General features: G+C 63.6%; 402 protein-coding genes, 44 pseudogenes and 1 riboswitch (2 of these 447 cut by a window edge). Of the genes and pseudogenes, 226 read left to right on the plus strand and 220 right to left on the minus strand.

Features of this window, described 5'->3' with window-relative positions; all coding sequences use genetic code 11:
* The 13 genes and pseudogenes from K307_RS06300 to K307_RS44260 all read right to left on the minus strand — a co-directional run.
* Window positions 1-69 (minus strand): annotated as a pseudogene (locus K307_RS06300) (transposase); its annotated part reaches 234 nt to the left of the window's first position; the annotation flags it as partial.
* A gap of 113 nt (window positions 70-182) precedes the next feature.
* Window positions 183-1,376, minus strand: coding sequence for an amino acid ABC transporter substrate-binding protein (locus tag K307_RS06305; protein ID WP_042877038.1), 1,194 nt, complete (start codon window positions 1,374-1,376; stop codon window positions 183-185).
* A gap of 129 nt (window positions 1,377-1,505) precedes the next feature.
* Complete coding sequence (locus K307_RS06310) at window positions 1,506-2,153, minus strand: hydrolase (protein WP_042877040.1); 648 nt, start codon at window positions 2,151-2,153, stop codon at window positions 1,506-1,508.
* Window positions 2,154-2,187: 34 nt separating this feature from the next.
* Window positions 2,188-2,559, minus strand: coding sequence for a nuclear transport factor 2 family protein (locus tag K307_RS06315; RefSeq protein ID WP_042877042.1), 372 nt, complete (start codon window positions 2,557-2,559; stop codon window positions 2,188-2,190).
* 165 nt (window positions 2,560-2,724) lie between these two features.
* Window positions 2,725-3,660: a helix-turn-helix domain-containing protein gene (locus tag K307_RS06320; RefSeq protein WP_230625542.1), complete on the minus strand. Its 936-nt coding sequence runs from the start codon at window positions 3,658-3,660 to the stop codon at window positions 2,725-2,727.
* 202 nt (window positions 3,661-3,862) lie between these two features.
* Window positions 3,863-4,909 (minus strand): 4-hydroxy-2-oxovalerate aldolase, encoded by a 1,047-nt coding sequence (gene dmpG, locus K307_RS06325; protein WP_042877046.1) that lies wholly within the window; start codon window positions 4,907-4,909, stop codon window positions 3,863-3,865.
* Window positions 4,910-4,926: 17 nt separating this feature from the next.
* A complete protein-coding gene (locus K307_RS06330) occupies window positions 4,927-5,877 on the minus strand; it encodes an acetaldehyde dehydrogenase (acetylating) (RefSeq protein WP_042877048.1) in 951 nt (316 codons plus the stop codon).
* A 111-nt stretch (window positions 5,878-5,988) separates the two neighbouring features.
* Window positions 5,989-6,771 (minus strand): fumarylacetoacetate hydrolase family protein, encoded by a 783-nt coding sequence (locus K307_RS06335; RefSeq protein WP_042877053.1) that lies wholly within the window; start codon window positions 6,769-6,771, stop codon window positions 5,989-5,991.
* A gap of 66 nt (window positions 6,772-6,837) precedes the next feature.
* On the minus strand, window positions 6,838-7,872 hold the full coding sequence (locus tag K307_RS06340) for an amidohydrolase family protein (protein ID WP_042877055.1): 1,035 nt from the start codon (window positions 7,870-7,872) through the stop codon (window positions 6,838-6,840).
* Window positions 7,869-8,222: a non-heme iron oxygenase ferredoxin subunit gene (locus K307_RS06345; protein ID WP_042877057.1), complete on the minus strand. Its 354-nt coding sequence runs from the start codon at window positions 8,220-8,222 to the stop codon at window positions 7,869-7,871. Before K307_RS06345 ends, K307_RS06340 begins: the two co-directional genes overlap by 4 nt.
* A gap of 12 nt (window positions 8,223-8,234) precedes the next feature.
* Window positions 8,235-9,482: an NAD(P)/FAD-dependent oxidoreductase gene (locus K307_RS06350; RefSeq protein WP_042877059.1), complete on the minus strand. Its 1,248-nt coding sequence runs from the start codon at window positions 9,480-9,482 to the stop codon at window positions 8,235-8,237.
* A 9-nt stretch (window positions 9,483-9,491) separates the two neighbouring features.
* Window positions 9,492-10,562, minus strand: a complete 1,071-nt coding sequence (locus K307_RS06355; RefSeq protein WP_042877061.1) for an extradiol ring-cleavage dioxygenase — start codon at window positions 10,560-10,562, stop codon at window positions 9,492-9,494.
* A 63-nt stretch (window positions 10,563-10,625) separates the two neighbouring features.
* Window positions 10,626-11,339 carry a MarR family winged helix-turn-helix transcriptional regulator gene (locus K307_RS44260; RefSeq protein WP_051974706.1) on the minus strand — a complete coding sequence of 238 codons (714 nt, stop codon included), beginning with the start codon at window positions 11,337-11,339 and terminating at the stop codon, window positions 10,626-10,628.
* A 148-nt stretch (window positions 11,340-11,487) separates the two neighbouring features.
* On the opposite strand from K307_RS44260, the gene K307_RS06365 reads away from it, so the two are divergent.
* The 7 genes from K307_RS06365 to K307_RS06395 all read left to right on the plus strand — a co-directional run bounded on the left by K307_RS06365 (window position 11,488) and on the right by K307_RS06395 (window position 18,049).
* Window positions 11,488-12,825 (plus strand): aromatic ring-hydroxylating oxygenase subunit alpha, encoded by a 1,338-nt coding sequence (locus K307_RS06365; protein WP_051974707.1) that lies wholly within the window; start codon window positions 11,488-11,490, stop codon window positions 12,823-12,825.
* The gene (locus K307_RS06370) at window positions 12,822-13,340 is read left to right on the plus strand and encodes an aromatic-ring-hydroxylating dioxygenase subunit beta (protein WP_051974708.1); all 519 of its coding nucleotides are present in this window, start codon (window positions 12,822-12,824) and stop codon (window positions 13,338-13,340) included. The genes K307_RS06365 and K307_RS06370 overlap by 4 nt, the downstream gene beginning before the upstream one ends.
* 59 nt (window positions 13,341-13,399) lie before the next feature.
* The gene (locus tag K307_RS06375; protein ID WP_042877063.1) at window positions 13,400-14,227 is read left to right on the plus strand and encodes an alpha/beta fold hydrolase; all 828 of its coding nucleotides are present in this window, start codon (window positions 13,400-13,402) and stop codon (window positions 14,225-14,227) included.
* A 28-nt stretch (window positions 14,228-14,255) separates the two neighbouring features.
* Window positions 14,256-15,236 (plus strand): PdxA family dehydrogenase, encoded by a 981-nt coding sequence (locus K307_RS06380; protein ID WP_042877065.1) that lies wholly within the window; start codon window positions 14,256-14,258, stop codon window positions 15,234-15,236.
* Between the two features lie 43 nt (window positions 15,237-15,279).
* Window positions 15,280-16,278, plus strand: coding sequence for a Bug family tripartite tricarboxylate transporter substrate binding protein (locus K307_RS06385; protein WP_042877067.1), 999 nt, complete (start codon window positions 15,280-15,282; stop codon window positions 16,276-16,278).
* 137 nt (window positions 16,279-16,415) lie between these two features.
* Window positions 16,416-16,862, plus strand: a complete 447-nt coding sequence (locus K307_RS45735) for a tripartite tricarboxylate transporter substrate-binding protein (protein ID WP_268989208.1) — start codon at window positions 16,416-16,418, stop codon at window positions 16,860-16,862.
* Between the two features lie 149 nt (window positions 16,863-17,011).
* Complete coding sequence (locus tag K307_RS06395) at window positions 17,012-18,049, plus strand: carbon-nitrogen hydrolase family protein (RefSeq protein ID WP_051974709.1); 1,038 nt, start codon at window positions 17,012-17,014, stop codon at window positions 18,047-18,049.
* A gap of 56 nt (window positions 18,050-18,105) precedes the next feature.
* Here the strand turns inward: K307_RS06395 and K307_RS06400 are convergent, their stop codons facing one another.
* Complete coding sequence (locus tag K307_RS06400) at window positions 18,106-19,059, minus strand: helix-turn-helix domain-containing protein (protein WP_042877070.1); 954 nt, start codon at window positions 19,057-19,059, stop codon at window positions 18,106-18,108.
* A 224-nt stretch (window positions 19,060-19,283) separates the two neighbouring features.
* Here K307_RS06400 and K307_RS44265 point away from each other — a divergent pair, with 224 nt between their 5' ends.
* Window positions 19,284-19,526 (plus strand): hypothetical protein, encoded by a 243-nt coding sequence (locus K307_RS44265; protein ID WP_051974710.1) that lies wholly within the window; start codon window positions 19,284-19,286, stop codon window positions 19,524-19,526.
* A 14-nt stretch (window positions 19,527-19,540) separates the two neighbouring features.
* Window positions 19,541-20,257 carry a transporter gene (locus tag K307_RS06405; RefSeq protein WP_230625545.1) on the plus strand — a complete coding sequence of 239 codons (717 nt, stop codon included), beginning with the start codon at window positions 19,541-19,543 and terminating at the stop codon, window positions 20,255-20,257.
* A gap of 583 nt (window positions 20,258-20,840) precedes the next feature.
* On the opposite strand, the gene K307_RS06410 is transcribed toward K307_RS06405, so the two are convergent.
* The 3 genes from K307_RS06410 to K307_RS06420 all read right to left on the minus strand — a co-directional run bounded on the left by K307_RS06410 (window position 20,841) and on the right by K307_RS06420 (window position 23,814).
* On the minus strand, window positions 20,841-21,482 hold the full coding sequence (locus K307_RS06410; RefSeq protein WP_051974712.1) for a DsbA family protein: 642 nt from the start codon (window positions 21,480-21,482) through the stop codon (window positions 20,841-20,843).
* Between the two features lie 219 nt (window positions 21,483-21,701).
* Complete coding sequence (locus K307_RS44270; protein ID WP_051974713.1) at window positions 21,702-22,475, minus strand: HD domain-containing protein; 774 nt, start codon at window positions 22,473-22,475, stop codon at window positions 21,702-21,704.
* 460 nt (window positions 22,476-22,935) lie between these two features.
* On the minus strand, window positions 22,936-23,814 hold the full coding sequence (locus K307_RS06420) for an MBL fold metallo-hydrolase (RefSeq protein WP_042877073.1): 879 nt from the start codon (window positions 23,812-23,814) through the stop codon (window positions 22,936-22,938).
* Window positions 23,815-23,927: 113 nt separating this feature from the next.
* Here K307_RS06420 and K307_RS06425 point away from each other — a divergent pair, with 113 nt between their 5' ends.
* A complete protein-coding gene (locus K307_RS06425; RefSeq protein WP_042877074.1) occupies window positions 23,928-24,848 on the plus strand; it encodes a LysR family transcriptional regulator in 921 nt (306 codons plus the stop codon).
* A gap of 755 nt (window positions 24,849-25,603) precedes the next feature.
* On the opposite strand, the gene K307_RS06430 is transcribed toward K307_RS06425, so the two are convergent.
* Both K307_RS06430 and K307_RS47610 read right to left on the minus strand, forming a co-directional pair.
* Window positions 25,604-26,380 carry an alpha/beta fold hydrolase gene (locus K307_RS06430; RefSeq protein WP_080744923.1) on the minus strand — a complete coding sequence of 259 codons (777 nt, stop codon included), beginning with the start codon at window positions 26,378-26,380 and terminating at the stop codon, window positions 25,604-25,606.
* 2 nt (window positions 26,381-26,382) lie between these two features.
* Window positions 26,383-26,637, minus strand: coding sequence for a hypothetical protein (locus K307_RS47610; RefSeq protein ID WP_155301096.1), 255 nt, complete (start codon window positions 26,635-26,637; stop codon window positions 26,383-26,385).
* A 587-nt stretch (window positions 26,638-27,224) separates the two neighbouring features.
* On the opposite strand from K307_RS47610, the gene K307_RS44275 reads away from it, so the two are divergent.
* Window positions 27,225-28,181, plus strand: coding sequence for a helix-turn-helix domain-containing protein (locus K307_RS44275; protein ID WP_051974714.1), 957 nt, complete (start codon window positions 27,225-27,227; stop codon window positions 28,179-28,181).
* Between the two features lie 207 nt (window positions 28,182-28,388).
* Here the strand turns inward: K307_RS44275 and K307_RS45740 are convergent, their stop codons facing one another.
* Window positions 28,389-29,357, minus strand: a complete 969-nt coding sequence (locus K307_RS45740; RefSeq protein ID WP_230625546.1) for a GlxA family transcriptional regulator — start codon at window positions 29,355-29,357, stop codon at window positions 28,389-28,391.
* Between the two features lie 177 nt (window positions 29,358-29,534).
* Between K307_RS45740 and K307_RS06440 the strand changes: the two genes are divergently transcribed.
* Window positions 29,535-30,176, plus strand: a complete 642-nt coding sequence (locus K307_RS06440) for an HD domain-containing protein (RefSeq protein WP_042877078.1) — start codon at window positions 29,535-29,537, stop codon at window positions 30,174-30,176.
* 240 nt (window positions 30,177-30,416) lie between these two features.
* On the opposite strand, the pseudogene K307_RS06445 reads toward K307_RS06440, so the two are convergent.
* Window positions 30,417-31,439, minus strand: a pseudogene (locus K307_RS06445) (IS630 family transposase).
* A gap of 95 nt (window positions 31,440-31,534) precedes the next feature.
* Here K307_RS06445 and K307_RS45745 point away from each other — a divergent pair.
* A pseudogene (locus K307_RS45745) lies at window positions 31,535-32,700 on the plus strand (IS3 family transposase).
* Window positions 32,701-32,810: 110 nt separating this feature from the next.
* Window positions 32,811-33,161 (plus strand): DUF6616 family protein, encoded by a 351-nt coding sequence (locus tag K307_RS06465; RefSeq protein ID WP_042877082.1) that lies wholly within the window; start codon window positions 32,811-32,813, stop codon window positions 33,159-33,161.
* A 6-nt stretch (window positions 33,162-33,167) separates the two neighbouring features.
* On the opposite strand, the gene K307_RS47615 is transcribed toward K307_RS06465, so the two are convergent.
* Window positions 33,168-33,353 (minus strand): hypothetical protein, encoded by a 186-nt coding sequence (locus K307_RS47615; protein ID WP_155301097.1) that lies wholly within the window; start codon window positions 33,351-33,353, stop codon window positions 33,168-33,170.
* A gap of 50 nt (window positions 33,354-33,403) precedes the next feature.
* Between K307_RS47615 and K307_RS06470 the strand changes: the two genes are divergently transcribed.
* Complete coding sequence (locus K307_RS06470; RefSeq protein ID WP_042877084.1) at window positions 33,404-34,027, plus strand: HD domain-containing protein; 624 nt, start codon at window positions 33,404-33,406, stop codon at window positions 34,025-34,027.
* Window positions 34,028-34,255: 228 nt separating this feature from the next.
* Here the strand turns inward: K307_RS06470 and K307_RS06475 are convergent, their stop codons facing one another.
* Entirely contained in the window at window positions 34,256-34,888 is a 633-nt protein-coding gene (locus K307_RS06475) for a TetR/AcrR family transcriptional regulator (RefSeq protein ID WP_042877087.1), read from the minus strand.
* 125 nt (window positions 34,889-35,013) lie between these two features.
* Between K307_RS06475 and K307_RS06480 the strand changes: the two genes are divergently transcribed.
* Complete coding sequence (locus K307_RS06480) at window positions 35,014-35,412, plus strand: nuclear transport factor 2 family protein (protein ID WP_042877090.1); 399 nt, start codon at window positions 35,014-35,016, stop codon at window positions 35,410-35,412.
* A gap of 823 nt (window positions 35,413-36,235) precedes the next feature.
* On the opposite strand, the gene K307_RS06485 is transcribed toward K307_RS06480, so the two are convergent.
* The 4 genes from K307_RS06485 to K307_RS06500 form a co-directional block, all read right to left on the minus strand.
* Window positions 36,236-37,879 carry an ISL3 family transposase gene (locus K307_RS06485; protein ID WP_080745112.1) on the minus strand — a complete coding sequence of 548 codons (1,644 nt, stop codon included), beginning with the start codon at window positions 37,877-37,879 and terminating at the stop codon, window positions 36,236-36,238.
* Window positions 37,880-38,372: 493 nt separating this feature from the next.
* On the minus strand, window positions 38,373-39,239 hold the full coding sequence (locus K307_RS06490) for an aldo/keto reductase (protein WP_042877095.1): 867 nt from the start codon (window positions 39,237-39,239) through the stop codon (window positions 38,373-38,375).
* Between the two features lie 82 nt (window positions 39,240-39,321).
* Entirely contained in the window at window positions 39,322-40,428 is a 1,107-nt protein-coding gene (locus tag K307_RS06495; RefSeq protein ID WP_042877097.1) for an alkene reductase, read from the minus strand.
* Between the two features lie 372 nt (window positions 40,429-40,800).
* The gene (locus K307_RS06500; protein ID WP_042877099.1) at window positions 40,801-42,021 is read right to left on the minus strand and encodes an MFS transporter; all 1,221 of its coding nucleotides are present in this window, start codon (window positions 42,019-42,021) and stop codon (window positions 40,801-40,803) included.
* A gap of 279 nt (window positions 42,022-42,300) precedes the next feature.
* Here K307_RS06500 and K307_RS06505 point away from each other — a divergent pair, with 279 nt between their 5' ends.
* Window positions 42,301-43,422, plus strand: coding sequence for a Gfo/Idh/MocA family protein (locus tag K307_RS06505; protein ID WP_042877100.1), 1,122 nt, complete (start codon window positions 42,301-42,303; stop codon window positions 43,420-43,422).
* Here the strand turns inward: K307_RS06505 and K307_RS45750 are convergent, their stop codons facing one another.
* The 18 genes from K307_RS45750 to K307_RS06585 form a co-directional block, all read right to left on the minus strand.
* Entirely contained in the window at window positions 43,423-44,385 is a 963-nt protein-coding gene (locus K307_RS45750; RefSeq protein ID WP_080744925.1) for a LysR family transcriptional regulator, read from the minus strand. It lies immediately after the preceding gene.
* Between the two features lie 1,620 nt (window positions 44,386-46,005).
* Window positions 46,006-46,254: a transposase gene (locus tag K307_RS47620; protein WP_051974715.1), complete on the minus strand. Its 249-nt coding sequence runs from the start codon at window positions 46,252-46,254 to the stop codon at window positions 46,006-46,008.
* Window positions 46,215-46,844, minus strand: coding sequence for a hypothetical protein (locus tag K307_RS48480; protein WP_196251527.1), 630 nt, complete (start codon window positions 46,842-46,844; stop codon window positions 46,215-46,217). Before K307_RS48480 ends, K307_RS47620 begins: the two co-directional genes overlap by 40 nt.
* A gap of 424 nt (window positions 46,845-47,268) precedes the next feature.
* Complete coding sequence (locus tag K307_RS49205) at window positions 47,269-47,616, minus strand: transposase family protein (RefSeq protein WP_230625550.1); 348 nt, start codon at window positions 47,614-47,616, stop codon at window positions 47,269-47,271.
* Window positions 47,617-47,797: 181 nt separating this feature from the next.
* Window positions 47,798-49,000 (minus strand): 3-oxoadipyl-CoA thiolase, encoded by a 1,203-nt coding sequence (pcaF, locus tag K307_RS06520; RefSeq protein ID WP_042877104.1) that lies wholly within the window; start codon window positions 48,998-49,000, stop codon window positions 47,798-47,800.
* 263 nt (window positions 49,001-49,263) lie between these two features.
* Window positions 49,264-50,733, minus strand: coding sequence for an amidohydrolase family protein (locus K307_RS06525; RefSeq protein WP_080744927.1), 1,470 nt, complete (start codon window positions 50,731-50,733; stop codon window positions 49,264-49,266).
* Between the two features lie 234 nt (window positions 50,734-50,967).
* Window positions 50,968-51,987 (minus strand): fumarylacetoacetate hydrolase family protein, encoded by a 1,020-nt coding sequence (locus K307_RS06530; RefSeq protein ID WP_080744928.1) that lies wholly within the window; start codon window positions 51,985-51,987, stop codon window positions 50,968-50,970.
* A gap of 221 nt (window positions 51,988-52,208) precedes the next feature.
* Window positions 52,209-52,580 carry a c-type cytochrome gene (locus K307_RS06535; protein WP_042877108.1) on the minus strand — a complete coding sequence of 124 codons (372 nt, stop codon included), beginning with the start codon at window positions 52,578-52,580 and terminating at the stop codon, window positions 52,209-52,211.
* Window positions 52,581-52,614: 34 nt separating this feature from the next.
* Complete coding sequence (locus K307_RS06540; protein ID WP_042877110.1) at window positions 52,615-54,375, minus strand: GMC family oxidoreductase; 1,761 nt, start codon at window positions 54,373-54,375, stop codon at window positions 52,615-52,617.
* Between the two features lie 114 nt (window positions 54,376-54,489).
* Complete coding sequence (locus K307_RS06545; protein WP_042877112.1) at window positions 54,490-55,227, minus strand: gluconate 2-dehydrogenase subunit 3 family protein; 738 nt, start codon at window positions 55,225-55,227, stop codon at window positions 54,490-54,492.
* A gap of 263 nt (window positions 55,228-55,490) precedes the next feature.
* Window positions 55,491-56,312, minus strand: coding sequence for a crotonase/enoyl-CoA hydratase family protein (locus tag K307_RS06550; RefSeq protein WP_042877113.1), 822 nt, complete (start codon window positions 56,310-56,312; stop codon window positions 55,491-55,493).
* Between the two features lie 13 nt (window positions 56,313-56,325).
* Complete coding sequence (locus tag K307_RS06555) at window positions 56,326-56,652, minus strand: hypothetical protein (RefSeq protein ID WP_042881516.1); 327 nt, start codon at window positions 56,650-56,652, stop codon at window positions 56,326-56,328.
* Between the two features lie 2 nt (window positions 56,653-56,654).
* Window positions 56,655-58,034, minus strand: a complete 1,380-nt coding sequence (locus tag K307_RS06560; RefSeq protein WP_042877115.1) for an acyclic terpene utilization AtuA family protein — start codon at window positions 58,032-58,034, stop codon at window positions 56,655-56,657.
* Between the two features lie 3 nt (window positions 58,035-58,037).
* Window positions 58,038-58,790 carry an enoyl-CoA hydratase/isomerase family protein gene (locus tag K307_RS06565; protein WP_042877117.1) on the minus strand — a complete coding sequence of 251 codons (753 nt, stop codon included), beginning with the start codon at window positions 58,788-58,790 and terminating at the stop codon, window positions 58,038-58,040.
* Between the two features lie 22 nt (window positions 58,791-58,812).
* Window positions 58,813-61,140 (minus strand): CaiB/BaiF CoA-transferase family protein, encoded by a 2,328-nt coding sequence (locus K307_RS06570; protein ID WP_080744929.1) that lies wholly within the window; start codon window positions 61,138-61,140, stop codon window positions 58,813-58,815.
* A gap of 580 nt (window positions 61,141-61,720) precedes the next feature.
* A complete protein-coding gene (locus tag K307_RS06575; protein WP_051974718.1) occupies window positions 61,721-62,479 on the minus strand; it encodes an IclR family transcriptional regulator in 759 nt (252 codons plus the stop codon).
* Window positions 62,480-62,661: 182 nt separating this feature from the next.
* Window positions 62,662-63,654, minus strand: a complete 993-nt coding sequence (locus tag K307_RS06580; RefSeq protein WP_042877119.1) for a Bug family tripartite tricarboxylate transporter substrate binding protein — start codon at window positions 63,652-63,654, stop codon at window positions 62,662-62,664.
* A 180-nt stretch (window positions 63,655-63,834) separates the two neighbouring features.
* Window positions 63,835-64,449, minus strand: coding sequence for a TetR/AcrR family transcriptional regulator (locus K307_RS06585; protein WP_230625552.1), 615 nt, complete (start codon window positions 64,447-64,449; stop codon window positions 63,835-63,837).
* 374 nt (window positions 64,450-64,823) lie between these two features.
* On the opposite strand from K307_RS06585, the gene K307_RS06590 reads away from it, so the two are divergent.
* From K307_RS06590 to K307_RS06620, 8 genes are all read left to right on the plus strand, one after another.
* A complete protein-coding gene (locus K307_RS06590; RefSeq protein WP_042877124.1) occupies window positions 64,824-65,615 on the plus strand; it encodes an enoyl-CoA hydratase/isomerase family protein in 792 nt (263 codons plus the stop codon).
* Window positions 65,616-65,699: 84 nt separating this feature from the next.
* The gene (locus tag K307_RS06595) at window positions 65,700-66,647 is read left to right on the plus strand and encodes a LysR family transcriptional regulator (protein WP_230625554.1); all 948 of its coding nucleotides are present in this window, start codon (window positions 65,700-65,702) and stop codon (window positions 66,645-66,647) included.
* Window positions 66,648-66,727: 80 nt separating this feature from the next.
* Window positions 66,728-68,089 (plus strand): acyclic terpene utilization AtuA family protein, encoded by a 1,362-nt coding sequence (locus K307_RS06600; protein ID WP_042877126.1) that lies wholly within the window; start codon window positions 66,728-66,730, stop codon window positions 68,087-68,089.
* Window positions 68,090-68,091: 2 nt separating this feature from the next.
* Window positions 68,092-68,406: a hypothetical protein gene (locus K307_RS06605; protein ID WP_042877128.1), complete on the plus strand. Its 315-nt coding sequence runs from the start codon at window positions 68,092-68,094 to the stop codon at window positions 68,404-68,406.
* Window positions 68,403-68,582 (plus strand): hypothetical protein, encoded by a 180-nt coding sequence (locus K307_RS47630; RefSeq protein WP_155301099.1) that lies wholly within the window; start codon window positions 68,403-68,405, stop codon window positions 68,580-68,582. Before K307_RS06605 ends, K307_RS47630 begins: the two co-directional genes overlap by 4 nt.
* Window positions 68,579-69,559 carry an NADPH:quinone oxidoreductase family protein gene (locus K307_RS06610; protein ID WP_042877131.1) on the plus strand — a complete coding sequence of 327 codons (981 nt, stop codon included), beginning with the start codon at window positions 68,579-68,581 and terminating at the stop codon, window positions 69,557-69,559. Before K307_RS47630 ends, K307_RS06610 begins: the two co-directional genes overlap by 4 nt.
* Before the next feature lie 235 nt (window positions 69,560-69,794).
* Window positions 69,795-71,057 carry a CaiB/BaiF CoA transferase family protein gene (locus K307_RS45765; RefSeq protein WP_080744930.1) on the plus strand — a complete coding sequence of 421 codons (1,263 nt, stop codon included), beginning with the start codon at window positions 69,795-69,797 and terminating at the stop codon, window positions 71,055-71,057.
* A 208-nt stretch (window positions 71,058-71,265) separates the two neighbouring features.
* Window positions 71,266-72,267 (plus strand): Bug family tripartite tricarboxylate transporter substrate binding protein, encoded by a 1,002-nt coding sequence (locus K307_RS06620; protein ID WP_051974719.1) that lies wholly within the window; start codon window positions 71,266-71,268, stop codon window positions 72,265-72,267.
* A gap of 64 nt (window positions 72,268-72,331) precedes the next feature.
* Here the strand turns inward: K307_RS06620 and K307_RS06625 are convergent.
* Window positions 72,332-72,994, minus strand: a pseudogene (locus tag K307_RS06625) (TolC family protein); the annotation flags it as partial.
* A 1,155-nt stretch (window positions 72,995-74,149) separates the two neighbouring features.
* Between K307_RS06625 and K307_RS06630 the strand changes: the two are divergent.
* The 3 genes from K307_RS06630 to K307_RS47635 all read left to right on the plus strand — a co-directional run bounded on the left by K307_RS06630 (window position 74,150) and on the right by K307_RS47635 (window position 78,077).
* The gene (locus K307_RS06630; protein ID WP_230625555.1) at window positions 74,150-74,980 is read left to right on the plus strand and encodes an MFS transporter; all 831 of its coding nucleotides are present in this window, start codon (window positions 74,150-74,152) and stop codon (window positions 74,978-74,980) included.
* Window positions 74,981-75,252: 272 nt separating this feature from the next.
* The gene (locus K307_RS06635) at window positions 75,253-77,826 is read left to right on the plus strand and encodes a PAS domain-containing sensor histidine kinase (RefSeq protein WP_196251528.1); all 2,574 of its coding nucleotides are present in this window, start codon (window positions 75,253-75,255) and stop codon (window positions 77,824-77,826) included.
* Window positions 77,827-77,855: 29 nt separating this feature from the next.
* The gene (locus K307_RS47635) at window positions 77,856-78,077 is read left to right on the plus strand and encodes a hypothetical protein (RefSeq protein ID WP_155301100.1); all 222 of its coding nucleotides are present in this window, start codon (window positions 77,856-77,858) and stop codon (window positions 78,075-78,077) included.
* Window positions 78,078-78,394: 317 nt separating this feature from the next.
* On the opposite strand, the gene K307_RS44800 is transcribed toward K307_RS47635, so the two are convergent.
* The 3 genes and pseudogenes from K307_RS44800 to K307_RS49215 form a co-directional block, all read right to left on the minus strand.
* Window positions 78,395-78,643 (minus strand): transposase, encoded by a 249-nt coding sequence (locus K307_RS44800; RefSeq protein WP_080744932.1) that lies wholly within the window; start codon window positions 78,641-78,643, stop codon window positions 78,395-78,397.
* Window positions 78,604-79,233, minus strand: a complete 630-nt coding sequence (locus K307_RS49210) for a hypothetical protein (RefSeq protein WP_230625958.1) — start codon at window positions 79,231-79,233, stop codon at window positions 78,604-78,606. Before K307_RS49210 ends, K307_RS44800 begins: the two co-directional genes overlap by 40 nt.
* Window positions 79,234-79,237: 4 nt before the next feature.
* Window positions 79,238-80,284: pseudogene (locus K307_RS49215) on the minus strand (ISL3 family transposase); the annotation flags it as partial.
* A 345-nt stretch (window positions 80,285-80,629) separates the two neighbouring features.
* On the opposite strand from K307_RS49215, the gene K307_RS06650 reads away from it, so the two are divergent.
* From K307_RS06650 to K307_RS06665, 4 genes are all read left to right on the plus strand, one after another.
* On the plus strand, window positions 80,630-82,774 hold the full coding sequence (locus K307_RS06650) for a hydantoinase/oxoprolinase family protein (RefSeq protein ID WP_042877139.1): 2,145 nt from the start codon (window positions 80,630-80,632) through the stop codon (window positions 82,772-82,774).
* 11 nt (window positions 82,775-82,785) lie between these two features.
* Window positions 82,786-85,110, plus strand: a complete 2,325-nt coding sequence (locus tag K307_RS06655) for a hydantoinase B/oxoprolinase family protein (protein ID WP_042877141.1) — start codon at window positions 82,786-82,788, stop codon at window positions 85,108-85,110.
* A gap of 23 nt (window positions 85,111-85,133) precedes the next feature.
* A complete protein-coding gene (locus K307_RS06660; protein ID WP_042877143.1) occupies window positions 85,134-85,643 on the plus strand; it encodes an acetone carboxylase subunit gamma in 510 nt (169 codons plus the stop codon).
* Window positions 85,644-85,711: 68 nt separating this feature from the next.
* Window positions 85,712-87,259 carry a class I adenylate-forming enzyme family protein gene (locus K307_RS06665; RefSeq protein ID WP_042877145.1) on the plus strand — a complete coding sequence of 516 codons (1,548 nt, stop codon included), beginning with the start codon at window positions 85,712-85,714 and terminating at the stop codon, window positions 87,257-87,259.
* Window positions 87,260-87,265: 6 nt separating this feature from the next.
* Here K307_RS06665 and K307_RS06670 read toward each other — a convergent pair whose 3' ends face one another.
* Window positions 87,266-87,880 carry an NAD(P)-dependent oxidoreductase gene (locus tag K307_RS06670; RefSeq protein ID WP_042877146.1) on the minus strand — a complete coding sequence of 205 codons (615 nt, stop codon included), beginning with the start codon at window positions 87,878-87,880 and terminating at the stop codon, window positions 87,266-87,268.
* A gap of 198 nt (window positions 87,881-88,078) precedes the next feature.
* Here K307_RS06670 and K307_RS06675 point away from each other — a divergent pair, with 198 nt between their 5' ends.
* Window positions 88,079-89,104 carry a Bug family tripartite tricarboxylate transporter substrate binding protein gene (locus tag K307_RS06675; protein ID WP_080744934.1) on the plus strand — a complete coding sequence of 342 codons (1,026 nt, stop codon included), beginning with the start codon at window positions 88,079-88,081 and terminating at the stop codon, window positions 89,102-89,104.
* 319 nt (window positions 89,105-89,423) lie between these two features.
* On the opposite strand, the gene K307_RS06680 is transcribed toward K307_RS06675, so the two are convergent.
* The 10 genes and pseudogenes from K307_RS06680 to K307_RS50965 form a co-directional block, all read right to left on the minus strand.
* Entirely contained in the window at window positions 89,424-91,043 is a 1,620-nt protein-coding gene (locus K307_RS06680) for an IS66 family transposase (RefSeq protein WP_042877148.1), read from the minus strand.
* Window positions 91,044-91,056: 13 nt separating this feature from the next.
* Entirely contained in the window at window positions 91,057-91,275 is a 219-nt protein-coding gene (locus K307_RS06685) for a hypothetical protein (protein WP_042876292.1), read from the minus strand.
* A gap of 343 nt (window positions 91,276-91,618) precedes the next feature.
* A pseudogene (locus K307_RS45785) lies at window positions 91,619-92,110 on the minus strand (IS6 family transposase).
* 73 nt (window positions 92,111-92,183) lie between these two features.
* Window positions 92,184-92,324, minus strand: a pseudogene (locus K307_RS49220) (patatin-like phospholipase family protein); the annotation flags it as partial.
* Window positions 92,325-92,354: 30 nt separating this feature from the next.
* Window positions 92,355-93,548, minus strand: a complete 1,194-nt coding sequence (locus tag K307_RS06695) for an adenylate/guanylate cyclase domain-containing protein (protein WP_051974723.1) — start codon at window positions 93,546-93,548, stop codon at window positions 92,355-92,357.
* Entirely contained in the window at window positions 93,545-95,359 is a 1,815-nt protein-coding gene (locus K307_RS06700) for a PAS domain-containing hybrid sensor histidine kinase/response regulator (RefSeq protein WP_080744935.1), read from the minus strand. Before K307_RS06700 ends, K307_RS06695 begins: the two co-directional genes overlap by 4 nt.
* Window positions 95,313-95,531: a hypothetical protein gene (locus tag K307_RS50960; protein WP_196251529.1), complete on the minus strand. Its 219-nt coding sequence runs from the start codon at window positions 95,529-95,531 to the stop codon at window positions 95,313-95,315. Before K307_RS50960 ends, K307_RS06700 begins: the two co-directional genes overlap by 47 nt.
* A gap of 85 nt (window positions 95,532-95,616) precedes the next feature.
* Window positions 95,617-95,796: pseudogene (locus K307_RS06705) on the minus strand (hypothetical protein); the annotation flags it as partial.
* 249 nt (window positions 95,797-96,045) lie between these two features.
* Window positions 96,046-96,195 carry a DUF1097 family protein gene (locus K307_RS45790; protein WP_329955914.1) on the minus strand — a complete coding sequence of 50 codons (150 nt, stop codon included), beginning with the start codon at window positions 96,193-96,195 and terminating at the stop codon, window positions 96,046-96,048.
* A gap of 95 nt (window positions 96,196-96,290) precedes the next feature.
* Entirely contained in the window at window positions 96,291-96,509 is a 219-nt protein-coding gene (locus tag K307_RS50965; protein WP_051974725.1) for a GTP-binding protein, read from the minus strand.
* A gap of 339 nt (window positions 96,510-96,848) precedes the next feature.
* On the opposite strand from K307_RS50965, the pseudogene K307_RS45800 reads away from it, so the two are divergent.
* A pseudogene (locus K307_RS45800) lies at window positions 96,849-97,141 on the plus strand (SH3-like domain-containing protein).
* 273 nt (window positions 97,142-97,414) lie between these two features.
* On the opposite strand, the gene K307_RS06720 reads toward K307_RS45800, so the two are convergent.
* Both K307_RS06720 and K307_RS06725 read right to left on the minus strand, forming a co-directional pair.
* A complete protein-coding gene (locus K307_RS06720) occupies window positions 97,415-98,395 on the minus strand; it encodes a Bug family tripartite tricarboxylate transporter substrate binding protein (protein WP_042877153.1) in 981 nt (326 codons plus the stop codon).
* A 62-nt stretch (window positions 98,396-98,457) separates the two neighbouring features.
* Window positions 98,458-99,582, minus strand: coding sequence for a mandelate racemase/muconate lactonizing enzyme family protein (locus tag K307_RS06725; RefSeq protein ID WP_042877155.1), 1,125 nt, complete (start codon window positions 99,580-99,582; stop codon window positions 98,458-98,460).
* Window positions 99,583-99,695: 113 nt separating this feature from the next.
* Here K307_RS06725 and K307_RS06730 point away from each other — a divergent pair, with 113 nt between their 5' ends.
* The 4 genes and pseudogenes from K307_RS06730 to ltaE all read left to right on the plus strand — a co-directional run bounded on the left by K307_RS06730 (window position 99,696) and on the right by ltaE (window position 102,925).
* Window positions 99,696-100,637: a LysR family transcriptional regulator gene (locus K307_RS06730; RefSeq protein ID WP_080744937.1), complete on the plus strand. Its 942-nt coding sequence runs from the start codon at window positions 99,696-99,698 to the stop codon at window positions 100,635-100,637.
* Window positions 100,638-101,003: 366 nt separating this feature from the next.
* Window positions 101,004-101,336 (plus strand): annotated as a pseudogene (locus K307_RS50970) (tripartite tricarboxylate transporter substrate-binding protein); the annotation flags it as partial.
* Window positions 101,337-101,364: 28 nt separating this feature from the next.
* A complete protein-coding gene (locus K307_RS49235) occupies window positions 101,365-101,592 on the plus strand; it encodes a hypothetical protein (protein WP_051974726.1) in 228 nt (75 codons plus the stop codon).
* Window positions 101,593-101,920: 328 nt separating this feature from the next.
* Entirely contained in the window at window positions 101,921-102,925 is a 1,005-nt protein-coding gene (ltaE, locus tag K307_RS06740) for a low-specificity L-threonine aldolase (RefSeq protein ID WP_042877157.1), read from the plus strand.
* A gap of 234 nt (window positions 102,926-103,159) precedes the next feature.
* Here ltaE and K307_RS06745 read toward each other — a convergent pair whose 3' ends face one another.
* The 17 genes and pseudogenes from K307_RS06745 to K307_RS06820 all read right to left on the minus strand — a co-directional run bounded on the left by K307_RS06745 (window position 103,160) and on the right by K307_RS06820 (window position 119,857).
* The gene (locus K307_RS06745) at window positions 103,160-103,993 is read right to left on the minus strand and encodes an SDR family NAD(P)-dependent oxidoreductase (protein ID WP_230625559.1); all 834 of its coding nucleotides are present in this window, start codon (window positions 103,991-103,993) and stop codon (window positions 103,160-103,162) included.
* 18 nt (window positions 103,994-104,011) lie between these two features.
* A complete protein-coding gene (locus tag K307_RS06750; RefSeq protein ID WP_042877161.1) occupies window positions 104,012-105,007 on the minus strand; it encodes an aldo/keto reductase in 996 nt (331 codons plus the stop codon).
* Between the two features lie 106 nt (window positions 105,008-105,113).
* Window positions 105,114-106,175, minus strand: a complete 1,062-nt coding sequence (locus K307_RS06755; protein WP_042877163.1) for a serine hydrolase domain-containing protein — start codon at window positions 106,173-106,175, stop codon at window positions 105,114-105,116.
* Window positions 106,176-106,535: 360 nt separating this feature from the next.
* Window positions 106,536-106,730, minus strand: a complete 195-nt coding sequence (locus K307_RS50975) for a hypothetical protein (RefSeq protein ID WP_042877165.1) — start codon at window positions 106,728-106,730, stop codon at window positions 106,536-106,538.
* Between the two features lie 209 nt (window positions 106,731-106,939).
* Complete coding sequence (locus K307_RS06765; RefSeq protein WP_042877167.1) at window positions 106,940-108,397, minus strand: N-acyl-D-amino-acid deacylase family protein; 1,458 nt, start codon at window positions 108,395-108,397, stop codon at window positions 106,940-106,942.
* Between the two features lie 37 nt (window positions 108,398-108,434).
* Window positions 108,435-109,604, minus strand: a complete 1,170-nt coding sequence (locus tag K307_RS06770) for a DSD1 family PLP-dependent enzyme (RefSeq protein ID WP_329955804.1) — start codon at window positions 109,602-109,604, stop codon at window positions 108,435-108,437.
* The gene (locus K307_RS06775; RefSeq protein WP_042877171.1) at window positions 109,562-110,527 is read right to left on the minus strand and encodes a Bug family tripartite tricarboxylate transporter substrate binding protein; all 966 of its coding nucleotides are present in this window, start codon (window positions 110,525-110,527) and stop codon (window positions 109,562-109,564) included. Before K307_RS06775 ends, K307_RS06770 begins: the two co-directional genes overlap by 43 nt.
* 334 nt (window positions 110,528-110,861) lie before the next feature.
* Complete coding sequence (locus tag K307_RS06780) at window positions 110,862-111,593, minus strand: ribonuclease activity regulator RraA (RefSeq protein WP_042877174.1); 732 nt, start codon at window positions 111,591-111,593, stop codon at window positions 110,862-110,864.
* A gap of 30 nt (window positions 111,594-111,623) precedes the next feature.
* Window positions 111,624-112,559 carry a dihydrodipicolinate synthase family protein gene (locus K307_RS06785; protein WP_042877176.1) on the minus strand — a complete coding sequence of 312 codons (936 nt, stop codon included), beginning with the start codon at window positions 112,557-112,559 and terminating at the stop codon, window positions 111,624-111,626.
* A gap of 79 nt (window positions 112,560-112,638) precedes the next feature.
* Entirely contained in the window at window positions 112,639-113,424 is a 786-nt protein-coding gene (locus tag K307_RS06790; protein WP_042877178.1) for an SDR family oxidoreductase, read from the minus strand.
* A gap of 160 nt (window positions 113,425-113,584) precedes the next feature.
* Entirely contained in the window at window positions 113,585-114,598 is a 1,014-nt protein-coding gene (locus K307_RS06795) for a Bug family tripartite tricarboxylate transporter substrate binding protein (RefSeq protein WP_042877180.1), read from the minus strand.
* A 560-nt stretch (window positions 114,599-115,158) separates the two neighbouring features.
* Window positions 115,159-115,551: a RidA family protein gene (locus K307_RS06800; RefSeq protein ID WP_080744939.1), complete on the minus strand. Its 393-nt coding sequence runs from the start codon at window positions 115,549-115,551 to the stop codon at window positions 115,159-115,161.
* Between the two features lie 39 nt (window positions 115,552-115,590).
* A pseudogene (locus K307_RS50980) lies at window positions 115,591-115,731 on the minus strand (ribonuclease activity regulator RraA); the annotation flags it as partial.
* Window positions 115,732-115,870: 139 nt separating this feature from the next.
* The gene (locus tag K307_RS06805) at window positions 115,871-116,992 is read right to left on the minus strand and encodes an alanine racemase (protein WP_230625561.1); all 1,122 of its coding nucleotides are present in this window, start codon (window positions 116,990-116,992) and stop codon (window positions 115,871-115,873) included.
* 35 nt (window positions 116,993-117,027) lie between these two features.
* Window positions 117,028-118,002, minus strand: coding sequence for a glutamate cyclase domain-containing protein (locus K307_RS06810; protein WP_051974727.1), 975 nt, complete (start codon window positions 118,000-118,002; stop codon window positions 117,028-117,030).
* A 379-nt stretch (window positions 118,003-118,381) separates the two neighbouring features.
* A pseudogene (locus tag K307_RS50985) lies at window positions 118,382-118,507 on the minus strand (transposase); the annotation flags it as partial.
* Between the two features lie 30 nt (window positions 118,508-118,537).
* Window positions 118,538-119,857 carry an MFS transporter gene (locus K307_RS06820; protein WP_051974728.1) on the minus strand — a complete coding sequence of 440 codons (1,320 nt, stop codon included), beginning with the start codon at window positions 119,855-119,857 and terminating at the stop codon, window positions 118,538-118,540.
* 611 nt (window positions 119,858-120,468) lie between these two features.
* On the opposite strand from K307_RS06820, the gene K307_RS06825 reads away from it, so the two are divergent.
* Window positions 120,469-121,380: a LysR family transcriptional regulator gene (locus K307_RS06825; RefSeq protein ID WP_042877185.1), complete on the plus strand. Its 912-nt coding sequence runs from the start codon at window positions 120,469-120,471 to the stop codon at window positions 121,378-121,380.
* A 339-nt stretch (window positions 121,381-121,719) separates the two neighbouring features.
* Here K307_RS06825 and K307_RS06830 read toward each other — a convergent pair.
* Window positions 121,720-122,417 (minus strand): annotated as a pseudogene (locus tag K307_RS06830) (IS110 family transposase); the annotation flags it as partial.
* Window positions 122,418-123,393: 976 nt separating this feature from the next.
* Here K307_RS06830 and K307_RS06835 point away from each other — a divergent pair.
* Complete coding sequence (locus K307_RS06835; RefSeq protein WP_042877186.1) at window positions 123,394-124,770, plus strand: M20/M25/M40 family metallo-hydrolase; 1,377 nt, start codon at window positions 123,394-123,396, stop codon at window positions 124,768-124,770.
* Between the two features lie 279 nt (window positions 124,771-125,049).
* Here the strand turns inward: K307_RS06835 and K307_RS49255 are convergent.
* The 3 genes and pseudogenes from K307_RS49255 to K307_RS06845 form a co-directional block, all read right to left on the minus strand.
* Window positions 125,050-125,861 (minus strand): annotated as a pseudogene (locus K307_RS49255) (ISKra4 family transposase); the annotation flags it as partial.
* A 467-nt stretch (window positions 125,862-126,328) separates the two neighbouring features.
* Window positions 126,329-127,303 carry a Bug family tripartite tricarboxylate transporter substrate binding protein gene (locus K307_RS06840; RefSeq protein ID WP_196251532.1) on the minus strand — a complete coding sequence of 325 codons (975 nt, stop codon included), beginning with the start codon at window positions 127,301-127,303 and terminating at the stop codon, window positions 126,329-126,331.
* Window positions 127,304-127,487: 184 nt separating this feature from the next.
* Entirely contained in the window at window positions 127,488-128,651 is a 1,164-nt protein-coding gene (locus K307_RS06845) for a mandelate racemase/muconate lactonizing enzyme family protein (RefSeq protein WP_042877189.1), read from the minus strand.
* A gap of 188 nt (window positions 128,652-128,839) precedes the next feature.
* Here K307_RS06845 and K307_RS06850 point away from each other — a divergent pair, with 188 nt between their 5' ends.
* Window positions 128,840-129,904, plus strand: a complete 1,065-nt coding sequence (locus K307_RS06850; RefSeq protein WP_042877190.1) for a LacI family DNA-binding transcriptional regulator — start codon at window positions 128,840-128,842, stop codon at window positions 129,902-129,904.
* Between the two features lie 139 nt (window positions 129,905-130,043).
* Here the strand turns inward: K307_RS06850 and K307_RS49260 are convergent, their stop codons facing one another.
* From K307_RS49260 to K307_RS45835, 3 genes and pseudogenes are all read right to left on the minus strand, one after another.
* Complete coding sequence (locus K307_RS49260; RefSeq protein WP_230625562.1) at window positions 130,044-130,499, minus strand: lipocalin family protein; 456 nt, start codon at window positions 130,497-130,499, stop codon at window positions 130,044-130,046.
* Between the two features lie 6 nt (window positions 130,500-130,505).
* Window positions 130,506-130,745 (minus strand): annotated as a pseudogene (locus K307_RS49265) (lipocalin-like domain-containing protein); the annotation flags it as partial.
* A 25-nt stretch (window positions 130,746-130,770) separates the two neighbouring features.
* Window positions 130,771-131,019, minus strand: a pseudogene (locus K307_RS45835) (transposase); the annotation flags it as partial.
* Between the two features lie 174 nt (window positions 131,020-131,193).
* Between K307_RS45835 and K307_RS06860 the strand changes: the two are divergent.
* On the plus strand, window positions 131,194-132,279 hold the full coding sequence (locus tag K307_RS06860; RefSeq protein ID WP_042877192.1) for an IS630 family transposase: 1,086 nt from the start codon (window positions 131,194-131,196) through the stop codon (window positions 132,277-132,279).
* Window positions 132,280-132,597: 318 nt separating this feature from the next.
* Here the strand turns inward: K307_RS06860 and K307_RS06865 are convergent, their stop codons facing one another.
* Window positions 132,598-136,023, minus strand: a complete 3,426-nt coding sequence (locus K307_RS06865) for an adenylate/guanylate cyclase domain-containing protein (RefSeq protein ID WP_042881536.1) — start codon at window positions 136,021-136,023, stop codon at window positions 132,598-132,600.
* A 419-nt stretch (window positions 136,024-136,442) separates the two neighbouring features.
* On the opposite strand from K307_RS06865, the gene K307_RS06870 reads away from it, so the two are divergent.
* The 4 genes from K307_RS06870 to K307_RS06885 all read left to right on the plus strand — a co-directional run bounded on the left by K307_RS06870 (window position 136,443) and on the right by K307_RS06885 (window position 140,463).
* Entirely contained in the window at window positions 136,443-136,880 is a 438-nt protein-coding gene (locus K307_RS06870; protein WP_042877194.1) for a hypothetical protein, read from the plus strand.
* A gap of 470 nt (window positions 136,881-137,350) precedes the next feature.
* A complete protein-coding gene (locus K307_RS06875; protein WP_230625566.1) occupies window positions 137,351-139,951 on the plus strand; it encodes an intermembrane phospholipid transport protein YdbH family protein in 2,601 nt (866 codons plus the stop codon).
* The gene (locus tag K307_RS06880) at window positions 139,948-140,130 is read left to right on the plus strand and encodes a YnbE family lipoprotein (RefSeq protein ID WP_042876724.1); all 183 of its coding nucleotides are present in this window, start codon (window positions 139,948-139,950) and stop codon (window positions 140,128-140,130) included. The genes K307_RS06875 and K307_RS06880 overlap by 4 nt, the downstream gene beginning before the upstream one ends.
* Before the next feature lie 9 nt (window positions 140,131-140,139).
* Window positions 140,140-140,463: a YdbL family protein gene (locus K307_RS06885; protein ID WP_042876726.1), complete on the plus strand. Its 324-nt coding sequence runs from the start codon at window positions 140,140-140,142 to the stop codon at window positions 140,461-140,463.
* 445 nt (window positions 140,464-140,908) lie between these two features.
* On the opposite strand, the gene K307_RS45840 is transcribed toward K307_RS06885, so the two are convergent.
* The 6 genes from K307_RS45840 to K307_RS06910 all read right to left on the minus strand — a co-directional run bounded on the left by K307_RS45840 (window position 140,909) and on the right by K307_RS06910 (window position 146,995).
* On the minus strand, window positions 140,909-141,415 hold the full coding sequence (locus K307_RS45840; protein WP_230625568.1) for a DUF2141 domain-containing protein: 507 nt from the start codon (window positions 141,413-141,415) through the stop codon (window positions 140,909-140,911).
* A 1,119-nt stretch (window positions 141,416-142,534) separates the two neighbouring features.
* Window positions 142,535-143,119 (minus strand): hypothetical protein, encoded by a 585-nt coding sequence (locus K307_RS06895; RefSeq protein ID WP_042877201.1) that lies wholly within the window; start codon window positions 143,117-143,119, stop codon window positions 142,535-142,537.
* 367 nt (window positions 143,120-143,486) lie between these two features.
* Window positions 143,487-144,782, minus strand: coding sequence for a cardiolipin synthase (gene cls, locus K307_RS06900; RefSeq protein WP_080745114.1), 1,296 nt, complete (start codon window positions 144,780-144,782; stop codon window positions 143,487-143,489).
* A 383-nt stretch (window positions 144,783-145,165) separates the two neighbouring features.
* On the minus strand, window positions 145,166-145,477 hold the full coding sequence (locus K307_RS06905) for a BON domain-containing protein (protein WP_042877202.1): 312 nt from the start codon (window positions 145,475-145,477) through the stop codon (window positions 145,166-145,168).
* A gap of 160 nt (window positions 145,478-145,637) precedes the next feature.
* Window positions 145,638-145,796, minus strand: a complete 159-nt coding sequence (locus tag K307_RS45845; protein WP_080744942.1) for a DUF3309 family protein — start codon at window positions 145,794-145,796, stop codon at window positions 145,638-145,640.
* A 17-nt stretch (window positions 145,797-145,813) separates the two neighbouring features.
* Window positions 145,814-146,995, minus strand: a complete 1,182-nt coding sequence (locus K307_RS06910) for a fatty acid desaturase (protein ID WP_042877203.1) — start codon at window positions 146,993-146,995, stop codon at window positions 145,814-145,816.
* A 499-nt stretch (window positions 146,996-147,494) separates the two neighbouring features.
* On the opposite strand from K307_RS06910, the gene K307_RS47645 reads away from it, so the two are divergent.
* On the plus strand, window positions 147,495-147,863 hold the full coding sequence (locus K307_RS47645) for a hypothetical protein (RefSeq protein ID WP_155301101.1): 369 nt from the start codon (window positions 147,495-147,497) through the stop codon (window positions 147,861-147,863).
* An 88-nt stretch (window positions 147,864-147,951) separates the two neighbouring features.
* Here K307_RS47645 and K307_RS06915 read toward each other — a convergent pair.
* Window positions 147,952-148,671, minus strand: a pseudogene (locus K307_RS06915) (Crp/Fnr family transcriptional regulator).
* Between the two features lie 232 nt (window positions 148,672-148,903).
* Between K307_RS06915 and K307_RS50990 the strand changes: the two are divergent.
* From K307_RS50990 to K307_RS06930, 6 genes and pseudogenes are all read left to right on the plus strand, one after another.
* A pseudogene (locus tag K307_RS50990) lies at window positions 148,904-149,088 on the plus strand (hypothetical protein); the annotation flags it as partial.
* A 261-nt stretch (window positions 149,089-149,349) separates the two neighbouring features.
* A complete protein-coding gene (locus K307_RS06920) occupies window positions 149,350-149,508 on the plus strand; it encodes a DUF3309 family protein (RefSeq protein ID WP_042881540.1) in 159 nt (52 codons plus the stop codon).
* A gap of 98 nt (window positions 149,509-149,606) precedes the next feature.
* Window positions 149,607-149,783, plus strand: a complete 177-nt coding sequence (locus tag K307_RS06925; protein ID WP_042877204.1) for a CsbD family protein — start codon at window positions 149,607-149,609, stop codon at window positions 149,781-149,783.
* A gap of 159 nt (window positions 149,784-149,942) precedes the next feature.
* Window positions 149,943-150,102 (plus strand): annotated as a pseudogene (locus tag K307_RS45850) (DUF3096 domain-containing protein).
* Between the two features lie 191 nt (window positions 150,103-150,293).
* On the plus strand, window positions 150,294-150,536 hold the full coding sequence (locus K307_RS47650; RefSeq protein WP_155301102.1) for a hypothetical protein: 243 nt from the start codon (window positions 150,294-150,296) through the stop codon (window positions 150,534-150,536).
* A 51-nt stretch (window positions 150,537-150,587) separates the two neighbouring features.
* Window positions 150,588-150,812: a hypothetical protein gene (locus tag K307_RS06930; RefSeq protein WP_042877205.1), complete on the plus strand. Its 225-nt coding sequence runs from the start codon at window positions 150,588-150,590 to the stop codon at window positions 150,810-150,812.
* Window positions 150,813-150,884: 72 nt separating this feature from the next.
* Here the strand turns inward: K307_RS06930 and K307_RS06935 are convergent.
* The 3 genes and pseudogenes from K307_RS06935 to K307_RS06945 form a co-directional block, all read right to left on the minus strand.
* Window positions 150,885-151,559: pseudogene (locus tag K307_RS06935) on the minus strand (DUF1345 domain-containing protein).
* A 649-nt stretch (window positions 151,560-152,208) separates the two neighbouring features.
* On the minus strand, window positions 152,209-152,502 hold the full coding sequence (locus tag K307_RS06940; RefSeq protein ID WP_042877207.1) for a chaperone modulator CbpM: 294 nt from the start codon (window positions 152,500-152,502) through the stop codon (window positions 152,209-152,211).
* A 3-nt stretch (window positions 152,503-152,505) separates the two neighbouring features.
* Window positions 152,506-153,459, minus strand: coding sequence for a DnaJ C-terminal domain-containing protein (locus tag K307_RS06945; protein ID WP_042877209.1), 954 nt, complete (start codon window positions 153,457-153,459; stop codon window positions 152,506-152,508).
* Window positions 153,460-153,619: 160 nt separating this feature from the next.
* Here K307_RS06945 and K307_RS06950 point away from each other — a divergent pair, with 160 nt between their 5' ends.
* The 3 genes from K307_RS06950 (at window position 153,620) to K307_RS06960 (ending at window position 154,834) form a co-directional block, all read left to right on the plus strand.
* The gene (locus K307_RS06950) at window positions 153,620-154,054 is read left to right on the plus strand and encodes an Hsp20/alpha crystallin family protein (protein WP_042877211.1); all 435 of its coding nucleotides are present in this window, start codon (window positions 153,620-153,622) and stop codon (window positions 154,052-154,054) included.
* Between the two features lie 17 nt (window positions 154,055-154,071).
* Window positions 154,072-154,452 carry an Hsp20/alpha crystallin family protein gene (locus K307_RS06955; protein WP_042881542.1) on the plus strand — a complete coding sequence of 127 codons (381 nt, stop codon included), beginning with the start codon at window positions 154,072-154,074 and terminating at the stop codon, window positions 154,450-154,452.
* A gap of 121 nt (window positions 154,453-154,573) precedes the next feature.
* The gene (locus K307_RS06960; protein WP_013958690.1) at window positions 154,574-154,834 is read left to right on the plus strand and encodes a hypothetical protein; all 261 of its coding nucleotides are present in this window, start codon (window positions 154,574-154,576) and stop codon (window positions 154,832-154,834) included.
* A 223-nt stretch (window positions 154,835-155,057) separates the two neighbouring features.
* Here the strand turns inward: K307_RS06960 and mgtA are convergent, their stop codons facing one another.
* Both mgtA and K307_RS50995 read right to left on the minus strand, forming a co-directional pair.
* A complete protein-coding gene (gene mgtA / locus K307_RS06965) occupies window positions 155,058-157,601 on the minus strand; it encodes a magnesium-translocating P-type ATPase (RefSeq protein WP_042877213.1) in 2,544 nt (847 codons plus the stop codon).
* Window positions 157,602-157,760: 159 nt separating this feature from the next.
* Window positions 157,761-157,956 (minus strand): annotated as a pseudogene (locus K307_RS50995) (IS5/IS1182 family transposase); the annotation flags it as partial.
* A gap of 692 nt (window positions 157,957-158,648) precedes the next feature.
* Here K307_RS50995 and panP point away from each other — a divergent pair.
* Complete coding sequence (panP, locus tag K307_RS06970) at window positions 158,649-160,307, plus strand: pyridoxal-dependent aspartate 1-decarboxylase PanP (RefSeq protein WP_230625570.1); 1,659 nt, start codon at window positions 158,649-158,651, stop codon at window positions 160,305-160,307.
* 494 nt (window positions 160,308-160,801) lie between these two features.
* On the opposite strand, the gene K307_RS06975 is transcribed toward panP, so the two are convergent.
* The 3 genes from K307_RS06975 to K307_RS06985 all read right to left on the minus strand — a co-directional run bounded on the left by K307_RS06975 (window position 160,802) and on the right by K307_RS06985 (window position 163,308).
* Entirely contained in the window at window positions 160,802-161,551 is a 750-nt protein-coding gene (locus K307_RS06975; protein WP_042877214.1) for a beta-ketoacyl-ACP reductase, read from the minus strand.
* 294 nt (window positions 161,552-161,845) lie between these two features.
* A complete protein-coding gene (locus K307_RS06980) occupies window positions 161,846-163,012 on the minus strand; it encodes an acyl-CoA dehydrogenase family protein (RefSeq protein WP_042877215.1) in 1,167 nt (388 codons plus the stop codon).
* A 56-nt stretch (window positions 163,013-163,068) separates the two neighbouring features.
* Window positions 163,069-163,308: a hypothetical protein gene (locus K307_RS06985; protein WP_042877216.1), complete on the minus strand. Its 240-nt coding sequence runs from the start codon at window positions 163,306-163,308 to the stop codon at window positions 163,069-163,071.
* 41 nt (window positions 163,309-163,349) lie between these two features.
* On the opposite strand from K307_RS06985, the gene K307_RS06990 reads away from it, so the two are divergent.
* The 8 genes from K307_RS06990 to K307_RS07025 all read left to right on the plus strand — a co-directional run bounded on the left by K307_RS06990 (window position 163,350) and on the right by K307_RS07025 (window position 172,935).
* Window positions 163,350-164,243, plus strand: coding sequence for a MaoC/PaaZ C-terminal domain-containing protein (locus tag K307_RS06990; protein WP_042877217.1), 894 nt, complete (start codon window positions 163,350-163,352; stop codon window positions 164,241-164,243).
* A 40-nt stretch (window positions 164,244-164,283) separates the two neighbouring features.
* The gene (locus K307_RS06995; RefSeq protein ID WP_042881549.1) at window positions 164,284-165,597 is read left to right on the plus strand and encodes an acetyl-CoA hydrolase/transferase family protein; all 1,314 of its coding nucleotides are present in this window, start codon (window positions 164,284-164,286) and stop codon (window positions 165,595-165,597) included.
* 49 nt (window positions 165,598-165,646) lie between these two features.
* Complete coding sequence (locus K307_RS07000; RefSeq protein ID WP_042877218.1) at window positions 165,647-166,855, plus strand: acetyl-CoA C-acetyltransferase; 1,209 nt, start codon at window positions 165,647-165,649, stop codon at window positions 166,853-166,855.
* A 182-nt stretch (window positions 166,856-167,037) separates the two neighbouring features.
* Window positions 167,038-168,024, plus strand: coding sequence for a Bug family tripartite tricarboxylate transporter substrate binding protein (locus K307_RS07005; protein ID WP_042877219.1), 987 nt, complete (start codon window positions 167,038-167,040; stop codon window positions 168,022-168,024).
* A gap of 43 nt (window positions 168,025-168,067) precedes the next feature.
* Window positions 168,068-169,225: an acyl-CoA dehydrogenase family protein gene (locus K307_RS07010; protein WP_042877221.1), complete on the plus strand. Its 1,158-nt coding sequence runs from the start codon at window positions 168,068-168,070 to the stop codon at window positions 169,223-169,225.
* Between the two features lie 74 nt (window positions 169,226-169,299).
* Window positions 169,300-170,598, plus strand: a complete 1,299-nt coding sequence (locus tag K307_RS07015) for a CaiB/BaiF CoA transferase family protein (protein WP_051974731.1) — start codon at window positions 169,300-169,302, stop codon at window positions 170,596-170,598.
* A gap of 29 nt (window positions 170,599-170,627) precedes the next feature.
* Window positions 170,628-171,260 carry a hypothetical protein gene (locus K307_RS07020; protein WP_051974732.1) on the plus strand — a complete coding sequence of 211 codons (633 nt, stop codon included), beginning with the start codon at window positions 170,628-170,630 and terminating at the stop codon, window positions 171,258-171,260.
* A 142-nt stretch (window positions 171,261-171,402) separates the two neighbouring features.
* Complete coding sequence (locus K307_RS07025; protein WP_042877223.1) at window positions 171,403-172,935, plus strand: class I adenylate-forming enzyme family protein; 1,533 nt, start codon at window positions 171,403-171,405, stop codon at window positions 172,933-172,935.
* 22 nt (window positions 172,936-172,957) lie between these two features.
* On the opposite strand, the pseudogene K307_RS47655 reads toward K307_RS07025, so the two are convergent.
* Window positions 172,958-173,217: pseudogene (locus tag K307_RS47655) on the minus strand (LysR substrate-binding domain-containing protein); the annotation flags it as partial.
* Window positions 173,218-173,989: 772 nt separating this feature from the next.
* Here K307_RS47655 and K307_RS07030 point away from each other — a divergent pair.
* The gene (locus K307_RS07030; RefSeq protein WP_042877225.1) at window positions 173,990-174,769 is read left to right on the plus strand and encodes an IclR family transcriptional regulator; all 780 of its coding nucleotides are present in this window, start codon (window positions 173,990-173,992) and stop codon (window positions 174,767-174,769) included.
* Between the two features lie 39 nt (window positions 174,770-174,808).
* Here the strand turns inward: K307_RS07030 and K307_RS07035 are convergent, their stop codons facing one another.
* The 7 genes and pseudogenes from K307_RS07035 to K307_RS07065 all read right to left on the minus strand — a co-directional run.
* Window positions 174,809-175,612, minus strand: coding sequence for an IclR family transcriptional regulator (locus K307_RS07035; RefSeq protein ID WP_051974733.1), 804 nt, complete (start codon window positions 175,610-175,612; stop codon window positions 174,809-174,811).
* A gap of 371 nt (window positions 175,613-175,983) precedes the next feature.
* Window positions 175,984-177,150, minus strand: a complete 1,167-nt coding sequence (locus K307_RS07040) for an acyl-CoA dehydrogenase family protein (RefSeq protein ID WP_042877229.1) — start codon at window positions 177,148-177,150, stop codon at window positions 175,984-175,986.
* Between the two features lie 24 nt (window positions 177,151-177,174).
* A complete protein-coding gene (locus K307_RS07045; protein WP_042877232.1) occupies window positions 177,175-177,636 on the minus strand; it encodes a MaoC family dehydratase in 462 nt (153 codons plus the stop codon).
* A gap of 26 nt (window positions 177,637-177,662) precedes the next feature.
* Entirely contained in the window at window positions 177,663-178,553 is an 891-nt protein-coding gene (locus K307_RS07050) for an HpcH/HpaI aldolase/citrate lyase family protein (protein ID WP_042877234.1), read from the minus strand.
* A gap of 167 nt (window positions 178,554-178,720) precedes the next feature.
* Complete coding sequence (locus K307_RS07055; protein WP_042877236.1) at window positions 178,721-179,191, minus strand: MaoC family dehydratase; 471 nt, start codon at window positions 179,189-179,191, stop codon at window positions 178,721-178,723.
* A gap of 161 nt (window positions 179,192-179,352) precedes the next feature.
* Window positions 179,353-180,288 carry a LysR family transcriptional regulator gene (locus K307_RS07060; protein ID WP_042877237.1) on the minus strand — a complete coding sequence of 312 codons (936 nt, stop codon included), beginning with the start codon at window positions 180,286-180,288 and terminating at the stop codon, window positions 179,353-179,355.
* 114 nt (window positions 180,289-180,402) lie between these two features.
* Window positions 180,403-181,038, minus strand: a pseudogene (locus K307_RS07065) (cation:proton antiporter); the annotation flags it as partial.
* A 137-nt stretch (window positions 181,039-181,175) separates the two neighbouring features.
* Between K307_RS07065 and K307_RS07070 the strand changes: the two are divergent.
* Together K307_RS07070 and K307_RS07075 are read left to right on the plus strand one after the other, a co-directional pair.
* The gene (locus K307_RS07070) at window positions 181,176-182,588 is read left to right on the plus strand and encodes an MmgE/PrpD family protein (protein ID WP_042877238.1); all 1,413 of its coding nucleotides are present in this window, start codon (window positions 181,176-181,178) and stop codon (window positions 182,586-182,588) included.
* A gap of 64 nt (window positions 182,589-182,652) precedes the next feature.
* Window positions 182,653-183,354, plus strand: coding sequence for a nitroreductase (locus K307_RS07075; protein ID WP_042877239.1), 702 nt, complete (start codon window positions 182,653-182,655; stop codon window positions 183,352-183,354).
* 81 nt (window positions 183,355-183,435) lie between these two features.
* On the opposite strand, the gene K307_RS07080 is transcribed toward K307_RS07075, so the two are convergent.
* Both K307_RS07080 and K307_RS07085 read right to left on the minus strand, forming a co-directional pair.
* The gene (locus K307_RS07080; RefSeq protein WP_042877240.1) at window positions 183,436-184,419 is read right to left on the minus strand and encodes a Bug family tripartite tricarboxylate transporter substrate binding protein; all 984 of its coding nucleotides are present in this window, start codon (window positions 184,417-184,419) and stop codon (window positions 183,436-183,438) included.
* Entirely contained in the window at window positions 184,416-185,573 is a 1,158-nt protein-coding gene (locus K307_RS07085; RefSeq protein ID WP_042877241.1) for a CaiB/BaiF CoA transferase family protein, read from the minus strand. The genes K307_RS07080 and K307_RS07085 overlap by 4 nt, the downstream gene beginning before the upstream one ends.
* Before the next feature lie 406 nt (window positions 185,574-185,979).
* On the opposite strand from K307_RS07085, the gene K307_RS07090 reads away from it, so the two are divergent.
* Together K307_RS07090 and K307_RS51000 are read left to right on the plus strand one after the other, a co-directional pair.
* Complete coding sequence (locus tag K307_RS07090; protein WP_329955808.1) at window positions 185,980-186,843, plus strand: tripartite tricarboxylate transporter substrate binding protein; 864 nt, start codon at window positions 185,980-185,982, stop codon at window positions 186,841-186,843.
* Between the two features lie 332 nt (window positions 186,844-187,175).
* A pseudogene (locus K307_RS51000) lies at window positions 187,176-187,945 on the plus strand (class I adenylate-forming enzyme family protein).
* Window positions 187,946-187,968: 23 nt separating this feature from the next.
* Here K307_RS51000 and K307_RS07100 read toward each other — a convergent pair.
* The gene (locus tag K307_RS07100; protein WP_042877244.1) at window positions 187,969-188,871 is read right to left on the minus strand and encodes a LysR substrate-binding domain-containing protein; all 903 of its coding nucleotides are present in this window, start codon (window positions 188,869-188,871) and stop codon (window positions 187,969-187,971) included.
* 215 nt (window positions 188,872-189,086) lie between these two features.
* On the opposite strand from K307_RS07100, the gene K307_RS07105 reads away from it, so the two are divergent.
* Window positions 189,087-189,734, plus strand: a complete 648-nt coding sequence (locus K307_RS07105; RefSeq protein WP_051974736.1) for a TetR/AcrR family transcriptional regulator — start codon at window positions 189,087-189,089, stop codon at window positions 189,732-189,734.
* Window positions 189,735-189,808: 74 nt separating this feature from the next.
* Here the strand turns inward: K307_RS07105 and K307_RS07110 are convergent, their stop codons facing one another.
* The 6 genes from K307_RS07110 to K307_RS07135 form a co-directional block, all read right to left on the minus strand.
* Window positions 189,809-190,774, minus strand: coding sequence for a tripartite tricarboxylate transporter substrate binding protein (locus K307_RS07110; protein ID WP_042877246.1), 966 nt, complete (start codon window positions 190,772-190,774; stop codon window positions 189,809-189,811).
* A 97-nt stretch (window positions 190,775-190,871) separates the two neighbouring features.
* Complete coding sequence (locus K307_RS07115; RefSeq protein WP_042877248.1) at window positions 190,872-192,116, minus strand: CaiB/BaiF CoA transferase family protein; 1,245 nt, start codon at window positions 192,114-192,116, stop codon at window positions 190,872-190,874.
* Window positions 192,117-192,345: 229 nt separating this feature from the next.
* Window positions 192,346-193,530 carry a CaiB/BaiF CoA transferase family protein gene (locus K307_RS07120; protein ID WP_042877250.1) on the minus strand — a complete coding sequence of 395 codons (1,185 nt, stop codon included), beginning with the start codon at window positions 193,528-193,530 and terminating at the stop codon, window positions 192,346-192,348.
* A gap of 171 nt (window positions 193,531-193,701) precedes the next feature.
* Window positions 193,702-194,298, minus strand: coding sequence for a hypothetical protein (locus K307_RS07125; RefSeq protein WP_042877252.1), 597 nt, complete (start codon window positions 194,296-194,298; stop codon window positions 193,702-193,704).
* Window positions 194,299-194,488: 190 nt separating this feature from the next.
* Window positions 194,489-195,319 (minus strand): enoyl-CoA hydratase/isomerase family protein, encoded by an 831-nt coding sequence (locus K307_RS07130; RefSeq protein ID WP_042877255.1) that lies wholly within the window; start codon window positions 195,317-195,319, stop codon window positions 194,489-194,491.
* 87 nt (window positions 195,320-195,406) lie between these two features.
* On the minus strand, window positions 195,407-197,347 hold the full coding sequence (locus tag K307_RS07135; protein WP_042877256.1) for an AMP-binding protein: 1,941 nt from the start codon (window positions 197,345-197,347) through the stop codon (window positions 195,407-195,409).
* Window positions 197,348-197,761: 414 nt separating this feature from the next.
* Here K307_RS07135 and K307_RS07140 point away from each other — a divergent pair, with 414 nt between their 5' ends.
* The 9 genes and pseudogenes from K307_RS07140 to K307_RS07180 form a co-directional block, all read left to right on the plus strand.
* Window positions 197,762-198,850, plus strand: a complete 1,089-nt coding sequence (locus K307_RS07140; RefSeq protein WP_042877258.1) for a porin — start codon at window positions 197,762-197,764, stop codon at window positions 198,848-198,850.
* Window positions 198,851-199,144: 294 nt separating this feature from the next.
* On the plus strand, window positions 199,145-200,116 hold the full coding sequence (locus tag K307_RS07145) for a tripartite tricarboxylate transporter substrate binding protein (protein ID WP_051974737.1): 972 nt from the start codon (window positions 199,145-199,147) through the stop codon (window positions 200,114-200,116).
* 1,127 nt (window positions 200,117-201,243) lie between these two features.
* Complete coding sequence (locus K307_RS07150) at window positions 201,244-201,678, plus strand: YybH family protein (RefSeq protein WP_051975028.1); 435 nt, start codon at window positions 201,244-201,246, stop codon at window positions 201,676-201,678.
* A gap of 27 nt (window positions 201,679-201,705) precedes the next feature.
* The gene (locus K307_RS07155) at window positions 201,706-202,368 is read left to right on the plus strand and encodes a DUF2889 domain-containing protein (protein WP_051974738.1); all 663 of its coding nucleotides are present in this window, start codon (window positions 201,706-201,708) and stop codon (window positions 202,366-202,368) included.
* Window positions 202,369-202,576: 208 nt separating this feature from the next.
* On the plus strand, window positions 202,577-203,833 hold the full coding sequence (locus K307_RS07160) for an MFS transporter (RefSeq protein WP_051974739.1): 1,257 nt from the start codon (window positions 202,577-202,579) through the stop codon (window positions 203,831-203,833).
* Between the two features lie 238 nt (window positions 203,834-204,071).
* Window positions 204,072-205,472: an MmgE/PrpD family protein gene (locus tag K307_RS07165; RefSeq protein ID WP_042877260.1), complete on the plus strand. Its 1,401-nt coding sequence runs from the start codon at window positions 204,072-204,074 to the stop codon at window positions 205,470-205,472.
* A 172-nt stretch (window positions 205,473-205,644) separates the two neighbouring features.
* Window positions 205,645-206,613: a Bug family tripartite tricarboxylate transporter substrate binding protein gene (locus K307_RS07170; RefSeq protein WP_042877262.1), complete on the plus strand. Its 969-nt coding sequence runs from the start codon at window positions 205,645-205,647 to the stop codon at window positions 206,611-206,613.
* Between the two features lie 7 nt (window positions 206,614-206,620).
* Entirely contained in the window at window positions 206,621-208,045 is a 1,425-nt protein-coding gene (locus K307_RS07175) for an MmgE/PrpD family protein (RefSeq protein ID WP_042877264.1), read from the plus strand.
* A gap of 225 nt (window positions 208,046-208,270) precedes the next feature.
* Window positions 208,271-208,669, plus strand: a pseudogene (locus K307_RS07180) (tyrosine-type recombinase/integrase); the annotation flags it as partial.
* 109 nt (window positions 208,670-208,778) lie between these two features.
* Here the strand turns inward: K307_RS07180 and K307_RS07185 are convergent.
* Window positions 208,779-209,179: pseudogene (locus tag K307_RS07185) on the minus strand (2-isopropylmalate synthase); the annotation flags it as partial.
* Between the two features lie 166 nt (window positions 209,180-209,345).
* On the opposite strand from K307_RS07185, the gene K307_RS07190 reads away from it, so the two are divergent.
* The gene (locus K307_RS07190; RefSeq protein WP_080744945.1) at window positions 209,346-209,660 is read left to right on the plus strand and encodes a DUF2889 domain-containing protein; all 315 of its coding nucleotides are present in this window, start codon (window positions 209,346-209,348) and stop codon (window positions 209,658-209,660) included.
* On the opposite strand, the gene K307_RS07195 is transcribed toward K307_RS07190, so the two are convergent.
* Complete coding sequence (locus K307_RS07195; RefSeq protein ID WP_042877272.1) at window positions 209,657-211,663, minus strand: esterase/lipase family protein; 2,007 nt, start codon at window positions 211,661-211,663, stop codon at window positions 209,657-209,659. The genes K307_RS07190 and K307_RS07195 overlap by 4 nt on opposite strands.
* Before the next feature lie 384 nt (window positions 211,664-212,047).
* Complete coding sequence (locus K307_RS07200; protein ID WP_042877274.1) at window positions 212,048-215,482, minus strand: adenylate/guanylate cyclase domain-containing protein; 3,435 nt, start codon at window positions 215,480-215,482, stop codon at window positions 212,048-212,050.
* 492 nt (window positions 215,483-215,974) lie between these two features.
* On the opposite strand from K307_RS07200, the gene K307_RS07205 reads away from it, so the two are divergent.
* The 4 genes and pseudogenes from K307_RS07205 to K307_RS45865 form a co-directional block, all read left to right on the plus strand.
* The gene (locus K307_RS07205) at window positions 215,975-218,260 is read left to right on the plus strand and encodes a DUF3141 domain-containing protein (RefSeq protein ID WP_042877276.1); all 2,286 of its coding nucleotides are present in this window, start codon (window positions 215,975-215,977) and stop codon (window positions 218,258-218,260) included.
* 78 nt (window positions 218,261-218,338) lie between these two features.
* On the plus strand, window positions 218,339-219,280 hold the full coding sequence (locus tag K307_RS07210) for a phosphate acetyltransferase (protein ID WP_042877278.1): 942 nt from the start codon (window positions 218,339-218,341) through the stop codon (window positions 219,278-219,280).
* Between the two features lie 11 nt (window positions 219,281-219,291).
* Window positions 219,292-220,470 carry an acetate/propionate family kinase gene (locus tag K307_RS07215; RefSeq protein WP_042877280.1) on the plus strand — a complete coding sequence of 393 codons (1,179 nt, stop codon included), beginning with the start codon at window positions 219,292-219,294 and terminating at the stop codon, window positions 220,468-220,470.
* 2 nt (window positions 220,471-220,472) lie between these two features.
* Window positions 220,473-220,697, plus strand: a pseudogene (locus K307_RS45865) (SDR family oxidoreductase); the annotation flags it as partial.
* 229 nt (window positions 220,698-220,926) lie between these two features.
* On the opposite strand, the pseudogene K307_RS45870 reads toward K307_RS45865, so the two are convergent.
* Together K307_RS45870 and K307_RS07225 are read right to left on the minus strand one after the other, a co-directional pair.
* Window positions 220,927-221,103: pseudogene (locus K307_RS45870) on the minus strand (paraquat-inducible membrane protein A); the annotation flags it as partial.
* Window positions 221,100-221,523: pseudogene (locus K307_RS07225) on the minus strand (paraquat-inducible protein A); the annotation flags it as partial. The pseudogenes K307_RS07225 and K307_RS45870, both read right to left, overlap by 4 nt.
* A gap of 304 nt (window positions 221,524-221,827) precedes the next feature.
* On the opposite strand from K307_RS07225, the gene K307_RS07230 reads away from it, so the two are divergent.
* On the plus strand, window positions 221,828-222,475 hold the full coding sequence (locus tag K307_RS07230) for a TetR/AcrR family transcriptional regulator (RefSeq protein ID WP_051974740.1): 648 nt from the start codon (window positions 221,828-221,830) through the stop codon (window positions 222,473-222,475).
* A gap of 133 nt (window positions 222,476-222,608) precedes the next feature.
* Here the strand turns inward: K307_RS07230 and K307_RS07235 are convergent, their stop codons facing one another.
* Entirely contained in the window at window positions 222,609-223,322 is a 714-nt protein-coding gene (locus K307_RS07235; RefSeq protein ID WP_042877284.1) for a TetR/AcrR family transcriptional regulator, read from the minus strand.
* Between the two features lie 482 nt (window positions 223,323-223,804).
* Here K307_RS07235 and K307_RS07240 point away from each other — a divergent pair, with 482 nt between their 5' ends.
* From K307_RS07240 to K307_RS07255, 4 genes are read left to right on the plus strand one after another with little or no spacing between them, the layout of a single operon-like run.
* Window positions 223,805-224,806 (plus strand): efflux RND transporter periplasmic adaptor subunit, encoded by a 1,002-nt coding sequence (locus K307_RS07240; RefSeq protein ID WP_051974741.1) that lies wholly within the window; start codon window positions 223,805-223,807, stop codon window positions 224,804-224,806.
* A complete protein-coding gene (locus K307_RS07245) occupies window positions 224,803-227,856 on the plus strand; it encodes an efflux RND transporter permease subunit (RefSeq protein WP_042877289.1) in 3,054 nt (1,017 codons plus the stop codon). Before K307_RS07240 ends, K307_RS07245 begins: the two co-directional genes overlap by 4 nt.
* 29 nt (window positions 227,857-227,885) lie before the next feature.
* Complete coding sequence (locus K307_RS07250; protein WP_230625575.1) at window positions 227,886-229,250, plus strand: TolC family outer membrane protein; 1,365 nt, start codon at window positions 227,886-227,888, stop codon at window positions 229,248-229,250.
* An 11-nt stretch (window positions 229,251-229,261) separates the two neighbouring features.
* Window positions 229,262-229,996 carry an MgtC/SapB family protein gene (locus K307_RS07255; RefSeq protein ID WP_042877293.1) on the plus strand — a complete coding sequence of 245 codons (735 nt, stop codon included), beginning with the start codon at window positions 229,262-229,264 and terminating at the stop codon, window positions 229,994-229,996.
* Between the two features lie 298 nt (window positions 229,997-230,294).
* Here K307_RS07255 and K307_RS07260 read toward each other — a convergent pair whose 3' ends face one another.
* From K307_RS07260 to K307_RS07270, 3 genes are read right to left on the minus strand one after another with little or no spacing between them, the layout of a single operon-like run.
* Complete coding sequence (locus K307_RS07260; RefSeq protein WP_080744946.1) at window positions 230,295-231,131, minus strand: molybdopterin-dependent oxidoreductase; 837 nt, start codon at window positions 231,129-231,131, stop codon at window positions 230,295-230,297.
* Window positions 231,128-231,775 (minus strand): cytochrome b/b6 domain-containing protein, encoded by a 648-nt coding sequence (locus K307_RS07265; RefSeq protein ID WP_042877295.1) that lies wholly within the window; start codon window positions 231,773-231,775, stop codon window positions 231,128-231,130. Before K307_RS07265 ends, K307_RS07260 begins: the two co-directional genes overlap by 4 nt.
* 12 nt (window positions 231,776-231,787) lie before the next feature.
* Window positions 231,788-232,450, minus strand: coding sequence for a hypothetical protein (locus tag K307_RS07270; RefSeq protein WP_042877297.1), 663 nt, complete (start codon window positions 232,448-232,450; stop codon window positions 231,788-231,790).
* Between the two features lie 167 nt (window positions 232,451-232,617).
* Here K307_RS07270 and K307_RS07275 point away from each other — a divergent pair, with 167 nt between their 5' ends.
* Both K307_RS07275 and K307_RS07280 read left to right on the plus strand, forming a co-directional pair.
* Entirely contained in the window at window positions 232,618-233,289 is a 672-nt protein-coding gene (locus K307_RS07275) for a heavy metal response regulator transcription factor (protein ID WP_042877299.1), read from the plus strand.
* Window positions 233,286-234,734 (plus strand): heavy metal sensor histidine kinase, encoded by a 1,449-nt coding sequence (locus K307_RS07280; protein WP_042877302.1) that lies wholly within the window; start codon window positions 233,286-233,288, stop codon window positions 234,732-234,734. The genes K307_RS07275 and K307_RS07280 overlap by 4 nt, the downstream gene beginning before the upstream one ends.
* Before the next feature lie 131 nt (window positions 234,735-234,865).
* Here K307_RS07280 and K307_RS07285 read toward each other — a convergent pair whose 3' ends face one another.
* The 6 genes from K307_RS07285 to K307_RS07310 form a co-directional block, all read right to left on the minus strand.
* Window positions 234,866-235,294: a hypothetical protein gene (locus K307_RS07285; protein WP_042877304.1), complete on the minus strand. Its 429-nt coding sequence runs from the start codon at window positions 235,292-235,294 to the stop codon at window positions 234,866-234,868.
* 397 nt (window positions 235,295-235,691) lie between these two features.
* The gene (locus tag K307_RS07290; RefSeq protein ID WP_042877306.1) at window positions 235,692-236,900 is read right to left on the minus strand and encodes an NAD(P)/FAD-dependent oxidoreductase; all 1,209 of its coding nucleotides are present in this window, start codon (window positions 236,898-236,900) and stop codon (window positions 235,692-235,694) included.
* 214 nt (window positions 236,901-237,114) lie between these two features.
* Window positions 237,115-237,519, minus strand: coding sequence for a cupin domain-containing protein (locus K307_RS07295; protein ID WP_042877308.1), 405 nt, complete (start codon window positions 237,517-237,519; stop codon window positions 237,115-237,117).
* Window positions 237,520-237,523: 4 nt separating this feature from the next.
* On the minus strand, window positions 237,524-238,003 hold the full coding sequence (locus K307_RS07300; protein WP_042877310.1) for a carboxymuconolactone decarboxylase family protein: 480 nt from the start codon (window positions 238,001-238,003) through the stop codon (window positions 237,524-237,526).
* A 186-nt stretch (window positions 238,004-238,189) separates the two neighbouring features.
* Window positions 238,190-238,942, minus strand: coding sequence for an SDR family oxidoreductase (locus tag K307_RS07305; RefSeq protein ID WP_042877312.1), 753 nt, complete (start codon window positions 238,940-238,942; stop codon window positions 238,190-238,192).
* Window positions 238,943-239,142: 200 nt separating this feature from the next.
* Window positions 239,143-240,114 (minus strand): GlxA family transcriptional regulator, encoded by a 972-nt coding sequence (locus tag K307_RS07310; RefSeq protein WP_230625577.1) that lies wholly within the window; start codon window positions 240,112-240,114, stop codon window positions 239,143-239,145.
* Between the two features lie 754 nt (window positions 240,115-240,868).
* Between K307_RS07310 and K307_RS07315 the strand changes: the two genes are divergently transcribed.
* Complete coding sequence (locus tag K307_RS07315) at window positions 240,869-241,891, plus strand: LysR family transcriptional regulator (protein WP_042877314.1); 1,023 nt, start codon at window positions 240,869-240,871, stop codon at window positions 241,889-241,891.
* A gap of 38 nt (window positions 241,892-241,929) precedes the next feature.
* Here the strand turns inward: K307_RS07315 and K307_RS07320 are convergent, their stop codons facing one another.
* The gene (locus tag K307_RS07320; protein WP_042881572.1) at window positions 241,930-242,430 is read right to left on the minus strand and encodes an Ohr family peroxiredoxin; all 501 of its coding nucleotides are present in this window, start codon (window positions 242,428-242,430) and stop codon (window positions 241,930-241,932) included.
* A gap of 675 nt (window positions 242,431-243,105) precedes the next feature.
* Between K307_RS07320 and K307_RS45875 the strand changes: the two genes are divergently transcribed.
* Complete coding sequence (locus K307_RS45875; protein WP_080744947.1) at window positions 243,106-243,657, plus strand: lecithin retinol acyltransferase family protein; 552 nt, start codon at window positions 243,106-243,108, stop codon at window positions 243,655-243,657.
* Window positions 243,658-243,727: 70 nt separating this feature from the next.
* Here the strand turns inward: K307_RS45875 and K307_RS07330 are convergent, their stop codons facing one another.
* From K307_RS07330 to K307_RS07340, 3 genes are all read right to left on the minus strand, one after another.
* Complete coding sequence (locus K307_RS07330; protein WP_042877318.1) at window positions 243,728-245,113, minus strand: amidase; 1,386 nt, start codon at window positions 245,111-245,113, stop codon at window positions 243,728-243,730.
* Window positions 245,113-246,231, minus strand: coding sequence for an iron-containing alcohol dehydrogenase (locus K307_RS07335; protein ID WP_042877321.1), 1,119 nt, complete (start codon window positions 246,229-246,231; stop codon window positions 245,113-245,115). Before K307_RS07335 ends, K307_RS07330 begins: the two co-directional genes overlap by 1 nt.
* 176 nt (window positions 246,232-246,407) lie before the next feature.
* Window positions 246,408-247,319, minus strand: a complete 912-nt coding sequence (locus tag K307_RS07340) for a LysR substrate-binding domain-containing protein (RefSeq protein ID WP_042881574.1) — start codon at window positions 247,317-247,319, stop codon at window positions 246,408-246,410.
* Between the two features lie 275 nt (window positions 247,320-247,594).
* Between K307_RS07340 and K307_RS07345 the strand changes: the two genes are divergently transcribed.
* From K307_RS07345 to wrbA, 3 genes are all read left to right on the plus strand, one after another.
* A complete protein-coding gene (locus K307_RS07345) occupies window positions 247,595-248,278 on the plus strand; it encodes a nitroreductase (protein WP_051975030.1) in 684 nt (227 codons plus the stop codon).
* 80 nt (window positions 248,279-248,358) lie between these two features.
* Window positions 248,359-249,309 carry a ring-cleaving dioxygenase gene (locus tag K307_RS07350; protein WP_042877325.1) on the plus strand — a complete coding sequence of 317 codons (951 nt, stop codon included), beginning with the start codon at window positions 248,359-248,361 and terminating at the stop codon, window positions 249,307-249,309.
* A gap of 36 nt (window positions 249,310-249,345) precedes the next feature.
* Window positions 249,346-249,972 (plus strand): NAD(P)H:quinone oxidoreductase, encoded by a 627-nt coding sequence (gene wrbA, locus K307_RS07355; RefSeq protein ID WP_042877327.1) that lies wholly within the window; start codon window positions 249,346-249,348, stop codon window positions 249,970-249,972.
* A gap of 75 nt (window positions 249,973-250,047) precedes the next feature.
* On the opposite strand, the gene K307_RS07360 is transcribed toward wrbA, so the two are convergent.
* The 3 genes from K307_RS07360 to K307_RS07370 form a co-directional block, all read right to left on the minus strand.
* Window positions 250,048-250,671 (minus strand): FMN-dependent NADH-azoreductase, encoded by a 624-nt coding sequence (locus K307_RS07360; protein ID WP_042877329.1) that lies wholly within the window; start codon window positions 250,669-250,671, stop codon window positions 250,048-250,050.
* Window positions 250,668-251,105 (minus strand): GNAT family N-acetyltransferase, encoded by a 438-nt coding sequence (locus K307_RS07365; RefSeq protein WP_042881576.1) that lies wholly within the window; start codon window positions 251,103-251,105, stop codon window positions 250,668-250,670. The genes K307_RS07360 and K307_RS07365 overlap by 4 nt, the downstream gene beginning before the upstream one ends.
* Window positions 251,106-251,320: 215 nt before the next feature.
* Window positions 251,321-252,220: a LysR family transcriptional regulator gene (locus K307_RS07370; protein WP_042877331.1), complete on the minus strand. Its 900-nt coding sequence runs from the start codon at window positions 252,218-252,220 to the stop codon at window positions 251,321-251,323.
* Between the two features lie 191 nt (window positions 252,221-252,411).
* On the opposite strand from K307_RS07370, the gene K307_RS07375 reads away from it, so the two are divergent.
* From K307_RS07375 to K307_RS07385, 3 genes are all read left to right on the plus strand, one after another.
* On the plus strand, window positions 252,412-253,158 hold the full coding sequence (locus K307_RS07375) for an SDR family NAD(P)-dependent oxidoreductase (RefSeq protein ID WP_042877333.1): 747 nt from the start codon (window positions 252,412-252,414) through the stop codon (window positions 253,156-253,158).
* Between the two features lie 128 nt (window positions 253,159-253,286).
* Complete coding sequence (locus K307_RS07380; RefSeq protein ID WP_042877335.1) at window positions 253,287-253,934, plus strand: glutathione S-transferase family protein; 648 nt, start codon at window positions 253,287-253,289, stop codon at window positions 253,932-253,934.
* A 314-nt stretch (window positions 253,935-254,248) separates the two neighbouring features.
* On the plus strand, window positions 254,249-254,644 hold the full coding sequence (locus tag K307_RS07385) for a hypothetical protein (protein WP_042877337.1): 396 nt from the start codon (window positions 254,249-254,251) through the stop codon (window positions 254,642-254,644).
* A 54-nt stretch (window positions 254,645-254,698) separates the two neighbouring features.
* On the opposite strand, the pseudogene K307_RS07390 reads toward K307_RS07385, so the two are convergent.
* Window positions 254,699-255,004, minus strand: a pseudogene (locus K307_RS07390) (4-hydroxy-2-oxovalerate aldolase); the annotation flags it as partial.
* Between the two features lies 1 nt (window position 255,005).
* On the opposite strand from K307_RS07390, the pseudogene K307_RS07395 reads away from it, so the two are divergent.
* Window positions 255,006-255,765 (plus strand): annotated as a pseudogene (locus K307_RS07395) (3-ketosteroid-9-alpha-hydroxylase); the annotation flags it as partial.
* A 53-nt stretch (window positions 255,766-255,818) separates the two neighbouring features.
* Window positions 255,819-257,062 (plus strand): annotated as a pseudogene (locus K307_RS07400) (FAD-dependent oxidoreductase).
* Window positions 257,063-257,135: 73 nt separating this feature from the next.
* Here K307_RS07400 and mdeB read toward each other — a convergent pair.
* On the minus strand, window positions 257,136-259,859 hold the full coding sequence (gene mdeB, locus K307_RS07405) for an alpha-ketoglutarate dehydrogenase (protein ID WP_042877338.1): 2,724 nt from the start codon (window positions 259,857-259,859) through the stop codon (window positions 257,136-257,138).
* A gap of 158 nt (window positions 259,860-260,017) precedes the next feature.
* Here mdeB and K307_RS07410 point away from each other — a divergent pair, with 158 nt between their 5' ends.
* The 11 genes and pseudogenes from K307_RS07410 (at window position 260,018) to K307_RS07460 (ending at window position 272,493) form a co-directional block, all read left to right on the plus strand.
* Window positions 260,018-260,542: an Lrp/AsnC family transcriptional regulator gene (locus tag K307_RS07410; protein WP_042877341.1), complete on the plus strand. Its 525-nt coding sequence runs from the start codon at window positions 260,018-260,020 to the stop codon at window positions 260,540-260,542.
* 268 nt (window positions 260,543-260,810) lie between these two features.
* The gene (locus K307_RS07415; protein ID WP_042877343.1) at window positions 260,811-262,475 is read left to right on the plus strand and encodes an MFS transporter; all 1,665 of its coding nucleotides are present in this window, start codon (window positions 260,811-260,813) and stop codon (window positions 262,473-262,475) included.
* Window positions 262,472-263,653: an HlyD family secretion protein gene (locus tag K307_RS07420; protein WP_042877346.1), complete on the plus strand. Its 1,182-nt coding sequence runs from the start codon at window positions 262,472-262,474 to the stop codon at window positions 263,651-263,653. The genes K307_RS07415 and K307_RS07420 overlap by 4 nt, the downstream gene beginning before the upstream one ends.
* Before the next feature lie 14 nt (window positions 263,654-263,667).
* On the plus strand, window positions 263,668-265,035 hold the full coding sequence (locus tag K307_RS07425) for an efflux transporter outer membrane subunit (protein WP_230625579.1): 1,368 nt from the start codon (window positions 263,668-263,670) through the stop codon (window positions 265,033-265,035).
* A 114-nt stretch (window positions 265,036-265,149) separates the two neighbouring features.
* A complete protein-coding gene (locus K307_RS07430) occupies window positions 265,150-265,605 on the plus strand; it encodes a MarR family winged helix-turn-helix transcriptional regulator (RefSeq protein ID WP_042877352.1) in 456 nt (151 codons plus the stop codon).
* A gap of 72 nt (window positions 265,606-265,677) precedes the next feature.
* Window positions 265,678-267,183, plus strand: a complete 1,506-nt coding sequence (locus K307_RS07435) for an efflux transporter outer membrane subunit (RefSeq protein WP_051974742.1) — start codon at window positions 265,678-265,680, stop codon at window positions 267,181-267,183.
* On the plus strand, window positions 267,180-268,358 hold the full coding sequence (locus tag K307_RS07440) for an efflux RND transporter periplasmic adaptor subunit (protein ID WP_042877355.1): 1,179 nt from the start codon (window positions 267,180-267,182) through the stop codon (window positions 268,356-268,358). Before K307_RS07435 ends, K307_RS07440 begins: the two co-directional genes overlap by 4 nt.
* A 27-nt stretch (window positions 268,359-268,385) precedes the next feature.
* Window positions 268,386-269,909 (plus strand): MFS transporter, encoded by a 1,524-nt coding sequence (locus tag K307_RS07445; protein ID WP_042877357.1) that lies wholly within the window; start codon window positions 268,386-268,388, stop codon window positions 269,907-269,909.
* Window positions 269,906-270,373: a MarR family winged helix-turn-helix transcriptional regulator gene (locus K307_RS44315; RefSeq protein WP_051974743.1), complete on the plus strand. Its 468-nt coding sequence runs from the start codon at window positions 269,906-269,908 to the stop codon at window positions 270,371-270,373. Before K307_RS07445 ends, K307_RS44315 begins: the two co-directional genes overlap by 4 nt.
* 117 nt (window positions 270,374-270,490) lie before the next feature.
* Window positions 270,491-271,953: pseudogene (locus K307_RS07455) on the plus strand (PLP-dependent aminotransferase family protein).
* Between the two features lie 116 nt (window positions 271,954-272,069).
* Window positions 272,070-272,493: pseudogene (locus K307_RS07460) on the plus strand (carboxymuconolactone decarboxylase family protein).
* 21 nt (window positions 272,494-272,514) lie between these two features.
* Here the strand turns inward: K307_RS07460 and K307_RS07465 are convergent.
* Window positions 272,515-273,438 carry a LysR family transcriptional regulator gene (locus tag K307_RS07465; protein ID WP_042877359.1) on the minus strand — a complete coding sequence of 308 codons (924 nt, stop codon included), beginning with the start codon at window positions 273,436-273,438 and terminating at the stop codon, window positions 272,515-272,517.
* 111 nt (window positions 273,439-273,549) lie between these two features.
* Between K307_RS07465 and K307_RS07470 the strand changes: the two genes are divergently transcribed.
* Entirely contained in the window at window positions 273,550-274,290 is a 741-nt protein-coding gene (locus K307_RS07470) for an SDR family oxidoreductase (protein WP_042877362.1), read from the plus strand.
* Window positions 274,291-274,313: 23 nt separating this feature from the next.
* Here the strand turns inward: K307_RS07470 and K307_RS07475 are convergent, their stop codons facing one another.
* Window positions 274,314-275,150 (minus strand): FAD synthetase family protein, encoded by an 837-nt coding sequence (locus K307_RS07475; RefSeq protein WP_051974744.1) that lies wholly within the window; start codon window positions 275,148-275,150, stop codon window positions 274,314-274,316.
* A 103-nt stretch (window positions 275,151-275,253) separates the two neighbouring features.
* Entirely contained in the window at window positions 275,254-276,210 is a 957-nt protein-coding gene (locus tag K307_RS07480; RefSeq protein WP_042877364.1) for a LysR family transcriptional regulator, read from the minus strand.
* A 138-nt stretch (window positions 276,211-276,348) separates the two neighbouring features.
* On the opposite strand from K307_RS07480, the gene K307_RS07485 reads away from it, so the two are divergent.
* The 4 genes from K307_RS07485 (at window position 276,349) to K307_RS07500 (ending at window position 280,100) form a co-directional block, all read left to right on the plus strand.
* Window positions 276,349-276,906, plus strand: coding sequence for a flavin reductase (locus K307_RS07485; RefSeq protein WP_051974745.1), 558 nt, complete (start codon window positions 276,349-276,351; stop codon window positions 276,904-276,906).
* A gap of 85 nt (window positions 276,907-276,991) precedes the next feature.
* A complete protein-coding gene (locus tag K307_RS07490; protein WP_042877366.1) occupies window positions 276,992-278,545 on the plus strand; it encodes a 4-hydroxyphenylacetate 3-hydroxylase family protein in 1,554 nt (517 codons plus the stop codon).
* 80 nt (window positions 278,546-278,625) lie between these two features.
* Window positions 278,626-279,216, plus strand: a complete 591-nt coding sequence (locus K307_RS07495; RefSeq protein ID WP_042877369.1) for a malonic semialdehyde reductase — start codon at window positions 278,626-278,628, stop codon at window positions 279,214-279,216.
* Between the two features lie 47 nt (window positions 279,217-279,263).
* The gene (locus K307_RS07500; protein WP_042877371.1) at window positions 279,264-280,100 is read left to right on the plus strand and encodes an intradiol ring-cleavage dioxygenase; all 837 of its coding nucleotides are present in this window, start codon (window positions 279,264-279,266) and stop codon (window positions 280,098-280,100) included.
* Between the two features lie 239 nt (window positions 280,101-280,339).
* Here K307_RS07500 and K307_RS07505 read toward each other — a convergent pair whose 3' ends face one another.
* Window positions 280,340-280,708 carry a tripartite tricarboxylate transporter substrate-binding protein gene (locus K307_RS07505; RefSeq protein WP_230625580.1) on the minus strand — a complete coding sequence of 123 codons (369 nt, stop codon included), beginning with the start codon at window positions 280,706-280,708 and terminating at the stop codon, window positions 280,340-280,342.
* Between the two features lie 255 nt (window positions 280,709-280,963).
* Between K307_RS07505 and K307_RS45880 the strand changes: the two genes are divergently transcribed.
* Complete coding sequence (locus K307_RS45880; protein WP_051974746.1) at window positions 280,964-281,155, plus strand: VOC family protein; 192 nt, start codon at window positions 280,964-280,966, stop codon at window positions 281,153-281,155.
* Window positions 281,156-281,192: 37 nt separating this feature from the next.
* Here K307_RS45880 and K307_RS07515 read toward each other — a convergent pair whose 3' ends face one another.
* The gene (locus K307_RS07515) at window positions 281,193-281,867 is read right to left on the minus strand and encodes a nuclear transport factor 2 family protein (RefSeq protein ID WP_329955814.1); all 675 of its coding nucleotides are present in this window, start codon (window positions 281,865-281,867) and stop codon (window positions 281,193-281,195) included.
* Between the two features lie 20 nt (window positions 281,868-281,887).
* Here K307_RS07515 and K307_RS07520 point away from each other — a divergent pair, with 20 nt between their 5' ends.
* Window positions 281,888-282,430, plus strand: coding sequence for a MarR family winged helix-turn-helix transcriptional regulator (locus K307_RS07520; RefSeq protein ID WP_042877374.1), 543 nt, complete (start codon window positions 281,888-281,890; stop codon window positions 282,428-282,430).
* A 10-nt stretch (window positions 282,431-282,440) separates the two neighbouring features.
* Here K307_RS07520 and K307_RS07525 read toward each other — a convergent pair whose 3' ends face one another.
* On the minus strand, window positions 282,441-283,664 hold the full coding sequence (locus K307_RS07525) for an IscS subfamily cysteine desulfurase (RefSeq protein WP_042877377.1): 1,224 nt from the start codon (window positions 283,662-283,664) through the stop codon (window positions 282,441-282,443).
* Between the two features lie 369 nt (window positions 283,665-284,033).
* On the opposite strand from K307_RS07525, the gene K307_RS07530 reads away from it, so the two are divergent.
* The 10 genes from K307_RS07530 to K307_RS07575 all read left to right on the plus strand — a co-directional run bounded on the left by K307_RS07530 (window position 284,034) and on the right by K307_RS07575 (window position 293,385).
* Window positions 284,034-284,567, plus strand: a complete 534-nt coding sequence (locus K307_RS07530; RefSeq protein ID WP_051974747.1) for a flavin reductase family protein — start codon at window positions 284,034-284,036, stop codon at window positions 284,565-284,567.
* Between the two features lie 37 nt (window positions 284,568-284,604).
* On the plus strand, window positions 284,605-286,089 hold the full coding sequence (locus K307_RS07535) for a 4-hydroxyphenylacetate 3-hydroxylase family protein (RefSeq protein ID WP_042877381.1): 1,485 nt from the start codon (window positions 284,605-284,607) through the stop codon (window positions 286,087-286,089).
* A gap of 44 nt (window positions 286,090-286,133) precedes the next feature.
* Window positions 286,134-286,514, plus strand: coding sequence for a cupin (locus tag K307_RS07540; protein WP_042877383.1), 381 nt, complete (start codon window positions 286,134-286,136; stop codon window positions 286,512-286,514).
* A 2-nt stretch (window positions 286,515-286,516) separates the two neighbouring features.
* Window positions 286,517-287,860 (plus strand): amidase, encoded by a 1,344-nt coding sequence (locus tag K307_RS07545; protein WP_042877386.1) that lies wholly within the window; start codon window positions 286,517-286,519, stop codon window positions 287,858-287,860.
* Between the two features lie 63 nt (window positions 287,861-287,923).
* Complete coding sequence (locus K307_RS07550) at window positions 287,924-289,150, plus strand: ABC transporter substrate-binding protein (RefSeq protein ID WP_042877388.1); 1,227 nt, start codon at window positions 287,924-287,926, stop codon at window positions 289,148-289,150.
* Between the two features lie 73 nt (window positions 289,151-289,223).
* Window positions 289,224-289,913 carry a DUF2848 domain-containing protein gene (locus K307_RS07555; protein ID WP_042877390.1) on the plus strand — a complete coding sequence of 230 codons (690 nt, stop codon included), beginning with the start codon at window positions 289,224-289,226 and terminating at the stop codon, window positions 289,911-289,913.
* 49 nt (window positions 289,914-289,962) lie between these two features.
* Window positions 289,963-290,739: an ABC transporter ATP-binding protein gene (locus K307_RS07560; protein WP_042877392.1), complete on the plus strand. Its 777-nt coding sequence runs from the start codon at window positions 289,963-289,965 to the stop codon at window positions 290,737-290,739.
* Window positions 290,740-290,749: 10 nt separating this feature from the next.
* Window positions 290,750-291,475, plus strand: coding sequence for an ABC transporter ATP-binding protein (locus K307_RS07565; protein ID WP_042877395.1), 726 nt, complete (start codon window positions 290,750-290,752; stop codon window positions 291,473-291,475).
* Window positions 291,476-291,484: 9 nt separating this feature from the next.
* Window positions 291,485-292,369 carry a branched-chain amino acid ABC transporter permease gene (locus tag K307_RS07570; RefSeq protein WP_042877398.1) on the plus strand — a complete coding sequence of 295 codons (885 nt, stop codon included), beginning with the start codon at window positions 291,485-291,487 and terminating at the stop codon, window positions 292,367-292,369.
* Window positions 292,370-292,398: 29 nt separating this feature from the next.
* On the plus strand, window positions 292,399-293,385 hold the full coding sequence (locus tag K307_RS07575) for a branched-chain amino acid ABC transporter permease (RefSeq protein ID WP_419187147.1): 987 nt from the start codon (window positions 292,399-292,401) through the stop codon (window positions 293,383-293,385).
* Between the two features lie 55 nt (window positions 293,386-293,440).
* Here the strand turns inward: K307_RS07575 and K307_RS07580 are convergent, their stop codons facing one another.
* Window positions 293,441-294,748 (minus strand): D-amino acid dehydrogenase, encoded by a 1,308-nt coding sequence (locus tag K307_RS07580; RefSeq protein WP_419187109.1) that lies wholly within the window; start codon window positions 294,746-294,748, stop codon window positions 293,441-293,443.
* Between the two features lie 132 nt (window positions 294,749-294,880).
* Window positions 294,881-294,983: riboswitch (glycine riboswitch) on the minus strand.
* Between the two features lie 267 nt (window positions 294,984-295,250).
* Here K307_RS07580 and K307_RS07585 point away from each other — a divergent pair.
* From K307_RS07585 to K307_RS07595, 3 genes are read left to right on the plus strand one after another with little or no spacing between them, the layout of a single operon-like run.
* On the plus strand, window positions 295,251-297,524 hold the full coding sequence (locus tag K307_RS07585; protein WP_042877404.1) for a TonB-dependent receptor: 2,274 nt from the start codon (window positions 295,251-295,253) through the stop codon (window positions 297,522-297,524).
* A 25-nt stretch (window positions 297,525-297,549) separates the two neighbouring features.
* Window positions 297,550-298,770, plus strand: coding sequence for a sialidase family protein (locus K307_RS07590; protein ID WP_042877406.1), 1,221 nt, complete (start codon window positions 297,550-297,552; stop codon window positions 298,768-298,770).
* Window positions 298,767-299,285, plus strand: coding sequence for a TlpA family protein disulfide reductase (locus tag K307_RS07595; protein ID WP_042877408.1), 519 nt, complete (start codon window positions 298,767-298,769; stop codon window positions 299,283-299,285). The genes K307_RS07590 and K307_RS07595 overlap by 4 nt, the downstream gene beginning before the upstream one ends.
* Before the next feature lie 58 nt (window positions 299,286-299,343).
* Here K307_RS07595 and K307_RS07600 read toward each other — a convergent pair whose 3' ends face one another.
* Complete coding sequence (locus K307_RS07600) at window positions 299,344-299,790, minus strand: DUF3597 domain-containing protein (RefSeq protein WP_042877410.1); 447 nt, start codon at window positions 299,788-299,790, stop codon at window positions 299,344-299,346.
* 147 nt (window positions 299,791-299,937) lie between these two features.
* Window positions 299,938-301,143 (minus strand): hypothetical protein, encoded by a 1,206-nt coding sequence (locus K307_RS44325; RefSeq protein WP_051974748.1) that lies wholly within the window; start codon window positions 301,141-301,143, stop codon window positions 299,938-299,940.
* Between the two features lie 404 nt (window positions 301,144-301,547).
* Here K307_RS44325 and K307_RS07610 point away from each other — a divergent pair, with 404 nt between their 5' ends.
* A complete protein-coding gene (locus K307_RS07610; RefSeq protein WP_051974749.1) occupies window positions 301,548-302,225 on the plus strand; it encodes a VIT1/CCC1 transporter family protein in 678 nt (225 codons plus the stop codon).
* 2 nt (window positions 302,226-302,227) lie between these two features.
* On the plus strand, window positions 302,228-302,875 hold the full coding sequence (locus K307_RS07615; protein WP_042877414.1) for a hypothetical protein: 648 nt from the start codon (window positions 302,228-302,230) through the stop codon (window positions 302,873-302,875).
* A 4-nt stretch (window positions 302,876-302,879) separates the two neighbouring features.
* On the opposite strand, the gene K307_RS07620 is transcribed toward K307_RS07615, so the two are convergent.
* From K307_RS07620 to K307_RS07630, 3 genes are read right to left on the minus strand one after another with little or no spacing between them, the layout of a single operon-like run.
* Window positions 302,880-304,274: a class II fumarate hydratase gene (locus tag K307_RS07620; protein WP_042877417.1), complete on the minus strand. Its 1,395-nt coding sequence runs from the start codon at window positions 304,272-304,274 to the stop codon at window positions 302,880-302,882.
* 5 nt (window positions 304,275-304,279) lie between these two features.
* Window positions 304,280-305,269 carry a tripartite tricarboxylate transporter substrate binding protein BugD gene (locus K307_RS07625; protein WP_042877420.1) on the minus strand — a complete coding sequence of 330 codons (990 nt, stop codon included), beginning with the start codon at window positions 305,267-305,269 and terminating at the stop codon, window positions 304,280-304,282.
* A gap of 55 nt (window positions 305,270-305,324) precedes the next feature.
* On the minus strand, window positions 305,325-306,713 hold the full coding sequence (locus K307_RS07630; RefSeq protein ID WP_042877422.1) for a class-II fumarase/aspartase family protein: 1,389 nt from the start codon (window positions 306,711-306,713) through the stop codon (window positions 305,325-305,327).
* 129 nt (window positions 306,714-306,842) lie between these two features.
* On the opposite strand from K307_RS07630, the gene K307_RS07635 reads away from it, so the two are divergent.
* On the plus strand, window positions 306,843-307,577 hold the full coding sequence (locus tag K307_RS07635) for a GntR family transcriptional regulator (protein ID WP_042881593.1): 735 nt from the start codon (window positions 306,843-306,845) through the stop codon (window positions 307,575-307,577).
* Between the two features lie 55 nt (window positions 307,578-307,632).
* Here the strand turns inward: K307_RS07635 and K307_RS45885 are convergent.
* Window positions 307,633-307,839: pseudogene (locus K307_RS45885) on the minus strand (Zn-dependent oxidoreductase); the annotation flags it as partial.
* Between K307_RS45885 and K307_RS45890 the strand changes: the two are divergent.
* A pseudogene (locus tag K307_RS45890) lies at window positions 307,839-308,899 on the plus strand (TRAP transporter large permease subunit); the annotation flags it as partial. The pseudogenes K307_RS45885 and K307_RS45890 overlap by 1 nt on opposite strands.
* A gap of 238 nt (window positions 308,900-309,137) precedes the next feature.
* Here K307_RS45890 and K307_RS07650 read toward each other — a convergent pair.
* On the minus strand, window positions 309,138-310,253 hold the full coding sequence (locus K307_RS07650; RefSeq protein WP_042877424.1) for a porin: 1,116 nt from the start codon (window positions 310,251-310,253) through the stop codon (window positions 309,138-309,140).
* Between the two features lie 495 nt (window positions 310,254-310,748).
* Between K307_RS07650 and K307_RS07655 the strand changes: the two genes are divergently transcribed.
* The 9 genes from K307_RS07655 to K307_RS07695 all read left to right on the plus strand — a co-directional run bounded on the left by K307_RS07655 (window position 310,749) and on the right by K307_RS07695 (window position 319,624).
* Window positions 310,749-311,780 (plus strand): ABC transporter substrate-binding protein, encoded by a 1,032-nt coding sequence (locus K307_RS07655; RefSeq protein WP_042877427.1) that lies wholly within the window; start codon window positions 310,749-310,751, stop codon window positions 311,778-311,780.
* A 2-nt stretch (window positions 311,781-311,782) separates the two neighbouring features.
* Window positions 311,783-312,577 (plus strand): ABC transporter ATP-binding protein, encoded by a 795-nt coding sequence (locus tag K307_RS07660; protein WP_042877429.1) that lies wholly within the window; start codon window positions 311,783-311,785, stop codon window positions 312,575-312,577.
* Complete coding sequence (locus K307_RS07665) at window positions 312,577-313,416, plus strand: ABC transporter permease (protein ID WP_042877431.1); 840 nt, start codon at window positions 312,577-312,579, stop codon at window positions 313,414-313,416. The genes K307_RS07660 and K307_RS07665 overlap by 1 nt, the downstream gene beginning before the upstream one ends.
* Window positions 313,417-313,450: 34 nt before the next feature.
* Complete coding sequence (locus tag K307_RS07670) at window positions 313,451-314,836, plus strand: FAD-dependent oxidoreductase (protein WP_042877433.1); 1,386 nt, start codon at window positions 313,451-313,453, stop codon at window positions 314,834-314,836.
* A 20-nt stretch (window positions 314,837-314,856) separates the two neighbouring features.
* A complete protein-coding gene (locus K307_RS07675; RefSeq protein ID WP_230625581.1) occupies window positions 314,857-316,023 on the plus strand; it encodes a CaiB/BaiF CoA transferase family protein in 1,167 nt (388 codons plus the stop codon).
* Complete coding sequence (locus K307_RS07680; RefSeq protein ID WP_042877435.1) at window positions 316,020-316,793, plus strand: enoyl-CoA hydratase-related protein; 774 nt, start codon at window positions 316,020-316,022, stop codon at window positions 316,791-316,793. The genes K307_RS07675 and K307_RS07680 overlap by 4 nt, the downstream gene beginning before the upstream one ends.
* A complete protein-coding gene (fdxA, locus tag K307_RS07685; protein WP_042877436.1) occupies window positions 316,793-317,149 on the plus strand; it encodes a ferredoxin in 357 nt (118 codons plus the stop codon). The genes K307_RS07680 and fdxA overlap by 1 nt, the downstream gene beginning before the upstream one ends.
* Window positions 317,150-317,165: 16 nt before the next feature.
* Window positions 317,166-318,080, plus strand: a complete 915-nt coding sequence (locus K307_RS07690; RefSeq protein WP_042877437.1) for a LysR family transcriptional regulator — start codon at window positions 317,166-317,168, stop codon at window positions 318,078-318,080.
* Window positions 318,081-318,193: 113 nt separating this feature from the next.
* Window positions 318,194-319,624, plus strand: coding sequence for an aldehyde dehydrogenase family protein (locus tag K307_RS07695; protein ID WP_042877438.1), 1,431 nt, complete (start codon window positions 318,194-318,196; stop codon window positions 319,622-319,624).
* A 280-nt stretch (window positions 319,625-319,904) separates the two neighbouring features.
* Here the strand turns inward: K307_RS07695 and K307_RS07700 are convergent, their stop codons facing one another.
* The 3 genes from K307_RS07700 to K307_RS07710 are packed head-to-tail and all read right to left on the minus strand — an operon-like array spanning window position 319,905 to window position 322,706.
* Complete coding sequence (locus K307_RS07700) at window positions 319,905-320,894, minus strand: Bug family tripartite tricarboxylate transporter substrate binding protein (protein ID WP_042877439.1); 990 nt, start codon at window positions 320,892-320,894, stop codon at window positions 319,905-319,907.
* 51 nt (window positions 320,895-320,945) lie between these two features.
* Window positions 320,946-321,929 carry a tripartite tricarboxylate transporter substrate binding protein gene (locus K307_RS07705; RefSeq protein WP_042877441.1) on the minus strand — a complete coding sequence of 328 codons (984 nt, stop codon included), beginning with the start codon at window positions 321,927-321,929 and terminating at the stop codon, window positions 320,946-320,948.
* Between the two features lie 27 nt (window positions 321,930-321,956).
* A complete protein-coding gene (locus K307_RS07710) occupies window positions 321,957-322,706 on the minus strand; it encodes a GntR family transcriptional regulator (RefSeq protein WP_042877443.1) in 750 nt (249 codons plus the stop codon).
* Between the two features lie 108 nt (window positions 322,707-322,814).
* Between K307_RS07710 and K307_RS07715 the strand changes: the two genes are divergently transcribed.
* The gene (locus K307_RS07715; protein ID WP_042877444.1) at window positions 322,815-323,669 is read left to right on the plus strand and encodes an amidohydrolase family protein; all 855 of its coding nucleotides are present in this window, start codon (window positions 322,815-322,817) and stop codon (window positions 323,667-323,669) included.
* A 133-nt stretch (window positions 323,670-323,802) separates the two neighbouring features.
* The gene (locus tag K307_RS07720; protein WP_042877445.1) at window positions 323,803-324,153 is read left to right on the plus strand and encodes a MoaF-related domain-containing protein; all 351 of its coding nucleotides are present in this window, start codon (window positions 323,803-323,805) and stop codon (window positions 324,151-324,153) included.
* An 83-nt stretch (window positions 324,154-324,236) separates the two neighbouring features.
* Here the strand turns inward: K307_RS07720 and K307_RS07725 are convergent, their stop codons facing one another.
* On the minus strand, window positions 324,237-325,259 hold the full coding sequence (locus tag K307_RS07725) for an aldo/keto reductase (RefSeq protein WP_042877446.1): 1,023 nt from the start codon (window positions 325,257-325,259) through the stop codon (window positions 324,237-324,239).
* A gap of 102 nt (window positions 325,260-325,361) precedes the next feature.
* Between K307_RS07725 and K307_RS07730 the strand changes: the two genes are divergently transcribed.
* The 11 genes from K307_RS07730 to mdcH all read left to right on the plus strand — a co-directional run bounded on the left by K307_RS07730 (window position 325,362) and on the right by mdcH (window position 337,475).
* A complete protein-coding gene (locus tag K307_RS07730; RefSeq protein ID WP_042877447.1) occupies window positions 325,362-326,306 on the plus strand; it encodes a LysR family transcriptional regulator in 945 nt (314 codons plus the stop codon).
* Between the two features lie 485 nt (window positions 326,307-326,791).
* Window positions 326,792-328,198, plus strand: coding sequence for an SLC13 family permease (locus tag K307_RS07735; protein ID WP_042877448.1), 1,407 nt, complete (start codon window positions 326,792-326,794; stop codon window positions 328,196-328,198).
* Window positions 328,199-328,231: 33 nt separating this feature from the next.
* The gene (gene acs, locus K307_RS07740) at window positions 328,232-330,214 is read left to right on the plus strand and encodes an acetate--CoA ligase (RefSeq protein ID WP_042877449.1); all 1,983 of its coding nucleotides are present in this window, start codon (window positions 328,232-328,234) and stop codon (window positions 330,212-330,214) included.
* 64 nt (window positions 330,215-330,278) lie between these two features.
* Window positions 330,279-331,196, plus strand: a complete 918-nt coding sequence (locus tag K307_RS07745) for a LysR substrate-binding domain-containing protein (protein WP_042877450.1) — start codon at window positions 330,279-330,281, stop codon at window positions 331,194-331,196.
* 135 nt (window positions 331,197-331,331) lie between these two features.
* Window positions 331,332-332,990 carry a malonate decarboxylase subunit alpha gene (mdcA, locus tag K307_RS07750; protein ID WP_042877451.1) on the plus strand — a complete coding sequence of 553 codons (1,659 nt, stop codon included), beginning with the start codon at window positions 331,332-331,334 and terminating at the stop codon, window positions 332,988-332,990.
* Complete coding sequence (locus tag K307_RS07755; protein ID WP_051974752.1) at window positions 332,990-333,919, plus strand: triphosphoribosyl-dephospho-CoA synthase; 930 nt, start codon at window positions 332,990-332,992, stop codon at window positions 333,917-333,919. Before mdcA ends, K307_RS07755 begins: the two co-directional genes overlap by 1 nt.
* Window positions 333,919-334,239, plus strand: coding sequence for a malonate decarboxylase subunit delta (locus tag K307_RS07760; RefSeq protein WP_042877452.1), 321 nt, complete (start codon window positions 333,919-333,921; stop codon window positions 334,237-334,239). Before K307_RS07755 ends, K307_RS07760 begins: the two co-directional genes overlap by 1 nt.
* On the plus strand, window positions 334,236-335,087 hold the full coding sequence (locus K307_RS07765; protein ID WP_042877453.1) for a biotin-independent malonate decarboxylase subunit beta: 852 nt from the start codon (window positions 334,236-334,238) through the stop codon (window positions 335,085-335,087). The genes K307_RS07760 and K307_RS07765 overlap by 4 nt, the downstream gene beginning before the upstream one ends.
* On the plus strand, window positions 335,084-335,920 hold the full coding sequence (mdcE, locus tag K307_RS07770; protein WP_051974753.1) for a biotin-independent malonate decarboxylase subunit gamma: 837 nt from the start codon (window positions 335,084-335,086) through the stop codon (window positions 335,918-335,920). The genes K307_RS07765 and mdcE overlap by 4 nt, the downstream gene beginning before the upstream one ends.
* Complete coding sequence (locus K307_RS07775; RefSeq protein ID WP_042877454.1) at window positions 335,908-336,555, plus strand: malonate decarboxylase holo-ACP synthase; 648 nt, start codon at window positions 335,908-335,910, stop codon at window positions 336,553-336,555. Before mdcE ends, K307_RS07775 begins: the two co-directional genes overlap by 13 nt.
* The gene (mdcH, locus tag K307_RS07780) at window positions 336,552-337,475 is read left to right on the plus strand and encodes a malonate decarboxylase subunit epsilon (RefSeq protein WP_042877455.1); all 924 of its coding nucleotides are present in this window, start codon (window positions 336,552-336,554) and stop codon (window positions 337,473-337,475) included. Before K307_RS07775 ends, mdcH begins: the two co-directional genes overlap by 4 nt.
* A gap of 18 nt (window positions 337,476-337,493) precedes the next feature.
* Here the strand turns inward: mdcH and K307_RS07785 are convergent, their stop codons facing one another.
* From K307_RS07785 to K307_RS07800, 4 genes are read right to left on the minus strand one after another with little or no spacing between them, the layout of a single operon-like run.
* The gene (locus K307_RS07785; RefSeq protein ID WP_042877456.1) at window positions 337,494-338,153 is read right to left on the minus strand and encodes a DUF2894 domain-containing protein; all 660 of its coding nucleotides are present in this window, start codon (window positions 338,151-338,153) and stop codon (window positions 337,494-337,496) included.
* The gene (locus tag K307_RS07790; protein ID WP_042877457.1) at window positions 338,146-338,793 is read right to left on the minus strand and encodes an OmpA family protein; all 648 of its coding nucleotides are present in this window, start codon (window positions 338,791-338,793) and stop codon (window positions 338,146-338,148) included. The genes K307_RS07785 and K307_RS07790 overlap by 8 nt, the downstream gene beginning before the upstream one ends.
* Complete coding sequence (locus K307_RS07795; RefSeq protein ID WP_042877458.1) at window positions 338,790-341,927, minus strand: DUF802 domain-containing protein; 3,138 nt, start codon at window positions 341,925-341,927, stop codon at window positions 338,790-338,792. The genes K307_RS07790 and K307_RS07795 overlap by 4 nt, the downstream gene beginning before the upstream one ends.
* Window positions 341,928-341,937: 10 nt before the next feature.
* Window positions 341,938-342,681 carry a DUF3348 domain-containing protein gene (locus K307_RS07800; RefSeq protein WP_042877459.1) on the minus strand — a complete coding sequence of 248 codons (744 nt, stop codon included), beginning with the start codon at window positions 342,679-342,681 and terminating at the stop codon, window positions 341,938-341,940.
* A 165-nt stretch (window positions 342,682-342,846) separates the two neighbouring features.
* Here K307_RS07800 and K307_RS07805 point away from each other — a divergent pair, with 165 nt between their 5' ends.
* From K307_RS07805 to K307_RS07820, 4 genes are all read left to right on the plus strand, one after another.
* On the plus strand, window positions 342,847-343,914 hold the full coding sequence (locus K307_RS07805; protein ID WP_155301104.1) for a type IV toxin-antitoxin system AbiEi family antitoxin: 1,068 nt from the start codon (window positions 342,847-342,849) through the stop codon (window positions 343,912-343,914).
* Window positions 343,895-344,746 (plus strand): nucleotidyl transferase AbiEii/AbiGii toxin family protein, encoded by an 852-nt coding sequence (locus K307_RS47660; RefSeq protein WP_155301105.1) that lies wholly within the window; start codon window positions 343,895-343,897, stop codon window positions 344,744-344,746. Before K307_RS07805 ends, K307_RS47660 begins: the two co-directional genes overlap by 20 nt.
* Before the next feature lie 323 nt (window positions 344,747-345,069).
* Entirely contained in the window at window positions 345,070-345,609 is a 540-nt protein-coding gene (locus K307_RS07815) for a hypothetical protein (RefSeq protein ID WP_230625583.1), read from the plus strand.
* Between the two features lie 123 nt (window positions 345,610-345,732).
* Window positions 345,733-350,814: an RHS repeat domain-containing protein gene (locus K307_RS07820; RefSeq protein ID WP_042877460.1), complete on the plus strand. Its 5,082-nt coding sequence runs from the start codon at window positions 345,733-345,735 to the stop codon at window positions 350,812-350,814.
* A 30-nt stretch (window positions 350,815-350,844) separates the two neighbouring features.
* On the opposite strand, the gene K307_RS07825 is transcribed toward K307_RS07820, so the two are convergent.
* From K307_RS07825 to K307_RS07835, 3 genes are all read right to left on the minus strand, one after another.
* Window positions 350,845-351,348 carry a GAF domain-containing protein gene (locus K307_RS07825; protein ID WP_042877461.1) on the minus strand — a complete coding sequence of 168 codons (504 nt, stop codon included), beginning with the start codon at window positions 351,346-351,348 and terminating at the stop codon, window positions 350,845-350,847.
* A 10-nt stretch (window positions 351,349-351,358) separates the two neighbouring features.
* On the minus strand, window positions 351,359-352,336 hold the full coding sequence (locus K307_RS07830; RefSeq protein ID WP_042877462.1) for a Bug family tripartite tricarboxylate transporter substrate binding protein: 978 nt from the start codon (window positions 352,334-352,336) through the stop codon (window positions 351,359-351,361).
* A gap of 74 nt (window positions 352,337-352,410) precedes the next feature.
* A complete protein-coding gene (locus K307_RS07835; protein WP_042877463.1) occupies window positions 352,411-354,240 on the minus strand; it encodes a gamma-glutamyltransferase family protein in 1,830 nt (609 codons plus the stop codon).
* 119 nt (window positions 354,241-354,359) lie between these two features.
* Between K307_RS07835 and K307_RS07840 the strand changes: the two genes are divergently transcribed.
* From K307_RS07840 to K307_RS07880, 9 genes are all read left to right on the plus strand, one after another.
* Entirely contained in the window at window positions 354,360-355,310 is a 951-nt protein-coding gene (locus K307_RS07840; protein ID WP_042877464.1) for a LysR family transcriptional regulator, read from the plus strand.
* A gap of 244 nt (window positions 355,311-355,554) precedes the next feature.
* A complete protein-coding gene (locus K307_RS07845; protein ID WP_042877465.1) occupies window positions 355,555-356,493 on the plus strand; it encodes a dioxygenase in 939 nt (312 codons plus the stop codon).
* Between the two features lie 43 nt (window positions 356,494-356,536).
* On the plus strand, window positions 356,537-357,286 hold the full coding sequence (locus K307_RS07850; RefSeq protein WP_042877466.1) for an SDR family NAD(P)-dependent oxidoreductase: 750 nt from the start codon (window positions 356,537-356,539) through the stop codon (window positions 357,284-357,286).
* Between the two features lie 36 nt (window positions 357,287-357,322).
* The gene (locus tag K307_RS07855) at window positions 357,323-358,207 is read left to right on the plus strand and encodes a 3-keto-5-aminohexanoate cleavage protein (RefSeq protein WP_042877467.1); all 885 of its coding nucleotides are present in this window, start codon (window positions 357,323-357,325) and stop codon (window positions 358,205-358,207) included.
* 38 nt (window positions 358,208-358,245) lie between these two features.
* A complete protein-coding gene (locus K307_RS07860; RefSeq protein ID WP_042877468.1) occupies window positions 358,246-359,223 on the plus strand; it encodes a quinone oxidoreductase family protein in 978 nt (325 codons plus the stop codon).
* Complete coding sequence (locus K307_RS07865) at window positions 359,220-359,561, plus strand: cupin domain-containing protein (protein ID WP_042877469.1); 342 nt, start codon at window positions 359,220-359,222, stop codon at window positions 359,559-359,561. The genes K307_RS07860 and K307_RS07865 overlap by 4 nt, the downstream gene beginning before the upstream one ends.
* A gap of 95 nt (window positions 359,562-359,656) precedes the next feature.
* Window positions 359,657-360,763: a porin gene (locus tag K307_RS07870; RefSeq protein ID WP_042877470.1), complete on the plus strand. Its 1,107-nt coding sequence runs from the start codon at window positions 359,657-359,659 to the stop codon at window positions 360,761-360,763.
* An 82-nt stretch (window positions 360,764-360,845) separates the two neighbouring features.
* Window positions 360,846-361,829, plus strand: a complete 984-nt coding sequence (locus tag K307_RS07875; RefSeq protein WP_042877471.1) for a tripartite tricarboxylate transporter substrate binding protein — start codon at window positions 360,846-360,848, stop codon at window positions 361,827-361,829.
* Window positions 361,830-361,930: 101 nt separating this feature from the next.
* Window positions 361,931-362,968: a LacI family DNA-binding transcriptional regulator gene (locus K307_RS07880; protein ID WP_230625585.1), complete on the plus strand. Its 1,038-nt coding sequence runs from the start codon at window positions 361,931-361,933 to the stop codon at window positions 362,966-362,968.
* Here K307_RS07880 and K307_RS07885 read toward each other — a convergent pair.
* The 4 genes from K307_RS07885 to K307_RS07900 form a co-directional block, all read right to left on the minus strand.
* The gene (locus tag K307_RS07885; RefSeq protein WP_042877473.1) at window positions 362,954-363,232 is read right to left on the minus strand and encodes a hypothetical protein; all 279 of its coding nucleotides are present in this window, start codon (window positions 363,230-363,232) and stop codon (window positions 362,954-362,956) included. The two genes, K307_RS07880 and K307_RS07885, sit on opposite strands and share 15 nt — an antisense overlap.
* Before the next feature lie 100 nt (window positions 363,233-363,332).
* The gene (locus tag K307_RS07890; protein WP_042877474.1) at window positions 363,333-363,794 is read right to left on the minus strand and encodes a MarR family winged helix-turn-helix transcriptional regulator; all 462 of its coding nucleotides are present in this window, start codon (window positions 363,792-363,794) and stop codon (window positions 363,333-363,335) included.
* 169 nt (window positions 363,795-363,963) lie between these two features.
* Window positions 363,964-364,218, minus strand: a complete 255-nt coding sequence (locus K307_RS07895; RefSeq protein ID WP_042877475.1) for a hypothetical protein — start codon at window positions 364,216-364,218, stop codon at window positions 363,964-363,966.
* Window positions 364,219-364,329: 111 nt separating this feature from the next.
* Window positions 364,330-364,764, minus strand: coding sequence for an Ohr family peroxiredoxin (locus tag K307_RS07900; RefSeq protein WP_042877476.1), 435 nt, complete (start codon window positions 364,762-364,764; stop codon window positions 364,330-364,332).
* A 263-nt stretch (window positions 364,765-365,027) separates the two neighbouring features.
* Between K307_RS07900 and K307_RS07905 the strand changes: the two genes are divergently transcribed.
* From K307_RS07905 to K307_RS51005, 6 genes and pseudogenes are all read left to right on the plus strand, one after another.
* Complete coding sequence (locus K307_RS07905) at window positions 365,028-365,909, plus strand: LysR substrate-binding domain-containing protein (RefSeq protein WP_042877477.1); 882 nt, start codon at window positions 365,028-365,030, stop codon at window positions 365,907-365,909.
* Window positions 365,910-366,088: 179 nt separating this feature from the next.
* On the plus strand, window positions 366,089-366,838 hold the full coding sequence (locus tag K307_RS07910; protein WP_042877478.1) for an SDR family NAD(P)-dependent oxidoreductase: 750 nt from the start codon (window positions 366,089-366,091) through the stop codon (window positions 366,836-366,838).
* An 84-nt stretch (window positions 366,839-366,922) separates the two neighbouring features.
* Window positions 366,923-368,251: an MFS transporter gene (locus K307_RS07915; protein WP_042877479.1), complete on the plus strand. Its 1,329-nt coding sequence runs from the start codon at window positions 366,923-366,925 to the stop codon at window positions 368,249-368,251.
* Between the two features lie 53 nt (window positions 368,252-368,304).
* Window positions 368,305-369,150 carry a transketolase gene (locus K307_RS07920; protein ID WP_042877480.1) on the plus strand — a complete coding sequence of 282 codons (846 nt, stop codon included), beginning with the start codon at window positions 368,305-368,307 and terminating at the stop codon, window positions 369,148-369,150.
* Window positions 369,147-370,151, plus strand: coding sequence for a transketolase family protein (locus K307_RS07925; protein WP_042877481.1), 1,005 nt, complete (start codon window positions 369,147-369,149; stop codon window positions 370,149-370,151). The genes K307_RS07920 and K307_RS07925 overlap by 4 nt, the downstream gene beginning before the upstream one ends.
* 63 nt (window positions 370,152-370,214) lie before the next feature.
* Window positions 370,215-370,382, plus strand: a pseudogene (locus K307_RS51005) (NAD(P)-dependent oxidoreductase); the annotation flags it as partial.
* A gap of 146 nt (window positions 370,383-370,528) precedes the next feature.
* On the opposite strand, the gene K307_RS07935 reads toward K307_RS51005, so the two are convergent.
* The 5 genes from K307_RS07935 to K307_RS07960 form a co-directional block, all read right to left on the minus strand.
* Window positions 370,529-371,098, minus strand: coding sequence for a hypothetical protein (locus K307_RS07935; RefSeq protein WP_042881611.1), 570 nt, complete (start codon window positions 371,096-371,098; stop codon window positions 370,529-370,531).
* Between the two features lie 185 nt (window positions 371,099-371,283).
* On the minus strand, window positions 371,284-371,469 hold the full coding sequence (locus K307_RS07940; RefSeq protein WP_042877483.1) for a hypothetical protein: 186 nt from the start codon (window positions 371,467-371,469) through the stop codon (window positions 371,284-371,286).
* 125 nt (window positions 371,470-371,594) lie between these two features.
* On the minus strand, window positions 371,595-372,023 hold the full coding sequence (locus K307_RS07945) for a GNAT family N-acetyltransferase (RefSeq protein WP_042877484.1): 429 nt from the start codon (window positions 372,021-372,023) through the stop codon (window positions 371,595-371,597).
* A gap of 242 nt (window positions 372,024-372,265) precedes the next feature.
* A complete protein-coding gene (locus K307_RS07950) occupies window positions 372,266-372,637 on the minus strand; it encodes a hypothetical protein (RefSeq protein ID WP_042881613.1) in 372 nt (123 codons plus the stop codon).
* A 331-nt stretch (window positions 372,638-372,968) separates the two neighbouring features.
* Window positions 372,969-373,286: a hypothetical protein gene (locus tag K307_RS07960; protein WP_042881615.1), complete on the minus strand. Its 318-nt coding sequence runs from the start codon at window positions 373,284-373,286 to the stop codon at window positions 372,969-372,971.
* 704 nt (window positions 373,287-373,990) lie between these two features.
* Between K307_RS07960 and K307_RS07965 the strand changes: the two genes are divergently transcribed.
* Complete coding sequence (locus tag K307_RS07965; RefSeq protein WP_051974756.1) at window positions 373,991-375,625, plus strand: hybrid sensor histidine kinase/response regulator; 1,635 nt, start codon at window positions 373,991-373,993, stop codon at window positions 375,623-375,625.
* A gap of 18 nt (window positions 375,626-375,643) precedes the next feature.
* On the opposite strand, the gene K307_RS07970 is transcribed toward K307_RS07965, so the two are convergent.
* Both K307_RS07970 and K307_RS07975 read right to left on the minus strand, forming a co-directional pair.
* Window positions 375,644-375,850 (minus strand): hypothetical protein, encoded by a 207-nt coding sequence (locus tag K307_RS07970; protein ID WP_051974757.1) that lies wholly within the window; start codon window positions 375,848-375,850, stop codon window positions 375,644-375,646.
* Between the two features lie 174 nt (window positions 375,851-376,024).
* The gene (locus K307_RS07975; RefSeq protein ID WP_042877487.1) at window positions 376,025-376,792 is read right to left on the minus strand and encodes a ParA family protein; all 768 of its coding nucleotides are present in this window, start codon (window positions 376,790-376,792) and stop codon (window positions 376,025-376,027) included.
* A 347-nt stretch (window positions 376,793-377,139) separates the two neighbouring features.
* On the opposite strand from K307_RS07975, the gene K307_RS07980 reads away from it, so the two are divergent.
* Window positions 377,140-377,445 (plus strand): DUF485 domain-containing protein, encoded by a 306-nt coding sequence (locus tag K307_RS07980; RefSeq protein WP_042877488.1) that lies wholly within the window; start codon window positions 377,140-377,142, stop codon window positions 377,443-377,445.
* Entirely contained in the window at window positions 377,442-379,103 is a 1,662-nt protein-coding gene (locus K307_RS07985; RefSeq protein ID WP_042877489.1) for a cation acetate symporter, read from the plus strand. The genes K307_RS07980 and K307_RS07985 overlap by 4 nt, the downstream gene beginning before the upstream one ends.
* Before the next feature lie 137 nt (window positions 379,104-379,240).
* Here K307_RS07985 and K307_RS07990 read toward each other — a convergent pair whose 3' ends face one another.
* The 3 genes from K307_RS07990 to K307_RS08000 form a co-directional block, all read right to left on the minus strand.
* Window positions 379,241-379,960: a hypothetical protein gene (locus K307_RS07990; RefSeq protein WP_042881617.1), complete on the minus strand. Its 720-nt coding sequence runs from the start codon at window positions 379,958-379,960 to the stop codon at window positions 379,241-379,243.
* Between the two features lie 92 nt (window positions 379,961-380,052).
* Window positions 380,053-380,511 carry a MaoC family dehydratase gene (locus K307_RS07995; protein WP_042877490.1) on the minus strand — a complete coding sequence of 153 codons (459 nt, stop codon included), beginning with the start codon at window positions 380,509-380,511 and terminating at the stop codon, window positions 380,053-380,055.
* Between the two features lie 82 nt (window positions 380,512-380,593).
* A complete protein-coding gene (locus K307_RS08000) occupies window positions 380,594-381,097 on the minus strand; it encodes a winged helix-turn-helix transcriptional regulator (RefSeq protein WP_042877491.1) in 504 nt (167 codons plus the stop codon).
* Window positions 381,098-381,605: 508 nt separating this feature from the next.
* Between K307_RS08000 and K307_RS08005 the strand changes: the two are divergent.
* From K307_RS08005 to K307_RS08040, 8 genes and pseudogenes are all read left to right on the plus strand, one after another.
* Window positions 381,606-381,791: pseudogene (locus K307_RS08005) on the plus strand (hydroxyquinol 1,2-dioxygenase); the annotation flags it as partial.
* A 92-nt stretch (window positions 381,792-381,883) separates the two neighbouring features.
* Window positions 381,884-382,159 carry a DUF2282 domain-containing protein gene (locus tag K307_RS08010; RefSeq protein ID WP_042877493.1) on the plus strand — a complete coding sequence of 92 codons (276 nt, stop codon included), beginning with the start codon at window positions 381,884-381,886 and terminating at the stop codon, window positions 382,157-382,159.
* On the plus strand, window positions 382,156-382,605 hold the full coding sequence (locus K307_RS08015) for a DoxX family protein (RefSeq protein ID WP_230625587.1): 450 nt from the start codon (window positions 382,156-382,158) through the stop codon (window positions 382,603-382,605). Before K307_RS08010 ends, K307_RS08015 begins: the two co-directional genes overlap by 4 nt.
* Before the next feature lie 65 nt (window positions 382,606-382,670).
* Window positions 382,671-383,432 (plus strand): alpha/beta fold hydrolase, encoded by a 762-nt coding sequence (locus tag K307_RS08020; RefSeq protein WP_042877494.1) that lies wholly within the window; start codon window positions 382,671-382,673, stop codon window positions 383,430-383,432.
* Between the two features lie 52 nt (window positions 383,433-383,484).
* On the plus strand, window positions 383,485-383,757 hold the full coding sequence (locus K307_RS08025; RefSeq protein WP_042877495.1) for a hypothetical protein: 273 nt from the start codon (window positions 383,485-383,487) through the stop codon (window positions 383,755-383,757).
* Window positions 383,758-383,832: 75 nt separating this feature from the next.
* Entirely contained in the window at window positions 383,833-384,660 is an 828-nt protein-coding gene (locus K307_RS08030; RefSeq protein WP_042877496.1) for a DUF692 domain-containing protein, read from the plus strand.
* Window positions 384,657-385,409 (plus strand): DNA-binding domain-containing protein, encoded by a 753-nt coding sequence (locus K307_RS08035; RefSeq protein ID WP_042877497.1) that lies wholly within the window; start codon window positions 384,657-384,659, stop codon window positions 385,407-385,409. The genes K307_RS08030 and K307_RS08035 overlap by 4 nt, the downstream gene beginning before the upstream one ends.
* Window positions 385,410-385,585: 176 nt before the next feature.
* Entirely contained in the window at window positions 385,586-386,491 is a 906-nt protein-coding gene (locus K307_RS08040) for an alpha/beta fold hydrolase (RefSeq protein ID WP_230625859.1), read from the plus strand.
* A gap of 202 nt (window positions 386,492-386,693) precedes the next feature.
* Here the strand turns inward: K307_RS08040 and K307_RS08045 are convergent, their stop codons facing one another.
* Window positions 386,694-386,960, minus strand: coding sequence for a DUF4148 domain-containing protein (locus K307_RS08045; RefSeq protein ID WP_042877499.1), 267 nt, complete (start codon window positions 386,958-386,960; stop codon window positions 386,694-386,696).
* A gap of 395 nt (window positions 386,961-387,355) precedes the next feature.
* Between K307_RS08045 and K307_RS08050 the strand changes: the two genes are divergently transcribed.
* Together K307_RS08050 and K307_RS08055 are read left to right on the plus strand one after the other, a co-directional pair.
* Window positions 387,356-388,432: a porin gene (locus K307_RS08050; RefSeq protein ID WP_042877500.1), complete on the plus strand. Its 1,077-nt coding sequence runs from the start codon at window positions 387,356-387,358 to the stop codon at window positions 388,430-388,432.
* A gap of 95 nt (window positions 388,433-388,527) precedes the next feature.
* Complete coding sequence (locus tag K307_RS08055; RefSeq protein ID WP_042881621.1) at window positions 388,528-389,115, plus strand: hypothetical protein; 588 nt, start codon at window positions 388,528-388,530, stop codon at window positions 389,113-389,115.
* Between the two features lie 95 nt (window positions 389,116-389,210).
* Here K307_RS08055 and K307_RS08060 read toward each other — a convergent pair whose 3' ends face one another.
* Window positions 389,211-390,098 carry a LysR substrate-binding domain-containing protein gene (locus tag K307_RS08060; RefSeq protein ID WP_042877501.1) on the minus strand — a complete coding sequence of 296 codons (888 nt, stop codon included), beginning with the start codon at window positions 390,096-390,098 and terminating at the stop codon, window positions 389,211-389,213.
* A gap of 144 nt (window positions 390,099-390,242) precedes the next feature.
* Between K307_RS08060 and K307_RS08065 the strand changes: the two genes are divergently transcribed.
* The gene (locus tag K307_RS08065) at window positions 390,243-390,641 is read left to right on the plus strand and encodes a RidA family protein (protein WP_042877502.1); all 399 of its coding nucleotides are present in this window, start codon (window positions 390,243-390,245) and stop codon (window positions 390,639-390,641) included.
* A 54-nt stretch (window positions 390,642-390,695) separates the two neighbouring features.
* Here the strand turns inward: K307_RS08065 and K307_RS08070 are convergent, their stop codons facing one another.
* Window positions 390,696-391,619, minus strand: a complete 924-nt coding sequence (locus K307_RS08070; RefSeq protein ID WP_042877503.1) for a LysR family transcriptional regulator — start codon at window positions 391,617-391,619, stop codon at window positions 390,696-390,698.
* Between the two features lie 124 nt (window positions 391,620-391,743).
* Here K307_RS08070 and K307_RS08075 point away from each other — a divergent pair, with 124 nt between their 5' ends.
* The 7 genes from K307_RS08075 to K307_RS08105 all read left to right on the plus strand — a co-directional run bounded on the left by K307_RS08075 (window position 391,744) and on the right by K307_RS08105 (window position 400,350).
* A complete protein-coding gene (locus K307_RS08075) occupies window positions 391,744-392,832 on the plus strand; it encodes a tartrate dehydrogenase (RefSeq protein ID WP_042877504.1) in 1,089 nt (362 codons plus the stop codon).
* 147 nt (window positions 392,833-392,979) lie between these two features.
* Entirely contained in the window at window positions 392,980-394,338 is a 1,359-nt protein-coding gene (locus K307_RS08080; RefSeq protein WP_042877505.1) for a dicarboxylate/amino acid:cation symporter, read from the plus strand.
* Window positions 394,339-394,389: 51 nt separating this feature from the next.
* Window positions 394,390-395,640: a glycerate kinase type-2 family protein gene (locus K307_RS08085; protein WP_042877506.1), complete on the plus strand. Its 1,251-nt coding sequence runs from the start codon at window positions 394,390-394,392 to the stop codon at window positions 395,638-395,640.
* On the plus strand, window positions 395,637-397,055 hold the full coding sequence (gene pyk / locus K307_RS08090; protein WP_042877507.1) for a pyruvate kinase: 1,419 nt from the start codon (window positions 395,637-395,639) through the stop codon (window positions 397,053-397,055). Before K307_RS08085 ends, pyk begins: the two co-directional genes overlap by 4 nt.
* A gap of 10 nt (window positions 397,056-397,065) precedes the next feature.
* Entirely contained in the window at window positions 397,066-398,361 is a 1,296-nt protein-coding gene (gene eno / locus K307_RS08095; protein ID WP_042877508.1) for a phosphopyruvate hydratase, read from the plus strand.
* Between the two features lie 48 nt (window positions 398,362-398,409).
* Complete coding sequence (locus tag K307_RS08100; RefSeq protein WP_042877509.1) at window positions 398,410-399,396, plus strand: Bug family tripartite tricarboxylate transporter substrate binding protein; 987 nt, start codon at window positions 398,410-398,412, stop codon at window positions 399,394-399,396.
* Between the two features lie 57 nt (window positions 399,397-399,453).
* Window positions 399,454-400,350: a GntR family transcriptional regulator gene (locus K307_RS08105; protein ID WP_042877510.1), complete on the plus strand. Its 897-nt coding sequence runs from the start codon at window positions 399,454-399,456 to the stop codon at window positions 400,348-400,350.
* Between the two features lie 36 nt (window positions 400,351-400,386).
* Here the strand turns inward: K307_RS08105 and dmpG (K307_RS08110) are convergent, their stop codons facing one another.
* From dmpG (K307_RS08110) to K307_RS08140, 7 genes are read right to left on the minus strand one after another with little or no spacing between them, the layout of a single operon-like run.
* On the minus strand, window positions 400,387-401,427 hold the full coding sequence (dmpG, locus tag K307_RS08110) for a 4-hydroxy-2-oxovalerate aldolase (RefSeq protein ID WP_042877511.1): 1,041 nt from the start codon (window positions 401,425-401,427) through the stop codon (window positions 400,387-400,389).
* A 14-nt stretch (window positions 401,428-401,441) separates the two neighbouring features.
* Window positions 401,442-402,392 carry an acetaldehyde dehydrogenase (acetylating) gene (locus K307_RS08115; protein ID WP_042877512.1) on the minus strand — a complete coding sequence of 317 codons (951 nt, stop codon included), beginning with the start codon at window positions 402,390-402,392 and terminating at the stop codon, window positions 401,442-401,444.
* Window positions 402,393-402,412: 20 nt separating this feature from the next.
* A complete protein-coding gene (locus tag K307_RS08120) occupies window positions 402,413-403,423 on the minus strand; it encodes a Bug family tripartite tricarboxylate transporter substrate binding protein (RefSeq protein WP_051974758.1) in 1,011 nt (336 codons plus the stop codon).
* A gap of 54 nt (window positions 403,424-403,477) precedes the next feature.
* A complete protein-coding gene (gene mhpD / locus K307_RS08125; protein ID WP_042877513.1) occupies window positions 403,478-404,269 on the minus strand; it encodes a 2-keto-4-pentenoate hydratase in 792 nt (263 codons plus the stop codon).
* Between the two features lie 37 nt (window positions 404,270-404,306).
* Window positions 404,307-405,248 (minus strand): 3-carboxyethylcatechol 2,3-dioxygenase, encoded by a 942-nt coding sequence (locus K307_RS08130; RefSeq protein WP_042877514.1) that lies wholly within the window; start codon window positions 405,246-405,248, stop codon window positions 404,307-404,309.
* 1 nt (window position 405,249) lies between these two features.
* Window positions 405,250-407,115, minus strand: coding sequence for a bifunctional 3-(3-hydroxy-phenyl)propionate/3-hydroxycinnamic acid hydroxylase (locus K307_RS08135; protein ID WP_051974759.1), 1,866 nt, complete (start codon window positions 407,113-407,115; stop codon window positions 405,250-405,252).
* Between the two features lie 53 nt (window positions 407,116-407,168).
* Complete coding sequence (locus K307_RS08140; RefSeq protein ID WP_080744952.1) at window positions 407,169-408,110, minus strand: alpha/beta fold hydrolase; 942 nt, start codon at window positions 408,108-408,110, stop codon at window positions 407,169-407,171.
* Between the two features lie 126 nt (window positions 408,111-408,236).
* Between K307_RS08140 and K307_RS08145 the strand changes: the two genes are divergently transcribed.
* Window positions 408,237-409,067, plus strand: coding sequence for a DNA-binding transcriptional regulator (locus tag K307_RS08145; protein ID WP_042877515.1), 831 nt, complete (start codon window positions 408,237-408,239; stop codon window positions 409,065-409,067).
* Window positions 409,068-409,069: 2 nt separating this feature from the next.
* Here K307_RS08145 and K307_RS08150 read toward each other — a convergent pair.
* A pseudogene (locus tag K307_RS08150) lies at window positions 409,070-409,480 on the minus strand (TetR/AcrR family transcriptional regulator); the annotation flags it as partial.
* A gap of 84 nt (window positions 409,481-409,564) precedes the next feature.
* On the opposite strand from K307_RS08150, the pseudogene K307_RS49300 reads away from it, so the two are divergent.
* The 3 genes and pseudogenes from K307_RS49300 to K307_RS50315 all read left to right on the plus strand — a co-directional run.
* Window positions 409,565-410,272 (plus strand): annotated as a pseudogene (locus tag K307_RS49300) (alpha/beta fold hydrolase); the annotation flags it as partial.
* Window positions 410,232-410,630, plus strand: coding sequence for a Bug family tripartite tricarboxylate transporter substrate binding protein (locus K307_RS50310; RefSeq protein ID WP_268989209.1), 399 nt, complete (start codon window positions 410,232-410,234; stop codon window positions 410,628-410,630). The pseudogene K307_RS49300 and the gene K307_RS50310, both read left to right, overlap by 41 nt.
* Window positions 410,555-410,977 carry a tripartite tricarboxylate transporter substrate-binding protein gene (locus K307_RS50315; protein WP_268989210.1) on the plus strand — a complete coding sequence of 141 codons (423 nt, stop codon included), beginning with the start codon at window positions 410,555-410,557 and terminating at the stop codon, window positions 410,975-410,977. The genes K307_RS50310 and K307_RS50315 overlap by 76 nt, the downstream gene beginning before the upstream one ends.
* 247 nt (window positions 410,978-411,224) lie before the next feature.
* Here the strand turns inward: K307_RS50315 and K307_RS08165 are convergent, their stop codons facing one another.
* From K307_RS08165 to K307_RS08175, 3 genes are all read right to left on the minus strand, one after another.
* Window positions 411,225-411,509, minus strand: coding sequence for a hypothetical protein (locus K307_RS08165; protein ID WP_042877516.1), 285 nt, complete (start codon window positions 411,507-411,509; stop codon window positions 411,225-411,227).
* A 159-nt stretch (window positions 411,510-411,668) separates the two neighbouring features.
* A complete protein-coding gene (locus tag K307_RS08170; RefSeq protein WP_042877517.1) occupies window positions 411,669-412,748 on the minus strand; it encodes a maleylacetate reductase in 1,080 nt (359 codons plus the stop codon).
* A 12-nt stretch (window positions 412,749-412,760) separates the two neighbouring features.
* Window positions 412,761-413,732, minus strand: a complete 972-nt coding sequence (locus K307_RS08175; RefSeq protein ID WP_042877518.1) for a tripartite tricarboxylate transporter substrate-binding protein — start codon at window positions 413,730-413,732, stop codon at window positions 412,761-412,763.
* Window positions 413,733-413,917: 185 nt separating this feature from the next.
* Between K307_RS08175 and K307_RS08180 the strand changes: the two genes are divergently transcribed.
* Window positions 413,918-414,856 carry a LysR family transcriptional regulator gene (locus K307_RS08180; RefSeq protein WP_042877519.1) on the plus strand — a complete coding sequence of 313 codons (939 nt, stop codon included), beginning with the start codon at window positions 413,918-413,920 and terminating at the stop codon, window positions 414,854-414,856.
* A gap of 53 nt (window positions 414,857-414,909) precedes the next feature.
* Here K307_RS08180 and aspA read toward each other — a convergent pair whose 3' ends face one another.
* From aspA to K307_RS08210, 6 genes are all read right to left on the minus strand, one after another.
* Window positions 414,910-416,352 (minus strand): aspartate ammonia-lyase, encoded by a 1,443-nt coding sequence (gene aspA / locus K307_RS08185; RefSeq protein WP_042877520.1) that lies wholly within the window; start codon window positions 416,350-416,352, stop codon window positions 414,910-414,912.
* Window positions 416,353-416,379: 27 nt separating this feature from the next.
* Window positions 416,380-417,432, minus strand: coding sequence for a dihydroorotase (pyrC, locus tag K307_RS08190; protein ID WP_042877521.1), 1,053 nt, complete (start codon window positions 417,430-417,432; stop codon window positions 416,380-416,382).
* 17 nt (window positions 417,433-417,449) lie between these two features.
* Entirely contained in the window at window positions 417,450-418,703 is a 1,254-nt protein-coding gene (locus K307_RS08195) for a hydantoinase/carbamoylase family amidase (RefSeq protein WP_042877522.1), read from the minus strand.
* A 33-nt stretch (window positions 418,704-418,736) separates the two neighbouring features.
* A complete protein-coding gene (locus K307_RS08200) occupies window positions 418,737-419,687 on the minus strand; it encodes a dihydroorotate dehydrogenase (protein ID WP_042877523.1) in 951 nt (316 codons plus the stop codon).
* Window positions 419,680-420,528: a dihydroorotate dehydrogenase electron transfer subunit gene (locus K307_RS08205; RefSeq protein ID WP_042877524.1), complete on the minus strand. Its 849-nt coding sequence runs from the start codon at window positions 420,526-420,528 to the stop codon at window positions 419,680-419,682. The genes K307_RS08200 and K307_RS08205 overlap by 8 nt, the downstream gene beginning before the upstream one ends.
* A 62-nt stretch (window positions 420,529-420,590) precedes the next feature.
* A complete protein-coding gene (locus K307_RS08210; protein WP_042877525.1) occupies window positions 420,591-421,838 on the minus strand; it encodes an MFS transporter in 1,248 nt (415 codons plus the stop codon).
* A 372-nt stretch (window positions 421,839-422,210) separates the two neighbouring features.
* On the opposite strand from K307_RS08210, the gene K307_RS08215 reads away from it, so the two are divergent.
* On the plus strand, window positions 422,211-423,068 hold the full coding sequence (locus tag K307_RS08215) for a helix-turn-helix domain-containing protein (RefSeq protein ID WP_230625589.1): 858 nt from the start codon (window positions 422,211-422,213) through the stop codon (window positions 423,066-423,068).
* Window positions 423,069-423,114: 46 nt separating this feature from the next.
* Window positions 423,115-423,441 carry a hypothetical protein gene (locus K307_RS08220; protein WP_042881631.1) on the plus strand — a complete coding sequence of 109 codons (327 nt, stop codon included), beginning with the start codon at window positions 423,115-423,117 and terminating at the stop codon, window positions 423,439-423,441.
* Between the two features lie 15 nt (window positions 423,442-423,456).
* Here the strand turns inward: K307_RS08220 and K307_RS08225 are convergent, their stop codons facing one another.
* The 3 genes from K307_RS08225 to K307_RS49310 all read right to left on the minus strand — a co-directional run bounded on the left by K307_RS08225 (window position 423,457) and on the right by K307_RS49310 (window position 426,061).
* Window positions 423,457-424,344, minus strand: coding sequence for an IclR family transcriptional regulator (locus tag K307_RS08225; RefSeq protein WP_329955820.1), 888 nt, complete (start codon window positions 424,342-424,344; stop codon window positions 423,457-423,459).
* A 159-nt stretch (window positions 424,345-424,503) separates the two neighbouring features.
* A complete protein-coding gene (locus tag K307_RS08230; protein ID WP_230625591.1) occupies window positions 424,504-425,526 on the minus strand; it encodes a class I adenylate-forming enzyme family protein in 1,023 nt (340 codons plus the stop codon).
* Window positions 425,527-425,623: 97 nt separating this feature from the next.
* Complete coding sequence (locus K307_RS49310; RefSeq protein ID WP_230625593.1) at window positions 425,624-426,061, minus strand: AMP-binding protein; 438 nt, start codon at window positions 426,059-426,061, stop codon at window positions 425,624-425,626.
* A 172-nt stretch (window positions 426,062-426,233) separates the two neighbouring features.
* Between K307_RS49310 and K307_RS08235 the strand changes: the two genes are divergently transcribed.
* Both K307_RS08235 and K307_RS08240 read left to right on the plus strand, forming a co-directional pair.
* Window positions 426,234-426,962 (plus strand): SDR family oxidoreductase, encoded by a 729-nt coding sequence (locus tag K307_RS08235; RefSeq protein WP_042877527.1) that lies wholly within the window; start codon window positions 426,234-426,236, stop codon window positions 426,960-426,962.
* Between the two features lie 102 nt (window positions 426,963-427,064).
* Window positions 427,065-428,049, plus strand: a pseudogene (locus K307_RS08240) (tripartite tricarboxylate transporter substrate binding protein).
* Window positions 428,050-428,206: 157 nt separating this feature from the next.
* Here the strand turns inward: K307_RS08240 and K307_RS08245 are convergent.
* Window positions 428,207-428,824, minus strand: a complete 618-nt coding sequence (locus K307_RS08245; protein WP_042877528.1) for a 2-hydroxychromene-2-carboxylate isomerase — start codon at window positions 428,822-428,824, stop codon at window positions 428,207-428,209.
* Window positions 428,825-429,236: 412 nt separating this feature from the next.
* Here K307_RS08245 and K307_RS08250 point away from each other — a divergent pair, with 412 nt between their 5' ends.
* The 5 genes from K307_RS08250 (at window position 429,237) to K307_RS08270 (ending at window position 433,754) form a co-directional block, all read left to right on the plus strand.
* Window positions 429,237-429,467, plus strand: coding sequence for a tautomerase family protein (locus K307_RS08250; protein ID WP_042877529.1), 231 nt, complete (start codon window positions 429,237-429,239; stop codon window positions 429,465-429,467).
* Window positions 429,468-429,486: 19 nt separating this feature from the next.
* Complete coding sequence (locus tag K307_RS08255) at window positions 429,487-429,678, plus strand: tautomerase family protein (RefSeq protein ID WP_042877530.1); 192 nt, start codon at window positions 429,487-429,489, stop codon at window positions 429,676-429,678.
* 71 nt (window positions 429,679-429,749) lie between these two features.
* Window positions 429,750-430,367, plus strand: coding sequence for an IS607 family transposase (locus K307_RS08260; protein ID WP_042877531.1), 618 nt, complete (start codon window positions 429,750-429,752; stop codon window positions 430,365-430,367).
* A complete protein-coding gene (locus K307_RS08265) occupies window positions 430,348-431,889 on the plus strand; it encodes an RNA-guided endonuclease InsQ/TnpB family protein (protein ID WP_051974763.1) in 1,542 nt (513 codons plus the stop codon). Before K307_RS08260 ends, K307_RS08265 begins: the two co-directional genes overlap by 20 nt.
* A gap of 338 nt (window positions 431,890-432,227) precedes the next feature.
* A complete protein-coding gene (locus K307_RS08270) occupies window positions 432,228-433,754 on the plus strand; it encodes a CYTH and CHAD domain-containing protein (protein WP_042877532.1) in 1,527 nt (508 codons plus the stop codon).
* 17 nt (window positions 433,755-433,771) lie between these two features.
* On the opposite strand, the gene K307_RS08275 is transcribed toward K307_RS08270, so the two are convergent.
* Window positions 433,772-435,157 (minus strand): DUF445 domain-containing protein, encoded by a 1,386-nt coding sequence (locus K307_RS08275; RefSeq protein WP_230625595.1) that lies wholly within the window; start codon window positions 435,155-435,157, stop codon window positions 433,772-433,774.
* Window positions 435,158-435,302: 145 nt separating this feature from the next.
* Window positions 435,303-435,614, minus strand: coding sequence for a hypothetical protein (locus K307_RS08280; RefSeq protein ID WP_042877533.1), 312 nt, complete (start codon window positions 435,612-435,614; stop codon window positions 435,303-435,305).
* Between the two features lie 194 nt (window positions 435,615-435,808).
* Between K307_RS08280 and ppk1 the strand changes: the two genes are divergently transcribed.
* Both ppk1 and pstS read left to right on the plus strand, forming a co-directional pair.
* Entirely contained in the window at window positions 435,809-437,884 is a 2,076-nt protein-coding gene (gene ppk1 / locus K307_RS08285; RefSeq protein WP_051975035.1) for a polyphosphate kinase 1, read from the plus strand.
* Window positions 437,885-438,132: 248 nt separating this feature from the next.
* Window positions 438,133-439,179, plus strand: a complete 1,047-nt coding sequence (gene pstS / locus K307_RS08290; RefSeq protein WP_051974764.1) for a phosphate ABC transporter substrate-binding protein PstS — start codon at window positions 438,133-438,135, stop codon at window positions 439,177-439,179.
* 10 nt (window positions 439,180-439,189) lie between these two features.
* Here pstS and K307_RS08295 read toward each other — a convergent pair whose 3' ends face one another.
* Both K307_RS08295 and K307_RS08300 read right to left on the minus strand, forming a co-directional pair.
* Window positions 439,190-439,525, minus strand: a complete 336-nt coding sequence (locus tag K307_RS08295) for a hypothetical protein (protein ID WP_042877534.1) — start codon at window positions 439,523-439,525, stop codon at window positions 439,190-439,192.
* 2 nt (window positions 439,526-439,527) lie between these two features.
* A pseudogene (locus K307_RS08300) lies at window positions 439,528-440,186 on the minus strand (LysR substrate-binding domain-containing protein); the annotation flags it as partial.
* Here K307_RS08300 and K307_RS08305 point away from each other — a divergent pair.
* Window positions 440,180-440,356, plus strand: a pseudogene (locus K307_RS08305) (mandelate racemase); the annotation flags it as partial. The pseudogenes K307_RS08300 and K307_RS08305 sit on opposite strands and share 7 nt — an antisense overlap.
* Before the next feature lie 37 nt (window positions 440,357-440,393).
* On the opposite strand, the gene K307_RS08310 reads toward K307_RS08305, so the two are convergent.
* From K307_RS08310 to K307_RS08320, 3 genes are all read right to left on the minus strand, one after another.
* Window positions 440,394-440,837, minus strand: coding sequence for a cupin domain-containing protein (locus K307_RS08310; RefSeq protein ID WP_042877536.1), 444 nt, complete (start codon window positions 440,835-440,837; stop codon window positions 440,394-440,396).
* A 224-nt stretch (window positions 440,838-441,061) separates the two neighbouring features.
* Window positions 441,062-441,619 carry a GNAT family N-acetyltransferase gene (locus K307_RS08315; protein WP_042877537.1) on the minus strand — a complete coding sequence of 186 codons (558 nt, stop codon included), beginning with the start codon at window positions 441,617-441,619 and terminating at the stop codon, window positions 441,062-441,064.
* A gap of 112 nt (window positions 441,620-441,731) precedes the next feature.
* The gene (locus K307_RS08320; protein WP_042881638.1) at window positions 441,732-442,646 is read right to left on the minus strand and encodes a LysR family transcriptional regulator; all 915 of its coding nucleotides are present in this window, start codon (window positions 442,644-442,646) and stop codon (window positions 441,732-441,734) included.
* Between the two features lie 104 nt (window positions 442,647-442,750).
* On the opposite strand from K307_RS08320, the gene K307_RS08325 reads away from it, so the two are divergent.
* Window positions 442,751-443,647 (plus strand): aldo/keto reductase family oxidoreductase, encoded by an 897-nt coding sequence (locus K307_RS08325; protein ID WP_042877538.1) that lies wholly within the window; start codon window positions 442,751-442,753, stop codon window positions 443,645-443,647.
* Here the strand turns inward: K307_RS08325 and K307_RS08330 are convergent.
* Window positions 443,640-444,548 (minus strand): LysR family transcriptional regulator, encoded by a 909-nt coding sequence (locus K307_RS08330; protein WP_042877539.1) that lies wholly within the window; start codon window positions 444,546-444,548, stop codon window positions 443,640-443,642. The two genes, K307_RS08325 and K307_RS08330, sit on opposite strands and share 8 nt — an antisense overlap.
* Before the next feature lie 126 nt (window positions 444,549-444,674).
* Between K307_RS08330 and K307_RS08335 the strand changes: the two genes are divergently transcribed.
* Genes K307_RS08335 through K307_RS08355 form a run of 5 tightly spaced genes read left to right on the plus strand, consistent with a single transcriptional unit; the run spans window position 444,675 to window position 450,804 of the window.
* A complete protein-coding gene (locus tag K307_RS08335; protein WP_042877540.1) occupies window positions 444,675-445,679 on the plus strand; it encodes a Bug family tripartite tricarboxylate transporter substrate binding protein in 1,005 nt (334 codons plus the stop codon).
* Complete coding sequence (locus K307_RS08340) at window positions 445,672-447,774, plus strand: acetate--CoA ligase family protein (RefSeq protein ID WP_230625597.1); 2,103 nt, start codon at window positions 445,672-445,674, stop codon at window positions 447,772-447,774. Before K307_RS08335 ends, K307_RS08340 begins: the two co-directional genes overlap by 8 nt.
* A gap of 36 nt (window positions 447,775-447,810) precedes the next feature.
* Entirely contained in the window at window positions 447,811-448,548 is a 738-nt protein-coding gene (locus tag K307_RS08345) for an enoyl-CoA hydratase/isomerase family protein (RefSeq protein WP_230625599.1), read from the plus strand.
* Window positions 448,545-449,960: an aldehyde dehydrogenase family protein gene (locus K307_RS08350; RefSeq protein WP_042877542.1), complete on the plus strand. Its 1,416-nt coding sequence runs from the start codon at window positions 448,545-448,547 to the stop codon at window positions 449,958-449,960. The genes K307_RS08345 and K307_RS08350 overlap by 4 nt, the downstream gene beginning before the upstream one ends.
* Window positions 449,961-449,985: 25 nt before the next feature.
* A complete protein-coding gene (locus K307_RS08355; protein ID WP_042877543.1) occupies window positions 449,986-450,804 on the plus strand; it encodes an enoyl-CoA hydratase in 819 nt (272 codons plus the stop codon).
* 200 nt (window positions 450,805-451,004) lie between these two features.
* On the opposite strand, the gene K307_RS08360 is transcribed toward K307_RS08355, so the two are convergent.
* Window positions 451,005-451,226 carry a DUF1484 family protein gene (locus K307_RS08360; RefSeq protein ID WP_042877544.1) on the minus strand — a complete coding sequence of 74 codons (222 nt, stop codon included), beginning with the start codon at window positions 451,224-451,226 and terminating at the stop codon, window positions 451,005-451,007.
* A 329-nt stretch (window positions 451,227-451,555) separates the two neighbouring features.
* The gene (locus K307_RS08365; RefSeq protein ID WP_042877545.1) at window positions 451,556-451,933 is read right to left on the minus strand and encodes an SgcJ/EcaC family oxidoreductase; all 378 of its coding nucleotides are present in this window, start codon (window positions 451,931-451,933) and stop codon (window positions 451,556-451,558) included.
* A 364-nt stretch (window positions 451,934-452,297) separates the two neighbouring features.
* Here K307_RS08365 and K307_RS08370 point away from each other — a divergent pair, with 364 nt between their 5' ends.
* Window positions 452,298-452,630, plus strand: coding sequence for a hypothetical protein (locus K307_RS08370; RefSeq protein ID WP_042877546.1), 333 nt, complete (start codon window positions 452,298-452,300; stop codon window positions 452,628-452,630).
* 96 nt (window positions 452,631-452,726) lie between these two features.
* Here K307_RS08370 and K307_RS08375 read toward each other — a convergent pair whose 3' ends face one another.
* A complete protein-coding gene (locus K307_RS08375; RefSeq protein WP_042877547.1) occupies window positions 452,727-453,197 on the minus strand; it encodes an NUDIX hydrolase in 471 nt (156 codons plus the stop codon).
* 109 nt (window positions 453,198-453,306) lie between these two features.
* A complete protein-coding gene (locus tag K307_RS08380; RefSeq protein ID WP_042876560.1) occupies window positions 453,307-454,341 on the minus strand; it encodes an IS630 family transposase in 1,035 nt (344 codons plus the stop codon).
* Window positions 454,342-454,706: 365 nt separating this feature from the next.
* Here K307_RS08380 and K307_RS08385 point away from each other — a divergent pair, with 365 nt between their 5' ends.
* Window positions 454,707-455,759 carry an alpha/beta fold hydrolase gene (locus K307_RS08385; RefSeq protein ID WP_042877548.1) on the plus strand — a complete coding sequence of 351 codons (1,053 nt, stop codon included), beginning with the start codon at window positions 454,707-454,709 and terminating at the stop codon, window positions 455,757-455,759.
* A 212-nt stretch (window positions 455,760-455,971) separates the two neighbouring features.
* A complete protein-coding gene (locus K307_RS08390) occupies window positions 455,972-456,469 on the plus strand; it encodes a VOC family protein (protein ID WP_042877549.1) in 498 nt (165 codons plus the stop codon).
* A 314-nt stretch (window positions 456,470-456,783) separates the two neighbouring features.
* On the opposite strand, the pseudogene K307_RS45910 reads toward K307_RS08390, so the two are convergent.
* Window positions 456,784-456,972: pseudogene (locus K307_RS45910) on the minus strand (2-hydroxyacid dehydrogenase); the annotation flags it as partial.
* Between the two features lie 8 nt (window positions 456,973-456,980).
* Window positions 456,981-457,331, minus strand: a complete 351-nt coding sequence (locus K307_RS08395) for a LysR substrate-binding domain-containing protein (protein WP_080744956.1) — start codon at window positions 457,329-457,331, stop codon at window positions 456,981-456,983.
* 743 nt (window positions 457,332-458,074) lie between these two features.
* On the opposite strand from K307_RS08395, the gene K307_RS08400 reads away from it, so the two are divergent.
* Window positions 458,075-459,386, plus strand: partial view of a trifunctional serine/threonine-protein kinase/ATP-binding protein/sensor histidine kinase gene (locus tag K307_RS08400; protein ID WP_230625601.1) — the start only. 4,226 nt of this gene lie beyond the right edge of the window; only the first 1,312 of its 5,538 coding nucleotides appear in the window; the start codon lies at window positions 458,075-458,077; its stop codon lies beyond the right edge, outside the window.

Here is a 459,386-nt window from a genome sequence, read left to right on the forward strand (position 1 = left end):
GTCCTTCACCCGTTGCACGGCCCCAGCCTTGAACTCCGCCGTGTACGCTTGCTTTGGAATCTTGAACATCTTCTCTTTCCTTCCTTTGGGTCGGCGAGTTTACACACGACCTACCGGAAGGCGAAATTTCGAGGGAACCTCACACCCCGACGCTCGTTGGCATACGCGAGGCTAAAATGTGTTTAACTATTGGGCCAGTCCACTGCATAAGGAAAACCAAGCCCCCCGGAAGTAAAGTCTGGCGGCGACACCACGATTTGCCTTGACCCATTCTGAAATTGGCCCACCTCGTGACCCGATATCCCCTGGAATTGGACCTGCAGGACCCGTGGCTCAGCCCATTCGCCGTTTACGCCAAACCTGATATCGCCCATGACGGTGTGAAAGGTCGTGCTTCGTGCGCACGCCGACAGGCTTGCGTCGTCAAAGCTACCAGTAGCTTCGATAGCCTGAGCAACCACCTGCATCTGGGCATAGGCAAGCGGCGCCATGTAATGTCCGAGGAGGTCAACATCGGCATCGCTGGCTCGTTGCTGGTAGGTATTCAACAGTTGCTGAACCCCGGGGAACATCATCTTGGACACTGGCGCCCAATATTCGTAGTTTATGAAGCCATTGAGCAGCGGGCCTAGCGTGGCTTTGACCTCGGTGTTCTGAGGACCGATCATGGCGCCGCCAACCATCTTCGGGCGGAATCGATGCGTGCTGATGGTTCGCACAAGACCGATCGAATCAGCGAGGTAAGAGCAAAGGAACAGCAGATCGCAACCGCTTTGGGCGACCGCGTCGATAACAGGCGCGAAATTCTCGGTCGTCAGCGGATAAGTCGCCTCGTGAACGATCTGGAAGCCGTACTTCTCGGCATTGGCCTTCGCGCCAAGAATGGGATTTCGCGAGAATTCGGCGTTCGCGGACACTAGTGCCACGGTTGCAGGCCGGGGCCGTTGCTTTGCGGCGAGAGCAAAGAATCCCTCGGTGAGCGCGGCATTCGGATCCGGTCCGGTTGGGATCATTGCGAAGTAGTTTGGGTAGGCGAGCGTGTTGTTGACGCCGAGACCCATTAGCCCGACGAAAAAACGCTGCCGCTCCATGATCAACGGCATCGCTGGTAACAGGCTATTGGTGCCGTAACCGCCGATAACGAAATCGACCTTATCCTCGTCCATCGGCCGTTCATAGATGCCTGGAACGAGTGAAGCGTCTGCCTGATCGTCGTAGCAGACTAATTCGACAGGACGGCCGAGCAGTCCACCCCGACGGTTGACGTCCTCCCGCCAGATGTCATGAGCGAGCCGAGCCGATCGGCTGCTGCCCGCAAGCGGACCGGTCAGCGACAGGCAGTAGCCGATACGGATCGTCCCTGGAACAGTGGACATGTCGCGCCTCTTGAAAGATAGTGGCCGCTTCGGCGTTACCGCCGAAGCGGCCTTGGGTTATGTGGCTTGCGGCGTGTGGCTGGCGGCAAGCTCTGGCAGCTTCACCTTGATGCGTTTGTCCGCTGCTGCTCAAACGCCCGTTCCAGTGCGTCCAGCGAGAAGCTGCAGTTCCCAGGCCAAGGCGACACCGCTGGCACCGCCATGTTCGAGCACGACGTCCGCGACGCCGGCCGCAGTCTCCTCGCGCGCCCAATCACGCTGCCATTCGCCCAGCACGGCAAGCCAGGTGATCGGCACCGCGCCGGCGGCGACCATGCGGCGCACGGCCATGTCGCGGGCTTCCGCCGTGACGCCACCGGAAGCGTCGGTGACGATGAAGACGTCATACCCCTCTGCGAGCGCCTGGAGCGCCGGCATGGCGAGGCAGATCTCGGTGTAGAGCGCAGCCAGCACAAGCTGCTTGCGCCCGCTCTTCCTCACGATGTCGACAACGTTCGGGTCCTCCCAGGTGTTGATGAACGTGCGGTCGATTGGCTTCTGGTCCGGAAAGACGTCCTGAAGGGCCTTGATCAGATAACCGCCGCGTTCCTCGAGCACCGTGGTCAGGATCGTCGGTACGTTGAAGACTTTCGCCGTCTTGGCGAGGCCGACGACGTTGTTAACGATCATCGACGGTTCGTGGCTGTGCAGGTTGGCGAACTGGTAGGGCTGATGGTCGATCAGCACCAGAATGCTGTCTTCCGGGCGAAGCAGGGCATCGAGGCCGGTCTTGGGCATGGAAAGTTCCTTTAGTGAAATAGCATCTCCGGCGCTAATGGGAGCCAGCGGGATCGAGAAAAACATAGAGGGAGCGGATGAGGCCGGCCTCAAAAAGGGCGACATCCGTGCCAGTAACGGCAACAGGGCCATTGGGCGGGCCGGAGCGCCATTGCAGGCGCCCGGCACCGTTGTGGCCGACAGCCGGACCCACCGCGCGGAAGACGAAGTCCGGTGGCAGGCTGGCGAGCAGCGCGGTCACGGCTTCGCAGATAGCGGAATGGCCTTTGGCAGCGGCATGCGGCTCATACAGGACGGCGTCCTCGGCATAGAGCGCGCGGATCGCTTCGATGCGCCGCCCGGCGTTGCGCTCACCGAACACCTGCGCGAGGTTCGCGTGCATCAAGCCGTCATAGTCGATCATCATTCACCTCCCGGATCAGAGTTCCGGGAGGTGAACGTCACCAAACGCTCAATGAGTCTCGCTCAGTCTCGCTCGCCTAGCCCGGTTGGGGGGATGATGTCATGTCGTTTTGAGGAAAACACTGTTCGATTCTGCGATTTCCAGTCCGAAACCGCTACGGAATCGTAGTCAGCTTTTCCGGTCGCGTCGCCATGCCGCCGGCGTCGCTCCGATGACTTTCCGGAACGTTCGCCCGAAATGCACGACATCTGCAAAACCGGTAGCCTCGGCCACCTGCTCGAGCGAGGCGGGGGTGTCGAGCAGCAGGGCCTGTGCGCGCCGGATGCGCGCGTCGAGCTGCCAACGATAGGGGGCCATCCCTGTCGAGGCCTTGAACGCTCGGCTGAAATGCGACGGCGACAGGCCTGAGAGCTCCGCCAGATGCGCGAGGTCGACGCGCTTAGGCAGGTGCGCATCCAGATACTCGACGACACGCCGAAGCTGCCAGGGAGCCAGGCCCTTGCCGTCCGCGCCGGCCTCCGGTGGATGGGCGAACAGCCGCGCCACGATCGCGGCGGTCAGCCCATCACCATAAAGCTGCGTCGACGGATCGGAGTCATCCACCGCGTTGGAAAGCAGCCTGACCAGGGTCCAGATACGATCGTCGGAAAAGCGCAGCCGCGGTGTGGCTATCGCATCGGCACTGAATCCGATGGCCAGCCGCTCGCCCAGCACCGCGAGATCGAAGGTCAGCGTGGCGTCCTTTACGAAGCGCGCGTCGGCACTGTAGCCCCATATCTCCATGCCCGCCGGTGCGAAGTGCATGTGTCTGGGCATATAGCCGATTGGGCAGGGCTGGTTCTCGCGCAGACGTGGCTCGCAGTGGCTTCCGACCTCTTCCAGCAGCACGCTGAGGCGGGTTTCTGTCTCGTAGCACAAATGATGAGCCACCCGGCCCGCGCAATGGAACTCGGTGATGTCCACGCTCACACCGCTCCATCCGCGTCGCGACACCGACAGGCTCTGCACGTTCTCGGGCAAGGGCATCAATCGGTCGATGCGGGTGGACAGAGGTGCTTTCTCCGGATGTTGAGGAGAGGTCACGTATTGCAGTTTGTAGCCCAATGAACAAAAAGATTAGACCAGGAGCCCCGCCGGATGCAACTCGAAAGCGCGCGTAACGTACCGCGATTCGAACGGTTGGCCTTCGTCGGTTCGCGGGGGCGGGATAACGAACCGTTATCCCGCCTTGCAGGAGAGCGTTCGACCGGACCGTCAAGTCGCCTCTACGCAGATCAACGCCTGGCACGAATGGCCTGGCGCGACCTCAGGCTACCGCCTTTTGTTCGGCAGTCTCCGCGCGGCGCGCGAGCAGGTCCAGCGCCACGTCGACGATCATGTCCTCCTGACCGCCGACCATGCGCCGCCGACCGAGTTCGACGAGGATGTCGACCGTGCCCAGCCCATAGCGCGCGGCCGCTGCCTCGGCATGGCGCAGGAAGCTGGAATAGACACCGGCGTAGCCTAGCGCCAACGTCTCGCGGTCGACGCGAACGGGCCGGTCCTGCAGCGGCCGCACCAGTTCATCGGCCGCATCCATCAGCTTGTACAGGTCGCAGCCATGCTGCCAGCCCATCCGGCTCGCAGCCGCGATAAAGACCTCCAGCGGCGCATTGCCGGCGCCAGCACCCATGCCGGCCAGGCTCGCATCAATGCGGTCGCAGCCCTCCTCTATCGCCACGATGGAGTTCGCCACGCCCAGGCTCAGGTTGTTGTGCGCGTGCATGCCGGTCAGCGTGGCGGGATCGAGCACGTCCTTGAAGGCACGGAAGCGGTCGCGCACGTCGTTCATGTTGAGCGCGCCGCCAGAATCGACCACGTAGACACACTGCGCGCCATAGCCCTCCATCAGCTTCGCTTGCTGTGCGAGCGCGGCCGGCGTGGTCATGTGGCTCATCATCAGGAAGCCCACGGTGTCCATGCCGAGTTCGCGCGCATAGGCGATGTGCTGGCGCGCGACATCGGCCTCGGTGCAATGCGTGGCGATCCGCACCACGCGCGCCCCGGCGTCGTAGGCGGCGCGCAGGTTGTGCACCGTGCCCACGCCGGGCAGCAGCAGCGTGGCCACCCGCGCGTGCGTGACCGTTTCGGCAACGGCCGCAATCCACTCTAGGTCGGTGTGCGCGCCGAAGCCGTAGTTGAAGCTCGATCCCGCCAGGCCATCGCCATGCGCGACTTCGATCGAATCCACTTTGGCCGCGTCGAGCGCGGCCGCAATGCGCCGCACGTCGGCCACGCTGTATTGATGCCGAATGGCGTGGCTGCCATCGCGCAGCGTCACGTCGGAGATATAGAGCGTCTTCTGTAGTTCCATGTCGGTCTCCCTGGCGCTCAGGCGGCCAGTCGGCTTTCAGCCAGGTGTTGGGCAAGGCGCTCGGCGCAGGCCATCGCGGCACTGGTCATGATGTCGAGATTGCCGGCATAGGCGGGCAGGTAGTGAGCGGCGCCCTCAACTTCGAGGAAGACAGAGGTCTTCAATCCGCTCATGCTTCCAAGTCCCGGCACGTTAAGTGGCGCAGCGGGATCAATGCGCTCGAACTGCACCCGCTGCTTGAGCCGGTAGCCCGGGACGTAGCCCTGCACGGCCCGCGTCATGATGCCGATGCTCGCTTCAATGGCGGCCTCATCGGCGCCCTGGGACAACACAAACACCGTATCGCGCATGATCAGCGGCGGTTCGGCCGGATTGAGCACGATGATCGCCTTGCCGCGCGCCGCCCCGCCGACCGAGCAGATCGCTTGGCTGGTGGTCTCGGTGAACTCGTCGATATTGGCCCGTGTGCCGGGCCCCGCGGATCTGCTGGCAATGGAAGCGACAATCTCGGCGTAGTGGACCTTCGCCACGCGCGACACGGCCGCCACGATGGGGATCGTCGCCTGCCCGCCGCAGGTCACCATATTGATGTTCGGCGCGTCGAGATGGTCTTCGAGATTGACGACAGGCACGCAGTACGGGCCGACCGCCGCGGGCGTGAGATCGATCATCCGGATGTCCGGACGGTGGCTACGCAGCAAGGCCTCGTTGGCCAGGTGCGCGGCGGCGCTGGTGGCATCGAACACCACGTCGATGTCGTGGAACTGTGCAAGGCGTGTCAGCCCTTGCGCGCCGTCCGCGCTGGTCGCGATGCCCAGCCCGCGTGCGCGCGCCAGTCCAGCGGATTGCGAATCGATACCGATCATCGCGGCCAGATCGATATTGCGGCCGTGACGCAGGATCTTGATCATCAGGTCCGTGCCGATATTGCCGGACCCGATGATCGCGGCCTTGAGCTTGTTGGTCATTGTCTTATGTCTCCTTGGTTTTTGCCTGCCGGCGTTACGCGAAGATTTCACGGCGAGGGCGCGATGGCATCGGCAGTCCTGCTGGTTTTCCGCCCTCTTCCGCCGCAGCGATCACTCGAACCGCACCGCGCACGACCCGATTCCGCCGATCGTCACGCGCAAGTAATCACCCGCCTCCACCGGCACCATCGCGGCCAGCGATCCCGACAGCACCACGTCCCCCGCGCGCAGCCCTTCGCCATAGCGGCCCAGCGTATTGGCCAGCCAGACGACAGCGTTCACCGGGGAGCCCAGCGCGGCGGCGCCGGCGCCCGTCAGCACGACTTCGCCGTTCTTCTCCAGCACCATGCCCGCGAGCGCGAGGTCAAGGCTGCGTGGGTCGACCAGCCTGTCGCCGAGCACGAACAGCGCCGACGAGGCGTTGTCGGCAACGGTGTCCTGCAACCGGATGTCCCAGTTCTCGATGCGTGAATCCACGATCTCGAAGCAGGCCATCACGCCTTCTGTCGCGCTCAGCACATCGGCCGCCGTGACGCCGGGCCCGCGCAGATCGCGGCGCATGACGAAGGCGATCTCGCCCTCCGCCTTCGGCGCGATGAGGCTTGCACGGCGAATCGATGCCCCGGATGGCAAGGCCATGTCTGAGAGCAGGACGCCGAAATCGGGCTCGCCGACCTTCAGCATCTGCTGCGCCGCCCGCGACGTCAGCCCGATCTTGCGGCCCACCACGCGCACGCCGTCCCGCAGCCGTCCCTCGATCAGGCCGCGCTGGATCGCGTAGGCGTCGTCGACGGTCATGTCTTCGTGCCGAGCTGTCAGCCGCCCGATCGGGCGCGCCGACTGCAGCGCCTGCTCAAGGGCCTGGACCGTGTGGTGTATGGCTTCACTTTGCATGTTTCTCCTCCTGTTCCCGGGTCTGTCGCGTGTATCGCGTATATCGTTTGCCTGGTGCCCCGAGCGCTATGCGGCTGCCTGCCCGTGCTCCCCGAGCCACCGCAGCGCATTGCCGCGCGCCAGCATCCGGCGCGTTTCGGCAGGAATCGCCAGGCCGTTCACACGTTCGCCGGGCACACGGTCCATGATCGCGAAGGGATAGTCCGTCCCGGCCATGACCTGCGTTTCGCCATAGCAATGCAGCAGGTTGGCGATCGCATGGCCGTCGTAGACGAGGTTATCGACGTAGAGCGCGCGCACCATCTCGCGCGGCGCCCGTGCCATCGCCTCGCGTATCGGCGGCATCGTGTCCCAGGCATGCTGCAGGCGCGGGAGCAGCGAAGGCAGCGAGCCGCCGCCGTGGCTGAAAGCGATGCGCAGGCGCGGATACCGCATGAGCGTCCCCGACGTCAGCAGCGATGCCGCGGCTAGGCCAACTTCGCCGGGAAACGCCAGTACCTGCTCCAGCAGGGGCGGGCCGACGAGGCGGTCCATGCCGCAGGGGCGCAGCGCGTGCACGAAGACGGCCGCGCCCAGTGTCTCGGCCGCCTCGAAGAACGGATCGAGCGTCGGATGGCCCAGCGGCAGGCCGTTGATGTTGCTGCCGATCTCCACACCGGGCAGCCCAAGCACTCGCACCACGCGTTCGAGTTCGCGCACCGCGGCATCGACGTCCTGCAGCGGCACCGCGCCCAGCGCAGTGAAGCGATCGTCGCGTCCCCGCACCAGCACCGCGAGTTCGTCGTTGAGAAAGCCAACCAGCGCCTGCGCGTCGTCCGGCGCGAGCCAGTAGGAGAGCAATTCCGGCATGGGCGACAACACCTGCCGCACCACGCCGACCGCGGCCATGTCCTGCTCGCGCCGCGACAGGTCCCAGCATGCATCGGGAATCGTGCGATAAACCTTGCCCTCAATCATCACGTGGTACTGGCACGCCGACGCTGCCGGCGCGATCGACGGCCACGGCACGCCCTTGCGGTTGCCGAGGTAGGCGGGAAAGCGCTCCGGCACCCAGTGCGTATGAACATCGACGAGCCCGCAGGCACACGCGGCGGCGCTCATGGCGCTTCTCCAGCCAGCGCGTTCGCCGACAGCCATACGTTGCCGTCGCGGATCTCGACGGGGTAGGTCTGCAGCGGCTTGCTGCAGGGCGCGGATACGGCCTGGCCGGTGCGCACGTCGAAGGCGCCGAGATGCAGGCCGCATTCGACGATGCAGCCGTCGAGGCTGCCCTCGTCGGCCAACGAGGCGTTGCCGTGCGTGCAGCGGTCGTCAGTCGCGTACACGTCACCGTCGACGTGATAGATCGCGATGCGACGGCCGTCGTCGAGCTGCGCGCATCCGATGGTGCCGTCCGTGAGGTCGGTCAGGGCGCAGAGCGCCTTCGTGGAGTCGGTGGACAAGGTGGTCATGCCGGGATTCCTTCAGGCTGGCGTGGAGGGTGCCGCCGCGGCGGCGATCAACGATTTGAGATTTGCTTGCGGATCGGTGAGGACTTCCGGACGCAGGCGCGAGCCTGCGGCGACCAGGCGCCTGAGCATATGGAAATCGCGGGCCGCGTTCACGGCGGCGACGCCGACGATCCTTCCGTCGCGCCACTGGATCAGCGAGAAGCGGCCGCTTTGTGGGTCGCCCCTGATCGCCTGTTCGTCGCCCGTGATGGCGCCGGCCGCCTGCAGCCGCAGTTCGCCTTGGTCGGACCAGAACCACGGCGTCTCGGCATAGGGCACCGCGTTGTCGGGATCGGTAAGATGCGCGGCCAGCGCCCTCGCCTGCCCCTGCGCGTTGGACCAGGTCTCGATGCGCTCGAAGCGACCGGTGGCCGGGTTGCGCTGGCGCGTAACATCGCCGATCGCAAAGACGCCCGGCGCCGTCGTGCGCCCAAATCCATCGACGAAAATGCCGTCGTCCGCCGCGAGGCCCGCTTGCACGGCGAGTTCATCGTTGGCGTGCACGCCGATGCCGACCACGATGAGATCGGCCGCGACGCGTGCGCCGTCGTCGAGCACGGCATGGCCGTCGTCCGGTGCGTCCGCCACCGAGCGTCCCAGCCTGATGTCGACACCACTGTCCACATGGTGGCGGCGCAGATGCTCGGCGATCAGCGCTGGCGCGCTGCGTGTCATTAGCCGGTCAGCCGCTTCGACCAACGTGACGCGCGCGTCGAGCCGCAGGCCCATGGCAGCCAGTTCCAGTCCGATCGGACCGCCACCCACGATGAGCAGGCGCGCGCCAAGCGTGAGCGTCTGGCGGATCGCGCGCGCATCTTCGAGCGTGCGCAGCGTCTGCACACGCGGCGAGCGCGCCAGCGCGGGCAAGACACGGGGACGGGCCCCCGTTGCCAGCACGAGCCGGTCCCAGCGCAGCCCGCGCCCATCGCCCAACCGGACTTCCCGTGCGCGAACATCCAGCGCGACCGCCGGATTGCCGCGAATCAGCGCGATATCCGCGAGCGCCTGCGCGGCGAGCGCTTCGGGCTGCAGGCGGATCGCGTCGGCATCGCCGTCAAGCAGGAATTGCTTGGACAGTGGTGGACGGTCATACGGCGCCTCTTCCTCCTGCGACACCAACGTCACGGCGCCCGCAAAGCCCAGCTCGCGCAACCGCGTGGCCACGCTCACGCCCGCCATGCCCGCGCCCACGATCACCACATGGAACACCTTGGTCTGCATCTGGCCCCCTTATGCCGGCGCGTAGGCGGCGAATACCTTGTTGGAGTTAAAGACATGAGTCTCGACGAAATCACTCCAGTCGAGCCGCGCGCCGAGTTCGCGCATGGCGCCGAGCATGGGGCACCAGTTCAGCAATTCCTGCTGGCCGGCATCTTCGAAATCGATGGTGGACTGGCGCTGCCAGTAGTCGTAGTCGTGCCCGACCAACGCGCGATAAAGCGCGCGATCGCTTGGCGTGTCCGGGCGCAGCCGCGAGGTCCGGTCGCACAGGAAGGCGTGGGACCAACTGGATGACGCGATGATGGCCACCCGCCATGGCGACGCGCGCAGGATGCGCGCGGTCGCCGCACCAAGCGCCATGCAGCGTGCCGGCGAAGGCGAAGGCGGATCGAAATCCAGCTTGTCGTCGACGTTGGTAATGAAGCCCCGCGCGGAGATGACCTTGCGGCCATAGCAGTTGATGGGGAAGGCGATCGTCGGGTAGTCCCATCCGCGGCGGTCGTAGTCCAGATACAGGATGGCGTTTCCGAAGGCGTGGGCAAGGCTCTCGTGATGCAGCGGCCGATAGGCATAGGCCACGTCGAAATCGGCTCCCACGAGACCGCTTGCGAGGAACTTGCCGATATCGCGCCGACCGCGCACACGGTAGTGCATGTCGGGGCCTTCGCCCCAGGCGTTGGGCTTGCCGCCGTCCATCATCGACGAGCCCTGGGCATGGCGCCACGGATAGAGATCCATGTCGTCATAGGCACAGACCGTGAAAGCCGGGATCACGTCCTCCCTGAAGTTCTCGTACTGGTCGTCGCCCCACATCAGCACGACGTCGGGCTGGAACCGGTCGAGCGTCTCGCGCACGCGCCGGAACTGCGCCACCAGCGCCGCACGATGCGCAGCCGCCGACGCGGCGCCCTCGTCGTCGCCCCATTCGGCCTGCATCGGCGCGGGCCAATTGCGCGGGTCCTTGCGCGCAGCATCGATGCCCGGATCGCGTAACGTCCGGCGCAGGATATTCGCCATCTGCGCATCGGGCGTGGACAACGGCGGGTAGTGCGATAGGCCAAGGCCCAGGATTTCTGCCATCTGTCGTCTCCTCTGGTGGTGACCGCGTCATGCGGCCCCTTCTTGTCTGGGTGGCTGGTGGCGCTATGCGCTCTTGACGGCCTTGGCGCCCTCCCCGGTCCTGGCGCTTCTGTTTGTCTTCGGTGACTTGCCGCCCGCGACCTTTGGCGCCGGCTTGCCGTCGGCGGCGGCCCGCCCACGCCGCGGTGCCTGAGCCGGCTCCTGCTCCGCCGCGCTCCGCTGCTGTTCATCCTGGATCGACATCACCATCTGCTTGAGCAGCGTGACGAGGTTGAGTCGTTGCTCGCGCGACAAGCCCGCCATTGACCGCTCGAGCCGGCGCCAGTGCGGTGGCAGGTGCTTGTCCAGGAATGCCTCGCCTTCCGGCGTCAGCACGGCCAGCAAGGAGCGTTGGTCCGAAACATTCAGCTCGCGGCGGATCAGCCCTCGCTCCGACAGGCTGTTGATGGTGGCGGACAGGTTGTTTGGCCGCACGACCAGCATCGCCGCGAGTGCGCCCATGGTGGTGGGCTGCCGGGTTCGCTGCAGCGTCGTGAGGACGTTGAACTGCAGGGGATTGAGGCCGAGATCCGCAAGCTCTTCACTCTGGTCGCGGTCGAGCACGGCGAATGCGCGATAGACGGCAAGCAGCACCCACAGCGCGGAGCCGTCCAGCGCGGCATCGAGCGCGGCGCTCACCGCTACCTGATCGCTCAGGTGCGGCAACGGCAGCGCGTCCGCCGTGTCTGGGAGGGGAGAAGTCCTGGCGCTCGCTTTCATGCGCTTCACGGTTTTCATGATGTTCTCTCTGGCTCCAATTTAGTTCAATTTGCGAATAATTCAAATTCTGCCATACTTACTTCAACGGCGCACGGAATCGCCGCCAGGCATCGGGTAAACCCACACTGTGTAAACCCGAGACGCCAGCCACGAGGAGACATCGACAATGACACAACCCATACGCTTCCATTCACGCCGCCCACGCGGAAATGCCGACGGCGAGGCCCGCGACGTCAGGTCGCTGGTACAGCCCGGCCGCGTGCATTCCAGTGTATTTACCGACGGCGACGTCTTCGACCAGGAGATCGAGCGCATCTTCCACGGCACATGGCTGTATATCGGCCATACGTCCGAAGTCCCGCGGCACGGCGACTACCGGACGCGCCGCATGGGCCGGCAACCGGTGCTGATGATGCGTGGCGGCGACGGGCAGGTGCGCGTGCTGATGAACCGCTGCCGGCATCGCGGCGCCGCCGTGTGCGAAGGCGACGCGGGCAATACGAAGCACCTGCGCTGCTGGTTTCACGGCTGGATCTACGACGCCACCGGCAAGCTGGTGGAAGTGCCCGGGCGCGAAGCCTATTGCGACGATTTCGACCAGGACGCGATGAGCCTCGCGGCCCCGCCGCGCGTCGGGGAATACCGCGGCTTCGTGTTCGCGAGCCTCAATCCCGATGTGCCTAACCTCGAAACGCATCTCGGCCACGCGAAGGCCATGATCGACCTGATGGTGGATGCGTCGCCCGACGGCGCGATCTGCATCAATGCGGGCGTGCACAAGACGGTGTATCGCGGGAACTGGAAGCTCGTCGGCATGGACGGCTATCACGTCCACTATGTCCACGCCTCGGTGATCGCGGCCTGGAACCGTGATCCGGACGCCGGCCTCGCCGCGACACACCGCGGGGATCCCTTCGACGACGAGTCCGCAAGCCGCACGCGCGACCTTGGCAACGGCCACGTGATGCTGGACCTCACCGCCCATCGTCTCAGCCACTACGAGCAGTTCAGCGACATGCTGCGCAAGACGCCCGGTGGCGAGGAGTATCTTTCCCGCATGAGGGGCAAGCACGGCGAGGAGCGCGCACGCCTGCTGGTTTCCCTCGCCGGCGACCCGCATGTCGGCATCTATCCGAACCTGCAACTGATCAACAACCAGATCCGCATCATCAATCCAATCGCGCCGGACGAGTGCGAGGTGATCATGTTCCCCGTGCTGTTCGAGGGCGTCAGCCAAGAGATCAACGCCTTGCGCATTCGGCAGCACGAATCCTTTTACGGGCCTGCGGGCTCCGGTTCGCCCGACGACGGCGAGATCTTCGAGCGCGCGCAGTGCGGCATGATGGCGCAGGTCATGCCGTGGCTCGAGCTGTCGCGCGGCCTGAACCGCGAGGAACATGGCGTGGATGGCGTCATCACGGGACGGATATCCGACGAGGTGACGCAGCGCGGACAGATGCGCAGGTGGCTGGAACTGATGTCGGCGGAAGGAGAAGCACGATGAGCGAGACGACCCTTGCTTTCCAGCAACTGGATCTGTTGCAACTGAGCCTGCAGCGCGAGATCGAGGAATATCTGTGCCATGAAGCCGAGCTGGCGGACGGCCATCGTTACAAGGACTGGCTCGCGCTGTGGGCGCCCGAACTGCTGTACTGGGTGCCCTGCAACGCGGACAACATCGATCCGCAGCGCCAGGTTTCGCTGATCTACGACGATCGTGGCCGGCTGGAGGAACGACTGTTCCGGCTGCAGACCAAGCATGCGCATTCGCAAAACCCGAGGTCGCGGCTGTCACGCACGGTGTCCAACGTCCGCCTTCGTGGCGAGAATGCCCAGGGCCAGATCGAGGTGCATTCGCGATTTCACCTGGTCGAAGCGCGGCTGGACCACATGACGACCTGGGCCGGTCGCCAACTTCACGTGCTCGGGCGCCACGCCGACGGTTGGCGCATTCACCAGAAGAAAGTCCTCCTAGTCAACAACGACAGCCTGATGGGCAATATGACATTCGTCATCTGAACCGACCGGCCACGCATTCCCTTATCCCAAGAATACTCGAGAGCGAGAGAGAGACATCCATGACCCAGCAAAATCCGGAAATCGGCAAGAGCGTCGTCGCGGCGGGCATTTGCACCAATTATCTCGAGGCCGGAGAAGGCTCGCCCCTGATCCTGCTGCATGGCTCCGGTCCCGGCGTGACCGCGTGGGCGAACTGGCGCCTGGCGATCCCCGAGTTGGCGCGGCACCGCCGCGTGCTCGCGCCCGACGTGGCCGGCTTTGGCTATACGGAACGCAAGACCGACGCACGTTATGACCTCGACTACTGGGTCGGCCACATCATTGGCTTCCTGGACGCGCTGGACATCGAGCGCGCCGACTTCGTCGGCAACTCGTTCGGCGGCGCCCTCACGCTGGCCGTGGCAACGCGGCACCCCGACCGCGTCGACCGGCTGGTGCTAATGGGGTCTGCCGGTGCCCGCTTCGAACTCACGCCCGGGCTTGACGCAGTATGGGGCTACGAGCCCTCGCTCGAGAACATGCGCGAGATCGTTGACCTGTTCGCCTATGACAAATCACTCCTGACTGAAGCGCTGGTGACTTCGCGTTACGAAGCCAGCGTGCGGCCGGGCTTTCATGAGTCGTACTCAGCGCTGTTCCCTGCGCCGCGCCAACGGCACGTCGATGCGCTGTGCGCGCCGGACGAGAAACTGCAGGCGCTCGACAAGTCCGTGCTGCTGGTGCATGGCAGAGACGACGCCGTCATTCCGCTCGAGAGCAGCATTCGCCTCCATCGCCTAATCCCGCGTTCCGAGCTGCATGTCTTCGGGCAATGCGGGCACTGGACGCAGATCGAGAAACGGGATCGCTTTGTGCGTGTGGTGGAGGACTTCCTGGCCAAGCCCTGAGCGAACCGGACAGACGAAGGAGACAATGATGAGCACATCGAAGCCTCTCCCGACGATCGCGGCCATGATCGGGGACCCGGCCGGGGTCGGTCCGGAGGTATGCCTCAAGGCGCTGGACAGCGGTGAACTGGACGGCCTCTGTCACGCCTTCCTGATCGGCGAACTGGAGGCGGTGCGCCGCGCCGCCGTGGCCTGTGGCATCCGCCGCGCGATACGCGCCATCGACAGTCCGGCGCAGCAGGCCGGCAACCGCTTCATCGGCGTGCTCGATCCCGGCGACCTGCGCGAGGGCGACTATGTCGTCGGCGAGCCCTCGGCTGCCGCGGGCCGCGCCGTCGTCGCATGGCAGCGGCTGGGCGAGCGACTGGGCCGCGCCGGCGAAATCGATGGACTGGTGCTGGCGCCGGTCGACAGCGCATCGCTCAAGCTGGGCGGCATCGTCAGGGACATTGACGAGTTGCAGCCCGACGGGACCTGGATGCTGCGCATCAGCGGCAAGTTGCGCGTCGTGCCGATCACCGAGCATATCCGCATACGCGACATTGCGTCGACAGTAAAGCGCGAGCCGGTGCTGCGCCTGATCGAGACGCTGGACCGTACGCTGAAACGCTGGGGCATGCCGGCACCGCGTATCGCCGTCGCGGGACTGAATCCCCACGCGATGTTCGAGGAAGATGAGGAGGAGATCGCACCAGCGGTTGCGCAGGCGCGTGAGCGGGGCATCGCGGCGACCGGCCCCCTCACGCCCGATGCGGTCTTCCGGCAATGCCTGGAAGGCCGGCATGACGCGGTCGTCACCATGTATCACGACCAGGGCCAGATCGCGGTCAAGACGTCCGCGTTTGCCGGTGCCTGCACGATCTACATGGGATTGCCCTACGTCATGCTGAACGTTCCGCATGGCAGCGGCTTCGATATAGCGGGCCAGGGCATCGCGCAGCACCTGAGCGTTCTCTCAGCATTGCGCACCGCCGCGGCGCTCGCCAGCGGAACGGGATTTCTCGAATGACAATGAATGAAGCCAACAGAGCCGATTCATCAGGAGACAAAACATGAACCACCCTATCAAGAAAATCGCCGCGTCGCTGCTGGTTGGCCTGGCCGGCTTCCTGCCTGCCACGGCAAGCTTTTCGCAGTCGACGGACAGTTTCCCCAGCAAGCCCGTCAGATTGCTGGTGTCGTTCCCGCCGGGCGGATTCGCCGACCTCGTCGGCCGGGCGCTGGCGCAATCGCTCGCGCAGACCTGGGGCCAACCCGTCATCGTGGACAATCGTCCCGGTGGCGCGGGCATCCTGGCCAGCGAACTGGCCGCGAAGGCCGTGCCGGACGGCTATACGCTCTACCTCGCTACCGACGGCCCCTTCGTCATCAATCCGTCGCTGTACAAGACGCTGCCCTACCGGCCCGTCAAGGACTTCGTGCCGGTCGCGCTGGTCGCGTATACACCGCTGGCGCTTGTCGTGAATCCCGACAAGGTCCACGCCAGCACGGTGAGCGAGTTTGTCGCGGTGGCGCGCGCCAACGCCAAAAAGCCGCTGGACTATTCATCCGGTGGCGCGGGCGGACCGCACCACTTGTCGATGGAGGCATTCAGGCTCACCGCAGGCATCCCGCTGAATCACATTCCCTATAAGGGCGGGGCCCCAGCATTGCAGGATGTGCTTTCCGGCCAGGTCTCGGCGATGTTCTCGGCCATCTCGTCTGCGCTGCCCTATGCGAAGGCCGGCAAGTTACGCATCATCGCGACCGGCGGCACGCAGCGCTCGGCCCTGGCGCCGGATGTGCCCACGTTCGCCGAGTCAGGCTACCCCGGCTTCGAAGCCGGCGCCTGGGCCGGCGTGGTTGTGCCGCGCGGCACGCCCGCCTCCATTGTCAGCAAGATCGAGGCTGACGTAATGAAAACCGTGCGCGATCCGAAGTTCGGGCAAAGGCTCACCGCGGTAGGCGCTGAGCCATTCCCGCGCAACGCGGCGGAATTCCAGGCCAAGATCCGGAAGGACCAGCAGCGCTATGGGAAGCTGATCGCGGACTTGCATATCGTGGCGGATTAAAGGAGGGACTGAAAGAGAAAGCAGCTAGGCGGCATATATGGATCGAATTTGCCGGTCTATCGAGTGCCGCCGCTGCTGTACAGGGTTGTGCATGCCCGATGGGTGCTCCGACTCTACCGGCGTGAAGTGTAAAAAAGCTGCTACGCGCAGACGCCGTCCCGGTTCCTTATCGCGGCGCCGGCCCACTCGTTCAGGACCTGATCGGCGGCCAGGTTTCGGTGGCGGTCTCCGGCGTTTCTGACCTGATCCCATACCATCGCGCCGGCAAGCTGCGGATCATTTCCATGTCTGCGGCCAGCCCCCTCCTGCCAGGCGTACTCTCGTTCAGCCAGGCCGGTATAGATGGACTGGAATTGACAGATTTCCTGGGTCTCTACGCGCCGGCTGGCGTTCCCAGCGATCGCGTGACGCGGCTGAACGCGGCAGTTAATAGCGTCCTCGCTATGCCAGAGGTCCAACAAACACTAAATGAGCAGGCGTTGGTTCCAGCACACGGTTCGCCAGATGAGCACAGCCGCCGCTTGTCCAAGGTAGGAACGGCCCTTGGTGCACTGGTCAAGGACAGCGGAGCTACAGCCCAATAGGAATGCCCGGAGGGGCATCTAAGTCTGATATGAATACGCCCACGCAACCGAGGCATCCCAAGAAGCCAGTACCTGACAGGCAGGAATCTCAGACAAGGGAGTCGGTTTTTTTCCGCCTACACTTGGGCACCACACATCAGGAGACCACAATGGCCATTGAACATCCCCGCTATCGGGTAGCTGCTGTCCAGGCGGCGCCAGAGTTTCTTAATCTCGAGGCAACCGTTGACAAGACGATTGCGCTTATCGAAGAAGCCGCCCGAGGCGGCGCAAGTCTCATTGCTTTCCCTGAAACGTGGATACCTGGATATCCGTGGTTTGCCTGGCTTGGTGCGCCGATCTGGGGCATGAAATTCATCCAGGCGTACCATGACAACTCGATGGTTATCGACAGCGTGCAGTTTGAGCGCATCGCGCAAACGGCATCGCGTTGCAACCTCACCGTTGCGCTTGGCTTCAGCGAGAAAGATGCTGGAAGCCTGTACATTGCCCAGGCCATCCTGAGCCCAGAAGGGAAGACCATTGCCACGCGCCGCAAGCTGAAACCCACTCATGTCGAACGCGCGATCTTCGGCGAAGGCGACGGCAGTGACCTGGCTGTTCACGACACCAACCTCGGCAGGATTGGCGCCCTTTGCTGTTGGGAGCATCTTCAGCCACTTACCAAGTACGCAATGTATGCTCAGAATGAGCAGGTCCATATCGCCGCCTGGCCCAGCTTCTCGCTTTACGTCGGCGCAGCTTACGCGCTCGGACCAGAGGTAAACAACGCCGCGAGTCGGTTGTATGCGGTCGAGGGCCAGTGCTTCGTGGTTGCGCCGTGCGCAACGGTTTCGCAAAAGATGATCGACGTGCTTTGCGAGACACCCGAGCAGCAAGCACTCCTGAAGTTGGGGGGCGGTCATGCGCAAATATACGGTCCCGACGGACGATCGCTGGCCGAGCCGCTGCCTCCGGACGCGGAGGGGCTGTTGTACGCGGACATTGACCTAGCAGCCATCACCCTCGCGAAAGCGGCTGCTGATCCGGCTGGGCACTACTCTCGCCCTGACGTCACACAACTGCTGCTGGACCGCAATCCAAAGCCTCGTGTCGTGCATGCGAAGCACGGCCAAAGCGCAAACGGCAACTCACCGGGCATGCGAGCCGTCGAGCATACAGAACTCGAAGAAGGTGAACAGGCCTGAGCGTTCAAACGACGCCTCGGTTCAAGCCGTCTCACAGGGACTGAACGGCCCGGCTGCTAGTCGCGCGAGCGGAACGCAGCCGGGCTTTGGCCGAACCGCTTCCGGAATGCGCGGCTGAAATGTGCGGGATCGTTAAATCCCCAGCTCATAGCGATCTGCTTGATGCTTAACCCGGAACAGGCGACGTCGAGCAGCGTCGCCCGACACGCCTGCAGCCTCTGATCCCAGATCCACTCGGCAAGCGAACACCGTTCCGCCTCGAACACTCGATACAGTGAGCTGACGGACATACCGAGCGCTTCGCTGATCGACATGATGCTCAAGTCCGGGTCGGATAGATGTTCGTGAATATAGGACTTGATCCGGTTCAGGTGAAACAGCTTCAAGGTCGGTAGCGATCCGACCTGCGAATCCGGCAAAGTCGCTAGAGCCGTAGCGACGAGATCGAGCACGGAGTCGGAAACAGACGCCTGTGTCTGACCAGCCATCGCCTCTGCATGCTCTGGCAATCCCACCACCAACTCCCCTAGCATGCCCCCTATGCCCTGACTGCCGCGAATGGCGATGGCCGTCAACCGCTCCGCCGATGGTGCTCGCACACGCAGCCGGTCGCGTGGCACCGTCACCACCAGTTGTTCGAAGTCCTCCCGGAACAAGAGTTCATAGGGACGCGTGCTGTCATAGGTCGCAAAATCGCCAGCTGCAAGTACTGCACGCCGACCATCTTGGCGTACTTCCCCCTCACCTGCCAATTGGAAGCTGACCAGGAACAGTTCCTCCTGAGCCTGCCGGATCAGTCGCGACGTCCGCCGCACGTGCTGGCCACTGGAATTCACCACCGCAAGTTCAATGTCCGCGAGATCGCTCTGGGCGATGCGACCAGAAAACTGCCGCCCTCCATTGAGCTTAACGGGGTCAAAGTCCAGCTTGACGAAGGCGCGACTGATAGCGTCTCGCCAATAGTCCAACCGCTCGTCAATAGGTGCGGAATCGGTACTTGTGCGTTTCATCGTCTATCGCATGAACAGGACATCGGTGAGTCCTGGATTGGTGCCACTCGCTGAACAGCATAAGGCCTCGCACGGCACTTCCGGTGAGCAAGCACATGACCCGGGCTGGCAAGCTGAATCAACGATGTCGGGAGCGTCGTGCAATACCCGTGATCCTTGGTATCGCAGAATGAAGCCGCCAGATAGGCGGACTTCTTTGCCGAACCTTCCTCTTGGAATACTAAATGAAAATTCGCTTCGTCAGCTTGCTGTTTCTATCGATGATGGCGGCAACCTCTGCCAACGCAACCGTTCTCGCGACCGATCCTGCGGACTATGTGCCCTTGCCACCGGGCACTAACCTCGGCCTGCTCTATTACCAGCACAGCGAGAGCACCGCGTTCTACGCCGACGGAAAGCGCACGCCAGCACCCTTCGATGTCCAGTCGGATATATCCACTACGCAAGCTTCCTCGGCTTCACAGTGACGCCGCAGGTCATCATGCCCTTCGGCAGCGTGCGCATGAGAGCCCCGGCCAATCTTCATTCGAATGGGATTGGCGATCCGTTCATCGGCTCGGCGATCTGGTTCATCAATGACCCTGATCACCAACGCTATCTCAGCGCCGCCCAGTTCGTCTCTGCTCCGCTTGGGACCTACCACGCCGATCAGGGATCCCTCAATCTCGGCACACACCGCTGGACAGCAGTGACGCATCTGAACTATTCCCAAAACATCACTGGTCCAGTTTTCCTCGACTTGACAGGCGAAGTTGCTTTCTACAGCACTAACAGCGATTTCGCGGGAGCCGATTACAAGCAGCGCCCGACCTTCAGCCTGCAAAGTCACCTCCGCTACGAACTCAACGACAGAACACGGATCGCGATCACCCACCACTACACGGGGGGCGGCCGTACCGAGCTCAACGGCGTCACTCAGAGCGCAAGCATGTCGACCGATACGTGCTTGCTCACGGTGGCCCACTTCTTGACACCATCACTGCAACTGGAAATCCAGGGTGGCCAGGACGTGCACGTGCGCAACGGCCCCAAGAACAAGCTTCGGCTCAATCTGCGTTTTAGCAAAAGCGCTTTAGCGATCGACGATCGTGCCCTCGATCACTGCGGCACAGCGTGCGCACGTCGCGGTACAGGGGCGGCCACCGTCCCAGCGGTCAGATGGCCAAAGCATTCCTGGTTCGTGGAACTCGTTTACTGATCTCTTGATCTAATGATCCAGATCCCTTGCAAGTAACGTCCCCGCAGCGCTTGCAGCGCCCGGCGCACATGGACTGCCGCGCCACGCAAGAACGAGCGCTTAATTTCGGTTTCCCGACTCGCACGAGTTGCACAACGGGTCATGTCAGAACCTGTGCCACCAACCGAAGCAACGTGTCACCTGCTGACTTCCACTTGGCGACTTTGTCGGGCGCGAGCCTGTCCAAGTCGACCCACTTATCGCGCGAGCGTAGTCAAGCTGCTTCCAATCTACCATGCTGGCCACGAGGGTCGCCTCCAAGCGTCTACGGGATTGTGGTTCAAGCCATCGTGGCCAAGCCCGCTGCCAACGTGGTCAATGCGGACGTGGGTGATCACGATGTGGTTGATATCTGACCACGATCGCCACTCGAATTAGAGAGCCTACTTGACATTGGCCTCTGTGTCTGGAAGCGCCGTATCGGCCAATATGCCGCCTGTCGAGCAAACGACCAAGTGCGCATTGACTATGCCGAAAGGAGGGATGGAAATGCGATGGATGACAGGATTGCACTCACAGACGATTGATTGATGGGACCCGCGGCTCAAGCCAGTAATGCGTCGAGCCTTTCGTTCAGCGTGCTCAGCGCTGCTCCGGTCGCAGGAAGCTTGTGCACGTTCTTTCCGTCCACGAAGAACAAGGTCGGGTAGGAGGACGCGCCAAGTCCGCGCGCCAGTTCGAAGTCCACTTTCGCCTGTGCCTTGCCAGAGCCGTCTGCCAGAGCACGCAATGCCAATTTCTCGTCGAGACCATTGGCCGATGCGATGCCCGCGATCGTTTCAGGATCGGACAAAGTAAGACCTCGACCGTAGAACGCCGCCTGCAGCTCATGAGCCCAATGCACCGCACGCTCAGGGACTTGCGCCCGCAGTACGGCCAGGCCCGCGGCGGCATCGACGGAGTCCATGACCGTGTGGCCCGGCCTCAGCAGACTCTGATAGGCCTCGCCAAACGCGGCGCCGGTCATCTGGGCAATTCGCTCGTTCGCCTGCGGGATATGTGGGTAGCTGGCGATCGACTTAGCGCGCTCGCCAACGAACAGGCCCCCGCTGATGACGCTGAAAGCAACCTTGTGGCGATTGGCAGCTTCGAACTCGCCCATGCGCTGCGAAAAGCCCCAGCACCAACCGCAGTAGGCGTCAGTGACGTACACGACGGATTTGGGCGGCAAATTGAATCGATGCATGGTATTGTTCCTTCCCAAGTTTGTTCCCACTACCACATTATTTCGCCCTTGCCGACCTTCACGCCGATGTCCAGGGCGATGAGGCGCAGCGCAAGCTCGATCGCGTTCGCTGCGGGATTTAGCAGCACGGCCCATTTCTCCCACATTTTTCCGACAACACTATGGCCTTTCTCCCAGCGCCTGGCGCAACAGCATGCGCAGTTGAAACGCCGCAGTGGATCAGGCCCAGTCATTATCCAGCGGATTTTTCTCCGCCAGATCAGCAAAACCACAACGGCACAGGAAATGCGCATGCGTATGCTGCGCGTGGGGGGTTTCAGTGATTGAGGTGACAATGTGACGTTTGAAACCCGTGCGGGGATAGGCTGCATGCACCTTGCTCAATTGCTGGTGCGGGATGCGATGACGGTATGAGCCAATCACGTCCATCACCGCGCCTCCTTTCACCAGTATCGCTTCAGGAGCCCATCGAGAGCGAGGCAAATACGGATTCAAATGCAGGCTAATCGACTCATACAGCGCGCGCGCCTCCGGCTCCTGCCACCCATGGCGCAGCGCCAAATCCCGTGCGACACGCGCACCGACAATCTGGAAGCCGGTATCGGCGGTCTTCGCTGCGTGGGTATCGCTCAGCCCGGAGTCATGCAATAGACAGCCTACGTACAGTGCCTCCGGATCCCATCGCAGCCCAAATGCCTGGCCAAGCAGGGAGCCCAAATAGTATGTGCGGTAGCAGTGCACATGCAGGTCCTCGGGGTACATCGCGGCGGCCTGCTCTTCGGCCTCCTTGCAGATCGCTGTGTCCGGCACAATGATCCGATCCATCTCGACTGGTGCCTGACGTCGCCCCATCGCACCGAGCAGCTTGTCAAACAGCTCGGTTACTTGTGTCATTACCAGCATTCCAACCAGGGCGTGGCGCTCGCCAGGGTCTAGGATGCCTTTTGTACGTTCGCTCCAGGCATAAGTGCCAATGTCGTCAGATTTCATCATGGTTCCTTTCTCAAAGAATAGCCGGCGTCACGAACGTGTTGCGCTGTAGAGCGACGATTTACCGGTGTCTGGCTTATAAAGCGTGCATTGCTTGTCCACGAGTTGCATTGGTTTTAATCGCGCTCTTTCAGGAAGGCTTCACCACTACAATTCAGGCGATGAATAATCCTCCCGAATCGCCTACGCGACACAGTTGAAATTATCGATTGCCGTGAACAAGCGGATGCTATGCCAGTCCGCCACAAGTTCTATCTTGATGTCCATCGACCGGCAGCGGTTAATCGCTTTCAGCCACTTGTGCAAACTGTGGCTGGAAACCCAACAGGGTCTCCATGTGACTCGCCCATGCGCTCCCAAGAGCCCCAGCACCAACCGCGGTAGGCATCCGTGACGTACACGGCGGACTTGGGCGGCAGATTGAAGTGTGCATGGTGTTGCTTCGTTCCCGTGCTTGTTCCCACTACCACTTCATTTCGCCCTTGCCGACCTTGGCGCCGATGTCCAGGGCGATGCCGAGTCCGGCGGTGGGATATGCGGCCTTCATCGCGATGATGAGTGTGGCGCTATCGTTTGCCTTCCCCAATTCAGCATCCCAACGCTGCAGATATGCCTGCGTGAAGGTGACTTGGGACACGTCTTGCGCCTGACCCGCAGCAGAGTGGCCCGGCACAACGACTGTCGGCTGTAGCGCAGCGATGTCGCTAAGCTTCTTGGACCAAGCAGCGCGGTCTTCAGCGCTGGCGGCGTCAGCCGTCCAGACGTGGAGACCGGCGAACACATTCACTCCACCGACTACCGCCTTGATAGAGGGGATCCAGACAAAGCTACGGTGCGGCAGGCGATCGTTCGTGCCACGGACTTCCAGCGTCTGGCCCTCCAGCTTGATCGTGTTGCCGACGAGCACCTCCGGCAGGCTGACACTCTTCGGAGCGTTCGCCCCCATCTTCGGCGGCCAGAACGCCAGTTTCTTGGGTAACGTAGCTTCAATCTTCTTGATGGTCGGGGCAGTCGCGACGACTTTCACATCAGGGAAGTACGTCTTCAGGACGTCGATGCCAAAGTAGTAGTCCGGATCCGGCTGGCTGATGTAGATCAGCTTCAGCGTCTTGTGGCTATCCAGCACCATTGCGGTAATGCGCAACGCGTCTGCTTGGGTGAAGCCCGTGTCGAGCAAGACAGCGTCCGTCTTGCCCGTCACCAGCACCGAGTTGACATTGAAGCTGTCCGCGTCAGCGTTGTAGACCTTCAAACTCAGCGGTGCGGTCTGCGCGTGGGCAGTTACTGCGGTCAGCGTAAATGCTGCAGCAGCAACCAAGCCGGTAAGGGAGCGAACGATCATTTGGTTCTCCTGTTGGCAGCGGGGTGCTGTCGCCAAGTGAATTGTATTGACTACTAAAAGAGGGATAAACTTCGTTTCGATTAAATGTTTGTCAACCAAACTGAGCAAATGACATGGACAGACTGACGGCGATGCGCGTCTTCATCGAGATCGTGGATCGAGGAAGCGTTAGTGCAGCGGCAGACACGCTCGGCATGTCCAGAGCGATGGCAAGCCGTTATCTCGAAGGGCTGGAGGACTGGCTTGGTGCACGGCTCCTGCACCGCACTACACGTCGGCTCGCATTGAGCGATGCGGGTGAGCGAGCGTTGGCAAACTGTCGCGAAATGGTTGCGCTGGCCGAAGACGTCGCCTCGCTAACAAGCCAGGGTGGTGGTGAAGCGCACGGGCGACTGCGGCTGACTTCGTCGCCGGCGTTCGCGCAAGCGCAGTTGACTTCGGCCGTCGTGGATTTCCAGTCACTTCATCCCTTAGTGGAAATCGAGTTGATCCTGGTTGACCGAGCGGTCAACCTCGTGGAGGACCGTATCGACTTGGCCGTGCGCCTCAGCAATCGGATCGACCCCGGGCTTGTCGCTCGTCGGCTAGCGATCTGCCATTCGGTCCTATGCGCCTCACCGGCGTACCTCAAGCGTGCGGGCGTTCCCAAATCCCCCGAGGACCTACGCACTCACCGCTGTATCACCCATAGCACCGCATTTGCGCCCGAATACAACCTACGGCTCGAAGGTCAACTGACGACCATTGAAGCCCAAGGAATCCTGACCGCGAACGAGACCTCTATAATGCGGGCAGCCGCACTGGCGGGTGCCGGGATTGCAATGCTGCCCACGTTCTATGTGGGCGACGACCTGGCTCGAGGTGCATTACAGCCTGTGTTGCCCAAGTACGCGCTCGATCCCTTGGACATTCAAGCCGTCTATCTGTCCCGTCGGCACCAACCCAAGCCCTTACGGCTTCTCATTGAGTTCCTTGCAGATCGTTTTGGTGGCGAGGTCGCGCCGTGGGACGCGAGAATGCACAGCGCGCGCTGAGCGTTTCGTGCGCGGTCTGAACTGCAGCTAGCAAAGGACGAAGAACAGCGGCACGAGATTTTCCAATGACAAAAGGTGAACGGCTGGAACCTCCGATTTCCCATACTGGCGCGGACTCATCGCGCTATGTAGACGTCGGTCGCCATCTGGTGCTGCCAATGCAAGCGAAGCTCCCGATTCCACTTTCTTTGCGTCAATCCGGAAAAGGACTTCATGACAAGCGCCACTCTGATCCAGCGCGAGCATCGCGCCGGACTCTTTAGGAGTGCCTCGACGGATCAAGTCGAGACAACGACCGCCGCTCGAAATTAGCGTACGAGACGTTGAGGAAATCGAGCAAACTCTGCGGGTTGCGTTGAGGGAGCATGACCGAGCCGGGATATCCACGTATTCGGTTGCGGGACGAGTGCAGAGGCAGTACGAAACCTGGTCCAGTTGTCGATCCCGCCAGGCGCCACTATGGCTTGTTCGAGTAACGTATTCGCCCTATCGCCTCGTCAATGAAACGCCGTCAAGTGGGCTGCCTTTGACAACTTACTGAACAATGAAAACTTGCACGCGGGCCCCAGCGCCGCAGGCCCGCCTGCTGCCACTACGGCAACGCCTTATAGTGCGCGGCTGAGCCAACATGGTACCCCGCACCATGTTGGCTTTCAGGTCTTCAAACGCATAGACCAGTTCCGGGCCAGCGCCCCGTGCCGGTTTCAATAGACCGGTTAGCAGGCCCCAAACGAATTGGGCTTGAGGACACCGCGTTATAGTTCAGCGACGAACCGGCGGATGGCCGCTGCAACTGCAGACGGCGCTTCTAGCGGCGACAAGTGGCCGATGCCGGGCAGCACCTCAAGGTGCGCGCCGACAATTCTCGGTAGAAGTTCAGCGCGAAGTGTTTCCACGCGATCTACCTTATCCAACTCGCCGGAGATCACCAGCACCGGTACGTTGATGGCAGCCACATCAGCGGTAATGTCCTCGCGCATTGCCACATTCGGCCATGCGGCCTTAGCTTGCGGCGCGCCGCGTAGACTGTCTTCAATCACCTGCTCGCGGAGCTCCGGTGCCAGCGGTGCGGCGGTTAAGACGTTGTCCAGCACCCAGCCGATCGATTCACGCGACGCATAAGCGCCCACCATGGCGGTGCGCTGCTCATCAGGCACCAGCATCGGCGACGGCGGCGACGGTGCCACGAGCACCACGCCTTCCAGCCCTGGCAGCCGGCGCGACGCCAACAGTTGCGCAGTCTTGCCGCCCATCGAATGACCGACGAGCACGTAGCGTTTCAAACCCAGCGATTCGATCACGCCTTGCGCATCGTCCGCTAGGTCGCCAATCGTGTAGCCCGCTTCCGGGGCGTCCGAATGACCCCAGCCACGGTGATCCGTCGCCAACGTTCGAAAGTTGTCCGACAGTTCGTTCGTGACGAACTGCCAGGTACGCGATGATCCGCCGTAGTAATGCAGAAACACCAGCGCCAGGTCGCCGTGTCCCTTTTCGCTAACGCGAACTCGGATGCCGTTTGATTGGATGTCCATTGTCATCTCGCTGATTGGTCTGTTTGTGGATGCATAGCTCCAGTGGTCTGGGGGGCTGTGGTGACGACGCTCATCACCGTCCGGCGCGTTTTGTCGACGACGAGCCGCACGGTGTCAGGACGCGAATAATGTCCCACAGGATCGGCGGCATTCTTGGAGAGGACGATTTTGGTGGGATCGAGATCGGCATATAGAATGCCTTTCTCGACCTCGGGCAGAGGCGAACAAAAAGGATGGCCATCGGGCCCATAGATCATGGAAAAGCCGCACTCCCGGCTTGCCGGTAAGCGGACTCGGCAGCTTGATCTTCTCGGGGCGGTCGCACAGCATGTCGATCATCTGCTGGGACACCAATGCGGTCGACGCCAGCATGAAGCATCCGCCCTCCAGAGCGTAGACCATGCTGACGCTATTGCTCGCCTCGGGGCCAAACGCGTAGATGACATCACGATAAAGGAGGAAGCTGGGCCAGGAGGCCACATGGACCTCTTCACCCTGGGAGTAACCAGTTTGGCGCCATTGCGGACCGCTTCCTTCACCAACGCATCGGTCTGGGCCAGCGCTGCACGCAGATCCAAAAATACAGGGGCCGCCCGTACGCACGCGGCTTTGATCGCTTCCATCGCCTTCCTCTCCACTTGGATATGGTAGCCACTTAGACTATTCCTTTGCCGTCCGCGTACTTTTCTGGTGGCGAAGTAATAGTTGCTTCCAGGCGCAGTGCGGCAAATTGCCCCATGAGAGAAGCCCAATGTGTCACGTGTCGCTGGTACGTTGAGATAGGGACGGTCACGTGATATCGTGGCTGCCTCCAAATTCCGTATTTCGTGCAGCGGGTAGCGGGATGAACATATTCCACTCCACGATAGGCGTAGTCGACTCCAAACGATTCGCCTACTGGCAGGATGTCGTGTGCGACACATTTGTGCAGATCGATTGCATTCCGCTGTCGGATCGCCCATTTTTTGGCGAAATTAGTACGGCGCTGATCGACGATTTGCAATTTTCCCAGGTGCGTAGCCGCGACCATCAAGTGATGCGTACGTCTCGGCGAATCGACGGCGGGCGTGAGGAGTACACCCTCATGCAGTTCCAGTTGAGCGGCAATAGCATAGTGGTGCAGGACGGGCGGGATGCGACGATCGCAGCCGGAGATTGTGTTTGCTACGATTCCGTCCGCCCGTACACGCTTCAATTCCGCGATGATTTCGAAGCGCTGGTCTTCCAAATTCCCCGGCAACGATTAGTTGGCCGCTTGGGGCAGACGGAGCGGATGACCGCTCGTGCCATCCGTGGCGATAGCCTATTGGGTACCTTGACGGTGCCCTTCATGCGCCAACTTGGCGGCGTGGTGTCGCAAGTCGATCCGGCAGTGGCGCGTCGTCTATCCTCCATCGCGGTCGATCTGGTGACGGCTGCTTTGGGGGACTTAATCTCCGTCGACGAGCATCAACCGAGTTGGGCCGGTACCGCACTGAAGTGCCGGGCCAAGGCGGTAATCGAAGAGTCGCTGCATGATCCTGATCTCAATACGGAGAGGGTAGCGGCAGTCCTCGGCATCTCGCCCCGCTATTTGCAGTCGCTGTTCCACGAGGAGGGGGAAACGGTCCGTGACTGTATTTGGCGCAGGCGCCTGGAGCGCGCGCGACGCGACCTGGCTGATCCGCTGTTGGGGACTAGATATATCAGCCAGATCGCAATGGACAATGGCTTCAATAATTTTGCCCACTTTAGTAAACGGTTTCGCACCGCGTTCGGTGTGTCGCCGCGCGAATACAAGGCGACCCTCGTTCGGTGTTGAAAGAATTTTCAGAAAGCAGACAGTTCCGCCTAGCGTCGCCTCAATCGCTTTGGCGATGTTGAGCACTCGGTCGTCGCTGCCTGCAGGGCCTTGGATTGCCATGCCGATGGCCCCCCCGCTGATCCGATTGTGTCGCGATAAAGAGGGGGCGAAGTTGTTCGCGCCAAGTCGGGCCAATACGGCCCTACTTGGGCTGCCCTAGCCCCTTTAGCCCGACTCACTGTCTCGTGCGAAACGTCGCGCGTACTCGTTGGGGCTCACGCCTATACGTCTTACGAACGCCTTTCGCAGCACGTCGACGCTACGATAACCGCATCGACGTGCAATCTCTTCCGTCGAATTCCGCCCCAACTCGAGGGCCCGGCAGGCAGCTTCTAGCCGCACGTCTTCGACATACTTGGCGGGCGTGACGTTTAATTCCCGTTGAAACGTACGGATAAGCGTCCTGACACTGGTCGATAGTCTGTCTGCCAGTATCTCTACCGTAAGCTCCGCATGCAAATGCTCGCCGATCCAAAGGCACAACTCGTCCAGGCTCGAGCCCGATGCCCGCTGCGATCGAAGAGCAACGCTAAATTGCGCTTGACCGCCTGGCCGTCGCAGGAACAGGACTAAAGTCTTCGCAATTTCCAGCGCGACATTATCTCCTAGGTCTTCGGCTACAAGAGCGAGCGCTAGATCGATCCCTGCGGATATGCCAGCCGACGTATACACATTGCCATCTTTCACCCAGATAGGCGTCGGATCGACCGCGACTTTTGGGTAACGTTCAGCCAATTGTGTTGCCATGCGCCAATGAGTTGTTGCTCTACGACCGTCCAACAGTCCCGCATCCGCCAATGCGAACACGCCGACACATATCGAGCATACTCGGCGCACCGATGGTGACTTGGTTCGGATCCACTCAATCGCAGCTGCATCAAGTCGTTCGATCGACCTAAAGCCCGAAGCGACGATCAAGGTGTCGACTGGTTCGTCGGCACGCCGCTCCTGTTCAAGCGTCTTGTGCCCCAGTAGTCCGATGCCGACTTCGCTTTCCAGACACGCATCCGCACTGCAACATACCAATTCAATCGTGTAGGGAGCGGGCTCATCGTGTAGCCGGTTCGCAAAGGAGAACACCTCGGCTGGTCCAATCACATCAATCGCATCCACCGGCGGCAAACCCAAAATCACGATTCGCTTATGCCGGCCAGCCTTAGGCTGCTTACGTACCTCCGTCCGCTTCCCCATTTTCGCCTCGTGTATGTACAAGATTGAATTGTGGCACAAATAGACCGTAAACAGTCATTTTTGCCACGCCAAGCGCGCCTAGACTGAAGACCTCGTTCACTTCACGTTCGCGGAGGACACATGAACACTCCAGTCACTATCGGAGGCGTTACCGCCCCGGATTCTGCGCTCACCCGGAAAGCGATATCGCTCGTCGAACGGGTCCATTCAAAGGTACTGCTTAACCACTTGCACCGGACATGGTGGTTTGCAGAATTTATCGCCAAGCGGCGGGGGCTAGCGTACGACCGCGAGCTTGTCTATCTCGCCGCAATTCTGCACGACCTCAGTCTCTCCGACGAATTCGCGGCGAACCAGCGCTTCGAGGTTGATAGCGCCGATGCTGCCAACCGGTTCCTGCTCGATAACGACTACCCGAAATCCAAGGCCGAGCTCGTCTGGGATGCCATCGCTCTCCATACTTCCACGGGCATCGTTGATCGCAAGCAACCCGAAGTTGCACTTATTCACATCGGGGCATATGCCGACCTTTTTGGGCTTCGACTTGATGAAATTACGCCACCCCTGGTTGATGATGTGCTTGCTCTTTACCCTCGGCTTGGAATGAAGGCTGCGTTTACGGAAGCGTTAGCTGAAGTCATCAGGAAAAAGCCCCATACAGCTTTTGGCACCGGGTTGGTCGATATTGGACATCGCCATGTTCATGGCTTCGGTTGTCCGAACCTGTGCGACCTCATCAACAACGCTCCATTCGACAGCTGAGAGGTTGTGACACGTCAAAGCGGTGGGTTAGAACGGGTCGCGGGTATCTTCGCTGGCCGTTGGCCAGCGCAATGCGCAACGATGTACGTGCCGGAATTTAAGCGCATGTCTGCAGTTGATCTTCTGCGCAATTCATCTTTCGCCGAGTAGCCAATGCAACATACGTCAAGGGGCGGCATGGGATTATCACGAATAATGAGGTAGCCTGATCGAGACGGACACGCCTGGTCCTTAGATTACTCATAAGTCAGAAATATAGCGGACAGATGGGTGCCTGAAGAACGAGCGCACGAGCTTCGGGTTGCGTCTAATTTGTGCAAGCTGCTCATGAATTCGCGGGCCCAGCTTTTCGCCTTTTGGGAGCGCGCGACGCCGCTGCGCTTGACGTGACTCCACACTAACTCATCCGGATTGAGGTCCGGTGCGTAACCGGGCAGGAAATGCAAGGTCAGTTTGCCCTGCGTACTGGCAACGTAGTCCTTGACGATGGCTTTCTTATGCGCTGGCAATCCGTCGACGATCAGATGTACCGCCTTCTTTCGATTGAACATCAGCTTCTTGAGCAGCGAGACGAACAACTCACCGCTGAGCCCGCCTTCGTACGTTGCAAACCAGAAGGCGCCCTTCGAATTGACGGCGGACGCCGCGCTCATGCTTTGCCGCTGGCCCGGCCGCTCGGACTACGGGTGTTTCGCCGCGCGGCGCCCAGGTCTTGCCATGCACCGAGTCAGCTCGAAAGCCCGATTCGTCCCAGAAGAAGATATCCGCCTTCTGCTCACGAGCCTGCCTGGCAATGGCCGGATACGTGTCGTGCCGCCAGCGATCGATTGCCTCCGGATCGCGTTGGTAAGCGCGCTGCAGCGGCTTTTGCGGCGTCAGGTTCAGGCGTGCCAGCATTGCGCCGATCGAGGCCAGACTCAGCGTCACGCCGAACTTTTGCTGCACCAGTTCGCGAACCAGGTTGCGCGTCCACAGCCCGAAATCGAACCCGTACTGCATCGGATTCTTGCCGTTGATCCATCGCAGCACCCGCTGCTCCTGCGCGGGCGTGAGCGTGCGCGGGCGACCCGGGCCTTTGGTCGAGCGCAGCGCCCGTACACCACGGCCGCGCGCCTGGACGCGAATCTTGTACGCCCACGACCGATTCATCCCAAGCGATGCCGCGACATCATCCGGATGCTCCCCCTCGGCCATGCGTTGCACCGCCAGGATGCGCATTTCTTCAAGCGTGTTGTGAGCCAGGCTGCGACCGTCCCGTTTCATGAGCGCTCCCTTCAATGACTTTCGCTCAAGCATAGACTATTTGTCCGCTAAGTTCCTGACTTATGAGTAAGATCGTGGATCAGGAGTGTGCAAAGATGAGCAAGGCAAGACAGACGTACACGGAAGAGTTTCAGGCAGAGGCCGTGAGACTGGTGCTGGAACAGGGACTGACGCTGCAGTCGGCCGCCCAGCGCCTGGGGATTCCGAAGGGCACGTTGACGAATTGGGTGTTGAGAGCCAAAGCGCCTGGAGCAGCAGCGGCACCAGGAGGCGTGACAGTGGCGGAGTTGGCGGCAGAGAATGCGAGGCTGCGCAAAGAGCTGGCCGAAGCGAAGCTGGAGCGCGATATTGTAAAAAAAGCCGCAGCGTACTTCGCCAGGGAATCACTGCCCGGTACGCGTTCGTGAGGCAATGGCGAGAAGTGTATCCGGTGAAGATGATGTGCCGGGTATTGGGGGTCTCGCGCGGTGGTTACTACGACTGGACGCACAGACCTCACGGGCTCAGTCCGGAACAGGAGCGGCTGCGTCTGGCGATCCGAGCAGCCCACAAGCGCACGCGTCAGACGTATGGTACGCGGCGCCTGCAGCGGGAGCTGGCTGGCGAGGGATTCGAGGTCGGCCGTGACCGGCTGGCCAGACTGCGCAATGAGCTGGGGATTCGGTGTCGGCAAAAGCGTCGATTCGTGGCGACAACGCGCTCGGCACATAATCTGCCAGTAGCGCCCAACCTACTGGAGCAGAAGTTTGAAGCCGACAGGCCAAACGCCGCGTGGGTGACTGACATCACGTATATCGCGACCGATGAGGGGTGATTGTACGTGGCAGGAATCAAGGACCTGTACACGTGCGAGATCGTCGGCTACGCGATGGGGCCCAGAATGACACAGGAACTGGTAGGCGAGGCGCTGTTCCGGGCGGTGCGTAGCAAGCGGCCGCGGCCCGGTCTGATTCATCATTCGGACCGGGGTAGCCAGTACTGTGCTCACGGCTATCGCAGGTTGCTGGCGCAGTTCGGCATGCAGGCATCGATGTCACGCAAGTGAAATTGCTACGACAATGCGCCCATGGAAAGCTTCTGGGGCAGTCTGAAAGCAGAGCTGGTGTACCACCATCGGTATGCCACCCGGATGGAAGCCATGGCCTCTGTCCGTGAGTACATTGAAATTTTTTACAATCGCCAACGGCGGCATTCGAAGTTGGGGTACCGAACGCCCGGCGAAGTCGCTGCAAGCTACCTCAATCGACTAGCTGCAGCATGAACCAGACGTGTCCGCTCTAGACAGAACACCTCATAATGCACCTTGACGTTGCTGCAACCACGCTTGACATCGAGGAATGGTTTCATTTAGCACACTAGGAGGTAACATCCGTGCAACAGATACTTGTCGAACTCTACAACTACGGTCCTGCCTGGGCCAAATGCTCCGAGGTTGAGCGGGCCGATTTCATTAAAGAAGTCATCGAGTCGGTGAACGGAATGAAAGATGCCGGCGTCGATGTCATCGCCTATGGCAAGAACGCCCGCGAAACGGATCGTCGAGCGCCGTACGATTTCTTTTGCATCTATCGCGTGCCGAGCGCTGAGTTTCAGCGCGAATTCGAGCACCGGATTGCTGCGTCCGGCTGGTACGACTACTTTGAGCAGGTGAATGTCGGCGGGCCTGCGGAAGATTTTGCGGATGTACTGCTAGGCAACGTCAAGATGGTTCGTCCGCGCTGAGCCTCTTCAGGGAACTACCCGATCATCGATGCCTATCTTTCCGAATCTTGTGACGGCGCGCAGGTGCCAGTGTGGGTGGCAAGTATAGCCGTCAACGGTCAAGGATACTGTCATGGCGATCGCCTCGAACAGCAGCGGAAACATGAAAATTGCCGGCAACACCATCTTCATTATCGGCGGAGGATCGGCCATGCCTGTTACCTCGATCAACCATAGTGTAGTGCACACTGCAGGAGGTACTCATGATCTCAGGAATTAAAGCGCCAGACACCCAGTTGGCCCGGGAAGCTGAGGAGTTCGTGCAATCGTCGTCCAGCGCGATGCTCTACAACCACGTCATGCGGTGCTACTGGTTTGCCGAGCTGTTCGCACGGCAGGAAAATGCCAAGGCCGATCGCGAGTTGATGTTCTTCTCGGCGACGCTGCACGACCTCGGCTTCACTGAACATGGGCGCGGCCCGCATCGCTTCGAGATCGAGGGCGCTCATGCGGCCCGCCGGTTCCTCAAGGATCGGGGTGTGCCGGATACCCGGTCGTGGCAGGTATGGAGCACGATCGCTCTGCATACCTGGGACATCAATCTCTACAAGGAAGACGAAGCGCGCCTGGTGGAGCACGGCATCCTGTACGATGTCGTCGGCCTCCCTGACGCCAAGCTCGACCCCGCAGATGTGGCCGAGATCGTGAAGCGCTATCCACGCCTGGGCTTTAAGCGGGGCTTCTACGAGCTCCTCTGCGAAGAGCTCGACACCAAGCAGCCCTACCAGCACTTTAACCACATATGCACCTGCATCGCGCACAATCGCTCGCCGATGGCGATGCCCGACGGGCAGGCGGTGCTGAACGGCGCGCCGTTCGACGAGTAACCTGAACTCGATCTCGCGCTCTCCCTACAAGGGAGGGCGCACCGGATACCGGATTAGCGCCGAACAGCGAGCTCCCGAACGGATTTCCGACGTATCGAACAGGACTTGGTCGTCCTTGTTCCCCGAGATCGGCCTCAAATCGACTACCTAATCTCCGGTCGGACGCCCATCCAAGTTGCGCCAGCCAGTTTATTAAGCGGTCGATTCGGTCAGAGAGATTGCGACGTTTCAGGATGCAGTAGCAGAGCGGCGACGCGGCGGTTTTACTTGAGCGTCGATCAACAGCCTGGCCATGGCGATCAGCTCGCGCCTCACGCTACCGGCTCCGACCGTCATGGCGTGCCCATATGCGCCGTCGAGAAGAATCGCTAGTTGGTCGCCAAGCCGATCTGGATCCTGCGCGCCAAGATCTCGGCTCAGAACACGCAGACGTTCGCGCACTTCTTCCTTGTTCGCGCAGGCTATCTCTGTGCACGGCTGCTGTCGGTCTGGAAACTCAATGCAGATGTTGATGAATGGGCAACCGCGAAATTGGGGCTGTGAGATCAGCTCTGCGACGCCAATGACAATGCCTTCCAGCTGCTTTCGGGGTTCCCCCACGCCGCTCGCGACTAAATCATCCCACCACTGCCAGAAACGCCGATCTTGTTCCTCGACAAATGCTGCTATGAGCTCCTCTTTGGATGAGAAAGTCCGGTAGAGCGACGATTTTGACACGCCGGATCGCTCAATGACCGTGTCAATTCCGATTGCGCGGACACCCTCCTGATAGAAGAGATCCGTCGCGGTCTGTACAAGTCGCTCGCGCGCCGAGGGTTCACCTCTCTTCGGCGCACCTCGCCTCTTCGTTGTGCTGCTCATTCTTTGACTCCTTGCATAGGTACAGATCAGTACCTATAATAGCACGCACTTGTCCCATTGAGGTCTTGGGGTCATATCCATGCAAAGTTGCTCCTGCCTCTCAACCCACCGAAACACACTGGACCATGACGACATCAAACAGCACGGAAGACAACAAGGCCCTTGTGCTGGCCGCTATCACAGGCGCGTTCATCGACCGCGATCCACTTGTTTTGGACCGCTTATTCAGTGACGACTACAAGCAGCACAACCCCATGATTCCCAACGGAACTGCAGCGATCAAACAAGTCATCGCAGGTCTGTCCGATGACTTCAAATACGAGCCCGGCGTAGTCGTGGCTCAGGGAAATTATGTCATGGTGCATGGCCGCTACACGGGGTGGGGTCCAAAGCCGATGGTCGCGGTTGACATCTTTCGGGTCGCCAACGGCAAAGTTGTGGAGCATTGGGATGTAATGCAGGAAGAAGTTCCGGCAGCGCAAAGTGCCAATGGTCATGCCATGTTCACCGGCACGGTGGATTGATCGGGTGGGTCCACCCGCCCGGTCGGATACTCGGGCAAGGGCTTGTCAGGGCGTCAGACACTTGCTAACGAGTCCAGCATATCGCTGACTGTGCTCAAGCGCCTCCTGGCTGACCTGCCCAAACGGCATCGATGCCTATTGCGAAAGTCTCGACGGGGCGGTCTGGCAGACCGCGCTTCCGCTCTTCAATGAGAGTATCCGCGTGCCGGTCTGTGGTCTAGTCACCCAAATACTGGCTTGAGCAGCGCCGGCACTATGCGCGCCATTCGTTGTCGACAGACATTGAGAATGCCCGCTCGATTTGCTTATGAACCTTCGGATTTCGACTGTCGCATCAGTTCAGGGGTGCGCTGGCGGAGTTTCGTTCGCCTGGGACGTTCGGGAATGGCCTGACTTGCCCGTCGACTCTTTACTTATATGGTCGCCTCCTCTTTGCAAGGGATATTTTTCGATAGCCAGTAGGGTGGTTGCGGACTTATATCCGGACTCGATCGCGGGAGCAATCCCGCCGGCCCCGATGGATTTCGCCGCAGAGGTCCTCATCTACACTACGGACTAAAGGTCCAAGTAAAGTTACAGGCTTGTCTCTGCGCGGTCCAACCTGTCTTGCGTAGAACAAAGGAAAGTTGGGTCTTCCGCAATTTGTGTGACGACGGCGAACTGGCGTGGAGGATCTTGTCGCCTGGAACGGCCGTCGTCTCCATCGCCCCCGCCACCATTGCGAACCTGGGCGAGCCCCGTCGGCCTCGCCCTGGCCCCACGAGCTCAGCCCTCTGCGATGGCGAACGGGCTAGCGGGTCCAGTAGGACAAAGCGGGCCGATTTCAGCTTGGCTTCAATACCCGCAGCCGCAGAAGCTCGATGTTCGCGCGGCCATACATCTGGCGCTTGAGGAACTTTAGCCGGTTGACGTGACCCTCGGTCTGGCCATTGCTCCATGGCAGCTTGAAGGCCGAACGCACAGCCGGTAAGTCGGCGCGCAGGCTTTGCGCGAACCTCCGCATTTCCGCAGCGTCGCAGCGCGACAGACGCTTCAACCATCGATCGAACTGCCGCGGACTTCGCCGGTGCATGGGCCCGAGAAACTCCCGCGCGAGGCTGCGCACGTCGCCCACCACGGGTTCGATCTTGCACAGCGCCTGCACGAAGCGCTCGTGGTCCGCGTTCCTGGGCTCCGCGACCGCGAGCTTCCTCCATCCTACAAGCCATCCGAACACGCGCCGGGCCGACGGGCACGGCATCGTGCGCACGGGCGCCTGGAAAAGAGGCTTCTTGCCCTGCGGAAAAAGGAGGCGAATCACGCAATTCCGAACGGCGGCGCGACTGCCGGTATAGCCTCGATGCTTAAGTTCCTGCCAGATCAGTTCAGGAAAGCGACAGCCCTGTGCGATTCGTTTCTCGATATAGCTGAGATAAGGATCTAAAGGCGTCGGACCCCGCGCCCTGGGTGCGCGCTCGGGGAATGCCCCCGCGGTGATGAAGTTGCGCACGGTTCGATGGTCGATTGAGAGCTCTTGCCCGATTCCTTTCATCGTGCCGCCCTGGGCGTGTAGCGTCATAACCCGCTCGTACAGCGCCACCCGCGAGGCGCGTCGCTGATCAATCAGACGCTGCCATGACCAAAGTGAGTTGCGGCTCAGCTCCCGCTGCCGGCCCAGGGTCACGCCACCGACCTCGACTTGCTGCGCGGCTTGGCGCAGTTGCGGTCCGAGTCGGCACAGCAGTCTCTCGACATTGTCGCGCAGGTTGCAAAGTAGATGCCAGCGATCCGAGACCTGCGTGGCTGTCGGCAGCGCGATGTCGACCGCCTCGGAGTAGGCCCCGGCCCGGTCCCTGGCGACGATCTCGATCGATGGGTGCGCACGCATCCACGCGGCCACCGCAGTTCCTTCCCTGCCGGCAAACACTGCGATCGGCTCACGTCGCTCCAAATCGACGATGATCGTTCCGTATTGGTGACCGCGCGCGATCGCCCAGTCATCGATGCCGACGACCCGCCGATGTGGTTTGCGTTTGCGCGCTGGAGCCCTGCGCAACTCACGCAGCACGGTGTCGGCACTGGTGCGCAAACCCAAGGCGTTGGCAAGCCGCGCGGCCGCCTCACCACCGAGGGCGTGGCCTAGCGCGTGTAACGCCCGAGCCTGCGATTGCGTACGACGTTGATGCCGACCGGCCAAGGCGTGGAGGTTCTCGGCAAACGCTCGACGCGGGCAGCCGGCGTTCGCACACTTGAAGCGACGCACTTCAACGGCGAGAACAACCCGCTGCTCGAGCATCGGTCGTTCTTCCAGCCTGCGCACATAGCTGCCGTGGATTCGGTTACTCCAATGACCGCAGGCAGGACAAGCTGCCGCGCGAACCGTACTGCAGGCTTCGACAGTGATGGTATCCCCTCGCGCGTCGCTGGAGACGAAGCGCCTACCCACACGGGCGAGGATACGATCGATCCCACCGAGAACTTGGCTCATGGTAACGATCAACGTAGGCCAGATCGGCCGGAAATCAAGCCCTCAACCCAGCGGTCACACAAAGTGCGGGAGACCCACTTTTCCTTTGTTTCGAGTGTAAATAAAAGTGTCAACTCGTCGCCGGCACTTCTATATACGGCGCGGGTTCCAGGCAGATTCCGGAGTGACAGAATTGCTTCGTTCTACGAAAGGCGACCTGGCTTTTTCTTCAGCGGCTTAGATTGCAGCCTATTTGGGCCATGACGCGCGAGAACTCTCCTTTTACTCAACGAGATCGAAGCCGCGTAGTCTGTGCGAAACGTAGTAAAGATTCGCCCAAGCGACGGACCTGCGATCGTTTCAACATTATTTCGCGCTGCCAGATGGTATCAACATTACTACTTGAAAAATCGTAGTAATGTTGGTACGTAAAATCGCTAACTTGTTGATTTTACTGGATTTGTGCTCGGACTTTGCGGAACATCATTACTACACTTCACGGCAGGACGGGTCATCAAACCTCCGACGCCTGGCTTAGCGCGTCGAACTCGGCATCGGATAGTTCGATCCTTGCAGCTGCCACGTTTTCGCGCAAGTGCGCGACGCGGGCCGTGCCGGGTATCGGCAGCATGACAGGGCTTCGACGCAGTAGCCAGGCGAGGGCGATCTGGCTAGGCTTGGCATTGTGGCGTTGCGCGATCCGGCTCAGTATTGATCCTCCCTCGGTCAGCGCGCCGGCAGCCAGGGGATACCAGGGAATAAAGCCAATGCCATGGCGCGCACAGAAGTTGAGCACAGCTTCGCTCGAACGGTCGGCAAGGTTGTATCGGTTTTGTACGGTGGCGACGCTGAAGTACTTCGACGCCGCTTCGATATCGTCGAGCGATACCTCGCTAAGCCCGGCGTATCGGATCAGGCCACTGTCCAACAGATACTGGACAGTGCCGAACTGTTCGTCACGTGGCACTGCAGGATCAATCCGGTGCAACTGCCACAGTGCAATCTGCTCGACCCCAAGCAGTCTGAGGCTCTGGTGAACCTGTTGGATCAGATACTCTGGCCGCCCCAACGGCTTCCACTGATCCGGGCCAGTGCGTGCCAATCCGCCCTTGGTGGCAATCACGAGATCATGGCGATACGGTGCCAAAGCTTCGCGAATCAGCATCTCCGAAATGCCGGGGCCATATGAGTCCGCCGTATCGACGAAGTTCACGCCCAAGTCCGGTAATTCACGCAGTGTGCGGAGCGCCTCTGCGCGGTCGGTTGGCTCGCCCCAGATTCCCCTGCCAGTGATGCGCATCGCCCCAAAACCAATGCGGGCGACCTCAAGTTCGCCGCCGATCACGAAGCGACCAGGTACATTCGATGCTGTATTTGTCATGGCAATACGTTCCACGGTAAAACCAGGAGCGCCTGCATTGTCAGGCAGACGCTCCGGATACAGACGAGCTCGAACAGCCGCGTCAGGCGGCCGCGCGCTCCTCGTGGAACGGATAGTCGACGTAGCCGACGTCCGTGCCGCCGAAAAAGGTTTCGCGATCGTAGGGATTCAGCGGCAGCCTGCGGCGCAGCCGTTCGGGCAGGTCGGGGTTGGCGATGAAATCGCGACCGAACGCCACCAGGTCGGCGTCACCTGCGGTGATGAGCGCTTCTGCACTGGCGGCCTTGAAGCCCCCTGCCGCGATGATCGTCCCGCTATAGAACTTGCGAATCAGTTGCGAGGCCACCGGGTTGGGGTTCCTGGTTTCGTCGTCGAGATTCCCCCGCACACGCGGCTCGATCAGGTGCAGGTAAGCGAGATTGAGCTTGCCCAGTTCGGTGGCCACGTAGGTGAACAGGCCTTCCGGGTCGCTGTCGGACATGTCGCCAAACGAGCCGCTCGGGCCCATGCGCACCGCGACCCGGTCGCTACCCCAGACAGAGATCACCGCCCGTGTGGCTTCGAGCAGGAAGCGTGCGCGATTCTCGAACGAACCACCGTAGATGTCCGTGCGCTTGTTGCTGCCGTCCTGCAAGAACTGGTCGAACAAGTAGCCATTGGCGGCGTGCAGTTCCACACCGTCGAATCCGGCTTCAAGGCCGCGCTCGGCGGCACGACGGAAGCTCTCAACGAGCTCTGCGATTTCCTCGATCTCCAGTGCGCGGTTCGGCGTGTTGGCAACCCAGCCCGCCTTCGTATAGGCCACACCGCCGTGGGGAATCGCCGACGGGCCCACCGGTTGGCTGCCCTCGGGCTGAACTTCCGAGTTCGACTGGCGACCTGCATGGTACAGCTGCAGGAAAATCTTGGCGCCCTTCGCATGCACAGCATCGGTAACCAGACGCCAGCCGGCGATCTGGCTATCGTCATACAGACCAGGTGCACCAAGGTAGCCGTTACCATTGGGAGCGGCGATGGTCGCTTCGCCGATCAGCAGTGCCCCGGGCGAAGAGCGCTGGGCATAGTACTGGGCCATCAGCGGCCCGGGAACTGCGCCCCCTTCGGCACGCATGCGTGTGAGCGGCGCAAGCACCACGCGGTGCGCGAACTCGTGCGGACCAACCTTGACGGGTGTGAACAGCTTGGACATCGATAACTCCGATAAGGATTTGAATTACGTGCGTGCCTTGGCATGCGACAAGGACAATGTACCCGAGCAACTGACGCTGAAAACTGGGGCTCCACTCCGAACAGTTCGGACTCTTGTGTCCGTAATCGAGCGTCGAACACTTGAGAGCTTTAACTGCAACTCCAAGGGTCAAAAAGGCAACCTATGCGTTCCTCAATGGATTGGTATGCCCGTTGATGCAGGAGCGTGAGCGTCTTGCTCGATGGAACGAGTGATACTGCATGGCGGCCGAACCAGAAATCCGGCCGAAAGCGGCAGACGGAGGCGCGACTCGCCCGCTGTCGTTGGCCAATGAAGGGGTTGCATTCCGTGTGGCGTAGCGACGATAGCGGACTACGCCGGTGTGCCTCTTGGAACGACCCTGCCATTGCGTGCCAAGATCGTCAACGTCACGGCCACGGAGGCCAACTCAAAGAATCCGCCGACCAGCCCCAGATTGCTGATATGACTGTGGGCCAGCGTCAGGCCTCCCACTGCGGCGCCGACGGAGAAGCCGATATACATGAACGACGCATTCAGCGAAAGCACGATCGACGCGACATTGACGCCGGCCAGCTCGATCAGGCGCGCCTGCTGGGCGGGGTAGAACGCCCAGGCACACACCCCCCAAACGATCACCGCAACGAGCAATGGCCACAACGCGTGCTCTGGTTGCACAAGCCTCGCATCGAGAGAAAGGCTCAGGAAGGCAAGTGCCATGATCGCAACAGCGGGAACGATCACACGCGGCGGGCCCAGTCGGTCACTCAGACTGCCCCCGAGGAACACGCCCACGGCAGCCGAAATTCCCCATGTAAACATCACAAAGCTGATCTGCGTATCGTGCACGGTGGTCAGGCTAGTGACCAAGGGCGAAAGATACGTGTAGACCGTGTACGAACCGGTGGCCCACAGCGTAGTGGCCAACAGCGTCGCCAGCACGGTGGGCCGTACGGCAACCGAGACGCGCTCGCGCAATGTAGCGCTCGGAATGCCTTGGCCGATCTCGCGCGGCACGCCGCGGTACACGCCAATTGCGGCAATCGCCGACAGAACGGCAACGCCGGCGAACGTCATACGCCAGCCAAGCGCGTGACCAATGACCGCACCCAACGGTACGCCGAGCGTCAGTGCCACCGTGATGCCGGCATTGACAACGGCGATAGAACGGCCTCGCAGCGCCGGATTGACCACCACACTCGCCAGCGCGTTGGCGCCCGGCACAAACAATCCGGCCGAAAGTGCCAGCAGGACACGCGCACCCATCAGCCACCAGAATCCGTGAGCAAAGCACGCCAGCAAGTTCGACAGCGCGAAGACGATCATGCTTGCCAACAGCAGCGTGCGGCGGTTGACGTTTCCGGTGGCAGCAGTGAGCACCGGTGAACTGATACCGTAGGCGAGCGCGAATACGGAGACGAGTTGCCCTGCCTGTTCGATGGACACTCCGAAATCTGCAGCCAGCCCCGGAAGCAACGGGGAGATCATGAAACCTTCGGTCCCGATGGCGAAAGCGCCGAGAGCAAGCATGTAGACAGCCGACGGGATCTTGTTTGCGGCCTGGGGGGTAACCATGTTGAAATCCTAGATGCGTATTGCCGGGGTTGGTGCATCGAGATCAGCCCCCGAATGCCAATAATGTTGGATCAAATCGAAGGGCTCAGTTCAGCAAATGTGTCTAGGCATTGCGGACAAAGATGTCCAAAGTGGTGACAAGTCGCTCATCGGAATCCGACAGGAGCTTGCGCAATTTGCAACTTCACGGCACAACTGTTCGGCTCGCGCAACGGATGGTGTGAGCGGCGTGGAATACCCATAATTCTCCCGTTCTCCGCTTCTGGCAGTCAGATCATCATGTCCGCGACCCTCCCCTCTTCCTCAGATAAGCCCATTCGCGTAGGGCTTGTCGGCATCGGCAACTGGGCCCTCCATGGCCACGTTCGCGTGCTGAATCTTTTGCCACAATACGAGTTGCGTGCGCTATGGAGCACGCGCCCTGACGTGGCCCGCGCGGCGACCTCTGCACATGGCATAAAGGAGGTCGTCGATACGCTAGATGACCTCGTCAACCATCCAGAGGTCGATCTCGTCGTCGTCCTGAACACGGCCCCCCAGCACGCAGCGACGGTGCGCAAGGCGATTGCAGCAGGAAAGCACGTCTATTGCGAATGGCCGCTGACAGTCGCAACCGAAATCTCGCAAGAGCTCGTGGCATTCGCCGAACGAGCAGGGGTGCGACATATTGTAGGGTTGCAACGACGGCTGGCGCCACACAATCGCTATCTGCGCGATCTGCTGCAAAGCGGATACGTGGGACGAATCCGTTCGGTGCGAATCCACGTCAGCATGAATGCGTTCGGTCGTGAGCGCTCGCAGGCACTGCGTTGGACGGTTCCGGTCGAAAATTTTTCGAGCGCAATATCCATCTACGCTGGGCACTTCCTTGACATGCTGTTCACCGCTACCGGCTGGCCGACGCATGTGTCGGCACTGGCGTTGAACCAATTCAAAACCGTTACGATCCGCGAGACCGGTGAGGTTCTGCCATCACATGCACCTGACCAGCTGTTGCTGGTCGGTCGCATGGCCGACGACGCTGTGGTTTCCGTTCATATGGAAGCGGGCAAGCTCAACGGCCGTGGCGTGCAAATCGATATTACCGGCGACGAAGGCGATCTGCGCATCACAAACACATCGGCGTTTGGCAATGTCGGCGACGACTACATTATCAAAGGCGCGCGCGGCCAGGACTTGCCGATGCAGGTGCTTGAGGTGCCTGTAATCTACGACCGGCTGCCGCATTCGGAGCTGCCATCCGGAGTACTAGAACTGGCCGAACTATATGTCGCCTATGCGGAGGATCTTCGAACGGGCAGCGCCGCGGCGCCGACATTTGCCGATGCCGTGCGGCTACATCAACTGATCGACGCCGCGATGCAGTCGACGGCCGAACGCCGAGAGATCCAGCTATCGTGATCAGCCTGCGGAGCGCGAATCATCGTGCTCCACCGCTTCATTCTGCGGATGTAACGCTGCGGTTTGCGGTTGCGCAGTGCCTTCCGGGAACAAGTGCTTGGCCATGTAGTCCACAAACACCCGAATCTTCGGCGACAGATGCCGACCGGACGGCCAGACCGCGCGAAACACCTTCCGATCGGTGGCATAGCTAGCCAACACCTGCACCAGCCGACCATCTGCGAGCTGCCGGCGCACGAGAAAGTTCGGAATATAAGCGAGGCCGTGCCCCTGCTCGGCAAAGGCGATCAGAGGCTCGACGGTATTCGCGGTAAGCAGCGGCGGCAGGTCCATTTCGAGCACGTTATCACCATCGCGCAGCAGCCAGCGGTCCACCTTGCCGGTTGAGAGGTAGCGATGAAGCAGACAGGCGTGTCTGAGCAGGTCGTCCGGCACCTTGGGTACGCCGCGTCGAGACAGGTACACGGGTGCGGCCACGATCAGCGGCGTGTAGTAGCCTAGCGCGCGCGTCACCAGTCGCGAATCGATTGCCTCGCCAGTGCGAATCACCACGTCGAACCCCTCTTCGATCACGTTGACCATCCGGTCAGAGAAATCGATCTCGAGTCGTATGTCGGGATACTCGCGGAGGAATGAACTGAGTACCGGTAGAAGCAACGTCTCGACCAGCGGCAGGCTCACTCGCAATTGCCCCTTGGGCGATGAGGCCGCAGACAATTCCGACTCGGCGGCTTCGAGCTCATCGACGATGCGCTGACAACGGCTTAGGAATAGCTGCCCTTCCGGCGTCAGCGTAATGCTACGCGTGCTGCGATGGAACAACCGGACACCGAGGCGCTGTTCAAGGCGCGAAATTGCCTTGCCTACTGCAGACGACGAGATACCGAGCTCCCGCCCTACCTCGCTGAAATTGCGAAGCTCCGCTGCTCTGACAAAGGCATCGACCGATCCGAGTCTGTCCATGACGCTTGCAAGGGAATTAACATAGAACAGCAAGGCTCCGCAGACTATAGCACGCACCCTGCGGCGAAATCCATCGGGGCCGGCGGGCACGCCCGCAATCGAGTCCGAATATAAGTACGCAACCACCCTGCTCGCCACCAACGATATCCCTTGCAAAAGGGAGGCGACATATAAGTATAGATGGTACTTGCGCGTATCGCGGTCGGAATGCTCATTTCTGAACACCCCCCGCACAGATGCCGGCGGGCCCAATTCGGGCACCGGGCTCCTACCTTGGGTGATTGACGGCTAAGCGCTGTTCGGGCCATGTATGGAGGATTCGAGGTTTCGGAAGCTAGGCTTCCTCCAAGCGTAGAAAAAAGGAAAGTTGTCACCGACTCCGAAGCAATGTCGTCAATTCGCGTGACAACGGCAGCGAAACCGAGCGGGGAGCGTTAAGAACCTTGGGGTATCGGGGATGGGCGTCTAGCATTGACGCCGCTTATCGCCTGCCGGTGTTGCAGATCGCAATTTCCGCTAATGGCGGTCATTATTTCCGCCAATGTTGAAATCTGAACCCCGTCACCTAACCCTGGGCTGACGCTTCCCAAGCTCACGAAGCACTGCCGAAAGGTTGCGGCAAATGCGTAGCGTGGCTGCCGGTGCCGTATTGAGTCTATGGCCTGGGACTTGGCAGACAACCGTGTGCGAATCTAGCCAATCCTGCTTCCAGCGAGGCGAGAAAACGTCGACTGGATTCAGCACAAGGCAGTCGAAGCAGTATGGGAGCCGATCTCGGTCTGACGCCCATGCCATTGGCGTTTGAAGCGCCTCCAACCTTGGGATACCAACATGGGTCAGTCGCGCGAGGCGGCACAGTGCGTGCTCGTCCATCGGAGGGAATAGAAGCGTGAAGTGTAGTAATCGCGCTCCCTTTGTGAAGTAACCTTGATTCGCGTCCGTGATTACGCTCATAGCATCATCATTACTTCCGCAGTTCGGTGAATGCGTGTCCACTGCGCGCCTACTCTCACACTGCGGCAAGCCCACCTTGCATTTGGTTCTCGGCTGAGATTGCAGCCTATTTTAGGCATGATTCGCGAGAACGCTCTTTTTACTCAACGAGAGCGAAGCCGCGTAGTCAGAGCGAAAGAAAGTAAAGATGCTACTAAGTGACGGACCAGCAATCGTTCCAGAATTACTTCCGCCGCCGGAGAGTACCAAGATTACTACTCGAAAAATGGAAGTAATCTTGGTACGGAGGCTAACAGGGAAACCGCTAACCTTTTGATTTACAAACTCTTTTGACAAGGCCTGGAGGGAGCATCCTTACTACACTTCACGAGAATGGCGAACAGATGTCGAAGATCATCATTCGTGCGAGCAGCTAAGAGACGTTCCAAGGTCTCGAACGGCACTAGCCGTATACCGAAGCAAAAGTGGGTCTTCCGCAATTTGTGTGGCGACGGCGCACTGGCGTGGAGGATGTTGTAGCGTGGAACGGCCGTCGTCTCCACCGCCCACCACCACCATTCTTCTTGTTGATGAACTTGGGCGAGCCCGCCAGCGTCGTCCTGGCCATGCGAGCTCCGCCTGCGATGGCGACCGGACTAGGGGTCCAGCAGGACAAGGCAGGCCGGTTCAGCTTGGCCTCAATACCCGCAGCCGCAGAAGCTCGATGTTCGCGCGGCCATACATCTGGCGCTTGAGGAACTTGAGCCGGTTGACGTGACCCTCGGTCTGGCCATTGCTCCATGGCAGTTTGAAGGCCGCCCGCACTGCCGGTAAGTCGGCGCGCAGGCTTTGCGCGAACCTACGCATTTCCGCAGCGTCGCAGCGCGACAGACGCTTCAACCATCGATCGAACTGCCGCGGACTTCGCCGGTGCATGAGCCCGAGAAACTCCCGCGCGAGGCTGCGGACCTCGCCCACGCGGGGCCGATCTTGCACAGCGCCTGCACGAAGCGCTCGTGGTCCGCGCTCCTGGGCTCCTCGACGGCGAGCCTCCTCCATCCGACAAGCCATCCGAACACGCGCCGGGCCGACGGGCACGGCATCGTGCGCACGGGTGCCTGGAGAAGCGGCTCCTTGCCCTGCGGAAAGAGGAGGCGGACCACGCAATTCTGCACGGCGGCGCGACTGCCCGTATAGCTTCGCTGCTTGAGTTCTTGCCAGATCAGTTCAGGAAAGCGACAGCCCTGGGCGATTCGTTCCTCGATATAGCTGCGATAGGGATCCAAAGGCGTCGGACCCCGCGCCTTGGATGCGCGCTCGGGGAAGGCCCCCGCGGTGATGAACTTGCGCACGGTTCGATGGTCGCTTGAGAGCTCGCGCCCGATTCCTTTCATCGCGCCGCTTTGGGCGCGTAGCGCCATCACCCGCTCGTACAGCGCCAGCCGCGTGTCGCGTCGCTGATCGCTCAGGCGCTGCAATGACCGCAGTGAGGTGCCGCTCGGCAACCCCTGCCGGCCCAGGGTCACGCCACCGACCTCGACTTGCTGCGCGGCTTGGCGTAGTTGCGGCCCGAGTCGGTACAGCAGCCTCTCGACGTTTGTCGCGCAGGTTGCCCAGCAGGTGCCAGCGATCGGAGACTTGCTTGGCTGCCGGCAGCGCGATATCGACCGCCCCGGAGTAGGCCCCGGCCCGGTCCCTGGCGAGGGCCACCGCAGTTGTTTCCCTGCCGGCGAACACTTCGATCGGCTCACGTCGCTCCAGGTCGACGATGATCGTTCCGTACTGGTGACCGCGCGCGATCGCCCAGTCATCGATGCCGACGACCCGCGGTCGTGGTTTGCGCTTGCGCCCAGGAGCTCTTCGCAACTCCCGCAGCACGGTGTCGGCACTGGTGCGCAAGCCCAAGACGTCTGCAAGCCGGGCTGCCGCCCCACCACCGAGGGGCGTGGCCTAGCGCGTGCAAGCCCGAGCCTGCGATCGCGTACGACGTTGATGCCGACCGGCTAAGGCGTGGATGTTTTCGGTAAACGTACGACGGGGGCAGCCGGCGTTCGCACACTTGAAGCGACGCACCTCAACGGCGAGAGCGACCCGCTGCTCGATCATGGGACGTTCTTCCAGCCTGCGCACATAGCTGCCGTGGAGTCGGTTACTCCAACAACGGCAGGCAGGACAAGGTGCCGCGCGAACCGTACTGCGGGCTTCGACAGTGATGGTCTCCCCTCGCGCGTCGCTGGAGACGACGCGCTTACCCACACGGGCGAGAATTTGATCGATCCCACCGAGAACTTGGCTCATGGTAACGATTAACGTAGGCCAGATCGGCCCGAAATCAAGCCCTCGATGCGGCCGTCACACAAAGTGCGGGAGACCCAGAATTGCTTCGTTCTACGTCTGATGGGCGACAGGGACCTGCCGCGAAGTCAACGCGCAAAGTCCCACCACAGTAGGCGCACCTCGTCCTTGGAAGCGAAATGCGTTAGATCCGCTCGATCACCATGGCGATGCCCTGGCCTACACCGATGCACATAGTGCACAGCGCGAAGCGGCCGCCAGTGCGCTCGAGCTGGTACAGCGCGGTCGTGACCAGACGGGCGCCGCTCATGCCTAGCGGGTGGCCCAGCGCAATGGCGCCGCCATTCTGGTTCACGCGCTTGTCGTCATCGGCGATGCCCAGTTGGCGCAGCACTGCCAAGCCCTGCGCGGCGAATGCCTCGTTCAGTTCGATCACGTCGATCTGGTCCAACGACATGCAAAGTTGCTTCATCAGCTTCTGCGTAGCCGGGATCGGGCCGATGCCCATCACGCGCGGTGCCACGCCGGCGGTGGCCATACCGACGATGCGGGCGCGCGGAATCAGGCCATGCTGCTTCACGCCGGCCTCGCTGGAGAGCAGCAGCGCGCATGCGCCGTCGTTCACGCCCGAAGCGTTGCCGGCGGTCACGGTGCCGTCGGGGCGCACCACGCCCTTGAGCTTGGCCAGCGCTTCCATGCTTGTGGCGCGCGGGTGTTCGTCACGCTCGACGACGATCGCATCGCCCTTCTTCTGCGGCATCGTCACCGCGGTGATTTCCTGCGCCAGCGTGCCGTCGGCCTGTGCGCGCGACGCCTTATCCTGGCTGCGCAGTGCCATCAGGTCCTGGTCCTCGCGGCTGATCTTGTAATCGTTGGCCACGTTCTCGGCGGTCTCGGGCATCGAGTCCACGCCGTAGGCGGCACGCATCGCGGGGTTGATGAAGCGCCAGCCGATCGTGGTGTCGAAGATCTCGGCCTGGCGCGAGAAAGCCGAGGTGGCCTTGCCCATCACGAACGGGGCGCGGCTCATGCTTTCCACGCCGCCGGCGATCATCAGGCTGGCTTCGCCGGACTTGATCGCGCGTGCCGCGGTGCCAGTGGCGTCCATGCCCGAACCACAGAGGCGGTTGATCGTGGTGCCCGGAACGGCTTCGGGAAGACCCGCCAGCAGCAGCGACATGCGCGCGACATTGCGGTTGTCTTCGCCGGCCTGGTTGACGTTGCCATAAATCAAGTCGTCGATGGCCGACCAGTCGACGTTCGGGTTGCGAGCCATCAGGGCTTTCAGGGGCACCGCACCCAGGTCGTCCGGACGCACGCCGGACAGGACGCCGCCGTAGCGGCCGATGGGGGTACGGATGGCGTCAACAATGTATGCGTCGCTCATGTCATCTCTCGTGAGTGAAGTGCTTGATGAATGGTCTACTCATCCTGGCCGGCGAAGTAGCGGATCAATTGCTGTCAGAATGGCCGGCGATTGCTTTTACTGCGACTGACGTTGAAGGAATGTCAGGCGCCCAGTCCGCTGACACAGGCAAGTACAAGAGCCACGAAGGCCCCTTGGTGCTTCCTGCCAAGCCATCGCACGTGAAGCGTCGCAGCATGGGAAGCGGCGTACGGCTGTTTCCGCACGTCCACCCCACGCGCGTGTCAGTGTGCTCCTGCTCGCAAGATCGCCGCTGCCAGGGCCGGCCGATCCACTTCAGTCCCTTTCACGAAGACTTTCGAAATCAACCTGGTGTTCTTGATGTCATCAAGCGAATTGGCATTGAGAACAATGAAGTCAGCGTTCTTTCCTGGTACGAGGCTGCCGGTATCCGCAAGCCCCAGATATTCTGCCGTTCGACTGGTTGCCGCGACGATCACTTGCGCTGGGGTCATGCCAGCATTCACCATCAACTCCAGTTCGCGATGCTCAGTTGCGCCAAAGAAGTTGTCGAGGATGCCGGTATCCGGGCCAAGGATGATACGTGCGCCTGCTGCGTTAAGCTTGACCAGGCTTCGCATTTGCATCTGGAAATTTTCCTTCGCGCGTTGCGTTGCCGCCGGATCCTGATAGTAGGGGGCCGGGTTTTGCGCCCGCGCGAACATTGGGGGCGTCAAGGTCGCACGCATCAGCGCTTCGAGATTCGGATCGTCTGGCGGCGGCTTGAAAAAGAGCTCGGCGCCCGCGAGATTGGGCATGATGTAAGTGCCCTTACGGACAATATCTGCGATCAGCTCGCTACTCATTTCCTTGTCCCGAACGAGGTGCGCCAGGCTGTCGACACCAGCCCCGACGAGCGCGACCGCGTCGACATGATAGAACACGTGTGCCGCGACCTTGATTCCCTGTTTATGCCCCTCATCAATGGCAGCGGTGTATAGCTCCTGGCTCAAGGCTTTTGCTCTTCCTCCGCGGTCGTCCACCCAGACCTTGACCTGATCCGCACGGGAGGCAGCGATATCCTGAACGTCGCGTCTCACGTCGGCCTCAGTTGTTGCCTCATAAGCGATGCCTGTGTATGCGGTGCCGCCTGGACCCGCATTGGGCGCGCCAATACCGCGCCCGGCAGTCAGAAGTCTCGCACCACCAACCTTTCCCGCGCGCTGGCCGGCACGAATCTTCAGACCGACATCATCCTTATCAATACCCAAAGACATTACCACGGAAACGCCGTAGTACAGCGATCGATTCAGGTCCGCGAGATAGTTCTCGTAGCTGTAGTTCCTCTGCGAATTGGACAGGCCATTCTGGTATCCAGGGTGGGAGTGGGCGTTCACCAGAGTGGGTATGACGGTCTTGCCCGACAGGTCGACGCGTGCCGCGCCCTTGGGCGGGAACATATCGCCTTTGCGGCCGATCCTGGTGATCTTCTCCCCTTCCACGAGGAAGGCAGAGTTGACGATGGCGGCTCGCCCGTCTCCCGAAATGAGCGTGGCGCCTTCGTACAGGACAACCTTTTCCGGCGGGACGGAGACCTCCACTGCATGAGTAGCGCAGGCGCCGGCAAGAAGCGCCGCCAGCGCCAAAGGCAGTTTATGCAGAAGCCTCTCGAATACTGTATCAACCCGCATTGAAGCAGCTGCAGCCGGCGCGGCGTGACCACCGCTCGATGCAGTAAGCCTGGGCATATCCATGAGATCTCCTCTTTGACTTTTTGGGGAAATTTGGACGTACTCGGATGTTCGCGAACGACAGCACCGACTCACGGTGATTTCAGAGACTGCAAGCTCGTGTGCACCGCTGGCGGCAATCGCCAACACCACTCCAGTCTCTACATCGGCGCTGCCGTACAGAACGATAGATTTCGACCCAACCTCCAACCTATTCTGGGCCTACCCGGTCGGCCTACCTCGACCGACATTCGGCGACTACACCAGTGAGAACCGCAGCTCGCCGAGCTTTTCGATCGTCGTCGTGAGCTTGTCTCCGGGCTTCAGCCACACCTGCCTGTCCTTCGGGTAGCCGGCAATGACCCCCTCGGGAGTTCCGGTGAAGATCATGTCTCCCGGTTCCAGCGTCATCAACCTGGATGCGTAGGCAACGATCCGCGCGCAGTTGAAAACCAGATCGCTGGTGTTGGACGACTGACGCACCTCGCCGTTGACACGGCACTCGATTTTCAGGTTACCTGGGTCACCCACGAGATCCGCCGTAACGAGGTAGGGCCCGACTGGAGCGAAGCCGTCGCTAGCCTTGCCGATCATCCATTGGCTTGAGCGATTCTGCAAATCGCGAGCGGTGAAGTCGTTGCCGGTTGCGTAGCCGAAGACATAAGAGAGAGCCTCGGCTTCGCCCACATTGAACGCACGGCGGCCCATGACAATCACCAGTTCCGCCTCATAATCGAAGTTCTTCGCCGGAACCGCCGACACGCGAACCGTGCCTCTGTGCGAATTTAGCGCGTTGTTGAACTTGTTGAACAAGATCGGCAGCTCCGGGAGCGGCAGACCGGCTTCCATTGCATGTCGCGCATAGTTCAGGCCCACGCAGAGGATCTTCTGCGGATTGGTCACGCACGGGCCGAACTCGACCCGATCCTCGTCGACGAACAGCCCCTTTCCACCGCTTGCCATTGCACGGTCGCGCAGCGCCGTCAGACCCTGATCGCCAGCCGCAAACAAGGCATCGGTCGTGGTTGGCGCCCCGCTGTGGAATTGCTTCGCCGCGGCGGCCACGTCAAGGATTCCCTTATCGGTCTTGATGCCCAGCGTGTAGCCCCTCGCTGTGCGCATCGTCAGTAGGGTCATGCCTCGCGGCAGTGGATCGCTCATTTTGAGCGTCGGCCCAGCAGTTGCGGCAGCGGCCTTGCCTGCCGGCATCGCAGCCGAGGTGAGTACTGCGCCCGCAATACCTGCCTGCTTCATAAACTGTCTGCGTCCCTCTTTCATGAGGCCTCCTTTTAACCTTTCAGATATATCGAGGTGCCGCTCGTGCGCTCGGATTTGCAATCGACATGGAGATTCGCAATAACCCCAGATGACCGCGAGCCCGATGACCCCTGTCGCCAATCGCTGACACAGCATCCTGAATGATGAAATCACATCAGACGCATGGTCCTCGTGGCTGCATGCTGCATAGCCGATCGCCACCTGGGCTCGCTAGCGGGTTGTCACTTGAGCGTTCTCAGGTATGCGACAACGTCTGCGATTTGCTTGGCGTCGGGAATGCCCGGAAACGGCATCACGTTGCCCGGCACTGCCTTCTGGGGGGCAGTCAGGAAAGCACTGAGCGACTCTGCATCCCAGGCGGTTCCGGCGCTCTTCATCGCCCGGCTGTACCGAAAGCCCTCCAGGGTTCCTGCCTTTCGGCCAATAATGCCTTTCAGGGTCGGCCCCGCGCCGCTAGCGCCATCCGTAGAGTGGCAAGCAGCGCACTGAGCAAAAACAGCCTTGCCAGATTCAATGTTTTGCGCCAGAACTGCGCCGGCATTCAACGCAAAGCTGGCGAATATGGCGATTGCCTGACGGAATAGCTTGCTCATGGTTTTCTCCATATCTGGATGCGGGCGGCTGGGCTCAGAGCGCACGCGGCCGCTGGACGTACGACGAAATCGCCTCCCCAACCCGCAGCGCCAAAGCCGCGAGAGGACCGGTGGGGTTGTAGCCCGAGTTGTGGGGATATACCGACGCACCGACGACAAACAGATTCTCCGAGTCCCAATGCTGCAGGTGGGGGGAGACGACACTGGTTCCAGGATCGGCACCCATGATCGTGCCACCAGTGACGTGCGTGCTCTGGTACTGCCGCGTATCAAACGGCGCTTGACGCGGGACCGCCGGACCGACGATGTCTGCACCGACGACCTTGGCAATCTCCGCCATCTTCGCTGTCACGAACCTTGACATCGCGAGTTCGTTCTCACGCCAATCGAAGTTCATGCGAACGAGCGGCTGTCCATATGCATCGGTATAGGTTGGATCGAGGTCGAGATAATTCTCCCGATGTGGATAGCAGCTACCTTGAATCGCAAGGGTCATCGAATGCGCATACCATTGGGCATTTGCGCGCTTCCACGCGGTGCCCCATTGCGGTGTGCCGGGCGGCACACGGCGAGCTCGGATAGGCCGACCATTAAACATCAGCGAGGCGATACTGCCCCCGCCAAGAAAGCCAAGCCCGGTGTGGTCAAAGTTGTCGTTATTGAAATCATCAATCCCCATCCACGTGCTGCCTGTGGCAAGGAAAGGGTTGAACCAACGGTCTTTGAGAAATAAGTTCATGGCCGATGTGGTCTGGTAACAGAAGTTCTTACCAACGACTCCGGAGCTGGACTTCGGGTCATAGGGCTTGCCGATCTTGCTGTTCAGCAAGAGCCGGGTGTTTGTCATGGTGAATGCGGCGAGCAGGACTACGTCGGCCGGCTGCAGACATTCCTTACCCGTGAGAAGATCGACGTACCGCACTGCTGTCACCCGCTTGGCTCGGCCGTCGTACTCCACACCTAGCACATGACAGTGAAGGCGTGCCTCGAAGCCCTTGCGCTGTCTGAGCATGGGGTACAGCAACACCTCGGGCGTACCCTTCGCCTGGGCTTCGCAAATGAACCGCTCGCAATGGCCGCAATATTGGCACGCGCCCAGCTTTTGGCCGTCTGGATTCGTGTAGGGTCCGGAAGAGTTAGCCGCCGGCGCCGGAAAGGCGCGGTAGCCCAGCTTCTCCGCCGCTTCCTTGAAGACAAGTCCAGACTCGCTAGCCTCCAGGGGCTTTTGCGGATACTCGTCGCGGCGCGGCGCCTCGAAGGGGTTGCCGCCCGCTTGCAGTTGCCCCTTGACGTTGCCAGCCTTGCCAGAGATGCCGAAGAGTTTCTCGAAAAGATGATGGTAGGGCTCCATCTCGGCATACGAGGTACCCCAATCCTGAATCGGCACATCGGCTGGAATTGCGCGGCGCCCATAGCGCTGCTCCAGGCGCGTGCGCAATTTCGGATCGTATTCTGACCACCGCCATGTGTGCCCGTTCCAGTGACTCGCTCCGCCCCCTAGCCCTTCGCCAGGCAAAAATGCTTCCATCCATCGCACAGGCAGCGCGACCTCGTTGCGCCGGTGCCGCAGCGTGTACGTCTCCACCGACCAATCCTGCACGGTGCCTTGTCGTGTATCCCATCGCAGTTCGTCGCGCTGGGTCGGCAGCTTTGCCTCGGCGCCATTGGTGCGGTCACCACCGCGCTCCAGCACCAGCGTGTCGATGCCCTGCGCGGTAAGCTGGCGGGCGGCCAATGCAGCCGTCAAGCCACCGCCGACGATTACGACTGTTCGTTTGCCTAATGTCGTAGCCATTGCAACTTCGTCCTCACTTGCTCACTAAGTCCAAATCACAGGTGCTAGCCCGGATCGCGCCTGTTGGATCGGATCCTTCGATAGCCGCCATCAACGCACAGGACTCATACACATCTAGCTGAAGTCGGAGATTGACTTGGGGTCGCGAGCTCCCGGGAATGGCTTCCCGCGGTACTGAAGCATGTTGACCATGTTGGTGGCAGGAAGGCCTGGGTAGCCGATCATTTTCCAGAACAGCTTGTTGCGATTCCCACCATAAATTGGATCGGCAAAGCAGGCCTGGGCGAACAACGGATACACCAATTCGTTGAACCAGGAACCCAACGCAATACGCGCGTCGTTAGCCTTGCCGGACGCGAGCTCGCTCAGGAATGCATCGGCCTCGTCCGGGCGCAGGCGATCGAACGTCTTGCCATGGCGCTTACGACATTCCAGGTTTGCACCCTCCACGCCTGCCCTGAAGTATTGCTCCGGCGTCAACGGCAGCTGATAGCCATGCTGTGGCTTGCCTTGCTGCCAAGGCCCACGCATGTAGCGCTTCGCTCCGCGCCCAAAGTCGCCGGCCAGCTGCCGGTCCATGAAGAGAGCCAGACCACAGTCCACACCGTTGGGCGTGAATTCGTCCGCCGGACACATGATGTTGACCATGGTTTCGACAAACGCAGCCTCGTCAGAACTGAAGAAGATATACCCGGGCAGCGGGTCAGCCGAAGGAGGCGCCGATTGCGCCAAGGCCGGTTTTTGCACAACTAGAGCAGCAGCCCCAGCCTGCAGCGAGAGCACACTGCCCGCGCCGGCCACCTGCTTCAGAAAGCTTCGCCGTGCCGTTGGGATATTGTCTGAATCACTCATTGCTGCCTCCTCCATCTTTTATAAATCCGGAAATTACTCCGCCGGCACAGAATGCCGCGAGCGAAACGCGGCGCGATGCCGGGTGGACAATACCAAGTCCACACCGTGTAGCAAAACGCAAATTTTCGAATGCCGCGTACGGAGCCGCCGAACGCGTTTAAGCGTAAGACTCTGCGCCGTGCTCGCCACCGGGAGCGCCTGCAAAGTAACGAGCAACCTTGTCCGCTCTGAAAACGATAACCCGAAAACTCGCCTTCAATTGATCAGTTGCCAGTGAAGCTTGGCTTTCTGCGTTCGGCAAACGATCTCACCCCCTCATGCGCGTCCGCGCTATTTGCCAGGCAAGTATTCGTCTGAGTGAAATCCGCGAGAGCGACCACAGTCCCTTCCTCGACGGAAGTACGTGCATTCAGGCGGCTCGCAACTACCGCAAGCGGCGCCTGTTCCGAAATGCGCCGAGCCACTGTGAGTGCTTCGTCAAACTCCATTCCCGTGGCAACCACACGTTGCACAAAACCAACTCGCAGCGCCTCGTCACTGTTGAATTCATCGGCGGTCAACAAGTGCAGCATTGCGTTGCCCCACCCGGCACGCTGAACCATTCGAATCGTCGCGCCACCGGTAGGCATGATCCCTCTACCAACCTCAAGTTGCGAAAACCTGCAGTTGTCGGCTGCAATGACGATATCCGCAGCAAGCATCAGCTCAATTCCAATGGTGAAGCATATCCCTTTGACTGCCGCTACCATCGGCTTGGTCCTTCTTCGATAACCTGGCAGACCCAGGTCATGCGGTTCAACCAGGCCAATGTTCTCCGGAATCGGCCGCTCCCCCCTCTTTCGGTACTCCGCGATCAAAGGCAAATCCATACCCGCGGTGAAGTGGTCCCCAACGGCATAGAGCACGCTCACTCTGAGATCCTTGTCTTCTTCCAGTCGCGTGTAGGCTTCCGCGAGCTCTAATAGCATCTTCGGCGTAAACCCATTGCGCTTTTCTGGTCGATTGATTCCAATTGCGAGCACGTGACCAATGACTTGCGTGTCGATTGCACCTTCTTGAGGCGGCGTGGTGGACGTCGGGATCATATGAGACATATCATCAAATTACATCGTCGATTGGGAGCAAAAGGAGAGCGTCACCCAAAGTCTTACCCTGGGGATCCAGTCGAAGGGAACGCATTGGCCCCCCATCGAGAACGTTCTCGAGTACAACATTTACGGCGTTGAGATTAGGTAGCGCATATACCGAGACAGCGCCCTGACAAATATCGAAAAAATGGCGCTTGATCCGATCCGGACTCAGGACTTCCAAGATGGCTTCGTAGTAGATCGGATTCCTTGCAACAACACCGATATTGACCATATCCCCCTTATCGCCAGCATGTGCCCAAGCGACATCTATCAACAGCCTACCTTGCTTTGACATGGTCATCCCCGTGGGAAAAGTCTGATGCGCGGCGTGACATGCGTCACATCGATTGTCGTCGCCCAATGCGAGTAGACTTTCGATACCTGACCACGCCCGCCGCCAATGTGGCCGGCCTGCCCGGGGGGGCCGTATAGCATCGGTGCCTGTTGTGCCGACAAGGTCCGCGCTTCCGCCAGGGTACCGACTCGCGCTGCGTAGCGAGCAAATACCTCAGCAGGTTCGGTATTGATACTCGGGTATGCATGACGTATCCGTGGACCGTGTATAGCTCCGGTCCCAAAGATGTCACTGCGACTTCCTTGAATGCGGACCCCAACTCGCTCCACAGAACGACTCATCCTTTCGAGTACCGCTTCCGCTTTAGCCACCGCGTTCGGCCACGCGTAGGGCCACATCAAAACCACGCGGTAACCATCGCGATATGTCATCGATACCTTCAGGCTGTCTGGCGGCGAGGATCCCTTAACACCGGACACGCGTACGCGATCGTCACCGCACTCTTCCAGTTGGATCGTCCTCCAATCGACCGTCGCATCGGGCGTCAAGACTGCGGCCGGATCGAACACCTCATGGAGGAGCTGCTCGGTGACACTTTCCACGTTGACGCACCCAGCCGATCCGCTAGCTTTCGTCAGGACGAAGGTTCCGTCGCTGGATACCTCTGCTATTGGGTATCCCGCAGGCTCCCGGGCTGAGATACTCGGCCACAAATGCGAATTTCCCCCCGTGGATTGGGGCCCACACTCGAGAAGATGGCCAGCGACAACCCCGCCGGCAATACTGTCCCAATCTTCCCAGGCAAATTCATGCAACAGCGGCCCGACCGTCAACGAAACATCCGCGCATCGGCCGGTAATGACAATACGTGCCCCGAGTTCGAGCGCCCGCCGTATCGGCTCCGCTCCGAGGTACGCATTCGCGCTAAGGATCGACTCGGCAACACCACTAAATGGCCCCTGATCGTCCAGACTCGCGAAGGCGTTTCTCTCGGCCAATGAGGCGAGTTGCGGCATTAGATCGTCGCCATCGACCACTGCCACGCTCACTTCATGTGGAACACCGATCTCCGACAGCAGCGCAACGACCTGGCGTGCACACTCCTCTGGGTTCAGCCCCCCCGCATTGGTCACAATCCGAACACCGTCGGCCGTCAGATATGGCGCAATATCCCGCACAACGGAAAGGAAATCAGTGGCATAGCCCTGCGTTGAATCCTTCTCGCGCTGCCCCTGCATGATGCTGAGGGTAACCTCGGCGAGATAGTCGAGGACCAGGTAGTCAACCTCGGCGCGTTCCAGGACCGCCCTGGGCTCGGCGACGTCGTCACCCCAGGAGCCTGCACCTGCGGCGACTCTGACGATTTTGTTTGCATTCCGCATGGCTCAGGACCCCGACCAATTTGGTTTGCGCCCATCCCGAAAGGCTCGCGGCCCTTCGACCGCATCCGCACTGGCGTAGGCCTCCTTGAAACAGTAGTCGCCCACGGGCAACGCCGCCGATCGGCCCATTTCGCACGCCAGATAGGTCATCTCCCGGCTTGCCTTTACCGCCAATGGCGCGTTCGATGCGATCTTCTGTGCCAGGGCCAATGTCTCCGCGGCCAACTGCTCGGCGGAAACGACACGATTCACGAACCCGAGCTCATAGGCGCGCCTCGCCGTCATCGGCTCACCGGTCAAGAGCAGTTCCATCATGACCCGCTGGGGTAACATCCAGATGAGAGGCGTCGCCCAAGGTGTCCCTCGGCCCCACCGAACTTCCGTCAATGCGAAGCGCGCATCCTCGGCTGCTGTGCACAGGTCGCACATTTGAGCAAGTAGAAATCCGCCTGCGTATGCAATGCCATTAACCTGTGCGATAGTCGGTTTTGAGACTCGAACGTTATAACCAATGTGGGGTATAGACGCTGCCTCATGCATGGAAAGGTTGGCCATTTCCTCCAGGTCCGCTCCTGCACAGAACGCTCGCCCGTCGCCGGTCAATATCGCAACCTTTGCACTTGAGTCGCGCTCAAACAGCATTAAAGCATCGTGCAAAGAGCGACGCATTTCATCGTTCATCGCATTCAGTTTCTCAGGGCGTCGAAATGTCAGCGTCGCGACCCCCTCCTTCACTTCATAGGACACATGTTCCATATTCGATTTCACCTCCCCCTATCTAAGCTGATTTGATCGCGCCGCCGGCCATCGACGCAAGTACCTCGTCGGTATGCTCTCCAAGCAGCGGCGCTCCCTTGGCTACGCCAGCGCTGCGCCCGCCAAAGTGCCAAGGCACGACGAATATCTCCTGAGGCCCTATGTAGGGGTGAATCGCCGAACGTGTCAGTCCACGTGCCAACCTCCATTCGGATTGCAACATCTCCTCGTAAGAGGCAACAATCTCACAATCCACATCTAGTGCCCTGAGCTGTTCGGCAGCTTCATGTTTCGACCTGGAACGGAACCAGCTTTCAAGCTGTACTTCGATCGTATTTTGTTGCAACTGCCTGCCAGCGAAGTCAAGTCCGCGCAGCTCATACAACGTACCGCCGATAACCTGCGTGAGTCGTGCCCAGGCTGTATCGTTAGATACCGAAATCGATACCCAGTCGTCCTCACCCTCGCAGGCGTAAATCCCGTGCGGGTACGCCTCAGGTGCAGCGTTCCCTCTGACTTTCACGTGACCGGCTAGCTGGCTTTCCGCGACGGGAGCAGGCATTAGTGCCAGCATTGCGTCCGTCTGCGAGAGATCGATCCACGCCCCTGCCCCTGAGTGCCTGCGTCGATATAGCGCTGCAAGGAGTACGGCCATGCCATGCTCTGCGCCATTTGGATCCCCCAATGCTGGCGTCGCCATGCCAACAAATGGCGCCCTTGCCTTATCCGATCCATATCCGACAAGCGATTCCATTCCCGTCTGCGACGACATAAGACCAGCGTACCCTTTCATACCCGCCAGCGGACCTTCCTGTCCCGCCATGCTCATGGAAAGGAGAACAATTCCTGGATTCCGCTTCGCCAATTGGTCGTATCCGAGCCCGGCTTCTGTTAACGCACCCGGCCGCATGTTCTCCACCACAACATCACAACTTTCAACAAGCTGTAATACCTGTTCTCTACCGGCTTCACTTTTGATATCGATGAGCACGCTCTTCTTGCCGTGATTGACCTGGTTGAACCAGGGGTTCATCTCGTGAGCAGGCCCATCTCCCGACGCATGTAGCGGTTTCCCACGCAATCGCAATGAGTCAAGCCGCGAGGTGTGCTCCACTTTGATAACCTCGGCGCCGAGATCTACCAGCTGCGAGGTCAACATAGGACCCGACCACACCCACGTGAGGTCGAGGACGCGAACGCCATCCAGCAATGCCGCAGGACTCTCCGTCGTAGACTCGGTAGCTTGACTTTGCTGCACACTACCGCCATTTACATCGCCGGCGATTCGCCACGGCACGCTTGGCATCAGGATGCTCTGGCCGGACGCAGCAACATCGAAGGTCTCGAACGAACCACGGTATTGAAACTGCTCGTCTGCGAAAATCTCCTCGATGTATCGCACTCCGCATGCCGGAAAGTCGTACTCTCCAGCCAGCAAGGTCACTTCCTCGCGCGTGATTTTGCTGAGCCAAGGTAGTAGATGCGAGTCTGCCTCGTCGGCGTATTCCACTGCGACCCGCCGGGGATCCTCGAATCGAGGATCTCGAGACCATTCCGGATTGCCCATCGCATTGATGAGCCCAATCCATTCCTTGGAGCCGCGACAGTAGATGGCAACGTAGCCATCCTTGCATGGAAACAGGCCACAGGGATACACGCCGCCCGACTGGGGCGGGCGCGTACCATCACGCCGCCACGGTCTTCCATATGGAAGAAAGTTTTGGGCCAACGTCCCCACAGACCGTGCGACGACGTCGCGCACTGATACCTCTATGGGTAGGATTAGTGGGGACGCCCGGCCCAGTAGTGCCGCCAATCCTGCAGATACCCCGCTGATACCCGCCTGATACTCAGAGAAATTGCACGGCAGCGTGAGCGGGGCGCCATTCGCCTCGCCAACTGAAATGCTCAGGGCCGCCGCCGCTTCGCTTGTCAGCGCGCTTCCGTTCCGACTGGCATCTTCCTCGACACTCGCGAATGCGAAGATCAATGGAATAGCACCGGACTTCAATGCATCCGGTGCAAGCACACGTTCCCTCAATTGAGCAAGCTGCGGGGACGTGTCGACAATTACAATGTCCGCACCCTTCATCGCGGCGGCGAGGGTCTCCTGGCCGATCGCGCTCTTTCCTCGATGAAGAAAATCTGTCGCGGCCTGCCTTGCTGCCCCTTCCGATCGGATGGCAGTCGTTGTATCAAGCCTGGCTACCTCGCAACCCAGGCTCGCAAGGACACTTGTAGCGTAGGCTGCGGAAACGCCTGTGGAAATCTCTAATACCTTGAGGCCAGACAACAGCTCCGATCCATTCCGCCAGCTTCTGGAAGCTCTTATTTCAAGATCTTCATTCATGAGAATATGATGAACCTTTTAACAGGTTGAAGCAAAAATACAAGATGCCATGACCGCTTCGATTGGCGACTCGCGACAAGACCATACTAGGACGTCGCAATGACGGCATCAACGCGCTCTGTTCACATATCTGAATAATGATCGCCCACTCAGATTTATGAGCGATTCAAGAACTGCCTGCGGCCACACGCCGGCTGTGGGGACCACTCATCTCTGAGTGCAAGTGGAGGCGGAAGTGGATGAGCGACTGTCAACCACGGCCGGCCAATGCCCGATCATGATCGTTTGGCGGCCGTCGGCGCCAGCTTTGCTACTCGATCTGCAAACCTGGAAAGGTTGGGATATCCGGCGGCGGTAGGGCGTGCCTCACATGCACGAGGCCTCGGCTGGTCGCAACTTTCGCCATTGGTCCGCGACCAAAGGATGGCAATAGCAGACCCTATGCACGTGCGTCCGTGAGGTATCGGTTGGAATCTGCACAAGTTGCAGCGCAGGCCTCACTCAAGTGACGGATCCATTTCCAAAAAATGCCGCGAACGATCCGACATGAATTGAATCCCCGTGGCAGTTGTTCACTTGATTAGTGCGCAGCGGATTTCGGATGCAGGTCAAGGACGCGTCTAATATAGGTCTTTATGAGGCTAGCGTATTCAGCGGGGCATGCGGAAATAATATTGCTTCGACCGGATATTGATATGGCCATACGTTCCTCCGCCTCGCGGTGTGGAAGCGCCACACAAACAAGCGCTGCGCCAGCATAGAGACGATCCGAAAACACGTAGCCACTCTCCCGGATGCTTGCAAGATCCCTAAGCACTGTTGGAAGAGACAACTGGCCCTCTACATCGTGTTGCATTGCATTGTGCCGGAATATCACTTGCCGCACCTGGGGCTCTGGCATCGTGGAAAGGAACAGGCGTCCCACGCCTGAAGTGGCAAGGGGACGCGTGTCCCCCGGCATGATGCGAAGCGGCGCGGGTTTCACCGCAGGAACAACCGATACGTACTTGATGGAGTGTCCGGCTGGAACCCCAAGCGTAACTGTCTCCCCTGTGGCCTTACTGAGCTCCTCCATGAGGTGGCATATTTCCGAGCCTGCTGCCGGCATGCCATCGATCCAGTTTCCAAGCAGCGCCACCCGAGACGTCAGTCTGTACCGTCTTCGTTCGTCCTGGACGACATAACCCATACGAACCATGCTGCGCAAGAGTCCAACCGTGCTCGATGGAGGAATCCCTAACGCATTGGCGATCTCCGAAACGCTCGCGTCTCGGCGCACCCCGTCGAAGTACTCCAGAATCTCGAGCACGCGAACGGCAGACTTTACATTCTCCGGCATGGGCAACCTCTTACTCGGTCGAATTTTCTTGCAGTGGGGTCATCGTAGGCAAGCAGAAATCGATGTCAATAAGGGATTGCCTCCCGCAGGATTGCGCTGTGAAATCTGCATCCCCCCGCACCATCATCCGGGGCCTGTCAAAGCGATACCCTCGTGGAGCAACCGCTCACCTGATATCAGCGCTATTTGACCACATCCACTTGCAGATTTGACTTCTGAATAACGGCGCGCCACTTTTCGACCTCGCTTTCGAAGGTCTGACGTACCATATCGGAAGACATTGGTTGGTAAAGATCAATTTGCGATCCGGCGGCCTGTTTTTGAAATTCAGGATTCTTGACCATCTGATTTACATTGTCCCGCAAGATGTTGGCAACGCTATCAGGGACTTTAGCTTGAGACATCAAGTAGAAGTTCATCACCGCAGATACTCCTGGAATTCCCGCTTCTTCTGCTGTTGGAATGCCCGGTGCAATTGGCGAGCGTTGTGGCGCCAAGACAGCCAGGATTCGCAGCTTACCGGCTCGATGCAATTCGATCACACTTCCAATTGTTAGGAATCCGATCTGCGTCTCGCCGCTTAGCACCGACTGAATGAGCGCCCCTCCTCCCTTGTAGGGAACATGCAGAATATCGACTCCAGATTTCTGTTTGAAGAGTTCACCCGCCACATTGGTGATTGACCCGACACCAGCAGAGGCATAAGAAAATTTTTTGTCCCCTTGCTTCAGGAGTTTCAGCAAGTCGGCAATGGTCCTTGCGGGTACGTCATTGTTAACGAAAATGACGTTCGGAGTCGCGCCCAGCAATGCGATTGGCCGTAGATCGGCCTGCCGGAAATTCGCGTTGCCAGGGTTGACCAGGGGCGCCAACACGCTGCTGCTAGTAGAACCCGCGAGGAGGGAGTATCCGTCCGGAGTCGAGTGTGCGATGAAGGCGCCAGCGATGAGCCCGCCAGCGCCGTCTTTATTGACCACCACAACGGGTTGCGCCAATTGCTTCCCGAGCTGCTGCGCTACCGTTCGCGCAAAAGCATCCGTTGGACCACCTGCGGAAGTGCCTACAAACAATTGGAGTGGCCTGGAAGGAAACTTTGTTTCGCCGCGTGCCACCATACTTTGCAGTATGAAAGTGGCAATCGCCGCGCACAGCAGTGTGCTAAAAAATTGTCTCATCGCATCCCCTAGTTTGGTGATTTGTGTCAGAACGCCTTCCCGACTTAGGCTAGCCCGGCCACCGAATCGCCGGCAAGAGAATGTGGTTCGATTTCACATATGCGAATACTTGACGCTGTCAGCTGGAGACGCTTGGCGGAGCTTAACGGAAAGGTCACCTCGATTCAGAGCTCCAATGCGCTACGCCTGAGGCGTTTGATCTATCGCCGCGAGTGTCGCTTCGCTAGCCGAGATCGAAACTCCTGCAGCTTTGAGGAGTGTGCGGGCGGCAGCAATTGCGGGGCGCATCATTGCGGAGTTTTGATGGATCAAAACCGCCGCGTACGCCCCGTCAACGAGTAGCGCCAGCTGTGTCGCCAAAGTATCAGGGTCATCGACATCAAGCTGTGACAACAGGCCCCGGTACCACAACCGGCGACTTTCCTTGTAGGCGATAGCCAACTCCCGCGCCTTGCTATCCTCGCTGCCGATCTCGGCGAGCACATTTAGAAACGCACAGCCGCGGAATTCACGAGCGCCATTCAGAGAGCGCGCGATCCACTCCAGGTTGGCCAGGATCTGCTCCGCCGGCGGTTTGGTGGAGGCCGCGGGTAGCGGCCGGAAGCGCCCTTGCAAATAGGCAATCACCAAATCGTCCTTTGACGGGAAATGCCGATAGAACGTCTTCTTGCTGATACCTAATTCAGCCGCAATTGCGTCTACACCCACCGATTTGATTCCCTGGGCATAGAACAGCCGATCCGCTACCGCCACGATCCGTTCACGCATCGCCAACACCCCATCACTATCTCCCACCAGAAATCTCCTAGCGCCTCGAAAGTTACATTTACCCTCTTGGTCCCGCGCCCCCCACGGAAACGGAAACCTATCTGTTTCCACCCACACCGGATTTCCATTGCATCCTTGAAACCAAACAAGGACACTGCTATTGTAGTGGAAACCGATAAGTTTCCAAGGACCATCTCAGTGTGATGAATGCGCCTCAGCCATGGACGCATCGCATATCGTCAATGGCCGCAGAGAACGTAATTCGAGGGTGCCCGCTCCAGAAAGCGTTTGCACGCGACATATCCCAGGCATTGGCGATATCCAGTAGCACAATGGCAGCCACGTGTCTCTGTAGGCTGCCCGATCCCGCATCAACGCAAACCGCCAAATGAGGTGTGTAAATGACCGAGGACATGATCCTTCTGAACAAAAGCGGCGGCGTCGCGCGCGTCACTTTGAATCGGCCTGATCTGCGCAACGCCTTTAACGACGTACTGATATCAGAACTGCACGCCATGCTTGTCGACATTGAGCAGGATCCGTCGGTGCGTGCCGTGGTTCTTGCCGGCAATGGCCCGGCATTCTGCGCGGGTGCGGACCTTGGCTGGATGAAGCGCATGGCAGACTTCGAGCACGCGCAGAACCTTTCCGACGCACAGGCGCTAGCCGATATGCTGGCCACCCTGGATCGCATACAGAAGCCCACCATCGCACGCGTGCATGGTGCCGCGTTTGCCGGCGGAACTGGGCTCGTGGCTGCCTGCGATATGGCAATCGGCAGCCTTGATGCCAAATTCTGTTTTTCAGAAGTCAGGCTCGGCCTATCTCCTGCCACCATCAGCCCATACGTACTGCGGGCCATTGGCGAGCGCGCCGCGCGGCGCTACTTTCTCACCGCTGAAATTTTCGATTCCGCTGAAGCGTACAGGCTTGGCCTGCTTTCGGCCCTGGTGCCGCCTGACGCATTGGATGCCACGGTAGACGCCTTGGTGCAGCATTTGCTGGCGGGTGGTCCACAGGCGCTCGCGAAAATCAAGGACCTCATCATGGCCGTCTCGGGTCAGCCTGTGAACGAAGCGCTCTCGGTCAACACGGCGGAACGCATTGCCGATATCCGAGTGTCGCCCGAAGGGAGGGAAGGCATCGCTTCGTTCCTCGAAAAGCGCAAGCCTTCATGGAGCTTCGCCTCATGAATTGCATCTTCGATCTTTGTCAAATTTTCGATTGAGACTTGCGCGTTTGTCGTGATCTTCCCCGCGCGCACACGGGCGTTCAACATGCAGATCAACTTCGACTTGACCGACCTCCGACTATTTCTCGCCGTGGCCGACGAGCAGAACCTCACCCGGGGGGCCCATCGGGTGTTTCTGTCCCCCTCGGCGGCGAGTTCTCGTATCAGGAAACTCGAGGAACACACGAGCGCTCCACTTTTTTATCGAAATCTTCAAGGCCTTGAGCTGACTGCGCTGGGAACCGCGTTTCACAGGCATGCGCGTCTTGTGCTTCGACAGGTCGATCTCTTTCAGGACGAATTCGACGTGGACGGGTCCGGCGCCGGACGTCTGCGTATTTTTGCAAACACAACCGCCGTGACTGAGTTCATGCCGGAGATTCTCGCGCGATTCATGGCCAAGCGACCAGGCATCACCGTCGACATGCTAGAGCGAGTGACTGCCGACATCGTGAACGGCGTGCTGGAAGAAACCGCTGACATCGGCATAGTTGCCGGACCCATTGCGCAGGAGGGTCTCCAGGTGATCCCGTTCAGCAGCGACAATGTCGTCCTAGTCACTCCGCAATCTCACCCACTTTCCGCCCATCATTCCGTTCGTTATGTTGACGTGCTCGACTACCCGCAAATTGGCCTGCACGAGGGTAGTTCAATGTTGTCGTTCGTGCGCGATGTAGCACGGCAGCATGGGAAGCCATTGAAGGTGCGTATCCAGGTACGGAGCTTCGAGGCAATGTGTTGCATGGCTGAAGCCGGGGTCGGTGTCGCTCTGGTTCCAGAGTCTGCGGCATTGCGGCACCAGGAGCAGATGAAGTTGTGCGTGGTTCCGGTGCAGGAAAGCTGGGCCGTCCGTCAGCGATCTATCGTAGTGCGCGAACTCAATGCACTTTCCCTCGCGGGCCGTTCCCTGATTGAGGATATCTGCGCCGCGTACAGCAACTCTACGCGCCACATCGACCGCGCCCCCGGCATGGTGTTCGATATCGCCGCATGAGGGCTACTAAAATATGCGATGTACGCGTGAACGCCCCATGAATACACTCTGATCAACGTACAGATGAATGCGTGGGACTCGTGAAAACAGTAACGCTTGCCGCAGGACTGGGCTTCTATGGTGACTCTATCGCGCATGTGAAGCGCAGCGTCGAAGCCAATTGTCCGCAATATGTATGCTCAGACCATCTTGGTGAATTGACGCTCTCGATCCTTCAGAAGGATCGGCATCGAGACGGTCGTTTGGGTTACACACGCGATCTTATCCCTCTGATGAGCGCACTATGGCCCATCACGCGCGATCAGAAGACACGATTCATCCTGAACGCTGGCGGGCTGAACCCGGCGGGTGCAGGGCAGGCGTTGAGCGAAGCATTCATCGCCAATGGATACAAAGCCCGCATCGCAGTCGTTGAAGGCGACGACGTGCTCCATCGGCTTGAAGAGCTTCGTGAGCATGGGGAGTCCCTGACCAATCTGGATACCGGGGAAGCAGTTGATCCGGTGCTTCACAAGTTCAGTTTCGCCAATGCCTATCTTGGCGCGAAGCCTTTGGTTGAGGCGTTGCAAACTGGTGCGGACATTGTAGTGACCGGCCGCGTAGCGGATGCATGTTTATTCCTCGCGCCATTGATCCACGAGTTCGGGTGGAAATGGGACGAATACGACAAGCTGGCCCGGGGGCTGGCGGTAGGTCATTTGCTGGAGTGTTCTGGCCAGGTCAGTGGCGGCAACTTCGGCGGCGATTGGGAAAGCATCCAGGACCTTGCGCACCTCGGCTACCCGGTCGCTACCGTCGACGAGTCTGGCGTGGCTGTTATCCACAAGGCAGAAGGAAGCGGAGGTCGGATCGATTTCGACTCAGTGCGGCAACAACTGCTGTATGAAGTGAATGACCCAAGGGCTTATGTCTCCCCCGATGTAGTGCTCGATATGTCGTCGATTTCGCTTGTCGATCTCGGGAACGACAAGGTGCGCGTAGAAGGGGCCACTGGCAAACCTCGTCCGGATCGCTTGAAACTCGTCGCAGGCTATCCGGCCGGCTTCGTGGCCAGCGCGATGCTTGGCTACAGTTGGCCCGATGCCATGAAGAAGGCAAAGGCAGCAGCCGCCATCGTGGAAGCCGTCATTGCGGACTCGGGAGCCCTATACGAAGAGATTGACATCAGCTATCTCGGCTTCAACGCGCTGCATGGCCCCCTTTCGGACCGATCGCTCGTCAACGAACTGAACGAAGTCTTTCTGCGGGTCGCGGTCAAGGCGCGAGACAGGAAGCTCGCAGCAGCATTTGGTCAGCATTTCCCCTGGATGATGGTCGGCGGCCCCCCCTTTGTCGCGGCGTTACCAAACAGTGATGTGCGCGAGCTAACATCGATTTGGCCAACTTTGGTCGCTCGTGAGCTCGTAGAGAACCAGATTCGCATGACTATGATTGAAACGTGAGAATGCAGAAGCCACTTACTCTGAATGACATTGCACTGGCACGCAGTGGAGACAAAGGCGACAAGGTCAACATCGGGCTATTCGCGAAGGATGCCACGGCTTTCGAACTTATCCGGTCGAAAGTGACAACGACGGCTTTGAAGCGGCACTTCGAACTCATGCCATGGACCGATATCGAGGTACACGAAGTGCGGAAAATCATGGCGTTGAATATCGTATTTTCGGGTGCATTGCCGGGAGGTGGTCCTGAGTCGTTGCGGGTGGACAACCTTGCCAAAACGATGGCCTCGGCACTGTTGCGGATGCAGATTAGTTGAATTTCAATGCCGCTTCAATCATCGCCATCAGTAGTGGCCTGCGCGGTAAATCAATGCATACGACCCTTGAAGATTCCGGACTGACTTCGGCGCTAGCTCCCGAATGCCAGATGTCGTCGCCATCCTCCGCTCAATATGCAACCCTTTCCTACATCCGCATGGAGATCCCAACATGAAAGCTGTCGTAGTCTCGGAATATGGCCCTCTCGAACAGTTGCGTATCCAGTCAGTTCCGGAGCCAGAGCTGCGCAATGGATGCGTCCGCATCGGCGTAAAGGTCGCCGCCATCAATCCTCCCGATGTGCTGATGCCCCAGGGGAAGTACCACGTCAAGCCCCCCTTCCCGTTTGTTCTGGGTATCGAAGCTGCAGGGGTCGTTTTGGAAACAGCCCCAGATGTCTCGGCTCTGCGCGTCGGAGACCGCGTGATGACCTATGCGGGGGACAGCTGCTTTGCGGAGCAAATCGTTGTGCCGGCCACCCGCGTATTTAAGGTACCGGATGGGATGAGCGACGAGACGGCCGCCGGGTTCTCTGTCGTGTACGGCACTGCGCATCACGCCCTTGTCGACGCAGGCGCACTCCAGAAAGGCGAGACACTCGTTGTGCTTGGTGCCTCCGGCGGAATTGGGCTCTGTTCCATTCAGATTGGCAAGGCGCTCGGAGCGCGCGTGATTGCGGTCGCGAGTACAGCCGAGAAGCTGGCGAAGTGCAAGGAGCACGGCGCCGATGAACTGATTCAGGGCGACGAATCTTTACGCGATCGCATCAAGGAACTGACCGGCGGTAAAGGCGCCGAGGTCATTATGGACATCGTTGGGGGAGATGCGACGGACAGTGCAATCCGGGCGATTGCCCCGTATGGGAGGTATCTGATCGCTGGGTATGCAAGCGGCATCGTCCCAAACATCAAGGCCAATCTCATCTTCCTAAAGCAAGCGCGAGTAATCGGCGCAAGCTTCCGCATCCTGCTGGAACGTAGCCCGGAATCTGCCGCCGCCAATATTCGGCACCTGTGCGATCTTTGGGAGCACGGACTATTGAAGCCCGAAGTTACTGCCCGCTACCCTTTCGAGCAGGTTGTTGATGCGCTAAAGCATGTCGGTGAGCGCAAAGTCGTAGGCAAAGCAGTGTTGCATGTGCAATCGGCTTGAGTCGTATCTTAAAGCCTTTTACATTCCGCAGCTGTCTTCGCCCAGTTTTCCGGAGGGAGCGCAATGGCTGCGCGTGGTCGGTGCGAGCAGTAGTGGCGCCTCGTGAGCGCGCCCTCCTCTGGGTACGTCGTTACTTCCGCGCATGAGCAACCCGGTAATCGTTTCAGGCTTTGGTTCACCTCGTTCCTGACTGCGAACGGATTTGACACCATCACGTAGAAATCGGAGATATGCAATGGCTGGACCCCTTTCAAATCTGCGAGTACTTGATTTGAGCAGAGTGCTGGCAGGTCCATGGTGTACACAAATGCTTGCCGACTTTGGTGCCGACGTTATCAAGGTCGAACGCCCATCGGTCGGAGACGACACCCGGCATTGGGGACCACCGTGGATACGCGATGCCGTGGGTAACGAGACAGACGACTCGGCGTATTTTTCTTCCACCAACCGCAACAAGCGCTCAATCGCAATCGATCTTTCCAGCCCGGCAGGCAGGGATCTGGTGAGAGAACTGGCAAAAAAATCGGATATTCTCGTCGAGAACTATAAGGTCGGAGATCTCCGCCGCTATGGCCTTTCATATGAAGACTTGGCGGAGATCAATCCGCGTATTATTTATTGCTCTGTAACCGGCTACGGTCAGGATGGTCCTTATGCCAGTCGACCCGGATATGACCTGATATTTCAGGGTGAAGGCGGTCTTATGAGTATCAATGGCGAGGCCGACGAAAATCCTGGCGGAGGACCGATGAAAACGTCACCTGCCGTTACTGACATCGTTGCTGGGTTGAATGCGACGATCGGCATCTTAGCCGCTGTCGAGAATCGGCACGCCACTGGGAGAGGCCAACACATCGACATTTCGCTATTGGATACAATCGTAAGCTTTGGTGCCAACCCGCTTGCAAGCTTCTTTACAACCGGCAAAGTTCCGAAGCGCCTCGGCAACGCCCACCCGAACATTACTCCATATCAGATTTTCCCGAGCGCTGACGGACATATCATCATCGGGTGCGGAAACGACTTGCAGTATCGAAGACTATGCTCCGAAATCGATCGCAAGGATCTTGCGGAAGACCCCCGCTTCCTCACCACGAAGGACCGCCAACTCAATGGTCCGGTACTGCTCGAGATATTGACCGGAATCATCAGGCAACATACCACCTCTTACTGGTGCAATCTCCTGTTTGACTCCGGAATTCCATGCGGTCCTATTAATAACTATGAGGAAGTTTTTGAACATCCTCAGGTAGCTCATCGCCAACTTCGTGTGGACTTGCCTCACGCAGCGGGCGGAATCATCGGCACGGTGAGAAATCCCGTACGTTTCTCAGCCACGCCGGTCGAATATCGGCGGGCTCCACCCCTACGAGGGCAGCATACGGCGGAGATTCTTGCCAATTTGCTTGGAAGGGATGCCTTTGCGATCAGTGAACTTCAAAGTTCCGGAGTCGTTGAAGGCGCACGCTCAGATATCGATCTGCCTTCAAAAACCTGATCCTTTCTGTATCACTGAAGACAGCAACGCCATGCACCATATAACTGGCGCTTCATGCAGACCACATCCACGCTGTATTGGGAGAACGGGGAATCGCTGTCAAGGCGCGTCAAGCGCCTCTCCGTCTGGACTGCGCATTTTCGTCGGCACCAGGCTAAAGAAAGAAGCATCCGTATCGACACGCCGGACGTGCGACACAGGAGATTACATGACCACCTTCACTAGCGCTTCCCGTCGCTTATTCAACCTCATGGCCGGAGCGGCTGTCGCCGCGACCCTCGTCGGGCTGCCGCACGTCGCATGGTCACAGGCTCAGGGATTTCCAAGCCGACCGGTCCGCTTCGTCGTTCCATTTCCCGCTGGTAGCTCGACAGATATGACTGCCCGGATCTTCGCCAAGAAGATCAGCGACCTAACTGGGCAAGGCGTCGTGGTCGAAAACAAGCCTGGCGGCAACGGATTCATCGCTGTGCAGACCGTACTTGGCGCTCCCGCCGACGGCTACACAGTGTTCATTGGTGGCAACTCCACGCTCTCCACCAACGCCGCCACTTTCCGCAAGCTGCCTTATGATCCCCTGACCGACTTCGCGCCCATCACGCTGCTGTCGCGTGGTCCCTGTGTCATCGTCGTTCCAGCCAGTTCACGATATCGCACCCTCAAGGAACTGGTGGAAGATGCCCGGAAGCGACCAGGCGTGCTTAACTACGGCACTGGTTCCGTTTCATACACGCTGTATAGCGAGTGGCTCAACGAGCAAAGCCACATGAAGACTACGGGTGTGCCATACAAAGGTGCGGGCGACGCCATCAACGGCGTCATGGCCGCCAACGTGGACTTCGCCGTCGTGGATGCCACCGGGGCGATCGAGTTGATAAAGGCTGGGAAGCTGCGGGCGTTGGCATACACTGCGGCCCAGCGCTCGCCATTGCTACCCGACGTGCCAAGCATTAGCGAAGCCGGCGTTCCAGATTTTCTCGCCTACATTTGGGTCGCCGCTGTGGTATCCGCGAAGACGCCGGCGCCAATCGTTCGACGACTGACCGAACTATTTGCACAAGCCGGAGCGTCCGCAGAGATTAAGGACTACTACAAGCGGCTCTCGGTCTCACTGGTGCTTTCGACACCATCCGAGCTCCACGAATATCAGAAAGAGGAGATCGCCAGGTGGAAGCGACTGGCGGCGACGGCCAAGATTGAATTGCAGTAGTCGGCAGGGCGCTCAAAAGTCGTCCACCTGACTAAGAGTGAGCTCTATCGTCGCGGATTCCACGCGCCGGTGCGTGCGGGCTGAGCCAGCGCACGTCGGCAAGCAGTCCTCGACTTCGCGGAAGGCCACCAGCACGGTCTGCTGGTAACGTTCCACGCTTTCCTCATGCGCGGCGCGGGCGCCGGCCAGGTTCGAGCTGTTGCGGCCACCGTCGGACACGGTCTGCGCCACGGTCGTGCTCACCAGCGGGCCTAGCATCCACGTGCGCGACGATCATTTGAACAGGTTCGACAGGTCCGACGACTCGAAGCCGAACAGCGCCGTCAGCGAGATGCGTGGGAAGAACGCGGCCTTGACGATACCGATGCGCGCATTGGCGGCCGGCCATCTGGCGCTCCGCCGCCGCGATATCGGGACGGCGTTCCAGCAGTTCCGACGGCAGCCCGGCCGGCACCGCCAGCGGCGCCGTATCGAACGGCCTAGCGGCCAGTCCGAACTGCGACGGCGCCACGCCGGTCAGCACGGCAAGCGCGTGCTCCTGGTTGGCGCGGCGACGTTCGATGCACGCTAGGTCGGCCCGCGCCGTTCCAAGCTCCGATTCGGCACGGGCCAGGTCCAGGTCGGTCGTCTCGCCCGCTTCGTAGCACTTGCGCAGCAGCGATAGCGAGTCCTCGCGCAATTTGATGGTTGCGTTGAGCAACTCACGGTCGCTGGCGAGCGTGCGCAGTCGTAGACCAAAAGAAAGTTGGGTCTTCCGCACTTTGTGTGACGAGGGCGCACTGGCGTGGAGGATGTTGTAGCGTGGAACGGCCGTCGTCTCCACCGCCCACCATATACGAAAATAATAGTGTCACTACTTCGCGTATAAAGGTGTCATTTCGTCTCGAACCGTCGTTCGATTCACGAGAAAACCCCACAGAATCAAGGCACTAGCGCAAGCGAAATGAATTTGTTACTGGCGAGGCGGTGTGTGGGCGACAACGAGCCGCGCGCAATGGGCCGCCTGCACGAACCCGTCCACCGCAGGGCCGCCATGCAATGCGGTACGGCACACCTAAAAAGCCAATATTCGGCTGCTTACCCGTACGAGCCGTCGTCAGTTTGCCGTCCAGAAGGACGCCGACAAAAAGCCCACGAATCAGCTTCGACCCGAATGCTCCGAAGCGGCGCGCCCTCCGCGCCAGAGCCAGCGCGAACAGCACCATAACATCTAGAATTACGTAATAATTCAATAGGTTGCATCCAAATCAGACAATCGGCGATTTTAAGTGACGAACTTAATGCGATCACATATGAATTGACGATTTTAATGTGTCCGAAGTGACTATAAAATTGTCAATTCATTTTCCGCCGCCTTTGTGCGACAAGGCTTCCAGCCGGATATCCCGGTGACAAATTTTTTTTCGCTACGTTCCGCTGGCTTGCAGCTTGCCGTACACGTTCCAGCCCCTGTGACACGCTGCTTTCCCGGTTCTGTGCCCGGCACGTGTTGGACTGTCCCATGTTCCCCTTGGTCCCCGCCCTTCGCTCCACCCACTCCGCAGCCGATTTCCCGGCGTTGTTCGCAGGCTTCCTCGCTACTATTGCGGAGTCTGACTTCTCCCGTCCGTTCATCATCGGCTACGGCTCCTCGCCTTCCCGACGCGGACCAGCCCATGCTGCAACTGGTCAGACGAGAGATCTCCCGGTCGCCAAGCTGGCCAATGCTACGGATTGTCGCGCGTGATGGCGGAGTTGGATCCGGGAGTGGCCTGGGCATAGAGGTGTCAGAAATTTCACGAAAGTGAAATTATGCCATCAGAGCAACGTACGAGTGAGGCCACGCCGCGTCGGTGTTGCGTCATGCCGACGCTCGGGTTGTCAGGACGTGGAAACGGCAAGCGTGCAGCTGCTCGGCGGCATCGTGCTCGCAATCGTCCTTGCCCTGTTCCTGCGTGAGACCGGACCGCGAGCGCGGGACGGCGTTCGTGTAATCGCAGTCTTTCGCCCTGCCAGCTGTTATGGCGCGACAGCTCGCTCCAATTCATGCCGAGCTCGAAAGCCAGCACGATTCCGGAGACCACCGCTGAACCTCGTGGGTGAAGATGTTCGCGCCATACAAAGAGGTGCTGAACAACCCACAGTCGTATCTTTGCGGATTCTGCGCTGGCCTGCTGTTTCTGCCGACCACGATTGGCGACATGATCTGGGGTATCCCTTCCTGCACAACGGCCTCGACGTCAGCTATGCCGAGGCCATCAACCGCGCGAGCATGGTGCCGCTTGGCTGGGTGATCGGCTGCCCGTTGCTTGGGTACATTTCCGACCATCTGGGCCGACGCAAGCCCGTGCTGATCGTCGGCGCGCTGCCGATGCTTGTGTCGGGCGCCGGCATCTTCTACCTTCCGGCCGGCGTGGTGCCGCGTTACGTGCTCGGCCTGCTGCTCGGCATCGGCTCCGGCGCGGCGATGCTGCCTTACACGGTAATCAAGGAGGTCAATTCGGACAAGGTGAAGGGCAGCTCGACCGGGGCGATCAACTTCCTCGTGTTCACATTCAGCGCTTTGCTCACGCCCGACTATGGCAAGCTGCTCGCCCACGTCGCGAATGGCGGCCCAATGAACCTGGCGGAGTTCCGCGCCGCAAGTGCGTGGCTGCTCGGCGGTATCGTACTTGCCGTCATCCTTGCGCTGTTCCTGCGCGAGACCGGACCGCGCGGGCGCGCGAACGCATGAGCCGGAATGCCACCCACCTGGCATGCGGCCGCTTAGGTAAGTTCATGGCCTGAGCATCGCAAGCACGGCGGCAGCGTCCGGGATGACATAAACATGTAGTGTCGCCGCCGGACTCAGTCTTGTAGGCTCTTTGTCCTGGCTCTTTGAAGCCACGATGCGGTGCACGGCCATGGCGCATGTGCGCCGACAAAGTTGACAGTGACTTGCATGCCATGCCGATAACTCATGTATGTCGCGTTTCCACCCTCGGGGTCGCCATATCCGGCGCGTCCATGGTGGCAGGCCTGCTCCCATCCGAAATGGGAAGCCTCTCCGTTGTATTGGTTGTCCTGTCGACCCGCCTCTTCGGCCGCAACCCCGGACGATTGGCCGCGGGATTCACCTCGCTCGGATTGGTCGGAGCACTGCTGATCCTTCATCACCCTGCTCCCGGGTGGAGTCCGGTCGCGCACTTCGCCATCACCATAATCGCGGCATGGCTTTGTGCCGAGCTTGTGTCACCACGCTCGAGACAGCCAGGTGCAGCGGCAGGATTGAAGGCGGACCCGTTTGATCGAGGCGTGCACCTGCACGACCGGGAAGCGGCCAAGTCCTGCCGCCACCGCACCGACGACGAATCATATCGACACGTTGTGGATTTTGTTCCCGCATGCGTATGTGTGTGCAGTCCCACCGGCGAACTTATCTTTGTCAATAAAGTGGCTATCGCCGCGTTGGGAAGACCCTTTGAGGAAATCATCGGCAATAGGTGGATGGAATTTATCCACCCGGAGGACAAGGACGCCGCGCGTACCCAATGGCAAGCGGGCATCACGGAGCGAAGGCCAGTCAGCATTGTTTTGAGGACGCTTCAGCACGACGGGGTATACCGTTGGCAGCATCTCCTGGCCGAGCCTGTCCTCGCCGACAATGGGGACGTCATCAACTGGTACCTCATCGGGGTAGAAGTGGATGACACCGTCAAGGCTCAAGCGGCACTGCAAGCAAGCGAAAAGGAAGCTCGGGAGCTCCTCGATCGATTGCCTGGCCGCTTTGCGACCCACACAGAGCATGACTTTGATTACGTCAATCGAGCGATTCTCGAGGAAACGGGAGCCACGCTGGAAAGCTTGCGGAACTTTGGATTTCTGCGTTTCATGCACCCCGATGACCAGGAAAGAGTCAGGGAAGGCTTTCTACGCTGCGTGCAGGAGAAGACGACCTTCGATACCACCTACCGTTGGGCGTCGAGCGACGGCGTATATCGCTGGCGCATTTCGCGCACCGTTCCGTACTTCAACGAGGATGGCAGTGTCTACAAGTGGTACGGCATGAACATCGATGTCGACGAGCTGTACAAGTCCAGAGAGGTTATCCGGGAAGGTGAGGCCCAACTCAATTGGCTCACGGAAACCGTTCCCAGCCTGCTCTGGCGCGTGGACGCCATGGGCCGGATCGAGTATGTCAACAGGCGCGCCGAGGAGTACACAGGACTCCGGCTCGATGAATGCGCTACGGCAGCCTGGTACGACCTCGTGCATCCGGAGGACGCAGCCTCGGCAATCGGGGATTTCGAAGAATCTCTCAGGACCGGCAAGGCCTACGATTCGGTCCATCGACTCCGTGCCGCCGACAATTCGTATCGTTGGTTTCAATCCAAGGCCACCGCCATGCGGGACGCCAGCGGTGAGATCGTGAAGTGGTATGGGCTTTCCACTGATGTCCATGACCGCCAGATTGCTCAAGTAACGTTACAAAAAGAAGAGCTTTACCTGCGCAGGCTCGTAGACGCAATGCCTGCCATGATCTGGAGAGCCGCACCTGGGGGAAACATCAACTGGTGGAACCGGCGAATGCTGGCATTCATTGGCAGGAGCGAGGAAGACGGCCGCGAATCGAAGTTCTTCAGCATCATTCCGGAAGACGACCGCGACCGCGTCCGTTCGCGCTGGATGCAAGCCGTCTGCGAAGGTAGTTCTTACGAGGACACGCTCCAGTTGACCGCAGCGGATGGGAACTTGCATTGGTACCTTGTTCGCGCCGAACCGTTCCGCGACGAGGCGGGCAAGATCACTCACTGGTACGGTGTCTGCACCGACATTGACGAACGGAAGCGCGCGGAGGACAGGCTCAGGCACACCCAGGCAGCACTCGCCAGGGCAACGAAGATTGCCACGGTTGCCGAGCTGTCCGCGTCCATCGCGCACGAGCTCAATCAGCCACTGACATCCGTCATGGCGAATGCGCAGGCATGCAGGCGTTGGCTCGCCGCATCACCGCCGAACCTGACCGAGGCCAGCGCCTCCTTGAAATGCCTGATTCAGGATGCCCGTTCCGCGGACCAGACGATGCAGAGTATCCGCGCGCTATTCAAGCGAGAATCGCTCCAGAAGCGCGAACGGAACGTGGAGGACATGATTCTTGAAGCCGTACGCCTGCTGCGTGAAGAGGCGAACAAGTGCGCTGCCGAATTTGTCTTCGACCTTCCCGGAGACCTGCCTTCGGTCTTTGTGGACCAAATACAGATACAGCAAGTCCTGATTAACCTGATCTGCAACGGCATCGAGGCGACCGATAGCACGGGCCGCCGGCCCAGAATCCTTATCACCGCAAGACCCCTGGACGAGCTGTCGATACAACTCGAAGTCATCGATAATGGTTCCGGCATCACCGAAGGTGAATGCATCTTCGACCCGTTCATCACGACCAAGACCAAGGGAATGGGCATCGGACTTGCCATATCTCGTTCCATCATCGAAGCCCACGATGGCCGCCTTACGGCTTCCAACAACCCCGGATTCGGCGCGACCTTCAGCCTCGTCCTTCCCGCTGTTGCGAACTCGGTCGGGTTGCAATGTGAGTGCTGATTGAATCCGTGATTCGAAGGAGCATCATCATGCAGAAGGTTTTCAAGACCGATCGCGCCTGGTTCCACACCCTGATGCTTCTCAACCCTGAAGGACGGTTGCGCGAACCAAGACATCACCCTGCTCGGCCGGAGCATCGCCACGATTGCTTTCAGAGGTGCACAGTCAAGGTATCGGAGCGACACGGACTGGCTTTCGCCACCATCGCATGGAGCGGCTCGACCACTGGCCGTTATGGCGACCAACTCTAGCAACGCGCTGTCGCACGGAATAGTGGAATCTGCGCGGTGGGCTGACAGGTGATTGGCGAAGGTGATGCCGTGTATCGCCCTCGCCAGACGTAGACCAAAGTAAAGTTGGGTCTTCCGCAATTTGTGTGACGACGGCGAACTGGCGTGGAGGATGTTGTAGCGAGGAACGGCCGTCGTCTCCCCGCCTCACTACCACCATTCTTCTGCTTGCTGACGAACGTGGGCGAGCCCGCCAGCCTCATGCCGGCCGCACGATCTTACGCGCCTGCGATAGCGATCGGACCAGCGTGTCCAGCAGGACAAGGCAGGCCAGTCGTTCAGTTTGGCTTCAATACCCGCAGCCGTAGAAGCTCGATGTTCGCGCGGCCATACATCTGGCGCTTGAGGAACTTGAGCCGGTTGACGTGACCCTCGGTCTGGCCATTGCTCCATGGCAGCCTGAAGGCCGCCCGCACAGCCGGTAAGTCGGCGCGCAGGCTTTGCGCGAACCTACGCATTTCCGCAGCGTCGCAGCGCGACAGACGCTTCAACCATCGATCGAACTGCCGCGGACTTCGCCGGTGCATGAGCCCGAGAAACTCCCGCGCGAGGCTGCGGACCTCGCCCACGCGGGGCCGATCTTGCACAGCGCCTGCACGAAGCGCTCGTGGTCCGCGCTCCTGGGCTCCTCGACGGCGAGCCTCCTCCATCCGACAAGCCATCCGAACACGCGCCGGGCCGACGGGCACGGCATCGTGCGCACGGGTGCCTGGAGAAGCGGCTCCTTGCCCTGCGGAAAGAGGAGGCGGACCACGCAATTCTGCACGGCGGCGCGACTGCCCGTATAGCTTCGCTGCTTGAGTTCTTGCCAGATCAGTTCAGGAAAGCGACAGCCCTGGGCGATTCGTTCCTCGATATAGCTGCGATAGGGATCCAAAGGCGTCGGACCCCGCGCCTTGGATGCGCGCTCGGGGAAGGCCCCCGCGGTGATGAACTTGCGCACGGTTCGATGGTCGCTTGAGAGCTCGCGCCCGATTCCTTTCATCGCGCCGCTTTGGGCGCGTAGCGCCATCACCCGCTCGTACAGCGCCAGCCGCGTGGCGCGTCGCTGATCGCTCAGGCGCTGCAATGACCGCAGTGAGGTGCCGCTCGGCAACCCCTGCCGGCCCAGGGTCACGCCACCGACCTCGACTTGCTGCGCGGCTTGGCGTAGTTGCGGCCCGAGTCGGTACAGCAGCCTCTCGACGTTTGTCGCGCAGGTTGCCCAGCAGGTGCCAGCGATCGGAGACTTGCTTGGCTGCCGGCAGCGCGATATCGACCGCCCCGGAGTAGGCCCCGGCCCGGTCCCTGGCGACGATCTCGATCGATGGGTGCGCACGCATCCATGCGGCCACCGCAGTTGTTTCCCTGCCGGCGAACACTTCGATCGGCTCACGTCGCTCCAGGTCGACGATGATCGTTCCGTACTGGTGACCGCGCGCGATCGCCCAGTCATCGATGCCGACGACCCGCGGTCGTGGTTTGCGCTTGCGCCCAGGAGCTCTTCGCAACTCCCGCAGCACCGTGTCGGCACTGGTGCGCAAGCCCAAGGCGTTAGCAAGCCGGGCTGCCGCCTCACCACCGAGGGCGTGGCCCAGCGCGTGCAACGCCCGAGCCTGCGATCGCGTTCGACGTTGATGCCGACCGGCCAAGGCGTGGATGTTCTCGGCAAACGTACGACGGGGGCAGCCGGCGTTCGCGCACTTGAAGCGACGCACCTCAACGGCGAGAACGACCCGCTGCTCGAGCATCGGTCGTTCTTCCAGATTGCGCACATAGCTGCCGTGGAGTCGGTTACTCCAACGACGGCAGGCAGGACAAGGTGCCGCGCGAACCGTACTGCGGGCTTCGACAGTGATGGTCTCCCGTCGCGCGTCGCTGGAGACGACGCGCTTACCCACACGGGCGAGAATACGATCGATCCCACCGAGAACTTGGCTCATGGTAACGATCAACGTGGGGCCAGATCGGCCCGAGATCAAGCCCTCGACGCGGCCGTCACACAAAGTGCGGAAGACCCAGAATTGCTTCGTTCTACGGCAACCGCTTCGCCAATCAGGCGCCTTTTCATCGTTGAATTCTTCGTGGGCTTCACCACGTTTCGCTGCCATTCGCAGGAAACCAGCGCACAGGGCGTGCCAGCGCTGCAAGCGATCTGCGTGGCCGAGCACAGGGAAGTCAAAGACCATCTCGGCAGCCACAGGCAAGCGCCCATTCCCACGCCCGGCGCCAGCCGCGCCGGGCAATCGTCAATGCGGCCACGGCTGATGCCGGTGCTTGCCTGAGGACAACCGCATCGAATTACTGGCCAGAGGGCGTCCGATTCCCGGACACCGCTGCGCAGGGCGTCGGGAATCCGGACAGTGACAGCAGCCCCCTGCTACCAGCGGCGTGGCCAGGGAATGCGGGCAACCCGTTGATTTCCATCGCGTATGAGGGCTGCCCGCCGGTGCCAGCCAGGGCTTGGCACAGGCCTTGCCATGGATGGGTCGTGGGGAACTCCCACCATGACGACACCAACGACAGGAGGCAACATGCAACCGCAGTCCACCGTACAGGTGATGGGCATCGATGCTGGCGGCACGATGACCGACACATTCTTCGTGCGCTCCGATGGCCGCTTCGTGGTCGGCAAGGCGCAGAGCAATCCCGGCGACGAATCCCTTGCCATCTACAACTCTTCCGAAGACGCCCTCGCCCACTGGGAGCGGACCGTGGACGACGTCTATCCGGAGCTGGTGACTTGCGTCTATTCCGGTACGGCCATGCTCAACCGCATTCTCATGCGCAAGGGCCTTGCCGTTGGCCTCATCTGCAACCGCGGCTTTGAGCAAATCCATTCGATGGGCCGTGCGCTGCAGAGCTACCTGGGCTATGCCCTGGAGGACCGCATTCACCTGAACACCCACCGCTACGACGAGCCGCTGGTGCCCGTCTCGCGCACGCGCGGCGTCACCGAGCGTACCGACGTGCAGGGGAAGGTGGTCATCCCGCTGCGTGAAGACGAAGTTCGCCAGGCAACCCGGGAACTGGTGGAGGCCGGCTCGCAAGCCATCGTCATTTGCCTGTTGCAATCCCACAAGAACGAATCCAGCGAGCAACGCGCCCGTGACATCGTGCGCGAGGAGCTCAAAAAGCTGACGGCGGATATCCCGGTCTTCGCCTCGGTGGACTATTACCCGTCGCGCAAGGAGAGCCACAGGATGAATACCACCATCCTCGAGGCTTACGGCGCGGAGCCTTCGCGGCAGACCCTGAAGAAGGTCAGCGATCGCTTCAAAAAGCACGGTGCCAGGTTCGACCTGCGGGTGATGGCCACGCACGGCGGCACCATCAGCTGGAAGGCCAAGGAACTCGCGCGCACGATCGTGTCCGGTCCCATCGGCGGCGTCATCGGCTCCAAGCTGTTGGGTGAGTACCTGGGCGACGAGAACATTGCCTGCTCCGACATCGGCGGCACCAGCTTTGACGTGGCCTTGATCACCAAGGGCAATTTCGCCATCAAGTCGGACCCCGACATGGCCCGCTTGGTGCTCTCCCTGCCCCTGGTAGCAATGGACTCAGTCGGCGCCGGCGCTGGCAGCTTCGTTCGCCTCGACCCTTACAGCAAGTCGATCAAGCTTGGCCCCGACAGCGCCGGCTACCGCGTCGGCACCTGCTGGCCGGAAAGCGGCCTCGACACGGTGTCCGTTTCCGACTGCCACGTCGTGCTCGGCTACCTGAACCCGGAGAACTTCCTGGGCGGTGCCATCAAGCTCGACGTGCAGCGCGCCCGCGACCACATCAAGGCGCAGATCGCCGACCCGCTCGGCCTGTCGGTCGAGGATGCCGCCGCCGGCGTCATCGAGCTGCTCGATCTCACGCTCTCCGAGTACCTGCGCGCCAACATCAGTGCCAAGGGCTACAACCCGGCGGAATTCACCTGCTTCTCCTACGGCGGCGCCGGCCCGGTGCACACCTACGGCTACACCGGGGGCGTCGGCTTCAAGGACGTCGTCGTGCCGGCCTGGGCAGCCGGCTTCTCGGCTTTCGGCTGCGCCTGCGCCGACTTCGAGTACCGCTACGACAAGTCAGTGGACCTTGGTGTCGCCCAGCACGCCCCCGACGCCGACAAGGAAGCCGCCTGCAAGAGCCTGCAGGAAGCCTGGTCTGAACTGGCAGTCAAGGTCATCGACGAATTCGTCCTCAACGGCTACAAGCCCGAGGACGTGCTGCTGATCCCCGGCTACAAGATGCAGTACATGGGCCAGCTAAATGACCTCGAGATCGTCTCGCCGGTGACCAGCGCCGCCACCGCCGCCGACTGGAACCAGATCGTCGAGGCCTTCGAGAACACCTACGGCCGCGTCTACGCGAGCTCCGCCCGCTCGCCGGAACTGGGCTTCTCGATCACCGGCGCCATCCTGCGCGGCACCGTCGTGACCCAAAAGCCCGTGCTGCCGGAAGACCCGGATGCCGGCCCGACGCCGCCCAGCGAAGCATATCTTGGCACCCGTCCCTTCTACCGCCACAAGAAGTGGGTGGATGCCGCGCTCTGGAAGATGGAAGCCCTTAAGGCCGGCAATCATATCGTGGGTCCCGCCATCATCGAATCCGACGCCACGACCTTCGTCGTGCCCGACGGCTTCGAAACCACGATCGACAAGCACCGCCTGTTCCATCTCAAGGAAGTGAAGTAAGGAGACCCGCCATGAACATGATGAGCAATAAAGAAATCGGCTTCGCCGACCTGCTGCAGAACGGCCAGACGCTCAAGCAGCACCGCGACGGCATCATCGAGCGCACCAAGGCCACCGGCCACTACAACGGCCTCGAGAAGCTGGAATTCCGGGACAGCGACCCGATCGGCTACGAGAAGCTGTTCTCCAAGCTGCGCGGCGGCCTGGTGCACGCCCGCGAAACCGCCAAGAAGATCGCCGCCAGCCCCATCGTCGAGCAGGAAGGCGAACTCTGCTTCACGCTCTACAACGCCGCAGGCGACTGCGTCCTGACCTCGACCGGGATCATCATCCACGTCGGCACCATGGGCGCGGCGATCAAGTACATGATCGAGAACAACTGGGAAGCCAACCCCGGCATCAACCCCGGCGACATGTTCACGACCAATGACTGTGCCATCGGCAATGTCCACCCCTGCGACATCGCCACCATCGTGCCGATCTTCTGGGAACGCCAGCTGATCGGCTGGGTCGGCGGCGTCACGCACGTGATCGACACCGGCTCGGTGACTCCGGGCTCAATGTCAACTGGCCAGACCCAGCGCTTCGGCGACGGCTACATGATCACCTGCCGCAAGACCGGGGTGAATGACGAGCCGCTGCGCGACTGGCTGCACGAGTCCCAGCGCTCAGTGCGCACGCCCAAGTATTGGATCCTTGACGAAAAGACCCGCATCGCCGGCTGCCACATGATCCGCGACCTGGTGGAAGAGGTGATTCGTGCCGACGGCATCGAGGCCTACGAGAAGTTTACCTACGAGGTCATCGAAGAAGGCCGCCGCGGACTGCAGAGCCGTATCAAAGCCATGACCCTGCCGGGCAAGTACCGCAAGGTCTCCTTTGTCGACGTGCCTTACAAGCATGACGACGTGCAGGTCTCCAACGCCTTCGCCAAGCTCGACTCCATCATGCACTCGCCGGTGGAGATGACCATCAAGCCGGACGGCAAGTGGCGCCTCGACTTCGAGGGCGCGAGCCGCTGGGGCTGGCACACCTTCAACGCCCACCAGGTGGCATTCACTTCCGGGATCTGGGTGATGATGTGCCAGACCCTGGTGCCCACCCAGCGCATCAACGATGGTGCGTACTTCGCCACCGAGTTCCGCTTGCCAAAGGGCACCTGGTGCAACCCGGATGACCGCCGCACCGGCCATGCCTACGCCTGGCACTTCCTGGTCTCCGGCTGGGCGGCGCTGTGGCGCGGTCTTTCACAGTCCTATTTCAGTCGTGGCTATCTGGAAGAGGTCAACGCCGGTAACGCCAACACCTCCAACTGGCTGCAAGGTGGCGGCATCAACCAGGACGGCGAGATCCACGCGGTCAACAGCTTCGAGGCCAGTTCCTGCGGCACCGGGGCCTGCGCCGTCAAGGATGGCCTGAACCACGCCGCCGCCATCTGGAACCCGGAAGGCGACATGGGCGACATCGAGATCTGGGAGATGGCCGAGCCACTGCTCTACCTCGGCCGGAACGTCAAGGCCAACTCCGGCGGCTACGGCAAGTACCGCGGCGGTTGCGGCTTCGAGACGCTGCGCATGGTGTGGAACGCCCAGGACTGGACCATGTTCTTCATGGGCAATGGCTTCATGAACAGCGACTGGGGCATGATGGGCGGCTATCCCTCAGCCACCGGCTACCGCTTTGAGGCCCACAAGACGGGCCTGGACAAGCGTATCGCCATCGGCGACTCCCTGCCCCTGGGCGGCGACATCGATCCGGGCAACCCGGACTTCGAGCGCCACATCGATGCCACTGCCGTGGTCAAGCGTGACAAGCAGTGCATCACCACCGAGGACTGCTACGCCAACCACGACCTCTACCTCAACTACCTGCGCGGTGGTCCGGGCTTTGGCGACCCGATCGACCGGGATCCGAAGGCTATCGAGGCGGACCTCAACCAGAAGTTCCTGCTGCCGGAATATGCGCAGAAGGTCTACGGCGCTGTCTTCACCCAGGATGCCAAGGGCGTGTTCACGGTGGATGCAGCCAAGACCCAGGCCCGCCGTGCCGGGATCCGCAAGGAACGCCTCGCCCGAGCCCTGCCGACCCGCGAATGGATGAAGGAAGAGCGCGAACGCATCCTCAACAAGCACGCGTCCGTCCAGGTGCAACACATGTTCGCCACCAGCTTTGCCCTGTCCGAGAAGTTCACCCGGGAGTTCAAGGAATTCTGGAATCTCCCCGCGGACTGGCAGGTACTGGAGGAGGAGCTGGGCGTGCCTTCTTACGGCGCCAAGCACCGGATGGACCTTTCCCTGCTGCCCGACGTCACCACCGTCGTCCAGGTCGAAGAGTAATCACCGCATCAAGGAGTCAAACAATGTCTGCCTACACCAACGAACAGGTCGCCCACCTCGTCGAAGGCTCCCTGGACTGGGAAACCACCTTCCGCATGCTCTCGATGCCCAAGGATGACGGTCGATTCGAGCAGTACCTGGCGGCCCTGCAGGCCAAGGTGAGCTTCCCGGACCGCATCGTGCTTCCGCTCGGCCCGCACATGCATATCGTGCAATCGACCAGGACCAGGAAATGGGTGGTCAAGTGCGATTGCGGCCACGAGTTCTGCGACTACCGCGAGAACTGGAAACTGCATGCCTCGATCTACGTGCGCGACACGGAGGAGGCGATGACCGAGGTCTATCCCAAACTGATGGCCCCGGATACCCAGTGGCAGGTCTATCGCGAGTACTACTGCCCGGCGTGCGGCACCATGCACGACGTCGAGGCGCCCACCCCGTGGTATCCCGTGATCCACGACTTCGAGCCGGACATCGAGGCCTTTTATAAGGAATGGGTGCACCTGCCGGTGCCGGAGCGTGCTCCGGACTGATCGTCGCGTGAAGAGCGGGGGCAGGCACTGCCTGTCCCCTGCAGACAACGGTAAAAACGGGAGGCAGCATGAACCCCAACCTTGCGCAAATGCTCGTCCGCACGGCCCGCGCCTATCCCGATCAGGCTGCGCTCTATCTCGGCACCGAGCCGCTATGTACCTTCGAGCAGCTCGCCGACCGCGTCGCACGCTGCGCCTGCGGCCTGCGTGACTGGCTCGGGCTGCATGCCGGGGACCGGGTCGCGCTGATCATGAAGAACTGCCCGCAGTACGTCGAGCTTTTGTATGGCATCTGGCACGCGGGTCTGTGTGCCGTACCGATCAACGCCAGGCTGCATCCGCGCGAAATCCAAGGAATTTTGCACGACAGTGGCGCCCGCCTCGGCTTCGTCGCCGATGCCGGAGCAGTGCCGGGTGCCCGGACCATCGTGGTCGGCTCCACCGACTACCATGCCCTGTTTGCCGCACACGGCATGCCGGTCACCGATGTCGCCGAAGACGCCATCGCCTGGCTGTTCTACACCAGCGGCACGACCGGCAAGCCCAAGGGGGTCATGCTCTCGCACAGCAATTTGACGGCCATGTCGCGGGGCTATGCCAGCGCGGTCACTCGCGTCGTTCCGGGCGACAGCCTGGTCCATGCTGCGCCAATGTCCCACGGGTCTGGGCTCTACGTGGTCCCCCACATTGCCGAAGGTGCGAGTCAGGTGATTCCACCTTCCGGCGGCTTCAATGTCGCCGAGCTGGCAGGGCTCGTCGCCGCACACCAGCGCCCGAGCTTCTTCGCCCCGCCGACCATGCTCAACCGCCTGGTCGAATACGCGCGCCGGACCCGGGCTGACCTCTCCAATCTCAAGGCCGTCGTCTGTGGCGGTGCGCCCCTCTATGTGGGGGACGAGATCGCCGCAATCGAGTGCCTGGGCCCCCGCATCGCGCAGATCTACGGCCAGGGCGAGAGCCCGATGACCATCACCGCCCAGCGGCCCCACGAGATCGCCCGCGCCTATGCCGTCGGCGACCTCAAGGCGCTAGCTTCGGTCGGGCGTACGTTGCCCGGCGTGGAGATTCGCATCGCCGATGCCGAGGACCGCGCGCTCCCGGTGGGGGAAATCGGTGAAGTCCTGGTGCGCGGGCCGACCGTGATGCAAGGCTATTGGAACAACCCGGCGGCCAGTGCGGCGACGCTGCGCAATGGCTGGCTGCATACCGGCGATGTCGGGTGCCTGGACGAGTCGGGGCAGCTCACGCTGAAGGACCGCAGCAAGGACACGATTATCAGCGGTGGCTCCAACATCTACCCGCGTGAGGTGGAGGACGCCCTGCTCGCCCATGCCGCTGTGGCCGAAGTCAGTGTGCTCGGTCGCAGCCATCCCGTCTGGGGAGAGGAAGTGGTGGCCGTCGTCGTGCTGAAGGCGGGGATGCGGATGACCCGGTCCGAACTGGATCAGTGGTGCCTGCACCGGATCGCCAGATTCAAGCGGCCGAAAGCCTATCTGTTCGTCAATGCGTTGCCGAAGAACGGCAACGGCAAGGTACTCAAGACGGCGCTACGCGAGCTGTTGGCCCAAGGTGGCGAACAGACGAATGCCAGGACCTGGCGCTGGCGGCTCGCGTAAAGCGCGCTAGACGTGCTTGTGCAGCCCCGCTTCGTTCAACGCGCAAAGCGCCATGGCCGACCAGTCGTGCTCGGCCCCGATGACCGACAGCACGAAATTGCCGATCAGCTTTACGAGGTTGGCCTGCGAAGGGTCTGCGCCGACGATACCGACGGACTGCCCGAACTGTTCCAGCAGCGGCACCGCGACCTTCAGATGCTTGTCCGCGCCCACGGCCATGATGAAGAGCTTGCGCGCCGCCGCGGCGTCCGGCCGGCCAAACACCGTCGCCGAGACCAGTCCCGAACCGGCTTCACGATGCCGGGCGGTGAGTTCCTGGGCCGTATCCACGCCGATCGTGCTGACCGAGATATGCACGCCGCCCGGCTTGAGGGTCTCCAGAATCCCCGTTTCGCCAAGCGCCACCGCTTTCAGCGCGGCGTCATCGGCGACCATCGAAAAGACAACGTCTGCCAGGTATGCCGCCTGCGCGGGACTGGACCCGACCGTCGCCCCTACCTTGCGCAGAGGCTCGCTGCGTGCGGGATTGCGGTTGTAAACCTGCACCTTGTAGCCAGATTCGACAAGGTTCATGGCCATCGCAGCGCCCACTGCGCCAAGGCCGACAAATCCGATCTGCATGATGAATCTCCTCAGGTTGAACGGCCGTGCTAGCGCAGCGACGGCGCCATGAATTCCGGGCCGACCGGATCGGTCCGGACGCGCAACTGCTGGCGGCCTGAACCGATAACAGGATTAACAGGACCGCCGGCCCATCCGTGGACAAAGAGCCGCGATGCACAGGTGCTGAAAGCAGGACATAACAACCAGGAGACAGCCATGCCAACCACGCCCCCAACCACGCCCTTCACCCGCCGGCTCAACGATGAGCGCCGCAGCATTGTGCTTTGCGCAGCGATTGCCGGTATCGTCGCGACGGCCTGCGCCTCGCCTTCAGGCGCGGCCGATGCCTATCCGACCACGACTATCCGCATCGTGGTGGGCTTCGCCCCCGGCGGCGGCGCCGACATCGTGGCCCGCCAGCTCGGCACCCAGCTCGCCAGGCAAACGGGCCAGACTGTGATCGTCGATAACCGGCCCGGCGCCACCGGCACCATTGCGGCGGCCAACCTGGCCCAGTCGGCCGCCGACGGCTATTCGATCATGCTGGCGTCGCAGTCGACCATGGTCATCGCGCCGAGCATGTATGCAAAGCTGCCCTTCGATCCGCTAAAAGACTTCATGCCGGTGACGCAAGTGGTGTCGATGCCGCTGGTGATGGTGGTGCATCCGTCGGTGCCGGCCAGTACGGCGCAGGACGTGATCGCACTCGCGCGCGCCGGCAAGCTGAGCAGCTATGCCTCGTCGGGCCCTGGCGGCCCGCAGCACATTGCCGGTGCGCTGTTCGATTCGATGAGTGGCATCAGCCTGACGCACGTGCCTTACAAGGGTGAGTCGGCGGCGCTGACCGACGTGATGGCGGGCACAGTGCCGGTGATGTTTGCCAACGTGCCGGTGGCTGCGCCGTTCATCAAGAGCGGCAAGCTCAAGGCAATCGCAGTGTCCAGTCTCGCGCGCGCCCAGGCGCTGCCGCAGGTGCCGACGCTGTCGGAGGCGGGGCTGAACCGCTTCGAGGTGCTGACCTGGTATGGCCTGTTCGTGCCTGCCAGGACGCCCAAGGCCATCGCCAGCAAGATCAGCGACGAAGTCAGCATAGCCCTGAAGGATCCGGGGCTGCGCGCCAAGTTCGCCGAGCAGGGCCTCACTATCCTCGGCACCAGTCCCGAACAGTTTGGCAAGTTCATGGCCACCGAAGTCCCCAAGTGGGCCAGCGTGGTGAAGAGCGCCGGCATCCAGCCCGAGTGAGCGCCGCCTGGCCTTTATCCGATTCCGCAATTCAGGAAATGTTAGTATGGAAACCCAGAAGAAGAGCATCATCGGACCTTGCATCCGCCTGCATCCTGCGGACAACGTTCGATAAGGACGCACTGATCAAGTGCACAGCGTCGGTAAAAAGTCAGGCGCCGATTCAGTTTCGGACTGAAGGTTTTCGAGTCGATGTGATCCACGCGGCCGGGCTAGCGCCACCCGCACCGAAATGTGCAAAGAATCTTCCATAAGATCAATGCCCTACGAGTGGGATTCGTAAGTTCTCAATAAAACGGGGCAAGCGGCGGCACGTCGCTCAGGTCGAGCGAGCGATGCGCTGTTCGAGGAGGTGGGGAAGTCGGGGAATGTGATTGGTGTGTGTGATGCGGTCCGCCAGGTAGTCCCAGAACGAGATTCCCAGCTTTCGACAGGTCTTCTTCAAGCTCGAGAAGGTGTCACGGCATTGACGACCGAGTTCGCTGCGCGTGCCGCCACTGATCTTCTGCTTTTTCACGTGGTCGCGAATGTCGCGTTCACTGCCGTTGGTATGCAGTGGGATCTCGGGGCGTTCGAGCACCAAGAGCAGCTCGGACTTGTTCTTGTGAAGGCGTCTGAGCAAACGGTCCAGCGTTGCGTAACGGGTCTTTTGGATGAAGACTGCGTCAAAGCGTTTTTGCAGTTCGGCTTTGCGCCGGATCGTCGGATTCTGCTTGTATTCCTTCAGATCCGCATAGAGCGACCAGATTTCGCTGCGCACACGGGCAATATCCTCTCGATGTAGGTCATTGAGCGGCAGCAGCTTGTGCACGAGACGCTCGGCGTGGACCCAGCATAAGCCGTGAATCAACACATTGAACTGTCCCGCATCATCGCTGATGATGGCCAGATCCTGGGCTACGCCACGTCGCCTCAGGCTGCCCACTAATGCCCCTTCGGTAGCGATGTTCCGGTGGCGGGTAACGTCCATGCCCAGGCTGTCCAGATGAGACAGCCACGCACTCTGGTTGGCGAAGCTCGCGCACTCATGCTGACGCAGCCCTTCCACGAACGCCTGTGGGAGCTCATGCTTTTTCATGTAGGAGAGGGCCTCGTCGTTGACCTGGTAGCCATGTCCCGCTGCGAGCAGTTCGAGGAAATTGATGCGACTCTTCGTGCTTGTGCCTTTGAACCAGGCGAAGTGCTCGTTACCGATGTGGGTGACGTAGCCGTTGCGCCCCTGATGCCGCGTGCCGGTGTCGTCGACCGTCACATACGCCGAGAGCGCCAGCCCCGTCGACAGCAGACCCTCCTTTTCCTCGTGGAAGCACTGCTTGTCCTCCTGCAGCAGCGCATTCATCTGCCCGGACGAGATCTCGATACCCCATTCCCGCAACTGCTCGCACAGCAGCGGCTGCGTCACGTGGCAGTGGTGATATTGGTACAGCACGTAACTGACCAGTGTCGCGCCAAAGTGGCTGCCGGCAACGGCCTTGGGCAGCTGCCCGGTCAGCGTTTGACCGTCCGGAGTCTGCCAGCGTGCGAGCCGGTAGCGCGTATTGTGGGTCCCGATCACGAGGTCCTGCACCACGAAATCCCGGTAGCCCTTGAACCGCGAGCCAGACGGGATAGACTCGGCCGGCTGGATGACTTGCTCGCAATCGATCTTCAGCTGCCCCGTCTTGCTCCTGGCGGGCGAACCGCGTCGACTGGCTGGTTTGCCCTGCTGCTGCCGATTGGACTCGCTGGTTTTGCCGGCCTCCTCATGCATGCGGCTTGGCTTGAACGTCGGGCGCTTCTTCTCTCCCTTGAGCACCGCGACCTCGTCTTTCATGTGCCCCGCGTTCTCCACCAGACGATGGATGAGCGCCACGAGATCTTCACCCCAGGCCAGCACCTTCAGCACCGCCGGCGTACGTTCGGCCTCGGCAATGTACGGCGCAACAAGCTTCTTCTTCACGGCCGCAGTCAGGCTACGCGCGCTTTGCAGCTCTTCTCAGCTCAGCGAGTTCCTGTTCCAGTTGCTCCTTCTCCTGCTGCAAGCCATTGGCCATGTCGACCAATCCCTCAACCCATGCCAACACCTCAAGTTCTTTTGGCGTCAATCCTTCTCGCGCGATGTCCGGCAGCGTGATTTTTTGGCAAGTGGTCATGACCTGGGCAGCGTGGATGGCGACGGCGAAAGTTAACATCTCCACCCAGCGTTTACAAGTGGAACTCGTTGCGGCTTACGGCAAGGTCGCGCCGATATTTCCACCCCGACATTCCAGTCACCGGCCACGCCTCACCACCTGGCCTTGCCCCGGCTTATTGAGAACTTACTGGGATTCGATGTCTGGGACGCCAATTGGCGATATTAATCCGGATTATACGAATTGACTGATTCATTATGTCTCGAGTGTCGATAAAATTGACGATTCATTTTCCGCCACCTTTGTGCGACAAGGGTTCCAGCCGGACACCCCAGTGACAAATTTATTTTGCGCTACGCAATAAGAGCGATCAGTCGACAAGAAGCCGGCGGTGATGGTTGGCTCATGCGGCCAGGGAATAGAATGCTGTGCTACGGACGCAGTGGCCCTACCGGAGCGCTGCATCTGCCCCTTGGCGACCATATGCATCAACTCGATGCCGCCAAGGAGAATCCGCGCGCAGCGCTCGAAAAAGCGCCGTGCCGCAGCCTTGTCGCGCTGGGCGCGCAGCAGGAAGTCGATGGTATTGCCGGCCCTGTCCATCGCCCGATACAGATATTTCCACTGACCGCGTACCGGGATGTAGGTCTCGTCCATGCGCCAGCTTTTTTCCCACAGGGCGCTTGCGACGACGAAACACCTTGTGCAGCGCCGGCAGTAGCTGGAGCGCCCAGCGATGGACGGTTGAGTGATCGACTGAGATACCGCGCTCGGCCATCATTTCTTCGAGCTGACGCAGGCTCAGCGGATAGGCGACGTACCAGCGCACGCAGGTCAGCATCACGTCCAGCGGGTAGTGCAGACGCTTCAATACTTTCGCAATCTCCAAGTTCATGACCCGCTGGCCATACGTGCTGAGTTCGACACCGACCCATTCTATCGGAGGCTTACTGCGACAAGGCCCCCTCCTCAATAGTAAGCCGCCCGTCCCCAAGCAACTGGTCGAGCACGCCCCACGGGAACGCACCGTGCATCCCGCCGCCCTGCAAAGCGAGTGCGATCGGCTTTTGCGCGCCACTGCCCGGCTGTCTTCCGCTCGTTGTAGCCATCCCGAAGCTCCTCGGTGGTGCTGCGGGGCATCATGGGCGCTGCGCGTCGTTCCGCCCAGTCAGGAACCACGTACGCAGCTCACCCACGCCTTTGGCTGCGATCGTGCCACGCTCCTCGAAGAAGAATGGCTCCGCGAGGTACTGCCGGGTGGCCTCCGTAACCTGCACGCGACCGGCCACGCCATGGGACTCCATACGGCTGGCGATATTGACGGCGTCACCCCACAAGTCATAGATGAACTTGCGCTTGCCGACGACACCGGCCACCACCGCACCACTGTTGATGCCAACCCGCAACTGCAAGTTGTAGCCGTTGCGCGCATTGAAGCCGGCCAGCGCGTCGATCATGTCCAGCGCCATGTGCGCCGCCCGTGCTGCGTGATCGGCCGCCGCGACCGGCAGCCCTGCGGCAGCCATATAGGCATCGCCGATGGTCTTGATCTTCTCGAGGCCGCGACGGTCGGCAATGCTGTCGAAGTCGGTGAAGATCTCATCGAGCACCGCCACCAGCCGCTCGGGGTTCATGCCGGCAGAAAAGCGGGTGAATTCAACGATGTCGGCGAACAATACAGTGGCCTCCTGAAAACTGTCGGCAATCACTCCGGGGTGCGCCTTCAGGCGCTCGGCAATCGGGTAGGGCAGCACGTTGAGCAGCAACCGCTCCGACACCTGCTGCTCCACGACGATCTTGTCGTACAGCTCCTTGAGCTCGTCCCTCTGATGGCGGATCAGTTCGCGGCTGGTCTCCAGCGCCTGTTCGGCTTGCCGGCGCTCGACGATCTCCTGCTGCAGCTGCGCGTTTTGCGCCTCCAGCCGCCGTTGCATCGCATGCAGGTTCAGGTGCGTGCCGACCCGCGCCATCACTTCGTCGATCTGCAGCGGCTTGGTGACATAGTCGACCCCGCCCGCCTTGAACGCGGTGATCTTGTGCTCGGTCTCGGTCAGCGAGGTCATGAAAATCACCGGGATCTTTCGGGTGCTTGCCAGCGCCTTCAAGCGGCGGCAGACTCCAAAGCCGTCCAGTCCCGGCATCATCACGTCGAGCAGGATCAGGTCTGGCTGTACAAAGTCGGCGCGTTGCAGCCCTTCTTCGCCGTCCTGCGCGACGACGATCCGAAAGCCGTGGTCCTCAAGACTCTCCACGATCACGTCCAGGTTGGCTGGCGTGTCATCCACAATCAGGATCGTGTGGGTGCCAGTTTCCTGTGCCAAGGTCGCCGTCATGGCGCTGGCCTCCTTTCCAAGTGCCGCTCCACAAGGCTTAGAATGGCCTTGGACTGGTACCCCTTGGCCAACAGGCGCAGTTGGTCGGCGAACGGACGATAGCGCTCATCGAGCTCGGCTAAGTGAGCGGCGCGCTGCACTATGTCGCGCATGTTTCCCTCCCGCGCCAGACGATGCAGGATTTCCATCTCCTGCGCCGGTGGCACCAGCAGCGGCCCGGGCGCCTGATGTTCGGGAGCGGAGCTCGCTGGTGGCGCTGCGTAAGTCCAGTTGAGCTTCAGCAGGCTGGCGATCTGTGCCAGGAGCATGCCGAAGTCGATCGGTTTGGGCTGGAACGCGCTCATGCCGGCTGCCAGGCTGCTCTCCTTGTCGCCACCGGAAGCGCTGGCGGAAATCGCGATGATCGGCACATCCTTCTGGGCCGGCAGCTGGCGCAGGCGGCGCGTGGCTTCCAGCCCGCCCATCTCCGGCATGACGATGTCCATCAAGATCAAGTCCGGGCGCAAGGTTTGGGCTTTTTCCAGTCCCTCGCAGCCGTTTTCCGCCTCGACCATCTCAAAGCCGATCTGGCCCAACATGTCGACCAGCACGGCCCGATTCTCGGCCACATCATCGACGACCAACACCTTCTTGCGCGGCCCCTGATAGCCGGTCACGACCCCTGCGGCAGACGGCGGCGCGATCTCGAGCTCGACCACCGGCAGCTCCAGCTCGAACCAGAAGGTGCTGCCCTGGCCGATCCGGCTCTCGACCCGGATCTCGCCCCCCATCAGGCGCACAAAGCGCTGGCTGATGGCCAGGCCCAGGCCGCTGCCTCCGAGCCGGCGTTGCGCGTCGCCGCCTTGCTCGAAAGGCTGGAAGATGGATTCCAATTGCTCCTCGCGGATGCCGATGCCGGTGTCTTGTACTTCGAAGCGCAGCCGGGCGGGAGGCGCAAAGCGCACGTGCAGGCTAACCTGACCGCGGTCGGTGAACTTGACGGCATTGGCCAGCAGGTTGAGCAGCGCCTGGCGTAGCCGCTTCTCGTCGGCGCGTATGCCCCCGGGCAAGTCCGGCGCAGTATCACAGATAAAGACCACGCCCTTCTGCTCTGCCTTGACGCTGATGATCTCGGCAATGATACGCAGGAACTTGGCCAGCGGGATGTAGGTGAGGTCGAGCTCCTGCTTGCCAGCTTCGATCTTGGCGAAATCCAGCACATCGTTGATGAGCGTCAGCAGTTGCTCGCCGCTTTGCTGGATCACGCGCAGCCCCGCGACCTGCCGCTCGCCCAGCGTGGTGTCCCGCAGCAGTATCTGCGCGTAGCCAAGAATACCGTTCAGCGGCGTGCGCAGCTCATGGCTCATGCTGGCAAGGAAATCAGATTTCGCGCGGTTGGCTCTTTCTGCCGCAGCCTGCAGCTGCTTTTGGTCCTCAATGTCGGTGCTGGTCCCAACCCATTTGACGATATGTCCATTCAAGTCTTTAAGCGGCAATCCACGGGCCAGATGCCATCGATAAACGCCATCGGAGGCTCTTTTCCAGCGGTATTCAGTTTCATAATCTTCACCACTCTTTAATGACCTCGTCCAGCGATCGATGGTAGGTTGCAAATCATTCGGGTGGAGTGCTTGAGTCCAGCCCCACCCTTGGAGTTGCTCAAAAGTAAGTCCCGTATAGGTGATCCACCGTTGATTGCTGTAGTCGATCCAACCATCCGGCATGGCTGTCCACACAATTTGGGGCATCGCATCTGCAAGCGACCTGAAGCGCCGTTCGCCCTCATCAATTTCCTCCGTCAAAGAAGGCAATTTTTCCGGGGGACTGGGCATGTTTGCCTACCTGATTAAGAGCAAAAATATTGTTGGCAGCGCGCCCACGCTTTGCTAGTCGCGGCCCATCGATCAAGGCGCCGTTCGGTTCCACCAACCCGTGCAAACGGTATTGCTTATCCCGTTCAATCATCACCGGACCGTACGCAGCATAGTGTGTGCCGTGATCCATGACACGTCAAGCTGCTCGGACCAGCGCAAAGCGGAAATACCGCCCTTGTCCGAATCGGCGCGCGTCAATGTAGTTGTCGCCTCAGTCATATAGCCAACGGCCTTTCTTCGGTCTGTGACGCCATGGCCACCACCGAGTCGCGTTGAGGGTTGAGCGTCACGGCGCCGATGGGCGCCCAGTTGCGCATGCTGCCCGACCAGCGAGCCGGGTTGCATTCGCGGGCCTGAAGGTAGACATCATATCGAGCCGCGAGGATCTTCTGGTCGTCGAGCACAGATATTTGGCCGGGGTGGCGAACAGTTCGGACAGGGGCATGAGAGCCAAGCGAAGATCGAGGTCGAACTCGAATCGGTCATCACCGTGGTCGACGCTTATCATTTCGGGCAGCTGAGCAATTCGAGCGCTTCCTCCGCGACCAGATCGGCTTTGTTCATCACCACGCTTGGCGATGCAATCGTGCGGGAGCAAGTTGCCTTCGCCGATGTCAGTGTCGCGTCGAATCTGACGGGGCTTGTCATCGCGTCGCTATCACTGCTCTTTTCACGAAGCCGGCTGTGCCCCCGCCGACGACAAAGAACGACGCCCACGCGATGAACGTGGCCCACACAGGAACCGGAAATACAGTGGCTGTGAGGTACGTGTCAGCGAAGGCGAACAGGCCGATGCTAACCGTATTTGCGCTTCAGACTTTTTCATCGAGTACTCCTTGACCACGGAGGGCAATGCAGTGCGGGGGAGGACAGCCGACGCCGCAAAGCGCTATTGCAGACAGTCCACGAACCCCTCGCGGAGGCGGCGCATGTCAAGATTTCGACCAATGAATACGAATTTGTTGTCGCGCGCCTCGCCGGCGCGCCATGGCCGTCCCGGGCTGGCTTCGAGCAACATGTGGACGCTATGGAAATGGAATTGCCGCGGCTCCGAACGGAAGTGCAGCACACCTTTCATCCGCATCAGTTGCTGGCCGTGCTGTTGCATGAGTTGATTGATCCACCGGTTGAACCGGTCCGGGTCGGAGCGCACCGCTTTCGACCAGCGCGCATGACTGGACCGACGCGTCGTGTTCGTGATCGTGAGTGGCGTCGTTGAGCAGTTCAGAGCGTCGGCACGCACACCTAGCAGGAAATCTGCGGGGACCTGTGAATTGGTGCCCGTGATGACCGCGGCGGTGCGGCTCAGCGAGCGAACCCTGAACTCAACCAGAAGATCGACTATTACCGTGCGAATCCCAGCGCACCGCTACCCAACCAGCCCAATCCGGCGATCGCCACTCAGATCAATGAGTACCCCACCAAAGGCGATTCGGGCCTCCGCGGACTGAAGCAGGCGCCGCGCTTTGCACAAGGCGACGAGGTTCGCGGAGCCGACCCCGATGCAGTCGATCACACGCGCCTGCCAGGCTATCTGCGCGACAAGCGTGGCACGGTCGATGTCGTGTATCCCGGCGCGTTCTCGTATTTTGTCTCCACCGGGCCGGATGGGATTGGCGATCCGTGCCTGTGTATCGCGTGTCCTTCGACGCCGCCGACATCTGGGGCAAGGAAAAGAGCGAGCCAAACAAGACCATTTACGCGGACCTGTTCGAAGCCTATCTGCCGCCGTCCAACTGATGGGATACCCGGACCTACCATCATGAGCGAACTATTCAAATACGACGACGACCGCGAAGCGGCCAGCGCAGCAAAAGTGCGGGCCTGGAAGCACTGCTGATCGAGAAGGGCGTCATTGGCAGCGACTCGGTCGATACCGTACTGAGTCACTTCGAGCGTCGCGGGACCATTCAACGGGGCGCGCATCGTTGCGCGCGCCTGGGTGGGATGGATTGCGGCGCGTGATGTCACGTAGCCATGTCGAATGCAGGACTGCCCGCCTGCGCCCGGCGCTTACGCCTCCGCCGTGATCTTCCGTTCCTTGATCAGCTTGGCCCACTTGGCCTGCTCGGCCCGCATAAACTCGGCGAACCGCTCCGGCGAGCCGCCGCCATCCTCCGCGCCGAACTCCTCCAGCTTTGCGGCCACATCCGGCATGGCGAGGACCTTGTTCACATCGGCATTGATGCGCGCGACCATCGCCGCGGGCAGGCCGGCCGGCCCGACAACGCCAAACCAGATGCTGGCGTCGAACCCGGGAAAGCCGGATTCCGCCACGGTGGGCACATCGGAATAGCTCTTGACGCGCTTGTTTCCGGTCTGCGCAATCGCCATCAGCTTGCCATCCTTGATAAAGGTGGTCGCGGTCGTCATGCCTTCGAAGGCGAATTGCACATGCCCGCCAAGCAGGTCGGTGGCCAGCGGCGCCGAGCCCTTGTAGGGCACATGCAACACGGAGATGCCGGATCGCTGCTCGAACAGCGCCAGGGCCAGGTGCTGCGCGGAGCCCGAGCCGGCGGAGCCGAACGTGATCTGCTTGGGCGACTTCCTGGCGAGTTCGATCAGCGCCTGCACGGTCTTGACGGGCTGCGCGCGGCTGGCGATCAGCACCTGCGGCGTCTTGCCGACCAGCGCAATCGCCGTGAAATCCTTCTCGGCCGAGAAGTTGAGCCTGGCATGCAGACCGGGCGCGATGCCGAGCGCGTTGATATGGCCCAGCATCAGCGTATTGCCGTCCGGCGCCGCCTTGGCCACTTCGGCCGCAGCGATCAGTCCGGCGGCACCCGCCTTGTTGTCCACCACGACCGGCACGCCCCACAGCGCACCGAGCTTGTTGGCGACGATGCGGGCAATAACGTCCGTGCCGCCGCCGGGAGGAAACCCGACGACCACGCGAATCGGGCCTTTTGGCAGCGCGGGATCGGCCGCCAGCGCCGGCAAGGCGCTGGCGGTGGCGAGAGTGGCAAGGGCACGGGTGAAAGCGCGGCGGTCCATGATAGTTGTCTCCAAGGTCTACTTTATTGTTTGATGCGGTGCTGCCGACGGCCGGGACGACTTCAGGCGGTGGTTGTCCACTTGCCGTACTTCGCCACCTGCTGCTCGTCGAAGCCAAAGCCCAGCCCCGGCGTCTGGTGCAGGACGACGCGGCCGTCCTTGTGGCCAAGCTGCCGGTCGATCAGGCGGCGGAAATTCAGCACCTGGTCGTCCCAGAAGAATTCCACATAGCGCGCGTTCGGCGTAGCCGCCACCAGCGGCGCGTGCACATCATGGAACCAGTGCGGGCACACCTGCACGCCGTAGCCGGCGGCAATGGCCGCGATGCGTTTCCACTCGGTGATGCCGCCGCACACCGCCGCATCCGTCTGCAGGATGGCGGCGCCGCCCATGTCGAGCAACTGCTTGTGGTACCAGCGGCCGTAGCCGATCTCCGCGGTGGCCACGGGGATGGAGGTCAGCTTTGCCAGACGGGCGTGGCTTTCGATATCGTCCGGGCCAAACGGCTCTTCGATAAAGTACGGCCGGTACTGCTCGATGCGGCTGAGATACTGCATCGCCTGCACCGTGTCGACCCATCCGTTATTGCAGTCCAGCATCAGCTCCACGTCCGGACCGATGGCTACGCGCGCGGCCTTCACGCGGGACTCCTCGCCCTTAGGGTCCCAGCGCCCCGTCTTCATCTTGACCGCCTTGAAGCCAAGCTCGACATAGCTGGCCATTTCCTCGCCCACCATCGCGGCGGTCTTGCCCTCCATGTAATAGCCGCCGCTGGCGTACGCGACCACCGTGTCCAACTCGACGGCGCCCAGGTATTTGTGCAAGGGCAGTCCGACGGCCCGGGCGTTCATGTCCCACAGCGCGATGTCCAGCGCGCTGATGGCGCGCATGACGGTGCCCATGCGGCCCTGCAACAAGGCCTCCTGGTACATCTGTTGCCACAAGCCTTCCACGCCGAGCGATTCCTTGCCGATCAGCACGGGCGCGAGCAATTGCTCCACCGCGACGCGGAACAGCTCGCCGCCGGCGCTGCCGACATAGCAGAAGCCGATGCCTTCGACGCCCTCAGCGGACCGCACCCGCACCAGCCCGTAGTGCCGCTCGGTGACGGTGCGACTAGAAAAGGAGGTGACGTGCTCCAGCGGCACGCGGGCGACACAGACTTCAATGGACTGGATGATCGGCATGACGGTCTCTCTCGGTGTTTTTGGGTGACTGGGTAAGTGCCCCTAGTGTTGCTCACCGAAACCAACCGAAAAAGCGCTGCCAGGATGTTTCTGAACACGTAACATACGTGGTTATGGATACCACCTTCCTGCATACCTTCGTGGTCGTCGTGGACGCGGGCTCCATCGCGGAAGCCGCGCGGCGCCTGGACCTGGCGCCCACCACCGTCGCGCAACAGATCAAGGCGCTGGAAGCCGACATCGGCAGCAAATTGTTGGCGCGCTCGGGCCGGACCGTCCGCCCGACCCTTGCCGGCAGCCGCATCCTGGAGCGTGCCCGGCTGGTGGTGCGGGAGGTCGGCAACCTGCGCTCCGAGGCATCGGACACGGCACTGCCGGCCGGCCCGTTGCGCCTTGGCTCCGCGCCGACCGCGCTGATGGGCCTGCTGCCGAGCGCGCTGCGGGAATGGAAGCAGCGCTACCAGGGCATTGAGATCTTTATCGAGCCGGGTACGTCAGCGACGCTGATTTCCAAAGTCATCGCCGGCGAACTGGATGCCGCAGTGCTGGTGCAGCCCTCCTTCGCCATGCCCAAGACCTGCGAGTGGGTGCCGCTGCGCAACGAGCCGTTGATCCTGCTGACGCCCGCGGGCATGAAGGTCACGGACCCGTTGCAGACCATCGCCCGCGAGCCGTTTATCCGCTATGACCGCAGCGTGGTGGCGGGAAAACTCGCCGACGACTACCTGCGCCGCCACTATGTCCGGCCGCAGGTGCAGTTCGAGCTGGACGGGATTGAGCCCATTGCCAAGCTGGTGGCGGAGGGCCTTGGGGTTTCCGTACTGCCGGACTGGGCGGCAAGCGGCCAGCAAGATGCCCGGGTGCGGCGCTGGGCGCTGCCCGCGCCGTGCCCGCAGCGGACGGTGGGCATGGTGTGGCTGCACTCGTCGGTGCGCTCGCCGCTGGCGGCGGTGCTGGCGGGGCTGCTGGATCTCAACCGCCCGGCGCCGGAAACGGGCCCGAGCACGGCGACGGTTGCGGAGCGTTGGCGGGGCGTTGGCGCGGGGAGCGCCTGAACGCTGCCCGCCGCCACGCGTCAGGGTTGCGCGGGCCTTTCCCGTTTGGCCGAGGCCTGGGATTTCCACAAATCCCAAGTGCGTTGCGCCTCCCCTCGTGGGACTCCGGCGCACATTGCGCATTCCGCTTCAGTCAGGTAAGTCACTTCACCCAACTGCTTCTTCGGAAGGTCGCGCCGATCGTTGATGAGGTCCGTTTCCCGCGCATCAAGGCAAGCGTTAGGGGCTAATCGGAGATGGGCTCACATCGGGACTGAGGAAAAGTGAAGGCGCATGAGCCAATTTCGGCGCTCCGCGATCGGGCGAGTCCCTACCGGGAACAGCGGGCATCGCTTTCGCTGAACCCATCGGCGGGAACTGCGGGGCTTGAGCCCGCCGGTTTGGCGACGGGTACTCGTTCCCCATTACGGCGAAGCCCAGGCGCTGCGCGCCAAGCCCAACTCGCTCTCGTTCGGCTACAACGGCGTGGGTTCCAACGGGCATCTGGCGATGCTGCAATTGCAACTGGCCACCGGAGTGCAGCTCAACGACATCCCGTTCGATGGTTCCAGTCAGCCCAAGAACGCATTGCTTGGAGGCCATACCGACTTCATGTTCACTAGCCTGACAGCGGTGCCCGTGCCGGGCAAAGAGGCGGTGCCTCTGCGCATCGTTTCGCAGTTCATGGAGCAACGTGCTCCGGCATTGCAGCAGGTAGCCACCGCGCGCGGATGGCATCGACGTGGCCATGCCATGGGAACGTGCCTTTGCCGTGCCGCGCAACGTGCCGGCCACCATTCGCGAGCGCCTGGAGAACGCCGGTGCCGCCGCCCTGTGCGATCCGGATTTCCTGAAAACATCCACGTCCTATGCCTCTATTATCAGCTATTTGCCCGGTGCCGAATGGCAGCGCGCCTCAGACGCGAACTATCCGGCACTACAGGCACTTGCCAGGAAGATGCCGCCGCAGCCCTGAGGCTGCGACTGACGGCCATGCGCGCTAGGCCCGCCATAGTGGCCAGTCGCTGTCGTCCAGTGGAAAGAACGGGCGTTTGCAGTCGGCCCAATCCAGCTTGCTGAGATCGGCCCTTGCCGCCCCCGGCGTATCAAGCGCATACAGCCTGGGTGCCCACGAATAGGTCTGCCGATAGTTCATGGGGTTCTTGACCACAACATATCTGTAGTTACGAAGGCTTAGGCCGGCTGCGGTGCTGCACCATGCGCTAGTTGGTAAACTCGCAGTTCCATCCGCGCCGTCAGCGCCGCCGGTGTGGAGGCGCCCTATCAGAGTCAAGGAGAACCGAATGATCGATCTGCGCAGCGATACCGTAACCCGACCGGATCAAGCGATGCTCGCCGCGATGACGGCTGCCGAAGTAGGCGACGATGTCTGGGGCGACGATCCGACGGTCCTGCGCCTGCAGGCGGCGGTAGCCGAGCGGGCCGGCAAGGAAGCCGGCCTGTTTTTCCCGAGTGGCACGCAAAGCAATCTTGCCGCGCTGATGGCACATTGCGCACGGGGCGACGAGTACATCGTCGGACAGGCCGCGCACACCTACAAATACGAAGGCGGTGGCGCGGCCGTGCTCGGCAGCATCCAGCCGCAACCGATAGAAAACGCGCCGGATGGCTCCCTGCCGCTGGACAAGGTCATCGTGGCAATCAAGCCGGTAGACGATCATTTTGCCCGCACGCGTCTGTTGGCGCTGGAGAATACGATTGGCGGCAAGGTGCTGCCCCCCGCTTACGTCGCGCAAGCGACGCAACTCGCGCGCGAGCGAGGCCTGGCTACTCACCTCGACGGCGCGCGCGTGTGCAATGCCGCGGTCGCATCAATGCAGACGATCGCCTCGTTGTGTGCGCCCTTCGATTCCGTGTCGATCTGCTTTTCGAAGGGCCTCGGTGCGCCCGTAGGTTCCGTGCTGGTCGGCCGCAAGACGTTGATCGACGTCGCGCATCGCTGGCGCAAGGTGCTGGGCGGCGGTATGCGGCAGTCTGGCGTGCTGGCGGCAGCGTGTCTATACGCGCTGGACCACAACGTGGAGCGACTCGCCGACGACCACGACAACGCCGCCCATCTCGCAGCCGGCCTCGCGCAGATCGATGAGGTCAGCGTGCAGTCGCACGCCACCAACATGGTCTTCGCGCAATTTCCGCCGGAGCACTGCGCGCCCCTAGAGGCGTGGTTAAAGGAGCGCGGCATTCTCACACAGATGCTGTATGCATCGCGCTTCGTCACGCACAAGGACGTCTCTCGTGCGGACATCGACACGTTCGTCGCCGCGGTCAAGGAATATTTCGTGCGCTGATCCATTGGCATATCGCTTCAGGCGATCGTTCCGACTGTTACCCGACGACCGCTTTTAACAGAACGACGTCGCGGAGCGGTTCGGAATTTCCCACACGCCGTTGCTTGAGGCGCTGCTCTGCCTTCGGGCCGAAGGACTGGAGCGCGGGCATTAGCGAAACGGCCGGGAGGCTGTGCCGATCGACATCCCACAGGCGGGGTATCCGCGGCCCCTCCCCGCTGTGTCTTCTTGCGCTTACGTCAACACCTGCCCGCCATCGACCACTAAGGTCTGCCCGGTGATCCAGCCAGCGTGTTCGCTGGTGAGAAACAGCACCGCGCCAGCGACCTCGCCGGGTTTCCCCAGCCTGCCGAACGGAACCGAACGCAGAATCCGGTCATAGAGAGCGGGATCAGAGGTCTTCCGCTGCTCCCACGATCCGCCCGGAAATTCGATCGATCCCGGTGCCACTGCGTTGACACGGATGCGATCTCGCGCCAGTGTCAACGCGTGCGAGGCTGTATAGTGCATGACCGCTGCCTTGATCGCCGCGTAAGACTGCGTCCGGGACGATGGATGCAGCGCGGAGATGGAGGTCACATTGACGATGGAAGCGTTGGCCGACTTGCGCAAAAAAGGCAGCGCGGCATGACCGGCGCGAACCGTTGCCATCAGGTCGACCTCAACGCTGGCCTTCCAGCCGGCTTCGGTATCCCCGCCTCCGAAACCCGACGCGTTATTGATCAGTATGTCGATGCCGCCGAGCGCCTCGCCCGCGGCCGCGATGTACGCGCCTATCGCCCGGTCTTCCGCCAGATCGCACGGTGCGATATGGACGGGGTGGCCATAGGCTATCAGCTCCGCCTCGACCGCTTTCAAGCCTTGCACGTTGCGTGCGCAGACAGACACAGCGGCGCCCGCCTGCGCGAACCCGAGCGCGATGCTGCGGCCGATGCCGCGTGAGCCGCCAGTGACCACGACGCGTTTACCTGTGAAATCGAATCCCATGACATTGCCTCCAGGCAGTAACGAATGCGTGAATATCGCATGAATTTCTTTTAAGCGCTGATTCCAGGGGTCGGCATTCATACCGGCATTGGGCCATCCTCAACGCGCGGCGTCGCCCCACCGATACTCGGCGGTCGTATCGTCGAGTTGTGCCTTCAGTTCGGGATCGAGCGCAAGATCCGCCGCGGATAGCGACTCGCTCAATTGATCAGCGTGACTCGCGCCGATGATCGCCGAGGTAATGAGCGGGTTCGCCAAGACCCACGCCAGGGAGGTCTTCGTTAGCGATTCACCGGCTTGCTCGGCGATCCCGCGCAGCTTCTCGATCGTTTCGAATTCGCGCTGATGCCAGTAGCGCTGCAGATACATTGCGCCAGCCTTGCCGACGGCAGTGGTAAAGCGCCCTTCGGCAGGCGGTACGTCGTGGCGATGCTTGCCGGTCAGCAGACCGCCCGCGAGTGGATTATACGGAATCACCGCGAGTTGTTCTTCGCCTGCGAGCGGCAGCAGTTCGCGCTCGATCTGGCGAAAGAGCAAGTTATAGCGCGGCTGCACTGAAACGAAGCGAACCACGCGCAGCACGTCTGAACGCCCCAGCGCCCGCGCGAGCCGGTAAGCCAGAAAATTCGATACCCCGACATAGCGCGCCTTGCCCGACCGCACAATCGTGTCAAGCGCTTCCAGCGTCTCGTCGAGAGGCGTCCCCGAGTCGTCGGAGTGCAACTGGTAGAGGTCGACATAGTCAGTACCAAGGCGGCACAGCGACGCGTCGATCGCATCAAGCAGGTGCTTGCGGGACGAACCCTGATCCCACGACGACGGTCCGACCTTGCCGACCGCTTTGGTCGCGACAATGAAGCGATCGCGCCTCCCCTTCATCCAGCGTCCGACAATCTCTTCAGTTCGGCCGGCGATCTCCTCTCCGCCGCCAAGAGGATAAACGTCGGCAGTATCGATGAAGGTCACGCCGGCATCCGCTGCCCGGTCGAGGATGCTTCGCGAAACATACTCTTCTGTCTGTAAGCCGAAGGTCATGGTGCCAAGGCACAGACGTGAAACTGTAAGGCCAGTGCGGCCGAAACGGCGGTATTGCATGCTGCCTCCTGTAGGAAAAGATTGCTGTCTTGAACACAGCATCGAGATCGCGGCGCTCTTGGGTCGACGAGCTTCATCAGCACCCAATGCAGGACCGCATTGCGGATCACCTGCTCGACTCCTCGTCACACGCCTTGAGCACCAGACCAAAGAATCTGTCCGCAAACGCCGGGTTGAGCCAGCGGACCACCACCGCCAGGCGGAGTTCCGGTTCGATCCAGGTGAACGAACCACCCGCGCCGATTGCGAAGTAGCTCGAAGCGGGTGCGCTCGGAAAGATGCGGCGATCTTGATTGAGCCAGACCAGGTAACCGTAGAACGGTGCGATCGCGCAAGGTGTTCGCATGCGCTGCAGCCACTCGGTGGAGAGTACCTGGCGGCCGTTGACCTTGCCCTGATCCAGGAACAGTTGGGCCACCTTGATCTGGTCATTGGCACTGATCGATAAGCCGCCGCCCCAATGTGTGCCGCCCGGAACCGAATGAACGCGACGCCCGCCCACTTCAACCCAGGCGTTGTCGTAGCCGACCCATTGCCAGTTCTCGCTCGCGCCCAGGGGCCGCATGATCGTCTCGCGAAACACCTCCGGCAACGGGCGCCCGAATAGGTGCAGCAGCGCCAGCGAAAACTGGTTAATGCGCACGTCGTTGTATTCCCAATAGGTGCCCGGCACCCGCAACGGTCGCAGATCCCCTTTCTTGCCGTTGGGCGCTATGCCGAACGTCACATGTCGATAGTGGTCTGCCTGGTCCGGCAGCCCGAAACATACACCTTGCCATTCGCTCGTCTGCTGCAACAGATGCGACCAGGTCACCCGCGCGTTGTGTTCGTCATCGAAGCCGATACCGGGCACGCGCACGTGCACCGGTTCATCGACGTCGGGCAGCAGGCCACGCTCGTGCGCCACACCAGCCAGCAACGCTAGATAAGTCTTCGCGACGCTGAAGGTCAGGTCCGCTCGATCGGGTTCGCCCCAAGACATAAGTTGCTTGCCGTCCCGTGTGATAACGCCGGATACAGGGCCACGCCCGTGCACGGGACCCAGCAGACGGTTCCAAGGAGGCGGGTCGTTTTGATGCACGCCCCACACGCCGTCTACCTCGCGGTCCCATGACGTTTCATGATCGATCGAGAATTGCACAGCACGCTGGAGATCTGCGGATTGCATAAGGATCCAAGTTGATGCGTTAAACGAATTGAGTTCACTTATAAGTAGGAAAAAGCGCTCGAGCAACCCACACGTTCAAGGTCCGATCGAGAGCAGTGCTGGCGCCATAGATTTCAATCGACCTGCTATCATTCGCTGCGACCTTTTCCGGTCGGGATTCGAGGACGTTTTGACTATGCCCGCCTGGACTGGCGCGCAAGCCACGCGCGGCGCATCGGCTTGAGTGCGGCGATCGCCAACACAGCCGTGCAGCTATCCAATGCGATAGCCGTGCCGAACACCGCATCCCATCCGCCCGTATGCTGGTGGAGCAGCGCGGCCAGCGGCCCCCCGAGGATTGGCCTGACAGCACCACAAACATCACCGGGTCGTGCCGGAGCATGAGCCAAAGGTCATCGCCACCGCTTCCATCCAAAATGCGATCAGCATCGTCTTCTCCCGCCCGATCAGGTCGGATATCCATCCGAACATCGGCCGTGTCACGCCATTCGCCACGCGATCAATCGTTAGCGCAAGGGGTAGCGCCGCAAGACCGAAAACGGTGACCTCCGACATGCCTGATTCGATGCCATAAAATCTCGATCTCGAAAGGGGCCGAGGCCAAGGCGACTGTGAAAGGCCGCCCAGTTTGAATACGACGGTAGGGTCGGAAATATGGCGGTACAGCGAGCCACATGGGAGGGCATACTGAATTCCCAGGCCACCAAATCGGGGACCATGAGGGCCTTCCTGATATATGCCCGCCCAAGTGCGTGGTCTCTTGTTCAGCTTGCTTGATGGCGCGCCAGCACGCGCCCTGGCCGCGCGCCCGTCGATCGTCCGCCATGCCAGACGAGGAAGCCATTGACAATCACTGTATCGATACCATGCGCCGGAACGGTCGGCGCCTCGTAGGTGGCGGCCGCGTCGATGGTCTCGGCGTCGAACAGGACCAGGTCGGCGAACGCACCCTCCTTGAGCAGGCCTCGGTCTTTCAGGCCGAAATTCTTCGCGGTGAGACCGGTCATCTTGTGTACGGCAGTTTCGAGGGGGAACAAGCCAAGGCTCCGGCCATAGTGGCCCAGCACGCGGGGGAAGCTACCCCACAGACGCGGGTGCGGAGACGCGTCGTGCGGCAGGCCGTCTGAGCCGATCATGACCTTTTCGTGCTTCAGGATGCGCTGCACGTCGCCCTCGTCCAGCCGGAAGTAAATCCCCCCCGCTGGACTCAGGCGGCGGATCGCCTCCTCCTGGTCCACGCCAAGCTTTCGAGCGATGGCGTCCAGATCCTGCCCCGCGAATTCCGGAAGCGACTTCGACCAGCTCACAATGACGCGAGTCGAACTCGCCGCGCGGTGGGCCGACAGAACCGTGGAGCCGGCGGTATAGGGATAGCAGTCGATACAGATCGGCTGGGTCGCCATGTTCCGCTCAATGAAGGATAGGGCTTCCTGCGATCGGCCCTTGTTCTTTTCGCCGACCACCTTGAGGTGCGAGATCACCACCGGCACGCCAACCTCACGGCCAATTCGGAAGCTCTCCTCCAGCGAATCGATCACCCGATCCGCTTCATCACGCATGTGGGTGCAGTACACGCCGCCGAATGCCTGGAGCGGGCCGCAGATGTCGATCACCTCCTCGGTCGGCGCCGCAATCGATGGCTCGTAGAACAGGCCGGTCGAGACACCGATCGCACCGGCTTCCAGCGCTTCGAGCACCAGGCTGCGCATCTGCTCTATCTGCGCCCGCGACGCCGGCTGCTCCAGATCCTCCACTGTCGCCACGCGCAGCGTGGTGTGACCCACCAGCAAGGCGCAGTTGGTAGCGGGAGGCTGGTCACGCAGTGCCGCGATGTAGGAGGCGAATGTGGGGAAAGCGAACCAGTCGCCCTGCTCGTCGAGCAGGTTCAGTGGCGGAGTAACCGGTTGCGGGATCGGTCGTGGCATCGGCGCGAGCGAGATGCCGCAATTGCCCGCAATTACCGTGGTGATGCCCTGGCTGACCTTGGGCGCCATATCGGGGCTGGACAGCATGAGCCGGTCGTCGTGTGTATGTGCGTCGATGAAGCCCGGGGCCGCGATGCGGCCTTTGAGGTCGAGCTCCACCTCGCCGCGTGCGCCCGACAGATCGCCGACACGGGCGATGCGGTCGCCGCGGATGCCGATGTCACCCTCGTAACGCGGCGCGCCCGTGCCATCCACGATACTCGCATTGCGGATCAGCAGATCAAAATTTGCTTTCATGGGATTTCCAAAATGAGTTTCGGTGGTGCACTCGCGCTCACAACAAGGCGCCGCGCGCGGCAATCGGCCAGAGGGCCTCAACTTTGTCGCCGCGCACGCACACCAGTTCGTCGTAGAGATTGACGGTAGGGTCGCAGTGGCCCGGCACGAGCATCAGCACGTCTCCCAGCGACACTGCGGTGGCATCGGCAGTAGCCAGGACGCCATGCTCGTCGGCAGCTTTCACATAGCGCAGGTCGGGCCGCTGCCAGACGGCGGGCATGCCCGAATCCACGCTCGATGCCTTCAGGCCGGCATCCACGATCGCGCGCTGCGGATTCGCTCGGCTCATCACCGTGGTGCGCACGAACAATGCGTGCTCGAAGGGCACATCGCCCTCCCCGCGCTCGTTGTCACCGTAGTCGCGGTCCAGGAATATATAGGACCCCGCCTGAAGCTCATTGAAGACGCCGCTGTCACGTTCATGCAAAAAGGTGCCGGTGCCCGCGCCCGTGATATGCTCGACAGCGACGCCGCAGGCCTCGATGGCGTCGCGCGTCGTGCGCGCAGCCTCGATAGCGTCTTTAATGGCCGCTTTGCGTTGCTGCGGCGACCGCAGATGCTGGGCCGGCCCGTGGTAGCACTGCAGCCCGGCGAAGCGCAGCCCCGCGCTGCCGGCAATTTGCAGGGCAAGTTGCACGGCTTCGTCGCCCGGTGCCACACCGCAGCGGTTGGCGCCGACGTTGACCTCGACGTAGACGTCGAGGGTGACGGCATGCGCCTGCGCCGCTGCGGCCAGCGCCTCCACCTGCTGCGGATGATCGGCCAGCACCCCGATACGCGCCTTGCGTGCCAGCGGAGCAAGGTGGCGCAGCTTGGTGTCGCCGATCACCTGGTTCGTGACCAGGATGTCGCCGACTCCGGCTTCCACGAACACGGCAGCCTCGCCCACCTTCTGGCAGCAGATACCCACAGCGCCCAATGCGATCTGTCGCAAGGCGATCTCCGGACACTTGTGGCTCTTGGCGTGAGCACGCAGACGCACGTTTCGGCCGCGCAATGCGTCAGCCATTCGCTTCAGATTGCGCTCGAATGCATTCAGGTCGAGCACGAGCGCAGGTGTATCGATGGCGACGGCGGGGTCGCCGGCTTGGGCTGCTTTCCAGGGACTCACGGGGATTTCCTTCAATCGATCCTGGCACCAGAGAATTTCACGATCTTTGCCCACTTGACCGTTTCGCGGCGGGACAGGTCCAGGAACTCCTCAGGCGTGCTGGGGGCGATTTCCGCCCCCAGCACCTTGAATCGCTCTCGCACGGCGGGACTCTCCAGCGCGATGCGAATCTCGCGGTTGAGGCGGGTAACGATGTCTTTGGGCATGTGGGCCGGGCCGACGATGCCTCCCCACGCCGACACCTCGAATCCGGGCACGGATTCGGCGATCGCGGGAACGTCCGGATATGCAGCCAGGCGCTGCGCCGAAGAGACGCCAAGCGCCCGCGCCTTGCCCGCCTGGGCCATCGGCGCGGAAACCGGCGTGTTGATCATCATGAGCTGTATACCACCGCCGATCAGGTCCGTGATGGCCGAAGTCGCCGCGCGATAGGGCACATGCAGCATGTTGACGCCCGTCATCGCCTTGAAGAGTTCGACGCCCAGATGCGCCGTGGTGCCGTTGCCATCCGATCCAAAGGCCAGCTTGCCCGGATTCCTTTTCGCATAGGCGATCAGTTCGGGAATGGTCCTGACGGGCACACTGTTGTTGACGATCATCATGTTGGACAGGCGCAGCGTGTTCGCGATCAGCGTCAGGTCCTTTTCGACGTCGTATGGCACCGCAGGCAGCAGCGACTTGTTGGTCGCCAGCGAGACAATATTGCCGTAAGCCAGCGTATAGCCGTCGGGCGCGGACCTCACCAGCTCCATCGTGCCAATCACGTAGGAACCACCAGGCTTGTTGTCAATCACGATGGGCACGCCCAATTGCTGTGCCAGCTGTGGACCGAGGGCTCTCATTAACGCGTCCGGAGCCCCGCCGGGAGCCGACGGCACGATCAGCCGGATCGGCTTGTCGGGATAAGCTGCGGCCGCTGGCGCAGCGATGGCAATGATGGCAAGGGTGAAAATTGAGACCAACAGACGTCTAAACATGGCTCGGGCACATGGTAGGTGGCGTAAGACAGCAAGCGCCGGTGGCATAAGGGACAGGCCGCGCTCTTTCAGGCGCCAGACGGGCGCCCCAGAGCGGGCTCATCTCCTTGAGAAGGGGTTCTTAGTCGTTGCGCGCTAAGCCCGTGGTGGAAGCAGGCATCTTGCGCGCGCGGGCAGCCTGCTCGAAACCATACGCGTATCGGATGCGTTGAGGTTCGCCACGGGCGACCGAGAACCCCATGGGCGGATCGGTGAACCAGACGGAGTCGTCAGATTTGAAAACGACGTCGTTGGGCGAATTGACGGCGCGGGCGCGCGTTGGCGCCCGGAGCGTTTAGCGGTCCGCGCCTTCGCCTTCCGTCCAGGCCTTGTACCGCGCCTTGTTCTCATCGTTGGGCGGATACAAGCCGGGCAACGGCATGCCGCGCTCCACTTCCTGCATGATCCAGCCCTCCAGGCGCTCCTGTTCCACTGAGGCAGCAATCACTTCGTCAAGCATGGCGGCGGGAATCAGCACCGCGCCGTCCTGGTCCACCACGATGACATCGTTGGGGAACACCGCAACGCCGCCGCAGTCGACGGGTTCCTGCCAGCCGACGAAGGTGAGACCGGCGACCGAAGCTGGTGCCGCTGTGCCCTGGCACCACACCGGCAATCCCGTGCCCAGCACCCCTGCCACATCGCGCACCACACCGTCGGTCACCAGCCCGGCCACGCCGCGCTTGCGCAGGCGCGCGCACAGGATATCGCCGAAGATGCCGGCATCGGTCACACCGAGCGCGCCCACCACCGCAATGCAGCCGGCCGGCATGTCCTCGATGGCCGCGCGCGTGGAAATCGGCGAGCCCCAGGAGGCCGGCGTCGCCAGGTCTTCGCGAGCGGGCACGAAGCGCAGGGTGAAAGCGCGGCCGACCAGGCGCGGCTGACCGGGTGCCAGCGGCTGCGTGCCGCGCAGCCAAACGTTGCGCAGGCCATGCTTGAGCAGCACGGTGGTCAGGGTTGCGGTGGTCACGCCTTGCAGAGCCTTGATCACACTTTCGTCGAGGGGGAGCGATTCGGTCGCCATGATGTTTCCTTGTTGCATTTGGTTTGGGGTTTAATCTGCCAGTGCCGCGCGCGGGTCATGCCTCGCCAGACGCCGCAGCAGGTGGTCCACCTCGTGGCGGGCCGTGGGCGACATGACGGCCGCCGGCTTGCGCTGCGCCGCCGAGGTGAGGATCCCGCGGCGCATCATCACGTACTTGCGCACGGCCAGGCCGGCGCCGGGCTGCTGCTCGTAGCGCAGCAGCGGCAGGTGCGCGTCAAAGAGATCGTGCGCGGCCTCGCGCTCGCCCTGGGCCGACAAGCGCACCACGTCGCAGAGCATATCCGGGAAGGAGTAGCCGGTATTGGCGCCATCGGCGCCGCGCTCCATTTCGTAGTCGAGGAACAGCCCGTTGTTCCCGCACAGGATGGCGATGTGCCGCATCGATGCTTCCTTCTCGAAGGCGCGCAGGGTGGAGATCTTTTCCAGGCCGGGCCAGTCTTCGTGCTTGAGCATGACGCACGAGGGCAACTCGCCGACGATGCGGTGGATCACGCCGGGCGTCATCTGCACCGAGAATGTCAGCGGATAGTCCTGCAGCACGATCGGCACGTCGGCGCCGATCGCGTCTACCGCCTGCCGGTAGTAGCCGACGATCTGGTCGTCGGTGCGCAGCGTGTTGGGCGGCGCGATCATGACGCCGGCCGCACCCAGGTCCATCACCTCGCGCGTCAGCGCGCGCATGGCGGCGAAACCCGGCGCCGAGACCCCGACCACCACCGGCAGCCCGCCCGCGCGCCGGATCATGCGCGCGGCCACGTCGATCGACTCGGCGTGCTCGAGCTTGGGCGCTTCGCCGAGCTGGCCCAGCACGGTCACGCCAGTCGCGCCGCAGCCGAGATAGAAGTCCATCAAACGATCGATCGAACTCACGTCGATCGATCCGTCGTCCAGGAATGGCGTGGGCGCGATGGGGAAGACGCCCTTGGCGTCAGCGGTCAGCAGCATCTTTGGTTCTCCGACGATGGCAGGTGATGGGGCGGGTTCGGTCTTGCCGAGGCGCGGGCGGCAGTCGCGCGCCTCAGCCTCAGATGCTCTGGATGAGGCCGCCGTCGACACGGATGGTGGAGCCGGTGATATAGCCGGCGCGGTCGCTGGCCAGGAATGTCACCGCATCGGCATATTCCTCCGGGCGGCCGTAGCGGCCCACCGCGATGGCGGCGGTGCTTTCGGCCGACACCTCCTCCACCGGGCGCTGCTCGCGGCCGGCCTTGGCTTGATCCAGGAAGCGGATGCGGTCGGTGGCGATGCGCCCCGGCAGCACGATATTGACCGTCACGCCGTCTCGGCCGACTTCACGCGCCAGGGTCTTGGACCAGCCCACCAGGGACAGGCGCAGCGCATTGGAAATGCCCAGGTTCGGAATCGGCGCGACCACGCCGGACGAGGTACTGGTGACGATGCGCCCCCACTGCCTGGCCCGCATGCCGGGCAGCACCCGGTCGGTAATCGCGATCACCGACAGCACCATGCTTTCGAAGTGCTTGCGCCACAGTGCCGTTTCCTGGCCGAACGCGGTGGTGGGCGGCGGGCCGCCGGTATTGTTGACCAGGATATCGACCTGGCCAAACTGGGCCTCGATGGCGGCGACATGGGTCTCGATCGACGCCAGATCCGCCAGATCCCAGGTGCGCGCAAGCGCCGTGCCCCCCTTGGCGGCGATCGTAGCCGCGGTGCGGCTTGCCGCTTCCTCATTGACATCGGCGACCACGACCTTCGCACCCTCCGCCGCCAGCGCCAGCGCGATGGCGCTGCCCAGGCCGCCGCCGCCGCCCAGCACCAGTGCTACCTTGCCTTCGATTCCTAGTTGCATGAATACCTCGTTTGAATAACTTGAAACGCCTGGATTGACAAATTACGTTCGCCGCGCGCCTGGGTAGCGCGGCATCATGCTCGCCGGCGGGCTGCCGATGGAATTCCCGACCATCTCCCTTTGGGTTCATTAGTGGTCATGGGTCGTGGGGAGCGTCGGTTCAGCTATCGGAATTGATATGGGCGTCGGTGATGACCTTTTCCCAGCGTGTGACTTCGGTGCGCAAGCGCTCGGCCGATTTTTCAGGGGTGGTTGGCGGCAAGGCATAGACACCCTGCTTCAGAAACTGTGCCTTGACGTCGGGCATTGCCAGAATCCTGGCCAGCGCCGCATTCAGGCGCTCAACCACCGGCGCGGGCGTGCCCGCCGGTGCCAGCACGCCGAAGGTGGAGCTGACGTCCAGTGTGGGCATGCCGCTCTCTGCGGCAGCGGGCACGTCCGGCAGCATCGAGATGCGCTTGGGGGCCGCCACAGCGAGCGCGCGCAACTGGCCTGCCTTGATGAACGGCTGCGCCGCCGGCACCGTCTCCACCATCATGTTGACCTGCCCGCCCACCAAGTCTGTCATGGCGGGACCGCTGCCTTTGTACGGCACATGGGTCATGTCGATATTCGCATCTTTCTTAAAGATCTCAGCCGCCATGCGCTGCGGGGCGCCGGCACCAGACGACGCGTAGTTGAGCTTGCCGGGATTGGCCTTGCCGTACTTGACCAGTTCCTGGAGCGTCTTGACCGGCACCCTCGGGTTGACCACCACCACCAGTGGCACCGAGCCAACGACCATCACCGGGGCGAACTCCTTGATGATGTCGTAACGCAAGTGCCCTTTTTCCAGGGTGGCCATGGTTGCATGGGACGTCAGTGCGCCCATCAGCAACGTATAGCCGTCTGGCGCGCTCCGGGCGACCACTTCCGCGCCAATATTCCCGCCCGCGCCTCCCCGGTTGTCAACCACCACTTGCTGGCCCAGCACCTCGCCCAGGCGCGTGGCAACGATGCGACCGATCACGTCCGTGGCGCCGCCCGGCGGATAAGGCACGACCAGCCGGATCGGCTTATCCGGATAGGCCGCGAACGCGGCGGGGGCAATGGTGAAAGCGGTCATGGCGGTGAGGGCCAGCAGTCCCGCCCGCAGCAAGGTGCGACGAGTCGCATTGGTGATAGGGAAATCCATGTCGTCTCCGGTCTCTTGTTTTCAGCGCACCCACAGCCGGGAACGCGTCATGCACGGAGTTTGACGAAGACGGAAGGCATAAAGAAGCGATCTCCAGACTGATTAACCAAAAGATTATTTTGGTTTCCGCGGCACCCCGCCAGCGCGGGCCAGAGACCGGCTCGCCGGCTTTCCGCGATACGAGCCCTATCGGCGCGCGTTAGCGAATTCGCTTCGGAGTTTGTACCGAATATTGCAAGCCCAACGTCTTGCCGCAACAGCGAAGAGCGGTGTTGGAAGAAGCGAGGTCCTGACGGCTTCAAATCGACATTGAACTGGGTCAATACAGGGGACCAGACCGGTGGAAACTCACGGCTCCGGGCGGGGATGGACGTACGCATAAAGCATCTCCTATAGTAGGCAAGCCGAAACTTCGAACATGCGCGTTAGGAAAACCATGTTTCATTCGAGAAGTAATGCTCGACGGCAGCCCTTCGACTCGCTTCTCGACGTGCCCCGACCGGCCGGTCAAATCCCAATGAAGGGAAATGACGTCTAGGTCGTATGAGATACCTGATCACTCATACGTTGATGTGAGCGACGGCGTCAATTTCGACCATCACCCCTTGCAGTCCGCACTCCACGGTTGTGCGTGCTGGTTTAAAGTCAGGAAACCTAGTCGCATAAACGACGTTGAACCGCTGAAACAGGTTCAAGTCCGTCAAGTAGATCGTGACCTTCACGATGTCTGTCATCGAAGCACCGGCGGCAGCCAACGCTTTAGCGACGTTATCAAGCGCTGCTGCCGTCTGCTCCTCGATTGTGTCCCCGACAATTTGTCTTGCTTCATCGCGGGGAGTTTGCCCCGACACAAATACAAATCCACCTGCAGCTACTGCAGCCGAGTAATGTCCCCCTGCTTTGAGGTTTGGAACCTCGATCACACGAGCTGGAGTTTTCTTGGGGCTTTCCATCTGACTATCCTCGTTGTCTTGTTTGGCCGCTAAAGACAGCTATTTCTTAGTGGCCTTTGCCTTATTGACTCCATTCGGAGGATAGAAACCAGGAAGCGCAGCGCCGCACTCCACTTCATTCAAGATCCATCCTTCGAAACGCTCCTGCTCGACCGCTGCTACGACATCCGCCGGTAAGGCAGAGGAAAGACGTGCTCTTAATGATTCTTCCCCAGCGTCTTTCTTGCATCCATGGCAAACAGGTCGGGAATGCCAACAAGCGTCGCGGGCCGCTGCGCATAGGCCGGGCACATCTTCACCGTCTTCACACCGACGTCGCTTAACGGCGGTTCCCCATCTGTTCGCGGTACGTCCATTCGCCGTCGCGACCGAACACCAATGCCTTTTCGAAGAGATAGGCAGTCGTACACGCATGGCGAGGCATCAAAAGCACCCGATCCCCAACCGCCAGATCTTCGCTTTCGACCACCACATGTTCTTCGCTCATCATCAGAATCTTCCCGTTCCATCGAAAGCGCGCGCTTAACGGCTTGTCGGGAGAAATTGCCTTGGCACCAGCGTCAAGCGTGGCCGTCTGGCCCTTCGTGGCAATCACGGTCGCAAGCACATAGGCGCTCGGCTGCCAGCCAAAGTCTTGAAGCTCCGCGTCATGCTGGTCGCTTGAATAGGTCCAGCTTCCCGGTCCTACGTAATCGGCTAACGAAGCTGGCCAGACATTGAAGCTATAGCTGCCACCGGCGATCAAATCGGAACACAAACCTGCGCCTGCGGCGCGCTCCATCAGATCTGTTGCTTGCTCGATGACCGAACCGAGCCGTTCACGTCGCGTTGCACCGTCTGGTCCTTGAATATGACCGTCGTAGATGTGGAATCCGCCAAAGCGGCCCAAAGCGTCGATATCCCGCGCCAGATCGAGCGCCACCTCTGACAACGGCGCCCCGGTACGTCCCATGCCGGGGTCGAGGTCGACGATCAGCTTTAGGTTTGAGGTGCCTGGTTTGCTGGCCTCGAGCTCTCTGCGCCACGCCTCAAGCCCCGCGGACGAGTCAACGAGCGCCCCGATCGACGCGTTTGCATAAATTCCGGCAACGTTGATCAGTGCCCGAATGTTCGCCCTGTTGGCGCTTGGATAGGCCCAGACGACATAGGGTGCACCAGCGGCAAGCACCATCGCCGTTTCTGCTACTGTGGCAGCCTTGAAAGCACGAACACCCTCCTTCAGCAGCAGTTCAACTATCCAGCTTGCGCGATGCGTTTTGACGTGCGGCATCAAGCGGCTGATCCCTCCGCATGCTTGCGCCGTTGCGTGAAGGTTATCGACTATGCCTTTCTCATGGATCGTGAAACAGGGCGTCTGAACATCCTCCGGCAGAGAGTGCGCCCATCCGGGGCTAAGTTTGGGAGCTGATAATGATCGGTTAGACATTATTTCGGTTCTCATTTGTATTGCAATAGTTAGCTTGCATTTCTGTACGCTTATCTATTGGAAAGCGTCGAACTCGCTATGTCATCGACGACTGGCGAACCGCCTTCGAGATACGCCTCAGTCACACCGCGCAAATGCATCAACAGGCTCGCATGCGTCTCCCACGGTAAACGGTCGACACTCATAACCGGACGGGCAGGTTTATCGACGCGGCTATCGTCTACGGCTTGCCCGACTTCGACCGCCGCCGTGAGAAATGCACGGTCTTTCTCCGGGTGAAAATCCGCGAGCAGCGACCCCGAAAGAGTGGGTTCGACCAACGCCATCGCCAACAGCAATCCCCAACCGCCCCAGTTCGAAACGCCTGCTACGATCAAGTGGTCGGTTGGCGTCGTGGCTGCAATGAGGGGGCCGTTCGGGATGTCGTCACGAATGATGTCGCAAGGCAACACGCTCATCCCAATCTCGTTTCCTCCATCGCCAATGCCTATCGTGACCCAGGGTCGATCCCATGCGGGATCGTTAAAAAGCAGATGCAACGGTGCAGTATCGTCAGTCATGTCAGCACCATACTCCCGGTGCGGCTTTCCATCGCTGCCGGGGGATACGCGTTCAATCGCGATCAGATGCGTGATGGGCTGAACGCCTGCTGCCAGTCGTTCGCGGAGCGTGACGACCGAATCTGTATTAACTGCTGTTATTTCCAGCGCGACCGACTTGGGAAGCTCGTTGGAAATCGCCCAAACCGCCTTTGCGCAGGGTGCGTCCGAGATGACCGTAACCGGTATGCCCGCGTTCGCGAGGCCGGCGGCCATGTGTGCCATGCCACCCAGACCGTCGGTCTCCGGTGACGGCGGGACCGCATTGCGGATGAAAAAGCCGGTGACAATGCCAACGTGCGCATTCGGTGTACTCATGATCGAACGCGCGGCTCGCTCCAAGCCTCCCTGCGCAAAACTGACCATGCGGCTGATGTCCCGTCGAACGGTTCGACCAATAATCTCTTCGATGGCTTTAATCGTCATAGTTTCAGTAATCCGTTCAATTTAGTTTTTGCGTTCGTAGTCGATTCCAATCGAACACACCAAGTGTCATACCCATATTGCTTGGAAGCAAATCGTCTCTAGGAAGTAATATCCGGTGAACGACACGATCGCACCGACCGCATGCAGGAAAGTCCTAGTCCGAGCGTGCGCGTCCGTCGGGTTTTCTGGTATGCCCGTTACGACTCCCTTTCTTCCATTCTTTAATAATTTTCTGATCGACGAATTAAGTGTACGAGGGCAAGTGGGATAAGAGGTAATCAAAAATGAACCAGACTAGCGATAAAGAATCCTGATCAAGCCCTTCGCTCTTGATTGCGACGACCGTGAGCCCATGAACCTGGCTGCGACCACCGGACAACACCACCAGGTAGATCACCTCCAGCGGGCGGGCCTGCCAGGCAGGTGCCTCATCCCTGATCGCATCGGTCACCGAACTGATGAACTCGGGTGACGCATGTGGGGCGGCGACTTCGTCCGAATGTCGGCGACTTCGCCGAAGTTTTGTGCTGTCGTACTAGCGGTTCACAATTGATTTCGGCAACCTCAACACGAGAATCGCACCGATCACCAAAATCAATGACAGGAGGTAAATCCCATACGTGGAAGAACCCGTTGCGTCCTTCACCACACCGATCACATAAGGGCTCACGAAGCCACCTAGGTTCCCGAATGAATTAATCATTCCGATTGCGACCGCCGCCCCTACTCCTGTGAAGAATTGGCTCGGAAGCGTCCAAAACATAGTTGTCGCCGTGTAGGCGCCGGCGGTCGCCACGCTCAATGCGATCAACGAACTGACAGGACCATGAGTAAACGTGCTGGCAACCAATCCGACAGCAGTCGCCAGATAAGCCGCGGCAGTGTGCCAGCGTCGCTCCTTGCGCCGATCCGAACTTCGACACACCAGATTCAGTGCGACAGCGCCGATAGCAAATGGAATAGCGGAGATCCAACCAATTTGCTCAAGCGTAGAGAAACCAATTTCTTTGATCAAAGTCGGCAACCAGAACGAGATCGCGTACAGCCCCATCGTCTGACAGAGTGCCAATGCGATCAGATACCAGGCTCTAGGGCTCAAAAAGACCTGCCGAATGCGCGCATCGCCATGCGCCTGCGCTCGCTTTTCGTTTTCCTCAGCCTGTAGTTCCGCCGCGACAAATCTTTTTTCGTCAGCGGACAGCCATTTGGCGAGATGCGGCCGGTCCACCAGCAGAAAGGGCAAAAGTAGAGCCATGACGAGGGTGGGCAAAGACTCGAGAACAAAAAGCCATTGCCATCCGCTTAGGCCCAGATGACCATGGTAAGCCGTCATGATCCACCCCGAAATGGGAGACCCGATGAGACCGGACAAGGGAATCGCGGTATAGAAGAAACCCGTCATTCGGCCGCGAATGTGCGAAGGAAACCAGTAGGTAAGGTAAAGAATGATGCCCGGAAAAAAACCAGCCTCTGCTGCTCCCAAAAGCACGCGCATCACATAGAACTGTCCCGGCGTTTGGACGAATGCGAATGCCCCTGAAATCAGTCCCCACAACAGCATGATCCGGACCAGCGTTTTTTTTGCGCCGATGCGGGCCATCAGCAGGTTGCTCGGCACTTCAAACAGGAAGTATCCCAAAAAAAACAAACCGGCACCTAGGCCATATGCTGCCTCCGAGAAGTGCAAGTCACTGAGCATCTGCAGCTTGGCGAAACCTACGTTGATCCGATCAAGATAGGCACAGAAATAGCAAACCATAATCAACGGTATAATTCGCCAGCCGATCTTCCAGAACACTCGATCAGCTATGGCAGCGTTCTGATGGTTATCCGAGAACGTAGTGTCGATGGACATGATTTGGCTCCAAGAATATTAGGGAGTTGTTTCCGTAGTTGAGCTTCGGCGCTGCAGGGGGCGTAAAGGGCGCACGGTCTCCGAGAGCACGCCCCAAATATCGGTATCAGCTTTAGGCGACCGCCAGCGATGTGACAACGATGCAGGCAGTCAACCGCGGTGACTTACGGACTTAGGCGTTCGCCGTTGAAGAAGAGAAGCAATAGATCACTGACGCGGTCGGAGCCTCTTCTGGCAGTTAATGACCGCATCCGCTTGACTTCGCCGCCCACCACATTGAGCGCAGTTGGTCGCATCGCTTCGACCATTCGTGCACCGTAACGACGTTCACCTCCGAGTGCGAGTACCGGCACGGCAAGCAGCTTCCTAGGCCGATCTATGTTTGGAGCATCGTTGACACCACATTTTCAAAACGAAGCTGCGAACAGGACCTCCTCGACGTGCGGGCTGAAGCAACTGCCCTTTCCCGCATCTCTGAAAGGCGAGGCTTGATGGTCACCCACTTCGTCTCTTTGCCACCTTGAATACTCACTCATTGAGCCAGTGTAGAGTGCTAATATTGATCACAGGTAATCGAATTTTGGCTCCCTTGTCGATAGAAAAATTTGATCATGCGCCTTACGCTCCAACAAATCGAGACGTTCTATTGGGTCGCCCGTTTAGGCGGCTTTCACGCCGCAGCGCGTCATCAACATTTGACGCAGCCGACCATATCTGCACGCATCCAGGAGTTGGAAGCGCAACTTGGGGTCGAGTTGTTCGAAAGGGAGCGCGGACGTAGTGGACTTACCGCAGTCGGCAGGGATGCGCTGGCACAGGCCGAAGAGATCGTGAAGCTTGCAGACGCCTTCGCGCGCATCGCCACGCAACGCGATCCGATGCTGGGACTGCTCCGGCTGGGTGCGAACGAATCCACAGCCCTCGGGGGGCTTACGGAGCTGTTGACGCAGTTGAAGACAGCCTACAGGGAGTTGAACATCGAGATCACTGTAGATGTGGGCGTCGAATTGACCCGCAGACTTATTTCGCGCGAGCTCGATGTCGCAATATTGAACGAATCATCGAGCTCCCGGCACGTACGTGAGCACACTATCGGTCTATCCAACTTGCATTGGATCGCCTCGCCAAAGCTGATCCGACAGCGCGAGATTACACCGGCGGCGTTGGCTTCTTTGCCGATTATCACAGTGTCAGCGCCGTCATCAAACCACACGCTTGTGATGAACTGGTTTCGCGATGCAGGGATCGAGCCTACAAATATCAGCTCGAGCAATTCTCTTTCGACGATGATACAACTCGTTGCAGCTGGGCATGGAGTTGCTGTCATGTCGCCCGCGATTATGAAAGATAAGATTTCGTCCCGGCTAATTCATACGCTTCACACGACGCCCCGCTTAAGGCAGCAGGAATACCTTGTCGCATACCAGAATGAGCGACGTGGCAGTGGCATGGACACGATCATACGACTGACCACCGAAGTCTTAACGCGAACCGGCGTTATAATCTCCCGGAGCGTTAAATAAAATTGATAAAGTCCGTTCGGGTAAGCGTGCAGTCAGGGCCTTGCATTTTGATAGCGCGTGTGCGCATGCGTGAAGGAGAGCGTGCAAAATCTATGGTCCCACCCCATTTTTGCAACCCTGATCTTCGATGGCGAGTTGGCTTTCCTAAATCTATTCGGCATCGTTGTGGGGACTGCTCCCCCGCGCCACCATGAGATTCGCGCCTGACGATGCTTAACAGTTGGTCGGCTTCGGAAAGCCTCTTTTGCACTCAGGTTCTTCGTCAGGCCGGTGTGCCGTTCACGTCATCAAACTTCAGCGGTCGCAAAGCCAGGTGGGTGTACTTCTATAAAGCGTCGTTCAGGATCGACGGCTCAGGCAGGTCATGGCGCTCGCTCCTACATCGAATCTGGTGTTGCGGGTCGCCAGCGCCCACGCAGTGCGCGCCAGCTTGTTCGCCAGTGCGCAGGCCGCCACGTCCGCGTCTTGTCAGCATCGCCCGGACCCAGTCGGCGAGCCGGCCGCTCTGCCGGTCGAGCCGTTGCATGTAGGCGCGGGCGCACTGGACCAGCAGTCGCCGGATGTTCTTGTCGCCTCTTTTGCTGATCCCCAGCAGGTTGGCCTTGCCGCCGGTGCTGTACTGGCGTGGTACCAGTCCGACCGACGCGGCGAAGTCCCGACTGCAGCCGTACTGCTTGCCGTCGCCCATTTCGGCGGCCAGCACACTCGCCGTCCTCCGCGAGCTGGCGGGCTATGTCCTTGTCGATCGTGCCGATCTGTTCGCTGAGATAGTTAAAGTGGGCGTGCAGACGCTCGAGAATAGTGACCAGGCGCGGCGGTAGCGGGGGCTCGGCAAGTACGGCGGGCAGACGCGTGATGACAGCGTGGCCAGCCGGCAGGCTGATACCAAACTCAAGCTTAAGCAGGAAACCGTGCATCTGGTTGCTGGTCTTGGTGCGATCGCGCACGAGCGACTCGCGGACCCGGTGCAGGGCGGACAGCGTCTGCTGCGATTCCGTCTTCGGCGTCACGAATCTCATCGCCGGTCGCGACGCTGCTGTTGAGGACCGCTAATTCTGCGGATGGTGCCCACTAACTCTGCGACCGTGGCGTGCCAAGGAGGTTTCGGAACGGCTCGCGATCCCGCGCGTGCCGTTTCCCTACCCAACTGATCGCATTGAGATTATTGAGCTGAAGTAACCTGAACGATGAGATGGTCTGGAGGCGGTGATCGTGAATTTGACAAACAGTTGCCACCGGATTCAGCCATTCACGTTTCCAGCGAGGCGAAAAGACATCGAGGGGGTTCAGAGCGAGGCACTCGAAGCAGTAAGGAAGGCTGCGTCGGTCGGACACCCACGCTGCTGGCGTTTGGATCGCCACTAGTCTGTCGATGTTAACATGGTTGCCAGCGCCTGCTCGACTGCCGGCTGAGGTGCGGACGGATCCGGCAGGCCGCTAAGATCCCTCCCGCCTCCAACATACATCCGAGCATTTTTTTCCGTGATCGGGTGTTATGTCAGATGATCCGGCTGCCTCGGAAGATATGGTGCCCTCCCAAATGCTGGGCATGAAGCACTGTTTGGCCGTTCCCGGCCAGATCCGGTCATTGGATCGCGCGCGTGCGCGGTCACTCGATTGTCTCCGACGGGGTTGAAACGGCCATTGACGTCCCACCGGTCCGGCCTGGCTGATGTGAAAAAGGCGCAAGGCGAGACTTCCTGGTGGTTACCTAAGTACCCGGGCCGCAGCCATGCCTTCGCACGGCCCAATGGTCATCACTACCATGCGGCGGACGCCGAAACGGCCCATGCGCGCACCCAGGGATTCTTCAAGCGGCATCTGGCCTGAAGCGGCACCGTTGTATCCGGGAAACAGCTTGCAGCGCGCCGCTTACGTCACTGGCAGAATGCCGGAGCGTTCCGGCAACGAGTGACGCGATGCGGCGTCGCGGATTTGGTGGTTTGACGTTCTGTCTTCGCACGCGGCCCTCGGTCCGGTCTTCTGCCACGTTCTCAGGATCTGCCTGCCACCATGTCATTCCGCCTTCGCCCCTGCCTGCGCTCGTCGCAGGCACTGTCGTTCCCGACCCGTTCGATCCTTGCTGTCGCACTGGCGCTGGCCGGTGCCGGCGTCAGCGCCCAGACGCTGCCGCTAGCGCCGGTGTCTCCCGCCGTTGACAGCGCCTATACGCGGCTGGAAGGCGCGCCGCTGCTCAAGAAATTGATGGCTGACGTCAAGGCCGACGACGCGCGTACGCTGGCCGAACTGAAGACCATGACCGAGATTCCGGCGCCGCCGTTCAAGGAGAAGGTGCGCGCCGAATATTTCCTGTCGCGGCTCAAGGCGCTCGGTCTGACCGATGCGCATATCGATGCCGAAGGCAACGCGGTAGGCATTCGCAAGGGCACTGGCAAGGGGCCAAAGCTCGTCATCTCGGCCCACCTCGATACCGTGTTCCCCGAGGGCACGGACGTCACCGTCAAGGAGCGGGATGGCAAGCTTTATGCACCCGGCATCTCCGATGACACGCGCGGCCTGGCCGTGCTGCTGTCCTGGCTCAAGGTGCTCAACGACAACAACGTCCGTACCGTTGGCGATCTGGTGTTCGTCGGCAACGTTGGCGAGGAAGAACTGGGCAACCTGCGCGGCATTAAGGCGCTGTTCCGCGACCATCCCGATATCGACGGCATGGTTGGCCTGGAACCCGGCCCCGGTGATCGCGTGCTGACCCAGGGTACCGGCAGCCATCGTTATGAAATCTTGTTCCGCGGGCCTGGTGGGCACAGCTTTGGTGCCTTTGGTCTGCCGAGCGCAATTCATGCGATGGGCCGTGCCATTGGCAAGGTCAGCGATGTGCGGCCGCCGGGCGATCCGAAGACGACCTTCACTGTGGGTACGGTTGGCGGCGGGACGTCTGTCAATGCCATTGCAGGCGACGCCCGCATGGCCGTGGATATCCGCTCCAATGGCACGCCGTCGCTGATGGAAACCGAAAAGCAGATCATGGCTGCCATCGCGGCCGGCGTTGCCGAGGAGAATCAGCGCTGGACGCCGAGCCAGACCAATCAGATCACGTTCCAGACTCGACAGATCGGCGATCGGCCGGCGGGCAATACGCCGGCCGATTCCATCATCGTGCAGTCGGCGGTTCGCGTGATTCGCGGCAACAGCAAGGATGCGCCGAGCCTGCGTGGCGGCAGCACGGACGCCAATGTGCCGATGTCGCTCGGCATTCCGGCCGTCATCCTCGGCAGCGGCGGCAAGTCCGGTGGTTCGCATTCGCGCGACGAGTGGTTTGATCCGACCAACGCGTGGGAAGGTGCGCAGCTGGGCCTTACGACGGTACTGGGCCTGTTGGGTGTGGAAGGTGTCGTGCCACCGCTGCTGGCCAAGCGAGCCGCGAAGTAACGCGCCGGGCGCGATCCAGTGCCACGACATGCATCCACGCCGCGATTTCAGGCGGAGGCGCGCCGTGGTCCCGGATATCGAACAGCACCCCGGGCCCAAAGCTGACGTAGCAGGTTGTGAACGCGTTGGAGGGCCCGCGGTCCACGAGGATGACGCCGTCCGCAACCGGTATCGCGTGCCGGATGGCTTGTTGCGTGCGGGGGAAGCGGCTACGTAGCTTTCGATACGCCACGCTATGACCACCGCGGGGAGTGGAATGAAGCTGGGGGATACGCCCGTCTACGTGCTCAGTTGGAGCTCTGGCGATCGAAAGGGTGGGTACTTGTCGATAAATCGCTCCTCCAGCTTGCCGTCTAGCAGTTCGACTCGCGCCTGGAGAAGGTAGTGTGCACCGTTGATAGACTACCGCATCGGCTGTCGTTTGGACAGGCGACGATTGATCAGATGATTCATCACTGATTCAGCGGGAGCGGTAGAGATCCGCCGCCCCGCCCGCCTTGCGCGCGCATAGTCAACAAGGATGGCTGCATTGTTCTGGAGAAACGCGAGGAGTCGATTGGCGGCACCGAGGGCAGTCGCTGCGGTAGGTCCATAGTGCTTTCACGCTTCAACGCTTCCTCCTTCATGGAAGCCGCCAACATCCTGGTCAACTCTATACCTACCGCGGCTCGGCCTCTCCACAGAGCCTCTCGTATCTTGCGCCATATCCTTTCGCAACGTGAAAAGACTTCTGGGCGAGGCAGAAAGTAGTGGTACGAGAATAGCGATGATCGTATCGCGTGAAGCTTCATCGCCAGGCGGAACCAGTTAAGCATTGGTGATGCGACTCGAGGCGCGATTTGTGTCACCAGGCTCCGCATCCCGTTTGCACCGTCATCAACGACGTTCACGAATTTCGACGGAGACCAACCACACTGCTTCAAGGCTGCGCCCACTAAGACACGCGCCAAGGTTCGGCGAGGGATTGCGCATGCGAATGCCTTGCCGTCCTCTCGTTCGATTCGGCCTGCAAGCACCTCAATCTTCGAGTTCTCCTCGAATGGATATGCTGTCAGCACAGTACTGTCAATTGCAATCGAGAGTGATTTCGCTGGTTGCAATGCGGGCACTTTCTCTTGGCGCGGTCGTAAGCGTAAACCTGCTGCTGTGCAACGGCCTGTTGTAGTGCGATAGCCAGCCATCTCGATTCCTGCAGCGAAAGACCGAAGTCCGCTGGCTCCACGTGACATGTTGGTCGCTCTACTGTCCTCAGTTGAACAGTTTCGACGCTTCCATCATCGGCATGGGATTGTAGGCAAAGAGTCCAGCGTAGTGACATGGCAACCCCCAAAAACTCGCGTAGGACACATCATCACCTTAGTCGCAATGTGGCGCCCTCCCCCAGCTTCTTTCCACTCCCAGAATTAATGATCGTCAACAACTCCACCTGTTTCGAAACCAGCTCGGCCTGCACCTTGGCCAGCGGCGACCGCCCCTCCGCGAGGGCGGCCGCCTCCTTGTAACGCGTACATCGCCGGAGGCTCCCAATGTGTCCCCGCTCGGGCTGCGTAGTTTCCCCTCAGTCCAGTTTGGCCCCGGCGACTGTCAGCAATTTGTCCCAGCGTTGCGCCTCGGCAGTGATCTTTTTGCCGAAATCTTCAGGGCCCAGTTCCGCGGGAAGCGCGCCGGCGGATTCAAGGTTTTTCAGGACTGCGGCATTCTTCAGCATGTCCTTGACCTTTGCATGCAAACTCTTTTGCACTTCCACGGGCGTGCCGCGTGGCGCCGTGAGGCCAAACCAGTTGCTCACTTTAAACTCTGGCAGGCCGGACTCCGCAGAGGTTGGCACGGACTGCATCAGCGGAATCCGCTTTTCGCTGGCCACAGCAATGGCGCGCAGCTTGCCTGATTCAATGAAGCCGGCCACGGTGGGTGCAGCAGTAATCAAGATGTCAATCTGGCCGCCAAGAAGGTCGTTCAAGGCCGGGCCAGATCCCTTATACGGAACATGCTTGATGTCGATTTTTGCCACGACCTTGAGCAGTTCCCCGGCAACGTGGGGGCCGCTGCCAGGCCCGCCTGAACCAAATGTCACTTGACCTGGTTTTTGCCTCGCGTAGGCGATAAGCTCCTTCAGGTTATGCACGGGAAGCTTCGGATTCATCACCAGCACGTAGGGGGCTTCAGCGAACTGCGCAATTGGCATGAAGTCACGCAGCGGATCAAACGACAGTTTCGCGTATAGCGCTGGAACGATTGTGGTCGTCATTTCCGTGGCCATCAGTGTATAGCCATTCGGCTCCGCCCTCGCTACATATGCCATGGCAATGGTACCGCTGGCGCCCGGCTTGTTCTCCACAAGAAATGGCTTCTGATATGCATCGCCCAAATAGCGCGCGACAGCCCTGGTAACGTAGTCGGTGGAGCCGCCCGGCGCATAGGGCACGGCGATTGTTACCGTCTTGTTCGGATAGGCCTCCGCAGCATGGGCGTCGAGTACGCCAGCCGTGCAGGTCAAACCAAATAGCAAGCCGAGTATGGACTGAATCTTCATATTGTCTCCTGGGACATAGCGAACTGACGTCACTTTCATGTTTGGAAAGCCGCAGTGGCGGCAGCGGTTTCCGCGCCCGTGAAATCTCTTCGGATGCAAACGACCTGCTGGATCTACGCTAACGCTAGGGGGCTATTGCGATTCGGGCAGGCGGTGGTCGCAGCCGACTAACGCGTCGCAGCGTTCATTGATCGACAACGAAGCCGTCGAGATGCGGGCGCATCGAAATTGGCTTTGAGAGTGGCGGCCGGATTTTTTGCGCATCGGGTAGCAAGTTCATACCGAGTCCCGGACCACTGGGAATGTCGACGAAACCGTTCAGCGGCAGAGGGACCCGATCCACGATATTGGTGCCAAGATGTTCCGGGCGTGACTCGAATATACCTGCCTCGAAGCCCGTGGCGTATTCCTGGATCGCGAAGTTGGGAATGGCCGCATCGAGTTGGAGGCATGCCGCCAAGCCGATCGGTGACAGCGGGTTGTGTGGCACTACTTGCACATGATGGGCTTCCGCCATGGCGGCCACCTTGCGCGCGCCTGTAATCCCCCCGCAGACACAAGGATCTACGCGAGCGTATTCCACGCTATTGCGGCTCAGCAGCGCTTGAAACTCATAGATGGAGGTAAAGCGCTCACCGGTCGCGATGGGGATATGGATCTTCTCGGCGACGCGCGTCATGCCATCCGGCCCTTCGGGCCGGATCGGATCTTCGATAAACATCGGATGTGTGTCTTCAATGCCGCGCGCAAACACAACTGCCTCCGCCGGAGTCAGGCGGCGATGCAACTCAATCAGCAGGTCCACACGATCACCAACGACTTCCCGCATGCGGTGCACGTTGTCGATGGCATCGCGCATTTTTTTGATATGCGTCTTGAAATAAATCTGGTCATTGCCTTCATCGAGGAAGGGATTGAGGTGGCCAAATGCGGTGAACCCCGCTTCCATTTTTGCCTTGCACTCCACCAGAATCTTCTCGATGCTGCTTTCGTAGATGTGGCCATAAATGCGCGCCTTGGTACGGACCGGTCCGCCCAGCAACTGGTAGATCGGCACATTCAATGCCTTGCCCTTGATATCCCACAGGGCAATGTCGATCGCGGAGATTGCCGAATTGATGGCAATGCCCTGAAAGTAGCCAAACCGGTGCATCACGTTCCAGTGGTGCTCGATTTCGAATGGGTCCTTACCTTCCAGGTATTCCGCAAAGCGCCGGATGGCCGCGGCCGAGGCCTCTAACTGGCCCCACGCACCAGACTCTCCGATGCCAACGATGCCTTCATCTGTGCTGACGCGGGCGAACATGAACTGCCCAACATGCAGTGCATCGACTTTAGTAATCCTCATTCTTATCCTTTCTATTGCTTATCCGGCGCAGCAGCGACGGTGGACTTGCCTCTCCACTGGCCCCGGGAGCCCCTGCAACCGGAACGTTTAAGTTCCGCATACACGCTCGGAAACGTTTCCGGAAACGTTTCCGAAGAATAGATGGCATACTTGAGGGTGTCAAGAGCAGATTCTGAAAATCGCCCCGCATGAGTAACAACTCTTCTTCTTTCGAAACCAAGCGCGCCGGCATCAAGGAGGTCGCCAAACGCGCAGGAGTCGGCATTGCCTCCGTCTCGCGGGTGCTTTCCGGCCAGCCGGGATCCAGCCCGCAATTGATTGAACGGGTGATGCAGGCAGCGCGCGAGCTAGGCTATATGCCGAACCTGATGGCGCAGAACCTGCGCCGCCGGACCTCTAAATCCATTGGATTTGTAGGGTCCGACATCACCAATCCCTTGCTGGCCTCCATCGTGGGAGGCGCGGAAAGCGTGCTCAGCGCAGCCGGCTATTCCGTCTTGCTGACCAATTCGGGCGGGCAGCCGGAGGTGGATGCGCAGCGCATAGAGGTGCTGTTGCAACGTCAGGTAGACGGATTGATCGTGCTGCCCGCGCTTGAGGACAACGCGGCGACGCTGGCGGCGCTGGCAAGCACCACCGCCCCGGTGGTGATCATCGACCGCGCCATGGCGGGCAGTCTTGATGTGCACTATGTGCTCTCCGATCATTACCTAGGCATGGGCGAGGCAACCCGACACTTGCTCAAGCTGGGACATCGGCGCCTTGGCTTGGCGGTCGGTCAGGATGTCCGCCCGTCTCGCGAACGGCTTCGAGCGGTGGAAGATACTTTCCGCGAGAAAGGGCTGGTGGCTGACCTGATGGTCGACTCGGGCAGCCTTTCACCCGAACATGGGGAGCGAGCGATGGAAAGATTTCTGACCGCTGCAAGACCTCCCACAGCGGTGATTCTCGGTGGTAACCAATTGCTCGAGGGAGCCTTGCATGCCGTGCGCAAGCGCGGTTTGCGATTGGGCGAGCAAATATCGCTTGTGTGCTGTGACGATGTTGCGCTTTCGCGGATGTACGATCCGCCGATTGCAACTGTGCTGCGCGACACCGCGCTGCTTGGCCAGCGCGCCGCCGAGGTGCTGCTCGAACAGATCAAAGACCCGCACCCGACTACACCGGTCTTGCTCCCGACCAGCTTCGTACAGCGTCCAAGCTGCGGGCCCGTCGTCACACCGAAGAAAAGGCCCTCACGTCGTCCCGGCTAACACACGACCCGGTGCACTGGGCCGCCCAGCAAGCCATCCCTCCTACCACCCGCCTTAAGATCGGTCATGGTGGACGCCGGTCAGCAGCGTGCCCGGCACCGCCGGCGGGCTGCTCCATTTGCCCGGGCCGTGCCTCAAGTCAAAGATTGAGGCGCTGGAAATACCCGGTCAGTTCGAGGTAGCCCCGTCCGACCGCCTTGCCTCCCCGCAACGCCCTCACCGCGCCCTCCCAATAGACCGCGCCGGTGCTCGCGCGTCTATCGAGTTCCTGATCATCCATCAGCGGTACCAGTTCGAGCGTGAGATCGCCTGCGTTCAACCGCATGGCAACCGGATAGCTCGTGCCGGTACGAGGCGAGCGCCAACGGCGCGCCGGCATGAAGTTGACCTCTTCGGGAGCCAGTATCTGCACGCGGCCGTCGCCGCCGCGCAGCGTGCCGCCTCCCCAGAACTTGCGCCCCACCTTGTCCCGGATCTGGAAGGCTATCAACGCGCCGCCGTCATCTAGGTTGATGCCGAGCCAGTCCCAGCCGACGGCCTCGTCGGCCAGCAAGCTCGACGACCATTCGTGATCCCGCCAGGCGGTGCCGTGCACGGTTTCCTACTGGCTGCCCCACTTCAAGGTGCCGCCCACCTTGAGCCCTGGCTGGCTGTAGTAATAGCTCGCCTGGGCCGCCAGAGGGCTCTTGCGGCTGTAACCCCGTTCGCCCTGTAGCAGCAACCCCTGGGTTGACTCCATTGTCAGATCGAGCGTGAAATCCCGCGCGGGAATTCTGGCTCGGTAGCGCCCCGTCATTTCTCGGCGCAGCGACCAGTTGTCGATGTACACATCGGTGTCGGCAGTATCGGCTGTTGAGGATCATTACTCATAAGTCAGAAATATAGCGCACAGATGGGTGCCTGAAGAACGAGCGCACGAGCTTCGGGTTGCGTCTAATTTGTGCAAGCTGCTCATGAATTCGCGGGCCCAGCTTTTCGCCTTTTTGCAAAGGGGAGCGCGCGACGCCGCTGCGCTTGACGTGACTCCACACTAACTCATCCGGATTGAGGTCCGGTGCGTAACCGGGCAGGAAATGCAAGGTCAGTTTGCCCTGCGTACTGGCAACGTAGTCCCGGGCCGCGCCCGGCCACAGGATCGCCGCCCGTCAGAGACCGGCATTGCTGGCGTGCTCTATGTGAGAAAGGTCGATCATCTCTCGGCCATCTAGTGTAGCGTTCTGTTCTTGATGGAACTTATATGAATTCGGCGTCTCCAATGCTCTACTGCGACCACAACGTGGAGAGAGCGAGTGCGAGTTGCCCCCGAGATCATGTTGACCGACGAGGAGCGAACCAAGTTGACGAGGCTGGTTCGGTCAAAGCTCACGAGCGTGAGGCTGGCGCAGCGCGCGCGCATCGTGCTGCTGGCCGCCAACGGAATGCAGAACAAGGACATCGCCGAGCAGTTGGGAATCGGACGCGTGCAGGTGTCGCGTTGGCGTGAGCGGTATGCACAATCGGGGCTGGCCGGTATCGAACGCGACTTGCCGCGCGGTGCGCCGCCGGTGAAGATGGACACGGCGCGGCTGGTGGAACTGACCACGCAGAGCAAGCCCGAAGCAGCCACGCACTGGAGCACGCGCAAGATGGCCGCCGAGTTGGGCGTGAGCGCCAGCACCGTCATGCGCCATTGGCACGCCCACGGGTTGAAGCCGCACATCGTGCGCGGCTTCAAGGTCTCGCGCGATCCGAAGTTCGTCGAGAAGCTTGAAGACATCGTTGGCCTCTACATGTCGCCGCCCGAGCGCGCGCTGGTGCTGTGCTGCGATGAGAAGAGCCAGGTGCAGGCGCTGGATCGCACGCAGCCCGGCTTGCCGTTGAAGAAGGGGCGTGCGGCCACCATGACGCATGACTACAAGCGCAACGGCACGACCACGCTGTTTGCCGCGCTCAACGTGCTCGATGGCCAGGTCATCGCCCAGTGCCAGCAGCGCCACCGCCATACCGAGTGGCTGAAGTTCCTGCGCAAGATCGACCGCGAGACGCCCAAGGAAAAAACGCTGCATCTGATCGCCGACACCTACGCCACGCACAAGCATCCTGCGGTGCAGGACTGGCTGGCCAAGCATCCACGATTCAACATGCACTTCACACCCACCTCGGCATCATGGCTGAACATGGTCGAGCGGTTCTTTCGCGACATCACAACCGAGCGACTTCGCCGCGGCGTATTCACCAGCGTGCCGGAACTGGTCGACGCCATCAACGAATACATCGCTCACCACAACACCAACCCCAAGCCGTTCATCTGGACCAAGAGCGCTCGCGACATCCTACAGAAGGTCATTCGCGCCAACCGCCGCTTAAGTTCCAAACAGAATGGAACGCTGCACTAGCAATTGCACGGTGTAGGTCAAGCCTGGCGATTAACTCCGTTTTTATATCGACGTATCGGTCAAGTCGGAACACAAGATCAAGGTCATCACCTCGCTGGACGGCTGGCACGCCAGATGCGGCAAGGCTTCCGGCCGGATACCGAGTTGACAAAATTATTTTGTACGACGTAAAGCCCATCATCACCAGTAACCAGGCTCTGCTCTGGCACTGCTTGCGCACGCTCGGCCTGGCGGATCGCCCCACAGGATTCGGGCGTCTGCTGGCGGGCAATTTCGACAAGGGAGCCTCCCTCCCCTGACGAGGTGAGCCAGGGCGTTTCAGTCCCGCTGGCCGGATGGTCGCGCAGCATCCAGCAGTGCCTTGGCCTGCTGCCAGTCAGCGGTGTCGAACCCTTCCGTGAAGGCCTCGTGCAGGCCGGCCAGCATCCGCCGCGCAGCTTTCCCCTTGTCCTGCTCTTGCCATAGCCGAGCCAGACTCAGCGCTGCGCGCAGCTCGAGCGACTTCGCGCTTTGCTGGCGGGCGATCGCGATCGCTCGATGAAAACACGCTTCCGCCGCATCGCGCTCAGCAGAAAGGCGAGGCTGCGTGCCCGACCGATGGAGAAGCAGTTCCCCCTTGAGCCGATGCAACTCCGCTTCAAAGTAGCGTTCCCCCGTGTTGCCGACCGTGGCCAGCGCGTCAGCCAGCACGTCCAGTCCTGCCTGGGCTTGCCCGGCGTTCTCATAGGTTTCGGCCAGCAGGGCCAGGAAGTAAGGCCGCCCCAGCTCGGCGCCCGTGGCCTGGTAGGCGGTCAGGCCCTGGCGTATCTGAACAATGCCCTCCTCACTGCTCCCCTGCTCGGCCAACGCCCAACCCCGCAGGATGGTTCCCCATGCGAGCCAGAACGGGAACCCTTGTTCAGTCGAGAGCGTGATGGCGGCTTCGGCGCACTCTCGGGTCAGTTGTGCCTCATGCCGGAACTGATGCAGCTCGGCGGCAAAGGCCAGGCCGAGTGCGAGGCTGAATGGGTGAGAAAGCCTCCCGGCCAGCGCCAGCGCCTCGTGGGCTTCCATGCTGGCTTGAGCCGGAAAGCCCAGGAGCCATAAGACCCATGCCAACAGGCAGAGTCCACGGACCCCATGGTCCTGCCCATGAAGTGCGTCATAGGCTTGACGCCGTTCAGGCTTATAGTAGGCAAGCCCCTGCTCCAAGTGCGCCCGGGCCCGGTGGAACTTACCCAGAAAGAGCGAGGATCCTCCCAGCGCCATATGAGCCTTTCCGAGTAGCACCGGGTCTTGTACGTTCTCAGCCAACCCGAGCAGCGCCTCCCCTAATTCATACGCCGTGTGATGCTGCGCACGAAGTGAAAAGAAAGTGCGCAATCCCAGCTTCACCTCGAAGCGCTGCGGGGTTTCACCACCGTGTTCGCACAAGGCCAGGGCTCGCGCATAGTTTGCCTCCACCTCCGACGAGGCATAACCTCTCGCGGCAATCAAGGCGGGGCCAAGGGTGACGCGCAAAGCAAGATCCTGGCGCGCGCGTTCCGGCGCATCGGGCAGGCGCTTGAGCAGCTCCAAAGCCGTACTCAGATGAAGGATGGCGTCAAGATGAGCCGAACGCTCAACCGCCTGGCGCCCGGCGCAATGCAGGTACTCCACCGCCTTGGGGATGTTCCCGCTGAGACTGTAATGATGTGCCAGTTCGCTGCAGTGGTCTTTCAACTGATGCTGGAAGAGGACCTCGATGGCCCGACCTGTGCGCTCATGCAACGCGCCGCGCTGTTCCGAGAGCAAGGAGTGGCCCGCTACTTCCTGGGTGAGGGCGTGCTTGAACGCATACTCTACCTCCGGAAATGCCGGCCGCCCGTAGATAAACTCTCCGGCCTGCAGGCCGGCCAGCAGCGCATAGAGGCGCTCCTCCGACTGCCCGGTGACCTGCCGGATCAGGCTCAAGGGGAATTCCTTGCCGATGACGGCCAGGGTCTGCAGCAGTTCCTTCTGCGCGAGTGGCAGCCGATCCATGCGCGCGGCGAGCACGCCCTGTACCGTGGTCGGGATATGCAGCGTGGCCGGGGTCTTCTCGATACGGTAATGGCCTGGTTCACCGAGCAGCGCCTTTTCCTCGGCCAGGGTCTGGACCACCTCCTCCATGAAAAAGGGATTGCCCTCCGTTTTCTCCAGGATGAGCTGCCTGACGGGCCCGAGGCTGGGGTCATCGCCCAACAAGACGCCGAGCAAGCCTTGCGCCTCGGCTGGACGGAGGGGGGCGAGCCGCAATTCCATGCAATTGTCCTGGTTCCGCCAGGCGGACTGATACTCGGGGCGGTAGTTCACCAGCAGCAGAATCCGGGCTTGCGCCGTTCGCTCGATGAAGTAGGCGAGAAAGGCTTCGGTCTCGCTGTCCAGCCATTGAAGGTCCTCGAACAGCAGCTGGACGGGCTGGTTCTGGCTCTCGCGCACCAGCAGGCGGGTGATGGCCTCAAAGGCGCGCTCGCGCCGCAGGTTGGCGCCCATGTCCGCCAGCGCCGGGCCGAGCTCGCTGATGCCCAGCAGATAGAGCAGGTAGGGCATGAGGTCTTCGAGACTGCGCTCCAGCGTGAGTATCTTGCCCGCGACCTTTTCGTGGCATCGCCGCTTGTCGTCCTGGGCGGTGATCTGGAAATAATTCCTCAGGAGTTCGATGAGCGGCAAATACGCAAAGGCTTTGCCGTGCGACACCGAGAAGGTCTCCAGCACCAGGCAGCCGCTCTGCGAGCGCGCCTTGAACTCATGGAACAGCCGCGACTTGCCGACCCCGGCCTCCCCCACCACGGCGACGATCTGCCCGTGTCCGGCGGTGGATCGCTCCAGCGCCAGATGCAGCGCCTCCAGTTCGGCTTCACGGCCCACGAAGCGGGCCAGGCCGCGGTGCGCTGCCACTTGCAAGCGCGTGCGCAACGCCCCGAGACCAAGCACTTCATAGACCGCGAGGGATTCCGGGATGCCTTTGACATGGGCGTCTCCCAGCGCCTTGAACTCGAAGTACCCCTGCGCGAGCTTGTGGGCGGATTCGCTCACGAGAATGGACAAGGGCGCGGCCATCGTCTCCATCCGCGCGGCAATGTGGATCGTGTGCCCGACCGGGTCATAGTCTGTGTGCAGGTCATCCTTGCGGATCGAGCGCACCACCACCTCGCCCGTGTGGACGCCCACCCGGATCTGCAGCGAGATGCCCTGCTCCAGCCGAAGCCTGTCGCTGTGCCGGCGCATCGCCTCCTGCATGCGCAGCGCCGCGTACAAGGCGCGCCGGGTATGGTCCTCATGGGCGATGGGCGCGCCGAACAGCGCGAGGATGCCGTCGCCCAACGACTTAGCCACATACCCCTCGTAGTAATGCACGGACTCCATCATCAGCTCGATGACGGGGGTGATCAGGCGGTGGGCCTCTTCCGGGTCCCGGTCGTGGATCAAGGCGGTCGAGCCCGCCATGTCGGCAAACAGAACAGTGATGGTCTTGCGTTCGCCGGCGGTCTCTCCTCGGGCTTCCAGCGCCGCCTGCTCGGCCCGGATGCGCTCGGCCAGGTGGGGCGGCGTGTAATGAACGGGGGCGGCGGATGATGCTTGCGGTACTTCGCTGACGGGTTCGCCGCAAGCACTGCAAAAGCGCGCCGTCGGACTCAGTTCGTGGCCACAACGCGAACAGATGCGCGCGAGCCGGTTGCCACACCGCTCACAAAAATTGGCGCCAACGGCATATTCGAACCCGCAAATTGTGCAGCGCGCCATGGGAGCCTCCCCGGACTTCCTCCAGGCAATTAGACGCCCCATTACCTTCCGTCGCAAGACTGACTCGTCTCCACGATCCTGCTTCATTGGTGAGGATGCTTGATTGCTTCAATCGTGCACGCTTCAGCGGCGGCAGTTCTGTGCACTGAAGGCGGCACCGGTGCAAGACACCGCGGGTTGAGGCGCCACAACGCGCCACCGAGCGCGCCGCATGCGTGCGGGCGATTATCTCGATGTTGACGTGCATCAAGCTTGACCTCCAAGCGGATCCAATAATGAATGTTGGGACCCAGGTGACAGCATTCGCTTTGTTTCCCCAAGGTAGCTGGTTTTGTCGCTAACGGAGGTCCACAGGGCTCGCCGATGTACCAAGAGGTAACCCGCCGCCTGGCTGCTGCACATTGAGCTTGGAGAGAACCATGAAGGCGCAGATTGATGAAGGCACCCTCGAGATATGGGGGGAGAATCCGACGGAAACCTGGGCGTTGTCCATATGGCACAAAGAACACCGAATCAGTGCTGGCACGGTCAGCATCTATCCGGTTTCGCCAGAGATACAAGACAAGCCGCTTCTCGGGAGCATGGAAGCACTGGTAGTGGACGCCCACGACCAACAGACGGATATGCTCACGGTTAGCCACTCTCCCAATGGTCTTTTGGTGGACGCGATCGATTTGGCACCGTTTCAGATTCCGCGCATTTCACTATCGATGATCCTGGGCAGGAACCCGCTCTCTATCAACGTGGGAGACGTTCTCGACTTTTATATCCATCCGCAATTTACGGAGTGGATTGATGCCTACAAGAAGGCGATTGAAACGCAGGCGACTAAGCACTCGCTGACTTACCCGGGGTGAGGGCGAGCGGGAGACTCCGAAATCGCCCCGGCAGCCGATCGCACGCTCACGGCCGTAGAGCGAAGCGATTGTGTCACTGGCTTACCCTCGACATCTCCGGGGGAGCGTTAAGAACCTTGGGGTATTGGGGGGGTAGGTGTCTAGCATTGAGCCACTTACCGGCTGCCGAGGTGCAAGATGAAAGTCATCATTCGCATGGAGACCATTACCGATTGGGGCGAATCCAACACCCACGAGTTCTGTCAGGTCGTCGGTTCGCAGTATGGTTGACGCATGTCTGGCCAAGACCAGAGCCGAACGTGCGATCGATCCTGAACTACGTCCCGGCGAGGTGGGAACGTAGAACCTGTTTGCCAAGGCAAGGGAAGAATCACACAGTGTCAGTTCAATAATGTAGACCCGCCTGCGGCATGCTCCTCTCCCGGCAATATCCGCCCACTCTTGCATTCTTTCGTCGCAACTATGCCTGGATGATCATCCTGGCGCTGCTGCCAGTGTCGGTGTTTCTGGTGGTGGTGATCACGGCGTTTGCGCTGGGCGTACGTGTCCAGGGGCTCGGTTGGCAAGACGGACTGGAACTGGCGCATTGGCAAAGGCTGCAGAACGGCTGCGTGGAAGCCCGCGGCGAACGATTCCGGATCACCGGCTGGCGGCCCGTGACGATCACCGTTGCCAGCGTGAGCCTGGCCAATTGCCAAGCTGGCGGCGAGGCGCTGCCTCCCCCCTGGACGCCGCCGTTCGATCTCACCATCGACGCACTCTCAGTTCCCGGTTTGCCGCCGATCGCACTCTTCGTCCGCCAGCGCGAGCAGCGCTGGCAGGCATGGGCAAAGTATCAGCACAGCAGTGCGACCGCGACCTATGACCGCATTTCCGGGCACTGGAGCGCGCAAGGCGCGATTCAGGCGGCTGACATCGCGCCCAGGCTCCTGGGTGCGCTGACCTTCACGGGCAATGGATTGTGGCAGGCCAGTCGACTGGACGGCGATTTGCAGGCGCAGGGGCAACAACTGGGTCATCGCGGTCAGTCCCAACGGTCCGACATGAGGCTAGAGGCCAGCCTCGCCGCCAAAAAATGGCATCTGAATGCCGAACTGGCGTCACCATTGACGCTCGGCGGTGCCTGGATCCTGGAAGCCCCGCAAGTGCTACGGGTCAGCGGCAATCTGGAGGGGGTGGAGTCCCTGCGCCTGGACCTGCGAGCGGCAGGCCCGCAAGGCACCATAGTGCTGACCTTGGATACCGAGGGCACCGGCGTAGCACGCGGCCAGGGCATGCTGACGCTAGCCGGGCCCTCGCTAGCCGGCAGAGTGCCTATTCGCTGGAATCGGCAAGGGCTGGAACTGTTGCCGGCGTCGATACAACTCCCCGAGGGGCTTCTACTGCGCTGGCCCCGGCCCCTGACACTGCCGCTGGCATTGGCCGGTGAAAGCACAATCTCGGCCGAGCTTCAGTATCGGGATATAGAAGTCAAAACCGTCGACAGCCGGTTGGCCTGGCAGCAAGCGAAATGGGGCTGGCACGGACGGCTTGATCTGGCAGGTAAAGCCGCCGGATATGATCTGAGCGGGTTTTGGCAAGGCCGCATCGAAGCCTCCGGGCTGGCGGGGGAACCAGCCAGCCTCACGGTCAGGGGACCAGATCTGTTGCTAGCGGTGCGCGTGCCGGTGACCGGCTTCCAGGCGCCGGGCTGGACCACGCGCGCGGAGTTCAATGGCCACTATGGCAATGCCCCTCTCACGGGGGCGCTCAGCGCCAGCTTTGCGCGAGGGCGCTGGGAAGGTACGGTTGAAGGCGACTCGCGGCTCCCCTTCTATGCACGGGGCGGGGGCCTGAAGCTCGTCGCACCCTGGTTTGGCAAGGACGGGCAGTGGTACCTGGGCACTGGCAGTCGCGCAACGATAGCCGGCGGGCTGGTCGGAACGACATTGATCAAGCCGATCGCCGTGGTCGCGACAACGCCTCTGCGCGTCGGGCCCCAGGGTGTATTCGGCAATCTGGAGGTCAAGGCGGAGGGCGTCGTTGCGACGCGCTGGGCACCGCCTGCCGTCACCGGGAAAATCGCCGTCGCCGGGCAGCAAGGCAGGGCCACGCTGCGTGCGCCGGCCTGGCAATCCGAGCTGACCCTGACCGCAGAGCTGTCTGGCCACGGAAGAAAAGCCGGAGCGAAGGGCATGCTGGAGATCAGGACACCGCTGTCTGCATCCATGAGCCGCAGCCTCGGCTTCACCTTGAAGCAAGGCATGCTCCATGGCCAAGGTCGCTGGGAATGGCAGGACCACTGGCGGCTGCAAGGCGACATATTCGTGTCCGGACTGGCGCTGGAATGGGGAGGCATTCTGGCCACGGGCGGCGATGGGGCGGCGCATATTGAGTTGCAGCAAAACGGCGTAACGCTCACAAGCATCGGGCCAGTCATGCTCGCCCAACTGGATGTGGGCACCCTGGTGCGCAACATCCGCATGACGGTCCAATCTGACTTGGTCACCTGGCACGTCGCCGATATCTCTGCCGACGTGCTGGGAGGCAATATGCACGCCGCTACCTTGCAATGGCCGTCCTCTCAGTTTCAGGCGGTGACCATTGGGCGCATCAACCTGGCGGAGGTGGCTGCCCTGCAGAACGATCCGAACCCGACCGTTCAACTCGCTGGCCGCGTGGGCGGCAATCTGCCGCTACAATTGACGAGGGACTCCCTGGCCTTGCGGTCGGGTTACGTGAGCAACGAGGGCCCATTATCACTCAAGGTCTTGCCATCCGCCGGGGTTACCGCGATGGGCCAATCCAATCGTGCGGTGGAATTGGCGCTCGATGCCCTGAGCAATCTGGCGATTGATGAATTTGAGGCGCGTCTGAATATGAAACCAGACGGCTGGCTGGACGCCGCAGTCACCATCAAAGGCCAGAACCCGCAGAAGACCAGCTTGCCAATCGTACTAAACTACACTCACCGGGAGAACGTGTTCGAACTATTGCGCAGCTTGCGCATTGGGGATGATATCTCCCGGCGGGTACTGAACCGGATGCCTGCAGAAGGCTCGCGCAGCGATGACGTGGAGGACACGCCATGAAGAAACCCGTTTTGCTTGTCGCTTTACTGCCGCTGGCCGCCTGCACGCCTCGGATCGCCCTTGAGGCCCCCAAAGACCCTATCACCATCAATCTGAATGTGAAGATTGATCATGAGATTCGCCTCAAGGTAGAAAAAGATGTGGATAAACTCATCAGTGAAGACCGCACATTGTTCTAGGAGCCAACCATGAAAATGGCGACACGATTGATGGCGGTGCTACTGCTGTCTGGCAGTACGCTGGCCATGGCATTGGGCCTGGATAGTGCCAAGTCACAGGGGCTCGTGGGTGAGCAACCAGATGGTTATCTGGGTGTTGTCAAGGCGACCCCGGACGCAGTGGAACTTGCCGCGGATATCAATGCGAAGCGCCGCGCGGCGTACGACGCCATTGCCAAGAAGAACGGCGCCACCCTGGAGCAAGTGGCGATCCTGGCAGGACAGAAAGCCATTGAAAAGGCCGCGCCCGGAACCTTCATCAAGACCCCTGAGGGTCAGTGGATAAGAAAGTAGTGCTCGGCGGTAGCACGAATACGACCCCGCCCGACTTCTTGCGAATATCCGGTCAGAACCAATTCGAAATTATATGGTCCGGTTGCCGTAATCAGTCCCCGCAGAGGGATTTTTAGATCTGACTAATCTGGCGTCAATTTGGATGGACGAGCTTTTGAGGGGCTGGAAGGCTGTTCATCACGGGCCTCCATATCTGAGGGCGGCAAGCCAACTGGTCTCGACAATCGAATGGCTCTCTGCGACCTGCTCAAGGAATGCACAAAACGCCTATCCCGAGCTGTGCGAAATATGGCGGTAATCGCGCATGAGCTGCCCGCAGCAACGGCTTTGGCCACTCCCAAAAGGCCTTTTCCCAATTGGAGAATTGTGCATCATTAGTAGATCGGGATTTTTTGGTGAAACTCGCCAGAAACTGCATAGAAGGTCTCATTACCAAAAAGCGTGTTCAGTAATGCAATCTAATCGTCAAGCTCAAGTTCTTCCCATCGTAGGAGAAGCTGGCGGCGGAAAACGACGGTGCCCTGAGCCATCCTACTGCATTGTTTGAAAAACCATATCCTTCGGTAGGAATTCCAAGTGCGTTGGTATCCAGCTTACCGTTCATATTCTCATCATGTGCGACCGCTATGGCATATGTTCCTGGAGGGATTCCTTCAAAATTGCATTGCGCTTGATTATTCTCAACCCTTATTGACATGATATTCCTCGCTGAATGCAGATAGTCCGCAGGGAATCCGACTGGCGATTCAAAGAGAGTGCAGGCCACCATGCCTGTGCTGCTTCGAATGCCTAGAATCCGTATATGAATCGATTGCGAAAAGGCGGGATATGGATAAGATGAACATAGTAGTACCGCAAACCATGTTGCATAACGAGCCGTCTTCGGCGTGCTGTTCGTGGGGATATTGCCTGCAACGGAAGCCACAGCCTTCGGATCAGTTGATTCAATCATGATTTTCCTCGCCACTACCGGATCGTTGGCGATGTTGCGGTCGCAGTAGCCGCACCGTTCCCTCAATGGGGAACCTAAGCTCACTTTAGTGCCTGTGGGAGCGCCCCGCCATGGCGAGCGCACCCCTCCGAACCGACCAATGATGAACCGATACCAGGCCTGCTGAGAGGTCGAATTTTGGTGTTGATGCCTCTGTGCCCCCGGGGCAAATCGGGTGCGCACCCGGTGTCCAAGTAAAACTCGGCCGGTAGATCCTTCGTCGCAGATAATCGGCGTGAAAAGCACAATCTTACAAGGGTTTGCAAAAGCCACACCGCCGGCGGCGCAGGCCGCCACCATCACGCCTCGATTCGACAGAGTATGCACATCGATTTTGTGGCTTTGTCTACCTAAACTTTATGCATGGTCCATGCTCGGCCCTCCCTGAGCATTCTTGACAGACCACATCGGTGGCCAATTTCAAAGCCTCAGACGCGTTTCGCGCACTACGTTCGCCTTTAAGGACTTGGGCAGACATTACGAGATGTATAAGACCAAACATACCATTTTCCGGGATACGTCCTTGAGCCTTAGCTCGCTCGTCTCCGTCGCAACGGGCATGTGGTTCGGTCTTGGATACGCGAGAGTCTTCCAAGGCTTCCCAAAGGCCGACACCTTCAAAGCTGCGTTCAAGGGAGTAATCATGGCAATGCTCTGGCCGATCGTGCCGGTCCAGCATCGACCACGATGACCACGAACGCCAAAGCCGCCTGCGGGCGGTTATTTTTCAGCCCACCTAACATTGCCGAAAATGCGGAGGGTTTTTGGGATAGGGATCGCGGGCTCGTCGGCAGGTTGTGTCGCAATTGGAATGCGAAGCGGCTACGAGCCCCTGGACTCCTGATGACCTTAGCGAAGAAGGCCGCGTGCCATCGGTGTATGGATCGAACGTACCCGCCTTGCCACCATCGGTATAGGAATCGCGGGCCCCTTGATGCTGCTGGCATCCGTGAACACATCCCTTGCGCCCGCATATTCCTTGGCGTGTTCTAGCCAAAGGGGCCAACATCAGAACCATGATGTCGGCCCCGGCTGCTCGCGGAGCGACGGCGCTCGCTTGCTGGCGCCAGCCCTGCCCGATCACTTGCCGTACTTGGCCTTCACGTCAGCCGTGCACTTGTCCTTGGCATCACCGGACAAGGCGTCGCATTTCTCCTTGTCGGCCTGATACTTGGCGTCCATGGTGTCCTTCTTGGCATCGCGGCGAGCCTCGGCGACATCTTTGCTGGTGCCGGTGTCGGCGGCCTTCTCGACCTTGACCGCTCCAAGCGCCTTCTCGTGGGCAACCTTGGCTTCCTTCACGCAAACGTCCTTGTCGTTGCCCTTCCTGTCGTCGCACATTTCCTTAGCCACGTCGTAGTCTCGATCGGCCTTGACCTTGTGCGCCTTTGCCTGGGCCTGGGCGGTGCCGTCGCGCATGGCTTCGGCGTTCGCCTTCGCGACATCCCGATCGCGCTTGGCCTCCGCCTTGCAAACGTCCTTGGCGTTGGCCTTCATGCCGCCGCATTTGGCGCTGGCGGCTTTGTAGTCAGCGTCGGCCTGCTTCACTGTGGCGTCGTAGTCTGCCTTCGAACCCGCGGCAGGCGCAGTTAGTGCCAGTACAGCCCCTCCCGGCGCGACCACCATCATCCCAAACAAGGCAGCGAATAGCCATTTAGTCATCATGTCGCACTCCCCTATCAGTAGCAGGACTTCTCAGCGTTGCATACTGGCATTTCCAGCGGCGATTTTGCGAGGGCCCTGCAAAGAGACTACATCACTTGCACGCCTGGCGTCAGAATCCAAATTCCGAAACGCGAGTCGGAGAACTCCCACAGACCGGGCACAGCCTGCACACATGACGACGCGAGAACCGGTGTCACATCGGTGCCAAACAGGCGCTGTCGCCCCCATCTTCCGGGCATACCAGGCACGTAATGGGATCGTCGTCGTGCAGGCTTCCGGGTTCAGTCAAGATGACAGATAGCGGCGATTGAGTGTGCCGTCCAGATATGCAATTGCCGCGGACCAGGCCAGCGTTGCATTCAGGAATCTACAACCAGTAAGCCCACACGCGCGCGGTCATTTCCTTCATACGCATACCGATCGAACGGTCGTTCCATTGTTCAATCGTGATGGGATTGGACGCGGCGAGATCCACCTCGAACATGGCTTGCATCTGTGCGCCGAACTCCTGTCCCAAGACAACGGCGTTGACCTCGTCGTTGTACAAGAAACTGCGCCAGTCGAGGTTGGTCGATCCGACGGTGGACCAGACACCGTCGATAACCGCTGTCTTCGAATGCAACAGCACATCGCGCCGCTCGTAGATCTTTACGCCGGAGCGCAATAGCTCGTCGTAAAAGGAGCGTCCTGCGAAGAACACCAGCCAGGAATCGGTCTTGCTTGGGAGGATGAGTTTGACATCGACACCGCGAACTGCAGCATCCTTGAGCGCAGCTAGAAGCTGCGGATCTGGGACGAAATAGGCGTTGGTCAAATACACGCTGGTTACCGCACTGCCGATTGCCGAGAGCAGTGTCGCGTAGATGAGGCTATAGGGCTCATCAGGCGAACTGCCGATGGCGCGCACGACCTCCGTTCCCGTGTTGCCGAGTTGAAGATAGTAGTTCTTCGGCGCGAGCCGTTCACCCTTTTGCTTTGCCCACGTTGCCAGAAACAGCTTCTGAAATTCCCGGACCACCGGGCCCTCCACTTTCACGTGGGTATCGCGCCAGGGTGGGCTTCCATCGGGTCGAGGCCTAGATTTCGGCCTGAACGATCCACTCGAATAGACGCTGCTGATATTGATCCCGCCAAGGAAGGCGATCCGGCCATCGACAATCAACAGTTTGCGGTGATCGCGCTGATTGACCTCCCACCCCTTCTTTGCCGACAGTGGGTTGACTGGATTGAACTCCAGCACCTTGATGCCGCTGTCGGTAAGGCGTTTGAAGTACTCCTTGGGTGAATTGATCGCTCCCACGCTATCGTAGATGAGATTCACCTGCACGCCCTGACCCTGCTTCTCGATGAGCGCTTCCGCAAAGCGATTTCCTACAACATCGTCCTCGATAATGTAGGTTTCCATGTTGATATGGTCCTTCGCACTGCGGATCGCGGCAAACATGGCCTGAAACGTGGCTGGACCGTCCTGCAGCAGAAGCACCTTGTTACCCACCACCAACGGGCTGCCGACGATAGCCGCTTCGAGCGCCAGATGCCGATCAAAGATATTGGTTTCATCGCTGTGGCTCTTGAGGCGGCTGAGAATTTCCTTGCTTTGCTGGGGCGAAAGCGGACCGTGCACGCCCCCGAGCTGAACAGGCTGGGCGGGGCCGCTCCTCATATCCGGGACAATGGTCGGCAACACGCTGCATCCGCCGGCGACGGCGAGCGAGATCGCTAGCCACCCCGCAGTCCTGCCCAGACTATCGCACCGGTGAATCCACTCAAGAAACAAGGCTACCTCCGTCAATTGCAATTATTTCGGAGTCCGACCAGGCAATTGCATCATAATAGGGCCCACTCACCCGCTTCCGACCAAGCGCACCGTGTAGCGCGATCTACGCGACGACCCCGCCGGTTGCGACGAACCGGTTCAGCCTTGCCTGCGATCAGGCGATTTGTTTGAGGCGAATCCATCGCGAGATCGCTGACGCGTGGCAACGGTACCCGCGCTCACCGGTTGACGTGAGGCGCAGGCCGGCAATCGCTTGCGGCCAGTGACTGTCATTTGATCCGCATGTCATTCTTGATCGACTTCACCCCCTTGACGCCACGTGCAACCTCGACTGCCTTGTTGGCGTCGGCCTGGGACCTGACAAAGCCGCTCAGTTGGACCACACCTTTGAAGGTTTCGACGTTGATTTCGGCGGACTTCAAGGTCGGCTCATTGAAAACTGCCGCCTTTACTTTCGTGGTAAGGACCGTGTCATCGACGTACTCTCCAGTCCCTTCTTGCTTGGGCGTCGATGCGCACCCCAGGGAAAAGGCCATCAGGACGGTTAGGAAAAAGGCGGAAAGACGGTATAGGTATGTCATGGCTAGGCCCTCCAGATGAATGACAATGCGAAAATCCCTCTCGAAGTTCGATCCGAGTCGAGAGCCCCCCCGAATGCAAGCTCTATTGCTTGAAATAAAGAAAACGTGGATCTCACTGTCTCATGAACGAGCGTCAGTAGCGCGACCTCGGCGCAACGCGCTATATCTTTCCCATCAGCCACAGTACGAGCAGGATTACCAACACCAGCCCAAGACCACCGCTGGGACCATAGCCCCACCCCCTGCTGTGCGGCCAGGCTGGAATCGCGCCGATCAACAGTAAGATGAGCACGATCAACAGTATCGTTCCCAATGTCATTTGATGCCTCCCAACGGTCAGGCGTAGCAGCAGCGGAGTTTCCAGGAAAACTGCTGCAGCGCATCGATGCCGCTCTCATCGGCGCGCCGGCACCAGTCTTCCAGTTGTTTGACCAGCTGCTCCTTCGAGGTGGCGGAATTGCTCCACAATGCGGTGAGATCCTGGCGCATCGCATAGATGGTGCGCAGCAACTTTCTGGAACGCAGTGCCTGGTTCAGGACTGCGCGTTCACGCTCCGGTAGCGTCCCCACTTCCCTTTGCAGCCAGTGCCTGAGCGCTTCCTGCGCCTTGGCCTCATTCAGACCCGGTAGCGCACGCGCCCGCAGGGTGTGGATTTCCCCCAATACGGTTTGCCGCAGGGTGCTGGCGAACCTGGCCAGTACGTGGTAGCGGTGAGCGGTGATGGCCTGCAGGGTCTGCGCGTCGCAGCCTGCCCTGGCCAGATTGAAGCGAATCTTTGGCGCCACCCTGCGTACGCTGGCAAGACGGAGCGTCACTAGCAGATGGATGTACACCCAACCAAGGTCAAGTTCCCACCACTTGCTGGACAGCTTGGCTGAGGTGACGTAGGCATGATGGTTGTTATGCAGTTCCTCGCCGCCGATCAGAATGCCCCACGGCACGATATTCGTGGAAGTGTCATTCGGCGCGTACGTGCGGTAGCCCCAGTAGTGGCCGATACCGTTGATCACGCCCGCGGCGAAGAACGGAACCCACAGCATCTGTACTGCCCAGATGCTCAGTCCGATCGGGCCGAACAGCACCAGGTCGATCGCCAGCATGAAGCCAATCCCTAGCCCGACGTGCTTCGCATAAAGATTGCGCTCGATCCAGTCGTCCGGGGTGGCGTGCCCATACCTCTCCAGCGTTGCAGCGTTCCTGGCCTCGCTTCGATAGAGTTCCGCACCTTCCAGCAGCACTCGCCTGATACCGTAGAACTGCGGGCTGTGCGGGTCTTCCGGGGTTTCGCACTTGGCGTGGTGCTTGCGATGGATCGCCACCCACTCCCTGGTCACCATCCCGGTGGTCGGCCACAGCCAGAAGCGCAGGAAATGGCTGGCGACGGGATGCAGATCGAGGGCGCGGTGGGCCTGGTGACGGTGCAGGAAGATGGTGACCGACGCGATGGTGACGTGGGTCAAGCCCAGCGTCACAAGTGCGTAACCCCAGCAGGGGAGACTAAGCAGGCCAAGGTGCATCGCCGGCTCCTTCGCAAGATCAGAATGCGTAAGAGACAGATACGCCTAATATCAAGCTGCTTCAGTACGCTGCCGGACACGCGCGGTTACGCCGCAAGGCCGGCAGACGGCTACTGTGGCAATAAGGTGATTGATATCCATCACGATCTGCCCGTTCAAAACGCCCCCTCACATGAGAAGACTCCTGAGCTTCACCCCGGTAGAAGTCGCACGCACGGTTTCCGGCCGGATCTGGCCGCGCACGAAATAAATAACACGGACTGTGCGCTGGCGGACGGCGCTCTGGCCAAGTGTGAACTATATATGAAACCGACGCAGTGACCGCAACCGACTGGACGCACTGGAAATCTGCGGGAGTCTCTCGGTCGGCGACATTCCGCTATTCTTCTTCCGGATTAAGCGGCCCGAGTTATTTGCTAGCCTTTCCTTGCGATATGAAGGGATGTTTGCTTCCGGGGTTGCCGGGGTATCGCACCGGCTTCATTGAAAGGCGAGGAAAATGCCAGCAGATTATCCCACTACCGTCATTGTCATTTATCACGGCAGCCCCAGCAATTGGTATTTTGCGGAGGTTGAGCCGGCGGAATGCATCTGTCGCTTTGGTCCGTTTGGCAGCGAACATGCGGTCCATGAAATTCTTCCTGTCATCTATCCCGCCGATCTGCCCCGTGAAACCATCGACGCGCCGGCCGACTGCGACGACGTCACGATCCTGCGCGCAGCAAGAGGGGCAAAAGATGCACCGCTAGTCAGCCTTTGCCCGACTGGAGACGCAGGGTCAGGGACCTCATCTTCGTGGTGGAAACTTTTCTTCGGCCGCAACGCTCCCGCGCGTGGCTCTCTGCGTGCACTAGGATCGAATAGCTAGAACCCATCAGGACCGTTCCAGGTAAATGTCGTAATGGCGGCTGGCATGCCGAGTGGCGAGGTCGCCTGAGGCCGCCCTGCCTGACAACTCAAATCGACGACATGTCTGGCAACAGCCGGTCGAACTCCCGCTTTACGACCGAGTAGCACTCGCACACCCGTTCTTCCAGCCCCGCCAGGTCGAGTACCGCAATGTGCCCATGGCTGTAGCGGATCAGGCCCGCGGCCTGGAGCTTCAGGGCGGCCTCGGTCACGCCGGAGCGCCGCACCCCGAGCATGTTGGCAATGAGTTCCTGCGTCATCGTCAGGTCGTTGGAGGGCAGCCGGTCGATGCTCAGCAGCAGCCATCGACACAGTTGCTGGTCGATGGAGTGATGGCGGTTGCATACCGCGGTTTGCGCCATTTGCGTAATGAGCGCCTGCGTATAGCGAAGCAACAGGCGCTGCAGAGGTCCGCCCCCGTACGAACTCCTGCTTCAGGATCGCTGCGCTCAGGCGGTATCCGTGCCCGGCACTTTGCACGATGGCGCGGCTTGGGGTCGTTTCGCCCCCTATGAAGATCGCAATCCTGACCATCCCCTCATTGCCCACGATTGCGATTTCGGCGGACGCGCCATCTTCCATCACGTACAGCAGCGAAATGATCGAATTGGTTGGGAAATAGACGTAGCCCTGTTGATCTTTGACTCGTACACGACATGGCCAAGCGGCAACTCCACCAGGGTCAGGTGTGTTGCGAGGCGCTCCAAGTCGACTGCCGGCAGTGCGGCGAGAAGGTGGTTGGACTTCGGATCGTGCGGGATGCTCATGACTGCATCTCACCGGTCAGAAAGGTTGATCTCAGTGACGTCGACCTCACGCGGAGCCTGGAGCCAGACCACGGGAAGGTAGAGGATCACTTGCCTCTTTAAATATATGTCGGCGGGGCGACTAGGCAAATGCCAGGAAGAGCCGCATGCCACACCCACAACGCATTCGCACTCCCGGGTTCTGCCCTGCCCGCTCGGACAATCTGGCTGCAAATGGAATAAATGCCCCGGTCTAGCGCCGGCGGCGGAATGGCTGCTCGACAACTATCACATCGTCGAGGACCAGATCCGCGAGATCCGGGACGACCTGTCCCCCGACTACTATCGCCAGTTCCCAAGCTCGCCGAGGGGCCATTCACAGGCTATCCGCGCGTACTCGGGCTGGCCTGGGCCTTTGTCGCCCACACTGACAGCTACATCCCGGCAGCCAATCCGTGCCTGCGTCCCCGTCTATCGTACGGCACCGGACTGACATGAGATCCCATCCTAACTATGCTTTGAGCAGGATAGAGATGTCGCTATCGATACGACGTACCACCAACAGTACTTCAGCGAATCCCTCGAATCGGTGTTCAGGATTCCATGGCATGGCCATCGACAAAGCGATCCGCTAGAACGGCTGCCATCCGTCTGGCTGCATCGGCGGAGCGCATGTTTTTGCAGAATCAGGAGCGCATCATGTCAATTGGACTCTTGCTGTTGATTGTCCTGGCTATCTTCCTCGTGGGGGCAATTCCCACCTGGTCGTACAGCAGCGGATGGGGCTACGCTCCGTCCGGCGCACTCGGGGTGATTCTTGTTGTGGTCCTTGTCCTGTTGCTGCTAGGCAGACTCTAGGGCAGGCATCGGGAACATTCCCGACATCGCCAGCACGCTGTGCCGCGGCCGGATTGCCTCAGCATCCGGCACGCAACACCAATGAAGAGGAATACATCATGAACAGGGATCAAGTGAAGGGCCGGATCACGGCGGCCGCCGGGAAAGTCAGGGAAGCCTTTGGCAAGATGACTGGAAACAGGCAAACGCAAGTGGCGGGAACCCTGAAGAAGGATATTGGCAAGACGCAGGCAGCGTATGGCGACGTCAAGGCGGATATCAAGAAGGCGGAATAAAACGATACGGAGAGAGGGCGAGCACCCGAGCCAGCGCAGCGCCGGCGGGATGGGAAAGGCGACCAGTTGGCGTACGCTGAATCATTGCCAGATCAGCCTGACCAGCCTGTAGCCACCGGCAGGAATACCGCCCGAGCACGCCAATCACATGGAGCCATCGTGAACATCATCACCAGCGCCGGCCCTCTCATATCGCTGATCGCTGATCGCTGATCGCTGGCATCCTGATTCTTGCATGCCGCGACTGCTCAATTACATCGTCGCCATCTACCTTATCGTCATCGGCCTGCTCGGACTGTTTGGCGGACATCTGCGCTGAGCGAACGCGGTGGCCTGCTTCGTTCCAGCGGTCCCGCAGGAGGCATTTCCGCAATCCAGAGTTTCTTCCCATGGCGCCCTCATCTCCGTATGCGGCCGCCCGGTTTAGTCCTCGCCGCCCCCAAGAGAACTGACGTTGCGGTAGGGATCCACCTTGCGGGCACCCGCACGCCCGGGCAGTCGAGATACATCATGGCGTACCCAGTTCTGTCTTCGCTTCAAGAATGCCGCTTCCGCCCGGAACGGCTGGGCAAAACTGCTTCCCTCGTGCGTGCGCCAGCCCATGTGACCGGCCCCTGGTTCTTTGGCCGGGGCCTGCGGCCGGTCGATGGCTTTCCGGGCGCAGACACCACGCACACCACCTTCCGGCATGAAGGCTCGATCGCAGGCTATGCCGCCTTTGCGATGCTTGGCCTGATGCTGGCAGGCTATTAGGGCGACCATTCCGTCCCCCTGAGTGGCCTTACCACCTTTGGCCTTGGCTTCGTGGCCTTCGGCGTCTGTGGCTGGCTGCTTGGTGCGTTGATCGGCGCCACGTTGCCGCGACAGCGGCTGGCGCGGACTGCTGCACTCTTGTCGCAGGGCGAACTCATCATGATCGTCGGATGCAGATCCTCCGAGAAGGAAACGATCAAGACGCTGCTATACGAGCTGGGCGGGGTCGGCATTGACGAGCACGGCGACTTCTTGCCACATCTGCGCTGGACCTAATCGTGACCGTCCCGCGGCACGAGGCGGTGCCGCCGGTGAAAGAAAGGCCTGGTGAAAGCCAGATGTCCGCTTTCAGAGATTGATCAGACCTGCTGCCACGTTTACGCACAGCCCCAGTACAGCGATATTGAAGTAGAACGAGAGCACGGACTGCGCAAGTACCGCTTTGCGGATGGGCCGCGATCTCAGTGCCACGTCCGACGTCTGCGAGGTCAACGCGATCGTGAACGAGAAGTACAGGAAGTCCCAATAATTCGGCTCAAGCGCGCTATCGGGAAAGCTGAGTGCCGATTCATCGGTACTCTCCTGCACTGAGCTTTAGAAGAGCCGCGCATAGTGCAACGCGAACATTGTCGGAATCAGGAACCAGGCGCCGGACAGCGTCGCCACGGTGAAGGCTAGATGCGCCAGCCCTGCGCCGAGCCCCAAGTCTTTCACCGTGGCCAGTTCGAGCACGATAGCGGCAATGCTGGCGACCGCAGCAATGCAAACGACTAGCAGAAACGTAGTGGCAGTCTCGTCCTCGCGAATGGCAATTTCCCTGACCATGTCTTGTGGCGCCCTAGCCATGAGCCACCAGATCAGCATGAGGTACAACCAAACGGCGATGTCCCAGCCGAAGACGACGCGCACTAGCGGGCGCAGTGACACCGGCGCCACGGATGCAGCGATGATGCCGATCACTAGCGCGATGGCGGCGCGCGGCCGGTATCGAATGAGCTTCGGGACAGGGAGAACGGGGAGCATGAGCATCAGATGGTGGGTGGAATGGCCACTTGCGCAGGCCGCCCGATCTGGCTCCGACGCGCGTTCCAACGAAAGCTCCTCGACCATCAACGGCTCGCCAGGCTACGGCTCGCGCTCCGGGCCGCGTCGACCCTTTGCACGAGCGTGGCCTATGCCTGAAAGCAGCTATGCGGTGAGAACCTATGCCAGCGTAGCGCGTTCCAGTCGCCCGTTCAAGCTGCCTTCACCGGTCTATCGAGTTGGCTTCCATGCCTCAATGAATGCCTTGAGCGCTGTCGTGAATGCAGCGTTCCCGATGCTCTCGTGAACATCGCGGAAGTCGTCCAGTTGAAAGCGAGGGATGATCAGCCGCTTTGGATCAATATTGTGAGACGGCAATATGCTGAGGAGCATTGGTGTGCATCCACGGGTTGAATCCGCAGGCCATTCCGGCGGTTCGGCGTCTGTCACCAAACCGCCGAGATAGCGCAATAGAAGCCATCTCGGGTTGGCCTGATAATTCCCAGGGTCAATTCCCCGCGGTTGCTAGTGGATGGCAAAGGCAACTGCAAACTGCTGGGCTCGTTTCAATTTCGGCCTCGCGGTGGCCGCACGAACATCCAGCGTGAACTAGTTCAAGGCGAGGGCTTTGCTGTTGACGCGAGCATCATCAACGCAGCCGCGCTTGCAGATCATCCATTTCTTCCAGCAGGTCGGCCACCAGAGCAGCCAGTTCCGGTATGGCGTCAAAGTCACGCTCTAACTGACGCATGCGCCGCGCCCGTCGGAGGCTGGCGCTGGAAAACCGCCAGACGCCAGCGACACTTACGGCATGGGGGAACAAGTCCTCATCTACATGCCGCATGAGCCACTCTGGTTCTACCTTGCAGGCCGCCGCCACTTGCTCCAGAGTCAGCCAAGCATCATCCATCAGGCAGCCGATCAGAACGTCATAATTAGGCATGGGTCAGGCTCTCCTATCCGGGCGCGGATTAAAGGTCAATTCCCGCGCCATGGTTTCATAAAGCTCCCGCGCCTTTGGGGTGTTTGCCGGCGGCAACACCACGTGGATGTCCAGCAGCAGATCGCCCGGTGGACTAGCGGGAATGCCCTTGCCGCGCACGCGAAGCTCGCTGCCGCTCTGGGCGCCAGGGGGAATGCGCACCTTCAGTTCGCCCCCAGGTAAATCGATGGGCACCACCGCCCCCAGCGCCGCCTCCCAAGGCGCTACCGGCAGGGTGAGGCGTAAATTGCGTCCCTTCACTTTCAGTTGGTCGTGCGGTTTGAAATGTACCTCCAGAAAAAGATCCCCTGCCGGCGCACCGCCGATCCCTGGCGCTCCCTGCCCGGCCAGACGGATGAGCTGACCTTCGCGCACGCCTTTGGGAATTTTCACGCTGAGGGTCCGGCTCCTCAACTGCACTCCGCCCTGAGCGTCCATGCTTGGCACCCGCAGCGAAAGTTGACGGGTGGCGCCGGTAAAGGTGTCTTCCAGGTCCAGCAGCACCTTCGCGTGGTGATCCACACCGCGTGACTGGAAGCTGCCACCGTGTGTATGGAAGCCGCGGTGTCTGCCCCCCACATGGCCAAACAACTCGGCGAAGAAGTCGCTGAAATCGGCCTCTTCCTGGGGCGAGAAGCCCCGACTCGAGAACTCGAAGCCGGTGTCCCAGTCCGGCGGCGGACGGAACTCCTGGCCGGGCTGATTGCCTCGTCCCAATTGATCGTACGCGGCGCGCTTTTCCGGGTCGGAGAGCACGGCGTAGGCCTCGTTGAGCTGCCTCATGCGCAGTTCGGCATCCGACTCCTTGGAAACGTCCGGATGGAACTTGCGCGCGAGCTTGCGGAACGCCTTCTTGATGTCCGCCGCCGTGGCATCGCGTGCCACCCCCAGCGTTTTGTAGTAGTTCTGGAACTCCATGCGTGTTCCCCTTTTCCGGTCTCGAGGGCTGCCCTTCACCTCGGAAGCATGATGTCGAATACCAGTCAAATCAAGAACTTGAAATCCCCAGGCGAAGCCTTACCATTGCAACCGGGGGCGTCAGAATATGGCGCCCGCGCGAAAGCGAATGGAGGCAAACATGATGTATCGATCGTTGTTTCCCCGTGACGTATTCTCAGAACTGGAACGGCTACAGCGCGAATGGCAGCAGCCATTCGAGCTGTCTTCCAGCATTCGTGGTCGGGTCAGTTTTCCGGCCATCAATGTAGGCGGCACACCCCACTCGGTGGAAATCTACGCTTTTGCCCCTGGCGTCGATCCGGCCAGCATCGACGTGCAGCTGGTGCAGAGCGTGCTGACCATTGTCGGCGAGCGCAAGTCCGATCTCCCCGACAAGGACGAGCAAACTTCCGTGCATATCGATGAACGCTTCGTCGGCCGCTTCCGCCGTGTGGTGAGCCTACCAAACGACGTGAATCCCAATGCGGTGGAGGCCAAGTACCGCGACGGCGTGCTGCACATCAGCATCCAGCGCCTCGAGGCCGCGCAGCCGCGCCAAATCAGCATCCAGTGAGCGAGGAGGATCTGGCCATGAGCGAAAATACTGCTGTCACCAAGCAAGCCGACACCGGCAGCACTGAAGCAGCCCTGATGCCGCCAGTGAATGTGTACGAGGACGCCGCAGGCATTACCCTGTACGCCGATCTGCCGGGTGTGCCCAAGGACAAGCTGGCCGTGCAGGTGCAAGGCGATATCCTGACCATCAAGGGCGAAGTCGTCCTGGATCTGCCGGAGGGCATGGAAGCCAGTTACACGGAGGTTTCCCTGCCCCGTTACCGGCGCGTGTTCACGCTATCCAAGGAACTAGATGCCGAAAAGGTTGTCGCCGAGTTCAACCACGGCGTGCTCAAGCTGCGCATCCCGAAAGCCGAATACACACAACCGAGCCGCATTGAGGTCAAGGTGGCGTGATGTACGCCGAGCGGGCCGTGTGCATCATCCATGGCTGCCCACACGTAGGTGGGCTGAAATGAAACTGGAATCTTGAAAGAGAGTTTCGGTATTCGCCCCTTTGAACAGCGAGAGGCCGACGATGCGACTGATCGAACCGGATGAACAACAGGACTTTCTTGCGACCTTGCAGCGTAATGGTCTGGCAGCAGATGATTTCGAACTCGTGGAGACGGATACGACTGACCCAAAAGGCGACGAGAACATCGGTTTACAGGGCTACGTCACGGTAACCAGACTATCGACACAAGTTACAAGGGAATACCCAATCGGCGATGAAACCGATTGGGTTCAGCATTTCAGGAAAGATCTCGAAGCCGGCATCTTCGATAAGTCGGAATGAGATCCTGCGTGCTATTGGGGCGGCGGGTGAAAGATGACTACCTGCCCGATTGGACGCCTGGAAACAGGCATATCCAGACGATGCGCATGTATCTGGAGGAACAGATTCTCCTGCGAGATCCCTGTGGTCGGGTTCAAACGGTTGCTGCCGGTAGTGCCGTTCAGATGGCTTCTTTGTTGCGGTGAAGGACGGCGTAGCCGGGATAAGAATCCACCCTTCTGCGTCACTCTGCTGCAAAGCGGCGGAAGAACCATTGTTTCATGCCTTCCACCGCCAACAGATACAAGAGCAGCATGGCAGCGAGGATGAGAAAGAAGAATGCCGGCGGCGCGACGAAGCCGAGATGCACGCCAGCCGGGGTGAACGGCAGCAGCACGGCCACCGCTACCACCGCCAGTGAACAGGCGATGAGCCACGGATTCGGGTAGCTCCTGAAAGGATTCCTGCGGGTGCGGATGATGAAGATAACCAGCACCTGCGTGGCCATGGACTCAATGAACCAGCCGGTATGGAAGAGCCTCTCGCCGGCATGAAAGACCGTCAGCATAATGTAGAAGGTGAGGAAGTCGAAGATCGAGCTGACCGGTCCGATAATCAACATGAAATTGCGGATGAAGTTCATGTCCCAGTGGCGGGGATGGCTCAAGTAATCATCATCTACCCGGTCCAGTGGAATGGGCAGTTCGGATACGTCGTAGAGGAGATTGTTGAGCAGGATCTGCACCGGCAGCATCGGGAGGAAAGGGAGAACAAGCGAGGCGCCGGCCATGCTGAACATGTTGCCGAAATTGGAGCTGGTTCCCATCATGATGTATTTCATGATATTGCCGAAGGTGCGCCGTCCTTCCTGGACGCCGGCATGGAGGACTACCAGGTCGCGTTCCAGCAGGATCATGTCTGCCGCCGCTTTCGCCACGTCCACGGCACTGTCCACGGAAATGCCCACATCGGCGGAATGGAGCGAAGGCGCGTCATTGATCCCGTCGCCGAGATACCCGACCACATGACCCCGCTGTTTCAGCGCCAGGATGACCCGGTTTTTCTGGGTAAGCGCCACACGGCAGAAGAGGTTCACTTGCTCCACCCGCGCTGCGAGTGCCGGGTCATCCATTTGCTGGATCTGTGCACCGGTAAGCACACCCACTACCGGGAGCCCAAGTTGCGCGAAGACATGCTGTGTGACCAATTCATTATCGCCGGTGATGATCTTGACCGCGATCCCATCGGCGGCGAGCTCCGCCAGGGCCGCCTTGGTGCTCTCCTTGGGGGGATCGAGGAAGGCCGCGAAGCCAGCAAAGACCAGTTCCGTTTCATCGCCGACCACGGCATGGGGGTGGTCCATCCCCACCTGCCGTGAGGCGATTCCCAGTACCCGGAAGCCCTCTTTGCTGAGACCCTCAAATTGTCCGGTGATCCCCTTGAGCGCCGCTTCATTCAGGGGCCGCAGGCCGGCCTCTCCATTCAACCCGTAGCTGACCGACAGACGGAGGATGTCTTCAGGTGCCCCCTTGACCACGAGCAGTCGGTTCGTCCCGTTGTCGAGGAGCACCGATACCCGGCGGCGCTCGAAGTCGAACGGCACTTCATCGATCTTGCGCCAGCCGCTCACGTCGATTTCTGTGTGCTCCAGGATGGCGTCATCCAGGGGGCTTCTTAGTCCTGTTTCAAAAAAGCTGTTGAAGGAGGCCAACTCCAGGACCCGCCGACTTTCCCGGCCCAGGGGGTCCAGGTGGCGCTCCAGATGGATCCGGGCCTCGGTCAGGGTGCCGGTCTTGTCGGTACAGAATACGTCCATGCTGCCCAGATTGTGGATCGAGGCGAGCCTCTTAACGATCACCTTGCTGGCTGCCATGCGCAGTGCGCCTCGCGACAGCGTCACGGAGACCACCATGGGGAGGAGTTCAGGCGTCAGCCCGACTGCCAGGGCCACGGCAAACAGGAACGATTCGAGCCATGGGCGGTGGAAGAAGGCGTTGACGAGAAGGACGAACAGGACGAGAAGGATCGTCATGCGCATGATGAGGTTCCCGAAACGGTGGGTCCCCTGCTCGAAGGCGGTGGGCGGGGCCGTGACCAGCAGGGTGTCGGCAATCTCACCAAGCGCCGTATTCTGCCCGGTGCGGCACATCAGCACCCTGGCCGTGCCGCTGATCACCGATGTCCCCAACAGCACGGTATTGCTGGCCGAGAGGATCTCGGTCTCTCGCGGCAAGTCACCGGGGGTCTTTTCCACCGGATATGGTTCGCCGGTAAGGAGGGCCTGGTTGACGAAGAAGTCCTTTGCCTCCAGCACCCTGCCGTCGCAGGGAATCAGGTCGCCGGCGGTAAGGAGCGCCACATCGCCGGGCACCAACTCCGCAAGCGGTATCTCAAGGGGCTTGCCGTCCCGCAGCACCAGCCCCCGTACTGCCACTGACTGGCGCAGCCGATCCGCCGCCTGACCAGCCCGATATTCCTGGACGAAATCGAGGGACACGCTGATGATGACGATGGTACCGATAATGAAGAAGCTAAGGGTGTCGCCGGTGAAAGCGGAAAGGGCGCTGGCAGTGAGGAGAATGATGACCAAGGGATTGCGGAACTTGGTCAGAAATTGAAGAATCAACGCTCTTTTTCGCTCCCCATGGATCAGGTTTGGTCCGAACTGTGCCAGGCGCGCAGCCGCCACCGCGCTGCTCAGTCCGTTAGGGCTTGTGGCCACCTGTTCCAAGAGCGCCGCGACAGGGAGCTGCCAGAATGCGGAATCCGCTTTGACGGGTGTAGGCATGATGGATTCCTCCGGCGAACTTACGCATCGCGGTACCAGCCTAACGGGCGTGTCGATGTCAAGGAAGTTGCTCCGCAGCCAGTACCTGGTCGTGCCCTCTCACGGCGAAGCGTCAAGGACATGCGCGGGCCAGGACAGGCCATTCGTTCAGAAAGCAGCAGCAGTGTCGCCCACTAGGTGAGAAGGCTTGAATGCAAAGCGCTGCTCCGCCCGATCAATCATCGTCCTGGTCGAGTTTGCCTCGATCGTTCGATTGGCCGCCGTCCTCGACATCGACGATGATTCCTGCCTGGAGGTCAATCAGACAATTTGTTGAGTAGGCGTAGAAAGCATGGCTGCCCGTGGCCGCGCTACTGTCGGAAGGCGTGACGACAGTGCTGTCAACGGGCAGCTCGCCATCGCGCGTGGCAAACAGGTACGCCGACCGGCCGCTGCTGCGGAGCCATTAATCCCCATCTTTTCTCTGAGCGGTTGTCTAATGGCCTAGAATGTCGAGACGTCCTCTCGAGCCTTCGCCTCACCATAGTCGAGTGCAGCCTCGGCCGTGGAGAAGAGATCAGTGCCCACGTTGAGTTCGTACGATTGCACCGTCACGAAGCCTTCTCTAACTGGCCGCCCGTCCGTGCGAGTTATCTTGTACCGAACTGAATACCCGGCGACATTCACCTGGCGCCCCCGTATAAGTGTCGATTTTGCCGCTTTTTGCGCCGTCAGTGTGTGGCGTTCGATCCTCGAGCGCGCTTGGCGCAGCTAGCCGTACTGTCCCCGGTTGCTGGAGCAATCGGAGTGACAGCGAGGCGCGCCCTGCATCCATCACCGGATACTCACCCCCTTGAGGCGTGCGATCATCTCCAGAGACCCTCTGGTATTGGGTGCTGGTGCTGACCGCTCCGCAGGGCGCCCAACCCAATAGAGAAGGCGATTGAAGGTCGTCAACGGGCAGCGGCGACGTCGTCAAAGGTGCCGGTCGGGGCCCTCGGCCATCCGCATCCGTCCGATCCGGCATAATGCCCGGCGCACCATGGCGCTACGGGATTGAACTGGGTAATGAAAATGAAGCCGGACATCTCTCGCGAAGAGACCTCACAAAGCACGGACGTGGGCGACGACTGCCCCTTGCGCTGGTTCGACGCGGATCTGGGTGCATTCGAATCGCTCGAGCGATTGATCGCCGAGCATCCGGCGGATTTCTTTGCGGGCGAGCGCTTTGATCCGGTTGGCGCGTGCGCCACACGCGAGGCGGTGTTCGCGTCGGTTGAGCTGCCCGAGACTCCGACATCGCCGCAAGCGCATGCCGATCATTTGCTCAACGACGTGTTTCGGCACGTGATGCCCGTGGCATCGCCTACTTTCGTCGGACACATGACGTCGTCGCTGCCGTCGTTCATGCCCTCGCTGGCCAAGGTGGTGGCAGCGCTGAACCAGAACGTCGTGAAGCTCGAGACGTCGGGCGCGCTGACAGGGCTCGAGCGCCAGGTCATCGGCATGCTGCACAACCTGGTGTTTGCCCAGGACAGCGCGTTCTATGCGAGATGGCTGCACGATGCCGACCACGCGCTCGGCGCGATCTGTTCTGGCGGCACGGTCGCCAACCTCACCGCGCTATGGGCGAGCCGCAACAACTTGCTGGGCACGCGTGATGGCTTCGCCGGCATCCATCGCGCCGGACTGATGGCTGCGCTACGCCATTACGGCCATGACGGGCTTGCCATCGTCGTCTCGGAGCGCGGGCACTACTCGTTGCGAAAGGCAGCCGATGTTCTTGGCATCGGGCGCGACAATCTCGTGCCGGTCGGGGTCGATGCAGACGGTCGCATGCGCATCGACCTGCTGCGCGACACCATGCGTGACCTGCAGCAGCGCAACATCCGGCCGATGGCGATCGTCGGCATAGCGGGGACAACGGAGACGGGCGCGGTCGATCCGCTTGACGGGATTGCGGATGTTGCACATGAGGCCGGCTGCCATTTCCACGTGGATGCCGCATGGGGCGGCGCAACACTGCTGTCGGAGCGCGAGCGCTGGCGCTTCGCGGGCATCGAGCGTGCCGATTCCGTCGTCATCGATGCGCACAAACAGTTCTACGTGCCGATGGGTGCCGGCATGGTGCTGTTCCGGAGCCCGGCGTGGACGCAGGAAATCATCCAGCATGCGAACTACATCGTGCGCAAGGGCTCGGTAGACCTGGGGCGCCATACGCTCGAAGGATCGCGCGGCGCGGCGGCAGTCATGCTCTATGCGAACCTTCATCTGCTCGGTCGCAAGGGGTTGGCGCAGTTGATCGATCGTAGCATCGATAACGCCCACTACTTTGCATCCCTGATTGCGCAGCAGCCGGATTTCGAGCTCGACAGCCACCCGCAGCTTTGCATCCTGACCTATCGCTATGTGCCCGAGACCGTGCGTGCCGCGCTGGCAACGGCTTCGGCCGACAGGCGCGAGAAGATCCTGGACGCGCTGGATGCGCTGACCATCAGCATTCAGGAAATGCAGCGCGATGCCGGCCGCTCGTTCGTATCGCGCACGCAGTTGATGTCGACACAGTGGGGTGGCCGCCCGATTGCCGTTTTCCGCGTGGTGCTGGCCAACCCGGATACGACGCATGCCATCCTGCAGGACATCCTCGACGAACATCGCGCGCTGGCGGCGGCCAGCCCATGCATGGCGCCGCTGATGGCGCTGGTGGGGGCGCCGGAAGCCGCGTGAGGCATTTGCAGCTGGCGGGCGCCATTCGTCGACCGTGTGTCGCTGGTAACGATCCGCCGAGTACCGTCATTGACTGACTCGAAGATTCGGTGGGCTCTTCGGTAGTTAGGCGAATGCAGTGTCAAAGGGCGGCTGCAGTTCTATAGCGACCGGCCAAGGCAGGAGTTCGTTGATCCGGTTGACGGGGTGAGCGGCGATTCGCACCAGAAGTAGCTTTCTGGGTTGAACCCGTTGAGTGTTGCCGTACCAATGACCGTGTACATGACCATCATGACCTCGCTCACCTCCAGCTTAAGCGTGAAGTGTAGATGGAATGGTCACCTCCCGCCTCGGCAGAATGCCCACCTGGCCTGCGACGCGGCTTTCCAAGCTCTGATGTCGCATGTTGCCACAGTGATAACTCTGTCGTCGCAGCCTGCCAACGATCGCAGTAGGAATGCCCATTACTGAGCACCCCCTGCTTCCAGAAGCGCTGGCATGAATCGACGCTTGGCTCAGCCGAAGCGCCCCCCGCTCACATGCAGCACTTCGCCACTGATAAAGCCCGCACGCTCCGAAGCCAGGAAAGCGACCGCGTCGGCGATATCTTCCGGGCGACCCACGCGTTTCACCGGCTGCATCTGCACTGCACGCTCCTTGATGGTCTCGTACGTCGGCAGAGCCTGCACCATTTCTGTCTCGATGAAGCCTGGTGCAACGCAGTTCACAGTGACGCCATAGCGCCCTTCCTCGATTGCGAGCGCCTTCGCCATGCCGATAAGCCCCGCCTTGGCAGCTGAGTAGTTGGCCTGCGTAGGATTGCCCAGGTGCGCGCGCGAGCTGATGTTGATGACGCGGCCCCAGCCTTGTTCGATGAAATGCGGCATCACTGCCCGGGTCGCCAAGAACGCCCCCTTGAGCATGACCTCCATGACGAGGTCCCAGTCCTCCTCGCTCATCTTCACCAGATACTTGTCACGCGGGAATCCGGCGTTGTTGACGAGGATATGTACGCCGCCAAAGTGCGCAACCGTTTCTTCGACCAGGCGCTTCACCTCTTCAGCCTTGGTAATGTCAGCGATCACGCAATGGGCTTGCAGGCCATCGGCATGCAGCGCTGCAGCGGTCTCTTCAGCTCGCTCGCGCAGCACGTCTGTCACTACCACTTGCGCGCCCTCTTCAGCCAGCCGGCGAGCCGTTGCTGCACCAAGGCCTCGCGCCGACCCGGTGACGATCGCGACGCGATCTTTGATTAGCAGATCCATTTCCATTCCTCTCGTTAAGCCGTAGCGGCGGATGCCGTCGCGGCGGGGTCCATTTCTAACCAACGGCTGTGCTGCGGTCTGCAACGTATTGATGGACCATATCCATCATGCGGCGTCGGTTGATTTTTGAAGCACTGGTGTATCGGCCGCGAGATCTAGGAGCACAATGAAGTTCGCAAGATTGCTGGAGCCCCGTGGATACCGCCATGACGGTGCACGCTGCCTGGGCCCGAGCTCCTCATCCGATTGCGCCCAGCCAAAACATCGGCTTGCACGGCTTTCGCCAGTCGCCCGTCAGAACGACCGCGGCAGGCCCAGGATGTGTTCGGCGACGAAGGAGTAGATCAGGTTGGTGGAGATCGGCGCCACCTGGTAAAGGCGCGTCTCCCGGAACTTGCGCTCCACGTCGTATTCGCAGGCAAAGCCAAAGCCGCCGTGAAACTGCAGGCAGGCGTTGCCGGCCTCCCAGCTCGCCTTGGCCGCCAGGTACTTGGCCATATTGGCCTGGGCCCCCATGGGTTCGTGCTTGTCGAACAACTCGCAGGCCTTCCAGCGCATCAGGTTTGCCGCTTCCAGTTCAATAAAGGACTCGGCGATCGGGAACTGCACGCCCTGGTTCTGGCCGATGGGGCGCCCGAAGACTTCGCGCTCCTTGACGTACTTGGTTACGCGATCCATGAACCAGTAGCCGTCGCCGATGCATTCCGCAGCGATCAGCGTGCGCTCGGCATTCAGGCCGTCGAGGATGTACTTGAAGCCCTTGCCCTCTTCACCGATCAGGTTTTCCTCGGGGATTTCCAGATCCTCGAAGAACAGTTCATTGGTCTCGTGGTTGACCATGTTGGGAATCGGTCGCACGGTCAGGCCTTTCTTCTGCGCGTCGTGCAGGTCCACCATGAAAATGGACATCCCTTCGCTCTTCTTCTTCACATCGGCCAGCGGCGTGGTACGCGCCAGCAGGATCATGAAGTCGCTGTGCTGGACGCGGCTGATCCAGACTTTCTGGCCGTTGACGACGTAGCGGCCTTCCTTCTTGACCGCAGCGGTCTTGATCTTGGTGGTGTCGGTGCCGGTGGTAGGTTCAGTCACGCCCATGGACTGCAGGCGCCATTCTCCCGAGGCGATCTTCGGCAGATACTTTTCCTTCTGTGCCTGGGAGCCGTGGCGCAGCAGCGTTCCCATGTTGTACATCTGGCCATGGCATGCACCGGAATTGCCGCCGCAGCGATTGATTTCTTCCATGATGACCGACGCCTCGGTCAGGCCCAAGCCGGAACCGCCGTATTCCTGCGGGATCAGCGCTGCCAGCCAGCCGGCGTCGGTAAGCGCATTGACGAACGCCTCAGGATAGGCGCGTTGCTCATCCACCTTGCGGAAGTATTCGTCCGGAAACTCGGCGCAAAGCGCACGTACGGCATCACGGATTTCCTGGAAGTTGTTCGATTGGGTCTGTTCGATCATCGGCGTCGTTGGGCGGTCAATATCATCAGCGCTTGCTGGCAGCAGCACTCGGTCGGCTATTGGACGGTGTTGCGGCGCGGCGGAATACGAGTCCTCGCGTGGATCGGTGAGAGGCCGTCCCCCGCAATGTGGAACGGCGCCTCCTTGTCATAGCCGCAATGGTCGCTGCGTCCGCCCCGCTCGGCAATCAGCCTTTTCCAAAGCGCGCCTTCGATTGCGGTTAAGGCCGCGCTTTCGCAATCGCTAAAGCCCACCATTAGCATTGTCAAATAGCGCAAAGCCTGCTTTGGCGCCATGCTTTGCGCAATTTCCTGACGATGACATAGGGACAAAGGACATGGCAGTCAGCTACCACCACCTCAAGCAGCGTCCGTTCTCCCCGGTTCGCCAGCACTACACCGAGCGCGACACCATGCTGTATGCACTCAGCCTGGGGCTCGGCAACGATCCGCTGGACGCGGCTACCCTGCCCTTTGTGTTCGAAGGCGCCGCCGGCGGCTTGCGCACCTTACCTGCGCAAGCCGTAGTGCTGGGCTACCCGGGCTTCTGGGCGCGCGAGGCCGACACCGGCATCGACTGGGTCAAGCTGCTGCACGGCGAGCAGCGCATGCGCCTGCACCGCCCCCTACCGGCCAGCGCCGACATCCTCGGTCACAATCGCATCACGCACCTGACCGACAAGGGCGAAGGCAAAGGCGCCATCATGGTCACCGAGCGCCGCCTGGAAACGGCGCAAGGCGAGCTGCTGGCGACGGTACAGCAGGTAACGTTCCTGCGCGGTGACGGCGGCTACAGCCAGCTGAATGGCGGCCAGCCCAGCGATGCGCCGCTGCCCGCGCTTCGTCCGACCCCCGAGGACCGTGCGCCCGACTTCACCGACACCCAGGCGATCCGCCCCGAGGCCGCGCTGCTGTACCGCCTGATGGGCGACTTCAACCCCCTCCACGCCGACCCGGCGGTGGCCCGGGCCGCGGGCTTCGAGCGCCCGATCCTGCACGGGCTGGCGAGTTATGGCCTGGTGGCGCACGCACTGGTACGCCAATGCGCCGATCACGACCCGACCAGGCTGCGCGCGCTGGACATCCGCTTTGCCGCGCCGGTGTTTCCCGGCGAAACCCTGGTCACCGAAATCTGGCGCATGCCGGAGAACCCGTCCCACTACCAGCTGCGCGCAAGGGTGCTGGAGCGCGACAAGGTCGTGCTCAGCCACGGCTGGGCCGAAATCGCCTGAAACGAGAATGCGCCGCCTGCTGCCGACTGACTGTTGCCCCGTGGACAGGCCCACCCTCGCCGCCCGACTGCAAACCCTGATCCGCCCCGGAGACCATCTCTGGTGGGGGCAAGCCACCACCGAGCCGCTGACGCTGACGCGCGCGCTGGTGGAACACCGTCACGCGATCGCGCAGGGAGGACGGCTCAGTGTCTTTGTCGGCATCGGACAGTCGGACACATTGCATCCGGCCCAGGCCGACGTGCTCGACTTCTTCGGCTACGCCGCCAGCGGCCCGCACCGGCAGCTGGCCAGGGCCGGCGTGCTGGATATCGTGCCCAGCCACTATTCGCACCTGCCCGGACTGATTCGCCAGGGTACGCTGCGCGCGGACGTGGTGCTGGTGCAGGTATCTCCCCCCGACGAACAGGGGCGCTACAGCCTTGGCCTGGTGCACGAGTACCTCCCCGCTGCGCTCGACCGCGCCCGCGTCGTCATCGCTGAGGTCAACCCGGAGGTGCCGTGGACCCACGGCAGCCGCCACCTCACCGCGGACGATATCGACCTGCAGGTCGAAGCGCTGCACCCTCCCATCAGCCTTGACCGGAGTGCGCCCGGCCCGGCCGAACAGGCCATCGCCAGCCACATCGCCGGCTGGGTGGAGGACGGCGCCACCTTGCAGATGGGCATCGGCAACCTGCCCGAGGCCGTGGTGGCGGCGCTGCATGACCGGCGCGACCTGGGACTGCACAGTGGCGCGGTCGGCGACGGCATTGCGGCGCTGGCTGAAGCCGGCGTGCTGACCAACGCGCGCAAGAGCATCGATGCGGGCGTCGGCATCGCCGGCATCCTGATGGGCAGCGAACGGCTGCGGCGATGGGCGCACCGCAATCCGCGGCTGCAGTTGCGCGAGACCAGCTATACCCATCACCCTGAGGTGCTCGCCAGCATCGACAAGCTGACCGCCATCAACTCCGCCATCGAGGTCGACCTCACCGGCCAGGTAAACGCCGAAGTCGCCGCTGGAGTCTATGTCGGCGCCGTGGGCGGTGCCGTGGACTTCCTGCGCGGCGCGGCGCGCAGCCGCGGCGGCCTGCCCATCGTCGCCCTGCCCGCGACCGCCAAGGGTGCGAGCCGCATCGTCGCGCAGTTGTCCGGCCCGGTCAGCACGCCCCGTTCCGACGCGGGCCTGATCGTCACCGAGCACGGCGTGGCCGACCTGCGCGGCCAGACGCTGTCGCAGCGCGTGCGCCGCCTGCTGGACATCGCCGCGCCGGAACACCGCGAGGACCTGGAGCGCCAGGCCCATGCCTTGCTGCGCCAGTGCGGCGCGGCGTTTGTTGCGCATCCCGTGGCCCTTCCAGGCACGCATTGACCAATTGCCCTTCTTCGCCTACCCAAAAGAAATTTCCAAGGAGACTTCCATGCGCCGAGCCGCTATCGTCACCCCCCTTCGTACCCCCGTCGGCACCTTCGGCGGCAGCCTGCGCCCCGTGCCCGTCGAGGAACTGGCCGCCACCACCGTGCGCGCCGTCGTGGAGCGCAGCGGTATCGACCCCGCCCGCATCGATGACGTGGTCTTTGCCCAGTCCTACGCCAACAGCGAAGTGCCCTGTGTCGGCCGCTGGGCCGCGCTGCAGGCCGGCCTGCCGGTCGAAGTTCCGGGCATGCAGCTCGACCGCCGTTGCGGTGGCGGCCTGCAGGCCATCGTCACGGCCTCGATGATGGTCCAAAGTGGCGCCGCCGACGTCGTGATTGCTGGCGGCGTCGAGAGCATGAGCAACATCGAGTACTACACTACCGACATGCGCTGGGGCGCGCGTTCGGGGAACGTGCGCTTCTATGACCGCCTCGATCGGGGCCGAGAACGCTCCCAGCCGGTCGAGCGCTTCGGCAAGATCTCCGGAATGATCGAGACGGCCGAAAACCTGGCCCGTGACTACGGCATTACCCGCGAGCAGGCCGACGCCTTCTCCGTGCGCAGTCACGAACGCGCCGCGGCAGCGTGGGAAGCCGGCCGCTTCGACGCCGAAATCGTGCCCGTGCAGGTGCCGCAGCGCAAGGGCGACCCCGTGACGTTCGCACGCGACGAAGGCTTCCGCCCGGGCACCTCCATGGAAAGCCTCGGCAAACTGCGCGCCCTGATGCCCAACGGCACCGTCACCGCCGGCAACGCCAGCCAGCAGAACGACGCCTCGGCCGCCTGCCTGATAGTCGCCGAAGACAAGCTGGCCGAGCTGGGCCTCACCCCGATGGCCACGCTGGTGGGCTGGGCCGCCGCCGGCTGCGAGCCATCGCACATGGGCATCGGTCCGGTGCCCGCGGTCAAGAAACTTCTTAAGCGCCTGAACCTGACCCTCGACCAGATGGACCTGGTGGAACTGAACGAAGCCTTTGCCTGTCAGGTGCTGGCCGTGCTCAAAGGCTGGGATTGGAACGACCAGGATGCGATCGAGCACAAGCTCAACGTGAACGGCTCGGGCATCTCGCTGGGCCACCCGATCGGCGCCACTGGCGTGCGCATCCTGGCCACGCTGCTGCACGAATTGCAGCGCCGCGGCGGTCGTTATGGTCTGGAAACCATGTGTATTGGCGGCGGCCAAGGCATTGCCGCGGTGTTTGAGCGCTGCTGATCCGGCGCAACGCTGTCAAGCCACCGTCGTCGCCGCGAAAGCGGGTATCCGGTGACTTCTAATGACGCCTGGCTCCGGCTCACGTGCCCCAAAGGGGTATTCGTGAGAATGACGGTAGCAATTGATCTACCGAACTGTCATTGGGCTGTGCCTGCATTTATCGCATTACGTAGGAGAGTATTATGATTTCCACCTCACGCCGCCACCTATTCTTGTCCGGACTGGCTCTGTGCGCCGCAACGCTGGCCAGCGCCCCTGCCACCGCGCAGGAGAACGGCCAGCCGGTCCGCCTCGTGGTCGGCTACGCCGCGGGCGGCCCCGCCGACCAGGCCGCGCGGCTGTTCGCGGTGGCGCTGGGCAAGACGCTGAACGCCAATGTCATCGTCGACAACAAACCTGGTGCCAATGCCACGCTGGCCGGCTATGAAGTGGTACGCGCCAAGCCCGACGGCGCTACGTTGTGGTTCGCAGCCAGCGCGGCGCTGACGGTTGCGCCCAACATCATGAAAAGCTTGCCGTACGACCCGGCCAAGGACCTCACGCCGGTGGCACCGGTGGCGCGCTACTACAACATGCTGGTGGCCAACAACAAGGAACCCTTCAAGAGTACGCAGGAACTGGTCGCCTACGCCAAGGCACACCCCGGCAAGCTCAGCTACGGCTCCTCCGGTGTGGGCAGCTCCAATCACGTCGCCATGGCGCTGTTCGCGCGGCAAGCGCAAGTGGAGTTGAACCACATCCCCTACAAGGGCAATGCCCCGGCCATGACCGACACCATCGGCGGCCAGATCGACATGATGTTCGACATCATCAGCACCGCCAGCGGCTATGTACAGAGCGGCAAGGTCAAGCCCATCGCCGTAGGTTCGCCCAAACGCAACCCGTCGCTGCCCAACGTGCCGACCTTCCGCGAAGCGGGCATTCCTGCCCTGAAGGACTACGAGGCCGGCGGCTGGTACGCCATCTACGCGCCCAAGGGCGTGGCGCCGGAGCTGACCCAGAAGCTGGCGGCGGCGGTGCAAAAGGCCGTGGAAGACGCCGGGCTCAAGAAGCGCTATGCCGAACTCGGCTACGAACAGTGGGGCGGTACCACGCAGGACGTAGTGAACACCGCCGCGCGCGAGCGCACGCAGTGGGCTAGCGTGCTCAAGGGCGTCACGCTGGACTGAGCCCCTTCCCCGGACACCGACCAGACATTTAGGAAGACCTGACATGATCCGCGATAACGACACCCTGGAAGCCTTGCTCGACAGCGTGCGCCGCTTTGTGCGCGAGCGCCTGGTGCCCGCCGAGGCACTGGTCGCAGAAACCGACGAAATCCCGCAGGATATTGTGCAAGACATGCGCGAGATGGGACTGTTCGGCATGACCATCCCCGAGAGCTTTGGCGGCCTGGAACTGACGATGGAGGAAGAGGTACGCGTGGTCATGGAGCTGTGCCAGACCTCGCCGGCCTTCCGCTCGCTGCTCGGCACGACCGTGGGCATCGGCTCGCAGGGCATCCTGATGGACGGGACGCCGGAGCAGCAGGCCGCCTGGCTGCCCCGGTTGGCCACCGGCGCGATCCTGGCTTCGTTTGCGCTGACCGAACCCGATGCCGGCTCAGACGCCGGCTCGCTGCGCACCACCGCCATCAAGGATGGCGACGACTACGTCGTCAACGGCACCAAGCGCTTTATCACCAACGCGCCTCAGGCCGGCATGTTCACACTGATGGCGCGCACGAACCCCGACATCAAGGGCTCGGCGGGGGTCTCCGCATTCATCGTCGACGCCAACACGCCGGGCATCAGCTTCGGCAAGCGCGACGTGAAGATGGGCCAGAAAGGCGCGCACACTTGTGACGTGATCTTCGAGAACGTGCGCGTACCGGCCGCCAACCTGATCGGCCTGAAGGAAGGCCAGGGATTCAAGACGGCAATGAAGGTGCTCGACAAAGGCCGCTTGCACATCGCGGCGGTGAGCGTCGGGGTGGCCAAGCGCATCCTTCGTGACGCGCTGAACTACGCGCTGGAGCGCCAGCAGTTCGGCCAGCCGATCTGCGAGTTTCAGCTGATCCAAGCCATGCTGGCCGACAGCCAGGCCGAGCTCTATGCGGCTGAATGCATGGTGATCGACGCCGCGCGCCGCCGCGACGACGGCAAGAACGTCTCCACCGAAGCCTCGTGCTGCAAGATGTTCGCTACCGAGATGGTGGGCCGCGTGGCCGACCGCGCGGTGCAGATCCTGGGCGGCTCTGGCTATATCTCCGAGTACGGCATCGAGCGGTTCTACCGCGACGTGCGCCTGTTCCGTCTGTATGAAGGCACCACCCAGATCCAGCAGGTCATCATCGCCCGCAACATGATCCGCGAGGCGCGCGGCGCCTAAGGCCGCGCCAACATTCAGCAGTACCGCTACCCGTCCTCGTGACAGCGCAGCTAGAAGGAAACACCAGCATTCTCATGACCGATTCCGCCGCTACCCCCATCCCAGACCTGCCGTCCCCTTCGCCGCGCACCGGCGCGCTGAGCCACCTCCGGGTGCTCGATCTCTCGCGCGTGCTGGCCGGGCCATGGGCCACACAGAATCTCGCGGACATGGGCGCCGACGTGATCAAGATCGAGAAGCCCGGCGAAGGCGACGACACCCACCACTGGGGCCCCCCGTTTCTGCCCGGCCAGGACGGAGCCCCCACTGGGCAAGCCAGCTATTTCACCGCGGCCAACCGCAATAAGCGCTCGGTCACCGTGGACATCTCCAAGCCCGAGGGGCAGGAACTGATCCGCGAACTGGCCCGCCACAGCGACGTGGTGGTGGAAAACTTCAAGACCGGCGGCCTCAAGCGCTACGGGCTAGACTATGACAGCCTGAGCGCGATCAACCCGCGCCTGATCTACTGCTCGGTCACCGGCTTCGGCCATACCGGCCCCTACGCGGCCCGCCCCGGCTACGACTTGCTGATCCAGGCCATGAGCGGCCTGATGAGCATCACCGGCCAGGCCGACGGCGAATTGGGCGGCGGCCCGATGAAGGTGGGCGTGGCCGTGATCGATCTGTTCACCGGCATGTATGCCACCACCGCGATCCTGAGCGCACTCGAAGCGCGCCACTTCACCGGACGCGGCCAGCATATCGACATCGCTCTGCTGGATGTGGCCATGGCGGTGCTGGCCAACCAGGGCGCGGGCTTTCTCAACGCTGGCGACGTGCCCCAGCGCCAGGGCAATATCCACCCGAGCGTGGTGCCCTATCAGGACTTCCCCACAGCCGATGGCAATATGCTGCTGGCCATCGGCAACGACGGGCAGTTCGCGCGGTTCTGCGACGCAGCGGGGGTGAATTGGGCTGGCGACGAGCACTATGCCACCAACACCGGCCGCGTCAACCACCGCAAGGTGCTGATCGCGATGATGACCGAGCTCACGCGCACCCGGACCACTGCGGAATGGGTCACGCTACTCGAAGCCAATTCCGTGCCTTGCGGTCCGATCAACAATATCGCCCAAGCGTACGCCGATCCGCATGTGCAGTCGCGCGGCCTGCGCATTGCGCAATCGCGCTATCCGGGCGTGCAGCCGCCCGCCGGAGAAAGCGTCAACCAGGTAGTCACCGCGGCAAGCCCGCTGCGCCTGTCGGAGACGCCTCCCACGCTGCGCTATGCGCCTCCGGCGCTGGGCCAGCACACCGACGAGGTGCTGCGCGACTACCTGAAGCTCGACCCGCAGCAACTGGAAGCGCTGCGCGCCAAGGGCGTGGTGTAAGGCGCCACGCCGCCTCGGGGGCCCCAGCCATGCGCGTCCAACTGCAAGCCGCCTCGCACGTCCAGCTGTCATGCCTGCTGCCGGCCTTCCCGCTGGTGATCGCGGCGACTCGCGGCAAGACCCTGGTGCGGCGGCGGGGATTCGAGCGTTTGGTCGTTCCCGGACAGCCAGTAGTAGTACCGCCGTTCGAGGCGGTCGACCTGCACCTGGACGGCGGCGCGGTGCAGCCGGCCTGTTGCAGCCTGGAAATCCAGCTGCGGCCCGCGGGTGCGCCGAGCGTGTCTCTGCATCACCGACTCTCACAGCGTGTCTTTGTGCAGCCGCAGCACACTTGGAGCGCGGCCTCTATCGCCGACTTGCTGTGCGCTTCGCCCACACAGGTGCGCCGCACGCTGTTTTCGGAAGGCGCGGCCCTGACGGAGCTATGCCGCACCCAGCGGCTGATGCGGGCGCTGTTCGAGGTCATGCACGACGGTGTCGGCGCTGAAGAACTGAAGCGCCGCATCGGCTGGCCACCGCGCAGCGACCTGGAGGCCGCGTTCTACGACTGGGTGGGCCTGTCATTGCACACCTTCAGGCGCCTGGGCTCTGGGCGGACGGCCGTTCACAGCGCACGCACCGAGACGTTCGTGCCGCAGTGGCCTGAGCAGCAGCTGGCCTGATACTGGCACACCCGCCGGCGCTTTCGGCCATCAAGAAAACAGCCTTTGCCGATAAGCAATTGCAGCGCACCAAAGGTACACATACACTGGCGTCGTTCGGCTTCCCGAACGGCTTTCTACCCCGCACAAGGATTTCCGCGAGATGCCCCCGGACCGAGACACCACCAAACGGATCAGCGACATCCCACGCCACTGGGCCGCCCAGACCCCCAACCATGTGGCCGTCTTCGAGGATGGCCGCACGGTTACCTTCGCACAGTTGTGGGCAGGGATCGAGGACGCGCAACGCTATCTTGAAGCGCAAGGCGTGGGCACCGGCGACCGGGTGCTGGTCGCGGCCGAGAACTGCCTGGCCGTGATCACGCTGGTGTTCGCCTTGTCGGAGCTGGGCGCGTGGCCGGTGGTGGTCAACGCTCGCGTATCGGAACGCGAGATCGAGGAGATTCGGGCGCATTGCCGGCCGCGCCTGATGCTGTTTACCCATGCCGCCTCCCCGGACGCACTGCGGCACGGCGTGCGCTACCGGGCGCGGGAGATTGCACCCGCCGGCCTTGGCCCGCTGATGGCCAGCGCCGTCGACGCGGCCAGCGAGCGCGAGCCGGAAGCGCTGGCGCGCGAGGTTGCCGCGCTGATCTACACCTCGGGCACCACCGGTCAGCCCAAAGGAGCGATGGTCACGCACCGGGGCCTGTTGCACTTTGCCCGCGTCACGGTGGAATCCCGCCGCATGCTAGCCGACGACTGCGCCTATGCGGTCATGCCGATGTCGCACGTGTTCGGACTAGGCACGCTGCTGGTCTCGACGTTCCAGGCCGGTGCCAGCCTGTACCTGAGCGCGCGTTTCAATGCGGCCGACGTCACCGCGGCGATCCGCCAAGGTGCGATCACGCTGCTGCAGGGCGTGCCGACGATGTTTAACCGCATCGTCGCGCACGTACGCGCGAGCGGCTTGCCGCTAGCGCCGTCGCCAAGGCTGCGCTATCTGTACACCGGTGGCGGACCGCTCGATCCGACGCTCAAGCAGGAAGTCGAGGCCATGTTCGGCCAGCCGCTGCACCATGGCTACGGCATGACCGAGTATGCCGGCTCGCTGTTCGTCACGCGCATGGACCGGCCGCGCAGCGATTGCTCGGCGGGAGAGATCGTCGAAGGCGCCGAGCTGAAGGTGGTCGGCCCGGACGGCAAGCCGGTGCCGCAGGGCGAGCCCGGCGAGCTGTGGATCAGAGGCCCGGGCGTGATGCGCGGTTACTACCGCGCACCGGAACTGACCGCCGAGGCGCTGCGCCCCGACGGCTGGCTCAACACTGGCGATCTTGGCCGGCTGGGTCCCGACGGCGCCCTGTTTATCGTCGGCCGCACCAAGGACCTAATCATCCGTTCTGGCTTCAACGTCTATCCGATCGAGATCGAATCGGTCATCAACACGCATCCGTCCGTGCGCCTGTCCGCCGTGGTCGGCCAGCCCACCGCAGACGGCAACGAGGAAGTGATCGCCTTCGTCGAAATCAAGGATGGAGAGAAATGTGATGCAGCGGCGCTGCACGAATACCTGATCGATCGCCTGTCGCCATACAAGCGGCCGGAGAAGATTATCCGCGTGGCCACAATCCCGACCACGGCCAGCGGCAAGCTGCTCAAGCACCAGCTCAAGCAGATGGTCGCGGAACAGAAGTAGCGGCTGCGGTTTGGGGGCGCCGTCAGTCCTGGCGTCCGAGGCCGTCCTCGACCAACAGGTCGACCTTGCGCGCAAACAGTGGCAAGGCGCCGAGGTCCGCGACGCATATCTGCAGCTTGCGCTCGGCCCACTCATCATTGAGCTGGATGATCCGCAGTGCCATCGTTCCGCGTGGCGGGCGGCGGTGCTCTCCGGCAGAACGCCGATGCCGACATTCGCCTCGATCATCCGGCAGGCGGTCTCGAAGTTGCTGACGTGGACGCGCCAGCGCAGTTCGCGCTTAAAATCTTGTCTACCGTAAGCAAGGTATTGGGTACACGGGCACGGCATCTCCCGGTTGGAGGCATTCATCATTTCCGCAATTGCGTCGTGCGGTCGCGGAGCGTGCATGGCCTGACACGAAGTCATCGGCGCCGCCGCCATCGCCAGACAATTTTGGCTTCAATATGGTGCGCCATCCTAAGGCAATTCTTCTCAAACTGCGGCGCGGCAAAAGCGCGACGCAGAAACGGGTACGCTCTTGTTGCCGCTGACAACTGAAGGGGCTTCCACCCGCTCTAGCCCGTCCGCCGACCGGCGGCCATTACGCTGCCGAATCGCAGCGGCAACTGCGCAACCTGCTCGGCCACGAGCAGATCGTTATGGCGCCGCCTTTCGCAGCCATAGTGGGCGTTGGGAACCGTTGCCAGGCGCAGGCTCGCTCGACGAGATGAGCAGGTGGTCTTCACGCTTCTGCAGCCGAATCTGCAGCCCGATAATTATTAAACCTATTTTCGGGATGTTGTACTAGGGCCCGGACGGATACTGGAATCGTATAAGTCGTACCGCGCCGCATCAAATGGCAATCGGCGAAACCGTGGTTCTCCGCCCGCGAACACCTGCCGGCCTGGTTCGCGTTCCGGCAATCGCCGGGTCGCGAATCGGCATTTGAGCGGCGCGGTTGCCGCCTCTACCATCAGTTCCAGTGGTATGGAAAACGCAGCGCACGCCAGCGCGGACAAGAGATCAGACAAGCACCACTCCCGGAGTGGTGCACTGAAAGGGCAACACATTCATGACACGTTCCGCACAGATCACGATGACCTTGGAACGGGGCCTTCATGTGCTTCGTGCCTTCCGTGCCGAGCGTACGCCGCTCACAAACAGCGAGATCGTCAAGCGCACCGGCCTGCCGAAAGCGACGGTGTCGCGCCTGACCACCACCCTGATCGCGCTGGGCTTCCTGCGCCGCGTTGCCGGCAGCACGCAGTTCGAGCTGGCCCCGGCTTCCCTCCACCTCGGGGACACCTACCTGGAAACCAATCCGGTCACCGATCGCGTGCATCCCTTCCTGCAGGAACTGGCGGACCAGCTTAATGTGTCGGTCGCCCTTGCCGTGCCCGATCAGCTCGACATGCTCTATATCGCACATCGAACCAGTTCGCGCATTGCGACCCTACGCCTCGGCGTGGGCTCGCTGCTGCCGATGGGTTGGACGGCGACCGGCCGCGCTTGGCTTTGGGGCTTGCGCCCCGATGCCCGGCATGAATACCTGGAAACCCTCAAGCGCGCGGACGGCGCGCGCATCGCCGAACTCGAACGCGGCATCGCTGCGGCCTTCCAGGACCTGCAGACCCTTGGGGTCTGCACTTCCCTGGGCAAGTATCAGCGCAACGCTTACGGGATTGCCCTGCCTGTCACGGTGGGACGTTCGGCCACACTGATGTCGCTGAGCTGCGGCGCGGTTGAGTTGGAGCCGGACATGGCAGCCATCACAGAACGCCTCGCGCCTGTGCTGAAGGCCGCAGCAGCCGACCTCGTCGAACTGCTGCGGGATGTTGATACGCGGATCTGACGCTCAATCCGCGGCGCCTTCCCGGACGCCACTGCGGCATCAGTGACGCGTGCTCAAGCGCTCCTCCAGGGCATGCGCCGTCGCAGCGAGCCTTGGGCCCAACTCCCGCTCCATCCTGGCGCGATTCATGCCCGCGCTGCGGCCAACGCTGGCCAGCACCACTGACGGATGTCCCGGCACGCAAACAGGTACCGCAACCGAAGCCAGCTCGCGCCCGCAAGGCGACATGCAGAAGCCGTACTGGTGGAGCTGTGACATGCCCTCGGCCATCTGCCTGCGCAGGGAGGGCCAGTCACGGCCGCTCTTGCGTTCGACGTTGCTCTGGAGGTAGAAGCGCTCCCGTTCCGGCAATGCGGCGAGCAGTGCCCAGCCCATCGGGGACGAAGCAATCGGCACGCGGATCCCGGCAGCAAGGTGCGTGTCGAGATAGACGTTCTTGCCAACCTGCGATTCATTGACGATGACATCGAGCCGGTCGCGCGCACCCAGGATGACATGGGTATCGCTGGCGTCGGCAAATTTCTGCATCTCGATGCGGGCGGCGCTTTGCACGCCGTCACCCGAGACCGCCGCGTAGCCCAGGGTCAATGCGGCCGAGGCAAGCCGGTACTTGCGCCGGCCCTCGTCGTAGCGCACATAGCCGAGTGCTGCCAGGGAATGCAGCATCCGGGACACGGTAGGCGCCGGAATGCCGGTCTCCACGGCAATCTCCTGGTTGCCCATCCACGGATGCTCAGCGCTGAATGCAGCCAGCACGGCCAGGCCGCGAGCCAGCGGCACCACCCGCACGTCACCCTTGTCGAGATCACGGTTCGATTGCATCACGGCTTGAACGGTTGCCATGGCTGTCTCCATTTTTGCCGGCCCGGCCTTCATTGGGCCGAGCCGCTATTCCCGTCACGCCTCAACGGTAATCAGCTGGCGGCGATGGGCCAAGTTGTGTTCCGCGACGCGGCGATTCGCCAATCGCGATCCAGCACCCCGCGTGCCGGGCGGCTGGCTTATGATAACGACGTTCTGGTCCTGCGCAATATCGGAAGCGCGAGACATGCTCGCCAACCTTCCCCGAACAGGAAAAGGTTGGCGACATGGCCTATCAGTACGCCTTGAGCAGACCCGGCGCGTTGTGGGCGACGAAGTTGCGTACCATTTACGCCAGGCTGCAATGAGGCCGGCTTTAGGCGATGCGGCCATCAGGGCAGCACTGCCTGTGCTCAATAAGACTTCGGCAGCCCGAGCTTGCGCTCGGCGATGTTCGACAGGATAAGCTGCGGGGTGACGGGCGCAATGTAGCCGATCCAAGCTTCCCGCATGAATCGTTCCACGTGATACTCCTTCGCGTAGCCGAAGCCGCCATGCGTGAGGATCGAGGTCTGGCAAGCGTTCATGCAGGCCTCGGATGCCAGCAGCTTGGCCGCGTTTGCCTCCGAGCCGCAGGAGCTCCCTTTGTCGTAGAGATCGGCAGCGGCGAGCAGCATGTGGTTGGCCGCCTCGAGCTCCGCCCAGTTGCGGGCCAGCGGATGCTGGACACCCTGGTTCTTGCCGATCTGACGACCGAAGACTACGCGGTCCTTGGCGTATTGCGTGGCAAGCTTGAGCACCGCGCGGCCGATACCGACCTGCTCGGCGGCGACGAAAACGCGCTCCGCATTCATGCCGTGGAAGATATACTTCAGGCCCTTGCCTTCCTCACCGATCAGCGAGTCTTTGGAAACCGGCAGATCGTCGATGAACAACTCGTTGGTGTCGACAGCGGCACGGCCAAGCTTGTCGATCTCCCGAATGTCGACATATTTGCGGTCGAGCTTGGTGTAAAACAGGCTCAACCCTTCGCCGTGCTTCTTGACCTCCTCGACCGGCGTGGTGCGCGCGAGAATCAGCATGTGGTCGGCGACCTGCGCGGTCGAAATGAAGACCTTCTTGCCCGAGATCAGGTAATTGCCATCGGGCTGCTTCTTCGCCACAACCTTGAGCTTGGTGGTATCAAGGCCCGTGTCTGGCTCGGTGACCGCGAAACACGCCTTGTGTTCGCCACGGACAAAGGGCGGCAGCCAGGCCTTCTTCTGCGCATCCGTGCCGAAATGCACGACCGGCTGCAAGCCGAAGATGTTCATGTGGATAGTGGAAGCTCCCGCCTGCCCGCCGCACTCGGCTACGGTACGCAGGAAGAGCGCAGCTTCAGTCACGCCCAGGTTCGCGCCGCGGAACTCCTCTGGCATGCAGATTCCGAGCCAACCGCCACTGGCAACGGCCTCGAAGAACTCGTGCGGAAACTCGTGGCTCTTGTCCTTGTTCCGCCAGTACTCGAGCGGAAAGTCCGCACAGATCTTTTCAGCCGCATCAATAATGGCGAGCTGATCGGCGCTGAGTTGGTAATCCATTGCTTCACTCCTGCAGGTGTCAGATCAGGCCTTGTCGGCAGGGCGCAGCATCATCAGGCCGGTGCGCACGGCAGTGCAGACGATTTCGTCGCGTTGGTTCTTGGCAACGTGCTTGAAGGTGACGATGCCAGAGTCCGTGCGGCTCTTGGAGATGCGGGTTTCGATAATCTCAGTCTCGACGCGGATGGTGTCGCCGTGGAAGGTGGGCTTGGGAAAAGCAATCTCTCCAAAGCCGAGGTTGCCCAGCGTGGTGCCCAGCGTGGTCTCGTACACCGTGATGCCGGCCACCAGCGCCAGCAGGAACATGCTGTTGACCAGGCGCTGGCCGTAGAACGTATTCTTGCTGTATTCGGCGTCGATGTGCAGCGGTGCACAGTTGTAGGTCATGGCCGAGAACAGGACGTTGTCGGTCTCGGTTACGGTGCGGCGAATGGCGTGCTCGATCACCATGCCGGGCTTGAATTCTTCGAAGTAAAGGCCTGCCATTTGTCTATCTCCTTGGGTAGTCGCAATCAGTCGTTGAACGAGTGTGCGAGCTCGATAATTTCGCGCGCAGTCTTCACATGCGCGATGTCGATGTGCTCGCCGTCATAAATGCACGAGGCACGGCCCTCGGCCTGGGCCTTTTCCAGCGCATCGATCATTCCCTGGTAGAAAGCCACTTCCTCCTCGGTGGGACTGTAGGTTTTGTTGACGATCTCGACGTTGGAGGGGTGCAGCACCAGCTCGCCGCTCATGCCCAGCTGGCGGTCGTTGGCGGACGAGACCTTGAGCCCTTCTAGGTCATGCACCTGCTGCCATACACCGCCGATGGGCAGCTTGCCCGCGGCGCGTGCGGCCATGACGATGCGCGACTTCAGGTACAGGGTCTCGCGCCCTTCGAGCGACCAGACGGTCTTGAGGGCACGGGCCACGTCGGCGTTCTTGGCCGTGGCGCCGACGATGGCGGGCACGCGCTCGTGCTGGGCGATCTCGTAGGCGTATTGCAGCGAGCGGGCGGTCTCTAGCAGCGGAATCACCCGGGTGTGGCCCACCGGCACGCCGGCGCGATATTCAGCCTCGGCCAGCATGGACGAGACGGTATGAATGTCCTCGGGGCCGCAGGGCTTGGAAATCACAATGCCCTCGACCACCGGATTGACGATGGCCAGGATGTCTTCGTAGTCGTACAGGTGTGCGCTGCGATTGATGCGCACCCAGATGCGCTGTTTCTGGCCGGCCAGCCAGTCCAGCTTGGACTTGACGATCTCACGCGCCTCGACCTTCTGCGCCGGCGGCACGCTGTCCTCCAAATCCAGGATCAGCGCATCCGCTTTGGCTGCCACCGATTTCTCGATCCAGCCTGGCTTGTTGCCCGGCACGAACATCATGGATCGCATCGGTTTCATGGCACTTTTACTCATCCTCGTCTCCTGGTAATGATTACTGCCTTACAACCGTTAGATGAACGGCGAAAAATTTTTTGGGAAATCCCGTGGCCTTGATGCTAGGTGGGCCAGGTGGTTTTACTCAAGTAGTGACTGGCGAACCACCGATTCGCATTGCGCGAATCGGCGATGCACGGACGGCTTCAGCCCGCCGGATGGCGTCTCGGCAACCGTTGCAGGCAGCGAAACTTGGCCACCACCTCGTTGCGCTGGTTATAGGCGCGACGCTCCAGTTCGATCAGGCCGGCGTCGGGGCGCGCAGGGTCGTCGCGCTTGTCCAGCACCTCGCTTTCAACATGGATGGTGTCGCCGATGAAGACGGGCCGCGTGAAGCGCACGTCGCTGAAGGCAACGGTGCCTGACACCAGGCCTCGGGCCAGTCCGGCCGCACCGATCCCGCATGCCAGGCCCAGCAGAAGGATGCTGTTGACGGCACGCATGCCATATGGCGCGGCTTCGGCATACGCCTGGTCCACGTGCAATGGCTCCATGCCAAATGTCAGCGTGCTGAACAGAAGGCTATCGGCCTCCGAGATGGTCTTGCGGATGGCATGCCGGCCGGCGCTGCCAATGACAAAGTCCTCGAAATAGCGGCCGGTCGCGGCGTCGGGCATGGGTGCGTTCCCTTGAAAGGCGGGACTTGCATGTGCGTGCCACGACGCAGCGTCCCATTACGCTTCAAGGGTAATCAGCAGGCGGCGATGCGCCAAGTTGTGTTCCGCGACGCGGCGCTTCGCCAACCGCGATCCGGCATCAGGTGTGCCGGACGGCCGGCTCAGGATGACGCCGGCTCAGGCTGCTCGGTCAACTGGCGGATCAGCGCGCGGGTCGCCGCCGTGATCGCCTTGCCGCGGCGCGTGCCGATCCGCACGCTGCGGGTCGTCCATGGCTCGGGAATCCGCAGCACTGTCGAGCGCGTGCTGGCCTCTAGCGACACCATGCACTCAGGCAGGATGGTCACGCCAAGGCCCGCCTCAACCAGGCTGCGCGCCGCCTCGGGACCATTGATCGTGAACTTGGGATGCACTACCTGGCCGATCTCGCGCGCGGCGCGGTTGACGTCGGACATCAGCGTGGTGTTCGGGTGCATGGCAATGAACGGCTCGCGGATCAGGTCGGCCAAGGCCACCTCGGGCTGCTCGCCAAGCGGGTGGCCATGCGGTACTAGCGCGACCAGGCGGTCGAGGCGATACGGGAGGCTGTCCAGCGGCTCATCGTCGATATCCGGGCTGACGATATACACCGTCAGGTCGACATCACCCGCCACCACCGAACGCACCAGGTTGGTATTGGCGTCCTGTTTCAGCTCCAGCTCGACCAGCGGGAAGTTGCGGGAGAACTCGCCGATCTCGCGCGCCAGGTACTGGATGATGACGGCACCCGTGGTGCCCACGGTGACGTGGCCACGAACGCCTTCGGAGAATTCGCCGAGTTCCCGGCGCATGTCCTCCAGGTTCTCGAACAGCAGGCGCAGATGGCGCGCCAGGACTTCGCCCGCCGCGCTCGGCGCCACGCCGCTGGGATTGCGCTCGAATAACTGCACGCCGGCAACGTCTTCCAGATCCTGGATGCGCTTGGTTGCCGCGGAGGCGGCAATGTTCTCGCGGATGGCGGCGCGCCGGATCTGGCGCTCTTCCACCACCGTCAGGAACAGCCGCAGGGTGAACAGGTCGACCCGCCGGGTCAGGCCATGCACGCTCAGCGTGCTCATGGTGTCTCCTTCAGTGCTGGAACCGGTCTGTCGCCGGGTCAGGCGTCGCGAGCATGCTGCATGGCAGCATTGCGCTACGTGCGCCGCGAACCGCACCGCGAGTATACCGTCATGTCAGGCGGACCTGCACGGCTGCCGCGGCCAGGCGCGTGCCGCTCGGTCCGCGCCAACGCCGCCGCTGACATGCAAGGCAGAGACTTCCTGCAGGTCCAGGTCGTGCTCCAGATGACGCAGCAGTTCGTCGCTGAGCTGTCCGGCGCCATGCATCTTCAGGAGTTCGGCCCTGGCGGCGGCAAGCCCGGCCAGGACCACCGTAAAGTGGGCCGGTCGTTCCTCATCGGGAAAGACGCTGTCCTTGAAGCGCTCGGTCAACTGCGCCCGGTAGTTGTACTGCTCCCACAGGCGCGGGTGCAGCAGGTTGCCGTTGGCGTCGAATACCAGCGGGCGGATGGCTTCCAATTGGACCTTCTCCAGCCGGGCCCATGTCTGGGGTTCGGTCAGCTTAGCGACGCTCCCCTCCTGCATCTTGCGGACGTCGAACAAGCCGATCATCGGGACGATGGTCGCGCCCTGGACCAGCACCGTCACCAGGATGACGCCGAACGCCGCCACCAGGATCACATCCCTGCCCGGCATCGCCTCCGGTAGTGCCAATGCAATGGCAAGCGTCACCACGCCGCGCATCCCCGCCCAGCTCACGATCGTTGCCAAGCGCCAGTCCGGCCGCGCCTGGCGCCTGTGCAACGCGGCATCCGCTCATTGTACGGAACCGGAGCCCGCCTCGGATTGACACGCCCAATGCTTGCGAGGAATCTGCCCAGCAAGCCAGTGCATGTCGCCATCGAACGGGCGATGCATCAACGACACCTTCTCCACGGGACGCTTCTGTGACTACCACCCAACCCGATTCCAGTTCGCCGGCCAACTGCCCGCCCCTCGAGCAGGCAGTGGTTCGCCTGATCCAGAACCTGACCTTCGACCAGCTCGACGCGCCGGCGCATGCCGGGGTGAGCCGGCTCATGCGCGACCAGCTTGCCCTGCAGATCGGCACTTCGCAGATGCCCTGGTCGCACCAGGTACTGGCGTTCGCCACCGCCCAGCAACGCCCCGGCCGCAGCCGCGTAGCCGCAAGCACAGCCACCATGAGCGCCGCGGACGCCGCCTTCGTCAATGGCGCCTATGGCCATGGCTTCGAGTACGACGATGCGCACGGAGCCAGCGCCAGCCATCCCGGCAGCTGCGTGATTCCCGCGGCGCTCGCGATCGGCGAGGAACTGGGCTCGACCCTGGAGGAGGTCATTACCGCGATCGTGACCGGCTACGAGGTCTACACCCGGATCGGCGTGCTGGCGGCACCGGACCTGCTCAAGCGCGGCTATCACCCGCACGCCGTGCTGTCCAGCTTCGGCGCCGCGGCGGTTTCGGCGAAACTGCGCAAGTTCGATGCGGAAACCACCCTGCACGCGCTCTCCATCGCGCTGAGCCATGCGGCCGGCACCACCGAGTACACCTCCACCGGCGGCTCGGTCAAGCGCGTGCACGCCGGCATTGGCACGCGCAGCGGCATGGTCTCCGCGGACATGGCGCAGGCCGGCATCACCGGGCCGCGCGCCTTCCTGAGCGGCAGCAAGGGCTTCTTCCGCACCTTCCTGCAGCGTGGCCCTGGCGATCGGGCCGAGGAACGGTTCCGCCTCGACCAGCCGTTCGAGATCGGCACGGTCTGGCTCAAGGCGTACTGCGCCTGCTATTGCACCCATGCATACATCGACGCGCTCCGCCCGTTCGCCGGTCGCCGCGCCGACATCGCCGATATCCAGGCCCGCATCCACCCCGCCTTCAACGTGGTGGTCGGCACCGCCAATGCCAACGCGTACGAGCCGAAGAACATCGAGCACGTCCAGTTCAGCCTGCCGACGCAGATGGCATTCGCCGTGCTCGGCATGGGCAATGGCTACAAGGTGCACCGCGGCTACCTGGACGGCAAGCTCGACATGGGCCCCGTGAAGGAAGTGGCGCGCGGCATCGGCATTACCGAGGCGCCGGAACTCGAGCAGCGCTACCCGGGCAAGTTCGTCGCCGATGTCACCGTGACCTTCCTCGATGGCACGTCCGAGCATGTGTTCGTAGAAGACCCTATCGGCTCCCTGGCGAACCCCATGTCGGAAACCGAGCAGGACGCGAAGTTCATGGAGCTGACAGCGGACTTGCTTGGCGAAGACCGGGCGCAAACGCTGCTGGCTACGCTCAGGAAGATGGATCCGTGCATCAAGGCCGCGGACCTGATGGCCTTGACGCATTAAGCAGGAAGCGCCGACTCGACCAAGAGTGTCCCGGGTCGGCCGTTCACGATTGTAGGAGATGGCAATGCAGCAGCACCCCGTCGACAACCCCTGCGGGAGCGACGTCGACACCCTCACAAGACTGATGTCCGAGCGCTACACGTGCCGGGCATACCTGGACAGAGCCGTGCCGGACGCGGTGATCCGAAGCATCGTCAACGTTGCCAAGAAGAGCGCTTCCTGGTGCAACGTGCAGCCCTGGCACCTGGTCATCGGCTCGCAGGCGACCACGGAGCAGTTTCGCAGCGCACTGGTCGAGCACGCCGCCAGTTCACCCGAGGTGGATTCGGACCTGCCCTTCCCTGAGGAATATCGCGGCGTCCACGCGCAGCGCAGGCAGGAAACCGGTTACCGACTCTATGAAGCGCTTGGCATCGAGCGCCACGACCGGGAGCGCCGCGCCAGCCAGGGCTTCGAAAATTTCAGGTTGTTCGGGGCGCCGCATGTGGCCATCGTTACGATGGCTGCGGACCTGGGGCCGTACGCGGCAGTCGATTGCGGCGGGTTTATCGCTTCCTTCCTGCTGGCCGCGCACGCGCATGGTGTTGCCACGACGCCCCAGGGGGCGCTGGCACGGCATGCCAGGTTCGTCCGCTCGCACTTTGGCATCGGCGACGACCGCAAGATGATCTGCGCCATTTCGTTTGGCTACGCGGATCCCGATCATGCGGCGAACAGCTTCAGGACGAGTCGGGCGCCTGATGAAGAGATCATGCGACTGGTGTAGCCACCGGCGTTTTCGTAATAAAGCAAGTGCGCCGACCCTGGGTCGGCTCGCTCTTCTTGTCGGATACTTATCGGCCGGCTTTTAGCTGGCCTTGGCCTTGGCCTCCGTCAGGGCAACCAGCTTCTTCCAACGTTCCAGTTCAGCCGGCGCACTGGCGCGCACCGCAGCGGCATCCGCGATATCGACCTCCAGGCCCTGCCCGATGCAGTAAGACTTGAAAGCGGGCGTCGCAGCCGCCGCAGTCATGGCCTTGGACAGTTGCGTGACGATGGCAGGCGGCGTGCCCCGCGGCGCCATAACCCAGATCGGCGAAATGAGCTCATAGCCCTTCAGCCCGGCCTCGTCCATCGTCACGACCCCCGGGAGCTGGCTCGAGCGCTGCAGGCTGGTGACAGCAAGCACACGCAAGCGTCCCGCCTTGACCAGGACCAGCGACGAAGCCACGCCCCCGAAACCGACGTCGACCTGGCCGCTCGCCGTATCAACCGCGACCTGCGCCGGCCCCTTGTAAGGGACGTGGGTCATTTCGATGCCCGCCATGCTGCTCATCAGCGCTGCCGCCATGTGCGACGTGGTGCCATTCCCGGAGGATCCGAACGACACGCTCCCGGGCTTGCGCTTCGCCGCCGCGATCACGTCCTGGACGGTGCGAAACCGGGAACTGGCCGCCGTGGTCAGCAGCAGCGCCGACATGCCCAGCCGGGCGACCGGTTCGAAGTCCCTGACCGCATCGTATGGCGTCTTCTCGACCCACTGGTTCGAATAGTGCGCGGCGTACGTGCACAGCAGCGTGTAGCCGTCCGGTGCCGCCTTGGCCACGAAATCCGTGCCGATGATCCCGCTCGCGCCAAGGCGGTTCTCCACGACGAACGCAGAGCCCAGGGCCTTCGTCAGCTCGGCGCTCATATAGCGCGCGACGACATCGCTGCCCGAACCAGGGCTGACGGGAACGATGATGCGCACCGGGTGGGAGGGATAGGCCTGGGCGAGCACCGAAGCGGGGAACGATGCCGGCATAGCAGCTAGCGCCGGCAGCGACTGCAGGAAGGTGCGGCGCTTCATCATTGCGTTGCTCCATTCTGGATGCGGCTGGCGGCCGCGAGGTTGTCGAGCTCCTCCCTGGACAGCCATTCGGCCAGTGCCAGGGCGGCATTCTCCGAGGTGGCCGCGGCCGGGGGAAGCGGATCGGCGGCGCGCGTACGCGAAAAGCGCGGCGCCGGGCGCGGCTGCATCACGCCATCCACCTCGACAAAGGTGCCGCGCGCCTTCAGGTGCGGATGTTCAAAGGCCTCTTCCTGGTCGAGCACGGGCGCAAAGCACACGTCGCTGCCTTCGAGCAGCTCCGTCCACTGCGCACGGGTCCGCGTCTTGAACTGCGCAGCAAACACGCGGCGAGCGGCCGGCCAGTCGGCACGGTCTGCCTGCTTACCCAGCGCGGACGGATCCAGCTCTAGTCGTTCGAGCAGCTGCTGGTAGAACTTGGGCTCGATCGGGCCGATCGATATGTACTGGCCATCGGCGCATTCGTAGACATCGTAGAAAGGCGCGCCCGAATCCAGCAGGTTGGTGCCTCGCTCCGATCCGGTCAGGCCGGCCGCGCGCAGCCCGGTATGTACAGTCAGCAGCGACGCCACGCCATCGACGATTGCCGCGTCGACGACCTGACCCTTGCCGGAGGTACGTGCTTCCAGGATGGCGCTCACGATGCCGAGTGCGGCATAGACCGAGCCGCCGGCATAGTCGCCGACGACATTGAGCGGTACCGTCGGCGGCTCGCCCTCACGCCCGATCGCATTAAGCAGTCCGGTGATCGCGATGTAGTTGATATCGTGCCCCGCCGTCTGGGCCAGCGGGCCATCCTGGCCCCAGCCCGTCAGCCGGCCGTACACCAGTCTCGGATTGCGCGCGAGGCACGCATCAGGCCCCAGTCCGAGCCGCTCGGTGACACCGGGGCGGAATCCCTCGATCAGCGCGTCCGCCTTGTCGATCAGCGTGCGAACCAGTTCCAGCTCAGCCGGATCCTTCAAATCGACCTGGATCGACTTTCGGTTGCGCAACACCAGATCAAACTGCAGCGGCCGTGACAGGCCCAGCCCCGATGGCTCTTTCCGGTCGACGCGGATGATCGTCGCGCCGAGGTCTGCAAGCAACATGGCGCAAAAGGGAGCCGGCCCGATGCCTGCCAGCTCCACGATGCGCACTCCAGCAAGTGGTCCCACGATTGTCTCCTGATAGCTATGCCCAGTGTCCGCGCGCCTGCAATCGGCGCAAGAGCGGTCCACGCTGCCGGGGGTTCGATCCGCCTGACTCAGGCTCGCCAGCGTCCCCCCTCGCGTACTTCCGCCACCTACCGATCGTGCGCGCCCTCCCCCCAGAACTCAACTCGCCAGCCCATGCCGTTCCGTGCTTTGAGAGGCTGGACCCTGCGCCTGCTCTCAAAGCACGGAACGGTGCACCGGCGCCGATTGCCCAGCCCACCGGCCGCGCCTATCTTCGAGGCATAAGAGAGGAGATATTATGTTCAGCAGAAGGCATTTCCTAAAATCACTGGCGTCACTAGGGGCCGTTGCCTCCGCGCCGTCGGCGTTTGCGCAGCAATATCCGTCGCGGCCGATTCGAATTGTCGTGCCGGCCTCCCCAGGCACGGCGGTCGACGTGACTGCACGCTTTGTTGCCGAGGCACTGGCAAAGAACCTGAAAACCCCGGTCATGGTGGACAACCGTGCTGGCGCCGGCGGGCTCATCGGCACGGACGCGGTCGCCAAGGCTCCCGGGGACGGCTACACGCTGCTGTTCGCCGGTGTTCCCCACCTGACCACGCGGTGGTTTGCCGATGGTCCGGTCACGTTCGATCCGGTCAAGGACTTCGTGCCGATTGCCAAGGTGAGCAGTTCCGCGCTGGGCATCGTGGTCAAGGCCGACTCGCCTTACAAGACCCTGAGCGACCTGGTCGCGGCAATGAAGCGCAAGCCGGGCGAGATCACATACTCATCCGGGGGAGCGGGCAGTACCTCTCATCTCTGCTCAGTGATGCTGAACGACCTGACGAAAACGCGCGCAAGGCATATCCCTTACAAGGGCAACGGCCCGGCCGTGACCGACGTCATTGCCGGCCAGGTGGACTTTACATGCCAGGGTGCACCTAGCGTGGTGCCGATGATCAAGGCGGGCAAGCTGCGCGGTCTCGCCGTCACGAGCGCAGGGCGGTGGGGTGAGATCCCCGATGTCCCGACATCGGCGCAAGCGGGGGTTGCGGGCTTTCAGGTCGCGTCGTGGATCGGCGCCCTGGCACCCGCTGCGACGCCGGCCCCCATCGTCGAGCGCCTGTCCGAAGAACTGGTGCGGATCGCCCAGTCGCCCGCGTTCAAGGAGTTCTGCGCTCATCAGTCGATGTACGTTGATATCGCGGATCGCCGCCAGTTCCTGGCTGACTTGCCGAAGGAGGATGCGCACTGGAAGCGCATCGCGCAACTGTCGAAGGAATCCTGAGCTCGCGTTGCACTGGTCGCGGCTATGCGACGTCCGGCACACCAGCCTTTGCCAAAGCGAGCCTTCAGGCGCGCTCAAGCCTCTCGTTTTCGCAATCGCCAAAGTCCACCATTGGCATTGTCAAATAGCGCAAAACCGGCTTTGGCGACATGCTTTGGGCAATTTCCTGACGATCACCGATGAGCAAGGACTTGGCGGTCAGCTACCACCACGTGAGGCAACGTCGGTTCGCTCCCGTTCGCCAGACCTACACCGAGCGCGACAAGGTCGTGCTTAGCCAAGGTTGGGCCGAGCAGTTATCGCGAATCATCTCAGTCATGGATTTCCGCGAGATGCCACCGGACCGAGACCCCACAAAACGGATCAGCGACATCCCACGCCACTGGGCCACCCAGACACCCGGCCATGTGGCCGTCTTCGAGGATGGCTGGACCGTCACCTACTCTCAGCTGTGGGCAGGCATCGAGGATGCACAGCGTTATCTGCAAGCACAGGGCGTCGGCACCGGCGACCGGGTGTTGATCGTGGCAGAGAACTGCCTAGCGGTGATCACGCTGGTGTTCGCGTTGTCGGAACTGGGTGCGTGGCCGGTCGTCGTCAACGCCCGTCTCTCGGAACGCGAAATCGAGGCGATCCGGGCGCACTGCCGGCCGCGCCTGATGCTGTTCACCCACGCTGCATCGCCGGATGCGCTGCGGCACGGCGTGCGTTATCGGGCTCGGGAGATTGCGCCGGCGACATTGGCCGGCTGGACCCGGACGGCGCCTTGTTCATAGTTGGCCGCACCAAGGACCTGATCATCCGTTCCGGCTTCAACGCCTATCCGATCGAGGTCGAATCTGTCATCAACACGCATCCGTCCGTGCGCGTGTCGGCCGTTGTCGGACAGCCCACGGCCGACGGCAACGAGGAAGTTATCGCCTTCGTCGAGATCAAGGATGGAGAGAAGTTCGATGCGTCGGCGCTGCACGACTACCTGGTCGAGCGCCTGTCGCCCTACAAGCGCCCGGAGAAAATCCTGCGCGTGGCCACGATCCCGACGACGGCCAGCGGCAAGCTGCTCAAGCACCAGCTCAGGCAGATGCTCGCTGAGCAGAAATAGACAGCAATGGTGTCGGGGTCCCTTCAGTCCTGGCGCCCGAGGCCATCCTCGACCAGCAGGTCCACCAGCTTGCGCGCAAACAGCGGCAATGCGCCGAGGTCCGCGACACATATCTGCAGCTTGCGCTCGGCCCACTCGTCGTTGAGCTGGACGATCCGCAGCGCCATCGTACCCGCGTGACGGGCGGCGGTGCTCTCCGGCAGCACGCCGATGCCGACATTCGCCTCGATCATCCGGCAGGCGGTCTCGAAGTTGCTGACCTGGACGCGCCAGCGCAACTCACGCTGCAAATCCGCGGCGGCCCGCTTGAGGAAACTGTGGATCGCGCTTGCCTCTGGCAGGCCGATGAAGTCATAGTCCAGCGTCTCGATGAAATCCACGCTGTCGTGCTCGGCCAGCGGATGGCTCAGCGCGGTGGCAAGGACCAGGCGGTCGCGCCGGTATGGCATGACCTCCAGCCCTTCGGTACGCACGTTGCCGGCAATGATGCCGATGTCCACCATCCCCTCCTGGACCGCGCGCACGATGTCCGGACTCAGCCGTTCGTGCATGTCGATGGTCACGTCCGGATGGTTGACGAGGTAGGTGCGCAGCACGGCCGGCAGGAACTCACTCATCGCCGTGGTGTTGGCGAAGACGCGCACATGGCCCTTCACGCCCGACACGTACTCCTGCAGATCGCCGCTCAACTGCTCCAGCTGGCGGAGTACGCGGCGCGCGTGGGCCAAAAGTGTCTCCCCCGCTCCGGTCACTTTCACGCCCTGGCTGCTGCGGCTCAGCAGCTTGACGCCGACGTGTTCCTCCAGGTTCTTGATACGGGTACTGGCCGCGGCCAAGGACAGGTGGGAGCGTTGTGCACCGCCGGTCAGGCTCTGGGCCTCCGCGATATGGGTGAACAGTTTCAGATCGACCAGATCAAAGCGCATCACATCCTTCCCAAGCGTGGGACCAGATTATCTCCCAAAGCAGCGATTTCCGGACCCGCCCGGCGTGAATTGCCCTCCTCCAAGGCGGACCGGGGCGGGCCAGCCATTGCGGGCGTCCTCTCACAAACGTTAGGTAGATTTTGGGCGCCCGATGGAGTAACTTCCATGGGGATTAACCCCACGGCGCATACGCCGCTTCCAGGCCCTCACCTACCATGACAAAACGCCAGGTCAATTCCACCCCTGTGGACACCCGCGAGAAGCTGCTGCGCCTCGCGGCACGCGCTTTTGGCACGCAAGGCTACGCCGCCACGACCATGCGCGGGATTGCCGACCAGGCCGGGATCGAAGCGGCCAGCATCTACTACCACTTCTCCTCGAAAGAAGAGTTGCTGGAAGCGGTGATGGAGCACGGGGCCCAAAGCATCTTTGCGCACACGCGGGCGCGCATCGAGGCGCTCCCGCCAGGCGCCGACGCCGAACAGCGCTTCCGCGCCGGCCTGCTGGGCCTCATCGGCGCGATGATCAAGTATGGCGACTACACTCTGGCGCACGGGCGCCAGCTCGCCGAGTTGCCGGACAAGGTTCGCGAGCGGCAGATCAGGCGGCGGGCCCAGCATCAGGACTTCTGGAACGGCATGCTGGAAGACCTGCGCGCCGAAGGCCGCCTGCGCGAGGACATCGACATCGCCCTGTGCCGGGTCTTTGTCCTAAGCACGATTACCTCGGTGCAGACCTGGTTCAACCCGAAGAAGGGTTCGCCCGAGAAGGTGATCGACGAACTGTGCAGGATCCTGTTTGAAGGCGTGCGGCCCAAGGAGGTGCGCAAGTCAGCACGACGGGCGCAGGCCGTGGCTTCGTAAGCCGGCCGCCACAGCCCCTGATCGCCGGTTGGGCTCGCCCTCGTTGCGGGACAGAGAACCTCCACAGTGGCGCGTCATCTCGCCTTCACCTGGGACAACGCCACGAGCTTCTTCCAGCGCTCGAGTTCGGCCGGTGCATCGGCGCGGGCTTTCGCGGCGGGCTGGATGTCTACCTCCAACCCCTGGCTGGTGCAGAACGCCTTGAAGGCGGGCGTGGCGGCGGCTTTGGTCATGGCGCCGGACAAATCCGTGACGATGGACTGCGGCGTACCGTGCCGGGCAAACGCCCAGATCGGCGTTTCCAGCGCATAGCCTTTCAGGCCAGCCTCATCCAGTGAGGGAGCGTCCGGAAAATAGCTCGACCGGCGTAGGCTGGTGACCGCGAGCACCCGCAGGCGCCCTGCCTTCACCAGCGGCAGCGATGTCGCCACGCCGCCGAAGCCGACATCCAGCTGCCCGCCCGCCACATCGACCACGACCTGCGCCGGCGCCTTGTAGGGAACGTGGGTCATCTGGATACCGGCCATGTTGCTCATCAGGGCCGCCGCCATGTGCGGGGTGGTACCGTTGCCTGGCGAACCGTAGGTCAGCCCGCCCGGCTTGCGCCTGGCGGCGGCGATCAGGTCCTGCACCGTGTGCAGCGGCGAATTGGCGGCCGTGACCAGCACCATCGCCGAGGTCGCCAGGCGCGCGATCGGCTCGAAGTCACTGACCGCGTCGTATGGCGTCTTGTCGACGAACTGGTTTGAGTAGTGGGCGGCGTAGTTGAACAGGATCGTGTAGCCGTCGGCGGGTGCCTTGGCGACAAAGTCCGTGCCGATGACCCCGCTTGCACCGACACGGTTCTCGACGACGAACGAGCCGCCCATCGCTTTGGACAGTTCGCTGCTCATGTAGCGCGCAACGACGTCCGTACCCGACCCGGGACTGAGCGGCACGATGATGCGGACCGGGCGCGCCGGGTAAGACTGCGCGAGCGCCGTAAGCGGTAGCGTGGCCAGCGCTGGCAAGAGCTGCAGGCAGGTACGGCGTGACATCATTGTTCTTGTCTCCTTTATGTTCTGTGAGAAGCAGGCGGTTTGCTCGCCTCGCCCATCAATGGAAGAGGCGAGCAAACAAGCTGCCGTCGGGCGGCCGCTAGACTACTCCCTCCTCGCGCAATGCCGCAATCTCTGCGCGGCTGAGCTTGAGCATGCCCCCGTAGATCTCTTCATTTGCACCGCCCAGCGCCATCGCAGGCTTATCAAACTGCGAGGGCGTGGCCGAGAACCGGATCGGCAGGCCCATGCCCACGGCATCCACCGGGCCGAACTGGGGGTGGGCAAGGTTCATCAACGCGCCGCTGTCATGCAGGCGGCGGTCGTGCAGCACCTCGTTGGGCTTGCGCACCGGCGCGCAGGGTACCCCGCGCTTGTCGAGCAGCTCGGCCACCACATCGGCAGTGCTGCGCTGGCTGGTCCAACCCGCGATCGCCTCGTTCAGCACCGAGGCATTGCGCATGCGCGGACCACGGCTGCTGAAGCGCGGGTCGTCGAGCAGCTCGGGCTGGCCGATCGACTCCAGCAGCCCGCGCATCCAGTCCGGCTGGAACGCAACGATCGCCACATGCCCGTCCCGCGTCGGGTACACCCCGAACGGCGCCAGCCGGTCGTGGTAGTTGCCGGTGCGGGACGGGTAGCCTTCCCGCCCCATGACGTCAAAGTGCTCTTCGGCGACCCACGACGCCAGGCAATCCAGCATCGACACCTGCACGAGCTGCCCCTCGCCGGTGCGGCCGCGGTGGATCAGTGCTGCCAGAATACCGTTGACGGTATACATCGGAGCCACCAGGTCCGCGATCGGCAAGCCGCAGCGCGTCGGCGGGCCGTCGGCGTAGCCGGTCACTTCCATCAGGCCACTGAGCGCCTGGACGATGATGTCCATGCCCTTGAGGCCGGGGAAAGCACTGGGCTCGCCCATGGCCTTGATCGACGCATAGACGATGCGCGGGTTCCGCCGCCGGACCTGCTCGTAGTCGATACCAAGCTTGGCGGTGGTGCCCTCGCTGAAGTTCTCCAGCACCACGTCGCATTCCTGCGCCAGCCGCATGAACAGCTCGCGACCCTGTTCGGACTTCAGGTCCAGCGTAATGCTCTTCTTGTTGCGGGCCCGGTTCAGGACCGTCAGAGATACCTCGTCGTCTTCACGCTGGCCGAAATGGATGCCATGGCTGCCCACGAACGGCGGGTTGGTGCGTGCAATGTCGCCGCCGCCCGGCGCTTCCACGCGGATCACCTCCGCGCCCATCCCGCCAAGCAGCAACGAGCCATACGGCCCGGCAAGCGCCACGGTCAGGTCCAGTACACGGATGCCTTCGAGCGGCCGTGATTGATTTGCTGGCACTACTGTCTCCTTTCTTGTCGGCCCGCCGTCATGCGGCCGGGCCCTTGTCACTTCCATTGCCTTACAACTGTTAGCTACGCGCCGGCGCCGAGCTTTCCCGGCCTGGCTTGGCTCGGGCAGGCCCCCTTTGCTTTGATTCAATGCTAGTGGAGCAGGCCGGTTGCGCTCAAGTAGTCACTGGCGAACCACCAGTTCGCATTGTGCGAATTGCTCGTGGTGGATCGTGCTGTCAGACAATGCCGGCCTTGCGCATGGCTTGCACCTGCGAGCGGTCGTAACCCACCTCAGCCAGCACTTCTTCGGTGTGTTCGCCAACCGTGGGCGGCCGCCGCACAACATCGGGCGGGGTGCGCGACAGGAGTGCCGGCGGCGCCACGATCGGTGCCTTGCGCGGCAATCCGGGGTAGTCGAGCCAGATGTAAGCGCCGGACTCCTGGATCGACGCATCGTCCAGCGCCTCGCGCGGGGAATAGATCGGCGCCGCCGGGATCTTGGCCTTCTCCAGTTCCCGCAGCGCGTCATCGCGGGTGCGGCTGGCGCACCATTTGCCCATCAGGTCGCTCAGGAACTCACCGTGCTCGCCGCGCCGCAAGTCGTCGCTGAAGCGGGGATCTTCCACCAGTTCCGGCGCGCCGATCAGGTTGGCCCAGCGCCGGAACAGCGGCTGCCCGATCACCTGGGCGATGATCCAGCCGTCGGCCACGCGGAAGATGTCCGAGGGCCCATAGGAGGGGCTGCGGTTGCCCATCGCCTGCCGGTCAATGGCAAGCGCCGCTTCCTCGATCAGCGCTCCGCTGGACAGGTTCAGCGCCGTCTGCAGCAGCGACGCCTCGACGCATTGCCCGCGCCCGCTGTTGCGCCGCTCGTACAGCGCCATTACCGTGCCGAGCGCGCACGACAAGGCAGTCGAGAAATCGACCACCGGCACCATCGCCTTGGTGGGGCTTTCGGGTGTGCCCGACATGTAGACTGCGCCGCTCATCGCCTGCCCCACCCCGTCGAAGCCGACCCGGTGGCCAGCGCCTTCATGCGAGCCGAAGGCCGTCGAAGCGGTCAGGATGATGCCGGGATTGATCGCACTCAGCGTCGCGTAATCAAGCCCCAGGTTTGCGAGCGTTTTCGGCGGCATGTTCGCCACCACCACGTCGGCCTTCTCCACCAGGCGGCGCACCACCTCGCGGCCCTCCTCGCTGTCGATGTCCAGCGTGATCGAGCGCTTGTTGCGATTGCACTGCAGGAACAGCGCCCCCTCCCCGGAGGCCGTGACCGGCACGATGAACCGGTCTTCGCTGCCACCGACCCGGTCGATCCGGATGACGTCGGCACCGTAATCGGCGAGCAGCGCTGCGCAGAAAGGGCCTGCAATGAAGCGTCCGAAATCGAGGATGCGGATACCTTCAAGAACCTTGGACATCGTTTTTGCTTCCATCTCACTGGCTGCCTCGTCTGCGTGCGACGACGGCTGATGGAAACCATCGTGACCGTCGGCCTTGCGCCAGTCAATCCAGGCTGGCCAGCTGTTCCGTGCATCGGAATTGCAGCGATTCGGATGGACGCCGGAAACCGGCGCATCGTGTTGCGACGGTCAGGCCACCGATCGGCGCCGCTCAGGCGAGCGGTGGATCGCCAGCCGCCTGGCGGCATCCATCGTCAAGCCAAAGCGATCATAGAATGCAGAGTCGAGGTCACTATTGGCAGGCCAGCCGGCAAAGCGCCCCAGATTGGATATCGCGACGTCGCCCGACATGGCTTCGAACAGCACCCGCATCAGCCGCTGCGTGCGGCAAAGATCGGTCACGGCCGTCCCCTGCGAGAACAGCATGCAGCGCAGCTGCGCGGTGGACATATCCAGCCGTTCAGCGATAAAGGCAGCGCTCCACGCGTGCTGCGGCTGCAGGAAAACATGTTTGCAGATGCGGTGATGCAGGGATGACTGCGGCGCAGCCGGCACCATGCCCTGGATCTCCAGGGTACAGGCGGATGGCTGCACGCTGCTGCCGTCCAGGTGCAGATCGATGGCTTCGAACGGGTCGATGGTGACGGCCTGCCGGGGCACCAGCGAGCGTTCATACCCGCGCCGCCTGATCACCAGTCTCCCGCGCGTGGCGGCGATCGATAGCGGGAAGGCCAGCAACAGTCGATGCAGGCTGATGTGCAAGTGGGAGTGCAGATGAACGCGCATGTTCGCTCGGGATAGCTGTCAGTGACAATCACCATCATCGCCGCCAAGCCAGTTTTCCGCCTATGGAATTTCCGAACGCACCGTTCACCGCGCCACCCGGCCAAGGATCCTGATTTTCCGCCAGTGGGGGCCGGTCAGCCCGGTTAGCCCCGCTGTTGCTGCTTCAGAGCCGCCACCATCAACCGCAAGCTCAGGCTGACGTCGTGCGCGGAAACACCGGAATGCGCTTCTCGCGGAACGAGGCCACGCCTTCCTTGACCTCCGGGCCGCCGAAGCCGAACATCTCCAGCGCCAGCGAAGCATCGAAGGTCGGGCCTGCCTGGCGCAGCCAGTTGTTCAGCGCATACTTGGTCCAGCGGATCGCCGACGGCGCGCCATTGGCCAGACGCGTGGCAATCGACACCGCCGTGTCCTGCAGCTCTGCCTCATCCACGGCCAGCGACACCAGACCCATCTGCTCCGCCTTCTCGCCGCTCACCGGCTCGCACAGCAGCAGGTGGTACTTGGCCTTGGCCATGCCGCACAGCAGCGGCCATACGATCGCGGCGTGATCGCCAGCGGCAACGCCCAGGCGCGTATGGCCATCGACCAGCCGCGCGGTGCGCGCCGCCACCGAGATATCTGCCAGCAGCGCCGCAACCAGCCCGGCACCGACGGCGGAGCCGTGGATCGCCGAAACGATCGGCTTGGAGCAATTGATGATGTTGTAGACCAGGTCCTTCGACTCGCGCCAGACGCGGGCGCGCGCGTCGAAGGAATCGATCATCTCTTCAACCATCTCGAAGTCGCCGCCGGCAGAGAAGGCCTTGCCGGCGCCGCACAGCACCACGGCGCTAACGCTCGGGTCGGCATCTATATCGCGCCACACGCGGGCAATCTCGTCATGGCCGCGCGCATCCAGCGCGTTCAGGCGCTCGGGACGGTTCAGTGTGATACGCAGGACGCCCTCGTCGGGGCGGTCAAACGCCAGGCTCGAATAGTTCTCATAGGCCGCGCCCGCGGCGGTATTGCTTTTCGACATGGAATCTCCTGAATAAAAGTGCGGGGGCGTGTGCAGCGAACAAGAAATACACACGCTCCCGTCAATCAATGCGCCCTCACGGCGACGTCAATGCGCGGCAGCGGCGCGAATCTCTTCAAGTGCCGGCGGGTTGTCCAGCGCGGACAGGTCGCCGGCAGGCAGGCCGGTGTAAACGCTGCGGATCACGCGGCGCATGATCTTGGAGCTGCGCGTCTTGGGCAGCTGCGCGACTACGTGGACCACGGACGGGCGGAAGGGGCGCCCCAGCCGGGCGTCGACATGCTTGCTGACAGCGGCCGCCAGCGCCTCGTTCGACTGCGTCATGGCAGACGATGGCACCAGGAACACCACCAGCTTCTGCCCCTTGACCGGGTCCTCCACGCCGATGGCGGCAGCTTCGGCGATTTCGGGCAGTTCGAGCAGCACGTCCTCGATCTCGGCCGGCCCAAGGCGCTTGCCCGCCAGCTTGATGGTGTCGTCGGAGCGGCCCATCATGAACCAGGTGCCGTCGTCGCGGCGCAGCGCCAGGTCACCGTGCACCCAGATGCCCGGCACGGTGTTCCAATAGGTGTCGAGATAGCGCTCGTCGTCCTGCCAGAACGACTGCGTCATGCCGACGAACGGCCGGCGGATCGCCAGCTCGCCCACGGTGTTGGTCAGCGACTTGCCGTCCGCATCTACCACGTCGGCAGCCACCGACGGCGAGGCGGTATTGAACCCGGCCGGGCTGATCGGCTTTACGATGACGCTGGACAGCAGCGCCCCGGACACCTCGGTGCCGCCGGTGTAGTTGATGACCGGACGGCGGCCACCGCCGAACGCCTTCTGGAACCACAGGAAGTGTTCAGGATCGATGCCCTCGCCGGCCGTGATCAGCAGCCTGACCGTCGACGTATCGCCGTGCGTGGCGATGGCCTCGTTGGCGGCCAGGCCCCGGATCAGCGTCGGCGCCGAGCCGAAGTGCGTCACCCCGTAGCGCTCGACGATGCGCGACATGCGCGACCAGTCCGGGTAATCCGGGGCGCCGTCATAGCAGACCAGCGTCGCGCCGCGCAGCAGCGCGCACGACATCACCAGCGTGCCGGCGACCCAACCCATGTCCGCCGGCCAGCAGAACACATCCTTCGGGCTGACGTTGAAATGGATGGCCGAATCGTGCGCGATCTTCATCGGGAAGCTGCCGTGGGTATGCACGGTGCCCTTGGGCTTCCCGGTGGTGCCGGAAGTATAGATGATCATAAAGGGATCGTCCGGCGACATCCGCTCCGGCGCGGCATCCGGCTGCGCGCTGGCCACCTGCTGCCAGCCCAGCACCTTGTCGCCAAAGGCGATCCCTTCGCCCGCATGCTTCCAGACCGTGGTGCCGATGTCCGGCAGGCGCGACAGCGCCTCGTCGACAAGGCTGCGTGTATCGACCCACTTGCCGCGGCGCGAGAAGCCGGTCGTTGCCACCAGCGCGCTGGCTGAGCACGACGACAGGCGCGACACGATGGCATCGACGCCGAAGCCGCTGAACAGCGGCACCGTCACCGCGCCGATCCAGGTGATGGCCAGCGAGGTCACGGTCGCTTCGACGCCGTTTTCCATCAGCAGGCCAACACGGTCGCCGCGCTTGACGCCGAGCGCCTTCAGGCCGCCGGCGAAGCCGGCTACCTTGCGCGCCAGTTCGGCATAGCTCAGTTGCTCGACCGCGCCGCTCTCTTTCTCGGCCACCACGGCGGTGTGCGACGCCATCGCGGGATCGTCCGCCCACTTGAGCGCTGACTTGACCCAGTTCAGCTGTCCGCCCGGGAACCATTTCGGGAACGGCTTGCCCTTGGATGCGTCCATGTACTGCGTGTACGGAACGTCCCACACCATACCGCAGAAATCGATGACGGCGTCCCAGTAGGCGTCGGGCTTCTCGTTGGAGAAGATAAGAAGTTCGTCGTAGTCCTTCAGGCCCAGGCGCGCGACCAGCGCCGACGCGTTTGCCGTGGCGATATCGTCTCCCGTAGGGATCCAGTCATTGTGCAGAGAGTCACTCATCGAAAATCCAGCGTATTGGTTGCACGGTTGCTGCGACGCGATGTGGTCAAGACAGTTTATGCAGCATCAGGAGCGCCATCGCATAGGTCCAGCGTGCGCGACGCACCGACGCAAGTCAATCTGCGCAGCGGTGTTGTGCCGTACTTTGGAATGCTGTGGCGCGGGCTGGAGCGCCGCGGCTGACGGCTTGAAGGGGACACATCGCCACGCGCGAACGCGCTTGCCTCCCCTTACATTTGTTAGATACATTGTGGCAGTATGGACCACCAGCTTCCATGAGGTTTACCCGCACCGGCGGTCTCCCCCAAGTGCCACCAATTTCATTGCACGGCACAGTTGCAGCATGGGCTTTGACGCCATCGCACGACATCTCACAGACTCCGCACACATACAAGACCACAACGGAGGAGCCCTATGAAGAGTCGTTATTACGCAGCAGTGCTGTTGTCCATGACTGCACCATTCGCCGCTGCGCAATCGTCCGTCACGCTGTATGGCGTCGCGGATATCGGGTTGGAATACCTGAGCCACGCCAATGCCACCGGCGACAAGCTATTTCGCATGGCATCCGGCAACGTGTCGGGCTCGCGGTGGGGTCTGCGCGGCGTGGAGGACCTGGGCAGCGGCATGAAAGCGGTCTACGCGCTGGAAAGCGGCTTCGATCTCGACAGCGGCGTATCCAGCCAGGGCGGTCGCCTGTTCGGCCGCCAGGCGTTCGTGGGTCTGGACCACAAATGGGGCCGCGTAACGCTCGGGCGGCAGCAGAACGCCCTGTTCGACCTGCTGATCAACTATGAGCCGATGGTGCTGGCGGCACGCTACTCGGCTCTGTCGATCGATTCCAATCTTGCGGGCCGCTACGACAACACGGGCAAGTACTCCGGCAAGTTCGGCCCCGTCACCGCGACCGCCCTGTACAGCTTTGCCCGCGGTAGCAGCATCACCAGCGGCGGCACCACGTCGCTCGGCACCGAGGTACCTGGCGACGTCAGGAGCGATCGTGCGTTTGGCGGCGGCCTGGAGTACTCCGTCGGCAACTTTGGCGCCACCGTGATCTATGACCAGCAGCAAGGCACGCGTGGCGTCACCGGACAGAATTCGGGCCAGACGGACCGGCGCATCGCGGCGGCGGCCAACTTCAGCTTCGGCAGCTCGACGGTACTGGCCGGCTATCGCTGGTTCAACGGCGATATCGGTGTCGCGCCGGGCCAGCCACAGCGTCGCAACGACCTGTACTGGCTGGGCTACCGTTTCCAGGCTACGCCTGCCCTCACCTTTACCGGCGCGGGCTACTACCTGAATAACCGGCGTAACGGACAGGATCCGTGGATGCTGGTCGCATCCGCCAATTACGCCTTGTCAAAGCGTACCGATGCCTTCCTGAACGTAGGATACGTGCGCAACAAGGACAACTCCAACCTTGGCCTGAACGGCGTCGGCAGCACCATCACGCCGGGTGAGAACCAGACGGGGGTCATGGTCAATATTCGCCATAAGTTCTGACGGATTGGCTCCGGCAGTGTCGCTTCAATGCGGCGCGACCGGACAGCGAGACAAGAAGTAGAAAACGGTAAGGGAACTGGCGCCTGCTCGCGTTTCATAGTTTTTGTGTGTGGCTGGCGCCCACAGCATCAGACGCACCAGCGCGGGCAAGCCGACGCTCGTACCTTCCGAACGTCATTGCACGGAACGCTGGCAAGCCCGGCATTGACCTCGCCTGCCCCGCATGCCGACATGCATTCGCGCACCCTGCACGCAGGGCTGCCAGTAAAGATATCGAGATAGGAGACCGCAGCAATGACCCATCCCCTTCACCGCCTATGCGGCGCGATCATCATGGCGCTGGCCGCAGCCCCGACATTTGCAGCGGACGCGTATCCGGCCAGGCCCCTGCGGATCATCGTCAACTCGGCGCCGGGCGCGCTGCTTGACGTCACGATTCGCGCCGTGGCGCATCAGATGGCCGAGAACCTCGGCCAGCCGGTTGTCGTGGAAAACATGGCGGGGGCCGCCGGGGTGCTTGGCATCCGTTATGTGAAAGCCCAGAAGCCGGATGGCTACACCATCCTCGCCACCGCCAATACCCTGGCGCTGGCGCAGGCCACCAAGCTGGAGCCGGGCTACGACCTGGCGCGTGACTTCATCGGCATCGGCATGATGAACAAGGCCCCGCTGCTGATGGTGGGCTTCTCCGCCCAGCCGGACAAGGCCCTGCCCCAGTTGATCGCGCATGCCAAAGCCAGCCCGGGCGCGATGTCCTATGCCACCGCAGGCATCGGCACCAGTACCCATATGGCCGCCGCGCTGTTCATGCACCAGGCCGGCATCAAGATGCTTCACGTGCCCTACAAGGGGAACGCCGGCGCCATGCCGGACGTGCTTGGCGGCCGCGTCAACATGATCTTTGACGGCGCCAACTCGTCGGGCCCCTACATCCAGGACGGCAAGCTGCGCGCGTTCGCGGTCTCGTCCCCCAAGCGGCTGCCCGCGTTTCCCGATATTCCGACACTGGCCGAACAGGGCCTGCCCGACTACAGCTTCTATGTCTACATGGGCCTGGCGGCGCCGGCCGGCACGCCAACGTCGGTGGTCATGCGGCTGGCGAAAGCATTGAAGGCAGCCCAGGCCAGCGAGGCCGTGCGCGAGCGGTTCCGCAGGGACAGCGCCGAAGCCGGCAACATGTCTCCGGAGGAATTCACCGCCTTCCTGCGTCAGGACCTGCAGCGCTACATCAAGGTCGTGGCGGACCTGAGCATCCCGAAGGAATAAGCCGCGCGCCCCTGCCGGCATCTGCCGCAGGGGCGCAACACATGACCAGGACAGAATGCAATGGCAGCCACCTTCGTCGAGCAACTGGCCGGCTTTACCCAACAAAGGCACCTACGACACGTTGCCGCCAGCGTGTCGTGGACGAATGCAAGCGTATCGTCCTCGATTCGCTTGCGGCTACAGCAGCACCGTCTTCGGCGCGACAGCGGCCATTGTCAAGCTGAAGGGACTGGGAGCGGAAACGACTGCGCATGCGTTGGGTATTGCCGGCAGCATCATCCCGGTGAACTCGCAGGGTCGCTTGGTTCCAGCATGCGCTCAGCTCCACCATCAAGTACCTGCTTGCCAGCGCGCTGACGCAGGCGGCCATGGCCGCCTGAGCACACGGCCGAGTTCGGCCACCGCGGCGACCTGCAGATCCTCGGTGACGGCGAATACGGCTCCCCGCGCTTTATCGGCACGACGCGTTGGGAGCCGGATTGCATCCTCGCGGCACTCGGCACCGACTGGCAGTTCCCCACCGAACAGGCCTATAAGCCCTACCCGCGCTGCCGCATCCTGCATGCGCTGCTGGACAGCCTCAAGGAGATCGTCGACCAGAACGAACTGCGGCTGGACGAGTGAGCACAGAGGAGCAGAAGGTCCGCGACAACGCAGTGCAGGATCTGGAGAACTGGGGACCATCGCGTCGATCCTGGCTGACTTGCGCCCCGGGAAGCAATAGGGACGCAGACGCCGGGGCCTGCACCGCGGGGTAGGCCCCGCGCTTTCCTGAGCGCGCAACTGGTCCAAAGCGCCCAGAAAAGAAGCCCCGCGGCAAGCCGTTCGGGGCGGAAGCTCGCTTAGCGGCGAGCATGGAGACAACGGCTACCACTTAGGCGTGCACAGCTTCACTATGCTGCAGCGGCGGCAGATCGCCAATGGATTGACGCGAACCCTCCCGTACTTTGAAAGGATCCGAGCGAAGCCCCTGGGGCATGGCGCTGGCGCCGTGGCATTCCAAAGTACGGAACACTCTGTCTTTCCGGTTGGGCCAACGGGCGCTGTCGTCGTAGCATTGCCCGCAAAGCCACAAGGAGGGCATGGCCGGGAACGCCCGGGCCGCGCCAAGCAATGACATGGCAACCATGACCGAACACCACGCCAAGAGCACGAACGCCTCGCGCGCGCAGGCCGCCCTGCAAAACGTCGAGCGCCGCTGGAACGCCGCCGCGCTGACGTGGAACGCCGACGCGCTGACCGCGCTGTACGCGCCCGAAGCCCTGTTCTTTGGGGGCCGCCCGGGCCACGCCGTGGGCCAGGCGGCGATCCTGGGGTATTTTGCCTCGTACACCGGGACGCTACGCTCGGCATCGATGTCGCTGGTCGACCAGACCCTGGTCGAGCTCGGCGCGGACACGCTGCTGGCGCAGGGGCACGCAAACTTCCGCTTTGTGCTCGCCGACGGGCGCGAAACCGCCTCGGCACTGCGGACGACGTGGGTGCTGGTCAGGCGCCTGGGGGTGTGGCAGATTCTGCAGCACCACTTTTCCCCGACACCGGAAGCACCGCCTATCCAATAGCCGGCGCCCCCTCATCGAGAAGACCCGATGCACGAAGACCAAGCGCCCGCCGACCACGCCGCGCCAACGCAATCCCGCGACTTGCCGCTACCGGCCCCACGACGCCACCTGCATACCCGCGCCGTCATCATGCAAGGCTTTCGCCGTGACGATGGCTTGTGGGATATCGAAGGCGAGATGGAGGACAGTAAGACCGCGCCCTGGCCCAGTTGGGAAGGCGGTGAGCAGCCGCCTGACGTGCCGATACACCACATGCGGGTCCGCATCACGCTGGACGATACCTATACCGTCCGGGCCGTCGCCGCGGCGCTGCCTTCCATCCCGTTTCCCGAATGCACCGAAGGCATGCCGCCGCTGAAGGGCCTGGTCGGCGCGAGCATCGCGCGCGGCTGGCGCAAGGCGCTCGAAGCGACGTTGGGCGGCACCAGGGGCTGCACGCATCTGCGCGAACTGCTGATGAATCTCGGTACCGTGGCCTACCAGACCGTGGGCGGCGAAGCGCGGCGCCAGGAATGGGAAGCCCTGCCCGAACCCCGCATCAGGCCTCCGGTGGCGACATCGCCCAAGCCGCACTGGGGCAAATGCGTCGGCTGGCGGCTTGACGGGGAAGTGATCAGGCGGTGGGCACCGGATTTCTACCAGGGCCCCGGTCAGGCTTCGGCACACGCCAGCCCAGCCGATGCGGACTAACCACCGACAGCGGAACGACAGCCTTAACAACCCGCCGCTCCGCAACCAACCACTTCCAAAGTACGGGACGCGGGCTTGCACGCCGCTGCGACGCGGCTTGCCATTGGTATCAAATCTGGCATACCTGTGAAATGAATCAAGCCATGCGGACTGAGAAAGCGAGCGACGCGGGCGTTGCCGGTATGTGCCTGCAGCCATCGGTAGGCACATGACCGCGCCGCCACGAAAACCGGCGCAAGCCATCACTGCGTGGGGGCCGTTGCGCAACCGGCGGTTCTCGGTACTCTGGTCGGTATGGGTCGCCGCCAACCTGTGCGTCTGGATGTACGACGTTGCCGCGGCGTGGCTGATGACCTCCCTGACCGACAGCAAGACCCTGGTTGCCCTGGTACAGACGGCTACGGCCTTGCCAGCGTTCTTACTCGCTCTCCCCGGTGGCGCGCTGGCGGATCAGCTCGACCGGCGCAGGTGCTTCCTCCTCACACTCTTGTGGACTGCGGCCACGACGACGACGCTGGCGGTGGCCGCTGCCACTGGCATCCTCAACACTCCCCTGCTGCTTGCGCTGGTCTTCGCCGGAGGCATCGGCACCGCCCTCCGCTGGCCGGCTTTCTCGGCCTTGCTGCCAGAAGTCGTTGCGCGTCCGGAGTTGCCGCAGGCAATGGCCCTGCATGGCCTAGCGGTGCACGGCGCACGCGTGGGAGGACCGCTCATGGCAGGCTTGTTCTTGGCCATATGGGGCGGCGCCTCGGTGTTCATCGTCGGCGCGCTGATGTCCCTTGCCTCGGCACTGGTGATCTGGAAATGGGACTATAACGCGCCGCCGCGCAAGCGCCGCACCGTGCGTCTGCCGCAATCGATACGATCCGGCCTCCGTTACGCATGGCGCAGCCAGCGCCTGCGCGCCGCGATCGTGCGGGTCTGGGTCCTCTTTATGACCGTGACCGCATTAATGGCGCTGCTCCCACTGCTGGCGCGCGCGTATGGCGGGGTCAGCGCACACGTCTACACGACACTGCTCACATGCGTAGGCGTCGGGGCCATGACCGTGGCGATGGCGCTGCCGCGACTGAGGACCCGTTTCGGCTCGGAAAAAATCGTTACGGAGGGCTCGCTCATCCTCGGTGTCGCGATTGCAGGCATCGGCATGGCCCCGCATGCGTGGCTGGCGGCACCTGTCCTGTTCGTGAGCGGAGCTGGCTGGCTTGGGATCGGCAACTCGCTGAACGTCAGCGCCCAGCTGGCGCTGCCAGACCGGCTGCGCGCGCGCGGCATGGCGGTCTTCTTCATGGCCGCAATGGGCGGCGGCGCCAGTGGCGCTGCACTATTCGGCGCGCTGGCCGACCATGTGGGCGTGCGTCCGGCACTGATCTCACTGGCGTTGATGACGTTCGGACTCGGCTGGCTGATGCGCGGCCGTTGGTCTATCTCATTCGCGGACGGCAACAGTCAGGAACAGGGTTGAGCCAGTGGCCTTCCTGACCGCCCAGCCCGCCGGTCAGGAGCGTGCACGCTGGCCGGAGGACTTTCTGCATCTGGCGACTGATCTTTCCGCAGTACGGAACATGTAAAGTCCGCCGCTTGACAGTGCCGAGCGGCTGCCTCGAAGCTGGCAGGCTTTAACGCCCCCCACCCTACTTGACGCGCGGCCACCACAAAAATGAGTTCGCGTCCCCGGGTAGCGGCAACTACGAAGGAGCATCATGCAGCCACATGCAACCGACGATTTCCCCATCGAAAAGCGCGTTGCCGAGCATCTCGCCGCGGTGTCTTGGGCCGATCTGCCGGCGCCATCGCGCGAGAGTGCGGTGCGTGCCATCCTGTGGTGGATGGCGACGGCACTGGAGGGCGTAACCGAAACGCACCAGGAGACGCTGCTGCGCTACGTTGAAGGACTGGCCGGTCCAGCGGAAGCTGCCATACTAGGCAGCGGCCGGCGCACAACTGCCGAACTTGCCGGCCTGGTCAATGGCCGAGCCGGCAAGGCTTGGGAGCACGAGGACAAATATTGGGTTGACGAGACCATCGGCTTTGCCGTCGGTTGTTGTGTCGTGCCAGCAGCCATTGCCGCGGCCGAGGCGCGGGGCGCCGTTAGCGGCCCGGCCCTGGCGACGGCAGTCGCCCTCGCCATCGACCTGGAGATCCGCCTGCTGCGGCCGCTTGGCCTGGGTTTTGTGCCCGGCCAGGCCGTGGCCAATGCGACATTCACGCTGGGCACCTACGGCGCGGCGGTGGCGGCGGCCAAGATCCTCGGTCTTGATGCAGAGGGTTTCCTCGACGCACTCGGTCTTGCGCATTGCCAGGCCTCGGGCAACTTCCAGGGGCAGGTCGAAGGACGCGGGGTGGCACTTCAAGCCGGCATCGCCGTGCGCAATGGCATCACGGCGGCCCGGATGGCCGCGATCGGCATGCCCGGCCCTAGGGGATCGCTGACCGGACGCTGCGGCCTCTATGCAATGCACTATCCAGCTTGCACCGTTGCATTCGAGGACATCATCCATCGCCTGGGCGAAGATTTCCTCAACGTCCATCTGGGATTCAAAGGATATCCCTGCGGCGTGGTGGCGCACCCCGTCATCGACGCCGTGCTAGCCACACGCGCATTGCTGAACGGCCGCTCGATTCAGGCGATCGACGTCTTCGGAGCAACCAGCCTGGCCATTATGGCCAGGCCCATCGAGCGCAAGCGCGCACCCGCCAGCGTCATCGAGGCGCAGTTCAGCATTCCGTGGGCGGCAGCGTGCGCGATCCGCGACGGCCACTTCTCCATCACTCACTACGAGGACGCGGCCCTCCGTGACCCCGAACTGCGGCGCCTGGCGGGCCTGGTTAGCATACACATGCGGGATGAGGCTAAGGGCACGGCGGTGAAACTCACCCTGCCCGACGGCGCAGTGCTCGAATCCCCGGTAATCACGGCAGCGAGGGGCAACCCGAAAAATCCGCTACCGACCACGGAAATCGAAGACATCCTGTACCGGGCAGCACTGCGGCTCGGCTTAAAAAGCACCTCGCTCCAGCGCGCGGTTGCGCAGTTGCGCGATATCGAGACGCTCGAAGACTGCGGCGAAATCATGGCGCTGCTGGGCGACCGAGCGACGTGACCGCCCATCCCCCATCGCCGGCTCCCAAAGCGGCGGCTGGGCACCACCAAAGCACGGAACACCGTATCCGACTGCGTTGACTAGTTGGCTTGCGGCCGCCAGCATTTCCCAAGAACCTCGCTGGTACCACCAAGCGGTGGACACATGGGGGCTTCTTCTGGAGACATTCTTCATGTACCGACTCATCACCCAACTCGGGTGTACGACGCTCCTGCTGACCGGCACCTCTCTCGCCATGGCGCAGGACCACTATCCCAATCGTCCGATCCGTATCGTCGTGAACTCCGCTCCGGGCGCGCTGCTGGACATCACCACGCGGGCCGTGGCACAGCAAATGGCCAAGAACCTCGGCCAGCCCCTCGTCGTCGACAACCGCCCGGGCGCAGACGGCCAGATCGGCATTCGGGCCGCGAAGGCCGCGCCACCCGACGGTTACACGCTGCTGGCCAGCTCCAACACGGTTGCGCAGTTGCCGGCAATGAAGAAAGACCCCGGCTACGAGTTAAAGGATTTCGTTGGCATTGGCATGATGAACGAGGCACCGTTGCTGATGGTCACCGCACCGAGTTTGCCGTATCGCAGCCTGGCCGATCTGATGGCCGCCGCCAAGGCCAAGCCGGGGAAGCTCTCATTCGCCTCCGGCGGTAGCGGCACCACTACCCACATGGCTGCCGCGCTCCTCATGCACCGAGCCAGCCTGGATATCGTACACGTGCCGTACAAGGGGATTTCCACGGCCATCAGCGACGTCATCGCCGGCCGCGTCGACTTTGCGTTCGACGGCGGCAACTCCGCGGGCCCGCAAATCAACGACGGCCGGTTGAGGGCGCTGGGTCTGACTTCAGCCAAGCGTTCCCCGGCATTTCCAGACATGCCCACGCTGGCCGAGCAAGGGCTGCCTGGGTACAGCTACACTGTGTACCTGGGCCTGCTCGCCCCCGCCGGCACCCCGAAAGAGATTGTGCAGCGCCTCGGTCAAGCATTGCGTGCCGCTCTGGCGAGCGCCCCGGTGCGCGAGCGTTTTCGCCGTGATGGCGCGGAGCCCGGTTCGATGACGCCGGAAGCCTTCACCCAGTTCCTTCAGCAGGATCTGCAGCGCACAATGAAGGTCGTCGCCGACCTCAAGCTGGCAAAGGAGTGAACACCCCATGAGCAAGACCATCATCGAACGCCTGGCAGAGTTCTCGGTGAATACCGAAATCGCCCGGCTGCCTGCAAAAGTCATGGAAGAATGCAAGCGCGACGTGCTCGACACCATCGGCTGCGCGCTGGCGGGCATTGACCATCCGAAGGGGCGCATCGGCATCGAGGCCGGTCGCCGGCTGGGCGGCACCGGAGGCAGCGCGACAATCATCGGTACCGGTGAAAAGTCCACGCCTCACGGCGCCGCATTCGCCAACGGCGAGCTGATCAATGCCCTGGACGCCGACTCCGTGCTGCTGCCTGGCCACGTGAGCCCCTATGTGCTGCCCGGCGCCTTCGCCACCGCTGAGGTGCACCAGCGCTCGGGCAAGGATTTGATCGCCGCCGTCGCCGTATCGCACGAAATTTCCTACCGGCTGGGCGCCGCCATGAGCGGATATCGCGACACCAAGGACGGCAAGGCTGCGAATGCGTCGGTGGTCGGCTACAGCAGCACGGTGTTCGGCGCGACGGCGTCGGCCGCTAAGCTCAAGGGGCTTACCGTGGACCGGCTGGCGAGCGCACTGGGCATCGCCGCCGCCACGGCCCCGGTCAACTCGCAGCGCGCTTGGTTCATGCACACGCCGACCGCGACCATCAAGTACCAGATGGCCGGCGCGTTGACCAATGCCGCTTTGTCGGCGGCGGACATGGGCGATCTGGGCCACCGCGGCGACCTGCAGATGCTGGATGACGAGGAATATGGCTACCCGCGCTTCGTAGGCACCTCGCGCTGGTCGTCCGATCTTCTCACCACCGGCCTCGGCGAGGAATGGCGCTTCCCCGCCTTCCAGATGTTCAAGCCCTATCCGCACTGCCGCGTGATGCACGCACCGCTGGACCTGCTGATCGACCTCGTGGCGCAACACGACATACACGTCGAGGAAATCGAGGGTATCACCGCCTACGGAGAGGGCTGGGCCTACGTGCTACCTTGCTTCACAAACCGCGAGATCACCGAACTGCACGATGCGCAGTTCTGCTTCGCGCATGGCCTGGCCGTCGCTGCTCACCGCATCACGCCCGGCAGGCAGTGGCAGGACCCGGCCGTCGTGTTCGACCCTTCGGTCATGGCCTTGATGCACAAGGTGAAGCTGGAAACACACCCGTCCTACTTCCAGTCCATTTCGGCGGACATCACCAGCCGCCCTTCGCGCATCGAGATTCGTGCACGCGGCCAGACGTTCGCCGCCGAAAAGCACTTCCCCAAGGGCACGCCGTCGGCCGACCCGCAGACCTACATGACCACGGAGGAACTAGTTCGCAAGTTCCGCACCTTCGTCGATGGCATTCTTCCACCCGCAATCATCGACAAGGTTTTAGACAGCGTGCTGCACCTGGAGCAGGTCGACGACTTTGGCAAAATCATGCGCCTGCTCGTGCGGCGGTAGGCATAAGTGACGTGCGAAAGCGTGCGTGGCTTGATGACCTCGTCGGGGTGCCCAGCGATCTAAGGCAATGCTGATTAAGTCCTCCGATTCGTGAGGAGAAGCGTTATTTGAAGAATCACGAGCGCAAAGAGATGGACATGAAGCAGATGACGTTGGCAGCGGGTGCTGATCAAGGGGCGGGATTCGAGCAATACCGTAAGCCAACGCGTCGTGAGGCATTTCTGGCACGGGCTGCCGCCCACGCCGCAGCCCGGGGAGGCGCGCCCACTGTTGCTGCCGGTCATCGGCCGTCAGAAGGACGACAAAGCCCTGTCACGCGGAGCGCTGCACCTGATCCTCAAGGAAGTGTTCGGCATGGCGGCCGCGCGGCTGCGCGCGCGCGGGCCCGAGTGGGAGGCGCAGGCCGCGGTGCTGGCCAGCGCCTCGGCCCACTGGCTGCGCCACACCGCCGGCTCGCACATGACCGACCAGCAGGTCGACCTGCGTTTTGTGCGCGACAACTTTGGCCATGCCTCGATCGCCACCACCAGCGCCTACCTGCACAGCGAAGAGGATGCGCGGCACGAGGCAACGCAGGAGCGACATCGAATCGGCTGGGGCACCTCCAACAAGGAAGGATCCTGATTCCATGGAGATTCGCTCGCCCTGTTCGATCAGCATCCAACCGGACAAGCTTCGTTACGAATGCTGGCCATAGTTGTCCCACATTGATCTTCGATCACGATCTGTTTATCGACTCAGAGAGCACCACCTTGCGCATAACAGATGAGGTGGCGTTATACAGATGGACGATCGCGCGCGGCGCCCCGCGCAGGGCCTCGAAGGTACGTCAGCACCTGGATCGTCACGTCGTCGGGAACGAGTCGCATCGATCAGCTTGCGCACGAAATCGAACTCGACCTGCGACGAGGACGGGAAGCCGACTTCGATCTCCTTGAAGCCTATCTCCACCAGCGTCCTGAACATGCGCAGCTTGCGCTCGATGTCCATCGGCTCGATCAACGCCTGGTTGCCATCGCGCAGGCCCACGCTGCACCAGGCCGGCGGGCGGGTCAGCACTGCGTCCGGCCAAGTACCGTCGCGCAAGTGGACCGGGGTAAAGGAACGGTACTTGGTGGCAGGTTGCTTCAGCATGGGAGAAAGGCCTTTGGTCGAAGGTGACGCCAATGGTGCGAACAAAAAAAGAAGCCCCGCGGCAAGCCGGTTGGGGCATAAGCTCGCTCGGAGGCGAGCATGGAGATAACAGATACCGTTTCCGGCATGCACGCATTCACTATGCTGCAGCTGCGGCAGATGACCAATGGTGTTGCGCCAACTCTCCCGTACTTTGAAACATCTCGGCAAGCGGCCTACCCGCGAATTGCCGTCGCCGGCACTACGACGCCACTGCTGGCGCAAGGCGCTCGAAGCCACGCTGGGCGGCACCAGAGGCTGCACGCATCTGCGCGAGCTGCTGATGAATCTCGGTACCATGGCCTACCAGACCGTGGGCGGCAAAGCGCGGCGCCAGGAATGGGAAGCCCTGCCAGAACCTCGCATCAGGCCTCCGGTGGCGACATCGCCCAAGGGCCCTGGCCAGGCTTCGGCAGGCACCAGCCCAGCCGATAAGGACTAACCACCGACGCGGGCGGCCGCCGCCGTGCAAGGTACCCCGTGGTATTGCCGGATATCCTCGCGCAGGATGCCGCGCAGCTCGATAATGCTCATCGCGCCTTCCTGCACACTGTGGCTCGAGGTGATGACTGCTTCCGAGGCGGCGCCGGGCAGGTGGGAACTCCAGTACGGGACAAAGCCATCATCCGACAACGCCAACGGGACGCTGGCATCACGCCGGGCAATGATGGAGTGATACCGGACCTCCGGCGAAATCGGCAGGTCTGCCGCCGCCTGGATAAAGGGATCGTTCTTGTTGAGGTTCTGGACACTGTTGGGCAGGTCTTTCGGCCGGGGTGAACGGTCGCGCCGCGACGCCTGCAACTGTTGCGCGATGCCCTGCGTCAGGTCCCCCGGCAGGCGCACGAAGGAAGCCAGCCAGCGCGGCAGCCAGCCGCCCGCCACCTCGGTGCCGCGATGGGGCGCCGCGACGAATACGGCACGCCCGACATTGGGTACGGGCGCAAACGAAATCACGGGACCCAGGCTCGGCATCAGGCGCGCGAACGCCTCATCGTCCAGGTTGTGGTCGATCCGCGCCATTTTCTCGATGGCATCGCCGGATGACGACACCATCAGGCGCGCGATCACCCCGCCCATGCTGTGCCCGATCAGCACCATGCCCTGCGACGCGGTCGTAGCGCGGCCAGCGTCGAAGTAATCCAGCGCGGCGCGCAACGTCTGCCGTATCGCGTAATGATTCAGCGCGATCGGCACGTTGGTGGGGTAATAAAACTGCCAGATCTGGTAGTGCCTGCGCAATGCCTCGTCGCCCATCAATTCGTTGGCAACATTGGCCCACGCTTCCGGGCTGCTCGCCAGGCCATGCAGCATCACGATGATGCGACGGTCCGGGTCAAACGGCTGCATCAGGTACAGGTGCGGGCGGTCGAGACCGTCGCTGTGGCCGAACAGGGTGCGCAGCGATTGCCGGGTGAATCCCGAACGTGCCAGCCACAGCCCGTAGCCAGCCGTGAAGTTGGCCGCCAGCGGCACCTGGTGGCCCTGTATCGCCGCCGACGCGTCCCGGTAGGGGTCGCGAACGGTCAGCACCACCTCCCGGGTGGCCAGGACCTGTTTCAGGTCGCCGCCAGGAAAGCGTGCGAGGACGTTCACCACAGGGAAGTTCATCTCGCTCCAGTTCCCCAAGCCCCATCGGAATGGCGGCTGCGCACCCGCTGCCTCTGGCTGCGGCCCTTGTCCCCTCGCTCCCGCGGTGCCCGGTGCTTCTGCCGTCACGGCCAACAGCTCGGCACCGAAGCCGTCGCGGCGGTAGATGCTGCGCAGGCCCGCGAACGACACCGAGGATGCCGGCACCAGTTCTTTCGGCCGGCCCACGCCGCCGGGCAGCCGGACGGCAGCCATGTCGACGCGGATGCTCCACCTGCCCCAGCGAAAGCTCTCTTCGTCCGTGGTTCTTTCCGTGCCTTTCACGATCTCGAACAACAGCCTAGATACCTCTTGCGTAGCCAGGTTGTAGTAGTCGCGCACCTGGATCTGCCGATCTTCGAATGCGCGTATGGATGCGCTGCGCTCGGTAAAGAACAGGTACGCGTAGCCATGGCGGGCCGCTTCCATCCACGCCTCGAACTGCGGGTTGCCGGCCTCAGCCGCGGGATCTGAGCTCGGGAGCGTCTGCGCGTAGGCCACCCACAGCTCGGCCAGCGCCGATTGCCGTTGCTCTTCGCTAAGGCCTGCGCCGCCCTTCAACGCCTCGATGCAGGCACGCGATGGGCTCGCGCAGCTGCCGTCGGCCAGGCCCGTGATACTGAGGGTTTCCCGCGTAGTGGTGCTGAGCTCGCCCCGGGTCAGGATATCGCCCCGCTTCACCGCGATGTACTCGCCGGGCGTCATGGTGCGCGTCTGGATCGCTGGCTGGAAAGCCGTGCAGCCGCCCATCAGCAGCAAGACGGCTGCCAGGTGCAGGACTGGTTTGCTGAAGAAGAGGCCGATGCACGGCTTCATGTGACGTCTTCCCTGCGCTGAAGGGCATGGGGGACCCGAACCACGCGCCAGACCGGACCGTCAGTGCGCGCTCCCCGTTCGCCCTGCCCGCCTGCGCATTCGGAAACAAATGTAACCCAACCGCCGGTGCGTTTGCGAGCGGTCGCGCTGGCGTGCATGCCGCCCCGGGCCGAACGGCGTGTCGTTCGCCATCCGGATCGCGCTGGCCTCGTCATCGCTCGGGAGCCACTCAGCACCGGACCGAAGACTCTTCCAGCGCGATCGCAGAGCGGTTGTCTAGCGTATTCGCGGCGGTCTCGACATCGTAGTCTGCGAGAAAGATGGCTGGCGACTTGGGCGAAGTCATCGCTTCGATGCGCAGTCGTCGGGGCCTGGTCAGGCCGCTTACGTCAGGTCGTCCAACAGTACTTTGGCATCTTGCCAGTCAACGGTATCGAACCCTTCGGTGAATGTGTCAAGAATACCGGCCAAGATCGAGCGCGCAGCATCCGTCTTGCCACAGCGTTGCCATAGTCGGGCCACGCTCAGCGCGCCTTTCAGCTCGACTGATCTGGCTCCCTGGTCATGAGCCATGGCAATTGCCGCCTGAAAACAGGCTTCGGCTTCCTTGGCCCTAGTGGACGAGCCGGCATCGTCGCCAGACAACATCAGAATCAGCTCCCCCTTGAGCCGAAGCAGAATCGGCTCAGCGAACCGCTCTCCCGTGTTCTTCACCAGAGCCAACGCCTCACTCAGAACACGAAGCCCTGCCTCGGCTTGTCCTGCTTTTCCATAAGCGTTGGCGAGCAGTCCCAGAAGCGTCGGCCGACCCAATGCCGCTCCGGTGGCTTCGCGGGCGCTGAGGCCTTGATGTATTTGCGCGATTCCCTCCTCATGACTACCCTGCTCGGCCAGCGCCCAGCCGCGCAGGATCGTTCCCCAACCCAGATAGAAGGGGAACCCCTGGTCGCTCGAAAGCGCGATGGCGGCTTCTGCATACTCCCGCGCCAGTTGCACTTCGCGCCGGTACTGGTGCAATTCGGCCGCGAAGATCAGGCACAAGGCAAGGCCGAACGGATCAGAGGCCTTCCTGGCCAGCGCCAGCGCTTCCTCGCTGCGCGCGCGCGACTGGTCCGGCAAGCCAAGAAACCAGAGCGTCCAGCTTAACGTGCTCCCGATATGAAGGGCGAGGTTCGGCGCATAACGCAGAAGTTTGCTGTATGTTTGGCGATCGGGACGGTGCAGTGCCAGCGCCTGCTCCATGTGGGTCCGGGCCATCCTGATCTCGCCCAGACGGAACAAGGTGGCGCCGAGAATGCGGTGCGCCTCCGCGAGCTGTTCCGGATCTTGTGTATCCTGCGCGAGACCGAGCAGCCGCTGCGCCAAGGCGTGTGCCGTACTGAGTTGCGCACGCAATAGATAAAACGACCACAGTCCCAACTGCGCCGAGAAGATCTGTGGTGTTTCCCCGCCCTGTTCGCACAAGGCTAATGCACGCGTGTAGGTCTCCTCCACCTCTGGCGCACCATAGCCTCGTGCGGCCATCCACGCAGGACCGAGGGTCAGCAGCAAGGTGAGTTCCTCGCGTGCGCGTTCGGGGGTGTCAGCCACGGACTTAAGCAGTTCGAGGGCTGCACTGAGATGACGGATCGCCTCGAGCTGGGCTGAACGCTGCAAGGCCTGCTGGCCCGCCAGGTGCAGGTATTCGATGGCCTTCGGCACATTGCCACTCTTGCTGTAATGGTGAGCCAACTCGCTGCAATAGTCCTTCAGCCGGCTTGGAAACAGTGCCTCAATGGCCCGGGCCGTGCGTTCATGCAGCACACTGCGCTGACCGGTCAGCATGGAGTTAGCCGCCACCTCCTGGGTAAGCGCATGTTTGAACGCGTACTCCACTTCGGGGAATGCGGGACGCTCGTAAATGAAGTCGCCGGCCTGGAGGTTGCCCAGAAGCGGGCGCAGTCCCTCTTCCGGTAGCGCTGTGACATGCTCGATCAGACTTAAGGGAAACTCTTTGCCGATGATCGAGAGTGTCTGCAGCAAGTCCTTCTGGGCGATGGGAAGCCGGTCGATACGGGCGGCGAGCACGCCCTGCACGGTCGTCGGAATATGAAGTGACAAAGGGGCCTTCTCGATCCGGTAGCTGCCGGACTGGCCAAGCAAGACGTTCTCCTCGGCCAGCGTCTTGACAACTTCCTCCATAAAGAATGGGTTGCCCTCGGTCTTTGCCAGGATAAGCAGTTTCAGGGGCACGAGCGAGGGATGGTCTCCCAGCAGTGCCGTGAGCAGACCCTGTGCCTCCGCTTGTCCCAACGGCTCCAGATGCAATTGGGTGTAATAAAGCTTTCGGCCCCAGTCATGCGCGTATTCCGGGCGGTAGTTGACGAGCAGAAGCAACCTGGCGCCCGGCACATGCTCGATAAGGATATGGAGAAAGGCCTCGGTCTCACTGTCCAGCCATTGCAAGTCTTCGAACAAGACCATCAGCGGCTGATTCTGGCTCTCACGCACCAGTAGCCGTGCAATGGCTTCGAAGGTGCGCTGGCGCCGGATGGTGGAGTCCATCGTGGGCAGTGCCGAACCCGCTTCGCTGATACCGAGCAGGTAAAGCAGATAAGGCAGATGGTCCTCCAGCGTGCGATCCAGGGTCAGCAACCTGCCGGTGACTTTCTCGCGATACAGCCGTTCGTCATCCTGCGCGGTGATCTGAAAGTAGTTTCTCAACAGATCGATCAAAGGCAGATAGGGAAAGGCCTTGCCATGCGAAACCGAGAAGGTTTCGAGCACCATGCAGCCGCGCTGCGAGCGTGCCTTGAATTCATGGTACAGACGCGACTTGCCAACACCCGCCTCGCCCACCACCCCGACGATCTGCCCATGCCCCGCCTTGGCCGACTCCGACGCCTCATGCAAGCGCTCCAATTCGGCCTGCCGGCCGACAAACCGCGCCAGACCGCGATGCGCGGCCACTTGCAGGCGCGTGCGCAATGCGCCGAGGCCGAGCACCTCATAGACCGCAAGCGGCTCCCGAATGCCCTTTACGTGCGTGGTCCCGAGGCCCTTGAACTCGAAGTACCCCTCGGTCAGCTTATGGGTCGATTCGCTGACGAGGATCGACGACGGTGTCGCGACGCCTTCCATCCGGGAGGCAATATGGATCGTGTGCCCGACCGGGTCGTAGTCCGTGCGCAAGTCGTCCTTGCGGATCGAGCGTACCACCACTTCGCCGGTATGGACGCCGACCCGGATCTGCAGCGGGACACCCTGCTCCAGACGGACCCGGTCGCCATGGCGGCGCATCGTTTCCTGCATGCGCAGCGCTGCGTACAACGCCCGCACGGGGTGGTCCTCGTGGGCAATCGGCGCGCCAAATAGCGCCAGGATGCCGTCGCCCAGGGATTTGGCAACGAATCCCTCGTAGTGATGCACGGCCTCCATCATCAGCGCTACCACAGGGTCGATCAGCCCGCGCGCTTCTTCCGGGTCCAGGTCCTGGATCAAGGCGGTCGAGCCGGCCATGTCCGCAAACAGCGCCGTAATGGTCTTGCGTTCGCCGGCAGCCTGTCCCCGAGCCTCCATCGCGGCTTGCTCGGCGAGGATGCGTTCGGCGAGATGGGGCGGCGTGTAAAGAACCGGTGCGGGGACAGCGGGCGTTGGTACTGCGGCCGCGACTGGCGTTGCGGCCAGCTCGGTCAGTGGCACGCCGCAAGCACCGCAGAATTTTGCCGTGGGGCTGGACTCATGGCCGCATTGCGGGCAGATCTGCGCAAGCCTTTGCCCGCACTCCTCGCAGAACTTTCCTCCCGCCGGGTTCTCGAACCCGCATTTTGTGCAGCGCATATCGCCCTCTGACAGCCTTCGCCTGCCACGAACTCATTAGAGGCGTAATGACCGCCCGTCGCAAGAGATAGATTACCGAAAATGGCCGAGGCAGCCCAGATCGATGCCGCGGTCGTGAGGCCGCGGATGCTCATGCCGTCCATCATGATGCCTCCCGCGCAAAGGAAGCCGATGCCGGGGCAGAGCGCGACCTAACAAGGCACACAAGCATTCATAACCGTGAGCCCGCGTACGCCCGCAGTTCTCAGTCGAGCCCAACAATGCGCGAGCCCTACGATGCACGACGTGTCCCGGGATCGTTATCGGCCACGTTACATGAGGCAAGCAGCGTGAAGCGCGCCGGAACCCTTCAAGATCTCCGGATTTCTCACCATATTGACTTGATTGTCATCATGACAAGGAGTATGGTGATGACCAAGTCGTAAACGTTCCGCGAACTCGGCCACGAGACGCCAGGCACTGGCGCGGACTCTTTGAGGAGGTTAATGCGGCATGCATCACTTGAACCTGTCATCCGATCCGCAAGATGATCCCGCTACGGCCTTGCCCTACGCATTTGCGCCGGGAACGACGTTGCCAAACGCGGGCGCCGAGTACGCAATCGACGCGTGGCAGCGCAATGTGCTGTTCGCCGACGTGATGCGCGAGCGCGGCAACCAATACCAGGCGCACTTGCATGAGCGCACACCCAATGTGCTCGATTTCGCTGCCGAGTTGATCCTGGATGGGCGCACCATGCCGCGACCGGTCAGCTACGGCCTCGTGCGCATCATTTCGCCTGACGATCTGCAACCCGATCGCAATGCGACCGAAGCGCACGACGCGGGCCGTCTTCGTCCGTTCATCGTGTTCGACCCGCGCGCGGGGCACGGGCCGGGCATTGGCGGCTTCAAGCGCGACAGCGAAATCGGCGCTGCGTTGCGAGCGGGACATCCGTGCTATTTCGTAGGCTTCCTTCCTGACCCCGTACCCGGTCAGACAGTCGAAGATGTCATGCATGCCGAAGCGACGTTCCTCGAGAAAGTCATCGAACTGCATCCAGATAGCCCTGGAAAGCCCGCCGTAGTCGGCAATTGCCAGGCAGGCTGGCAGGTACTGATGACAGCCGCGATGCGACCTGAGCTGTTCGGGCCGATCATCGTCGCGGGCGCGCCCGTTTCGTATTGGGCAGGCTGGCGCGGCAAGAATCCGATGCGCTATTCCGGAGGTTTGCTCGGCGGTTCCTGGCTGACCGCGCTCACGGGCGATCTCGGCGACGGCCGCTTCGACGGCGCGTGGCTCGTGCAGAACTTCGAGAACCTCAACCCGGCCAACACACTCTGGCAAAAGTACAACAACCTGTATGCGAATATCGATACCGAAGCGCCACGGTATTTAGGCTTCGAAAAATACTGGGGCGGCCACGTGTTCCTCAACGCGGCAGAAATGCAATACATCGTCGACAACCTATTCGTCGGCAACCGGCTCGCGCGCGGCGATATCGTTATGTCGGATGGCGTGCGTCTCGACCTGCGCAATATCCGCTCGCCGATTGTCGTGTTCTGCTCATACGGTGACAACATCACGCCGCCACCCCAGGCGCTCGGCTGGATTACCGACCTGTATCGCGACGACGCCGACCTGTTCGGGCACGACCAGACCATCGTCTACGCAACCCATGACAACATCGGCCATCTCGGCATCTTCGTGTCGAGCAGTACGGGCCGCAAGGAGCATCGCGAATTCGTGAGCAACATCGATCTCATCGACCTGTTGCCGTCCGGCCTGTATGAAGCGCACATGGGGGCGAGGACCGAAGCAACGCCGCATGCTGACCTCGTCGAAGGCGATCACGTGCTGTCGATCTCGCCGCGCAGCATCGATGATGTGCGGGCGATCGTGCAGCCAGACCCGGAAAGCGACCGTCGTTTCGCAACAGCAGCCTATGTGTCCAATTTCAATCTCGGCCTCTATCGCAGCTTTGTGCAACCGTGGCTACGCCTGTGCGTAACGCCGTGGAGCGCAGATCTCGCGAGCAAGTTTCATCCACTGCGGATCCCCTACGAGGCTTGGTCGGACCGCCATCCGCTGGCATCGAGCGTCGCCCAGGCTGCGCAAAGCGTGCGAGAGTCGCGCAAAGCCGCCCCTGCCGATAATCCATTCTGGCAAATGCAAAGCGTGGTATCGGACTCGATCGAGGCGTCGCTGAATTGCTATCGCGACATACGTGACGCGGCGGTCGAACAGCTCTTCGAAGCCATCTACGGCGCCCCCTGGCTGCAGGCCCTCGCCGGGCTTCCCCCCCAAAGCGACGACGGCCGATCTGCCGTATCGGAAGACTCCGGCGAGGTCGACGATCGTCACGCAGCGATCGCCGCAGAACACGAACGGTTGCGCCATAGCATGACAACGGGCGGCCTCATCGAAGCGAGTGCGCGCGCGCTGCTCTTTGTGCGTCGTACGCACCGCGAAGCTGATGAACGCGGCTTCAATCTCGCGCGCGCCATGCTCGGCACGCTGTCCGATCGCGGCATTCTTTCGTTCAAGCAGGTTGTTCGCGAGCAAGCCACGTTGCTGCGCCTTGACGCCGATGCCGCAATCGATGCACTACCCGGCATGCTGTCCGGCGCGCCGCCCGCGGAGGTCCGTAACGCCGCACGCGACATCGAAAAGCTCAGCACCACGCTGCCGCTCGACGAACAAGAACGCGCCGATCTGGCGCGCGTTCTGACCATTTTTGAGTCGGCAGCGAAGACGAATTCGGCGCCGCGTGCCAACGCCCGCCAGCAGGTCAAGTAACAGCGCGTGTGAGCGCGCGTGCCCGGTGGTTGATCGCTGTCGGGCCCCAGGAAGTTTAGCCAATCGAGGGCACACGACATGGAACACAAACGCGAAAAATATGGGCGGCTGATCGCTTTCGCGACAACGCTGCCGCCATTGCCGACCGCTGTTGCGCACCCATGCGATCACGACTCCTTGTCCTCAGTGATCGAAGCCGCGCGCCTCGGTCTGATTGCGCCGATATTAGTGGCGCCGCGCGCCAAGCTCGAGGCGGCTGCACGGGAAGGCAACCTCGACCTCGGCGATCTGCCCATCGTCGACGTGCCACACAGTCACGCGGCGGCAGAAGTCGCCGTGCAACTCGTGCATGAAGGCAAGGCGCAAGCACTGATGAAAGGTTCGCTGCACACGGACGAACTGATGGCAGCGGTCGTCGCGCGAGGCACCGGGCTGCGCACCGAACGGCGCGTCAGCCATTGCTTCGTGATGGACGTGCCCGGCCAGGCCGACGCGTTGATCATCACCGACGCAGCCGTGAACATCTCACCGACACTCGATGAAAAACGTGACATCGTGCAGAACGCCATCGACCTCGCCCAGGCATTGCGATTTCCGTCCGTGCGGGTGGCGATCCTGTCGGCGATGGAAACCGTGAACCCGAAGGTGCCGTCGACACTCGACGCCGCCGCATTGTGCAAAATGGCCGACCGCCAGCAGATCACAGGTGGGATTCTCGACGGCCCGCTCGCCCTCGACAATGCGATCAGCGAAGAGGCCGCGAAGATAAAAGGCATTTCGTCGCCAGTGGCCGGGCATGCCAACGTGCTCGTCGTACCGAACCTCGAAGCCGGCAATCTGCTCGCCAAGAGCCTGTCATTTCTCGCCGGTGCGGATGCCGCCGGCATCGTGCTTGGCGCGAGGGTTCCCATCATTCTCACCAGCCGTGCCGATTCTGTGATCACGCGGCTTGCGTCGTGCGCGGTTGCTTCGCTCGTCGCACTTGCGCGGCGCGAGAAGCCTTCTGCCGCCATCGTCTAAAGGGTTCACGCATGGACGTCATTCTGGTCATCAATGCGGGGTCATCCAGCATCAAGTTTCATGCATTCGCGGCGAGTGACGGCGCGCTTGACCCAATCGCCGGCGGCAAGCTTGAGGAGATCTACACCAACCCGCGCTTTCAGGTCAAACGGCAAAGCGGCGAGATAATCGACGACAAGCGCTGGCCGGAGGGCGAACGTCTCGGCCATGACAAGGCAATTGCATTCCTGCTGGAATGGCTACGCGGACACGCAGGCGACGCCAGGCTGCTCGCCGTCGGCCATCGCGTCGTGCACGGTGGTGAACGTTATTCGGCGCCCGTACGCGTCGACGCGAAGGTGATGGCCGAACTGGAAGCGCTCATTCCCCTCGCGCCGCTGCATCAGCCGCATAACCTCGCGGCGATCCGGTCGATCCAGGCGAGCAACCCGGTGGTACCTCAAATCGCATGCTTCGACACGGCGTTCCACCATACCCAGCCCGACGTGGCGACCCGCTTCGCGCTGCCACCGGAGATCACCCAGCGCGGCGTTCGGCGCTACGGGTTTCATGGGCTTTCCTACGAGTACATTGCCAGCGTCCTGCCGGATGTCGACGCTACCGCCGCCGCGGGCCGCACCGTCGTTGCCCATCTGGGCAACGGCAGCAGCATGTGCGCGCTCGTGGCCGGGCGGAGCGTTGCCAGCACAATGGGATTCACTGCGGTGGACGGGCTGCCCATGGGCACACGCTGCGGCAACCTGGATCCCGGTGTCATCCTGTACATGATGGATGAGCTCGGCATGGATTCCCGCGAGATCGAATCACTGCTTTACAAGCGCTCCGGGTTGCTTGGCGTCTCCGGCATCTCGAGCGACATGCGCACGCTGCTCATGAGCGACACGCCCGCTGCGGCCGTTGCCGTCGACCTCTTCTGCTATCGGATCTCGCGCGAAATCGGTTCGCTCACGGCCGCGCTCGGCGGCCTCGATGCGATCGTCTTCACGGCGGGTATCGGCGAATATGCGGCCCCCGTGCGCGAGCGCGTGTGTCGTGCGGCCGCATGGCTTGGCGTCTCGCTCGACCCGCAGGCGAATGCGAAGCACGGACCGCGCATCAGCGATCCGCAAAGCGCTGTCGATGTCTGGGTCATCCCGACCAACGAAGAACTGATGATTGCCCGGCACGCACTGCACCGGCTGGAGGGGTAAGCATGGACAAGCTTTCTGCGCAGCCGTTCGCGGGCCGCAAGGTATTAATCGTCGGCATCGCGAACGAGCATTCGATCGCTTATGGATGTGCACGGGCATTCCGCGAGCTTGGGGCGGAACTCGCCGTCAGGTATCTTAAGGAAAAATCAAAGACCTACGTTGAACCGCTCGCGCGGGAATTGGGCGCTTCGATTGTCTTGACGCTCGATGTATCGAAACCTGGCGAAGGCCGTCTTCGATTCAATTCGCGACACGTAGGGGCGGCTAATCGCGTTCGCACCGAAGAACCAGTGAGCCGGGACCTTACTGCTCTCGTCAGTCTGTTCGCGAAGATAAGCCGTATGCGTGTCCAATCCTCGACAGAGGTTGCGAACGAAGCCGATCAGGTTGGACGAAATATTGTGGATACCCATCACGCCCCGGAAAAGACGTTCCTTCCGGGATATACAGCAGTTAGGCGGCCAGCAGGAAGGCCCAGGCGCGCGCCAGGCTGGCCGGCTTGCGATGATGCAGTACGGCGCCGCAGCGCGGACACGGTTCGGCCTCGAGCGTCATCGGACTGAGCCGGTCGCATGTGTGGCACGACAGTCCGCGCGAGGTGGCGGTGGGGTGGGGCGACTGAGGCGCGGTCATGACGCGGCATCCCGCGAGCAGGCCGATACGTCATCTGCATCGAGCACTTCGAGGTGGTGCCAGAGTTCACGCGGGTCGAACGACAGGATGACGGCCAGTACGACCACCAGCGCACCGAACGACCAGAGCGCGACGCCAGGCACCACCTGCGCTATGGTCGACAGCTTCACCACCGTAACCAGCAACGCCGATCATGAACACTTCGATCATGCCCCACGGCCGGGTCCGGCAAATTCCGCGCAAGGTGCGCTCGAACCCGGGTGGCGTGCGCCGCTGCGCCATCGCGACGAGCAGGTAGCACATCATCAGCAACTCGGCCAGCGGAAACAGGATGGTCGTGGCGAACACGAGCATCGCCACCGGCGCCATGTCGTCCGCGTAGAGTGCCTGTACCGCGCTCCATAGCGTGGTCTCCATGCGCGAACTGGGGAAAATTGTCGGCCTCGTTGCGTGAGGCAAGCAGCGCGTGCGCGCACCGGAATCTTTCATGAGTTCCGTATTCTTTCACAGAATGACTGCAGGCTCATCATGACGCGTTATATGTTATAAGAAGAGCACGGGCGCCGCTGCCGCCAGGGCGTTCATGGCGTACGCCGTGTCGTCGGCGTTGTAGCGGCGTATTGATATGATCGCCTCGTCACATAAGGTCCTCTAGCTGAAGATGCCTGCCGATCCTGATCCCAAAGACCATCGCCCTCGCGTTGCCGCAGAACGGCGTGAACGGATGCGCAAGCGTCTCATTGAAAGCGCGATGATCGTTTTTGCGCAAAGGGGTGTCGGAGCCAGCGTGATCCCGGAAGTCATCGCGTCAGCTGGCGTCTCGCAAGGTTCCTTCTACAACTACTTCCGTACTAACGAGGATCTGCTGGCGGCTGTCGGCGACGCGCTCAGTCACGACATGGTGCAAATGATCGAGAGCGTGGTCGGCGATATCGAAGACCCGGCGTTGCGGGTTGCAACCGGGATTCGCTTATACCTGCACCTTGCGCGCTCCTATCCTGTCGTGGCGCAATTTCTTTCCGGTACGGGCCTGCTTTTGGTCGGCAGCAAGAGTGCTGCCGTCTACGAATACCTGCCCTCGGATATCAAGGAAGGCCTGAAGACGGGCACGTTTGACGAGGCTTCTGCCGACGTGGCATTGGACATGGTGTCCGGCGCGGGGCTGATCGCCGTTCACCGCATGGCCAAAGGAAGAACAGCCAGGGATTATCCCGAACGGATTGTCCGGGCGGTGTTGCGGTCGCTCGGCGTGCCTGCAGCGAGTGCGGTACGGTTGACCTTCGCGCCTTTGCCAAAGCTGGTGGCCCCGCCGGAATCATTGCTCGAAAAGGCCCAGGGGAAGCTCGCCGCCAAGGCCGAGGCCTCCAACTAGCAGAAGTTTCCGAAATTCACGACAAGGCTTCTTGCTCGTCGCCCCCGCGCAGGCGGGGACCCAGTGTCTTTTCCCCGAAGGGGACGTGAAAGACGCTGGATTCCCGCCTGCGCGGGAATGACGGTGGCTAGCGCTACGGCACATCGCTGATCGCTTCCGCGAGCAAGCCATCGAACAGCGCCTCACTCGCAGGCAGCGGCGACCTGGATATCGCATCGGCCGCTGATTCCTCCACGCCCAGGGCGCGCAATGCCACGGCAGCGGCGAGCTCCGAAAAATCTTCGCGACCTTCGGTTTCAAGCATGCTCTGCATTGCGCTCATTGCGGCTCCGGCAACGATATTGAACCCCAAGGCGATCGGCATGCGCTTGAAGCGATTGCGACGAACGCCTTCCTCTATATCCCTGCGGACAAACTCCAGCATATTCGGTACCTGGTAGCCCGCCCATCCGAGCCGGCCAAGGATGCCAGCCACCCCCGGCTGGTGTACCGTCAGTATCGACGCCAGCCGTATTCCCCTGGCGATGTGCTCGGCCGGGTCGTCATGACCGCGCACAAAGGGATCGGCCGCCCGCACCCACTGTTCAGCAATCTTCCCGACAAGCTCCCGCACGATCGCGTCGGACGACGGAAAGTACTTGTAGAACGTTCCGCGTGAAACCCGTGCTGCCGAAATGATGTCGTCGATGGACGGGGTCGAGCCGCTGTTCTCCAGCATCAAGCGCATCGCACTGTTCAGCAACAGCGAGCGCATACGCTGCCGCCGCTTTGCCGCAACTCGCGGACGGTGGTCGCGAGTTTCCCGCGGTTCGGTTTCAGCCGCGAATCTCGTCTGCATCCGGGTCATTGATCTGTTCTCTCCTAATGGTCAATGCGTTGACAACGCCGCGCGCGGAGCCTCCCGCGTCTACAGCCTAGGTCCGCCGCATCACTTCGCGCATAGCAATTGTCGTTGCGCACCACATCCATCCGGGTGCGCGCGCTTTCTTCGTCTCATGCGGTCCGGGGCGTCAAAGTAGTCCCGGCAACCCCATAAAATAAATTATACGTCATCATGACGCATAGGTCATTATGAGGTATATTTTGGGCTGTCGGGAGGGCGAAAGCCCGAACAGACCTGCCGTCAATGACGCCAGCACGAGTCCGACTGGAGCGGCTCGGTGGCGTGGATCGCTGAAGACTCGCAGGCGAGCGACGGACCTTACTGGAGGGTAGAAATTGAACGGGAACCTTCGAGCGGCAGCTCTTACTATCATTGCGGCGCACCTGCTGGCCGCGTGTACACCGGGTCCAGAACCCGAACGCAAGGACGTGAGGCCGGTGCGGACAGTGGTCGCCGGACGCACCGCCGGGTCGGTCGGTGCGACCTACTCAGGCGAGATTCGTGCGCGTTACGAAAGTCAGTTGGGCTTCCGCACGGCCGGCAAGATCGTCGCGCGCATGGTGGAAGTCGGGAGCCATGTCAAGCGCGGCCAGCCGTTGTTCCAACTCGATCCCACGCAGGAAACGTTGCAGGTAGCCGCAGCGGGTGCGGAGGCTGATGCGGCAAGAGGCCGGGTAGCCCAGGCGCGGGTGGACGTTAAGCGTACCGAGCAACTGCTCGCCCAGAACTTTGCCTCGCAAGCCGAGCTGGACCAGCAGCGGCTGGCGCTTAACCAGGCGGAAGCACAACTGCGTTCGGCACTGGCGCGCCAGCAGCTGAATGCCAACATGCGCGGATTTACCACGCTCGTATCCGACCGCGATGGCGTGGTCAGCGCAATCAACGCGGAAGCTGGCCAAGTGGTTGCAGCCGGGCAGACGGTCGCCACCGTCGCGGCTGACGGCGAACGCGAGGTCTCGATCAGTATTCCGGAGTCGCGAGTCGACGAACTACGTAAGGCGCCGACGCTGACGATCACGGTATGGGCGCATCCGGACAGGGCATGGACGGGCAAGCTCCGGGAGCTTGCGCCGGACGCGGACAGCGTCACGCGGACGTACTCGGCGCGCATCTCCATTCAGGAGTCGGATCCGGAATTGCTGCGGTTAGGCATGACGGCGTCGGTCATCGCCCCCGACGTGGATGGCACTGGCGTAGTCCGCGTGCCGCTGACCGCCATCGTCGATCATGAACGTGGCCGCCACGTATGGGTGGTCGACCCGAAGACGTCGCGGGTGATCGCGCGTGAAGTCAAGCTGGGCGCCGCGCAGAACGACAGCGTGATCGTGGTTGGGGGACTGGCGGGCGGAGAGACCGTGGTGAGTGCCGGCGTGCACATGCTGCAGGCTGGCCAGCAGGTGAAGGTGGCCGAGGCGGTAACTGTTGCCAAGGCGGGAGGGGTGAAGTGAAAGGTATCAACCTGTCCGAATGGGCGCTGAAGCACCAGCAGATGATCGCGTTCCTGCTGTTGTTGTTGTCCGTGGCCGGCGTGCTGGCCTACAGCAGCCTGGGCCAGAAGGAAGACCCCGAGTTCACGATCAAGACCATGGTTGTGCAGGCGTACTGGCCGGGAAGCTCCGCGCAGCAGATGGCCGACCAGGTCACCGACAAGATCGAGCGCAAGCTGCAAGAGGTCGCGGAGATCGACTATACGTCCACCTATGTGAAGCCGGGCGAAACGCAGGTCAAGGTCAACCTGCGCGAGGACGTACCACCGGGCGCCGTGCCGGATGTGTGGTACCAGGTCCGCAAGAAGATGGGCGACATCCAGCATACCTTGCCACAGGGCACGCAGGGCCCATTCTTCAATGACGAGTTTGGGGACACCTTCGGTAACCTCTATGCCATCACGGGCGACGGCTTCGACTATGACGACCTGAGACGGATTGCGGACGCCGCGCGTAATGAGTTCCTTCGTGTCGGCGACGTCAACAAGGTCGACCTCGTAGGCAAGCAGGAACAGAAGATCTATGTGGAAGTCTCCACCGCCAAGCTCGCCTCGCTGGGGATCGACCCGGCACTGATCGCGTCGACGCTCGCACAAACCAATGCCGTGACATCGGGCGGGACGGTGCAAACCACCGCGGAACAAGTACGGTTGGCTGTCAGTGGCGAGTTTGACTCGGTCGAGAAAATTCGCGCCATCGGCATCCGTGCCGGCCAGCGTACCTTTCGCCTTGGCGATATCGCAGACGTCCGTCGCGGCTTTGTGGAGCCTGCCACCTCGAGGATGCGCTTCAACGGCAACGAGGCGATTGGACTTGCGGTGAGCATGCGCAAGGGCGGTGATGTGATCCGGCTTGGCACAAAGCTTGACGAAGCGGTAAAGCGCGTCGAGTCCAATCTGCCGGTGGGCGTGCAGATCCATGCGGTCAGCGACCAGCCACGTATCGTCGAGCATTCCGTTTTCGAGTTCAAGAAGAGTCTGGCCGAGGCGGTGGTCATTGTGCTCGTTGTGAGCTTCCTCTCGCTGGGCTTGCGGACCGGGCTGGTCGTCGCGCTCAGCATCCCGCTCGTGCTGGCCATGACATTCCTGGCGATGTACGTGATAGGCATCGACTTGCAACGCATCTCGCTGGGCGCGCTGATCATTGCGCTCGGACTGTTGGTGGACGACGCCATCATTGCCGTCGAAATGATGGCGCTGAAACTCGAGCAGGGCTGGGACAAGTTCCGCGCCGCCACATACGCCTACACGGCCACCGCATTCCCGATGCTCACCGGGACGCTGATTACTGCGGCAGGCTTTCTTCCGGTCGGCTTTGCGAAGTCGGGAACGGGCGAATATGTGTACTCCCTGTTCCAGGTGGTGGGCATTTCGCTGGTGTTGTCCTGGATCGTGGCCGTCCTCTTTACACCTTACATCGGCTTCAAGCTGTTGAAGGAGCATGCGCACGCATCGCATGACGAGGATGCGGTCTACCAGCGCGGCTTCTATGTCAAGTTCCGACACTTCATCGACTTCTGCCTGAAGCAGCGCGTGTGGGTGATCGGCATCACGCTCGCTGCGTTCATGGGCTCACTGTTGCTGTTCAAGGCAATACCCCAGCAATTCTTTCCGGCATCTGACCGGCCTGAACTCATTGTGGACCTGTGGATGCCGAAGGCGTCGACCTTCGAGGCGAGTCAGCGCGAGGTCCAGAACCTGGAAGGTCTGCTCAAGGGCGATCCGGACATTGCGGCGGTGACCAGCTTTGTTGGCAACGGTGCGCCGCGATTCTACCTGCCTCTTGATGTGCAGACGCCCAATCTGAATCTGGGCGAGATGCTGGTGATGACCAAGGGCGGTGAGGCGCGGGAGCGGGTAAAGGAAAAGCTCGAGAAGCTGTTCGACGGAAGATTCCCGAATGTGCGGGGCCGCGTCAATCACCTGGAGAACGGTCCGCCTGTCGGTTACCCGGTGCAGTTCCGCGTGTACGGGCAGGACAACGCAAAGGTTCGTGCAATCGGGCAGCAGGTGGCGAACATCATGCGTGAACAGCCGCACGTTCGCCAGGTCGACCAGGATTGGGGTGAACGCATCAAGCGTGTGCAGGTCGACGTCGACCAAGACAAGGCGCGTGCACTGGGTGTCAGCTCAGGCCAGATCAAAGAGGCCCTTGAGGCCTCGCTGTCGGGCACGCCGATCACGCAGTACCGCGAGGAAGACCAGGGCATCGACGTGGTCTCGCGCCTTGTCGCGGCGGAACGCACGGACTTGAACAACCTGAAGGACGCAAAGATCTATGTGCGCGACGGCAAGTTTGTACCGGTTTCGCAAGTAGCCCGACTCACGCTTGACAGCGAGGACAGCGAACTGTGGCGGCGTAACCGTGTACCCACGCTGACGGTTCGCGCCGATATCGCGGGGGCGCAGGCACCCGACGTCACGCGTGCACTGCAGCCGAAGCTCGACGCACTGGAAAAGGATCTTCCGCTCGGCTATGGCATCGAGATTGGCGGCGCTTACGAATCGAGTGCAAAGGCCCAGCGTTCTGTTTTCGCGGTGATGCCTGTGACGATCATCGCGGTGCTCCTGCTGCTGATGATTCAACTGCAGGACATGAGAAAGATGGCGATGGTCCTGCTGACAGCGCCGCTCGGGCTGATCGGGGTCAGCATCATCATGGCTGCGTTCCGGATTCCATTTGGTTTTGTCGCCATGTTGGGCGTGATCGCCCTCGCTGGAATGATCATCCGCAACTCGGTGATCCTGGTCGTGCAGATCGATCAGGACGTGGCCGCGGGTGTCGCATTGTGGACGGCCATCGTCGAGGCCGCGGTGCGACGGCTGCGTCCCATCGTACTGACTGCCCTGGCGGCGATTCTGGCGATGGTGCCGCTTACCCACTCCGTGTTCTGGGGCCCCATGGCGTGGGCAATCATGGGAGGGCTCGCCGTTGCCACGGTACTGACCCTCGTCTTCCTTCCCGCCCTGTATGCGACCTGGTACCGGGCCAAGCGTCCTGCGACCGTCTGATCGCAAATGTGACGATGAGAGTTATTTCGATGAAAAGATTGAGTATGGCCCTGCGGGCCGGGCAGGTGGCTTTGGGCTGCATGCTTTTCCTGAACGCTGGCGAGTCGGGCGCTATCGATCTCGTGGCGGCCTATCAGCAGGCATTGGCGCATGATCCGACGAGCCTCGCTGCAAATGATGCGCTCACGGCGGGGCGGGAGAAGGCAGTGCAGGGCGACGCCTTGCTGCGTCCCCGCGTAAGCCTCCAGGCGACACTGGACCGGATCAACAATCGTTCGTCCGGCAACCCGCCGGCCGACGTCGCGCCGTTGGTATCCAGCGATAGTTCGGGAACTGCGCGGCAGGCCGGCGTGGTGCTGGTTCAGCCGCTGTACGACAGGACCGCGGTAGCCACGAGGAAGCAGTTCCGCGAGCAATCAAACCTGGCGCAGACACAATTCGACCAGTCTCGCCAGGATCTGGCCTTGCGGGTGGCCGAGGCATACTTCGGCGTGGTATTGGGCGAGGAAACACTCCGTGTGGTGCAAGCCGAGAAGGCGGCCTTGCGGCAGCAACGCGACCGCGCGAAGGCGCGCTTTGACATCGGCCAGGGCAAGATCACCGATCTTCATGAAGCCCAGGCGCGCCTGGATGGGGTGGAGAGTCGCGAAGTCACGGCGCAGTCTGCGCTGGAGCAACGACGCACGCGATTCCAGGAAACCGTCGGCATGCCGCCCGATCAGCTCAGCGGGCTGGCACCCAATTTCGCGCCGCGGCCGCCGGAACCGGACAATCTCACGACGTGGCAGGCAAAGGGTGAAGAACAGAGCTACCTCGTCAAGACCAGGCAGTCGGAGCTCGACATTGCCGGCGCGGAGATCGACAAGTACCGCGTCAGCAGTCGCCCGACCGTCGCGCTCGTGGCACGTTATGGCGCACAAGGGCAGACCGGCAACCTGGCTCCCTGGATTGCAGCCAGCAACACCCGAACCGCGACGATCGGCTTGCAGCTCAACATTCCGCTGTACGCGGGCGGCGGACTGGATTCGCGCGAGCGGGAATCCGTTGCGAGGAAGAGCCAGGCGGAGCAGGAGGTTGCCGCCGCCCGGCGGGACGTGCGCCTGAAGGTGCAGGACGGATTCCTGTCGGTGAAAACGGGCGTGTCGCGCGTCGCCGCACTCGAGCAGTCGTTGACTTCGGCGCGTAGCGCGCTCGCGGCGACGACGCTTGGCCGGGACGTTGGGACCCGTACGCAACCCGACGTGCTGGACGCGCAGCAGCGCGTGTTCGCCGCTGAGCTTGACGTGGTTCAGGCACGCCTGGACTACCTCCTTGGCCGTCTGCGGCTTGCCGCCGCGGCGGGCGAACTAAGCGAGGACACCTTGCGCTCGCTGAATGCCTGGCTCGCCGCCTGATCGCGAAACCTATGCTCGGATATCTGCAGCACTATTGGAGCGGCAGCTTTCTTGCCGCCAACGCCTTCATCGGGCTGAACATGGTGGGCGCGCTGCTGCTCGGCATGCTGGTTGGCTACGAGCGCTCATACAACGGCCGCGCCGCCGGCATGCGCACTTATGGCCTCGTCTGCATGGCGTCGACGGCATTGACTGTGTTCGTCGGCTACCCGGCGCTGTGGTACGGCGGTGTTTCAGCGCACGCCCAGGCAGACCCGACCCATATCGTCCAGGGAGTCGTCACCGGCAGCGGCTTCCTTTGCGCGGGGGTCATCATGAAGGACGGCATGAGCATCCGCGGCCTCACGACCGCGGCATCGATCTGGGCTGCCTCGGCCATAGGCGTGTTGCTGGGCGTTGGTTTTTATGCCGCCGGGTTGCTGCTCGCCGTGCTCTGTGTGGCCTCCATGTCCCTGTTGCACCGGCTGGAGGCCAGGCTTCCGCGCCGCATGACGCTTGATCTATCGCTGACTTTCCAGCCCGGAGAAGTGCCTGACTTCGATCTACTGATCGACAGGGCAAAGTCCCGCGGCTACCGCGTGCTGCACGACAGCCTGACCATCACGTTTGCCGACAACCAGGCCCTGTGGCGAGTCAGCCTGGTCGCGCCGGAAAAGTCGCGCGCGCTATCGCCGGCAGCACTGGCGGCCGAAATCGCTGCGACCCAGGGTGTCTCCCGGTTCAGCATCGTACCGGTGCGCAGTTGAGCCGGGTAAGCGAACACACCGAAATCTTGCCGGGATAAGACGCGCCCTCGGCCGGATTGGCGAGGGCTTGAATACGCGATCGTCGGCAGGCCATGGACCACGGACCCGTGCTGCGCGAGAGGCTTCTGTGTGGGCAGCCAGCACTTCATCGAACGCAAAGTCCGGTCATAACCGTTCGCTCGTGCAACACTAGCCAACGAGACGCCGGCAAAACCGCCGATGAGCAGCTAGATTTCAGGCGTAGGTTATGGAACAGCTGAACAGGGGCCCAGAGCCAGCCAGGTCGCGCCAGATCCCGCTAGACCCCGCTGAACCAGTTGTAGCCCTGGTCTTCCCAGTAGCCGCCGGGGTTCTCGTTGGTGACGAACAGGGCGGCGATGTGCTTGGGATTCTTGAAGCCCAGCTTGGTCGGCACGCGCAGTTTGAGCGGATAGCCGTACTTGGCGGGCAAGGGCGCGCTGCCGAAGTCCAGCGCCAGGAGGGTCTGCGGATGCAGCGCCGTCTCCATGTCGAGGCTGGAGTAGTAGCGGTCCGCACATTTGAAGCCGACATAGCGCGCCGTTGTGTCCGCGCCGATGCGCTGCAGGAACGTGCGCAGCGGCACGCCGCGCCATTCACCGATGGCGCTCCAGCCTTCGATGCAGATATGGCGCGTGATCTGCCCCGCCTGCGGCAGCGCGCGCAGCCGCGCGAGGTTCCAAGGCCGCTTGTCGGCAACCAGGCCGGAGACTTCCAACTGGTAGTCGTTGCCGTCCACCTCGGGTACGTCGAACTCCTGGTAGAAGGCGTTGAAGGGAAACGGCTGGGTGATCTGGCCGCGCGCATAGGTGGGCGCCAGCCGGTTGCGGTTGAACAGCCATGCCTGCACGCGGTCGTTCCAGCGCGACATGGACCACAGCACCTTGTCCACGGTGTCGCCGTCCTGCAGCGTGCAGCCGGCCAGCATGGACAGCGCGCCCAGCGACAGCGAGGAGCGCAGGAAATTGCGCCGCTCCAGGCGCGCGAGCTGCGGCCGGAAGTCAGCCACGCTGAGGCGCTGGTGCGGGGGCTGGATGATGCTGGCGGTTTCACGGCCGGCTTCGCGGGCCAGGTCATCGTGGCGCACGCCTGGCGCCTCGCGGATCGCATCGCTCATGCTTCGGCCTCTCCACGATGGCCGCGCGGGGCGCGGCCGGTGAACATCGGCAGCAGGGTGGATGGCACCACGATCACCAGGGCCAGGTGCACGGCGACGAAGCCGACGATGCCCGCCATGGCGAAGAAGTGCACGCGGCGCGCGGTATCGAAGCCGCCGAACAGGTCCGCCAGCCAGTACAGCTGCACCGGCTTCCAGATCGACAGCCCGGACGCCACCACCGCCACGCCCAGTAGCAGCACTGCCGCATACATCATCCGCTGCAGCGCGTTGTAGGCGCCGGGGCGGTGCGGCAGCCTCAGGCGCAGCGCCAGGCCCGCGTCGCGCAGCACGGCGCCGGGGCCCAGCGGCAGGAAATGGCGGCGGAAGTGGCCCGTGGCCATGCCGTAGCCCAGGTACAGCAGTCCGTTGGCGCACAGCAGCCACATCGCGGCGAAGTGCCAGGCGATCGAGCCACCCAGCCAGCCCCCCACCGTGGCCCACGCCGGGAAGCGGAAGCCGAACAGCGGCGAGGCGTTGTAGATGGCCCAGCCGCTCATCACCATGCAGGTCATGGCAATGGCATTGATCCAGTGCGTGGCGCGTACCGCCAGTGCATGGACGACGGCACTGCGCTTGCACGCGGGGGAGTCTGGCTTGCGCATGGCGGGACTGCCTTACATGGGTGGCACGACGCCATTCTTTCCGGCGGAGATGAAGCGCGCGGTCAGCGCGCCGTCGGCCGCCTTGCTGGCGAACAGCACCACGTGGGTGCCTGGCACCAGCAGCGAGCGGTCGCCAGGTTCGAGGTTGACAATGGGCACGTCGGCCGGGATCACGATGCGCTTCTCGCCTTCGGGATACTTCACGGTGATGGTGCGGCCGTTGCTCACCAGCACGCTGCCGACGGTGCCGTTGGTCATGCTGCTGTTCTTGCCCAGGTCCCACGCGCGGTGGCCCTCGCCGGTGCCGCGCATGCTTGGCGGGAATACATGCACCTCGAGCGCCTTGAGCGAGCCGTCGGCCTGCGGCACGGCCGCCGAGCCGATGTAGCTGCCGGACTGGATCTCGTCCACCTTGGCCAGCGTCACGGCGCGCACGGCGGTGTCCTTGGCGAGGGCCACGTCCAGGTCCTGCCCCGCGCGCGTGCGCACCTTCAGCGTGTCGCCGGAGAGGGCGGTGATGGTGCCGCGCACGCCGGTCGGGGCAGTGGCGGGTGCGTTGGCCGGGGCAGCCGGGGCGTTCTGGGCCAGCGCAGCGGGCGCGCCGGCGACGGCGGCGCCGGCCAGCAGGGTGGCGGCCAGCACGGTGCGCGCCAGCTTGCTCGAAACGAAGGTCATGTTGTTTCTCCTGGGGGAAAGTGCTGATGAGGTTAGGATGGCACCCGGGTCGCTCTGGTGACTTTTTGATGACAAAGCTGTCATCGACCTGCTGCGGCGCCGTCGCTAGAATGGCAGTTCGACCGCTGCCCCCACCGCGTCCCTCAACCGCGTCCCCCACCCGCATCATGAGCATCCTCGTCATCGAAGACGATCCCAAGACCGGCGACTATCTCCGCAAAGGCCTGCGCGAGAGCGGCTACGCCGTGGACCTGGCGCGCACCGGCACGGACGGCCTGCACTTGGCGCTGGAGCACCACTACGACCTCGTCGTGCTCGACGTGATGCTGCCGGGCATCGATGGCTGGGAGATCATGCGCTCGCTGCGCGCGCAGCGCGACCTGCCGGTGATCTTCCTGACCGCGCGCGACCACGTCAACGACCGCATCCGCGGCCTCGAACTCGGCGCCGACGACTATCTCGTCAAGCCGTTCTCCTTCGTCGAGCTGCTGCTGCGCGTGCGCACGCTGCTGCGGCGCGGCGTGGTGCGCGAGGCGGAGGTGTTCGAGTACGCCGACCTCAAGCTCGACGTCCTGCGCCGCAAGGTGATGCGGCAAGGCGTGGAGATCGCGCTGACCAACAAGGAGTTCCTGCTGCTGCACCTGCTGGTCAAGCGGCAGGGCGAGGCGCTCTCGCGCACGCTGATCGCCGCCGAGGTGTGGGACATGAACTTCGACAGCGACACCAATGTCGTCGACGTGGCCATCAAGCGGCTGCGGGCCAAGGTCGACCAGCCGTTCGAGAGGAAGCTGATCCACACCGTGCGCAGCATCGGCTACACCTTCGGCGAAGGCGCGTGAACGCCTGGCTCCAGCGCCCGCACTCGCTGGCGGCGCGCACCACGCTCCTGTTCGCGCTGATCGCCTGCGCGGTGATCGGCGCGCTGGGCGCGTATTTCTACGACTCCGCCAGGGCCTCGATGGAAGCGCGCGCCGACCTGCAGCTCATCGGGCGCGTGACGCATTTCCGCCGGCTGGCGCGCAGCGTCTACACGGTCTCCGAGCTCAAGGACCGGCCGCTGCTGTTCGAGACCATGCTCGGCGCCGAGCGCGACGTGCTGGTCTTCCGCAGGCCGGGCGAGCCGCCCTTCATCCACGTCAACCCGGACGACCTGCCGGTGCCGCTGGCGCTTGCCGCGCTGACCCCCGTGGACGGCGCCAGCCTCACCGCCGCCAGCATCCTGCGCACGCAGCTCGACAGCGGCGTGCCGATCCACTGGGCCGCGGCGCGGGCGCGCTCGAACGAGGACGGCAGCGTGGTCGAGGTGATCGCGGCCCATCCGATGAACAACGAAGCGCAGATGCTGGCCGCCTACCGCGACCGCGTTCTGCTGGCCACGCTGGTGGGCATGCTGGCGGCCACCGCGCTCGCGTTCCTCGCCATCCGGCGCGGGTTGCGGCCGGTGGGCAGCATCGCCGCGCGCGCGTCGCAGATCAGTCCCGTCAGCCTGGCGGTGCGGCTCGACGAGCATGGGGCGCCGGCCGAGCTGCGCAGCCTGGTGCGCGCCTTCAATGCCATGCTCGACCGGCTGGGCGAAGGCTACGAACGTCTCTCGCAGTTCTCGGCCGACCTGGCGCACGAGATCCGTACACCGGTGGGCGCGCTGATCGGGCAGACGCAGGTGACGCTGAGCCAGCCGCGCAAGCCGGAGGAATACCAGGCGGTGCTCGAGTCCAATTTGGAGGAGCTCGGCCGGCTGGGGCATATCGCGGAGAACATCCTGTTTCTCGCGCAGGCGGACCACACGCGGCTGACCGTCGAGCAGTCGGCGGTGCCGCTACGGTCGGAGTTGCACAAGATCGCGGAATACTTCGAGGGGATCGCCGACGAGAAGGGAATGCGCTTCGATGTGCAGGCCGACGGCACGCTCTGGGCCAATCCGCTGCTGTGCCGCCGCGCCATCAACAACCTCGTCGTCAACGCGGTGCGCTATGGCGCGCCGGGCAGCGTGGTGCGCCTGAGCGGCGTGCAGCAGGCCGACGGCACGCTGATCTGCGTGGAAAACCGTGGCGAGCCGATCCCGCCGGCCCAGCTCGGCCGGCTGTTCGACCGTTTCTACCGCGGCGATGCCGCGCGCAGCGGGCTCACCGAGTCCAGCGGCCTGGGCCTGGCCATCGTCAAGGCCATCATGGGCCTGCACAAGGGGCAGGCCGATGCTGCCTGCCCGGAGCCGGGCCTGATCCGGTTCACGCTGCATTTCCCGCCGGCGCCGGGGCAGCAGGGCAGGCGCGCGCATGGAGAGTAGCTCTCGCGGGCCGTAGACGGGGCAGCCGAGCCTGAGTCGGTCGAGCGCGCCCTAATCTCGCTTACCGAGGCGGGTGCGCGCCTATATCCGGCGAATGCGTCCGTCAGCCGCTCGTGTTACCGGTCGCGGGCCTACTTTCGGGAGACGCGATACCGGCCCTCACCCTTCCGATGCGCATCCTTATCGAGCGCCCGCTCCGCCTCATCACCCGTCGCACCCTTGTAAAAGAGATGCACCCCAATCGCCAGCGAATCATGGCGGATTTCCTGGAGGGCCTTCCAAGCCTTGAACGGGTCGCGGAACGCCAGGTAGTGGGTTTCCTGCGCGATCAGTTCGGCCACCTCGTGCAGGCCGTGGCCATGCAGGGCGCTGACAAGGGCGTCCAGGCTGCGGTGCGTGCGGGCGTCGGTGCGGGGATATAGCATGTGGAGCACGGCGACCTGCTGCTCGGCGACGAGTGCCGAGAGAGCGACAACGATTTGCTGATGGTTGAGCGCGGTGACGATGTGATCGGGGTTGTCGACATGCTTGGCGAACAGGGCTTCGAGGATGGCACTCATGTTATGACTCCTTTGCTGCTGACTGCTGACTGGAGACGGCACGCCGGAAGCGGCCGCAGCGGCTGCCTGGCTCCGGCCCGCAATTGCCGGGGGGGCCGTGGCCGGAACTCTGGCGGGCGGTTCATGGAATGTACGCGTGAGGACAACCTGGGGGAAACCCTGATTCAAGCAATACATTGTTCCGCAAACGGAACAAAGGGAATGGAACTAACGCGCGTTTGCGCCGGTCACCCTGCATCGCGCCAGCACGCACTCGAACAAGCGTGTGATGACGCGCGGATCAGAAAGGAGGCCTTTCAATGGCGGGTTACCGAGCAACGGCATGCCAGACGGGGCAAGAAAAAGACCGACGCCGCGGAGGGCAAGACGTCGGCCAAACAGGAAGAAGTAGAACGCCTTACTCGTAGCTGATATGCGGATTGCCCGCCGCAAGCGCCTGTTCCCGATCGGGGGCAGGCGGGTAGATCCATTGCGTGTTGATCAACTGCTTGCGCACCTTGCCTTCCGCGTGGGTCAGCTTGACCTGCCGGTCCCAACCTTCTGTATAGACCGCGCCCCATGCGCCCAGGTCCAGGCACGTGGCATAGAAAGGCTGGCGGTACTCGATGGTCGGGATGCCAAGCAGGTCGGCGGCAACGTTATGGCCGGCGAAGCGCCCCATGAACAGCGCGTGCTGGCACGACATGAGCGAGTAGTGCTCCTCGTCGTCGGTAAGTGCCCGCACCACGTCGCCCGCGCCGAAGATGTCCTTCGCACCGCTCACGCGGAGATCGCCTGTCACTTCCATGCGGCCCTGGCGATCCACGTTCGGTGATACCTGCGCGGTCAATCCGCTGGCCACCATGCCGCCGGTCCAGATGACGGTGTTGGCGTCGATGCGCTCGCCGGTAGCGGTGACGACACCGCCGGCATCCACCGACACCACGCCCGCGCCTACGCGGGTTTCGATGCCGAGATGATCCAGTGCCTCGCTGACCGCTTGCAGCGGACCGGCGCCCAGGTCTGGAGCGATGGCGTCCGCGCGCTCCACGATGATGATGCGCGGGCGCACGTTTTCGCCGAGGATGGGGCGGAGGTGCGCCGGCAGTTCCGTTGCCGCTTCCAGCCCGGTAAATCCACCGCCCACGACCACGAAGGTATTGCGGGCCGCGGTGTCCGGCTTCGAAGCCAGGCTTTCCAGGTGCTTGCGCAGCTTGACGGCGTCGTCGAGCTGGTCCACGGCGAATGCATGCTCGGCCAGGCCGGGCAGCGGCGGACGGAACAGGCGGCTGCCGCTGGTCAGGACCAGACGGTCGTAGTTGACGGATTTCGTCTCGCCGGCCGCCGTGGTGACATCAACGCAGTGGTCCGCGGAATGGATACGCTCGACCGTGCCTTCAATGAAGTTCACGTTGACGGCATCCAGCAACGGCAGGAACGGCGCCGCCATCTGCTCGGGACGGACTTCATACAGGCGCGGCCGTACGTGAAGCTCGGGGTACGGCGACACCAGCGTGATTTCGACATCCGAGCCGGCTTCGCGCTCCATATCGATGACACGCGCCGCACCGAGCGCTGCCCAAAGCCCGGCAAAGCCGCCGCCAACAATCAGGATCTTTCGTTTCATGGTGGTTACCTCACTTCTTCAGCGGGATACTTCCGGCGCGCTCAGGCGCGGCAACGGGTTTCGACTGGCAGAGGGCGGCCGCCGGCCGCGGGTCACACGCGGACCGATGGGTCGCAACTCTGGAAAACAGGGGGCGCGGCAAGAACCTGCAGTGGCGCCGTTCTTGCCGGCAGGATGGTGGGCACCGGCGTTGCCGGTGCCTGATTGGACGCGGCTACTTCACCGGCGTCAGGATCGGCGCGCCCTTGTTCTTGATCAGGAACACGACGAACTTTGCCGGCTGCGTCTTGCTGGCATTGCGTCCGACGGTGTGGATATCGTTGGGGCCTTCGTGGAAGGTATCGCCCGGTTTGAGCGTCACCTCCTTTCCGCCCTTGACGCCCATGACGATGCTGCCCTCGAGCACATAGACCAGGGCGTGCGCGTCATGGCGATGCACGGGATCCGCGGCGCCCGGCGCGTACTCCACGACGATCATCTCGGCTTCCTTCCCCGGATACTCGGGCAACGGCTCCGTGCGCAGCTGCTTGACACTCACATCCGTCGAGGCGACTGCCGGCGGTGCAACCATCAGGCACGACAAGATCAGGGTTGCTGCAATGGAAACGACCGTCTTCATGGCATCACTCCAGATTGGCCTTGTCGAGTCCGAACGCCTTGTCCGACGAGCCGGGCACCATGCGGAACGCCACGTTCAGGCGGTTCCAGGTATTGATCGCCCCCACGAGGAACGTGAGATCCGACAGCTCCTTCTCGCTGTACTGGGTGCGCACGCGCTCATAGATGTCGTCGGGCACGCCATGGGCGGGAAGGTTGGTCAGCACCTCGGTCCAGGCCAGCGCGGCGCGTTCGCGCGGCGAGAACAGCATGGACTCGCGCCAGATCGCCACGTGGTGCAGGCGCAATTCGCGCTCGCCGTGGATCTTTGCCATCTTGATATGCATGTCGACGCAGAACGCGCAGCCGTTGAGCTGCGATGCGCGAATCTCGACGAGTTCGCGAATGGGCTCCTCAATGGTGGTCTTCTGGAACAGCGCGGCGAGCTCCATGAGCTTCTTGACCAGTTCCGGGGATTGCTGAAAGTAGTTAACGCGTTGCGTCATGATGTCTCCTGATGAGCGGAAGGGGGTGGTGTTCACCGAACCTGCGCCGCTGTGCTTGCCGCAGGAACGGCTTGGAGTGAATCCTAGACTTCGGTACGGCATGCCGGTAGTGCTGCCACGGTGCCCACGCTGTTGTCACATCGGCACCAGTCGCCGCGTCATGCATCGCCGTGGCCGGGCTCCGGACTATTTTTGCTGCGATTGACTCAGCCATTCCTCGAAGCCGATGCGCCCGAGGCGCGCCTTGCCTTGCGGTACGAGCGTATTTTCCTGAAGCTCGGCACCGAAGTAGCGCGAAGAAGGATCGGCCGCTACGGTCCGGGAGTCTCCAATCGCCTTGAGATAACGTTGCACGAGGGCGCTCATCTGGAATTTCTCCGGTCCGGCGATCTCGACGATGCCGTTGACCGGTGCGGCAACCGCGCTGTCGGCCACGGCGTGCGCGACGTCATCCGAAGCGATCGGCTGGATCATGGCGGGAGAGAGTCGTACCGTGCCGCCTTCCCCAGCGGATTGCGCGATGCCGCCGAGGAATTCCAGGAACTGCGTCGAGCGGACGATCGTATAGGGGATGCCGGCATTCCGGATCAGCGCCTCCTGGGCAATCTTGGCGCGGAAGTAGCCGCTCTGCGAGAGCTTGTCGGTGCCGACAACGGACAACGCGACATGGTGGGTGACTCCCGCCTCCTTCTCGGCTGCCGCCAGATTGCGGCCCGACGTTTCGAAGAAATTCAGGACGGCGTTGTCTTCAAACGAAGGGGAGTTCGCGACATCGACCACGACCTGCGCGCCGGCCAGCGCTGCCGCCAGGCCTTCGCCCGTCAAGGCGTTGACGCCCGTTTGCGGCGAGGCGGCGACCACTTCATGGCCCTGTGCGGCGAGTCGCGCCACGACCTTCTTGCCGATCAGGCCCGTACCACCAATGACAACAATCTTCATGATGCGTCTCCATGCTGAGGAAGGTGGAACAATCCACGAGACCATGGTAGGTAAAGCGGTGTCCCCGCGCCAGATCGACTCGGAACCCACGGTGTTTCCTGTTTGGCATCAATCCGGATGCGGGCAGCTGCCCGCCTGTCGTCGATGCGTCGATGCGGGAGCAGGAATGGGGTAAGGCTGTCTGGCGGGGAGCCGTGGACCTAGCGATTCACCTTCAACCGGTATTCGCTGGGAGAAAGCCCAAAGTGTCTTTGAAAGGTCACCCGCATCCGCTCTTCGCTGCCAAAGCCGCACTCGCGCGCGATCTGGTCGACCGGCCGGGTCTGGTCCTGCAGCAATCGGCGGGCGGCTTCCACCCTGAAATGCTCGACGCCTTTGGCGGGCGTGCGCCCGGTCTTCTGCTTGTAGACCCGCGCAAAGTTCCGTGGGCTCATGCCTACGTGGTCCGCAAGCTGCTCGACGGAGAGCTCTTCCCTAGACAGGTTCTGGATGATCCAGAGATGCAGCGTCTCGAAGACCGGCACCTGCCGGCTTTGCGTGATGAGGATCTCGCTGAGCTGGGGCTGCGCCCCCGGCCGCTTCATGAACACCGCAAGTTCCTTCGCTGTACTCAGCGCAACCTCGTGGCCGTAGTCGGCCTCCACCATGGCAAGCGCGAGATCGATGCCGGTGGTGACGCCGGCCGAGGTCCAGAGATTCTGTTGCTGCACGAAGATGGCTTCGGGGTCCAGGTCCACCGAGGGAAACAGTGCGCGAAAATGGTCGTGCATCTGCCAATGGGTCGTAGCGCGCTTGCCATCGAGAAATCCCGCGTGGGCCAGCAGGAATGCACCGCTGCATACCGAGGCGACGCGCCGGACTTCGCGGGGAACGGTGCGCAGCCACTCGATCAGCGACGCGGAGTTCTTCGCGACCTCGATGATGTTCGGGGAGCCCGGGACAACGACCGTGTCGATGGTTCGCATGTCGAAGGATGCTATTGCCGCGGTTTGCAGCGTTGTCCCTTCCATCGCCGCGACCGTGCCGCCGGACAGGCTGGCGGTATGGCAGCGGTAGCCGGGCATGCCTCGCCCCCGCGCGTAGTTCGAAGCGGCCCAGAACACCGTCTGGGGGCCAGCGAGATCGAGCAGGCTCACATCTGGATAGACCACGAAGAGAATATTACGCGGCATGACTGGCCTCGGCATGGCGCGATGTCGCGCGATAATCACCCCGCCGGGACCGGGCCGGCCGACGCGCATCATCGGTTCGGGCGCTCGCCGGACGGCGAGAGAGTATGGAAGACAATGAGGTCATGGATCGAATCCGGTGCATTGCCCGCGCACCATCAAGGCATGCGCCTGGCAAGCTGCATCGTGCTCTGCCGGCAGTCGCCGTCGCGACGGGACGTAATGGAAGCGAGTCTAGATACCCTCGATACAAGGGGTCAAGACGGCAGGGTGGGCGGCTGCGTTTCCATTTGCGCACCAATCGCCGATCCAATCCGCGAGGCGTGCAGAGCGAGGCTGGCAGTCTGGCAGGAAATTTGGGAACGCTGTCATTTACGACGCATGAGGGCGTTATTAACATCAGAGACTCGTCGGCAAGTGGGTGAGCGGTTGGGGCCGGCGTCAGTCAATTGCGAAGATGCCAGGAACGCATGTTGCCGAAGTGTTTGTCGGCAGGCCGGCCTGTGAGCACGAACCCCCCTTTCGTCTAATTCAATCTGACAGCTGCGCAACCAACCGGCATTCGGCTTGGCCCCGATCAACACCGTGGCTGCGAATGTCGAGGTTGATCCTGCACTGCAGCGTAACAGCCTCGTCCCTGAAGCTCATTCACCCACAAGGAGATGCCCTAGTAATCAGGAGGGCACGCGACGGCCTGCGCTGCGTACGCAGCGGAGGAAACCCGGTCGAACATCGGAAATCTGTGGGAACACCAGACATGGATCAATCGGAAACATCGGAACATGGCTTCCGTCTCAGTTTGCCAAATCGCGCTGATGCGTTGTCCACGAGCTTTGCCGCGAGCTATGCGGGGATCATGGCGTTCATGGCCGTTGCCAGCGAGCGCAGCTTCGCCAAGGCCGGCGAGCGCCTCGGCATCGGCCGTTCTGCCGTGAGCAGGAATGTCCAGAAGCTCGAAGCGCAGCTGAGTACCCGGCTGCTCCTGCGCACTACGCGCACCACGCAACTGACCCGCGAAGGCCAACGCTTCTTCGAGAGCTGCCACCAGGGTGTCACGCACCTTGTGGAGGCCATGAACGACATGCTGGAGCTTCGCCAGGGCCCGCCACGTGGCCTGGTCCGCATCAGCGCGACGGTAGGCTTCGGCAGGAAGGTCGTTGCGCCTTTGCTGGCAAAGTTTGTGGATACCTACCCCGACATCGCCGTCGATCTGCTGCTCGACGACCGGCCGACTGACTTTGCCTCCGAGCAGATCGACGTCGCATTCCGCAATGGCCGCATCGAGGATTCCAGCCTTATTGCCAAACAGCTGATTCCGATGCAAATGGCGCTTTGCGCCGCGCCGTCCTATGCAGAAGCGCACGGCCTGCCGCAAACGCTGGAAGACCTGAGGCTGCATGAGTGCATCAACTTCCGCTTTGCGAACGGCCGGGTGTTCGAATGGGAGTTCAAGGTCGACGGCCAGATACGGAAATACCTCCCGAAGGCCCGTCTCGCGTTCAACGACTCGGACCTGGTCTTGCAGGCGGTGCTGCAGGGGCGGGGCATCGCGCAGATGGCCGGATATCAGATCTGGGACCACATCGCGGCCAATGCGCTGGTTGTGGCTCTGCCGAGGCATGCTCCGGACGACCGCGGGCACTATATCTGCTACCTGAGCCGGCAACATCTGCCAACGCGCATTCGCGTTTTCATTGACTTCATGACGGAGGAGATCCGCGCCCTCGATTTGCAGTGTCTGAGCGATTTCCAGGACATAAAGGGAGCTGACAGCGCCTAACCACTTCGATCCGCATCTTCTCGCCACAGCATCCATCTCTAGTCGACAACAGCCACGATATTGACAGTCCCTTGTCTGGCCATTTTTGCATACGGGCATAGGCGCTCCGCATTTCGAACCAGCTCTTCTGCCACCTTTCGCTCAACGCCCGGCATCCGGACCCGGACATCGATAAGCAAGGCGTAGCCGCCATCCATTGGATCACGACCAAACGCAACCTCCGCCTCCACAGTGGTGTCGTTGAGCTCCATATTGATACGCTTTCCGAGCAAGTTCAGCGCCCCGTGAAAGCAGGCCGCAAAGGCCGCGGCGAACAACTGCTCGGGATTGGTCCCGCTGCCAGGTCCGCCGAGTTCCGTGGGCAGGCGCAGATCCACATCCAGATTTCCGTCATCCGAACGGGCCACGCCGGATGCACGGCCGTGTCCCGTCTGGCCGCCGGAAACGGTGACAGTCGTTGTGTACAGAGGCTCGAAATCCCGGCCCCGATACCTGTCGAGGAGGGAAAGCGGCGGAGCTTGCAGCTTCTCGTTGTCCATCATGCACCTCGAACGTTGATGAGACTTCGGGATAACCCAAGTTAATGTTAGGCCGCTGCGGCTCGCGACGGTAGCGCCGGACAAGGACTCACGGTGTTTCCGGTTTTGCACCAATCCAGAAGACGTATGAAGCCGCAGTATCCATGACGCGGAGCCGTGGGATTTACGATTGGCGATGGTCGTGCGCATTGTTGCCGCGACGGAAACGGCGAGTGGTCTGATGCATATCTACTCCGCCCGGGACCCGGGACCTACTATGCCGACATGCAACGCAGTTCGACCGAGTGAGTTGACGAGTCGTTGAGTCCGTTATGGGAGAGCAATCATGTTTCGTCTCGGACCTCTGTTCTGGTTAGCAAGCTGGATCATGCTGGTAGCGGCCAATGTCGGGCTGGCCATGGCAGCCGCGCTTAGCGGCTTGATCTGAAACCAAATATCCAACTCCAAATCGCGATCCATTTTTGCCAGCGAAGCCGTGCCTGACTGTCATTTCGTCGGCGCCGGCGGGTGAATGTAAACCAACCGTGATGCAATGAGCACTTTTCCTGGGGAGAAACGTCCTCGGAGGCACTCGCTTTGCCTTCAGTCCGGGGAAGGGTCATTAGCGCCGATGGGTTTATCCATGAGGTCCACCAGCGGTATTGAATACATCGCTTTCAAGAATAGCGGCTCGCCATGGAAACTCTTTATATTGATTGGCTCACGACCTCGCCAGAGTTGGCCAGCACGAAACGCACGATCGAAGCTGGTGCCCATCTTATTAGCGAGCGGGATGGCTACACACACCACGGCATTTATGTGGGAGATGGGCAGGTCATTCATTACGGGGGCTTTGATCATTCGGCGAAACGGCGCCCCGTGGAATACATAGCGTTGCGCGCCTTCGCGGCAGGAAAGGATTTAAGAATCCAGACTGAACCGGATGCCGTTTATGCGGGAATCGATGTGGTGGAGAGGGCCAAGTCCCGCCTGGGCGAAGACCAATATCAGTTCCTGACCAACAACTGCGAACACTTCTGCACATGGTGTGTGTTAGGTGTCGGGCGGAGCGAGCAGGTACGCCAGTGCTTACGGAATCCATGGGTAGGCATCAAGACGCTGTTTGCGCTCGCCAAGGCGAAAGTCCATGCTTTCCGTGATCGCGCAAGGCGCGTTCGTCCGCATCGTCACGGCTTACCGCTGTTGATGGCAGCGTATTCAAGCACGCCGCAAAGGCGTCGGGCGTGACGCCGCCCGCCTCAATGCAACGTTTCCGGCGGGCTCCTTCATGATCGGAAGCAGGATGGCTTAACAGGAATCAGCCTTTCTGCTGACTGGCATCGGACTGGAGCATGCGCTCGATTTCCAGGGCGATTCTCAGCAGCGCGCCGTCGTCGCCGGGGCGGGCAACGATCTGCATGGCGGCGGGCAGCATGCCCCTGGTGGAGAACAAGGGGATGGAGATGGCAGGAAAGCCTGCGATATTGAACGGCGCGGTATAGCTCATCAGTGCCTGGCGAACCGTACCGGACCAGCCGTCGATGGCAATGGCGTTGGCGTCCAGTGCCGGTGCCAGGCATGGGCAGGTAGGCAAGACCAGATAGTCCACGGTTGCCATCGTCGCCTCGAGCCGGCATATCAGCCTGTGCCGCGTCTGCTGGGCTCCGGCGTAGTCCCGGATCACCATGTCTTTTGCCAGGTCCAGCCGCTGCCGGGTTTCCTGGCTGTAGTGTCCGGCAATGCGGGCCTCGTCGTTTCTCCTGAAATGTTCAATGCTGCCTTCGGTCAGGACGATGGACGCGAACGCGTCGTAGACACCTTCAAACAAATCTGCGGCGTCTACGGACTCGCACGCGAATATCTTCCGGAGTGTCTCGATGGCATTGGCGAATGCCGTGGAAACCGCTGTATCGGCCGGCACCGGCGGAATGCCCTCCATGACGCCGAGCCGCGCCGACAGCCAGGCGTCGCTTTCGGGAATGGCAATGTCGAAGGCCTCGGCAAGCACCATGATGTCGTCGACGCCCTGTCCGAGAATGCCCGGGTGGTCCAGCGAGGGCGCCAGCGGAAAGATGCCGCGCGTGGAAAGTGCGCCCAGTGTCGGCTTGAAGCCCGCGACCCCGCAAAGTGCGGCGGGAATCCGCACCGAGCCGCCGGTATCAGTGCCGAGCCCAGCCGCAACCACGCCGGCAGCGATGGCCGCGGCGGCACCGCCGCTGGATCCGCCCGGAATCAGCCGCTTGTCCAGGGGATTCAGGGTGTCTCCAAAGGCGGCACTGGAGGTTGTCACCCCCCAGGCAAATTCATGGGTCGTGGTCTTGCCGACAATGATCGCGCCCATGTCCACGAGCGCCCTGACAACGTCGGCGTCGGCGTCTGGAACGTGACCCATGTATGCCAGGGAGCCGTAGCGTGTCTCGATGCCTCGGGTATCGATCAGGTCTTTGACCGCTACCGGCAGGCCTTCCAACGGCCGCGGCCGGTCCGCCGTGTAGCGTCTGTCGCTTTCCGCGGCAGCCTTGAGGGCGCGGTCCCAGTCAATGACAGAGAAGGCATTGAAATCCTTCTTGCTGGCTTCAGCGCGGGCAAGCGCCAGTTCCGTCAGTGCATGTGCTGTCGTACGTCCCCTGCCGAGGTTCGTGAGCGTCTCGCGCAGCCCCATAGCTGGTGCGGAGGCGCTGGACGGTCCGTAGTCTTTTTCCATCACCACAGGCTCTCCAGGAAGCCATTGAGCGTCGCGCCATTGCCGTCGCCCAGATCGCCGACTTCGTTCGCATAGTTTTGCTGCAGCAAAGCGGCAACTCGCGGAAGTTGTGCGCGGTCGAAGTCCACCGAACGAAGGCGGTGCGGAAGACCGAGGTGCTCCACCGCATTGGAGATCCTGTCGGCCAGCAGTGCCGCAGCGTTGCTGGTGGCGCGGCCGCGGCAGAAAATCTGGAGCTTGTCCCCGTAGCTTTCCGCGCAGGCCCGCAGGACCGGGGCGAGGGTAATGCAGGAGGTGATGCTGTGTGGCAGGCCAAAGGTTCCACCCAGGATGTGCCCGATGCGGTGGCTCAGGCCATAGATGACCGATGCGGGAAAGAAGTAGGACTGCCAGGCGGCAAGCTGGAGTTGCAGGAGGTCATCGGTGGTGACATGCCGTTCGCGCAGCGCCCGCTGCGTATCGAGTTGCTGCGGCCATTTCTCCAGCACGGCAAGGAAGCGCTCCACGCCCGCCGCCGCCAGGATTGCGTGCGGGTGGTCAATGGTGACCTGGCGCATGCCTTCCACGGCATGGTCAATGCCCTTGATTGCCGAGGACAGCAGCAATTCACGCGGGGTGTTGAGCAGGAGCTTCGGGTCGAGGGCAACCACCTTCGGTACCGTCTCCCGCACGGCATAGCTTCGCTTGAACGTCTGGGGGCCCGTGGTCTCGGTGATGCCGAAATAGTGCGAGAACTCGGAGCCCGAAAACGTGGTCGGCAAGGCGGCGATGGCAAGGTGGCGGCCGGTCTCCTGATGGTGGAGATGGGAGACAGCCTTCGCGGCGTCAATCACGGAACCGCCGCCCAGGGCGATGATCGAGTCCGCGCCGGCATGGAGGCATGCCTCCAGCGCGCGACGCACCCCGACATCCGGCGCATGCGGCGGCAGGTCGGTAAAGACGCCCAGGCCTCCCTTCACGTGCGCTTGCAGGTGTTGCGCGTGGAAGTCCCGCAATGGCTCGACGGTAAAGGTCAGCGGGCGGCGGATGCCGTGCTGGTCGAGCGACGCGACAGCCGTCGGCAGTATGTCGTGGCCCCAGAAGATCGCGTCTTGTGGCAGGCAGTTCAGCTGATTCATGTATTCCACTCCAGGGTGACGTTGCGGTGGGCTTATCCCTGGTTGGAAACGATAGTGGATCTGCCCGGCCTTGGAAGCTGGCTGGCGCCGAACGCAGCGTCCATGAATATGGAACGCCGGCGGGCCACGGCGGGCGTGGCCCGCGTGCCGTCGGCGGGTAAGGAGGTAGTGCCGGGTCAGCGGCGGCCGAACGCGGTGACCCTGGGCAGCTCTACGGCGAGGAAATCGACCAGCGACCGCACCGCGGGAAGCAGTCCGGTCCGATAGGGGATCAGGGCGGAGATGCGCGCATCCGCGGCGATCCAGCCCGGCAGTACTTGCCTCAGGACGCCGGACTGCAGCTCGGCCCGGCAGATATACCCGGGCAGGGCTGCTACGCCAATGTTGGCGCAGGCTGCCTCCTTCAGGGACATCATGCTGTTGCTCTGGAATCGTGGCTCGATCGGGATGGTGACGAGCCTGTCGTCGGGGCCGTGCAATTGCCACTGCAGCGGCCCTTTGCGCGCCATCGAGACGATGGCATGGGAAGCCAGTTGCTCCGGTTCCTCCAGGGGTGGCATCCGTTCGAGGTAGTCGGCACCCGCAAACAGACACCATGGCGCCCTGGCAATCGGCCGTTGCACCAGGTTGGAATCCTGCAGTGCCGTGGTATGCCCGCGGATCGCCAGGTCGAAGCCCTCGCCAACGACGTCGACGAGCCTGTCCGTGGCGAACTCCACGATGCTGACCTTGGGATTGCTGCTCATGAACGTCGGCAGGATCTCGCGCAGCGCAAACTGCGCAAGCTCGACCGCTACCGTCACGCGGATGATCCCGCTGGGTTCCGCGAGCCTCTGGCGCATCGCCTGTTCCGCGACGTCGGCGCTCTGCAACAAGGCGACAGCGTACTGGTAGAACTCCGCGCCCACGTCGGTCACGGCGAACTGGCGCGAGGTCCGGTTGATCAGGCGAACGCCCAGCGACGCCTCCAGTTCCTTGACCCTGTGACTCAACGTCGACTTGGGCAGTCCCAGGCTGTTCCCGGCGGAGGTGAAGCCACCGCGGTCGACCACATGCACGAAGTAATAGACGTCTTTCAGGTCCAGCATCAGGCGGCCTTGGTAGCGGTTGGTCCAATCGTGTGCGTTCCATCGCATGGTACTGCATGGGGTGCGCGCAGTGCCACTGTCCGGCAGCGCCATCGACCGCTATTGCCATGCCTTCCGCAAGCGCACGCATCGGCCGCACAAAGGGCAGGGCGCCGGCGCCGCGCGCCCGGGCCAGTCGATCGTTCGACTTCCTTGAACCCAGCGTACGAGCACCACGCCTTCTCAAATGAAATGGAGCGACTAAGCTCTGTTCCATTAAAAGAGGAGACATGAAGATGGATGCAGCTGTTGTTGTCGACGCACTGATTCGCGGGCGCCGCACCAAGCGCGGGTTTCTCAATCGGGCGGTGCCGCTCGAAACCGTGCGCGAGATTCTTTCCGTGGCGAAGTACGCGCCGAGTTCGAGCAATACCCAGCCCTGGCGCTGCTACATCGTCGTCGGCAAGGCCCGGGACCGGATCGCCGACGCCGCGGTCAAGGCATACCGGGCGGACCCGGAAAACCTGGCGCCCGAGTACCCCTTCTTTCCCCAGCCACTGCACGAACCTTACTCCGAACGCTTTAACACCTTCCGCGGCCAGCTCGGCGATGCACAGGGCGTCCACAGGAGCGACAAGGTCGGACGCAGGCGCGATGTGGAGCGCCAGTTCAGGTTCTTCGACGCGCCCATCGGCATCATCTTCACGATGGACCGGCGCCTGGAACGGGCCAGCTTCATTTGCTACGGCTGCTTCCTGCAGAACATCATGCTGGCCGCCCGGGCCAGGGGCCTCGATACCTGTCCACAGCAGATCTGGTCGCTGCAGTTCCCCGTGCTGCGGGAGCATCTGGACATCCCTGAAACCGAGATGGTGGTTGCAGGGATGTCGCTCGGCTACGCGGATGACAGCCTGCCGGAAAACAACATGCAGATGCACAAGCTCGAGCTTGGTGAATTCGTATCGGTCGTCGAAGCGTGATGCGACAGAAATGCCTATGCATTCCCTGACGGCAGGTGCCGTGTCTTTTTACATCCCTCAACAGTGAGCGGGAGATATAAATGTCGATTATCAAAGGGTTTCATCATCTGACGGCCGGTGTCAGCGGTGCACAGGAAGACGTGGATTTCTATGTAAAGCTGCTCGGACAGAGCCTGGTGAAGAAGACCGTGCTGCTCGATGGCGAAGACCCGATCTACCACCTCTACTACGGCAACGCCAATGGCGATCCCGGTACCCTGGTGACATCGTTTCCCTTCAGGCAGAAGGGCGTGAAAGCCAGGCCCGGATCCGGACAGGTACGCGTCATCAACTACTCGGTACCTCGTGACTCGCTGAGTTTCTGGCGAGACCGGTTCCGTGCGCATGGGGTGTCGTATGCCCAGGAGGTGACCGAGCGCTTTGGCGAAAAGCGGCAGCGGTACTTCCACCCCTGCGGCATTGAATTCGATCTCGTGGAAACGGATCAGGATCCGCGGCCCGCCTGTGTCGCGGACGATATTCCCGATGCGGTGGCGATTCGCGGCGTGCACAGCGTCACGCTGTCGCTGCGCGAGGTTGCGGAATCGATCATCTTCATGACCGATGCGCTCGACTTCCGCCATGTCGGAGACGCCGGTCCGTACCATCGGTTCGAGACCAGCACGGGTGGTCCGGGCATGGTGGTGGAGTTTCTTCATGAGCCGGAGCGCCACCAGGGGTCGTCCATCTATGGCGAGGGTACCGTCCATCATGTGGCCTTTGCCGTCGACAGCATGGACCAGCAGATGATCCTGAAGGAGCGGTTCATGGCAATGGGCTATATCGATACGTCCGAGTCGGTCAATCGAAACTACTTCCGCTCCGTGTACTTCAAGATGCCGGGGGGTGTGATCTTCGAAGCGGCGACGACCGACATCGGCTTCGCGATCGACGAGGAGCCCGGGCATTTTGGCGAGGAGTTCCAGCTTCCGCCCTGGCTGAAAAGCCGCAAGGATGAATTGCTCGGCCGGCTTGAGCCGATCGCCGTGTAAGCCCCCAACCCAACCTGAAAACGAAAGTCACACACAATGTCAAAACCTAAAATTCTGGTTGCCTTCTACTCCCGTAATCGCTCGACGGAGTTGTTGGCCAAAGCCGTTGCCGAAGGCGCGATGGAGCTTGGTGCGGAAGTGCGCCTGCGGCGCGCACGGGAGGTGGTGGGCCCGGAGGTCATGCGCCAGGCCCCGGGCTGGCTGGAGAACGCCAACGCAATGAACGCGCGGTACGAAGCGCCGACGGAGACGGACGCCGAATGGGCGGATGCAATCGTGTTCGGTACACCGACCCGGTTCGGCTCGATTTCGACGGAGCTGAAAGGCTATATCGATGGCCTTGGCGGCCTCTGGTTCCAGGGCAAGCTGAACGGCAAGGTCGGCTCCGTATTCGGCTCGACGTCCTCCCTGCACGGCGGCAATGAGTCGACGCTGCTTTCGATCTATACCCCGATGGCGCATCTCGGGCTGATCATCGTGCCGCTCGGCTATGCCGATGCCGTGATGTTCAAGGCCGGCACGCCATACGGCGCCACGCACGTCTCGAACTGCGACGCCGACAAGCCGGATGAAGACCACCTTGCCGTGGCGAGATACCAGGGCCGCAGGGTGACGTCCGTGGCGCTGGCCTTGCATCGCGAACGGGAAGCCGTACCTGCCTGACGCGGATGGTGCCAGGAGGCGGGCGATCGCCGGCCTCCTGGCAACAACAAGAACTGGTTGGGCAAGTAACCCGCGTTACAACAGCGCGCCGCTACGCAGCGATTGCGTGGCGAGGGCTTCGATAACAGATCGAGGCACTTCCGCAGCGGCCAGACCCGTGGCGTGCGTGAACCTGACGTCCTTGAGTCCGATGACGCCAAGCACTGCCGTCAGATAAGGGCGAAAGAAATCGGGCTGGACGGGCGGATCGCGGAACATGGCGCCACCGGATGTCACCGCCACGAACGTCGGACGATCACGTAACAAGCCAACTTTTCCTGCGGGCGTGTTGGTGAATGTCACCTCGCGTCGAACCACGAGATCGATCCAGTGCTTGAGCACAGCCGGCACCGTGAAGTTGTGCACCGGGGTGGAGATCCAGAGCAGATCGGCCTGTTCGAGCTCCCGAATCAGCGCGTCCGACACGGCGAGCGCTGCGCCATAGCGTTCCTTTGCCTCGGCGGCGGACAGGAGCAGCGCCTCCGCGTATTCAGCGGTGATGGCCGGCAGCGGCTCGGTACCAAGGTTGCGTCGCCTGACATGGATCTCACGCCCGAAATGCGCGGACAACGCAGGCAGCAATTGCTCGGTCAGGTGCCGGCTCGTGGAATAGTCGCGGCGCGGACTGCAATCGAGCAGCAGCAGATTGAGGGGTTTCATTGCAGATCCATGCTGAAGTGCAGGCCCCGGGCGAGCAGGCCTGAACGGAAATAGAAGCGCTGCGCCAGCGCGTTCGCGAGCGCGGTATCCAGGACAAGTTGCCGGCAGCCTTCAGCGCGCCCAAGCTCGCCAAGCGCTTGCAGCAGGCGCTCGCCGTGGCGCTGGCCCCGGCCTTCGGCATCGGTGACCAGATCGTCGACGTACAGGAAGCGCCCGTGGATCATGTTGTCAAGACGGCGATATCCGGCCAGCGCAACAGGTTTGCCATCGACCCAGACCGCGAGCAGCCGATAACCTTGCTCGCTCTGCAGCGTGACATTGGCCAGGAGGTCTTCCGGCGTTTGCAGTTGGGGGCGCAGTTGCCGCATGACAGGGAAACAGGCACGGATGTCCGCCTCCGTCTCCGCATGTCTGAGAATCAGGTTGTTTGCCATGGTGCCGATCAATGCTGGTTTGTGCAGGCTTCAATGTAGCTGACCGATGACACGGTCAACAGGAACATGTTTCTATTTTTTGACTAGGCCATGATCCAGGGATCGATGATGGAGAGACGCATTGGCCTGTGACCCCTGAGCGACATGGATGCTGTTCCAGATGCTTGCTCCGCATCGAAAGACGAATACTCCAGGCCTCTAGCTGCAGGCCTTAGTCAAGTTGTTCGCTTCGTCACGCGAGCAATCAGTTCATCCAGCCGAGACAGGAACAGCTTCAGGATCGGGGAACGGTTCGCCTTGCTGTAGCCGATGGCGAGGTCGATCGTCGGCACCTCACCGGCAAGGGGGCGGCTGACTACCGAAAGGGGCATCAGCTTTTCGACATAGGCCGGGATCAGCGTCACGCCGCGCGTCGATGCCACCAACGACATGACCATCGCAGGGTTGTCGACACTTTGGGTCGGCGTGATCCGAACCCCTGAGCGCTCAAGGTAGTCGTCGATCACCGCGCGCAGCACCTTGGCCTTGTTCGCCATGGCAATGAAGGGCTCGCCAACAAGCTCTTGTGGGCGGATGGCGTCGCGTGACGTGAGCGGATGATCGCTGGGCATCAGCACCACAAGCGGTTCCTGGCTCACCACCTTGTAAGTGAGATCGAAGCCCGGTTCGGCGCGCAGGAGCGCCAGATCCAGCTTGCCCCGTGCGAGTCCTTCGGCAAGATCCGGCGAGTAGTCGCTGGAGACGGTGACATCGACATTGGGCAGTTCGTCGCAAAGGATGTGCATGGCCTCGGGCAGCCAGGTCATTTCCTGCCCGGTGAGAAACCCGAGCGCAAAGCGCGGCTTGGCTGGTTGCGCCGCCCTGCGGGCCGCTTCGACCGCAGCGTCCACCTGGGTAAGGGCCAGCCGCGCGTGATCGACAAAAGCCTTGCCTGCTGCGGTCAGCTCCACGCCGCGCGCGCTGCGGCTCAATAGTTCGACCCCGACCTGATCTTCCAGGTCCCGGATCTGGCGGCTCAGTGACGGCTGCGAGGTATGCAGCCGTCGCTCGGCCGCCTCCGTCAGGCTACCCGTCTCGGCGACCGCCAGGAAATACCGAAGGTGTCGCAGTTCCATTGTTCCTCCGTTGCGATTCCCATGCCTGGGAGGTATGCCAGTCTGCTTTTAAAGTCTTTTCCAATTTTGTCACGGGACCGTAGATTCGTCCTTGTGGCAGCGCATTTTGGGGCGGCCTGGTCGCGCCGGGATGTCGGCGCCGGCTCACCTCCCATACCCCGGAAATCATATCGCACCGGAGTTATTGAATCATGACCAAGCCCGTAGTCCTCATTACCGGAGCCCTGACCGGCATCGGCCGCTCCACCGCTCTGGCCTTTGCCAGGAATGGTGCTCATCTGGTCATCTCCGGCCGCCGCCAGGCCGAAGGCAAGGCCCTCGAAATCGAGCTTCAGCAACTCGGCGCCGAGGTCGCCTTCATCCAGGCCGACGTCCGCCATGACAGTCAGGTTCGCGAGCTGGTCGATCAGACCGTGGCCCGCTTCGGCCGTCTCGACGTGGCCGTCAACAACGCCGGCACGGAAGGGCAGCCGGGGCCGGTTGTCAACCAGACCGCCGAGAGCTATGCCGCCACCTTCGACACCAACGTGCTGGGCACGCTGCTGAGCCTCAAGCACGAACTGCGAGTGATGACTGCCCAGAAGCGCGGCAGCATCATCAATATCTCCTCGACCTACGGTCACGAAGGGGCGGCCTACGCCTCCGTCTACGCCGGTAGCAAGCATGCAGTCGAGGGCTTCACCAAGTCGGCCGCGCTGGAAGTCGCCACCACAGGCGTGCGCGTCAACGCTGTTGCCCCCGGGCCGGTCGACACCGGCATGCTGGACCGCTTCACCGGCACCCCCGAGAAGAAGGCCGCGCTGGCCGCAACCGTACCGCTTGGCCGCGTTGGCAAGCCGGGCGACATCGCCACCGCCGTGCTCTTCCTTGCGTCAGAAGCCTCGTCTTTCGTGACTGGCCAGATCGTCACCGTCGATGGTGGCAAGACCGCAGGCTGATCGCCTCAGTGTTCCTCTTCCGGAGCGCGTCATCGGGACGCAGGTGAATGAGAGCGCTCCTGGCGCCCTCCGAAAACACCGGCCCCGACCTTCGCTCCGCGAGCTTCTCTCAACAAAGGATACCAGCCATGACCTCCGTCCCGATCAGGCTCCACCACTCGGCTTCCTCACCCAACTCGCGGCGTGTGCGCATCTTCCTCGCCGAGAAGGGGTTGTCAATACAGCTCGTTCCCGTCGATCTAAGCAAGGGCGAGCAGCATTCCGAGCCCTATCGGGCGATCAACCCTCGCCGGGTCGTGCCCACGTTGGTGCTGGAGGACGGCACGGCTATCGGCGAAGTACCGGCGATCTGCAGGTACATCGAAGATATCCACCCGGAAACACCTCTGCTCGGTGACACGGCAAAGGATAAGGCGCTGGTGGCGATGTGGGAGCGACGCGCCGAACTGGAAGGCTTCGCCGCGGTCATGGAGGCAATCCGCAATGCCGCGCCAGGTCTCAAAGGCCGCGCGATCGCTGGCCCCCACGACTACGAGCAGATCCCTGAGCTGGCGGAGCGCAGCAAGCTGCGGGTGGAGAATTTCCTGGCCGATCTCGACGCCCGCCTGGAACAAGTCCCATTCGTGGCCGGTGACCACTTCTCCGCTGCCGACATCACTGCGATGGTCGCCGTGGATTTCGCCGCGAAGGCGATCGACTTCGTCATCCCGGATGAGCACGCCTCGCTGCGGCGCTGGTACGACGTGGTATCGAAACGCCCCAGCGCGTCAGCATAGATCACGACACGGCCCTTTGTCGCAAAGGCCTGAACGCGGATATATAGACTCCCCGGCACTCGCCGCATAAGCAACCGCAGATCACGTCGCCTGCCCCGGCGAAGCGCAAGTTCCCGACGCGTCAATTCAAAGGAGAGTGTTCATGTCAAGCAACGCCACCGCTGCAACCCGGTCCGTCAAGGCCGACTTTCCTCGATATCGCGAACTCGCAACTGCCGGGCAATAGAGCGTCGAACGGTCGGCGTTCCGGGATGAACGGCTGGCAAAACGGCCAGGTCGCGCCTTAGCCAGCAGTCCCGCACAGGAAACAGAAGATGACGGCGAAGAACACGCCCCCCGCCGCGCCCCCCGTGTATACGCTCAAGGACATCAAGACGTTCGTCGGCTCCGACGGATGCGGCCTCGAAGCCAACCTCTACCTCGCCAGGCGGAAGGTGGCCTCGGTCTATGATGCCGCCGATGGCAGCCCGCTTCAGATTGAATACGCTGGCGCGGAGCAGAAGGCGGCCCTCCACGTGTTCGCTGCGCGCTGGTACACGGAGTCGGGCGTGGAAGCTGAGCACGAAGCAATGCGCGCTGAGGCGCTGGCGAAGCACGGCAAGGTCACCGACCACCGCCCGGAAGTGGAAGGGAAGCTCAAGTCGTGGGTCAACGCCGAGGTCAACCGCATTCCATCGCTCCGCTGGAGCCGAAGTTACCCAACCCGATGACAACCGCGCATGTGCGCGGATGTGCTGAAGTGCCTGCGATCAGGCAGCGAACCGTCACGACACCAGCAGCCCCCGCTCGCGGGCCAGCGTGATGGCGGTGTCCTCGATCATGTCTTCCTGTCCGCCGACCAGCCGTTGGCGCCCAAGTTCGACCAGGATCTCGCGCGCCGGGATGCGGTATTTGGCTTCGGCACGCTTGGCGAACAGCAGGAACGAGGAGTACACGCCGGCGTAGCCAAGCGTCAGTGCGTCGCGGTCGATGCGGATCGGGTGGTCCATGATCGGCACCACCAGGTCCTCGGCCACGTCGGCAATGCGGAATACGTCTACGCCGGTCTCGATGCCCATGCGCTCGCACACCGGCAGCTGGGAAGTGTGCGAGCAGAACCGCCTGCTCTTCATCTGGCACGATCCGGAAGGCCGTCCCGCGCCGCCCGAGGTTGCCATCCCGCGCATCGATGCCTGCTTCGCGCCCGAGTGGTCGGACTGGGCCCTCGACAAGATGCTGATCGGGACCAACTGCCGCGAACTGGTCGACAACATTGCCGACATGGCGCACTTTGGCACCGTGCACCGTGCACCGTGCACGGCGCACCGGTGGACTACTTCGCCAACCTGTTCGAAGGCCACAAGGCCACGCAGCTGATGATCGGACGCAGTGCCCGGCTGTCCGGCGACGCGCGGCTGACCGCGCACTCCACGTATTTCGGGCCGGCCTACCACATCACCGAGATGACCGGCCGCATGGGCGACCAGGAGATCCACTCGATCCTGCTCAACTGTCATGTTCCGATCGATCTCAACAGCTCGAGCTGCGCTACGGCGTGCTGGTGAAGAAGATCCCGGGCCTGTCCGACGAGCAGAACGATGCCGTCGCGCAAGCCTATGTGGAGCAGGCCCGCGCCACGTTCTACGAGGACGTGGCGATCTGGGACAGCAAGGTCCGCATCGATAACCCGCTCCTGTGCGAGGGCGACGGCCCGGTCTACCAGATGCGCGACTAGTATCAGCAGTTCTACACGGACGTAGAGCAGGTGCGCCCCGCAACCGTGGCGCGGCGGGTATGCGAACTGAATCCGGCGGGCATCGAGCCGCCGCTGCTGGGGCATGTCTTTGGGTAGCTTTCCCGTTGCTGATGCGACCCCTTCACACCTGCCATCACAGGACAACACTCATGTCACTGAACTATTCCCCGTCACAGCCTTGCCGGCTCCATCAGGTTCCCGGATGGGATCTTGAGACCGATGTCATCGTCGTCGGCTTTGGCGCCGCAGGCGCCTGCGCCGCCATCGAGGCGGCCGGCGCGGGCGCGGCCGTGACACTGCTGGAAGCGGCCTCCGGCAACGGCGGCACCAGCGCCCTGTCGGGCGGCGAAATCTATCTTGGCGGCAGTGGCGGAACGCCTGCCCAGCGGCAGGCCGGCTTCAGCGACGAGACCGAAGACCTGTTCCGCTACCTGATGATGGCAGGTGGCGCCGATGCTGATGCGGCGAAGGTGCGGGTCTACGCGGAGAACAGCCTTGCGCACCATGACTGGCTGGTCGCGCAAGGGGTCGTGTACAAGAACACCTTCCTGTCGGAGCGGATGCTGGAGCCGGTGACGGACGATTGCCTGATCTGGTCCGGCAGCGAAGAAGCCTGGCCGTTCGTTGAGCACGCCAGGCCTTGCCCGCGCGGCCACACGCCACAGTGGAACGGCTGGGGCAGCGGGCGCATGCTGATGGATGCGCTGGCGGCGCGCGTGGAGCAGCTGGGTGTGGCGATTCGCTATGACAGTCGGGTGCTTGCGCTGATCGCCGATGATGCCAATCATGTCCACGGTGTGGTGGTCCGCATGGACGGCCGGATCTGTTTTGCCCGGGCTCGCAGCGGCGTCATCCTGTGTGCCGGCGGCTTCGTGATGAATCGCGATATGGTCAGACGCCACGCGCCGCATTTGCTGCGCTCCGGCGATCCCATCGGAACCCCCGGCGACGATGGCACGGGCATCCTCCTCGGCATGAGCGTGGGTGGCGCATCGATCCACATGGACCAGGCCTTCCTGAGCCCACGGTCGCGCTCTACAACCGCTATGCCGCCGACGGCAATGACCCCCTGTTCCACAAGGCCGCACAATGGCTCAAGCCGCTCGATGAGCCGCCATTCGTCGCGCTGGATTGCCGGGTCGACTATGCGATGTATCCGCACTTCACCCTGGGTGGACTGGATACGCTGCCCTCCGGCGAGGTCATGACGGAGAAGCGCCAGCCGATTGGCGGCCTGTATGCGGCCGGGCGCACCACGTGCGGATTGCCGCGCTGGGGCGGCGGCTATAGTTCCGGCATGTCCCTGGCGCATGCGACTTTCTTTGGGCGGCAGGCAGGTTTGAGCGCTGCGAAAGCGCGCAAATGCAATGAATCGCCAGGACTTTCCCTTTGACCACAAGCAATGAGACGAAATATCCCTTCAGTGAGGTCTCACCGTCGAGCGATCTCGCCTCATGCCTTATCCCTCACGCCTGCCATGCCGCCGGCTTGGCCACCGATTTCCCGTAGCATTCGCGCGCGGACCTGACCACGTCGATCGGCAGCTTGCCGTCATCCGCCAGCGCCCGCAACGCGGCGACCGCGACGGAGAACCGATCTACCTCGAAGAACTCGCGCAGCGCCTGCCTGGTGTCGCTGCGCCCGAATCCGTCGGTGCCCAGCGTCACATAGCGGCCAGGTACATGCGCGCGGATCAGTTCTGGCACCGCCCTGACATAGTCCGTGGCCGCAATCACCGGGCCGTTCGACTTCGCCAGCGCCGTCTCCACATACGATCCGACATGCTGGTCGCTCAGCCGGTTGGTCCGTTCCACCGCGATGGCCTCGCGCTGCAATTCGGTGAAGCTGGTGACGCTCCACACCTGCGCCACCACGCCCCAATCCTCTGCAAGGATGCGCGCGGCGGCGATCACCTCTGGCAGGATCGCGCCCGATCCCAGCAGGCTGACCTGGCTCGCGGCCTGGTTCTCCGGCGTCAGTGAATACATGCCTTTCAGGATGCCATCGCGCAATGCTTCCACTGACCCGCCGTGGCAGTCCGGCCCCGTCGGCATTGACGGTTGCGCGTAGTTCTCGTTGCCGACCGTGACGTAGTAGAAGACGTCACGCTGCTGCTCGCCCATCTCGCGCATGCCATGCTCCAGGATCACCGCGGCCTCGTAGGCAAAGGCGGGGTCCCAGGCGCGGCAGTTCGGAATGGTCGATGCGGCAAGGTGGCTGGTGCCGTCCTGGTGCTGCAGGCCTTCGCCGCCCAGCGTGGTCTTGCCGGAGGTGGCACCGATCAGGAAGCCGCGGGCGCGCTGGTCCGCGGCCGCCCAGATCAGGTCGCCGATGCGCTGGAAGCCGAACATCGAGTAGTAGATGTAGAACGGCAGCATCGGCAGGTCGTGCACGCTGTAGGCGGTGGCCGCGGCGATCCATGAGGAGATGGCGCCGGCTTCGGAGATGCCTTCTTCCAGGATCTGCCCGCCAGTGGATTCGCGGTAGTAGAGCATCGAGCCCAGGTCTTCGGGCTCATAGCGCTGGCCGAGCGGGGAATAGATGCCGACCTGCCGGAACAGGTTGGCCATGCCGAAGGTGCGCGCCTCGTCGGCCACCACCGGCACGATGCGCGGGCCGAGCGCGGCATCCTTCAGCAGGCTGCCGAGCATGCGGACGATCGCCATCGTCGTCGACATCTCCTTGCCGCCTGCGTCCAGCGCGAAGCGAGCCCAGCTGTCCAGTGCCGGCACGGCGAGCCCCTCGGTCGCGGTCTGGCGGCGTCGCGGCAGGTAGCCGCCCAGCGCGGCGCGGCGCGCATGGAGATAGCGCATTTCCGGGCTGTCCGGCGCTGGCTTGTAGAACCGCACTGCTGCGACGTCCTCATCCGACAGCGGAAGCTGGAAGCGGTCGCGGAAGGCCTTCAGGTCATCGAGTTCGAGCTTCTTCTGCTGGTGGGTGGTCATGCGGCCCTGGCCGGCCGTGCCCATGCCGAAGCCTTTCATCGTCTTGGCGAGGATGACGGTCGGCTGGCCGCGGTGGTCCATCGCCTTGGCATAGGCGGCATGGAGCTTGCGCAGGTCGTGGCCGCCGCGGCGCAGGCGATCGATATCGTCGTTGCTCAGGTGCGCGGCCAGCGCGGCAAGCTCCGGGTTCTGCTGGAAGAAGTGTTCGCGGTTGTAGGCCCCGTCATTTGCCGAGAAGGTCTGGAACTGGCCGTCGACGGTCTGGGCGAAGGCGCGCAGCAGGGCCCCGGAACGATCGCGAGCGAACAGCTCGTCCCAGTCCGAACCCCACAGGACCTTGATCACATTCCATCCCGCGCCGGCGAACAGGGCTTCGAGTTCGTCGACGATGCGCCCGTTGCCGCGCACAGGCCCGTCGAGCCGCTGGAGGTTGCAGTTGATGACGAACACCAGGTTGTCCAGTTGCTCGCGTGCGGCGAGGGACAGCGCGCCGATCGACTCCGGCTCGTCCATCTCGCCGTCGCCAAAGAACCCCCAGACCTTGCGCTCCGATGCCGGCAGCAGCCCGCGATTCTGCAGGTAGCGCATGAAGCGCGCCTGGTAGATCGAGTTGATCGGCCCGATGCCCATCGAACCGGTCGGGAACTGCCAGAAATCCGGCATCAGCCATGGGTGGGGATACGAACACAGCCCCGGCCCGGCGATTTCCCGGCGGTAGTGTTCAAGATGCGACTCGCTGAGGAACCCTTCGAGATAGGCGCGCGCATACACGCCTGGTGCCGAGTGAGGCTGGAAGTAGACGAGGTCGCCACCCTGCCCGGCGTCGGCTGCACGGAAGAAATGGTTGAACCCCACCTCGAACAGGTCGGCCGCGGAGGCATAGCTGGCAATATGCCCGCCCAGTTCTCCATAGGCGCGGTTGGCGCGCACCACCATGGCCAGCGCATTCCAGCGCAGGGCGGCACCCAGGCGTGCTTCGATCTCCAGGTCGCCCGGGTAGGGCGGCTGCGCTTCGACGGGGATGGTATTCACATACGGGGTCGAAGTGATGCGCGCGGCCGCGAGGCCCCTGGTCGAGGCATGGGCGGCCAGGCGCTGGAGCAGGAACTGCGCGCGCGCGTTGCCTGCGTGCGCGACGACGCCCTCCAGCGCGTCCAGCCACTCGCGCGTTTCCTGTGGGTCGCTGTCCTCGTTGGCAGAAGGCAGGGCGAGCATCGATTGCATACCGTTTGATACATCCGTCATGGCACGACTCCGGTCCGAATTGCGGGGGAATGGATAAATCCTGTTGTCAACTAAGACTACGCCTGGAGCCGCGAAAAGTGTGTCTGTTTTGCCTTGTGAAAACGGGGATACGCAGTATAAATTCTCCAGAAAATGGTCATCAAACGGAATAGTTACATATGATCGAAAACGCACAAAGACTGGACCGCACCGACATTGCGATCCTCAACCAGCTCCAGCAGAACGCCCGCATCACCAACGCCGAACTCGCGCGCGCCGTGAACCTGTCGCCGACGCCCTGCTTCAACCGGGTCAAGGCACTCGAGAAAGCGGGCCTGATCAAGCAGCAGGTCACGCTGCTGAATCCGGAGCCGCTGGGACTGCGCATCAATGTGTTCATCCAGGTCAGCCTGGAGAAGCAGGTCGAAGATGCCTTGCGCCGCTTCGAAGAGGCGATCGACAAACGCCCCGAGGTGATGGAGTGCTACCTGATGACGGGCGACGCCGACTATTTGCTGCGCGTGGTGGTGCCAAGCATGCAGAGCCTCGAGCGCTTCATCCTGGAGCAGCTCACAAAGATCCCTGGGGTCTCCAATATCCGCTCGAGCTTTGCGCTGAAGCAGGTGAGGTACCGGACGGCGCTGCCGTTGCCGGCGGGCGGCTTGACGTTGAGCACGGATAGTGAGGAGGAAGCGTGGCGATAGATATCGCACCTGAAGGTGTGCGCATGACACCCTGTGGGGCGTTGAAAACCAGATTTGCATGCGTTGGCAGGGCCGCCATGTCTACCAGCCTTGATTTGAGGCGCTCAGCCGGCCATTATTGACAGGAAATTCGGGCATTGCTGCGCTCAGGATTTCCCGTCCCGTCCAGACGATATGCAGGCAGTGAGAGCTTTGGCGAGTTCCGGTTGCGAAATTGAGCATCCACGCTCGCGCAGGTGCCACCATCGATCGATCATCGCTCACGCCCATGAGTGCTGCCGCCGACGAATACCAGTTCAAGCCCCACGAGCGGCCAAAGATTCCGGGATCTCCGGCAACACCCGAGCACCCGACGCCGCGGCGTGTCGGCTATTTCTGCGTTGGCGTGCTGACGGGCCTGACGAGTGGCTTTGGCAATGCCCTCGTGGTGGCCAACCTGAACAATATCCAGGGTGTGTTTGGTCTTTACAACGATGAGGGCGCCTGGCTGTCGACCGTCTACGTGATGACCAACGTCTGCAGCAGCATGCTGCTCATCAAGTTTCGGCAGCGGTTCGGGCTCCAGCATTTCACGCGCATCTTCCTGTTCCTCTATGTGGCGGTCACCGCCGCCCACCTCTTCGTCCATACCTTTGGCATGGCACTGCTGGTGCGCGCCGCGAACGGCGTTGCAGCCAGCGCACTGAATACCCTCGCGTTGTACTACTTCATCCAGGCGCTACCCGAAAGGCACCGCCTGAGGGCTGTGGTGATCGGCTTCGGGCTGCCGCAACTGGCAACGCCGCTGGCCCGCACGTTTTCGACGGGAATGCTCGAGACGGGCAACTGGGACACGCTCTATCTGTTCGAACTAGGCTTGTCCCTGCTGTCGCTTGTGGCTGTCCTGCGACTGCGCCTGCCGCCCAGCGAGCACACGCGGGCTTTCGAGAAACTGGACTTCGTGACATTCGCGCTGTTTGCCCCCGGGGTCGCGCTGTTGTGCGCTGTATTGGGGCAGGGGCGCCTATTGTGGTGGACCGAGACGCCATGGCTGGGCTATGCGCTGTGCGGCGCCATCGTGCTGATAGCCGGCGCATTGTGGATTGAACACAATCGTGCCAATCCGCTGCTTAACACGCGCTGGCTGGGGCACCGCGCGATCATCCGGTTTGCGGTGGTTGCCACGTCGGTACGGGCCCTGCTATCCGAACAGTCATATGGGGCAGTGGGGCTCCTGAACGCCCTTGGCATGGGCAACGACCAGCTGGTTTCCCTTTACATCGTCGTTTCGCTGGCGACCGTGGCCGGCATTGCGGCCAGCGCGCTGACGCTGAATCCGCAGGACCTGGGGCGGCCGATTCGAATATCGCTGATCCTCATTGCCATCGGCGCATTCATCGACGCCAGCGCCACCAACCTGACGCGCCCGGCCAATATGTACCTGACCCAGGCGCTGATCGCATTTGCCGCGGTCTATTACCTCGGTCCGTCATTGCTGATCGGCATGTCGAGCGCGTTGTCCCGAGGGATGAGCCACTTCGTCAGCTTCTCCGCGCTGTTCAGTATCACCCAGTCACTCGGCGGGCTGGCAGGCTCCGCGCTGCTGGGGACTTTCCAGACGTATCGCGAGAAGTTCCATTCGCACGCCCTGGTGCAATCGATCAGCCTGAGCGATCCCTTCGACGCCGCGCGCATTCAGGCGCTCGCGGCGGCCTATGGCCGCGTCCTGGGCGATTCAGCGCTGCGCCAGGCGGAGGGCGCGGTGTTGCTTGCGCAGCAGGTCACCCGGGAAGCCAACGTGCTGGCGTACAACGATGTGTTCCTGCTGATCGGCGTCCTTGCGTCCGTCACCTTTGTCTGGCTCCTGGTCCTGCGCCTGCGCAATGTCGTTCCCGGCCATGCCCCGGCGGCCGCGCCGCCGGGGCAAACGCCCGGCAAGGAGGACCAACCGTGAGCGCAAACGAGCCGGACCGCGAGGCTGGCGCAGCGCAGGCCCCGGCCCAGGCGCCGCAGGAGCATGAAAGGCTGCAGGATCCGGTCGAGGTGCCGCAGGCCACCACCGCGCCGACGGGATGGGCGCCGCCCAAAGGCAGCCGCAGGGCGACGATCATCGTTGCCTGCGTGGCGCTGGCCGGCATCCTGATCATCTTGTACGCGTGGGGCTTGCCGCCGTTTTCCCGGATGGTCGTGGGCACGGACAATGCCTATGTGCGTGGCCAGACAACGATTATCAGCCCGCAGGTGAGCGGCTACGTGACCGCAGTCCCGGTGCATGATTTCGAGCTCGTCAAGGCGGGACAGGTCCTGCTGAAGATCGACGACCGCATCTACCGCCAGCGCGTGGAGCAGGCGAGCGCGGCGCTCGACACGCAGATCGCGAACCTGGACAACTCGGAGCAGGCACAGCGCTCGCGCGAGGCGACGGTGCTTGCGCAGAAAGCGAACCTGGACAATGCGCAGGCCCAGCTGCTCCGGGCCCGCGCCGATATGCGCCGCGTGGAGGAACTGGTGGCCGATGGTTCCGTTTCGCAGCGCGAGCGCGACCAGACCCGCGCCGCATTGCGCCAGGCCGAGGCCGCCGTCGAGCAGGCACGCGCCGCGGGCGAGATCGCGCGCCAGGATGTGCAGGCGGTCACCGTGGGCCGGGCCGGACTGCGGGCCTCGGTCGAATCCGCGCGCGCGGCCTTGCATCTGGCCGAGATCGACCTCTCCAACACCATCATTGTTGCGCCCCAGGACGGGCGCTTGAGCCAGATCGGCGCACGGCTGGGGCAATACGTCACGGCCGGCACGCAGCTGATGTTCCTGGTGCCGCGCCAGCTATGGGTGATTGCCAACTACAAGGAAGCGCAGACCTCGCGCATGGCGCCCGGCCAGCCTGCCAGCTTCCGGGTCGACGCGCTGGATAACGCGCGCCTCACCGGGCGCGTCGAGCAGCTCGCGCCGGCCGCCGGCTCGGAATTCGCGGTGATCCAGGCAGATAACGCGACCGGCAATTTCGTCAAGGTGGCGCAACGCATCGCGGTGCGGATTTCGATCGACCCGGACCAGCCGCTGGCCGAGCGGCTGCGTCCGGGAATGTCCGTGGAAGCGGAGGTCGACACGCGCGGCGGGAAGGAGAAAGCGCCGTGAAGCGTCGCCGGTCGTTGCTGTTGCTGGCGGCCGCGCTGCTCGGCGGCTGCGTCGGCCCCAGGCCGCCAGTACCGGCCGAAGCATCGGTCACCCCGCCGCTCGCCTGGCGGGTCGAGGCGGGGCCAAGCGCGCCGATCGAACGCGAGTGGTGGCAGCAATATGCCGATCCGATGCTCGCGGCACTGGTGGATCGTGCCCTGCGCAACAATGATGACGTTGGCATCGCCGTGGCGCGCGTCAACGAAGCGCGCGCGCTGGAGGGCCTGGCGCGGGCCCAGTTGCTGCCGACGTTGGACTTTGCCTTACCCGCGGCCAGGGCGCGCAGCCTCAATGCGGTGGGCAGGGAACTCACGATAAACACCGCCGCCCCGCAGCTTCAGGCCGCCTATGAAGTCGACCTGTTCGGCCGCCTCGGCGATCAGGCGGAGGCGACGCGGGAGAATATGCTGGCCAGGCAAGCGGCGCACGACACAGTCGTGCTGGCGGTCGCGGCGGCAACCGCGCGATCGTATATCACGCTACGGGCGCTCGACGCCCAGCTGGAGGTGGTGCGGCAGACACTGGTGTCGCGCGCGGAAGCACTACGGCTTGCGGATACCCGCGCCCGGGCGGGATACACCTCCCAACTTGAGCTCGAGCAGGCCCGCGCCGAGTACGAGTCGACCGCGCAGGCGGTACCGCAGGCCGAACTGGCCATTGCCCGCCAGGAAAACGCGCTGAGCCAGCTGGTCGGCGATTCGCCGCCCGTGGCGATCGAGCGCGGCGTGCCGCTGTCCGAACTGCACGAGCCGCCTGTCCCGGAGGGGCTGCCTGCCGACCTGTTGCGGCGCCGCCCGGATATCGCCCAGGCCGAGTTCGACCTGGCGGCCACCGATGCCAGCCTAAGCGCGGCGCGCAAGGCGTACCTGCCGCAGTTGCACCTGTCCGCTTCCGGGGGGCTGCTGTACGCCACGCGCGCGGTGAATCCGGTCACGATCTGGTCGCTTGGGGGCAGCGTACTCGCACCGATCTTTGAAGGCGGCCGCATCCAGGCTAACGCGGATGCAGCCGCCGCACGCCGGGACCAGGCTGCCTTTGCTTATCGGCGCGTGGTGCTGACGGCATTCCGCGAGGTCAACGACAATCTGGCCGCCCTGCAAAAGCTGGATGAGCAGGTGCAGCGTCTGCAGCTGCAGCGCAATGCCCTTGCGGCCACGCTGCGTCACGCCACCAATCGCTACCGGGCCGGCTATTCGCCATATCTCGAACAGCTCGACGCCCAGCGCGGGCTTCTGAATGCTGAGCTCAGCCTGGTCCAGGCCCGCGCCGATCGTCTCAACGCGAGCGTTGCGCTGTATCAAGCGATGGGCGGCGGATGGCGGGCGGACGCAACGCTGCGCTAACGTGGAGGAAGTGTTCCATAGCGCTGCGTCGAAAGATACCGTCACGGGCAGAAATTGCCTTGCCAAACTCTGCTTAGGCAGCTATATTCCAGTGAACCGAATCAGGAGGCCCTCATGGAAGCAAAGAAGCGCTCGGTCATCGCAGAACTGAGCACTGGCGAACTTGGCTTTCTCGTCACAGAAGTGCGCAGCCATTTGCTTGCCGGTGTCGAGCGCGAGTTGGAACCGTTGCAGATTACAGCGGCTCAGTTCGTGGTGCTGAACAGCATCATGTCGGGCAAGGGCCGCACGCTCAGCGAATTCTGCCGGTTGCTCGGCTACGATTCGGGGGCAATGACGCGACTGCTGGACCGCATTGAGGCCAAGGGCATTATCCGCCGGGTGGAGAACCCGGCCGACCGGCGCAGCCACCTCGTCGAACTGACCGAGCAAGGCCAGGCGGTCTTCCCGCAGGCACGGTTGGGTACCGAAGTGGCGATTCGCCGCCTGCTTTCCGGCTTCAGCGAAAACGATGCCGAGGCGCTGCGCGAGATGCTCAAGCGCATCGTGGCAAATGCGGCCGAGGGCTGAGCCCGGCCATTTTTTTGAATATTTATCTGCCTAGGCACATTAAGCCTGGGCAAATAAGTACGGAGAAAGGCGATGACTATTCCACGAAAGGCGCGCACCGTCCCGGCCTTGCGACGCCTCGGCGTACTGGGCGCAGCCGTGCTCCTGGCGAGCTGCGCCAGCATGAAGGGGCTGGAGACGCAGGCCACGGTGGACGATGCGAACCGCCTCGCCGCGACCGCATCGCTGGGCGCTACCCCCGTGTCGCCGGCGGCATGGCCGGAGCGCGCATGGTGGCAGGGCTTTGGCGACCCGCAGCTGGATGCGCTGGTCGAGGCGGCCCTGGCCGGACAGCCGACGCTGCGCATCGCCGCGGCGCGAGTGCGCCAGGCGGATGCGCTGGCAGGCGGTGCCGAAGCCGCGCTGTCTCCGCAAGTCAACCTGAACGCCAGGAGCACGCGCCAGCGCTTCAGCGAGAACGGCCTCGTGCCACGGCCGCTGGCAGGCAGCTGGAAATGGGCCAGCGACGTGCAGCTTGGCCTCGGCTACGAGCTGGACTTCTGGGGCAAGAACCAGGCGACGTTCGACGCTGCGCTCGACCGCGCCCGCGCCGCGGAAGTCGACTACCACGCGGCGGAACTGATCCTGACCACGTCCGTGGTGCGGACCTACCTGAAGCTCGATGCCGCCTATGCGCAGCGCGCGCTGACCGAACAGACCTATCGCCAGCGCCAGAACACGCTGGAGCTGACGCGCCGGCGCGTCGACGCGCAACTCGACTCGCGGCTCGACATGAAGCAGGCCGAAGCGGCGCTGCCCGCCACGCGCGAGCGCCTTGCCGCGATCAACGAGATTATTGCGCTGACCCAGAACCAGCTCGCCGCGCTGGTCGGCAAAGGCCCGGACGCGGGCGCCGATATCCGCCGCCCGCAGCTTCGCGATGACTACGCGGTAGCAGTCCCGGCTTCGCTGCCGGCCGAGCTGATCGGCCGCCGGCCGGACGTGGTCGCGCAGCGCTGGCGCGTGGAAGCTGCCAGACACGATATCAAGGCGGCCAAGGCCCAGTTCTATCCCAACATCAGCCTGACCGCGTTTGCGGGCCTGCAAAGCCTGAGCCTGTCCGACCTGCTGACGGCGGGCAGCCGCACCTTCGGCATCGGCCCGGCGATCTCGCTGCCGATCTTCGACGGTGGCCGGCTGCGCTCCAACCTCGGCGCCAGGCAGGCGGAATACGACACTGCTGCCGAGCAATACAACGCCACGCTGGTCACCGCGCTGCATGACGTGGTCAACCAGCTGGTGTCGCTGCGCTGGCTGGCCGAGCGCGCCGGCGAACAGCAACAAGCGCTGCAGCTGACGCAGGAGGCCTACGACATGGCCGTGTCGCGCTATCGCAGTGGCGTCGGCAACTACCTGCAGGTGCTGTCGGCCGAAGGCCAGGTCCTGCAGCAGAAGCAATTGCTGATCGATCTCGACACCCAGGGGCGCAGCTTGCACCTGGAACTGATCCGCGCCCTCGGCGGCGGATACGAAACGGCTGCCGCGCCTGGGGCCGGCGCTGGCAAGGCCGCGACACCCACCACACGGAGCGCATCTTGAATCCCGCAAGCCAACCCAATCCCACGAACAATACGCCGGCAGAGCAGGGTGATGCCCGCCCGTCGCGCCGCCGGCGCATCGTCGCCGCGGCCTCGGTCGCGGTGGCCCTTGCCGCGGCGGCCGGCTATTGGGTGCAATACGGGCGCCACCAGGTGTCGACGGAGGACGCCTATGTCGAAGGCAATGTGGTGCAGGTGACGCCGCAGGTAGGCGGCGTGGTGACTGCGATCCTTGCCGACAACACCGACCTGGTCGAGTCCGGCAAGACGCTGGTCGAACTCAACGGCGTCGATGCACAGCTCGCCCTTGCCGCGGCGCAGGCCCAGCTTGCCCGCACCGTGCGCCAGGTGCGCGGCCAGTTTGCCGCTGCGGGCCAGGACCGGGCCAACGTGGAACTGCGCTCGGTCGACCTGGCGCGGGCCCAGGAGGACATGGCGCGCCGCTCGGCGCTGGCCGCCAGCGGCGCCATCTCCGGCGAGGAACTGGTCCATGCGACACAGGCCGTGCGCACCGCGAAGGCGTCGCTGGCCATGGCGACCGAGCAGCTCAAGCGCAACCAGGCACTGGTCGAGCGCACCTCGGTCGATTCCCACCCCGACGTGCAGGCGGCCGCGGCGCAGGTGCGCAATGCCAGCATCGCGCTGTCGCGCACGCGCATTCCGGCGCCGGTCGGCGGCGTGATCACCAAGCGATCGGTGCAGGTGGGACAGCGTGTCAGCGCCGGCGTGCCGATGATGTCGGTGGTACCGCTGGACCACCTGTGGGTCACGGCCAACCTGAAGGAATCGCAACTGCGCGATATCCGCCTGGGCCAGCCGGTCACGCTGACCACCGACCTGTATGGCGACGGCGTGGTGTACCACGGCCGTGTCATCGGGCAGGACGCCGGCACCGGCAGTGCCTTTGCATTGCTGCCGGCGCAGAACGCCACCGGCAACTGGATCAAGGTGGTGCAGCGCGTGCCGGTGCGCATCGCGCTCACCCCCGCGGAAGTCGCGGCCCACCCGCTGCAGATCGGCCTGTCGATGAAAGTCTCGGTGGATACGCGCTCGCGCGAAGGCAAGCGGCTGGTCGCCGTCGATGCGTCGGGCCAGAACTACCGCACCACGGTGTTCGCCGACGAGCTGGCCCGCGCCGACGTACTGGTGCGCCGCATTGTCGAAGAAAACCTGTAGGCACCGCAATCCAACGGAGACGCCGGCATGAAACCCGCTAAACCCCAAGGCCTGCTGCTGCTGACGATCGGCGCGCTGACCTCGATCGACTTCCTGCAGAACGGCATGGTGGCCTTTGCCGCCTCCCCCATCATGGGCGAGATCGGCGCCAGCCCCGAGGAGTACAGCACCGTCGCGGCGGCATATGCGAGCGTGGCCGTGGTGGTGATCGCGCTGCAGCGCTGGATGGTGGAACGCGTGGGATGGCGCCGCTATGTCCAGGCCGCGCTCGGCGTGGCTGCGACCGGTGCGATCCTGTGTGCGAATGCCGACAGCTATCCGGCCCTCCTGGTTGGCCGCATGGTGATGGCGCTCGGCTGTGGGGGCATGCTGACCTCGGCGCGGCTGGCGGTGAACCTGATCCCTCCGAGTCCGGCAAGGTTCCTCGGCATCAAGGCGCTGGCCACGGGCATTTGCTGCGGCACGGCGGTCGCGCCCTGGCTGGCCTCCGTCATCGTCACCGCGGACCGGTGGCCCCTGATCTTCTGGCTGGTGGCCGCGGCCGTGCTGGCGTTGCTCCCGGCCACCAGCGTCCTGCCGACGGCCACGCTGGCGCCGGCGCAACGCTCCGACGCGCATCCGGTGCGGCTCGCCGCGCTGGCAGTGGGCAGTTTCCTGGTCCTGTTCGTGCTGCAGCGTTCCTACTACGACTTCTACGCCGACCGGCTGTGGCTGGTGATCGGCGCGGTTGCGGGCGCCAGCGCGCTGCTTGCCTTCATCTGGACCGAATCGAAAAGCGCACGGCCGCTGCTCAAGCTGCGCAGCCTGGTCGAGCCGCGCTACCTGAGCGGCCTCGCGCTCTTTACCTTCTGCTATGTCACGCTGGGCTCGAACGGCTACCTGCTGCCGATCATGCTGCAGCGCTCGCTGGGACACTCATGGGCTACCGCTGGGCAGTTCTATGCGTTGGGCCTGGCCGCCGGCGTCGCGACGTGGCTGACGATCTCGCGCCTGCTGCCGCGCTGGCCCAACCCGCGCAAGTACTTCGTCACAGGCTTCCTGGCGCTGGCGGCCTCCGCCTGGCTGATGAGCCGGACCACGCCCGCGCCCGACCTGTGGGGCCATATCCTGCCCGCGCTCGCGCTCTATGGGGTGTTCATCATGATGCTGATGCCGGTCACGGCCATGCAGACCTTCAACGGCGTAGCGCACGACGAGTCAGTGTTCTCACACGCGCAGCAGACCAAGAACATGCTGGCGCAGATGGGTCAGGCGCTGGGCGTGACGGTGGCAACGGTTGGCCAGCAGTGGCTGACCACGCTGCACTACAGCACGCTGCATGGCACCATCAATCCCGCCAACCCGCAGTTCCAGGAAGCCCATGCGCGCTTCAGAGCGGCGTTCTCCGCCTCGATGGATCCGGTGCGCGCCGCGGAATTCGCCACCGCGCAGATCGCGCAGGTACTGGCGCAGCAGTCCGCGCTGCTGGCCAATATCGATCATTTCCGCGCGCTCGCGGTGGTGGCGGTGCTGGCGATTGGTGTCAGCATGTTCCAGAAGGTGCTGCGATGAGCGCCGGGCCGATGACGACGGATAGGGTCGCGCTGTCCGATGTGCTGGTCGCGACCGGCCGCCTGCGGCGCATTACCCAGCATGGCGCCACGCAGGTCTTGCGCGACACGGACCTGACCGTGCCGCAGTGGCTGATCCTGTGCCACCTGCGCAGTGCCGGTGGCAGCACCCTCACCGAGACCGCCGCCGCCATCGACCATGACACTGGCGCGCTGTCGCGCGTGGTGCACTTGTTGCGCGAGCGCGAGCTGATCGTGGCGCTGAGGGTGCCGGGAGACCGGCGCAGCGTCAGTTTGTGCATCAGCCCATCGGGAGAGGTTCTGTGCGACAAGGTCGATGCCCAACTGCGCAGGCAGATGGCCGACGCGCTCGACGGCGACATGGCGGGGCCGGAATTGCGCATGCTGCTGCATCTGATGAACAAGGCCGTTGCGGCGCTGTCAGCGCCCGCCATGGAGGACTGAGTCTGGTGGGGGTGGACGGCGTGTAACGGCCGCTGGCCCTTAGAATTGACGCGTTCCGGATGGCCGATGTAGACGGCCAGCCCGGCTTGCCATAGCTGCCTGCGGAGATGGCCTGTCATGGATATCCACCTCGCGCTTCATGGCCGCCACGACCTGGCGGGACAGATCTACCGGCAACTGCGCGCCGGCGTGATGGAGGGGCGCCTGGTGGCGGGCCAGCGGCTGCCTTCCACCCGCGAGCTGGCGATCAATCTGGGTGTATCGCGCAAGACCACGCTGGATGCGTTCGAACGGCTGATCACGGAAGGCTACCTGCGCACGCGCGCGGGCGACGGCACCTTCGTGGCCGATGCGATGACGCGCCTCGCGCAGGCACCCGCACATCCGCTGGCGCACCCCGTCTTGCCCGATACTGCGCGCCCCCCGGCCCGGCCGCTCACCATCTGGGAGACGCTGCCCGGCGCCATGCCGATGACCCGGCCGGGCTCGCCACCACAATTCGATTTTGTCGGGGCGTCACGGACAAGACCCGCTATCCGTTCGAGGCATGGCGGCGTTGCGTGAACCATGCCTTGCGCGAGCAGGCGCGCGGCCGGGGCGAATATCACGATCCCGTCGGTGAGCGGGCCCTGCGCGAAGCGGTATCGCGATACCTCGCGTTCAATCGGGCCGTGCTGGCGCCCTGGCAGCAGATATTCGTCACGCAGGGCGCCCAGCAGGCACTGGACCTGCTCGCACGCGTGACCGTGCGCCACGGCGATGTCATTGCAGTGGAGGACCCGGGCTATCCGCCGCCGCGCATGCTCTTTGCTGCCACCGGCGCGCAGGTGGTGCCGGTACCGGTCGACGCCCAGGGCATTGTCGTGGACGCGTTGCCCCCGGACGCGCGCATGGTCTACGTGACGCCATCGCACCAGTTCCCGCTGGGCATGCCGATGGAAATGGAGCGCCGCCTGGCGCTGCTTGCCTGGGCGCAACGGCACGGCGCGCTGATCGTCGAAGACGACTACGACGGCGAATTCCGCTTCGAAGGGCGGCCGATGGAATCCCTGAAGAGCCTGGACAAGGCCGATGTCGTCGCTTACGTCGGCACCTTCTCGAAGACGATCTTCCCCGAGCTGCGCATCGGCTACGTCGTGCCGCCGGCCGAGCTGACCGCGGCGCTGCGCCAGGCCAAGCAGGCGATCGACTGGCATAGCTGCACCATGACCCAGGCCGCGCTTGCCCGCTTCATGCACGATGGCGACTTCGCCCGGCACCTGCGCCGCATGCACAAGGTGTATGCGGCCAGGCGCAACGCGCTGCTGGCACATCTGCATGGCGGGCTGGCAGCCTGGCTGAGGCCGCTGCCCAGTGCCGCCGGCATCCACTTGGTGGCGCTGCTGCGGCCAGGCCTGGCTGAAGACGACCTGATCGCGCGTGCCAATGCGGCATCCGTGGGCCTGTATGGCATTTCGGGCATGTACGCCGGCCAGGCGACGCAGGCGGGGCTGCTGTTCGGATATGGCGGCATCGAGGTAAGCGAAATCCACCTGGGACTGCAGCGTTTGGCAGAGGTGCTGGAAGGCTGGCACCTGTAGGCGCGCGATCGCCACTGGTTACCTGGAAATACCGCAAAAGTGGTAACAGTCGCCCGCCTAATCTTCTCTCCAAGGCAGCGGCATCCCCGCTGTTCCCCTGATAAATGGAGCAAGTCATGCAACAACGTCTCGACTTTTACAAGGCCAGTCCCGCCACCATCAAGGCCGTCCTCGGGCTGGAGGAGCGCATCGCCAAGAGCGAACTGGAAAAGCCGCTGGTGGAGCTGGTCCGCCTGCGTGCCTCGCAGATCAACGGCCGCGCCTACTGTATCGACCTGCACACCGCCGACGCACGCAAGGGCGGCGAGGACGACCCTGCAGGTCTGGCGCGAGACCCCGTTCTTCACCGCGCGCGAACAGGCGGCGCTCGCCTGGACCGAAGCCGTGACGCTGGTGTCGCAAGACCATGTGCCGGACGCCGTCTGGGAAGCCGTGCGGCCGCATTTCACCGATGCCGAACTGGTCGACCTGACGCTGCTGGTTGCCGCCATCAACACGTGGAACCGGTTCGCGATCTCGTTCCGCAAGACGCCGGCCTGAGCGGGAAGAGCACAGCAGGCTTTAGCGCGCGTCAAAGCGCGTTGCCAGCCCCCCGCGGCGAAACGTGTCGACAACGAAATCGATGAACACGCGCGTCTTGGGGGGCAGCAGCTTCTTGTTGGGGTAGTACAGCGACACCGGCCCGTTGTCGGCATACCATCCCGGCAGCAGCCGCATCAGCGCACCGCTCTCCAACCAGCTGGCGGCATGCGGCGTCGGCAGCAGCGCGACGCCGAAGCCGAGCATGGCCGCATGCGCCATCGCTTCCGGGTCGTCGAAGACCATCCGCGTGCGGTGCTCGGCGGGCGCCTCTTCGCCGACCTGGTTGCGCAGCGTCCACGCGCGCAGCCGGCCGGTCGGACCTGAGCGCCGCACGATCCCGTCGAGGACGGCAAGATCGCGCGGATGCTTTGGCAAGGGCCTGCCCTTCATGTACGCAGGCGATGCCGTCACCACGATGTGCGTATGCGCCAGTTCGCGCGCGACCACACCGTCGGTCAACTCTATCCCGCCGCCGATCGCGGCATCGAAGCCGTCCTGGATCAGGTCCACAGGCCGGTTCTCGAAGTGCCAGTCCGGCACGATCGCGGGATAGCGTTCCAGGAATTCTCCCAGCAGCGGTACCAGGTATTCCCTGCCGAAGGCGAGCGCCATGCTGACTTTCAGCACGCCCGCGGGTTTGCCGGCGTCTTGCGAGGCACTGGCAAAGGCGTCGCGCAGGGTCGAGAACGGATCGGATACCTGCCGCAGGAATTGTTCGCCGCTGGCGGTCAGCGTTAGCTGGCGCGTGCTGCGCTGGAACAGCCGCAGGCCCAGGTGCGATTCCAGGCGCGCCACGTTCTTGCTGATCGCGGCAGGCGTCAACCCAAGCTGGCGCGCCGCGGCCGAAAAACTGCCGGCTTCAGCACTCCGGACGAACGATTCGAGAAGATTCAGCGCTTCCATGCCTCCAGCTTATACCAGCGGTTGAAAAAGCTGATGCCGATTTGTGGCTACCGGCGATGCAATGCGCCAACCATACTGTCCTCACCAACTTCTCATGTTCAGGAGCACTTCATGACCACCCTCTCAGGAAAAACTGCTTTTGTCACCGGTGGCGCCCGCGGCATCGGCGCAGCGATTGTCCGCCGCCTGGCGCGCGAGGGCGCGGCAGTCGCCTTCACTTACCAGCAATCCGCGGTCGCGGCTAATGCGCTGGTGGCCGAAGTGGAGGCCGCCGGCGGCCGCGCGCTCGCCATCCAGGCCGATGCCGCCGACCCCGGCGCGCTCACCGGCGCGATCAACGAAGTCGCACACCAGTTCGGCAAGCTCGACATCCTGGTGAACAACGCCGGCGTGCTGCTGCTGGGCCCGGTCGAGAGCTTCTCGCTGGAAGACTTCGACAGGACGCTCGCCGTCAACGTGCGCGCCGTCTTCGTCGCCGCGAAAGCTGCACTGGCGCACATGGGGCAGGGCGGCCGCATTATCAATATCGGCAGCACCAATGCCGACCGCATGCCGTTCCCCGGCGGCAGCGCGTATGCCATGAGCAAGTCCGCGCTGCTGGGCCTGGTGCAGGGCATGGCGCGCGACCTGGGTCCGCGCGGCATCACCGTCAACAACATCCAGCCGGGTCCGACCAACACCGACATGAATCCGGAAGCCGGCGAATTCGGCGCCGCGCTGCATGGCCTGATGGCGCTGCAACGCCACGCGACGCCGGACGAGATCGCGGGCATGGTGGCCTACGTCGCGGGTCCGGAAGCCGGCTTCGTGACGGGCGCCAGCCTGACCATCGATGGCGGGTTCAGCGCCTGATTTTTTGAGCGATAGCGGCCGCCTCACGCGGCCGCCGCGCGTAACCGCCTTGCGGTAAAGCGCAGCACGATGCGGCTGCCCTCTGCCAGTCTGGCCGGTTCACGCGTGTGCAGCCTCACGTCACACTCGCCTGCACGAACCTGCAGGACGGCTGGCATCCATGTGTCATCGCCCGCTTGCGCCACCGCGCCGTCATAATCGTCCGGGGCGGGCGTGCAGATCCCCTGCGGCAGCCTCACTGCCAGCGCATGACCTGCCGGCCCGGCCATGACGTTGCCGGCCAGCTCGTACGGACGCCCCAGCACGGCGCCGGCAAGCTCCACGTCGCCGGCCGACACCAGCTGCCGGGCGTAGGTCGAGGAGCACGGCGCGTCGCTGCCGGCTTCGGCTGCCTGCCGCAATGCGACCGGGTTGACCGTAAAGCCGTGGCGCAGCCCGGATTGCACCAGGTAAGCCACGTCGCCCTTGCGCTGGTGCCCGCACGCAAAATTCTCCCCCACCACCAGGGCCCGCATGCCGAGCCCGCCCAGCAGGGTTTGTTCGACGAATGCGTCCACGGGCTGCGCGCTGCGCGCACGGTCAAAGCGGATCACCAGGCAGGCATCCGCGGCACCGCTCGCGGCCAGTAGCGCCAGGCGCTGCCCGACGCTGCCGAGCAGCGGCGGCGCGCGGTGCGGCGTGACCACGGCACGCGGGTGCGGATCGAAGGTGACCACCACGGTAGGCAGCCCCAGCGCATCGCCGCGGGCGCGCAACTGCGCCAGCACGGCGCGGTGTCCGCGATGCACGCCATCGAACATGCCGATCGATACCACGGCGCCGGACGGCGCGAAGGCTTCTGCTTCGGAGAGTAGCTGCATGGGAGGCTCCCGGTGAAACATGAGAGCCATGCTAGGCGGCACCGGCCCGCGCTGCCAGCGGGCGCGCCAGCATAGCAACTATAACCAGCGCGATGGTGAGGGCTTACCCCGATGCCTCAGGCACGGCCGACGCCTGCTGCTGGAACAACTCGCGCAGTACCCCGCGTATCCACTGGTTGCCGCTCTCGCGATGCACGCGGTCGTGCCAGTACATCGCAATCTCGATCTCGGGCAAGGCCAGCGGTGGCGTGACCAGTTGCAGCCCCATCTCGTCGGCCAGGATGCGGCCCAGCGTCATCGGCAACAGTGCCACCGCGTCGGAGCGGCATGCCACCAGCGCGGCGGTCGTGAACATGGGCACGCGACAGACGATCCTCTCGACCGGCACGGTGGCCTCCACCGCGCGCTCCACCGACAGATGCTCGTGCCCGGTCCCCGCTGCCGTGACCAGCACGTGCTGCTCCGCGATGAACGCCGCGAGGTCCGGGCTCGCGCCCAGGCGCGGGTGGCCGCGGCGCGTCACGGCCACATAGCGCTCGCGCCACAGCGGCTGGCGCCGAATGCCCTGCGTCAGGCCGGGGAACGAGCCTATGGCCAGGTCGACCAGCCCGGACTCCAGCCACAGGTCGATGTGCTGTGCGTCGCAATTGACGGCCTGCACATGCACGCCGGGCGCGTCGTTGGCCAGGCGGTTGATGAGCGGCGGCAGCATCTGCGCCCCGCCGGCATCGACAACGAACAAGCTGAAGGTGCGTGACGACGTGGCGGGATCAAAGACCACGTGGTCTGAACGCAGCGCGCGCATGCGTTCCAGGATGCCGCGCACCGGCTCGGCCAGCGCCAGTGCCTTGGGCGTGGGTTCCATGCGCAAGGCCACGCGCACGAACAGCGGATCGCCAAAGTACGTGCGCAGCTTTGCCAGCGTCTTGCTCAGCGCCGGCTGCGTGATGTTGAGCACGCGTGCGGCCCTGGTCAGGCTGCGCTCGGCGAGCAGCACGTCGAGCACCTGCAGGTGATGCAGGCCCAGGTCGTCTTCATGCCGCTGAGGAATAGTGTCCATGACGTCGTCTCAATAGTAGAAGTCCGGCGTTGCAACTAGTCTACGTGGAACGCGCCGCCATGAATACAACAAGCGCGCATCGCACCGGTGGCTACACATGGACCGGGATGCGAGAAGTCATCACCAAAGGAGGACGACATGAACGGATTTCCCTTCTCGGCGCCGCCGAGCAGCCAGCACAGAGAACTTCTCGATGGCATCAGTGCGCAGCGGTTCAGGGAGGCGCTGTCGCGCGCCGCCACGCCGGTGACGGTGATTGCCACCAATGGCCAGGCTGGCGAGGCGGGCGTGACCTGCTCGGCGGTCTGCTCGGTTTGCGACAACCCGCCGACAGTGCTGGTCTGCATCAATCGCAACAGCTACGCCAATGCGGTCATCAAGGCCAACGGCGTGCTCAGTGTCAACTGGCTGCACGCGGGGCAGTCCGGGCTGTCGCAGGTTTTCGCCGGCGCCGGCGGGCTGCCGATGCCCGAACGCTTTGCCACCGGCACCTGGCATCGGCAGCGCACCGGGTCGCCGTGCAGCAGCGATGCCTCGCTGACGCTGGACTGCCGCGTCAGCGAGGCCTTCGAAGTGGGGAGCCACAGCATCTTCCTCGCCCGGGTCGTAGCGGCCGCGCACGACGAGACGGACAGCGTTCCCCCTTTGGTCTATTGCCAGCGCAGCTACGCGACTACCACACCGGTCGCAGCTTAGGCGCCGCGCGCCGCTTTCCCTGAACCCCAAACCACGCGAGTCCGCACGGCCCGCGCAGCAGAGCTTTTGCCAAGGAGACACCGCCATGATTCGTACCGGCAAGCAGTACCTGGAATCCCTGAACGACGGCCGCGACGTCTGGGTCGGCAACGAGAAGATCGACAACGTTGCCACCCACCCCAAGACACGCGACTACGCGCAGCGCCACGCCGATTTCTACGACCTGCACCATCGTCCGGACCTGCAGGACGTGATGACTTATATCGACGAGGATGGCCAACGCCGTGCCATGCAGTGGTTCGGCCACCGCGACAAGGAGCAGCTGCGCCGCAAGCGCAAGTACCACGAGACCGTCATGCGCGAGATGGCGGGCGCGTCGTTCCCCCGCACGCCGGACGTCAACAATTATGTGCTGACCACCTACATCGACGACCCCGCGCCGTGGGAAACGCAGTCGATCGGCGCCGACGGGCATATCCAGGCCGGCAATATCGTCGACTTTATCCGCTACGCCCGGGAGCATGACCTGAACTGCGCCCCGCAGTTCGTGGACCCGCAGATGGACCGTTCCAGCCCGGACGCGCAGGAGCGCTCGCCCGGCCTGCGCGTGGTGGAAAAGAACGACAAGGGCATCGTGGTGAACGGCGTGAAGGCCATCGGCACCGGCGTGGCCTTTGCCGACTGGATCCACATCGGCGTGTTCTTCCGCCCCGGGATTCCCGGCGAGCAGGTCATCTTTGCCGCGACACCGGTCAACACGCCGGGCGTGACCATCGTTTGCCGCGAAAGCCTGGTCAAGGAAGACAAGGTCGAGCACCCGCTTGCCGCGCAGGGCGACGAACTCGATGGCATGACCGTGTTCGAGAACGTCTTCATCCCGTGGTCGCACGTCTTCCACATCGGCAATCCCAACCATGCCAAGCTGTACCCGCAGCGCGTGTTCGACTGGCTGCACTACCATGCGCTGATCCGCCAGATGGTGCGGGCCGAGCTGGTGGCCGGCCTGGCGGTGCTGATCACCGAGCATATCGGCACCAACAAGATCCCGGCCGTGCAGACGCGCGTGGCCAAGCTGATCGGCTTCCACCAGGCCATGCTCGCGCACGTGATCGCCAGTGAGGAACTAGGCTTCCATACGCCCGGCGGCCACTACAAGCCCAACATCCTGATCTACGACTTCGGGCGCGCGCTTTACCTTGAGAACTTCTCGCAGATGATCTACGAGCTGGTGGACCTGTCGGGCCGCAGTGCGTTGATCTTTGCCAGCGAGGACCAGTGGAACGACGACAAGCTCAACGGCTGGTTCGAGCGCATGAACAACGGCCCGGTGGGCCGCCCGCATGACCGCGTGAAGATCGGCCGCGTGATCCGCGACCTGTTCCTCAGCGACTGGGGCAGCCGCCTGCTCGTGTTCGAGAACTTCAACGGCACGCCGCTGCAGAGCATCCGCATGCTGACCATGCAGCGCGCCGAGTTCTCGGGCTCCGGCCCGTACGGCAAGCTGGCGCGGCAGGTGTGCGGCATCGACTCGGCGGTGACCGACGACACCGAATACCGCAAGACCGCCGACTACGCCAAGGCGCTCGACGCCGCACGGCACCAGGAAGAAGTCGCGCTTGCGGGCGCCATGGCGATTTAACCGCGCACGGCGGGCGGGAGGAAGGGGCTCCGCCCGGCCCGCCGGCGTTTTTTTTGCATCCACAAGAGAAGGAAACCATCATGACTGCCACCATTTCCCTTGCTACCCTGTTCGGCGAGGCACGCAGCCAGAACGGCTGGCTCGACCGCGACGTCCCCGATGCCAGGCTGCGCGAGATCTATGACCAGATGAAGTTCGGCCCGACCTCGGTCAACTGCTCGCCTGCGCGCATCGTCTTCGCACGCAGCATGGAAGCCAAGCAAAAGCTCGCGGGCGCCGTGGCGCCGGCCAACGTCGACAAGGTGATGAACGCGCCGGTGGTGGCCATCGTCGGCTATGACACCCGCTTCTACGACCACCTGCCAGAACTGTTTCCGCACAACCCTGCGGTCAAGTCCTGGTTCGAGGGCCCGGAGAAGGCCGCCTTTGCCGAGACCACGGCGTTCCGCAATGGCACGCTGCAGGGGGCGTACCTGATCATGGCGGCGCGCGCGGTCGGGCTGGATTGCGGTCCGATGTCGGGCTTCAACAATGCCGCGGTGGACGTGGCTTTCTTTGCGGGAACGACGATCCGGTCTAACTTTATCTGTGGGCTGGGCCATGGCGATCCCGGCCGGGTGTTTCCGCGCAGCCCGCGCTTGGCGTTCGAGCAGGCCTGCACGCTGGCGTAGCCCGTACGGTCCGACCCCGGCTTCCCCACCATCCAACGGAGACAAGCATGCGCAACCTCGACGAGGACACCATCACCCAGGCGGTGCTGGCGCGCCTGGACGACACGCCCGATCCACGCGTCAGGGAGATCGTCGCCAGCCTGGTGCGGCACCTGCACGACTTTGCACGCGAAGTGAGGCTGACGGAGGCGGAGTGGTTGCAGGGCATCCGCTTCCTGACAGCCACCGGCCACAAGTGCGATGACAAGCGGCAGGAATTCATCCTGCTCAGCGACGTGCTCGGCCTGTCGATGCTGACGGTCTGCATGAACAACCGGAAGCCGGCCGGCTGCACCGAAGCCACGGTGTTCGGCCCGTTCCACGTGGAAGGCGCACCACACTACGAGGATGGCGCCGATCTCGCCAACGGCGCCAAAGGCGAGCCGTGCGAAGTGTCCTGCACCATCCGCGACCTCGCCGGGGAGCCGGTTGCGGGTGCGACCATCGATGTCTGGCAGGCCGATGCCGACGGCCGCTACGACGTGCAGTATGCCGGCCTGGACCAGGCCCAGGGGCGTGGCGTGCTGCACAGCGATGCGAACGGCAGGTTCCGCTTCCGCACGGTGCTGGCGCAGGCGTACCCGATCCCGGATGACGGCCCGGTGGGTGACTTGCTGCGTGCCACGGGCCGGCACCCGTGGCGGCCCGCGCACCTGCACTTCATGATCCAGGCGCCGGGCTACGAGACGCTGGTCACCCATGTTTTCCGCAAGGGCGACCAGTATCTCGATTCCGACGCGGTGTTTGGTGTGCGCGAGTCGCTGGTGGGGGAGTGGGTTCGGCAGGGTGATGGCAGCTGGCGGCTCGATTTCGACTTCGTGCTGAATCGCGCGCAGGGGGCGTAGCAAGGTTTGCTGACAGACTGTCTACGCCACCGGTTTGCTCCCCTCTCCCGCTTGCGGTAGGGGCCGGGGGAGAGGGCAGGCGCATGGCAAGCATCGGGGCGCCCCGCTTCGAGGAGGCGCCTGCCCTCTCCCCCGCCCCTCTCCCATAAATGGGAGAGGGGAGGCAACACTCACAGTTTCAGCTTTGCCAGCATTCTCGGCCGGCATGCCGCGCCGGCCGAGTACTCCCGCTACTCACCTCAATCAATACTCGCCCCCGATTCCCGCACCAGCTTCGCCCACTTGTCCGTATCGCGCCGGATCAGCACCGAGAACTGCTCCGGTGTCGAAGTCAGCGGCGACGCCCCCGCCTGCACCAGCTTGTCCCGCATCGCCTTGTCCTGCGCAATACGCGTGATTTCCTGCGACAAGCGGCTGGCCACGGCCGGCGGCAAGCCGCGCGGCCCGACCACGCCGAACCAGACATCCGCCTCGTAGCCGCTGATACCAGCCTCGGCCATGGTCGGCACGTCCGGCAGCGCGGGCGAGCGCGTGGCGCTGGTCACTGCCAGCGCACGCAGGCGGCCCGCCTTCACATGCGGCAACGAGCCCGGCAGGTTGTCGAACATCAGCTGCACCTGGTTGGCTTGTCAGGGTAGGGGCCGGCGAAGGCCAGCGTGGTTGCGAGCGTGGTTGCCAGCGTCAGACATGTTGCAGCCAGTGCATGTGCGATTGGTTTCATCAGACTTGCTCCGGGAAATCCTGCCCTTGATGGCGCGCGCTCGAACGATACGGCGCGGGCGAGCCCGGCGCGCAAGGCAGCGTCAAGCGCGCAGTCACCCTGTCCGGTCAGGACATCATCTGTATCGACAGCCCGGTGAAACATGCCTTCACCTTCACTGCCTTCCCTGTCGCTCTTCGTCGAGTGCGAGAGCGAAGCCGAGTTCGACAAGGCCTTTGGCTGGCTCTCGACCGGCGGCATGGTGCTGATGCCGCCGGACAACTACGGGTTCAGCCGCCGCTTCAGCTGGGTCAATGACCGCTATGGGGTGTCGTGGCAGCTGAACCTGCAATGACGCGTACGGATGGCGCCGACTTTCGCCAAGGCACTGCCTATGGCATGCGTGCCGGCTCCGCAAAGGCCCGCAGGAACGCAAGTCCGGGCTGTGCCGCAGCGCTGCCTTCAATGACCGTCTTCAGCGCTGGCTCGGGCAACCAGGGATAGGGCAGCGACGACTGCAAGGCCGACAGCACTGCCGCGCCCGGATCCGGCACCGAGTCCATCCGCTCGATATGAATATGCAGGCTGGCGATACGGTAGGAACCGTCGTCCCCGGCGGCGAAGCCCCAGCTGTAGAAGCCTTTTCCCGCGCGCAAGGTGTGGGCCGCCGTTTCGCGCATCACCACCAGCCACGGGATTGTCATGGTGTTCCCGGTGAGCGCGGCGGCGGTGTCGCCGATGTAGTAGGTCCGACAGTGGTCGAACGTCTTCGCAAAGTCGCTCACCAGCGTCGCGGCGATGGCCGGCGCGCCTTCCGTCTTCGCCGGAAAGCTGATGGTGTCGGTGTCGATCGAGAACGTCAGCGACGCATCCTGCGCAAACGCTTCAGCGATCAGCGCCGGCCGATTGTTGTCCTTGGCCTCGACATAGAGGGCGAGCAGCGCTTTCGCCGCGGTGAGTGAGATCGGGTTCATGCCGGGTAACCTTTCGGGGTGGAGGGGATGGCACGCAAGCGCCGGGGCGATGCAGAGGGTTTGATAGAATTTGGCACAAAGCTTGCCTTGCAAGCTAAATGACATAAGCGACGATGGCGACGAATCCTGCAAGCAAGACTCTGACGATCACGCATCCGGCTTGCCTGATCGATGGCTCGGACCGCGAGTTCCGGCACCTGGTCAATGGCCTGTTGCCGTTTGCCGCGCGGCTGCTTTCCGTGCGCGACGGCTTCGGCAACCTGATCGGCCTGACCGGGGTGCAGTACTCGCTGATCCGCTCCATTTCGCACCTTTCGCAGCAAGGCGAGGTGACGGTGAACCAGCTGGCCGACCACCTGCACCTGAGCGGCCCGTTCATTACCATCGAAACCGGCAAGCTGAAGAAGCTCGGCCTGATCGACAAGAAGGCCCATCCCGACGACAAGCGCAAGATGCGGCTGACCATCACGGCGGCGGGATCGAAGCTGCTCAATGAACTGCTGCCGGTGCAGCAGCAGATCAATGACGTGCTGTTCGACGGCGTCACCCGCACCGAATTCAAGGTGCTGTGTTCGGTGGTCGACCGCCTGGTCGCCAACGGCGACCGCGCCGCGCTCGACCTGGAGCACCTGCAGGCCCGCCGCCAGAAGGGCTAGCCCCCTGCCTTCAGTGCGCGGCCCACTGCACGGCGCCGACATCGATGCCCTCCTGATGCATTTCCCATAGCGGGCTGAGTTCGCGCAGCCGCGACACCGTGGCGCTGACCTGCCGGATGACTTCATCGACTTCCGCTTCGATGGTATAGCGGCCCAGCGTAAAGCGGATCGAGCTGTGCGCCAGTTCGTCGCTGCGGCCGAGCGCGCGCAGCACGAACGACGGCTCCAGCGAGGCTGAGGTGCAGGCCGAGCCAGACGACACCGCCACGTCCTTGATGCCCATGATCAGGGACTCGCCTTCGACAAAGTTGAAGCTGATGTTCAGGTTATGTGGGATGCGGTGCGCGAGGCTGCCATTGACGTAGACCTCGTCCAGCCGCGACAGCCCCGCCAGCAGCCGGTCGCGCAGCACGCCCACACGGCGCGCTTCTTCCGCCAGTTCCAGTCTTGCCAGCCTGAAGGCTTCGCCCATGCCCACGATCTGGTGCGTCGGCAGGGTGCCGGAGCGCATGCCGCGCTCATGCCCGCCGCCGTGGATCTGCGCTTCCAGCCGGATGCGCGGCTTGCGCCGCACGTAGAGCGCGCCGATGCCCTTGGGGCCGTAGACCTTGTGCGCGGTCACCGTAAGCAGGTCGATCTTCAGTGCCTCCAGGTCGATGGGAACCTTGCCCGCGGCCTGCACCGCGTCGCAGTGGAACACGATGCCTGCGCCGCGGCAGATCTCGCCAATCTGCGCGACCGGCTGGATCACGCCGATCTCGTTGTTGACCATCATCACCGACACCAGGATGGTGTCCGGCCGCAATACGCCGCGCAGCGTGGCTAGATCGACCAGACCGTCCTCGCCGACATCCATGTAAGTCACCGCAAAGCCCTGCCGTTCCAGCTCGCGGCAGGTATCGAGCACCGCCTTGTGCTCGGTCCTGACCGTGACGATGTGGTTGCCCCTGCCCCGATAGAAATGCGCCGCGCCCTTGATGGCCAGGTTGTTGCCCTCGGTCGCGCCGGAGGTCCAGACGATCTCGCGCGGGTCGGCATTGAGCAGCGCCGCGACATGCGCGCGCGCGGTCTCCACCGCCTCTTCCGCCTGCCAGCCGTAGTAGTGGCTGCGTGAAGCCGGGTTGCCGAACTGGTGGTGCAGGAACGGGACCATCTTCTCGACGACGCGGGCGTCGACCGGCGTCGTCGCGCTGTAGTCCATGTAGATCGGAAGGGCTTTCGGTTCGGTTGGCATGGGGCTCATTTCCTGGATGCGGAGGTGGGGAGGACCGTGTGCAGGCGAACCCGCTGGTCAAGGAAAGTGGGGCCGAGTCTAGCACCGGGTGCCCGCGCGCCGGGTGGGCGCCATGCTGCCGGTAGGGTTGCTCGACGCGATTCCACTGGCTCTGCCGGCGTGTCTGATGACCCCGCATGCTGCCCGCAAAGCCTTTCGCAGCAAGGCTTTGCGGATTCCACCAGGGAGCGGGCCGCGTGCCATCCCGATTCCGACTAGGGTTTCCGCTAACTTGAATAGCGTTGCTACATAGCATTCAATAAAACCTAACTTACAAAGCTAATAAACAAAGTAATAGAGTTGGTGGAACAAACATGCGTAGGAGTCGTGATGGCTGAGTCATCTGCCGGTCGTGGCGTCGAGATGGACGCCGATGCACAGCGCCGCTTCAGGAATGCGCTGGCGATGTTTGCAACGGGTGTCGCCGTGATTACGGCGCCGCGCGAAGAGGGGGTGCCGGTCGGCATCACGGTGGCGTCGTTCAACTCGGTGTCGCTGGACCCGCCGCTGGTGCTGTTCTCGGTCGACCGCCGCTGCCTGAGCCTGGGCGACCTGCGCGCGGCGCGCCGCTTCGCGGTCAACGTGCTGACCGAGGCGCAGAAGGATATCTCGAACCGGTTCGCGAAGGCGAACACAGGCAAGTGGGAGGGCATCGACTTCGGCGCGCAGGACGGCGAGCGCCATGTGCTGCTGCCGGATGCGCTGGCCACGTTCGAATGCGAGCCCTATGCGATGCACGACGGCGGCGACCACGTCATCTTCATCGGGCGGGTGGTCCGCCATCAGGCCCGGCACGACGGCCGGCCCCTGATCTTCTTTGGCGGCACGTACCGGGCACTGGAACACATCCCGGCCGCCGCGTAAATCCACAAAACACAGGCAGTCAGGACAGGAGAACGACATGATCAAGACCGGTAGCCAACACATCGCGATGCTGCGCGATGGCCGCGAAGTGTATCTGGACGGCAAGCGGGTCACGGACGTCACGGTGCACCCGGCGTTCCGCAACTCGATTCGCAGCTACGCCAATCTCTACGATTACCAGGCGCGTCCCGAGAACATCGACAAGATGACCTTCCAGCCCGAAGGCACGGACCGGCGCGTCAGCCGCATCTGGGAGCTCCCCACCAGCTACAACGAGCTGGTCGAGCGCCGCCAGATGCTGGAAGCCTGGACTGCGCTGCACTACGGCTTCATGGGCCGCTCGCCCGACCACGTCGCCTCCTGCATCTCAGGCATGGTCATGGGCATCGACGTGCTCGAGCAGGCCGATCCCGCACGCGCCGGTGCCTTGCGCGATTACTACCGCTATGCCCGCGACAACGACCTGTTCCTGACCTATGTGATCGTGAACCCGCAGGCCAACCAGGCCAAGGCCGCGCACGAGCAGGAGGACAAGTACCTGGCCGTGGGCATTGTCGACCAGGATGCCGAGGGCATCACGGTGCGCGGCGCGAAGATGCTGGCCACCAGCGGCATCATGGCCAACGAGGTGTTCTGCAGCTGCATCCAGCCGCTGCGCGAGGGCGACGAGATGTACGCCTTGTCCTTCGCGGTGCCGATGAACACCAAAGGGCTGAAGGTGATGTCGCGCAAGTCGTATGAGGCGAACGCGACCTCGGTCTTCGACAACCCGCTCGCGAGCCGCTTCGACGAGAACGATGCCGTGCTCTATTTCGACGACGTCAAGGTGCCGTGGGAGCGGATCTTCGTCGCGGGCGACGTCGCCATGTGCGCAAAGCAGTTCCACGCCACGCCCGCCCATGTCTACCAGAACTACCAGTGCCAGGTGCGGTTGATGGTGAAGCTGCGCTTCCTGGTCGGACTCGCGCACCGGATCACCGAGATCAACGGCACCAACGGCTTCCCGCAGGTCAGGGAGCTGCTGGGCCAGCTCGCCGCGGAGGCGGGCATGGTCGAGGCCTGGGTCTACGGCATGGAGGCCAAGGGCCAGGTCAACCAGAACGGCTACTTCGTGCCCGACCGCAGCATGCTGTATGGCTCGCAGGTGGCGACGCAGCAGCTCTATGCCAAGGTGCTCAACACGCTGCGCGAGCTGGCCGGCGGCGGCATGATCATGCTGCCGTCGAGCATCGGGGATTTCGCCAACCCCGCGCTCGCCGAGATCATCGCCAAGACGCAGAAGTCGCCGGTGTGCAGCCCGGAGGAGCGCGTCAAGTTCTTCAAGCTGGCCTGGGATGCCGTCGGGTCCGAGTTCGCCTCGCGCCATAACCAGTACGAGATGTTCTACGCCGGCGCCACCTTCGTCACCAAGGGCCACGCCTACCGGACCTACGACTGGAAGAGCGCTTCCGGCCTGGTCGACCACATGCTCGGCAGCTATTCCCTCGAAGACGAGCTGGCCCGGCTGCCGCAGGCGGCCTGACACGCCCGCATTGTTTTCCCCTTGCCCCGATAACGGAGATCAGCATGGCAATCAACAAGCTTCACGACGAGTTCCATACCCTAGACCTGGCGTCCGACTGGGAGGTCCCGCACGGCTATCCCGCCGGCATCCAGCAGAAGATCCTGTCCGGCGCGCTGGACGAAGGCGGCCGCGGCGGCAGTCGCACTCGCCTGCTGCGCTTTGACCCGGGTGTCTTCACCACCGCGCCGTTCGTGCACGAGTACTGGGAGGAGGTCTACCTGCTCAGTGGCGACCTGACTGTCGGCAACGATGTCAACGGGGAGGGCGGCGAAGCCTTCGCGCCCAACACCTACGCCTGCCGTCCGCCCGGCGCATTCCACGGTCCGTTCAAGTCGAACGGCGGTTGCATGCTGCTGGAAATCCACTACTACGACCCGGCCTGATCATGGAAGCCACCATAGCCGCCACCAGGCGCCGGCTTGCCGACGGCAGCGCCAATGCCCAGTCGCTGTTGGCCTCATGCGTCGAACGCATCTGCAATCCGGGCGGCGAAGGCGCGCGCTTCTTCCCCCATGGCGTCAGCATGGCGGCCCGCAAGCAGGCCCAGGCGAGCGACATGCTGCGCGAACAGGGCGTGGCGGGCCCGCTTGCCGGGTTGCCCGTTTCCGTGAAGGATCTGTTCGACGTGCAGGGCGACGTGACCCGCGCCGGTGCCCGCGTGCTGCCGGAGCGGCCCGCCGGCGCGGATGCGCCGGCCATCGCGCGCTTGCGTGCGGCGGGAGCCGTGCTGGTCGGGCGTACCAATATGACCGAGTTCGCCTACTCGGGTGTCGGCATCAATCCGCACTATGGCACCCCGCGCAACCCGTTCGACCGGCAAGCCGGCCGCATTCCGGGCGGATCGTCGTCCGGAGCAGCGGTGTCCGTGACCGATGGCATGGCGCTGGCCGCGGTCGGTTCTGACACCGGCGGCTCCTGCCGCATCCCGGCGGCGCTGTGCGGCATCGTCGGCTTCAAGCCCACGGCAAGCCGCGTGCCGCTACAGGGTGCGGTACCGCTGTCGCCCAGCTACGACTCGGTCGGGTGCCTGGCCAATACGGTTGCGTGCTGTGCCGCCGTCGATGCGGTGATGGCAGGCGAGGAGGGGCCCACGGCAGCGGCGCCGCTCGCGGGCCTGCGCCTGGCCGTCCCGACCGGGCTGGTGCTGGAGGGCATCTCCGACGAGGTTGCCGAGGTCTTCAGCCGCACGCTGCGCCGGCTGTCCGCGGCCGGCGCCTTGCTGCAGGACGTGGCCTTCGACAGCTGGAATCAGCTGGCCGAGCTCGGCGCGCACGGTGGCCTGGTTGCGGCCGAGGCCAGCGCCTGGCACGGCAGCCTGGTGGCGACGCATGCCGACCGCTACGACCCGCGCGTGCTGTCTCGCATCCGGCTGGCGGACGGACAGCGCGCCGCCGATTACCTGCGCATGCGGCAGCGCCGCAGCGAGCTGTGCCGGCAGGCCGACGCCGAACTGGCGGGCTTCGATGCGGTGGTCCTGCCGACCGTGCAGATCGTCGCGCCGCGCATTGCGGACCTCGACGATGACGACGCCTTCTTCACCACCAACCGGCTGCTGCTGCGCAATCCGGCCATCGCCAACATGCTGGACCTGTGCTCGCTGTCGGTTCCCTGCCATCGCCCCGGCGAGGCGCCGGTCGGGCTGATGCTGTTCGGCCGCCACCTTGCCGACCGCACGCTGCTGGCGATCGGCATGGGGGTCGAGGCGGCGCTGCGGCATGAACGAGGTTAGACCCCGGCGGCAGCCCCGCCGACCGCAATACCCGGCATTTCCATAAATACAGAGGAGACAAACATGCCTGATATCCGTATTGGCGCGGCCGTGCTGGCCTGCGCCACCCTGTTCGCGGCAACCGCCGCGGCGGCGCAGACAGCCCCCATCAGCGACGGCGTGGTCAAGGTCGGTGTCCTGACCGACATGTCGTCCATCTTTTCCGATATCGGCGGCAAGGGCTCGGTGGTGGCCGCGCAGATGGCCGTGGACGACTTCGGCGGCAAGGTCCTGGGCGCACCGGTCCAGGTGATCAGCGCCGACCACCAGAACAAGACCGACGTGGCCGCCACGCTGGCGCGCGGCTGGTTCGACAACCAGAAAGTCGACATCATTCAGGACGCGCTGCCGTCCTCGGTGGCGCTGGCCGTCTCCAACCTGGGCAAGCTCAAGCGCAAGATCGTCATTGCCAGCGGCGCCGGCACCACGCGCCTGAGCAACGAGGATTGCTCGCCTTACACCATCCAGTACTCGTACGACACCTACGCATTCGCCGCCAATACCGTCAAGACGCTGGCACGGCGCGGCGACAACAGCTGGTACTTCCTGACCGTCGACTATGCGCTCGGCGCATCGCTCGAGAAGGACGGTACCGAGGCGCTGTCGAGCGTCGGCGGAACCGTCAAGGGCAAGGCGAAGCACCCGATCAATTCGGCGGACCTGTCGTCCTACCTGCTGCAGGGGCAGGCGTCCGGCGCGAAGGTGATCGGCCTGGCCAACGCGGGCGCCGACACGGTCAATGCGATCAAGACGGCCGCGGACTTCGGCATGAACGGCGCGGGCAAGCAGCGGCTGGCCGGGCTGCACATGTTCATCAGCGACATCCACAGCCTGGGGCTGAAAGCCGCACAGGGCATGACGCTGACCACGGCGTTCTACTGGGACCGCGACGACGCCACGCGCGCCTGGTCGCAACGCTTCTTCGAGAAGACCGGGCGCATGCCGACGCTGGTCCATGCCGGCGTCTACTCGTCGACGATGCATTACCTCAAGGCGGTCCAGGCCGCGCGCACGGACGAGAGCGATGCCGTGCTGGCCAGGATGCGCGCGACAGCGGTCAATGACTTCTTCGCCAGCAACGGAACGATCCGCGCCGACGGCCTGATGGTGCACGACATGTACCTGGTCGAAGTGAAGCGCCCGCAGGAGTCGAAGCGGCCGTGGGACTACTACAAGATCAAGGCCGTGATCCCCGCGAACGAAGCGTTCCGTCCGCTCAGCGCAAGCACCTGCCCGCTGGTCAGGAAGTAAGTCCCCTCTACCCGGCCGGCGCCGGCAAGTGTGCCAGCACCGGTCAGCCACAACACCGCAGAGAGCATCCGAAATGAAAACCCTTACCTTTGATATCGAAACCCGCCTGGGCAAGTCGCGGCGCGCCGTCACCATCTACCAGCTGGTCGTGGCCGGGTGGACCGGTCGGGACGTCGAAGCCATGGAGGCCCACATCCGCGAGTTGGAGGAACTGGGCGTGAAGCGTCCCGCCTATACCCCGGTCTTCTATCGCGTCGCGGCGTCGCGGCTGGGTACCGCGCCGGAAATCCAGGTCAGCGGCGAAGCGAGCAGCGGCGAGGCCGAGTTCCTGCTGGTCAAGGATGGCGGCGAGATCCTGGTGGGCATCGCCTCGGACCATACCGACCGCGAGGCCGAGACCTACGGCATTACCGTATCGAAGCAGATGTGCGAAAAGCCCTGTGCGCCGACCTTGTGGCGCCTGGTTGAAGTGGAGGGACACTGGGACCGGCTGGTGTTGCGCTCCTACGCCACCGTCGACGGCGAGCGCGTGCTGTACCAGGAGGGCCCGGTGACGGCCATGCGGTCCCCGTCCGACCTGCTGGACCGGTTCGCCGGCCACGGTGGCGAATTTGGCGAGGGCGCGGCCATGCTGTGCGGCACCTTGCCCGCCATCGGCGGCATCCGCCCGGCCGAGCGCTTCGAGATCGAACTGGAAGATCCGGTGCTGGGGCGCACGCTGCGCCATACGTACGCGGTCGCGACGCTGCCCGTCGAGGGTTGAGTATGGCGCGCCATCCACATTGCCACGGCAGCGCAACGGAGTTATGCCCATGCCCCAAGACGACCTGATACTGGCGACCCGGAACCTCGGGAAATCCTTCCGCGGCTTCACGGCGGTAAGCGACGTCAACCTGCGGGTGCGCCGCGGGTCGATCCATGCATTGATCGGGCCCAACGGCGCGGGCAAGACCACTTGCTTCAACCTGCTCACCAAGTTTTTGGAGCCGACCACCGGCACCATCCTGTTCAACGGCATCGACATCACCCGCGAGAAGCCCGCGCAGATCGCGCGCCGCGGCGTGATCCGTTCCTTCCAGATCTCGGCGGTGTTCCCGCACCTGACGGTGATGGAGAACGTGCGCATCGGCCTGCAGCGCCAGCTCGGCACCGCGTACCAGTTCTGGCGCAGCGAGCGCTCGCTCGACGTGCTCAACGACCGCGCCATGGAGCTGCTCGAGCAGGTCGGGCTGACCGAGTTCGCGCACACCGTCACGGTGAACCTGCCGTACGGCCGCAAGCGCGCGCTCGAGATCGCCACCACGCTGGCGATGGAGCCCGAGCTGATGCTGCTGGACGAGCCCACGCAGGGCATGGGCCACGAGGATGTGGACCGCGTCACGCAGCTGATCAAGAAGGTCTCCGCGGGCCGCACCATCCTGATGGTCGAGCACAACATGAGCGTGGTGTCGTCGATCGCGGACAAGATCACGGTGCTGCAGCGCGGCGCGATCCTGGCCGAGGGCCCTTACGCCGAAGTGTCGAAGGACCCGCGCGTGATGGAGGCCTACATGGGCACCGTCGACGCGGAACTGCAGGGCGCGCACTGAGGGGCACCACATGACGACATCGAATACACCTGCCCTCGAGATCAAAGGCCTGGAGGCCTGGTACGGCGAATCGCACATCCTGCACGGGGTGGACCTGACCGTGAACCGCGGTGAAGTGGTGACGCTGCTGGGTCGCAACGGCGCCGGTCGCACCACCACGCTGCGCGCGATCATGGGCCTCACGGGCGCGCGCAAGGGCTCGATCAAGGTCAATGGCCATGAAACCATCGGCCTGCCCACGCACAAGATTGCGCACTACGGCATTGGCTATTGCCCGGAAGAGCGCGCCATCTTCTCCAGCCTCTCTTGCGAAGAAAACCTGATGCTGCCGCCGGTGCTCAAGGGCGCCGACACCAGCAAGGGCATGAACGAGGCCGAAATCTACGAGATGTTCCCGAACCTGAAGGAGCGGCGCCAGAGCCAGGGCACGCGTCTTTCCGGTGGCGAGCAGCAGATGCTGGCGGTCGGGCGCATCCTGCGCACGGGTGCGAACCTGCTGCTGCTCGATGAAATCTCGGAAGGGTTGGCACCGGTGATCGTGCAGGCGCTCGCGCGCATGATCCTGATGCTCAAGCAGAAGGGGTACACGGTGGTGATGGTGGAGCAGAACTTCCGCTTTGCCGCGCCGCTGGCCGACCGCTTCTACGTGATGGAGCATGGCAGCATCGTCGAGCGCTTCGCGGCCAGTGAGCTGCAGGCCAGGATGCCGGTGTTGCATGAACTGCTGGGCGTATGAGGAGCATCCATGACTCTGTTTGAAATCCCGTTTCCGGCGCTGCTGTCGCAGCTGCTGCTGGCGCTCGTCAATGGTGCCTTCTACGCCATGCTGAGCCTGGGCCTGGCGGTCATCTTCGGCCTGCTGAACGTCATCAACTTTGCGCACGGAGCGCTCTTCATGCTCGGCGCGGTGCTGGCGTGGGCCGGCATGACCTATGCCGGGCTCAGCTACTGGGTGATGCTGCTGCTGTCGCCGCTGGTGGTCGCAGCACTGGGCGTGGCCATCGAGAAGACCATGCTGCGCTGGATCTACAAGCTGGACCATATCTACGGCCTGCTGCTGACGCTCGGCATCACGCTGGTAATCGAGGGCATCTTCCGCTCGGTCTATGGCGTGTCCGGGCTGCCCTATTCGCCGCCCGAAGCGCTGCAAGGCGCCGCCGACCTCGGCTTCATGCGCTTGCCCAACTATCGCGCGTGGGTAGTCGTGGCTTCGCTGGCGGTATGCATGTCGACCTGGTACGTGATCGAGAAGACCCGGCTGGGCGCCTACCTGCGCGCGGGCACCGAGAACGCCAAGGTGGTGGAGGCCTTCGGTGTCAACGTGCCGCTGATGGTGACGCTGACCTATGGCTTCGGCGTGGCGCTGGCCGCGTTCGCTGGCGTGCTGGCGGCGCCGGTCATGCAGGTGTCGCCGCTGATGGGGCAGAACCTGATCATCATCGTGTTCGCGGTGGTGGTGATCGGCGGCATGGGCTCGATCCTGGGCGCGATCCTGACCGGCCTGGGGCTGGGCGTGATCGAGGGGCTGACCAAGGTGTTTTATCCGGAAGCATCGTCGACCGTGGTCTTCGTGACCATGGTGATCGTGCTGCTGTTGCGCCCGGCAGGGCTGTTCGGAAAGGAGAAATGATGAACGGGCAATCTATCGCTGCATTGGAAATGCAGCCGTGGCAGGCGGTACGCCGCCTGCCACGGCGGGCACTGTACGTGACGCTGCTGGCGTGCCTGCTGGCCGCGCCGCTGGTGGGCGCCTATCCGGTGTTCGTGCTCAAGGTGCTGTGCTTCGCGCTGTTCGCGTGCGCCTTCAACCTGCTGATCGGCTATACCGGGCTGCTGTCGTTCGGCCATGCGGCGTTCTTCGGCGGCGCGGGCTACGCGGCCGGTCATGCGATGAAGGCGTGGGGCGTAACGCCGGAGATCGGGCTGATCCTGGGCACGGCCACCGGCGCGCTGATCGGCTACGTGGTGGGCTCACTGGCGATCCGCCGGCAGGGCATCTACTTCTCGATGATCACGCTGGCGCTGGCGCAGATGCTGTTCTTTATCTGCCTGCAGGCGCCGTTCACCGGCGGCGAGGACGGGCTGCAGGGCATTCCGCGCGGCAAGCTGTTCGGCGTGCTGTCGCTGTCTAGTGACCTGACGCTGTACTACGTGGCGCTGGTGATCATCGTCGCGGCCTTTGCGCTGATCGTGCGCACGGTGCATTCGCCGTTCGGCCAGATCCTGAAGGCGATCAAGGGGAACGAGCCGCGCGCGATCTCGCTGGGCTATGACGTCGACCGCTTCAAGCTGACCGCCTTCGTGCTGTCGGCGGCGCTGTCGGGGCTGGCGGGTTCGGTCAAGGCGCTGGTGCTGGGCTTCGAGACGCTGACCGATGTGCACTGGTCGATGTCCGGGATGGTCATCCTGATGACCTTGCTGGGCGGGCTCGGCACGCTGTCCGGGCCGATCGTCGGCGCTTTTGTCGTGATCGCGCTCGAGAACAAGTTCGGCGAACTGGGCAGCTACCTTGCGGCGGTGACGGGCATCGACTGGTTCAACGGGCTCGGGGAATCTGTGTCGATGGTGACCGGCATCATCTTCATCGTCTGCGTGCTGACGTTCCGCAGGGGCATTGTCGGTAGTCTGGAGCGAAGTCCTGGATGAGGCCGGTTCTCTCCCCTCTCCCGCTTGCGGGAGAGGGGAGAAAACATCCGCGAGCTCAGGCCTTGGCCAATGCCAGCGCCGCACCCGGCGCGATCGCCGCCTTTGCGCCGAGGTGTTGCTCAATCACCCCGGCGACCATATCCGCCGTCACCGCGGACAAGGTCCAACCCAGATGCCCATGCCCGGTGTTATAGAAGATGCACGGCGCACGCCCCCGACCGACACGCGGCAGCATGTCCGGCATCATCGGCCGCAATCCCGCCCAGGGCACCACGCTGCGTGTGCTGACACGCGGGAAGCACTGCTGCACCCATTCCACCAGCGGCCGGATGCGGTCGGCGCGGATGTCGCGGTTGTAGCCGTTGAACTCCGCGGTGCCGGCCACGCGGAAGCGGTCGTCGCCCAGGCGGCTGGTCACCAGCTTGGTGGCATCGTCGAGCAGGCTGACGGTCGGGGCCGCGGCACGGCTGGCCTCGTCGTTCAAATTGACCGTGATCGAATAGCCCTTGACCGGATAGATGTTGACGCGGTCACCCAGCCCGGCCGCCAGCGCGCGGCTGGCGGTGCCGGCGCAGATCACGGCGCCGTCGAAGGTCGACGTAGCCGTATCGGTGCCTTGCTGCACGGTCACGCTGGCACGCCTGCCATCGGTCTTGACGGCGTGCACGTCCTGCCCGTAGAGGCAGCGCACGCCCAGGCGGTCGATGGCCGCGGCCAGGCCGCTGGTGAACTTGTGGATATCGCCGGTCGAGTCGCTCTCGGTGAAATACCCGCCGTAGTAAGAACCGCCCAGCGTCGGCTCGATCGCCCGCATCTCCTGCGGCGTCACGGTGCGCCGCTGCAGCCCGCCCTGCGCCAGCAGCGCGGAGACGCGGCCGGCATGCTCGAAGCCGGCCTTGTCGCGGTAGATATGGAGGATGCCTTCCTTCTTTAGGTCGAAATCGATGCCTTCCTGCGCCGCCCAGGCGAACAGGTGCTCGCGGGCCGCGATGGCCAGGCGCGCGGTCTCGATGGTGTTGCGGCGGTAGTGGGGGATCGACGCGATGAACTCGGCGAACCACGTGAGCTTGTGCCAGCTCGGGCTGGGATTGACCAGCAGCGGGGCGTCGCTCCTGAGCATCCACTTGAGGCCCTTGACGATGGTCGACCAGTGGGTCCAGACCTCGGCATTGGAGGCGGACAGCTGTCCGCCATTGGCGAACGAGGTCTCCATGGCGGCATAGCGATGCCGTTCGAACAGCGTGACGGAGAATCCGCGCCGGGCGAGCGCGTAGGCTGTGGTGACACCGGTGATGCCACCGCCGATGACGGCGATTGTCTTCATGAGCTGCAGGCTCCAGGAACGTCGATGGTGGGAGTCCATACGCAACGTGCGTAGCGGACGCCCCCTCTGTTCTGGACCTGAGAGATTCACGACACCTCGCCAGGGCGATGCGCGCTTGCTCCTTCGGTATGCCGGCGGACGATGACGCCGGGCATTCTTCAGAGTGCACTGCTAGTGATACCGGTCCTTTTGCCTGAGAGTTTCCGGGGCGGTTGCTCCTTCGGCGCTGTCCCGCGGCGGTTGCCGCCGGATCAGTCTCTCCCAGCATCACACTGGCTTGACGCCAACCCGGGCAATGTAGAGATAAGGCCCGGCCTTGGATATGCGGGTTTACGCGAGTGGCGCGATGCGGCAATCCGCCGTGCGTCGTGGGACGAGGCGAGCACTTTCATCGCAGCTCCGGCGCCGTCCGCGTCGCTATGTCGCACCGGCCAGCACCTGCTTGCCACCTAAAATGTCAGCGCTCGCTCTCGGGAGGAAGCGCCGGATACACAGCGCGCCCAGGGCGGGCGAGCCAAAAAGACGAGAACAAGGTTTTCCAGTGAAGAAGAATCGGATTGCGCTGGCCGCATCGGCCGCGCTGATGGGCCCTGGCATGGCGGGCGCGCAGGTGGCCGCGCCTGAGCCGCTGCAGGAGGTGGTGGTCTCGGCCAAGACCGAGCGTAGTGAAACTCCCGCCACGCCGCCCAATACGCCGTCGCCGGCCTATGGCATCAGCAGCAAGCGCATGGCGGACTTCAATGTGGTGAACACCGAGGACGCGCTCAAGTACGCGCCCAATCTCGCCGTGCGCAAGCGCTTTATCGGCGATATGAATTCGATCATCTCGGTGCGCAGCACCAGCTCGCGCCAGTCGGCGCGGGGGCTGGTCTATGCGGACGGCCTGCTGCTGTCCAACCTGCTGGGCTCGGATTTCACCTTCCCGCCGCGCTGGTCGCTGGTCAACGCCGCCGAGATCGAGCGCGTGGACGTGCTGTACGGCCCGTATTCGGCACTGTACCCGGGCAATTCGTTGGGCGCGACGGTGCTGATCTCGACGCGCACCCCGCAGAAGTTCGAGGGCGATGCCAGCGTGCAGCTGTTCACGCAGCGCTTCGGCCTGTACGGCACGCATGACAATTTCAACGGCGTGCATGCAAACGCCTACGTGGGCGACCGCGTAGGCCCGTTCTCCTGGCTGGTCAGCGTGGACCGGCAGGACAGCAAGAGCCAGCCGCTGAGCTTCTACACCGCGGCGCGTTCGTCCGCCCGCGCCACTTCCGCAGACAAGCCGGTCACCGGCGCCTTCTTCGACAAAGACCAGACCGGCGCCGACCGCGTGGTGATGGGCGTCAACAGCGAGGGCGTCACGCACACGGTGCAGGACCAGCTCAAGGTCAAGCTGGGCTACGACATCACCAATACGCTCCAAGCGCAGTTCACGGCCGCGTACTGGCAGCAGGACCGATCCAGCGCCACCGGCAGCTACCTGCGCGATGCCGATGGCAACGTCGTCTCGAACGGCCCGGTGAATATCGGCGGCTTTCGCTATGTGATTCCCGCCAACGCCTTTGCCCCGAGCAACGGCGAGGACGCGCGCTGGCTCTACGGCCTGTCGCTGCGCACGCGCAACGAGACCGGCTGGAACTTCTCCGGCGTGGCGTCGCTGTTCGAAGTCGGCAAGGACGTAAGCCGCACCGCCAACACCGCCGGCAACGGGCCGGGCACCGTGACCTATGGCGACGGCACCGGCTGGCGCACGCTGGACCTGAAGGCCGACTACCGTCCGCAGCAACTGCAGGGCGGGCACTGGGTCACCCTCGGCTACCACTACGACAACTACCGGCTGACCAATACCACCTACAACACCTCGGACTGGCAGGCGGCGACCATCACCGCCTTCAACAATGCCTTTGCCGGCAAGACCGAGACCCAGGCACTGTATGCGCAGGATGCCTGGTACTTCGCCCCGGACTGGAAGCTGATCCCCGGCGTGCGCTACGAGCACTGGCGCGCCTATGATGGCAGCCGCAGCCAGCCCGGCGTGAATATCGGCTACCCGGTGCGCAGCGAATCCAACTGGTCGCCCAAGCTGGCACTGGAAAAGGCGATCGGGCAGGACTGGCTGAGCCGGCTGTCGCTGGGCCAGGCCTATCGCTACCCGACCGTCAGCGAGCTGTTCCAGGGGCGCATCACCGGCACCTCGCTGGTCAACAACGATCCCAACCTGCGGCCCGAGCGCTCGTTCTCCAAGGACCTGACCTTCGAGCGCACGGTGGAGCGGGCATATTTCCGCGTCTCGGTGTATGAGGACGATATCCGCGACGCGCTGGTGAGCCAGACCAACACCACCGTGTTCCCGACCGTCACCAGCTTCCAGAACGTTGACCGCGTGCGCACGCGCGGCATCGAGCTGGCGTATGACGCGCGCGATGTCTTCATCAAGGGCTTCGACCTGTCGGCCAGCGGCGCCTACAACCATTCGAAGACGCTGGAGAACGCCAACAACCCGGCCTCGGTGGGCAAGTATTTCTACCGGATCCCCAAATGGCGTGCCAACCTGGTCGGCACCTATCGCATCACGCCGGCCTGGGCCGGCACGCTGGCGATGACCTATTCCGGGCGGCAGTACAATACGCTCGACAATTCGGACGTCAACCCTGACACCTTCGGCGGCACCAGCAGCTTCCTGACCTTCGATGTCAAGGTGACTTACCGGCCTGCCAGGAACGTGCGTCTCGGTCTTGGCATCGACAACCTGACCGACCAGCGCTACTACGTCTACCACCCGTATCCGGGCCGGACGTTCTACGCCGAGGCCAAGCTCTCCTTCTAAGCAATTGAACAGGCTGACCACAACCATGACAGGCATGCGCCCCGGCTTCCGCTTAATCGTTGCCGGGCTGCTGGCCTGCACCGCGCTGGCGGGCACCGCGCAAACGCATGGCAACCACAGTGGCCACGGTGGCCAGGCCAAGGCCGCGAAGATGAGCGAGCTGGGCACCGGCGCCGCGTTCGATCGCGACGGCAAGCTGTGGATCGCCTACAAGGACGGCCCCTACGTTGCGGTGCGTTCATCGACTGACTTTGGCCGCAGCTTTGGACCCGGGCAGCATGTCAACAGCGCACCGGAGGCCGTCGCCGCCGACCACGACAGCCGGCCCAAGGTGGCCACCGGGCGCGACGGCGAGATCTTCATCACCTGGACCCAGCCGCGGCCCAAGCCCTGGACCGGCTTTATCCGCTTTGCGCGCTCCACCGACGGCGGCAAGTCCTTTGCCGAGCCGCTGACGGTCCATGCCAATCGCGACGAGATCACACACCGCTTCGACGCCATCGCGGTCGACCGGTCCGGCCGCATCTTCGTCAGCTGGATCGACAAGCGCGACGTCATTGCCGCCGAGGCGCGCAAGCAGCCGTATGCCGGCGCCGCGATCTACTACGCCGTATCGGCCGACCACGGCAAGAGCTTCCAGGGCGACTACAAGATCGCCGACCAGTCGTGCGAATGCTGCCGCATCGCCATGTCGCCCACGCCCGACGGCAACATGCTGGCGCTGTGGCGCCACGTGTTCCCGCCCAACGCCCGCGATCACGCGCTCGCGCAACTGGGCGCCGACGGCACCGCCACGCCGCTGCAGCGCGCCACCTTCGACGACTGGCGCATCGACGCCTGCCCGCATCAGGGGCCGGGCGCGTCGGTGGCGCCGGACGGCACGCTGCACATGGTCTGGTTCAACCTGCGCGAAGGCAAGCCCACGGTGTCGGTCGGCCGCTGGAAGGACGGCAAGCTGCAGGCGCAGCGCCCGCTCGACGACCCGCGCGCGCAGCATGCCGATATCGTCGCGCTCGACAACAACGAGATCGCGGTCGCGTGGAAGTCGTTCGATGGCCAGCAGACGCGCCTGTCCGCCATGCTGTCGCACGACGGCGGCAAGACCTGGCAGACCCGGCAGGTGGCCCGCACCGAACGCGACTCTGATCAACCGCACGTGCTGCAGCATGCAGGCCGCGCCTACGTGCTGTGGCGCACCGAGGCCGAAGGCTTCCAGGTGTTTCCGCTGGGCAAGGAGGGCGCATGAAGCCGATCCGCCGCAAGCTGCTGGTTGCCGCGGCCATTGCCCTGACGGGCATGCCCGTCGCCAATGCCGCCGGCAAGAAGGATGAAGCGGCAGCCAGCCGCGTGGCCGTATTCGAATCCGCCAGCGCCGCGCAACTCACCAGCAGCCAGAAAGGCAAGCCGTTCGTGCTACTGGTGTGGTCGCTCGACTGCGTCTATTGCAAGCGCAATTTCGACGCCGTCGGCAAGTTGCACGCGCGCTATCCTGACCTGCGCGTCGTCACGCTCGCGATGGACAGCCCCGAAGCGCTGCCGCAGGTGCGGCAGCTGCTCAAGCGGGTCAACCTCACGCGCAACGCGTGGGTGTTCGGCAGCGAGCCGCAGGAGCGGCTGCGCTATGCGGTCGACCCCGATTGGATGGGCGAGATGCCGCGCACCTACTTCTATCGCGCGGACGGCCAGCGGCAGGGCATGTCCGGCGTGATCAGCGATGCGGACTGGGACAAGCACCTGCGCTGGGCTGGCTTCGCAGGCTGAGTTCGCCTGAACGCGCTGGCCCCGGCGCCGCAACGGGCGGCCGGGCCGGCGTCATATTTCAGGACAATTCCTTCGGCAGCTTGCCGCCGTTGGCCGCCAGTTCCTGCATCAGTCGCTTGTGCAACCAGATGTTCATCGCCGCCGAGTCGTTCGTGTCGCCGGTGTATTGCAGCTCGCGCGCCAGCTCCTTGCGGTGCTCCAGGCTGCTGTCGATGCCCAGCGCCTTCATCGTGTCGACGATGGAGGTGCGCCACTCCAGTTTCTGCCCGCTTTCCGAGACCAGGCGGTCCATGATGGCCTCGACATCGACGCCGGACAGCGGCGTGGGTTTGGCCGCAGTGGCCGCCCCGGCGCTGCCCGGGGCGGTGCCGCCTGCCGGCGCGGTAGTGGCAGGGCCCGACGGCGCCGCGCCGGCGGATGTTGGCGTGCCGGGGGTAGTGCCGGTGGTGGCGGCCGGCTTGGCCTTCCCTAGCAGCTTGTTGAGGATGTCCTTGAAGATGCTCATGGCTGGCTCCTGGTTGATGTTTCGGGCTACAGGGCCACGCATGATCCGGGCCATCTTTCCAGCGATGCCAGGTGTCGGCCGGGGCTGATGGGTTGTAAATGCTGCATGCAGCGTCGCCCGCTTGTCCACGCGCTTGCCGAGACCGATCTACTCATACAAGTGAAAGGCGCTGAAATCCCGTAGCCGGTAACCAGCCTTGGCGAGCTTGTCGAATTCCTCCTGGTAGCTGTCGCCCAGCATGTTGTGGCGCGCCTGCCAGGCCGGGCCGTCCGCCTTCTCCCAGATGGCCGCATAGCGGCCGCTGTCGCCGGCCTTCCAGCTGCTCAGGTGCACCAGCCGATAGCCCTGCTGGCCGAGCTCGTTGAAGGCCTGCTGGTACTGCGCCGAGGTCATGCCGTGGCGCGCGGCGAAAGGCGGACTGGCACGCTTCTCGAAGATGGCGGCGTAAAGGTCCTGGCCGTTGACGTTGTAGCCGCTCACGCGCACGGGGCGGAAGCCATCGCGCACCGCGCGGTCGAACTCGGCCTGGTAGGCCGCCGCGGTAATGCCGTGGAAGGCGCGGAACTCGGGGCCCTGCACCTTTTCGAAGATGACCGTGTAGAGGTCGATGCCGCCGCTGGTGAAGCCAGCCACGTCGACCGGCCGGTAGCCGGCCTGGACCCAGCGGTCGAATTCGCGCTGGTACTCCGCGCGCGTGAGGCCGTGGCGCGCGACAAAGGCTGGGCCCTGCCCATGCTCGAAGAGCGCAGCGTAGGTCGGCCTGCCATTGACACCATACCCGCGCACGGCAACCGGCCGGAAGCCACGCGCCACCAGGCTCTCAAACTCCTGCTGGTACTGCTGCGCGCTCAGCCCGTGCCGCGCCTCCCAGGCGGGTCCGGAAGACTTGTCCCATAGCGCCGCAAAGTTGGTCAGGTCGGGATTGGTGCGCAAGGCCGCGCGCGATGACGCGGTATTGCTGCGGCAGCAGAACACCTTGCTGCCGGTCACGCACGCGGCACCGCTGAAGCTGCCCGCGGGCGGTGTGCGCCGCTGCTCGCCCGCGCCGCAACTGCCGTCGCAAAACGGCGCGGTGCCATCCCAGCGGCATTCGCTGCCCTGGGCCGCGGGGCAGCACAGCGCCTTGCTGCCGGTCAGGCAGGCTTCTCCGAAGTCCGTATTCTGGATGCCGGGAAACGCGTCCTGCCAGTGATCCGGCAATGCGCTGAGACGCATGGTCTCCGACTCGCCGCCGCGGCAGGAGCCGCTGCAAAAGGGCGCGGTACCGTCCCAGCGGCACGTCTGCGCCAGCGCGAGGGAGGCCGCCGTGGCAGCAAGCAGGGCGACGAGCGCCGCGATGAAGGGCTTGACCATGCGAGCCTCCCTCCGGAAAGAAGCGCGCAAGCGATGAATCCGCTGGGCCGAAGGCGGTGCCCTTGCGCGCAGAGGGCGTGCGCTACGGGCAAGTTTAGGCAGGCGTGGCGGGGGCTGTGGAAAGAGTTTCTAAGGACTGATCTGTGCAGCAGGCAAGATGTAACATCGCTGATACCGCCTCATGCGCCACACCGTCCAAAGGTTTTTGCGCCAGATCAAGTTACGGTGTGGATCCCTGCCTACAGTGGAGACGGCGGCAGCCGGCCAGTCCGGGCGTCGCGCCATTGCCGTCCGGTCTCGTCCAGGCGCCTGCCCGCCTGAGATCCGCAGGATCGATGCCATCGCGCCCGCGATGACATCGACGATGACCTCCGCCGTGGACAGACAGGTCGAGGTGCGCGCCAGTGTTGACTACTTCCATCGATCCGCATGCCGCCGAAGAGCGCCCCCGCCTGCTCGATACCGTCGACCGGGTCTCCGAGATGTGCTTCGGCCTGTTCATGGCGCTGACCTTCGTCGGGGCGGTATCGGCTGTGGCGGCCCCGGCAGATGCCGGCCGTGTCATGTTCAATACGGCCCTCGGCTGCAACCTGGCCTGGGGGCTTGTCGATGCGGTGATGTACCTGGTCCGGACCCTGACCGAACGGGGGCGCAAGCTGTCGCTGGTCAAGGCGGTGCGCAGCGCAAACGATCCGTCTGAGGCCATCGCGCGCCTGCGCGATGCGCTTTCGCCGCCTTTGCGGACACTGGTCGCCGACACGGAGCTGGAGGCGATGCGCAGCCGGATCGCCAGATCGACCGACTGGCCTGAGAAGCCCGCGCTGCGCGGCCAGGACTTTCTTGCGGCAGCGGCGATCTTCGGGATTGTCGTGCTCGCGACGTTCCCGGTTGCGCTTCCCTTCATTGTCATTAACGACGTCCCGACGGCGCTGCTGGTATCGCGGGTCCTGACCATCGTGATGTTGTTCGGCGCCGGCATTGCCCTCGGGCGCCATGCCGGCTTCGGCGGCTGGATGGCAGGCTTGGCCATGACGGTGCTGGGCATCGCGCTGACCGTGGCCATTATCCTGCTGGGAGGCTGAGCATGTGGGCCGCGCGGCTGGCCGCGCCCTGCCTGCTGCTGGCCGCGGCCACCGCGCCGCTGGATGCGCGCGCAGCCGAAGAAAGCGAAGCCCAGCCGCCGGCGGCGGAAGCGCCTGCCTGGAGCGGCTCGGTCGCAGCCTACCTCAACCTGCCGCGCGGCAATGAAGCCTATGTCACCGGCATCGCCATCGCCAAACGCGGCGCCTTGCACCTGGAAGCCCGCAGCAACTACGAAGGCATGGACGCGTACTCGTTCTTCGTTGGGTACAACCTCGGCGTCGGTGAAGCCGTGCGCCTGGACTTCACGCCGATCCTGGGGTTTGTCACGGGCAGCACGCACAGCGTGGTGGGCGGCTTCGAGGCCACGTTGACCGGCCGGTATGCCGATGCCTACATCGAGTTCGAGTACGTGCCGGACGCCCAGCCATCCGGCTACGCCTACGCCTGGAGCGAGCTGGCGTTCCGCCCGGTCGAATGGTTCCGCATCGGCCTGGCCGCCCAGCGCACGCGCGTGCCTGACAACGGCCGCAACCTGCAACGCGGCGTCTTTGCGCAAGTGAAGGGCAAACACGTTGCCGGCGCGGTGTACTGGTTCAACCCGGCGTCGCATGAGCAGCTCACAGTGATCTCCCTGGCGATCAGCTTCTGACGGGCTACGGAATCCCCTTGGCCATGCGCATGGGATCGACCAGCCGGTCAAATTCCTCCCCGCTCAGCAATCCCAGTTCAAGCGCTGCCGCGCGCGGCGCAATGCCGCGACTGACGGCGGTGTTGGTGATCTGCGCCGCGCGATCGTATCCCAGCACGGAGTTGAGCGCTGTCACGGCGAGCAGGGGGTTCTCCAGGTTTCGCGCAAGCTTCTCACGATTCGGCGCAAGCCCCTGGACCAGCCGCTGCGCAAACATGCGGGCGCTGTCAGCCAGCACGCGAATCGACTGCAGCACGTTGTAAATCAGGACCGGCTTGGCGACGTTGAGCTCGAAGCTGCCGGATGCGCCGGCCATGGTGATCGTCATGTGGTTGCCGCACACCTGCATGGCCGCCTGGACCACGACCTCCGCCACGGTCGGATTGCGCTTGCCCGGCATGATGGATGAGGTCAGGCCATCCTCGGGGATCAGCAGCTCGCCCAGCCCGCAGTTCGGGCCCGATCCGAGCCAGCGCAAGTCGTTGGCGATCTTCGTGAACGACACCGCGATTACGTTGAGCACGCCCGACAGCTCGACCAGCGCATCGTGGGCCGCCATGCCTTCGACCTTGCACGGGTTCGGCCGGCACGCCAGGCCGCTCAGTTGGCTGGCTTCTTCGCAGAATGCCGCGGCAAAACCGGGCGGGGCGTTCAGGCCCGTGCCGGCGGCGGTGCCGCCTTGCGGCAGCACCAGCAGGCGCGGCATGGTGCCGTGCAGGCGTTCGAGCGCATTGTCGAGCTGCGCGGTGAAGCCTTCGAACGCCATCCCCATCGTCATCGGCACGGCATCCATCAGGTGGGTGCGCGCGATCTTCAGCACGTCGGCGAAGGCATCGGCACGCTCGCGCAGGCTGTCGCGCAGCAGCGCCAGGGCAGGGATCAGCCTGTCCTCCAGCTCGAGCGCCGCGGTCATATGCATGACCGTGGGAAAGCTGTCGTTGGAAGACTGCGAGGCGTTCACATGGTCGTTCGGGTGGACCGGCGACTTCGTGCCGAGCGGCTGGCCCAGGCACTCGTTGGCCCGGTTCGCGATCACCTCGTTCGCATTCATGTTGGTCTGCGTGCCAGACCCCGTTTGCCAGATGGTGAGCGGGAAGTGCTGGTCGAACTTTCCGCTGCGCAACTCGGCGGCTGCCGCGATGATACGTTCGCCCAGGGCGGGATCGAGCACACCACAGCGCATGTTTGCCTGCGCCGCCGCCATCTTGTGCAGGCCGAGCGCATGGATCAGGCACGCCGGGAAGCGCTCCTCGCCCACCTCGAAGATGGCCAGGGCGCGCTGCGTCTGCGCCCCCCAGTAGCGGTCGGCCGGGATATCGACCGGGCCGAAGGCATCGTGCTCGACGCGAAGCATTGTCATGGCACTCAGTCCAGCGAGATGTTGGCCTTGGCCGCCACGCTCTTCCAGCGTTCGACTTCCGCGGCCGTGTGCTTGCCTAGCGCACTGGCCGTGTACCGCTCAGGCGGCAGCATCTGGATCGCCTGTGCCGACATCTTCGCGGTGAATGCCTTGTCGGTCATGACCTTCAGGTAGGCCTGCTGCATCTTGTCGATGACTGCTTGCGGCGTGCCCTTCGGTGCGTAGATGCCGTACCAGGTGCTGGCCTCGAATCCCGGCAGCACGGTCTCTGCCAGCGTGGGGACGTCCTTGAGTTGCGCCACCCTGGCTGCGGAGGTCACCGCCAGCGGCCTGACCTTGGATTCCGTGATCTGCGGCAGCGCGGTGTTGGTCTGGTCGAACATGCCGTCGACCTGTCCGCCGATCACGTCGATCAGGGCCGGACCCGCTCCCTTGTATGGCACCAGCGAAACCTTCATGCCCGCCGACGCGGCAAACAGCGCCGCCACCAGGTGCGAGGTCGAGCCCACCCCGGCATTGCTGATAAAGAGCTTGCCGGGGTTCTTCTTGCCCATCTCGACCAGCTCGCGCACATCCTTGGCCGGGTGGTCCTTGCGGACCATCAGCACCATCGGCGTATCGGGGAAGCGGAACACCGGCGCGAAATCCTTGACCGGGTCATAGGGCAGCTTCTTGTACAGCGCGGGCGCGGCGCCCATGTAGCCCATGTGCCCGACCAGCATGGTGTAGCCGTCAGCCGGCGCACGCGCGGCCTTGGCGGCGCCGACAGTACCGCCGGCGCCGGGCGAGTTGTCGATGATGATCGACTGGCCCACCTCGCGCGACACGCGTTCGGCAATGGTCCGCGCCAGCGCGTCCGTCGGTCCGCCCGCGGCGAAGGGCACGATCCAGGTGATGGGCTTGGCGGGATACGCCTGCGCGAAGGCCGGCGTGGCTGCGGCCAGCGTGGCGCCGGCGAGGGCGATCCCGGCGGCAAGGGTGCGGATGCGATGCATGGTGTTGTCTCCTGTTTATGGTGTCTGTGGCTGGATCGGGATTGCGCCGCGGGCCTCAGGCCGCGGATGCCCTGGACAGGGCGACGGCGCGGTCGACCATCTGGGGCGCGAGGCCGAGGTAGTTCGCCGGATCGGTCATGCGATCGATGGCGGCGCGGTCAAAGTGGCGGGTGACCTCGGGCAGGGCGGCCAGGGCGTCGGCCAGCGTGCCGCCGCGTTCGTTGACGGTGCGGCAGGCGTCATAGACCACGTCGTGCGCCTGCTGCCGGCCGATGTGGGGCGCCATGCCCATCATCACGGCCTCGGCCACGATCAGGCCGTTGGTGATGCCGAGGTTGTGCTTCATGCGGGCTTCATCGACGATCAAACCGCCCAGCGCAAACTTGGCCTGGTGCAGCGCACCGGCGCTCAGGATGAAGCTCTCCGGGAGGGCGATCCATTCCGCGTGCCACGGGCCGGTGGCGCGCTCGAAGTCCTGCACCATGGCATCGACCATCAGGCCGGCGTGCTGGCGCACGGCCTTGGAGGCCGCCAGCATCAGTTCGCTGGAGATCGGGTTGCGCTTCTGCGGCATGGTGCTGCTGGCGCCGCGGCCCTTGACGAAAGGCTCATAGACTTCGGCGAACTCGGTCGACGCCATGATCATGATGTCGAGCGCGATCTTGCCGAGCGAGCCGGTGATGAGTGCCAGCAGGTTCACCGCCTCCGCAAAGCCGTCGCGCGCCACATGCCAGGTCGTCGCCGGCACGCCGAGGCCGAGTTCTTCGGCCAGTGCCTCCTGCACCGCGAAGCCCTTGTTGTCTCCTTGTCCGCCCAGCGAGGCCAGCGTGCCGGCCGCACCGGCAAATTCGACCACCGCCACGCGGGGGCGCAGTTCGGCCAGGCGCTGCTGGTGGCGGTCGAACATCGCCAGCCAGATCGCGACCTTGTAGCCGAAGGTCACCGGCAGCGCCTGCTGCAGGTGGGTGCGGCCCGCCATGGGCGTATTGCGATGCTTGACGGCGAGGTCGGCCAGGATCCCACGTAGCTCGCGGATATCCGCATCGATGCTGTCGAGCGCGTCGCGCACCTGCAGCGCCACGGCGGTGTCCATGATGTCCTGGGTGGTAGCGCCCCAGTGCACATAGCGCCCGGCGTCCCCGCACATCGACACGAGCTGGTGCAGCAGCGGCAGGATCGGGTAGCCGACAATGTCGGTTTCCTCGCGCATATGGTCGAAGTCGATCCGCTCGATGCGGCATTCGCGGGCGATCGCTTCGGCCGCTTCCGCGGGGATCACGCCGGCCTTGGCCTCGGCCCGGGCAAGTCCGACCTCGACGTCGATATACCGCTGGACCAGCGCGATATCGGAGAAAATCTCTCGCATCTTGCTGGTGCCGAAGGCGTCGCGGAAGAGGATGGAGTCGACGACGGTGCTGGCCGCCGGGGTAGTGAACATGGACATGGTGCTACCTTGGAGAGGTGAGAGGCGCGTAATATGTTCGAACATATTGACATGTAATTAAATATGTTCGAACATATTTAGGAAATGATGGTTAACCCGTGCTCGCGCTTTGTGACGCAGCAGGCATTCATGAACAAGACCAATTCAGCAGACATCAGCAGGCAGCTCATCGAGGGCATCACCAGCGGCCGCTACGCGGTCGGCTCGCTGCTGCCCACCGAATTCGAGTTGTGCGAGCAGTACCAGGCCAGCCGCTACACCATCCGCGCGGTGCTGCAGGAGTTGCAGCAGCTGGGGCTGGTGTCGCGGCGCAAGAACGTCGGCACGCGGGTGGAGTCGGCCAGGCCCAGGCCGGTGTTTCGGCCGTCGCTGGCGTCAGTGGACGACCTGGTGCAGTTCGGCGCGGAGCACCTGCGGGTGGTGCAGTCGGTGGAGGAGATCGCCGTGCCGGCCGACGTCGCGGCGGAGATCGGATGCGAGCCCGGCGCGCGCTGGCTGCGCATCTCCAGCCTGCGCATGGACGGCGGCAAGGACGGCACGCCGATGGCGTGGACCGATGTGTATGTGGATCCGGCTTATGTGGAGATCGGCGACATGGTGCGCGCGTCGCCGGACACGCTGGTCAGCACGCTGATCGAGTCGCGCTACGACCGGCAGATTGCGGAGATCTACCAGGATGTGCGCGCCTTCGCCGTCAAGGACGGACGCATTGCTGACGCGCTCAGGCTGGAGGCGGGCGCCGCCGCGCTGAAGATCGTGCGGCGGTATATGGATGCGGCTGGCGAGACCTTTGAGGTCTCGGTTACCGTGCATCCGGCGGATAGTTTCTCGGTGTCGATGCGGCTGCAGCGTTCGGCGGGGTGAGGGGGCCGTTGTCATGCTGACGGAGGTGCCAGCATCGGCTTAGTCGCCGTGGGTGTCAGCCGTCCTCGCCAAAATCGAGCAACACCTTGCAGCTCTGCTGCGGATGGCGCTCAGCCAGGTCGAAGGCGGCGACGACGTCGCGGAAGTCGAACTGGTGCGTAACGATATGGCCGGGATTCACCAGGCCGCGCGTGATCCAGTCGATCACCGTGGGGAGCATCGCGCAGTTCAGGCGCGAGGCGGACAGCGTCAGTTCCTTCTCTGGACGTGTCGACGCCGACGCTGGGCGTCAGCGAAGCCTATCGCGCCAGCGCGGAATTCGTCGGCGCCGTGCTGATGCTGGTGACGGCCGTCGTGCGCCTGCTGGAGCGCGCTGGCTGGAAGCAAGTGACCGTGAGTGGCCTGCTGGTGGTTGCCGGTGGCGGCGTGCTCTGGGCGCTGTCGCCCGCGCTGATGGAACTGGGCAACGCCAACCTTGTGATCTTCTTCCTGCTGATGCTGGTTGCCTGCGTGGCCATTGGCGTACCCATCGCCTTTGCCTTTGGCCTGTCTACGCTGTGCTACCTGGCGCTCTCCACGGCAACGCCGCTGTCCGTCATCCCGAACCGCATGCAGGAGGGCATGTCGCACCTGATCCTGCTGGCGGTGCCGCTGTTCATCTTCCTGGGCGGGCTGATAGAGATGACCGGCCTGGCGCGGGCGATGATCAACTTCCTGGCCAGCCTGATCGGCACACCGGCGTGGCGGGCTTCAGTATGTGCTGCTTGGGGCGATGTACATTGTCTCGGGCATCTCGGGCTCCAAGGCGGCGGACATGGCCGCGGTGGCACCAGCGTTGTTTCCGGAAATGAAGAGCCGCGGCGCACAGGACGGCGACCTGATCGGGCTGCTGTCGGCCTCGGGGCTGTGCCACCGCCATGGCCTGGGCGCTGACCCAGTCTGGCTTTGCGCAGGACCTGGTGCACATCCTGTCGGCGGTCCCTGGCGGCAAGACCGGCTTCCTCCTGGTTTCGGCGTTGGCTTTTGTCATCCTCGGCAGCCTGCTGGAAGGCATCCCTGCCATTGTGCTGTTCGGGCCCTTGCTGTTCCCGATTGCGAAGCTGGTCGGTGTGCATGAGGTGCACTACGCCATGGTGGTGATCCTCGCGATGGGCCTGGGTTTGTTCGCGCCGCCCATTGGCGTGGGTTTCTATGCCGCCTGTGCGATCGGACGGGTTTCACCCGATGTGGCGATGCCGCGGGTCTGGCCGCATATGGCGGCACTGTTCATCGCACTGTTGCTGTTGACGCTGGTGCCGTGGTTCTCGATCGGCTTCCTGTGACCAGCGTTGCGCGATCCTCTCGGCGCAGAAGCGCGGCGCCGATGCACCAGGGCGTTAAACGCAAGCCGCCACTCCTGGTGAACGCACCCCTCTCCCACGTCGTGGAGAGGGGTGGGGGAGAGGGCCGGAGCTTCCACGAAGTACGGCACGTCGGTATGCCAGCGCCTGCCCTCTCCCCCGGCCCCTACCGCAAGCGGGAGAGCGGAGCAAACCGGCAGCAGGCAGTCCTGTTCAGCGATCAGAACTTGTGCCGGATCCCCGCCACTGCAGTGACCTGCGACCTGGTGGACGACGGCGAGAGCGTATAGATCTGTGCGAAAGTGGCGTCGCCCGCCGCCCGCTGGTAGATGCCGACCAGGAACAGGTCGGTACGCTTGGACAGGAAGTAGTCCGCGCCAAGGTTGACCTGGTGCCACTTCGGCTGGCTGCCGCCGGGCTGGTACTCGCCCCAGGTGTAGATATAGGCGGCACCGAGCAGCAGGTTGGGCGTGATGTAGTCGGTCACGGAGATTTCGCCGTTGTTGACCGTCAGCCTCGTGTTGTCCAGGTAGTCGAAGCGCACATTGGTGTACAGCGCCGATACCCCCACCTTGCCAAACTGATAGGCGCCGCCAGCGCCGAAGATGCGCTGATGTTCGACCTTGGCCCCGCTTGCCTTGCTCGTTACGAACGGGGAGGAGAAGCCATAGTCGCCAACCACCGCGCCGGACTGGTTGCCTGCGCTGTTGGGCGTGTTCAGTTCCTCATAGGCAATACCCAGCGACAGATCATTGCGCTTGTAGGAAACCCCGAGGCTGTACGCGTAGTTGGAGCGGAAGTCGCCCGGCTTTTCGCCAAGACTCATCATGCCGGCGAATTGCAGGCCGCCGTACAGAGGGCTCTTGTAGGCGATCGTGTTGTTGACGCGGAAGGTGTTGAAGACGTTGTCGCTGTCGCCGATGTGCGTGCCGAACGCGGCGAACTGCGTAGCCGATTCATAGGGCCACAATGTCGCCGCGGGCAGGTCATACTGCCGGCCCAGGCTGATGGTGCCAAAGTCCGGCGACTGCATGCCGACGAAGGCCTGCCGGCCAAACAGGCGGCCGTTTTGCGACAAGGCGCCGGTGTCGATGGCGAAGCCGCCTTCCAGCGTATAGAAGGCGGTGTTTCCACCCCCCAGATCTTCCGTTCCCCGCAGGCCCCAGCGCGGTGTCTGCATCGGGCCGTTCGCCAACTGCACCTGTGAATGGCCGTTCTGGTTATTGGCATACACGATGCCGGTCGAAATCAGGCCATACAGATTCACGCCGCTTTCCGCATGGGATGCCGGGCACGCCAGCAGCGTGGCGGCGGCAGCTATGACACATCGCTTCATGGTGACTTTCCTGTCGAGTGATGAATGAACGCAGCCCTCCCCGTGTGCACCGGGTGCACAGGGGTCAGGTAGAGACGGGAGGCTGGATTGGGGAGAGGGGCGTGGCCGCTAGGGGCGGATCAAGTCACGAAACGGCGGGGCCATGCAGCGAAATGCTCTTGTCATATTTCTTCCTCTCGAATCTCTTTATTGGTGAGATTTGAAGGGCATTCTCCATGCAGAAGAACCGCCGCAGGAAGCACCGATTTTTGTCACCGCCGAGCGAATTATTCGCTCGCTGTGATCAGTAGTGCTCAGCTTTATGCACCAGGATGGCGTGCCGTGGAGCCCTTCTGGTGCGGATTGCGCACGGAAATGGTGCTCTAATTTTGGCATCGGCTGTGCTCTAAAATCAGTTCTTGTTAGAGCACCACCCCAACCTCAAAATAGCCTCAACACGAGATCCTGCTGGTTCTGCCAGGCCAGCGCAATGAGCAGCTATTAAAGGAGTTGGAGATGCCACGATTAGAGAATCCGGGTCGCCGCCGTGTACTGCAAACGTCCTTGATGGCGGGCGGGCTGGCTGCCTCGGGTGCGTTGCTGTCGGTGCGCGCCCTCGCCACCGAGCGCGCCGCTGTCAGCATGCAGCTGGGTTGGGTGCCCGGCGGCAATCAGGTGGCCGAGGTGGTGGCCAAGCGCCTCGGCTACTACGAGCAGGAGGGCATCGACTTCAAGATCCAGCCCGGCGGCCCCAATATCGATGGGGTAGCCATCGTGGCCTCGGGGCGCGGCGAGGTCGGGCAGATCTCTTCCAGCCCTTCGGTGATGCTGGCGGTGTCGGAAGGGCTGCCGGTCAAATGTTTCGCGGTCGGCCTGCAGCAGCATCCCTATGCCTTCTTCTCCCTCAAGAAAACGCCGATCCGTTCCCCGCAGGACATGATCGGCAAGCGGATCGGCATCCAGGCCACCGGCCTGGTGCTGCTCAAGGCCCTGCTGGCCAAGCACAAGATCACCGAGAGCCAGGTCAACATCGTGCCGATCGGTGCCGACATGATGCCGCTGCTGAGCGGACGGGTCGATGCGGTGACCGGCTGGCAGACCAACGTTTCGGCGCTCAAGGCGCTGGGTGCGGACCGCGTCGACCTGAGCCTGTGGGACTCGGGCGTGCGCCTCTATGCGCTGCCCTACTACGCGCACACCAGCACCCTGCGTAACCATCCGGAGGTGCTGCAGCGCTTCCTGCGCGCGACCGCCCGCGGTTGGCTCTACGCCAACAAGAACCGTGACCAGGCGGTTGATCTGCTGCTCAAGGATTTCCCCAGCCTGAACCGCGCGGACGAACGTGCCTCGATCGACTCACTGATGGGCTATGCCTTCAACAAGGAAAGCGGCATCCAGGGCTGGGGCGCCATGGACCCGGCCGTATGGCAGGAGCAGATCTCGCTGTACGCGCAGCTCGGGCAATTCCGTGCGCGCGCGCCCAAGCTGGAGGATGTCATGACGCTGGACATCCTGCAGGCCACCAAGTCCTCCCGACTGACGGTGTAACCATGCTAGCTACTCAATCCAATTCCGAGCGCGTGCCGCTGTCGATCAGTTGCCGCGATATCAACGTCCGCTTCTTCACCGACCGCCGCAGCACAACCGCCCTTGCGGGCCTGAGCCTCGACGTGGCCAGCGGGGAGTTCCTCACGCTGCTCGGCCCTTCGGGCTGCGGCAAGTCCACCTTCTTGCGCGTGGTGGCCGACCTGGTCAAGCCAAGCCGTGGCGAGATCCGCGTGCTCGACGCGGCGCCGCAGGTGGCGCGGGCGCGGCGCGACATCGGCTTCGTGTTCCAGGACGCCGCACTGCTGCCATGGCGCACCGCGCTGCAGAACGTCGAGCTGCCACTCGAGGTTGCCAACGGCCGTGCGCGCGCCGGCCGCGCGACGCCACGCGAGCTGCTGGAACTGGTCGGCCTGAAGGGGCGCGAGGATGCGTTCCCGCACGAAATGTCCGGCGGCATGCGCCAGCGCGTGGCGATTGCCCGGGCGCTGGTCAGCGATCCGAAAGTGCTGCTGATGGACGAGCCGTTCGGCGCGCTCGACGAGATCACGCGCGACCGGCTCAACGAGGAACTGCGCCGGGTCTGGCGGGAAATGGGGCTGACCATCCTGTTCGTGACCCACAGCATCTACGAGGCCGCGTTCCTCGGCCAGCGCGTGCTGCTGCTGGCGGCCAATCCGGGCCGGGTCAAGGAGATCGTGCCGGTCACCCTGCCCGAGGACCGCACCCTCGATATCCGCGAGACGCCTGAATTCGTACAACTGAGCGCGCACCTGCGGCGCGTGCTGGAGACCTGCTGATGAGTGCATCGGAAATGAAGCTCGACCTGCCAGGCGTAGGCCCGGACGCCGAAGCCGACGCCTGGTTCGCCAGCCGCCGCCGCCGTATCTGGCGCGCGCGTGCAATGCCCGCGCTGGGCATTGCCGGGCTGATATTCGCCTGGTGGGCGGTGGTGGCGGGCTTCGACATCAAGCCCTTCATCGCGCCATCTCCCGGCCTGGTGCTGCAGACCTTGTTCGATAAGCGCGACGTGCTGCTGCACAACCTGATCCCCACCGCCATCGAAGCGCTCGGCGGCTTCCTGCTGGGCAACCTGCTTGCCATCCTGCTGGCAACGGTCTTTGTCCACAACAAGACGCTGCAGGAGATCTTCTACCCGGTCGCGGTCATGATCAATTCCATCCCGGTGGTGGCCAAGGCGCCGATCCTGGTGCTGATCATGGGCAACGGCATCGAGCCGAAGATCACCATCGCCGCCATCGTGTGTTTCTTCCCCACGCTGGTGAACATGGTGCGCGGGCTGGAGGCGGTCAATCCGCAGTCGCTGGAGCTGATGCAGGTGTTGTCGGCCAGCAAGCGCGAGATCTTCTTCAAGCTGCGCCTGTTCAACTCGCTTCCCTATCTGTTTTCCGCACTGCGCATCGCTGCGTCGATGTCGGTGATCGGCGCGGTGGTCGGTGAATGGATCGGCGCCACCGCAGGCATCGGCGCCATGATCATCCAGGCCACCTATGCGTTCGACTCCGCGCTGCTGTACGCGGCAATCGTCATGTGCGCGGTGATGTCCGGGACCTTCTTCCTGGTGATCGCGGCGATCGAGCGCTGGCTCATCAAGTGGCAACCCGAGAACGCCCATTGAGCACGGCACCACAACAATAATTTCGAGGATAACAATGACCAAGATCAGTGACTGGATCCGCCAGCCGGCCCAAGACGTGCGCGTCGCGGCCAAGGCCAATGTGGTGGTGGTGGGCGGCGGCCCGGCGGGCCTGTCGGCCGCGCTGGCGGCTGCGCGCAACGGTGCTGAAACCATCCTGCTCGAGCGCTACAACCACCTGGGCGGCCTGGCTTCGGGCGGCATGGTGCTGGTGCTGGACGATATGTGGGACAGCCACCTGCAGGAAATCTCGGTGCGCGGCAACTGCCTGACCATGATCGAGCGCATGGCCGCGCTGGGCCTGGCAAGGTTCCCGCGCGCCAACGAGTGGGGCGAGGATCCCGCCGCATACCGGCGCTGGGGCCGCTGGGGCACCTTCGACTTCCACAGCCAGAAGACACCGCATCCGGTCTGCTTTGCCGCAGCCTTCGATCCCGACGCCTACAAGCGCGTTGCGCTTGACATGGTGCAGCAAGCGGGTATCCAGCTGCGGCTGCACTCCTGGTTCTCGCAGACCCTGGTCGAAGACGGACAGGTCAAGGGCGTGATCTGCGAAACCAAGAGCGGGCGCGAAGCCATCCTGGCCGACGTGGTGATCGATGCCACCGGCGACCTGGACGTGGCCGCCTCGGCCGGCGCGCCGCACATCGGCGGCAGCTATATCACCACTACGGTGTTCCGTCTTGGCGGGGTCGATACCGAAGCCGCCGAACGCTTCGAGCAGGAAGAGCCGGAGGCCTACGCGCAGCTCGATCGCCAGATCAAGCGCATCCTCGGCGGCTCCTGGGGCATGTGGTGGCTCAAGACGCCGCTGCCCGGGGTGGTGTGGTGCAACTGCCCGCACATGGCCGGCATCGATGGCCTCAAGGCGGAAGACCTGACCCGCGCCGAGATCCAGGGGCGCCAGCACATCCACGCCGTGGTCGAGTTCGTGCGCGACAAGCTGCCCGGCTTCGAACAATGTTTCGTGATCGACGTCGCGCCGCAGACGGGCGTGCGCCAGACCCGCCTGCTCGAGGGCGAGTATGTGATGAGCAAGGAGGACGTGGCGCAGCGCGTGCGCTTTGACGACAGCATCGCGCGCGGCCGCGACTACTACATGCCGTATCGCGTGCTGCTTCCCAAACAGGTCGACAACCTGCTGGTGGCAGGCCGCCACTACTCGGCCACATCGCAGGCACAGAAGATCTCGCGCGAGATTCCTCCCTGCATGGCGATGGGCGAAGCCGCGGGCGTCGCCGCGGCACTGGCGCTCAATGCTGGCGTGTCGGTGCGCAATGTAGACGTAGGCAGCGTGCAGAAGGCTTTGCGCGCCCAGGGTGCCGACCCCGGCAACCAGGCAGGCCGCAACGCCGACATTCCGGCGCTGGCCGCTTATATCCCGCAGGCGCAGGCAGCATGAACGAAATGGAGACAGGGAATATGCAGCAAGACATGCCGCTGACGGGTATCCGGGTGATCGATTTCACCCAGGTCATGATGGGCCCCGTGTGCACGCAGACGCTGGCCGACTACGGCGCCGATGTGATCAAGATCGAGCGCAAGGGCGCGGGTGACCTGAGCCGCTCGACCTTCGAGCCGGTGGCGGGCGCCGATAACCCGATTTTCTGCAGCCTGAACCGCAACAAGCGCAGCCTTGCGCTCGACCTGCGCGATCCGGCCGCGATGGCGCACGTGAAAACGCTGATCGCCGGCGCGGACGTGGTCGTCAACAACTTCCGGGCTGGCGTGATGGAGCGCATGGGCCTGGGCTACGAGGCCTGCCGCGAACTCAACCCGCGCATCATCTACGCCGTCGGCACCGGCTTCGGCGAGAGCGGGCCTTACGCGCACAAGGGCGGGCAGGATGTGCTGGCGCAAGCCGTCAGCGGCGTCATGGCGCGCCGCGCTGACGAATCGGTGCCGATCTCGGTCTACCCGACGGCGCTGGCCGACTACTCGGCCGGCATGCACATGGTGCAGGGCGTGCTGCTGGCCCTGCTGCACCGCGCCCGTACCGGCGAGGGGCAGAAGATCAGCGTATCGCTGTACAACTCCATGCTGGCCATGCAGATGCAGGAAGCGGCCATGATCATGATGGAGGATTCGGAGGTCAACTGGGCCGCCATGCCGCTGTCCGGCGTGTTCGATACCCAGACCGGGCCACTGGTGATGGTCGGCGCCTTCAAGGAAAATCCGCTGCGCGACATCTGCGCCGCGCTGGAGCTCGAAGACTTGTCGGCCGATCCGCGCTACTGCGACCTGAACCAGCAGTTCCGCAACAAGACCACGCTGCAGGCCATGCTGCGCGAGCGCTTTGCCGCCAATACGCGCGAGCACTGGCTGGCGCGCCTGGAAGCGCAGGACATCCTGTGCGCGCCGGTACGCGACCTGCGCGAGGCGCTGGTGGACCCGCAGACCCTGCACAACCAGATCCTGCTGGAAGGCCAGGGCGAAGGGCGGCCGGTCAGGTTTGTCGGCAGCCCGATCAGCATGTCCCGCGCGCGCGTCAGCCTGCACCGGGCGCCGCCGCGCCTGGGGCAGCACAACGACGAGGTGCTGGGCGAACTGGCCCGGACTCCGGCCGGTGCAAAGGCGGAGGCAGCATGAGCGTCCATCTGCAAGTCGAGAACTTCGTCGCCACGGTGACATTGTCGCGCCCCGATGTGCTCAATGCGATCGACCTCGCCACCGAGGCCGAACTGCAGCGCATCTGGACCGAGCTGGAAGGCCGCCGCGATGTGCGCGTGGTGGTACTGACCGGTGAGGGCGAGCGTGCCTTCTGCGTCGGCGCCGACCTGAAGAACCCTTCCACCACCGGCCTGGAGTACTGGGGCGCGGCGCGTCCCGGCGGCTTCGGCGGGATCGCCTTGCGCGAGTCGCTGAATGTTCCGGTCATCGCCCGCGTGAACGGCTTTGCGCTCGGCGGCGGCTTCGAGATGGTGCTGGGCTGCGATATCGTGGTGGCCTGCGAGGAGGCCAGCTTCGGCCTGCCGGAAGCCCTGGTCGGGCGCATGCCGCTGGACGGCGGCATGACCTTGCTGCAGCGCCAGATCCCCTTCCGCAAGGCGATGGCGATGCTGCTCACGGGACAGCGCATGCCGGCACGGGAAGCCGCCGAGATCGGCCTGATCAACGAGGTGGTGCCGCGCGCTGGGCTGGATGCGGCGGTGCAGCGTTGGGTCGATGCCCTGCTGGCCTGCGCGCCGCTGTCGCAGCAGGCGATCAAGCAGGTGGTGCGGCGCACCTCGACGCTGTCGCCCGCCGATGCCCAGGCGCTGCGCCTGCCGGCGCTGGTGACCGCGCTGCAGTCCGAGGACGCGCACGAGGGCGTGCTGGCCTTCCAGCAAAAACGCAAGCCACAGTGGCGGGGTTGCTGATGGCCTACGTCATTGCCTCGGGCTGCATCGACGTCAAGGACGGCGCCTGCGTAAAATGCTGTCCGGTCGATTGCATCTATGAAGGCGGGCGCACCCTCTATATCCACCCCGACGAGTGCATCAGTTGCGGGGTGTGCGTGTCGGTGTGCCCGACCGAAGCGATCTATGAAGATGTGGAGCTGCCGCCGGCCGAGGCGGCTTTTGCCGATGTCAACCGCGACTTCTTCGCCAGCGGGGTGAGCGGCATCGGTTCGCCCGGCGGCGCCGACTATGTCGGCCCGCTGGCTTGTGACCATCCGCTGGTGGTGGCGTATCCGGCCAGGACGGGCGGTAATCCAATCGCGCCGGCATCGTAATTCGAGAGAACAGGACATGCACGCCAGTATTCTGAAGTACTTTGTCGAGGTCGCCCGCTGCGGGTCGATCCGCAAGGCTGCGCAGAATCTTTTCGTCGCGTCGAGCGCAGTCAACCGGCAGATCCTCAAGCTCGAAGCCGAAATGGGCACTGACCTGTTCGACCGCCTGCCCAACGGCATCCGCCTGAATGCCGCGGGAGAGCGGATGCTGCAGCATATCCGCGCGACGCTGAACGACTTCCACCTGATGCGCAGCGAACTCGACGAACTCAAGGACGAGCGCAAGGGCCACGTGTCGGTGGTGGCGATGGATTCGCTGTTTGTCGATTTCCTGCCCGCCGCGGTGGAGGATTTCTCCGAACTCTACCCCGCGGTGACATACGCCATCGCAGCGGTCACGCCGTGGGACGTGGCGCCCAAGGTGCTGGGCGGCGAATACGATGTCGGCGTCACCTTCGTCGCCAAGCTGCCCGCGGGACTGGACGTGGTGGCGCAGGTGGCGCTGCCTCCTGGCGTGGTGATGGCCTCCTCGCATCCCCTGGCCAGGCTGGAGCGCCTGAGCTTTGCCGACTGCCGCAACCATGCCTTCCTGCGCCTGGAGGGACGCTCGCCGATCCAGGGCGTGGTGTCGCCCAGGTTTGCCGAGTTTTGGGAGCTGCTGACGCCCAGCGTCACCTGCAATTCGACCACCTTGCTCAAGCGGCTGGTGGCCTCGGGGCGCGGCATTTCGTTCTTCTCGAAGCTGGCCTTCCTCGAAGAAATCGAGAAGGGCGAAGTGGTCTGGCGTCCGTTCGACGAGCCCAATATCAATGCGCTCAGAGTTGGCATCATCGTACCGACCCAGCGCGCGCTGTCCAACGTCACCCATGAGTTCGTCAGAGGCATCGTGCACCGCCTGAAGCAGGTGGAGTTGTCCTTGCTCGATACCTGACCGCCGGACCTCAATCCGGCACGCCAATCCAGTCCGAGAGCTTGTCATCACCTTTCCCGCGCAGACGGGAGAGGGGGACGGCTTTCGTCCGATCCATCCATCCGAAACTTCGAATGAAGCACAACTATATTGCCGGCCAATGGCTGGAGGGCGTCGCCAGCGTCGCCAATATCAATCCGTCCGACACCGCCGACGTGATCGACTACTATGCCCACGCTGACGCCGCCCAGGCGGGCGAAGCCATCGCGGCCGCCCACGCGGCCGCGCCGCTGTGGGCACGCAGCACGCCGCAGCAACGCGCCGACGCGCTCGACAAGATCGGCAGCGAGATCCTGGCGCGCCGCGAAGAACTCGGTGCGCTGCTGTCGCGCGAGGAAGGCAAGACCTTGCCGGAGGGCATCGGCGAGGTCACGCGCGCCGGCAATATCTTCAAGTTCTTTGCTGGCGAAGCGCTGCGCCAGCGTGGCGACAAGCTGGCCTCGGTACGCCCCGGGGTCGAGATCGAGGTCACGCGCGAGCCGGTGGGCACGGTCGGGATCATCGCGCCGTGGAACTTCCCGATGGCCATCCCGGCCTGGAAGATCGCCCCCGCGCTGGCGTTTGGCAACGCAGTGGTGTTCAAGCCGGCGGAACTGGTGCCGGGCTGTGCCTGGGCGCTGGCGGAAATCATCAGCCGAGCGGGGTTGCCCGCGGGTGCATTCAACCTCGTGATGGGCCGCGGCTCGCAAGTCGGCCAGGCCATGCTTGACGACCAGCGCATCGACGCGATTTCGTTCACCGGCTCGGTTGCCACCGGCACCCGCGTAGCGCAGGCCGCTGCGCAGCGACTGGCCAAGGTCCAGCTAGAGATGGGCGGAAAGAACCCGATGGTCGTGCTCAATGACGCCGACCTGGAGGTGGCGGTCGAATGCGCGGTGCAGAGCGCGTTCTTTTCCACCGGCCAGCGTTGCACGGCATCGAGCCGGCTTATCGTGGAGGAAGGCATTTACGCGCGCTTCATCAAGCGCATGCAGGAGCGCACGGCGGCGCTCAGGATCGGCCATGCGCTCACCGTCGGCACCGATATCGGCCCCGTGGCCAGCGCCGACCAGCTCGAGCAGGACTTGCGCTATCTCGCCATCGGGCAGGAGGAAGGCGCCCGCCTGGTGTGCGGCGGCGAGACGGTGACGCGTGCTACGCAGGGCCACTATCTGACGCCGGCCATTTTTGCCGATTGCAGCAACGAGATGCGCATCTGCCGCGAAGAAATCTTCGGGCCGGTTGCGGCCGTGATCCCGGCCAGGGATTATGAGCATGCACTCGAGCTTGCCAACGACACCGAGTTCGGCCTTGCCACTGGCATCTGCTCCACCTCGCTCAAGCACGTGCAGCACTTCAAGCGGCATGCGCAGGCCGGCATGGTAATGGTCAATGTGCCCACCGCGGGCGTTGACTACCACGTGCCATTCGGTGGTCGCAAGGGCTCCAGCCTGGGTCCGCGCGAGCAAGGTAGCTACGCGGCCGAGTTCTATACAACGGTGAAAACGGCCTACGTGGCGGGCTGAGCGTCAGCGTTGATGCGCCAGTGCGTCAAACGCAAGCCGCCACCCCTGGTGAACGCACCCCTCTCCCACGTCGTGGGAGAGGGGTGGGGGAGAGGGGTGGGGGAGAGGGCCGGAGCTTCCACGAATTACGGCACGTCGGTATGCCAGCGCCTGCCCTCTCCCCCGGCCCCTCTCCCGCAAGCGGGAGAGGGGAGCAAACCGGCAGCAGGCAGGCCTGTTCAGCGATCTGAAGCCGCCTTCCAGCGGCTTGTCGTCCTGTCAGTGCAATTCCCCCGCCAAATCAATCCGGCTTGATCCCCGCCCGCGCGATGATCGGCTTCCAGCGCTGCTGTTCCTGCGCGATGAACTTCGCGAACTCCGCAGGCGTATTGCCGACGACAATGGCCGCGTCGCCGCTGAGCCGCTCGACCGACGTCGGGCTCTTCACCGCCTTGATAGTGGCATCGGCCAGCTTGTCCGCGGCAGCCTGCGGCAGCGATGCGGGCGCGAGCAGCCCGTACCATTGCGTCATCTCGAAATTGGCATAGCCCTGCTCCGCCACGGTTGGCACCTCCGGCAGCTGCGGGATGCGTTGGGTCGTGCCCGTGGCGATGCAGCGCACCTTGCCCGCCTTGATGAACTGAAGGATCGCCGGCGCGCCCACTGCTGCGGCATCCAGCCGGCCGGAGAGCAGGTCGGTGATCTGCGGGCCGCTGCCGCGATACGGCACGTGGGTGATAAAGGTGCCGGTCGCGGCCTTCAGGTATTCGAACGCGAGATGGCCGGCGCTGCCGTTGCCGGCCGAGCCGTAATTCAGCTTGCCGGGCTTGCTCTTGGCGAGCGCGACGAACTCCTTCAGGTTCTTCGCCGGCACGTCGGGATGGACCACATACAGGCTCGGCACCTTGGACAGCAGCGAGATGGGGCGGAAGTCCTTGATCGGGTCGTACGGCAGCTTGGGGAAGATGAACGGGTTGACCGCCAGCGTGCCGATGTGTCCCAGGATCAGCGTGTGGTTGTCCTCGGCGCGCGCGACTTCCCCCATGGCGATATTGCCTGCGGCACCCGGCTTGTTCTCGACGAACACCGACACGCCGAGCAGCTTGGTCAGCTCCGCCGCGGTGGAGCGTGCAACGATCTCCGAGCTGCCGCCCGGTGCGAACGGCACCACCAGGCGGATCGGCTTGGCCGGCCAGGCCTGGGCGCGCACCAGCGATGGCGCCAGTGCGCATGCGCCGAGCGCGGCGGAGGCTTTGAGTAAATGGCGGCGGATGGGATCGATGTCGGTCATCTGAGTCTCCGGGAATTTCGGGTAGTTATCGCGAGGGAAGGGAACGGGTCATTACTCGGGCTTGACGTTGCCATCCTTGATGACCTTGGCCCACAGTTTGGTCTGTCCGTCGATGAACTGGCGCGCCTGCGCGGGCGGAGCGGCCACTATCTCGCCACCCAACTCGGTCACACGCTGTTTGATCTCCGGGCTGTTCATGACTTTCTGCAGCGCATCGGCAAGCTTGCCGGCAATCGGCTCGGGCGTTGCCGCCGGCAGGAAGGCGGCATTCCATTCGTAGACTTCGTAGCCTGCCACGCCGGCTTCCTGCATCGTCGGTACGCCCGGCAGTGCGCTGGTGCGGCTGTGGCTGGTCACTGCCAGCGGCTTGAGCTTGCCGGCCTTGATGTGCTGCAGGCTGGAGGCGACGTTGGCGAAGAACAGCGGCACCTGTCCAGCGATGACGTCGGTCATGGCCGGGCCGCCGCCCTTGTAGGGCACGTGCAGCAGGTCCACGCCGGCGCGCTGCTCGAACAGCACGCCCGCGAGGTGCTGCGCGGAGCCGTTGCCGGAAGACGCGAACGCGACCGAGCCTGGCTTCTGCTTCGCCATCGCCAGTACGTCGCTGACCTTGGTGGCGGGGAAGTTTGCTGTGGCGACCAGTACGTTGGGATAGCGCGCCAGCACGCCGACAGGCTTGAAGGCCTTGCCCGGATCGTAGGGCAGCTTGGGATAGAGGCTCGGATTTACGGCATAGGACGACGCATCGACCATCAGCGTGTAGCCGTCCGGCGCCGCCTTGGCGACATAGGCCGCGCCGATCTGCCCGCCGGCGCCTGGCCGGTTCTCCACGATCACCGACTGGCCGAGTTCGCGGCCCAGGCCGGGGGCAATCAGCCGCGCCATCAGGTCGGCACCGCCGCCCGGGGGATACGTGACCACGATGGTGATGGGACGCGACGGCCAGGATGCCGCCGTGTCGGCAGCCTGTGCCAGTGCCGGCTGCAGCAGGACGCCGGCGCCAATGGCCATGGCCATCGCCTTGATGCTTTGCATGAATCAGTCTCCTCGGGTGCGGACTTGCTATCGGATGTCCGCGGTATAGCGAAAGGCGTAGGCATCGCCCCGGGTCAGCCGGTACTCGATGCAGGTTCCACGCAAGTCAAAGGCGCGCCGTGTCACCACTGCGCAAGGATGGGCATCCGGCAGTTCGAGCAGCGAGGCCTCGTCCGCCGCCAGCGTGCGGAAGGTCACTTCATCGACGGCGCGATGCACGGTGATGCCGCACTGGCTGCCCAGCAGCGGATAGAGCAGGTCGCCCCACTGCGCCACCGGCAGTTGCTGCAGCGCCTCGCAGCGCGGCAGCGGCAGCCAGATCGATTCCAGCAGGCGGGGCTTGTCCTCCAGCCAGCGGCGGCGCGAGATCGCCAGGCCGCGCGCGCCGGCGGGCAGTTCGAAGCGCTCGGCCATGACCTTGTCCAGGCGCACGGAACGGCACGACAGGATCTCCGAGCGGGGCACGGCCGTCACCGCTTCGGCGCCGCCGAAGCGGAAGAAGCGCATCAGGCTGCCACCGGTCAGGCCCTTGCGCACGAAGGTGCCCTTGCCCTGCACGCGCTCCAGCAGGCCGTGCTGCACGAGCACGGCAATCGCCTGGCGGATCGTTCCTAGCGCAATGCCGAACTCCTTGGCCAGCACGCCTTCGGCCGGGATCGCCTCGCCCGGCGGCCAGTCGCCGGAGACGATCCTGGCCTGCAGCTCGGCCGCGATCTGGCCATATCGGCTCACTCCCGCGGTGGCCGCTGTCGTCAGGGAAAGGTCGTTGTCTCGCATGTCCGGGCCGTGCTAAATTGATGGCGATGTCCTCTAGAGGACTAGAATACTGACGCGGACCCCGATCCCATATCCGGGATTACCCGCGGGGCACTGAAGGGAAGACAGATGAGCAAAAGTGCATTGCCGGTGGTGGACTGCCACTTCCATGTGTTCGACGCGGGCGTGGCCGCACCCTCGGCCCGCTATCGCCCGCCGTATGCGGCCACGCTGCGGGACTGGCACGATCTCGTCGCGACCTTGGGCGATCCCTATGGCGTGGTGGTGCAGACCAGCTTCCTCGGCACCGACAATGCAGCACTGCTTGCCGCACTGCGTGCCATGCGCGCGCGCCTGCGGGGCGTCGCGGTGGTGGATCCGGGCGTGTCGGAGGATGCGCTGCGCGAACTGCATGACGCCGGCGTGCGCGGCATCCGGCTGAACCTGTACCGCGATCCCGACTGGCAGCGCATTACCACCGCGCCGTGGCGCGCGCTGTTCGCGCGCATCGCCGGCTTGGGCTGGCATATCGAACTTCATACCGACAACGGCGATGGCGGCATGGTGCTGGCGCAACTGGATGCCGCACTGGGCGACACCAGCGTACCGGTCGTGCTCGACCATTTCGGCCGGCCAGGCGCGGCGGGTACCGCGGACGCGATCTTCGACGTAGCCGCCGCGGTGCGCGAGCGTCGGCAGGTATGGGTGAAGTTCAGCGCGCCTTACCGCCTGGTGGCACCGCGGGACTGGCGGCTGCTGGCGCGGAAGTGGCTCGACGTCGCGGGGGCGGACAGGCTGCTGTGGGGCAGCGACTGGCCGTGGACCAATCATGAAGGGCCGGCGCGGGCAGGGGAATGCGAGGCCTTGTCCGGGTGGCCTGACGCATCATTGCCGGGTATCGGGGAGATGCCGCGTGAGGCGCTGGCCGATTCGTTCCGGTGGAAGAATGCGGCGGCGCTGTATGGGTTTGTGGTGGAACCGTAGGGTCGCAAGCCCGCGCAGGGATCGCTCCTATTCTTGATCAGCGCAAATATCATTCGCGCGTCGAAGGCTATTTCACAAGGAATGTCCCGCCCACAATGCCTGCTGTTTGCTCGACCAGAACAGGAGATGCCCAATGAAGCCGTTCGCAGCATCCAGGCCGCCCTTCGCCGGCCGCAGCTACCGCGTGGACTACGGCGGCTTGTCCGCCCACAACATCTATGCCGACGATGGCCGCTCGCTGCGCTACGCCATCGTCTCCGGCCCTTATGCAGGCGCGAGCGGCGCGGCGGCGTGCGAATGGCGCCAGGTTGCAGAAGGTATCTACGTGATCTCGTGGCAGGAGGCCAACGGCGCCACGGTGGTCCATGTCGATGACTTTGCGCGCGGCCAGTCGCAGGCGTTCTTTACCACGCCGGACCTGCAGTTCGTGCGCATGCAAGGGCCGCTGGTGCTGCTGCAGGATGGCGGGGCCGGCGCTGGCTGAGGCGTCGGCAAAAAAGGGCCCACACCGCCGTGACCGCGTCGGGCCGCGGCGGTTGTGCATGCCGGCATCACGCCGGCGCGGCGTCAGGCCTGGTCGATGGGAAGCGGTGCGTCGGGCGCGACGAGCCCTTGCGCGCGCAGCTCGCGCCAGAAATCCGCGGGGATCGACTCGGCCAGCGCTGCCTGGTCTTCGGCGATCCGCTCGGGGCGGCTGGCGCCCGGGATCACCGCGGCGACCGTCGGATGAGCCAGCGAGAACTGCAGTGCCGCCGCCTTGACGCTGATGCCGTGGCGTTGCGCGAGCGCCTTGATGCGCTCCACCCTGGCGATGATCTCGGGCGGCGCCTTCTGGTATTCGAAGTGCGCGCCACCGGCGAGGATGCCGGAGCTGTAGGGCCCGCCCACCACGATCTCGGTCTTGCGTTCTGCCGCGGCCGGCATCACGCGCTGCAGCGCGCGGCCATGGTCGAGCAGCGTGTAGCGGCCCGCCAGCAGGAAGCCGTCCGGCTGCGGCTCGTCCAGGTCGAGCGTCAGCTCGATCGGCTCGACGCGGTTGACGCCGAGGCCCCAGGCCTTGATGACGCCTTCCTCGCGCAGCCGGGTCAGCACGCGGAACGCGCCCTTGCGTGCGATCTCGAACTGCGCGAGCCATTCGTCGCCATAGAAGTCCTGCGCGATGTCGTGGATCCACACGATGTCGATGTGATCGGTATCCAGCCGCTTGAGGCTGTCCTCGAACGAGCGCATGGTGCCGTCGGCGCTGTAGTCGTTGACGATCTTGTTGGGCCGGCCCGAAGCGAATACGCCGGCCTTCTCGCCAAGGTCGCGCGCGCTGACGTCCTCGACTTCATCCAGGATCACGCGGCCGACCTTGGTGCTCAGCACGTAGTCCTTGCGGTCGTGGCTGGCGAGGATCCGGCCCAGCCGGATCTCGGACAGGCCGGCGCCGTAGAACGGGGCGGTGTCGAAGTAGCGGATGCCGTGGCCCCACGCAGCTTCCACGGTGGCCTCGGCTTCCGCTTCCGGGATGTCGCGGAACATATTGCCCAGCGGCGCGGTGCCGAATCCGAGCCGGGTGCCGGCGGGCAGTTTGTCCTTGATGCTCATGTCTTGCTCCATAACGTAAGGGTCGGTGAAGCCAAGTCTAGGGTGGTAACTTAAGTCTGTCTAAGACATAATTTGCTGAAGTTAAGTCCTGCGGAGTCTCAAATGATGGAGATACGACAACTTCACTATTTCGTCGCAGTGGCCGAGGACGAGCACGTGGGCCGGGCCGCCGAGCGCCTGCATATTTCTCAGTCCCCGTTGAGCCGGCAGATCGCCCAACTTGAAGAAAAGCTCGGGCTGACGCTGTTCGAGCGCTCCCAGCAGCGCATCCGCCTGACGACCGACGGACGCACCTTCCTGGCCGAGACCAAGGCCTTCCTGACTCACGCCAACCGGCTCGAATCGCTGGCGCGGCGCCTGGGCAGGGGCGACGAGGGCGGGCTGTGCATCGGCTACCTCGAATACGCGATGCACTCCGGCGTGCTGCCCAATGCGCTGCGCGCTTTGCGCGCCGAGCGGCCGGCGGTCCACATTGCCCTCTACAATTACAACTCGGCCGCGCAGATCGAGGGCTTGCGCCAGCGCAGCCTGGATATCGCGCTGGTCTGCGAGTCGCCCGCGCCGGACGATCCCGACCTCGATTCCGCGCAGGTGCTCAACGATCCGATGTTGCTCGCAGTGCCGGAGGGCCACCCGCTCGCAGCGGCCGGGCAATTGACGCCCGAAGACCTGGCCGCGCAGAAGTGGATTGGCGTGATGCACAAGGAGAACGCGCTGGGGCATGACCCCTTCATTGCCGCCTGCGCGCGTGCCGGCTTCACGCCCGCGATCACCATGGAGGCCACGGAGCCACTGGCCGCGCTCGGGTTGGTTGCCGCCGGGCTCGGCGTGACCATGATCCAGCAGAGCCTGCGCCACCAGGCACCGGGCGGCGTGGTGCTGCATGACCTGTCGTGGTTCACGTACCGCACGCCACTGTGGGCCGCCTGGCACAAGGTCAACCTGCGCCCACTGGTGGAGATCTTCCGCAAGACGCTGCTGGTCACGAGTGCCGACGCGCTCGCGGGCACGCCGGCCTATCCGCGCCTGACACCGGCTGCGGCGTGAGGGGGCTGCGCCTTCCAGAATCTCTACGAGGGTGGCCTGAAGGCGCTGGCCGACGGAATGGCGGCACGCAGGCAGTGACGGAGGTGCCCGCGAGCGCAGCGTATGCCATGCCGCTGCGCAGAGCGGCATCAGGGTTTCTACCTACGTAGCCAGCTGGCTAGCGGAGTTCGCACCCTGCATCGGCCCGGCCAGTTCCGATTTCCGTAAGGATCCGCGCCGCGGCTTAATTGACGCTTCTTCCCCGTCTTCTTATCGTTGGTCCCATAACAGCAAAGCTGAAATGACGACCGGCCCGCGCGATGCGCCTGCGGGCCGTCTCGCGCTATCCCAGGAGACTGACGTGACCATCCACAGCACCCACCCCTCGCCGTAGCGGCCGCCCCGGGGCGTCCCGCGTTCCCGGCAATTCTCCCTGCCAAAGCCCTTCCTTCGCTTTACCCACCAAGCGGCGGGCGCCCCTGCGCGCTTTCCGCGACGGAGCCGCTATGTCGCAACACCTGATTTCCATCTCTGTCCTCGCGCTGATGTTCGTCATCGCCACGGTCCTGCCCATCAATATGGGCGCGCTGGCCTTCGTCGGCGCGTTCCTGGTCGGCACCCTGGTTGCCGCCATGCCGGCCAAGGCTATCCTGGCCGGCTTCCCCGCGGACCTGTTCCTGACGCTGGTCGGCATCACTTACCTGTTCGCCGTGGCGCAGAACAACGGCACCATCGACTGGCTGGTGCGGCTCGCGGTGCGCGCCGTGGGCGGCCGGATCGCGGCGATCCCGTGGATCATGTTCATGATCGCCGCGGTGCTGACCTCGGTCGGCGCGGTCAGCCCGGCAGCGGTGGCGATCATCGCGCCGATCGCGCTGGGCTTTGCCGCGCGCTACGGCATCAACCCGCTGCTGATGGGGCTGATGGTGATCCACGGTGCGCAGGGCGGCGGCTTTTCGCCGATCAGCATCTACGGTGGCATCACCAACAAGATCGTGCAGAAGGCGGGGCTGCCGCTGAACGAGATGGCGACGGCCTTTGCCAGCCTGGGTGTCAACCTTGCCGTGGCCGCGGGCCTGTTCGTCGCATTCGGCGGCCTGCGCCTGATGCGGCAATCGGCGCCGGCGGCGGCAGCGCCGCAGGCGGCTGCCGACGGTGTGCTGGCCATGGGCCATCCCTTCGGCGCACACACCGTGCCGGCACAGGGCGCGCAGATCTATGGCGATGCCGAGGCCGAGGCCGGCATGGAAGAGCGGAAGACGATGGCACGCGACCGCGGATCGATGCTCGAGGGCGATGCCGCCGGCACCGCCGAGGCGCCGGCCGGTCTCTACCAGTACCTGACCGTGGCCGGCCTGGTGGCACTGGCCGTGCTGACGCTCTACTTCAAGCTCGATATCGGCTTCGTCTCGCTGAGCATTGCGCTGCTGCTCACGCTGATGGCGCCGGAGCTGCAGAAGCGCGCGCTGAGCCAGGTGTCGTGGCCCGAGATCATGCTGATCGTCGGCGTCAGCACGTACGTGGGCGTGATGGACAAGATGGGCACGATCGATTTCGTCGGCCACAGCGTTGCCCACCTGACCTCGCCGCTGATGGCGGCGCTGCTGCTGTGCTTCGTGGGTGCGGTGGTGTCGGCGTTTGCGTCGTCGACCGCGGTGCTGGGCTCGCTGATCCCGCTTGCCGTGCCGTTCCTGCAGCAAGGCTCCGACGTCAGCGCGATCGGCTTTATCGCGGCAATGGCGGTGTCTTCGACCATCGTGGATGTGAGCCCGTTCTCGACCAACGGTGCGCTGGTACTGGCCAACGCACAGGGCGTGGACCGGCAGGCCTTCTTCCGCAAGCTGATGATCTATGGCGCGCTGGTGACCGTGATTGCGCCGGTCGTGCTGTGGTTCATCTTTGTGGTGCTCTGAGTTCCCTTCCATCGCCTACACAGACTCGAAACCATGAAATTGCTCGAATCCACCATGCAGGCGCCGCAGGCCATTGTGCCTGTGCAATCCCCGGCCAGGCCGGCTGCCATCCCCGACCTCGCCGCTTACCAGGGGCTGTGCGACGAAGCCGAGCGCGACTATGAGGGCTTCTGGGCCCGCCACGCGCGCGAACTGCTGCACTGGAACAAGCCCTTCACCAAGGTGCTGGACGAGAGCAACGCGCCGTTCTACAAGTGGTTCGAGGACGGTGAGCTCAACGCGTCGTACAACTGCCTGGACCGCAACCTGCAGAACGGCAATGCCGACAAGGTCGCGATCGTGTTCGAGGCCGACGACGGCACCGTCAGCCGCGTGACCTACCGCGAGCTGCATGGCAAGGTGTGCCGCTTCGCCAACGGCCTGAAGTCGCTTGGCATCAAGAAGGGCGACCGTGTCGTGATCTATATGCCGATGTCGGTCGAGGGCGTGGTCGCGATGCAGGCCTGCGCGCGCTTGGGCGCCACGCACTCGGTGGTGTTCGGCGGTTTCTCGGCCAAGTCGCTGCAGGAGCGGCTGGTCGACGTCGGCGCGGTGGCGCTGATCACCGCCGACGAGCAGATGCGCGGCGGCAAGGCGCTGCCGCTGAAGGCCATCGCCGATGACGCACTGGAGCTGGGCAGCTGCGAGGCCGTCGAGCACGTGGTGGTCTATCGCCGCACCGGCGGCAACGTGCCCTGGACCGAAGGCCGCGACCTCTGGATGGAAGACGTCAGCGCCGGCCAGCCGGACACTTGCGAAGCCGAGCCGGTGAGCGCCGAGCATCCGCTGTTCGTGCTCTACACCTCCGGCTCCACCGGCAAGCCCAAGGGCGTGCAGCACAGCACCGGCGGCTACCTGCTGTGGGCGCTGATGACGATGAAGTGGACCTTCGACATCAAGCCCGACGACCTGTTCTGGTGTACCGCCGACATCGGCTGGGTCACCGGCCATACCTATATCGCCTACGGCCCGCTGGCCGCTGGCGCCACCCAGGTGGTGTTCGAAGGCGTGCCCACGTACCCCAACGCCGGCCGCTTCTGGGACATGATCGCGCGCCACAAGGTCAGCATCTTCTACACCGCGCCGACCGCGATCCGCTCGCTGATCAAGGCCGCCGAGGCCGACGAAAAGATCCATCCGAAGCAATACGACCTGTCCAGCCTGCGCCTGCTCGGCACCGTGGGCGAGCCGATCAACCCGGAAGCCTGGATGTGGTACTACAAGAACATCGGCAACGAGCGCTGCCCGATCGTCGATACCTTCTGGCAGACCGAAACCGGCGGCCACATGATCACGCCGCTGCCGGGCGCGACGCCGCTGGTGCCGGGCTCGTGCACGCTGCCGCTGCCGGGCATCATGGCCGCCATCGTCGACGAGACCGGCCATGACCTGCCCAACGGCAACGGCGGCATCCTGGTGGTCAAGCGCCCGTGGCCGGCGATGATCCGCACCATCTGGGGCGATCCGGAACGGTTCAAGAAGAGCTACTTCCCCGAGGAACTGGGCGGCAATCTCTACCTGGCCGGCGACGGCTCGATCCGCGACAAGGACACCGGCTACTTCACCATCATGGGCCGCATCGACGACGTGCTGAACGTGTCGGGCCACCGCATGGGCACGATGGAGATCGAGTCGGCGCTGGTGGCCAATTCGCTGGTGGCCGAAGCCGCGGTGGTGGGCCGCCCGGACGACATGACCGGCGAAGCCATCTGCGCCTTCGTCGTGCTCAAGCGCGCGCGTCCGACCGGCGAAGAGGCCGTGAAGATCGCCACCGAGCTGCGCAACTGGGTCGGCAAGGAAATCGGCCCGATCGCCAAGCCCAAGGACATCCGCTTTGGTGACAACCTGCCCAAGACGCGCTCGGGCAAGATCATGCGGCGCCTGCTGCGGTCGCTGGCCAAGGGTGAGGAAATCACGCAGGACACCTCGACGCTGGAGAACCCGGCGATCCTGGAGCAGCTCGGCCAGGCCAGCTAGTCCATGCGAACTGGCCGCCACGCGGCTAAGATAGGAGGCCGCCCCCACACCCGAGCCCAGAACCATGAGAATCCGCATTGGCGAAGAGATCACCTTCCGCAAACTCGAAGCCCTGCTGGCGTTCATGGAGTCTGGCAACCTGGCCAAGGCGGCCGAGATTCTGGACACCAGCACGGTCAGCGTGCACCGTGCGCTGCATTCGCTGGAAGAGGGCACGAGCTGCGCGCTGTTCCGGCATGAGGGCCGCAACCTGATCCCGACCGATGCGGCCTATGTGCTGGCGGATACGGCAAGGGAAGTGCTCAAGGCCATGGCCGACGGCATCCGTGCCACGCGCGAGGCCGCCGGCTATTCGGCCGACCAGCTCAAGATCGGCTCGCTCTATTCGCTGACGGTCCAGACCGTGCCCAAGATCGTGATCGGGCTGAAGCTGCGGCGCCCGGAGCTGCAGACCGAGCTGGTGCTGGGCTCCAATGCGGACCTGCTGCAGAAGCTCAAGCAGGGCTCGATCGACGCCACGCTGATGGCGGTGCCCGAGCCGGACCCGGATATCGAATCGATCCCGCTGTTCGAGGACGATATCTTCTTTGCGGCGCCGGCCAACTCGCCTTATGCGTCGATGCCGGCGGTCGACCTGCGCGCCTGCCGCGACGAACCTTTTGTCGCGCTGAGCGAGGGTTTCGTCACCTATCATGGATTTGTCGAGGCGTTCCGGATCGCGGAGTTCACGCCGAATCTCGTCATGAAGGTGGGCGATATCTTTTCGCTGATGAACCTGGTGGGCGGCGGCATTGGCTGCACGCTGCTGCCTGGCCGGGTCCGGGGCGTGTATTCGCGCAACGTGGCGTTCGTGCCACTGACCGGCGAGTACGACATCAAGCAGACCATCGGCCTCAGCTTCCTGCGCCGCCGCGAACGCGATCCCAACCTGCTGGCGCTGGCCGCGGTGTGCCGCATGGCCATGCGCGAGACGGACCAATAGGGCGCCGGGGCCGCTTCCAGCCTTGCTGCTGGCCTCGCTTCCGGCCAGCGTAACGGTTCTCCCCCCGGCGTGATTGTTCGGTGGCTTCCCCCTGTTTAAGGTGGACCCATCAGACAGACGTCAGCCGGAGATGCGATGACCACCACCAGCACGGGCCGCCAATGGAACACCCGCAGGGAAGCCAAGGCGCGCCGCAAGCAGAATGCCGCCGCGATCGCGCAGGGCAAGCTGGTCCCGACCAGCGATATCGTGCCCTTCCTGGAAGCCGTGCTGCTTCCGGGCGACCGCGTGGTGCTCGAGGGCAACAACCAGAAGCAGGCTGACTTCCTGTCGCGCTCGCTGGCGCAGGTCGATCCCGCGCGCGTGAGCGCGCTGCATATGATCATCCCCAGCGTCAGCCGGGTCGAGCACCTGGATTTGTTCGAGCGCGGCATCGCGCGCAAGCTTGACTTCTCCTACGCCGGCGCGCAGAGCATCCGCATCTCGCAGTTCCTGGAAGACGGGCAGCTCGAAGTCGGCGCGATCCACACCTATATCGAGCTCTATGCACGGCTGTATGTGGACCTGGTCCCCAACGTCGTGCTGATCGCCGGCTACAAGGCCGATCGCGACGGCAATCTCTACACCGGCCCCAGCACCGAGGACACGCCGGCACTGATCGAGGCCGCCGCCTTCCGCGACGGGCTGGTCATTGCGCAGGTCAACGAGATCGTCGACGACCCCGCCGGCCTGCCGCGCGTGGACGTGCCAGGCTCCTGGATCGACTACGTGGTGCAGGCCGACAAGCCCTTCTTCTGCGAGCCGCTGTTCACACGCGATCCGCGCCTGATCAAGCCGGTCCACGTGCTGATGGCGATGATGGCGATCCGCGGCATCTACGAGCGCCACCAGGTGCAGTCGCTCAACCATGGCATCGGCTTCAACACCGCGGCGATCGAACTGATCCTGCCGACCTACGGCGAGTCGCTGGGGCTGAAGGGCAAGATCTGCAAGTACTGGACCCTCAACCCGCACCCGACGCTGATCCCCGCCATCGAGACCGGCTGGGTCGAGAGCGTACACAGCTTCGGCAGCGAACTGGGCATGGAGGCCTATGTCGCGGCGCGGCCGGATGTGTTCTTCACCGGTGCGGATGGCTCGATGCGTTCGAACCGCGCCTTCTGCCAGCTTGCCGGCCAATACGCGGTGGACCTCTTCATCGGCTCGACCCTGCAGATCGACGGCGATGGCCACTCGTCCACGGTGACGCGCGGGCGCCTGTCGGGCTTTGGCGGCGCGCCCAACATGGGCCACAACCCGGGCGGGCGCCGGCACCCGACGCCGGCCTGGCTGGACCTGATCGAGACCGACGATCCGCTGGCGCGTGGCCGCAAGCTGGTGGTGCAGATGGTCGAGACCTTCCAGGCGGGCGGCAAGCCCACCTTTGTGGAATCGATGGACGCGGTCGACGTCGCGCGCGAAAGCGGCATGCCGCTGGCGCCGGTGATGATCTACGGCGACGACGTCACGCACGTGCTGACCGAGGAAGGCATTGCCTACCTGTACAAGGCGCAATCGCTGGAAGAACGGCGCCGGATGATCGCCGCGGTGGCCGGCGTCACGCCGATCGGCATGAAGCATGACCCCGCCACGACGCGCCGCATGCGTAGCGACGGCCTGATCGCGCTGCCTGAAGACCTGGGCGTGCAGCGCAGCCAGGCCACGCGCAGCCTGCTGGCGGCAAAGAGCATGGTCGACCTGGTGGACTGGTCCGGCGGGCTGTACGCGCCGCCGGCTCGCTTCCGGAGCTGGTAATGGCGAGCGCAGCAGCAAGGATCCTTCATACGCCGGCACAGCACCGGCATCAGCCTGCGGCCTCCACCCGCGCCCAGGCGCTGGCTGGCCTGGCCGTCAGCGCGATCGTCGAGGAAGCACGCCTGTCGCCCAAGCCCGGCCTGGTCGACAGCCGCGGCAGCGGTGCGCATACCGACCTGACGTTGCCGCTGATGCTGCACTCCGCGCAGTCGCTGGAATCATCGTTCGTGGCGATGGCCGATGCCGGCCTGCAGGCGCCGCGCGTTGCGTATGGGCTGCGCGAACGGCTGGGCGCACTCGGCCGCGAGGCCGAGGCCGTGATGCTGTCTGCCACCGGCGGCGTCAACACGCATCGCGGCGCGATCTGGTGCATCGGCTTGCTGGTCGGCGCCGCAGGACACGTCAGCGCTGCCGGGCAGCGTGCCAGTGCCGCCGCGATCAGTGCGACGGCCGGCGCCATTGCCGCGCTGCCGGACCGGCACCGGCCCGTAGTGACCGGCAACAAGGGCGAGCTCGCGTGCCTGGCGTACGGGGTTGGTGGAGCGCGGGCCCAGGCACGCGCCGGCTTCCCGCACGTGATGCGGCTGGCACTGCCGGCATTGCAATGCAGCCGCGCGCGCGGCGACAGCGAATCCACGGCACGCCTGAACGCGCTGCTGGCGCTGATGAGCGAGTTGGACGATACCTGCGTGCTGGCGAGGTCTGGGCACAAGGGCCTGGGCTACATGCAGGCCGGCGCGAAGGCGGTGCTCGCCGCCGGTGGCGCGGGCACGGTGGCCGGACGGCGCCACCTGCGCAGCCTGGACGCCGGCATGCTGGCGCAGCGCGCCTCACCGGGTGGCGCGGCGGACCTGCTGGCCGCCACCATCTTTTTGGACCGGCTGTCGCACGACGACGATGCCGACGGGCACGACTTCAGGGGACTGTGATGGAACAACTTCGATTTGAATTTCCGGCAGGGCAGCCTGCCACTGGGCGCGTGCTGGTCGGCGTAGTGGGGTCCGGCGACCTCGAGGTGCTGGTCGAGCCCGGCAGCGGCGGCGTGACCACAGTGGAGGTCACCACCTCGATCAATGGCTATAGCCGCGTCTGGGATGCGCAGCTTTCGCGCGTCTTTGCCGCCGAGCCGCGGGCGTCGATGCAGATCCGCATCCACGATTTCGGCGCGACGCCGGGCGTGGTCGGCATGCGCCTGGCCGAAGCCTTTGAGGCACTGGGCGGCGCACAGCAACCAGGAGAGGCGTCATGAGCACCGAGGAGCTGCTGGCGCGCAACAGCTTTATCGAACTAGGGGCACGCGAGCGTGCGCGCGTGCTGCTCGATGCGGGCACCTTCCGCGAACTGGCCGGCCCGTTCGACGGCCTGCAATCGCCATGGCTGCCGCCGCAGGGCGTGGTGCCCCAGAGCGATGATGGCGTGGTGGTTGCCAAGGGGCGCATCGACGGGATGCCGGTGGTGGTGCTGGCGATCGAAGGCGCGTTCCAGGGCGGCAGCCTCGGCGAAGTCGGCGGCGCCAAGATCGCCGGCGCGCTCGAGCTCGCGGCCGAGGACAACCGCCGCGGCGAACCGACGCGCGCGGTGCTGCTGCTGGAGACCGGCGGCGTGCGCCTGCAGGAAGCCAATCTGGGCCTCGCCGCAATTGCCGATATCCACGCCGCGATCGTCGACCTGCGGCGCTACCAGCCTGTGCTGGGCGTGATCGCGGGGCAGGTGGGGTGCTTTGGCGGCATGTCGATCGCCGCCGGGCTGTGTACCACGCTGGTGATGACGCAGGAAGGGCGCCTGGGCCTGAACGGCCCGGCCGTGATCGAGCAGGAGGCGGGCATTGCCGAGTATGACTCGCGCGACCGGCCCTTTATCTGGAGCTTTACCGGCGGCACGCAGCGCGTTGCCAGCGGCTTTGCGGATGTTTACGTCGATGACGACTGCGACGCCATGCGCAGCGAAGTCGCCACACTGGTGCGCGGCCCCGTTGCCGCCAGCCATCGCAGCGAGCGCTACGCGCTGTACCTGGCCGCGCTGCAAGAGTATGACGCCAGCGTCCAGCCGACACCGGCGGGGGTGCAAGACCTGTTTCAACGGGAGAACGACGCATGAACGCACAACTCCATCCCGCGCCTGAACGCCAGATCAGCCGCGGCGCACGGTGGCTGCAGGCGCTGGCGCCGACGGCGTCGTACCTGCCGGGCTTCCCGGACTCTGTGGCAGTGGCGGACGGCGAACTGGCGGACGTGGCGGTCCGGTGGATCGCGCTCGTGCCGGATGCGGCCAGCAGGTTCCCGCGCGCTCGCAACGGGGAGGCCGGCCTGCTTGAAGGCTGGTCGCTGGCGCGCGCGGTGCGCGAGGTGATCGAAGCGGATCGCAACGCGCCGGTCAAGCGCGCGATCGTGGCGATCGTCGATACGCCCAGCCAGGCGTATGGCCGGCGTGAAGAGGCGTTTGGCATCCACCAGTCGCTCGCCGGCGCCGTCGCCGCCTATGCCGATGCGCGCCTGGCCGGTCATCCGGTGGTGGCGCTGATCGTCGGGCGCGCCATGTCGGGAGCCTTCCTTGCGCACGGCTACCAGGCCAACCGCATCATCGCGCTCGATGACAAGGGCGTGCTGGTGCATGCGATGGGCAAGGAGGCCGCCGCCAGGATCACCATGCGCACGGTCGAGGACCTGGAAGCGCTGGCGTCGACCGTGCCGCCGATGGCCTACGACATCCTGAACTTCGCCACGCTGGGCATCCTGTGGCGGCTGATCGACGTGGAATCGGCCAGCGAACCGTTGGAGGGGGATGTGCACCTGGCCCGCGACACGATCCTGTCCGCGCTGGCGGACATCCGCCGCGACCCGACGCGCGACCTGTCGGGCCGGCGCGCGGGGGCCAACCGCAAGGCGTCGGCCGACGTGCGCGCCTGCCTGTCGCGCCAATGGCAGGCCTGAACGCCGCCACGCCGGCACCGCATGACCTGGTCTGGCTGGCCGATCCTGCTGCCAGCCTCGACCGGGATGCCTTGCCGGACTGGGTCTCGCTGACAGCGCTGCGCGAGACGCCGGTGGTGGTGCGTCGCGATGGCTGCCGCATCGGTGAGATTCCCGTCGGGCTGCGCGGCCGCACGCGCTCGGAACGCTATGGCACCTGGGTCGCGCCCTCGGCGATCTGCAAGGTCGTCACGCCGATGGATCTGGCCGCGCAGCGCGCATGGCGCCACCGGCCGGAGCTGGCGACACTGCCGGCCATCGTCGCGCTCGAGGCCATCGCCGACCGGCTCGACGCGGCGGGTATCCGCTGGGGCGTGACCGGCAGTGCAGGCTTCTCGCTTGCCTGTGCGCAAAACGTGCTGCATGCCGACAGCGACCTCGACCTCGTTGTGCAAGCTGCGCAGCCGCTGCCAGCCCGGCATGTGGAACTGCTTGCCGAACTGCAGCGCGCCGCGCCGGCCAGGATCGACATCCAGGTCGCGACGCCATTCGGCGGCTTCTCGTTGCTGGAGCGGCTGCGCAGCGGCGGCAAGGTGCTGCTGAAGACTGCTCACGGCCCGAGGATGACCGTCGATCCCTGGCAACCCGCGCCATGAACATCCTGTTCACCTTCCCCGGCCAGGGCGCGCAGCGCCCCGGCATGCTGAAGGACCTGCCGGCGCATCCGGCGGTCGCAGCGGTGCTGGCTGAAGCGGAGGAGGTGCTGCAGGTCGCGGTGGCGGAGATGGATTCGCCGGCAAGCCTGCAATCCACGGTCTGGACCCAGCTATGCCTGCTGACCGCCGGCGTGGCGATGACGCGCTGCCTGGCCGCGCACGACGCCAGCGCCGACGCAGTTGCCGGCCTGTCCATCGGCGCCTACGCGGCAGCGGTGACCGCAGGGGTGCTGTCTTTCGCCGATGCGCTCAGGCTGGTGCGGTTGCGCGGCGAACTGATGGCACAGGCCTATCCACAGGGCTACGGCATGACGGCGATCATCGGCCTGGACCGAAGCCGGCTCGAACCGCTGGTCGCGCAAGTCTGCTCGCCGCAGCATCCGGTGTACCTGGCCAACTTCAATGCGCCGACGCAGATCGTGATCGCCGGAAAGCTGTCGGCACTGGCGGAAGTATCGGCGCTTGCCCTCGCGGCCGGTGCGCAGGCTGCAAAGCCCGTGGCCATCCACGTCCCGTCGCACTGTTCGTTGCTCGATGCCGCGGCGCAGACACTGGGCGATGCCATGCAAAACGTACCGCAGTCGCCGCCCACGCTGCGCTACTTCAGCGCCAGCAAGGCACGCGAACTGCGCGATCCCCGCAAGATCGCCGAGGACCTCGCGCAGAACATGGCCACCCCTGTGCGCTGGCATGAAACCATGCTGCTGGTCCGTGCCAATGGTGCGAGGCTGGTGGTGGAAGCGCCGCCGGGCGACGTGCTGACACGGCTGGCGCAGCCGGTGTTTGCCGACGGCATGGCGCTGGCCTGCGACCGGACCCGCGTGGATTCGATCGCGGCGATCATGCGGCGCGAGGGCTAAGGGTCTCCGGGCGAGCCCTTACTTGCGCGGCTTCCCGCGCACGGTCTTCTTCGCACTCCCGGCCCTTGCAGTTTCCTTGTCCGGCACCGCGCCGCCGCCATTCAACTGTTCCAGCCACGACATCGCATCGACGTACGACAGGAACTGGTGCAGGTAACCCGGCGACATCTCGCGCATCAGCGACAGCGAACGATGCACCAGGTGGTTCGAGTTGAGCGGGCCGGCATGCTCCGGCACGTGCTCCAGCGACTGGCGCAGCTGCCGGTCGACGCTGACCCTGGCCCAGGTATCCCGGAAGTAATCGACCAGCTCCGGCTCGACCGGAGCGGGGCGACGCGGCAGGGGCGCGCGCGTTGCGGGAGCGCTTTGCGCGGGCTGCGCGTGGGCCTGCATGTGGCCGACCAGGCCGGCAAGCATGCCGGCGGCAGGCTTGCGTGGGAGCACGGCGCTGCTGGCGTGAACGCCTTCGCACGCGGCGCTCTCCATGGTCTTGCCATAGGCCTCGACCAGGCTGGCCAGCCGCTCGTCCAGCAGGCGCCGCGCGGCGCCGCTGTGGCCTGCCGCGCGCCGGGTCAGCGCTTCGATAAAGCGGAAGCGCACCGGGTCGAGCCGGTCGGCGCCGCGCTCGCGCCAGGCATCGAGCGTTGCGCGGACGTCGCCGTTCTTGTCGCTATCCATTGCGCTTGGCGGTGCCCGTGGTCACCCGCGGGATCGGTGCGATTTCCACGCGACGGTTGCGGGCGCGGCTTTCGGCGTCCGCGTTCGGCGTCACCGGCTGCTGCGAGCCGAAGGCCGCCGAGAACACCGACGCGGGCGGCACGCCGGCATCGATCAAGGCGCGGGTCACGGTCAGTGCGCGCTGCGCGGACAGTTCCCAGTTGTCGGCAAAGCGGCGGTTGCCTTCGCGTACCTGCTGGTCGTCGGTAAAGCCGCTGACCATCAGGATCTCGTCGCGGCTGCGCAGGTAGGCCGACAGCGGCGCTGCGAGGCTGCGGAGCACTTCGCGGCCCTCGGGCTGCAACTGGTCGGAGTTGAGCGAGAACAGCACGCTGCCGTTGATGCCGATGCGCCCGTTGACCAGCGTCACCCGGCCGGCAGCGAGCGGTCCGGCCAGCGCCTTCTCCAGCGTCTCGCGGCGCTGCGCTTCCTCTTGCCGCTGCCTGACCTCGTCTTCCAGCCTCGCCGTCAGTTCGAGCTGTACGCCGATCACGCCCAGCAGGATCAGCACGAAGGCGCCCAGCAGCACCGACATCAGGTCGCCGAAAACGGCCCAGGCCGGCGCGGTCGGCTCCACGCCGGCGTCGAAATCGTCCCTCATGCCGCCTCTGCGCGGGAAGCGCCCTGGCCGCCGAGCTGCTGCAGGTCTTCAAGGATCTGCTTCTGCGACATCATGCTGAGGTCGACCACTTCGCGGGCCTGCGCCACGTAATAGGCGAGCTGCTCGTCACTGCGCGCCATCGACTTGTCGAGCGCGGCCTCGATGCGCTGCAGGTGGCCCATCAGCTTGTCATTCGAATCGCTGAAGAGCTGCACCGCCACGCCGAAGGCTTCGCCCAGGCTGGCCACCTCGACGGCGCTGCCCGTGACCTGCGCGGCGACCGCGGCGAGCTTGTCGGCTTCGGATTCGACCTTGTCGGTGAAGCGGGTGCCGACCCGGTCGAGCAGGTCGGCGGTGGTGCCGACGAGCTTGTCGACCGCGGTGCGTTGCTCGGTGGAGGCGTGGTTGACGGCGTCGAGCAGCGTGCCCAGTGTCCCCAGCATGCGGCTGCGTTCCTCCAGCATGGCGTTGTCGCGGGCCATGCCGTCGGTGAGCTTCTGGCGCAGTTCGGCGATGACCTCGGCCGCGGCCTTGGGCGCCTCCGTGGCGGCCTGCACCAGGCGCGAGACCTCGGCGATGGTGCTGCTGGCATGCGCCTGCGTCTGGGTCGAGATGTCGCGTGCGGTCTGCGCGAGCGTGTCGCAGATCTCCTGCTGGCGGCTGGCGGTGTGGGCGTCGGCCTGCTCCCATTCTTGGCGCAGCGATGCGGCCATGGCAGCGAGCGAACCGGTCCATGCTGAGAGCCGCTGTTCGTCCTTGGCGGCAAGTTCCGCCTGCATCGCGGCGGCGGCCTTCGGGGCCTCCGCGGCGGCCTGCACCAGGCGGTCGATCTCGGCGATGGTGCTGCTGGCGTGTGCCTGTGTTTGCGTCGAGATATCGCGCGCGGTCTGTGCCAGCGCTTCGCAGATCTGCTGCTGGCGGCTTGCGGTGCTGGTGCCGGCCTGCTCCCATTCCTGGCGCAGCGACGCGGCCATGGCAGCGAGCGAGCCGGTCCACGCGGTGAGTCGCTGCTCATCCTTGGCGGCCAGTTCCGCCTGCATCGCGGCGGCGGCCTCCGGGGCCTCCGCTGCTACCTGCACCAGGCGGTCGATCTCGGCAATGGTGCTGCTGGCGTGCGCCTGCGCTTGGGTCGAGATGTCGCGTGCGGTTTGCGCGAGGGCTGCGCATATTTCCTGTTGCCGGCTCGCGGTGTGCGCGCCGGCCTGCTCCCACTCCGTGCGCAGCGCCGATGCCATGGCGCCGAGCGACTCCGTCCACGCCGCCAGCCGCTGCTGGTCCTGCGCAGCCAGTTCGGCCTGCAACACGGCGGCGGCCTTCGGGGCCTCCGCTGCTACCTGCACCAGGCGGCCGATCTCGGCGATGGTGCTGCTGGCGTGCGCCTGCGTCTGCGTGGAGATGTCGCGTGCGGTCTGTGCGAGGGCTGCGCAGATCTCCTGTTGCCGGCTCGCGGTGTGCGCGCCGGCCTGTTCCCATTCCGTGCGCAGCGCCGATGCCATGGCGCCGAGCGAGCTGGTCCATGCCGTCAGCCGCTGCTCATCCTTGGCGGCCAGTTCCGCCTGCATCGCGGCGACAGCCTTCGGGGCTTCCGCGGCGGCCTGCACCAGGCGGTCGATCTCGGCGAGGGTGCTGCTGGCGTGCGTTTGTGCCTGGGCGGCGATGTCGTTCGCGGTTTTGGCCAGCGTCTCGCAGATCTCCTGCTGGCGGGTCGCGGCATGCGCGCTGGCCTGCTGCCATTCCTGGCGCAGCGATGCCGCCATCGCGCCCAGGGCTTCGGTCCAGGCCGCCAGGCGCTGTTCGTCTCGCACCGCCAGCTGTGCCTGCAAGCTGGCATGCGATTGGTCCACGGCCTGCACCAGCGCGGCGGACTGCTGGGCAAAGGCGGCCGTGGCGCTGGCGAGCGCCTGCTGGTTGTCGCCGGCGAGCTTCTCGCTGGCGCGCTCTTGCTTGCCCAGCGCTTCGGTCCATGCTGCCGCGGCGCTGGCCGCCGCCGCGTCGACGCGCGTGGCGACGCCGTCCAGCAGGCCGGCCGAGCGTTGATCGAAGGTCTGAGCAAATCCATCCAGGGTGGTGCGCAGGTCTTTGGCGATCGCCTCGCTGGCACGCTGCTGTCCGGCCAGCGCCTGGCTCCAGATCTCGGCCACGTTGGTGGTCGTGGTCTCGAAGCGCGTCGACACACCGTCCAGGTGCTGCTGCACGGCCTGCGTCACGGTCTCGCGCAGGGACGCGGTTTCCTGCGCCAGGCCCGCCATGGTGGCATCGACGGCCGGCTGGATCGCTGCGCTGGCCGCGCGGGCGCTGTCAGCGATGCTGTCCTTCAGCGATTGCTCGACGGAAGACGCCAGGCGGGTGTACACCACTTCAGTCTTGCCGTGGAAGGCGTCCTGGCTGGCGGCGAGCCGATCGGTCAGCGCCAGGTTCTGCTGTTCCATCGCGGTCATCATGGCTTGCAGCCGGTCGACCAGCACGGGCATCGCGTCAGCCTGGCGCTGCAGCAGCCGGAAGGCTTCCTCGCGCTGGTGGCCGCGCGAGTAGGGGCGCAAGGCCGTGGCGATGCGGGCGTCGAGGCTCTGCGCGGCCTGGATCCGCTCGCGCCGGCACAGCGCGGCCAGCAGCCCCAGCATCGCCGACGTGGCCACGCCCGCGACCGAGGTCCCGAAGGCAAAGCCCAGGCCCTTGACCGGCGCCGCCATCGACGCGCGGATCGCCTGCAGGTCGGTTGCGCTTTCCAGCGCGAGTCCGGTGCCGCGCAGCGTCGCCACCATGCCCAGGAAGGTGCCCAGCATGCCCAGCAACACCAGCAGGCCGACGAGGTAGGGCGTCAGCGCCGGACCGGGCAGGGCGACGCGATCGCCCTCGATGCGCAGGCGCACGGCATCGCGCAGGCTCGGATGCAGGCGCTCCAGCCAGTTGGCGAGGTTCGCCGGCGCTTCGGACAGGCCGGAGAGCGCCTGCGACAAGGTCGTGGTGGCCTGCCGGTAGCGTTGCAGCTCGAACGCGCCAGCCAGGTAGCAGCCGCCGATCAGCAGGGTGACGACCAGCGCCAGGGCGTTCGAGCCCGCGTAACTGGCGCCGATCCAGCCCACGACGGCCAGGCCTGCCAGGAAAGCAACAATATGGATGAGGTATCGGGTCATGATGTCCTGATTAGCTGTCACGGAGCGCCGCGAGCAATCCTTCAATGGGCTGGAAGCGCAGGTCCAGCTCGGCGAGCAATACGCTCTGCATATCCTTGCGAAACACGGCCAGCCATGCGCCGGCCGTGACCGGTGCGGGTTGCCCCGCGGCCTGGGCCTCGGCGAGCGCCGCCGCCTCGGCCTGGCGCAAGCGCTGGAAGTGCGCCTCCAGCAGTGTCGGCACCGTGCCCAGCAGGGTCTGCTCGCGCGCCCCCAGCACGCGCTCCATCACGGTGTCGACCATTGCCAGCTTCGCCATGCCGGGTGCGCGGCCCGACAGCGCAATGCGCAGGCGGCCGCGCAGGTTGCCGATGGCGGTCTCCATCGACTGTTGCTGCGTCACATAGCGCTGGCGATAGACCGCGTAGTCGACCTGCGCCTCCACCGGATCCGGTAGCGCGGACGGCCGCGCCGGCCCGCGCCGCCTGCCGGCGCCAGCACCGTCTTCCCTGACCGCATTGGCCAGCGCGGTGCGCACGCGGGCGCACTCGCGCTCCTCCTCGGTGCTGTCGGATGCACGTGTGCCTGGCGGCACGGCCGGCGGGCTGCCCTTCAGCGCCGCCGACAAGGCGATTGCATCCGCCCAGCCCAGCCATTGGCTTAGCTGGCCAGAAAGCGAGTTTCCGGGTTCGGGGACATCGGCGTCCGTCAGGCGAGCCAGCAGCCGGACCAGGGTCGGGCCGCTGAAACCTGTGCGCCGGGGGGCTTGCGACATGCTGCGGGGTCGGAAAAATCCAGCAGTTTACACGCCCGCGGGGGCGGCCGGCGGTTGTGGGGCTGAAGGCGCTGGCTGGGCGGATGCGTGGGAACTGGCAGAAGGCGACGTTAGGAGAAGAATTCCGTCATTGATGGCCTTCGCGTTCATATCTATCATTTGTTCATGAACAGTGAACAACCGTGGAATATGAACAGCGAAGTGATCACAAGTGCTGTTGGTGTTGCGTTTGAGGCGCTAAAACGTTCCTCGGGCGTAGATGTCTATGTCCGTCCTGCCACCGACAGCACACACAATTTTCCGGTGGTGCTGAAGCGGGGAACCATCGTCCAGAGCTACGTCGCTGAGTGGAAAACCACGATCGCCAACACCGCGGCGTTGACGCTTATTCGCACGCGTCTTGAAGGGAAAGCGCCCGACCTGCTCATCACGACCTATCTCAGTCCCTTCCTGGCCGGGCATTGCCGGGGCATCGGCCTGCAATGCATCGACACCGCCGGCAACGCTTACCTGGAAGCCCCAGGTCTCTATGTCTACGTGAGTGGCCGACGGCCCGATACCACCCTGTTGCCGGCGAGGGCGCGAGGCACCGGTAATCCCACAGCCTTGCGCATGATCCTCGCGCTGCTCAACCGGCCGTCCCTGTTGCAGGCGACCTATCGCGAAATTGCACAAGCCAGTGATATTGCCCTCGGGTCTGTCGGCGGGGTGTTCAGGGAACTGGCAGCACGAGGTTTGTTGCTGGAGGAGCCGACGACAAAGCGCCGGCGGCTGACCGCGCCTGACCGGGTCCTTGACGAATGGGTCGCCAACTATCCCTCCATCCTGCGGCCCCGACTGCAAGTCGGCCGATATGCCACGCCCGATCCTGACTGGTGGCGCGCGGCTTTGGAGAAGGTTTCAGGAAATGCTTATTGGAGCGGAGATGTCGCCGCCGAGAAGATGACGGGGTTCCTGCAAGCGGAGACCCAAACCATGTATGTCGACGTAGAGCACAAGGGCGCGATCCTCAAGCACCTGATGCAGAAGTACCGGTTGCGCCCTCAGCCGGACGGCGCGATCGAAATTCTCGAAGCGTTCTGGCCCGCGTCAATGGGCAATGTCGAGAATGCTGGCATCGCGCCAGCGGTAGTCGTCTATGCGGACCTGATGGCCAGCCTCGATTCACGCAATCTGGAAGCGGCCGGCGTGTTACGCGCGGGAGTCATCCAGCATGCGCTCGATCAGTTCTGAACGGCCGCTGGATCCTGCTGCCGTGGCGATTCTCCGTGCCGTGCATGGGATCACGGATGGGTGCGGCATTCGTTACCTTGTGGTCGGGGCCACGGCCAGGGATATCCTGCTCACACATGTTCATGGCTTGCCCGCTACGCGTGCAACAAAGAATGTGGACTTCGCCGTGGCGGTCGAAACCTGGGCGGAGTTTGGCGAGATAGGCGCAGCGTTAGTGCAGCACGCAGGGTTTCGGGCAGCAACTGATGCCCCACACCGGTTCTATTACGTGCATGCGAATGCGCGCTCATACCCATTGGATCTGGTGCCGTTCGGCGGCGTTGCAGGCGCGGATCTGAAACTGCGCTGGCCGCCCGACATGACGGTCCTCATGAATGTAGCCGGGTATGCGGAAGCTGCCGCCAGCGCTGAGCGCGTGAAGATAGCCGATGACCTGATCGTCAACGTTGCCTCACTGCCCGGCCTGGCACTGTTCAAACTCCTCGCCTGGCATGACCGGGCCCCGGGCAATACCAAGGACGCCGACGATCTGCTGACGCTGATGCGCAATTATTCGGAGGCCGGAAACATCGATCGCGTCTTCGAACTTGACGAGGATGTATTTGCGGCGCTTGGGTACGATCCCGATGCGGCTGGCGTCCTGCTGCTTGGCGCGGATATCGCGAAGCTTGCGAAACGGGCCACATTGGCGCAATGCCAGGCGATTCTCAACGATCCGATATTGATCGTCCGGCTGGCCATGCACATGGCGCGAACACGGCCAAACGTCGAGGAGGGGAAGGCGCTTGCTGATCGGCTGCTCGGCATTCTTGTCAAAAGCCTACGAGAATAGGTAGCGCCTCGCTCGCGCGAACCCGGCAGAGGGCACGTCAGGGCATCTCCTTCACAAGCTCTCCACCGCATGAAGCCATCCGAACATCGAGAATAAAAAAGAGTAACTTGCCGTCCCCGCACGCGCCCGCTTTACTACAAACGCCGTTACAAAATGTAAGAAGGAAAGAAGGCCGCGCGGGCCTGGCGGCTTTCATCGCCTGCATCGCATTTCGCCGTGCGCGGATGCCGGTCGGGCGCCATGGGCCGGATTGAAAGACGAGGCGGTTCTGGGTTGCGCAGGTGAGGTTTCATCGCGGTTTTCTTCCACCACCGGGGAATATCATGAGCACTTCCAGAGTTCTGGCCGGCGCGCTGCTGGCGGCTGTCGGTTGCCTGCCCGTGCTTGCGCACGCGGGTGCGGGCGCCAATATGAATGCCTGCGTCTACCTGCCGACGGCACCGATCACGCCGATAAAGGTCGATTTCACCGCGGGCGGTTCGGTCGACCACTGCATGCACAAGACCGGCAACGATGCGAGCATGACGGTCACGAGCGCGGGTGTCACCTGCGCATCGGTCGGCTATGTGGAAGGCAAGTCCAGCTCCAGCGGCGGCGATACCTGCGCGACCGACAAGTCGATCTGGGTGCTCAGCTACAAGGTGCACGACACCGGCTACTCCGGCTCGACGCAGAGCGACTGGTCGCACCCGATCTTCAGCTCGAATCACATCAAGCTGGAGCAGAGCACCCGCGGCACCTCGGTCTGCAGCAACCAGAACCTGTGTACGTCGACGTCGCAGCAATGGGACTCGGGCACGCAGGGCCCACTCTACATCATCTTCCAGCCGCAGTCGACTTCCACCGCCGAAGCCAGCCGCTGAACCGGCGAGCAGGCCTCGGGCCTGCGTAGTCCTCCACCCTCCCGCCCACCATCCCGCCGCCGCGCTGCATGCGCGCGGCGGGGGCGCGCCTGCGCGCCGTATCCGCCCCAGAGGAGTTCCGCCATGGCCGATACCACCCAATACCAGGGTTCCCAGGCATTCAACCAGTCGTTCGCCGCGAACGAGTTCGTGACGCGCAATACCGGGTCGCTGAATCTGTCCAAGGCCCTGGTGAACCTGCGCGGCATCAGCAGCGGCGTCGGCCTGGCGATCAACCTGACCTATGCCGCGGGCGCGCAGGGCATGCTCGGGCTGCCGGCGAACTGGGGCTTCGGCATTGCGTTCGTGGTACCGGGCCTGTCGCTGACCACGCAGGGCAAGACCAGCATCATCGATCCCGCGTGGTCGGACGTGACCGGCTACCAGTCCGGCCTGCGCTATGTGAACGACCACGGCATGAAGTTCCAGAGCATCACGCCGCCGCAGCCGCTGCCGTCAGGCCAGCCGGGGACATACAGCTTCCTGCTGGCCTACAACGACGGCGCGCGCGATTACTTCGATGCCACCGGCAAGCTGGTCGAGCATGACGACTTGTTCGGCAACCATGTGAACTACTTCTACACCGACCAGTTCTCGGGTCCGGCCAACAACCGGCTCGACCATATCGTCGACAGCTTCGGGCAGACCACGCGCTTCCAGTACGGCGCCAACCAGATCGTGATCACCACGCCGGACGGCACCGCCACCACCATCAACTGGTCTGCGCAGGGCGTGCAGAACGTGCGCGATCCGCTGGGAAATGTCACGGTGTTCGGCTATGAGACCGTGGCCGGCCAGAACGTGGTGGCGACGGTCCAGTACCCCACCGGCCTGAAGACGCAGCTGCAGTACACCAGCATGGGCTACCTGTCCGCCAGCGGGGCGCAGGGATTCTTCCCGGCGGTTACGGACCATTACCACCTCGATGCCAAGGGCAATATCCTCGAGCACACCAACTATGCCTTCGGCACGGACAGCGGCGGCGCGACCTTTACCGGCATGAGCGCGGGCTACCGGCTGTCCGGCAGCGCTGATAGCCTGATGGAGAGCAACAACACGCTCTACGCCTACGATGTGCTGGTGAGCCGCCTGGATGCCGGCGGCAAGGTGCTGGCGGCATCGCGCGTGTATTTCAATTACCTGCACCTGCCCACGCGCGAGGAGCATTATCTGGTCGGCAACGACGGGACGGTCGGCAACGGATACCGGGCGCTCTATACCTACAACATCGATCCTGACTACCACGCGCGCGCCACCACCTACGCGCAGCCTGTGCTGACGCAGCAATTCGTCTACGATGCCGGGCAATCGGCGTATGCGCCGCTGCGCCAGGCCACCGTGTCCTACGATGCGTTCGGGCATATCCTGGCGAGCGAGGAATTCCTCTACGACCCCACGCAGAAGACCTATGTGAGCCAGACCTCGACGGTCAACACCTACACGGCCGCGTCGTGGGGCGGCGAGATGCCGCTGACCGAGATCTATACCGACAGCCTGAGCGGATACCAGCGGCAGGTAAGCTACACGCTGACGTCGGACCAGAAAAATATCGCCGCCTCCGCGGTGCTGTACCGACAGAACGCGCAGGCGGCGTGGTCGCCGTGGAAGACCAAGAGCTATGCCTACGATGCCAACGGCAGGGTGACCAGCACCACGCTGGCGTGGTCGCCGGGCGTGAGCCGCGCGGCGAGCGGCGTCAGTTCATCCACCACTACCAACGCGTATGCGTTCGACGCGGCCTCGCACGGCTACAGCCTGTCGACCACCGACGCGGTGGGCAATACCACCGTCCGCACTTATGACACATCGTTGCCCACGGGCCCCGTTATCCGCGTGACTTCGCCGCTGGGCGGCACGGCCAGCTATGCCTACGATGCCATCGGACGGCTGACCACGGAGACCGACCCGCTCGGCCATGTCACCACCACCAGCTATGCGCTGGCGGCTGCGGGCGGCATCAACAGCGTGACGGCGACGGGGCCGACCGGCTACCTGACCGCGAACTATTACGACGCGCTGGGCCGCCAGGTCACCGTGATGGACAACGGCGACCCGACCAGGAGCGGCGGCAGTGCGCCGAACCGGACCTTGCGCCAGTTCACCTACGATGCCCTCGGCCGCACCATTGGCTGCGTCGATGATCTGGGCCTGGTCAGCAGCTTCGGCTACGACAGCCTGAGCCGGCAGGTATCGGCCACGGACCCGATGGGCAACGTGGCCACCACTGCCTATGACGATGCCGCCGGCACGGTCACCGACGCCATGAACGGCGAGATCCGCAGCGTAACGGCGATGGACGGCTTTGGCCGCACGACCTCGGTGACGACCCGACCGGACTCGGATGACCCGTCGCTGACGTATGCCAGGCAGCAACAGACGACCTACGATGGCTTCGGCTTGCCGGCCAAGGCACAGTTTGCGTCGATGCCGCTCGCCGGAAGTGCCGGCACGGTGCTGTACCAGGCGAGCTTTACCCGCAACGTGGAAGGGGCGATCTCCGCCGAGGAGTACGTGGGCGTCAACGGCGCCATCGTGCAGACCTCGCGCAGCACCAGCTATGACCTGTTCGGCAACGCCATCGGCTATGTCAAGCAGACCGCCTACAACGACGGCCGCTCCTATGAAAACCGGGGCGCGGCGCTGGCGTTCGATGCCGCAGGCCGGCTGGTGTCGGTGACCAACCAGCTCGGCCAGGTCGAGAAATATACCTATGACGCCAATGGCCGCATGGCGACGCGCACCCGCTTTGACCGCACCGTGCTCGACTACGTGTACGACGCCGTCGGCCAACTGCTGCAAACCAGCTGGGCGGGCGGCAGCATCGTCCATACCTACCTGCCCAACGGCCGCGTCGCGAGCACCACATGCGGGTCAGAGGTACTGGCGTACGCCTATTACCTCGACGGCGGCGCCAAATCCGTCACCTACCCGGACGGGTGCACGCAGACCTACACGCTCGACGCGCATTCGCGCGTGGTTGCCGCCACGGACGCGTCCGGCGCCAGCAGCACCATCACCTTCGACAGCTACGGCCGGCCGGCGCAACGGCAGCATGCGGGCGATACGCTGCGCTACAGCTATGGCACGGTCAATCATGCCACCGGCGTGCTGGTCGGCGACAGCCTGGCCGGATCGGAATCGATCGCGCGCACGTTCGCCTATGACGGCTTCGGGCAGTCATCGTCAGTGGTATCGAAGGATGGCGCGGGGCAGGTGATGCTCGCCGCCACCTACGGGCGCGATGCCGCGGGCCGGCTCACCAGCCTGGCGCTGTCGTCGGCGACCTCCGCTGCCGCGGCGGTGAACCTGGCGCGCCAGATGCGCTATGACGGCCTGAACCAGCTCACGGGATCGACCACGACCTATACCGGCGGGCAGCCGCAGGATGTCGCCGCCTTTGCCTACGACGGCAACTTCAACGTGCTGCAGCGCGCGCAAGGCGGCACGACCCAGTCCTACACCTACAACGAGATCGACCAGCTCACGCTGTCCGGCATCAACTATGACGCCAATGGCCGCATGATTGCCGACGGGACCGGGCGCACCTATGCGTACAACGTGCTGGACCAGCTGGTGTCCGTCAGCCAGGGGACCAGCTCGCTGGCGGCCTACGGCTATTACCCCGACGGGGCGCTGGCATCGCGCGCGGCGTCTGGCGCGGCGCTGGGCTTCTACTACAACGCCGGCGCGGCGAACGCGGTGGCCGCCACCGCCACGACGGGCGGCACCGCTGCCGGCACCGGCCAGGCGGCATGGACCAGCTTCCTGATCGATGCCGCGAGCCGCCGCGCCGCGTACGGCAGCAGCGGCACGCCTGCCTATTACCTGCCCAGCGGCGAGTCGACGTCGCTGCTGCAGCAGGACGGGGCGGCGCTTGCGCTCGACTACGCCGCCTACGGCGAGCCGGTCGGCGATGCCGCCGTCGACCCCAGCATGAGCTTCACCTGGCGCCAGGAGTTCGCCGACCCGTCCACCGGCCTGGTCTACCTGCGCGCGCGCTACTACAACCCGGCATTGATGGCGTTCATGAGCATGGACAGCCTGACCAAGGACAACCGCTACGCCTACTGCTCGGGGGATCCGATCAACCTGGTCGACCCCAACGGGCATATGGAGACGGCCGAGATCATCGGCCTGGTGGCCGGGGCGGTGGTGGGGATCGCGGCGACCGTGCTCACCGGCGTCGGTGGCGGCATCGTCGCGGCAGCGGTGTTCGGCACCGAATCGGTGGCTGCCAGCGTGGGGGCCACGGCGCTGGCCGGCGGCGTCGGCGCACTGGCCGGCGATGCCACCAACGCGGCGATCGCGGGGCAGACCTTTACCGCGCAGCGCGCGCTGGTCGACCTGGTCAGCGGCGGCGTGGGCGGGGTTGTCGGGGCGGGTGTCGGCGGCTATGTGGGGCGCACGGCGATGTCGGCCGCGCTGGCGCAGGGCATGTCGCAGCGGGCGATCACCAATATCGGGATCATCTGTTCGAGCGTGGCGGGCGGCGTGGCCGGCGCGGCCGCGGCGTCGGGCGCCACCTCGCTGATGACGGGGCAGCCGTTCTTCAGCGCCAGCACCGCGATCAGCATGGCGGTCGGGGCGGCAGCGGGCGTGGGCGGCGGCTTGCTGACCTCGGGCGCTTATCTGGGCAAGCTCAGCGCCAATCTCATTCCGGTGGCGCTGACGGAGGCCGAGCTCGACCTGATCACGCCCGCGAAGAACAGCCTCACCCAGCTGCGCGAGCGCCTGCTGGTCATGGCGCCCCAGGACGAGGCGGTGAAGTCCGCCAACCAGTATATGAAGCTCTACAAGAACTATGAATCCGCGCAGACTCTCGACTACCAGCCCGGATCACGCACCTATGACACCATCGCCGCCCACGGCGCCGGCAACACCATGTTCGCCAGCGTCGAATACCAGCCCGGCGGTGCGCTGGCCGGCGAGCCCAACTATGTGCGGCCAATCAAGGGCAGCCTGTTTGCCAAATACCTGCTGCAGAACCCGGATCTGGTCGGCGGGACCGGCACGACCAACCAGACGCCAGTCAAGTTGATGACGTGTTTCGGTGCGTTCTCCAATGCCCAGACCATTGCCGATGCGCTGCAGCGGCCGGTGTTCGGGGGATATCCGGAGATTGACCGGTTTACGTTTACGAACTGGAAGATGTTCAGGCCGAGCTGAGGCCCGGCGGCGCGGGGCTGGCCTTTGCTGTCAGCCTCGCGCCGCCAGAAAATCCCGTACCGCGGACCCGGCCAGCGCCGCCAGCACCCGCAATGCCGCCAGCTCCGCCGCCGACCACTCCGCCCGGTCCGCCAGGTAGTTGAAGGTGCCGATCACCCGCCCCTGGTGGCACAGGGGCACATTGACCACGGCCGTGCAGCCGAGGCCACGGATCAACTGCACATCGTCGAACACCGCCGCCAGCGCAGCGTCGCCCTCGCCAATAAAGAGCTCCCCGCGTTCGAGCAACTGGCGCCGCCACGGGCTGTCGCCCTTCGACTTGCACCCGCCGACCGGGTACGCGGACGTATCGGACGACCACAGGCGTTCGATCTGTGCCTGCCCGGCATGCCAGGCATTGATCGTCAGCAGGCCGGGCCCCATCGTCTGCAGGGTTGCGGCGCCGATCGCATCGAACGCGGCGGCGGGATCCTGGGCCTGCTGCAGGCGGTCGCACAGGACGTTGGCCTTGGCCACCAGCAGGGCCGTGCGCATATGGCTCACGTCATTCCCCCTTAATGCCGAGTTCGCGGATCAGCTTGCCGTAGCGGTCGGCATCGCGGTGCAGGATGGTGCTGAACTGCTGTGGGGTGGACGTCGCGGTCTCGACGCCGATGGCGTTCATCTTGGCCTTGACCTCGGGCAGGGACATCACGGCGTTGATCTCGCGGTTCAGACGCGCGGTCAGGTCCGCCGGCATGCCCTTCGGCCCGAAGGCGCCGTACCAGACCGCCAGCTCGTAGCCGGGCACGGTCTCGGCCACGGTCGGCACATTGGGCAGCAACGGTGAGCGCTTGCTCTCGGTGACGGCCAGCAGGCGCAGCTTGCCGCCCTTCACGTGCGGCAGCGTCTGGGTGCCGGCGGAGAACAGCAGCTGGGTCTGCCCGGCCACGGTATCGACCACGGCGGGCGCGCCGCCCTTGTAGGGCACGTGCAGCATCTGGACGCCGGCCATCTTCTCGAACAGCACCGCGCTCAGGTGGTTGGTGGAGCCGGGGCCGGCGCTGGCGTAGGCCAGCTTGCCCGGGTTGGCCTTGGCGTAGGCGATCAGCTCCTTGACGTTCTGTGCCGGCACCGACGGATGGATCACCATGGTGTTGGTCACATAGGCCAGCAGGCCCAGCGGCGTGAAGTCCTCCACGCCGCGGAAGGGCATGTTCGGCATCAGCGCGGGGTTCATCGCGTGCGTGCTCATCGAGCCGACCAGCAGCGTGTAGCCGTCGGGTTTGGCGCGCGCCACCATGGCCGAGCCGATATTGCCCGACGCGCCCGGCTTGTTGTCCACGATCACCGGCTGGCCGAGCGAGCGGGTCAGGTGTTCGGACAGCACGCGCGCCAGGATATCGGTCGAGCCGCCGGCGGCCCACGGCACGATCAGCGTGATCGGCTTCTGCGGCCAGTTGTCGGCCGCGCGCGCCGCGCCGGTAAAGCACATCGCCAGCGCGGCCATGCCGCCCAGCAGGGTCTTGGTGATCAACCGCATTGTCTTACTCCTCCTCGTCCCGGGCGGGCGCACGATGCGGCCGCCGTATTTATTGCCAGTGATCTCTTCAATCGTCAGCGCCCGACCGCATAGCCCTGCATGCCGCGCGGATTGGCGCCGGCGCGCAGCACCAGCCGGCCGCCGGCATCGAACTCGCGGGAGCAGGCCGACATGCGGCCCTCGGACCAGGGCTCGCCCACGCGCACTTCGTGGCCGCGTTCGCGCAGCGCCGCCAGGGTGCTTTCAGGAAAGCGCGATTCGACGCTGATGCGGTTGAGCACGGTCTGGCGCGGCCAGAACGATGCCGGGAAGTGGTCGATATGCCAGGCCGGCGCATCGATCGCCTCCTGCAGGTTCATGCCATGCACGGCATGGCGCAGGAAGAACGCCAGCGACCACTGGTCCTGCTGGTCGCCGCCTGGCGTGCCGAACACCATGTAGGGCTCGCCGTCGCGCAGCGCCAGCGACGGCGACAGCGTGGTGCACGGCCGCTTGCCGGGCGCGAGAGTGTTGGGCAGGCCGGGCTCCAGCCAGGTCATCTGCAGGCGGGTATTGAGGGCAAAGCCCAGCGACGGGATGGTCGGGCTCGACGACAGCCAGCCGCCCGACGGCGTCGCCGCGACCATATTGCCGTGGCGGTCGATCACGTCGATATGGCAGGTATCGCCGACAAAGATCTCCTGCTCGGCCCATTCGGCCACCGGCGGCAGTTCGGCAAAGGTCGGCTCGCCCACGCCGAAGCGCACGTCGGCGCGCTGCAGCGTGCGCTCGGCCGCAGCCAGGTCGGGCAGGCGCGGCGCGATGCCGTTCACCGTGCCCGGGTCGAGCGACAACGCGGCACGCGCGCCGATGCGCTGCACACGCGTCGCCAGGTAGCCATCGTCCAGCAGCGCCGCCAGCGGGCTCTGCGCAAAATGCGGATCGCCATACCAGGCCAGCCGGTCGGCCATGGCGAGCTTGGTGGCCTCGGCAATGCGGTGCACGAACTCCGGCGAGTCCGGCGCGTGCTGCTCCAGCCCGGCGTGGCGCAGCATGCCCAGCTGCTGCAGGAACACCGGGCCCTGGCTCCAGATGCCGCACTTGGCCACGGTGTAGCGGCCGAATTCCAGCGTGACGGGAGCCTCGATTTCCGGCGCCCAGTTGGCCATGTCGTCATAGCGCAGCAGGCCGGTGTGCTTGTCGCCGGTGGTGTCGCGCACCGGTGTATTGCGACAGTACGCGTCGATCTCCTGCGCGACGAAACCGCGGTACCAGCAGTCCATCGCCGCATCGATCTGGCCGGTGCGGGTATCGCTGTGGCGCTGGGCCTCTTCGACGATGCGGGTGTAGGTGGCCGCCAGCGCCGGCAGCGTATGCAGGCTGCCGGGGCGCGGCACCTTGCCGTCCGGCAGCCACGTCTGTGCCGAGCTGTGCCACTCGTCGCGGAACAGCGACTGCACCGCCAGGATCGCGCGGGAGATGCGCGGCACCAGCGGGAAGCCGTCGCGCGCATAGCCGATGGCGGGCGCCAGCACGTCGGCCAGCGACCAGGTGCCATGCTCGCGCAGCATCGTCAGCCACGCACCAAAGGCGCCGGGCACGGCGGCCGGTATCAGGCCGATGCCGGGCACCAGGTCCAGGCCCATGGCGCGCAGCGCATCCGGATCGGCCAGCGCCGGGGCCGGGCCCTGGCCGCAGACCGTGCGCATGGCGCGTTCGCGCTCGCTCCAGTAGACGATCGGCACTTCGCCGCCGGGGCCGTTCAGGTGCGGCTCGACCACCTGCAGCACAAAGCCGGCGGCGACCGCGGCGTCGAAGGCATTGCCGCCGCGCTCCAGTACGCCCATGGCGGTCTGCGCGGCCAGCCAGTGCGTGGAGGCGGCGACGCCAAAGGTGCCAACGATCTCGGGACGGGTGGTGAACATGGCTTGCAGCTCCTGTGTTGCAGGCAGTATAGGACTGGCAAATAACCAGCAGTGCCTCTTTGGTTATTGTGGTATTACCATCCGGTAATACGCCTTGCCCCTCCATTGCAGGAAGCGCCGTGTCCATCGCCCCCGACAAGCTGGTCCACAACCTCGTGTCCCGCCTGCGCCTCAGGCACCTGCCGTTGCTGCTGGCGCTGGAGCGCCAGCGTTCGGTGTCGCGGGTGGCGGCCGAGCTCAACCTGTCGCAGCCGGCCGTCACCAAGACCCTGCGCGAGATCGAAGACATCTTCATGGTGCCGCTGTTCACCCGCACCCGGCGCGGACTGGAGCCCACGCCCACCGGCCGTGCGGTGCTGGCGCATGCAAGGCTGACGCTGGCCGATGCCGATGCGCTGGGGCGCGAACTGGCGGCGATCGAGTCCGGGCTGTCAGGCCGGCTGCGCATCGGCGTGATTCCGTACATCAGCCGCAGCGTGCTCGACGCCGCCTGCACCTTCGGCCTGAGGCAGACACCGCGGGTCTCGGTGCTGGTACGCGAAGGCACCACCGACGAACTGGTCAGCGCACTGCGCGAGCACGAACTGGACTGCGTGGTGGCGCGCACTTTCTATGCGCCGGGCGCGGACATCGCGCAGCAGCCGCTGTACCGCGAAGAACCGGCGCTGGTTGTGCCCACCGCGGCCGCCGCCCGGCTGGCGCGCGGCCCGCTCGACTGGCGCCAGCTGGCCGAGCGCGACTGGATCCTGCCACCGCCCAACACGCCGATCCGGCGCACCATCAACACCATCTTCGCGGTGGCCGGGGTGGCGCAGCCCACGCCGATCGTCGAAACCTATTCGATCAAGACCATGGCCACGCTGATGCGCAAGCATCCGGCGGCGGCGACCATCGTGCCGAAGGCAGTCGCCAGTGAACTGGTCGACTCCAAGGGGGCGACGGCGTTGCCGCATGCGCTTAGCTGGGATCTGCCACCGGTGGGGGTGATGTGGCGGCGGCAGGCGGTGGAGGATGATGTGGTGGCGGCGCTGGTGGCTTGCCTGGGGGCGTTGCGGTGGGAGGGGGAGTGAGCCGGATGGCCCGTCCCACGCATCGCACGCCTCCCCATCCGCGAGCCGGCTCCGACACATTCCGGCTGTCCCAGGGCCGCCTAGGGTTTCTCCCGAAATCCTTTCCTATCCACTTGTTTTGATTGCGGTTTAGGTCCGCGCCAGCGTCCCGCTGGCCGCCGAGGTCCCCTTTCTTCCCTTGACCAAACGTTTGCAGTGTCGATAATGCAAGGACTTTGCAAACGTTTGCAGTGAGGCGAGAAACATGGAAACTTCCTTTGAGACGCAACAAGCGTCGGCAGGCCTGTGCCCCGTACTGATCGAGGACGAGCATTCGGTAACCCGCATCGTCGAAGCCGCCATGGCCAATACGGCCGACCCGCGCCTGCGCTTCGTCATGGGCTCGCTGGTTCGGCACCTGCACGGGTTCCTGCGCGAAGCGCGGCTGACCGACGCGGAATTTGAGTTCGCGCTGGAATTCCTGGCCCGCCTTGGCCATGCCACCCATGCCAGCCACAACGAGGTCGTGCTGGCGGCCGACGTGCTGGGCCTGTCGACGCTGGTGACCGTCATGAACAACAGCACCAGGGACGGCCGCACGCCCGGTGCGTTGCTCGGCCCGTTCTATCGCGCCAACGCGCCGCGCTATGCCTGCGGTGACTGCGTGGTGCAGGACGACGCGCCGGGCTTGCCGCTGCTGGTCAGCGGTACCGTGCGCGCCACCGACGGCTCGCCGCTCGCCGGCGCGCTGGTCGAGATCTGGCAGGCATCGCCGGTAGGCCTGTACGACAACCAGGACCCGAACCAGCCCGACCGCAATCTGCGCGGCTGCTTCCAAACCGATGAGAGCGGCAACTACCACTTCCGCACGGTGCGCCCCGCCGGCTATCCGGTGCCGACCGACGGGCCGGTGGGCACGTTGCTGGCCGCGCAGCAGCGCCATCCGTACCGGCCGGCGCATATCCACTTCATCGTCGCGGCGCCGGAGTACCGCACGCTCGTGACCCAGGTGTTTGCCGACGAGCCGGACAAGCTCGAATCCGACGTCACGTTCGGCGTACATCGGCAGCTGGTGGGCACCCTGCGGCTGCACGACCACGGCCGCAGCGACTGGGGCGACGTGCCGGCGCCGTTCTACACACTGCAGTTCGATTTCACGCTGGAGCCGGGCCAGCAGACCTTCCCGAAGCCGCCGATCGACTGACGGCTTCCTCGACTTCCACCCATGCATTCCGACATCGAAAACCATGAGCGCATCCTCTCTTTCCGGCAAGGTTGCCGTGATCCTCGGCGGCACCGGCGGCATCGGCTTCGCCGCCGGTGAAACGCTGGCCCGCCTCGGCGCAAGCATCGTCCTGACCGGTCGCGACGCCGACAAGGCGGCCAGCGCCGCGGCCGCGCTGCCGGCCGGCAACCATCTCGCCGCCGTGGCGGAGATCTCCGACAGCACCTCGCTGCGCGCGCTGGCCGATGACGTCAGCCACCACTACGGCCGCGTCGATATCCTGGTGAACACCGCGGGCTTTACGCGGGCGATCCCGCATGCCGACCTCGACGCGCTGGACGATGCGCTGATCGACGAACTGTTTGCCGTCAACTGGCGCGGACAGTTCGCGGCGATCCGTGCCTTTGCGCCGCATCTGCGCGCCAATGGCGACGGGCTGGTGGTCAATGTCGGCTCCATCGCGGGCCGTACCGGGCAGGGCAGCAATGTCGCGTACTGCGCGGCCAAGGCCGGGCTCGATGTCATGGCGATGTCGCTCGGGCGCGCGCTGGCGCCGCAGATCCGCGTGCTGAACGTGTCGCCGGGCGTGGTCGATACCGCCTTCGTGCCGGGGCGCGACAGCAGCTTCAACGAGCGCGCCGCGAAATCGACGCCGCTCAAGCGCATCGGCACTGCGCAAGATGTGGCCGATGCCATCGCCGCCTGCGCCACCTCGCTGCGCTTTGCCACCGGCACCACCATCGTCGTCGACGGTGGCCGCCAGCTCGGATAAGCCACGCCTTTCCTTTTCCATCACCACCCATCGCTCATGCACGCACGCAAGACCATCATCACCTGCGCGGTGACCGGCAATATCACCACGCCGGAGCAGCATCCCGGCCTGCCCGTCACGCCGGCGCAAATCGCCGACGCCGCGCTGGAAGCCGCTGAAGCCGGCGCGGCCGCCGCCCACATCCACGTGCGCGATCCGGAAACGGGCCGCCCGTCGATGTCGCTCGAGTACTACGCCGATGTCATCGACCGCATCCGCCAACGCAATCGCGCGCTGATCATCAACCTCACTACCGGCCCCGGCGGCCGCTTCGTGCCGAGCGAGGACGAGCCGCGCGTGGCGGCGCCGGGGACGACGCTGCTGCATCCGGCCAAGCGGGTTGAACACATCAGCGCGCTGCGGCCGGACGTGTGTTCGCTCGACCTGAACACCATGAACTCCGGCGGCGACGTCGTGATCAATACGCCCGCCAACGTGCGCAAGATGGCCGCGGCGATCCGTGGCGCGGGCGTCATGCCGGAGCTGGAGATCTTCGATTCCGGCGACCTCAACATGGCGCTCGACTTTATCCGCGAGGGCGTGCTGGACGGCCCCGGCCTGTGGACCTTCGTGCTGGGCGTCAAGTACGGCTTTGCGCCCACGCCGGAAACCATCTTCTACGCCCGCAACATGCTGCCCGCCGGTGCGCACTGGTCGGCCTTCGGCATCGGCCGCGCGGAGTTCCCGATCGTCGCGCAGGCGTGGCTGGCCGGCGGACATGTGCGCGTCGGGCTGGAAGACAACATCTACCTGGAGAAGGGCGTGCTGGCGCCGGGCAACGCCGCGCTGGTCGCCAAGGCGCGCGACATCGTCAGGTCGCTTGGCGGCGAGATTGCCTCATCGGCCGATGCCCGCCGCACGCTCGGCCTGCGCGAGGCCTGAACACTTAACAGCATTGCAGATTTCCAATAGAAACCACCATGAACACCATCCGAGTCAACCAGAAAGCCCCCGACATCGATGCCCTGCAGCTTGAACTGCTCGGCGTGCCGCGCCCTGAAGCGGCACCGGATCAATGCATCATCGAAGTCGCCAGCGCCGGGGTCAACCCGAGCGACGTCAAGGCGACCCTTGGCCTGATGCCGCACGCCATCTGGCCGCGCACGCCGGGCCGCGACTATGCCGGCCTGGTGGTCGACGGCCCTGCCGGCCTGCTGGGCCTGCAGGTGTGGGGCAGCGGCGGCGAGCTTGGCATCCGCCGCGACGGCACGCATGGCAAGTACCTGCGCATCGAGGCAGCCTCCGTGCGCGCCAAGCCGGCGTCGCTGTCGCTGCTAGAAGCCGGCGCCGTAGGCGTGCCATTTATCACCGCCTATGAAGGCCTGCGCCGAGCGGGCATGCCGCAAGCCGGCAGCACCGTGCTGGTGTGCGGCGGCAACGGCAAGGTCGGCCAGGCCACCATCCAGATCGCCACGGCGCTGGGCGCCCGCGTCTTCGCGGTGGAGCGCACCGCGGAACCCTATCGCGGCCATGCCAACGGCGAGGTGCGCATGATCGATGCTAGCCGCGAAGCCATCGCCGCCGTGGTGCGCGAGGAGACCGACGGACACGGCGCGGACATCGTCTACAACACCGTTGGCAGCCCATACTTCGAACAGGCCAACCAGGCGATGGCGATCGGCGCGACGCAGATCTTTATCTCGACCATCGAGAAGCCGGTGCCGTTCGATATCTTTGCGTTCTACCGCGGCCAGCACACCTATGTGGGGGTCGACACGCTCGCGCTGGACAGCGGTGCCTGCGCACGCATCCTCGACCAGCTGGCGCCGATGTTCGCCGCCGGCAAGCTGCGGCCGTTCCCGGTGCTGGCCGACTACACCTACTCGCTCGACCAGGCCAAGGACGCTTATCGCGCCGTGCTGCAGGGCGCCACCGAGCGCGTGGTGCTCAAGCCATGAATACGACCCGGTTTGCACAGGCGCCGGCCTACTATCCGGCCAACCACGAAGGCATGCATTGCCTGCGGCTGCAGGGGCATGAAGCCGGGCCGTCCGATGCATTGTGGCTGGGCGTGTCGGTACTGCTGCCGGGCGGCCATACCTCGATGGATGCCTCGCCCGTGGAAAAGCACTACGTCGTGCTCGAAGGCGAGGTCTGCATCCGCACGCCGGAAGACACCGTGACGCTGGGCCAGTTCGATTCGGTGCGGCTCGCGCCGGGCGAGGCGCGGCAGGTGTCGAACCCGGGCAACCGGCCGGCGATGCTGTTGCTGGCGATGCCGTATCCCAAGGGCTGATTTTTTGGGGCCGATGATGCAAACGATTGCAGTCTGGACGATAGCGACCGGCGGCCCATGCACAACAAGACCAACACAGGAAACAGGGGAGACAAATGACATCCGTTCCGAAGCGCACCAGCGTCCTGCTGCTGGCCACGGCCGCGGCCGGCTGGGTCGACGAGGCCGGCGCGCAATCTTCCGTGACGTTGTACGGGCGCCTCAATACCGCGCTGGAGTATTCGTACGCCAACACGGCCACCGACGGTACGAAGCTGGGCGGCACCGGCCGGTTGACCAACAACCGCTCCGTCTTCGGCATGCGCGGCGAGGAAGGACTGGGCGGCAGCCTGAAGGCGGTCTGGCAGATCGAAAGCAACGTTTCGCTCGACACCGGCCAGGGCCAGGTCGCGGGCCGCAACTCGCGCATCGGGCTGCAAGGGGATGCAGGCACGCTGTTTATGGGCCACTGGCAAACGCCCTATACCGAGGCGACCGCGGGCTATGACCCGTACTATCCGACCACCGCCGGCTATATGGCCCTGATCGGCAACGGCTCCACGTCCAGCTCGGACAATGTCCAGGACACCAGTTCGTTCGACCGCCGGCAGAAGAACCTCGTCGTCTACAAGACGCCGTCGCTGGGCGGATTCAGCGGTGCGGCCGCGTGGGGCGTGAACGAGGAGAAGACCACCGTGCCGCGCAACCCTGGCCTGTATTCGTTCTCCGCGGCTTACGACAACGGCCCGCTCAATATCGCGCTGGCCTATGAGATCCACCAGCACTACCAGGCCGCCGGCCGCAACGACGATGCGATGAAGGCGGGCGTGTCCTACAAGTTTCCGAGCACTACTGTCGCACTGCTCTACGAACGGCTCCACTACCGCACCGCGACGGGCGACCTGACGCGCAATGGCTACTACGCCTCGCTGGTGCAGAAGCTCGGCCCGGGCAGCGTGCGCATCGGGTTCGCGCTGGCGGGCAACGGCGCTGGCAATGCGACGGAAACCGTCGGCTTCTTCCGCAGCGGCGCCGAGACGGGCGCCACGCAGGTCACGGTTGGCTACGACTATCCGTTGTCGAAGCGGACCGCGCTGTTTGCGTACTACAGCCGCATCAACAACAAGCGCAACGCGATCTATGACTTTGCCATCAACGAGCTTGGCGTGAGCGCGGGGTCCGACCCGCAGACCATTGCGCTCGGCATGCGGCACTTCTTCTGAGGCGTGGCGGCGCGCCCGGCAGGGGCGTGCCGCCTTGATCGGCGATGCGCTTGCGCTCGTCCAGGCAGTGAGGAGACATAACATGATTCGATCCATCCAAGGCGCCGTGCTGGCGCTGACCTCGTCGTTCATGCTGGCGGCCGCCCCCGCCGCCAGCGCGCAACCGCAGTACCCCAGCAAGCCGATCCGGCTGGTGGTGCCGTTCTCGGCAGGCAGCGCCACCGACATCCTGGCGCGCATCATCGGCAGCAAGATGGGCGAGGGCGGCACCTACCAGGTGATCGTCGACAACCGGCCCGGCGCCGGCGGCACGGTCGGTGCCACCGGCGTGGCCAAGGCAGCGCCGGACGGCTACACGCTGATCCTGGTGTCGGTCGGGCATGCGATCAATGCCACGCTGTATCCAAAGCTCGCTTATGACACGGTGAAGGATTTCACCCCGGTTTCGATGGTGGCAACCGTGCCCAATGTGCTGGTGGTCAACGCCGCCAGCAAGTACAAGTCCGTGCGGGACGTTGTGGCGGCCGCCAAGGCAACGCCCGGCGCGCTGAACTTCGACTCCGCGGGTTCCGGCAGTTCCACCCACCTCAGCGGCGAGATGTTCAAGATACAGGCGGGCATCGACATCACCCATATCCCATACAAGGGCACCGGCGAAGCGCTGACGGACGTCATGGCCGGCCGTGGCGACATGATGTTCGCGCCCACCGTATCGGCCATGCCATTTGTGAAGCAGGGCAAGCTGCGCGCGCTGGCGGTGACCACGGCCAGGCGTGCCAGCGCGCTGCCGGATATCCCCACCGTCGCGGAGTCCGGTTTCCCCGGCTATGCGTTCGATTCCTGGTTCGGCGTACTGGCACCCGCCGGCACACCGAAGGACATCGTCGATGCCCTCAATGCCGAGATCGGCAAGGCACTGGCGGCGCCCGACGTGCGCGAACGCCTGGCCGCGCAGGGCGCCGAGGCGAAGCGCTCGTCACCGCAGGAATTCGCCGCCTATATCCAGGCGGAGATCGGCAAGCTTGCGCCGGTGGTGCGGCAATCCGGGGTGCAGGCTGGCCAGTAGCGGTAACCGGCGGCGGTGGTGCAAAACGCAGGCAAGTGTGGGGCTGGCTTAAAATGGCGTATTCCAATCCCTCCTGGGCTGCCGCCCCGCCACCTGCCGCCATGCCCGAGCGCAAGCGCCTCACCCTCAAAGACCTGGCTGCCGAAATCGACGTGCATTACTCAACCGTCTCGCGAGTGATGAACCCGGCCACGCGGCACCTGGTGGCTGAAGAGGTGGCGGCACGCATCCTGGAAGTCGCCGAAGCCCGCGGCTTCCGCCCCAATCGCATCGCGGCGGGGCTGCGCACCCAGCGCTCCGGACTGGTGGGCGTGGTACTGCCCGACATCGCCAACCCCGTGTTCCCGCCGATCCTGGCCGGGATCGAATCCGTGCTGGCGCAGCAAGGCTACGTGCCGATCGTGGTCAACGCCGGCACCGACAAGACCCGCCAGCGCTTCGTGATCGACCAGATGCTGGGGCGGCAGGTCGAAGGGCTGGTGCTGGCCACCGCGGAACGGGAGGATCCGATCCTCGACTACTGCCTGAAACAACATATCCCGGTGGTCATGGTCAACCGGGGCGAAGGCACCGGCGGGGTCTCGTGCGTGGTGAGCGACAACCTGCTGGCCATGCGGCAGACGGTCGACCACCTGGTGGCGCTGGGCCATCGCCATATCGGGCATATTGCCGGGCCGGCGTCGCTGTCCACCGGCTATCTGCGCCGCGAGGGGTTTATCCAGGCGGTCAGGCGGCACCGGCTGCGCCGCGGTGAATGGCAGGTGGTGGAAGCGGCCAGCTATTCGCGCGAAGCCGGGCGGCTCGCCTGTGAGCAACTCTTTGAGGCATTCCCCGGGATGACCGCCATCGCTGCCGGCAATGACCTGGTGGCGATGGGCTGCTACGACTTCCTGCGGGAACGTGGCTTGCGTTGTCCCGATGACGTTTCGATCGTGGGGCATAACGACATGCCGTTCGTCGACGCGCTGACGCCGCCGCTGACGACGGTGCGGATTGCCGTACACGAGATGGGTGAGGAAGCGGCCAGGCTACTGCTGCGCAAGATCGAGAAGCCGGCGTCGGATGCGGTGACCGTGCAATTGACGCCGGAGCTGATCGTGCGCGGGTCTACGGCGAAGCCAGGTTCAGGCGTCGCCTGAGCCAGTAGCGCAGAAGAAGTCAGTCAACCTGTTGCCGTCGACCTCGACGAGTTGATCGAGGCGCAAAGTCTCGCCCGAGCTGAGCGAGAGATACTCCGCGCCATCGCGACTGTACACGTCATGGATGATCGCCGTGCGTTGCTGCAGTGCGCCATCGTCGTCATGGAAGCTGATGGACGCCGGCCTGCGTACGCTCGCGAGTGCCTCAAGCACATCGTGGAACTCGCAGCTGACCGGGTTGTAGTGGGTGGCATTGCTGGTCATGATCTTGGCTCCAGCCGGTTGCTCTGCGACTCGCCATCGAACGAGTCGCGATAGTTAGGTTGGTGGCTCGCGCGAAGCCTTCGTGCGCCGGGACAACGCCTCATTCCGCGGCCTTCACCCAGTCGACGAGGTTGTCGCGTAGCGTCGCGACTGCCTTCTGGATGCCCGCGAACTCGTCGGGTGTCAGCCCGGTTGCTTCGGCGAGGCCGGTTTCCAGGCGCTTTTCGCGCAGCCGCCGGCCGCTCTTGGTCAGGGTGACCCGTACCTGGCGCTCGTCCTCGGGATCGCGTTGTCTCTCGACATAGCCCATCGCCTCCAGCTTCTTCAGGATCGGGGTGAGGGTGTTCGATTCGAGAAACAGCTTCTCGCCCAGGCTGCCGACCGTCTGATGGTCTTGCTCCCATAGCGCAACGATGGTGATGTATTGCGTATAGGTCAGCCCAAGCTGCTCGAGAATCGGCTTGTAGGCCTTGCCGAAAGCCAGGTTCGCGGAATAGACGGCGAAACACAGGAAGTCGGAGAGCGTCGGGTTCGCGGCGGCTGCCTTGTCGGTCGATTTCATGGCTTCCTCTCTGGGCAAAGGCTGATGGGTTCGCAAGAGCCCATTATAGATCGGATGCGATCTAATCGGAAGTGTACTAAATTCCGGCTATACGCCAAGCGCCGGCCGGGCCACCGTCCATTCAGGGACGGTGGCATATGGGCCCGGTAGCGCCGCCATTGCCGGGCCCTCAGCCGTGAGCGCCATCGTAGTACGGGCTGCGGGGATCGTGGACAGAGCGCGCACCGTCGGTGTAAGTGTCATACACGCCGCCTACCGAACGCGCGCCGTCAACGTACGGGTTCCGCGTGCTGGTGACCGAACGGGCGCCGTCCGTGAAGGGGTCACGCGCGCCCGCTTGGGAGAATCCGGCGGCCTGCGCACTGGCAGCGGCGGCAAGCAGTGCGACGGTGAAGACAAAACGCTTGGCGATGTTGGCGGTCATGATGGTTTCCTTCAGGTTTGTGTTTGGCTTATTGATCGTATGGGATTATATCGCATACGATCAATTTGCTGCGGCAAAGACGCTACTCGATGTTCAGGACCAGGCAGTACGTCACGCGGTGACAACGTTCAGGGCCACTTCGATATTGCCTCGCGTCGCCTTCGAGTACGGGCAGATTTGATCGGCGGCGTGCGCGATGGCCGTCGCCACGTCGTGCGCCAGGCCCGGCAAGCGGACATTGAAGCGCGCCTGCAGGAAGTACTCCTTTCCGGTCTGGCCCAGGTCGACCTCGATTTCGACGGACAGGTCAGGCGGAAGCGTCACCTTCTTCTCCTTGGCCACGAGCCCGACCGCGGCGATGTAACAGGCCGACCATGCCCCGGCGAACAGTTGCTCCGCAGTCGGGTGCGACTGGATGCCGTCGAATACGTGGGCCGGCTTCGCGCTGCCCGGCGACGAGAGTTTGATGTCGATGCTGTCGCGGCCAGCGTTGCTAAGCGTGGTGTGGGTCTTGCCGGTCAGGAGGACTTTGTCGATCTTGCTCATGGATGATCCTTTAAGGTTGCGTTCAGTGGGTTTGTTTGTATCGCGTGAGATTTAATCGCATGCGATGAAATGAATGATGGTGGATGAGCGGGTCAATGTCAAGGAGAAAAACGCAGGCAAGTTGTAACAGGCTCAATGCCTCATCCGAGTCGGCTGGAGGTGGCGGCGGAAGCATCCCGTCCGGCGGAAGTAGAATTCCCGGATGTTCCCCACCCAGATCGAACCGCGTCACCTGACCGTGATCCGTTGCCGATCCCAGCGCCATGCGAATCCCACCGATGAAGGCAATCGTCGCCTTCGAAAGCGTTGCCAGGACAAAAAGCGTCAGCCGGGCGTCGGAGGAGCTGGGCCTGACGGCGTCCGCCGTCAGCCATCAGATCAGCAATCTCGAGGATGCGATTGGGCAGGCGCTGTTCTTCCGGCAGGGGCGCGGCCTGGTCCTGACGCCGGTGGGCGAGCAATATCTGCGCGACATCACCGGGGCGCTGGCGGAACTGAGCCGCGCAACCGAGCGCGCTTCCAGCCAGTCCGACGTCCAGATCCTGCGCGTTCATTCGAGCCCGAGCTTCGGCCTGATGTGGCTGCTGCCGCGGCTGGAATCGTTCCAGGCAGACAACGGCGACATCCAGCTGAACCTGTCCTGCTCGTACGAGGACGTCTCCTTCACGAGCGGGTACTACGACGTCGATATCCGCCACGGCTATGCCCACTGGCGCGACCTGCAGGTCAGGACGCTGCGCAAGGAGACGATTACCCCGCTGGCCTCGCCGGCCTATCTCGCCAGGCATGCGATCCAGTCGCCGGCCGACCTGCTGGCGCAGCGCCTGATCTATTCGGAGACGCCGCTGGTGCAATGGCAGCAGTGGTTCGCCCGCTTCGGCGTTCCCACCGACCGCAAGACGTTCGATTTCACCTTCGATCGCTCCTACATGTCGCTGGAGACGGCCGTGCTGGGACTCGGCGTAGCCCTCGAAAGCACGCTGCTGGCGTCGGTGCTGATCCGCAAGGGCGCGCTCGTGCCGATGTTCGATGCATCCCATGCGGTCGAGGTCGGCAGCCACCATCTCGTCTATCCCGCTCAGAATGCCGACCTTCCGCGCGTCGAGCGGTTCCTGGCCTGGGTAGAGCGGCAGTTGCCCGGCTGAATCCGGCCACAACGCGAGACTTCCGGCGCAGAAGTGCCGTGTGGGGCGCCCCTGGGGGGCGCCGTGACGTATGCTCCCCTGAAAATTCCTCAGCAATACCTGAGCCAGACCGCGTTGATCGCAAAGCCTCCAGCGACAAAACTTGACCCATCAAATCATCAACAGTCAGGAGACAACAGATGCTGGTCGAGAACAATGTCGTCATCATCACGGGGGCCGCTTCGCCGCGCGGCATCGGTAAGGCTGCGGCCAGGGCATTTGCCGCGCAGGGGGCCACGGTGGTCATCCTGGACCTGCTGCAGGAGGACACCGAGGCGGCGGCGCGGGAACTGGGCGAGCAGCATCTCGGCCTGGCCTGCGACGTGACCGACAAGGCCGCCTGCGAGCGGGCGGCGCAGGCGGTGGTGCAACGCTATGGCCGCATCGACGCGCTGATCAACAACGCCGGCATCACCCAGCCGGTGCGCACGCTGGATATCCAGGCGGCCAACTTCGACGCCGTGGTCGACGTCAACCTGCGCGGCACGCTGTACATGTCGCAGGCGGTACTGCCGCAGATGAAGGAGCAGAAGCGCGGCAGCATCGTCTGCATGTCGTCGGTCTCGGCCCAGCGCGGCGGCGGCATCTTCGGCGGCCCGCACTACAGCGCCGCCAAGGCCGGCGTGCTGGGGCTGGCCCGTGCCATGGCGCGGGAGTTCGGGCCCGATGGCATACGCGTCAATTCGATCACGCCCGGCCTGATCCAGACCGACATCACCGGCGACAAGCTGACCCCCGAGATGCGCGCCGACATCATCAAGGGCATCCCCCTGGGCCGCCTGGGCAACGCCGCCGACGTGGCCAACGCCTGCATCTTCCTGGCGAGCGACCTGTCCGCCTACCTGACCGGCATCACGCTCGACGTCAACGGCGGCATGCTGATCCACTAATCTTCCTGATAAGCCGCCCACAGAGGCGGGCCACCACAAATGCCGTTGCGCTATTCCCGCGGCGCACATGGCAGGAGACAGCCGATGAAAACCAAATACGCGCCTTCGCCCATTGGCGGCGAAGCGATGCCGCACGCCGACGCGGCCACCTTCGAAACCCGCACCTACGCCAAGGTCGTGCGGCGCCTGATCCCGTTCCTGATGCTGTGCTACCTGGGCGCCTACCTGGACCGGGTCAACGTGGGCTTTGCCAAGCTGCAGATGCTGAGCGACCTGCAGTTCAGCGAAACCATCTACGGCCTCGGCGCCGGCATCTTCTTCCTCGGCTACTTCCTCTTTGAAGTGCCCAGCAACGTCATCCTCCACAAGGTCGGAGCCAAGCGCTGGCTCGCCCGGATCATGCTGACCTGGGCGGTGATCTCCGCCTGCTTCGCCTTTGTCAGCACGCCGACCCAGTTCTACATCCTGCGCTTCCTGCTCGGTGTGGCGGAGGCGGGCTTCGCGCCCGGCGTGATCCTGTATATGACGTACTGGTTCCCGTCGGAACGCCGCGCCAAGGCACTGTCGATGTTCTTCATGGCGATCCCGCTGGCGGGCATCGTGGGCGGGCCGCTGTCGGGCTACATCATGCACGCCTTGCACGGCGTGGGCGACCTGGCCGGGTGGAAGTGGCTGTTCCTGATCGAGGCGCTGCCGTCGCTGTGCCTGGGCGTCGCCATCCTGTGCTACCTGGACAACGGCATCGAGCAGGCGCACTGGCTCACCGATGCGGAGAAGGCACTGCTCAAGCGCGATATCGAGGGCGACAACGCGCAGAAGGTGGTCCACGTGTCGATCCGCTCGTTCATGGCCGATCGCCGCCTCTGGCTGATGGCCGCGATCTACTTCTGCGTGGTGCTGGGCCAGTACGGGCTGACCTTCTGGCTGCCCACCATCATCCGCAAATCTGGCGTGGCCGATCCGCTGTGGGTGGGCATCTTTACCGCGCTGCCTTACATGTGCGCCATCGTGGCCCTGCCACTGGTCGGCATAAGCGCGGACCGCCAACGCGAGCGCCGCTTCCACCTGATCGTGCCGATGCTGGCCGCCGCGGCGGGCTTTGCGACCTTGCCGATGCTGGGCAGCGTTACCGCGTCGCTGATCTGCCTGTGCGTCGCCGCCGCCGGCATCCTGGCCTCGTCGTCGCAGTTCTGGGCCTTGCCGACCGCGCTGCTGGGCGGCATGTCCGCGGCGGCAGGGATCGCGGCGGTCAACTGCGTCGCCAACCTGGCCGGCTTCTTCTCGCCCGCCATCGTCGGTTGGCTCAACGACCTGACTGGCAAGTCCACCGCCGGCCTGATCTTTATCTCGGCCACCGTGGTGGCGGGCGCCATGCTCGTCTTCCTGGTGCCAGCCAGGGCGGTCAACCGCTGAGCGGCCGCGCCTTACCCATTGCTTCATCTTTCCGATTGATTGCAGGAGACACCATGCAACACCAAACTTCCGACCAGGCCGTGACCCTGCGGGAACGCGCCTACCGGATTCGCCGCAACGCCCTGCTGATGGGCGAAGTCCAGGGCCAGGGCTATATCGGCCAGGCGCTCGATATCGCCGACGTGCTCGCGGTCGCTTACTTCGATGCCATGCGCTACCGCCCGGAAGACCCCGAGTGGGAAGGGCGCGACCGCTTCCTGCTGTCCAACGGCCACTACGCCATTGCGCTGTACGCGGCCCTGCTGGAAGCCGGCATCCTGCCCCCGGAAGAGCTGGAGACCTATGGCAGCGACGACAGCCGCCTGCCGATGTCGGGCATGGCCAGCTACACGCCGGGCATGGAGATGTCGGGCGGCTCGCTCGGCCAGGGGCTGACCATTGCCGTTGGCCGTTGCCTGGGACTGAAGCGCAAGGGCTCCGATGCCTTCGTCTATACGCTGTTCTCCGACGGCGAGTTGGACGAGGGTGCGATCTGGGAGGGCATCCTGTCCGCCAGCCACTGGAAGCTCGACAACCTGATTGCAGTGGTCGACGTCAATAACCAGCAGGCCGACGGCCCGTCGACGCAGATCATGGCGTTCGAGCCGCTGCTGCCCAAGCTGGAAGCCTTTGGCTGGTTCACGCAGCGCGTGGATGGCAATGACATCGATGCCGTGGCAGCGGCCTTCCGCGCTGCCCGCGCGCATCCGGGTGCCCAGCCGCGCATGATCATCTGCGATACGCGCATGGGATGCGGCGTGCCGTTCCTCGAACAGCGCGAGAAGAACCACTTTATCCGCGTGGATGCCCACGAATGGCAACTCGCACTGCAGGCCCTGGAAGCGGGGAGACAAGCATGAGCAGCACCAACACTAACGCCAAGCCGAAGCTGAAGACCTCGGCGATGATCGCCTCCATCGTCGGCGAGGGGCAAGCCACCCGCTCGGCGCCCTTTGGGCACGCCCTGGTGGAACTGGGCCGGCAGAAGGCCAATGTCATCGGCATGACCGCCGACCTGGGCAAGTACACCGACCTGCATATCTTTGCGCAGGCCTTTCCCGAGCGCTATTACCAGATGGGAATGGCCGAGCAGCTGCTGATGGGCGCCGCCGCCGGCTTCGCGCACGAAGGTGCCCAGCCGTTCGTCACGACCTACGCGGTGTTTGCCACGCGGCGCGCCTATGACTTCATGCACCAGACCATTGCCGAGGACAACCTCGACGTCAAGATCGTGTGCGCGTTGCCTGGACTGACCACCGGATACGGCCCCAGCCACCAGGCCGCGGAAGACCTCGCGCTGATGCGCGCGATGCCGAACATGACCGTCATCGACCCGTGCGATGCCATCGATATCGAGCAGATGGTGCCGGCCATCGCCGCGCACAACGGACCGGTGTATGCGCGCCTGCTGCGCGGCAACGTGCCGGTAGTGCTGGACGAATATGACTACAAGTTCGAACTCGGCAAGGCCAAGCTGCTGCGCGACGGCGCGGAGGTGCTGGTGATTTCCTCCGGCATCATGACGATGCGGGCGCTGGAGGTGGCCAAGGCACTCGAAGCCGATCGCGTCGGCGTGGCGGTGCTGCACGTGCCGACCATCAAGCCGCTGGATACGGCGACAATCCTGCGCGAAACGAAGCGCTCGGGGCGCCTGGTGGTCGTGGCGGAAAACCACACCGTGATCGGCGGGCTGGGTGAGGCGGTGGCGACCACGCTGCTGCAGGCCGGCGTCTCCGTGCCATTCCGGCAGGTCGGCTTGCCCGATGCCTTCCTGGATGCCGGTGCATTGCCGACGCTGCATGACCGCTATGGCATCTCGGCGAACGTGATGGCGGGGTCGATCAAGCGCTGGCTTGCATAAAGCCAGGGTGTAGCCGGGAAGGGTCAGGCAACAGGGCTATGCTCTGTGGCCGTGACCCTTTTCATCAATGTCGGGCGCGGCGAGCATGTGGCCGAAGCCGACCTGATCGCGCTGATCGACGAGGGGCATCTCGCCGGCGCGGCGCTCGACGTGTTCGCCAAGGAACCGCCGTCGGCGGACGACCCGATCTGGAACCATCCCCGCATCGAAGCCACGCCGCATATCGCGGCAGATCCATCGTACGAATTGGTGGCGCGCCAATGCATTGAAAACCTGTGGCGCGCCCGCGACGGGGCGGGCGCTGTTGAACCAGGTGGATCGGGCAGGCCGGCTATTGACGGGCTGGTGGGGCAGGCAGCGCGCACGCTGCCTGCCCGTTACAGCGGCGCGGGCTGGGGCGCTGCAGCGGGCGTGGCGGCGGGCTTCTTGTCGGCAGTGCCACTGTATGCAAAGTACCTGGCCTTGGCACCCTTCGCCCAGTACGCCACCGTAAAGTGCTTGCTGTCGCGCCCGTAGAGCAGCTCCAGGCTGCCGTTGGCCGCCGCCCACTCGGCGTAGCCGTTCTCGGCCGCACCTTCGGTCTTGCGCAGGGAGGCATAGCGCTCGTCCAGCTTCTTGCGCACTTCATCCAGTGCCGACCGCTCGAACGTCATCGTCATCAGCACGACGGTGTCCTGGGCGTCGCAGTTCAGGATGACACGCGTCAGGCCAGGAAGGTGGAAGCGTTCCAGATGCCTGAGCTCCACCGTTTCGCCACCGGCCCACTCGGATTTGCCGGTCCTGGCGTGATTCTGAGGCGGCGCCAGGCGCGAGCACCTGGCCTTGCCAAGCTCCAGTCCGAGCGGTGCCGCTGTATTGCCTGACGCTTCGGGCTGGGTTGCGGGATGTGCCGCGTGGGCGGCGAGGGATGTCAACAGGGCGGCGCAGAGTAGGGTGACCTTCTTCATCTCGAGGCTGGCAAGGAATTTCACGGTGCTGGAACGGATTGTCACCGCGGATTCTACGGCCTTCCTGGCTGCGTCTTGTATTTCGGACGTTTTGAGTGGGTCTCACACGCCGCGCGGGATGGCTTCTTGCTGGTCTGCCGGATTGGAGATTGCCCTGCTGTTCGCCGGGGATCCCGGCGAACGTATTACTGGAAGATCAGCACGGTCCCGATGGCCAATACCGTCAGCAGCGTGCCCAGGCACGCCACGTTCAGGGCTTTTGCCCGGCGCACGGGCCGGCAGATTGCCCACTCGGACTTACGGAATTCGGTCAGTCCGCCTGAGTAAAGCTTCTCCCAACGCATTTCCATGGTCAGCCCCCCGTCATCCATAAGTCCATTCTTGAGGGTAGCGGGGGCCTTTGCAATAGGTAAAGGGGGGGAGATGGCAGGATGGACCGTGCCTGCGCACTAATCCATTTGGCTGATAGTCGAGTTGGTCGGCCCAGGCCTGCCTGTCACAAGGCAATATGCATCAACGTCCCGACGTCTTGCTGATCACGGCGGAATTCCTGCGAGGGGAGTACGGCCGGAGGCAAGTCCGAATCGCTGATTGGCATAAAGCCCAGGCGCGCGAAATAGCCGGCCGCGGTCTTTGTCTGCAACACGATAGACTCGACGCCCTCCGGACGGACGGCTGCCACGATGGCGGAAATCAGAAGTTCGCCAAGACCTGCAGACCTTGCGCGTAGGGCAACAGCGAGCCCGCGAAGGACACCCGTATTCTCATATCGCTCCAAACCTGCGCAACCGAGAAGCCCCGCGTTGTCGCGGACTACCATGTATTGAGTGATATGTTCGCGCACCCCCATGACGGACAGGGAGGAGGCGCGTAGAAGGGCTTCGATCTCCTGCCGGTCGCTCTCGGTGGCATAGTAAGGACGCATGGCGTGCTCCTTCACGCATAGTTGGTCCTTCTATCCTACTTTTGTGGGGATGCTTCCGCCTGTAGGGATTGTTCTTAAGTAGATTTGCTACCTTATGCTGTCTTGCTTGCCAGATGGGGATCTGGCACCTCATGCCGGGTGAGCACGCGAGCGATATGAATGATGAGGCGCTGTGTCACGGTCCAGGGACAGGCCGTGGAGCAAGTGCGTTGCTATGCCGGTTGTGGGAAGGTCAAGCCTGTCTAACTCCAGACGAGCGTCGTTTCCTGCAGCAAATGGCCAGGCAAGATGTAGTCGCCGTGCTCGATGGCCAGGCTCTCCAATTCGCACAGGCTCTCCTCGGGCAGGGCAGTCAGGTCGAACCTGCAGTAGAGGTATCGCTGTCTGAACGTGAGTTTTTCGCTCCGCAGCCCTCGGGCTAGTGCGTCAGCGGATTCGACACAGATATGCTCGGAGGTTCGATACTGGACATCGACACCACATTTTTGTCCAAGGCGTCCAAGCTCGAGCGCATCCTCCCACGCCGACTCATAGTCCAGTTCGACTGTGCCCTCTGCGCGTGCCTTGATGTACTCAACTGCACTAGCCCGGTTGCGGGCGATGTATGCGCTCATGGGAGTCTCCGCGATGGAGTCATCGCGCAAAAATATACCCATAACAGGGATGTGACGCAAGCGGGTGAAGGCGACCATTGGGCGGTGGGCTCGGCGCAGCTCACTTACCTGGCCACGTGGGCCAGGCGATTCCGCCAGTACCGAAGCGAGTGCTTCGCTTTGTGAAGCACCGGCTTGCGGTGGATTCCCACTCGGATGATAAGGGCGTAGAGCGCGATCAGCATCCCCAGGAACGCAAGTGGCCAGATTGTCATTGGACCCTCCTTGGACAAGTCCGTGTGGGCGCGCTCGAAGGGCCGCACCCGTGCCGCACCGAGTGTGTGGCCATACCTCACCGCATACTCCCTTTCATGCTCTCGGTTTCCATCGCGGCGTGCCATTCCTCATACGCCTCGATCGGCTCCATTTCCTGGTCGATGAACGCGGCAGCGCGTTCGGCGACGGCGAATGCATCAGGGGGGATGTCACCCTGGCTGTCATCCTCGGTACTTGGAGGCAACAACATGTCCTCGAGCATGCCGTGCAACTCGGGTGTATTCCATGGCTGGCCCAGCCTGGCCTTCCGTTTGAAGTAGTGACGGATCTCCGAGTTTTGTTCTGCGGTAAGTGGAAGCCCTCGGAACGTAGCGTCCGTGTTGTAATGATTCATATACATCTCCCGAAGCAGTCTGCGTTTCCAATGGAGGTATCAGAATCGATGTGGAACCTTACCGGCTGCCTGGTTGACAAGATCTTGCGTCTGCGTGCCTAAGCTCACTCACTTCCTCTTCTTGGCGACATCATCGTTCCCCACACGAGACTGAACCGTGCTGAAGGGGGACGCGGGTACCGACGGCTTCTTGGGTTGCTTCGGTTTCTTGGCTTCGCGATTGCCACGTAGTTGACTTTTGGCCATGCTGGTACTCCTGGTGATTTGCTGTGCCGGACTGGCAATCTCAGCATACGCGCTTAATCCCCGACACAGGAGATATCTTTCGTGGGGCTCGGGTAGGGACGATTGCCGGCAAACCTCAAGCTATGCCCCGCAAGAAAATGACCAAAATGCGGCAGGTTGGTGACCGCGGCAAAGTCGCCGTGGGAGCGGATCGACAACCCTGTTCAGGGAAACGAGCGCATACTGGGCTGCAGCACGACATCGTTGTGGACGTTCAGTGCGCTGGCGCATCCCGGCGCTATATCGGAGCGTTCCGTCAGGCCCACGTTTATTCGCGGTGGCCAACTAGGCACATCAGGAACGCATTTCAGCGAGCCAACCACTTCGGCATGCCTGGTGGCAAGCCAGGCTGCCCGCTGTCCCGTTCACCAATGTACCCACTTGGGCTCCTCGCCTACGCGCCCGATTCAGGAGTCGTTATGCACAAAAAGGAGCGCAAAGGCACGGACCGAGCGGTAAAAGCCGGCGTCGCGCAAGCATCTCACGCCAGCGGTTCCTATATCCCTGAGTCCCCGGGTTCCATCGCTCGTCTTGGAACGCATTTCTTCCGCCTGCTCGAAAGCCTGCCTGCGGGCGCCTACACCTGTGATGAAGCCGGGTTGATCACGTACTTCAATGCCCGGGCGACCCAGGTATGGGGGAGAAGCCCTCGCCTGAACGATCCTGCCGATCGCTACTGCGGTTCGTTCCGGCTGTTTGCGGCTGACGGCACGCCGATTCCGCACGAACAATGCTGGATGGCCCTCGCCTTGCGAAACCGCCGCAGCTATGACGGTGAGGAAATCGTGATCGAACGTCCCGATGGCCAGCGGCTTTCAGTCCTCGCCTACGCCAATCCGCTTACTGGTGAAAACGGCGTCCCGATGGGTGCGGTCAATGTCCTGGTCGACGTGAGTGCATTGAAGCGGACCCACGAGCAGTTGGAGCAAGTCAATCGCGCGAATGACCGTTACATTGCCACCCTCTCGCATGAACTGCGCAATCCGCTCGCGCCAATCCGCAGTTCACTGGAGACATTGCGGCGCGCACCGATCGATGGCGCTTTCCGGGCCGCCCTGGATATCATCGATCGCCAGTTTGGCCACCTGGCCCGCCTGGTTGACGATCTGCTGGAGGACGCGCGAATTACGTCCGGTCAGTTCGAACTGCGGCGCGAGCCCATCGATCTCAGGACCGCCATCCTGGCCGGCGTGGAAATAAGCCAGCCGCTGATTTCAGGTGCTGCCTTGACGCTTATCGTGGAGTTGGGCGACGAGCCGCTGCCGGTCGAAGGCGATTCCACACGACTGGCACAGGCAGTCGCAAATCTCCTGAACAATTCCGCCAGATATACAGGCGTCGGCGGTACGGTATCGCTCACGGCATGCCGCAGGGGCCCGAACGCGTTTATCGCAGTCCACGATACCGGCGCAGGCATCGCGCCGGACAAGCTCACCAGCATTTTTGACATGTTCGTGCGAGGTGACGAAGCGAGCCGGCATGCCACGGAAGGCTTGGGTATCGGACTGTCGCTGGTGCGCACGATCATCGAGCTGCACGGTGGTTCCGTTACCGCGCACAGCGATGGGATCGGACGCGGGGCAGAGTTCAGGCTGCGACTACCGCTGGTGGCGCATGCCGCGGCGACGCAGACCGCTCCGTCAGCGGTAGCGCAAAAGCGGGTGGATGCGCTCACTGCTGGTCGTATCCTGGTTGTCGACGATAACCAGGACGCTGCCGAAAGCGCCAGGATGCTACTGGAGCTGTGGGGCAATGATGTGCGTGTGGCCCTGGACGGTGCGAGCGCCTTGCAGATAGCGGAAGCGTTTCGTCCCGAATTGGTCTTGCTGGATATTGGCTTGCCCGATATGGAGGGCTATGACGTCGCGCGTGCTCTGCGGAAGCAGCCCTGGGGCGAAAGCATCCTGCTGGTGGCCGTCACCGGGTGGGGCCAGGGGCACGACCGCGCGAAATCGCGGGACGCGGGCGTCGATTTGCACTTGGTCAAGCCAGTCGATTTCACTTGCCTTGCGGAGGAACTCAGCCATCGTGGTGTGAGCCGCCACCTGGCGTGACCAGAAGTCATCGCCCACTCAAAACTTGATGTCCCGAGCCGCTTCACGCCCTTGCTGCTTGGTCTGCCGCTTATCCTGCCGGCATTGCGGGTTGCTCTTCTGGTCGGCGGCGCGGCAGTCCTGCTTGGTTTGCCGTGAATCCTGACGCGTTTCCTGGCGCCCTGCGCGGCGCTGTTGCGCTTGCTCGGTTGCCCACGACATCCCCGACAAGGTTGCCAGAAACATCGTAACCACCAGAGCGATGAGCCGAGGCTTTGTATCGAGATGTGGCCTCCCGCGGAAGACGTCCGGAAACCTGTATCGCGTCCCCGACTTTATGCGCCCCCTTGGCCCATGGCTAGTTTTTCCTGTGGCGCGGCGGCGGACATGGGTGGCCGTGCGCGCGCCCTGGCATATGCTTCAGCCAGCCAGCTCCCGGTGCAACGCCACGTATTCCTGCGCAAGCTTGTGGCGTGGATCCAGATGGATCATGGGGGTCGCGTGCTGGTGCGATTCGCGGATCTTCACCGACGAAGACAGCCGCGATTCCAGTACCGGCAGGCCCTCGCTTACCAGTTCTTCGACCAGCTTGAGCGGCAGGCTGGCGCGCGGCTGGAACTGGTTGATCACAATGCCTTCGACCTGCAGCCCGTCGTTGTGGTCCTGCTGGATTTCTTTCACGTTATCGAGCAGCGTGTAGAGGGCACGGCGCGAGAAGTCATCGCAGTCGAACGGGATCAGGCAGCGCTCCACGGCGATCAGCGCGGACCGGGTATAGAAATTCAGGGCCGGGGGCGTGTCGATGTAAATCGCGTCATAGATCGCCTCCAGCTCGAGCAGGGCATCGCGCAGCTTGTAGATCTTGTAGCGGGATTCGAGCTTGCCATGCAGGGAATCCAGGTCAGGATGCGCCGGCATCACATCCAGATTCTCAAACGGCGTCGGGTGGACAAATGACGTCAGGTCCACCGGCTTGAAGGTGTAGGTCAGGGAGGTTTCAAAGAAGTTCGCGACCGTCGGACTTGCCTCTCCGGCCTGCGCGCCCAGCAGGTACTGGCTCGAGTTACCTTGCGCATCCAGGTCGATGACCAGGGTGCGCAAGCCCTCGCTGGCGCTGATCGCCGCGAGATTGCATACGATGGTCGACTTGCCAACCCCGCCCTTCTGATTGAATACGACGCGCCGCATTTGTCCCCCTGGAGTAGATCGTTCTGAAGGCGAAAGCATACCTTAGCGGGGCGGTGGACGGCAGCAGATGCTTGGCGCGCCGTTCCACGCTCCAAACTCCATGGCAGCCCTGCAGCGGTCGGTGGGCGTTCCAGCTCCTCCACGCGTATCGCCTACGCGTTTACCCGGGGCGAAATTCGACGCCCCGTGTAAGAAGCAGGTAAGGGGAGCCCGTTAATTTATGCAGCACGGACTTCGGATGACGCCACGCATGGGCCTGTCGGAACGGCACGCCAGCGTGGACTGATCGCATCCGGCGCAGCATCGGCTGCAACCGCAATGCGAAGCATAAATGGCAGGAGACAGGAATGAATGAAGATCTGGTCAGGAGACTAAAGGCAAATCACCGGTATCGCGAGCTGGTCCGCAGGCGCACAAGGCTTGGGTGGACGTTGACCGCCGCCATGCTCGTCATCTATTACGGCTACGTGCTGCTCATTGCCTTCGACAAGGAACTTCTGGCCGCGAAGATGGGCCAAGGCGTGATGACGTGGGGCATGCCGATCGGCCTGTTCGTGATCGTATTTACCGTTGCCATCACCGGGTTCTACGTGCGCCATGCCAATGGCGCCTACGATGAGCTGACGGAGCAGATCAAGCGGGAGGTGGCATGAAAACCCGTCACACAATCCTCGCCTGCGCGGCGCTGCTGCTGTCGACGGCCGCGCTCGCGGCCGGTGGCGACATGGGCCAGGCGGTGCGGCAGCCGACCAACTGGACGGCAATCGGGATGTTCGTGCTGTTCGTCATCGGCACGCTGTACATCACCAAGTGGGCGGCATCGAAGACCAAATCCGCCGCGGCATTCTATACGGGCGGGGGCGGCATCACCGGCTTCCAGAACGGCCTGGCGATCGCCGGCGATTTCATGTCGGCGGCGTCTTTTCTCGGCATTTCGGCTGCGGTCTACGCCAACGGCTATGACGGCCTGATCTATTCCATTGGCTTCCTTGTCGGCTGGCCGGTCATTACCTTCCTGATGGCGGAGCGGCTGCGCAACCTCGGCCGGTTCACCTTCGCCGACGTGGCGGCGTATCGCTTCAAGCAGGGGCCGGTCCGTGCATTCGCGGCGTCGGGCACGCTGGTGGTAGTGGCTTTCTACCTGATCGCGCAGATGGTAGGCGCCGGGCAACTGATCAAGCTGCTGTTCGGGCTGGAATACTGGATCGCGGTGGTCATCGTGGGCGGGCTCATGATGGTGTACGTGCTGTTCGGCGGCATGACGGCAACGACGTGGGTCCAGATCATCAAGGCCTGCCTGCTGCTCGGCGGCGCTTCGTTCATGGCCTTCATGGTGCTGGCGCAGTTCCACTTCAGCCCCGAGGACTTGTTCGCGAAAGCCGTTGAAGTCCACGCCAAGCAGGACTCGATCATGGGGCCGGGCAATTTCATCAAGGATCCCGTCTCGGCCATCTCGTTTGGCATTGCGCTGATGTTCGGCACGGCCGGCCTGCCGCACATCCTGATGCGGTTCTTCACCGTGCCCAACGCCAAGGAGGCGCGCAAGTCGGTGTTCTGGGCGACTACCTGGATCGGCTACTTCTACATCCTGACCTTTATCATCGGTTTTGGTGCGATCGTGCTGGTCGGGACCAACCCGAGCTTCCAGGATGCCAGCGGCAAGCTGCATGGCGGCGTCAATATGGCGGCCGTGCACCTTGCCAACGCGGTGGGCGGGAATGTGTTCCTCGGTTTCATCTCCGCCGTGGCGTTTGCAACGATCCTGGCCGTCGTGGCCGGCCTGACCCTTGCCGGTGCATCCGCCGTGTCGCACGATCTCTATGCAACGGTATTCAAGAAGGGCAAGGCGACCAGTGCCGTTGAACTGCGTGTGTCGCGCATCACGACCGTCATCCTCGGCCTGGTCGCGGTGGTCCTCGGCATTGTCTTCGAGAAGCAGAACATCGCGTTCATGGTGTCGCTCGCCTTCGCCGTGGCGGCGTCGGCCAACTTCCCGGTGCTGTTCATGTCGGTGCTGTGGAAGGGCTGCACCACCCGGGGCGCGACCGTGGGCGGCTTCCTGGGACTGCTGACGGCGGTGGTCCTGACCATCCTGTCGCAGGCGGTCTGGGTCGATGTGTTCCACTTCAAGGACGCGCCGTTCCCGTACACGTCCCCGGCATTGTTTTCGATGACGGCGGGCTTCCTCGGGATCTGGTTCTTCTCGATTACCGACAAGTCGAAGCGGGCCCTGCTGGACAAGGCTGGCTTTGAAGCCCAGGAGCTGCGCTCCGAGACCGGTATCGGTGCTGTAGAGGCAGCAAGTCACTGAACAGCGGTCTCGACGCATCTGGCTTGTGCCTGCCGCCGTTCAACGGGTGACTGGCGGTGGGCGCTTGTGGCCGGGAAGGGGAGGTGGAGGTCGGCGATCAGCCGGTTGGCCATCGTCAACCCTTCCCGGTTGCGCGTTTACCGAAGCTCGAAGTCGGCCAGGTCGATCCAGACCAGCAGGCGATCGCGATCCGGGCGCAGATCTGCGCCGCGCGGGTGGGCACGTCGCTGACGCGGGAAGCGGATGCCCTGGACTTCAACCATGTCATAGACATACTGAGCCGCAGGGAGGGCGTCGGACACGTCAACCTGGTAGTCGTGACGGCGAAGCAGGAAATCCGGGCCGAAATAGAATTCCTGAACCGGGCTGTGGGTGGCAATGTCAGGCGGAAACGTTGCACGCAGAACCCGCCAGGTCTCGCCGTCCTCGTTCCAGGGAGCGACCTCCTCGACGGTGACGCCTGGCATGGCGAGCAGGAATGGCGTTGTCAGATAGGTCCACAGGGCATAGCCACTGAAATAGGCCCGGTGCAGTGAATCCCAGTGTGTGTCCAGACCGTGGCCGTCAAACGCTGCTCTGGGATTTTCCCGATCTGCGATGGTCGCGTTGTTGCCGTCCCGGATCACGACCCGGTTCGGCACGAACGTCATGACGTAATCGGGTGCCCCGTAGGGAGTCACGGTCATCCATTCCTCGTGCGTCTTTGCGGTGACGCGGCGGAGGTTGTCGTCCGCGGCCAGGCCTTTTGTCCCCCAGAGGTCGCCTCCGGAGACGATGGTGGCGCTTACCGTCTCGAAAGCGTTCCAGCGTTCAAGGCCGCCATGTGCGGCGATCACTGGTTTCAGAAGGTCGTTCACATCAGAAGCTCCGTCGTCCAGCAGGACGAGTGATGCCTGCACGTTCAAATTGCTGCCCGCCGCACACTGGCCGCTACGATCGCCGCCTGCGTCTATGCCTCGGCCGCGGGACGCCGTTGCACGACCAGATTGCCGGTGAAGACCTGCACTGGCTCGTCATCCTGGTTGAACGTCGTGGTGCGCACCTTCACGATGCCCTGGTCGGGGCGCGACTTCGAAGTCCGTACGTCCAGGATCTCGCTCTCGACATGCAGCTCGTCGCCGGGGCGCACCGGCTTGGGCCAACGCAATTCCTCGAAGCCTGCGCCGATGATGCCGCCCGCGGGCCGGAATTCGCTGTCGACGAGCAGGCGCATGGTCAGTGCCGCCGTGTGCCAGCCGCTCGCAGCCAGTCCGCGAAACAGCGTGTCGCGTGCCGTGGCGTCATCGAGATGGAAAGGCTGCGGGTCGAACTCGGCGGCGAAGGACTTGATCCGGTCCGCTTCTACGCGCAGCCGCCCGGAACGGTATTTCTGGCCCGGGGCCAGATCCTCGATGAATTGGACGTTCATGTTTTTTTGCTCCTCGGTTATTTCACGCTGATTCGTGGCACACCATTTCGACTTTCAATCTGGCGAGATGAGCCCTCCAACCTCACCGCTTGCCCTCCTTGAACGCAATCCGCCTCGCTTCCCGCTCGCGTTCAAAGCCCGGGCTCAGCGACACCTCGAGATCGCTTCTGTCGACCGTCGTCCCGCACGCCGGACACACGCTACCAGGCCCGACTTCGTGCCCACAGGCGCGATGGGTGACTTTCACGGCAAAATCTTCCCCCCGGCTCTTGCACCAGGTCTCGCCCCAAACCCTGAGGGCCTGCACGACGGGGTAGAACGCGTTGCCCTTCGGGGTCAGCCGATACTCGTACCGCAGCGGCCGTTCGCTGTACGGATGGCGCTCGATCATGCCGTCCGCTTCCAGTGCTTTCAGGCGCGTGGCCAGCATCTGCGGTGTCGCTTCGGTCTGGATCTGGATCTCCTCGAAGCGGGTGGCACCCAGGTACAGCTCGCGCAGGATCAGCACGCTCCATTTGTCGCCCACCACCTCCACGGATCGGGCGATCGGGCAGTTCGTGGTTACCGGTTTGGCGTTGCGTCGCACCTTTCCCTCCCAGTCGTCTATTGATTTCATAGTAGCACGATCTGCCGATATCGTTCACATAAAGTTGCTTAAGGTGCATTTATAGCGGTGAATTTTAGCTTGTCTGAAGCATGGCCGAGCGTCAGGCAGGTTGGAAACTATGATTGTCATATGAATTGGAATACTGACTGGAACGGATCCGCCGGACCTGCCAGAAAACATTCCGAGCCCTGATCCTGCTGGCGGCCGGTCCCTGAGCGCGCCGCGCTCCCGGCACTTTCCTGCATCCGGCGAGCCAACACCGCCTTCCCCCGCCGCCTTCCGGCCTGCTCGCCAGGCCGGTTTCACGCGCCGCTTTGTACCCATTTGTATCAAGCCGGCGGCACGATACGTGCCCTCACACAAACGGCCTTCGCCCGCTATGGGCGAGATACATCGGTCTTCTTAAATGCGTCTGGTGGCACGGCGGCGCGCAAACAGAGCGATCCCCGGCCCGCAATACCCCACGCAATCTCTCCAGGAAACCAATATGACTACCCCCATCACCAAGCGCATCGTCCTTGCCATCGCGCTGGTTGCCGCCGCAGCGGGCGCCCAGGCCGCCACCGTGGGCGCACGCGACCCGTACAGCGACGGCGCCCGTTCCGTGCAGGACGCACGCGACCCGTTCGTCGACGGCGCGCGCAACTCTGATCCCTACCTGGACGGTGCTCGCGCCTGATGCCCGGCATCGACGCGATCCGCTCCAACCCGTTTGCCTGACCTCAGCCTGACCGTGCTTTCCCCTTGTTAAATCAGGAGATCCTCATGAACCGCTCGAACGCCCTTATTGCTGCCACCCTGGCCCTGTCGATCAATGCCTTCTCCCTCGCCGCGCATGCCGCGGAGCCGGCCAAGGCGCTGGAGAAGTGTTACGGCGTGTCGCTCGCCGGCAAGAATGACTGCGCCGCCGGTCCCGGCACCAGTTGCGCCGGCACGTCCAAGGTCGACTACCAGGGCGATGCGTGGACCATGGTCGAGAAGGGCACCTGCACAACGATCAAGACGCCCAAGGGCTACGGCTCGCTGAAGGCGATCCAATGATGTCGGGCGCCGGCCAACACGTGAGCGCTGCGGCGCCTGTGGCATCGCCAGTGGACTCGGCGCTGCTGCTGGTGGCCCGCCTGGGCATCGCCTCGGTGTTCTTCCTGTCGGGGCGGACCAAGGTGGAGGGCTTGCTGACGATCAAGGCGTCGACCTACGCGCTGTTCACGTCGGAGTACGCGTTGCCGGTGATCCCGGCGGAGCTGGCGGCGCAGCTGGCCACCTGGTCGGAACACCTGTTCCCGGTGCTGCTGGTGCTCGGCCTGTTCACGCGCTTCTCCGCGGCGGCGTTGCTCGGCATGACGGCGGTGATCGAGATCTTCGTTTATCCCGATGCCTGGCCCACGCATCTGACCTGGGCTGGCCTGCTGCTGCCGCTGCTGGCGTATGGCGGCGGTGGCTGGTCGCTGGACCGTGTGCTGCCGCCTGGCGCAGGCAGGCGCTGAGCGTAAGCGCTCGCTTTTTTCCTACCCACTCGATGCAGGCCGCAGCGGCCTGCCGGAGATACGCAATGCGGTTTATTCCGATGCTCGCCACCGCGGTGGTGCTGGCCATCCCCTCGCTCGCCCAGGCGGCTACGCCGGCGGCGCCACCGGGCGCAAAGAACATCATGCTGGTCCACGATGCCTTTACAGACGCCTCGGGCTGGCGCGTGGTCCACGACATCCTGATCCACAAGGGCTACAACGTCGCCGTGGTGCAGCTGCCGCACAACACGCTCAGCGACGACGTCGCCGTCGTGCGCGACCGCGTCAGCATGCAGCTCGGCCCCGTGGTGATGGTCGGCCACGGCTACGGCGGCGCCGTCATCACCGAGGCCGGTGCCCGCGACAAGGTGAAGGCGCTGGTCTACGTCGCGGCGCTGCAGCCGGACGTGGGCGAAGGCATGGGCCAGCTCACCGCTTCCATGCCGGCCGCCAGCACCAGCATCCGCTCGACGCGCGACGGCCACCTGTATATCGATCCCGCCAGCTTTGGCGCCGACTACGCCGGCGACCTCACCCCCAACCGCACCGGCTTCATGGCCGTATCGCAGGTGCCGCTGACCAGCGCCGCGTTCGCGACCAATGTCTGGACCGCGGCCTGGCACGGCAAGCCGAGCTACGGCATCGTCGCCACCGAGGACCGCCTGCTCAACCCGGACCTGCAGCGCTGGATGTACAAGCGCGCCGGCGCCAGGGTCACGGAGATCAAGGCCAGCCACGCCGTTCACATCTCGCAGCCTGAAAAGGTTGCGCAGGTGATCGAGGACGCCGCGCGCAACGTGCGCTAGCGGCAGCACCTGTTTTCAGTTTTCACCCCCCACCCAAACCTGGAGTTTCATCATGACCATGACCACCAAGTCCCGTATCACCTTTGCCGCCGCCGCCGCGATCGTCGCGCTGACTTCCCTGTCGTCGATCGCTGCGCCGGCACAGGCCGCCGCCAAGGACGAGCCGGGCCGCTGTTACGGCGTCAATGCCTGCAAGGGCACCAGCCTGTGTGCCACCGCCAGCAACGACTGCGCCGGCCTGAACGAGTGCAAGGGCAAGGGCGTGCTGGTCAAGCCCGCGTCGGTGTGCCTGAAGGAAGGCGGCACGCTGACCGAGCCGAAGTAAGCGCCGCACCGGTCCCGGGTGGTGCAAGCCACCCCGGGCCGTCCCGCCACGGTTTCCACAAAGATGAGCGAGCCCATGCCAGTTCTCAGCCCTCCCTTCGCCGGCTACGGCCTTGGTCTCCGCAAGGAGCACTACCAGGCGTTCCTCGAAATGGAAGTTCCGGTCGACTTCGTTGAAGTGATCTCTGAAAACTTCATGGTCGATGGCGGCCGGCCCCGTCACGTGCTGCGCGAGGTGCGCAGCCGGTACCCGGTCGTGCTGCACGGCGTATCGATGTCGGTCGGCTCCTCCGACGGGCTTGACCGCGACTACCTGCGCCGGCTCAAGGCCCTGGTCGACGAGACCGAACCCCTCCATGTTTCCGATCACCTGAGCTGGTCGCGGATCGGCGGATTCAATTCGCACGACCTGCTTCCGCTCCCCTATACCGATGAGGCGCTGGATATCGTCTGCGCCAATATCTCGATGGCGCAGGACGTGCTGGGCCGCGCCATGCTGTTCGAGAACCCGTCCAGCTACGTTGCCTTCGACGGCGCCGCCATGACCGAGTGGGAATTCCTCGAGGCGATGTGCGAGCGCACCGGCTGCGGCCTGCTGCTGGACGTCAACAACATCTACGTCAGCGCCACCAATCACGGCTTCGATGCGCACGCGTTCGTCGACGGCATTCCCGCCGCGCATGTGCGCCAGATCCACCTGGCCGGACACAGCCAGGGCAAGGAATTGCTGATCGACACCCACGACAGCGAGGTCTGCGACGCGGTGTGGCAGCTCTACGCCCGGGTACGCGCGCGCGTGGGCGCCGTCGCCACCATGATCGAGCGCGACGACAAGATTCCGCCGCTGGCCGAACTGCTGGACGAGCTGGCCATCGCGCGCGCGCTTGCGGGAGATGCCCCATGAACCTCGCCACGCTACAGCAGGACTTCCGCGCCTGGCTGATGACGGCATCGCCCGAAGCGGCGGGCCGCCTCGGCCCGGACACCGCGGCCGGCCTCGCGGTCTACCAGAACAACTACCGTGCGCAGCTGGTCGGCTGCCTGGAAACGTCATTCCCGCGCGTGCACGAGTGGATGGGGGACGAAGCGTTCCTCGCCTCGGCCATCGCGCACATCGACAGGCATCCGCCGCACGCATGGACGCTCGATGCCTATGCCGACGGCTTTGACGCCACGCTGGCGGCGCGGTATCCCAACAATCCCGATCTGCATGAGCTGGCCTGGATCGAGCACGCCATGTCCGTGGCCTTTGTCGCGAGCGATGCGACGCCGCCGTCTGCGGCGGCGCTGGCGAGCATCGACTGGGATGCGGCGACGCTGGTGCTGGTGCCGTCCCTGCAGGTGCGCACCACCACGACCAATGCCCACGACCTCTGGACCGCGCTCAGCGACGGCGAGCCGTTGCCCGAGAGCGAAATGCTGGCAGCGCCTTCCGGGTTGATCGTCTGGCGCAAGGACTTCGGCTGCTACCTGCACCAGGTCGACGCGGTCGAGCGCGATGCCCTGATCCACCTGCAGGCGAACGGCCGCTTCGACGCGCTCTGCGAGATGCTGGTCGAGCGCCTTGGTGAAGACGATGGCATTGCCCGGGCCGGCGCATTGCTCGCCAGCTGGCTCGGCAATGCGCTGATCGCCCGCATAGAAAGCAACTGACCTCTCCCAACGACCTACCCTTCAGGAAAGATATCGTGTTAGATCATGTTTCTTCCCGCCGTGCGTTCCTGGCCACCGGCGTTGCCGGCGCGACGCTGGTCGCGGCCTCGGGCGCACTGGCAGCTCCCGCCGTCAGACGTATGGCGGCCCGTGCCGGCGCCGCGCCGCTGCCACGCATGCCGGTGCGGCAGGTGCGCACCGATTATCTCGATATCGGCTATCACCAGGCCGGTCCGGACAACGGGCGCCCGGTGATCCTGCTGCATGGTTTCCCGTACGACATCCACAGTTATGTGGAGGTCGCGCCGATGCTGGCGGCGCGCGGCCTGCGTGTCATCGTCCCATACCTGCGCGGGCATGGCACCACGCGCCTGCGCGTTCCCGCCACGCCCCGGGCCGGCCAGCAGGCGGCCATCGGCGAAGACGTGATTGCGCTGATGGATGGGCTGCATATCCCGGAGGCTGTGCTGGCCGGCTACGACTGGGGCGGCCGCGCCGCCTGCGTTGTCGCCGCGGTGCGCCCGTCGCGTTGCATCGGCCTGGTCTCCGTCAACAGCTACCTGATCCAGGATATTGCCCATGCCACCGCGCCGCTGGCGGCGCCGGTCGAATGGGGGCTCTGGTACCAGTACTACTTCCAGACCGAGCGCGGCCGCGCCGGCCTGGAGGCCAATCGCCGCGACATTGCCCGCATCCTGTGGAAGAACAACTCGCCGACCTGGCAGTTCGATGAGCAGACCTTTGCGCGTGCCGCCGAGGCCTTTGACAATCCCGATTATGTCGATGTGGTGATTCATTCATACCGGCACCGGCTTGGCCTCGCGCCTGGTTATCCGCTGCACGAGGCAACCGAGAACAAGCTCGCGGCGCTGCCGCCGATCACGGTGCCGGCCATCACGCTCGACGGTACGGCCGATGGCGTCGTGCCCGCGACCGATGGCAAGGCGAGCGCGGACCGGTTCACTGGTCCGCGCTCGCATCGCCAGATCCCCGGCGTCGGCCACAACCTGCCGCAGGAAGCGCCCGCGGCGTTTGCCGATGCGGTGACGGAACTGGTGCGCGGCGGCAAATGGCGTACGTAGTCCTGACTGGGCGTGGCGGTCGTCATGCAAGGCCTTCACGCCTGTCGCGGATGTAGCGCCTGCGCGCCACGGCTACAGCCGTTGATGATCGCCGTCATGGCGATCGGCCTTCGGCAATGCCTGATGCCCACGGCAACTGCGCCACCCGGGGAGCTTGCTCCGGGTGGCGCAGTTGCCGTGGGCACTCGTCTTTCTTGCCGGATCAGCGTGCGGCGGCCTCTCGCTGGGCCGCCCGCAGGCTTTCATAGACGGCAAACCGCCGCTGGTATTCCGCGCTGTTGACGTCGGGGCCGCGGTCGCCGCGCCAGTACTCGGCCAGGCCTGCGCGTGTCCAGGCTTCAAGGTCGGCGCGAACTTCCGCGCGTGTCAGGGGGCGGGCCGCACCGCTGGCGTCGGCGGCATGTGCCGCGACCGCGAGCGTCGAGAAGAGCAGGGCAGCGGCGAGGGAAGAGATCGTGATCGGTTTCATGTTGGTCCAGGTCCTTCTTGAGTTCTGCAGGGCATCCGGTACGATGCTTTCAGGTGCGCAAGGCGTTGATCGCCCCATGGCATCTGAACCGCGTCCGGAGCTTGCATTTCACCGCTGCGGTGTATCCCCAATGTTTCCGCCAGGGCCGATGCTTGTATAACTGCTTGTCGATGCCGTTGCTTCACACATTGCGATACGCGAGCGGGGTGTGTTCGCCGCGCCGTGACGACTTGGCGGCACATCTGCGTCCGTCGCCATGTATCGCTGTGTATGCAGGTGGCATTCAGACATGGAAGCTTGCAAATCCACGCCTTCGTGGAAACAGGGCGGATACACGCCCACCGTCAAATCGCTGCTGCCCTAAAAACGAGCCACAAAAGACGATTGGAGGACCCATGAAGAAGACATTCGCAGTGATCGCCGCATCCGTAGCCGCCAATGCGGTGTATGCCCAGACCAGCGTCACCCTGTTCGGGATCGTCGACGCCGGCTTCGAATACAACAGCAACGCAGGCGCCAGTGGCGACAACCTGTTCCGGCTGAGTTCCGGCAACCAGTCCGGTTCGCGCTGGGGCGTGCGTGGCGCGGAGGACCTGGGTGGCGGGCTGAAGGCAGTCTTCCTGCTGGAAAGCGGCTTCGACCTGGATACCGGCAACTCGGCCCAGGGCGGGCGCCTGTTCGGCCGCAATGCCTATGTCGGCGTGGAAAGCCCGTATGGCGCGCTGCTGTTGGGACGGCAGCAGACCGCCTTGCGCGACTTCAACAACCTCTATGATCCCGCCGCGACGGCCGACCGCTACGGCATTCTGGGGATCGCGCCTGAGTTCGGTGCGCGCGCGGACAACGCAGTCAAGTATGTCGGCAACTTCGGCGGTCTCACCGCATCGGCCTTCTACTCGTTCCAGGCCAATGGCAGCGAGGTGGCCGGCAGCAACGTGTTCGGGCGCGAGTACGGCGCCTACGTCAGCTACGCCAACGGCCCGTTTGCGGTAGGCCTGGCCTACGACGATGCGCATGTCGGCACCCCGGCCAACCAGGCGCCGGTGCTGCGGCGCTACGCGGTCGCCGGCACGTATGCGGTGGGACCGGCCAAGGCGTTCGCCGGCTACCGGCTGGCCAAGGCCTTCGACGGCGCCATGTTGCCCGGCGCGCAAGCGGCCAATGCCGGCTCGAACCTCTACTGGCTCGGCCTGGCGTACAAGCTGACGCCGGCGTTCTCGTTGACCGGCGCAGCTTACTATTCGGATTTCCGCCATACCGGGTCGGACCCGTGGCAGTTCGTGGTGACGGGCGACTACACCTTCACCAAGCGCACCGATCTCTATGCGTCGGTGGCCTACGCGCTCAACAAGGAAAACTCGTACCTGGGCGTCAACGGCTACAACAGCGGCACCGGCGCGAACGCCATCATCAACGTGCAGCCGGGCTCGAACCAGCTGGGCGCGGTGGTGGGCATCCGGCACAGGTTCTGAGGGCGTCAGCCGGCAGGGAGAGATTGGGCTGGCAAATCGAACCCGGGGGTTGCACAATGGCCTGCATGCGTCCTGACTGGCGCAAGGAGCACCGCATGAATCCCTCCAGGCTAATCGTCGCGGCCGCGCTGGCCGCGGCGGCCCTCCCGGTGATGGCGCAACCCGAGACGCGTGTGGACGTGGCGTCGGGCGTGGGTGCCACCATGGTGACCGGCACCGTCAAGGCCACGGCCACGGTGACGGCCATCGATGCCGCCACGCGCACCGTCACGCTCAAGAACAAGCAGGGCAAGCTCACCGATGTCCAGGTCGGCGAGGACGTGCGCAACTTTGAACAACTCCGCGTGGGCGACATGGTCACCGTCGAATACAAGGAGGCCTTGTCGGTCAGCCTGAACCGGCAGAGCGGCATGCGCTCCAGTATCGAACGCGAGACCGTGGACCGGGCTGCGCCCGGCGCCAAGCCCGGCGGCACGGTCGGGCGCGAGGTCGCGGTCACCGCCGACGTGGTGGCTGTCAACCAGAAGACCGGCATGGTGACGCTCAAGGGGCCAAAGGGCAGGACGGTGGACGTCCATGTCCAGGATCCGGGGCAACTGAAGGCGGTTCGCCGCGGTGACCAGGTGCAGGCCGTCTACACCGAAGCGCTTGCGATCTCGGTCACGCCCGCCAAGTCGCGCTGAGGGGAGGGATGGCCATGCCAGCGCCGGCTTCAAGCCGCCGCTGGCGCAGATGGCATGGGCCTCTCGTGCCGCTTCTGCCTGACTTCTCCCTGGCGTCAGCCGGCAAACGCCGCCTTCACCCACTCCCGCAGCAGCCTGGTCGCAGGACGCTCCGCGGCACGCCTGCTGTACACGAGGTCATACCCGAAGCTCTCCTGCGCCAGCGCAAAGGGCTGCACCAGCACGCCTGACGCAAGCTCTTCCGCGACCAGCGTCAGGCTGAGCAATCCGACACCCTGGCCCGCGATGGTGGCCTGCACGGCGTGGATCTCTTCGGTAAAGGACAGCCCGCCATCCGGATCGGCGACCTCGATGCCCGCTTGCGCCAGCCATTGCCGCCACACCCGTGCACGCTCGTCATCCCGTGCACCCGGCCCCCATTCGAAGTGGATCAGCGTCGCGCGTTTCAGGTCTTCAGCCGAGCGCAATTTCAGGCTGGGGCTGCAGACCGGCGCGAAGCGGTCGCGGAACAGCGGCTCGACCACCAGGCCGGGATAGTTGCCGGTCCCGTAGCGGATCGCAGCGTCCGCGTCGCTGTCGAGGTCGACCACCTCGTCCGAGGCATCCAGCCGCAGGGTCCAGTCAGGGTGCGCGGCGCGGAACTGGCCGGCACGCGGCGCCAGCCGCCTGGCCATGAAGGCGACCGTCGAGGTCAGCGTCGCGACGTTGGCGCGGCCGGCGCGCTGCACTGCCTGCACCGCATGTTCCATCCCGTCCAGCCCGTCCCGGACCGCCGGGAAAAGCTGCTGCCCCGCCGGCGTCAGCCGGACCTTCCGGGTCTGGCGCTCGAACAGCTTCACGCCCAGCCATTCTTCCAGCAAGCGGATCTGGTGGCTGACCGCCGTCGGCGTGACGCTCAGTTCGTCCGCAGCGAGCTTGAAGCTGGCGCGGCGGGCGGCGGCTTCGAAGGCGCGCAGCGCGCTCAAGGGCGGCAGTTTGCGCATGAGGGCTTCACGGATGAGATGATCTCATCCATCAATTGTGATATGACCATTTGTCGGGGTTTGGAACTGGATGAATACTTAGATTAATCCGATGGCGAGCTGGCTTTCGGATGAATTCTACTCAACCATCCAAAGGACCTGGCAATGCAACGCGAACAAGTTCATACCCACCCCGATCCCTACGCGTCCTACCTGCTTTCGCAAGCCATCCGTGCCGGCGGGTTCCTCTTCGTGTCCGGCCAGGCTGCCGTGGCCGACGATGGCGCCATCGTCGGCCGCGGCGACTTCGATGCGCAGGCCGGGCAGGCCTTCAGCAACCTCGAGCGGGCGCTCAAGGCGGGCGGCTCGTCGCTCGGCCGTGTGGTGAAGGTGACCATCTTCCTGACGTCGATGGCGCACTTTCCGAAGATCGTCGAATTGCGCCGCAAGTGGTTCTCCGCGCCATACCCGGCCGACACCATCGTCGAAGTCTCGGCGCTGTACTCGCCGGACGCGATGATCGAGATCGAAGCCATTGCGCTAGCTGACCAGGCTGGGGAATGATGGCGCACCACGCCCGTTCGCTGTTCGAGGCGCTGACGCGTTCGAGGCTTGGCGTTACTTCCCGAACTCACTGAACTTCGCCGCAAGGAACTCCACGAACAGCCGGATCCGCGACGACAGCTGGTGCCGCTGCTGGTAGACGGCATAGATGTCGGCTTCCGGCGTCGCGTACTGCGGCAGGACCTGCACGAGCCGCCCGCTGCGCAGGAAACGCTCGATGTCCCACTCGGCGCGCATCAGGATGCCGTGTCCTTCGAGCGCCCAGTTCACGGCAATCTCGCCGTCGTTGGTGGTGAGGTTGCCGCGCACGCGGACCGATTCCGTGCGTGCTTTCGCGCCCTTGCCTGTGGTCAGGCGCCAGACGCCGTAGGCGTCGCTGCCCTGGCGGATGCCGATGCAGTTGTGGCGGCGCAGGTCCGACGGTGTCTGCGGCGTGCCGTGGTCGCGCAGGTATTTGGGCGAGGCGCACAGCAGCCGCCGGTTCGGCGCCAGCCGCTTGGCCACGATGCGCGCGTCCGGCGGCTGGCCGAAGCGGATGCAGACGTCGAACGCGTCTTCGGTCAGTGGCGGGGGGTCGGCGGACAACTGCAGCTGTACGTCGACCTCGGGGTAGGTGGTGACGTACTCCGAAATCACCGGCGCCACATGCATGCGCCCGAACCCGAGCGTGGCATTGACCCGCAGCAGGCCGCTCGGCCGGCCCTTGGAGCGGGTCAGCAGCTGGTCCAGGTCGTCGATCTCGCTGAGGATGCGCCTGGCGTGCTCCAGGTAGACCTCGCCTTCCGGCGTCAGGCTCATGCGCCGTGTCGTGCGCGTCACCAGCGGCATGCCGATGCGTGACTCCATCTGCGCCAGGCGCTTGCTGACCGCCGCCGTGGTGATGCCAAGGTCTCGCGCCGCGGCGCTGAGGCTGCCCGCGGTGGCCACTGAGGTGAAGAATCCCAGCTCCGATGGCTGGATACCGGGGGAGGCGGCCATTCCGATCTTTAATCTGAGGTTAACAATGCTTTAACTTTACAAGCGATCCAATACCCTGTCCACGGCCCAGAATCCGTCCCACGCACTCAAGCGCATTCAACGCGATTCTGACCAGGAGACAACCATGAAGACTTACCGCATCGCAACCATCCCGGGCGACGGCATTGGCAAGGAGGTGGTGCCGGCTGGCCGCCAGGTGATGGAGGCCCTGGCGTCCGCAGGCGCGGACTTCCGCTTCGAGTTCGAAGACTTCGACTGGGGCGGCGACTACTACCGCCAGCACGGCGTGATGATGCCCGCCGACGGCCTCGATGCGCTGCGCGACAAGGATGCGATCCTGTTCGGCTCGGCCGGCGACCCGCATATCCCTGACCACATCACGCTGTGGGGCCTGCGCCTGAAGATCTGCCAGGGCTTCGACCAGTACGCCAACGTGCGCCCGACGCGCATCCTGCCGGGCATCGACGCACCGCTCAAGCGCTGCGCCGCGGAAGACCTGAACTGGGTGATCGTGCGCGAGAACTCGGAAGGCGAATACTCGGGCGTGGGCGGCCGCGTGCACCAGGGTCATCCGATCGAGGCCGCCACCGACGTGTCGATGATGACCCGCGTCGGCGTCGAGCGCATCCTGCGCTTCGCCTTCAAGCTGGCCCAGTCGCGTCCGCGCAAGCTGCTGACCGTCATCACCAAGTCCAACGCGCAGCGCCATGCCATGGTGATGTGGGATGAGGTCGCGGTGCAGGTGGCCAAGGACTTCCCGGACGTCAAGTGGGACAAGGAGCTGGTCGATGCCGCCACGGCGCGCATGGTCAACCGCCCGGCGTCGCTGGATACCATCGTCGCCACCAACCTGCACGCCGACATCCTGAGCGACCTGGCGGCGGCGCTGGCTGGCAGCCTGGGTATCGCGCCCACCGGCAATATCGATCCGGAACGCCGCTATCCGTCGATGTTCGAACCGATCCACGGCTCGGCCTTCGACATCATGGGCAAGGGCCTGGCCAACCCGGTCGGCACCTTCTGGTCGGTGGTCATGCTGCTGGAGCACCTCGGCGAGAACGAGGCGGCGCAGCGCGTGATGCAGGCCGTCGAAGCCGTCACCGCCAATCCCGCGCTGCATACCGGCGACCTGGGCGGCAAGGCCACCACGGCCGAAGTGACCAAGGCCGTGTGCGACCTGCTCGCCTCCGGCAAGCAGGCTAAGGCGGCCTGAGGGCCAGCCCCGTCACTCCTCGCGCCCGGCTCCGGCCGGGCCGCATCCCGCGGGCCTCGCCGGCCCGCACCGCCTTCCGGATCAGGAAAGCAGCCGATTAGAGCTGCGCCGGGAGCGCTTTGCCTTACGACACAGCAGGAGACAGCAATGATTCAACGGCTGCTTGGCAAGCTCTACGTCCAGGTACTGATCGGCGTTGGCGCCGGCGTTGCGCTGGGCGTGTGGGCGCCCGATATCGGCAGTGACCTGAAACCGCTTGGCGACGTTTTTATCAAGCTGATCAAGATGGTGTTCGCGCCGATCATCTTCGCGACCGTGGTGCTCGGCATCGCGCGCATGGAGAACATGAAAGAGCTCGGGCGCGTCGGCGTGCGGGCCCTGATCTACTTTGAGGTGCTGTCGACGTTCGCGCTGGCCCTCGGGCTGGTGGTCGTCAACCTGGTCCAGCCGGGCCAGGGCATGAATATCGATCCGGCTCACCTCGACACCAAGGCCATCGCCAGCTACACGCACGCCGCGGAGAAGCCGCACACGTTCATCGATTTCCTGATGAACCTGGTGCCGACCAGCATCATCGACGCGCTGGCCAAGAACGACATCCTGCAGATCCTGGTGTTTGCCACGCTGTTCGGCATCGCGCTGTCGCATATCGGCGCGCGCGCCAAGCCGGTTGTGGACTTCCTCGACTCCTTTACCCACGGCATCTTCACGGTGGTGGGGATGATCATGCGGCTGGCACCGATCGCGGCGTTCGGCGCGATGGCCTTTACCGTCGGCAAGTATGGGCTGGGCTCGGTGGTCTCGCTGGGCAAGCTAATGGGGACCATGTACCTCACCTGCTTCCTGTTCGTAGTGATCGTGCTGGGCGGCGTGGCAAAGCTCTCCGGCTTCAACCTGTGGAAATTCCTGAAGTACATCCGCGACGAACTTTTCACCGTACTGGGCACCAGCTCGTCGGAATCGGTCGTGCCGCAACTGATGCGCAAGCTGGAGAACGCCGGCGTGTCCAAGCCAGTAGTGGGACTGGTCGTGCCTTCGGGGCTGACCTTCAACCCTGACGGGCAGTGCATCTACTACACCATGGCGGCCATCTTTGTGGCCCAGGCGACCAACACGCCGCTGACCATGACGGACCAGCTGGTCGTGCTCGGCGTGCTGCTGCTGACGTCCAAGGGCTCGGCGGGCGTGACCGGCTCCGGCTTCATCACGCTGGCGGCGACGCTGGCATCGCTGGGCAAGATTCCTGTTGCCGGCATGGTGCTGCTGCTCGGTGTCGATCGCTTTATGTCGGAAGCCCGCGCCATCACCAACACCATCGGCAATGCCGTGGGCACGCTGGCGATTGCGCGCTGGGTGGGCGCAGTCGACCGCAAGCAGCTGGCGGATGCGCTGGACGGCAAGCTGGAAGAGGAGGGCGACGCCGTGCCCGAGAGCCAGCAGGACGCCTCCCCGATCGGCTCGCGCATTGCACGCGTCGCCGACCCCCATGCCACGCTGATGCACTAAGGGGCCGACGTGACTACGCATCGTTCCGAACCGGCTGCGCTGCTGCGGCACATGTTCGACGCCGCCATCGCCGCCGCCCAACCGGCCTGGACGCTGGCGCAGTACCTGCCCGCACCGCCGCGCGGCCGCACCATCGTCATCGGTGCCGGCAAGGCCTCGGCGGCGATGGCGAGCGCGCTGGAAGCGGCGTGGCCCGGCCCGCTCGAAGGCCTGGTCGTGACGCGCTACGGCTATGCCGTGCCCTGCTCGCGCATCGAGATCGTGCAAGCCGCGCACCCCGTGCCGGACGATGCCGGGCTGGCTGCCGCACAACGCATGCTGCAACTGGTGTCCGGGCTGGACGAGGACGACCTCGTCATCAGCCTGGTCTCCGGAGGCGGATCGTCGCTGTTGCCGCTGCCGCTGGCAGGCATCACGCTCGACGACAAGCAGCGCATCAACCGTGCGCTGCTCAAGTCCGGCGCGACGATCTCCGAGATGAACTGCGTGCGCCGGCACCTGTCCGCGATCAAGGGCGGACGGCTGGCAGCGGCATGCTATCCGGCGCAGGTGCTGAACCTGCTGATCTCCGATGTGCCGGGCGATGACCCGATCGATATCGCATCCGGCCCGACAGTGCCCGACCCCACCACGCGTGCCGACGCGCTGGCCATCGTGAAGCGCTATGCGATCGACCTGCCTGCCCATGTGCTGGCCGTGCTGGAGTCCGATGCGGCCGAGACGCTCAAGCCCGGCGACCCGCGGCTGGCGCGGATCCGCACCGAATTTATCGCCACGCCCCGGCTGGCGCTGGAAGCGGCGGCCCGAGTCGGCCGCGACGCAGGCTACGCCGTCCACGTGCTTGGCGACGCCATCGAAGGCGAAGCCCGCGATGTCGGCAAGGTCATGGGCGGCATCGCGCTGGCGGCGTCCCGACATGGCGAACCGTTCGCCGCGCCGTGCGTACTGCTGTCCGGCGGCGAGACCACCGTGACCGTGCGGGGCATGGGGCGGGGCGGCCGCAACGTCGAGTACCTGCTGTCGCTGGCACTGACCCTGCGCGGCGAAGCCGGGGTCCACGCGATCGCCGGTGATACGGACGGTGTCGATGGCCAGGAAGAGATCGCGGGCGCCGTGATCGGGCCTGACACGCTGGAGCGCGCCTGGCGCGCAGGCCTGCGGCCACACGACGCGCTGGCCGCCAACGACGGCCACGGATTTTTCGAGGCGCTGGGCGATGCCGTGGTAACCGGCCCAACGCTGACCAATGTCAATGATTTTCGCGCGATCCTGTTGACGCGCGCTTCCGGAGCAAATGCATGAGACGCCTTCGCAACGCAAAGATCGTGGCCACGCTGGGCCCGGCGAGCACAGACCCGGCCATCATCGAGCAGCTCTTCGATGCGGGCGCCGATGTGTTCCGCCTCAATTTCAGCCACGGCACCCACGCTGACCACCAGCAACGCCTGCAGTCCATCCGCGCTATCGAGCAAGAGCGCGGCCGGCCCATCGGCGTGCTGCTGGACCTGCAAGGGCCCAAGCTGCGCATCGGCACGTTTGCGGACGGCCCGGTGAAACTGGCCGCGCAGGCGAAGTTCCGGTTCGACCTGGACGCGTCGACGCCCGGTTCCGTCGAACGGGTCGGCCTGCCGCATCCCGAGATCTTCGCGGCGCTGCAGGAAGGGACGGAGTTGCTGGTGGACGACGGACGCGTGCGCCTGCGCGTGGACCGCTGCGGCCCCGACTATGCCGAGACCACGGTCGTCAACGGCGGCACGCTGTCCGACCGCAAGGGCGTCAATGTGCCGGGCGTGGTGCTGCCCCTGTCGGCGATGACCGAGAAGGACCGGCGCGACCTGGACTTCGGCCTGACGCTGGGCGTGGACTGGATTGCCCTGTCGTTCGTGCAGCGCGCCGAGGATATCCAGGAAATCCGGGAAATCGTGGGCGGGCGCGCCGGCATCATCGCCAAGCTGGAAAAGCCTGCGGCCATCCAGAGCCTGGAAGCGATCGTCGCCGAATCGGATGCGGTCATGGTGGCGCGCGGCGACCTCGGCGTGGAGATGCCGGCAGAGCAGGTGCCGTCGCTGCAGAAGCGCATCGTCCGTGCCTGCCGCAAGGCCGGCAAGCCGGTGATCGTCGCCACGCAGATGCTGGAGTCGATGGTCAGCGCACCGGTGCCGACGCGTGCCGAGGCCTCCGACGTGGCAACGGCCATCTACGACGGCGCCGATGCCGTGATGCTGTCCGCGGAATCTGCCTCGGGCCAGTATCCGGTGGAAGCGGTGCGCATGATGGACAGCATCATCACGCGCACTGAAGCCGACCCGCACTACCACGAAGCCATCCAGGCCTCGCATTCGGCGCCGCGCGCCGAGGCCGCCGACGCCATCGGCTACGCCGTCAGGCACGTGGCGAACCTGCTGCGCGTGCCTGCCGCGGTGGCCTACACCAGCTCGGGCTACTCCGCGCTGCGCATGGCACGCGAGCGGCCGGAAGTGCCGATCCTCGGCATGACGCCGCGCATCGCCACCGCGCGCCGGCTGGCGCTGGCCTGGGGCGTGCATGCGGTGCTTTGCCATGAAGTGGTCGACGTGTTGGAGATGACCGAACTGGCCAGCCGCACCGTGCTGAAGGAGCAGTTCGGCGAGGCCGGGCAACAGATCGTCATTTCGGCCGGCCTGCCGTTCACGGTGGCCGGCACCACCAACCTGCTGCGCATCGCGCAGGTCCAGTAAAGGGGAGACCATGACTGCAATCAGGGAAATCCGCGGCTACGAGATCCTCGACTCCCGTGGCAACCCCACGGTAGCGGCGCAGGTGCTGCTGGCCGACGGCTCGCAGGGCTTTGCCGCGGCGCCTTCCGGGGCGTCCACGGGCTCGCGTGAAGCGCTGGAGCTGCGCGATGGCGACAAGCGGCGCTATCTCGGCAAGGGCGTGCAGAAGGCTGTGCAGCATATCAATGTCGATATTGCACGCACGCTGGCCGGCATGCGTGCGGCGGAGCAGGCCGAGGTCGATGCCTGCCTGATCCGCCTCGACGGCACACCGGACAAGTCGCGCCTGGGCGCCAACGCGCTGCTGGCGGTCTCGCTGGCGAACGCGAGGGCGGCCGCGGCTTCCGCCGGGCTGCCGCTGTACCGGTCCGTGGGCAACGGCAATGGCGAGACCCGCCTGCCCCTGCCGATGATGAACATCATCAACGGCGGCGCGCATGCCGACAACAGCGTCGACATGCAGGAGTTCATGATCCTGCCGGTCGGCGCGCCGGCCTTCTCGGAAGCGTTGCGCTGGGGCGCGGAGGTGTTCCACACGCTCAAGGGCGTACTGAAGGCGCGAGGCCTTGCCACCTCGGTTGGCGACGAAGGTGGCTTCGCGCCGGACCTGTCGTCCAACGAACATGCCCTCGAAGTCATCATGCAGGCGATCGAAGCCGCCGGCTTCCGGCCCGGCCGGGATATCGCGCTGGGTTTGGATGTGGCCAGCTCTGAGTTCTACGCGGACGACCGCTATGTGCTGCATTCGGAAGGCCGCTCGTATGACGCCGGGGACTTTGTCGACCTGCTCGCCAGCTGGGTCAGCCAGTACCCCATCGTCACCATTGAGGACGGCATGGCCGAGCAGGACTGGCATGGATGGCGCCTGCTGACCGCCCGCCTGGGCGGACGGGTGCAACTGGTCGGCGACGACCTGTTCGTGACCAACGCGGCGATCCTGGAAGAGGGCATCGGGCAGGGCGTGGCCAACGCCATCCTGATCAAGCCCAACCAGATCGGCACGCTGACCGAAACGCTGCAGGCGATCGCGGTGGCGGAACGCGCCGGCTATGCCTCGGTGATCTCGCACCGCTCAGGCGAAACCGAAGACACCACCATCGCGGACCTGAGCGTGTGCACGGCGGCGACGCAGATCAAGACCGGCTCGCTGAGCCGTTCGGATCGCGTGGCCAAGTACAACCGGTTGTTGTTTATCGAGGCGGAACTGGGATGCGCCGCGACCTTTGCGGGGCGGCAGGCGATCCAGCAGGCAGCAAACAAGCCTTAAGCACCTCGCTTGCGGCTTGCCATATAGATTAAATTCAGGAGACAAAGCATGCGTGGTACTGAACTCGTGCGTCGCATTTCAACGCTGGCCGTGCTGGCCGCCGGCATTACCCTCAGCGGTGCCAGCCTGGCGCAAGCCTGGCCGGCCAAGCCGATCACCCTGGTCGTGCCTTTCCCTTCGGGCGGCACCACCGACGTGCTGGCCCGCGCGCTGGGCGACCAGTTGTCGAGGAGCCTGGGCCAGCCCGTGATCGTGGAGAACCGCCCCGGCGCGGGTGCCACGCTGGGCGCGGACTACGTCGCCAAGAACAAGCCGGATGGCTACACGCTGCTGATGGGCGCGGTGCACCATACCATCGCCACCAGCGTCTACAAGAAGCTGCCGTACAACTTCCAGAAGGACCTGACGCCGATTGCCACGGTGGCCATGGTGCCCAATGTGCTGGTGATCAATGCCGCGAAGACGCCGGCCAAGAATGTCAGCGAGTTGGTGACGCTGGCGAAGACCGCGTCGCCCGAATTCGCCTACGGTTCCAACGGCAACGGCACCGCGCAGCACCTGATCGGCACGCAGTTTCAGGCCGCTACCGGTGCCAAGCTGCTGCATGTGCCTTACAAGGGCAGCGGTCCGCTGACCACCGACCTGCTCGGCGGGCAGGTCACGATGTCGTTCGACACGCTGACGCCGGTGCTGCAGCACATCAAGTCCGGCAAGCTGCGTGCGCTGGCCGTCACCACGGCGCGGCGCTCCAGCGTGCTGCCCGATGTGCCGACGCTGGAGGAAGCGGGACTCAAGGGTTTTGATATCGGCACATGGTTCGGCGTGCTGGCCCCGGCGGCGACACCCGAGCCGGTGGTCAGCAAGCTGAACGCGGAGATCGTCAAGATCGTGAAGTCGCCCGACTTCCAGCAGAAGATGCAGGGCATTGGGGCCGAGCCGATGGCGAGCACGCCGCAGGAGTTCGCCAAGCGGATCAACGACGAAACGGTCAAGTTCGCCAAGCTGGTGAAGGACGGCAAGGTAACGATCGAGTGATGTGGGAACCGGGGCGGTGATTGCGGTAAGCTTCAGGCGCATTCACCGCTCCGACCCATGAACCACGACCGATCCATTGCTACCCAGATCGTTGCGCTGATCCAGTCTGAAGGCCTGCCCGTGGGCGCGCACCTGCCGGCGCAGATGCTGGCCGACAAGCTGCGCGTCTCGCGCTCGCCTGTCAATGAGGCGCTTGCGCTGCTGCATGAGAAGGGCGTGCTCACGCGCGAGAAGAACCGTGGCTTCTTCCTGGCACAGCCCGTTGCCGCACCGGCCGCGGAACTGGCCACGCAGCTCGGCCTGGCCGAGCCGGATGTGGCCACTGCCGCCTACTTCCAGATCGCCGAAGACCTGTTGCAGGGTACGCTCGACACGCAGGTGTCGGAACAGCTACTCAAGGCGCGCTACGGCCTGACCACCACCCAGCTCAATACCGTGCTCAAGCGCATTGCGCAGGAGGGCTGGGCCGAGCGCAAGCCGGGATACGGCTGGGAATTTTCGTCGATGCTGACCACACCGGATTCGCTGCTGCAGTCCTACCGGCTGCGGCTGGCGCTGGAACCGGCCGCGCTGCTGGAACCCGGCTACCGGCTCGAGCCCCGCACCCTCGAGCGGCTGCGCGCCGCGGAGTTTCACCTGCTGAACGGAGGGATCGAGACCGACACGGCCGACCAGCTCCACGATCGCGGCGTGCGCTTCCATGAATCGCTGGTCGAGGCCTCGGGCAATTCCTTCTTCATCGATACCATCCGGCGCGTCAACCGTGTGCGCCGGCTGCTGTCGTACCGCTCCATGCGGGATCGCGAACGCTATCCGGAACACGCAAAGCAGCACCTGCACGTGCTCGACCTGCTGGAGCGCGAACGGAACGCAGAAGCGTCGCATGCCATGCGGGAGCACCTTGAACACACGCTGGCCGCGCTGGCACAGATCAGCCGGCTCCTCGAACCCTAGGCCTGCCAGGTGCGCGAAGCCGTTCCAGCGCCGGCGTCAGGCTGCGGCCGGCGAGGTGCCCGCGCGCGCGTTTAGCAGATCCAGCGCCACATCGACGATCATGTCTTCCTGACCGCCCACCATCCGGCGGCGCCCCAGCTCCACCAGCACGTCTACCGTCTTCAGCCCGTAGCGCGCCGCGGCGACCTCGCTGTGGCGCAGGAAGCTCGAATACACCCCCGCATAGCCCAGGGCCAGCGTCTCGCGGTCGACCCGCACGGGACGGTCCTGCAGCGGGCGCACCAGGTCATCGGCGGCGTCCATCAGCTGGTACAGGTCGCAGCCATGGCGCCAGCCCATGCGCTCGGCCGCGGCGATAAAGACTTCGAGCGGGGCATTGCCGGCGCCAGCGCCCATGCCCGCCAGGCTGGCGTCGATGCGGTCGCAGCCTTCCTCGACTGCAACGATGCTGTTGGCAACACCCAGGCTCAGGTTGTGGTGCGCATGCATGCCGGTCTGCGTTTCCGGCTTCAGGACATCCTTGAAGGCGCGGAAGCGTTCGCGCACGTCCTGCATCGTCAGCGCGCCGCCGGAATCGACCACATAGCAGCAGGTCGCGCCGTAGCTTTCCATCAGCTTTGCCTGCTGTGCCAGCTGCTGCGGCGTGGTCATATGGCTCATCATCAGGAAGCCCACGGCTTCCATCCCCAGCTCGCGTGCTGCCTCAATATGCTGGCGCGAGATATCGGCCTCGGTGCAATGGGTGGCCACCCGCACGATGCGGGCGCCGGCATCGTAGGCGGCCTTGAGGTCGTGCACGGTGCCGATGCCGGGCAGCAGCAGTGTGGCGATCTTTGCATCGCGCACCACGTCTGCCACCGCTTCGATCCATTCCAGGTCGGTATGCGCGCCAAAGCCGTAGTTGAAGCTCGAGCCCTGCACGCCGTCGCCGTGGGCCACTTCGATTGAATCGACGCCGGCCTCGTCGAGTGCGCGCGCGATCTGGCGGACCTGTTCCAGGCTGTACTGGTGGCGGATGGCGTGGCTGCCGTCGCGCAGCGTCACGTCGGAGATATAGAGTGTCTTGTCGGTGCTCATGGCATTGGTTCCTGTCAGGCGGCAGCGGACTCGGCAAGCATGGCGGCGGCCATGCTCTCGGCGGTGTTCAGGCCGGCGCTGGTCATGATGTCCAGGTTGCCGGCATAGGCGGGCAGGTAGTGGGCGGCACCCTCGACTTCGAGAAAGACCGTGGTCTTCAGGCCCGCCAGGCGGCCCAGGCCCGGGATGTTCAGCGGCGCATCGGCCGGGATGGCCTCGAACTGCACCGCCTGCTTGAGCCGGTAGCCCGGCACGTAGCGCTGCACGTCCGCGGCCATGCGTTCGACCGACGCGGCGATGGCGTCCTGGTCAGCCGGCTCGCTCAGGCAGTACACGGTGTCGCGCATGATCAGCGGCGGCTCGGCCGGGTTCAGCACGATGATGGCCTTGCCGCGCCGCGCGCCGCCCACCTGCTCGATGGCGCGCGAGGTGGTTTCGGTGAATTCGTCGATATTGGCGCGCGTGCCCGGCCCGGCGCTCTTGCTGGAGATGCTGGCGACGATCTCCGCGTAGTGCACCGGCGCGACGCGCGACACCGCCGCCACCATCGGAATGGTGGCCTGGCCGCCGCAGGTGACCATGTTGACGTTGGGTGCGTCCAGGTGCGCGGCGCCGTTGACCACCGGGATGCAGTACGGGCCGATCGCCGCCGGGGTCAGGTCGATCATGCGGATCGACGGGCGCAACCCGCGCAGGAAGGCATCGTTGTTCACGTGCGCGCCGGCGCTGGTGGCATCGAAGACCAGATCGATGTCATCGAATACCGGCAGGCGCGTGAGCCCTTGCACGCCTTCATGCGTGGTGGCGACGCCCATCCGGGCCGCGCGGGCCAGGCCGTCGGAGGTGGGGTCGATGCCGACCATCGCGCCCATCTCGACATGCCGGCCATGCCGCAGGATCTTGATCATCAGGTCGGTGCCGATATTGCCCGAGCCGATGATGGCGGCTTTGAGCTTGCGTGTCATGGGGATTCTCCTTGTACGGGTTATTCGACGCTGGCGCCGCTGGCCTTGACCAGCGGAGTCCAGCGCGTGCTTTCACTCGCGAGGAAGGTGCCGAACTGCTGCGGGCTCATCGGCATGGGATCGAGGCCCTGGTCGGTGAAGCGCTTTGCGAGTTCCGGCGCCTTCAGCGCCTTCAATGCTGATTCATTGAGGCGGGCGACCACGGCATCGGGCGTGCCGGTGCGCACCACCATGCCGAACCAGACGCCCGCGTCCAGCCCCGGCACCCCCAGTTCAGCCAGCGTGCGCACATCGGGCAGGCTCGGCGAGCGCTTGCTGGCGGCGATCGCCAGCGGCTTGACCTTGCCGCCCTTGATCAGCGGCGAGGTGGTGATCACCGGGTCGAACATCATGTCGACCTGGCCCGCCATCACATCCTGCAGCGCTGGCGCCGAGCCCTTGTAGGCGACATGGGTGAACTTGCCACCGCTCTTGTCGGCGAACAGCCCGCCGAGCAGGTGGCCGATCGAGCCGATGCCCTGCGAGGCATAGTTGACGCCGTTCTCGCGCGACCTTGACATTGCCACCAGTTCCTTGACCGAGCCGACCGGGCTGCCCTGCGGCACCACCAGCACCAGCGGTGAGGCGGCCAGCGCCGTCACCGGCTTGAAGTCCTTGAGCGGGTCATACGAGAAATTTCGGTACAGCCCCGGGTTGATTGCGAACATCTCGGTGGCCGCGACGAATACCGTGTGGCCGTCGGGCTCGGCGCGTTTGACCGCAAGCGCGGCGATCTGCCCGCCGCCGCCGGGACGGTTTTCGACGATCACTGGCTTGCGAAGGTCGGATTGCATCTGCTGCGCGACCTGGCGCGCGATCATGTCGGTGATGCCGCCCGCGGGGAACGGCACGACGATGGTGACGGGGCGGGTGGGAAACGCCGGCGATTGCGCCGAGGCCGGCGCGGCGAGGGCGCTCCCGGTGCCGATGAGGGTGGCGGCCGCGGCGAGCGGCGCGATCAGGGATGCCAGAAGGCGATGGGGCCGTTGCATGGTTTGTCTCCGTTTGCTCTGTCGTTATGTTCTGAAATCGTTCGGGCCGCCGCGTCAGTCGCTGGCGAACCTCGCGCGCACGGTGCCGACACCGGAGATGCGCGCCTCATAGGTCTGGCCGGGCTGCACGGTCACCATCGGGCCGAGCGCGCCGGTCAGCACGAGGTCGCCCGCGCGCAGCGGCTCGCGCAGGCTGGCGAGCTTGCGTGCCAGCCACACTGCCGCGTTGAGCGGATGGCCCAGGCAGGCAGCGCCGTTGCCGTGTGAGACACGCTCGTCGCCGCGGGTCATTGCCATCTCTACGGTCTTCAGGTCGAGGCTGGCCAGCGGCACCGGCACCGCGCCCAGCACCACCAGGCCGCTGGAGGCGTTGTCGGCCACGGTGTCGACATACGAGATGTCCCAGTTGGCGATGCGGCTGCCCACCACCTCGATCGCAGGCAGCACGTAGTCCACGGCGTTGAGCACGTCGAGCACGGTGGCGTCGGCTGCGTCGATATCGCGCCGCAGCACCAGCGCGACTTCCGCCTCGACCTTGGGCTGCAGCGTGCGCGCCATCGGGATGGGTTCGTCGTCGCCGTAGACCATGTCGGCGAACAGCGTGCCGAAGTCGGGCTGGTCCACGCCGAGCTGGCGTTGCACGGCGGGCGAGGTCAGACCGATCTTGCGGCCGATCACGCGCCGGCCTGCGGCCTGCCAAACCGCGACATTGGCGCGCTGCACGGCATAGGCGGTGGTGGCGTCGCCGGCGGCAATCTCGCCGCGCAGCGGGGGTACGGGCTCACGCGAGCGTTCGACTTCGCGCAGGCGAGCGGCCAGGGCGAGGATGGTTTCCTGGTCAGGCATGGTGATTCCTTGTCGGTGTAGTCGTTTGATGTCGCGCTCAGGCGACGGGGTCGGCCTGCATCACTGCGAAGCCGGCGATCCATTCCAGGATCGGCCGGTAATACTCGAGTTGTGCGCGGTACGGCCCGCTGGCCGCCAGCGCGGCAAAGGCGGCGATCCACGTGCGTACCTCGTGCGCGGACTTGCCGGCGTCGCGCGTGATGGCGTCGTTAGTCATGCCGTCCACGCGCAGCAGTTCGCCGCTGGCCAGCATGGACAGGAAGTCGCGGTCCCAATCGGGGCTCAGCGGATGCAGGTGGCTGTCGCCGGCGGCGAAGGCGCGCGCGGCGGCCACGGTGCGCGCCTGTCGCGCCTCGCGCGAAGCCGGTGGAGGATTGCGGCCGGCGATCAGCCGTTCCGCCACTTCCTCGCTGGCGCCGTCGATCTCTGGCACCGGCGGCTCGTGCGAGATGCCGCCGGAACCGACCACCAGCACGCGGCGGTCCAGCCGCGACAGGTAGCGGCCGATCGCATCGCCGAGCAGCCGCGCGCGCCGGCAGCTCGCCATGGGCGGCGCCACCGAGTTGATAAAGACCGGGATCACGGGATAGCGGTCCAGCGCGCCGGTCAGCACTTCCAGCGCCTGCGCGCAGCCGTGGTCGACCTGCATGCGGTAGGACACCGACACGTCCAGGTCCTGCGCCATCACTGCCTCGGCCATGCCGAGCGCGAGTTCGCGCGGCACGTCGAGCGGGCCGGCCAGGCTGTTGAAGTCGCCGATGGCGCTGGCCGCGATGCCGATGCAGAAGGGCGGCATCACTTCATAGAAGAAGCCGTTGTAGTGGTCGGGGGCGAACACCACCACCAGCTCGGGATCGAACGCTTCCACGCGGGCACGTGCGGCGGCGTGGACCCGTTCGACCTCGGCCACGATCTCGGGCGCGGGGTCGTAGTAGCCATGCAGCGGCGTGTGTGACAGGCATTCCAGGTGCATCGGCATGTCAGGCTCCCGCGGCAAGCTGTTGGACGGAGGCGGCGCGCGTGTCCCGTGCCGCGCTGGTGCGGGCGGCTGCGCGGGTGTCGGCGTCATTCGCGGCCGGGCAGCGCAGCGCCAGCTTTTGCGCCAGTGCCAGCACGGCGTCCGAGACCTGCTGCGGCGAACACATGCCCGCGACAAAGCGGTCGGGCCGCAGCAGCACCACCGAGTGGGGCTGGCTGCCAAACCAGTCCTTGAGCCGTCCATGCACGTCGCCCACCGCGATCACGCCGTCCGGCACGTCGTCGCGATAGTCCAGCTGCGGATCCGGCTTGGCGATCACGAATACGCCGCCCAGCTGGCGCCATGCGGCGCGTGCCTGCGCCGACAGCCCGAAGGTCGGATCGGTGCCCCAGCCCAGGATGGCAAAGCGGTTGCCGATCACATCGTCCAGGCGTTCCACGGTATTGGCTTCGGTGCGCACCATCGGCTGGATAAGCATCCGTCCCACCGGCGAGTTGCCGGCCGGGTCGCGGCCATGGACCAGCCGACCCACCAGCGATTCGCGCTTCTCGCTCATCAGGCCGAACAGGCGGCCCACGGCGGAGTGGCCGGAGCGCTCCAGCCAGCGTGCCAGCAGGCCTGCGCGGCGCCGCGCTTCGGGCAGCAGCACCACGCCTTGCTCATAGCGCGGCATGGGTTTGAAGCGCATCTCTACAAAGTACCGCTTCACCGAGGGGAAAGCGTTCAGCACCTTGGTCAACCCGTCGCGCATTGCCGCGCCCGCGCGGCTGGACGGCGCGAAGATATCGCCCGCCACCTCTGACAGGTGGATCATCGCGCGGGCATGGGCGCGGCGCTCTGCCGTGTAGGTGTCGAGCAGTGCCTCGCCCGCCTGGCCCTTGACCACCATGGCCAGCTTCCAGCCGAGGTTGGCGGCGTCGCGGATGCCGCTGTTGTAGCCCTGGCCCTGCCACACCGGCATGATGTGGGCAGCGTCGCCGGCCAGCAGCACGCGGCCGGCACGGAAGTCGCTGGCGAGGCGTGCGTTGTGCGTATAGACGCGCTTGCGGATGTAGTCGACCTGCTCCGGCTCGGCCACGACTTTGCGCATCAGCGCGGCCATGTTCTCGGGCCGGGACAGTTCTTCCTCGGTCTCGCCCGGCATCACCATGAACTCGAAGCGGCGGATGCCATGCGGCAGCGCCGCCGACACATAAGGCCGTTCCGGGTCGCAATGCATGTAGATATGCGGCGTGCCGATCGGGTCGTTGCGCACGTCCACCACGATCCACTGGTTGGGCTTGGTGCGGCCTTCGAAGGGCAGGTCGAGGCAGCGGCGCACGAAGCTGTTGCCGCCGTCCGCGCCCACCATGTACGCGGCGCGAATCCGCACCGGGCGGCCCGCTTCGTCGGCGGCATCGACTTGCACGCCATGATCGTCCTGCGTGAACGACGCCACACTATGGCCGAGCAGCGTGCGCACATGTGCGAAACGCTGCAGGCCGTCGAACAGGATGCGGTCCGCCAGCGGCTGGATAAAGGCATTGCGGCGCGTCCAGCCGAACTCGTCGGTGCGGGGCTCGATCGAGGCAAAGCAGCGGCCGCCCGGCGTGACGAAGCGCATCCAGTGGTTCGGCGTGGTGTGCGGCAGCAGCGCCTGCGCCAGGCCCACCGACTGGAACACCCGCAGCGCCTCGTCGTCCAGGCCGATGGCGCGCGGATAGTCGATGATCTGCGGCAGTTTCTCCACCAGCACCACGCGCACGCCTTGCAGGCCCAGGATATTGGCGAGCATCAGGCCGACCGGCCCGGCGCCGATGATGGCGACGTCGCAATCGACAATTTCAGGACGAGCGTCACCGCCCGCCATTGCCATGGCGTGGGTCATGTCTGTCTCCGTTGAGTGTTATATGTTCCGGTCTTCTTTCGCGGCGCGGCGGCTCAGACCGTCGTCGCCTCGGGCACCGGCTTGCCGAGCAGGAAGTTCAGGTGGATCCGGTTGAAGGTGTCGGCGTCCTCGAACTGCGGCCAGTGGCCGCAACCGTCCATCACCGTGAACAGCGCGCCGGGGATCAAGGTGGCGATGCGGCGGCCTTCGGACACATCCGCGGTGGGATCGTCGGAAGTCCACAGCACCAGCGTCGGTGCCTGGATGCGGCCATAGTCGGCCGAGCGCAGGATATTGCGCTGGCGCGTCTCCATGTCCTGCAGCACCATGTTGTCGTGCTGCGCCTCGACCATGCCGGGCTGCGCGTAGATGGCCTGGCGCGTGGCGACCAGGTCGTCGAATACCTTGGCCTTGTCGGCCATCAGCCATTCGACGCGGGCCTTGATGAAGTCCCAGCCCGGGTCTTCGACCGCGCGCATCGACAGCGTCTTGAGGCGCTCCATCACCACCGGATCGGCCTGTGAGCCGCCGGCGGTGTTCAGCACCAGGCGCTCCACGCGTTCGGGGTGGTCAATGGCCAGGCGCGATGCCACCCAGCCGCCCAGCGACTCGCCGCTGAACGAGGCGCGTTCGATGCCTAGCGCATCCAGCACGCGGATCACATGGTCGACATAGGCCGAAACCTCGCGCGGGCCGGCGGGCTTGTCGGTCCAGCCGTGGCCGATCATGTCGATGGCCCAGACGTCGAAGTGTTCGGCGTGCGCCTTCAAATTGCGCACATAGGCTTCGGCGTGGCCGCCGACGCCGTGCAGCAGGATCAGCGCCGGCTTGCCACGTTCGCCGGCATGCAGGTAGCGGGTGCTGATGCCGCGGGCATCGAGCCAGCCCTGGGTGAAGGTGACGCCGCGCAGCTCGGCCCAGATGCTCTGGAACGGTTGCGCTGCGGCGGGCGATTGGGAAGTGGCGGCGAGGGCGGGGGCGGCTTGCGTCGACATGCTGGTCTCCAGGGGTCTTGGAATGAGGACTTGCTTGGACGGAAGTCTAGAGACCGCGTTGTCACCGGCAAAAAAAATGTGCAAACTGTGCAAGGAGTGCACAACGGTGATTTAAAAGGACTTTTTATGGCCCTGGACCGGGATGCCGTCTACGCCAACGTCAGGGGGCTGACACGCGGCCTGGACGTGCTGCGCGCGCTGAACCGCATGGAGAGCGGTCGCGCCACCGCCCAGCAACTGGCGGTGGAGACGGGCCTGCACCGCACCACCGTCAGGCGTTTGCTGGAGACGCTGTTGGCCGAGGGGTTCGTGCGCCGCAGCGAGTCAGACGACACCTTCCGGCTGACGCTGCAGGTGCGCGCGCTCAGCGAAGGCTTTACCGACGACGAATGGATTTCGACGATCGCGGCGCCGTTGATGGGTGAGTTGCTGCAGCAGGTGGTATGGCCTTCGGACCTGACCACGCCCGACGGCGACGCGATGATTATCCGCGAGACCACGCACCGCTTCAGTCCGCTGTCCTTCCATCGCGCCATGGTCGGCCGGCGGCTGCCGATGCTGCTGACGGCCGCGGGCCGCGCCTATTTCGCGAGTTGCCCCGAGACCGAACAGGAGAACATCCTTTCGGTGCTGCGCTCCGGCGCCGGCGGTGAAGGGCAGGCCGCGCTCGCAGCCGACGCCACCTATATCCGCAACCTGGTCCGGCGGGTGCGCGAGGATGGCTTCAGCACCAACCACGGCGACTGGACCGAGCAGCGCAATATCAGCGCGGTCGCAGTGCCGCTATGCGTGGGGGTACGCGTGCTGGGCAGCCTGAACGTGGTGTACCTGTCGCGCGCGCTGAAGCCGGCCGAGGCCGAAGCCAAGTTCGTGGCACCGCTGGCGGGCGTTGCCGCCAGGATCGCCAGCACCCTGGATGCCCGCCGGCCGGCGGGCGATGCCCCCGGCGCGGGCTGACGCTACTGGTCCTGCCCCACGGCGCGCGCGGTGGCCCGCGCCAGCAGCGAGTCTTCCGGCATGGCGACCGGTTCCAGCGGGGCGAAGGCGATCCGCTGAGCGTCCTTCTGCGGTACGCCCAGCGCCCTGAGCAGCGTCGCCACGACCCACTCCGGATAGTCCTCGGCAGCGTCGCCAGCCTCCAGCCTGGCAATCGCCATCAGCGCCTGGCCGCCGATCAGGTCCATCGCCACCTCCATCGGCATCCGATGAAAGCGCCCGGAGGCAAAACCCGCCTCCAGGTGCTGCGGCACATATTCATAGATCAGGTTGTTCGGGCTCGCCAGGTGCAGCCCCGTTTGAACGACGAAGCGCGCGAATAGCGGAAACGCTCGCGCCTTGTACAGGTAGAGCCGCACGCCGGTCGCGATGCGGACCGCGGGATCCTGACCGCCTGTTCGATGGCGTTGACATGCAGCATCAGCAACGGCGCACCGGCACCGGCCTCGGCATAGAAGATGTTCTTGCCGCTCACGCGGACGGTATTGCTGGTCAACGGAATCTGCAGGTCAGCAAGATTCATCGCGCACTCCCTCGAACTGGTGTGCGTCTACGAGCGCAATATCGCTGCGCTGGCGCGGCATTTCCGGGTGATCGTGCCGGACATGCCGGGCTACGGCCGTTTCCTTTCCACTAAGGGATTGAGCCGCACCGATCCCTTCGGCGACTGCGCCGGCGCGATGCTGGGCCTGCTGGACTCCCTGGAGATAGACCGTGCGTGCGTGGTCGGCAACTCGCTGGGCGGCGCCTGCGCCTTGCGCCTGGCACTGGATCGCCCGCAACGCGTCGCGGGCCTGGTGCTGATGGGACCGGGCGGGATCGATACCACGCGCGGCCTGCCGACGGCGGGGCTGAAGTGCCTGCTCGACTACTACAGTGACGCAGGCCCGAGCAAGGAGAAGCTCAGCACCTTTATTCGCCAGTACCTGGTGTACGACGGCGCGCGGGTGCCGCAGTCAGTGATCGAAGGACGCTTCCAGGCCAGCCTGGACCCCGAGGTCGTGGCCAACCCGCCGCTGGTGCGGCCCAAAGGCCTGCCGAAATTCCGGCTGATCGACTTCACGCGCGACCCGCGCCGGGTTCAGTGCCGCAGCCACTGCCAATGCTGCTGCGTATCCGGACAAGATGGTGCGCATCGTCGTGCCCTCGATCGCGGGCAGCGCCCCCGACATCATTGCCCGGCAGGTGGCCGAGCGGCTGACGGCCGCGTGGAAGCAGCAGGTCATCGTCGAGAACCGCCCCGGCGGCAACGGCATCGTGGCGATGAGCGCGCTGCGGCAGTCAGCGCCAGATGGCTACACGCTGGGCCTGTTCCATGCCGCCGCCGTCATCACCCCAATGATGTACAAGGAAGCGAAGTTCGACATCCAGCGCGACACGGAGGTGGCCGCCACCCTGGCCTACACGCCGATGCCGATCTCAAGGCCGGGTACCAGAGCCTTGCCGATGTGCTCAAGGCAGGCAAGGCGCGCCCGGACGACATCACGATTGGCAGCCCGACCCGCGGCTCCGTGCCGCATCTGACCGCCGAGATGATGGGCCAGTTGCAGAAGACGAAGTTTCGGCAGGTCAGCTTCAGCGGCACCACCCAGGCGATCCTGGCCGTGGTGAAGGGCGATGTGCCGGTCTATGTCGACGGTATCGCGCCGCTGGTGCCGCTGGTGCGCAGCGGCCGGCTGAAGGCGCTTGCGGTCACGTCCGACACCGCGCTGCCTGGCCTGGATGGCATTCCGCTGGCGAAGGACGTGGCGCCCGGACTGATCGCCAAGGGCTGGTTCGCGGTGTTTGCGCCCAAGGGCACGCCGGTTGCCGTGCTCGACGAGATCAACAGGGCAGTGAGCAGCAGCCTGGCGCAGCCTGCGAGCGGCTGAAGGACCTGGGCACGTATCCGATGGCGCAAGGCCGGGAGCAGAGCGCGCGCTTTGTACAGGCGGAGAAGGTGCGCTGGGAGAAGGTTATCCAGGATGCGGGCGTGAAGCCCGAATGAACCTGGCTGGATTGCGCGAAGTGCAGGTCACCGGTTCGTCGGGAGGCGAGAAGCGGCAAAAGACGGGGCAGGCCAGCCGGGGCGTGGACAGGCCATGACGCCCGAGGCGGCGGGCGCCTATCTCAGACCGGCTAGGGCAAATGCCTGCCCGGCAGCGAGGATGCCGGTGCGCGCACGGTGCCCGGGCGCGCACCATGGCGCTCGGTGCTCCGCGTGCGTCCCTTGTCCCGCTTCGCCGTATTGAAGGCGCGACCGTCCGACAGGCCCCGGGTCCGGTCGCCGTGCGCCGGCTCGGAAAAAGCGCCGATCCTGACTGCCTCGCCCATCCCGCCGATAACATGCTGCGCGTGAGCGGTTCCCGAGGCGGCAGCGATCATTGCGATCGCCATCAGGGAAAGCGAGTGGATCGTTTTCATGCGTTCTCCTGCATCCGTGTCGTTGGTCGCCCGGCAGCAAGGGTTTGGCCGCGGCGTCATTTTGGTTGCGGAGGATAGTGCAAACAGATGCCGGTATATGTAATCGATTGTTAATGGGCGACGGCCCGCCGCCTTGCCGCAGGCCGGGTGCGACCGGCATCAGCCGGGCCGCCGCCCATGAAAGGCATCGTCCAGCAGCTGCCGGATGCCGGCAGCGTCCAGCGGACGTGGATTCGGATACTGTTCACGCAGCGCCAGTTCGCACGCACGATCGAGATCTTCCTCGCGCATGCCGATATCGCGCAGCGCAACGGGTGCGCCCAGCGAAGCCGCCAGGTCGAACACCGCCTGCGCACCGCTGACGTCATCGCGCCCCAGCGCGGCCGCGACGGTCGCCATGGCTTCAGGCGCCGCCGGCGCGTTGTAGGCCAGCGCATGCGGCAGCACGATGGTGTGCACCTCGGCATGGGGCAGGTTGTAGGTGCCTCCAAGCGTGTGGCAAAGCTTGTGGTGCAGGCCTACCCCGACGCTGCCCAGCACGGCGCCACAGAGCCAGGCCCCATAGAGCGCATCGCCGCGCGCCGCCAGCACCTGCGCGTCATCCTGCCCGCTGCCCCGTGCGATGACGGGCAGGGCGCGGCCCAGCGCCGCGATGCCGTCGCGGCACATCCATTCGCTGACCGGGCTGCGGTCCACGGCATACAGCCCTTCGGCGGCATGGGCGATGGCGTTGATCCCGCTGGTCACGCTGACCGGCACCGGCAGGCCCAGGGACAGGTCGGGATCGTAGATCACCGTGCGCGGCAGCACGCGCGCATTGCGGCCCGTGCGCTTGAGCCCGCCCTCGGTCATGCCGTAGATCGGCGTCATCTCCGATCCGGCATAGGTAGTCGGCACGGCAACGATCGGCAGCGCCGATTCGAGGGCGATGGCCTTGCCGAGTCCGATGGTCGAGCCTCCGCCGATCGCCACCACGCAATCGGCGCCAAGTTCAGCCGCGGTCGACCGTGCCAGGCGCGCCTGTTCCACCGGCACATGCATGACCGCGCCGTCGAAGATGCCGGCGCAGCGCGCGCCCAGCACTGCCGCCGCACGTTCGGCCAAGTCGCGTTGCGCCGGTGTGCAAAGCACCAGCACCTTGCCGGCACCGAGGGTATCGACTTCTTCGCCCAGCGCCGCGAGCGCGCCGGGACGGAAAACGATGCGTTGCGGGTGAGTCTGGTAGATAAACGGTTGCATGATGGTGAGCCCCTATTCCGTTGCGATATGGCGAGCCTTGATCAGCCGGCCCCAGCGTGCGGATTCTTCCTGGATCAGCTTGTTGGCCTGCGCGGCATCCCCCGCAATGACTTCGAAGCCGCCGTCGGCAAGTACCTTGGCAAGCGCGGGATCGCGGAGCGTGGCGTTGACCTCGGCCGCGAGTTTGCCGACCACGTTCGGCGGCGTCTTTGCCGGCGCGATCATCGCCACCCAGGAATAGGCCTCGAATCCCTTGTAGGCTTCGGCCACCGCCGGTACGGATGGCAAGCGCGCATCGCGTTGCCGCGCGGTCACGGCCAGCGCGCGCAGCTTGCCGGCCTGTACGTACGGCAACACCAGCGGCAGGCTGGCGATCATCGAATCGACGTGGCCGCCGAGCAGGTCATTGATCGCCGGACCGCCGCCCTTGTACGGGGTATGGATGCCGCTGGTGCCGGCCGCTTCATGGAACAGTTCGGCCACCAGCTGGTTGGAGCTGCCCGCGCCCACCGACGCGTAGGACACGGCGTTCGGTTTCTTCGCCGCCGCCACGTAGTCTTGCAGCGTCTTGTAAGGCGAACTGGCGGGGACGACCAGCACCATTGGCGAGCGCACCATGTACGAGACGCCGGTCAGGTCCTTGTGCGAGGCGTAAGGCAGTTTGGGATAAACATAAGGCTCGGTGGCGAAGGCATCGAACACCATGCCGATGGTGTAGCCGTCCGCAGCGCTGCGTGCGATTTGCCCGGTGCCGATGGTGCCGCCTGCGCCAGCGCGGTTGTCGATCATCACGGGCTGCGCCAGCCGCTTGCGCAGTCCGTCCTGGACCTGGCGCGCGACCTTGTCGACGGTGCCGCCAGCCGCATAGGGCACGATCAGCGTCAGGGGTTTGGCTGGCCAGGTTTCGGCGCGGGCGCCGGCCGGCGCGGCCATCGTCGCGGCGAGCATGCCAGCGGCCGCCAGGCGTCGCAGGGCGGGGGGCATCGTCGTCGTTGCTGCAGGTGTCTCCATCGGGATCCGCTCCGTTGTCGGTCTTGATATGTCCGGCGCGCCACTTTTGCTTAATGCGCCAAGCTCGCCGGTTGCGTTGGCCAGTCAGATGTTAAACTCGCCGCCATAAACGCGGGAAGCTGATGTGCTCGCGCAACGCCTTTGCGAGGATTGCAAAAATGGAATCCGCCCGATTCGCCGAAAACCTGGCCATCTTTGTCGAAGTCGCGCAGTCCGGCAGCTTCTCGGCCGTGGCCCGCCAGCGCGGCATGGTTGCGTCGTCGGTCGCCCGCCAGATCGACACGCTGGAGCGGGAGCTCGGCGTGCCGCTGTTCACGCGGTCCACCCGGGCGCTGGTCCGCACCGACGCCGGCGACCTGCTGTTCGCGCGCGCCACACGCATCCTGCATGAACTCAGCGACACGCGCGACGCCGTCACCGCGCTGGAGCAGGGCGTCAGCGGCCTGGTGCGGGTAGCCTGTCTTCCCGCCTTCGGCCGGCGCCACGTGGTGCCGCACCTGGGCGCGCTCTACGCGCAGTACCCGCGCCTGACCGTTGAGCTTGCGCTGACCGAGCGCGTGGTGGATCCCGTGGTGGAACGCTTCGACGTCGTGATACGTGTCGGCCAGCAGGCCGACAGCTCGCTGATTGCACGATGCATCTCCGATCAGCGCTACATCATCTGTGCGACCCCGGCCTACCTGGCGCAACACGGGCGCCCCGTCCATGCCGATGAACTCAGGCGGCACCGCCTGATCGATCGTGGCCACAGCACCAGCATGCGCGGCTGGCGGGAATTGCTGACGCCGGCGCACAGCGCACAGGCAACCTTTGCGCTCGAGTGCGATGACTGTGATGCCCGGCGGCTGTCCGTGCTCCAGGGGCTCGGTATCGCGCTGATGCCTGACTGGTCGGTGGGCCCGGATATCGGCGCGGGCCGTCTGGTGGAACTCATGCTCGACGGGCTGTTGCCGCAAGCGCAGGGGGGCATCTACCTGTTGCGCGCCACGCAGCACGCCAGCGCCAAGGTCAAGGCGTTCTGCACGCACCTGACGGCGAGCCTTGGCAGCCCGCCTAGCTGGCAGCTGGCGATGGCGGGGGAGATGGCGCTGGCTTAGGAACGCAAGGACATGCGCAAGCGGGCCTCGATGCGAGCAGCCAAACCGCCTCCTCATCTGGCTGGACCGCCCTCGCGCGGAGGGTTGGACGGATAGACCCGGGGCTGCGTCAATGCTTCGGGGCGCAGGGCTTCATCGAGCTCGGCTTCTGTCATCAGCTTGCGGCGCAGCACCACATCCCGGATGTTGGTGTTGTTGGCGAAGGCCTCGGCTGCCACCGCAGTGGCGTTCTTGTAGCCGATGATCGGGTTCAGCGCGGTGACGAGCGCGATCGAGCGCTCGATCGTTTCCCGCAGCCGCTCAGGGTTCGCGGTAATGCCCTTGATGCATTTCTCCGCGAGGGTGAAGCAGCCGTTGGTGAGATGCTTGAAGCTGCGGAACAGGCTCGCGGCAATCACGGGCTCGAACGCGTTGAGCTGCAGTTGCCCCGCTTCCGCGGCGAACGTCACGACCGTATCGTTGCCGAAGACCTCGAAGGCAACCTGGTTCACCACTTCGGGGATCACCGGATTCACCTTGCCCGGCATGATGGAGGAGCCGGCTTGCATCGGCGGCAGGTTGATCTCGCCAAAGCCCGCGCGCGGGCCGCTCGACAACAGGCGCAGGTCGTTGCACGTCTTGGACAGCTTCACGGCGATGCGCTTCAGTACCCCGGAAATCTGCACGAAGGCGCCACAGTCCTGGGTTGCCTCCACCAGGTTCGGGGCGGTGAGCAGTTCGATGCCCGTGATCCGGCTCAAGGCCGCGGTGGCCTTGGCGGCGTAATCCGGGTGGGCGGTGATGCCGGTGCCGATGGCGGTGGCGCCGAGATTGACTTCGCGAATCAGCGCGGAGGCTTCACGCAGACGCGCCATGTCCTCTTCCAGCATCACGGCGTAAGTGGAGAACTCCTGGCCCAGGGTCATGGGCACGGCGTCCTGCAACTGCGTGCGGCCGAGCTTGAGCAGGCCGGCGAACTCCACTGCCTTGTCGTTGAAGGCAGCCCGCAGGACTTCCATCGCTTCGAGCAGATGCCCGATGGCGAAGAACGTCGCGATGCGCAGCGCGGTGGGATACACGTCATTGGTGCTCTGCGCCATGTTGACGTGTTCGTTGGGGTGCAGGTAAGCGTACTCGCCGCGCTTGTGGCCCAGGATCTCCAGGGCACGGTTGCAGATGACCTCGTTGGCGTTCATGTTGGTCGAGGTCCCGGCCCCGCCCTGGATGGTGTCGACAACGAACTGGTCGTGGAACTTGCCTTCACGCACTTCGTGGCAGGCCGCGATGATCGCATCCCTGAGTGGGACAGGCAGCAGCCCAAGCTCGGCGTTGGCCTCCGCTGCGGCCTGCTTGACCGCTGCCAGTGCAAGGATCAGGTTGGGGTAGGCCGAGATCGGCGTACCGGAGATCTGGAAATTCTCGACGGCCCGGAGCGTGTGGACGCCGTAGTAGGCGTCGGCGGGCACGTCGCGCTCGCCTAGCAGGTCGGATTCGATGCGGAATGTGGGGGTGTTCATCAGGGGCTCCCTGCAGCTTGGTGATATCTACAGACTAGGCGATGCAAGCGTCCATTCCAGCGTCTCGCCGGCCAGGAACGGCTGGATGCGCTCGCCGTCGGGAAGGGAGACCGATCCGGCGACGCGGGTACGGGTCCGGTGCAGGGTGACGGTGCCTTCGTTGAGCGGGAGGCCGTAGAAGCGTGCGCCGTGCTCGCTGGCGAAGCCTTCGAACTGTGCCAGGGCGTTCTCCTCCTCGAACACGGTGAGATAGGCCTCCAATGCCGTGGGGGCACTGAAGATCCCGGCACAGCCGCAGGCGGCCTCCTTGGCGGAAGTGTCGTGGGGCGCCGAATCCGTGCCGAGGAAGAAGAACGGGGAGCCTGATGTCGCCGCCCGCCGCAGCGCGAGGCGGTGTTGCTCGCGCTTGAGCACGGGCAGGCAGTAATAGTGCGGGCGAATGCCCCCGGTGAACATGGCATTGCGGTTCAGCATCAGGTGCTGGGGCGTGATGGTTGCCGCCAGCCTTGCGCTGTCATCGCGCATGACAAGGTTGGCCGCGTCTTTGGTGGTGATGTGTTCCAGCACGACCTTCAGCCGTGGAAACGCCGCAAGCAGCGGGCGCAAGGTGCGGTGGATGAACTCGGCTTCCCGGTCGAACACATCCACCGCCGGGTCGGTGCTCTCGCCATGGATCAGCAGGGGCATGCCAAGCTCCTGCATGGTGGCGAGCACGGCCGACACGCGGTCGATCGAGGTCACGCCGTACTCCGAGTGGGTCGTGGCACCGGCCGGGTACAGCTTCACGGCGGTAAAGACGCCTGCCTCGAAGCCTTCACGGATCTCCTCAGGGCTGGTGCTATCGCAGAGGTAGCGGGTCATCAACGGCGTAAAGGCTGCACCCTGCGGCAGTGCCGCGAGGATACGTCCGCGATAGGCGATGGCAGCCGCGATCGTTGTCACCGGCGGCCTCAGGTTGGGCATCACGACGGCGCGGGCGAACTGCCGTGCCGTATGGGGCAGCACTGCGGCAAGCGTGTCACCGTCGCGCAGGTGGAGGTGCCAGTCGTCGGGGCGGCGGATGGTCAGGGTCTCAGGCATTGGACTTCGTGCCGGCCTTAAAGGCTCGCAATGGTGTTAGACAGGACCTTGACGCCCAGCATGAAGTCGTCGATGTCCATGGCTTCGTCCGGGTTGTGCGAGCCGTGCTCGTTGCGCACGAACAGCATGCCGGTGGGGATGCCGGCAACCGCGAACAATGACGCGTCGTGGCCGGCGCCGCTCGGTACCAGTTCGGTGGGGAGGTTCTCCCGCTTGCATTGGTCGGTCAGCAGGTCGGAGAGCCTGCCGTCCATCACGGCGGGTGAGGCATCGATACGGCGGTCGAACTCGAAGCGAACACCCCGGTCCCGCGCGATCGCCTTGCATTCGGTGCGGAACAACTGATAGAAGCCTTCGAGCGTCTCGGCGCTCTTGCTGCGGGCTTCGAAGCTGAAGTGCACGGTGCCGGGGATGCGGGAAATGGAATGCTCTTCCGGGCTGGTGGACACGATGCCGGCAGTCACTACCAGGTCGATGCCGCGTTCCAGCAGCACCTTCCAGTGTTCGTCCAGGCGCGTGATCAGGTCCGCCACCGCGAACATCGCGTCCTTGCGCAGCCAGCGCGGCACCGCGCCGGAGTGCCCCGGCTCACCGACGCAGGTGACCCGGTTGTGCCGGACATTGCCGCGGATGCCGGGGACTACGGCCAGCGGCAGCTGGCGCGCCATCATGACCGGCCCCTGTTCGATATGCAGTTCGAGATAGGCCGCAGCGGCGGATTTATCGAACAGCACCACCTGGTTCATGACCGCTTGCACGTCTGCGCCCGCGGCAGCCATGGCTGCGCCGAGCGTCTGGCCGGTCTGGCGATGGCTCAGTGCCAGGTCGTCGGCTGTCAGCTTGCCGAGCGCGGCGCCCGAGCCCATATAGGCCTTGCCGAACCAGGCGCTTTCTTCGCCGCGGAACGCAATCACCTTCAGCGGCACCGGCGAGTACATCCCGCTTTGCTTCTGGCCGAGCAGGCAGAGCAACCCGGCCACGATGCCCGCGAGGCCATCGTAGTTGCCGCCCCTGGGCACGGAGTCCATGTGAGACCCGACCCAGGCCGCGGGCGCGCCCGTCTCCGAGTCCGGGAGTCGAAATACGAGGTTGGCCGCGCGGTCGGCTTCTACGCGCAGGCCATGACCTTCAGCGAAACGCCGCAGGTATTCGGCTGCGGCCGCTTCCCCCGCACCGTAGCTGTCGCGCGTCACGCCAACGCCGTCAAACGATAGCTCGCGTATGTCCCGGAAGAGCTGTTCCGCGACGGGCTTCAATTCCTGAATATCCATGACATGTCCAGCATTGAGGGGAGAGGGTCCTGTTCAGCCCGACTGCTGCGCGAAGCGCAACCAGCGGTCGCTCAGTTGACGGTCGAGCTTCACCTGTCCGGTGAGGTCACGGATCGCCGCGGTTCCCGTCTCATCACAATAGGCATGGAGCCCGTCGATGATCTTCTGCATCACGCCAGGGTCGCGGAACGAAGCCGTGCCCACCTGAACCGCGCTGGCGCCGGCAAGCATGAACTCCACGGCGTCATCCGCATTCTGGATGCCCCCGCAGCCGATGATGGGAATGCGCACGGCGCGATAGCACTGGTGGACCAGGCGTAGCGCGATGGGCTTGATGGCAGGACCCGACATGCCGCCCATAACGTTGCCAAGCCTGGGCTTGCGCGTGCGGATGTCGATCGCCATCCCGAGCACGGTATTGCCCATGACGATGGCATCGGCGCCAGCGTCCTCGGCGGCGCGCGCCACGGCGGCGATATTGCTGGCGTTCGGGGTCAGCTTTACCCAGAACGGATGCCTGGTCCGGCGGCGGATCGCGGCGACTGCCTTGTAGGTGGTCTCCGGCAGCATGGCAAACGCCATGCCGTCGGCCTCTAGGTTGGGGCAGGAGATATTGGCCTCGATGGCCGCGACTTCCGGCAGCGACATCTCCTCGCATGCCAGCGCGAACTCTTCCGCGGTGTCGGCGGAGATCGAGACCACGACCGGCGTGTCGAATTGCGTGTAAGGCGGCAGCACGCTGCTGCGGTAGTAGTCGAGCCCGTTGCTTGGAATGCCGATGGAGTTCAGCATGCCGCTGTGGACTTCGGCAACGCGGGGCGTGGGATTCCCGGCGCGGGATTTCGGGGAAACACTCTTGATCACCAGGGCGCCAAGCTGGTTGAGGTCCATCGCTTCGCGGTACTCGATCGCGAAGCAGCCGGAGGCGGGCATCACGGGATTGCGCAGCGTCAGGTCGCCGACCCGTACAGTCAGATTAGCCAAAATCCACCTCCCCAACGACTTCGCGAATCGGGAACACCGGGCCTTCACGACAGACCCGCAGAAACCGCTTGTCGCCGTCACAGTCGAACAGACGCACGCAGGACAGGCATACGCCCATGCCACAGGCCATCCGTTGCTCCATCGCCACCTCGCCCCTGACGGCCGGGTAGTCGCCGAGGATGCGCTGGAGCAGCATCAACAATCGATGCGAGCCACACGTGTAGACCGCATCGGGCCGCTGTGCGTCGATCAGCTCGCGCAGCAGCACTTCAACGGCTTCGACCGAAGACGTACCGTCAGCGTCGAAGACGGTGTGGACCTGGGCGGCAGCGCCGCGCAGGAACTCCTTCTCCATCAGGTCGTCGCGGCTGCGCGCCGACATCACCGCAGTGATGGCGACGCCTGCGGCCGCGGCTTGCCGGATCAGAGGTGCCATCGTGGCCAGGCCGACACCGCGGGCCACGACCAGGATGCGCCGGAAGGACGGGGCAAAAGTAAAGGTATTGCCTAGCGGGCCCACGATATCCATCTCGCCATCGACCAGCAGGGTCGACATGGCACGCGTGCCGACGCCGGTCACGTTGTAGAGGAATTCGATGGTGCCGTCGTCGGGGCCGGCGCCATACACGCTCATGGGCCGGAGCAGGAACGGCTCCTCGTCTACGGTGTTGGGGCATTTGAGCTGGTAGAACTGCCCGGGCCAGGTCATGGTGGCGATCGGCGCATCCGACTCCAGGCGAATGTACTTGTAGCGCTGGTTGACCCAGTAGTGCTCGACTACCCGGCAACGATAGGAAGCGACGGTGGCGCTGCCGCGCCCACCGCACACGGTTGCTGACATGATGACTCCTGCTGATTTGAAACTGCCGCGCTCGCGCAATGGGAGGGCGGCATTGCGTGCTGTTATTCCAGCTCGACGCCCTTGAGTTCAGGGATAAGGAAGAAGGTCGCAAGCATGTCCAGCAAGTAGATGCTGGCGAGCAAGGCGATCGCGACCTGGAACGAGTAGGTGGCAGCGAGCGCGCCGACCACGATGGGGCCCAGGCCGCCAACTGCCCGGCCGATGTTGAACAGCACGTTCTGCGCGGTAGCGCGGGCGGCGGTCGGGTACGCCTCGGAGATCAGCGCACCGTATCCGCCGATCATGCCGTTGACGAACATGCCCATGACGGCGCCTGCCCACAACATCGTCGTCGGCTCCGACAGCTTTGCGTAAGTGAGGACCATGGCCACGGCACCCGCCTGGAAGATCAGGAAGGTCGGCTTGCGGCCGATGCGGTCGGCCAGGTGCCCGAAGAGATAGACGCCGATCATCATGCCGACAACGGTCACCGAGGTCCACAGTGCGGACTTGGTCAGCGAGAAACCAAGCGTCTTCGACAGGTACGTCGGCAGCCAGATCATAATGCCGTAGTAGCCGAAGTTCTGGACCGAGCAGAGGATGACGATGCCGAGGCTGGTCCGCGTAGTGCGCCTGTCCGCGACCAGCAGCCTGAAGGCGTTGGCTTTCTTCTCGGTCTTGGTGCAGCGCACGAAGACTTCCGGCTCGTGCAGGCGGTTGCGCACAAACCAGGCAACGAAGGCCGGCAGCACGCCGATCAGGAACATGCCGCGCCAGCCGACGACCGGCAGCAGCAGCGGTGTGAGCAGTGCCGCCATCAGCACGCCCGCCTGCCATCCCAGTGCGACATAGGATGAGACGCGCGCCCGTTTGCTGGCCGGCCACGCTTCGGCCGCCAGCGCCATGCCGATGCCGAACTCCCCGCCCAGGCCGATACCGGCGATGGTGCGGTAGATCAGCAGGTCCCAGAATCCTTGTGCAAACGCACACAGGCCGGTGAACACCGCAAACAGCACGATGGTCCAGGTCAGCACGCGCACGCGGCCGTACCGGTCGCTGAGCGAGCCGAAGATGATGCCGCCGGCGACGGCGCCCACCAGTGTCCAGGTCACCAGCGCGCCGGACTGGCTGGTGTTCAGGAGCAGCGCAGCGCTGATGGCTGGCAGCATGAAGCCCAGGATGAGCAGGTCGAAGCCGTCCATGGCATAGCCAATGGCTGACCCGGCCAGTGCCTTCCAGGCGTAGGGCGACGTCTTTTCTTCAGGAATTGCACCGGCGGGGGCCATCGATGCTTTGGCGTTTGCTTCCATGGGGAAAAGTCCTCTGGATATCGTAGTCGTGGCTTGCTGCGGTTGGGGCTTATCGGGCGCCTGGGGAGTGGGATGCTGGCGCGGAGGGCGGATGCTTTGTCATGTCTGTCTCCTTTTTTAGACTGATAGCATCTAAAAACCACTCCTTCTGCGTCCGGTAGCCGACCTGCGTCGTGTAATAGGGGAGTCGTACAGTGTAGATCTATTTTTTTAGACTATTCGCTATCCGTAGCCATGACAAGGAATTTCTGAAGAGATCAGGGTATCCCCGAGTCCGCAAGAAGAGGCCATTGCTGGACCGCGCCCGCGTGCTATAGTGACAGCAATCTAATTATTGAGACAGTGATGGATCGTCGTGCCACCGCAGCCGGAATGATCGATTTCGAGGCCATTGGCGCCCGCCTTCGGGCTTATCGCCTGGGCGCGGAGCTGCGTGCCGAGCAAATCGCCGAAGTGCTGGGGATCTCGCGTGCCGCGGTCTACCGGATGGAAAAGGGTGAGATTGTAAAAATTGAGACGCTGGAAAAGCTGGCGGGCATCCTCGACACCTCGCTCGCGTCCCTTTTGGGGGCGGGGACGGAATACTATCCATCCGCGCTGGCCTATATCGAGCGCATGCGCCAGCTGGAACAGGGCGCGACCCGGATCCTGGCGCACTTCGAGCCCATCTCCTTCCTGCTCACCTCTCCCGACTACGACCGCTACCTGGAGCAGATGCTGCGGGAAAGCGGCGACCACCTCGATGACAAGCGCATCCGGGCCATGATGGAGCTGCTGCAGGAGCGCAAGCGCTCGTTCGTGTCGAGTCCTGCGCCCATCGTCAGCCTGATCGGGCTGCGCGAACTGGAGCGCTTCGTCCATTTCGGCCTCGTCGGCAAGATGGACCTGCCGCCTGCCACCAGGATGGAGCGGTCGCTCGCGGCGCGTGCGGAGGTCGAGCGCATTGCCGAGCTGCTGGAGAAGCAGCCCATCGGGCTGCAGATCGGCATCGTCGACGAGAGCATGCCGAACGCGACCTTCCAGGTCTTCGAGCGCCCGAGCGGGTCCTATGTGGCGGTCAGCCCGTTCCGCTTCGGCGAGTTCCCGAACATCTCGTCCGGCATCGCCTCCGTGACCGCCGCACCCGAAGCCGTTGTCCTGTACACGCACATGGTCGAGTCCCTGTGGCAGCGAGCCTACAAGGGGGCTGACGGTGCGGCGCTATTGCGGCGCATGCTCCAGCAGGTTTGAATTCAGTTCGTTCCCTCCTCCTTCTTCAAAACCAGCGATGACCACTATGACGTTCAGCACTGTCACCGAGCAGTTCAATGCAAGCGTACCGGGCACGGATGCCTTCCTCAGGGTCAAGGAGAGCATGCGGGCACTGATGAAGAGCGATTCGTCGCATGCAGCCGCCTACTTCCTGGTGTATGGGTTCGCGCGCTCCTATGTCATTCTTCACGACGACGAAGGCATCACGATGGAAGTCGCCGAGATGGCCAAGAACCAGCTGCTGGGCTATATGCGCGCGATCGAGCAGGCGCTTCCCGGTGGCGCGCAGGCGCTGCTCGCCGCTATGAACGAGATCGTGGTCCACTACGACGCGAACAAGCAGTTGTTCTGACGTCCGCGCCATGAATCAGAGCGAGGGACTCAGTGCCCCTCGTTCGGATTGCGGCTCACGCATGCCTTGCCCGAGGCTGCGCTCGATTTCCCGGACCGTCTCAAGCAGCTTGGGACGGATTTCCTCGTGCAGGCGCGCGACGGGAAAATAGCCTGCGGCACCGGCCACACTGATTGCCATCGGCGGAAGTCCACGGCCGGGCCATATCGGCGTGGCGATGCCATGCACTTCCCTGACCCAGCTACCAGCCGCGGTGACGCAGCGCGTGGTGCGATATTCCTCCAAGGCCTGCAGGATGCCGTTCTCGATGGCAGGCCAGTTGGCTTCGTCGAGCGCGCAAAGCCGCTCCATCAGGTCCGCTCGCTCGCTGGCAGGCAGGGCAGCCAGCAGTGCCCGCCCTGCTGCGGTAGTGCCCAGCGGAATGCGGGAGCCGACGTCCAGGCTCAGCGTCACAATAGTGGTGCTGCGGCAGCATTCCAGGTAAAGCATGGAGAGCCGGTCCCGCGTCGTCAGTGCCACAACGGCGCCCGTTTCGGCCGCTAGTCTCTGCAAGAACGGCCTGGCCGCCTGGCGCACGTCCAGGTTGATCAGCATCGAGCTGCCCAGTGCGGCGGTGGCGGTGCCCAGCCGGTATTTTCCGCTCTCCGGAACGAGGTGCAGGTAACCCAGCTTCGTCAGCGTGTAGGTCAGCCGCGTGATCGTGGATCTCGGCAGCCCGCAGCGCTCGGCAATCTCGTGGTTGGCCAGGAAGCTGTCGCCACTGCGAAAGCAGCTCAGCACTTCAAGCCCCCGCGCCAGAGCGGTCACGAAATGCCTGTCCTGGCTCTCTTCCGCCGCGCTGTCCTCGGATTCGGGCTCGTCCACAGGCACCATCCTGTCCTCAGTCTTTTTCCTGGTTGCCATACTGGCTGTTCCTCCGTGAGTGGCACGACAGGCATCCATGCCTTGTCCATGAAAGCCCGGTGCCGCTCGCGTGTTGCATCGGGTGAGTAACGATCGAGAACGGACAAAACTAGCACAATTTGAAAAGGGCTCACGCACCGCTGGCGCCGTTGTAGCCTTTTACAGAACCACTTGCCGCGCGTCCGCCTGCCGTAGCGCCAGCTGTGTGATTTCGTGCTTGAGCAATTTGCCGGTGGCCGCGGCCGGCAGCGGCGTCATGGCACGAATTTCCGAAGGCACCTTATATGGGGAGAGCCGCGCACGGAGATAGACCATCAGGGATTCGCGCTCCAGCGTCATGCCGGCGGCCACTTCCACGAATGTGACGACTTCTTCGTTGCCGCTCACCGGCCGGCCGACCACGGCAGACTGCACGATGGCCGGATGGCTGTTCAGCACCTGCTCGACTTCCACGGGATACACGTTGAAGCCCGAGCGGATGATCAGTTCCTTGGTCCGCCCGACGATGTAGAGGGCTCCGTCTTCGGCCTGGCGCGCCATGTCTCCGGTGTTGAACCAGCCTTCGGCATTGATCGCCGCGCGCGTCAGGTCTTCGGCGCGATAGTAGCCCTTCATCAGGTTCGGGCCGCGGACCCAGAGTTCGCCTACCCCGCCGCGCCCCACGTCACTTCGACTGGCGAGATCCACGATACGGATTTCCACGCCCGGGACCGGCGTGCCGACCGAGCAATCCTCGCGCGGCGACTCCAGGCGTGTCTGCGCCACGGTCGGCGACATCTCCGTGAGCCCGTAGCCGTTCTGCAGCGTCATGCCAAAGGCGTCTTCCACCGCCTGCTTCAGTTCCGGGGTGAGCGGCGATCCTGCCGTGCCGAGAACGCGCAGGCCATGATCCGCGAAGGTGGTGCCAGTGTGGGCACACCAGTCGAGCAACCTTGCATACATGGCTGGCACACCAATCAGCACGGAAATCCTGCGGTCCCGCAGCATGGCGCACAGCGCTTCCGGCGAGAATCGTTCTTCAAGTTGGAGGCAACATCCGCAGGCCAGTGACCCGATCAGCTGCGACGACAACCCGACGACATGGGCCATGGGCAGGACCCCATAGACGGTGTCACTGGGACTGAGCCGGCGCAGCTGGCTCGACAGCGATGCCATATGCAGCAGGCTGGCGTGCGTCAGCATGACGCCCTGGGTTGGCCTGAGGTGCCCGAGGTGTAGATCATGGCGGCAACCTGGCCTTTCGGGTCGTCGCTGACCGGCTCCGCGCGGGCCAAGGGGTTCAAGGGCCCCACCGCAAGCTCACCGATACATGACCAGGCGGACATCGTCGCACCGGCGCGTGCGCCTTTGCGTCCTGCGACACCTGCGCGGCGTACAGGACGCGGCGCGCGCCGGAATGCTCGATGAAGGTATCAATCTCGCGCGCCGACAAGCGTGCGTTCACCACGACGGCCCAGGCATCGCACTGGCTGGCGGCCAGGGCGAGTACCGCGAGCGCTGCGCAATTCTCGGCTACGAGCAGCACCCGGTCACCCGGCTCGATGCCCAGCTGACGCAGTTGCTCGGCGGCAGCGTGGGTCGCCATGTCCAGTTGCGCATAGGTCAGGGCGTGGTCGCGGTCCCTGAGCGCCAGGCTGTCGGGGATACTCTTGACCCATGGGGCAATGACCTCATGGATGCGGCGACAGCGCAGTCCTGCTGGGTGACGGTCCATCATGGTTTGTCTCCTTGTTTAAACTGCAATGCAGTCTATTATCCCGCTACGCGGTTGCGAAAGCAGCAAAATCTCGGCGAATAATGGGGATTTCCCGTTGACGCGCTGACGGTGTTCCACCATGATGAACCGCAATGCAGCACATTGTTCCGCAAAAATCAAAAAGGAGACCGTGATGAATGCCAGGAAAGCCGTACTCGTGGTGGGCGCCGGTGACGCAACCGGCGGCGCCATCGCCCGGCGCTTCGCGCGCGAGGGGTATATCGCCTGTGTCACACGTCGCAACGCCGACAAACTCGCGCCGCTAGTCGCTCAGATCGAGGCTGAAGGCGGCATGGCCCATGCCTTTGGGTCCGATGCCCGGAAAGAGGAGGAAATGGCTTCCCTGGTGCGGGAGATCGAGACGAATATCGCGCCGATCGAAGTCGCCATTTTCAATATCGGCGCCAATGTCCGCTTCGACGTCCTCGATACCACGGTCCGCGTGTACTACAAGGTCTGGGAGATGGCGTGCTTTGCCGGTTTCCTGATGGGCCGGGAGACGGCCCGGGTCATGCTGCCGCGCGGCCGCGGCTCGATTTTCTTTACCGGCGCGACCGCCAGTCTGCGCGGCAGGGCCGGCTTCGCCGCGTTTGCCGGCGCCAAGCATGCCTTGCGGGCGTTGGCCCAGTCGATGGCCAAGGAGCTTGGACCCAAGGGCATCCATGTCGCGCATCCTGTGATCGACGGCGCCATCGATACGGAATTCATTCGGGAGAACTTCCCGGACCGATATGCGCTGAAGGACCGCGACGGCATTCTCAACCCGGAACATATCGCGGATGCCTACTGGATGCTGCACCAGCAGCCGCGCGACGCATGGACACACGAACTCGATCTGCGCCCCTGGATCGAGGCGTGGTGATCGATTGCTCCTGATCGCCGCCTGAAAGGTGGTGCCGTCTGGCGCCGCCTCCTGGTTTCGGGCGCCCCCCCCGAGAGTCAACAAGAACGAGAGGAGGCTGTCATAAAGAGGCGTCATTTCGCTTACCTGGGCGCGGCCTGTGTCGCAGGCAGTGCGCTACAAGCGGTATGGGCCGTGGCAAATGCGCAATCCGACCGGGGCTACCCGGACCGGCCGATCCGGATACTGCTGGGCTTTCCGCCCGGCGGCTCCACTGACGTGCCGATGCGCGTGCTCGCGGCGAATGCCGCGGGGATCCTCGGGCAACCTGCCGTCATCGAGAACAAGCCGGGCGCGGCGGGCGTGCTGCCTGCGCAGATGCTGCAATCCGCAAAGCCGGATGGCTATACGATTGCGGTGATCCCACAAGGGGTATTCCGGCTGCCTTACACCACCGGCATCAACTGGAATCCGCTGGACCTTGGGTACACATCGGGTTGACAGGCTATGTCTTCGGCATCGTCGTGCCGGCACCGTCGCCAATCAAGACGCTGGGCGACTATATCGCTTACGCCAGGGCACATCCCGGCGAATTGACATACAGCACGCCCGGGGCGCTTACCACCAACCATCTGACCATGGAGCAGATCGCGCGGGAGGCAGGACTAAAGCTCATCATGTGCCCTACAAGGGAACCAGTGAATCGTTGCTGGCGCTGCTTGCCGGCCATGTGCAGTCCGCGGCCGAGACCTCCGGCTGAGTTCATTATGTGGAAAGCGGAAAACTCAGGTTACTGGTGGTATGGGGCGAACGGCGCGCGGCGCGCTTTCCCGGCGTGCCGACCCTGAAAGAGTCGGGGATCGATATCGTGCAGTCGTCCCCGTGGGGACTGGCCGCACCAAAGGGCACGCCGACGCCGGTTCTCGCCACGCTGCATGACGCGTTCAAGCGGGCGATGCAAGCCGCGAACTTCAGGGAGACGCTGACGCACTACGATATGGAACCCACGTACATGAGCATGGAGCAATATCGGCGCTATGCTGTGTCCGCAATGGCGAGAGAGAAGGCGGTGCTTGAACAGAGACAGTTCGGGAAAGGCAGCGGTTGATCCACGCCACGCCAACTCGGGAGCAGGGATCCGGGCGCCAGCGTTGGTACACCGATTCTCGTGGCCGACCTGGAAGTCCGGCGTGAGCGGCGCGCGGCAGCAGGACGGACCATGTCCTCCATTTGCCACCGCGCAAAGTCAGGTTGCCTTAGGGCAGTCAGCTTGCCTTGCAGCGCTCAATTTCCTCTTCGACATCGCGCAGGCTGTCTTTCCCAAAGTAAATCTCGTCATTGACGAAGAAGGTGGGGGAGCCGAAAGCGCCGCGCTCGAAAGACTGCTGCGTATTCCTGAGCAGTGTCTCCTTGACGGGCGGTTCATTGATCCGCTCAAGGATGCGCCCCCCGGCAAGGCCGGCATCGCGCAGCACCTGCTCGATCACCGCCGGATCGTCCATCTTCTTTTCCTGCTCCCACATGGCAGCGAAGACCGCTTCAACGTAAGGCTCAAAGCAGCCGTCAAGCCTTGCCGCTACGGCGCCGCGCATGATCTGCAGCGTATTGACCGGAAAATTAGGGTTATATCGATAGGCAGCGAGCCCGTGTTTTTCCACGAAGCGCTTGATCTCGAGCCTGCCGTACTCGGGTTTGTTCTTGATGCCGGCAAACGCTTCCGCCGGTGAGCGGTTGCCGGTGAGGCGGAACAGGCCGCCCAGCAGGATCGGCACGTATTCAAACTTGATGCCCGTCCTTCGTTCAATTGCCGGGATGACTTTGTGGGCGAAGTAGGAATTGGGACTGCCAAAGTCGAAATGAAACTGGACCACAGGCGTGTGCATTGGGGTGTCTCCTTTAGTTTCCCAGGCCGACTCGTACTCCCGATCGGAGGTGAGGCCGACTTGCAGAACAAAGTACTGCAATGCGAGCAAAGCTGGCAAGCGATTGCAGCAGACACGGGATGCGATTCAGGCAGTCGACTGAAGATTTGACGAGGCTGTTCTGCAATGCAGTCTGAAGTGAAGGCGGCCTCGACAATCCCCTCAGCTGGGATCGCACGGTCGAGAAATTCCATTGGCTGAGCGAGCCATACGCTGATGAAGCGCTTCGAGGCCAGATCATTCATCTGGTCTCTGCATTGGATGAGCATTCGATTGCTGAGTTGATGGAACTCATGGCGAAGGTGAGTCCGGCACCAAAGTTCCCGGCGAAGCACCCGGGCATTCAGTAAAGAAACCGGCTCAGGAGAAACAGATGGCCCTTATTTCTTGTGACATGCGATTCGGCAGGACCGACGAGCAGAAGAGGCAGCTTGCGGAGGGCCTGCTACGCGTGGTGAGTAAGGCGACCGGAGAGACGAAGGACGACATCTTCTTCGTGATTCGTGAAGGCCGAGGCATCAACTTCGTCGAGCACGGCGAGCATCTGCCGGAATACGTCGAAGGCGCGGCCAACGACAGAGCACTGATCAGCCGCCTGAAGTAAAAGACTCAAGGAGACAATCTTGCCATTCATTGAATGCCACATTAAAGCCGGCCTGACGCAGGAGATCCGGGACATTATCCAGGTCACGCACGATTCGATCGGATCGGATCCGAAGATCATCAACGTCATCCTGCACGAACATCCCTCCGAAAATATCAGCATTTCAAGCCGTATCAACGGTGAAGAGTTCAGCAAGAAGAGCACCGCCTGACTGGGGCAAGTGAGCAGCCCCTTGTAAACTGCTTATAGGTGTGTAATTATTTCATACTTGCTAAAGTTACGATGAAGGAGGCGTGCGCGATGCTGGGCATCCACCCTGGCACGCTTCGCCGATGGGAGTTCGACGGGAAGATCTCCGCCGATCGGACTCCGGGTGGTCATCGTCGCTATAATTTGACCGCTCTAATGGAGTTGGCCGGCAAGAAGGTCGAGGAAGCAGAGCGCGGGCGTACTACGCTCGCCTATGCGCGCGTTTCCAGCCACGACCAGAAGGCCGATCTGGAGCGTCAGTGCCAGGTGCTGGAGTCGTTCTGCGCTGCGAAGGGATGGCCCTTCGAACTCATCCGGGATCTCGGCTCCGGCATGAGCTATGAGAAGAAGGGCCTCAAGCAACTGCTCAAACGTATCTGTGCCGGAGGCGTTGATCGGCTTGTCATCACACACAAGGACCGGCTCTTGCGATTTGGTGCAGAGCTCGTTTTTGCTCTGTGCGAGCAATTCGGAACGGAAGTCGTCATCATCAATGCCAAAGGCGATTCGACGTATGAGGAGGATCTTGCCTGCGACGTGCTTGAGATCATTACCGTCTTTTCGGCGCGCCTCTATGGCAGCCGTTCCCACGAGAATCGTCACGCCATGAAAGCCCTGAAAGAGGCTGCAGATGCCATTCAAGAGGGCTGATCCCACCACTATCCAGTTCGCGAGGAAGGTCCGTCTGGTGGTGGACGCTGATGCTGCGGGCAAGCTCGACGGGCAATCCAAAATCTGCAACTGGCTATGGAATCGACTCAAGGACGAAGTCGAGACGCGCATGGCGGAGTTGTCCATCGTCGGCGGCTATGGCTATCTTGATGAGGCGCGAACCAAGAAGCTCCTGTCGGAGGTCTATTCCGAGATCGGGCTTCGCAACCTCGTGCCGCCGCTCAAGGAGCGTCATCCGTTCTTGCGCTGCGTGTTTTCTTCACCGCTGAAGAATGTCGCGCTGCGCATGGCCAAGGCCATTGCCTCGCATCGAAAGTCGAAGAATGGACAGCGCTGCGGCCCAGACGTGGGCTGGGTCAAGTACAAGGCATGGGCCAAGCACTGGATGAGCCTGGAATACGACGAGCCAGGCAAAGGCTGGAATGTTTCCCAGTTCGGTTGGCTCAACCTGTCGTTCGGCGCGAACGCGCAAGGACAGCGGCTGTCGCTGCGCCTGAAGATGGAGAAGACACCCAAGGAGATCGCGAGCGCTCGCACTTGCCGGATCGTCCGCGAGGGCCGCGACCGCTATTTCGCTGTGTTCACGTTCAAGGGGCAGAAGAAGGCCAGGCAACGCGGCACGCGCGTGGTCTACATCGATCCGAACCTGAAGAACTTTGGCTACGCTCTGGATACTGAGGGGCGCGCCTTCGAATTGTCCAATCTTGAGAAGTTGAAGGAGTCGGAGCGCATTCTCGATCGGCTAACGAGTCTGCGTGACCGGTGCATAGCAAAGTCGCTGTGGGTAGATACCGTCCACGGCGATGGCACGGTGTCGACGCATTGGCGTCCCAGTCGCCGCTGGAAGCGTTTGGACGACGCTGTGGAGCGAATGCAAACCAAAGTGCGAGAACAGAAAAAGCACTTCATGTATTCGCTGGCGAACCAGCTCTGCAGGCACTACGACGTGATTGGGATCGGCAACTACGTGCCGGAGAACACCAACCACGGCAAGGGCCGCAAATACAACCGCGCGGTAAGAAACAGAACGATGCACGGTGCATTCAAGGACATTGTCTCGTGGGTCGCGACGCGCTCCAGAAAGCATGCGCTGGTGCTGGATGAAACCGGCACCACGCGAACGTGCCATGCGTGTGGTCACGTTGTCGAGGGCGGGATAGCGCCCGCAATTCGGGAGTGGGATTGCCCGGGCTGCGGCACCTGCCACCTGCGCGACGAGAATGCCTGTCAAAACGGTCTGCGGCGGCTGCTGACGCAAGTCGGCGACGCTGTGGACTGCTCCCATCTGCCCTGCTCGGGCCCCGTTCAGATTATCGGGCGGTGTGATTGGCGATTCCATCCGCAAGGATGGACGGGAGTCCCGAGAGGGGGCGCCAATGTGAATTCAATGCGCCTGCCGGAGTACCGGCAGCGAATGCGCGCGTTACCGCGCGCTCGGGTTGGTGACCGCGCGTCCAAATCTGCAAAGACGTCGCCATCAGCGATGCGTAGGCTTGCTTAGATTTGGAAGAGCGGCTCCTCTCCGATGCGGGTGACCGGCAGCCCGATGCATGTGGCGGCTACTGGCCGGGAGAAAGTCTGGCTCGCCGTATTACTGGCAGCCGCGGAAGTGGGTGTCATCGGGATCCACGGCACCTTGGTTGGTGCGCGATGCTGGAAGAAAGCTTCAACAAGCTGGTGGCGTAGGGAAGGTGATGCATGTTACTGATGCTGCACACCATCCCGCGATGGCGCTGCGCTTTGCGGCGTCGCATCCGGCAAGCGCCGGGTGACGGGTCGCACGGCCTGGACTGGCGCAAGCGCGCATGACGCCTAACATTACTTCATGGAGGTGACGCCATGGAGCGGGAACTAAAGTTTGAACTGTCGGCCGACCAGGCCGGTCGCGTACGGGATCTGCCGCTGCTGCAGTCCATGCAGGACGGACAACGGCGCGAGGCGGCGCTGAAAAGCCAGTACTTCGACACGCCGGAACTGGATCTGCGTCGGCGCAATGCTTCCCTGCGCGTGCGTAATGACGGTGACCACCTTGTCCAGACACTGAAGTCCGTGGGCGAGCGTGGTGCCGGCATGTTCCAGCGCGAGGAATATGAATCGCCAGTCGCCGGCTGGCAGCCCGATACGGCGAAATTGCACAAGCTGGTGCCGAAGGACGCCTGTGTCCGAAGGATCTTTGACGCAAACGGGCTGGACAAGCGGCTGGCGCCGGTGTTCTCGGCTGACGTCAGTCGCACCGTCGTCCCGCTGAAGCTGCCAGAGGGAGACGAAGTCGAGCTGGCGATCGACCGGGGCGTGGTCAGTGCGGGCGAAGCCAGCCAGCCCTTGCTCGAGTTCGAAATGGAACTCAAGGAGGGCGATCCCGCCCATCTCTATGCGCTGGCCGCGCAGATCCTGCAAGTGGTGCCGCTGCGTCTGAGCTTCATGAGCAAGGGCGATCGCGGCTACGGCCTGCTGGTGTGCGAGAAGCTGGCGGCCGTACGCGCCTCGTCGCTCGAGCTGGATCCGAAAGACAGCGTGGAAGCCGCCTTCCGCAGCATTGCGCAGAACTGCCTGGCGCAGGTACACGGCAACGAAGCTGCCGTGGCATCGGGACATTCGGCCGAGGGCGTGCACCAGATGCGTGTGGGGCTGCGGCGGCTTCGCTCCGCCCTGGATATGTTCTCGCCGGTCCTGGCATGTCCGGACGCACTCCAGGACGAGATCCAGTGGATCGCCGGGGAGCTTGGCGAGTCCAGGGACTGGGAAGTCCTTGCCCACTCGACGCTCCCGAAGATCGTGGCGGAGGAAAGTACGCAGGCCGACCTGGACCGCGTGCGGCAACGTGCCCAGGACATCGCAGCGCAGCGGCGGCTGGCTGCGGCGGAAGCGGTCTCTTCTTCCCGTTACGCGAAGCTTGCCATCGAGCTGAACCGGTGGGTGGCCTCGGCAGCGTGGCGCAACGACCAGGAGCCGTCTAAGGCAATGGCGGCGCCCGTGACCAAATTCGCGCGCGACACGCTGCGCAAGCGGCATCGCAAGCTGGTGCGCAGGGGCCGGGGACTGCACAAGCTGGACGCGCAGCACCGGCATCGAGCCCGTATCGCGGCAAAGAAGCTGCGGTACGCGACCGAGTTCTTTGCGTCCTTGCTGCCGCAGAAGACATTGCGCGGGTATCACAAGGCATTGTCACGCCTGCAAGACGACCTGGGCTGGGGCAACGATGTCGCGGTGGCCGATGGCCTGCTCAGCAAGCTTCAGCACAGGCACGAGGCGGTGGCGGCCGGCGCGGCCTATGCGAGAGGATTCCTGGCGGCTCAGCGCGAAGCGGACCGGCCAAGGCAAAAGCAGCTCTGGAAGCGCTTCCGCCGCGTGGAACGGCCCCGGTAAACGTGCCTGGCGGCCGCCTAAGCCAGCAGCATCGCCCCCGCATGGAGCAGTACGCCCACAGCGCCACCGACGAAGGTGCCGTTGATGCGTATGTACTGGAGGTCCGGCCCGATCTCCGCCTCGATCTTCCGGCTGACTTCTCTGGCGTTCCAGCTCTGCACGACTTCGGTGATCAGTGCGGAGATATGGCGGCCGTAGCGAAGCACCACGGTGCGAACGAGATCCAGCCACCATGCATTGAGTTTCTGCTGGATGGCTGAATCCCCCGAGACGGATTTACCGAGGGAAGCCAGCGTGCCGGCGATCGTGTCGCGGCTCAGGGACCGTTCGCTGCCGATGTCGGCGCTCAGGCGGGCCCGTACTCGCTCCCAGAGGATCCGGTAGTAGTCCTCGCGCCTGAGATACCGGATGCAGTCCCGCATCCATGCCTTACCAACGCGCCGGTAATCGTCGGAGGTCTGCAGCTTGCCGATCATGTCCTGGATGGAGGCGTCGAACTGCTGCCGCAGCTCATGATGAGGATGCGCCACGACTTCATGCAGCAGCGCAATGATGCCTTCCACAAACTTGTTGACGATATACCGGTCGAGCAGGGCAGGCGTGTACCTGGACGCCTCGCCGAACTTTGCCTTGACCACATCCGAGTTCGCCACGAGCCAGCGCTCCAGCGCCCGCAGCCCGTGATTCAACAGCGGCTGGTGGCGGCCGCCTTCGGTCAGGATCGTCAGGACATTGCCGGCAAGGCGGGACACATCCAGCGTGCGCAGTTGCGGCACCACCGTGCGTTCGAAGAGCCGCGCAACTTGCTTGTCGTTGAGGCTGCCCAGCAATGCTGGAACCGAATCCGCGACGGAATTGGCGATGATCCGGCTGTTCTCTGGCCTGGCCAGCCAGGCGGCAACCGCTGCGGCCGTGTTCTGGCTGCGGAGCCTTTCGACGACGATATCCGGTGTCAGGAAGTTCTGCTCGACGAAACTGCCCAGGCCTTTGGCAATCCGCTCCTGGTTCCGCGCAATGATGGCGGTGTGAGGGACCGGAATGCCGAAAGGATGCCGGAACAGTGCCACCACGGCGTACCAGTCGGCAATCGCGCCGACGGTGCCTGCCTCGGCAAAGGCGCGCAGCCATGCCAGCACAGGATAGTCGTCCTGAAAGATAACGCTGACGATCAGCAGGCCGATCATCACGGCCAGCAGGCTGGTGGCGGTGACGCGCATGCGGGTCAGCCGCGCCTGCTTCAGTTGTTCAGGCGCCATGACCGCAGCCATGTGGCTGTCTTCCCTGTTGCCGGTCAGATCGCTCAATACGGTGCCTGTCGAAGGAATTTCCGGATCCCGGTTGCGGGGTCTCGTGCGCGTGCCAGATGAAACCTGGTGGTCGCTTTTTTCCACGAAAGCGTCCACGAGAAGAATGGACTATTTACTTAATAATTTCGACTTCGACAAGTGGCATGCGGCGGACAGGGACGCCGCCAACCTCGCCTGCTCCTCGTCGGATTCAGTCTGACTGACGAGAGGAGCAAAGAAATCAGGCGCTATCGAAAGTCTTTCAGTTAGGCTTCCCTTCACCGGCGGGACCCTCGTGCTCCCGCAGCCTCTGCAGCGATCGGGTCAGCCTGGCGCCATCCTTGCTGTCGGCGGCATGAGTCAGGGCCACTACGCTCGCTTCGAGCCCTGCAAGTTCGCTGTCGCTACATAGCTTGGTGGCTTTCATCTCCTCCAGCTCCTTCGCAATGCGCTTGCCCAGCTTGCGCACGAATTCCGGATCAAGACCGGCCGCGGCGGCAGCTTCTATGTGATCGATCAGGCTCCTCAGTCCTGCCGGGGTGGTTTCGGTAAACGGTGGCATTTCATGTGTCATGGGTTACTCCAGTGGACACCCCCAAACCATTCTAGGCAGCGGATGCGCCCGGCGGGGCGATCTCCGTCCCGAAGTGGAAGGCAAGTTCTTGATGCTGCACACACAGATCAGAGCCGTCGCTCGCAAGTGGAATTGCCGGCGGCGGCGCGCCGATCGTCGTGGGCACGCATATCATGGAGCATGAATCCGATCCCATGCAGAAATACGCCCTGCGAGCTGGCATGCTGAATGGCAATGAACTCTATATCAACCGCGAACTCAGCCAGCTGGAGTTTTTCGACAGGGTCTTGCAGCAGGCTGCCGATCCCGCTGTGCCGCTGCTGGAGCGCCTGCGTGCGCTGTGTACCTTCAGCAGCAACCTGGATGAGTTCTATGAGATCCGCGTCGCGGCCCTGAAAGAGCAGTGCCTGCTCCAGTCTCCGGTTGCCGGGCCGGACGGGCTGACGCCGCAAGAGGTCTACGCAAGGCTCAACGAACGGGTCCGGGACCTGGTCGATCAGCAATACCGGCTGTTCAATGACGTGCTGATTCCCGCCATGGCCGGGCAACAGATTTGTTTCCTGCGGCGCCCCTCGTGGAATCCTGTGCAGGCCGTATGGATCCGGGAATTTTTCTTTGCCGAGCTGATGCCGGTGCTGACACCCATTGGCCTGGACCCGGCGCATCCGTTTCCGCGCATCCTTAACAAGAGCCTGAATTTTGCAGTCGAACTAGAGGGCAAGGATGCGTTCGGGCGCAACTCGGGCTATGCCATCGTGCAGGCGCCGCGGGCACTGCCGCGTGTCATTGCGCTGCCATCGGATGTTTCCGGGTGCCAGCATGGCTTTGTTTTCCTTTCCTCCATCCTCCATGCCCACGTCGGAGAATTGTTCAGTGGCATGACGGTTCGCGGCTGCTACCAGTTTCGCGTGACCCGCAACAGCGAGCTGTTTGTCGACGAGGAAGAAGTCAAGAATCTGCGCGAGGCGCTGCAAGGCGAACTACCGCACCGTCATCTTGGTGATGCGGTCAGGCTTGAGGTGGCCGACAACTGCACCCCGGCGATGACTGCGTTCCTGCAGGAGCAGTTCGGGTTATCGACCAGCGAGGTGTTCTCGGTCAATGGACCCGTCAACCTGGTGCGCCTGCTGCAGGTGCCGGATGAGGTCGATCGTCCCGAGCTGAAGTACAAGCCTTTCCGCCCCGGCGTGCCGAAGGCCTTGCAGGAGCATGCGGACATCTTCCACGCCATCCGCGAACACGACATCCTGCTGCATCACCCCTTCCAGTCCTTTGCCCCGGTGGTGGATTTTGTCAGGCAGGCGGCGCAGGATCCCGATGTGGTGGCCATCCGCCAGACCGTCTATCGGGCGGGCCATGACTCGGTCCTGCTGTCGGCACTCATCGAGGCGGCGCGCAACGGCAAGGAAGTCACTGTCGTGGTGGAACTGCTGGCCCGCTTCGATGAAGAGGCCAATATCGGTTGGGCTGCGCAACTGGAGGCAGTCGGCGCTCATGTCATCTACGGGGTCGTTGGCTTCAAGGCACACGCCAAGATGGTGCTGGTATTGCGGCGCGAAGGCGGGAAACTCAGGCGCTATGCGCATCTTGGCACAGGGAACTATCACAGCCAGACCACGCGCACTTATACGGACTTTGGCCTGCTGACCTGCAACGAGTCGCTGACGCAGGATGTGGCCCAGGTATTCAGCCAGCTGACCGGGCTCGGCCAGACCAACAGCCTGATCCATATCTGGCAATCGCCGTTCACCATGAAGAAGGCATTGCTTGCCGCGATCCGGTGCGAGGCCGAGCACGCCAGAACCGGCGGCAAGGGGTGGATCATCGCCAAGATGAATGCATTGCTGGAGCCGGATCTGATCCAGGCCCTGTACGATGCTTCACGTGACGGGGTGCGTATCGACCTGATTGTCAGAGGCGCCTGTGCGCTGCGCCCCGGCGTGGCGGGCCTGTCGACGAATATCGAGGTGAAATCGGTCATGGGCCGGTTTCTTGAGCATTCGCGCATCTTTTATTTTCACGATGGCGGGGCAGAGAAGGTCTTGCTCTCCAGCGGCGAATGGATGGAACGGAGCCTCTCCCGGCGGATCGAGATCTGCTTTCCCATCCTCGACACCGAGCTGAAGCAGCGCGTGATCGCGGAAGGGCTGACACCGTATTTGTCGGACCGCTGCGACGCCTGGCAGATGATGCCGGACGGAACATATGAGCGTCGGTCACCGCTTGACGGCGAGGCTGCGCAGAACATGCTGCTGGCGGCTTTGACCTGAAGCCTTTGGTCGACGCGGCGCGGGCTCTTTGTCCGCCATCTGGTTCCGAAGGATCGCTGGGTGACAGAAATATGACTGTCACAAATACGCGGCAACCTGCGGTGCTGCCGTCATGGCGCAAACCAATCAGCGTTGTAATGTTGATTCGCACCTGAGCTTCGTTTTTTATCCTCCCTCGCAAGCGGCGATCTGCTAGCCTGAATTGCGCAGGCGCAGCAGCGTAACCGTCAGACGAAGGAAGAACAATCATGAAGCCGACGCACGATTGCCGGGTACATTTTGTCAAGGCGCTGGCTCGACTGGCGGCAATACTGTTGCTGTCGCTTGGCGCGATTTCACCGGCGCGCGCGGGAGATATCACGGGGGCGGGCTCAACCTTTGTCTATCCGTTGATGTCCAAATGGGCGGCCACTTACTATGCCCGGACCGGCCAGCAGGTCAACTATCAGCCAACCGGATCGGGGAACGGCATCCGTCAGATCCGGACGGCGAGCGTAACCTTCGGCGCCACCGATATGCCGCTCAAGCCAGAGGATTTACGGGCGGCCGGTCTGGCGCAATTCCCGATCGTGGTCGGCGGCGTCGTGCCGGTCCTGAACCTCAATGGTGTTGGTCCGGGGCAGCTGCGCATGACTGGCTCGCTACTGGCGGATATTTTCCAGGGCAAGATCATCAACTGGAATGACCCGGCCATTGCCGCGGCAAATCCCGGCATCGCGTTTCCCGACCAGAAGATCGTAGTCGTCCATCGCAGCGACAGCTCCGGAACCACCTTCAACTGGACGGACTACCTCACGAAGGTCAGCCCGCAATGGGGCGCAAGCGTCGGCGCCGGGACAACAGTGAAATGGCCCGTCGGTGTCGGCGCGAACGGAAACGAAGGGGTTGCCACCTACATCCGCAATGTGAAGGGATCGATCGGCTACGTCGAGCTGACTTACGCGTTGCAGCGCGGGCTGCCCTATGCCGCCGTCAGGAATCGCGATGGTATCTTTGTCCAGCCCTCACGCGAGACCTTCAGCGCTGCGGTGGCGGCGGCCGAGTGGGATCCGAAGGCGGATTTCTACCAGGTACTGACCAATGCCTCTGGCCCGCAGGCCTGGCCCATTACCGGCGTCGTGTTCGTTCTGATCTCCAGGGGGCGTGGCAACCCGGGTGAGACAAAAGACGCGCTCGCGTTCTTTCGCTGGGCGCTCTACGAAGGGCAGGCGGATGCGTCCGCCGGCCACTATGTCGCGCTTCCCGAGAATGTCGTGAAGCGCATTGAAGCGTACTGGAACGAGACCTTTCAATAGCGACGTCAGATTACTGCTTGCGGTGGGCCTGGCTCGCGAATGCCCTCCATTCCCGGAAGACGGTGTCCAGACACGAGGCGGAATCGCAACTGTCCCGCTTCTTGCGGAACGCTGCAATATCTGCCTCGGTAATCGATCCTGCTTTGAGCAGCCGCTGCTGGTCTGTATAGATGCGTTGGTAGCCCATGGAAAACAGCGCGGATTCGCAGATCAGGCGCCGCGCCTGCGTGGGTGCGGTAGGCGTGGCTGAGGGATCGCATTCGATGTCGGTGGCATGTGCGGTGTTCAGGAAGGCGAGGCAGGGGCCTGCCAGGCAGTAAAAAGCGAAGCGGGAGATGCGGGTCACGATTAGTTTTGCGGGAGAGGCCGTGCGCGTTTTGCACCGGCCGATGATGTCGAAGGGTTCCCAAATCTCTCAACCAGAAAGTCTATGAACGCCCGAGCCCTCGCCGTCTGGTTCCGGCGCTGCGGGTAGTACACGAAGAGATCAGCGGAGGGGAGCAAATACTCGGGCAACACCACCCGCAGCCTGCCGCTCTCCAGGTATTTGGGCGAGATCCCGTTCCGAGCGAATCAGGATGCCGTGCCCGTCCAGGGCCCAGCCAAGCACCATATCTCCGTCGTTGCTCGAGAGTGCTCCCTCGACCTTGATCACCTCGCTCCGGTCATCGCGCTTGAATCGCCAGATGCCGGCCGCATCCTCGTTCTGCCTGTGGATGATGCAGCGATGCTTCGCCAGATCCGCAAGCGTCTCGGGCGTGCCGAACTCCTCCAGGTAGAGGGGTGATGCGCACAGGAACCGACGATTCGACATGATGCGCCTGGCGCTCAATCGCTTGTCCGGCAGGGTGCCGAACCGGATGGCAAGATCGACTCCGCTCTCCACCAGGTCGACGGGGCTTATCCGTCACCTCGAGCTGGACCTCCACGTGCGGATAGCGCTTTGCAAACGCTGACACCAACGGGGCGATGGTAGTGCGCCCGAATCCGAGCGTTGCATTCGGCCGGCCTGGGTCTCGGCGGCAACGAGAGCTATCCCGATCTGTTCCAGCCGTTCGGCGGCTTCCCCGATGGCGTCAAGGTCGAGAAGGGATACCTCACCATGCCTGACCTGCCGGGCATCGGCTTCGAAGGCAAGTCGGACCTGTACCGCGGGATGCAAGCGCTGTCCGCATGACCTGCCGCGCCGGGGCGCGCCAGTGGCGGGACAGCACTCAACCTGCAATCCTCACGCCACACGCCTGCGCGACGGCAGCCAGCTTTTCCACGTCGGGCGGCCCCGGTGCAATCTCCTCGTCGATCCGGGAAAACAATTGCGACGCTCGTCCGTCGTGGCTGGTGACCGAGATCATTTCTCCGCCGCCCGATCCGAACCGGAAGTAATGCACCGTGCCCGCGGGCACATGGACAAACGTGCCGGCGACGGCAGTAATGGCCTGCTCGTCATAGCCAATTTCGACCGTTCCCCTGGTGATGTAGAACGACTCGTCCCAGTCATGGCTGTGAGGTGGAGGCCCGCTTCCTTCCTCGCCCTGCTGCAGGAATACCTCATATCCCTGGGTGACAACGTTCGATGCCAGCACCGTGATCTTCTCCCCGACGACGTTGAGCGCGCGTGTGTACGCATCCGGTGTCACTGCAAAGGGTTGTGGCTTCATGTTTCTCTGTCTCCCTCAGGTACGGGACGGTCCGGGACCGATAACGCCAAGGTCCAGGTCCTGTGCAGAAGTTATCAGGCGGGGTTGTCGGAGCGCCCGGTGCCAGCACGCGCCTTGCCAGGGCAATCCGACGGGGAAGGTGTGCTGATGCACAATCCAAGATAGCAGACGCCCATGCCCGCGAACGCCTGCTTTTGAGGCCGAACGCGCAGGCTGTGCCCGACTCACGCAGGCCCCGGCACCCCAGCCAGGCCAAGCGTGACCACGTGCAGTGTGCCGTCATCGGGGCAGACGGTATCCACGAAGCCCAGCTTGCGGGCAAGCCCTCGCATCGACGTGTTCGAGGCGAGCACAAAGCCCTCCATGTTTCGGTACCCGGCAGCACGGGCAACGCCGATCAGGCTCTGCATCAGGCACTTCGCCAACCCGACGCCATGCCAGTCGTCGGCGACGGTCACGGCAAACTCGCAGGTATCGCTACCCGGACCTGCGGCGTAGCGTGCGCCGCCGACGATGGTCGCGGCTTCACCGTCGCCGGCCACAGCGACCAGCGCGAACTCACGTCCCGCCACTGGGTGCGTTGCCGACTCGAGCATGGCGTCGGGCAACTCGCGCATGGAAGCCATGAAGCGCGTATAGCGCGAATCGTTGGACAGGCGGTGAAAGGCTGCCAGCAAGCCGGCCTTGTCCTGCGCCCGGATCTGGCGCAGCACCACGCGCCGCCCGTCGCGCAAGGTTGTGCGGAACGGCAAGGCGGCTTCTGAGGAGGCGTTCTCGTCCATGATCGGAAAGGGATGGGGCTACGCAACCAAGAATACGATATTGCCTTGGCCGCAGGTGTCACTGTTGGCAATCTCGAGCATCCGCTCCCGACCGTGGCCTGAGACGTGTAGATCAAAGGGGCGGCGTACCCGATGTGTTTCCTGCCTTCAGAAAATCTACAAAGGCGCGCAGCGGCGCAGGCAGATGGCGACGCCCCGGATAGTACAGAAATGGCCCTGAAAAGTGCTGCCACCACGGCTCCAGGATCGGCTCCAGAGCGCCGTTGTCGAGATGCGGTCGGAGCATGTCCTCGAAAAGGTGAATCACGCCCACCCCTGCGACTGCAGTACTGACTGCAAGGTCGACTGCCGCGCCGGGCCGGACGAGAAGGGGGCCCGGAGGATCCAGCCGCACCACCTCGCCGTCCCTCTCAAAATCCCAGGTAGGCGTGGCGCCTCCGGCAAACTGGCCGCGCAAGCATGCATGAGCAAGCAGGTCGCGCGGATGCTCGGGTCTGCCGCGCGCGTCGAGGTAGCTCGGCGCCGCAGCCGTGGCGAACCGCTGCACACGTGGCCCGATCGGGACGGCGATCATGTCCTGCTCGAGCCGCTCGTCATAGCGAATGCCTGCGTCGCAGCCGATCGAAAGCACATCGATGAACCCGTCCTCAACCACGACCTCCACGCGGATGTCGGGATAGGCTTTCAGGAACGGCGCCACGACAGCTGGCAATACGATCCGCGCGGCACTCGACGGCACGTTGAGTTTGAGCGTGCCGGTTGGCTTGTCCCGAAACCCGTTCAGGACATCCAGCGCCGCTTCCATCTCGCTGAACAACGGCGTCAGTCTTTCGATGAGACGCAGCCCCGCTTCGGTCGGGGCCACGCTGCGTGTGGTCCGGTTGAGCAGGCGCAGACCGAGCTTCGACTCCAGCCGCCGCACGGCAATGCTGAGGCTCGACGCGGAGACGCCGCTGATTCGCGCTGCATCGCGAAAGCCGCCGGCGCGAGCCACCGAGACGAATGCGGAAAGATCGTTGAACTCCATGGGCATTGTTCGCTTTTTGAAACGGCCCGTCCAATCTAGATCGGATTATCAAACAACGCAATCGCTCCGATACTGACGCTCAACCATTATTCAAGGAGAGCGACATGTCGAACCTCACGGCCGCGGGTACATTCTCGCTTGCCGGCCATCCTGTGCACCGCATGGGCTATGGTGCGATGCAGCTTGCCGGCCCCGGCGTATTCGGCCCGCCAAGGGATCGTGACGCGGCCATCGCGGTCCTGCGTGAAGCGGTGGCGTCGGGCGTCAATCACATCGATACAAGCGACTTTTACGGGCCTCACATCACCAACCAGCTCATCCGCGAGGCGCTTCATCCATACCCGGACGACCTTATGATCGTCACCAAGGTCGGCGCTGTGCGTGGGGAAGACGGTGCGTGGCTACCGGCGATGGAGCCGGAAGACATCGAGCGAGGGGTCCACGACAACCTGCGCAACCTCGGTGTCGACGTGCTCGACGTGGTCAACGTGCGGATCATGGGCAGCGTCCATGCCCCCGCTGAAGGGTCGATCGAAAGGCAGGTCGCTGCACTCGCCGAGCTCCAGTACCGGGGTCTCGTTCGCCACATCGGTCTGAGCAACGTGACATCAGCCCAGGTCGCCGAGGCGCAGGGCATCGCGCCGATCGTTTGCGTGCAGAACCATTACAACCTGATCCAGCGGGAAGATGACGCGTTGATCGACGAACTGGCGGGCAAGGGCATTGCCTACGTGCCGTTCTTCCCGCTTGGCGGATTCACGCCGATTCAATCGTCAGCGTTGTCCAGGGTCGCCCGGATAATCGGCGCGACGCCGATGCAGGTTGCGCTCGCCTGGCTCCTCCACCGCGCGCCTAACATTCTGCTGATCCCTGGCACTTCGTCGCTTGGACATCTGCGCGAGAACATGCAGGCGGCACAACTGAGCTTACCGGGCACGGTGCGTGCAGAACTGGATGCGATGGGGAACGTCAACGGCCGACAGCCGGCCGCCACTAGGTAACACTCCCCCTTGCGACTTCCGGCACCAGGTCGTGAAGCCGGGACAAAACGAGCCGCGCCGCCCGGGACAACGGATGATGTCGCGTGACGCCCATGGCAATGGTCCGCGGCAAGCGCGGCTCGACAATCTCGACCGCGGACAAGCGCCCGCTGGCAACTTCGTGATCCACCGCGAGGATCGGCAGTATTGTCAAAGCGCCACCCGCAAGCGCGACCTCCTTCATCGTATTCAGCGATTCCACTTCCAGCGCCACATCCAGCGAAATGCCGAGCTGGCGCGCGTGCTGGTCGAGAATCGATCGCAGCCCGTTGGGGGCCGGCGGCAGGACGAGTGGGAGGCCGTCGAGCTTGCGGAATGGCACCGTCGGCATCCCGGCGAGCGGATGCCCGGGCGCGCAGATCAGGTAGGTGGCGACCTGGGCGAGCACGTCTTCGTCCTGGCGCGGCCCGGGACCATAGCGGTTGATGACCGCCAGGTCCAGGTGGCCCGATTCCAGCTCCTCGTCGAGTTGTCCGCTGAATCCTTCAGCCACGCGCAGCCGGACACCCGGCGCCGTGGCGCGCAGATCCTCGAACAGCGCCGGAATGAGGCGCGGCGCCATTGACGGCAGCACGCCGATCCTCACCTGACCGACCGGCACGCCCGCCGCATCCTTGACCTCGTCACGCAGCCGTGCCGACTGGGCCAGCAGCAACTGGACGTGCGGGAAGATCCGCTGGCCGAATTCCGACAGCACCACGCCCCGGCCGGTCCGTTCGAACAGCCTGTCGCCCCATTCGGCTTCGATCTGGGCAATGGCGCGGCTCACCAGCGACTGGGCGATCCCCAGCGAGCGGGCCGCACGCGACAGCGATCCCACTTCGGCCACCAGCGCCACGGTTTCGAGCTGTTTCAGGTTCACGGCGTCACCCCATCCAAAAAGTCGATATCAGGTATCAACGATTCTACTCTTTTGCGTTGGCTCAGGACTCCATACACTGAGGCCATCCCTCCTGGCAGCGAGGGCTTACGAACATATGGAGACAACATGCCGCGCTTTTCCGCTGTGCTTCGCGCATTCCGGCGACCGCTGTGCGCCTTGCTGGTCGCTGCCGCTCCGGCCGCCTTCAGCACCGCCGCTGCCGCCGCCACCGGCTATCCCGCCAAACCGATCCGCCTGGTTGTGCCGTTTCCGGCCGGCGGGCCCACTGATGCGATGGCGCGGCTGATCGGCCAGCACCTGTCGCAGCAGCTCGGGCAGCCCGTGGTGATCGACAACCGCGGCGGCGCCGGCGGCACCATCGCCACCGAGGCCGCCGCGCAGGCGGCACCGGACGGCTATACGCTGTTCTTTTCCACCACCGGCACCATGGCGATCAACCCGTCGCTCTACCGCTCGCTGAAGGTGGACCCCATCAAGTCGTTCGATGCCGTGGGCTCGGTGGCCTCCACGGTCAACGTGCTGGTGGTGCCGAACAACCTGCCGGTCAGCAACATCAGGGAACTGGTGGCGCTGGCAAAGCAGAAACCGGGCACGCTGACCTTCGGCTCGGCCGGAAACGGCAGCTCCAACCACCTGTCCGGCGAACTGTTCAAGTCGATGGCGGGCATCGACATCGTCCATGTGCCGTACAAGGGCTCGGCCGCGGCGTTCACCGACCTGCTTGGCGGACGCATCTCGATGATGTTCGACACGGTATCGAGCCAGGTGCAGTACATCAGCGCAGGCAAGGTCAAGGCGCTCGGCGTGACCGGCGCGACGCGTTCGGAGGCGCTGCCCAAGGTGCCGACGATTGCCGAGGCCGGCCTGCCGGGCTTCGACGTGACGATCTGGTTTGGCCTGTCGGCGCCAAAGGGCACCACGCCAGACGTGATCCGCCGCCTGAACAGCGAACTGCAGACCGTGCTTGCCCAGGCGGACGTGCAGAGCCAACTCGCCGCGCTGGGTGCCCGGCCGCTGCCGGGCACGCCGGCCGACTTCTCCAGACTGATCCAGCATGACGCGGGCAAGTGGTCGCCGGTGGTCAAGGCATCGGGAGCGACCCTTGACTGAGACCGCTGCAACCTTCGACGCCCTGTTCTCGCCCGCATCGGTGGCCGTGATCGGCGCCTCGGACAACCCCAACAAGGTGGGCGGACGGCCGATCCACTACATGCGCACCTTCGGCTATACGGGCGAGGTGTTTCCGGTCAACCCGGGGCGCGAGGTTATCCAGGGCTATCGTGCGTACCCCGATCTCGGTGCGATCGGCAAGGCGCCGGACGCCGTCGTGATTGCCGTGTCCGGCGATGCCACGCTCGAGCAGGTGCGCCAGTGCGGCGCCGCGGGCGTCAAGGCTGCCGTCATCATGGCGTCGGGTTTCGCCGAAACCGGCGAGGCGGGACGCCAGCGGCAGCAGGAACTGGTGGCGGTGGCCAATGACAGCGGCATGCGGCTGGTGGGGCCGAACGCGCAAGGCACGGCCAACTTCGCCAGCGGCGCGGTGCTCAATTTCTCGACGATGTTCATGGAGGTGGCACCCCAGGACGGCCCGATCGCGATCATCAGCCAGAGCGGCGCGGCGAGCGTCATGCCTTATGCATTGCTGCGCCAGGCCGGCTACGGCGTGCGCTACCTGGTGGCGACGGGCAACGACGCCGATCTCGACGCCTGCGCGATGACCGCGGCAGTGGCGGCGGACCCCGAGGTGCGGCTGATCCTGGTCTACCTCGAATCCGTGTCCGACCCTGCGCAGCTTGCCCGCGCGGCGGCGGTGGCCCGAGCACGTGGCGCCAGCATCGTGGCGATCAAGGCCGGCAACAGCCAGCGCGGTGCCACGGCGGCAGCCTCGCATACCGGTGCGCTGGTCGGCAACGACGCGGCGATCGATGCCTTCCTGGCCCGTCACGGCATCTGGCGTGCGCGCGACATCGGCGAACTGGTCCGAGCGGTGCCGCTGTATTTGCAGCAACGCCCCCCGGGGCAGGGCCGCACGGTCGTGATGAGCCATAGCGGCGCGGTGGGCGTCATGGCCGCCGACCTGGCCGAACGGCACGACCTGCCGCTGACCGAACTGCAGCCGGCAACGCTGCGCGAACTGGGCGCGATCCTGCCCGCATTCGGTACGGCCAGCAATCCGCTCGACATGACGGCGGCGCTGCTGGGCAAGGGCGATATGTTCCCGCGCGTGCTCCAGGCGCTGGGCGCCGATCCGCAGGCGGACATGGTGATGGTCGGCATTCCGGTGGCCGGTCCCGGCTACGACGTCGAGGCACTGGCGCGCGACGCCGCCGCCTTCAGCGCGCACCAGGCCAAGCCGCTGGTGGCCAGCGCGCCGCAACAGTCGGTCCGCGAGGTCTTCGTGCGACACGGCGTGCCGGCCTTTGTCACCGAGGCCGACGCCATTGCAGCGCTGGCGCAATACGCCGCGCACCATCGGCTGGCCGGGGCGGCTACGGCGACGGAGACGGCGCCGGCCTGGCCTGACGCGCAGCATCTCGACGGCAGCGGCTTGCAGGACGAAGCCCATAGCCTGGCCATGCTCGCCGAAGCGGGCGTACCGATCGTGCCGCACCGGCTATGCGACAGCGTGGATGCGGCCGTAGCAGCGTTTGACGCGCTCGGCGGCGTGCCGGTGGTGGTTAAGGGCTGTGCGGCGGATGTCCCGCACAAGAGCGAGCACCGCCTGGTGCATCTTCGGCTGACCGATGCCGCGAGCGTGGCCCGGGCGGCGCGGGACTGCCTCGACACGCTGCAGCGGCTGGGCGTGGCGTCGCCACGGGTGGTCGTGGCGACGATGGTCAAGGGCCGTCACGAGTTTGCGCTGGGTGTCTCGGTCGATCCCGTGTTCGGGCCGCTGGTCATGATCGGGGAGGGGGGCACGCTGCTCGAACTACGCAAGGACGTCGTGACACTGCTTGCGCCGTTCACGGTGCAAGACGTCAAGGCGGCCTGCGCACGGCTGCGCCTGGCGCCGCTGTTCGATGGCTATCGCGACATCCCGGCGCTCGATCTCGACGCGCTGGCATCGTCGGCGGTCGCGCTCGGCGACTGGACATTGCGTCACCGCACTGCGCTGGCATCGGTCGACATCAACCCGCTGATGGTGATGGCGGTCGGCGAAGGTGTCATGGCGGTCGATGCCGTGGTGGAACTTAAGGGGGATTGAAATATGCAAACCGTACGCGTCGAACAGGATCACGACATGGCCATCGTCACGCTGAACCGCCCGACACGCATGAACGCGGTCAACGACGCCCTGCGCGGCGAGCTGATCGAAGCCCTGGGCCGGCTTAACGCCGAACCTTCGGTGCGCGCCGTTGTGCTGGCCGGTGCCGGCGAGCGGGCGTTCTGCGCCGGACAGGATCTTGATGAGGCAGCCACCGTGACCTGGCAGCAGCTCGTGCCCTGGCTGAACCGGCAACGGGCGATGTACCAGGCCGTCCGCGACCTGGACAAGCCCTGCGTGGCCGCCGTTAGAGGCGTGGCGGCAGGCGCGGGTTTCCAGCTCGCGCTGTGCGCGGACTGGCGGCTGACCACGGCAGACAGCCGTTGGGGGCAGCCCGAGGTCAAGGCAGGCCTGGCGAGCATCGTCGGGTCCTATCTGATGACGCTGCACGTAGGGCACACCCACAACGTGCAGATGTCGCTGTCGGGCGAACTGGTCAGTGGCCGGCGCGCCTTCGACATCGGTCTGGTGACGGCGCTGTGCGGCGAGACTGAACTGATGACACAGGCGCTCGCGCAGGCCAGGTCGCTCGCGGCGCTGCCGCCGACCGCCGTGCGCCTGTCCAAGCAGCGCTTTCGCGCCAAGACGCAGCCGGGATTCGACGACGCCTGTGTCGCCGGAATCCGGGCGCAGCTCGAATGCTATGCCGATGGCGAACCGCAGCGCGTAATGGCGGCGTTCCTCGACAAACGCAACACAAGGGAGTCGCAGTGAAGCAGTTGACCCAACACTACATAGACGGCGCACGTCGCCCCATGCGAGGCGGCGAGTCGGTCCGCGTCTACGATTCGGCGACCGAAGCCCCGTTGGCCGAGGTCTGTCTCGGCACCGCAGACGATGTGGCCGCAGCCGTGGCCGCAGCCCTGCGGGCACAGCCTGGCTGGCAGGCGCTGGGCGCAGCCGGACGGGCGCCGTACCTGTGTGCGCTGGCCGACGCGCTGGAAGGCTGCGCGGCGGAGCTCGCCAATGAGATCTCGCGCGAAGTCGGCATGCCGCTGAAGCTGTCGCGCCGCATCCAGGTCGATGCACCGATTGCCGCGTGGCGCGCCACGGCGGCGCTGGCCGACACGTTCGCCTTCGTCCGCACGATCGGCAATTCCCGCGTGACGCTGGCACCGGTTGGGGTGGTGGCCGCCATTACGCCGTGGAATTACCCGCTGCACCAGATCACGGCCAAGCTGGCGCCGGCGCTGCTGGCCGGCTGCACCGTGGTGCTGAAGCCGTCAGAGCTTGCCCCCGCCGTCACCGAACGGCTGATGGCCGCCTGCGAGCAGGCGAAGCTGCCACCGGGCGTCCTCAATCTGGTGCTGGGTGGCGCGGCGGTCGGCGAGGCGCTGGTGTCGCATCCCGACATCCAGATGGTGTCGTTCACCGGCTCCACGGCGGTCGGCCGCAAGGTCGCCGCGCAGGCGGCCGGCGACATGAAGCGTGTGTCGATGGAACTGGGCGGCAAGTCGGCGGCCGTCGTGCTGCCGGGCGCGGATCTCGCCAGGGCGGTCAAGGCGACGGTCAGCTCCTGTTTCCTCAACTCAGGGCAGACCTGCAGCGCGACTACCCGGCTGATCGTTGCACGCGAGGACTACCCGCAGTACCGGCAACTGCTGGCGGAGGCGGCCGCAGCGATGACACTCGGCGATCCCGCCGATGGTGAAACCCGGATCGGCCCCTTGCTGTCGGCGCAGCAGCGTCAGCGCGTGCAGGCGCATATCGCCGAAGCGGAGCAGGCAGGCTTTGACCGGATCGCAGGCGGTGCCGATGCGCCAGTGCCGGCGACTGGCTATTTCGTCGCGCCGACCATCTACGGCAACGTCGCACCCGACAGCCGGCTGGCGAATGAGGAGGTCTTCGGGCCGGTACTGGCGGTGCTGTGCTACGACAGCGTCGACGAGGCGATCGCCCTGGCCAACGGCACGCGCTATGGGCTGGCCGCCACGGTCTGGGCTGCCGATGACAGCGCCGGCGAAGCGGTCGCCATCGCGCTGCGGGCAGGGCAGGTGGACGTCAATGGCGCCCGCTTCAACCCCGCGGCACCGTTTGGCGGCTTCGGCATGTCCGGCGTCGGGCGCGAAGGCGGCGTCTATGGGCTGGAGGAGTTCCTGGAGCCGAGATCCGTTCAGCTCCCTTAGTCACGACATCGAAAGGAATCGCAATATGTACAGTCAGGTTACCGTTGCTCGCGCCGGAAAGAGCGAGCGGATCGCCGTCGTCACCATGAACCGGCCGGGCAAGCTCAATGCGCTGACCAAGGTCATGGAGGCCGAACTGCGCGACGCCATGGAGGCCGTCGATCGCGACGACAACGTCCGCGTGGTGGTGCTGACGGGGGCAGGCAAGGGCTTCTGCGCCGGCATGGACATCAACGAGCTCGAAGTGCTGCCGCCGGGCGATATCCGCGCCGCCCAGTGGATGCGCCCGTTCGACATGAACCGGCGCGCCGACTACCAGACGCGCTATGGCTACTTCCCGGCCATGCGCAAGCCCGTGATCGCGGCGATCAACGGTGCGGCAGCGGGTTTGGGCCTCGTCTTCGCGCTGTACAGCGACATGCGCTTCGCCAGCGCCAACGCCGCGTTCAGCACCGCCTTCGCACGCCGGGGCCTGATCGCCGAGCACGGCATCTCCTGGCTGCTGCCGCGCGTGGTCGGCCCTGGGCATGCGGCCGACCTGCTGTACTCGGCGCGCAAGGTGCTGGCCGACGAGGCGCTGCGGATCGGGTTGGTCGACCGGGTGGTCGATGCGGACGCCCTGATGGCGACGACTCTTGATTATGCCGACGACCTGGCCGAGAACGTCTCGCCCAGATCCATTCGCGTGATGAAACGGCAACTGTGGGAGCAGCCGTTCCAGTCATTGGCCGAGGCCACGCGCGTCGCCAATGCCGAGATGTTCGAGAGCATCCAGAGCGAGGACTTTACCGAGGGGGTGGCGCATTTTATCGAGCGCAGGCCTGCAAGATTCAGCGGGCGATAAGGGGTGGTGGTTCGACGTGCGGGGTTTGCTTCTCTCGCGCGGGAACAAACCTCATACGCTGGGGGGCTTGCATACAGTCAGAAGTTGGAGGCATCGTGGTGCTTTCGATGCCGCTTGAAAGCACCACGAAACCTCTAACTCCCGACGGCTCGCCCCCTCTCCCGCTGGCGGGAGAGGGGAGCAAATCTCGGGCAATCGGCTCATGCCGCAGGACAAAGCTCCTGGGCAGTCTGATTCAGCTGCGACTTGATCATCGCCAGCAGGCAATGGACGCCATGGCATGCCTCGGAGTGTTCGCTCTGCACTTCCAGCAGGGACAGGATGCTATCCAGTCCGGCGCTGATGCGATCGAGCGATTCAAGGCATTCCGCCGGAATGGCGGCTAGCACGGTTTCTTGTTTCGATGCGGTGCGTTCTTGCATTGCGAGCTCCTGTGAAAGTTTGGAGGACCCGCCTGGTGCGAACATTTGAAGGGTGGCGGGCCTGACAGCGGGGGTAGCAATACCGGCTCGTCAACGGAGTAACCCGGCCAGCCTTACGGCTGCCCCGCCCGGCCCGCCATTAACCTGAGGAGACGTGCACGCGCGAACTTTGGCTGCATGAGACAGCCATCCGTAACGAGACTCGGGTTGCTACGCCCGATCACCGTTGTTTCGGTGATGGCCGTAGTGTTCCCGTCTCTGTCGTGCATGGCGATCAGAGGATTCGCAATTTTCCTTGGCGCTGGATACGGACACGAAGCACTATGCCGTCAGGTCACGAGATTCGCATCACGCGCGAGCAGCCAACGACCGTTCGCATTCTTGCGCAGCAGGGTCAGTGTGTAGCCCGCGCGCCGCACGGACTGCGTGGCACCGGGCGGCGTCACGGCGATGTCGAGGTAGTTGCGTATAAAGGCCCACTCTCCGAGCACCTGCAACTCGACGATGTCGGCAGTGCCTTCCATGCGCATGCCCTGCTGCGCCGCCGACGCGGCGGCAAAGGCCGCTTTACCGAACGGCTCCTGACCTGGCACCATAAACACCACGTCGTCGGTCATCAGGCCCAGCACTTTCTCGGTATCCCCGGCCTTGCTTGCGGACATCCAAGTGTCCACCAGATCGCGAATCGCGCGTTCGTCATCCGTCATCACGAGTCTCCTGGCAACTGCCTTGCTGGCGATTGTAGCAAGCGCACTCATGGCTCACTGAACACGGCCAAGAACATCCGCGCGGCCCCCCTTGATGCGAACCCTGGAAAAGTGGCCAGGGATTAACGGGCGACGCTGGAGGCGACCGTTCCAGCACTCAACACCCCAGGCGGCATCCTTCGAAGCCCGGCGAGAATAGTTTGTGGCATGTACTGCAAAGTAGTTGGCGCACTTTGCACGGCCTGAATCGCCGCAGCCCCGTTAGTCTTGTCATAGCGGCCATTACGGCGACTGATGCGGCTTCAGCCGAGACGCGCGCCAATATGGCTTCCGATTCCGACGTTCCTGGAAGGATGAAACCAGCATGACCTACTCGCTCTCCCGTGCTGACGTGGACAGCATCACCGAAGCAGAGCTGGAACTCAGCACTGTGAAACTCCTGCCGAAGTGGGACGACATCCCAGAGGACTTTCGCAACGGCAACCTCTACACCCGAATGGCAGAGGCTCGTCTTCTCGACTACCCGATGCCAGGTATCAGCATCTCATTTCTGCCGGGCTTTGACGACGCGGGTGCCTGCCAGACGATCGATCGCTGCATCACGGCACATCTGAATGCCTTTGCTCCCAAGCACGAACACCGGATCGCCGGTGTCGGTTACATGATCTCGAAGATTTGCAGGATCACGTCCGCTTAGGCCCCAAGCAAGAGGCAATTCTTTGGAAGGCGCGCTGAGGAGGTCTGGCGAGTAACCGATTTCGATCGGCCTTTGTCGGCCCTCCTCAGGAAACCTTCAGCCGTACTGGACGAAGTGCCTGATGCCTGAGTGGTCCTCTTGCAGGGCCTTCCGAAGGAATGCGGGGTAGAGGTCGAGCTCCGGAAGGTCTTGGCGCCGAAACCAGCGGAACACCAGCCGATGCGTGGATTCCATGCCGATGTGCTCTCTTTTGACGTCAACCACCGGCGAGTCGTCCGGCAAGGAGACGGCGAAGTAGAAGCCGATCTCGTGGTGCGGCTTTCCATCACCCTCGAAGAAGTTTTCTACCGCAAATAGCAGTCCGTCGACGGTGGTGGCGACGCCCAGTTCTTCGTGCATTTCGCGGACAACGGCGTGGGCTGCTTCCTCGCCCACTTCCACGCGCCCGCCGGGAAGGCTCCAGAAGGTGTCGGTCTCGACGCGATGGAGGAGGACGTAGTCTCCGCGCACCGCGACTGCGACAGCCCGCAGGTCGAAGCGGTATTGCGCGATGTCGAAAGAAATCATCTCGGCGTGGCTCCCTGTTTCGGACGCTTCGATTGTCCCCGATGAGACGGTGGCAGTCGAGAGACGGGAATTGCGGGCCTTGAGCCGATTTCCCGGACACAGCACTTACTCAGCAGTCCGAAATATAGGCGACAGATGGGGCGTCGAAGAATGAGCGCACAAGCCGGCGGTTCTTCTTCACCTCGTGCAGGTGCTGCTCAACGCGGATTTCCAGTTTCTCGCCCGCTCGCAACGGATTGCGCGCCACACCAGTTCGCTTGAGATGACTCCACACGAACTCGTCGGGATTCAGGTCGGGCGCGTAACCCGGCAGCACATGCATCGTGAGCTTTCCCTTGGTCGATTCGATGTACTCGCGCACATTGGCCTTCTTGTGTGCTGGCAGTCCGTCAACGATCAGATGCACTGGGCGGTTGCGGCCCTTCATCATCTTCTTGAGCAATTCGATGAATAGCTCCGCGGTCAAGGCCCCTTTGTAGGTCGCAAACCAGAAGGCACCTTTGGCGTTCACCGCGGACGCGGCGGAAATCGATTGGCGCTGCCCGGGGCGCTCAATCACCGGTGTCTCGCCTTTGACCGCCCAGGTCTTGCCATGCACCGCGTCGGCTCGAAATCCTGATTCGTCCCAGAAGTAGATGTCCGCACCGCTTTGCTTGGCCGCAGCCGCAATACCCGGAAATGATTCACGCTGCCAGCGCTCGACGGCCTGCGGATCTCGTTGGTACGCCCGCTGCAATGGCTTTTGCGGGCTCAAGCCCAGTCCCGCCAGCAGCCTGCCCACCGCTGTGACACCCATCTTCACACCAAATTTCTCATCGATGAGCGTGGCCACAATCTGTCGTGTCCACAGCCCGAAGTCCAGACCGTACTGCCGAGGATCCCGCCCGTTGATCCACCGAAAGACCTGCGCCTGTTGCGCTCGCGTGAGCTTGCGTGGCCGGCCTGTCGCTGGACGCGATGCCAGCGCCCGCGCGCCTTTGCCCGAGCCCGAGGCCGCCTTGAGCCAACGGTAGATTGACGTTCGGTTCATGCCCAGCGACTTCACCACCACCGATGGTTTCTCGCCTTCGCGAACCCGGCGCAAGGCAAGCCGGCGGAATTCCTCTTGCGTCGCGCGATCGAGTGTACGGCCATCTCGTTTCATGTTGAATGAGACTAAACGGTCGTCACGAGGTTCCAATTTTTGTCGCTTTATTCACGGACTGGTGAGTAAGCCTGTGACATCTTGGGCGCACAACGGATGTCCGTCGTCGAGTTCGATACCGAACACCCGGGGCAGGGCGCCGGCTCGGCGCAAGCTTGCTCCCGTTATATCACCTGGCCGTCCATTGCACTGCCCCCGGTCCCATCTTGACAATGATCTATATTGGTCTCATAAAACTGGCTGCGGCATCGTTGTGCCGGTTCTGGCACCGGTTGTAACGTAGATGCGCCATCCTGCCGGCGGAATTCAGCACCGACCTAATGAACGATTCCGCATCAGGCTTGCAGGCGCGACAGGGGAATAAGATGACGGAGAAAATCGATTCGCCGCGTCGAGGCTTGCTGGTCACGGCAGCCCTGACACTCGCTGCCGCGCAGTTAGGCATGATGGCTTCCGCCAAGGCCCAAACCAGACCGTCGAAGCCGGCCCCTCTGCCGCCGACAAGACCGGGCACCCATACGGCCTTTACGTCGATCAAGCAGATCAACGCCGGGCTGCTTAACGTCGGTTACGCCGAGGCTGGTCCTGCCGACGGGCCAGCGGTCGTTCTGCTGCATGGCTGGCCCTACGATATCCACAGCTTCGTCGACGTCGCGCCTCTGTTGGCGACGCGCGGGTATCGCGTGATCGTTCCGTACCTGCGCGGCTATGGTTCGACGACCTTCTTGTCCAGCGAAACGATGCGCAACGGCCAACCGGCGGCCGTTGCGCTGGATATCATCGCACTGATGGATGCGCTCAACGTCCAGAAACCCATCCTCGCGGCGTTCGATTGGGGTGCACGCACGGCCTGTATCATCGCTGCACTATGGCCAGAGCGTTGCAACGGGCTGGTATCCGTCAGCGGCTACCTGATCGGCAGTCAGGCAGCGGGAAAAATGCCGTTGCCGCCTGAGGCCGAGTTCCAGTGGTGGTATCAGTTCTATCTGGCAACGGATCGCGGCCGCGCTGGCTATCAGAAGTACACGCGCGACTTCACCAAACTGATCTGGCAGCAGGCGTCGCCCAAGTGGAAATTCGACGACGCCACCTTTGAGCGCAGTGCCGCTGCCTTCAAAAACCCCGATCACGTCGACGTTTCCGTACATAACTATCGCTGGCGGCAAGGCCTTGCCGCAGGTGAGCCGAAGTACGACGAGCTCGAGCAGCGGCTCGCGTCGGCGCCCACCATAGGCGTGCGCACCATCACCATGGAAGGTGATGCCAATGGCGCCCCGCATCCGGCACCCAGCGCCTATGCAAGCAAGTTCACCGGCAAATACGAGCACCGGGACCTCAAGGGAGGGATCGGCCATAATCTGCCACAGGAAGCACCGAGAGAATTCGCGCAGGCGGTGATCGACGTCGACAAGTTCTAGCGGCGGCAGTCACCGGACTGTGATGGCGCCGCTAAGTTGTGGTAGGAGTGATTGGCATGCGTAACGACTCAGAAGACCGTATTGCATGATGAACGCTGACGTGGCAGCCCGCGCGCGGAGCATGACCCGTCCCCGTGGTCCAGGCAGCGTGGACGATTGGAGTTGTTTGACGGTGGCGGATGCCCGGTGCTCAACTTTCCAGGAGACACAAAATGAATAGCAAGAACACGATCTGTTTGTGGTACGACCGCGACGCCCTTGAGGCCGCAAACTTCTATGCCGAAACATTTCCCGACAGCGCTGTCGGCGCCGTCCACCGCGCACCGGGCGACTATCCCGACGGCAAGCAGGGCGACGTCCTGACCGTCGAGTTCACCGTCGTCGGCATTCCCTGCCTCGGGCTGAACGGCGGCCCGCATTTCAAGCACAACGAGGCCTTCTCTTTTCAAATCGCGACGGACGACCAAGCCGAAACCGACCGCTTGTGGAATGCGATCGTAAGCAATGGTGGCCAGGAAAGCGCGTGCGGCTGGTGCAAGGACCGGTGGGGATTGTCATGGCAGATCACCCCGCGCGCCCTCACCGCGGCAATCACCGACCCCGATCGCGCGGCGGCCAAGCGCGCATTCGACGCGATGATGACGATGAAAAAGATCGACATCGCCGCAATAGAGGCGGCACGGCTGGGCCGAAACCTGCCCTCAAACTGACGGAGCGTGTCCCGCACGTTTTCTCGTATCCAGATCTGAGGGGATGGCTGACCGGCCGGTTCTCTGGCCCCTAATCGCCGCAAGGCATCGATCGCACGAGCGTCGGCTCTTGGCGGTGCAGACGGTGAGGGATGACGAGCCGGCCGGCTGATTCCGACCCCGCCGGTACTCGACACCAAGACCGGGCGAAGGGGGCAAGACGGCAATGCATGGCGTCGCCACCTTCTGCTTCGGCCAGTGCCAGACGGTACGCATTGCAGCGTTCTGCCATCAACGGGAGGTCGGCAGCAGCCGAGCCGCCTCCTCACGCCATGTCACACCTTGATCTCATTCGTCAGCGCCTGGCCTGACGCGAATTCGGTAATGCTGCGCAGGGTTGTCTGGCAAATCGTAGTCATGGCTTCACGCGTGAAAAAGGCTTGATGCTCGGTCACGATGACGTTCGGGAAAGAAACCAGGCGCTGAAGTACGTCGTCGGTAATGATGGTGCTGGAGGCTCGCCTCCGCTCAGCTACTCGCTCGTTTCAATGTCAGCGTCGACTTGGGCTGGCTGATATTGTGCAGCCAGCCAGTTAGAGAACAGCTTGACCTCGGTTGAGAGTGCCTTGTCGCGCGGGCATAGCAGATAGTACGCACCGGCACTACGCAAGTTCAAATCGAACGGCTGCACCATCTCGTCGCGCCAATCGAGATTGTCGATCTCAATCGTCGGCACGCATGCCACTCCCCGGCCCTCGCGCGCGGCGATGATTGCCATGAACGAGTGTCCGACGTCAACGCGCCCGGCACCGCTGCATTCTTCTATCCCATTCGCGCGAAACCAGGCGTCCCAGCAATCCAGCGCCGAAGATTGCGGATCAATGGGAGCCGTGCGAGATCTGACGCCGTCGAGACCGGCCCGTGTTCCTCAAGAAAGCGGCGTACAGACTGGCGTTATGAAGTCATCCCAGAAATGCATCGCGGTCACGTCGGCCCAAGACTCGGTCATCCTGAACGTGATCTGCGAGCCGTTCTCGGGATAGGCGGCCCCGGGTACCTGTCCGACGCGCAGCGCCACGTCGACGCCCTAGGGACCTCGGTCCGGCGCTCCGGGTCGGCTCTTGCCGACCCCTCTCGGCCGGTGGACTAATCATCATGTAAGCGGCGGCTCTCAGGGCGCAACGGTCATCCGCGCCTCAGTGGCTGACGACACGCTCTCCGCCTTTGCTGGCGGACGTGGATCGTCGGCCGAGGCCGACGCGAGCCACGCGACGGCAACTTGATCCAACAGGCGATTTTGGGTCGCCCTATCATCGGGCCATGCGGGCATCTTCCTCGCCTAAGCGGCCTTGGTGGCGCGCCAGGCCCCGTCCCGGCACGGTCAGCGTAGCGTGTACTGACCCTCACTGCGGACGCGCCACCCCAATCCCGAGGGCGCCGCTGTCATCACCGAGGTGTAATCTAGGGAGACGCCTATCCTACTGCTGCAGCGTCGATGCTGCGGAAGCGCCTTGGCGTAAATTGATTTCTGAGCGCATCCTGCCCGGTTGTGGCGGACGAATGTGGCGTCCTCTTAGCCCAACGCCGGGCAGCAGCCTACAGCAGAGTGCAAGATGAACCCTTCACATGTTTTCAGCGCCGATGGTTAACAGCCTAAGCCTTCAAGTCTTGTGGGAGGACGGCGAGCGCGTCTTCTGTCGAGGCCGGCGCCCGGGCAATGGCGGCGCCGCCAACATTCTGATTGTGCGGCCCGCCGCCGACCATCCATCGTCCGCCAGCCTCGATCGCCTCGCTCACGAATTCAGGCTGAAGGATGAACTCGATAGCGCGTGGGCGGTGCGGCCGCTGGAGCTTCGGCGCGAAGACGGCCGGACCTTATTGGTGCTCGAGGATCCCGGCGGTGAGCCGCTCGAGCGGCTGCTCGGCGCGGCCATGGAGGTGGGGAGTGTCTTGCGCTTCGCCGTCGGCATCGCGGCGGCGCTGGGCCAACTCCAGCAGCGCGGCCTCGTCCATAAGGACCTCAAGCCCGCCCATATCCTCGTGAACTGCCCGGACGGACGGGCGCGGCTCACCGGCTTCGGCATCGCCTCGCGGCTGCCGCGCGAGCACCAGGCGCCCGAGCCGCCCGAAACCATTGCCGGCACGCTCGCCTACATGGCGCCCGAACAGACCGGTCGGATGAATCGCTCCATCGATTCGCGCAGCGACCTCTATTCGCTCGGCGTCGTGCTCTACCAGATGCTCACCGGCGCGCTGCCTTTTTCGGCGGCCGATCCGATGGAATGGGTGCACTGCCATATCGCCCGAAAACCGGTGCCGCCCAGCGAGCGGTTGACGGCGGTACCGGCTCCACTCTCCCACATCGTCATGAAGCTGCTCGCCAAGACGGCCGAGGAGCGCTACCAGACCGCGGCCGGCGCTGAGCAGGATCTGCGACGCTGCCTCGCCAGCTGGGAGCGCGATCGCCAGATCGATGCGTTCCCGCTTGGTGACCACGACACGCCCGACCGGATGGTGATCCCCGAGAAGCTGTACGGCCGGGAGCGCGAGGTCGATACGTTGCTCGCGGCCTTCGACCGCGTGGTCACAAGCGGCGCACCGGAACTCGTGCTGGTCTCGGGATATTCCGGCATCGGAAAGACCTCCGTCGTCAATGAGTTGCACAAGGTGCTGGTGCCCCCGCGGGGGCTCTTTGCTTCCGGCAAGTTCGACCAGTACAAGCGCGACATTCCCTATTCGACCCTGGTGCAGGCTTTCCAGAGCCTGGTGCGGCCGCTGCTCGGCAAGCGGGACACCGAACTGGCGAGCTGGCGCGGCGCGTTGCTGGAGGCCCTGGAGCCGAATGCGCGGCTCATGACCGACCTCATCCCCGAACTGAAGCTCATCACGGGTGACCAGCCGCCAGTGCCGGAGCTTGAGCCGCAGCAGGCGCAAAGCC

It is taken from the genome of Cupriavidus necator A5-1 (assembly GCF_000744095.1).
Classification (GTDB): Bacteria; Pseudomonadota; Gammaproteobacteria; order Burkholderiales; family Burkholderiaceae; genus Cupriavidus; species Cupriavidus necator_A.

Bases quoted from the DNA above. Each gene is read 5' to 3' on its own strand.
- K307_RS06305 (WP_042877038.1), bottom strand. From the start codon at position 1,376: ATGTCCACTGTTCCAGGGACGATCCGTATCGGCTACTGCCTGTCGCTG.
- K307_RS06310 (WP_042877040.1), bottom strand. From the start codon at position 2,153: ATGCCCAAGACCGGCCTCGATGCCCTGCTTCGCCCGGAAGACAGCATT.
- K307_RS06315 (WP_042877042.1), bottom strand. From the start codon at position 2,559: ATGATGATCGACTATGACGGCTTGATGCACGCGAACCTCGCGCAGGTG.
- dmpG (WP_042877046.1), bottom strand. From the start codon at position 4,909: ATGGAACTACAGAAGACGCTCTATATCTCCGACGTGACGCTGCGCGAT.
- K307_RS06330 (WP_042877048.1), bottom strand. From the start codon at position 5,877: ATGACCAACAAGCTCAAGGCCGCGATCATCGGGTCCGGCAATATCGGC.
- K307_RS06335 (WP_042877053.1), bottom strand. From the start codon at position 6,771: ATGCAAAGTGAAGCCATACACCACACGGTCCAGGCCCTTGAGCAGGCG.
- K307_RS06340 (WP_042877055.1), bottom strand. From the start codon at position 7,872: ATGAGCGCCGCCGCGTGTGCCTGCGGGCTCGTCGATGTTCATACGCAC.
- K307_RS06345 (WP_042877057.1), bottom strand. From the start codon at position 8,222: ATGACCACCTTGTCCACCGACTCCACGAAGGCGCTCTGCGCCCTGACC.
- K307_RS06350 (WP_042877059.1), bottom strand. From the start codon at position 9,482: ATGCAGACCAAGGTGTTCCATGTGGTGATCGTGGGCGCGGGCATGGCG.
- K307_RS06355 (WP_042877061.1), bottom strand. From the start codon at position 10,562: ATGGCAGAAATCCTGGGCCTTGGCCTATCGCACTACCCGCCGTTGTCC.
- K307_RS44260 (WP_051974706.1), bottom strand. From the start codon at position 11,339: ATGAAAACCGTGAAGCGCATGAAAGCGAGCGCCAGGACTTCTCCCCTC.
- K307_RS06365 (WP_051974707.1), top strand. From the start codon at position 11,488: ATGACACAACCCATACGCTTCCATTCACGCCGCCCACGCGGAAATGCC.
- K307_RS06370 (WP_051974708.1), top strand. From the start codon at position 12,822: ATGAGCGAGACGACCCTTGCTTTCCAGCAACTGGATCTGTTGCAACTG.
- K307_RS06375 (WP_042877063.1), top strand. From the start codon at position 13,400: ATGACCCAGCAAAATCCGGAAATCGGCAAGAGCGTCGTCGCGGCGGGC.
- K307_RS06380 (WP_042877065.1), top strand. From the start codon at position 14,256: ATGAGCACATCGAAGCCTCTCCCGACGATCGCGGCCATGATCGGGGAC.
- K307_RS06385 (WP_042877067.1), top strand. From the start codon at position 15,280: ATGAACCACCCTATCAAGAAAATCGCCGCGTCGCTGCTGGTTGGCCTG.
- K307_RS06395 (WP_051974709.1), top strand. From the start codon at position 17,012: ATGGCCATTGAACATCCCCGCTATCGGGTAGCTGCTGTCCAGGCGGCG.
- K307_RS06400 (WP_042877070.1), bottom strand. From the start codon at position 19,059: ATGAAACGCACAAGTACCGATTCCGCACCTATTGACGAGCGGTTGGAC.
- K307_RS44265 (WP_051974710.1), top strand. From the start codon at position 19,284: ATGAAAATTCGCTTCGTCAGCTTGCTGTTTCTATCGATGATGGCGGCA.
- K307_RS06405 (WP_230625545.1), top strand. From the start codon at position 19,541: ATGCCCTTCGGCAGCGTGCGCATGAGAGCCCCGGCCAATCTTCATTCG.
- K307_RS06410 (WP_051974712.1), bottom strand. From the start codon at position 21,482: ATGCATCGATTCAATTTGCCGCCCAAATCCGTCGTGTACGTCACTGAC.
- K307_RS44270 (WP_051974713.1), bottom strand. From the start codon at position 22,475: ATGATGAAATCTGACGACATTGGCACTTATGCCTGGAGCGAACGTACA.
- K307_RS06420 (WP_042877073.1), bottom strand. From the start codon at position 23,814: ATGATCGTTCGCTCCCTTACCGGCTTGGTTGCTGCTGCAGCATTTACG.
- K307_RS06425 (WP_042877074.1), top strand. From the start codon at position 23,928: ATGGACAGACTGACGGCGATGCGCGTCTTCATCGAGATCGTGGATCGA.
- K307_RS06430 (WP_080744923.1), bottom strand. From the start codon at position 26,380: ATGGACATCCAATCAAACGGCATCCGAGTTCGCGTTAGCGAAAAGGGA.
- K307_RS47610 (WP_155301096.1), bottom strand. From the start codon at position 26,637: ATGATCTATGGGCCCGATGGCCATCCTTTTTGTTCGCCTCTGCCCGAG.
- K307_RS44275 (WP_051974714.1), top strand. From the start codon at position 27,225: ATGAACATATTCCACTCCACGATAGGCGTAGTCGACTCCAAACGATTC.
- K307_RS06440 (WP_042877078.1), top strand. From the start codon at position 29,535: ATGAACACTCCAGTCACTATCGGAGGCGTTACCGCCCCGGATTCTGCG.
- K307_RS47615 (WP_155301097.1), bottom strand. From the start codon at position 33,353: ATGGCCGATCCTCCGCCGATAATGAAGATGGTGTTGCCGGCAATTTTC.
- K307_RS06470 (WP_042877084.1), top strand. From the start codon at position 33,404: ATGATCTCAGGAATTAAAGCGCCAGACACCCAGTTGGCCCGGGAAGCT.
- K307_RS06475 (WP_042877087.1), bottom strand. From the start codon at position 34,888: ATGAGCAGCACAACGAAGAGGCGAGGTGCGCCGAAGAGAGGTGAACCC.
- K307_RS06480 (WP_042877090.1), top strand. From the start codon at position 35,014: ATGACGACATCAAACAGCACGGAAGACAACAAGGCCCTTGTGCTGGCC.
- K307_RS06485 (WP_080745112.1), bottom strand. From the start codon at position 37,879: ATGAGCCAAGTTCTCGGTGGGATCGATCGTATCCTCGCCCGTGTGGGT.
- K307_RS06490 (WP_042877095.1), bottom strand. From the start codon at position 39,239: ATGACAAATACAGCATCGAATGTACCTGGTCGCTTCGTGATCGGCGGC.
- K307_RS06495 (WP_042877097.1), bottom strand. From the start codon at position 40,428: ATGTCCAAGCTGTTCACACCCGTCAAGGTTGGTCCGCACGAGTTCGCG.
- K307_RS06500 (WP_042877099.1), bottom strand. From the start codon at position 42,021: ATGGTTACCCCCCAGGCCGCAAACAAGATCCCGTCGGCTGTCTACATG.
- K307_RS06505 (WP_042877100.1), top strand. From the start codon at position 42,301: ATGTCCGCGACCCTCCCCTCTTCCTCAGATAAGCCCATTCGCGTAGGG.
- K307_RS45750 (WP_080744925.1), bottom strand. From the start codon at position 44,385: ATGGACAGACTCGGATCGGTCGATGCCTTTGTCAGAGCAGCGGAGCTT.
- K307_RS47620 (WP_051974715.1), bottom strand. From the start codon at position 46,254: ATGCACCGGCGAAGTCCGCGGCAGTTCGATCGATGGTTGAAGCGTCTG.
- K307_RS49205 (WP_230625550.1), bottom strand. From the start codon at position 47,616: ATGAGCCAAGTTCTCGGTGGGATCGATCAAATTCTCGCCCGTGTGGGT.
- pcaF (WP_042877104.1), bottom strand. From the start codon at position 49,000: ATGAGCGACGCATACATTGTTGACGCCATCCGTACCCCCATCGGCCGC.
- K307_RS06525 (WP_080744927.1), bottom strand. From the start codon at position 50,733: ATGGATATGCCCAGGCTTACTGCATCGAGCGGTGGTCACGCCGCGCCG.
- K307_RS06530 (WP_080744928.1), bottom strand. From the start codon at position 51,987: ATGAAAGAGGGACGCAGACAGTTTATGAAGCAGGCAGGTATTGCGGGC.
- K307_RS06535 (WP_042877108.1), bottom strand. From the start codon at position 52,580: ATGAGCAAGCTATTCCGTCAGGCAATCGCCATATTCGCCAGCTTTGCG.
- K307_RS06540 (WP_042877110.1), bottom strand. From the start codon at position 54,375: ATGGCTACGACATTAGGCAAACGAACAGTCGTAATCGTCGGCGGTGGC.
- K307_RS06545 (WP_042877112.1), bottom strand. From the start codon at position 55,227: ATGAGTGATTCAGACAATATCCCAACGGCACGGCGAAGCTTTCTGAAG.
- K307_RS06550 (WP_042877113.1), bottom strand. From the start codon at position 56,312: ATGATCCCGACGTCCACCACGCCGCCTCAAGAAGGTGCAATCGACACG.
- K307_RS06555 (WP_042881516.1), bottom strand. From the start codon at position 56,652: ATGTCAAAGCAAGGTAGGCTGTTGATAGATGTCGCTTGGGCACATGCT.
- K307_RS06560 (WP_042877115.1), bottom strand. From the start codon at position 58,034: ATGCGGAATGCAAACAAAATCGTCAGAGTCGCCGCAGGTGCAGGCTCC.
- K307_RS06565 (WP_042877117.1), bottom strand. From the start codon at position 58,790: ATGGAACATGTGTCCTATGAAGTGAAGGAGGGGGTCGCGACGCTGACA.
- K307_RS06570 (WP_080744929.1), bottom strand. From the start codon at position 61,140: ATGAATGAAGATCTTGAAATAAGAGCTTCCAGAAGCTGGCGGAATGGA.
- K307_RS06575 (WP_051974718.1), bottom strand. From the start codon at position 62,479: ATGCCGGAGAATGTAAAGTCTGCCGTTCGCGTGCTCGAGATTCTGGAG.
- K307_RS06580 (WP_042877119.1), bottom strand. From the start codon at position 63,654: ATGAGACAATTTTTTAGCACACTGCTGTGCGCGGCGATTGCCACTTTC.
- K307_RS06590 (WP_042877124.1), top strand. From the start codon at position 64,824: ATGACCGAGGACATGATCCTTCTGAACAAAAGCGGCGGCGTCGCGCGC.
- K307_RS06595 (WP_230625554.1), top strand. From the start codon at position 65,700: ATGCAGATCAACTTCGACTTGACCGACCTCCGACTATTTCTCGCCGTG.
- K307_RS06605 (WP_042877128.1), top strand. From the start codon at position 68,092: ATGCAGAAGCCACTTACTCTGAATGACATTGCACTGGCACGCAGTGGA.
- K307_RS06610 (WP_042877131.1), top strand. From the start codon at position 68,579: ATGAAAGCTGTCGTAGTCTCGGAATATGGCCCTCTCGAACAGTTGCGT.
- K307_RS45765 (WP_080744930.1), top strand. From the start codon at position 69,795: ATGGCTGGACCCCTTTCAAATCTGCGAGTACTTGATTTGAGCAGAGTG.
- K307_RS06620 (WP_051974719.1), top strand. From the start codon at position 71,266: ATGACCACCTTCACTAGCGCTTCCCGTCGCTTATTCAACCTCATGGCC.
- K307_RS06635 (WP_196251528.1), top strand. From the start codon at position 75,253: ATGGTGGCAGGCCTGCTCCCATCCGAAATGGGAAGCCTCTCCGTTGTA.
- K307_RS47635 (WP_155301100.1), top strand. From the start codon at position 77,856: ATGCAGAAGGTTTTCAAGACCGATCGCGCCTGGTTCCACACCCTGATG.
- K307_RS44800 (WP_080744932.1), bottom strand. From the start codon at position 78,643: ATGCACCGGCGAAGTCCGCGGCAGTTCGATCGATGGTTGAAGCGTCTG.
- K307_RS06650 (WP_042877139.1), top strand. From the start codon at position 80,630: ATGCAACCGCAGTCCACCGTACAGGTGATGGGCATCGATGCTGGCGGC.
- K307_RS06655 (WP_042877141.1), top strand. From the start codon at position 82,786: ATGAACATGATGAGCAATAAAGAAATCGGCTTCGCCGACCTGCTGCAG.
- K307_RS06660 (WP_042877143.1), top strand. From the start codon at position 85,134: ATGTCTGCCTACACCAACGAACAGGTCGCCCACCTCGTCGAAGGCTCC.
- K307_RS06665 (WP_042877145.1), top strand. From the start codon at position 85,712: ATGAACCCCAACCTTGCGCAAATGCTCGTCCGCACGGCCCGCGCCTAT.
- K307_RS06670 (WP_042877146.1), bottom strand. From the start codon at position 87,880: ATGCAGATCGGATTTGTCGGCCTTGGCGCAGTGGGCGCTGCGATGGCC.
- K307_RS06675 (WP_080744934.1), top strand. From the start codon at position 88,079: ATGCCAACCACGCCCCCAACCACGCCCTTCACCCGCCGGCTCAACGAT.
- K307_RS06685 (WP_042876292.1), bottom strand. From the start codon at position 91,275: ATGTTAACTTTCGCCGTCGCCATCCACGCTGCCCAGGTCATGACCACT.
- K307_RS06695 (WP_051974723.1), bottom strand. From the start codon at position 93,548: ATGACGGCGACCTTGGCACAGGAAACTGGCACCCACACGATCCTGATT.
- K307_RS06700 (WP_080744935.1), bottom strand. From the start codon at position 95,359: ATGCCCAGTCCCCCGGAAAAATTGCCTTCTTTGACGGAGGAAATTGAT.
- K307_RS50960 (WP_196251529.1), bottom strand. From the start codon at position 95,531: ATGGATCACGGCACACACTATGCTGCGTACGGTCCGGTGATGATTGAA.
- K307_RS50965 (WP_051974725.1), bottom strand. From the start codon at position 96,509: ATGCAACAGCACGGCCAGCAACTGATGCGGATGAAAGGTGTGCTGCAC.
- K307_RS06720 (WP_042877153.1), bottom strand. From the start codon at position 98,395: ATGGACCGCCGCGCTTTCACCCGTGCCCTTGCCACTCTCGCCACCGCC.
- K307_RS06725 (WP_042877155.1), bottom strand. From the start codon at position 99,582: ATGCCGATCATCCAGTCCATTGAAGTCTGTGTCGCCCGCGTGCCGCTG.
- K307_RS06730 (WP_080744937.1), top strand. From the start codon at position 99,696: ATGGATACCACCTTCCTGCATACCTTCGTGGTCGTCGTGGACGCGGGC.
- K307_RS49235 (WP_051974726.1), top strand. From the start codon at position 101,365: ATGCCATGGGAACGTGCCTTTGCCGTGCCGCGCAACGTGCCGGCCACC.
- ltaE (WP_042877157.1), top strand. From the start codon at position 101,921: ATGATCGATCTGCGCAGCGATACCGTAACCCGACCGGATCAAGCGATG.
- K307_RS06745 (WP_230625559.1), bottom strand. From the start codon at position 103,993: ATGAATGCCGACCCCTGGAATCAGCGCTTAAAAGAAATTCATGCGATA.
- K307_RS06750 (WP_042877161.1), bottom strand. From the start codon at position 105,007: ATGCAATACCGCCGTTTCGGCCGCACTGGCCTTACAGTTTCACGTCTG.
- K307_RS06755 (WP_042877163.1), bottom strand. From the start codon at position 106,175: ATGCAATCCGCAGATCTCCAGCGTGCTGTGCAATTCTCGATCGATCAT.
- K307_RS50975 (WP_042877165.1), bottom strand. From the start codon at position 106,730: ATGTCGGAGGTCACCGTTTTCGGTCTTGCGGCGCTACCCCTTGCGCTA.
- K307_RS06765 (WP_042877167.1), bottom strand. From the start codon at position 108,397: ATGAAAGCAAATTTTGATCTGCTGATCCGCAATGCGAGTATCGTGGAT.
- K307_RS06775 (WP_042877171.1), bottom strand. From the start codon at position 110,527: ATGTTTAGACGTCTGTTGGTCTCAATTTTCACCCTTGCCATCATTGCC.
- K307_RS06780 (WP_042877174.1), bottom strand. From the start codon at position 111,593: ATGGCGACCGAATCGCTCCCCCTCGACGAAAGTGTGATCAAGGCTCTG.
- K307_RS06785 (WP_042877176.1), bottom strand. From the start codon at position 112,559: ATGCTGCTGACCGCTGACGCCAAGGGCGTCTTCCCCATCGCGCCCACG.
- K307_RS06790 (WP_042877178.1), bottom strand. From the start codon at position 113,424: ATGCAACTAGGAATCGAAGGCAAGGTAGCACTGGTGCTGGGCGGCGGC.
- K307_RS06795 (WP_042877180.1), bottom strand. From the start codon at position 114,598: ATGGATTTCCCTATCACCAATGCGACTCGTCGCACCTTGCTGCGGGCG.
- K307_RS06800 (WP_080744939.1), bottom strand. From the start codon at position 115,551: ATGGAAAGCCCCAAGAAAACTCCAGCTCGTGTGATCGAGGTTCCAAAC.
- K307_RS06805 (WP_230625561.1), bottom strand. From the start codon at position 116,992: ATGAGAACCGAAATAATGTCTAACCGATCATTATCAGCTCCCAAACTT.
- K307_RS06810 (WP_051974727.1), bottom strand. From the start codon at position 118,002: ATGACGATTAAAGCCATCGAAGAGATTATTGGTCGAACCGTTCGACGG.
- K307_RS06820 (WP_051974728.1), bottom strand. From the start codon at position 119,857: ATGTCCATCGACACTACGTTCTCGGATAACCATCAGAACGCTGCCATA.
- K307_RS06825 (WP_042877185.1), top strand. From the start codon at position 120,469: ATGCGCCTTACGCTCCAACAAATCGAGACGTTCTATTGGGTCGCCCGT.
- K307_RS06835 (WP_042877186.1), top strand. From the start codon at position 123,394: ATGTCATTCCGCCTTCGCCCCTGCCTGCGCTCGTCGCAGGCACTGTCG.
- K307_RS06840 (WP_196251532.1), bottom strand. From the start codon at position 127,303: ATGAAGATTCAGTCCATACTCGGCTTGCTATTTGGTTTGACCTGCACG.
- K307_RS06845 (WP_042877189.1), bottom strand. From the start codon at position 128,651: ATGAGGATTACTAAAGTCGATGCACTGCATGTTGGGCAGTTCATGTTC.
- K307_RS06850 (WP_042877190.1), top strand. From the start codon at position 128,840: ATGAGTAACAACTCTTCTTCTTTCGAAACCAAGCGCGCCGGCATCAAG.
- K307_RS06865 (WP_042881536.1), bottom strand. From the start codon at position 136,023: ATGGCGCGCTGCACAATTTGCGGGTTCGAATATGCCGTTGGCGCCAAT.
- K307_RS06870 (WP_042877194.1), top strand. From the start codon at position 136,443: ATGAAGGCGCAGATTGATGAAGGCACCCTCGAGATATGGGGGGAGAAT.
- K307_RS06875 (WP_230625566.1), top strand. From the start codon at position 137,351: ATGATCATCCTGGCGCTGCTGCCAGTGTCGGTGTTTCTGGTGGTGGTG.
- K307_RS06880 (WP_042876724.1), top strand. From the start codon at position 139,948: ATGAAGAAACCCGTTTTGCTTGTCGCTTTACTGCCGCTGGCCGCCTGC.
- K307_RS06885 (WP_042876726.1), top strand. From the start codon at position 140,140: ATGAAAATGGCGACACGATTGATGGCGGTGCTACTGCTGTCTGGCAGT.
- K307_RS45840 (WP_230625568.1), bottom strand. From the start codon at position 141,415: ATGATTGAATCAACTGATCCGAAGGCTGTGGCTTCCGTTGCAGGCAAT.
- K307_RS06895 (WP_042877201.1), bottom strand. From the start codon at position 143,119: ATGATGACTAAATGGCTATTCGCTGCCTTGTTTGGGATGATGGTGGTC.
- cls (WP_080745114.1), bottom strand. From the start codon at position 144,782: ATGAGGAGCGGCCCCGCCCAGCCTGTTCAGCTCGGGGGCGTGCACGGT.
- K307_RS06905 (WP_042877202.1), bottom strand. From the start codon at position 145,477: ATGACATACCTATACCGTCTTTCCGCCTTTTTCCTAACCGTCCTGATG.
- K307_RS45845 (WP_080744942.1), bottom strand. From the start codon at position 145,796: ATGACATTGGGAACGATACTGTTGATCGTGCTCATCTTACTGTTGATC.
- K307_RS06910 (WP_042877203.1), bottom strand. From the start codon at position 146,995: ATGCACCTTGGCCTGCTTAGTCTCCCCTGCTGGGGTTACGCACTTGTG.
- K307_RS47645 (WP_155301101.1), top strand. From the start codon at position 147,495: ATGCCAGCAGATTATCCCACTACCGTCATTGTCATTTATCACGGCAGC.
- K307_RS06920 (WP_042881540.1), top strand. From the start codon at position 149,350: ATGTCAATTGGACTCTTGCTGTTGATTGTCCTGGCTATCTTCCTCGTG.
- K307_RS06925 (WP_042877204.1), top strand. From the start codon at position 149,607: ATGAACAGGGATCAAGTGAAGGGCCGGATCACGGCGGCCGCCGGGAAA.
- K307_RS47650 (WP_155301102.1), top strand. From the start codon at position 150,294: ATGGCGTACCCAGTTCTGTCTTCGCTTCAAGAATGCCGCTTCCGCCCG.
- K307_RS06940 (WP_042877207.1), bottom strand. From the start codon at position 152,502: ATGCCTAATTATGACGTTCTGATCGGCTGCCTGATGGATGATGCTTGG.
- K307_RS06945 (WP_042877209.1), bottom strand. From the start codon at position 153,459: ATGGAGTTCCAGAACTACTACAAAACGCTGGGGGTGGCACGCGATGCC.
- K307_RS06950 (WP_042877211.1), top strand. From the start codon at position 153,620: ATGATGTATCGATCGTTGTTTCCCCGTGACGTATTCTCAGAACTGGAA.
- K307_RS06955 (WP_042881542.1), top strand. From the start codon at position 154,072: ATGAGCGAAAATACTGCTGTCACCAAGCAAGCCGACACCGGCAGCACT.
- K307_RS06960 (WP_013958690.1), top strand. From the start codon at position 154,574: ATGCGACTGATCGAACCGGATGAACAACAGGACTTTCTTGCGACCTTG.
- mgtA (WP_042877213.1), bottom strand. From the start codon at position 157,601: ATGCCTACACCCGTCAAAGCGGATTCCGCATTCTGGCAGCTCCCTGTC.
- panP (WP_230625570.1), top strand. From the start codon at position 158,649: ATGAAAATGAAGCCGGACATCTCTCGCGAAGAGACCTCACAAAGCACG.
- K307_RS06975 (WP_042877214.1), bottom strand. From the start codon at position 161,551: ATGGATCTGCTAATCAAAGATCGCGTCGCGATCGTCACCGGGTCGGCG.
- K307_RS06980 (WP_042877215.1), bottom strand. From the start codon at position 163,012: ATGATCGAACAGACCCAATCGAACAACTTCCAGGAAATCCGTGATGCC.
- K307_RS06985 (WP_042877216.1), bottom strand. From the start codon at position 163,308: ATGGCGCCAAAGCAGGCTTTGCGCTATTTGACAATGCTAATGGTGGGC.
- K307_RS06990 (WP_042877217.1), top strand. From the start codon at position 163,350: ATGGCAGTCAGCTACCACCACCTCAAGCAGCGTCCGTTCTCCCCGGTT.
- K307_RS07000 (WP_042877218.1), top strand. From the start codon at position 165,647: ATGCGCCGAGCCGCTATCGTCACCCCCCTTCGTACCCCCGTCGGCACC.
- K307_RS07005 (WP_042877219.1), top strand. From the start codon at position 167,038: ATGATTTCCACCTCACGCCGCCACCTATTCTTGTCCGGACTGGCTCTG.
- K307_RS07010 (WP_042877221.1), top strand. From the start codon at position 168,068: ATGATCCGCGATAACGACACCCTGGAAGCCTTGCTCGACAGCGTGCGC.
- K307_RS07015 (WP_051974731.1), top strand. From the start codon at position 169,300: ATGACCGATTCCGCCGCTACCCCCATCCCAGACCTGCCGTCCCCTTCG.
- K307_RS07020 (WP_051974732.1), top strand. From the start codon at position 170,628: ATGCGCGTCCAACTGCAAGCCGCCTCGCACGTCCAGCTGTCATGCCTG.
- K307_RS07025 (WP_042877223.1), top strand. From the start codon at position 171,403: ATGCCCCCGGACCGAGACACCACCAAACGGATCAGCGACATCCCACGC.
- K307_RS07030 (WP_042877225.1), top strand. From the start codon at position 173,990: ATGACACGTTCCGCACAGATCACGATGACCTTGGAACGGGGCCTTCAT.
- K307_RS07035 (WP_051974733.1), bottom strand. From the start codon at position 175,612: ATGGCAACCGTTCAAGCCGTGATGCAATCGAACCGTGATCTCGACAAG.
- K307_RS07040 (WP_042877229.1), bottom strand. From the start codon at position 177,150: ATGGATTACCAACTCAGCGCCGATCAGCTCGCCATTATTGATGCGGCT.
- K307_RS07045 (WP_042877232.1), bottom strand. From the start codon at position 177,636: ATGGCAGGCCTTTACTTCGAAGAATTCAAGCCCGGCATGGTGATCGAG.
- K307_RS07050 (WP_042877234.1), bottom strand. From the start codon at position 178,553: ATGAGTAAAAGTGCCATGAAACCGATGCGATCCATGATGTTCGTGCCG.
- K307_RS07055 (WP_042877236.1), bottom strand. From the start codon at position 179,191: ATGCCCGACGCCGCGACCGGCCGCTATTTCGAGGACTTTGTCATTGGC.
- K307_RS07060 (WP_042877237.1), bottom strand. From the start codon at position 180,288: ATGAGCACGCTGAGCGTGCATGGCCTGACCCGGCGGGTCGACCTGTTC.
- K307_RS07075 (WP_042877239.1), top strand. From the start codon at position 182,653: ATGCAGCAGCACCCCGTCGACAACCCCTGCGGGAGCGACGTCGACACC.
- K307_RS07080 (WP_042877240.1), bottom strand. From the start codon at position 184,419: ATGATGAAGCGCCGCACCTTCCTGCAGTCGCTGCCGGCGCTAGCTGCT.
- K307_RS07100 (WP_042877244.1), bottom strand. From the start codon at position 188,871: ATGCGCTTTGATCTGGTCGATCTGAAACTGTTCACCCATATCGCGGAG.
- K307_RS07105 (WP_051974736.1), top strand. From the start codon at position 189,087: ATGACAAAACGCCAGGTCAATTCCACCCCTGTGGACACCCGCGAGAAG.
- K307_RS07110 (WP_042877246.1), bottom strand. From the start codon at position 190,774: ATGATGTCACGCCGTACCTGCCTGCAGCTCTTGCCAGCGCTGGCCACG.
- K307_RS07120 (WP_042877250.1), bottom strand. From the start codon at position 193,530: ATGTCCAAGGTTCTTGAAGGTATCCGCATCCTCGATTTCGGACGCTTC.
- K307_RS07125 (WP_042877252.1), bottom strand. From the start codon at position 194,298: ATGCGCGTTCATCTGCACTCCCACTTGCACATCAGCCTGCATCGACTG.
- K307_RS07130 (WP_042877255.1), bottom strand. From the start codon at position 195,319: ATGTCGAAAAGCAATACCGCCGCGGGCGCGGCCTATGAGAACTATTCG.
- K307_RS07135 (WP_042877256.1), bottom strand. From the start codon at position 197,347: ATGAGTGACTCTCTGCACAATGACTGGATCCCTACGGGAGACGATATC.
- K307_RS07140 (WP_042877258.1), top strand. From the start codon at position 197,762: ATGAAGAGTCGTTATTACGCAGCAGTGCTGTTGTCCATGACTGCACCA.
- K307_RS07145 (WP_051974737.1), top strand. From the start codon at position 199,145: ATGACCCATCCCCTTCACCGCCTATGCGGCGCGATCATCATGGCGCTG.
- K307_RS07150 (WP_051975028.1), top strand. From the start codon at position 201,244: ATGACCGAACACCACGCCAAGAGCACGAACGCCTCGCGCGCGCAGGCC.
- K307_RS07155 (WP_051974738.1), top strand. From the start codon at position 201,706: ATGCACGAAGACCAAGCGCCCGCCGACCACGCCGCGCCAACGCAATCC.
- K307_RS07160 (WP_051974739.1), top strand. From the start codon at position 202,577: ATGACCGCGCCGCCACGAAAACCGGCGCAAGCCATCACTGCGTGGGGG.
- K307_RS07165 (WP_042877260.1), top strand. From the start codon at position 204,072: ATGCAGCCACATGCAACCGACGATTTCCCCATCGAAAAGCGCGTTGCC.
- K307_RS07170 (WP_042877262.1), top strand. From the start codon at position 205,645: ATGTACCGACTCATCACCCAACTCGGGTGTACGACGCTCCTGCTGACC.
- K307_RS07175 (WP_042877264.1), top strand. From the start codon at position 206,621: ATGAGCAAGACCATCATCGAACGCCTGGCAGAGTTCTCGGTGAATACC.
- K307_RS07190 (WP_080744945.1), top strand. From the start codon at position 209,346: ATGGTGTTGCGCCAACTCTCCCGTACTTTGAAACATCTCGGCAAGCGG.
- K307_RS07195 (WP_042877272.1), bottom strand. From the start codon at position 211,663: ATGAAGCCGTGCATCGGCCTCTTCTTCAGCAAACCAGTCCTGCACCTG.
- K307_RS07200 (WP_042877274.1), bottom strand. From the start codon at position 215,482: ATGCGCTGCACAAAATGCGGGTTCGAGAACCCGGCGGGAGGAAAGTTC.
- K307_RS07205 (WP_042877276.1), top strand. From the start codon at position 215,975: ATGCATCACTTGAACCTGTCATCCGATCCGCAAGATGATCCCGCTACG.
- K307_RS07210 (WP_042877278.1), top strand. From the start codon at position 218,339: ATGGAACACAAACGCGAAAAATATGGGCGGCTGATCGCTTTCGCGACA.
- K307_RS07215 (WP_042877280.1), top strand. From the start codon at position 219,292: ATGGACGTCATTCTGGTCATCAATGCGGGGTCATCCAGCATCAAGTTT.
- K307_RS07230 (WP_051974740.1), top strand. From the start codon at position 221,828: ATGCGCAAGCGTCTCATTGAAAGCGCGATGATCGTTTTTGCGCAAAGG.
- K307_RS07235 (WP_042877284.1), bottom strand. From the start codon at position 223,322: ATGACCCGGATGCAGACGAGATTCGCGGCTGAAACCGAACCGCGGGAA.
- K307_RS07250 (WP_230625575.1), top strand. From the start codon at position 227,886: ATGAAAAGATTGAGTATGGCCCTGCGGGCCGGGCAGGTGGCTTTGGGC.
- K307_RS07255 (WP_042877293.1), top strand. From the start codon at position 229,262: ATGCTCGGATATCTGCAGCACTATTGGAGCGGCAGCTTTCTTGCCGCC.
- K307_RS07260 (WP_080744946.1), bottom strand. From the start codon at position 231,131: ATGAGCGATGCGATCCGCGAGGCGCCAGGCGTGCGCCACGATGACCTG.
- K307_RS07265 (WP_042877295.1), bottom strand. From the start codon at position 231,775: ATGCGCAAGCCAGACTCCCCCGCGTGCAAGCGCAGTGCCGTCGTCCAT.
- K307_RS07270 (WP_042877297.1), bottom strand. From the start codon at position 232,450: ATGACCTTCGTTTCGAGCAAGCTGGCGCGCACCGTGCTGGCCGCCACC.
- K307_RS07275 (WP_042877299.1), top strand. From the start codon at position 232,618: ATGAGCATCCTCGTCATCGAAGACGATCCCAAGACCGGCGACTATCTC.
- K307_RS07285 (WP_042877304.1), bottom strand. From the start codon at position 235,294: ATGAGTGCCATCCTCGAAGCCCTGTTCGCCAAGCATGTCGACAACCCC.
- K307_RS07290 (WP_042877306.1), bottom strand. From the start codon at position 236,900: ATGAAACGAAAGATCCTGATTGTTGGCGGCGGCTTTGCCGGGCTTTGG.
- K307_RS07295 (WP_042877308.1), bottom strand. From the start codon at position 237,519: ATGAAGACGGTCGTTTCCATTGCAGCAACCCTGATCTTGTCGTGCCTG.
- K307_RS07300 (WP_042877310.1), bottom strand. From the start codon at position 238,003: ATGACGCAACGCGTTAACTACTTTCAGCAATCCCCGGAACTGGTCAAG.
- K307_RS07305 (WP_042877312.1), bottom strand. From the start codon at position 238,942: ATGAAGATTGTTGTCATTGGTGGTACGGGCCTGATCGGCAAGAAGGTC.
- K307_RS07310 (WP_230625577.1), bottom strand. From the start codon at position 240,114: ATGCCGCGTAATATTCTCTTCGTGGTCTATCCAGATGTGAGCCTGCTC.
- K307_RS07315 (WP_042877314.1), top strand. From the start codon at position 240,869: ATGGATCAATCGGAAACATCGGAACATGGCTTCCGTCTCAGTTTGCCA.
- K307_RS07320 (WP_042881572.1), bottom strand. From the start codon at position 242,430: ATGGACAACGAGAAGCTGCAAGCTCCGCCGCTTTCCCTCCTCGACAGG.
- K307_RS45875 (WP_080744947.1), top strand. From the start codon at position 243,106: ATGGAAACTCTTTATATTGATTGGCTCACGACCTCGCCAGAGTTGGCC.
- K307_RS07330 (WP_042877318.1), bottom strand. From the start codon at position 245,113: ATGGAAAAAGACTACGGACCGTCCAGCGCCTCCGCACCAGCTATGGGG.
- K307_RS07335 (WP_042877321.1), bottom strand. From the start codon at position 246,231: ATGAATCAGCTGAACTGCCTGCCACAAGACGCGATCTTCTGGGGCCAC.
- K307_RS07340 (WP_042881574.1), bottom strand. From the start codon at position 247,319: ATGCTGGACCTGAAAGACGTCTATTACTTCGTGCATGTGGTCGACCGC.
- K307_RS07345 (WP_051975030.1), top strand. From the start codon at position 247,595: ATGGATGCAGCTGTTGTTGTCGACGCACTGATTCGCGGGCGCCGCACC.
- K307_RS07350 (WP_042877325.1), top strand. From the start codon at position 248,359: ATGTCGATTATCAAAGGGTTTCATCATCTGACGGCCGGTGTCAGCGGT.
- wrbA (WP_042877327.1), top strand. From the start codon at position 249,346: ATGTCAAAACCTAAAATTCTGGTTGCCTTCTACTCCCGTAATCGCTCG.
- K307_RS07360 (WP_042877329.1), bottom strand. From the start codon at position 250,671: ATGAAACCCCTCAATCTGCTGCTGCTCGATTGCAGTCCGCGCCGCGAC.
- K307_RS07365 (WP_042881576.1), bottom strand. From the start codon at position 251,105: ATGGCAAACAACCTGATTCTCAGACATGCGGAGACGGAGGCGGACATC.
- K307_RS07370 (WP_042877331.1), bottom strand. From the start codon at position 252,220: ATGGAACTGCGACACCTTCGGTATTTCCTGGCGGTCGCCGAGACGGGT.
- K307_RS07375 (WP_042877333.1), top strand. From the start codon at position 252,412: ATGACCAAGCCCGTAGTCCTCATTACCGGAGCCCTGACCGGCATCGGC.
- K307_RS07380 (WP_042877335.1), top strand. From the start codon at position 253,287: ATGACCTCCGTCCCGATCAGGCTCCACCACTCGGCTTCCTCACCCAAC.
- K307_RS07385 (WP_042877337.1), top strand. From the start codon at position 254,249: ATGACGGCGAAGAACACGCCCCCCGCCGCGCCCCCCGTGTATACGCTC.
- mdeB (WP_042877338.1), bottom strand. From the start codon at position 259,859: ATGACGGATGTATCAAACGGTATGCAATCGATGCTCGCCCTGCCTTCT.
- K307_RS07410 (WP_042877341.1), top strand. From the start codon at position 260,018: ATGATCGAAAACGCACAAAGACTGGACCGCACCGACATTGCGATCCTC.
- K307_RS07415 (WP_042877343.1), top strand. From the start codon at position 260,811: ATGAGTGCTGCCGCCGACGAATACCAGTTCAAGCCCCACGAGCGGCCA.
- K307_RS07430 (WP_042877352.1), top strand. From the start codon at position 265,150: ATGGAAGCAAAGAAGCGCTCGGTCATCGCAGAACTGAGCACTGGCGAA.
- K307_RS07435 (WP_051974742.1), top strand. From the start codon at position 265,678: ATGACTATTCCACGAAAGGCGCGCACCGTCCCGGCCTTGCGACGCCTC.
- K307_RS07445 (WP_042877357.1), top strand. From the start codon at position 268,386: ATGAAACCCGCTAAACCCCAAGGCCTGCTGCTGCTGACGATCGGCGCG.
- K307_RS44315 (WP_051974743.1), top strand. From the start codon at position 269,906: ATGAGCGCCGGGCCGATGACGACGGATAGGGTCGCGCTGTCCGATGTG.
- K307_RS07465 (WP_042877359.1), bottom strand. From the start codon at position 273,438: ATGGAAGCGCTGAATCTTCTCGAATCGTTCGTCCGGAGTGCTGAAGCC.
- K307_RS07470 (WP_042877362.1), top strand. From the start codon at position 273,550: ATGACCACCCTCTCAGGAAAAACTGCTTTTGTCACCGGTGGCGCCCGC.
- K307_RS07475 (WP_051974744.1), bottom strand. From the start codon at position 275,150: ATGCAGCTACTCTCCGAAGCAGAAGCCTTCGCGCCGTCCGGCGCCGTG.
- K307_RS07480 (WP_042877364.1), bottom strand. From the start codon at position 276,210: ATGGACACTATTCCTCAGCGGCATGAAGACGACCTGGGCCTGCATCAC.
- K307_RS07485 (WP_051974745.1), top strand. From the start codon at position 276,349: ATGAACGGATTTCCCTTCTCGGCGCCGCCGAGCAGCCAGCACAGAGAA.
- K307_RS07490 (WP_042877366.1), top strand. From the start codon at position 276,992: ATGATTCGTACCGGCAAGCAGTACCTGGAATCCCTGAACGACGGCCGC.
- K307_RS07495 (WP_042877369.1), top strand. From the start codon at position 278,626: ATGACTGCCACCATTTCCCTTGCTACCCTGTTCGGCGAGGCACGCAGC.
- K307_RS07500 (WP_042877371.1), top strand. From the start codon at position 279,264: ATGCGCAACCTCGACGAGGACACCATCACCCAGGCGGTGCTGGCGCGC.
- K307_RS07505 (WP_230625580.1), bottom strand. From the start codon at position 280,708: ATGTTCGACAACCTGCCGGGCTCGTTGCCGCATGTGAAGGCGGGCCGC.
- K307_RS45880 (WP_051974746.1), top strand. From the start codon at position 280,964: ATGCCTTCACCTTCACTGCCTTCCCTGTCGCTCTTCGTCGAGTGCGAG.
- K307_RS07520 (WP_042877374.1), top strand. From the start codon at position 281,888: ATGGCGACGAATCCTGCAAGCAAGACTCTGACGATCACGCATCCGGCT.
- K307_RS07525 (WP_042877377.1), bottom strand. From the start codon at position 283,664: ATGCCAACCGAACCGAAAGCCCTTCCGATCTACATGGACTACAGCGCG.
- K307_RS07530 (WP_051974747.1), top strand. From the start codon at position 284,034: ATGGCTGAGTCATCTGCCGGTCGTGGCGTCGAGATGGACGCCGATGCA.
- K307_RS07535 (WP_042877381.1), top strand. From the start codon at position 284,605: ATGATCAAGACCGGTAGCCAACACATCGCGATGCTGCGCGATGGCCGC.
- K307_RS07540 (WP_042877383.1), top strand. From the start codon at position 286,134: ATGGCAATCAACAAGCTTCACGACGAGTTCCATACCCTAGACCTGGCG.
- K307_RS07545 (WP_042877386.1), top strand. From the start codon at position 286,517: ATGGAAGCCACCATAGCCGCCACCAGGCGCCGGCTTGCCGACGGCAGC.
- K307_RS07550 (WP_042877388.1), top strand. From the start codon at position 287,924: ATGCCTGATATCCGTATTGGCGCGGCCGTGCTGGCCTGCGCCACCCTG.
- K307_RS07555 (WP_042877390.1), top strand. From the start codon at position 289,224: ATGAAAACCCTTACCTTTGATATCGAAACCCGCCTGGGCAAGTCGCGG.
- K307_RS07560 (WP_042877392.1), top strand. From the start codon at position 289,963: ATGCCCCAAGACGACCTGATACTGGCGACCCGGAACCTCGGGAAATCC.
- K307_RS07565 (WP_042877395.1), top strand. From the start codon at position 290,750: ATGACGACATCGAATACACCTGCCCTCGAGATCAAAGGCCTGGAGGCC.
- K307_RS07570 (WP_042877398.1), top strand. From the start codon at position 291,485: ATGACTCTGTTTGAAATCCCGTTTCCGGCGCTGCTGTCGCAGCTGCTG.
- K307_RS07575 (WP_419187147.1), top strand. From the start codon at position 292,399: ATGCAGCCGTGGCAGGCGGTACGCCGCCTGCCACGGCGGGCACTGTAC.
- K307_RS07580 (WP_419187109.1), bottom strand. From the start codon at position 294,748: ATGGACTCCCACCATCGACGTTCCTGGAGCCTGCAGCTCATGAAGACA.
- K307_RS07590 (WP_042877406.1), top strand. From the start codon at position 297,550: ATGACAGGCATGCGCCCCGGCTTCCGCTTAATCGTTGCCGGGCTGCTG.
- K307_RS07595 (WP_042877408.1), top strand. From the start codon at position 298,767: ATGAAGCCGATCCGCCGCAAGCTGCTGGTTGCCGCGGCCATTGCCCTG.
- K307_RS07600 (WP_042877410.1), bottom strand. From the start codon at position 299,790: ATGAGCATCTTCAAGGACATCCTCAACAAGCTGCTAGGGAAGGCCAAG.
- K307_RS44325 (WP_051974748.1), bottom strand. From the start codon at position 301,143: ATGGTCAAGCCCTTCATCGCGGCGCTCGTCGCCCTGCTTGCTGCCACG.
- K307_RS07615 (WP_042877414.1), top strand. From the start codon at position 302,228: ATGTGGGCCGCGCGGCTGGCCGCGCCCTGCCTGCTGCTGGCCGCGGCC.
- K307_RS07620 (WP_042877417.1), bottom strand. From the start codon at position 304,274: ATGACAATGCTTCGCGTCGAGCACGATGCCTTCGGCCCGGTCGATATC.
- K307_RS07625 (WP_042877420.1), bottom strand. From the start codon at position 305,269: ATGCATCGCATCCGCACCCTTGCCGCCGGGATCGCCCTCGCCGGCGCC.
- K307_RS07630 (WP_042877422.1), bottom strand. From the start codon at position 306,713: ATGTCCATGTTCACTACCCCGGCGGCCAGCACCGTCGTCGACTCCATC.
- K307_RS07635 (WP_042881593.1), top strand. From the start codon at position 306,843: ATGAACAAGACCAATTCAGCAGACATCAGCAGGCAGCTCATCGAGGGC.
- K307_RS07650 (WP_042877424.1), bottom strand. From the start codon at position 310,253: ATGAAGCGATGTGTCATAGCTGCCGCCGCCACGCTGCTGGCGTGCCCG.
- K307_RS07655 (WP_042877427.1), top strand. From the start codon at position 310,749: ATGCCACGATTAGAGAATCCGGGTCGCCGCCGTGTACTGCAAACGTCC.
- K307_RS07660 (WP_042877429.1), top strand. From the start codon at position 311,783: ATGCTAGCTACTCAATCCAATTCCGAGCGCGTGCCGCTGTCGATCAGT.
- K307_RS07665 (WP_042877431.1), top strand. From the start codon at position 312,577: ATGAGTGCATCGGAAATGAAGCTCGACCTGCCAGGCGTAGGCCCGGAC.
- K307_RS07670 (WP_042877433.1), top strand. From the start codon at position 313,451: ATGACCAAGATCAGTGACTGGATCCGCCAGCCGGCCCAAGACGTGCGC.
- K307_RS07675 (WP_230625581.1), top strand. From the start codon at position 314,857: ATGCAGCAAGACATGCCGCTGACGGGTATCCGGGTGATCGATTTCACC.
- K307_RS07680 (WP_042877435.1), top strand. From the start codon at position 316,020: ATGAGCGTCCATCTGCAAGTCGAGAACTTCGTCGCCACGGTGACATTG.
- fdxA (WP_042877436.1), top strand. From the start codon at position 316,793: ATGGCCTACGTCATTGCCTCGGGCTGCATCGACGTCAAGGACGGCGCC.
- K307_RS07690 (WP_042877437.1), top strand. From the start codon at position 317,166: ATGCACGCCAGTATTCTGAAGTACTTTGTCGAGGTCGCCCGCTGCGGG.
- K307_RS07695 (WP_042877438.1), top strand. From the start codon at position 318,194: ATGAAGCACAACTATATTGCCGGCCAATGGCTGGAGGGCGTCGCCAGC.
- K307_RS07700 (WP_042877439.1), bottom strand. From the start codon at position 320,894: ATGACCGACATCGATCCCATCCGCCGCCATTTACTCAAAGCCTCCGCC.
- K307_RS07705 (WP_042877441.1), bottom strand. From the start codon at position 321,929: ATGCAAAGCATCAAGGCGATGGCCATGGCCATTGGCGCCGGCGTCCTG.
- K307_RS07710 (WP_042877443.1), bottom strand. From the start codon at position 322,706: ATGCGAGACAACGACCTTTCCCTGACGACAGCGGCCACCGCGGGAGTG.
- K307_RS07715 (WP_042877444.1), top strand. From the start codon at position 322,815: ATGAGCAAAAGTGCATTGCCGGTGGTGGACTGCCACTTCCATGTGTTC.
- K307_RS07720 (WP_042877445.1), top strand. From the start codon at position 323,803: ATGAAGCCGTTCGCAGCATCCAGGCCGCCCTTCGCCGGCCGCAGCTAC.
- K307_RS07725 (WP_042877446.1), bottom strand. From the start codon at position 325,259: ATGAGCATCAAGGACAAACTGCCCGCCGGCACCCGGCTCGGATTCGGC.
- K307_RS07730 (WP_042877447.1), top strand. From the start codon at position 325,362: ATGATGGAGATACGACAACTTCACTATTTCGTCGCAGTGGCCGAGGAC.
- K307_RS07735 (WP_042877448.1), top strand. From the start codon at position 326,792: ATGTCGCAACACCTGATTTCCATCTCTGTCCTCGCGCTGATGTTCGTC.
- acs (WP_042877449.1), top strand. From the start codon at position 328,232: ATGAAATTGCTCGAATCCACCATGCAGGCGCCGCAGGCCATTGTGCCT.
- K307_RS07745 (WP_042877450.1), top strand. From the start codon at position 330,279: ATGAGAATCCGCATTGGCGAAGAGATCACCTTCCGCAAACTCGAAGCC.
- mdcA (WP_042877451.1), top strand. From the start codon at position 331,332: ATGACCACCACCAGCACGGGCCGCCAATGGAACACCCGCAGGGAAGCC.
- K307_RS07755 (WP_051974752.1), top strand. From the start codon at position 332,990: ATGGCGAGCGCAGCAGCAAGGATCCTTCATACGCCGGCACAGCACCGG.
- K307_RS07760 (WP_042877452.1), top strand. From the start codon at position 333,919: ATGGAACAACTTCGATTTGAATTTCCGGCAGGGCAGCCTGCCACTGGG.
- K307_RS07765 (WP_042877453.1), top strand. From the start codon at position 334,236: ATGAGCACCGAGGAGCTGCTGGCGCGCAACAGCTTTATCGAACTAGGG.
- mdcE (WP_051974753.1), top strand. From the start codon at position 335,084: ATGAACGCACAACTCCATCCCGCGCCTGAACGCCAGATCAGCCGCGGC.
- K307_RS07775 (WP_042877454.1), top strand. From the start codon at position 335,908: ATGGCAGGCCTGAACGCCGCCACGCCGGCACCGCATGACCTGGTCTGG.
- mdcH (WP_042877455.1), top strand. From the start codon at position 336,552: ATGAACATCCTGTTCACCTTCCCCGGCCAGGGCGCGCAGCGCCCCGGC.
- K307_RS07785 (WP_042877456.1), bottom strand. From the start codon at position 338,153: ATGGATAGCGACAAGAACGGCGACGTCCGCGCAACGCTCGATGCCTGG.
- K307_RS07790 (WP_042877457.1), bottom strand. From the start codon at position 338,793: ATGAGGGACGATTTCGACGCCGGCGTGGAGCCGACCGCGCCGGCCTGG.
- K307_RS07795 (WP_042877458.1), bottom strand. From the start codon at position 341,927: ATGACCCGATACCTCATCCATATTGTTGCTTTCCTGGCAGGCCTGGCC.
- K307_RS07800 (WP_042877459.1), bottom strand. From the start codon at position 342,681: ATGTCGCAAGCCCCCCGGCGCACAGGTTTCAGCGGCCCGACCCTGGTC.
- K307_RS07805 (WP_155301104.1), top strand. From the start codon at position 342,847: ATGAACAGTGAACAACCGTGGAATATGAACAGCGAAGTGATCACAAGT.
- K307_RS47660 (WP_155301105.1), top strand. From the start codon at position 343,895: ATGCGCTCGATCAGTTCTGAACGGCCGCTGGATCCTGCTGCCGTGGCG.
- K307_RS07815 (WP_230625583.1), top strand. From the start codon at position 345,070: ATGAGCACTTCCAGAGTTCTGGCCGGCGCGCTGCTGGCGGCTGTCGGT.
- K307_RS07820 (WP_042877460.1), top strand. From the start codon at position 345,733: ATGGCCGATACCACCCAATACCAGGGTTCCCAGGCATTCAACCAGTCG.
- K307_RS07825 (WP_042877461.1), bottom strand. From the start codon at position 351,348: ATGCGCACGGCCCTGCTGGTGGCCAAGGCCAACGTCCTGTGCGACCGC.
- K307_RS07830 (WP_042877462.1), bottom strand. From the start codon at position 352,336: ATGCGGTTGATCACCAAGACCCTGCTGGGCGGCATGGCCGCGCTGGCG.
- K307_RS07835 (WP_042877463.1), bottom strand. From the start codon at position 354,240: ATGTTCACCACCCGTCCCGAGATCGTTGGCACCTTTGGCGTCGCCGCC.
- K307_RS07845 (WP_042877465.1), top strand. From the start codon at position 355,555: ATGGAAACTTCCTTTGAGACGCAACAAGCGTCGGCAGGCCTGTGCCCC.
- K307_RS07850 (WP_042877466.1), top strand. From the start codon at position 356,537: ATGAGCGCATCCTCTCTTTCCGGCAAGGTTGCCGTGATCCTCGGCGGC.
- K307_RS07855 (WP_042877467.1), top strand. From the start codon at position 357,323: ATGCACGCACGCAAGACCATCATCACCTGCGCGGTGACCGGCAATATC.
- K307_RS07860 (WP_042877468.1), top strand. From the start codon at position 358,246: ATGAACACCATCCGAGTCAACCAGAAAGCCCCCGACATCGATGCCCTG.
- K307_RS07865 (WP_042877469.1), top strand. From the start codon at position 359,220: ATGAATACGACCCGGTTTGCACAGGCGCCGGCCTACTATCCGGCCAAC.
- K307_RS07870 (WP_042877470.1), top strand. From the start codon at position 359,657: ATGACATCCGTTCCGAAGCGCACCAGCGTCCTGCTGCTGGCCACGGCC.
- K307_RS07875 (WP_042877471.1), top strand. From the start codon at position 360,846: ATGATTCGATCCATCCAAGGCGCCGTGCTGGCGCTGACCTCGTCGTTC.
- K307_RS07880 (WP_230625585.1), top strand. From the start codon at position 361,931: ATGCCCGAGCGCAAGCGCCTCACCCTCAAAGACCTGGCTGCCGAAATC.
- K307_RS07885 (WP_042877473.1), bottom strand. From the start codon at position 363,232: ATGACCAGCAATGCCACCCACTACAACCCGGTCAGCTGCGAGTTCCAC.
- K307_RS07890 (WP_042877474.1), bottom strand. From the start codon at position 363,794: ATGAAATCGACCGACAAGGCAGCCGCCGCGAACCCGACGCTCTCCGAC.
- K307_RS07895 (WP_042877475.1), bottom strand. From the start codon at position 364,218: ATGACCGCCAACATCGCCAAGCGTTTTGTCTTCACCGTCGCACTGCTT.
- K307_RS07900 (WP_042877476.1), bottom strand. From the start codon at position 364,764: ATGAGCAAGATCGACAAAGTCCTCCTGACCGGCAAGACCCACACCACG.
- K307_RS07905 (WP_042877477.1), top strand. From the start codon at position 365,028: ATGCGAATCCCACCGATGAAGGCAATCGTCGCCTTCGAAAGCGTTGCC.
- K307_RS07910 (WP_042877478.1), top strand. From the start codon at position 366,089: ATGCTGGTCGAGAACAATGTCGTCATCATCACGGGGGCCGCTTCGCCG.
- K307_RS07915 (WP_042877479.1), top strand. From the start codon at position 366,923: ATGAAAACCAAATACGCGCCTTCGCCCATTGGCGGCGAAGCGATGCCG.
- K307_RS07920 (WP_042877480.1), top strand. From the start codon at position 368,305: ATGCAACACCAAACTTCCGACCAGGCCGTGACCCTGCGGGAACGCGCC.
- K307_RS07925 (WP_042877481.1), top strand. From the start codon at position 369,147: ATGAGCAGCACCAACACTAACGCCAAGCCGAAGCTGAAGACCTCGGCG.
- K307_RS07935 (WP_042881611.1), bottom strand. From the start codon at position 371,098: ATGAAGAAGGTCACCCTACTCTGCGCCGCCCTGTTGACATCCCTCGCC.
- K307_RS07940 (WP_042877483.1), bottom strand. From the start codon at position 371,469: ATGGATGACGGGGGGCTGACCATGGAAATGCGTTGGGAGAAGCTTTAC.
- K307_RS07945 (WP_042877484.1), bottom strand. From the start codon at position 372,023: ATGCGTCCTTACTATGCCACCGAGAGCGACCGGCAGGAGATCGAAGCC.
- K307_RS07950 (WP_042881613.1), bottom strand. From the start codon at position 372,637: ATGAGCGCATACATCGCCCGCAACCGGGCTAGTGCAGTTGAGTACATC.
- K307_RS07960 (WP_042881615.1), bottom strand. From the start codon at position 373,286: ATGAATCATTACAACACGGACGCTACGTTCCGAGGGCTTCCACTTACC.
- K307_RS07965 (WP_051974756.1), top strand. From the start codon at position 373,991: ATGCACAAAAAGGAGCGCAAAGGCACGGACCGAGCGGTAAAAGCCGGC.
- K307_RS07970 (WP_051974757.1), bottom strand. From the start codon at position 375,850: ATGTTTCTGGCAACCTTGTCGGGGATGTCGTGGGCAACCGAGCAAGCG.
- K307_RS07975 (WP_042877487.1), bottom strand. From the start codon at position 376,792: ATGCGGCGCGTCGTATTCAATCAGAAGGGCGGGGTTGGCAAGTCGACC.
- K307_RS07980 (WP_042877488.1), top strand. From the start codon at position 377,140: ATGAATGAAGATCTGGTCAGGAGACTAAAGGCAAATCACCGGTATCGC.
- K307_RS07985 (WP_042877489.1), top strand. From the start codon at position 377,442: ATGAAAACCCGTCACACAATCCTCGCCTGCGCGGCGCTGCTGCTGTCG.
- K307_RS07995 (WP_042877490.1), bottom strand. From the start codon at position 380,511: ATGAACGTCCAATTCATCGAGGATCTGGCCCCGGGCCAGAAATACCGT.
- K307_RS08010 (WP_042877493.1), top strand. From the start codon at position 381,884: ATGAACCGCTCGAACGCCCTTATTGCTGCCACCCTGGCCCTGTCGATC.
- K307_RS08015 (WP_230625587.1), top strand. From the start codon at position 382,156: ATGATGTCGGGCGCCGGCCAACACGTGAGCGCTGCGGCGCCTGTGGCA.
- K307_RS08020 (WP_042877494.1), top strand. From the start codon at position 382,671: ATGCGGTTTATTCCGATGCTCGCCACCGCGGTGGTGCTGGCCATCCCC.
- K307_RS08025 (WP_042877495.1), top strand. From the start codon at position 383,485: ATGACCATGACCACCAAGTCCCGTATCACCTTTGCCGCCGCCGCCGCG.
- K307_RS08030 (WP_042877496.1), top strand. From the start codon at position 383,833: ATGCCAGTTCTCAGCCCTCCCTTCGCCGGCTACGGCCTTGGTCTCCGC.
- K307_RS08035 (WP_042877497.1), top strand. From the start codon at position 384,657: ATGAACCTCGCCACGCTACAGCAGGACTTCCGCGCCTGGCTGATGACG.
- K307_RS08040 (WP_230625859.1), top strand. From the start codon at position 385,586: ATGCCGGTGCGGCAGGTGCGCACCGATTATCTCGATATCGGCTATCAC.
- K307_RS08045 (WP_042877499.1), bottom strand. From the start codon at position 386,960: ATGAAACCGATCACGATCTCTTCCCTCGCCGCTGCCCTGCTCTTCTCG.
- K307_RS08050 (WP_042877500.1), top strand. From the start codon at position 387,356: ATGAAGAAGACATTCGCAGTGATCGCCGCATCCGTAGCCGCCAATGCG.
- K307_RS08055 (WP_042881621.1), top strand. From the start codon at position 388,528: ATGAATCCCTCCAGGCTAATCGTCGCGGCCGCGCTGGCCGCGGCGGCC.
- K307_RS08060 (WP_042877501.1), bottom strand. From the start codon at position 390,098: ATGCGCAAACTGCCGCCCTTGAGCGCGCTGCGCGCCTTCGAAGCCGCC.
- K307_RS08065 (WP_042877502.1), top strand. From the start codon at position 390,243: ATGCAACGCGAACAAGTTCATACCCACCCCGATCCCTACGCGTCCTAC.
- K307_RS08070 (WP_042877503.1), bottom strand. From the start codon at position 391,619: ATGGCCGCCTCCCCCGGTATCCAGCCATCGGAGCTGGGATTCTTCACC.
- K307_RS08075 (WP_042877504.1), top strand. From the start codon at position 391,744: ATGAAGACTTACCGCATCGCAACCATCCCGGGCGACGGCATTGGCAAG.
- K307_RS08080 (WP_042877505.1), top strand. From the start codon at position 392,980: ATGATTCAACGGCTGCTTGGCAAGCTCTACGTCCAGGTACTGATCGGC.
- K307_RS08085 (WP_042877506.1), top strand. From the start codon at position 394,390: ATGTTCGACGCCGCCATCGCCGCCGCCCAACCGGCCTGGACGCTGGCG.
- pyk (WP_042877507.1), top strand. From the start codon at position 395,637: ATGAGACGCCTTCGCAACGCAAAGATCGTGGCCACGCTGGGCCCGGCG.
- eno (WP_042877508.1), top strand. From the start codon at position 397,066: ATGACTGCAATCAGGGAAATCCGCGGCTACGAGATCCTCGACTCCCGT.
- K307_RS08100 (WP_042877509.1), top strand. From the start codon at position 398,410: ATGCGTGGTACTGAACTCGTGCGTCGCATTTCAACGCTGGCCGTGCTG.
- K307_RS08105 (WP_042877510.1), top strand. From the start codon at position 399,454: ATGAACCACGACCGATCCATTGCTACCCAGATCGTTGCGCTGATCCAG.
- dmpG (WP_042877511.1), bottom strand. From the start codon at position 401,427: ATGAGCACCGACAAGACACTCTATATCTCCGACGTGACGCTGCGCGAC.
- K307_RS08115 (WP_042877512.1), bottom strand. From the start codon at position 402,392: ATGACACGCAAGCTCAAAGCCGCCATCATCGGCTCGGGCAATATCGGC.
- K307_RS08120 (WP_051974758.1), bottom strand. From the start codon at position 403,423: ATGCAACGGCCCCATCGCCTTCTGGCATCCCTGATCGCGCCGCTCGCC.
- mhpD (WP_042877513.1), bottom strand. From the start codon at position 404,269: ATGCCTGACCAGGAAACCATCCTCGCCCTGGCCGCTCGCCTGCGCGAA.
- K307_RS08130 (WP_042877514.1), bottom strand. From the start codon at position 405,248: ATGCCGATGCACCTGGAATGCCTGTCACACACGCCGCTGCATGGCTAC.
- K307_RS08135 (WP_051974759.1), bottom strand. From the start codon at position 407,115: ATGACCCACGCCATGGCAATGGCGGGCGGTGACGCTCGTCCTGAAATT.
- K307_RS08140 (WP_080744952.1), bottom strand. From the start codon at position 408,110: ATGTCGACGCAAGCCGCCCCCGCCCTCGCCGCCACTTCCCAATCGCCC.
- K307_RS08145 (WP_042877515.1), top strand. From the start codon at position 408,237: ATGGCCCTGGACCGGGATGCCGTCTACGCCAACGTCAGGGGGCTGACA.
- K307_RS50310 (WP_268989209.1), top strand. From the start codon at position 410,232: ATGGTGCGCATCGTCGTGCCCTCGATCGCGGGCAGCGCCCCCGACATC.
- K307_RS08165 (WP_042877516.1), bottom strand. From the start codon at position 411,509: ATGAAAACGATCCACTCGCTTTCCCTGATGGCGATCGCAATGATCGCT.
- K307_RS08170 (WP_042877517.1), bottom strand. From the start codon at position 412,748: ATGCAACCGTTTATCTACCAGACTCACCCGCAACGCATCGTTTTCCGT.
- K307_RS08175 (WP_042877518.1), bottom strand. From the start codon at position 413,732: ATGCCCCCCGCCCTGCGACGCCTGGCGGCCGCTGGCATGCTCGCCGCG.
- K307_RS08180 (WP_042877519.1), top strand. From the start codon at position 413,918: ATGGAATCCGCCCGATTCGCCGAAAACCTGGCCATCTTTGTCGAAGTC.
- aspA (WP_042877520.1), bottom strand. From the start codon at position 416,352: ATGAACACCCCCACATTCCGCATCGAATCCGACCTGCTAGGCGAGCGC.
- pyrC (WP_042877521.1), bottom strand. From the start codon at position 417,432: ATGCCTGAGACCCTGACCATCCGCCGCCCCGACGACTGGCACCTCCAC.
- K307_RS08195 (WP_042877522.1), bottom strand. From the start codon at position 418,703: ATGGATATTCAGGAATTGAAGCCCGTCGCGGAACAGCTCTTCCGGGAC.
- K307_RS08205 (WP_042877524.1), bottom strand. From the start codon at position 420,528: ATGTCAGCAACCGTGTGCGGTGGGCGCGGCAGCGCCACCGTCGCTTCC.
- K307_RS08210 (WP_042877525.1), bottom strand. From the start codon at position 421,838: ATGGAAGCAAACGCCAAAGCATCGATGGCCCCCGCCGGTGCAATTCCT.
- K307_RS08215 (WP_230625589.1), top strand. From the start codon at position 422,211: ATGATCGATTTCGAGGCCATTGGCGCCCGCCTTCGGGCTTATCGCCTG.
- K307_RS08220 (WP_042881631.1), top strand. From the start codon at position 423,115: ATGACGTTCAGCACTGTCACCGAGCAGTTCAATGCAAGCGTACCGGGC.
- K307_RS08225 (WP_329955820.1), bottom strand. From the start codon at position 424,344: ATGGCAACCAGGAAAAAGACTGAGGACAGGATGGTGCCTGTGGACGAG.
- K307_RS08230 (WP_230625591.1), bottom strand. From the start codon at position 425,526: ATGCTGACGCACGCCAGCCTGCTGCATATGGCATCGCTGTCGAGCCAG.
- K307_RS49310 (WP_230625593.1), bottom strand. From the start codon at position 426,061: ATGATGGACCGTCACCCAGCAGGACTGCGCTGTCGCCGCATCCATGAG.
- K307_RS08235 (WP_042877527.1), top strand. From the start codon at position 426,234: ATGAATGCCAGGAAAGCCGTACTCGTGGTGGGCGCCGGTGACGCAACC.
- K307_RS08245 (WP_042877528.1), bottom strand. From the start codon at position 428,824: ATGCACACGCCTGTGGTCCAGTTTCATTTCGACTTTGGCAGTCCCAAT.
- K307_RS08250 (WP_042877529.1), top strand. From the start codon at position 429,237: ATGGCCCTTATTTCTTGTGACATGCGATTCGGCAGGACCGACGAGCAG.
- K307_RS08260 (WP_042877531.1), top strand. From the start codon at position 429,750: ATGAAGGAGGCGTGCGCGATGCTGGGCATCCACCCTGGCACGCTTCGC.
- K307_RS08265 (WP_051974763.1), top strand. From the start codon at position 430,348: ATGCCATTCAAGAGGGCTGATCCCACCACTATCCAGTTCGCGAGGAAG.
- K307_RS08270 (WP_042877532.1), top strand. From the start codon at position 432,228: ATGGAGCGGGAACTAAAGTTTGAACTGTCGGCCGACCAGGCCGGTCGC.
- K307_RS08280 (WP_042877533.1), bottom strand. From the start codon at position 435,614: ATGACACATGAAATGCCACCGTTTACCGAAACCACCCCGGCAGGACTG.
- ppk1 (WP_051975035.1), top strand. From the start codon at position 435,809: ATGCAGAAATACGCCCTGCGAGCTGGCATGCTGAATGGCAATGAACTC.
- pstS (WP_051974764.1), top strand. From the start codon at position 438,133: ATGAAGCCGACGCACGATTGCCGGGTACATTTTGTCAAGGCGCTGGCT.
- K307_RS08310 (WP_042877536.1), bottom strand. From the start codon at position 440,837: ATGAAGCCACAACCCTTTGCAGTGACACCGGATGCGTACACACGCGCG.
- K307_RS08315 (WP_042877537.1), bottom strand. From the start codon at position 441,619: ATGGACGAGAACGCCTCCTCAGAAGCCGCCTTGCCGTTCCGCACAACC.
- K307_RS08320 (WP_042881638.1), bottom strand. From the start codon at position 442,646: ATGGAGTTCAACGATCTTTCCGCATTCGTCTCGGTGGCTCGCGCCGGC.
- K307_RS08325 (WP_042877538.1), top strand. From the start codon at position 442,751: ATGTCGAACCTCACGGCCGCGGGTACATTCTCGCTTGCCGGCCATCCT.
- K307_RS08335 (WP_042877540.1), top strand. From the start codon at position 444,675: ATGCCGCGCTTTTCCGCTGTGCTTCGCGCATTCCGGCGACCGCTGTGC.
- K307_RS08345 (WP_230625599.1), top strand. From the start codon at position 447,811: ATGGCCATCGTCACGCTGAACCGCCCGACACGCATGAACGCGGTCAAC.
- K307_RS08355 (WP_042877543.1), top strand. From the start codon at position 449,986: ATGTACAGTCAGGTTACCGTTGCTCGCGCCGGAAAGAGCGAGCGGATC.
- K307_RS08360 (WP_042877544.1), bottom strand. From the start codon at position 451,226: ATGCAAGAACGCACCGCATCGAAACAAGAAACCGTGCTAGCCGCCATT.
- K307_RS08365 (WP_042877545.1), bottom strand. From the start codon at position 451,933: ATGACGGATGACGAACGCGCGATTCGCGATCTGGTGGACACTTGGATG.
- K307_RS08370 (WP_042877546.1), top strand. From the start codon at position 452,298: ATGACCTACTCGCTCTCCCGTGCTGACGTGGACAGCATCACCGAAGCA.
- K307_RS08375 (WP_042877547.1), bottom strand. From the start codon at position 453,197: ATGATTTCTTTCGACATCGCGCAATACCGCTTCGACCTGCGGGCTGTC.
- K307_RS08380 (WP_042876560.1), bottom strand. From the start codon at position 454,341: ATGAAACGAGATGGCCGTACACTCGATCGCGCGACGCAAGAGGAATTC.
- K307_RS08385 (WP_042877548.1), top strand. From the start codon at position 454,707: ATGACGGAGAAAATCGATTCGCCGCGTCGAGGCTTGCTGGTCACGGCA.
- K307_RS08390 (WP_042877549.1), top strand. From the start codon at position 455,972: ATGAATAGCAAGAACACGATCTGTTTGTGGTACGACCGCGACGCCCTT.